Origin of the sequence: Pantoea anthophila (assembly GCF_006494375.1) — a bacterium.
GTDB classification, from domain to species: Bacteria; Pseudomonadota; Gammaproteobacteria; order Enterobacterales; family Enterobacteriaceae; genus Pantoea; species Pantoea anthophila.
The window spans coordinates 1-461373 of record NZ_VHIZ01000056.1 but is presented as its reverse complement, the minus strand read 5'-3'; the positions used below and the strand labels follow the sequence as shown (position 1 = coordinate 461373).

Here is a 461373-nt window from a genome sequence, read left to right as displayed (position 1 = left end):
TAAGGGAGGGAATGAAAAGGATGATCACTTACCTTCCTCCTTCTGATAGATCGCGTCAGTGTCGCGAGGGTAATGTAGAGAGACGTTCCTGTAATGTTGCAATCTCTCCCTGAAATATTCACGCTGGTTCTCAGGCTGCTGCATCTCCACTTCATGCGGGATAACAGGCATATCATACACTCCTTGTCTTATTTGCAGACCAATTGGAAGTCTCCAGCACAACTTTGCAAATGCCCATCATAATAACCTGTGTCAATAGGTCATTAACAGGCTTCGATGATGCTAAGTGCATACGCCCTGACATAGCCAAACAGGCCGAAGCATTACTGAAAGTGCGAATGGCTATGGCTGTTGAGGCATTCTGCTAGACGCCATCTGATACTGGATTCCAAAGACTGTATGTGTGCCGATCATGGTCACTAAATAAAAATGGCAATCAGCATGAGCTGACTGCAACATTTGAAAAGGTAGGGCGTTGAAGGTTATTTACACGAAGAAGAGCATTATTTTCTACACCAAACTGTAAAATCACTACTTGTAGCAGAAACTATAAACTCACCATCCCATGAAAACCCGGCGCAAATGAAATAGTCCCTGGCAAGTGTGATACAACCATCCTGATGACCAGTCGCTAAAGCATCTTTGTTTATCGGACACCATATTAGTAATTCAATAGGCCATTCCGGAGCTACGCGGACTAAACTTTCGCCATAACGGTTATACATTGGTAAACCGCCACCGCATAAACCGCAAATCGAGATGTCTTCATGAGACAAAGGGCCAATCCCTTTACAGGAAAGACTTAAGGGAGAATACCAGTCTGAATATTCATCGTATTCTCTGGCAAGCTTTTCACCATTAATACAGTTATATACACTGCGCCCAGAGGATGATACGACTAACAATAAATGATTTTGTTGATGGGAAAAGCCAACTTCAGTTAAGCCTCCTACAGCAACCTGTAAAACCGGAAGCCATTTTTCGGACGAAGAAGGAATGTTAAGGACTGATTCCACATAATTATCCGATTTATCTTTTTTGAACAAGCCCAGCATTTTCTTCATCCTCATAAACTTTCCCGTTCTGCAAATCAGCAACAACATTATCCTATTAAGTCATACAATACCTTAATTCAAAATATCTCTACCTTATAAAAGCCCGCCGACCGGGCCAGGTATCGCCAGGCCGTAGAAAAAATTTACCTCTTACGTCTCGGTTTTAATGGTTGTTTATCCAGCGAAATCAGAGCGCAAAAAAGCCCGCGTTACGCAGGCATGAATTGGCACAAAAAGGAAAAATCTCAGTATCAGCATTCGCTGACAGCCGCACCATACAGTGTTCCGGGCCAATAGATATGATGAATATGGCAATAGCAAAGCGTGAGCACGTTATGTATGTTCGCCATGTGAAACGAGGCAGCGCCCGTGCTGTAGAACATAAATTCAGCACCAGCCGCAGCTTTACAATTATGCCTGCTGATTCGCCTTGATTAGATCCATCTATCGATACTGCTGTTTATCAATGCAGTACTTATCAAAAGGGAATTACTGATGGCGAGACGATACAGGTTCATGGACTACAGGGCATCATCGTGTTGGGTAAGGTTACAGCTGAAGTTCTGTCAGTGTTAAAGTCAAACCGACCCACAATTTGAAGCCCACCTGCAACAGGCATAGTATGATGTGAGAAGAAAAGAAATCTGAGGTGAAATTTCATTTAGTACATCGCGTAGTACGTAACACTAAATGGAGATTTAATTAACACCTGACTAATTGATTGGTAATTAAAATCGACATTAAACAACTGATTTACCTGTGCAACCTGGAGCGCGAACGCCATTTCGGGCGCGCCGCGGAAGCCAGTTTCGTTACACAGCCAACACTCTCTATGCGCCTGAAAAATCTGGAGCGAGAGCTGGGCCTGCCGCTGATTAACCGCAGTAATAACTTCGCCGGATTTACGCCAGAGGGCGATCGCGTGCTGGCATGGGCGCGGGAAATCGTTTCGGTGTATCAGGGGCTGAAGCTGGAAGTCGAATCACTGAAACATGGGGTAAACGGCACGCTGCGGGTGGGAGTGGTTCCGCAGTGCAGCATGGCCCTGCCGCTGCTGCTGAAAGTGGTCCAGGAGAGATATCCGCAGCTCGACTACCGCATTGCGGTGCTGAGTGCTGATCAGCTGCTGGATGCGCTTAACAGTCACACCGTGGATGTCGGCATCGGCTTTTTTGAGATGGCGACCCTGCGCGAACTCCATTTTCAGACCGAGCTGCTGGCGGACCGCGGCGTTGAAGCGGTGTTCCATCCTGACCATTTCCCGGCGCTGGTGGGTGATACGCCGCTGGCGCTGTCGGATCTGGCGCAACAGCCGCTCTGCCTGGCGGAGCCGACCCGCTATTTTCGCCGTTATCTCGACATGGCCTTTCGTGAGGCGGGGCTGGTGCCACGGGTGATCGTCGAGAGCGCTTCCGTCATGCAGTTGATGCAGTGTGCCCAGGTCGGGCTGGGGCTGCTGGTGTCACCAGTGGGGCATCTGTTGCCCGCTTCACTTCAGGGGCTGCAGCAGCGCGCCATCACGCTGCCACCCATGGCACGTCAGGCGGCGCTGGTTATCGCCGAGCCTGGCCGTGCCACCCCGCTGGCCCAGCACTTTTTCGATGAAGCGCGCGCGCGGCTGCCGATGTAACCGGCGGCAGGCTCTCACTTTTTACGATTACTGCGCTTCGCCCAGCGCGTAAAAGAGGCGACTGTTCCAGTTGCCTATCGCGACACGCTGAATCAGTGCGAACAGCGCATCATTCTCCCAGCCCGCTTCCATGAGGGGTTGCAGATGGGCCGCGCTGAAGCGCTCCGGTGAGCGGGTCAGCTGCGCCGCCAGTGCAATAATCTGCTGTTCTGCGCCGCGTGATCCGGCATCATCGACCCCTTCAATCAGACCCGCCTGACCGTTCAGCAGCCGGAAAAGCCAGCGACTGCCGAGGATGCGGGCGGCGACCGCCTCTGGCAGAGCCTGATCGTCAGAGAGGTGCTGACGCAGCTGCGCCCAGCCATATAACGCCGCAGGATCGTGTGCCAGCACCCAGACTGCCTCCTGCATACCCGGCAGTGACTGGCAACGGGTAATTGCTGCGAGCTGCTCCGCGCTGGCATAACGCAGCTCCAGCGGCTTCAGCACCGGCTGCCAGCGGGCGGGCTGATCGAAGCCGGTTGCCTCTGCATCGGGGGGCGCGGTACTGCCGGGCAGCCAGCGAACCGGCTGAGCCTGCAGTGCCTGTAAGCCCGCCACCACCCGCGCCTGATAACTGACAAACCCGATCACCTGATTCAGCGTCACGATATCGGGCTCGGTCAGGCCAACCCCATCCAGTGCGGTAATGGCGCTGCCGTTGATCAGCTCAGGCTGCATCGCCAGCTGACGGGCGTACTGCGTGATCTGGGTCAGGCGGTTGTTACTTTCGCGTGAAGAGTCGGGGCCGGGCAGCGGATTCAGGCGGGCAGAGTAGTGGTTACACAACCGCTGGATCCCCGCCACCTGCGCGACGGTCAGCGCGGTGCTGAGGCGGTCGTAGAGCGTTAACGTATGGGTGAGCGACGTGGTCACCCGATCGGGAAACAGCAGCTGCGCCAGATCGCGTGCAGCCAGCAGGGCGGGCTGCTGCGAGCGCAACAGAGAGTGCATCCCGGCGTGATCGGCGTGGCAGCCCAGCAGAAAACGGTCATCGATATGGGCGGCCTCGGGCACCAGCGGCGCGGCCTGAGAGGTTCGTGGACTGGTCTGGCTCTCGTAAAACCAGTGGTTATGGCCCGGATAGCGGCGTTGTTCCATGATCAATCCTTTTGCAGATTCGGGTTCGGTATGCAGGCGGCAGAATCTGAAAATGTGCATAAACCGAAGGGCAGGCTTATCGTCGCTGATGGCCGGGCCGGGGCAAAAGAATGATCGGTGATAATTAATAGCGTTACGCTATAACGGCAGAAAAATCAGGGAGTGAGGCGGGGCGGGGGCAAAAAAAGAGGGCGAGCCAGGCTCGCCCTCAGGGAACTTATTTCAGTTCCAGTTCGTTCATCGCGGCGATGCTGAAGCCGCCATCAACGTGAACGACTTCACCGGTGATGCCGCCTGCCAGATCAGAGCAGAGGAACGCGGCAGAGTTGCCGACATCTTCGATGGTGACGGTACGGCGAATCGGGGTAACCGCTTCGCAATGCGCCAGCATCTTACGGAAATCTTTGATGCCTGAGGCGGCCAGGGTGCGGATTGGACCTGCAGAGACGGCGTTAACACGCACGCCTTCCGGGCCCATGGCGTTTGCCATATAACGCACGTTCGCTTCCAGGGACGCTTTCGCCAGACCCATCACGTTGTAGTTCGGGATCGCGCGCTCAGCACCCAGGTAAGAGAGGGTCAGCAGACCGGAGCCTGGATTCAGCATCTCACGGCACTCTTTCGCCATCGCAACGAAGCTGTAAGCACTGATGTCATGCGCGATTTTAAAGCCTTCGCGGGTAACGGCGTTCACATAGTCGCCATCCAGCTGGTCGCCAGGCGCGAAGCCGATAGAGTGAACGAAACCGTCAAATTTCGGCCAGGTTTTTGCCAGTTCAGTGAACAGAGATTTGATGCTCTCATCTTCTGCGACGTCACATGGCAGCACGATGTCTGAACCCAAATCTTTAGCAAACTCTTCCACACGACCTTTTAACTTGTCGTTCTGGTAGGTGAAAGCCAGTTCTGCGCCCTGTTTGTGCATCGCCTGTGCAATACCGTAGGCGATGGAAAGTTTACTGGCAACGCCAGTAATCAGAATGCGCTTACCGGAAAGAAAACCCATAGCTGTAATCCTTATGGTCATTGTTGTTGGCGGCCGCATGATTAAAAAGTAAGCGACCGACGTTAATCGACGTGCGGATTCTAGCACGTCTCTCATAAATCAGGTAAACCGGCCCGCAATTTCCGCGACGGGCAGCAAAATCAGCGTTCGCGTCGCCAGGCTTCGGCACTCAGCGCTTCGCCGAAGTGGCTGCTGATCAGGCGTCGGGTCAGATCGTGCAGCGGCGAGGCCAGCACATCCGCGGTGCCGCCGCGCTCGACCACTTCGCCCTGATGCATCACCAGTACCTTGTCGCTGATATGTTTCATCATGCCCAGATGCTGCGTCACATAAATGTAGGAGATACCATGTTTTTCCTGCAGCTCCAGCATCAGATTCACCAGTTGGGAGCGCATGGTCATATCCAGCGAGGCCAGCGCTTCATCGGCCACGATCACTTTGGGCTGCAGGATCAGCGCACGGGCCAGACCCAGACGCTGCTTCTGACCGGGTGCCAGCATATGGGGATAATAGCCGGCGTGATCGCGCAGTAATCCCACCTGCCGCAGGGTTGCGATGATGCGCTTCTCGCGCGCTTCCGCATTGAGATCGGTGTTGAGCCGCAGCGGAAAATCAAGAATCTGACTGATGCGCTGACGCGGATTCAGGGAAGTGGAGGGGTCCTGAAAAATCATGCGGATGCGCTGACTGCGGTAGCCATAATCGCCAAAGGTCAGCGGATGATCGTCAATCAGAATCTCACCCTCCGTCGGCGCGACCATGCCGCTAAGCATCTTCGCCAGGGTGGATTTGCCTGACCCGTTCTCGCCGATGATGGCCAGCGTCTGCCTTTCACGCAGGGTAAAGCTCACCGATTTCACCGCCTCGACATGCTGACGGCGGAACAAACCGGTGCGATAGCGAAACGTTTTACTCAGGTTGCGCACTTCCAGCAGGGTTTCCATGTTACTGGCCCTCCATATTGAGCGGGAAATGGCAGGCATAAAGATGCGTTTTACTGCCGGTCAGCCTCGGCGTTTCAATACATTTGCGCTGGGCGTAAGGACAACGCGGCCCCAGCCGGCAACCTATCGGCAGGCTCTCCAGCGAAGGGATCGCCCCGGAGAGGGTGTTGAGACGACTCTTGTGCGGCAGCGCACGCCCGAAATCGGGCATCGCCCGAATCAGCGCCTGGGTATAGGGGTGATGCGGTGTGCTCATCAGATCGTCGCTCTGCGCGGTTTCCACCGTCTGGCCGCAGTACATCACGTTAATCCGATCCGCCCACTGGCTCATGGTGCGCAGGTCATGACTGATCAGCAGAATGGTGGTGTTGTTATTCTGATTCAGGCGGCTAAGCAGGCGGAAAATCTGCGCCTGCGTGGTCGGCTCCATGGCGTTGGTCGGTTCATCCGCGATCAGCAGACGCGGCTGATTCGCCAGCGCAATGGCGATCATCACTTTCTGGCACTCGCCTTCGGTCAGCTCATAGGGGAAGCTGCGCATGATATCTTTGTGGTCTTTAATACCGACGCGATGCAGCAGCTCGATGGCACGGGTTTTGCGCCAGAACCAGAAGCGTTTCAGCCACGGCCCTTTATACGTCCAGCGCGGGATCACCTGCATCAGCTGACGACCGATACTTTCAGAGGGATCGAGACAGGATTGCGGCTCCTGAAAAATCATCGAGACGTTATGCCCGATAATACGGCGGCGCTCGCGCGGCGTCAGGCGCAGCAGATCCACATCATCAAACACCATACGGTCTGCGGTCACGCGCCAGTTGTCATTGGTTACGCCGCAGATGGCCTTTGCCACCAGACTTTTGCCTGAGCCGGACTCCCCGACCAGACCGCGGATTTCCCCTTCGCCCAGCGTCAGGTTTACGCGGTCCACCGCTTTGACCGGTCCGTCAGCGGTCATAAATTCGATGGTGAGATTACGGATATCGAGTAACGGCATCTATTCCACTCCCGCTTCGACGGCGCGACGGATGCCGTCACCGAGCAGGTTAACAATTAATACGCTGACCATCAGCGCCACACCCGGCAGCATCACGGTCCAGGGGGCCACGTAGATCAGCTCCAGCGAGTCGCCCAGCATCGCCCCCCACTCGGGTGAGGGCAGCTGCGCGCCCAGGTCGAGAAAGCCGAGTGCGGCAATGTCCAGAATCGCCATCGACAGCGCACGGGTGATCTCCGTGATCAGCAGCGGCAGAATGTTCGGCATAATGGCGTAGCGCAGGATGTTGCGGCCGCTGGCCCCGTCCAGACGCGCGGCGACCACATACTCTTTTTCCAGCTCATCATGCACCGCGCTGTATATCTCACGCACCAGGCGAGGCATCAGCGCCAGCCAGACCGCCAGCAGCGCATGCTCCAGTCGCGGCCCGAGAAAAGCCACGACAATGATCGCCAGCAGCAGCGAAGGAATAGAGAGCAGCGTATCCAGTACATGGTTCATTACCGCCGAGCGGATGCCGTGGGTCATGCCGGCCAGCACGCCCAGTATCAGGGCGCCCAGCGTGGCGAACAGCGTGACCAGCATCGCTGACCCTACCGTCGGGCCTGCACCGCTCAGCAGGCGGCTCAGCACATCCCGCCCAAGATCGTCGGTGCCGAGGAAAAAGGAGACGTCGCCATAGCGTGACCACGACGGCGGCAGCAGCTGATACCCCAGGAACTGCTGATCGATGCCGTAAGGCGCGATCAGCCCGCCGAACAGGCAGAGCAGCAGCAGGGCGCCAAAGCCATACAGCCCGACCATCGAAATCGGATTGCCGTAGAAATGGTGCCAGCTCTGACGAAACGCGCTGGGCAGGCGTTTCTCGGCATAGATATTATCTAAGGGCATACCATTCCTTATGTTTCAGCGGATTCATTGCCGCGCCAATCACATCAGAGATGACGTTGACCAGGATCACCAGCCCGCCAATCACCATCACCCCGGCGGAGATAGCCGCATAATCCTGCTGACGAATCGCATTGATCAGCCAGCGGCCGAGTCCGGGCCAGTTGAACACCATCTCGGTAATCATCGCCAGCGTCAGCATGGTGGAAAACTGCAGCCCCAGACGCGGGATGACCGGCGGCAGGGCGTTATGCAGCACGTGCCGCCGGATCACCGTAAAGCGCGACAGCCCCCGGGTAGCGGCTGCTTTAATATAATTTTTATCCATCACGTCGCTGGTGCTGTTGCGCAGCAGGCGGATCACCTCTGTGGTGGGGGCCATCGCCAGCACCAGCACCGGCAGAATCAGGTGGGTCAGCGCGCTGATGATCATCTCGTGACGCCAGGGCGAAGGACTCAGCCAGGCATCGATCAGCGCAAAGCCCGTGATATTCTGCACCGGGTAGAGCAGATCGTGGCGACCCGACACCGGCAGCCAGCCGAGCGTCAGCGAGAAGAAAAGCGTGAACAGCAGCGCCAGCCAGAAAATCGGCGCGGAGAAGCCGAACAGCGCCAGCGCACTGATGGTTTTATCCTGCCATTTATTGCGCATCACGCCGGCGCAGATCCCCAGCGGGATCCCCACCAGCAGCGCGAACAGAAATGCCAGGATGCAGAGCTCCATCGTCGCCGGGAACACCTCGCGCAGCTGCAGGCCAATCTCCTGACCGTTGGTGCTGGAGACGCCAAAGTCGAACTGCAGCATTCCTTTAAACCAGAACCACCAGGCGTCCGAAAGCGCAGCGCCTTCCAGCGGGGCGTTGGGGGTAAAGTAGCTCAGGCTGAAGCTCACCAGCGACAGCAGAAACAGGGTAATGACCAGCAGCAGCAGGCGCCGCAGAAGATAGATAATCACTTACTTTTCCTTATCGCTTTCACGATAAACCCCGGCAAACGAGGCGTTGCCAAACGGACTCAGCACCAGCCCTTTAATATCATGGCGGAATGCCTGCAGACGCAGCGAGGAGGCCAGCGGCAGCACCGGCAGCTCCTGCGCCAGAATCTGCTGCGCTTTGTCATAACTGTCGATGCGGCCAGAGAGCTGCTGCGACAGCAGGGCATTCTGCAGCGTTTCATCAAAGGCGGGTGAGCACCAGTGCGCGTAATTGGTCTGGGAGCGAATTGCCGCGCAGCTGAGCAGCGGACGGAAGAAGCTGTCCGGGTCATTACTGTCTGTGGCCCAGCCAGAGAGGGTCAGATCGTGATTCATCGCCATCAGCTGCGCCTCCTGGAAGCGCCCCTCCACCGGCACAATCGTCAGCCGGACACCCACCTGGGCCAGATCCGCCTGCAACAGTTCAGCCGTTTTCAGCGGGCTGGGATTCCAGGATTGCGACGCTGCGGGCACCACCAGCCGCAGATGCAGATCGCTGATGCCCAGCGCGGCCAGCGCTTCGCGTGACTTCGCCGGGTCATAGCCAGTAATGCGCGCATCATTGTCATACGCCCAGGAGGCGCGCGGTAATATCGACGCGGCCGTTTCGGCCGTTCCGTAATAGATGGACTCCATCAGGCGTTCGTTATTGATCGCCAGCGCCAGCGCATGCCGCACCTCAGGCCGGTCCAGCGGCGGCTTGCGGGTATTGAAGGCCAGATAGGCGATGTTCATGCCAGGGCGCAGCGTCATCCGCAGACGCGGGTCATCGCGCAGGATACTGAGCTGACTGGCGGCCGGGTAGGCCAGCACGTCACACTCACCGGTTAACAGTTTAGAGAGTCGTCCGGTGCCGCCAGAACCGAGATCGATGACCGCCTGTTGCAGACGGGGCACGCCTTTCCAGTAATGCGGATTGCGCGCCAGACGAATGTACTGGCCGGTGCGATATTCGCTGAGCTGATAAGGGCCGGTGCCCACCGGCTGCCGGTCCAGCTCCTCCTGATGCCCCTGCGCCGTCAGCTGGTCAGCATACTCTTTCGAGAGGATCGGCGCATAGTGCGTCGCCATGTGCCACAGGAACGACGCGTCCGGGCTGTTGAGCCGGAACTCGACCGTCCGGTTATCGATCTTCTTCACGCTCTGAACAGAATCGGCGAACTGAAGGCTGTCAAAGTAGGGGTAGTTGCCGCCATTCACGTTATGCCACGGGTGATGGCGATCAAACATGCGGGCGAAGCTGAAGACCACATCGTCAGCATTGAGGGTGCGGGTGGGGCGGAACTGATTCGTCTGCTGGAAGGCGACGCCACTCCGCAGGTGAAAGCGGTAGGTCGCGCCGTTATCGCGCACTTCCCAGCTGGAGGCCAGATCGGGTTTCAGCCGGTAGGTATACGGGTCGACATCCAGCAGACGGTCATAAAGCTGAGCCGCCAGGGTATCCACCGTCAGCCCGCTGCTGGCCATCTGCGGATTAAAGGTGTTCAGCGTGCCGCTGACGCAGTAGACAAAGCCGGACTGGCGGATATCACCCGCCGGTGCTGACCATGCAGGGGCACTCAACACGCTGAGGCTGAGCAACAGCGAACTTAGTAGTTTTGACATAGAACTCAACGATTTTGAGGCATTGAACAGAGTGTATCGCAAAGCGGGCGTTGTCCCAAAACCTGCAACCGCTGTCAGCCTGATTTTCATCCTCTGCGGGGCAAAAGGGAGCACAGAAGGTGGGGTAATGAGAAATATTCTCAATTACACCTTTACAGATGATAATAAGAATGATTATTATTCATATGCACTTCGACGGTGGCTCTGCCGAAGAGGAGCACGACATTGCTCACATTGCTTCCAGTATTGTTGCCCGCCTGATGGCGGGCTTTTTTTTTGCCTGAAGCAGCCTGGGTGGGTAAGAAAGCAGGATAGTGAACCCGGCTTTACCCCGGTGCAACAATCAGCCGTGCAGCAGGCGGATCAGTTCTCGGCTTTGATATCGTGCTTTTTCATCATTGCGCGCAATTGGTGGTAGGTGACGCCGAGCAGACCGGCAGCGCGGCGCTGGTTGTAGCGTGCCTGTTGCAGACTCGCCTCCACCAGATCCCGCTCCTGCTGGTTTTGCCACTGTCGCAGATCGAGCGGCAGTCCGGGCAGCGCAGCGCTATCCGCAGCCGGGTTTAACGGCATTCTGGCGACCGGTTGCTGGCGCGAAGCAAAGGGATTAATGATGATGTTATCCAGCGGCTGCTCGCTGCTGTTATGCCGGTAGACCGAGCGCTCCACCACATTTTTCAGTTCACGCACGTTGCCGGGCCAGTGGTAATCGAGCAGCGTCTGCTGCGCGCGGGCCGTGAAGCCAGGAAAGAGTAACAGCCCCAGCTCCCGGCACATCTGGATGGCGAAATGTCCGGCCATCACCAGAATATCGCTGCGGCGTTCACGCAGTGGCGGCAACTGCACCACATCGAAAGCCAGACGATCCAGCAGATCGGCGCGGAATTTGCCCGCTGCCGCCAGCGCAGGGAGATCTTCGTTGGTGGCGCAGACCAGACGTACATTGACCTGCAGGGAGTGGTTGCCGCCGACCCGCTCCAGCTGACCATACTCAATCACCCGCAGCAGTTTCTCCTGCACCAGCATGGGTGCGGTTGCCAGCTCATCCAGAAACAGTGTACCGCCATCGGCCCGTTCAAAACGCCCGAGATGACGCTTCTGCGCGCCGGTAAACGCGCCCGCCTCATGCCCGAACAGTTCCGAATCCAGCAGATTCTCGTTAAGGGCGGCGCAGTTAAGCGAGATGAACGGCCCCTGCCAGCGGTCGGAAAGATAGTGTAACCGGCTGGCGATCAGCTCTTTACCGGTGCCGCGCTCGCCAATCACCAGAACGGGTTTCTCTAGGGGGGCGAGTTTAGAAACCTGCTCCAGCACCTCCAGAAAATTGTTCGACTCACCGAGAAGATTATCATTAGTTCCGGTCATGATGAATTTCGCTACCCGTTAATCATTTTGACTATCTTAAAGCAGCCGGGAGAGGGTGTAAAATTTAAAAGATGATTAAAATCAATTAGATGTAAAATTGGCACGCATCTTGTATTAATCAGGCAGGGCAACACTGTTTAAGACTTTTAAAAGAGGAACATCATTATGGGTATTTTTTCTCGTTTCGCCGACATCGTGAATGCCAATATCAATTCGCTGCTGGAGCGTGCGGAAGATCCACAGAAACTGGTGCGGCTGATGATTCAGGAAATGGAAGACACCTTAGTCGAAGTGCGTTCTACCTCTGCGCGGGCGCTGGCAGAGAAGAAACAGCTGTCCCGTCGCATTGAGCAGGCGGAGATTCAGCAGGCGGAGTGGCAGGAAAAAGCGGAGCTGGCGCTGCGCAAAGATAAAGACGACCTGGCCCGCGCTGCGCTGATTGAAAAACAGAAGCTGACCGACCTTATCGCCTCGCTGAAGCAGGAAGTCACTCATGTTGAAGAGACGCTGGAACGCATGAAGGGCGAAATTGGCGAGCTGGAGAAAAAGCTGAGCGAAACGCGCGCCCGTCAGCAGGCCTTAACGCTGCGTCATCAGGCGGCGTCGTCGTCACGTGATGTGCGTCGTCAGCTGGACAGCGGTAAAATCGATGAAGCGATGGCGCGTTTTGAATCCTTTGAACGCCGTATTGATCACATGGAAGCGGAAGCGGAAAGTCACGGCTTTGGTAAAACCAAAACCCTGGACCAGCAGTTTACCGATCTGAAAGCGGACGATGAGATCAGCCAGCAGCTTAATGCGCTGAAAGCCAAAATGAACCGCAGTGAGTAACTTTCGACGTTGCAAAAAGTGATTAAGGAGAGTCAATGAGCGCACTTTTTCTCGCCATACCGCTGACGATTTTCGTGCTGTTCGTGGCACCCATCTGGTTATGGCTGCATTACAGCAACAAACGCAACGGCGGTTCGGAACTGTCGCAAAGCGAACTTCAGCGCCTGCAGCGTGTGACCCAGGATGCGCAACGGATGCGCGAACGGATTGACGCGCTGGAAGCGATTCTGGACGCCGAGCATCCTAACTGGAGGCAGCCATGATGAAAGGCCGTAAGTTATGGCGTAAGCCAGACGAAGGAAAGCTGATGGGGGTCTGTGCAGGGCTGGCCGAGTATCTCGACATCCCGGTTCGCCTGCTGCGGATCATCGTGGTGTTATCCCTGTTCTTTGGTCTGTTTGTTTTTACGATTATCGCCTACTTTGTGCTGGGGTTTGTGCTGGATGAGAAGCCTGCCTCGGCCGCAGAAGGGGAACGCCCGCCCAGCGCCAGCGAACTGCTGGACCAGCTGGAAAGCGCACTGCAGCGTGATGAACGTAGCGTGCGCGATGTGGAACGCTACGTAACGTCTGAAACGTTCAGCGTACGCAGTCGCTTCCGCCAGATCTGAAACCGCCTGTACCGGGCCGTTTCAGGCCCGTTCGTACACGCAATGGAGGTGTTATGTCTTTTTCGCGATCCACAATGTTCCGTCACCGCGCGGCACCTGCATTGAAGTCGGCGGCCAGATTCATCATTATCAATGCTGTTACCTATGGTCCGGCCGGTGTGACGGGCTGGGCGGTGAAATCGGTAGCGCGACGCCCGTTACGTCTGCTGCTGGCCGTGGCGCTGGAGCCACTGCTGAAGCGGGTGATGAATCGGGTTGCGTCGCGCTTCATCAGGGAGAAAGATGAAAAGACTGCAAACTGAACTACTGGCGTTAATGAACCGCGGCGTCGATCGCCATCTTCGTCTGGCGGTCACCGGATTAAGCCGCAGCGGTAAAACCGCCTTTATCACTTCTCTGGTTAACCAGCTGTTAACCGTTCACAGCGGCGCTCGTTTGCCGCTGTTTTCCGTTGTGCGGGATGAGCGTCTGTTAGGTGTCAAGCGGGTGCCGCAGCGCGATATGGGCACCGCACGCTTTACCTACGACGAAGGGCTGGCACAGCTCTACGGCACGCCACCCGCCTGGCCTGTGCCCACCCGTGGCGTCAGCGAAATGCGTCTGGCGCTGCGTTACCGTCCCAGCGATTCCCTGCTGCGCCACCTGAAAGAGACCGCGACCCTCTATCTGGAAATTGTTGATTATCCCGGTGAGTGGCTGCTGGATCTGCCGATGCTGGCGCAGGACTACCTCGCCTGGTCCCGGCAGATGAACGGACTGTTGCAGGGCGACCGCGCGGAGTGGGCCGCGCCGTGGCGCGCCCTCTGCGAGAACCTGGACCCGCTGGCACCCGCCGATGAAACCCGGCTGGCAGAAATCGCCGCCGCCTGGACCGACTATCTGCACCGCTGTAAAGCCGAAGGCTTACACTTTATCCAGCCTGGCCGCTTTGTCCTGCCCGGTGATATGGCGGGCGCGCCTGCGCTGCAGTTCTTCCCCTGGCCGACCACCGATGAGGCCCGGCTGACGAAGCTGGCGCAGGCGGACAAGGGCAGTAACTTCGGCATGTTACAGCAGCGGTTTAACTACTACTGTCAGCATGTCGTGAAAGGCTTCTATAAGAACCATTTTCTGCGTTTCGACCGCCAGATTGTTCTGGTTGACTGCCTGCAACCGCTGAACAGCGGGCCGCAGGCGTTTAACGACATGCGTCTGGCCCTGACACAGCTGATGCAGAGTTTTCATTACGGCCAGCGCACGCTGTTTCGCCGGCTCTTCTCGCCGGTAATTGATAAATTGCTGTTTGCTGCCACCAAGGCCGATCACATCACCAGCGATCAGCATGGCAATATGGTTTCGCTGTTGCAGCAGCTGGTGCAGGATGCCTGGCAGAACGCGGCGTTTGAAGGGATCACGATGGAATGCATCGGACTGGCTTCGGTTCAGGCGACGCAGAGCGGGCTGGTCGATCACCGTGGCGAAAAGATCCCGGCACTGCGCGGCAACCGGCTGGATAATGGCGAGCCGCTGACCGTCTATCCTGGCGACGTTCCGCCGCGTCTGCCCGGCAATGCCTTCTGGCAGCAGCAGGGTTTTCAGTTTGAACAATTCCGCCCGCAGCAGCTCGACGTCGATCGTCCGCTGCCTCATATCCGCATGGATGCCGCGCTGGAATTTTTGTTGGGAGATAAATTGCGATGAGTGATCCGCTGAAGCCGCGTATCGATTTTGCCCGTCCGCTGGAGGAGAGCCGCGCCACGCCACTGCGCCCGGCACACGCCTTTGATGCAGAGGCCGATGCCGCCTTTCTGGCGGTACAGGATGAAGATGTTGCCGTTGAAGAGGAGGGCGCAGGCGAACGGGCAGTGGAGGCCGCGCTGAAACCGAAGCGCAGCCTGTGGCGTAAACTGGTGACTGCAGGCGCACTGCTGTTTGGCGTCAGCGTCATTGCTCAGGGCGTGCAGTGGACCCATGACGCCTGGCTGGCCCGCGACTGGTTCTCACTGGGCAGCGGTGTAGCTGGTGGCCTGATCGTCCTGGCGGGGGTGGGTGCCCTGACCACGGAGTGGCGTCGTCTCTATCAGCTGCGTCAGCGCGCTGAAGAGCGCGATGTCGGTCGTGAACTGCTGCACAGTCATGGCATCGGCAAAGGCCGGGCCTTCTGTGAAAAGCTGGCGCAGCAGGCGGAACTGGACCAGGCGCATCCGGCTTTGCAGCGCTGGCACGCGTCCCTGCATGAAACCCAAAACGACAGTGAGATTGTCCGTCTGTATGCGCAGCTGGTGCAGCCGGTGCTGGATCGCCAGGCGCGGCGTGAAATCAGTCGCCATGCAGCCGAGTCCACCCTGATGATTGCGGTCAGCCCGCTGGCGCTGGTCGATATGGCGTTTATCGCCTGGCGCAATCTGCGGCTGGTCAACCGCATCGCTGCCATCTACGGCATCGAACTGGGTTATTTCAGCCGTATCCGCCTGTTCCGTCTGGTGCTGCTTAACATGGCTTTTGCCGGGGCGTCAGAGCTGGTGCGGGAAGTGGGGATGGACTGGATGTCGCAGGATATCGCCGCCCGGCTCTCAACGCGTGCCGCACAGGGCATTGGTGCCGGTTTACTGACCGCACGTCTGGGTGTGAAAGCGATGGAGCTTTGCCGTCCGCTGCCCTGGCTGGAGCAGGATAAGCCCCGGCTGGGCGATTTCCGGCGTGAGCTGCTGGGACAGATGAAAGAGGCGCTGCAGAAGGGCAACAACAAATCCTCCTGAAGCGCATCTGCAAGCATGAAGGCGGCCTGGCCGCCTTCATGCCGATTACGGTGTCTGACGCAGAACCTGACGGGAATCGATAATCAGACAGTCACCCGGGCAATGCCCTTCATCCGTGATAACCGGATTTTCGGGTAGGGTATAGGCCATGCCATTTTTCTCGCGGATAAAATGGGCCATCCCGGCAAAGGTCCATGACATGCTCAGGCCCAGTCCGCCAAAATCATCATATTTCCGCAGCGTAGCGACTTTCGGTAAATACTCCCCGGTCAGGCGATAGTAGAGCGCCCCGTTGAACGCTTTTGGCACCTGCTGCGTGATTGCCCGTTCGAGCAGGGCAAACTCCTTGCGGGCAGGTACGGAATAACCGTTGATAAGATGACTGATCGACAGTGAGGCCGCCGCGATAACCAGCAGGGCATAGAATGTCTTTTTCCACTTCAGCTTTTTACTGAGTTCAAACAGACCCAGAATAAAGGCGCTGGTAGTCATCAGCGCACCGGCAATAAGCGTCCGGTAGGCCGCCATGCTCTCACTGACAATCAGGTTAGGCAGAGCGGCGATAACCAGTAAAATAAACATCAGATAAAATTTGTCGTTACCGACTGTCTTAATTTTCTTCAGCCCAAAACCGATAATGATCGACGAGATGATGACTGAAACCGTCTTTGCGCCGAGGTCAAAATTGCAGATCACGTTCTTAAGGTATTCCGTGAAAAACCAGCTGAGCTTAGCCGGGACGTCATAGCTGAAGGCGGAGCGCGGCAGCGTGTGGCCATAAAGCTGGACCGGGAGGACCTTTGATGCGAGCAGCGCCGCAAACATACCGGCACCCAGTACGATCAGAGAAATTGCAGCCCGCTTCCTGTCAATTTTTCGTGCTGAAAGGCAGAGATCCAGCGCGGCAAAAAAGGTAAAGCTCATTGCGGCTGGCTGATAGAGACAAAAGGCAACGGTCAGCAGGCACACCGCTGACACGCGCCCTGTCACGCCGGGTTTAGTCGAGAAGTGGTAGCTGGCACCTGCCAGTAAAATGGCCGCGATGTAAGGGAAGCAGGATGCCCAGGCAATATAAACCTGAAAGGAGGGAAGCAGGCAGAGTAATAACGCAAAAGTTATCCGCTGAGCCTGGTTTTCCATCAGCTGATATTTCTGGCAAAGGGTATAGAGATAATAGCCGGTAAAGATAAGCAGAATAATGGCGACACCGCGCAGGAGTGCCAGGCGTTCTATGCTCGCGACCAGGAATGAGGCGCTGTACTGAATAATGCCATAGACCGGTCTGCCCGAGAGGGTGTCCCAGTTTAAAATACTGAGCCTGTCAAAATTGGCCCAGTAGAGATTAGTCCAGTCATCGGTATAGGCGTATTGGGTCAGCCAGGCGGGACTGTAGGCCACCAGAAAAACTAACGCAAAAAGTAAAAAAACCTGACGGCGGGTCAGGCCGTTATCGGTGGCGATCATCTGTCATCCTTTTAATCTGACCATTATCTCTGCCCGTTTACCGGACAATTTAATCAATGTTTTCGGGTGGGCTTGATTTATTTTCCACGGATTTTCGCAAAATATAGCGAGGCCGGTTTTTGGTTTCCATATAGATGCGGCCAATATATTCACCCAGTACACCAATGCCAATCAGCTGAACTCCGCCAAGGAACAGAACGGAAACCAGGATAGAGGGATAGCCAGGCACCGGATTACCGAACAGGAGTTTATCTGCAATCATCCAGAGCCCATAAAGAAAGGCCAGTGAGGCAACCAGAAAACCCAGATAAGACCAGATACGTAGCGGTACGGTTGAGAAAGAGGTCAGTCCCTCCAGCGCCAGATTCCACAATTTCCAGCCTCCGAATTTACTGTGCCCCGCGACCCGCTCAGTCCGGACATATTCAACAATGTCAGTCTGTCCGCCGACCCAGCTCAGAATGCCTTTCATGAACAGATTTTTTTCGGGTAGCCGTTTAATGTTCTCAACCACTTCCCGCGACATCAGCCGGAAATCACCCACGTTCTCTTCAATCTGCGGATAGCTGATTTTGTTATGCAGCTTGTAAAACCAGCGGGCGGTTTTGCGCTTCAGATGGCCATCAGCACTTCTGTCAATCCGTTTGGCTAAAACGATATCGGCACCCGCCTGCCATTTACGGACCATTTCGGGAATTATCGAAATCGGATCCTGTAAATCGACATCGATTGGAATTATGGCCTCGCCGGTTGCCGCTTCCAGTCCGGCAAACAGCGCCGGCTCTTTGCCAAAATTACGAATAAACGACAGGCTGCGCACCAGCGGATCACGCTGGCTCAGTTGAGTAATCAGCGCACGCGTTGCGTCCGTGCTGCCATCATCGATAAAAACAATCTCAACCTGCCAGGCCGCAAGCGCCTCATCTTTTCTCACGGCCTGATAAAAATGGGGAATAGCCTCTTCTTCATTGAATACCGGTACCACCAAAGAGATGTTCATGACTCTCCTTTAAAGACGATAAAGCGGGAAAAAAGGAAGCCACACGCCAGACTCAGGGCGGATGAGGCGATCAGCGTTATCAGAGGGTAGAGGCCGAGCCGGTCAGCGAGATAACCCACGCTAAAGGCCATTGCCCCCATAAACAGGACGTAAAGAAGATAGCGCCAGGCTGTTGCCTGCTGATTAAAGGTCCAGCGTGCATTCACAAAGAAAGAGAAGGTGACGGCCAGACAAAACGCCAACAGATTAGCGGTTGACTGGAAAAGGCCCAGGCTAAGGCAGATAAAGAAGGTGACCCAGTGAAGCAGGGTATTGATGACACCTACCGTCAGATATTTTGCGAAGAAAGTCAGCATTTTATAGTGGTTTTTATTCGGTTTTGAAAAATATACAGCAAGTCGGATGGGATAAAAACTCCGGCGCTGACAAATCCTGACACTCTGAGACAGAATCATGATCTCAGCGGCGCAGTACAAAACGCCATCATCCACGCCAGAAGTGTCAACTTTTCCTGACAGAGTCCTTTCTGCCAGTGCGCGACTTAGCGTATCATTGAACCATCTGAACCTGATTAAGGCGAACGCAATGCGTCTGGAAGTGTTCTGTCAGGACCGTATCGGTCTGACGCGTGAACTGCTCGACCTGCTGGTGGCACGCAATATTGATTTACGCGGTATCGAAATTACGGCGATTGGGCGCATCTATCTCAACTTTGCTGCACTGGAATTTGATGCCTTCAGCAATCTGATGGCTGAAATCCGGCGTACGCCCGGCGTGACAGATGTGCGCACTGTCACGTACATGCCTTCTGAGCGGGAACACCGTGCGCTGAGTGCGCTGCTGGTGGCGATGCCCGATCCCGTGTTCTCTGTCGATCTGAAAAGTAAGGTTGAGTTAGCTAATCCGGCGGCACAGAACCTCTTCAATCTCGATGAAGAGAAGATGCGCAATTTCAGCGCCGGTCATCTGATCACCGGCTTTAACTTTATGCGCTGGCTCGAGAGCGATCGGGTGGAAGCGCAGGCGCAGCATGTCGTTATTGAGGGCCGGGATTTTCTGATGGAAGCGCGTCCCATCTATCTGCCGGGTGAAGAGGGCCAGAGCGACCGGCCGGTCGGCGCGATGGTGATGCTGAAGTCGACCGCCCGCATGGGCCGTCAGCTGCAGAATCTGGTGGTCACAGACGATTCGGAGTTTGATCACATCATTGCCGTCACGCCGAAAATGCGGCAGGTGGTGGATCAGGCCCGCAAGCTGGCGATGCTGGATGCGCCGTTGCTGATTGTGGGCGACACCGGCACCGGGAAAGACATGCTCGCGCGCGCCTGCCATCTCCGCAGCGCCCGCGGGAAGAATCCTTTCCTGGCGCTGAACTGCGCCTCACTGCCTGACGACGTTGCGGAAAGCGAGCTGTTTGGACATGCTGCTGGTGCCTATCCTAATGCGCTTGAAGGCAAGAAGGGCTTTTTCGAACAGGCGAACGGCGGCTCGGTGCTGCTGGATGAAATCGGTGAGATGTCGCCGAGAATGCAGACCAAACTGTTGCGTTTTCTCAATGACGGCACCTTCCGCCGCGTCGGTGAAGAGCATGAAGTGCATGTGAATGTGCGGGTGATCTGCGCCACGCAGAAGAACCTGATTGAGCTGGTACAGCGCGGAGAGTTCCGCGAAGATCTCTTCTACCGTCTCAACGTCCTGACGCTGCAGTTGCCGCCTCTGCGCGACCGTCCGCAGGATATTCTGCCGCTGACCGAGATGTTTGTTGCCCGCTTTGCGGATGAGCAGGGGATGGCACGTCCACGCCTCTCTCCGCAGCTCAACGCGTTTCTGACCCGCTATGCCTGGCCGGGCAACGTACGTCAGTTAAAGAATGCGCTTTACCGGGCGTTAACCCAGCTGGAGGGTTACGAACTGCGTCCTCAGGACATCGTACTGCCTGAGCAGGCGCTGGATGTGTCGCTGGGTGATGAGGCGCTGGAAGGAACGCTGGATCAAATCACCAGCCGTTTTGAGCGCTCAATCCTTACGCGGCTTTACCTCTCCTATCCCAGCACCCGAAAACTGGCAAAACGGCTCGGCGTGTCACACACGGCGATTGCCAATAAGCTGCGGGAATATGGTCTGGGGCAGAAGCGCAGCGACAGCGAATAGGCTATGCGCGAAAGGGAAAAAGCGGATAACCGGGTTATCCGCTTTTTTTTTTATTACTTCAGCGCGGCCAGCGCTGCGTCATAATCAGGTTCGTTGGTGATTTCATCCACCAACTGGCTGTAAAGCACTTTATCATTCTCATCCAGCACCACTACCGCACGCGCGGTCAGACCTTCCAGCGCACCATCGGCAATTTCCACGCCATAATCATACTTAAACTCTGAGCCGCGCAGCGTCGACAGGGTCACCACGTTGCTCAGGTTCTCTGCGCCACAGAAGCGCGACTGGGCAAACGGCAGGTCAGCAGAGATACATAACACCACGGTGTTATTGAGTTCGCTGGCTGCCTGATTAAATTTACGCACTGATGACGCACACACGCCGGTATCCACACTCGGGAAAATGTTCAGAATTTTGCGTTTTCCTGCATACTCAGAGAGCGCAACGTTAACCAGGTTCTTCGCCACCAGGGTGAACGCTTTGGCTTTATCGCCCGCCTGAGGGAACTGACCTGCAACCGGGACGGCATTACCCTGAAAATGAACAGTCTGAGACATAGTGATTCCTTTTGATGATAAAAAAGCGCTGATACAAAAAGGCTAAACTTAGCCGTTGTTTATGACATAAATGTTAAGGGTTTACGAGTTCAATTGTCGAAATCTCTGTGGCGGTCTGCCACTGCGTCATTCATTCTGGAGTGGAAATGAGAACGGTAAAAAGTTATCCCGAAGCCTGGCCGTTACATACCCCGTTTGTCATTGCCCGTGGAACCCGAACCGAAGTGAAGGTGGTGGTGGTTGAGATTGAAGAGGCGGGCGTCAAGGGGGTGGGTGAAGCAACGCCTTATGCCCGCTACGGCGAAACCGAGGCATCCGTTCTGGCGCAGATCGCCTCTCTGCTGCCCGCGCTGCAGCAGGGCATGACGCGTGAGGCACTGCAGCAGGCACTGCCCGCCGGTGCCGCGCGTAACGCTATCGACAGCGCGCTGTGGGATCTCGCCGTTCATCAGCAGAAAAGCAGCCTGTGGCAGCTTAATGGCGTGATCGCGCCCCCGGAGGTGGTGACCGCCCAGACGGTGAGCATCGACACACCGGCAGCGATGGCCAGCAGCGCGCTGGCGCTGTGGCAGCATGGTGCCACGCTACTGAAAATTAAGCTGGATGATAATTTCATTACCGAGCGGTTGATGGCGATCCGCGCAGCGGTGCCGGAAGCCACCCTGATTGTCGATGCGAACGAATCCTGGCATGCAGAGGGGCTGGCGGCGCGCTGTCAGCTGCTGGCCGATATTGACGTGGCGATGCTGGAGCAGCCGCTGCCCGCCGGTGAAGATGCGGCGCTGGAAAACTTTATTCATCCCCTGCCGATCTGTGCCGATGAGAGCTGTCACACGCGTGACAGCCTGCCGGCGCTGCGCGGCCGTTATGAGATGGTCAATATCAAGCTGGATAAGGCTGGCGGGCTGACCGAAGCGCTGGCGCTGGCCGAAGCGGCGCAGCAGCAGGGCTTTGCGGTCATGCTTGGCTGCATGCTCTGCACCTCGCGGGCGATACGCGCTGCACTGCCGCTGGTGCCGCAGACCCGTTTTGCCGATCTTGATGGCCCGACCTGGCTGGCGGTGGATGCCGAACCACCGATTAACGTGCGGAACGGTCAGTTGCTCATTGCTGCCAGCGCAGCAGGTTAACCATCACCTCAAGGTAGACTTCCGTCGCTTCATCCACGGAGATTACCGGCAGTTCCGCGGTCACGCAGGGCAGGCTGAGATCTTTGCACCAGCTGCCGAAGGAGCCGGGGGTGTCATATCCGACGCTGGTGACGCGGGGGAGGCCGGTGTGGTCGGCCAGCCAGCCGCCTATCTCTGACTGATGCGGGTCATCAATGCACCCCAGCGGCTCATGCCAGGAGACGATCCAGCGTGGTTTGATCTGATGAATCAGGGCGCAGAGCGCCTGGGTTTCCGGTTCTGAGGCGGGATGATTGCCGGTTGAGAGCGCCACATCGCGCGCATCGGCGGCGCTGTTCCAGCGATAAACGGTATCGCCTGACTGCCAGTTTGCGGCCGGAAAGTTACGGTTGAGATCCACGCCACTGGCATTCGCGCGCAACCCCAGCTGACAGCCATCAGGATTAACCGCTAACACCACATGATGCCGCCGCATGCCATCGGGCAGCGTCCGCAATGCGGCGGAGAGCGTGGCGATAGCCGCATTCTCATCCCCATGGGTGCCTGCCAGGATCAGCCCGCTCTCTGAATCGCCCAGCGGAGCCGGAAACCAGAGCAGCGGCGCGCCCAGGAGTGAGCGACCATACTGCTGATACGGAACGTCCAGCTTGCCACGCAGCGGGCGCGGATGAAGTGGCGACATAATGATTTCCTCGAAGGGTTTTATTAAAAGTAGCGGAAAAGCAGAAGGCGGAAAATAGTTATTTATCCATCAGCGATTTGCGTTAAAGTGCCCTGCACAAGCTGCATCGCGATCGGCGTCGTGCAGCGCTTCTTTGAGGTAAAGGAGTGATTATGGTTAAAACCTTTCGCATGACGCTGGCCGCCATCAGTCTGAGCAGCCTCTTCACACCCGCCCTCGCGGCGAATCCACCCGCTGGCGCGCAGCTGGCTGAGCAGCAGCAGATCGTGCGCCATATCAAGGATGAACCCGCTTCGCTCGATCCACTTAAAGCGGTCGGCCTGCCAGAGATTCAGGTCATTCGCGATCTTTTTGAAGGCCTGACCAATCAGGATGCGCACGGCAAAATCGTACCGGGCGTGGCCCAGAGCTGGAGCAGCAGCGACAACAAAACCTGGATCTTTACGCTGCGCAACAACGCACGCTGGTCGAATGGCGAGCCGGTAACCGCGCAGGATTTTGTTTACAGCTGGCAGCGGCTTGTCGACCCTGAAAACAGTTCACCGTCGGCCTCGTTCGCCGCCTTAAGCGGTATTGAGAACGCTGCGGCGATCGCCAAAGGTCAGATGACCCCGGATAAGCTGGGCGTGGTGGCGCAGGATAACAGCCGCCTGAAGGTCACGCTGGATCGTCCGGTGCCGTGGTTCCCGGCGCTGGTGGCTAACGTGGCGCTCTTTCCGGTGCCGCAGAAGACCCTGGCGCAGCAGGGCGACAGTTGGACCGCGCCCGGTAAACTGGTCGGCAACGGGGCCTATCAGCTCAGCGAGCGCGTGGTAAATGAGAAAATTGTCCTGACGCGCAATCCGCACTACTGGGATGATGCCCATTCGGTTTTGACCCGGGTGACGTTTGTTCCGATCAACGAAGAGTCGAGTGCCACCAAGCGTTATCGCGCCAACGACATCGATATCACCGAATCTTTTCCTAAAGAGATGTATGGTCTGCTGAAGAAGAGTCTGCCGGGTGAGGTCTACACGCCTGACCAGCTGGGCACCTATTACTATGCGTTTAATACGCTGAAGGGGCCGACCGCTGATGCGCGGGTGCGCAAAGCGCTCTCCTGGTCTATTGATCGCCGGATTATTGCGGAAAAAGTGCTGGGAACCGGTGAAAAACCGGCATGGCACTTTACCCCGGATGTTACCGCTGGCTTCAGGCCGCTGCCTTCTTTCCTGCAGCAACATGACCAGAACAATCTCAACGCGCAGGCAAAAGCACTGCTCACCGCAGCGGGCTATGGCCCGGGTAAACCGCTCAGGCTTAAGCTGCTTTATAACACCTCGGAGAGCCATCAGAAGATTGCTATCGCGGTGGCGTCCATGTGGAAAAAGAACCTTGGCGTGGATGTTTCGCTGGAAAATCAGGAGTGGAAAACCTACATCGACAGCCGTAACAGCGGCAACTTCGATGTGATCCGGGCATCCTGGGTCGGCGATTACAATGAGCCATCCACCTTCCTGAATCTGCTGACCTCCGGCAACAGCAGCAACATTCCCCGCTTCAGCAACGCGGATTACGATGCCGTGCTGGCCAAAGCGAGTCGCGAGACCAGTGACGAGGCGCGCAGCAGCGATTACAACCGCGCGGAACAGATTCTGGCGGATCAGGCACCCATCGCCCCGATCTATCAGTACACCAATGGCCGCCTGATTAAACCCTGGGTCAAAGGGTATCCCATCACTAACCCCGAAGATGTCGCCTACAGCCGCGAGCTCTGGATCGAGAAACATTAAGCCTCCGGTGGCTGTTCATCCGGCCACCGGCTGACATCTTTCTACACAGCCCGGAGATTGCAACTCATCGCCGCCACGCTAGACTGTATCGTATTGATTTTGATAGTGAGGGGACGGTGTGGACGTAATTGAAGGAAAAGCATTGCAGGTTTCAGACGCCATCATTTCCTGCCAGCTTGATGGCAAGGGCGGCATGATCCCGATTGCGGAAGATGAGGTGATTCAGTGCGAGCAGCCCTGCTGGCTGCATCTTAACTACACCCATCGTAAAAGCGCAGAGTGGCTGCAGTCGACGCCTCAAATCCCCGATGCCGTCCGTGATGCCCTGGCGGGTGACAGTATGCGTCCGCGCGTCAGCCGTCTGGGTGATGGCTTCATGATTGTGCTGCGCAGCGTTAACCACAACAGCGATGCGCGCCGTGACCAGCTGGTCGTGATGCGGGTCTTTATCAACGACAAGCTGATTGTTTCGACCCGCCGGCGCAAAGTTTCTGCCGTGGATGAAGTACTGACCGACCTGCAGAACGGCAATGGCCCGATCGATTGCGGCAGCTGGCTGGTCGATGTCTGTGATGCCCTGACCGATCACACCAGCGAATTTATCGAAGAGTTGCATGACAAAATCATTGAGCTGGAGGATGCGCTGCTGGATCAGCGGATGCCCGCGCGGGGTGAGCTGGGTCTGCTGCGCAAACAGCTGATTGTGATGCGACGTTATATGGCCCCGCAGCGCGATGTCTATGCCCGGCTGGCGAGCGAAAAACTGGCCTGGATGGATGACAACGAGCGGCGACGGATGCAGGAGATTGCCGACAGGCTGGGACGCGGGCTGGATGACCTGGACGCCGGCGTGGCACGAACCGCCATTCTGGCCGATGAGGTTGCCTCTGCTATGGCCGAATCGATGAACCGGCGCACCTATACCATGTCAGTCATGGCGATGATCTTCCTGCCGGCCACCTTCCTGACCGGTCTGTTCGGCGTCAACCTCGGCGGCATTCCGGGCGGAGAATGGCGATACGGCTTTTCCATTTTCTGTCTGCTGCTGGTGGTTTTGGCTGTCGGCGTCGCCGGTTATCTGCGTAAACGGCACTGGCTGTAGCGCGACGGGGAGGGGCCATCTCAGCCCAGGCGCTGAAATTCGAGGAAAGGCGGCAAAAGCTGATCGATATCAAGAACCCGATGTCACCGTTGACGCAAACTCTCTTCCGCAGGTGAATGCAACGTCAAGCGATGGGCGTTGCGCTCCATATTGTCTTACTTCCTGATTTAGAATTAATGCATAGCACATTTAATTCGAAACATGCCGGCCAGTGCGCCGGCTTTTTTTTGCCTGGCTGGCTGGAACGCCGTTCCTTACCTAAGCTTAAAGTCCATTCGCAAGAAAAGGAGTACGGCATGAGCGCGATTTATAACAGCGAGCCGATCCCCACGGATCCGACCCCGATTCCTGACCCGATCCCCCATCCGCAACCTCAGCCCGATCCGCCGACGGATCCGGAGTTTCCGCCGATAATGGATCCACCGCCACACCGCAACATATAAAAAAAGGGCGTGCTGCCAGCAGCACGCCCTTCTGTTTTTCCGGCACTTACTTAATCTGAAGCACATCCAGACGTGCGCCTGTGACAGGGGCATCTTCATCATCGAGCCGCCAGCCTGCCGGCTGCAACGGCAGCGTTTCGCGGTCAAAGGCGATATCGCCCCCGTCCACCACCGCATCGCCATGTTTGATGCCTTTGAAGTCGAACAGATTGACATCGGCGAGGTGCGACGGCACGACATTCTGCATCGCACTGAACATTGTTTCGATACGGCCCGGGTAGCGCTTATCCCAGTCTCGCAGCATATCGGCTACCACCTGACGCTGCAGGTTTGGCTGAGAACCGCAGAGGTTGCAGGGGATAATCGGGAACTGACGCGCTTCCGAGAAGCGGATGATATCTTTTTCACGGCAGTAGGCCAGCGGGCGGATCACAATCTGCTTGCCATCGTCGCTCATCAGCTTCGGTGGCATGCCTTTCATTTTCCCGCCATAGAACATGTTGAGGAACAGCGTCTGCAGAATGTCATCGCGGTGGTGGCCTAGGGCAATTTTCGTGCAGCCCAGCTCTGTGGCAACGCGGTACAGAATGCCACGGCGCAGGCGTGAGCAGAGAGAGCAGGTGGTTTTCCCTTCCGGAATCTTCTCTTTGACGATGGAGTAGGTATCTTCTTCGATAATCCGGTACTCCACACCCTGAGACTCCAGATAGGCCGGGAGGATATGCTCAGGGAAGCCAGGCTGCTTCTGGTCCAGGTTAACGGCAATCAGGCTGAAACTGACCGGGGCGCTTTTTTGCAGACTGCGCAGAATTTCCAGCATGGTATAGCTGTCTTTTCCGCCCGACAGGCAGACCATGATGCGGTCACCTTCTTCGATCATATTGAAATCTGCAATGGCTTCGCCGACATGACGGCGCAGGCGTTTCTGCAGTTTATTGAGGTTGTACTGTTCTTTCTTGTCAACCGTTTGATTATCTTGCATTTTTACCTATCTCTAAAACCAGAAAGCGTAGCCTGAGGGCAAATCAACGTGCGCATTCAGCCAGCCACTTCTCTGCGGTGTCACGAATATGCAGCGTATGGTACGGATTGTTGCCGCGAATGCCAGTGCCGGAGTGAAGTAATCCGCGGATTAAGACGCCAGAGTTCACCTTCCGCACGTTGCGTAAAGGCAAACGGGGAGAGAAAGGGATGTTGCAGCATTTCGCAGTGGCGCATGCGGAGGAGAAAAGTCAGCGTTACCTCCTCAGCTGGCGGGGACCTCTTTCCACTGACAGTCGATTTCATCACTGTGCGAGGAGCAGGAGGGGGATGAAGCCTGGTCAGTCGCGGTTCGCGCGCTATTGTTCTTTGTCGCGCAGCCTGCGATCATAAAAATGAAGGGGAGAATTAACAGATATTTCATTGATGCCACCGGTTCAGCAAATTAACCAGCATGAGCAGGTAAAGATCAATCAGACATAAACAGGCACTATTATATCGGGAGTGAAATTTGACCCATATCAAATTTAAATATTTTGCTTTTTAAATCGGGCGTTCTGCGTGAGTCAGGCTGGGACAGATTAAACGGAGTGATCTGAAAGTCGCACGCGGTTTAATCTGTGTTGAGCGGAAAAGATTATAATCAGCTTCATCGACAGGCTGGTTTAATGGCCTGAATCGAACGCTCTGTTAATTTCAGACTGCACTTTATTCTCTAAAAAAATAGAGAGTAAACAATCAGTTGTTTGTTCCTTGAGAACGTGTCCACCCGGATGAAAAAGCATAACGTCGCCGGGCTGGGTTTTATCCAACGTAAAATCAACAGACAGACATCCAGGGCGTCGTTTCGCACATTTCGGCAATACAGCGGAACAGGGGAACCGTTTAATATCCCGCTGTGCAATCAGGTTAAAAAAGGAGTGGTGATTAACCGCGATGAGAAAGCCGGATAACGATCACAAAATAAAAAAGTCTGGTGTGAAATTTATCATGACGCTGCTGCTTTTTTTAATCTGTTATGTCGCCGTAATGTATGGTGGCGTTCTGCTGCTGCTGAACCGGCACGGCTTACTCCATTTTCTGCTGCACTGAATTTGATTAGCCGCAGGCTTTAAAGATCCAGCGATAGGCATGGTGTAAAAAATGCCTGAGTACGCCAAGAATGTTTTCAGCGCCTTCCTCAGCCAGACATTGTCCGGTTTCAAGCGCATTATTCACTGAGTTGCGATGGTCCAGAATCATGATAATGGCCACCGCAGCCGCGATCAGGATAACCGTCAGCAGGCTTAGCCCGCGCCAGTTGCTTTTACGTGCGGTCGCGGACAGGGCATTGTCTGCAGGGTCAGAGTCAGGGCGCATTGGTCTCCGGCTGTCATCATTTCGCTGATAAATAATACCGGATTATGTCATTAATTTCTGACCGGCTCCATGTGTCAGGTCAGGGGGATGGTCATTCTGAAGGGTGACAGTAGATCAGGCTGTTAACAATGTCGGCAGCAGGCAAGGGGAGCGCCATCGTCTGCGCCGACATTTTCTGGGGCTGGTATTCCCCGGGCTGGCGCACCGGCCCGGTGAGGCAGGGCAGATGCTCACATCATCTCCAGCGACTGCACCCCTTTAATCTCCATCACCTTATCGTAAAGATGCGCGTCATTTGACCTGCGCGACAGCGTAACCTGCACGCTGAGTTCACACAGTCCGCTTTCCTGATCGCGATTAATCACCGTCACGTTGCCGTAGCGGATGCCTTCCCGCTGCATCACCAGCAGCACCAGCGGCACACTCTTCGGCTTCAGGAATACCAGCAGGGTATGGTGTTTACCGATTAACACGTGGCTCAGACGGCGGAACACTTCCAGCACGACCAGCGCCAGTACGGTGCCATAGATGCCGATCTCATACATGCCGCTGCCGATGACCAGGCCAATCGCTGCGGTTACCCATAAACCGGCCGCCGTGGTTAAGCCTTTCACCACCTGCTTCTGGATCATGATGGTACCCGCGCCCAGGAAGCCCATGCCGCTGACCACCTGCGCCGCAATACGGCTGGGGTCCAGCGCAACATGGTCACTGTTCAGCATATCGGCAAAGCCATATTTCGACACCAGCATGAACATCGCACTGCCGATCCCGACCAGGATGTGGGTGCGAAGTCCGGCTTCTTTGGCCCGCATCTGCCGCTCCAGGCCGATGAGGCCGCCTAGAATACCGGCCAGCGCAATGCGAATTAACATATCCATTAACATGGCTCTACTCCGAAATAAGGGGGGCCGGAAAAGGGTGACAGTTCAGTGTTACCAGGTAAACAAGATAATTCTGCTTGCAAAACACGCCGCAGAAATTTGTAAAAAGCTGTTTCACCTCTCGACCCCTTGTGCTGCCTGACATATGCTGAGCCAGCCTATTATCCCAATTCCCGGAGTCTGACTGATGAAAGCAGCCACCTTTTTGCTGGCCGGTGCCGCGTTATTCCTCTCTGCCTGCAGCAGCCACAGTGATGATAACGAGCCACCGCAACAAGCCACCGCCGCCCATGTTCAGCCCCGCGTGGTGATGTCTTCTCTGGCAGAAAGCACCTGTGAAAATGCAGGCGGAACCCTGGCTTTTTCGCATCAGCTGGATGGATCCCGGGTGGGGATGTGTCAGTTAGTGAACGGGCGTCGTTGTGATGAGCAGGCGCTAATCGGCGGGCACTGCGCGCGCTGATAGACAGGCCGGATTGCTCCGGCCCGCACCCTCAGACAGAGAGTCGGTTCGGGCAGTTTTCACCGCGATCGAGCTGACTGAGATTGCTTAACGTGGTTTCAGAAATGGCGGTCAGGGCTTCGGCGGTTAAAAACGCCTGATGGCCGGTGAAGAGCACGTTATGGCACGCCGACAGACGGCGGAAGACATCGTCCTGAATCACATCATTCGACTTATCTTCAAAGAACAGGTCGCGTTCGTTCTCATAAACATCCATGCCGAGCGCGCCAATCTTCTGCTGCTTCAGCGCATCAATCGCCGCCTGTGAATCGATCAGGCCACCGCGGCTGGTATTGATAATCATGACGCCGTCACGCATCTGGCTGAACGCCTCGGCGTTAAGCAGATGGTGATTTTCCGGCGTCAGCGGGCAGTGCAGCGTAATAACGTGCGACTCCGCAAACAGCGTCTTCAGATCGACATACTCCGCGCCAAGTTCCAGCGCCTGCTCGCTCGGCCAGGGATCAAACGCCAGCAGCCGCATGCCAAAGCCTTTCAGGATGCGCATGGTCGCAATGCCGATTTTACCGGTGCCTATCACGCCCGCCGTTTTGTTATGCATGTTAAAGCCGGTCAGGCCGTCGAGTGAAAAGTTCGCGTCACGGGTGCGCTGATAGGCGCGATGAATACGGCGGTTCAGCGTCATCATCAGGCCGATAGCATGCTCCGCGACCGCTTCCGGTGAATAGGCGGGCACACGCACCACCTCCAGGCCCAGCTCTTTTGCAGCGTCCAGATCGACATTATTAAAACCGGCACAGCGCAGCGCGATATACTTCACACCCAGCGCGGCCAGCTCTTCCAGCACCGGTCGGCTGCCATCATCATTGACAAAGATGCAGACCGCATCGCAATCCACTGCCGTTTTTGCGGTGCTTTCAGTGAGTAAAAAGTCGAAGAACACCAGTTCAAAGCCGAACTGCTGATTGACCTGCTCAAGGTATTTCTGATCGTAATACTTGGTGCTGTAAACCGCGATCTTCATCGTTGTGCTCCTGCAGAGGTGATAGACCAAGGATAACGTTTTCTGACGGACTTTGCTGAAACCGCTGAAATGCGTCCGGGGCAGACCTTCACCTCGCGCAATTTACATGCCATCATCATGGTCAGGATAGGGTGAGGAAAAGGATTATGGCTTTTATGCCACGGAGAGTCCGGCGGCGGCTGGCGGCTATTCTGGCGCTGATTCTGCTGCTGCTCGGCCTGATGTTAACAGTGACACAGTGGCTGCCCCGGCTGGTCGGGATCTGGCTGCCGCAGGAGACCCGCATTGAGCTGTCTGGCGCACCGCGCTGGCGGGAGGGAGGCCTGTGGTTGCCAGAAATTCGTTATCTGGCGGGCGACTGTACGCTGGCAACGGTTGAAGCCGTCTCGCTGGGCTGGCATCAGTCGCGCTGGAAACTTAACGCGTCCGCGCTGACGCTGGACAGCGCCTGTCTGCAAAAACTGCCGGCGGACGACGACAATCCCGGTTCGCCCAGAACGCTGGCCGAATGGCAGGCAATGCTGCCGGGTGCCGATGTCCATCTGGATAAGCTGACGGTGGCCCCGTGGCAGACCTACGCGGGTGCACTGGATCTCACGCTGGAAAAAGATCGCCAGCGGCTGACTTATCGGGGTGACAATCTGCAGCTGGCGGCAACGCTGACCGGTCAGCAGCTGGCAGTCGACCATCTGACGCTGACCCATCCTGCACTCTCTGAACCCATCACTCTCAAGGGTCATCTTAAACTTCCCACCTTTGCCAGTGACCTGCCGGTAAATGGCGAGGTGGCCGGACAACTGGCGCTGGCTGCGCTGCCGTATCCGCTTCAGCTCAGCCTCAACTGGCAGCAGCAGCAGGGCGTATTAGTCGCAACGACGGCGGACCAGGATCGCCCGCTTCTGCGTCTGCCCTGGCAGATCAGTCGCGACCAGATTCAGATTGAGAAGGGGGAATATTACTGGCCGTTCGCCGCCCAGCCGCTCTCCGGCTTTATTAACCTGACGCTGGAGAACTGGCAGTCGGGGCTTGAACAGAGCCAGATCAGCGGACGCCTCAATCTGCTGACCCGGGGGCGCGGCGGCAAGGGCAACGTTGTACTGGGTTTCGGCCCCGGCCACCTCAGCCTGACAGAGAGCCATCTGCCGTTTCAGCTGACCGGCGAAAGTAAGCTGGCGGATCTGCAACTCTACGGCTCCATTCCGGGCGTGCTCAGCGGGTCACTCCTCGATCCTCAGCTGCAACTCCAGCCTAAATCGCTGCTGCGCCTGCGGGGCCGCCTGCTCTCCACGCTGGAGGTGGACGAGGCGCGCTGGCCGCTGGCGGGCGTGCGCCTCTCATCGCAGGGAATTGATGGCCGTCTGCAGGCGATTCTTAACGCGCACGATGCCAGTTTTGGCCGTTTCCGGCTGCATCTCGATGGGCGTGCCAGCGACTTCTGGCCTGATAAGGGCGAATGGAACTGGCGCTACTGGGGCGGAGGCGAGATGCTGCCGCTTCAGGCACGCTGGGATGTCAAAGGCACGGGCGGCTGGCACGATACGCTGATCCATCTGGATACACTCTCCACCGGTTTTAATCAGCTGGCCTACGGCAGTGTCAACGTCGCCAGTCCGCGTCTGACGCTCACTGAACCCGTTAACTGGCATCGCGATGCGGCCCACCCGGCGTTTAATGGCCACTTCCGGCTGCAGGCGGGCGAGACCCGTTTCAGCTATGGCGGCAGGCTGGCTGATTCAACGCTCGATTTCGAGGCGAAAGGCCGCGACCCCGGCGACTTTATCTGGCGGGGCAGCCTGAATGCCGGCAGGATTGGCCCGCTGCGGGTCAATGGTCGCTGGGATGGCGAACGGCTGCGCGGTCAGGCCTGGTGGCCGTCACAGTCGCTCCGGGTGTTTCAGCCGTTAATCAGCCCGGACATGAAAATGCAGATTCAGGATGGTCAGCTACAGGCGCAGTTCGCCTTTTCCGCTGCTCCAAAGCAGGGTTTTCAGGCTGGTGGACACTGGTCGGTGAAGCAGGGCAGCGTCTGGACGCCGGACAGCCAGATCAATGGTATCGACTTCTCACTGCCCTTTCGCTTCAGGGCGCAGCAGTGGCAGTTTGGTCAGCATGGCCCGGTTTCCCTGCGCATTGGCGAGGTAAAAAACCAGTTTGCGATGCAGAATATCCGTGCCGATCTGCAGGGCAGCTGGCCGTGGAGCGAAGCCGCGCCGCTGAGGTTGCAGGATGTCAGTCTGGAACTCCTCGGCGGGCAGATTACGCTGCCCGCATTGCAGATGCCACAGCATGAGCCTGCGCGGGTAACGCTGCGTCAAATCAGCCTCAGCGAGCTGGTGACCGCACTGAAGCCTAAGCAGTTCGCCATGTCGGGACGGGTTAACGGTGAACTGCCGCTGTGGCTCAATAATCCCCGCTGGCTGGTCGAGAAAGGGTGGATAGCCAACAGCGGCCCTCTGACCTTCCGGCTGGACAACGATATGGCGGATGCCATTACCCGTAATAACGTCGCCACCGGCGCGGCGCTGGACTGGCTACGCTATATGGAGATCTCCCGCAGCTGGGCGACAATTAATCTGGATAACCTCGGCGACCTGAGCATGACGGCAGAGGTGCAGGGCGTCAGCCGGTTCAGCAACCGTCGTCAGACGGTGAATCTTAACTACCATCATCAGGAAAATCTGTTTCAGCTCTGGCGCAGCCTGCGCTTTGGCGATAATTTGCAATCCTGGCTGGAACAACACGCGACTTTGCCATCGAACAAGGACACTTCACCATGAGCCTGAGGGCACTACTGGTTCTGGCAGCCGGACTGCTGAGCATCGGCTGCGTGCCGCGCATTGAGGTTACGGCACCCAAAGATCCCATCACCATCAATATGAACGTAAAAATTGAGCATGAGATCCACATCAAGGTGGATAAAGACGTGGAAGCGTTACTGAAAAACCAGAGCGGTCTGTTCTGAGGAGAGCACGTATGAGACGCAAAAGCGCGGCGCTGCTACTCGCGCTGATGATGATGCAGCCCGCCTGGGCGCTGACGCTGGATCAGGCCCGGCAGTCGGGGCTGGTGGGCGAAACGCTCTCCGGCTACCTCGCGGCGCGCGCCGGAGACAGCGAAACTCAGGCACTGGTGCAGCGCATCAACGCCGGACGGCATCAGCAATATCAGCGGCTGGCAGAACAGAACAATCTCTCCACGGCGGATATCGCCAGCATTGCCGGGCAGAAACTGGTGAGCCGGGCGGCGGTGGGGGAATATGTGCGCGGCATTAACGGTCAGTGGCTGAGAAAAGAGGCTCCGGGCACGCCGTAAGCCGCAAAAAAAACCGGGCGCGTGGCCCGGTTGAGTGTGCGTCTCATCCTGAGATGAGCGCCTTTTAAGCGGTGACGATCTGTTTGATCGCGTCTTTCGCTTCAGCGGTCGCTTTGCTGGCCACTTCAGGACCGTAGGCGATACCTTCAGCAAACACGAACTCAACGTCAGTGATGCCGATGAAGCCCAGGAACAGCTTAACGTATGGCGTCAGCAGATCGGTCGGGGTGTCTTTGTGAATCCCGCCACGGCTGGTGATCACAACCGCTTTTTTCCCTTTAACCAGACCTTCCGGGCCTGCTTCGGTGTAGCGGAACGTCACGCCTGCACGGGCAATCAGGTCGAAATAGTTTTTCAGCTGGGTCGGGATGTTGAAATTGTACATCGGTGCCGCAATAACCACTTCGTCATGTGCCTGCAGTTCTTCAATCAGCGCGTTGGAGAGATCCAGCGCTTCCTGCTGGCGCGGAGACAGCGGCGTGTCAGAAGGACGCATAGCACCGACCAGTTCACCATCCAGAACCGGAATCGGGTTCGCCGCCAGATCACGAACGGTCACCTCTTTACCCTGGGCTTTTGCCTGTTCAACGTAGAAGTCAGCAAGCTGGCCTGATTGTGAGTAGCCTGCGAGGATGCTTGATTTCAGAACTAAAACTTTGCTCATGGTGATTTCCTGTCTGTAACGCGGAAGGGTTTCCGCTCAATGGTTTACACTCTACGGTTATCGATGGCGCGGTGAAAGCGCAATATTTCGAGAGCTATGTTCGAATTTATTGAATAAGCGTAACCGGGGCGCGTCCCCGGAACAGTTCAGAATGTGCTATTATGCGCGCAATTATTTTCACTGAATCAGCTGGTTATCCCGGCGTCCAGGGCGCTGTTTCTGCAGCGACACTGTCTGAGTAAGGTACGTCACTATTATGTCATCTCCCGATACGTCTCCACTGACCGCGCTCCGTGCCCGGCTCGACGGCTTAATGCTTCGCGATCGCCAGCGGCTGCAGCGCCGTCTGCAGGGGGCCAGAAAAGTCAAAAGCCCCGAGGCACAACAGGGCATAGCCCGCGAGCTGGAGCAGGACGTTTTCGCCGCTGAACAGCGTGTCGCCCAGCGGCGCGCGGCGACGCCAGCCATCACCTTCCCGGACAATCTGCCTGTCAGCCAGAAACAGCAGGATATCGCTGACGCGATTCGCGATCACCAGGTCGTGATTGTGGCCGGGGAAACCGGCTCCGGCAAAACCACGCAGCTGCCGAAAATCTGTCTGGCGCTGGGGCGCGGCGTGACCGGATTGATTGGTCACACCCAGCCCCGTCGCCTGGCGGCACGCACCGTGGCCAATCGCATCGCCGATGAGCTGAACACCTCGCCCGGCGGCTGTGTCGGCTATAAAGTGCGGTTTAATGACCAGGTCAGCGAGCTGACCCAGGTCAAGCTGATGACCGATGGGATTCTGCTGGCGGAGATCCAGCAGGATCGCCTGCTGATGCAATATGACACCATCATCATCGACGAAGCGCACGAGCGCAGCCTGAATATCGACTTCCTGCTCGGTTATCTGCGTGAGCTGCTGCCGCGACGTCCCGATCTCAAGGTGATCATCACCTCTGCGACCATCGACCCGCAGCGTTTCTCGCGGCATTTCAACAATGCGCCGGTTATCGAAGTCTCCGGCCGCACCTTCCCGGTGGAAGTGCGCTACCGGCCGGTGGTTGAAGAGGCGGAGGATGGCGACCGCGACCAGCTGCAGGCGATCTTTGATGCCGTCGATGAACTCGGACAGGAGAGCCGGGGCGATATTCTGATCTTCATGAGCGGCGAGCGCGAAATCCGCGATACCGCCGACGCGCTGAATAAACGCGACCTGCCGCACACTGAAGTGCTGCCGCTGTATGCACGACTGTCGAACGCTGAACAGAACCGGGTGTTTCAGTCGCACAGTGGCCGCCGCATCGTGCTGGCCACCAACGTGGCGGAAACCTCGCTGACGGTGCCCGGCATCAAATATGTGATTGACCCCGGCACCGCGCGTATCAGCCGCTACAGCTTCCGCACCAAAGTGCAGCGTCTGCCGATTGAGCCGATTTCTCAGGCCTCGGCCAATCAGCGTAAAGGACGATGCGGACGTGTTTCCGACGGTATCTGTATCCGCCTCTACTCGGAAGAGGATTTCCTGAGTCGTCCGGCCTTTACTGACCCTGAAATTCTGCGCACTAACCTGGCGTCGGTGATCCTGCAGATGACCTCGCTGGGGCTGGGCGATATCGCGGCGTTCCCCTTTGTGGAAGCGCCCGATAAGCGCAATATTCAGGATGGTATCCGCCTGCTGGAAGAGCTGGGCGCGCTGACGCTGAATGAAGAGACGGGTCACTACACCCTCACCGGCTCCGGGCGCCAGCTGGCGCAGTTGCCGGTCGATCCGCGCCTGGCACGAATGGTGCTGGAGGCGCAGCGGCTGGGTTGTGTGCGCGAAGTGATGATCATCACTGCGGGCCTGTCGATTCAGGACCCGCGCGAGCGTCCGGCAGAGAAGAAGCAGGCGTCTGATGAAAAACACCGGCGCTTTGCTGACAAAGATTCCGACTTCCTGGCCTATGTCAATCTGTGGAACTATCTGGCGGAGCAGCAGAAAGCCCTGTCCGGCAACCTGTTCCGCCGCCAGTGCAAAAGCGACTTTCTCAACTATTTGCGCGTGCGGGAGTGGCAGGATATCTACACCCAGCTGCGGCAGGTGGTGCGCGAACTGGGTATTCCGGTCAATAGCGAACCGGCCCCGTTACAGCAGGTTCACTGTGCGCTGTTGAGCGGTCTGCTGTCGCACATCGGACAGAAAGATGCCGACAAGCAGGAGTACACCGGCGCGCGTAATACCCGCTTCGCCATCTTCCCTGGCTCCGGGCTGTTTAAGAAGCCGCCGAAGTGGACCATGGTGGCAGAGCTGGTCGAAACCAGCCGCCTCTGGGGGCGGACGGCGGGACGCATTGAGCCGGAGTGGATTGAACCGCTGGCGCAGCATCTGACGAAGCGCAGCTACAGCGAACCGCACTGGGAGAAATCGCAGGGGGCGGTGATGGCAACCGAGAAGGTCACGCTCTATGGCCTGCCGATTGTTGCCGCGCGCAAGGTCAACTACGGCAGCATCGATCCCACCCTGAGCCGCGAACTCTTTATCCGTCACGCCCTGGTCGAGGGCGACTGGCAGACGCGTCACGCTTTCTTCCGCGCCAATCAGAAACTGCGCAGCGAAGTGGAAGATCTGGAGCATAAATCCCGTCGCCGCGACATTCTGGTCGATGACGAAACGCTGTTTGCTTTTTATGACCAGCGCATCGGCAAAGAGGTGGTCTCGGCCAGACATTTTGACAGCTGGTGGAAACGGGCCAGCCGCGATAACGCCGATCTGCTCAACTTCGACAGGCAGATGCTGATCAAAGAGGGCGCTGACAAGGTCAGTCAGCTCGACTATCCCAACTTCTGGCATCAGGGCAACCTGAAACTGAAGCTGAGTTACCAGTTCGAGCCAGGCGCAGATGCCGATGGTGTGACGGTCCATATTCCGCTGCCGTTGCTGAATCAGGTTGAGGATAGCGGCTTTGAATGGCAGATCCCCGGCGTGCGCCGTGAGCTGATTATTGCGCTGATTAAGTCGCTGCCGAAACCGTTGCGCCGCCATCTGGTGCCTGCTCCTAACTACGCCGAGGCGTTTCTGGGAAGGGTGACGGCGATGGAGATGCCGCTGGCAGATGCGCTGGCGCGCGAGTTTCGCCGCATGACCGGCGTTACGCTGGAGCGGGAGAACTGGCAGTGGGATCAGGTTCCCGATCATCTGAAAATGACGTTCCGGGTAGTCGACGAGCACAATCGTAAACTGCTGGAAGGCAAGGACCTCACCGCGCTCAAGTCCCGGCTGAAAGACAAGGTGCAGGAGACGCTGTCGAAAGTGGCCGATGACGGGCTGGAACAGAGCGGGCTGCATCTCTGGAGCTTTGGCGAACTGCCTCGCAGCTATGAACAGAAGCGCGGCAGTTACCAGGTGAAAGCCTGGCCTGCGCTGGTGGATGAAAAAGAGAGCGTCGCGATCCGCCTGTTTGACAGCGAGCAGGAGCAGCAAAAAATGATGTGGCGCGGTCAGCGTCGTCTGCTGCTGCTGAATGTGCCGTCGCCGGTGAAGTATCTGCACGAGAAGTTACCGAACAAGGCCAAACTCGGACTCTACTTTAACCCCTATGGCAAAGTGCTGGAGCTGATCGACGACTGCATCGCCTGCGGCATCGATAAACTGATGGGGGAAGCGGGCGGCCCTGCCTGGGATCAGGCCTCGTTTGAGCAGCTGCGTGACAAAGTCCGCGGGGAGCTTAATGAGACCGTAGTGACGATAGCTAAGCAGGTAGAGCAGATTCTGACGGCGGTCTTTAACATCAATAAACGGCTGAAAGGCCGGGTGGATATGACCATGGCGCTGGCGCTGTCCGATATCAAAGCGCAGTTAAACGGACTGGTCTATCGGGGCTTTGTCACCGGCAACGGCTGGCAGCGACTGGCCGACACGCTGCGTTATCTGCAGGGTATCGAGCGGCGACTGGAGAAACTGCCTGCCGATCCGCACAGCGATCGGGCGCGGATGCTGAAAGTTCAGGCGGTGGAACAGGCGTACCAGGCGTGGCGCAACAAGCTGCCGCCGCAGCGTCAGGATGATGAAGAGGTGCTCAGCATTCGCTGGATGATTGAAGAGCTGCGCATCAGCTACTTTGCTCAGCAGCTGGGTACGCCTTATCCGATCTCGGATAAGCGTATTCTGCAGACGATGGAGCAGATAGCGGGCTGAAAGCCGGGTGCGCACGGAGCGTGCGCACCCGACAGCCGCTCAGGCTGCACGCAATTACTGCGCGAGGGATTCCAGCTTATCTTTAAATGAGGTGACCGCAATCGCGCGGTTGTCCGCCAGATAGCGATCCTTTGCCGCGGGCGCGGAGCTCTGCACCGCAATCAGCTGCCAGCCTTTGTCGCTGTTGAGCAGCAGCGGTGAACCGCTGTCGCCAGGCAGGGTATCGCACTGATGTGACAGCACGGCGCGCTGCGCCCAGCCGGTAATCAGACAGTTGCTGTGGGAATAGAGGGTATCCAGGTGATCGGCCGGATAGCCCGCCTGCGTCACTTTACGACCGGTCAGCTTCAGGGCGGCCGTCAGGTCGCTGCGCGAGCCCTCAAACAGCGGGATAGGGGTAATGGCCGACGGTGGATTGCGTAATATCACAATGCCATAGTCATACGGCGCCGCACTGCTCGGCACGATCCAGCCTTCACCATCCGCCTTTAACTTGGAGGCCAGCGAGGGCTCAACCCGCGCATCAATGTCATGCAGTTCATAGCGCCAGCCTTTGTCGCTGGCCATAAAACGCAGCGCAACCGGCTTATCAAAGTTACCCGGCGGGGCGAGCAGACAGTGTCCGGCCGTCAGCGCCAGATGGGGAGAGATGAGCGTGGCTGTACAGAGGTTACCGCTTTCTGTTTCGAGCTGACCAATCGCATCCCAGGGAGCAGCGGTGATATCCGTGATTGCCTGGCGATGATCCTTGCCGAAGAACAGCATCTTAATTTCAGCCGGTGTCGGCGAATCATCGTCATCATCGGCATGAACCGTCGTGGCAAAGCTGAAAAGTCCAACCATTAACAAGGTAGCCAGGCGCATAGAAATCTCAATGGCGAGAAAATAGACGTTATTGTTATCACGTAAGAACGGTAACTATAGTCGGTGAGCGTTAAAAAAGGGAGTTTTATCGGTTAATCAGTACGCTACAGCAGTTAAATAAAGAAGCTGGCAGCAACAATGCCACACAGGATCATCACAAGCAGAATAATTTCGAAGCGATAGCGACGCACCATTTCATCCACTCCAGTAAAGAAACACCCGGCAGAACCGGGTGTTTTTAAGCATTATCGCGTGGCTGTGCGCCTGTGGGCGATCTTATTTAGCCGCTGATTTAACAACTTTCTTGTGGTGAACTTTCTTAGCTGCCTGCGCTTTCTGAGCAGGTTTTACTGCTTTCTTGTGGTGAACTTTCTTAGCAGCCTGCGCTTTCTGAGCAGGTTTTACCGCTTTCTTGTGATGAACTTTTTTCGCAGCCTGGGCTTTCTGTGCAGCGGGCTGAGTGGCTTTTTTGTGGTGAACTTTTTTAGCTGCCTGCGCTTTCTGGGCAGCAGGTTTTACCGCTTTCTTGTGGTGAACTTTTTTAGCTGCCTGCGCTTTCTGAGCAGCATCTTTTTTCACCGCTTTTTTGTGGTGAGTCTTTTTAGCAGCCTGCGCTTTCTGTGCTGCTTTATGGTGTTTCTTGTGTGCAGTTTTGTGAACGGTTTTAGCCGGTGCAGCTGCGGTGGTTGTGGTGGTCGCTGTTGCGGCTGGCGCAGCGGCTGGCGCAGCTGTGGTTTCAGCAGCGAAAGCAACAGAAGACATACCCATAGCAGCGGCGACAACCAGTGCAAATAATTTTTTCATTGCAAATCCCTCGGACTCTTTTTTCATGTGTAGCCCACTGCGGGGCCGGTGAAGAGACTATAGGGAAATCAACAAAGCCTGTCCGTGGGTGTTTAGTATCGGCGTGTAACCGATTGTACAAAGGGGGAAAGGGCGGCGTGATGGCCGCCCGGAGGGTCAGTTCTTCAGATAACGCTGTTCAAGATGCTGGCGGAAATAAGCCGGGTTCAGCGCTTCGCCTGTCGCATTGATCAGCAGCTGGTCGGTGGAAAAGCGGCTGCCGTGCTGCCAGATGTTCTGTTGCAGCCAGTCGAATACCGGTTGCAGTTCGCCGTGCTGAATCAGTTCGCTGAGCTGAGGAATGGCGGTCTGGACGGAGCGGAACAGCTGCGCGGCGTACATCGCGCCCAGCGTGTAGGTGGGGAAGTAGCCAAACGCGCCATCGGTCCAGTGAATATCCTGCATACAGCCATCGCGGTAGTTGCCACGGGTATCCAGACCCAGCGACTGCATCATCTTCTCATCCCACAGCGCCGGAATATCCTCAACCTCAATCTCCCCTTCAATCAGCGCCTGTTCGATTTCGTAGCGCAGAATGACATGAGCCGGGTAGCTCAGCTCATCGGCATCCACCCGGATCAGGCCCGGCTTCACCTGCTGGGTCAGACGGATGAAATTATCCGCCTGCAGGGCAGGCTGGTCGCCAAAGGTGGCGATAATGGTCGGCAGAATGCGCTGCAAAAATTCGCGGCTGCGGCCGAGCTGCATCTCCATGAACAGGCTTTGTGACTCGTGGATGGCGGTGGAACGCGCCAGCGCCACCGGCTGTCCCCGCCACTGCTGCGGCAGATTCTGCTCATAGCGGGCGTGGCCGGTTTCATGGATCACACCCATCATGGCGCTGAGGAACTCAGCTTCATTGTAACGGGTGGTAATGCGTACATCTTCCGGCACGCCGCCGCAGAAAGGATGCGCGCTGATGTCCAGGCGACCATGATTAAAGTCGAAGCCCAGCGTTTCCATGATGCTCAGCCCGAGCTGGCGCTGCGCAGGCACGGCGAATGGCCCCTGCGGCGTGACGATCGGCTGCTGCGCCTGCTTCTCCACGACCTGCTGTAACAGATCGGGCAGCCAGCTTTTCAGTTCGCCAAACGTCGCATCCAGCCTGGCGCGGGTCATGCCCGGTTCATAGAGATCGAGCAGAGCATCGTAACGCGAGCAGCCGCTGGCATCGGCGCGTCGCTGCGCCTCTTCGCGGCTCAGGCGCACCACCTCTTTCAGGTTGGTGGCAAAGCCCTGCCAGTCGTTAGCCGGGCGCTGAGTGCGCCACGCATGTTCACACACCGAACCGGCAATCGATTTGGCTTCCACGAAGTCGTCAGGCAGCAGGCTGGCCTGCTGGTAAGCACGCTGCATCTCATGAAGATTGGCCCGCTCAACATCGTTCAGCGACGCCTGCTCTGCGGCCTTCAGCCACTCTCCGACCTGGGGAGCCGTCAGGATCTGATGCTGCAGAACGCTCATCTCGGCCAGGGCTTCACCCCGCGCCTGACTGCCGCCTGGCGGCATGGTGGTCTGCATATCACAGCCGGCGATGGCCGTGACATGGCTGAAACGGGAGAGGCGCTGGAAGGTCGCGCTAAGGTGTTGATACGCTGAGGTCACGTGAGACTCCTTGTAGTGTTTAACGCAGCGGAATTTCCCGCAAGGGTAGATCAACCGGCCAGCAAAAGCGAACGCTGGCTCCGCCCAGCGGGCTGGCCTCAATGGTGACCTGACCGCTCAACGCCTGCGCAATAGAGTGGACAATCGCCAGCCCCAGTCCGCAGCCACCCGTCGCGCGATCGCGGCTCGGATCGAGCCGGACAAAAGGTTCGAAGACCCGTTCGCGCTCTTCTGGCGGAATGCCCGGACCATCATCCTCCACCTGCAGGCAGCCGGTTGCGCCGTCGAACCATAAGCTCACCCGCAGTCGCTGCTGCGCATAACGCAGCGCATTATTGACCAGATTATCCAGCACCCGCTCCATCAGGCGGCTGTCAGAAATCCCGATATTTTCACGCTGCGGCAGGTCGAGGTCGATCCGGACATCGGGATTGATGGTGCGGAAGTCATCGAGGCGCTCGCGCAGCCAGCTGGCGAGATCCTGCGACTTCAGATTGAGGTCCACGCGTGGCCGATCCAGCCGCGCATAGGTCAGCAGCTCCTCAATCAGGCTTTCAAGCTGGCCGATGTCGCGGTTCAGCGCCACCCGTTCGGCGTCCGTGAGGTTATCGCTCATCTCCAGCCGGTAGCGCAGACGCACCAGCGGCGTCCGCAGCTCATGGGCGATGCCGTCGATCAACTGCTTCTTACTGGCAACCAGGGTGTTGATGTTTTCCGCCATCTGGTTAAAGGCGATACCGAGCCGGAACAGGCTGGAGGTACTGTCAAAATGGGTGCGCACATCCAGCTCACCGCGACCAAAGCGCTGAGCCGCTTTTTCCAGCCGCTGCATCTCCTGCCAGTGGGGGCGTAGCCAGATAAACACCGGCAGCGCCAGTGACATGCCGATAAAGACCAGCAGGGCAATATCGAGCAGTCGCATCTGATGCAGATAGAATAGATAGGGGATAGGCCCCACCGACAGCACATAGTGGCTGCGCGGGATATGCTGCAGAAAGGTGTACTGGTCGTCGAGCGCCACAATCTCACCGGCGTGCAGGCGGCGCATATTGGTCTCATCGAGCTGGAATTTGTTCATCGGCTCAATATGCAGGTCAAACGAGAGGCCAAGATCGAGGCTCTTGATGGTTTTGTTCCAGTCGCGCGGCGGGATCTCCCGCAGTTCGCTGCGGATCAGATAGAGCGAGCTGGCCATCAGGTCATTCATCGACTGTCGGCCTGCGCGCTCGGCGGTGAACTTATAGACCAGTCCCACCAGCAGCGCCATCACCAGAAAGCAGACAAACAGCAGCAGATAGAACTGAATAAAAAGCTTTCTCATAGGACGCGGGTATCCCAGGCCTGAGGCGCAAACAGGTAGCCTTTGTTGCGGATGGTCTTGATACGAAACGGCTCGGTGGCGCTGTCGTGCAGCTTTTTACGCAGGCGGGAAATGGCCACGTCGATGCTGCGATCCAGACCGTCATAGCTGACGCCGCGCAGGGTTTTCAGCAGCGCATCGCGGTTAAGCGTCTGACCGGCATGGCTGGCGAGGACCCAGAGCAGGTCAAAATCGGCCGTAGAGAGGGCGATCTGTTCGTCAAACAGCGTCACCTGTCGATTGAGGGCATCGATGGTCAGCGATCCAAAACGCAGCATACGGTTCGCGGCAGGAATGGCGGGCGCATCCTCCGGCTGCGTCTGCTGAGACTGACGCAGATGCAGGCGCAGACGGGCCAGCAGGACCGCGGGTGGCGTGGTCTTGAGGATGTAATCCTGCGCGCCCATCTCCAGCGCCAGAATGTGATTCATGTCGCTGTCGAGTGAGGTGAGCAGCACAATGGGCCCCTGCCAGTTGGCCCGTAAATCACGGCAGATCGTCATGCCATCCTTGCCGGGCAGCATGATATCCAGCATCACCAGATCGGGTTGCTGTTCGGCAATCACCGCTTCAGCGCGGTCGCCGCGCGTCTCAACAATCACTTCAATGTCATGACGACCCAGGTAGGCCGCAATCAGTGAACCCACTTCGGGTTCATCTTCTACATAAACAATTTTGTTCATAGTTTACAAAGCAGAGACAGGGATGGACGAAAGCATATCTTTTCCTGGTCCTGAGCTCTACGCTACCGCACGAAATATCCTTAGCTTGCTGGTATATAACCGGCAAAATGTGCAATCATTAGCGCGGCCTTTTTGCGCCAGGTTTGGGATATCGTTGATTATTATGAGGAGCATTAGTGTGTCTGATAAAGAGCTGGCATCAGCCATATACCCTGACCGCATCTGCTTCAATTACAGTGACTTTCTTTCCGCTTCCTGCAAAAAACGCTGGAGCTTTGTCGATGCGATTTATGGCGTGATGCCGATATTCGGCATGGTGACACGGAAATCAGCACACCGCTTACAGAGCAGTGACGACCCGTTAAAAGAATTAGCATTACAAATCATTTCTACCCAGGTGAGTGACGAAATTAACATCGCGCGCCTGGTCACCCTCGCGGAACAGCAGCAGATCAGCCGCTTTGATATCCAGCTCCCATATCCGCTGTCGGCGGAGCAGCTGGATGCCATTCATCATGAATATGCCAAGCCGCTGAATCTCACACAGCAGGATGACCTGCTGTGTGTGTCGATTCCGGTGCAGTCACACTAAGCGCACCTTCCGCGTTACCTCGTCAGCTGCCACACGGCGGGCAGCGTCGCCGCGATCAGTAATCCCATCACAATCCGCTCCGGTGCGGTCAGTGCAGAGGTCGCGCGGCCTCCCCGGCGGGCAAAGAGAAACAGCAGCAGGCCCGGGGTATAGAGCACCACCGACATCATCAGATGCAGGGGGCCTGAGGCATAAAGCAGCCAGATGCCATACAGGCTGGCACCGAGACCGATCGCCATTGCCAGCGGCTTGTGCTGTCCGCGCACGACTTTGATCAGATACAACCCCACCAGCAGATAGGGCACCAGAATCATCTCCGAGGCGATGGTCAGCAGGTTGTTGTAATCCGCGCCGGTCACGGCGATCAGAATCAGGCAGACCTGAATACTGCCGTTGGTCAGCCACAGTGAGGCAGCGGGCGCGTTGTGGCGGTTTTGCCGGGCAATGCTGCGTGGAAAGGCACCCTGCTGCGCGGCAATCAGCGGCACTTCGGCAGCCATAATCGTCCAGCTCAGATAGGCGCCGCAGACGGAGATGATCAGGCCGATGGCAATCACCGCATCGCCCCAGTGTCCCATCAGTCGCGTCATCAGTCCCGCCATGGAGGGGTTGCGCATCCCGGCCAGTTCGGCACGGGGCACCACGCCCAGCGACAGCAGCGTCACCAGCAGATAAACCAGCAGGGCGGCCAGCACCGCCAGCAGGGTGGCGCGTCCCACATCTTTTTTCTGACGTGCGCGGGCAGAAACCACTACGGCACCCTCAACTCCGATAAAGACCCACAGAGTGATCAGCATCGTCTGCTTGACCTGCTCCCACAGGGGTTGCCCCAGCGTGACGCCGGAAAAGTCAACGCGGAAGCGATCGTAGTTAAACGCCATCACCGCCAGCACGATAAACAGCAGCAGCGGCACCAGTTTGCCCAGCGTCGCCATCAGATTGATACTGGCCGCAGTCTGTACCCCGCGCAGTACCAGCCAGTGAACCAGCCACAGCAGCACCGAGGCCCCCAGCATCGCCTGCCAGGTGTTGCCATCCCCAAAGATCACCCGATCCGGGGTATCCGTGAAAAAGCTCAGGGCGGAGAAGACGATCACCAGATAGGAGACGTTGGCGATGACAGCACAGAGCCAGTAGCCCCAGGCGGAGCAGAAGCCTGTCAGTTCACCGAACCCGGCGCGGGCGTAGGTGAAGATGCCGCCATCGAGTTCAGGTTTCAGGCGGGTCAGCAGCAGCATCGCCAGCGACAGAAAGATGATGCCGACGCCGGTAATCAGCCAGCCCAGAAGCAGCGCCGCCGGACCCGCCACCGCAGCCATATTTTGCGGCAGACTGAACACGCCGGCACCCAGCATGGAACTGAGTACCAGCGCCGTCAGCGCACCGAGACCTAATTTTTTCTCCAAAACAACCTTCCCGCTAGCATATATGGCTGGATAAATCGGATTTCATCGCTGGGTTATCGCAGACTCGCGGCAGAAAACAGGGACAAACTCCGGCAAAACAGGCGGCAGATTTTACGGAGTGTGACGGGGGATGGCAATGCGTGACTATGCAAATCCGCGCAGGAATTATGCAAACAGCAGGGCGGCGGGCGCCGCCCTGAAGAGATTACTTAAACAGGTCAGCGGTGACGGTCAGGTTACCGCCACTCTGGTTCTGCCACTGACGGGTCACGTGATAGAACTTCGCACCTTTATCAGACGCACGCTTCGCCACTTCTTCAGAAACTTCGGTAGGGGAACCGAAGTGACCGGTAAACGTCACGGTGTCGAATGGCTGCATCTGCGCGGCCGTAATCGCGTTCACTTCCTGCACGGATTTGCCGTTTGGCAGATTGACCGTGTAACGCTTGCCGGTTGAGCTCTGGGTTTCGAAGAAGCGGCCCACTTTATTGCTCGGTGTCTCAGAGGAGGCGACGCCAGGGATTTCAACCTGAGCGGCCGCTGCGCCACCCGCAGCCAGTGCAGCTTTACCCGCTTCTGAGTCGGCAGGAATCGCGTTCGGCGTCTGAACCACACGCGCTTTAGCATCCGCTTTATAGACGTAGGCTGTGATGTACTGGTTGCCGCCGCTGTTGGCGTCAATCTGACGAACAATAAAGAATGAGGCGGCGCCTTTCTCTTTAGCCGCTTTTGAAATTGCATCGTTGACATCAGGCTGGCTGGCAAAGAAACCGCTGACGGAAACGGTGTCGAAAGGTTCGAGCTTATAAGCTTCAGCCTTTGGTAGTTCGTTGACGCCGTTAAAGCGACGGTATTGGGTGGTTTCGGAAGCGGCCGGGGCATCAGCCTTGTAGAGGTCGGCAGTAACGCGCCAGTTGCCGCTGTTGCCGTTGCTGTCGTTGATCCCCTGAATGTAGAAAGAAGCAGCGCCCATCTCATCTGCACGCTTAGAGACCGCATCGGCTGCGTCGCCAATTGCGTTGAAACGGCCGGTGATATTAATACGTTCGAATGGCTTCAACGCGGCCGCTTTTTCTGGCGTTAACTCCTGCGCAGCGAATGCATTAGCTGCCAGCAGGGACAACAGAGTGGACGCCAGAATAGTGTTCTTCAGCTTCATAAAAATAATCCTTCGCCTTACGCAAAAATGAGTACGAAAACGTGCTGGACTCTTGATGTATAACAGATTAGCCGCTGATTATTGCATGTTATAAACAGACTGTCGCAGCGATTTTTTGCGCGATATCGCGTTATTCAACTCCCTGTTTTTCATCTGACTGTCATGAAATGCGTTTAAGGCGTCATTTCTGGGCGCTGTTACCACTAAAAACGGTAACACTTAGCGCTATAACAGTTAATGCATTGTTAATTAAGGGTTTTTATTGTTGATTAATTCGTCCGGAGCGCAATTTTCATAGCAGATTATCTGCTGATGACGCGTTTTAATAGCGTAATAATGCAGGATTTCAAAGCGAATACTGAATAATCAGGTGAATGTCTCCATCTGCGGTTACCGCTGTGGATCAGGCGTCACAATTTAAGTAGGTTATAAACACTTTGAAATATCTGCATTTTGACTATAAGCAGCTGAAACCGCGTTTCAGCTGCGCTGTCGTGGTGCGGATTCGGGCCATCATCCTTTAACCGATGAAAGGAAACACTATGTTAATTGGAATACCCAAGGAAAGGTTGCCAAACGAGTCGCGCGTGGCAGCCACGCCAAAGACCGTGGAACAACTGATCAAACTGGGTTTCAGCGTCACGCTTGAGCACGACGCCGGTAAACGCGCCAGTTTTGATGACGAAAGTTACCTTGCTGCGGGTGCCACCCTCAGCGATCGTCAGCAGGTCTGGCAGGCCGATATCGTCATGAAGGTAAACGCACCCGATGACGACGAAATTGCGCTGACCCGTGCAGGCAGTACGCTGGTCAGTTTTATCTGGCCCGCCCAGAATCCGGCGCTGCTGGAAAAGCTGGCCGCCCGTCAGGTGACGGTGATGGCGATGGATTCGGTGCCGCGTATTTCGCGCGCGCAGTCGCTGGATGCCCTGAGCTCGATGGCCAACATCGCCGGTTATCGCGCTATCGTCGAGGCGGCACATGAATTTGGCCGCTTCTTTACCGGTCAGATTACCGCGGCAGGTAAAGTGCCACCGGCAAAAGTGATGGTGATTGGGGCTGGCGTGGCCGGACTGGCTGCGATAGGCGCGGCGGGCAGCCTGGGCGCCATCGTCCGGGCGTTTGATACCCGTCCCGAAGTCAAAGAGCAGGTGCAGAGTATGGGCGCCGAATTCCTCGAACTCGATTTTGAAGAGGAGGCGGGCAGTGGGGATGGCTATGCCAGAGTCATGTCCGACGCCTTTATTAAAGCGGAGATGGCGCTGTTCGCCAGCCAGGCCAGAGAGGTGGACATCATTGTCACCACCGCGCTCATCCCAGGTAAACCGGCCCCGAAACTGATCACCGAAGAGATGATCGCCAGCATGAAGCCGGGGAGTGTGATTGTGGATCTGGCGGCGCAGACCGGCGGCAACTGTGCGCTGACCGTCGCCGACCAGGTGACCGTGACACCGAATGGCGTGAAAATTATCGGCTATACCGATCTGCCCAGCCGGCTGGCGACGCAGTCCTCCCAGCTTTACGGCACCAATCTGGTCAACCTGCTCAGGCTGCTCTGCAAAGAGAAAAATGGCGAAATCCAGGTCGATTTTGAGGATGTGGTGGTGCGGGGCGTGACGGTGGTGCGCGACGGCGAAATCACCTGGCCCGCGCCGCCGATTCAGGTCTCTGCTGCCCCTCAGGCCAGACCTGCCGCCGCGAAACCCGCTGAGAAACCGGAAGCAAAACCGGCCTCGCCGTGGCGCACCGCGCTGCTGATGGCTCTGGCGATAGTGCTGTTTGGCTGGCTGGCCAGCGTGGCACCGGCAGAGTTCCTCTCCCATTTTACCGTGTTCGCGCTCTCCTGCGTGGTTGGCTACTACGTGGTCTGGAACGTCAGCCATGCACTGCATACCCCGCTGATGTCCGTGACCAATGCCATCTCCGGCATCATCGTCATCGGAGCGGTTTTGCAGATGGGGCACGGTGGCTGGGTCACCTTCATCTCCTTTATTGCCGTGCTGATTGCCAGCATCAATATCTTTGGTGGCTTCACCGTCACGCAGCGCATGCTGAAAATGTTTCGTAAGGGGTAATTCATGTCTGGCGGATTAGTCACTGCAGCCTATATTGTGGCTGCCATTCTGTTCATCTGTAGTCTTGCCGGTCTTTCGCGTCATGAGACCGCTAAACGGGGCAATATTTTCGGCATCAGCGGGATGGCGCTTGCCCTCATCGCAACCATCTTCGGCCCGGACAGCGGCAATGTGGCCTGGATCCTGCTGGCGATGGTGATTGGCGGTGCAATCGGCATTCGCCTGGCAAAAAAAGTCGAAATGACCGAAATGCCAGAGCTGGTGGCGATTCTGCACAGCTTTGTGGGTCTGGCCGCGGTGCTGGTCGGGATTAACAGCTATATCGACCATGCGCCAGGCCTGCCGGCCGCGATGGAAAATATCCATCTCAGCGAAGTCTTTATCGGGATCTTTATCGGTGCCGTTACCTTTACCGGCTCACTGGTGGCGTTTGGCAAGCTGTGCGGCAAAATCTCCTCACGACCGCTGACGCTGCCCCACCGTCATAAGCTCAATCTGCTGGCGCTGGTCGTTTCTTTCCTGCTGCTGCTCTGGTTTGTTGACACCAGCAGCATCGCGGCGCAGGTGTTTGCGCTGCTGCTGATGACGATCATTGCGCTGGCCTTTGGCTGGCATCTGGTTGCCTCCATTGGCGGTGCAGATATGCCGGTTGTGGTGTCGATGCTTAACTCTTACTCAGGCTGGGCTGCGGCCGCGGCCGGTTTTATGCTCAGCAATGACCTGCTGATCGTGACCGGTGCGCTGGTGGGCTCATCCGGTGCGATCCTCTCCTACATCATGTGTAAAGCGATGAACCGATCGTTCATCAGCGTGATTGCGGGCGGCTTTGGCACCGAAGCCAGCAGCAGCGATGAGAGTCAGGAAGCAGGAGAACATCGCGAGATCTCCCCTGAAGAGACGGCTGAGATGCTGAAGTCCTCTGCGTCGGTGATTATCACGCCAGGCTACGGCATGGCGGTGGCACAGGCCCAGTATCCGGTAGCGGATCTGACCGCCCGACTACGTGCACTTGGCATCCGGGTGCGTTTCGGGATTCATCCGGTGGCGGGCCGCCTGCCAGGACACATGAACGTGCTGCTGGCAGAGGCCAAAGTGCCGTATGACGTGGTGCTGGAGATGGATGAGATCAACGATGACTTCAGTGAAACCGATACGGTGCTGGTTATCGGCGCGAATGACACGGTGAACCCGGCGGCGCAGGATGATCCCCGCAGCCCGATTGCCGGCATGCCGGTGCTGGAGGTGTGGAAAGCACACAATGTGGTGGTCTTCAAACGTTCAATGAACACCGGCTATGCCGGGGTGCAGAATCCGCTGTTCTTTAAAGAGAACAGTCAGATGCTGTTTGGCGATGCCAAAGCCAGCGTTGAAGCTATTATCAAAGCGCTGTAACAGAAAAGGGGCGGCTAATCAGCCGCCCCTATTTTTGCGGAGGTTTAATCCTCATCATCCTCTTCATCATCCAGATCAATCGGCGATTTGAAATCGTCTGGCTTAATCGCCAGCAGATCGCAGCGCAGGTGATCGATCACCTGTTCCGCCGTATTACCCAGAAATGCAGCCGAAAGTCCGGTGCGTCCGATGGTGCCCAGCACCACCACACCGGCTCCCAGATGCGAAGCCAGATCCGGGATAACCTCTTCAGGCAGCCCTTTGGCAACGTGGGTGAACTCTTCACCAATGGAAAACTTCTGCCGCAACGCTTTCATGGCCACCAGATGCTGACCGCGGATGGCGTCGTTATAGACGCTGGGGTCGAAATCAGGCAGCTCAATCGCGATGTTGATCGGCGTAATCGGGTAGGCACCGACCAGATGCACCTCGGTCTGGTTCACCTTTTCGGCCAGCTTCACCGTTTCACGAATCAGCTTCTGATTCAGGCCATCATGATGCGGCTCTTCGCTGGCAAGATTGACGGCGACGATAGCTTTACCGCCCTCCGGCCAGGGCTGATCTTTCACCATCCAGACCGGGCAGGGGCATTTACGCAGCAGATGCCAGTCGGTGGGGGTAAAAATCACGGACTCCAGGCGGTCATGCTGGTGGGCCATTTTCAGCACAAGGTCATGCTGATGGGCGAGCACTTCCTGAATAATCGCTTCATAGGGGCGGTTATGCCAGATAACCTTGATGTCGATTTCGACACCGGCATCCAGATAGGCGCGGGCCTGTTCACGAATCCATTCGGTGCGCTGGCTGATGACGCCCTGACGCATGGAGGCGCGTTCGTCCGGCGACAGCAGGGTGGTCATCTCATAGGAAAAGTCATAGATAGGCAGAAAGGCTTTAATTCTCCCGCCAATACGTTGATTCAGATAGACCGCACGTCGCAGCGCGGGCTGATCGTCTTGCTGGGCATCAATGGCGACCAGAATATTTTGGTACTGGGACATGAGGCGTTCTCCTTAAACCAGAGCGACTGGAATAAAGATAGCCTATGTTGCACAGGGGAAGAAGTGAAAAAGTTACTGCCGGATCAACAAAATAAGATTTATTGATCCGGCGGCGGATCAGGCGGCCTGATGGCTCTGACCTGCTAACTCTTCCAGCAGGGCGTGGTTCTCAATGGTGATATATTTGCCTTTCACCGCCAGCATACCGGACTTCTGGAATCGACCCAGCAGACGGCTGATCGTTTCCACCGTCAGGCCCAGATAATTACCGATGTCGCCACGCGTCATGGTGAGGCGAAATTCACGCTGTGAGAAGCCGCGCTGGCCGAAGCGGCGGGAGAGGTTCCAGATAAAGGCCGCCAGGCGCTCCTCTGCGTTTTTCTTGGAGAGCAGCAGGATCATATCCTGGTCGCCTTTGATTTCACCGCTCATAAGACGCATCATCTGCTGACGCAGGGCAGGCATTTTGCCTGACAGGTCATCAAGGGTCTCAAAAGGAATTTCACAGACCATGGCAGTTTCCAGCGCCTGCGCAAAGCTGGGATGGCTGGCACCCATGATGGCATCAAAGCCGACTAAATCACCCGCCAGATGGAAGCCGGTAATCTGCTCATCACCCTGCTCAGTAATGGTGTAGCTTTTGATCGTGCCGGAACGGATGGCGTACAGCGACTTCAGTTCGTCACCCGCTTTGAAAAGCGTTTGCCCTTTCTGAATCGGTTTTTTACGCTCAATGATGTTGTCGAGCTGATCCAGCTCATGTTCATTTAGCGTGAAGGGGATGCAGAGCTGACTGATGCTGCAATCCTGGCAGTGAATGGCACAACCGCCCGACTGAATACGACGAATGCTGCGTTTTTCAGGGATCATAATGGTTCGCTCGACGATTATTGACTGGGGTCAATTTTAACATTTTTTGAGCTGAAGGGAACTCATCCGAGCAGTTTTACACTTACAAAAACCAGGGATGATTCACACATTGCTAAACGCAGATGTGACGGGCTTCTCAGAACGGCACCATGCAAAAGTGTCACGAAAAGTTTCCGTTTTTTTGATCGGCTACCCGAAAAGCTGCGGCCAGTCATAATCAGAAAAGTGGGCTGGCCCGGTGTTTACACCTTTTGCTACGCTATCGGGTAAGACCTGTTTTTGTACGCTATCAATTTTAATCAGGTGTGAGAAAACCATGAACCTTGATGATAACGATCTGTTTCGGGATGCCATGGGTGATGTCACGCCGCTGAAAGACACCACCACAACCCTGTGGCTTAAATCCCCCTCAACCAAAGCGCCACGCAAAGCACCCGATGAGTCGGTGCTGGAGAACTTTCTCACCCGGGGCGATCTGGAGATTATTCCGCTCAATACGCCGCTGGAGTATAAAGCCGACGGCATTCAGCAGGGCATCGTCGATAAGCTGCGCAGAGGGGAGTATAAGCTGGATGCCAGTCTCAACCTGCTGCGGCAACCGGTCGAAACCTGCCGTCAGGCGCTGTTTAACTTTATGATGCAGGCGCACAAACTGGGTTTACGCAACCTGCTGATCATCCACGGCAAGGGCCGCGATGATGAATCGCACGCCAATATCGTGCGCAGCTATCTGGCGCGATGGCTGCAGCAGTTCGATGACGTTCAGACTTTCTGTGTGGCGCAGACCCGGCACGGTGGCGCCGGGGCGCTCTATGTCGGGCTGCGGAAAACGGACAAGGCGCGGCTGGAAAACCGCGAGCGGCATGCCAAACGCAGCCGCTAGCTGTGAAATTTACGGATGGTCGACATTAACACTTCGGCACTCAGGCTCAGCTCCGCGCCGGTGCGGGTGATGATACCGACCGGTTCACCCGGTCCGGAGGAGTGAATCGGCAGGGCACAGACGGCATTGTGGCTGAGGTCCTCTTTGATGGCCCCGGACGGCACAAACCAGATGTAGTCGTAGCGCAGCGCCAGCTGACGCGCCAGTGAGGTGGAGGAGGTTTCAATACAGTGGGGCGGCAGCGTGCAGCCCTGTTCATCAAGCATCTGCTGCGCGATGCGGCGCGGGGCGGTGCCTTCCGGTGAGATCACCACCGGCCACTGCATCGCCCGGGATAAGGTGACATTGTCACTTAAGAGGGGGTGTTCCGGCCTCACCACCAGTTTCAGGGACTCCAGAAACAGCAATTCGTAGGTGAGACCCGTCATCATGTCGCTGTCAGCCATACGGCCGATACCGATATCGAACTCGCCGCCGCGCAGGCCTGCCAGCAGGACGTTGTTATGCAGCGTTGCTACCTGAATAGTGGTATTGGGTTGCAGCTGATGAAAACGATCCAGGATACGTGGCAGCATGCCCATCGCCGCCGTGGTGAGCGCCCCCAGCCTGATAATGGCCGGGGCGTCACCCGGCTGCTCATTGAAACTCTGTCCGGCATGGTTCAGGGCGTCCAGCACCCGAACCGCATGGGTCAGAAACTGCTCTCCCATGGTGGTCAGCTGCGCGCCCAGCCGCCCGCGTTCAAAGAGGCGGGCACCCGTCAGCTCCTCCAGCTCGTTCAGGGTTTTTGAAAGGGCGGGCTGACTCAGGCTGAGGGTCTCTGCCGCCCGTCCAAGCGTGCCTTGCTGCGCAACCGCAACAAAGGTGTGAAGGTGGCGCAAGCGAATGCGCTGATTGAAAAGGATATTTTTGTCCATAGCGTAAACTTAATGAGAATGGCCAACATTAAGCAATACTTTAAAATGAAATCTGTTAACTTTGCTGCAAATTTTATTTAACAAAAAGGGTAAATCTGGCCTTTCTTTAGTTAACTCACTGATCTGACTGACTTATGCAATCCCTCCCGCCGACGTCGCCCATAACGCGCCACTGTAATATCAGGCACTTACCGCGCTGAAACTGAAGAATTCTCATCACCCGATAAAAATCTGACCGCATAAGGTTAACGATGGGCTATCATAAGCGCCGTTTTTTTTACTTAAACTGATGTCCGATCCCGTTACTCCCGAGGAGTGTCCATTGACCAGCGTCGAGGCGGTAGATGTCCGCCAGCTTATCAACCAGCAGGGGCTCAGCCACTGGCAAAAGCGGCTTATTGCACTCTGTTTTATCGTGGTGGCACTCGATGGCATGGACATTGCGATTATGGGATTTATCGCGCCAACGCTGAAAGCAGCCTGGGGCGTAAGCAATCATCAGCTGGGAGGCGTCATCAGCGCCGCACTGATCGGCCTGGCACTGGGTGCGATGGTGGCAGGGCCGCTTGCTGACCGTTATGGCCGGCGCATGATGATTATCTTCAGCGTCTTCTTTTTTGGTCTCTGGACGCTGGCTACCGCCTTTTCTCAGAACATCGAACAGATGATGCTGTTTCGCTTTCTGACCGGGCTGGGACTGGGGGCCGCGATGCCCAACGTTGGCACGCTGGTCGCGGAGTATGCGCCCGAGCGTCGTCGCGCCTTCATTATCACCGTGGTCTTCTGCGGTTTCACCTTCGGCGCGGCCAGCGGCGGTTTTGCCGCCTCCTGGCTGTTGCCCCGCTATGACTGGCATTCGGTCCTGCTGCTGGGCGGTATCCTGCCGCTGCTGGTGCTCCCTTTTCTGATCCGTGGCCTGCCGGAATCGGTGCGATTTCTGATCGGTCGTGGCGCGCCGGCTGCGCGCATTCACGCCATCCTGGAGCGGATGCTGCCGGGCAAGACCGCACCCGACTGCGCCTTTCACGCGCCGGAAGCCAGCGTGCCGGTGCGGGGCGCAATCGGTACCGTGCTTTCGCGCCGCTATCTGTTTGGCAGCGTGATGCTGTGGGGCGGCTATTTTATGGGCCTGTTCATGGTTTACCTGATTGGCAGCTGGCTGCCCTCGCTGGTCAACACCCTTGGCATGTCGGTCACCGAAGCGGCGATCATTACCGCGATGTATCAGGCGGGTGGGACCTTGGGATCGCTCTTTGCGGGCTGGATGATGGATCGGTTCAACGCCAATCTGGCGCTGGCGGCGATCTACGGCTGTGGCGGCCTGTTTATTGTCGCCCTGGGATTCTCACCGGCCGAAGTGGGTATGATGAGCGCCATCGCCTTTTGCAGTGGCTTTTGCTTTAACGGGGCCAACACCGGGATGAATGCGTTATCTGCCAGCTACTATCCCACCCATGCCCGCGCCACCGGCTCCAGCTGGATGCATGCTGTGGGTCGCGTCGGGGCGATCCTGAGCGCTTTCGTGGGAGCAGAGATGATGTCTCTGGGCTGGTCGTTCAGCGTGATCTTTCTGCTGCTGGCGATACCGGCGGTGATCACCACCCTGATGCTGCTGCTGAAAAACCGTTACGGCTTTAAGCCGATCACAGATTCGTGATTTTTTCCGCTGAGACCGGCGCGTTGCATTACATTAGCTGCAACGCTCACGGTGTCAGGTGGATAAGATGGAAAACTTTCTCAGTGCGGATCGCATCCGTACCCGTTTCTCTCAGGCGATGTCAGCAATGTATCAGCAGGAGGTGCCGCAGTACGGCACGCTGATGCAGCTGGTCGCCACCGTCAACGAACGCACGCTGGACGCAGACTGTGCGCTGAAAGATCGCCTTACGGCCGCAGATGAGATTGACCGGCTCAATATTGAGCGTCACGGTGCCATTCGGGTCGGGACGGCGGATGAACTCGCCACGCTGCGCCAGCTGTTTGCGGTCATGGGCATGTCCCCGGTGGGCTATTACGATCTCTCTCAGGCAGGCGTGCCGGTTCACTCCACCGCGTTCCGACCGGTCGATGACGCGGCGCTGCGTCGCAATCCCTTCCGGGTTTTCACCTCACTGTTGCGTCCTGAACTGATCGACGATCCCGCACTGCGCGAGAAGGCGACAACGATTCTCGCCGCGCGTGACATTTTTACTCCCCGCTGCCGGGCACTGCTGCGGGTGCATCAGGAGCAGGGCGGCTTCACCGCCGACCAGGCGGAGGCATTTGTTACCGAAGCGCTGGAAACGTTTCGCTGGCACGCTCACAGCCCTGTCGACAGTCAGACCTATCAGGCGCTTAATCAGCAGCATCGCCTGATCGCCGATGTGGTCTGCTTTCCCGGCTGCCACATCAACCATCTTACGCCGCGCACGCTGGATATCGACCGTGTCCAGCAGCTGATGCCGTCGCGCGGCATCGATCCGAAAACGCTGATCGAGGGGCCGCCACGTCGTCAGGTGCCGATCCTGCTGCGTCAGACCAGCTTCAGGGCGCTTGAAGAAGCGATCATCTTTCAGGATGGACATCCGGGCACCCACACTGCGCGCTTCGGGGAAATTGAGCAGCGAGGCGTTGCGCTGACGCCGAAAGGCCGGGCGCTCTACGACCGGCTGCTGAGTGAGGCGGGCAGCGGTCAGGATAACGAGCAGCATCAGCAGCACCTGGCCGCGATTTTCCGCGACTTCCCCGACGATGAGACGACGCTGCGTCAGCAGGGGCTGGCCTGGTTCCATTATCGCCTGAGTGAAAAGGGCATGATGACACCGCCCGCCCAGGGTGAATCCCTGGATACCCTGATTGCCCAGGGCCGGGTGGTGGCCGATCCCATCGTCTATGAGGATTTTCTGCCGGTCAGTGCGGCGGGGATCTTTCAGTCTAACCTGGGAGACCAGGCGCAGGTGCGTTCTGCGGGACAGGCGAGCCGACAGGCCTTTGAGGCGGCGCTGGGCTGTGAGGTGCTGGATGAGATGGCGCTTTACGAAGCGCGCCAGCAGCGCTCGCTGGCGCAGTGTGGGTTACGCCCGGCATAGATCCAGCGCAGATTCACGTTGTCTGCTGACCCGTGCCGGTAAAGCGCAAATCCTCGCTTTACCGGCCTGCACAGGTTTAGCGCTGTGATTACCCCGATTGATTAATGCCATCAGGGGGTCCGGCGCGCCGGCTAGCGGGGAAAGCCGTCAGTCCCCCCTCAGCGCTGTGCGGTCACGTCACTCTCCCGCCTTTTAAAGATAAACAGAATTAATCGGAAACCGCCCCTGACTCCCGCAACTGGCTGCTGAGCATGATGAGGGCTGCCGGGCGTTGTTCAGCATATTCTGCAAATCCCGCCTGAACCTGGACAATGCAGACGGGCCTGCAAATAATGGAGGAACGAGTAAACAGGGAATCAGGAATGAAAAACGAAACAGGTCTGAGGATCATGACTGCCGAAGGGGAGTTACGTGGAAGCATGGACGATGACCTTTTCGTATTCAAAGGCATACCTTATGCAGCCCCGCCCTTGGGCGCGTTACGCTGGCGGCCACCGCAGCCGGTCACACCCTGGCAGCAGGTGCGTGATGCGACACAGTTTGGTGCCTCGGGCTGGCAGAATCGGGCCTGGTGTGAGGCTGTCGGCGGAGGCAATCCTGGCGAGTTCAGTGAAGATTGCCTCTATCTTAACGTCTGGACACCCGATGTGGAGCCCGCCCGGCCGCTGCCGGTGATGGTCTGGCTGCACGGCGGTGGCTTTACCATTGGCGCAGGCGGACTGGCCCCCTATAACGGCAAACCCCTGGCGTCACGTGGCGCAGTGGTGGTGACCCTGAACTACCGGCTGGGCCATCTCGGCTTCTTCTCTCATCCCGCGCTGGATGCGGAATACCCTGTTGCCGGCACGGTGAACAATTTTGGTCTGCTCGACCAGATCGCCGCCCTGCAGTGGGTTCAGCGCAATATTCCCGCTTTTGGCGGCGACCGTCGCAATGTGACCCTGTTCGGTGAATCGGCCGGCGCGCGCAGCGTGCTGTCACTCTGCTGTTCGCCGCTGGCAGAAGGGTTGTTTCACAAGGGCATTGTTCAGAGCGCCTACAGCCTGCCCGATACCCCACTGAAAAAGGCGCGTCAGCAGGGTGTGGCGGTGGCACGACACTTTGGCCTGCCGCCTGATGTCACCGCAGAGCAGTTACGCGCGCTGCCTGCCGATGCCTTCTGGTCGCTGGAGGGAACGCTGGCGATACCGCCGGTGCCGATTGCCGGGGACGCCGTTCTGCCCGAGCCGATGCTGAAAACCTTCCTGGCGGCTAAACAGCACCGTCTGCCGCTGATGGCGGGCAGCAACAGTGATGAGGCCAGCGTACTGGACTATTTTGGTGTGGATGCCACTGCCGTGCTGCATCAGTTGCGTGACAAAAACCGGCTGACCTACCGGACACTTAAATGGATGTATGACATCCATGACGACCGACTGCTGGGACGGGCCGTGGCGCGCGATATGGCCTTCAGCCTGATGCCGTGGCTGGTGATGCGGGCGCAGTATCGTGTCGGCATGCCGGGCTGGCGCTACTGGTTTGATTATGTCTCTGAGCACGCCCGCGACCTCTATCCCCATGGTGCCTGGCACGGTAATGAAGTGCCGTATGTGCTGGATACGCTGAGTCAGATGCCCGATACCGACGAAGCCCGGCCGTTCAGTGAGGCGGACAGGGCGTTTGCGGCGCAGGTCAGCGACTACTGGTTCAGGTTTGCCCGCGACGCCACCGAATATACGCATCAGCTGGACGGTGAGGTAGTCTGGCCCGCGTGGCACCCCGGCAATGACGTGACAATGTCACTTGGTGGTGACCGCCAGCACGCCCTGAAGCTGAAGCGAAACTTTATGCGTGCCCGTCTGCGCCTCTTCCGGTTACTGATGACGCGCATGGTCAGGCTTTAGTGGGGATTTAATGATTAGCTAGCTAACCATTAAATAAAGCGAATGGAAAAAATCTGCTTTTTTAATCCTAACTGATTGATTTAGCGTGCTTTTAACCGAAATCTGACATCCGGACGCTGTAAAATATTAGGTAACAAAACAGTTACATCTTCACAATTCCATGCCGATAAACCTCCTATGCCCGACACTTGCGGGTCAACGTGTATAGGATTTTGGTATGGGAATGCTTAAAAATTTTACCATCAGAGCAGTGATGCTCTCCATTCTGGGACTGTTCTGCTTACTCTGGAGCGGCGTCGGGCTCTATAGCATCCACTCGCTTGGCGCGCTGAGCGAAGGCAACGATGTTGACCGTCATCTGGTTGAACAGATGACGGTTCTGAGCAAAGGGAACGATCAATATTTCCGCGTCGTGACGCGCCTGTCGCGCGTTATGGAAGGTAAAGCTGCCGGTAAAACATTAACGGATGAAGCCTATGCCCCGGTGCAGCAGGCGCTGGACAGCATGACGCAGCAACTGGCGCGCTTTAAGCAACTGGCACCGGGCCCGATGAACCCGGAGGTGGTGGATAGCGTGATTCAGAGCTGGCAGAAACTGCTGGACGAAGGCGTGACCCCGCAGCTGCAGCTGGCCCGTCAGGCGTCGCCGGATGCCTATCGCCAGCAGGCGAACAACGTGACCCCGCCGCTGAGCCGCGCCTTTGGCGTGAGTGCCGACAAATTTAATCAGGGTGCGGCTGAAAAACTCGATACCACCCGCGTGGAGGTCGATCATCTCACCTCCATTACCAAGACGATTATCACCATTGCAGTGATCATCGGCCTGCTGATTCTGCTGTTTACCGATCGCTATCTGGTGGCGATGCTGGTGCGCCCGCTGGAGAGCATCCGCGCGCACTTCGCGGTCATTGCCACGGGCGATCTGAGCCAGCCGGTGACCGATTTTGGCCGCAACTGCGTCGGTAAACTGGTGCCGCTGTTGGGTGCCATGCAGGACAGCCTGCGCGAAGCGGTCAGTGCGATTCGCAACGGCACGGAAAATATCTCCCGTGGCGCGGCGGAGATCTCTGCCGGGAACAACGATCTCTCTTCCCGTACCGAAGAGCAGGCCTCAGCCTTGGAACAGACTGCGGCCAGCATGGAGGAACTGACGGCGACCGTGAAATTCAACGCCGACAATGCGCGCCAGGCCAGCCTGCTGGCCGAGACCGCGACCACGACAGCGCAGCGTGGTGGTCAGCTGGTGAGTGAAGTGATCAGCACCATGGATGGCATCTCCGGCAGCTCGAAGAAAATTGCTGAGATCACCAACGTGATTAACGGTATCGCCTTCCAGACCAACATTCTGGCCCTCAACGCCGCGGTTGAAGCGGCGCGTGCCGGGGAACAGGGGCGCGGATTTGCGGTGGTGGCTTCAGAGGTGCGGAGTCTGGCTCAGCGCAGTGCTAACGCCGCCAAAGAGATCGCCACGCTGATCGAAGAGTCGGTTCAGCGGGTGGATAAAGGCGCCGAACTGGTCAGCACCACGGGTGGCACCATGAACAACATCCTGAAATCGGTGCAGGATGTGGATGCCATCATGAAACAGATCGCCTCTGCCTCGGAAGAGCAGAGCAAGGGCATCTCTCAGGTTGGCACGGCAGTGACCGAAATGGACAGCGTGACCCAGCAGAACGCCTCACTGGTCGAAGAGGTCTCTGCGGCGGCCAGTGCGCTCGCCCTGCAGACGGAAGCGCTCCAGGCGTCGGTGTCGAAGTTCCGCCTTTCCGGCACCAGCCAGCCTGCGACGGTCATCAGCCACAAGCCCACCGCGCCGAAAGCGCCGGCGCTGAGCGTGGCTCAGGCTAAACCTGTGGATAATGGCGACTGGGTCACCTTCTGATCCCGGCACAGCCACGCCACCAGTTCCGCCAGGAAGGGTGGCGCATCCTGCGGCGCCCGCTGCAGTAAACTGTAAACGGCGCCGGTTTTCACCTCGCCAGCGAACGGCTTAATCAGCCTGCCGCTGGCGATATCACTCTCCACCAGATTGCTGTCGGCAATCGCCACCCCAAATCCCTGAATCGCCGCGCTGATCGCTAAGTCCATGGTGGAAAAATGCTGATTCCGCTGCATCTTCAGCGTCACCTGCTGCGCCGCCAGCCAGCACTGCCAGTCACGTTTGTCCTCTGTGGGATGCAGAAACGTCATCGTCTCCAGCGCTGCCAGGTCGTCGGGTGCGGGCTGAACCGCCGCCATGACCGGCGTCAGTGACTCGCTGAACAGGGTGATCCCGTCGGGCTGTGGCTTGCCATAAACAATCGCCGCATCAAAGTTTTCCAGCCGGGCAGCGTGATCCAGCGTGGTGGTCAGCGCCACGTGCAGTTCCGGCCGCTGCTGCTCCAGCGCGATCAGCCGGGGAACCAGCCAGCGCATCGCGCAGCTCGGCGCTTTCAGCCGAATGCTCACCTGCGTGCGCCGCACCTTCTCGCTGGCCTGCACCATCATCTCAAATCCCTGACGCAGTTCCGGCAGCAGCGCGCTGCCCTGGGCGGTCAGCCGCAGCCCGCGGGCATGACGGTCGAACAGCGTTACCCCCAGCCACTGCTCCAGCGCGGCAATTTTGCGGCTCACGGCCCCCTGAGTCAGACAGAGTTCACCCGCCGCGTGGGTCAGGTTGAGATGGCGGGCGGTCACCAGAAAAGCGTGGATGGCATTAAGCGGCAGCGATGAGCGCGACACGATAAACCTCAGCTATGCATTTTTGTCATGGCTATTATGACGACATTTCGCTTGCCGACTCAAGCCGCAGCCCGTTGAATAGTTTTTTACCGGATCAGACCGGCTATGTTTCTGATGGAGAGAGTATGTCCCTGACAACGCCTGTTGCTGTTCACTCAAAACTGCCGGATGTCGGCACCACTATTTTTAGCGTGATTGGCCAGCTGTCAGCGCAGCATCAGGCGATTAACCTGTCGCAGGGCGCACCGGGTTTTCCCTGTGACCCGGCGCTGGTCGCCTCCGTCAGCCGCGCGATGGAGGAGGGGCACAATCAGTATGCTCCCATGATGGGGCTGCCCGCCCTGCGTGATGCGCTCGCCATGAAAGTCGAGGCGCTTTATGGCGAAAAATATGATCCCGCCAGCGAAGTGCTGATCACCGGCAGCGCCAGTCAGGGGATCTATATGGCGATCACCGCGCTGGTGCATCAGGGGGATGAGGTGATCTTCTTTGAGCCAGCCTTCGACAGCTATGCGCCAGTCGTCCGGTTGCAGGGCGGAAAGCCGGTCGGGCTGAAGCTGGCGGTGCCTTCCTTTGCGATCGACTGGGAGGCATTACGGGCTGCGATTACGCCGCGCACCCGCATGATCATCATCAATACGCCACACAACCCCAGCGCGCAGGTGCTGACGCCTGAGGATCTGAACCAGCTGGCAGCCTTAATCCGCAACACAGACATCGTGGTGCTCTCGGATGAGGTTTACGAGCACATTCTGTTTGATGGCCGCCCGCACTGCGGGATGGCGACGCATCCGGAGCTGGCTGCGCGCAGCGTCATCGTCTCCTCGTTTGGCAAAACCTTTCACGTTACCGGCTGGCGGGTAGGCTACTGTCTGGCCCCGGCGGCGCTGATGACCGAACTGGTTAAAGTGCATCAGTTCATGATGTACGCCGCCGATACGCCGATGCAGGTAGGCTTCGCACACTATCTGCAGACACCGGATCATTATCTGTCGCTCAGCGCGTTCTATCAGCAGAAACGCGACCGGCTGATTGCGCTGATGCAGGATTCGCCCTTCAGGCTGCTGCCGAGCGCCGGTTCGTTCTTTATGCTCGCCAGCTACGGACATTTCAGTGACGAACCCGACAGTGAAATGGTAAAACGTCTTATCGTCGATCACGGCGTGGCGACCATTCCGCTGTCGGCGTTTTATATGGATGGCACAGACAACAAACTGATTCGTCTCTCTTTTGCAAAGGACGAGGCGACGCTGGAAGCTGGCGCAGCAGCGCTGAGTGCGTTTTCCTGCTGAATCACGCGACAGCGTGAAGCCGGGGAAACGGGTAAATAATACTTTTCGGGGCTAATAATGAAGAAACTGAACGCGCTTTTCCTCGCTCTGGGCATGATGACATCGCTACAGGCACTGGCACAGGATTTACGTTACGGCGTGGAGTCACAATACCCCCCGTTTGAAAGCCGCAACGCGAAGGGCGAACTCGAAGGCTTTGATATTGAGCTGGGCAATGCAATCTGTCAGGCGGGCAAATTTACCTGCCACTGGGTCGAGAGCAGCTTTGATGCGCTGATCCCGGCGCTGCAGGCGAAGAAGTTCGACGCGATTAACTCGGCGATGAACATTACTGAAGCCCGCGCCAGAAGCATCGCCTTTACCCAGCCCATCTACCGTATTCCGACAATGTTAGTGGCGAAGACCGGCGAGAATCTGGCCCCGACCGCTGACGGTCTGAAGGGCAAAAATATCGGGGTTCTGCAGGGGTCCATTCAGGAAACTTACGCGAAGAAGCACTGGGAGCCGCAGGGCGTGACGGTGACCTCTTATCAGGATCAGAACCAGGTTTACAACGACATGGTCGCGGGGCGTCTTGACGGCACGCTGGTGATGTCTGCTGCCGGTCAGTCCGGCTTTCTCGATAAGCCACAGGGCAAAGGTTTCGGCTTTGTCGGCAAACCGGTCGAGGATGACGCGATTCTTGGTTCCGGCATCGGCTACGGACTGCGTAAGGATGACACCCAGCTGAAACAGTCGCTGGATGCGGCAATTGCCAAAGTGCAGAGCGATGGCACCATTAAAAAGCTGGCGGAAAAATATTTCCCTGGCATTGATGTCAGCGCGAAACCCTGACCTTAATCGGGCGCGAAATGCGCCCGACTTTGCGGTTTACTCTGCCGCCAGATGGCAGAGTTTCTCCGCGACCTGATAGGACTTCACAAACGAGGAGATGGGCAGAAACTCAAAGCGCGAATGGAAATTATGCGCGCCGGTAAAGAAGTTCGGCGTCAGCAAGCCTTTGGCCGAGAGGGCCGCGCCGTCCGTTCCTCCGCGCATCGGGATCACTTTGGGTTCAATCTCCAGCGCGGCAAAAGCCGTGAAGATCAGATCGATCGCCCGCCGATCCTCACCCAGCGCATTGCTGATGTTGCTGTAAATATCGCTGATGGTGATGCTGACCTCACCGGTCGGATAACGCGCCGCAATATCCCTGGCTGCCGCTTCTAACTGCTCTTTGCGTGCCGCAAAGCGGGTCAGGTCAAAATCGCGGATGGAGGCTTTCAGGGTCGCCCGGCTGGCGTTGGCCTGAATCTCGTTAAACCAGATATAGCCTTCACGTCCTTCGGTATGCTCCGGGGTCTGCTGGCGGTCAAACAGGCTGATATAGTCGTGCGCCATCAGCAGGGGATTTACCAGCACCCCTTTGCCCGACATCGGATGCGCCGGCACGCCGGTAAACACGATTTCTGCGGCGGCGCCATTGAAGTTCTCATAGACCACTTCGCCCAGTTCACAGCAGTCTATGGTCCAGGCAAAGTCCACGTTAAAGCGCGTTTCCAGATCCAGCGCTTTCGCCCCGCGCAGGCCGATCTCCTCATCCGGCACAAAGGCCACCACGATATCGCCATGGTCGCCACTGAGGTTTGCCATCAGCGTCATCACCACAGCCACGGCGGCTTTGTTGTCCGCGCCCAGCACGCTGGTGCCGTCGCTGAAAATCACCGGCTCACCGATGTAGGGCGCGATCTCCGGATGTTCATCGCGGCGCAGCCAGATATCCTGCTGTGCATTGAGACAGAGATCCTCGCCCTGCCAGGTGAGGATCTGCGGATGGATATCGGGCGACAGACCGACATCAACGGTGTCGATATGGGTAATAAAGCCGATGCGTGGCGCGTCAGGACGATTGCCGCGCTTCACGGCGGTCACGGTGGCATGTTCATCCACCACCACCTGATCCAGTCCCAGCGCACGCAGCTCCTCCGCCAGCAGGGCAGCCATGGCGTGCTGGCTCGGTGTGCTGGGCAGGGTGGTGGATTTGGCATCGCTCTGGCTGCTGACGGCGAGGTAACGGAAAAAACGTTCGGTGAGCTGCGACTCAGGTTTGTCTGTCATCACTATTCCTTATTAGTCAGCTACAGGCAGGGTTCGCTATGGTGCCGAATCGTGCTATCAATGAAGCATCTGAATGATTCATTTAGATATTGTGCCCACCAGAAGTCAATACAAAGCGAGGATGATAATGAAAACAAAGATAGCCACCTTAGCGCTGATGACGGCAGGCGTCGCGCTGGCTGGCAGCGTGAACGCCAGAACCCTGGTTTACTGCTCTGAAGGTTCGCCAGAAAACTTCAATCCTCAGCTCTACACCTCCGGGACCAGTGTGGATGCCAGCGCCGTGCCGGTGTTCAACCGGCTGGTGGACTTCACCCCCGGCACCACCGAGCTGGTGCCCAGTCTGGCTGAACGCTGGGAGATCAGCCCTGACGGCAAGGTTTATACCTTCCATCTGCGGCAGAACGTAAAGTTTCAGAGTAATAAGGCGTTTAAACCCAGCCGCGACTTTAACGCCGATGATGTGATTTTCTCGTTTATGCGCCAGATGGACCCGAAAAACCCCTACCACAACGTCTCTGGCGGCACCTACTCGAACTTTGAAAGTCTGGAACTCTCCACCCTGATCAAAAGCATCGACCGGGTGGACGATCACACCGTCCGCTTTACGCTCTCACATCCTGAAGCGCCGTTTCTGGCCGATCTCGCCTGGTATTTCGCCTCTATCCACTCAGCCGAATATGCCGATGCCATGCTGAAGGCAGGGACGCCGGAGAAGGTGGATATGAATCCGATTGGCACCGGCCCGTTTGAGCTGGTGCAGTATCAGAAGGATTCACGCATTCTCTACAAGGCGTTTCCGGACTACTGGCAGGGCAAGGCGAAGATTGATCGGCTGGTGTTCAGCATTACGCCGGATGCTTCCGTGCGCTATGCCAAACTGGAGAAGAACGAGTGTCAGGTAATGCCGTTCCCTAATCCCGCCGATCTGGAGAAGATGCGCGCTAACCCCGACATCACCCTGGAACAGAAGGCGGGGCTGAACACCGGCTTCCTGGCGTTTAACACCACTAAAGCTCCCACCGACAATGTCAAAGTGCGCCAGGCGCTGGCGATGGCCATTAACAAACCGGCCATCATCGAGGCGATATTTAAAGGCACCGGTACGGTCGCAAAAAATATCCTGCCTCCGGGCGTCTGGAGCGCCGACAAGGATCTGAAAGATTACGACTACGATCCAGAGCAGGCCAAAGTCCTGTTGCAGCAGGCGGGGGTCAAACCGGGCACGGAGATCGCGCTCTGGGCGATGCCGGTGCAGCGCCCCTATAACCCTAACGCGCGCCGCATGGCGGAGATGATTCAGGCGGACTGGGCCAAAGTCGGCATCAAAGCCAGCATCGTCAGCTACGAGTGGGGCGAGTACCTGAAACGGGTACGCAGCGGCGAGCATCAGGCGGCACTCATGGGCTGGACCACTGCGACCGGCGATCCGGATAACTTCTTTGGCCCGCTTTACAGCTGCACGTCGGCACAGGGCGGGTCTAACTCGTCGAAATGGTGCTATCAGCCATTTGAAAAGTTAATTACCGAAGCGCGTGCCGAACCGGATCAGGGCAAACGCACCGCACTCTATCTGCAGGCGCAGCAGATGATGCATGACCAGATGCCCGCGGTGATGATTGCGCATTCGACGATCTTCGAGCCGGTGCGCAAATCGGTCAGCGGCTATCAGGTCGATCCCTTTGGCAAACACATCTTCTATCCGGTCGACATCAGTCAGTGAGTCGCGAACAGAAAGATTAAGCGGGCCGCCTGTGCGGCCCGTTTTATTAATGGCCCTGCAGGTAGGCGACATGGGTCTGCAGATAGGCCTCCAGACCATGTTTACCATCGGCACCGCCAATGCCCGATTTGCGCCATCCGGCATGAAAGCCCTGCATGGCCTCAAAATTTTCACGGTTAACATAGGTTTCGCCAAACTTCAGCTTACGCAGGGCGTAGAGCGTGGTGTTGAGATCCTGCGTATAGAGGGAAGAGGTCAGCCCATACTGGCAGTCGTTCGCCAGGGCTATCGCCTCATCCAGCGTTTTAAAGCTCATCACCGGCAGCACAGGCCCGAATATCTCCTCCTGCATAATCGCCATCTCCTGACGAACCCCGGTCAGCAGCGTGGGCTGGAAGAAAAAGCCTTTCTCGCCGGCGCGCCGGCCGCCCAGCACCACGCTGGCACCTGCGGCGACCGCCTCAGCCACCTTCTGCTCAACGCGATCGCGTGCCGCAGCGCTGATCAGCGGCCCCATATCAACATCGCTCTGTTCGGCGGGGTCACCCAGGGTCACCTGCTGAAAAGCCGCCGTGAGCGCGTTGATAAAGCGGTCATAAATCGCCTCCTGCACATAGAGCCGTTCAACGCAGTTACAGACCTGGCCGCTGTTTATCATTCGCGAAGCGACGATGGCGCGCACGGCCAGCTCCAGGTCAGCATCCGCCATGACAATCGCCGGGGCCTTACCGCCCAGCTCCAGGGAGACGCTGGTGACGTTCTGTGCCGCGGCCTGCATGGTGGCGATGCCTGCACCGACACTACCCGTCAGGCTGACCAGGCCGACTTTCGGGTTTGCCGCCAGCTCCTGGCCCACGTCCTGCCCGAAACCATAGACGATATTGATCACCCCAGCGGGCAGGCCTGTCTGCTGCAGAATATCGGCGAAGATCGCCGCATTGTTTGGCGTCAGCTCACTGGGTTTAATGACGATGGTGTTGCCGGTGATCAGGGCAGGTGCGGCTTTACGGGCGATCAGGAAGAAGGGGAAATTCCACGGCAGTATCCCGGTCGTCACCCCAATCGCCTTTCTGAACAGGAAGATATGCTCACCGGGTCGGTCGCTGTTGATGATTTCGCCTTCATAACGCCGCGCCCACTCCGCCATGTAATCGAGATAGTCGGCGGTAAACAGCACTTCGGTCTTCGCCAGTCCCTGCGTTTTTCCGCCTTCGGCCACAATCGTGGCCGTCAGCTCCGGTTCGCGCTCACGGATGGCCGAGGCGATTTTATGCAGCCAGAGACCACGCTCTACCGCAGGCAGCGCCTCCCAGTCCGGCTGAGCAGCTTCTGCCGCGTGGATGGCAAGACGGGCGTCCTCCCGACTTCCCTGCGGGATGCGTGACAGCAACGCCTCAGTGGCCGGGTTGATCACCTCAATCCACTGGTCACCCTGCGAACCGACAAACTGGCCATTAATGTAATGTTGATGATGTGTTGTCATTTACTTAACTCTCCGCTATCGACACGTTGCAGTAATGTGATGGCAGGGTGAAGCAGATGCGGGCGGATGACCTTATGCTGAGTGCCAGTGGCGGCGTCTGGCTGGCAGCCAGTGACAGATAGTGCGCTGCTCTGCGGCAAAAACGTCAATATGTTGTAGATTTATAGAAGCAATGTAATGAAAAAAAGGGGTGTATCATGGCTAACGGATGGGCGTCAGAAGGCGCAGTACAGGAGCAGATTGACAGCACCGTCAATGATGGCATCGAGCGGGTGAGGCAGTCGCTGGGTCATGGCGAAAGCGCGACCGAATGTGAACTCTGTGGCGAGCCGATTCCTGAAGCCCGCCGCCAGGCGCTGAAAGGGGTACGCTACTGTGTAGCCTGTCAGGAAAAAATCGATAAACAGCAACAGACCAGCAGTTTATACAACCGTCGGGGCAGTAAAGACAGTCAGCTGCGCTAACCGTGACCCGCAGTCGGCCACGCCGGGGGACGGGCAGCGCGCGTCACGCTGCTGCCTTAGCCGTTACGAGCCTGGCATGGCCAGACCGCTGCCGATAAACCACGCCAGAAAGCCGACGCCTGCCACAATGATGGCGATCGGAAACAGGATGCCAATTCTCATACTCTACCTGCTGCAAACAGCACTATGGGGGCGCAATCTTATCATGAGATCTGCAGCACTGCGCGATGGGTTTTCAGCAGCGTAAAGAGCTGAAACTGCGTGGCCTCCGTCTCCTCCCTTAACACCTCTCCCTTCTTATACAGAATATGCTCGATATGCCCCAGCTGACGCCAGACCACAATCGCGGAGGCGATCAGCGCGCAGTGCTGCTCCGCCTGTATACATTCGATGGTGGCGTAGTGGGCTTCATCCATGCCATTCACAAACACCTTTAGCGCCTCAGCAGGCACTATCGCGCGGATATCATCCAGCATCACCCGGCTGACTGCCTGCGAAAGAAACAGTGTTAACCACTTAGTCGTCATCCTGAACCCTGAACCGATCAATTTTCCCCAGTGTATACGACCTTGCAGGTGGGAATGAAAGGCTTCTTTGCGCCTCTGCCACGCGGGTGGCGTGCATGGCAGTGACGCGGGAATTGTGCTGCGCCACACAGCAAAAAGGGGAAAAACAGTGAATTATAAGGCACTTACCTGTTCAGGCAGCCCGGCCTCTGACAACTGCAGAATTGTGATCCCTGACAGCAGCATCGGGTCAATATTGCCACTCCGCGCGGGCTTCCGGCATTCATCCAAAGGCTGAGGAATCGATGCAAACCGTAGACTGCCTGCTGAGCGGAAGCTGAGCGCTTTCCGACAGACCTCAACCAAACCGGGGAATAACAATGAACAGTGCCATTATTGCGGGGATTTTCTGGCATTTTGTCGGCGCTGCCAGCGCCGCGTGTTTCTACGCGCCGTTTAAGCAGGTAAAACGATGGTCCTGGGAAACCATGTGGTCGGTGGGGGGCCTGATCTCCTGGCTGATCCTGCCGTGGGCGGTCAGTGCCATTCTGCTGCCCGACTTCCGGGCTTATTACAGCAGCTTCACGCTGTCGCAGCTGACACCCGTGTTTCTCTTCGGCGCGATGTGGGGCATCGGTAATATCAACTACGGGCTGACCATGCGCTATCTCGGCATGTCGATGGGCATCGGCATCGCGATTGGTATTACGCTGGTGGTCGGCACGCTGATGACGCCGCTGCTGCAGGGGCGCTTTGGCGAGTTATTTGCCTCTGCGGGGGGGCGGCTGACCTTACTGGGCGTGCTGGTGGCCCTGGCTGGCGTCGGGATTGTGTCGCGTGCCGGATTGCTGAAGGAGCGGGCGCTGGGGATCAACGCCGAAGAGTTTAATCTCAGGAAGGGTCTGCTGCTGGCGATAATGTGCGGCATCTTTTCGGCGGGGATGTCCTTTGCGATGGATGCCGCCAAGCCGATGCATCAGGCCGCCGCGAATCTGGGGATCGACCCGCTCTATGTGGCGTTACCCAGCTATGTGATCATCATGGGCGGTGGGGCGCTGGTGAATCTGGGCTTCTGCTTCTGGCGACTGGCTACCCGACCCGATCTGTCAGTTCGCAGGGACTTTTCCGTCGCCAGGCCGCTGCTTATTGCTAATACCGCGTTCGCCGTGCTTGGCGGCACCATGTGGTATCTGCAGTTTTTCTTTTACGCCTGGGGCCACGCCCGAATCCCGCCGCAGTATGACTATGTCAGCTGGATGCTGCACATGAGCCTGTATGTGTTGTGCGGGGGACTGGTAGGCCTGCTGTTGAAAGAGTGGAAGTCAGCGGGCCGCCGCCCGGTCAGTGTGTTATCGATTGGCTGCGTGGTCATTATCATCGCGGCAAACATCGTTGGGCTGGGTATGGCAGCGTAAGCCGCTGGCTTCCTGCGGCGCGGAGGAGAACGGGCCTGTCTGACAGGCTCGTTCCGGGTGTTCTCAGGCGGTTAGATCGTGCCTGCACAGGGAACAGGGTCAGATCGGAAAGTCGCTTAAGCCATCCATGGCCGCTCGGCCCGCGCCGTCCCTGGCGCGGGACGCTTTCCTCCTCTGACCCTGTTCCCTGTGTTTTGTACTTTTGCATTGCGGTATCCAGCGCTCTGGTCTGACGCCCGTGTTATTCCGGTTCGGCGCTTCTCAGCGCTGGCCCGGAGGGGAGAAATCGCTGACGCCAGGCACTGGGTGTCAGGCCGGTTTCACGGGTGAAAACCACGGAAAAATAGTTACTGTCATCGAAGCCGCAGCGGGCCGCCACTTCGCTGATCAGGCACGCCTGCGTTCGCAGCAGATATTTTGCCTGACAGAGCTGTAACTGACGCAGGTAATGGCCGATGGTCATCCCGGTCTGCTGACGGAAAAGCTGTTTCAGCGCCCGTTCGCTCAGCTGGTTTTGCTGGCAGAACGCTGCCAGATCAAACGGCCGGGAAATCGCCCCCTGCAACGCTGACATCAGCAGATCGAGCTGTTCCCCCTCCGGCAGAACCCAGGGGCGATCGGCGGCGTAGCCGTGACGCCGCAGAATCAGCACCAGCTGCAGAAACAGGGCTTCAGAGAGCTGAACCGACAGGGGATCGCTCTTGCGACTTTCACGCTCCAGCTGGCTGATCACACCGCGCGCCAGCCCCATACCGCGCGTAGTCAGACGCCAGCAGCCAGGGGCTTCGGGGCCCTGTGGCGGCAGCAGGCTATCCCAGTCAAGCGCCAGACCAAAGCGGTCGCGGCAGTAGAGAATGTTATCCAGCACCAGGTCGTTAACGCTGTCGTAACTATGGCAGTCGCTGTCGCGGATAAAAAAGAGGTCGCCGCAGGTGATGAGCCAGGGGCGATCGTTGAGGACGTGCAGGCCATTACCGCGCCAGACGATGACGATTTCGCTGAACTCGTGTCGGTGCGGCGGAAAAGAGGGCTGTGGCATCCTTTCGGCAACCGCCACCGGTAAACTGGGGGCGGGAAAATAGTCATCACGACTGAGTATCAACGCCATAGTCGGCTCCTTTACCTCATCTGCTGGCGCTCCGCTCGCGGGGCGCAGCCAAATTCGCGCCTGAACAGGGTAGAGAAATGGTTGCTGTCTCCAAATCCACACTGGAAGGCGATATCGGTAATGCGCAGATCGCTGTGACGCAGCAGGTGACGCGCCTGTAACAGGCGCAGACGGTTCAGATAACGCTGCGGCGTACTGCCGGTCTGCTGCTTCATCTGTCGGTGCAGCGTTCGCAGCGACAGAGAGAAACGGTCGGCCAGTTCATCCCAGATAATCTCGTCACTGTAATGATCCGCCAGCCAGTCCAGCAGGCGATGCAGACGCGCCTCCTGATCCTGACGACCGCCATCACGACAGGCTTCACGTAACAGCACCAGCAGCTGTAAAAAGAGCTGCTCCTGCCGCGCCTGTCTGTCCAGTGACCAGGCCTCGTGCTGCTGCATCTGCGCTGCCACACTCAGGGCCTGGGCCATCACCTTCTGATTGATGCGCCAGTGAGAGGGATAATCCCCATCCCGTTCGCACGGCAGCAGCGCCTGCAATCCGGAGAGAAAACGGAACGCGCCGGGGCTGCGATAGAGCACGTTGGTCAGGCAGAGGTTATCCGTCTGTTCATAAAGATGACGATCGTGATCGCGGATAAAGCAGACACAGCCGGCGCAGAGCGCTTGTGGCTGACCATTGAACACATGAATCCCGGCACCGTGCTCAACCAGAACGATTTCATGAAAATCATGATGATGCTCCGGAAAGGGGGCCTGGGGGATACGGGGTTCAATCGCAATCGCGTAATCGCCGTCAGGAAAAAAATCCGCACTGTGTAACAGAGTCATGATCGTCCCTCACTGATTAACAAAACTGCAACGCAGTCTAATCAGGACGCCGTTACCTTACCTTGAATTTTCAGCACGTCTCAGCAGGAATCCTGCTGATTTTTCAAGAAATCCCCGGTAGTTAACAGATTTGCGGCAGGGGTCACATCGTGCTCACTGCTGCCTCTGTGATCTCTCTCACGACATTCTTTGCAGGTCTGCCAGGGCACCCCGGCCGCTGGCACTGCCGGGAAGGTGTTCAGGCGACCCGATTTTTACTCTGTGACCACTTAATCACAGGGAAAAGCCACCATGACCAGGCGAAATATCATTGCTATCGATCTCGGCGCATCCAGCGGCCGGGTCATGCTCGCCCGCTGGGATGACGCGCAGCGCCAGCTGGATCTGCGTGAAATCCACCGTTTTGAAAACCGGCGTCTGCGTCGTGCCAGCTATGACTGCTGGGATCTGGCGATGCTGGAGCAGGCGATCCGTGCCGGGCTGGAGCAGGCTGTTGAGGAGGGGATCGTGCCGGACAGTATCGGCATCGACACCTGGGGCGTGGATATGGTGCTGCTGGATGCGCAGGGTGAGCCGGTGGGTGAAGCGGTCAGCTATCGTGATGCACGCACCCACGGCCTGATGGCGCAGGCGCAGCAGGAGCTGGGCCACAGCGCCATCTATGCAAAAACCGGCATTCAGTTTCTGCCTTTCAATACGCTCTATCAGATGCGCGCCCTGCATCAGCAGCAGCCTGACTGGCAGGCGCGTGTGGCACATGCGCTGATGATCCCGGATTACCTGCACTTCCGCCTGACCGGCAACCTCAACTGGGAGTACACCAACGCCACCACCACCCAGATGCTCAATATTCACAGCGGCGAGTGGGATCGCGATTTAATCGGCTGGGCGGGGATTGAGGCAGGCTGGTTCGGTCAGCCGCAGGCGCCGGGCAACACAGTGGGACACTGGCGGAGTCAGCGGGGCGAGGCGGTGCCGGTCATTGCGGTGGCCACCCACGACACCGCCAGCGCGGTGCTGGCTACGCCGCTGCTGCAGGAGGATGCCGCCTATCTCAGCTCCGGCACCTGGTCGCTGATGGGCTTTGAAAGCCTGCAACCCTATGCGAGCGAGGCGGCACTGCGCGCCAATATTACCAACGAAGGCGGCGCAGAAGGCTATCGCGTCCTGAAAAACATCATGGGTTTATGGCTGCTGCAGCGTCTCTGTGCTGAACGGCAGATTGACGACCTCTGTGCGCTGATCGCTGAGACCGCCCGTCAGCCCGCCTGTCTTTCGCTGATTAACCCCAACGATCCGCGCTTTATCAATCCTGACAACATGGTCAGCGAGATTCAGAAAGCCTGCGCAGAGCAGGGCATGCCCGTGCCGCAATCCGCCGCTGCGCTGGCCCGCTGCATTTTTGACAGCCTGGCGCTGCTCTACCGTCAGGTCATCAGCGAACTCGCCGCGCTGCGCGGGAAGCCCTTCACCCGGCTGCATGTGGTCGGCGGTGGCAGCCAGAATCGTTTTCTGAATCAGCTCTGTGCAGATGCCTGTGAGATTCCGGTGCTGGCCGGGCCGGTAGAGGCCTCCACGCTGGGTAACGTCGGCTGCCAGCTGATTGCCCTCGGCGAACTGACGGATGTCGCCGATTTCCGCAACTGCGTGATGAACACCTTCCCCCTCGAAACATTCGAACCACACATTTCAGACGTCTTCGCGGCCAGTCAGGCCCGCTTCGCGACGCTGAGTCAACCCGCAGAGGAACCCGCTTATGACTAAGCAGACAGAACAGGCCTTTGAACTGGCTAAACAACGCTATGCCGATATTGGGGTTGATGCTGAAGAGGCTATTCGCCAGCTCGACACAATCCCGGTTTCCATGCACTGCTGGCAGGGCGACGATGTGCGGGGATTTGAAAACCCGCAGGCCGCCCTCACCGGCGGCATTCAGGCGACCGGCAACTATCCGGGACGTGCACGCAACGCCAGCGAACTGCGCGGTGATATCGATAAGGCGATGTCGCTGATCCCCGGCCTCAAGCGTCTGAATCTGCACGCACTTTATCTGGAGAGCGACAGGCCGGTTGAACGGGACGCTATTGAGCCGGCGCATTTCGCGCGCTGGGTCGAATGGGCCAGAGAGCGGGGCGTGGGGCTCGATTTTAACCCCAGCTGCTTCTCACATCCGCTCAGTGCTGACGGGTTTACGCTGTCGCACAGCGATCAAACCGTGCGCCAGTTCTGGATCGACCACTGCAAAGCCAGTCGCCGCATCTCCGCCCACTTTGGTGAGCAGCTGGGCACGCCTTCAGTGATGAACATCTGGGTACCGGACGGCATGAAGGATATCACCGTCGACCGGCTGGCGCCGCGTCAGCGTCTGATGAGCGCTCTGGATGAGGTCATTGCGGAAAAACTCAACCCGCAGCATCACATCGATGCGGTAGAGAGCAAGCTGTTCGGTATCGGCGCAGAGAGCTACACCGTGGGATCAAATGAGTTTTATCTCGGCTACGCCGCCAGCCGTCAGACGGCACTGACCCTGGATGCGGGCCATTTCCATCCTACCGAGGTGATCTCCGACAAGATCTCCGCCGCCATGCTCTATGTGCCGCGCCTGCTGCTGCACGTCAGCCGTCCGGTGCGCTGGGACAGCGATCATGTGGTGCTGCTGGATGATGAAACGCAGGCTATTGCCAGTGAGATCGTCCGTCACCGGCTGTTCGACAAAGTGCATATCGGCCTCGATTTCTTTGACGCGTCGATCAACCGGATTGCGGCCTGGGTTATCGGCACCCGCAACACCCAGAAGGCGCTGCTGCGCGCCCTGCTGGAGCCGACCGATCGTCTGCGTCAGGCTGAGAATAGCGGAGATTACACCGCGCGGCTGGTCTGGCTGGAAGAGCAGAAATCCCTGCCGTGGCAGGCGGTGTGGGAAGACTGGTGCCTGCGTCATGACGTTCCGGCTGACGCCAGCTGGTTAAGTGATGTGCGCCATTATGAACAGCAGATTTTGAGCCAACGTTAAGGGATTTCATTATGCAAAGCATTCTTGCTTCAGAGTTTGTAAAGGGAATGGTTAAGGCAACCAGCGACATGTGGCTGAAGGGATGGGATGAACGCAATGGTGGCAACGTCAGCCTGCGGCTGAGTGAGGAGGAGGTGAGTCCCTACAGGGCTGATTTCTGCCAGGAGCCTCGCTGTTTCGAGCTGAGTCAGCCCGCCCCGGCGCTGGCAAACGACTGGTTTCTGGTGACCGGGTCGGGAAAATTTATGCGCAACGTTCAGCTGGACCCCGCGGACTGCCTGGCACTGCTGCAGGTCGACAGCCAGGGGCTCTCCTGCAAAATTCACTGGGGGCTGGTCAATGGCGGGCTGCCGACCTCCGAGCTGGCGTCACATTTTCAGTCGCATGCGGTGCGCAAGGCAGTCAGCGGCGGCAGAGATCGGGTGATTATGCACTGTCATGCCACCCACTTTATGGCCCTGAGTTATGTGGTTGAGATGGATTCGGCGCGCTTTACCCGCCTGCTGTGGGAGGGGAGCACCGAGTGTCTGGTGGTCTTCCCGGATGGCGTGGGCGTGTTGCCCTGGATGGTGCCCGGCACCGATGAGATCGGCGCCGCGACGGCGGCGCAGATGCAGTCGCACACGCTGGTGATGTGGCCGTTCCACGGCGTCTTTGGCACCGGCCCGACGCTCGATGAGACGTTTGGGCTGATTGACACCGCCGAGAAATCATCTGAAGTGATGGTTAAGGTGCTGTCGATGGGCGGGATACGCCAGAGCATCACCACAGAACAGCTGGTCGCGCTGGGTAAACGTTTTGGTGTCACGCCCTGGCAACCGGCACTGGATGCGGGGCCTGCCCATGTTGCGTAAAGCCTTTGTGATGCAGGTTAATCCGGATTGCCATGCGGAGTATGAGCGTCGTCACTCACCCATCTGGCCCGAACTGGCTGAAACGCTGAAAGCACATGGTGCCCGTAATTATGCCATCTGGCTGGATGAGGAGCGGCATCTGCTCTTTGCCAGCGTGGAAATTGAATCGGAAGCGCGCTGGAACGCGGTGGCGCAAACAGCAGTCTGTCAGCGCTGGTGGGCCTCCATGAAGGATCTGATGCCCTCTCATGCGGACAACAGTCCCGTCAGTCAGCCGCTCCGGCCGGTCTTCTTTCTCAGCTGAACGTGCAACAGGGCGGGAATCCCGCCCTGAATCTTACCGCTGAGCCTGACAGAGTCCTGTCAGGGTAGGCCACATCGCCATCAGCGTATCGATAATACTCTCCAGGTCTGTGCGCTCCGCACCCTCCCGCGCCCGCACTGACATGCCCTGAAGCAGACAGCTCAGATAGCGCGACAGCGCAGCAATGTCCACTGACTCTCCCAGTTCACCACGCTGCTGACGCGAGCAGAGGAAATCCTTTAAAACCTGCTCCTGTGACTGATGCTGCTCTTGCAGCATGGCCGCAATATCCGCGGAAGCCGCCGACAGGGCGCTTGAGGTGCAGATAAAGAAGCAGCCGCCGGGCGAGTCGCGTTCGGTAAAGCAGGCCGCGGTAGCGCGGAAATAGGCCTCAACCGCCTCAGAGACCGCCAGCTTGTCATCGCCCAGTGCCGCGTCACGCCAGGCGCTGAATTTCTCAACATAGCGCTCCATCGCGGCGCGGAACAATCCCTCTTTATTGACGAACTCCGCATAGAGCGTCGGCGCTTTAGCACCGGTAGCGGCCACCAGATCGGCGAGCGAGGTGCCTTCGTACCCGTGGGTCCAGAACAGGGTCAGTGCCTTATCGAGCGCGGCTTCACGATCGAACACTTTGGGACGGCCACGGCATTTCCGGGTATCGCAATCCTGAACCTTACTCATACATCCTCTCTGACTGGGGAACACTCTATTAAATTACCGATCATTATAAAAATGTGCAAGGGCGGAGAGACAGGCCGTCCTCCGGGGTTGCCATTTTGTGCGCCAGCCCGGTTTTATCGCCCCTATGGTTAAGTCAGAAAAGGGGCTGAAGCCCATAATCACGCCACTTCGCGATTAAAATAACGCTCATTAAATAAATATTGACGGCCAGCCTGATCGGGGTCTATCATTTATTTAACGGTCGTTAATTAAATAGCGACAACCGATTTCAGACCCACTGAACACGATCACTGAAAAGAGAGAAGATTATGAAAACCATCAAAACTACCCTGGCTGTTCTGGCACTCACCACACTGACTTTTGGCGCGTCTGCCGCTGACCTGGTTACCAGCGAACCGGCTAATCAGCAGCCTGTCGGCACCATCTCTGTGCTGGGCGGCACCAACCTGAGTTCAGTCGAAGCGCAGCTCAACGCCAAAGCGGATGAAGCCGGTGCGAAATCGTTCCGCATCACCTCAACCAGCGGTCAGAACAAACTGCACGGCACGGCTGTGATCTATCAGTAACCGGGCATCCGGCAGAAAATGAAGAAGGGGTTCGTTATGAAACGTATCAGCATGATAGTGGCCGCGGCCCTGCTCAGCGGCCTCTCATTCGCCAGCGTGGCGGCGCAGCAGGTAAGCAGCACGCCACTGGATCAGCAACGCGTGGGCGTCATCAGCGCGACGGGCAGCAGCAATCTGACCTCGCTTGAGCAGCAACTGTCAGAAAAGGCCAGCGATGCCGGTGCAAAGTCTTTCCGCATCACTTCGACCTCTGGCAGCAACAACCTGCATGGCACCGCCATTCTCTATAAATAAGAGAAACAGGCTTCAGATAACCTGCTTATCTGAAGCCTTTTTTTTATCTTCTCCGCGCCGGTCTTAGCCATTACTGCGAAGCTGAGGATAACGGCGGAAAATATAGACACACCACAGTAACGCCACCAGACCGATCATCCCCCCGACGTTGCCGACTTCCGACATATTCAGATAGAGACTGACCTGGCTTCCCAGCAGCGCGCCTGCGCCTATGCCGATATTGTAGATGCCGGACATGAGTGACATTGCCACATCCGTTGCATCCGGCGCCAGAGACAGCACCCGCACCTGCATACCCAGTCCAATCATCATCATCGCCATGCCCCAGACGATGCACAGAATAGCGATCGCCGTCGGACGAACCGCAGCAAAGATCAGCAGTCCCATGCAGAGGGTAATCAGCGCAATCGCGGCAATCAGCAGCGCGGAAGGGAATTTATTGCCCAGGGTGCTGAACAGCACGCTGCCCAGAATACCCGCAGAGCCAAACAGCAGCAGCAGCAGGGTGGTGAAATTGCCGCTGGATTGCGCCACGCTCTGCATAAAGGGCTCGATGTAGCTGTAAGCCGTGTAGTGCGCGGTCACCACAATGGTTACCAGCAGATACATGCTGACCAGCGCCGGACGGCGAAACAGCATCGGCACGCTGCTCAGTGAGCCGGTGTGTTCACTGGGCAGACGCGGCAGTATCCGTACCAGCATGATCATCAGAACCAGTGCCGACAGGCCAATCGCGCCGAAGGTGGTTCGCCAGCCAAGATACTGACCCACCACGCGGCCAATCGGCACCCCCAGCACCATGGCCAGTGCGGTTCCGGTCGCCAGCATACTCAGCGCCTGCGTTTTCTTTCCGGCCGGGGCCACGCGAATAGCCAGTGAAGCCGTGATCGACCAGAACACCGCGTGAGAGAGGGCGATGCCGACGCGTGAAACCATCAGCGACCGAAAGTCCCAGGCGAAGGTCGACAGGACGTGACTGACGATAAAGATCGTAAACAGCACTCCCAGCAGCAGTCGCCGCTCCACGTTGCGCGTCAGCAGCATCAGCGGCAGTGACAGCAGCGCGACCACCCAGGCGTAGATCGTCAGCATGATCCCGACATCCGCCGTCTGCATGGAAAAGTCAGCCGCGATGTCCGAAAGGAGACCCACCGGTACAAATTCGGTGGTATTAAATACAAAAGCCGCGATGGCCAGCAAGACCACGCGTAGCCAGGCAGTTTTACGTGAAACAGTTGTTGGTTGCATGAGGTGTCAAATCTGTCAGTACAGCGAATTCGGATGTGGCAGACATCCAGCGAAAGTGACCTGCGTCACAAATTACAGACCATTGTAGTGAATAAAGCGGGAAGCGAAACCTGATAACCGGCTTTTAAGGCGGAAATTTTTTTATCGCCCCGTTCAGGGGCGACGGGATGAGATTACTGATCGCGGCGAGGCGGCATCATGCGCAGCAGGGTATTGTCTTTAAGCAGATAGTGATGAAACAGCGCCGCCGCCGCATGCAGCCCGATCAGCCAGTATCCCAGCGGTGCCAGGGTTTCATGCCAGTCGATCAGCGTATCCGCCAGGTCAAAATTGGGCTCCGGTGCAACCGGCATGCTGATGCCAAACAGCCACCACTCCCGCCCCTTGAGATAGCGCGACGACAGGCCGAGGATCGGCAGGGTGATAAACAGGGCATAGATCAGGGTGTGCGTCAGATGAGCCACTCCGGTCTGCCAGCGCGGCGCGGCTGGCGTAATGGGCGGCGTGCGATGACGGGTACGCAGAAACAGGCGGGCGATCATCAGCACCAGAACGGTCGCACCTGCGCTGAAGTGGGTGATGATCATGGCGTACCCCTGCCAGGAGCCGCGCTGCACAAAGCCGCGCAGCTCAATGGTGGCGTAGGCTGTCACGACCAGTAAAAAAGTCAGCCAGTGAAGGGCGATCTGAGAACGCGCAAACTTATCCCGCATCGTGCTTTCCATCAAAAAGAGTCAGGAAGAGTAACATAACGGAAAACGGCGCTGATGCTTAACAAATTAGCGCAGCGGTAGGTAAATTTCACGCCGACACCCTCCGACAGCTTAGCGTGACCCCGGCGTATGTTTCTGGGCGACGCTGAGCGGCGTCTCCGGCAGGTGGCTGGCATTAATCGGGCAGCAGTTCTCACAGCCGATAGCCCCCACATAATATTTTTTTGCCTGAAGAATGGCGGCATTGACGTGATAAAAACTGCCCAGAAACAGTCGGTTTTCCATGTCGGGAAGATGCGGGCAGCCAGCAGCATGCACCACATGATTATCGTTATATCCCGATTGTTTATTGACGTAGTAGTAGAGAGCCACAGACGTTCCTTGTTGCCGTGTTAAGAGGCAAAGCAGATGAAATGATTCAATAAAACCGATTATAGCGGGAATTGTGGGGTTTTTTCGCGGGGGATTTTCAGGGAAGAGGATAAGCGACAGTCAGCGTGTTGTGCTGCCAGGCCCGGTGAGGCCATCCGGGCCTGGCAGAGAGAGGAAATCAGAGCTTTTGGCGATGCAGATGCCAGGCCACCAGCAACGCCAGCAGCAGCAGGGTGCTGATAAACAGCGTGATGCCGTGCCAGCCAAAGTTATGCCAGAACAGACCGCCCAGCGTCCCGGCGACGCTGGAACCCACGTAGTAGCTGAACAGATAAAGCGATGAGGCCTGGCCGCGCGCCCGGCGTGCGCGCGGGCCAATCCAGCCACTGGCAACCGCATGGGCGGCAAAGAAGCCGGCGGTGAACAGCATCATCCCCGGCAGGATCAGCCAGAGCGAGTTGAACGCCGTGATCAGCAGTCCCAGCAGCATAATGGCGGTCGCACCCAGCATCACCGGTCCCCGTCCCAGCCGGCTGGTCAGCGCACCCGCTTTTGGCGAACTCCACGAGCCGGTGAGATAGACCACCGACAACAACCCGACCACGGCCTGACTCAGATGCCAGGGGGCATCCAGCAGCCGGTAGCCGATGTAGTTAAACAGCGTGACAAAGGCACCCATCAGCAGGAACCCTTCGGCAAACAGCCAGGGCAGGCCAGGATCGCGCCAGTGCAGCCGGAAGTTAATCAGCAGGTTGCGCGGACGCAGCGTGATGGGGCGGAAATGACGTGACGCGGGAAGGATCTTCCAGAACATCAGCGCCGAAGCCAGCGAAAACAGGCCAATCACCGCCACGGCGATCCGCCATGAGAAGAGGTCGGTCAGCACACCGCTCAGCAGACGCCCGCTCATGCCGCCGATAGAGTTTCCGCTGATATAGAGCCCCATAGAGAAGGCGACGACCCGCGCATCCATCTCCTCGCTGAGGTAGGTCATGCCCACCGCCGCCACCCCGCTGAGCGACAGCCCCATCAGCGCCCGCATGATCAGAATGCCGTGCCAGCTGCTCATGGTGGCTGAAATCAGCGTGCAGATGGCGGCCAGCATCAGGGCTGTCACCATCACCGATTTGCGGCCGACAGCATCCGAAAGCGGCCCGGTCACCAGCAGGCCCAGCGCCATCAGGCCGGTTGAGATAGAGAGTGACAGGCTGCTGGTCGCCGGTGAGATGCCAAACTGATGCGAGAGCACCGGCAGAATCGGCTGGACACAATAGAGCAGGGCAAAGGTCGCCAGACCGGCGGAGAAGAGCGCCAGCGTCACGCGCATAAACTGCCGCGAACCCCGACGGATATAACCTGACGCAGCCACCGGTTCTGAAGGCACACGACCCGCCTCGTCATTTACCGCGGCGGCCTCTGTTGAGTGACTCACACACTTTCCTTTAAGAGTAAAAAAACCTGTCGTCAGCTTAGGCAGGCATCATTATGATGTCTAATATATTAATAATCTTAAATGAGACGTTTCAGATATGAATATTGAGTTGCGTCACCTGCGCTACTTTATTGCGGTGGCCGAGGAGCTCCATTTCGGGCGCGCGGCCCGGCGGCTGAACATCTCCCAGCCGCCACTCAGTCAGCAGATTCTGCAACTGGAGGCAGAAACCGGGGCCCGACTCTTTAACCGGACCAACCGCAGTGTTCAGCTGACTGCTGCCGGACAGCAATTGCTGAACGATGCCCGCGCCATCCTGCTGCAGGTCGAGCAGGCGGCCGACCGGGCAGCCCGGCTGCATCGGGGAGAAGAGGGCGGGCTGCGAATCGGGTTCACCTCCTCGGCGCCCTTTACCGCGGTGGTCTCCGACGCGCTGTTTCGCTTTCGCCAGCGCTGGCCGCAGGTGCATATTCAGATGCAGGAAATTAATACCCGCCAGCAGCTGGCCCCGCTGCATGAGGGGCGGCTCGATCTTGGCGTGATGCGCAACACGCCGCTGCCCGCCGATCTCGCGCATCAGCTGCTGATGAGCGAGCCGCTATGTGCGGTGGTGCACAAAGCGCATCCGCTGGCCGATGCCGGCGCGATCTCCGTCACCGCGCTGGCTGCCGAACCCTTCGTCTTCTTTGATGCGCAGGGCGGAACTGCGCTCTACAGCGATATCCTGGCGCTGCTGCATCGCTATCACATCCAGCCCTATATCACCCAGGAAGTGGGGGAAGCGATGACCATTCTGGGGCTGGTGGCAACCGGTCTTGGCGTCTCCATTCTGCCCGCCTCCTTCCGCCGGGCGCAGCTGGCCGATCTGGTCTGGTTGCCGCTGACGGAAGAGGATGCCATTTCAGAGCTGTGGCTGGTCTGGTCAGCCAGCCGCGAAATCACCGCACCGATGGCGAATATGATGGCGCTACTGCGGGAGAACCGGCCCGGAAGCACCCTTTGACAGAGGCCAATATGTGCGATAAATCACATTTCTAATCAAATATTTGACGCTGTTGCCTGATCTGCCTCACCATGTCGCATGTTTATTTAGAAGCGCGAAAATAACCGGGAGCAGGGTTGTGAATCCGGACAGTCAACCTGGCCATATTGACCAGATCAAGCAGACCAATGCAGGTGTCGTATATCAGCTGATTGACCGTTATGGTCCCATTTCGCGTATCGAACTTGCCCGCCGTGCCCAGCTTGCGCCAGCCAGCATCACAAAAATTGTGCGTGAAATGCTGGACGCGCATCTGGTGCAGGAGACGGAGTTTCAGGAACCCGGCAGTCGTGGCCGTCCGGCCATCGGCCTGATTCTGGACACGGAGGCCTGGCACTATCTGGCCATTCGTCTGCATCGCGGTGCCATGACCTTTACGCTGCGCGATCTCAGCAGTCAGGCGCTGGCCGAAGAGAGCCTGCCGCTGCCCGATGAATCCGCTCAGCCGCTGCTGACCGCCCTGATTGAACAGGTGGATGCCTTCTTTATCCGTCATCAGAAAAAGCTGGAGCGTCTGACGGCCATCGCCATCACGCTGCCGGGTCTGATCAACGCCGCGTCAGGCGTGGTGCATCGGCTGCCGGGCTATCAGGTGCGTGATATGCCGCTGGGCGATGCGCTGGAGGCGCACACGGGATTGCCGGTGTTTGTGCAGCACGATATCTCTGCCTGGACACTGGCGGAGTCGCTGTTCGGCGCTTCGCGCGGCGCGCAGGATGTGATTCAGATCGTGATCGATGAAACGGTCGGCGCCGGGGTGATCAGCGGCGGCCAGCTGCTGCATAAGCGGGGGCGGGCGCTGGTCGAGATCGGCCATACGCAAATCGATCCTTATGGTCAGCAGTGCTACTGCGGCAATCACGGCTGTCTGGAGACGGTCGCCAGTACCGGCAGTCTGCTGGCGCTGGCGGCGCAGCGTCTGGCGGCCCAGCCCGACAGCCTGCTTAATCGTCAGGAGCTGACGCTGTCATCATTATGTGAGGCCGCCCTGTCGGGCGATCGCCTGGCGCGCGACACCATTGCCAGCGTCGGTCATCACGCAGGGCGGATTCTGGCGATGATGGTTAATATTTTTAATCCACAACATATTCTTATCGGTTCTCCGCTGAATGCGGCGGCAGAGGTGCTGTTTCCGGCGGTGAGCAACACGATTCTGCAGCAGTCCCTGCCTGCCTACAGTGCAGGCATTCAGCTGGCCCCCACTGAATTCAGCGAACCGGGCACACTCGGTGCCGCCGCGCTGATCAAAGACGCTCTCTATAACGGACACCTGTTAGTGAAACTGTTGCAAGGTTAAGCGGGCCTGAACTTGCGCTAACGCAATCTGTTCTCATTCTGGATTCCTTAAAATGCCGTTTCGCAGCAGGGCTAATCACCGATTAGCCGCAACGCTTTGAGAGGAGAAGTGGAGTGAACAGACTATTTGTTACCGGCACCGATACGGCTACAGGCAAAACGGTGGTGTCCCGCGCCCTTTTGCAATGTTTTATTCAGAGCAACGTCAGTGCCGTCGGCTATAAGCCTGTCGCGCGCTGCGCGGTCAAAACCGCTGATGGCCTGCGTAACAAAGATGCACAGGTTCTGCAAAGCGCTTCATCCATCGACCTGCCTTATGAGGCGATTAATCCGCTGGTGTTTGAGGAGGAGGAGATCTGCACCCATCCCAGCCAGATAATCGACTATTCCCGGCTGACTCAGGGTCTGACACATCTGACGCAGCAGGCCGATCGGGTGGTGGTGGAGGGCACCGGCGGCTGGCGCAGTCTGATGAACGACGGACGTCCGCTCTCGCGCTGGGTCGCAGAACAGCAGCTGCCGGTTGTGCTGGTGGTGGGTATCCAGTCGGGCTGCATCAGTCATGCGCTGCTGACCGCGGAAGCCATCGCGCACGATGGCCTGCCGCTGGTGGGCTGGGTGGCTAACCGCGTCAATCCGGGGCTGGCGCACTACAGTGACATCATTGAGGTGCTGCGTGAAAAGATTGCGGCACCGCTGCTGGGTGAGCTTCCTTATCTGCCCCGTCCTGAACAGCGCGACCTGACCTCCTGGATCGATATTTCTCTGCTGGAGCAGCCCGATCTGCACGCTGTGAGTGCAAAGATCGCCTGATACTGAAACAAAACAAGTCATCTGAGCGGGTCGTGAGCCTAAAGTTTCAGGCTTACGACCCGTTTTCTGTAACTATTTCCGCTTATATTTGAATGACCTGGATCGTTAACCGCGAATCCCCGACGTGATGGCGCAGAAAATGCATTAACTCCGCTAACCACACAGAGCTGGAGCACCACCATGTCGCACTCGCACGAGAAAGGTTTGTTATATGGGCTTGAAGCCCGCATTGGTCCCGTACCGGCATTCTTTGCCGCACTGCAGCATCTGCTTGCCAGCGTCGTCGGCATTATTACCCCGCCGCTGATTATCGGTTCGGTGCTGGGACTGCAGGCCTATATTCCTTATCTGATCAGCATGTCCCTGTTTGTTTCCGGTCTGGGCACCTTTATGCAGGCCCGGCGCTTTTATGGCGTCGGTGCCGGGATGATCTGTCTGCAGGGCACCAGCTTTGCGTTTCTGGGTGTGATCCTGTCGGGTGGGTTAATGATCAAGGGGCGTGGCGGTTCGCCTGAAGAGATTCTGGCGATGCTGTTTGGCTGTAACCTGGTGGCGGCACTGATCCCGGTGGTCATCAGCCGCTGCGTCGGCGCGCTGCGCAAGGTGCTGACGCCGGTCGTCACCGGCAGCGTGATTACGCTGATTGGTATCAGCCTGATCAAAGTGAGCATCACCGACTGGGCAGGTGGCCACAATGCCACTGACTTTGGCGCGCCGGGAAATCTGGCGCTGGGTGCGCTGACGCTGCTGGTGATTGTGGCGCTGAACCGCTCGCGTAACCGCTGGGCGCGGCTGGTTGCCGTAGTCGCGGGTATCGCCGTGGGGTGTGTGGCGGCGGCGTTAACCGGCCATCTGCAGCTGAAGGCTGCGCCGGAGAGCAGCTGGCTGGTGCTGCCGGCCTTTTTCCGCTTTGGTTTCGCCTTCGACTGGACCATCTTTCTGCCTATCGCGCTGGTATCTGTCATTGCGGTGATTGAAGCGGTGGGCGATCTGACGGCCAACTGTCTTATTTCACAGCAGCCGATCACCGGTAAGCCTTTCCAGCAGCGGCTGCAGGGCGGTATCGTCGCCGATGGCCTGAGCTGCGTGCTGGCCGCGGTTTTCTCGGCCTTTCCTAACACCACCTTCGCGCAGAATAACGGTGTCATCCAGATGACCGGCGTTGCCAGCCGCTACGTGGGGATGCTGCTGGGCATTATGCTGGCGCTGCTGGGGCTCTTTCCGGCGGTTGGCTCCCTGCTGCAGCAGATCCCACCGCCGGTACTGGGCGGCGCGACCGTGGTGATGTTTGGCAGCGTGGTTGCGGCCGGTATCCGGGTGATGACCCAGACACCGCTTGGTCGCCGCGAGATGCTGATCGTCGCCATCGCCTTCGGCATCGGGCTGGGTGTGGAAGCGGTGCCGGACGTGCTGAAGCAGTTCCCGCCGCTGATCGGCAGCCTGTTTGGTCATGCAGTCACTACCGGTGGCATCCTGGCCATTGTGCTGAATCTGGTGCTGCCGGATGAGGCGCGGACGGTGGAAGAGGTTGAGGCGGAGACGCTGACGGAGGGATGACCGGCTGAGAGGAGTCCGCCAGCAGGACGGGTTGCCAGCCTGTGCCCCGGCTTGCTGTAAGATCGCACCTGCGCAGGGAACAGGGTCAGATCGGAAAGACGCAAAAGATGTCATCCATGACAGGCTCGGCCCGCGCCATCCCTGGCGCGGGACGCTTTCCTCTTCTGACCCTGTTCCCTTCGCCTTAAGCAACGTTATTGCGGTTTAATTCGGGCCTGTCCACGGTAACAAAAAAGGGCCGTGTGGCCCTTTCATCTACAGAGGAGTCTACGTATTCAGACGACGACGCGTGCGGCCTGAACTCAGGTAGTCGGCGATATAATCCTGCGAAATCTCACCGCTGTAGCGACCCTCCTCATCAACAATCGGCATCCAGACCGTATTGTGTTCATAGAGCTTTGACAGCACCACGCGCAGGTTCTCTTCCGCTTTGCCGGTCACCTTAAAGGTGTGCAGGCGCTCTTCACAGCGGCCGCTGACGTTGCGCGCCTCGCGACGCTTCACGAAGCCCAGCGGTTTGCCATCCTCATCGACCACGGTAATCGAGCGCATATCGTTCTCATCCATGGTGCCAAAGGCTTCCTCCAGCGGCGTAGAACGACGCACGGTAATGGTGGGCTGCTGATCGGTGACGTCCCCCGCCTGCACCAGCAGCAGGCGCTTCAGCGTGCGGTCCTGACCGACAAACGAGCCGACGAAATCATTCGCCGGTGTGGCCAGCAGCTCATCCGGGCTGGCGCACTGCACGATCTTACCCTGACCAAACACCGCAATCCGGTCGCCGAGCTTCAGCGCCTCATCGATATCGTGACTCACCAGCATCACGGTTTTCTTCAGCTGACGCTGCATATCGAGAAACTCGTTCTGAATGACTTCACGGTTAATCGGGTCAACCGCCCCGAAAGGCTCATCCATCAGCAGCACCGGTGGATCCGCCGCCAGCGCACGAATCACCCCGATGCGCTGCTGCTGGCCGCCGGACATCTCTCGCGGATAGCGATGCAGGAATTTAGTCGGGTCCAGCGCCACCATGCTCATCAGCTCGGTCGCGCGCTCGTGGCACTGCTTCTTATCCCAGCCCAGCATGCGCGGCACCACGGTAATGTTCTCTTCGATGGTCATGTTCGGGAACAGTCCAATCTGCTGGATCACATAGCCGATGTTTCGACGCAGGGTGGTGGTGTCCTGCGTACTGGTATCTTCGCCATTAATCAGAATCCGGCCACTGGTGGCAGGGATAAGGCGGTTAATCATCTTCAGGGTAGTGGTTTTTCCGCAGCCCGATGGCCCCAGCAGGACGCACATCTCACCGGCTGGCACATGCAGGCTGACGTTATCGACGGCTTTGTTGGTGGTACCGTTTTTCTGGGTAAAGGTTTTCGTCAGGTTTTCCAGCGTGATCATTATCGAATCCCCTTAGGAGTCAGCGCCTGCTGCAAACGGTGCAGCAGCCAGTCAAGAACAATAGCCAGCAGACAGATCATCAGTGCCCCGGCAATCAACATGCGAATATCACTGCCGCTGATGCCATCCAGCAGCAGCTGGCCCAGGCCGCCGGCTCCAATCACGGCGGCAATCGCCATGACGCCGACGTTCATCACCACGGCGGTGCGGATGCCGCCAAAAATGACCGGCAGCGCCATCGGGATCTCCACCCAGCGCAGACGCTGCCAGAAGGTCATGCCGATACCACGACCCGCCTCACGCAGACCGCCCGGCAGGTTCTCCAGGGCGGTGTGCGTGTTGCGCACAATCGGCAGCAGGGAGTAGAGGAACACAGCGGTGATGGCGGGCAGCGCACCGATGCCCTGACCGATCAGTGAAAAGAGCGGGATCATCAGACCAAACAGCGCAATGGTCGGGATGGTCAGTACCACGGTGGCGATGCCGAGGATCGGGGCCGCCAGCCACCGGACCCGGACAATCAGAATGCCGAGCGGCACGCCAATGACAATCGCCAGTCCGACCGCGACCAGCACCAGCCAGCTGTGCTGCCAGCTCAGGGTCAGCAGGGTATTCCAGTTATCCATGATGTAGTGAAGGGTATCCACAGTGCCTCCTTACAGCATGTTTTTGGATTGAAGGAAATCACGCGCCACTTTCTCCGGCGACTGATGATCGATGTCGACCCGCTTATTCAGCTCGGTAATCGCCTCATCGGTGATCTGCGCCGAAAGCTGATTGAGCGCGGTGTCCAGACCCGGATGGCTCGCCAGCACATCCTGACGCACCACAGGCGTCACGTTGTAGCTGGGGAAGAAATGCTTATCATCCTCCAGCACTTTCAGGTCGAATCCTTTTACCCGGCCATCGGTGGTGTAGATCAGACCGGCATCGACAAAGCCGTCGCGAATGGCGTTATAGACCAGGCCGGGGTCCATCTGCCGGATCTGCGGGCGATCCAGCGCCAGGTCGTAGGTTTTCTGCAGCGGCTTCATGCCGTCGCTACGCCCGGAAAACTCCAGGTCCAGCCCGAGTCGCCAGTTATGGTCCGGGTCGGTCTTCCGCACCTGCTCAATCTTTGCGACCAGCTGCGACATCGTGCTGATACCCTCTTTTTCAGCACGTTTCCGGGTCATGGCAAAGGCGTAGGTGTTGTTCATCGGTGCCGGGTCAAGCCAGACCAGCCCCAGTTTTGCATCCAGTTTTTTCACCGTCTCATAGGCCTGCTGAGAGGACATCGGCTGGCTGATGTGGTTGAAGATAATCAGTGAGGTCCCGGTGTACTCCCAGACCATATCGATCTGCTTATTCAGCAGCGCGTTACGGCCGATGGTGGTGGCAATATTCCGTTTGGGCACCACCTCAAAGCCTTTCTTCTTCAGCCACAGCACGGTCATGGCGGAGAGAATATGCTGCTCGGTGAAACTCTTGGTCGCCATCACCAGCGGGGCAGCCGCCTGTGCCGTCTGGCTTAGCAGCAGCGTCGCGGTAAGCGCCACCACGCTCTTCTTTATCCAGTGCGTTAGCATTGCAAAGCTCCTTGTGGTCAGACCGCCGCGTGCGGACTCAGTAAGCGGCCCAGTGCAGCCAGCAACATATCCAGCACCAGTGCCACCAGTGCGGTAGCAACAGCGCCGAGGATCAGTGTCGGAAAGTCATTCAGATAGATGCCGGGGAAGATCAGCTCGCCAAAGCTGCTGGCCCCGATCAGGAACGCCAGCGGAGCGGTTCCGACATTGATGGCCGTTGCGATGCGCACGCCGGAGAGGATCACCGGCAGGGCATTCGGCAACTCCACCCGGCGCAGACGCTGCAGTTTAGTCATACCGATGCCGTTGGCGGCTTCAATCAGTGACGGGGGAACGGCGCTCAGGCCGGAGAAGGTGTTGCGGACGATAGGCAGCAGCGAGGCCAGAAACAGGGCTATCAGCGCCGGACGGTCGCCAATCCCGATAATGACCATCGCCAGAGCCAGCACCGCCAGCGGCGGCAGGGTGTTACCGATGTTGAAAATCTGCATCACATACTCGGCCCAGCGGCGGGCAAACGGGCGACTGAGCAGGATGCCGCTGGGAATACCGACCAGCAGGGCGAACAGCATCGACCAGAACACTAAGAAGAGGTGTTGTTGCCCGAGATAAAGCAGGTCGACCTTACGGGCGACCAGCTGATCCCAGCCGAGGCCCCAGATCAGCACCGCAATCACTGCGACCACTGCAAGCAGTGCCAGACCGGCGCGTCGGGCCAGTGAAGCATTTTGCATAGGAGAATCTCCCTGATAACGATCTCAATTGTTATAACAGCGCTAAACAGTCCGACAGATGCAGCAAAACAGGCCACCGCACCCAAAACCGAAACTGCGATAAAAAGTAGACAAAATGCGTATTTACCTACTCTTTTTCAGTGAACACTGAGAAAGATGCTTTACTGCTATAGCAGCCCTTTACCCGGCAAGCCAGCTTTTCAGCCTTTCTCAGGCGAGTGAGAAACTGGTTAAAATGGTGTTAAGGCCGCGTAGCCACTGGGCTGATGCGTCAATAAAAAAAATTCATCGACTTTTAGTGACACCGTCACAGATGGTGCAGGAAATGCGCACGTTCAGGAAACTGCACGGGCTGATTTTCAGCTAGCCTTGCTGATAAAAAAGGAACCCTATGACTGAAAGCGCACAACTCCGGACCGGACACCGCCACTGGATACTGATTGCCTGCATGCTGGCGATGTTTATGGCGGCTATCGAAGTCACCATCGTGGCCACCGCCATGCCCACCATCATTGCCGACCTCGGCGGTTTTTCGCAGTTTGGCTGGGTCTTCTCCATCTATCTGCTGACGCAGGCGGTCAGCGTGCCGCTCTATGGCCGGCTGGCGGATAAGGTGGGGCGTAAAACCATGTTTTTTACCGGCACCTCCCTTTTCCTGATCGGATCGGTGCTGTGTGGCTTCGCCCACTCCATGACCTGGCTGATCCTGTTCCGGGCGTTTCAGGGGCTGGGGGCGGGGGCCATCATGCCGATCAGCTCCACCATCGTGGCGGACATCTATTCGCCGCGCGAGCGCGCCAGCGTTCAGGGCTGGCTCTCCAGCGTCTGGGGAGTGGCGGCCATCGTCGGGCCGCTGACCGGAGCCTGGCTGGTGCAGCACTTCAGCTGGTCCGTGATTTTCTGGGTCAATCTGCCGATTGGCCTGATCAGCATGCTGATGCTGGCGCGCTGGTTACCGGCACATCAGCAGGAGGAGAAATCGGCTCCCCTCAACCTCGCGGGCAGCGGCTGGCTGATGCTCTGCGTCTCCGCGCTGCTGGTGGCGCTGTTGCAGGCGGAGCTGCTCGGATACTGGCTGATCCCTTTTCTGCTCTGTTCACTGCTGGCAGGCTGGCAGCTGAAACGCCACGAGCAGCGGGCCGCGGCACCGCTGTTTCCGCTGGTGATCTGGCGCAGCCGGCTGATCATTGCCGGTAATGCGGGCAACCTGATTATCGGCGCGGCCATGATGGGGATCAGTGCGTTTCTGCCGACCTGGATTCAGGGGATCCGCGGCGGCACGCCGTTACAGGCGGGCAGCGCGCTGGCGATGATGTCGATTGGCTGGCCGCTGGCCAGCACCCTGAGCGGCAGACTGATGCTGCTGACCTCCTATCGCTTTACCGCCCAGCTCGGTGCGCTGCTGCTGGTCAGCGGCAGCGCCTTACTGCTGCTGCTTCAGCCCGCGAGCTCACTCTATCAGGCGGGCTTTACCGCCTTCCTGATTGGCACCGGCATGGGGATGACCAGCACCACGTTTCTGGTCTCCGTGCAAAACGAGGCGGACTATCAGATTCGCGGAATCTGTACCGCCTCGGTGATGTTCAGCAGGATGATCGGTTCGGCGGTGGGCACGGCGATCATGGGGGCGGTGCTCAATCTCAATCTGCAGTGGCGGCTGCCGCAGGTGGCCGATCCGGTACAGCAGATTATGTCTGAACCCAGCCGTCAGCAGCTGGCGCCGCAGGCGCTGCAGCAGATGGTGCAGGCGATTGCCGCCTCACTGCACTGGGTGTTTGTGGTGGCGCTGGTGATTGCGCTGTTTGCGCTGGGTGTGGCGTGGATGATGCCGCGTCAGCGGCCGGAACAGGCGGAGTAAACGGCAGGGCGACAGGCTGTCGCCCTGATTAACACAGGTTTATTGCTGCGCAGGCGCGTCCTGAGAACTGCCGGCACTGGCGGGCACGCTGGCCTCGTCATCCCGGCCGGTGCGCTTGTAAACAATCTTCTGGCTGTCGTTTTCACAATGCCCGACCACCTGACCGCCCGCCTGATCGACCTGATCGTTGGCGACGATGTCGAGAGTGAAGCCCGATTCAGGCACGCCGTTCTGAACAATTTTCTGACTGATGTCGGCTTTTACCGATTCGCAGGAAGCCTGCGCCATCAGCGGCAGCGAGAACAACGCTGCGGTGAACAAAACCCTCTGTAGCTTCATCACGTCTTCCTTATGTTAGTCGTCCGTCATTACTATAGCGCAAATTCAGGGAGTGACCGGGCGGCCTGAGCGGCGGTCCAGACAGCGCAGGGTGTTGGGCTCCCAGTAGGCGTTCAGATTGAGGCTCTGCTCGCACTTGTCGCGGGTGTCGAACGCGCGGTCGGTTTTATCAAACTCTTTTTCTACGCGGCTGTTCACCTTGTTGCGCAGCATCCGCGTGTCATTCCATTGCTCTTTATTCTGGCGAGCCGCTTCATTACTCAGCGCAGAACTGCCATCTTCGATGATCAGGCGGTTGGTGGTCGCACCCGCCGTGAAGGCGGAACCAGACAGCAGAACCAGAAGCAGAGCAGGGATCATTTTTTTCATCAGACTATCCTTTCGTTATCGCCAACATCGCCATCCGGGACGGCTGTTGCAGCGGGTCCGGGTAGTATATCATCGCCGTTTCTTTGCTCACCAGTGGTGCGTGGTTTGTTTAAGTTCAGGAGAGGTATGGGTGCTGATTAAAACCGCCTTGCTGTTTTTTATCACCGCCCTGGCGGAGATCACGGGCTGCTTTCTGCCGTGGTTATGGCTGAAAAAAGGCGGCCCGATCTGGCTGTTACTGCCGGCGGCGGCCAGCCTGGCGCTGTTTGTCTGGCTGCTGACCCTGCATCCAGCCGCCAGCGGCCGGGTCTATGCCGCGTATGGGGGCGTCTATGTGCTCACTGCGCTGCTCTGGCTGCGGGTGGTGGATGGCGTGAAGCTGAGCGTCTGGGACTGGAGTGGCGCACTGATCGCGTTCAGCGGCATGCTGATTATCGTTCTGGGCTGGGGACGTGGCTAGCGCCAGCCGGGAGAGCTGGCGCGCAGAGGATTAAGGCTTGTGCACCTTCAGGCCCGCCAGCGTCTGGCTGACCGGCATCATCTCCAGCGTGTTGATGTTGACATGCGCTGGCAGTGTGGCCACCCAGTAAACCGCTTCCGTGACATCTTCCGGGGTCAGGGCGGTGGCACCCTCATAGACCTGACCAGCTTTGTCATCATCACCTTTAAAGCGGACGTTAGAGAACTCGGTGCCGCCCACCAGCCCCGGTTCGATATCGGTCACGCGCAGCGCGGTGCCGTGCAGATCGGTGCGCAGGTTCAGGCTGAACTGCCGCACAAACGCCTTTGTGGCCCCATAGACGTTGCCGCCGGCATAGGGCCAGCTACCGGCAATCGAGCCGATATTGATGATATGGCCCACGTTACGCTCGACCATCTGCGGCAGCAGGGCGCGGGTCATAAAGACCAGGCCTTTCGTGTTGGTATCGATCATGTTTTCCCAGTCTTCCACACTGGCTTTGTGCGCGGGCTCTATGCCCAGCGCCAGACCGGCATTGTTCACCAGGATATCGATAGCGCGCCACGCCGCCGGTAACTGCGCCACAGCCTCTTCAATCGCGGCGCGGTTCCGCACGTCCAGCTGGACGGTGTAGAGATTCTCACCCAGCTCATCTTTCAGCGCTTTTAAGCGTTCGGCGCGGCGTCCGCTGGCGATCACTTTGTGCCCGTTTTTGATAAAGCGGCGGGTAATACTTTCACCAAAACCGGCCGTCGCACCGGTGACAAAAATAATCATCTCACTGTTCCTTATGCCATTTTCAACGTCGATGGCTTCACCATAGCATGCCATTTCGGCTTCTGCGCGCAGAAAAACGGGCAGGGGGGGAAACCCCTTTTTACGGGCAACGCCCTGCGCCTTTTCGGGGCGCACTGCACCGTTAAGGGGCAGGGCAGCAGCCAGCCTGTGCGTCAGACACGCCGCCAGAATCGGCAATTTAGCTTAGCAACCGATTGCGACATGAAAGCAAACGGTTGCTATGCTTTTCACAGGCTTTTTTGTTGCGCAACAGGCGCGAGTTTATCTAAGAACTTGATATATATAGATTTTAAAGCAGAGTAAATCTGGCACGCAGGTTGCAAAGAGTTAAACAGAGAGTTAACTGCACCACCTAATCGCGCTTTCAGAAAGGAAACAGCATGCACCCAGCAACCGACACGGCGATACGCGCCAGCTTCTTTGACTTCACCGGCGTGGTGGATCATCCCGACGATCTGGCGACGCAGGCCCGCTATCTGGAGGATGGCGTGTTGCTGCTGCGTGACGGACGTGTGGCCGGTCTGGAGAGCTGGGAAACGGCTGAGGCGAAGCTGGCGGGTCTGCCGGTCACTGACCTGCGCGGCCGGCTGATCGTGCCGGGCTTTGTGGACACCCACATACACTATCCGCAGACGGAGATGATCGGCGCCTTTGGCGAACAGCTGCTGGAGTGGCTGAATCACTACACGTTCCCGGTGGAGGCGCAGTATCACTGCCCGGATCATGCCGCCCGGATGTCCGCCTTTTTCCTGCATCAGCTGCTCTCCAATGGCACCACCAGCGCGCTGGTCTTTGGTACCGTGCACCCGCAGTCGGTCGAGGCGCTGTTCAGCGCCGCCGAAGCGCTGAACATGCGGCTGATTGCCGGGAAAGTGATGATGGATCGCAATGCGCCCGACAACCTTACGGAAACCCCGGAACAGAGCTATCAGCAGACCCGGGCACTGATTGAACGCTGGCATCAGCGCGGCCGGCTGAGCTATGCGCTGACGCCGCGTTTTGCCCCGACGTCCTCCCCGAAGCTGCTGGAAAAAGTGCAGCAGCTGCGTCAGGAGTTTCCCGACACCTGGCTGCACACCCATCTCAGCGAAAACCCGCAGGAGGTGGCCTGGGTTAAAGCACTCTTTCCGGAACGTGACGGCTATCTGGATGTGTACCACCATCATCAGCTCACCGGCCGCCGCAGCGTGTTTGCCCACTGCCTGCATCTGGAAGAGAAGGAGTGGCAGTGTCTGCACGACACCGACTCCTCAATTGCCTTCTGTCCCACCTCTAACCTGTTCCTCGGCAGCGGCCTGTTTAATCTGAAACGCAGCTGGCAGCAGGGCGTGAAGGTGGGGGTGGGCACCGATGTCGGCGCGGGCACCACCTTTAACATGCTGCAGACCCTGGGCGAAGCCTACAAGGTGGGCCAGTTGCAGCACTACCGGCTCAGCGCCGCCGAAGCCTTTTATCACGCGACGCTGGGCGGGGCGCGGGCACTCGATCTCGACCACGCCATCGGGAATTTCAACACCGGCAAAGAGGCGGATTTTGTGGTGCTCGATCCGGCAGTTTCTGCCCTGCAGCAGCTGCGCATCGGCAACAGCAAAGATATCTGGGAAAAACTTTTTGTCTTAGTGACGCTGGGCGACGACCGCAATATTGCCCAGACCTGGGTGGCCGGTCGCCCGGTCTGGCAGCGTGACGCACAGGAGCAAGCCGCATGATCCAGTTTCTGCTCAATAACCAGCTGGTCAGCGAAACTGCGCTCGACCCCAATCTCACTATCCTTAACTATCTGCGTACCCGCCAGCAGCGGCCCGGCACCAAAGAGGGCTGCGCCTCAGGCGACTGTGGCGCCTGCAGCGTCACCCTGGGGAAAGCGGTGGATGGCAGGATGCAGTATGAAACGGTCAACAGCTGCCTGACCCTGGTCTCCACGCTGCAGGGTAAACAGCTGATCACGGTTGAAGATTTACGTCACGGACGGGCGCTGCACCCGGCGCAGCAGGCGATGGTTGACTGCCACGGCTCGCAGTGCGGCTTCTGCACGCCGGGCTTTGTGATGTCGCTGTTCACGCTGCAAAAAAATGCCACGGGCTGGGATCGTCATCAGGCAGAAACCGCGCTGGCGGGCAATCTCTGCCGCTGCACCGGCTACCGGCCCATCATGGCGGCCGCCGAGCAGCTCTGTTCGCAGCCGGTGACGGATCAGTTTGATCACAGCGCCGCGAGTACCGTGCAGCGTCTTGAAGCGCTGGCGACCCCGGAGATGCAGGAGACGGGCGCAGCAGGGCGGCGCTGCTTCCTGCCTAAAACCCCGGCGCAGCTGGCGGAGATCTATCTGGCGCATCCCGAAGCGGTACTGATTGCCGGTGGCACCGATCTCAGCCTGCAGATCACCCAGCAGCATAAAAGGCTGCCGCTGCTCATCGCCCTGGAGCAGGTTGCCGCGCTCAAGGTCTGCAGTGAATTTGATGACCATTATCTGCTGGGTGCAGGCGCGTCGCTGCAACAGGTCAGCGATTTTCTGGCCAGCCGCATCCCTGGCGTAAGCGAGATGCTGCAACGCTTTGCCTCCCTGCAAATCCGTCTGCAGGGCACGCTGGGCGGTAATATCGGCAACGCCTCCCCAATCGGAGACGCGTCGCCCATGCTGCTGGCGCTGAACGCCAGCCTGATACTGCAACGCGGCGAGCAGCAGCGCTGCCTGCCGCTGAATGACTTTTTTACCGGCTACCGGCAGACCCGGCTGGAAAAAAGCGAGTTTATCCGCGCGATTCGTATCGATAAGGTGACGGTGTCACCTGATTTTGTCGCCTGGAAAGTTTCCAAACGACTGGATGACGATATCTCAGCCGTTTTTGCTGCCTTTAACCTGCACACCGAACAGGGCATCGTGACCGACGCCCGCGTCGCCTTTGGCGGCATGGCGGCCACGCCGCAGCGGGCGCAGCACTGTGAACAGGCGTTGATCGGTCAGACTCTCAATGCCGTGACGGTGTCACGTGCAGCGGCCGCACTGGCCGACGATTTCCAGCCGCTCTCCGATTTTCGTGCCAGCAGCGCCTATCGGCTGCAGGTGGCGCGTAACCTGCTGCGCCGCTTTCTTCATCGCTATAACGGCGAAATAACCTGTACCGAGGTGACCCGCTATGTCTCATAACCGTCCTGAACTCAACGAAGCGGTAATCAAGGCGCAGTATGCCGCCGATCTGCAGAGCGGCGTGGGCCGCAGTAACCGCCATGAAAGTGCGGAAAAACATGTCTCCGGGGAAGCGCGCTTCATCGACGACAAGCCGGAGCTGCCGGGTCTGCTGCATCTCTGTCCGCGCCTGAGCGAGCATGCGCATGCGCGGATTGTGCGCATCGACGTGCAGCCCTGCTACGCCGTGCCGGGCGTGGTCAGCGTGTTAACCTGGCAGGACGTTCCCGGTATCAATGATGTCGGGCCGCTGGAGCCGGGCGACCCGCTGCTGGCGCATGACAAAGTCGACTATCTGGGGCAGATCGTCCTCGCCGTCGCGGCGGAGTCGCCGGAGGCGGCCCGCCTCGGTGCCGCCGCCGCAGTGATTGACTATGAGGTGCTGGAACCGCTGCTGGATGTGGAGCAGGCGCTGGCGCAGCGCAGCTTCGTTCAGGAACCGCACGTGCATCAGCGTGGTGATCTGGAAGCGGCGCTGGCACGCGCGCCGCATCGGGTCAGCGGCGCATTTCACATCGGCGGACAGGAGCATTTTTACCTGGAAACCCAGACGGCGATGGTGATCCCCGGAGAAGATCACCAGCTGCAGGTCTTCTCCTCAACGCAGAACCCCACCGAAGTGCAGAAGCTGGTGGCAGAGGTGATGGGCATCAGCCTGAATCAGGTGACCATTGATATGCGGCGTATGGGCGGCGGCTTTGGCGGCAAAGAGACGCAGGCGGCCGGTGTGGCCTGCCTCTGCGCCATTGTCGCCCGTCAGACCGGGCGGGCGGCGAAGATGCGGCTCTCCCGCCGCGACGACATGCGTGTCACCGGCAAACGTCACCCCTTCTTTGTGCGTTATGAGGCGGGCGTGGAGGAGGATGGCCGGCTGTGCGGCATCAAAATCGATCTGGCGGGAAACTGCGGTTATTCACTGGATCTCAGCGGATCGATTGTCGATCGTGCCATGTTTCACGCCGATAACGCCTATTACCTTGGCGATGCGCGGATCACCGGCTATCGCTGCCGCACCAATACTGCCTCTAACACCGCCTATCGCGGGTTTGGCGGCCCGCAGGGAATGGTGGCCATCGAGCAGATTATGGATCACATCGCGCGGGAACGCGGGCTGGACCCGCTGGAACTGCGCAAGCGTAACTACTATGGCAAGCAGGAGCGCAACATCACTCATTACCACCAGCAGGTAGAGGACAATCTGCTGGATGAGATCACGGCGCAGCTGGAGGCCAGCAGCGACTATCAGGCGCGCCGGGCGGAGATCAGCGCCTTCAACGCCCGCAGCCCGCTGCTGAAGCGCGGACTGGCGCTGACGCCGGTGAAATTCGGCATCTCCTTTACCTCCAGCTTTCTCAATCAGGCAGGTGCCCTGATCCTGATTTACACCGACGGCACGGTGCAGCTAAACCACGGCGGCACCGAGATGGGCCAGGGACTGAACACCAAAGTGATCCAGATTGTCGCCGAGGTGCTGCAGATTGAGGTCGATAAGATCCAGATCACCGCCACCGACACCGGTAAAGTGCCTAACACCTCGCCAACCGCGGCCTCCAGCGGCGCGGATCTCAACGGCAAAGCGGCGCAGAATGCCGCCGAGATCCTGCGTGACAGAATGACGGAGATGCTCTGCAGGCTGCATGAGTGTGATGCCAGCGCGGTGAGTTTCCGCAACGGCGTGGTGCGCGCCGGCGAGAAGCATTACACCTTCGCCGAGGTGGCAAAGCTGGCATGGCTGAATCAGGTGCCGCTCTCCGCCACCGGCTACTACCGCGTGCCGGGGATTCATTACGACCGGCTGGCGGGGCGCGGCAAGCCGTTCTACTACTTCGCCTACGGTGCCGCCTGCTGCGAGGTGGTGATCGACACCTTAACCGGCGAATCGCGCCTGCTGCGTGCCGACATCCTGCATGATGTCGGGGCCTCGCTGAATCCGGCCATCGATATCGGTCAGGTGGAAGGGGGATTTGTGCAGGGCGTGGGCTGGCTCACCTGTGAAGAGCTGGTCTGGAACGACAAAGGTCAGCTGCTGACCGATGGACCGGCGAGCTACAAAATTCCGGCCATCAGTGACGTGCCGGCCGATCTCAGGGTCACGCTGGTGGAGAACCGCAGGAATCCAAAGGATACGGTGTTCCACTCCAAAGCTGTGGGTGAGCCGCCGTTTATGCTGGGCATTGCCGCCTGGTGTGCGCTGCAGGATGCGGTCGCCAGCGTCGCTGACTACCGGCAGCACCCTCATCTGGATGCCCCTGCCACGCCGGAGCGGATCTTCTGGGGCGTGCAGCGTCTGGCAGGAGCAGAACATGATTTACCATGACTGGATAGGCGTCCTGCATCAGCTGCGGGAGAAGCGGCAGAGCTGCGTCCTGGTCACCGTGCTCAGCGAGCACGGTTCGGTGCCGCGTGACAGCGGCAGCAAAATGGTGGTGACGCAGCAGGAGAGCTTCCTCACCATTGGCGGCGGTCATCTGGAGTTTCAGTGCATCGCCCAGGCCAGAGCGATGCTGCAAAGCGGGGCAGGCGCGCCCCACACCGAGGAGTACAGCCTGGGCGCACGACTGGGCCAGTGCTGCGGCGGCAAAACCACACTGCTGTTTGAGCCTCTGCTGCAGGCGCAGCCAGAAATCTATCTGTTCGGCGCCGGGCATGTCGGCCAGGCGCTGGTGAACCTGCTCTCTACGTTACCCTGTCACATCAACTGGATCGACAGTCGTCCCGGTCAGTTCGGCCACGTGCCCGCCGGTGTGGTGACGCAGCAGCCGGAGGAGCCGATCGAGTGCGTGGCGGAGGCTCCCGCCGGGAGCTACTTCATTATCATGACCCACCACCATCCGCTCGATTTTGCGCTGTGCGAAGCGGTGCTGAAACGCAACGACTTTGCCTATGTCGGGGTGATCGGTTCAGAAACGAAAAACCAGCGTTTTCGCTACCGGCTCGCTGGCCGTGGCGTCGGCAGTGAACCGCTGGCGCGGCTGCGCTGTCCGATCGGTCTGCCTGACGTCAAAGGCAAGCTGCCCGCCGAAATCGCCGTGGCCATTGCAGGTGAAATAATCAGCGTCTATCAGCAGCGCATCGCCTGAGTTGTCGCCTCAGCCGCAACCTGTCAGGATAGGTCTTTGCGATGCCCATCAGGAGCGAACCATGAACGCCCGTCAGAATCCCTTCTTCAGCGTCAGCACACTGCCTTATCAGGCCCCCCCTTTTGATCAGATCCAGCAGCAGGACTTCCTGCCCGCGCTTGAGGCGGGAATTGCGGAAAAGCGTCGGGAGATCGATGCGATTGCCCATAACAGCGAGGCTCCCACCTTTTCCAACACCTATGAGGCGCTGGAGAAGAGTGGACAACTGCTCAACCGGGTCAATCTGGTGTTCAGCGCCATGACCTCCGCGCATACCAGCCCCTTGCTGCAGCAGGTGGATGAGGAGATTGCGCCGCAGCTCACCGCACTTAACGATGACATCATGCTCAACCGGCCGCTCTTTTCCCGGCTTGACGCTGTCTATCTGCAGCGCGCCAGCCTGGACAGTGAATCAAAGCGGCTGGTCGAGGTGGTCTGGCAGCGCTTTCAGCTGGCGGGAGCTAACCTGCCGGAGGCGCAGAAACTGCAGCTCAAAACGCTGAATCAGGAGGCGGCGCGTCTCAGCACCCGCTTCACCAATAAACTGCTGGCGGCGACGCAGGCGGGCGGTCTGGTGGTCCGGGATGCGCAGCAGCTGGCGGGGCTCTCCCCGGCCGACCTCGCGGTGGCGCAGGCGGAAGCGCGGGCGCGCGGGCTGGAAGACAGCTGGCTGCTGGTGCTGCAGAACACCACGCAGCAACCGGCGCTGCAGAGTCTTTCCGATCGGGCGACCCGTGAAGCGCTGTTTCAGGCGGGCGTGACGCGCACGGAAAAAGGGGATGACAACGATACCCGCGAGCTGGTGTTACGGCTGGCGCAGGTCAGGGCGGAGCAGGCCCGGCTGCTGGGCTTTACCAGCTATGCCGCCTGGAAGCTGCAGGATCAGATGGCAAAAACCCCTGAGGCGGCGCTGGCCTTTATGCGCAACATCGTGCCTGCCGCGCGTGGCCGTGCGGAACGGGAAGCCGCCGCGATACAGCAGACGATCGATCAGCAGCAGGGCGATTTTCTCCTGCAGGCCTGGGACTGGCGTTTTTATGCCGAACAGGTGCGGCGTGCCCGTTACGATCTGGATGAGAGCCAGATCAAACCCTATTTCGAGCTGAACGCGGTGCTGCACAATGGCGTCTTCGAGGCGGCAACGCGGCTCTATGGCATCCGTTTTACGCCGCGTCAGGATCTGCCGGTCTATCACCCGGATGTGCAGGTCTATGAGATTTTCGATGCTGATGAGACGCCGCTGGCGCTCTTCTACACCGATTTCTTCAAGCGCGACAGCAAAGGCGGCGGCGCCTGGATGAGTAATTTTGTAAATCAGTCGACGCTGCTCGACAGCAAACCGGTGATCTACAACGTCTGCAACTACACAAAACCGCCTGCCGGTGAGCCGGCGCTGCTGAGCTGGGATGACGTGATCACGATGTTCCACGAATTTGGTCATACGCTGCACGGCCTGTTTGCCACGCAGCGCTATCCAGGTCTCTCAGGCACCGAAACCCCGCGCGATTTCGTCGAATTCCCGTCGCAGATTAACGAGCACTGGGCCAGCGAGCCGTCGCTGTTCCGTCACTACGCCCGTCACTATCAGACCGGGGAGGCGATGCCGGATGCGCTGCATGAGAAGATCGTCCGCGCCGCTAAGTTCAATAAAGGCTATGAGATGAGCGAGCTGCTGGCTGCCGCCCTGCTGGATCAGCACTGGCACGGCCTGACGCCGGACAGCGCACCGCAAAGCGTGGCGGGATTTGAGCAGCAGTCGCTGCAGAGCGACAACCTGGCGCTGGCGGCGGTGCCTCCGCGCTATCGCTCCAGCTATTTCCAGCACATCTGGGGCGGCGGCTATGCTGCCGGGTATTACGCCTATATCTGGACGCAGATGCTGGCGGACGATGGCTATCAGTGGTTTGTGGAGCATGGCGGGCTGACGCGGGAAAACGGCGAGATCTTCCGGCAGAAAATTCTGTCGCGGGGCAACAGCAGCGATCTGAAAACGCTGTATGAAAGCTGGCGGGGCGCCGCGCCTCAGCTGGAGCCGATGCTGAAAAATCGCGGTCTGGCGGAGGAGTAAGGTGACGGGCTGTCTCACTGACAGCCCGGTTCAGGATCTCAGCCCAGCGGGCCACCTTCGATGGTTTCACACATACCGGCCAGCACCCGCTCGCCGGTTTCGCTTTTCAGTGACTGATACCACGCCGCGGTGATCGCCGGGTCGTGCGCGTGGGTCACCTCGCAGCGTTTACGGGCTTTCAGCACCAGATCTTTGACCCGTTCCACCCGTCGCGCCTGATAGCGCAGCAGCGCATCTTCGATCCCCAGTGAGTGAGACGCCAGCGTCGCGGCCAGCACCACCGCATCTTCCATCGCCGCGCAGCCGCCCTGACCGATATCGGGGGTGGTGCTATGCGCCGCATCGCCGAGCAGGGCGACGCGGCCTTTTACAAAATGGCTGAACGGCTCGATGTCATGGATCTCAACCCGGTTGGTGGTCTCAGGATTGATGGCCGCGATCAGCTGCTGAACCGGCTCAGCCCAGCCCTGGAAATAGCCGGTTAAATCGGCTTTCACCGTGCTGCGATCCTGCGGCAATCCTTTCGGCAGCGGCACATCAAAGAAGAAGTAGAACCGGTTGCCACTGACCGGCATCAGCGATACCCGCTTGCCGTCGCCGACAAACGTCGTCCACTGATCGGCAGGCGCGATGCGTTCATCAATGGTCACCAGTCCGTTCCAGTTAACGTAACCGGCATAGCGACGCTCCAGCTTCTGCTCCAGCACATACTCGCGCACCACCGAATGGGTGCCGTCGGCGGCAATCAGAAAGTCACCCCGCGCCTGACTGTTATCGGTGAAGGTGGCAATGACGCCCTCTGCGGTCTCTTCGACCTGGATGACCCGCTTGCCAAACTGCACCCGTTCACGGCCAAAGGTATCAATCAGCATCGCCTGCAGTTCAGCACGCGCCACCGGGCAGGGATATTCGCCGACCTGCTGCACCAGCGGGGCCATACTGAAGCGGGTCAGGGGCGCGCCGGTTGCGCCGTCGTGATAGGCCATATAGGCCATATTGCCGCCCAGTGCGCGCAGTTGCTCTTTCATGCCCAGCGCATTCAGGCACTTTACGCCATTAGGCCAGATAGAGATCGCCGCGCCGACCGGCTTCATCTCCTGCACGGCTTCAAACACCTCGACTTCTATTCCGGCTTTTTCCAGCGCAATGGCGCTGCTCATACCGCCAATCCCGCCACCAATCACGATTGCTTTCATAATGCTCTCCTGTCTGCATAGAGAGGTTGCTACAACTTTTGTACCAGACCGGCGCATTCAGAGTGCGGGTTGGTAATTGAGTTTAAATTCATTGGCTTAATGGTTGTAAAGGGCGTTTGTGGCGCAGGGCCTGACACCCGCAACTGCACCATGATGTGGCAAAGCAGCGGGTCAGCGTGGTGCAGTCGCGGGTGCGCTGTATCATTTGTTTCATCGGCAGCGGGCAGGCAACCTTGCGTACCCATCAGCGCGTAGGGTGAATCGTCCGCTTTCTGTTTCGTTTGTTTAAAAGTTTTAAACTATATGCGTCATTTCAGGCGATATTAATTTTCACAAATAATTAAACATTCACATAACAAATGGTCCGTTTATTGCCCGTATAAATAGCGGGATATTCAACAAGGGGTTAGCCTGACACAAAAAAACACAGGTGTTACGAAACTGAGAAAAGGCCGCTGTTATGCCTGCTTTATCACCGGAAGCAATCATTAGCAAAAGCGGAGAGGCCGCGCCACGCGGGCCTTTTTAGGATATTGCTCAGACGAAACAGCCGCAGCTGCATGCTATAGATGATGCCGTATACAAGGACTCTGGAGAGCGTGCATGAAAATTGGAATTACGAATAATCAATATCCGGAGCAGCGTAATATTTTAGTGAATCCGGCAAACGAATATATCAATCTGAAAAAAGGCAATCTGTTCTATTTTATTAATCCCCTCCGGACCCGCCTGCTTAAGAAAAATAAAACCTTCGTCTTTCAGCCGGTGCCGTTTTCAGGCGCTTCACGGGCTGACATCCTCCATCTGTTCAATGAAGTTGCGATCACCCACCAGAAGTGGGTCGCCTCGTTTGAAACCGAGCTGCCGCGCGTGCTGCCGGTGCCCGGCGTCGCCAAGCGCGATAACCCGGAGCTGAAGCGCTTAATTCCTCATCTGTTAAAAGAGAACTGCCTCGGATTGATCGCGATCTCCGACGCGACGCTGAATATTCAGATGAAGCTGTTCAGCCCGGATGAGGCGCAGAAAATCCGGCGGAAAACGCTGGTGCTGCATCCGCCCCAGACGCTGTTTGTGCAGCATAAGGCGCCACGCCAGCCGGGTGTGCTGAAGCTGGTCTTTGCCGGTAATGAGTTTTATCGCAAAGGCGGAGCGGAAGTGGTGCTGGCGATCAGTGAGCTGATTGAAGAGCGCCGCCTGGAGGAGTCGCAGCTGGACGTGCAGTTGATCGGTGAACTCACCAAACGTCACAACGTCGCCCATCGCCAGTTTCAGGATGATGACGCCTTTTATCGCGGCATCGAGAGCCGCATCGCCCGTTACCGCTGTTTCACGCATCAGGCGCGGATGGATAACCGTGAACTGATGCAGCTGTTCCGCGAGAGCGACGTCGGCCTGTTGCCGACCTGGCAGGAGACCTACGGCTTTTCCGTACTGGAGATGCAGGCTAACGGCTGTCCGGTGATCACCAGCAATGTGCGGGCCCTGCCGGAGATCAATCCTGCCAGCGCGGGCTGGGTCATCGCCAGTCCCCTGAACGCCGATCGCGAATACAGCATCACCACGCCGGAGCAGAAATCGCAGCTGCGCCGGTCGCTGGTGGAGGGGCTGAAAGCGACGCTGCTGGAGATCGTTGAGCAGCCGGAACGGCTGCAGGAGAAAGGCGAGGCGGCGATCCTGCGCATCAAAGAGCAGCATGATACCCAGCGTTACATCGCCAGACTGAACGATATCTACACCCGTGGCGTAATAAATGCCACCCAACACCCGCCTGTGGTCTCAATTTGATAAGATTTCCCTGACGCTGCCCGCCAGACTGGCCATACTAGGGGCAGCGTCCTACAGGAGAACTCTTATGAAACGCATCATCACGCTGCTGCTGTCCGGATTACTGGGCAGCAGCGCTTTCGCTCAGCCCGCTTCGCCTTTTCCGGCCCGCGCCCCCCTGATTCAGCTGACCCCTGCGGCGGCCCGCTGCGATCTGGCGGCCTGTCAGTCCAACTGCTATGTCGAACGCTCCCACTGTAATACCCGCGACAGCGGTGCCTGCAGTACCCAGGCGCAGATCTGCGTGCAGGCATGTGCTGACCAGTGTAAATAATCTGACCCGGTGAACCCTCTTCGTTGCTAATGAAAAAGTCTCTGTTTTGTTTTGTTCTGCTTTCGCTTTCTGTCCGCTGTGTCGCCGCCGATCTCTCTTCACAGCAGGTCACTTCTCTGGTTAAAGCCGCGATTGAACCGCTGATGGAGCAGCAGGCGATCCCCGGTATGTCGGTGGCGGTGCTTTACAAAGGCCGGACGCAGTTTGTGAATGCGGGCGTGGCCGACACCGATTCGGGCCGCCGGGTCACAGAAAACACGCTGTTTGAGCTGGGCTCGGTGAGTAAAACCTTCACCGGCACCCTGGCGGGGATTCTGATCCGCAACGGTGAACTCCGCCTGAACGAGCCGGTGCAGAAGGTCTGGCCGCAGCTGACGGGGGCGCAGTGGCGTCCGGTCAGGATGCTGCATCTGGCGACCTACACGGCGGGCGGGCTGCCGCTGCAACTGCCGGAGGCGGTCACCGATCAGGCATCGCTGCTTCGCTTCTATCAGGAGTGGCAACCGCAGGCGGCACCCGGTACGGTTCGCCAGTACTCCAACGCCAGTATCGGTCTCTTCGGCGCGCTGATGGTGAAGGGGGACTTTGAGGCGGCGATGGTGAAATCGCTGTTTCAGCCGCTACGCCTGACACGCACCTTTATTACCGTGCCGCCGTCGATGATGATTAACTACGCCTGGGGCTACAAAAATGGCCAGCCGGTGCGTGTTTCCCCCGGCATGCTGGATGCCGAAGCCTATGGGGTTAAATCGACCGCTCGCGACATGCTCACCTTCATGCAGGCCAACAGCGATCCAAACGGCCTCTCTGCCGGCAATGCCGTGCTGCGCAATGCCATCCGCACGGCGCAGTCGCGCTACTTCAGAACCGCCAGTTTCTATCAGGGGCTGGGCTGGGAGATCTATGACTGGCCCGTCAGTGCTGACACGCTGATCGCCGACAGTGAGAATGGCGTGGCGCTGAAGCCGCAACCGGTGACCCGCGTGGAACCGGTCGGGCCCTCCCGACGCGCCAGCTGGGTGCATAAAACCGGGTCGACCAACGGGTTTGGTGCCTATATTGCGTTTATCCCCGAGAAGAACACCGGCATTGTGATGCTGGCCAACAAGAGCTACCCCAATCCGCTGCGCATCAGGGCGGCGTGGCAGATTATGCAGGCGCTGGAGCAGGGCGCAGCAGAGTAAGGACGGATACGCGCCGGACTTGCGGTGGTACCTTCTGTTCATTTGCGCTAAAATAAAAATCAAATGAACAGGAGGGCTGCTATGTCCATCGCCATCTACACACCCGCTCAGCCTCGCCGCCACGCGTCGCTGCTGCATGCCCTTAACCTGCCGGAAACCCTGCCGGATGCGCATCAGCGTATCGCGACAGGGTTCAGCAGCGGCGTGCTGAAACGCACCGCGTCGTTGTCCACCTTCGACGAGGGGTGGCTGTGCCGTCTGGCGGGCATCGATCGCACCACCTACAACCGCAAAGTGAAAGATCCGGCGCAGACCTTTTCGCCCGACCAGAGCGGACGCATCTACATGCTGATTCGCGTTCTCTCTGCCGCCAGCAACCTGTTCCGCGACGACAGGGCGCGTCTGGTGCAGTGGCTGGAAACGCCCGCCAAAGCGCTGGGCGGAAAAAAACCGGCGGAGATGACCACCACGGTGGCAGGGGCGGAAGCGGTGATAAACCTGATCGGCCAGCTCGAGCACGGTGTCATCACCTGATGGCGGTTCCCTTTTTTCGCCTGGTGAAGCGTGAATATGCGATGACCGCCTTTGATGGTTTTGGCGCCCGGACGTATGGCGGGCGCTGGAATTCGGTGGGATCGGTCTGTGTCTACCTGGGGTCGAGCCGGGCGCTCTGCGTGCTGGAGGCGCTGGTGCATCTCACCATTCAGGATCTGTCACGCGACTACAGCATGATCGCGATCAGCGTGTCGGAGTCCCTGATCACCGAACTGGCACTGACGGCGCTGCCGGATGAGTGGCAGGCCGATCCTGCGCCCGCGTCCACCCGGCAGATCGGGGATGAGTGGCTCGCCAGCCCGGAGAACGGCCTGATACTCAAAGTGCCCAGCACGCTGACCGGTGAGTGGAATGCGCTGTTCAATCCCCGTCATCCGGCAGCGGCGGGCATCATTGCGAAAGCGGTAGTGGAGCCGTTTTTCTTCGACCCGCGCTTCCGGCTGCAATAGTCACCCTGATGCCTTTCTTAAACCTCTCCTTTTGATTCCGATAGCGCCTGGGCCGCGCAGATCAGCGCCAGATGGCTCAGACCCTGCGGCATGTTGCCACGCCAGCTCTGACTGCGAACGTCATACATCTCATTAAAGATATCGACGTTACCCTGACCGTCCAGCGTCGCCAGAATCTCCTGCATCGCCTGTTCCGCCCGATCCCGGTCACCCATTTCCGCCCAGGCTTCCACCAGCCAGAAGGCGCAGGCGAGAAAGGTACTCTCCTCCTGCCTGACGCCGCTGTAGCGATAGAGCATGGCGCTGCCGTCGCCCAGCTTCTGCCGGATAGCGTGGTAGGTGGAGAGCATCCGCTGCGGATTAACCGCATTGCCATAGCTGTGAACCAGCGCCAGCGAGGCGTCCAGGCGAGCATCACTGCCGACGTAGAAGAGGTAAGCCTGCTGCGTTTCTGACCAGCAGTGCGACTCAATCCAGTCGCGGATGCGGTCACGTTCCCGCTGCCAGCGGCCCAGCCAGGTCGGTTCGATATGTTTACTTTCCGCCAGCGCCACCGCCCGATCCAGCGCTATCCAGCAGGCCATTTTGGAGTGGGTATAGTGCTGCAGCTCCGGCAGCTCCCAGATGCCGCAATCTTTCTGTCGCCAGTTGTCGGCGCAGCAGTTCGCCAGGTCGCCCAGCAGGCGTGAGGTGGTGATATCCAGCACGTGGCCCGCTTCAATAAAGCGCTGCGCGGTCATGAGCATATCGCCATACATACTGAGCTGCAGCTGATCGCGGGCATTGTTGCCGATGCGCACCGGCTGAGAGTGCTGATAGCCGCTCAGGGGCGGATAACGCTCGGCGGGCACCTCATCGCCATTCAGGGTATAGCAGGCGCGCAGCCTGACGCCGTGACGGATGATGGTCTGCGACAGCCAGGAGAAGGCCGCCTTACAATCTTCCAGCGCGCCGAGATAGACAAAGGCTTTGATAATCAGGCAGGCGTCCCGCACCCAGGCGTAGCGGTAGTCATAGTTCTTCTCGCCGCCGATGCCCTCCGGCAGCGACGTGGTGGCAGCGGCGGCCAGCGCGCCGGTCGGGGAGTACCAGAGAAACTTCAGCGACAGGGCAGAGCGCCTGACCAGCGCCGGGTAGCTGCCGTCATAACTCAGGCTCTCCACCCAGCTGGTCCAGCCGGTATGGCTGGTTTCAATCCGCTGGTCGATAGCCTCCAGCGGCGGCACGGCCAGCGGCTCCTTTTCGGTGATCAGCAGGGCGCAGAGCGAGCGGGAACCGGCGGTAGTGCGCAGCGTGGCGCAGACCTGTTCATCATCCAGTTCGGTAATGGTGATGTCGTCGCTGGTGCGGAACATCGCCATCGTTTCGGCGATGTGAAACACCTTGCCTTTCTCATTGTCGGCCACCCAGGGGGAACGGGTTTCAGCGGCGGTGCCGAAGCGCAGCGTGATCTGCAACTCCACCTCGCCCTCAACGCCTTCGATGCGGCGGGCCAGCTCACACCAGGGCAGACGGCCCGCCAGCGTGCTGTTGATCGATTCGGTAAGCAGGACGGCGCCGCTGTCGGTGTCAAAGCGGGTCTCCAGCACGTTGCTGTTGTCACGATAGCGTCGCGTAACCTGATAGCTGCCGCGCGGGACGACCTGAAAGTAGCCGCCCAGCCCGGCGTCCAGCAGGCGATCAAACAGCGGTTTCGCATCGAGATTGGGGGCGCACCACCAGTCAATGGAGCCATCCGGCGCAATCAGCGCCACCGAACGGCCTTCACCAATGGCGGCATAGTCGCCCAGCCCTGCAAAACCTTCTTTTCTGACCGGCGAATGAAAAACCGGGTTTTCCATGTTCTTTTTCCTTATACCAGGCACAACGATTCGGAGGGGGAGAGAGGCAGGACAAAAAAAATGGCCGCTTTACGCGGCCACCAGAAGGGGATTACAGGGTGCCGGTGCCGCCATCAGAGCACCAGACCTGACCGGAGGAGTAGCTGCTCTCGGTCGAGGCCAGGGTGACGTAGAGCGGGGCGATCTCAACCGGCTGGCCCGGACGGCCCATCGGTGAGTCGGCACCAAACTGCTTCACTTTTTCCATAGGCTGCCCGCCGCTGGATTGCAGTGCGGTCCAGTATGGACCCGGCGCTACCGCGTTGACGCGGATGCCGTCGCCGCCCAGCTGTTTCGCCAGGGATTTGGTAAAGGCCACAATCGCCGCTTTGGTCTGCGCATAGTCCAGCAGGATATCGCTGGGTTTAAACGCCTGCACTGACGAGGTGTTAATAATGGATGCGCCGCGTGGCAGATATTCCAGCGCCGCTTTGGTGATCCAGAACATTGCATAAACGTTGGTTTTAAACGTCGCGTCAAAATCTTCTGTACTCAGGGTACGAATGGACTCATTAAATTGCTGACGACCGGCGTTATTAACCAGAATATCCAGACCACCTAATTTGTCGGCCGCCTCTTTGACCAGCTGCTGACAGAATTCTTCTGAACGAATGTCACCGGGAATAGCGAAAACTTTACGGCCTTCCGCTTCGATTAATTTAACCACTTCATCGGCATCCGGCTGTTCTTCCGGCAGGTAGTTAATCACCACATCGGCGCCTTCACGGGCATAAGCAATCGCAACGGCACGGCCAATCCCGGAGTCGCCGCCGGTGATCAGCGCTTTGCGGCCGGTCAGACGACCGGTGCCACGGTAGCTGGTTTCACCGTGATCGGGAACCGGAACCATTTTGCTGGCAAGGCCTGGCGCCTGCTGGGGCTGATCCTCAAAAGGAGGCTTAGGAAAATGATCCAGATCGAGCGTCTTGTTAGTGGGTGTGGCCATTGTATGCTCCTTGAACAGTGTTATCTGAGACTGTAAGCCTGGCACAAATGTGATGTTTGTCACATCTGACTGCTGATTCATTGAGCAGATAAAACCAGAGTAAATTAATAATGCAGATAAAGCGTAGACAGGAAATCGCGATTGCGGGGCGAAGCGGCCGAATATTTTTCCGGGCAGAAGAGCGCTATTTAAAGCGAAGCGTAAAACCGGTACTCAATTATTTCGCTGAGAAATAACGTACCGGCTGAAAATAAAGAATGGCGCTCATCCGCCGCGCACCGATCCCCGCCAGACCACATCGACCGGATATATTTTCCGTGCCTGCGGCTGTTCTGCTCGCGGCAGGAGACTTTCCGGTTGCGCCTCCGCCGCCACCAGCCAGTCAATCGCATCGCGGGCGAACTGCTCTACCGGCTGCGCAAAGGTGGTGAGGTCGTAGGCGCTCCAGCCCGACTGCGCGATGTTGTCGTGTCCGATGATGCAGAGATCCTCCGGGATACGCAGCGCAAAACGGTGACGCGCCTCATCCATAAAGCCGCAGGCGAGCAGGTCGGTGGCGCAACAGACCGCATCCGGGCGGACGCTGCGCGTCAGCAGACGCTGCGCCAGAATCTGTCCGCTCTCATAGGAGGTGCTGCCGAACCGTTCCACCTGCACGGCAATGCCGGCCTGCTGCGCCGCAGTCAGAAAATCGGCTTCGCGTTTCAGCAGGCTCGGCGTTCCCGCCAGCGAATTCACAAAGGCGATGCGGCTGCAGCCCGCGCGCAGAAAGGCGTTAACCGCCATCTCCGCCGCCGGACGGGAGTCGAGGTTAAGGCTGAGCGTGCCGGGCAGGGCGTCGTCGCGGTTAATCAGCACCAGCTGCTGACCGTGCCGGTAGCAGAGCCGGGTAATGCCACTGTCAGGCATGCCGGAGAGAATGATCGAGGCGTCGGCGCGGAAATGGATCGCCTGCTGCAGCGCGGCGGAAACCCGCTCATCCGACCGGTCGGTGTTAATCAGCATCGCCACCTTGCCCGCTTCCTGCAGATACTGGGTCATCCAGCGCACCAGGCTGGCACGGTAGGGCGTATCCACCTCTGAGGCGATCAGGCAGACAATGCCGCTGCGGTTTCGTACCAGGCCGCGCGCCAGATGATTGACGTGATAGCCCAGCTCTTCCGCCGCTTTCATTACCCGCTGCCGGGTGGCGTCCGACACGCTGGCCCCCGGTGTAAAGGTGCGGGAGACCGCCGAGCGCGACACGCCCGCCCGATCTGCCACATCCTGTGCACTCACCACTGCCCTGGGCTGCTGCATCTTCTCTCCTCATCCTGCCGTTAACCGCACTGAGTCTGCCTGAAAATGCAAGGGTGTGCAAAAGATAACAGGGCAGTGAATGTTTCAAATTTGTGACAGCGACTGACAATTGCTCAACAAGTGAATTGACAGCATGGCAGGGTCGCCGTACTACTTTGCACACATGTGCAAAAGCTGGCGCACGCCCTCATCATCCGGCCTCAAGGAGATCCCCATGCGTTATTCCTCTCTGCTCGCTGCTGTTATCGTCAGTTGCCCGGTGGTGCCGTTTGCGGCCACGGCGGCGGGCAGCCTTAATATGATCTGCTCCGCCGATGTGGTGGTGTGTGAACAGATGACCACGCTGTTCAGCCAGTCTCATCCCGATATCCGGCTCAGCATGGTGCGGCTCTCAGCCGGTGAAGCCTACGCCCGAATCCGCAGCGAGGCGCGCAATCCCCGCACCGATATCTGGTGGGCGGGCACCGGCGATCCGCACATGCAGGCCGCAGAAGAGGGGCTGAGCCAGCCCTACAAGTCCCCTTTACTTGACCAGCAGCAGCCTTGGTCACAAAAGGTGGCGGAGATTTCCGGTTACCGGACCGTTGGCGTCTATGCCGGTGCGCTGGGCTGGGGCTACAACACCCGCCTGCTGGCGGAGAAAAAGCTGAAGGTGCCTGCCTGCTGGGCGGATCTGCTCGATCCCGGTTTTAAGGGCGAGATTCAGATCGCCAACCCCAACTCCTCCGGCACGGCGTACAACACGCTGGCGACGCTGGTGCAGATCATGGGGGAAGATGACGCCTTTGCCTACCTGAAGAAGCTCAACGCCAACATCTCGCAATACACCAAGTCCGGCTCGGCACCGGTAAAAGCGGCTGCGCGCGGTGAAACCACCGTCGGGATTGTCTTTATGCACGACGCGGTCGCGATGGAAGTTGAAGGCTTCCCGATCAAACCTGTCGCCCCCTGTGAAGGCACCGGCTATGAGATTGGCTCCATGTCGATTATCAAAGGGGCACGCAACCTGGCGAATGCCCGGGCCTGGTATGACTGGGCGCTGAGTGCGGATGCGCAGTCCCATATGAAAGAGGCGAAATCGTTCCAGCTGCCCTCCAACCGTCAGGCGGAAATCTCAGAGTATGCGCCGCGTTTCGAGAACATCCGCCTGATCGATTATGACTTCAAAACCTATGGCGACTCGGCGAAACGCAGGGCGCTGCTGGGGCGCTGGGACAGAGAGATTGGTGCCAGCGCGCACTGAAGCGTGGCACGGCCCGGCCGTCAGACGCCGGGCACGGGCCGAACCGCGGTGGCATCAGCCAGTTGTCCGCTTCTCCAATCGAGGTGATGTATGAATGCGCACAATCGCCGTTTAACCGGCGCGCTGCTGGCGGGGGCCGTGGCCCTGACGCTGCTGCCCTGGTACAGCCTGGAGCAGGGATTCTTTGCGGGTGACTGGCTCTTTCGTTCTGCGGAGGAGAACAGTGCACCGGCCCTGTGGCAGCTCGCTCAGCAGCCCTGGCTTCTGGTCGCCGTGGCGCTGTGGGGAGGCGTTACCGCCTGCGCCTTTCTGCCTCCCGGCCGGACCCGCAGCACGCTGCTGCTGCTGTTCAGCGTCTCCGGCATCCTGTTTCTGCTGCTGGAGGGGCATGCCATTGGTTTCAGCGGCTGGAACTGGCTGTGGCTCGAGCACCTTATCGGGCCGCTGGCTCAGGGACAGCCCGCCATGGGCGCGGGGGCCTTACTGCTGCTGACCGTTTTTCTGCTGATCTTTGCCTTTGCGCTGGCAGAGCGCGGTGTCCTGAAAGGCGATGCCTTTGTGGTGGCGGCGATTGTGCTGCTGGTGGCGCTGGTCACCACCTTCGTGCTCTATCCGGTGCTCAGCCTGTTTGTCGCCGCGGTGCAGGACAGCGATGGCAGCTTTAAACCCGATGGGCTGATCGCCAGCCTGCAGGACCCGGCCATCTGGAGCCTCGGCTGTTTTACCGGCGGCAACTGCGGGACGGCCTGGCGAACGCTGGGACTGGCGCTGATGACGGCCAGCGGCTCGACGCTGCTGGGGCTGGCGTTTGCGCTGGCGGCGACGCGCACGGCACTGCCGTGTAAGAAAGCGCTGCGGATGCTCACCGTTCTGCCGATTATCACGCCGCCGTTTGTCATCGGTCTGGCGCTGATTTTGCTGTTTGGCCGCTCTGGCGTCGTCACCGAATCGCTGGCGTCGCTGTTCGGCATTGCGCCGGGACGCTGGCTCTACGGGCTGACCGGGATCTGGATTGCGCAGGTGCTCTCGTTTACGCCGGTGGCCTTCCTGGTGCTGATCGGGGTGGTCGAGGGCGTCAGTCCCTCACTGGAGGAGGCGTCGCAGACGCTGCGAGCCAGCCGCTGGCGGACCTTCTCCCGCGTGTCGCTGCCGCTGATGGCTCCGGGGCTGGCCAACGCCTTTCTGATCAGCTTTATCGAAAGCATGGCGGACTTCGGCAATCCGATGGTGCTGGGCGGCAGTCACGGCGTGCTCTCTACAGAGATCTTCTTTTCAGTGGTCGGCGCGCAAAACGACCCGAGCCGCGCGGCGGTGCTGGCGATGATCCTGCTGGCCTTCACGCTGGCGGCCTTTCTGCTGCAGCGCCTGTGGCTTGCCGGGAAAAGTTTTACCACCGTCACCGGGAAAGGCGACGGCGGCCGTCATGCCATGCTGCCGCGTCCGGTCAGATTTGGCGTCTATGGGATGGTGATCCCATGGGGGCTCTTTACTCTGGTGATCTACGGCATGATCCTCATTGGTGGCTTTGTCCACTCCTGGGGGCTCGACAACAGCCTGACGCTGGATCACTACATCCGCGCCTTCCGTGTCACCCTCACTCAGGGGGAGCTGGTGTGGCAGGGCGTGGCGTGGAACTCCTTCTGGACGACGCTGGAGATTGCCCTGATTGCGGCCCCCCTCACGGCGATTGTCGGGCTGCTGACCGCCTGGATGATCGTGCGTCAGCGCTTTGCCGGACGGCAGACCTTTGAGTTCATGCTGATGCTGAGCTTTGCCATTCCCGGTACGGTTATCGGCGTGAGCTATGTCATGGCCTACAACCTGCCGCCGCTGGAGATAACCGGCACCGCGATGATCCTGATTGCCTGTTTTGTCTTCCGTAACATGCCCGTCGGGGTGCGTGGCGGCATTGCGGCGATGAGCCAGCTGGATAAAAGCCTGGATGAAGCGTCACTCACGCTGGGCGCAACCAGTTTCCGTACCCTGCGCAAGGTGGTGCTGCCGCTGCTGAAACCGGCCATCAGCGCGGCGCTGGTGTACGCCTTTGTGCGCGCCATTACCTCCATCAGCGCGGTGATCTTCCTGGTCAGCGCGCAGTACAACATGGCGACCTCGTACATTGTCGGGCTGGTGGAGAACGGTGAATATGGCGTCGCCATTGCCTACTCCTCGGTCCTGATCCTGGTGATGCTGCTGATTATTGGTCTCTTCCAGCTGCTGGTGGGCGAACGCCGCCTGCGCCGTGTCACCCGACCGGCGGCCCTCGCCGCCACTCCCTCTGCATCCACCCTGACTCAGGAGAGCACCGTATGACGACACATCAGGCCGGATCGGTGGTTTTTGACCATGTCTCAAAACGTTTTGCCGGCTTCAGTGCGGTGCCGGATCTGTCACTCACCGTGGAGCCCGGCACGCTGGTGACGCTGCTCGGGCCCTCCGGCTGCGGCAAGACCACCACGCTGCGGCTGCTGGCCGGGCTGGAACATCCTGACGCGGGCCGCATCCTGATAGGCGGTAAGGATGTTACCCATCTGCCCGCCAACGCGCGGGACGTGGCGATGGTGTTTCAATCCTACGCGCTGTTTCCGCACATGAACGCCCTCGACAACATTCTCTATGGGCTGAGCGCCGCGGGCATGAACCGGCGCGAGGCGCAGGACCGGGCGCGTGAGGGGCTGAAGCTGGTGGGGCTGGAGAATCAGGGGCAGCGGCTGCCCTCGGAGCTTTCCGGCGGGCAGCAGCAGCGCATTGCGGTGGCGCGTGCGCTGGTGCTGGAGCCGCAGGTGCTGCTGCTCGATGAACCGCTGTCGAACCTGGATGAGCGTCTGCGCCGTCAGGTGCGCACCGATATCCGCGATCTGCAGCAGCGGCTCGGCTTTACTGCGGTCTATGTCACCCATGACCAGGAGGAGGCGCTGGCGGTCTCCGATAAGATTATTGTCATGAAAGAGGGGGATATTGCTCAGGAGGGGACGCCGGAGACGCTTTACCATTCCCCCCGTTCGGTCTTTATCGCGGACTTTATGGGGGAGGCGAACATCCTGCCCTGTGAGGTAGAGCAGGCTGGCGCGGAAGAGGCGCTGGTCCGTCTCGGCACGCAGCGCTTCCGGCTGCCCGGTGCGGGAGTGCGGACCGGCCCGGCTCAGCTGGCGGTGCGGCCCCGCTTCATGACCCTCTCCGGCGACGGACAGGGGGCACTGCAGGGGGAGATCACCCACAGCACCTGGCTGGGTGACCATATCGAATATGAAGTGGCCACTGAACTGGGCGCGCTGTTCATTATCGATCCGCTGATGGAGCAGCGTCTCCCGCTCGCCACCAGGGTTGGCGTTAACTTCAGGGCGCAGGGGCTGGCCCTGATCGCGCACGAATCTGATTAAAACTGAGGAGCTGGCATGGCATCACATGATGAAATAATGGCGCGTCTGGCTGTCGCTGAGGCCGTTGCCCGTGAAGGCGGCGCGACCGCGCTTTCCTACTTTAACCGTCGCGAGACGCTGGTGGTGGAAACCAAATATGATCTGCAGGATGTGGTCTCGATTGCTGACCGTGACGTGGAGCAGCAGATCGCGGCCCATCTCCGCGCCGCCTTTCCCGATGACGGTTTTCTGGGTGAGGAGAGCGGTCTGCAGCCGGGAGCATCGGACTACACCTGGGTGGTCGATCCTATCGATGGCACCAGCCCGTTTCTGAACGGGATGCCAAACTGGTGTGTTTCGGTGGCCGTGCTGCGCGGCGACCTGCCGGTCATCGGGGTGATCTTTGCCCCCCTCTATGATGAATGCTACGTCGCGGCGCTGGGGCAGGGCGCGACGCTCAACGGCCGCCGTCTGGCCGTCGATCCGGCGCGCACGCTGCAAAACCACGTCACCGGATTCGGGGCGAACAGTCACGTGACCCCGCAGCAGGTTGGCGAAATCGTGGCCGCTTTGCTGACGGCAGGCGGAAACTTTATCCGACTGGGTTCCGGCGCGCTGATGCTGGCATGGGTGGCCGCCGGACGGGTGGTGGGTTACTACGAGCCCTATATGCACGCCTGGGATTGTCTGGCGGGCTACTGCCTGGTGAAAGAGGCGGGCGGCTGGTATCACCCGTTTAATACTGAAGGCGACCGCCTTACCCGCGGTGCGCAGGTCCTTGCCGTGGCACCCGGTGCCGAAGCCGACCTGCGCCGCATCGCCGGTCTGTGACCCTGTCACGCCAGCGCGATGCGGATCGGTGTGGTTATGCCGGCCGGAGTCTCTTCGTCAGATAGTGACGCTGCATGCCGGTCTGCGGAAAATCGGGCAGGGACATCTGCTGCTGATATCCCTGCTTCTGATAGAACGGCAGCGCCTGAAAGCTGAACGTATCCACCAGCGCACAGAGACATCCGTACGTTACCGCCGCCTGTTCCGCTGCGCTGAGCAGTTCACTGCCCAGACCGCTGTCCCGCAGCGTCTCGTCCACCCACAGAAAATCGATACAGAGCCAGTTTCCTTTGCGGGACGCGATTAATCCGCCCCGTAATGTCCCCTGTGTGTCGCGATGCATGACCGACAGCGGCCCCCAGTTATCAGTCTGGATAAACTGCCGGTTGTAGCCGCCGAGTCCCGCCAGTAGTGCTTCGCGGTCCTGCTCGCTGATCTGATGGGTGATGCTGAATCTGCTCATTCTCTTCCTCTTTTCTCCGTGGATTATGCGTCCTGAATTATCCCTTACGAGGGATAAATTCCTCATTATCCTCTATAGGGTATAAAAGATAACTTATCCCTTAAAGAGGATAAAAGCATATTTATACCCTTTCGGGGATAATACGGCTGCGCTATGCTTACCCTCTGTGATCCAGAAGGAGTCACCCATGATATATAGTCCGATTCAGCTGGCAAACCGGCTGAAACTTATCCGCCAGCGCAACGGCTGGACCCAGAGTGAGCTGGCAAAAAAAGTGGGCCTGAAGCAGGCGACGATCTCTCACTTTGAAAATGCACCTGACAGCACCTCACTGGCTACGCTGTTTAAGCTGCTGCAGTCGCTGGAGCTGAGCCTGGAGGTTCAGGAAAAAGCGGCACCGGCGCCGGCGCCACTCAATGACGAGGATGACTGGTGATGCAGAAGCTGATGGCCTGGATGAACGGCGAGCGGGTGGGGGTGCTGACCCGGCAGCGAAACGGCGCACATGAGTTTGAGTATGATGCAGGCTGGCTGCGCAGTCCGCTGGCGCGTCCCCTTTCCCTCTCTATGCCGCTGCAGGTCAGGCCGATCACCTCCGCCGCCGTGATTAACTTTTTCGATAACCTGCTGCCCGACAGCCCGGCGATCCGTGACCGGATTGTGGCGCGCTATCAGATAAAATCCCGCCAGCCGTTTGATCTGCTGCAGGAGGTGGGACGTGACAGCGTTGGCGCGACCATGCTGCTGCCGCCGGAGATGCCGCTGCCGCCGCTGCAGGCACGCTATGAGGTGCTGGATGAGGCGCGGCTGGAGAAGGTGTTGTCGGCCTATCAGTCTGATATTCCGCTGGGGATGCTGCGTGAAGAGACCGATTTTCGCATCTCGGTGGCCGGCGCGCAGGAGAAAACGGCCCTGCTGCTGACCGATGAGGGCTGGAGCATTCCGGCCGGGGCGACGCCAACCTCCCACATCATCAAGCTGCCCATCGGGGAGATTAAGCAGCCTGCCGCCACCCTGGATATGCGCGAAAGCGTGGAGAATGAGTATCTCTGTCTGGCGCTGGCCCGGGCGCTGGGAATGGCGGTGCCGCAGGCGACCATTATCCGCGCCGGGGCGATGCGGGCGCTGGCGGTGGAGCGGTTTGACCGGCGCTGGTCCCGCGATAAGACCCGGCTGATCCGGCTGCCGCAGGAGGATATCTGCCAGGCGCTGGGGCTGCCATCCTCAACCAAATATGAGTCAGACGGCGGGCCGGGTATAGAGACGATCATGCAGCTGCTGATGGGCTCCAGCCAGGCGATAGCGGATCGCTACCGCTTTATGCAGTTTCAGGTTTTCCAGTGGCTGATCGGCGCAACCGATGGCCATGCAAAAAACTTCTCCCTGTTTATTGAGCGCGGCGGCAGTTACCGGCTGACGCCATTTTATGACGTCATCTCAGCCTACCCGGTACTGGGTGGCACCGGCCTCAACAAGCGGGCGCTGAAGCTGGCGATGGGGCTGTGCGCCACCAAGGGTAAAAAGATGGCGATCGACAAAATCTATCCGCGCCATTTTATCGCCACGGCAAAGCGCGTCAGTTTTGATCCGGCCAGTATGGAGGAGATTTTTGACTTCTTTATCCGGGCCTTTCCCCAGGCGGTGATCTCGGTGCGGGATGCGCTGCCCGCCGATTTTCCGCAGCACATCGCCGACGCCATTTTCAGTCACTCCCTGATCATGCTGGAGCGGTTACGGCACAGAACGTGATGGAGAGCGCGCACACAGGTAAGAGGATGATGGCATTTGGAAAAGGGCGTCCGGGCTGATAAGTTAACGAAAGGTTAAATCTTATTGCTGTCAGGAGGCTTCATGCTGGATATTGTTCATTTTCCGCTGTTTCTGGCGTCGGTGGTGCTGCTCTGCATTACGCCGGGCCCCGATCTCGCTTATGTTGTCGGACAAAGTGTGGCTCGGGGGCGACAGGCCGGTGTTCTCTCGGCGTCGGGCGTGGCGCTGGGAAGCTGTACGCATGCAGTTGCCAGTGCGCTGGGCTTAACGGCGCTGATTGCGGCCTCGCCGCTGCTGTTCACCGTCATTAAATATACGGGCGCAGCCTACCTGATCTATCTGGGGACGAAGATGATCGTGGCGACGTTCCGCGTCCGTCACGTCTTCAGGCCGGAGGGAGTGGAGGCGGTCGCACAGACTGAAACCCGTCAGCTGCTGCTGCGCGGCTTTATTACCTCGATAACCAATCCCAAAGTGCTGCTGTTCTTCATCGCCTTCTTTCCTCAGTTTGTGACGGTGGAGGGCGATCATCATGCCATCTCCTTTCTGCTGCTGGGTCTGGCCTATGCGCTGACGGGCCTGATAACGGATGTGCTGTTTGCCCTGCTGGCAGGCGGTGCCGCCGGCGCCGTTGCGAAGAATCAGGCCCTGCAGAAGGCGCTCGATCGGGTGGTGGGTGCCACCTTTATCGGGCTGGGCATCCGTCTGGCGCTGACGCGTCGCTAACCGCTTTTCATCCCGCCCGAAACAGACCTGTCTCCCCTGAAACCGGCCCCGTCAGGCCGGTAATAATTTGTATAAGTTAACTGAGAGTAAAACGCAGGCGCATCTGTCAGGATACGCGCCTCAGAAAGCTCCTGGTTGCTCTCATTCGATGAAATGGTTTACCAAAAACGCGGTTTTGTTTGCCTGCAAAACTTCTCTTGCCGCGTTTATTGCACTCTCTGTGGCGCTGCTTCTTAACTTTGAAAAACCTGCCTGGGCGCTCACGACCGTTTTTGTGACTTCACAGCTCTATGCGGCCTCAACCGTGTCGAAATCCCTGTTTCGTCTGCTGGGTACGCTGCTGGGGGGCCTCTTTATTCTGCTGATCTACCCCGAAACGGTGCAGTCGCCGGTTCTGTTCAGCCTCTGCGTGTCACTGTGGGTAACGGTCTGCCTCTATCTCTCGCTGCATGACCGCACGCCAAAGAGCTACATCTTTATGCTGGGCGGGTATAGCGCCGCCATTATGGGCTTTCCCGACGTGGATACGCCGTCAGCCATTATCAATACGGTCATTTCACGTATTGAGGAGATCACGCTCGGCATCCTCTGTAGCACCCTGGTTCACCGGCTGGTGTTTCCGGTGTCGATGCATCATCTGCTCGGCCAGAGCGTGAATCTCTGGTTTCAGAATGCGCGCAGGCTATGCGATGAGCTGATCAGCGGAATGGCAAAGAACAAATCGCTGGAGCGGGAAGATATCCTGATTCAGATGGCCGGTTATCCGCTGAACGTTGAAACACTGCTGACCCACTGTGTCTATGAGGGGGAGGCGGCGCGTAACGTCATCCGTCTGGTCAGCGTGCAGTATCAGCATCTGACCTATCTGCTGCCGACGCTCACCGCGATTGAGTCACGGCTGGGCGTACTGGCGGAGCTGAACATTCGTTTTCCAGCGTGCGTGACCGATGTGTTTCAGCAGTTTCTGTTGTGGCTGCATCACGATCGCGTTAATGACATCAACGGACTGCGTGAGGCGATCAATGCCGGGCAGGTGAACCTTGAGCAGTCGTGGCGGGCAGGGGAACTGGCGACCGAGGAGAGCCTGCTGCTGATCGGACTGCTGGAGCGGCTGGCAAACTTTGTGCGCATTGCCGATGCCTATGAGAATGTCAGCGCCCGTGCCGGGGATCTCTACAGTCATGGCGACGGGGCGGCTATCCGTAATATCCGTGAGCATCGCCATATCGACAAAGGGCTGTTGAGGCTGTCGGCGCTGACGGCTTTTCTGGCGACCTTTCTCTCCAGTCTCTTCTGGATTGGCAGCGGCTGGGCCGACGGGGCGAATGCACCGCTGATGGCGGCGATTATCAGTTCGTTTTTTGCCGGTGTCGATTCGCCGGTGACGCCGATGAAGCTGTTTGTTAAAGGGGTGATGATTGCGCTGGTCGTGAGCCTGTTTTACATCGCTTTTCTCATCCCGCAGGCGAACACCTTACAGGCGCTGATGATCTGTCTGCTGCCCGGTCTGATGCTGCTGAGCCTGGTGATTGCGAATCCGGCCACTAACCTGATCGGGCTGAGCGTGGCGATTCAGATCCCCGGCTTTATCGGGCTGAGTCACCACTTCGTGCCCAATCTTATCGTTACCCTGAATGCGGCGATCTCTTCGATGGTGGGGATTATGTTTGCCGTTGTGCTGACGGCGCTGATCCGCAACAAACGACCTTCATGGATAGCGCGAAGAGCGGTACAGCGCGGCCTGCGCGATCTGTTAGGGTTTATCAAAATGGTGGAGCGTAACGCCGCCACGCTGCTGTCACGGCAGCAGTTTATTGCACGCATGCTCGACAGGGTGAATATCATTCTGCCGCGGAAACGGCTCGACCCGGTGCCGGATATCGTGGTGGGGGGCTATCTGATTACGGAAACCTGGCTGGGGGCGAACTGCTATGACTTTTATGCGCGCTATCGCGAGGTGCTGGAACGGCATGGGATTGATAGCGGGCAGATGTTTCACGAGCTGGGGCTCTATCTGAAGCGCAAGATGAAGTCACTGCAGTTAACACCGCATCAGGATTTGCTGGAGGAGCTTGATCTGCTGCTGCTGCGTCTGGAGAGCCTGGCCCGGCAGGATAGTGAGGCCGTCGCGCCCCTGATCCACCTGTTTAACATCCGGGTCTCGCTGTTTCCGCATCAGCGCTGGCCGGAATGAAAGGGCAGAAACGCGGGCTGGTGGTCTGAAGAGGCTGGTGGCCCGGAACAGGTCTTAACGGCAATCTATTTTAGTTACATCATACATTAGATCTCTTCGTGTAACTTGAATTCGGCATAGTGCCTGTTTGTCATGTCTGGCAGAAAAGGGAGGCGGGCTGACAGAATCGCGCCCGGAAGCAGGGCGCGAATTGCAGAACCGGGGTATCAGCACTGTTCACGGGGCTGAAGCTGATAGATCCAGGCGCTGAGCTGCTGATTATCGTGGGTAGAGACGCACACTTCGACGCGATCATAGCCCTCCTCAAACGCATCCAGCATCGGCCAGTGAGCCGCCAGCTTATCGGAGGTAAAGAGAAAACCCGGCACCTGCGGGCCGTGCTCATCCAGAATAATGCCAGGAAAATCAGCCGCTGCACCCCAGCCGCGTTCATAGAAGGTGCCCGTGACCGAACCGGCGAGCCACTCTCCGCCGATATTCTCCAGGATATGCGCATTTTCACGTCCAGGGCAGAGCGTGCCGTAAACAAATAAACGTTTCATTTTCCCTCATCCAGACTGCAAACAGAAACAGGCAACTTTAGCGTGCCGGGACGCCATTGTCCTGCAAAACATTCACTTAAAAGCCGTGGTGTAGTTAACCGGAATGCCCTGGTCGTTGATCACCGTATAGTTCAGCGCCGTTCCATAAGAGAGCGCGGCCTGGCTCTCTGCCTGCAGCTCCGCGTGCGGGGCGATCATCAGGTTTTTAATCGCTGCCTGACCTTCAGGTTTGACGTTCAGGCTCATAAACCAGGGCGTCGGGTTGGTTATCGTGATTTTATCTCCCGTGACGGCGAAACGAAGCTTTTCCGGGTCGGTCGCCTGAGGCGCGTGAAGTCCCGCAGGCCGGATAAAAATCTTCAGCCGGATTCGCAGCGGCAGCACGACTCTGCGCTCAGCCGCGTCAGGCGCTTTTTTCAGCGCCGGAATCTGGTAAATATTCAGCCAGAAGAGACTCTCTTTACTGGCGGGAAGCGCATCGCGTGAGGTCAGCATCAGGCGCAGCGATCGCATCTCGCCCGGAACCATTTTTACCACTGGCGGCAAGACAAGCACGGGCGTGATGCTGGCATCCGGTGACAGCGTCACGTTACCATCATCCGTCCAGAGTTGCAGAAACGTCTCGGTGTTGCCGCTGTTGACGACGTTAATCGACTGCGTCAGATCTGCCTGATTAAACACGATCCGGGTCTTATCCACGTTGACCACTGCCCAGACGCTGGACGAGAGCAGAACGCCAGATAACACAATGAGGTTACTGAAAACTAACCACAACCTGTAATTGCGCATTTACTGCTCCTGCTGTAATGGTTTGCCCGCTGATGGCTTCAAGGGAGGCGGTAAAATCACCGCTGTAGATATCACTGCCTCCGGAGGAGACCTGCGAGGTTAAATCTTTGTAGGCATACCAGCCGCGGCTGTTGCCGGTGCCTGTGCTGGCGCGGTCCGGCAGTAAATTGATGGGGGTATTGTTGCTGTCATAAATTCTGATACCGACGCCGGAGGCGGCAGTGCTGCTGCCATAATGGGTATCCAGCAGCCAGGTTAACCCGCCGCCCGAGGTGGTCAGCCCCAGATTTCTCGCCTCTATAACCGCATTAGACTGGTTAACCAGAAAGCCCATGGCGACATTGGCCGAAGTGGTCGTCGACGTGGCGGTGCCGGAGAGTGCGCCCGATTCGCACTGGATGGTGATCGTAAATGGAGCCTGGCTTTTTCCGCCTGCCGCGAGCGTGCTGGCGCTCACGGTAGGCAGCAGTACCACCGACGGATAATCCTGAACTTCACACAGTGCGCCGCGCACATAGGTGACGTTAGAGTAGGTGCTCCACGCTGCCGGCCAGTTACGGTACCAGCCGTACCAGTAAGAGAGGCTGTCCTGGCCCACCTGGAGGCTATTGGTGTCGAGTCCCGGACCTTTGAAAGCGATGTAACCCCGCGGCTGTGTCCAAGTGTCCACGTAACGATTACTGTTGCTGGCGTAATAGCGGGTTGAGTCAATTTTAAACATCTCATACAGCACATTGCTGAAGGCGCTGGCCGGAATGTAGATATAGGTGCCATCGGAATACCAGTCGCTGGCCGTCAGCTGACGCGCTTTCCAGTAGCGGCTGTAATATTCGCCGGTTGAGAGGTTAGTCAGCCTGACCGCGACATTTGCGGCGACATCATAATAAGCGCCGTCCACTTCAGACGTAACGTATTGCCCGGCATAGGGACTGTCACCATTGGTGGCGTACATCTCATACAGGCTGTCGGCATCCGCCACGGCGCAGCGGTAGAGAATCTGATTAGCCGAGTAGGGAACGTTGCTGGCCGAGGAGAGAAAGCTCCCCACCGAGCTGGCCAGCAGGGTGCCGGAGGGCTGAAAGGTCTTTCCGCTGTTAATGCTGATCACGGACGGCAGCCCGACATTCCCGGAACAGGTGTCGCAGGCACCGGTCCAGCTGGCGGCGGTGTAGCCCGCCGCAATCGCGCTCTGAGAGAGCGAAGAGGTGGAGGTGACCACGCTGCAATTCGCCCAGGCGGGCACATTAAGCAGCAGTAACACGATATACAGGAGTAATTTTTCGATTCTCACACTATTCACCCTTGCGGCAGACGGCATCCAGGCGAACGATATTCTCATTCACGCGTCCGGTTATCTGATAATTAACGAGGCAGGTTTTATGCCCTTTATTTTGCCAGCTGACCCTTAAGGTGCCGGAGTCATGCGGAACGCGGGCATAGACCTGTCCGCCCTGACCGACAATGCCGATGACGGTATTATCCGCGTCACGGACTTCACTCCCCATCGGCGGAATCTCCTGATCGTCACTCTTCAGCGCGATCAACACCGCCTTGCCCTGCAGGGTGGCAAAATTAATCCGCGTCACGGAACCGGCATAGGGCACCACGCGCTGGCTGCCGCCACTTAATTCCGCATCGCTATTCATGTAGCGGGTATCCAGGCTGACGGTATTCGCCTGATAAGGCGTGAGCGAAGGCAGGATAGCGTAACCCGCATGATCGATAACCGCGCCCTGGCCGTTACGCACGCTGGCGCCCTGAGCGCCTTCCGCATGAATCAGCGCAAAGGTATCGCTGGTATAGGGGCCGGCTGTAATACCGCCGGAATGGATCAGCAACGTGCCCGACAGACCCAGACCCGCCTGACGGTAGTTATCACCCTGGCCATAGTTCGCTCTGACGCCGCCCACGCGGGTATTCTGCTGCACGTTTCCGCCAAACGAGGCGCGCTGGCTGCCGCTATTCTGCGTCTGCCCGGTTCCGCCATACAGCGACCAGGAGAGCTGATTGTTCTCGCCCGACGAACCGGTGAGTGAGAGCGTGGAATTGCGCGTCTCTTTAGACTGGTTGTAGTTATAGGCCACGGAAGCGTTGTGATTGCTCCAGTTCAGCGGGACGGAAACATTCAGGGCAACAGTATTCTCGGTGTACTTCTCCCGATAGCTATTATCGCCTTCGTCCAGGCTCAGCCCGAAGCGATCGCTGCTCCAGGTGGTGCGCTGGCGGGCGACGTTGAGACTGTAACTGATGTTATGCCAGCTGTTGTTGTAACCGAGCTGAAGCTGGGTAATGCGGGAGCGGTTATTGTAATAATCCGCTGTGCTGGCACTCAGGCTGATCAAGCCATAGTCAGCCATTGTCTGACTCAGCGTGACAGAAAAGTTATTACGCTGATGCAGCGTGTCGGAGTAGTAGCGGAGGCCACCATCCTGCTGGCGACGTACGCCCAGCACATCCTGCAGGTCGCGATAACCGCGGGTTGAGTAGCGATAGGCAGCCAGGACCACATTGGTGCCGGTGGTAAAGGTTTTGCTGTAGCTCAGTTCAGCGCGCCATCCCGTGGCAGTCTGGTTCTGTGCCACCTTTGCATCCGAGAAGGTGGTATTCAGTCCCACGGCGCCCGCCGCAGAGCTCCAGACAGCACCAAGCAGCCAGGCCTGATAATCCTCAGCCAGGCGCGAACCCGCCGTCGCGGTCAGCTGGTTGCTGATACCGCGCTGCAGCAATCCTTCAAAGAAGGTGTTATTGACGGAGTAGAACTGTCGCACCCGTCCCAGGGCAACGGAATAGTGCCAATTACCCGGCCTGACCGAATCGGGCACCGAGGCATAGGGGACGGTAAACGAGGACGTTTTGCCACTCGCTTCAACAATCTCCACGTCGAGATCGCCCTGGCTGCGGGTATTGTACAAATCGTTAATGACAAAAGGCCCCGGAGCCACGCTGGTCTCATAAATAACGCGATTGAGCTGCCTGACGATAACCCGCGCGCTGGAAGAGGCAACGCCCCGGATCTCCGGCGCGTAACCCCGACGGCTTTGCGGGCGCATCCTCTCATCCGTTGACAGCTTAATCCCGTTATAGGACAGGCTGCCAAACTGCGAACTTTCTGTGTAGCTGTCGCCAACGGTCAGCACACTGTTCAGCGGTTCGATGGGGCGCTGAAGCCAGGTTCTGACCGTGGTATAACGCGCGTCGCTGCCGGTGACGTTATTGTCGATAACCCGCAGATTGCCCTGATGGCGCAGCTGCCAGTTATCGATATTGGTGCCCGCCGTGACACCGCTCCAGAGATACTGATATCGGTAACCGGAGGCGCTATTTTCCGTCCAGCTATAGTTGGTGTTATGCCGGATGAAAAGGGCGGTGATCCCTTTATCCCACTCGGAAACGGGGATGGTTCCGCGAGGCAGACGGATTAACTCCGCATCCGGAATCGTCAATTGCAGCCGCAGTGATGACTGATCAAATTGCCAGCTGGCCGCGGAGGACCAGTGACGCAAAGGCTGGCATTGCTCGCTGGCTGCGGTTTTATTCAGTGACTTAAGGCGCAGTGATTCCGCCACCTTCAGGGGAAGGCAGGGTTCAATGGGCTGACCTTTTTCTGCTGATAAAAAGGTGAGTGTGACGCCGCTTTTGATCAGCTTATTATTGAGATAAATGTCGACATAATAGCTGCCGGGGGCAATCGTCTGATGATTAAACTGTTCGATATTCTGGCCAAAAGCCGAACCTTTAAACAGTGAAGGATCAAAGTAATATTCCTCAGCGTGTCCATACGTTGAAAAAGTGAAGGAGGCACAGAGAGGTAAAAAAAGGGTGCGGATATTACCTGGCTGCAAGCGGATAATCTTCACTGACTTTCGCTCCCTGGTCATTCATTGCTGAAAGAGAGACCACGCTGTTCGCGGGTAACGCGTGCGTTGCCGCTTTGCACCTGACAATTTTTTTAGAGAAAGGCGCAATCATATCGGCGTCGCAGGCTATTTTTTTGTCTGCTGTTTTTAGCGTTACGTCGGTCAGCGAGAAAAACCAGGGCTGGGTGTTATTGATTTCGAGGCCCTCTTTTTTCGCCGTTATTTTTATTCCGCTGAAAATATCCCCCGGCTGACCAATCGCCGTAGGCCGGTAGAAGAGTTTCATGCGGTTGCGTAACATTAAAACGATACTGTTACGGCCTGACTCGCCCTGAATATTGGCGGGCGGAATTTGCAGGGAGTTGAACCAGTAGACCGTTTCGCGATCCTGCGGTAAGGAGGCCTCTGGCGTAAAGCGGATTCTCAGCACCTGACCAGTCAGAGGCTGAATCCGGAATAACGGAGGGGTGATAATAAAAGGCACGTCACTCTTATCGCCCGGTTGCGAATCCATATTGCCATTATCAAACCAGGCCTGAATAACATACGGAATATTATCGTTGTTCTTTAACTGAACATCGACGGAGAGAGCATTGCCGGGATAAATAATACGGCTACCCAGAATCGTGACGCTCGCCTGGACTTTATCCGAAATAAACGTCATCAACAGAATGAAAATGACGAACAGTGAGGGGTAGAGCACAATGCGTGAATACATGTCAGAGATCTCAAGCGTGGCGTGCGTACCCGGGATACCGGATACGCACGAAAACGATTACTGATAAGTCACGGCGTATTGCAGTGATGCGGTCACGGTACCGGCCGTTGGTGTGCCTGATGCATAGTAGCGGGCAGAGTAGGTGGCTGAGCCTGAGGTTTCCCCTGCCTGAAGCGTCATATCGCCGCTGCCGGTGTAACCGCTGGTCAGATCGACGACGGTATCTTTCGGGTCGAGGATCTGAACCTCAACGTTTTTCGCGGTGCCGGTGTTCGACAGGTTGCCGGCAGCGCTGACGTTATTGCCCACGAAGACCGTGGAGATTTTCGTGGTCTTGGTGCTGTCACCGGTACAGCCGCTTACGCCCACGGTGAAGGGGGTTTCGCCCGCTGTCGCACCTGAGGCCGCAAGGTCAGAGGTACTCACGGTTGGCAGCAGAACGACAGGTGAAGCGTTGTTACCGTTCACCGACACCGAACAGGTTTCGGTGGTCACTTCGCCCTGGAAGTTGATGGTGTTATCAGAAGCCGCAGAGACGCTGGCTGAAACCAGCGCGGCACTGATTAACACCGCAAGATTAAGCGTTCTGAAATGGGTGTTCATGTCATACTCCTTTATCATCGTTATACGGAAAGCAATTGGTTGAGGCTGATGCCCATTTTCCGGCGAATAGCCTCTTTGATGTTATAAACACGCTTGATTTCAACTCCCATTTCTCTGGCAATAATCGGCAGTGAGAGTCCATTCACTGCCAGATCAAGGAACTGAACTTCATCCTGTTTAAACGCATTCACTTTTTTTCTGACGTCGCCCTTCAGGCCGAAATAGCAGCCATTAATCTGACGGCTTATCTCTTCACGCGACTGATCGGCATAAATAACGGTCTGGATACGCAGGTCTTCTTTTTGCCAGAACGCGGCAAGGGATTGCATATAGCGATCGCTGACGATAATCAGCATCAATCCGGTGTTTTTTAAATATTCAATCCAGTTACTGTTGGTAAAATACCTGATATTCTCTCTTGAGAAGTCAACAAATATGCATCCCCGGCAAAAGATGCTTTCATATTTTCCCGCCACCATACTAAGCAGGGATGAAGAGAAAAAATGATTTCCTCCGGGCCAGGTGGTAATTTTTTGCAGCGGACATCGGTTATAAATGTCTGATGCGCGATGGGCGAGATCGCAGCCATATTTACAACTGGCGCAGCGAATTTCCTCTCTGGTTATCTTTATCATAATATTCTGGTGCTGTTGCGAGAGTTGTATTTATTTTATCGATAAAAATCTCCGCGTTTCAAGGCGATGAAAATTACCTGCTATTTCCTGCATTCGGATTTTTCTTAACGCACCTCCTCCGTGGCCTGGCGTAATATTGATTGAAAATTCGGGACAAAAACGTCTGCCGCCCACTCAGCATTAGTGAGAGACCTGGATTTTTTTACGTCTGTTAGGAATATTTCGCAAATAACGCTGTTTTGATCAATAAAAATTCCGCACGCAAAGCTAAATATGCGCGAATTTTGATCAGTGTCATTTTTTGTATATTTTTGACGCCGGATTGTCGCTGGGGAATAACCTGTTGTTGTCGCTCTTAATGCAAATCCTCTTATTAATACCCGTTGGTTATTTTTCTAATCCTGTTGAGTCAGAACCTCAGAACTACTATTTATCGCTCAGAAAATCCTTTTATTAAGAAAAGTCCTGGTAACAAAGATGTTAATTGACGCATCTGCTAAAAATATTGATCTAAATCAGTAATTTAGCGCGTGTTATCTGTTCTGTTTTCAGCATTGTCATTAATTCTCTATTTAATTTTACGCAGGAAATGATTATTCAGCTTTTGTATAAAATAATCGCTGCGCATTGACGTTTAGCTGCTCTGGCCGGTTTTAATAAACCAGTAAGGCTGATTACTGAACAGACAGAGCAGGGATGTTATGTTGTTTTGTCTCCCGTAAACGTCTTATCAAAACCGATTGTCTCTGACTGAATCTCTGCAGGTCATCAACAGGCGCGGCCGATGCGGCAGGCTTTATCATGACGATGCGCGTACGTGTACAGGAGCAGGCGTTGTTGGTGCCGCTGAGCGAGAGTAAAAAGCAGGCGTTCAGGAGACGCATTTACAGCATTTCTGTGGCCGTCAGCCCTGATAAGAGCGCTAATTTTCACGTAGCGACGTCTCTGGCGGAGTGCGGAAAGCCGCCGGATGGCGTTAAACGAACAAAGCGCAGAGACGTGCAGACCGGACGCCCAATTCAGAGCAAAGCGGAAAGCGATTGAAAAGCTGAGCGCGCAACATGTCACGAGCGCTCAATTCATTCACTTAGCCGTAAAGATGAAGCCGGGTGTGACATCTTCGGCATCGGGCACTGAAGAGAGCGAGTGAATCAGGCTGCGAAGAGAATGCCGGACGGATGCGCAGCAAACCATAAGCCATTCAGAAAAGCGGATGCGTGGCGGTGAGAAGATGAGGCTAAGTTGCACAGAGATTTACGGCCAGGCAAAAAACAGCCAGGATCGGTGCCGGAAGGTAAACAGCGAGGCCCAACCCTGATAATGGTAAAAATGCGCATAATGTATATTATGTTAAATAAGATATCTGATAACGGCTGTGGCTGCGTTATCTCGTTCCCTGCCGTGCTGCTGCCGACTTCGTTCCTGCCCGTCTGATGAGGCAATTATGATTCCCGGTCAACCCGATACCGGCTGTTCCCTTAGCGGCGATAACTTTCCGCGTATTCATCTTCCGGCACGTCTGCTGATGAACATCATGCGATTCTTTGCTTCCACTGTTTTGAGCTGCCTGCACTGAAGCCTTATCAATCTCTTCGCACTCTCCGAAAAACGCCCACCTTCCCGGATGATTCCTCTTTCACAGCCATCCCCATTATTCCCGGCGTCCCTGAAAGCCAGCGCTGCTGGCGTACGTGCGTGACTTTGCGGCTGATGATGCCGGTAAGATCCTGGGTAAATGCATCCTGGCTACCTCTGCTGGCAACGGATTCTGTTTCACGGCCAGTTCAGTAACGGGCGCAGATGACGCCCTGACAGGCAAAGTATTCAGCGTGCGTCGCCCAGGCATACCGGCCCGATGACGCAAACCGCGTGGATTACAGGCCGTTCGGTGAGTATGGTCCTGAATTTTCTCATCCCTCTGAATCAGCTGGATTTTATCACCCGCCAGGGGCTACAATCCGGGAGCATTCAATAGAATGCCTCCCATACACCTGACGGGTTTCTGTGACGCTGTCACGCTTGCTATCACTGTTTTCCCACCCTGCGATTCTGCTGCCTTCTCCTTTGCATACCTTCTGGCCGCCGCTTTATCCTGATCAGCGATATTGGCACAGAGCTCAACTCAGGTAATGAGAGAGAGTATGTATGATGTAACTAAAAAGGCATGCGCTTCTGGGAAATTTCACATTTAGCGCCGTTAAATGTCCCTTTCGCCTCAGCCCGATTACGCTTCAGCACAACAACACGCACTCCAACAGTCAATAAAGGAAACATTGATGAAAAAGACAACGGCTCTGATTGCCACCTTACTGATGACCTCTGGCGTATCTGCTGTCGCCGCTCAGCCTGCCGCTGCGAAAAATCCACTGAGCGTACACGTGCTCAACCTGCAGACCGGTCAGCCCACCGCGGGCATTGAAGTCGAGCTGGATCAGAAGCAGCAGAATAACTGGGTGAAACTGGCTTCTGGCGTGACGGATAACAATGGCCGCATCAGCGCCCTGTTCCCGCAGGACAAAACGGCCAGCGCCGGCAGCTATCGCGTCGTGTTTAAAACCGGTGATTTTTATAAGAAGAGCAGCCAGAAAACCTTCTTCCCTGAGATCCCGGTGGAGTTCAACATGGAAGCCAGCGGTGAGCACTACCATATCCCCCTGCTGCTGAGCCCGTTTGGTTACTCAACCTATCGCGGCAACTGATTGATTCTGCCCAATCCGGCATTCAGGTGCCGGATTGGGCCTCTCCCGCTATTCGCGCCGGAAAAGAGGCCACCAGCCAGTCGATAAACACCCGCAGGCGTTGCGTGACGTGCCGGTTCTGCGGATAAACCAGATGAAACGGATACCCGGCAGGACGCCAGTCGCGCAGGATCTCCACCATCTCACCCTGCCGCAGAATCGATGACAGCGAATAGCTGAAGGTCTGAATGATCCCCAGCCCGGCCAGCCCCGCAGCCAGATGTCCGTTGCTCTCATTGACGCCAATGCGATGCGCACTGGTTACCTCGATTTTTTCCCCGTCACGTTCAAACCGAAACGGAAAAGGCCTGCCGGTCTGCGGAGAGAGATAGCTCACCAGCCGGTGGCCGTTGCGCAGTTCATCCGGATAGGCCGGTACGCCAAAGGCTTTCAGATAGGCGGGCGTTGCACAGGTGATCAGCGTGGCGTGCCCAATCAGACGGGCGATCAGTGAGGAGTCCATCAGCGGACCGCCGCGGATCACACAGTCAGCATTGTCACTGATCAGGTCGATCGGACGATCCGAAACGCCGAGATCCAGCGTAATGTCAGGATAGCGGGCAAAGAAATCGGGCAGCAGCGGAATCAGAACGTCCCGGGCAGTCGAACCGCCGACATCAATGCGTAACTGCCCGCGTGGCTTACTGCGCAGTGCATTAAAACAGGCATCCACATCCTCAAGGTCGTGCAGAATACGCAGCGCCTTCTCATAATATTCCCGCCCTTCCGCAGTCACGGTCACTCGCCGTGTGGTGCGCTGCAAAAGCCTGACGGAGAGATGCGCCTCCAGCTCCTGCACCAGCTTGCTCACCGTCGCTTTCGGCATGTTCAGCGTATCTGCGGCACGGGTAAAACTGCCGCTCTCTACCACCCGTGAAAAGGCTCTGATCGCCAGCAACTGATCCATTCTCTGCCCCTATTGTCCACCCGTGTGGATAGTCATTTTCATTTTAGCGGATTTATCCGTCAATCCCGCTCTTTTACAGTGGCCCCCTGTCCGGCAGCGACGCTGACCGGGAAGCTTATCCTTATTCACTGACCGACTCCGGAGACGACTTTATGAGCGCATCACTCGCAGGAAAAATTGCCCTGGTCACAGGCGGAACAAGCGGAATTGGCCTGGCCACCGCACGGGAACTGGCGTCACAGGGCGCGCAGGTCTTTATTACGGGTCGCCGTCAGGCGGAACTGGATGCCGTCGTCGCGGACATCGGTGGAACGGTCACCGGTATCCGGGCAGATGCGTCACAGCTGCACGATCTCGACGACGTGTATGCCCGGATTGCGTCACGGTCGGGCCATCTGGATATCCTGTTCGCCAACGCCGGCGGAGGCGACATGCTGCCGCTGGGGGCGATCACAGAGGCGCATTTCGATCGTATCTTCGACACCAACGTACGCGGCGTGCTGTTTACGGTTCAGAAAGCGCTGCCACTGCTGGTTGATGGCGCGTCGGTTATTCTTACCGGCTCTACCGCCTCGGCTCAGGGTACCGCAGCCTTCAGTGTCTACAGCGCCAGTAAAGCCGCCGTGCGCAACTTTGCCCGTTCATGGGCGCTGGATCTGAAAGATCGCGGCATCCGGGTGAATGTGGTAAGTCCCGGCCCTGTCCGTACTCCGGGCCTGGGCGGGCTGGTCAGTGAGGAGCAGCGTCAGGGCCTGTTTGATGCGCTGGCTGCGCAGATACCGCTGGGTCGCCTGGGTGAGCCGCAGGAGGTGGCCAGAACCGTTGCCTTCCTGGCGTCAGATGCCGCCAGCTTTATCAATGCGACAGAACTGTTTGTCGATGGCGGAATGGCGCAGGTGTAACGTTACGCTTCAGACCCTGTGGCTGTCGCAGCAGGGTCTTCTGCTCCCCGACGCCGGGACACAATCACAAAATGTCACGTTGCATTACCCACGGTCTCCCCAATCCCCCGCTATAGTTATTGCCTGTCACATTCGTCATAACACCATGGAGATCACATGAGCCAACTTTTTTCCACTGTCTCACTGGGCGACCTTACGCTGGATAACCGCATTGTGATTGCGCCGATGTGCCAGTACTCAGCCGAAGCCGGTAATGCTACAGCCTGGCACCGCATCCACCTGGGTCAGCTTTCTTTTTCCGGCGCAGGCCTGATGATTATCGAAGCCACGGCGGTCGAAGACATTGGCCGCATCTCTCCCGGCGATCTCGGATTGTGGAATGATGAGAATGAAGCCGCACTGAAAACGGTGCTGGAGGATGTGCGCCGTTACTCCTCGATTCCGGTTGGCATTCAGCTGGGCCATGCCGGACGTAAAGCGTCGTGCGCGGTGCCCTGGGAAGGCGGCAAACAGATTGCACCGGATGCCGGCGGCTGGCAGACCATTGCCCCGTCAGCCGTGAGCTACAGCGCGGATGAAGTCAAACCGGTCGCGATGAGCGCCGATGACCTGGCCCGGGTGAAGCAGGCCTTTGTGGAGAGCGCCCTGCGTGCAGAGCGTCTGGGGCTGGATCTTATCGAAGTCCATGCTGCGCACGGCTATCTGTTGCATCAGTTCCTCTCTCCGCTGTCGAACCAGCGCACCGATGAGTATGGCGGATCGCTGGAGAACCGTATGCGCTTTCCGCTGGAAGTGTTCAGGGCGGTTCGTGACGCGGTTCCGGCCTCACTGCCGGTAGGCGTTCGCATTTCCGCGACGGACTGGGTCGAAGGCGGCTGGGAAATCAACCAGTCCATCGCCTTCTCGCGTGAGCTGGAAGCGCTGAACTGCGCCTATATCCATGTCTCCAGTGGCGGACTGTCGGAAGATCAGAAAATCAGCGTCGGCCCTAATTACCAGGTTCCGTTTGCCCGCGATATCCGTTCGCAGGTTTCCGTTCCGGTGATCGCGGTCGGCCTGATCACTGAGCCACAGCAGGCCGAGGATCTGCTGCAACAGGGCGAAGCCGATCTGGTGGCTCTGGCGCGCGGGATCCTCTACGACCCGCGCTGGCCATGGCATGCGGCCGCCGCGCTGGATGGCAAGGTGCAGGTGCCACCTCAGTATCTGCGCTCCGAACCGCATGACGTAAAAGGCATTCTGACCCAGGATCAGTAAGCCTTTCCCGGCAGACCGCTTATACAGGGGTCTGCCGTTAACTTATAAAATGCCCTTCAGCCGCAGATGCTGCAGCAGCATGATGGTCTTGGCATCCATGATTTCGCCCTGGTCAATCGCCCTGAGCGCCTGGTCGAAACCAAGCTCCAGCACCTCAATATCCTCGCCCTCCTCTTCGATGCCGCCGCCCTCACCGCTACGCGGCTGATCCCCATATTCGGCAATAAAGAAATAGAGCTTCTCGGTAACGGAGCCGGGACTCATAAAGGCTTCAAACACCTTCTCTACCCGGGTTACCCGATATCCGGTCTCCTCTTCGGCTTCTGCCACAATCCGGGCTTCCGGCGACGCGTTATCCAGCAAACCAGCCGCCGCCTCGATCAGGAAGCCATCGTGTCCATTTAGGAAGATGGGGAAACGGAACTGGCGGGTCAGCACCACGCTGCGTTTTTCACGGTTGTAGAGCAGGATCGCCGCGCCGTTACCACGGTCATAGGCTTCACGGCTCTGCTCCTGCCAGCGACCATCGCGGCGCAGCAGTGAGAACGTATATTTTTTCAGGGTATACCAGTTATCTGACAGCAACTGCTCATTGAGGATACGCACACGGGAAGAGGCTTGCGGCATGACAGGCTCCGGGAGTGATAGACAGCCTTCACGCTATCACGCACAATCGTGCACATTCAAGAAAAATCATGCAGAGGACAACGATGCTTTCCAGCCAGCGGAAACAGGCAATACTGGCGCTGCTCGCCCGTGAAAAACAGGTGCAGTCGCGCGATCTCAGCCAGCGGTTCGGCCTTTCTGAGGACTCTATCCGCCGTGACCTGCGTGAGCTGGCGGCGGAGGGATTGCTGCAGCGGGTGCATGGCGGTGCCCTGCCGATTTCTGCCGCGCTGGGCACCTTTGAAACACGCAAAAACGTGCAGACCGCGTCGAAGCAGGCGATCGCGCAAAAGGCGGTTTCGCTGATCCAGCCGGGGCAGATCGTACTCATTGATGGCGGCACCACCAGCGCGGAACTGGTGCGACGCTTACCGCCGACGCTGAGCTTTACCGCCGTGACGCACAGCCCGAGCGTGGCACTGGCGCTGGTCGATCATCCGCAGGTGGAGATTATCCTGATTGGCGGGCAGCTTTATAAACACTCTGTGGTGACGGTGGGCGCCGCGATGCTGGAGTCGATAAGTCGCATCAACGCCGATCTCTTCTTTATGGGTGTCACCGGTGTGCACCCGGCTGCCGGGCTGACCACCGGTAATTTCGAAGAGGCCACGGTGAAGCGGGCACTGGCCGGACGCGCAGCGGAAACCGTGGTGCTGGCGTCAGCAGAGAAGCTGAACGCCGCCTCTCCTTTTGCCATTGGCGAGTTGTCGCTTGCTTCAACCCTGGTCGTGGAAACGCCGCCGGATGAGCCGTTACAGCAGGCGCTGACCCGGCAGGGTGTCACGGTTATCTGAGATCGTAGCAGGCCTGCAGCGCCAGATCGGGGCCGGTGAGCGGACGCTGTGTGGCGGGAAACCGCTGCGCCACCGGCGTCATTGAGCTTTGCGCCAGAGCCACCGCCACCGCGCCCTGCTGATAGGCCCGCTCTGTCGCCGCCGCAATCAGGTCAAAATAGCGGGTCGTGTTACCCGCCTTAAAGGCATCCCATGCCCCCGCCACCAGCTCCGTGTTCACCTGCGTGCCGGGCTGACAGAACAGCGCCCGGGTGGCCGCCACGGTCGATTCTGCCGCGCAGAGCGTCACCGCAGGCCCCGCCTGGCGATGCAGCGCCTCCGCCAGCATTCTGTCGGTGCGCATGACCCTGTCCTGCACGGGGAAATCGTCGGCTACCGGGGCCAGCGTCGAACAGGTGATCAGAATGGCATCAAACTGCGGCAGCACGCCCTCGATCAGCCGGGCCATCCTGAGACGTAAGTCACTGTCCATCCCGCCGCGCTCTTCGGCCTCAGCCAGCAGTGCAGGCATGACCAGATGATTCAGCGGCGGGGTGTGACGCGCCAGCGAGGCGGCAGCAGCATCAAAAATCGCAATGTTACTGGCCGCGGTGTGGAAGCAAAGTATGTTCAGGGGACACTCCGTTTCATTAAAAGATCAGCTTTCGACATGCCAGGCTGCATGCTGAATCACCACACGATAACCATCATCGTCACTGAATGTCACGCCCTGCCGATCCCAGTAAGGATTAAAAAAGGCACCCGCCGGAATCCTGCCTCATCCATCGCGGCGCAACGGGCCAGCCAGTCAGGCCGATGCGGCAGGTAAAGCACCAGCAGATCCTCTTGCGACGGTGACGGCGTCAGGGGATGCGTAAGTGACTGCGTAAATTCCAGATGCCAGGCCAGACCCGGCGCGCCCAGCATCACGCCACTGAATCCCTCATGGTCGGTAAAGGCACCGATTTTCTGCAATCCTAACCCGTGACAATAGCGCTGAGACATTTCTGTCAGGCTGGTTACCGGCCGTGCGATTCGCATGTGCTGAATGTGCATGGTTCTCTCTCCTCTCTGTTTACTGAGTTCTATCACACTCATCCGCCCGTCCCGTGGCCCCGGATGCGCTGCACAATCGCGCGAAGCAGATTAATCAGGGCGCGATTTTGCAAGCGAATGTGAATATCACGCCATCCGGGCAAGGGACCGTCATCGCCTGACAGACGCTGTGTCACCCCGCCCGCAACGCAGCAATCGCTGATGAGGGGAACGGTCTGCCGCTCATCGTGCTAAAGGCATTCCCCTCTCCGTCATCTACACTTTTCCGGTATTCATACGGCGATGCCCTGTGCATTGCCAGGCCATAAAAGGATGACAATATGACTGAACACGCGCCTCAGAATCACGCCTGGTTACTGGCTTCACGCCCACACGGCGAGCCGACCAAAGAGAATTTCCGCCATGTGGCGCAGCCCGTGCCGGAACTGAAAGAGGGTGAAATTCTGCTGAAGACGATCTACCTGTCGCTCGATCCCTACATGCGTGGCCGGATGGATGAGGGGAAATCCTACGCCCCGCCAGCAGAGCTGGATCAGCCGATGGTGGGCGGCACCGTCTGTCAGGTGGCCGAATCAAAAAACAGCGAGTTTCAGAAAGGCGACTGGGTCCTGTCGCAGAATGGCTGGCAGGAGTATGCCGTTTCCGATGGCAAAGAGATCGCGAAGCTGGGCAATGACCTGCCCAACCCTTCCTGGGCGCTGGGCATTCTCGGTATGCCAGGCTTTACCGCCTATATGGGCCTGATGGATATCGGCCAGCCGAAAGCCGGTGAAACCCTGGTGGTCGCCGCCGCAACCGGTCCGGTCGGCGCGACGGTAGGCCAGCTGGGGAAACAGAAAGGCTGTCGCGTGGTCGGTGTGGCGGGCGGTGAAGAAAAATGCCGTTATGTCATCGAAACCCTGGGCTTTGATGCCTGCCTCGATCACCACAGTGCTGACTTTGAAGAGCAGCTGAAGAACGCCTGCCCGGATGGCATCGATATCTATTTCGAAAACGTGGGCGGTAAAGTCTTTGATGCCGTGTTCCCGCTGCTGAACACCGCCGCGCGTGTGCCGGTCTGTGGTCTGGTGTCGGCGTACAGCCAGCGCGAGCTGCCGGAAGGCCCGGACAGAACCTCCCTGATCATGGCGGGTATCCTGAAACGTCGTATCCGTATGCAGGGCTTTATCATCTTTCAGGATTACGGCGACCGCTACCCTGAGTTCCTGAAGGCGATGACGCCGCTGGTGGAGAGCAAAAAGATTCACTATCGCGAGCACATGATTGAGGGATTGGAGAACGCGCCACAGGCGTTTATCGATATGCTGAACGGCAAAAACTTCGGCAAGACCGTAGTGAAGGTCGGCGGCTGATGGAATTTGTGTGCCACGTCAGTGACGTGGCACACGTCTCGATCAGTGTGGCTGCCGGGAAACGTGTTCGGCAGCCGCTCGGTTAGCCTCTTCTGCCGCTTCTCTCAGCGTTGCCCCGATGCTCAGACGCTGACACAACACGCCGACAAAACAGTCCCCGGCACCATGGGTGCTGACCAGCGTCACCTTCTGCGCCACCAGCGTGTGCGTCTCTCCCGCTTCGCTGAAAGCGACGCCGTGTTCCCCTGCGGTCACGACCACCCTGGCAAAGCGTCCCGCCAGCGACTCCGCGGCCGCGCGGGCTGACGTCAGATCCTGTACGCTTATCCCGCACATATCGCGCGCTTCAATGGCATTGACCACCAGCAGGTCGATACACGCTTCAAACGCCGCCGACAGGGGGCGTGCGGGCGCGGCATTGACGCAGACCCTAATCCCTCGCTGTTGCGCCGCCCGGGCCGCACAGAGATTGACCGTTTCCGGCACCTCGTTTTGCAGCACAAGCAGAGAGACATCCTGCCAGAAGCCTGGCTGTTCGAAAGTCTCCAGCGGAATGTGCTGATTGGCATTGGACACCACGACGGCACCGTAATCCCCTTCGGCATCGGTAATCGCGACACTCATGCCGGAAGGTATCGCCTCGATCACACTCACCGCCGTGCAATCGACGCCAGCCTGCTGCAGAAAGTCCCGCAGAAACTGGCCCTGCTGATCGCGTCCCACCGAACCGGCGAACCGCACCGCAGCCCCCGCCCGGGCCGCCGCCACCGCCTGATTTCCGCCCTTGCCGCCAGACTTATAGTGACAGGCACTGCCCATCACCGTTTCGCCTTTCTCCGGACGATGAGGCGCGTCCAGCATAATGTCGTAATGAAGACTGCCGGTGACTGCAATTTTGCTCATAGCTAGAATTCCCGCAGATCCTGAACCGCATGCTGGGTTTTCATCAGGTTCTTCTCCGCCCGCTTCAGATCTTTCTTGGCGATAGCGACAAACAGCGCGTCCAGAATATTGAGCTGGGCGATGCGTGACGCGGCGTTTTCACCCAACAGATGCGATCCCTGAGAGGTTGAATTGAGGACCACATGCGCACTCTGCGCGATCGGCGATTCGGCGTAGTTGGTAATGGCGATCACTTTCGCACCATTTCTTCCCGCCAGTTTGACCGGATCGTTCACTGCGCGTGTTGCACCCGAGTGGCTGATGGCGATAACCACATCGTCATCAGATAACACGGCGGCTGACATCAGCATGATATGGGCGTCATCATAGGCGGTCGACTTGATGCCTATCTTCAGCATCTTGTGTGACAGATCCCGCGCGACGGCGGCAGAACCGCCGACGGCATAGAGATCGATATGACGCGCTTTAAAGATAATGTCCGCCGCCCGATTGAACTCAGAAACATCCAGAATTGATAAGGTCTCTTCAATCGCCTGGATTGAGGTTCTGAACACTTTGGCCAGCAACTGCTCCGACGAATCATCCGGCTCAATTTCCGCATGCAGCCCCGCTACTTCAGACTGGTTGTAATAGATCAGACCACTTCTGAAATGTCTGAAGCCGGTGAAGTTAAGCTTTTTGGTGATCTTAACGATCATCGCTTCAGAGACATTATTCTCCTGCGCAATCTCTTTTAAGGATGACTGCTCGGTAATGTCGGTTCGGGCAATGATGGCCTCAGCCACCCGACGTTCTAACGGCGTCAGCTGGGGCAAACGCATACGAATCTGAGCACCAATGGCTCGCGGATCTTGCTTCATTACCTGCCTCGGGTCGCCCGGTCAATCAACATCGCTATGATAATAATAAGGCCGGTAGCGAGCAATTGGTAAAAGGCCTGAATATTCAGCAAGGTCAAGCCATTACGCAGCACGCCGAGGATCACTACGCCAATCAGCGTCCCGAAAATGCTCCCTTTCCCCCCCATCAGTGAAGCCCCACCAATGGCCGCCGCCGCGATAGCGTCCAGCTCCCACAGGTTGCCGATGGTTGGCTCGGCAGCACCCAGGCGGCCAATCAGAATCAGCGCGGCCAGTGAGGCCAGCAGGCCGGAGAAGATGTAAACCGTCACCTTGGTGCGCTTCACGGGCACACCGGCGACTCGTGCCGCCTCTTCGTTGCCGCCAATCGCCAGAATATATTCCCCCAGCGGGGTTTTATTCATGACCGTCCACAGCAGCAGCGCGATGATCGCCACAATCACGATGGGGGTCGGGATACCTAAAATCGTGCTGTTGATCAGGCTGCGAAACGCCAGCGGAATACCGAATACCGGATTTCCGCCGGTCGAGATCAGCGCAATGGCCCGGAACAGCGACAGGCCACCCAGTGTCACAATAAACGGCTGCAGCCCGGCATAAGCGATGAGTGACCCGCTGAACAGACCACACATCGCGCCGACGCCCAGCGTGGCGAGGATCGCCAGCGGCACCGGTACACCTGACGCCATCAGGGTCGCCCCCAGCACCGCCGAGAGAGCCGCGGTGGGGCCGACCGAAAGGTCAATCCCGCCGGAGATGATCACCAGCGTCATGCCCAGTGCAATCAGGGCGTTGATCGAAGACTGCTGCAGAATATTCAGCAGATTTGGCAGTGTGAAAAACACCGGCGACAGAAACGAAAATGTCACCACGATAATCAGTAAGCCGATTAAGGTACCGGCATCCCTTACGTTAAATTTAAGCCGCAGCGCGGGACGGGTACCCGGCCCGGTAGAGGTCTGAGTGGTCATAGTTATCACCTTAGTGAATGTCAGGTAAGCGGTCAGGCAGGCTGGTCGCTCTCTTTAATGGCATAACGGGCAATGTTCTCTTCGGTGATGGCGCTGCCGGTAAGCTCTCGGGTGATCCGCCCTTCCCGCATCACCAGCACCCGGTCTGAGATGCGCATAATCTCGGTCATCTCTGATGAGACCACCACAATGGCTTTGCCCGACTGCGCCAGCTTTTCAATCAGATGATAGATCTCAGACTTGGCGCCAATGTCGATGCCACGCGTCGGCTCATCAAACAGAAACACATTGGCGTCCGCCGCCACCCAGCGACCGATGATCACTTTTTGCTGATTACCGCCGCTCAGCGTGCCGATGGTTTTTTCGATATCGAGCGGGCGCAGCTTCAGATCGCCCATTACGCGCAGCGCTTCCCGATCAAGCCGGGACTGATTCATCAGCCCCGCCGACGTGAAACGGTGCATCGACGGCAGCGCCATATTCATCTTCACGGCCCGCTCTTTGATGATGCCCTCTTTTTTGCGATCTTCCGGCACCAGACCAATGCCCGCCTTAATGGCGGCGCGCACGTTGTGGTTCTGCACCGGGTTGCCGTTGACGCTCACTGAGCCACGCGTACGCCGATCAATACCGGCAATCAGCTTCAGCAGTTCAGTGCGACCCGCGCCGACCAGCCCGGCGATCCCCAGCACCTCGCCAGCCCGCACGCTGAAGTTCGCCCCAACCACCTCCTTGCCGCGCGTCAGATCCTCGACCCGCAGCACTTCACGATCGCTGACAAACGTCTGATGATGGAGTTTGTCGATCTTCCGTCCGACCATCTTCGCGACGATGCTCTCTTCATTCTCCTCACGGATATTGACCACGCCCACCTGCTTACCGTCACGCATAATGGTCGCGCGGTCGCAGACCCGGAAAATCTCATTCATCTTGTGCGACACGTAGATCAGCGAAACGCCCGTCGACTTCAGATCGCCAATCAGCTCGGCCAGACGGTCAAACTCCCGTGGCGTCAGGCTGGAGGTTGGCTCATCCATCGCGATGATTTTTGCGTCGTCCAGCAGCGCACGGGCAATCTCAACAATCTGCTGCTGCGACACTTTGAGATTCCGTATCGGTGTATCGGGATCGATAGTGGGATCCAGCGTCTTCAGGATCAGCGCAGCCCGCGCCAGCTGCGCTTTTTTATTCACCCATAAGCCTCCGGCGCAGGTTATCGGGCGACCCAGAAACATGTTCTGCGCGACGGAGAGCTCCGGAACGTGCTGCAACTCCTGATGAATCATCGCAATCCCGGCCTGCCGGGCGCTGAGGGGGCTGCGGATCTGAACCCGGTTGCCGTTGACACTGATCTCTCCGCTGTCCGCACCGCGTACGCCGGAGAGGATGTTCAGCAGCGTCGACTTGCCCGCGCCATTTTCTCCGATCAGCGCATGCACCTCGCCGGGCCGCACCGTAAAATCGACATCCTGCAGCGCGGCGGCGTTACCGTAACTTTTACTGATGCCGCGCATCATTAAGCGAAACTGTTCCATACCCGCTCCCGCTGACTTATTGCTGAACCAGCAACTGACGCAACCGCGTGTTATCTTTGGTTGAGAACGCGTCGACATTCTCTTTGGTGATCAGCGCCTGAGGCGTTGAAACCACACGCGACAGCTTCTGACCGTTGATCAGACGGATCATGACGTCCATTGCCACTTCACCGGTAAGAACCGGAAAGCTGTCTACCGTGCCGGTCAGTTCACCGCGTTTAATTGAGGCGTAAGCATCAGAAATGCCGTCGGTGCCAAAAATCGCCACCTGTGACGCTTTGTTCTGCGCACGCACCGCTTCCACCACGCCCAGCGCCATCGTGTCGTTATTGGCGTAGATGCCGATCAGATCAGGGTGCTGCTGCAGAATGGTCGACGCGGCATTAAAGGCCTGCTCGCGACTCCAGTTCGCCGGCACGCTGGCGACAATGGTGAACTTCCCGGCGCTGTCCAGCGTCTCTTTGAATCCACGGGTTCGCTGACCGGCGGCATACACCCCCGGCTGCCCTTCAATGACCGCCACTTTGCCGCCCTGCGGATGGTGCTGAATAAACCATTTCGCCACCCGCACGCCGTTATCTTTCTGGACGTTGCCGACGTAGTAGCGCGCATCCGGCATCACAGCGTCATTGACGTTGACCACCGGAATATTTTTACTGCTGGCGCTCTCCAGCGCAGGCTGCAGGTTAATGTCGGTCTGCGGCGAGACCAGCAGGCCGTTGAAGCCCTGCGAGATCAGGGTTTCCGCAATCGACAGCTGACCAAGCTGATCGTCTTCATTAGCCGCCGCCTGATAAGCCACCGTGATGCCATATTTCTTTGCTGCGTTCTGGTAGCCCTGGCCGAGTGAGCGCCAGTACTCATTGGTCAGGGTTTTTGACACCCCGCCAATCTTCAGCGCCTTGTCGACTTTTGGCAGGGCACCATATTTGCTGTCGAGCTGCGTCCAGTCGGTACGATCCGGTTCCGTATCTGACTGCAACGGGGCCAGGTCTGCCGCATAGACGGTGCTGCAGAGCAGTGAGGAGGCGATAAGAGCAAGCAGGCGTTTTTTCATTTTTTTATTCTCAGGGTATGGGTAACGTTTTTTGTTCTACAGACTCAGGTTACGCAGAAGCGGGCCGTTATCGCGCCAGCATGATGTCATTGACGATCTGCTGGGAGGCAACGGCATCCTGACGCTCGATGGCCGCCAGTAATGCCGCGTTGCCATGCAGCTGGTCACACAACCTCAGCAAGCGGGTGACGGTCGCGATATTGCTTTCCGCTTCCCGAATCGGGTCAAGGCCGCTGGCATCCGGGAACGTATCGAAGTAGTAGGCACCGCGGTAGCCGTCGCGCTGCATCTGCCAGAGAAACTCCAGCGTGGCGCGTGGATTGACCGAGCCGACCATCAGCCCGTCGTCGCGTTTGCCCCAGCCATCATTCAGGTCCAGCCCCAGCAACCGCGAGCGGCGTGCCACCATCGCGGCGGCGAAGGCCGGGATCTCATTGGCAAACAGCACGTGAGCAAAATCCAGAGTGATCCCCAGATTGGCGCAGCCCGCCTCTTCCACCGCCAGCAGACAGGTGGTGGCGTTGGGAAAGATGCTGTAGGCGCGCGGCTCGTTGGGCTTATATTCAATGCTGACATCCACATCCGGGGCGTACTCCGCCACCTCACGCACCGCGCTGACGGCATCCTCCCAGATCTTCTTATAGTCCGCCTGAAAGCAGTAATCGAAACCGTCCTGCCCCATCCACAGCGTCATCAGCCGGGAACCAAACTCCCGACCGGCGTCGATACCGCGTTTGGTCAGCTCGATCGCTTCGCGACGCACTCTGGCGTCAGGATGAGTGAACGCGCCAATTTTGAACTGGGGCGCATCCCAGCGCATCTGCATCCCGTTGACCGCCAGACCCGCATCGCTGATCGCCTGGCGCAGCGTGGGAATGTCGCTGGTGAGATGCTGCGGATAGTTAAGGTCGAGATGCGTCAGACCTTTAACCTTACCTGCACGGGCCACCATCTGCAGTACCGAGGGCTTGCCCTGCTGGCCGGGCCAGTAGAGGTGCGCCCCCGAGGCGAAAGAGTTAAGACGGGTAGCAAATTTCAGTTCCGACATGAGCGTCAATCCTTCAGAGTGCGTATTGTGAAGTACTTTTCATATTCACGATTAGTTGTGAAGTTATGGTTTACTCTACGCTTCGCGGCTCAATGCGCAAGTCGGACAGGCCAGGCAAATCGCTAAACCGCGAGCGCTGTCACGAAATAGTTTCGATACGGTATCATCGGTCAGGCAGGTTTTGCTGGAAGAATAGAAAGGTAATACAACGGGTTGTGGTGCAGAGAGAGAGGAAGAATCGGGCGGACAGAAAAGTAAAAAAACTGAGCGCCCGTATGGCGCTCAGTCTCTGAGGTTACTTCAGGCGGAAAGCGACCACGCTGTCGCCCGCCGTGGTGCCGAGCGAGCCATGCCCCCCCGCCGCAATCACCACATACTGCCGGCCATCTTTACCCATAAAGGTCGATGGCGTGGCCTGCGCACCGGCACTCAGCTCCGTCTGCCACAGCAGTTCGCCGGTGGTGCTGTCGTAAGCGCGGAAGAAGTTATCCGCCGTCGCACCGTGGAACACCAGATCACCCGCCGTCAGCAGCGGCCCACCGTGTGCCACCATGCCCATCGGGAATCCCAGCGGGAAGCGGCCGGGCAGGAAACGGGTCTTCAGGTTTTTGGTGGTGCCGACGCGGCGCAGCCACGCGGATTTACCGGTAGTGAGATCCACCCCCACCATCCGCCCCCACGGCGGCGCAATGCAGGGAATGCCCAGTCCGGAAGCCATCTGCTGAATATGGATCGCGTAGTCACCGTGGAAGTTCTCATTCCAGTATGGCGTGCCATCTTTGGTGAAGGTCCGCTGCGTTTCCGTTTCCGGCGTGCGTTTAATCAGGTTGTATTTGTAGGCCAGACGCACCGGGGCCGCTATCAGCATCTGACGCTGCGGATCGACAGCGACAGAGCCCCAGTTAAAGACACCAATGTTGCCGGGGAAGATCAGCGATCCTTTCTCCGTTGGCGGCGTCCACGGATTGCCATCGTAGCGCAGCTCGCGGAACGTGATGCGGCAGGCCATCTGGTCAAACGGCGTAATGCCCCACATGGCACTCTCCGTCAGCGGCTGCGGAATGAAGTTCAGGCTGGAAACCGGCTGGGTTGCCGCATACTGCTCGCCCGGGATACCGTCCGTGGAGACCTTCACCTGCTCAACCGGATAAACCGGCTCGCCGGTCAGACGGTTCAGCACAAACAGGTTGCCGGTTTTGGTCGGCAGGATCACCGCCGGTTGTGGCTTGCCCTGATAGCTGATGTCCACCAGCGAGGGCTGCGACGGATTATCGCGGTCCCAGAGGTCGTGATTTGAGCTCTGATAACGCCATCTGAAAGCACCGGTTTTCAGATCCAGCGCCACCAGCGCATCACGGAATTTCTCGGTATTGCTGGCCGGATCGCGAGCCGTGCCGACTTCATCCGGTGAAGCATTACCAAAGGGTACGTAGACCAGGCCGTTCTTCAGGTCGGCGCTCAGGGTTGCCCAGGCGACAGGGGTATCCTGCGGATAGATGACCGCGTCAGCAACAGGCGCGCTCTTTTCCGGGTTAGCCGGATCGAAGTTCCACACCAGACGCCCGGTGACCGCATCATAGGCACGGATGACACCTGACGGATTGCCAGTGTTAAACCCGTTATCCATGACCGAACCGCCCACGATCACCAGATTACCGGCCACCAGCGGTGCGGCCGTCTGCATCAGTGCGTGCGGGCGCAGCTCGCCCATATTAGCGCGCAGATCCACCTCACCATTGTTGCCGAAGTCAGCGCAGGGTTTGCCGGTGTCGGCATCCAGCGCCCGCAGGCGGGCATCGGTGGTGGCGTTAAAAATTCGCTTGCGGCAGAGGGCCGGTGCCCTCTCCGTCGCCTGCTGCGCCAGCTGACCGGCATCGAAGTAGCTCACACCGCGACAGGTCTGATGCTGCTGCAGCCAGGAGCGGTTTTTATCCGGGACGGCTTTCCATTTCACCGACCCGGTTTCCGGGTCAAGCGCATGCACTTCGTTGTGCGGCGTACAGAAGTAGAGCATGCCATTAGCTTTCAGCGGCGTCGCTTCAAAGGTGTACTCGGTGGCATCGCCCTCCTGACGCAGATCGCCGGTGTGATAGGTCCACGCCACTTCCAGATTTTTCACGTTATCTTTGGTGATCTGTTTCAGCGCCGAAAAACGCTGACCCTCCGCTGTCCCGCCATAGGCGCGCCACTCCTCATCCGCGCCGCCGGTGACGGAACTGTTACGGGCTGTCGTGATGGTCCCCTGCTGCGGCAGCGGATCGTAGAAGCAGAGGCCGGCGACCAGCAGCAGCATCACAATAACCGAGCCGCCCAGGAAAGGATGAAAGCGGCGCTGTCCCTGAAACAGAGGACGTACCACCCAGGGCAGCGCCAGCCAGACGCCGAGCATCCCGAACAGATCCCCGCGCGGGATCCACTGCCACTTATCGAAGCCCACTTCCCGGATCATCCAGAACAGTGTGATCCACATCAGCAGCGCATAGAGTGTCAGCGCGCTGCGTTTTTTCATCCACAGCAGAACTGCGCTAAGCAGCACGCCCACACCCATCAGCGCATAAAATGCGCTGCCTCCTGCCAGCAGGAGTTGTCCTCCCATGTAAATCAGGGCAATAGCAAATATCACCATGATTATACTGGTTATTTTATTGATCATGATCCTTCCTCGGGTCATTAGCGGCGTCAGAAACGTTAAACGTGAAACATAATTTCAACGAGATTTTAACTTACACATGAAATATGTAAAAACGTGTACAGACGTAAATCATTAATGAATTTTATTTAACCGCACCCGATCCAGACCGGTATTGCCGCTTTTTCTGCTTCCGGAAGGGACAATAACGCGATATTCATCACAATAAATTAAGCTCAGGCCGCAGGTTATCGCACCTTTTGTTCAAAAGTGGAGAAATATCAGACAAGCCGGGCTTCAGTAACGTTCACTTATGCGTCATCGCTGAATTAAAAGGAGTGTCAAATAATCATAATGCTTTTTAATCCCTGTTCAGGGTTTAATCTTATTGCTGAAACTGGCAACGCGACTGTTCCGCATCTTTTATTTTCCAGCGAGCCCCGACTGGCGCAGCGCGAAATTATTTTTCGCCCGTTTATTCGGGACAGACATTTATCACCGCCCTGTTTAACCGGCCGAAAAGCAATAATTAATACATTAATGCAGGAAGGCATTCCGGCGCTGAAAACGATTTCAGAGTTTCCGCAGCCTGCCGCTTAATTTATCTGTGATATATATCAGCATTATCTTTCCAGTTTATCCGGCCAGCAGGCAGGATTTTTTTCATGCAGCAATAACTCAGGCAGGTAATTATGTCCGCATTGAATGCGATTTATCGCAAGCTTCGTTTTCCGTTTAAATTTATACACGCCGCGATTCGTTACCCTGCCGCCCAGGCGCGGGTAAAACGTTATTCTGTTATGTCGATAGAAGAGACGATTGACCTGTTATTGCGTAATCCTCAATTATCGCTGGCCCGTTATGGTGACGGTGAACTGGAGATGACCTGGTATAAAAACATCGGCTTTCAGCCCTTTGATCCGAACCTCTCTGCACGGCTCAAGGCCCTGCTGCAGCAGGATCCGCAGGCCAACCCGAACTGTCTGATCTGTCTGCCCGATGCCTTTCGCACCACCCGTAATATGCGCAGTGGATCGGCCCTGTTCTGGTTCTTCCATAAATCCTTTTATTTCAGGCATTATGACGCGCTGCTGAATAGGCAGTACCGCTATGGAAATACTTCCGTGACCCGCCCTTATCATGACTATAAAGGCAAACAGTTATCCCGGACGATATTTGATAAATTTAAACAGCTCTATAAGGGCCGCCGGGTATTAATTGTCGAAGGCAGCGGAACGCGTCTGGGATTAGGCAACGATTTACTGGATGGTGCCCTGGAGGTGAAACGTATTACCACGCTGAACCGTAATGCCTTTTCTGTTTACGATCGTCTTTTTGACACGGTATTAGCGCAGGCGGTCAGCTTTGATCTGGTCTTAATTTCATTAGGCCCGACCGCTACCGTGCTGGCCTATGATTTAAGTCAGCACGGCATTCGCTGTATTGATAGCGGACACGTTGATATTGAATATGAGTGGATGCTGGCCAGCGCCACACATAAAATGAAAGTCGAAGGCAAAAACGTGAATGAGGCGGGCGTACTGCTGGGTGAACAGACCACGGTGGAAGATGCAACCTATCAGCAGCAGATCCTGCAGCACGTTGGCGAAATGCCACCGGCAAAGCCGGGTTCTGATGCCGCGGTGGTCGCGGTCGTGGTTCCCCTGCCGCACGTCAGCACGACTCACCATAACGCGGCCTGAGGCTCCCCATCGGCAGGCAGTGGCTGCACTGCATTGATGCGCAGGCGAATAATTAGCGCGATCACTGCCTGATGTGGCGGGCGGGCTCCCCGGCCCGCCGGGCTTTGCCGGACGATGCGCTTTTCCGGCATCAATTTTGCTTCAGCTCTCCTGAAACTATCAATCAGGAGAAGTGAGATGACACCCAGCCGTTACCGTTACACCATATTTTCACTGCTGTTCCTGATCGCGCTGATTAACTATATCGATCGAGGCGCCCTCTCATTTGCAGCCAACGCCATTGCGGCAGAATACCATTTCAGTAAGGTGCAGCTCGGCGCCGTGCTGGGCTACTTTGGCTTTGGCTATCTGTTTGGTTCGCTGTGCGGCGGGTTTCTGGCTGACCGCATCGGCACTAAAAAAGTCTGGCTGCTGGCGGGCGTACTCTGGTCGTTACTGGAGATCGCCACCGCCTGGGCGGGTGAGCTGGGTATGGCACTGTTTGGCGGCTCAGCCATTATGGGCTTTGCCGCCCTGCGCATTCTGTTCGGCTTTTCCGAAGGCCCGGCCTACGCGCTGATGAACAAGGCGATTGCCCACTGGGCACCCGACAACGAGCGTGGCTTTGCGCTGGGCATCGGCCTGCTCTCGACCCAGGTCGGCGCGCTGCTGACCGCCCCAATCGCCGTGGGCCTGCTGCTGCTGACCCATGACTGGCGCATGATGTTTATTCTGCTGGGGGTCTTTTCCCTGCTGGCGATGGCGCTGTTTGCCCGGACCTTCAGCGACAGCCCGGAAAAGAGCGCCGCCACCAATCCTGCCGAGCGCGCGCTGATCCACGCCGGGCAGCGCCGCAGCGCGGCCGACAGTGTGCCTCTGCCCTGGTGGCGCTTTTTCACCAGCCGGACGCTGGTCTGCAACGCGCTGGGCTATTTCTCCTTCCTCTACATCACCTTCACGCTGGTGACCTGGATGCCGAAATATCTGCAGGATAATTTCCACTACGATCTGCACTCGCTGTGGTACGTGGCGATGATCCCATGGAGCGGTGCCTGCCTGACGGTCCTGCTGGGCGGCCGCATCGCCGACGCGCTGCTGGCGCGCTTCCATAACCTGCGGCTGGCGCGCAACCTGTTCGCCGCCGTGACGCTCTGCGGCACCGCCTGCTGCTTTATGGCGATCCCCTATATGCAGTCGGCCGCAGGCATTATTGCGCTGATGACTCTGGGCAACGCACTCAATGCGCTGGTGAATAATGTCTACTGGTCGGTGGTGATCGATGTCAGCCCGAAAGCCTCGGTAGGCACCTTCAGCGGCATGACGCTGGCGATTGCCAATCTGGCGGCGATTATCTCACCGATGCTGTGCGGCTGGCTGGCGGAGTATTACGGCTATAACGCGATGTTCACCGTGACGGCGCTTATCGCCTTTGGCAGCATGCTGGCCATGACGCTGCTGCAGCCGGAAAAACCGCTGGTGGCTGACGCCGGGAGCGGCACCGCCGACGTTTCTGCTGCCTGACAGGTCAGCCGCTGGGGCGCACCCGCACCATCTCAGCATGACAGTCAAAAAAGCCGCCCCTCAGGGCGGCTTTTTTATCCCGCAGAGGGCGTGCCGCGGCGATCCCAGCGGCTGGCGACGAGCCATAGCAGTGCAGTGACACACCAGCCGATGATCCAGGAGACATCATTGCCGGCAAAAATCCAGGTCAGTGAGCCATGATGCAAAGGGTTGTCAATAAACGGCAGCTGCACCGCCACGCCCAGAAAGTAGACCACGATGCCGGTGAGGTTCCAGCGACCATAGCGTCCCTCGGGCCGGGAAAGTGCCGGGATATCGACGCGGCCTTTGGTAACGAGGTAGAAATCCGTCAGGCTGATGGCGCTCCAGGGCACAAAGAACGCCAGCAGAAAGAGCAGGAAGTGGGTAAAGGATTTCAGGAAGGCCGGTTCACTGAGCAGAGCGATGACGCAGGCCAGCGTGACCATCAGCACCACAAACAGGAAGCGCCCGCCCTGGCTCAGCGTCGTTTGCTGCCGAAAGCCAGAGACAATGGTGGTCAGGGACATGAAACTGCCGTAGGCATTCAGCGTGGTAAAGGTAATCTTGCCAAAGCAGATCGCGAAATAGATCACCATCGCCATCGTGGCCGTGCTGCCCAGACTCACAATGTAGCCGACCTCATTGCCTGAAAACGCGCTGCCGGCAATCGCCGCCACGATCACGCCCAGCGTCATCGACGCCTGGGTGCCCAGCACGGTGCCAAAAAAGACGGCACTGAAGAGTCTCTTCGCGGAAACCTGCGCGGGCAGATAGCGGGAATAATCGGAGACGTAGGGACAGAACGCGATTTGCCAGGAGGAAGAGAGCGAAACCGCCAGCAGAAAATTTGCCGGGGTAAAGTGCCGGTTCTGCCACACCGCCGATAAATCATGGGTTGTGAACAGGGTAATGAAGAGATAGGCAAAGGCTGCCACGCCAATCACGCTCGCCAGTTTTCCCAGCTGATGGATGACGCGATAACCCAGTACCGCAATGACCACAATCAGGACGCTGAACACCACCATGCCGGTGGCGTTGCTGACGTGAATCAGTCTGGCCAGCGCCTGTCCCGCTAATACCGTCCCGCTGGCTGAAAAGCCCACATACATAATACAGACCAGCACCAGCGGGATCACGGCACCAAAGACGCCAAACTGCATACGGCTCGTAATCATCTGCGGTAAGCCCAGGCGCGGTCCCTGAATCGCATGCAGGGCCATGATCCCCGCCCCTAAGATCTGACCCACCAGTAAACCGGCCAGCGACCACACCACATCGCCACCCAGTACGACAGCCAGCGCACCCGTCACGATCGCCGTAATCTGCAGATTGCCGCCAAACCAGAGTGTGAACTGACTGAAGGGATGACCGTGACGCTCCTGCAAGGGAATGTAATCAATCGAGCGGGTTTCCGACAGGCGCGGTTTCTCTGCGCCTGGATAGTCTGATACAGAGGGTTTGACCGACATAGAGTCCTCGCTGGAACAGTGAGAGATGCGTTGAGTAAAAAGGGATCAGTCAGTAAGACGGTTGAAGATACATGTCTATACATGTATTGATGGTGTCATGTGCACCGGAAAGTTACAAGGCAACCTGTCATTCGAAAATGTGATGATAACGACAGGTCCGCCAGGTCGATTATCCTTCCGCGATGACCCGCTGACGATGGCGGAACAATTCAGCGCATTCTGCTCACTACTCTCCGTGCCGCTGGCAGAACGCGTCGATATCGCCGTGCTGAAAGTCAGGCAGGTTCGCCAGCAGTTTCTCCAGCGGCCAGTTCCACCAGGCTATGCGCTGCAGGCGGGCGGCAATCGCAGGGGTAAAGCGCATCCGCAGCGGACGCGCCGGCACGCCCCCCACCACGCTGTAGGGGGCGACATCTCTGGTCACCACCGCGCCCGCCGCCAGCACCGCACCGTCACCGACGGTCACGCCGGGCAGCACAATCACCCCATGCCCGATCCAGACATCATTGCCTATCACCACCCGGTCGGCCCGGCGGGCGGCAAAGAAGCCCTGATCGCGGCGGGCGCTGGCGTGATAATACTCCGGGCAGTAGGTAAAGCGGTGCTGTGAGGCGCGATCCATCGGATGATTCGGCGCGCCGATGCGCACCTGATTCGCGATGGCGCAGAAGCGGCCCACGCGGGTATCCGCCAGGCAGCAGTGTTCGCCAACATAGGAGAAGTCACCCAGCTCACTGTATTCCAGCAGGCTGTGCGCCAGAATTTCACACTGCTGTCCCACGGTGGTTTCCCGCATCCGCACACTGTCGTCGATGCAGGTGTGCGCAAGCCGGGCAGGCATAACGGCGGCAAGAGACATAATCGTTCCGGTCAGGTAAGCCACGCCCCGCTGGCGTGCTTTTGTCGCCCCACCTTACCCGCTGCGCATGACAGAGAATTGACAAAGAAAAAAGGCGGAGTGGTTAGCTCCGCCTTGTTTCAAGTTCCGGTTAACCTGCGTGACCGGTCAGTTGCATAAGGGCAACGATGATCTGCAAGATGACCCGGATAAGATCCAGAATCAGCTTAGTCAGTTCCATCACTTTCCTTCTCCTTTTACAGGAGCGCGCTGTTCGGCAACCAGGGCTTTGACTCTACCCGCCGGGCGCCTAAGCACATCTTTGTGGAGAGGGCTGAGCGGCACTCAAGGTTAAAGCCACAGGCCAGCACCACCTGATACCTGCCGGGATTTTAAAACCGTGCCCCTGGGAGCGGCCAGTCGACAATGAGGCGAGGCTCAACACTCAACACATGTATAAACATACAGTATTTTGGCGAAACTTGAAATCCTTAGCCGCACATTTTACAATCTGTTCTGTGGAGAGTGCTGAGCACCCCGTTCGCAGCGCGGTTACCAGCCGGGTAGCGAACAAAAAAATAAAGGATTTGGCGCGATGCCAAATCCTTTTTTTATGCCTGCTTTCCGGCAGGGAAAACGGACCCGTCCGGCTTATCGGGCGGCGCTGACCCGCCAGATGGTGTTCCCTGCGTCATCCGCGATCAGCACACCCCCCTCTCTGTCGCTGGCGAGACCCACCGGCAATCCCCGCACCTGCTTTTGATCATCCGTCAGGAAGCCCGAGACCACCGTCTGCGGCTGCCCCACCGGTTTGCCGTTCTCAAATTTCACCCACACCACTTTGTAGCCATTCAGCGGAGTCCGGTTCCAGCTGCCGTGTTCACTGATAAAGGCACCGCCACGATACTGCGGCATGTTCTCTGCGCCATAGAAGAGCAGACCCAGCGGGGCGACATGTGAGCTCAGGGCGTAATCGGGTTTGATCGCCTTCGCCACCAGATCGGGACGCTGCGGTTCGGCGCGGGTATCAACATGCTGACCAAAGTAGCTGTAGGGCCAGCCGTAGAACCCTTTATCCTGCACCGAGGTCATGTAGTCGGGCACCAGGTCCGAGCCGATTTCATCACGCTCATTGACGATAGCCCAGAGTTTGCCGCTCTGAGGTTCCCACTGTAAGCCGGTTGGATTGCGCAGCCCGCTGGCAAAGATGCGGCTGGCGCCGGTGGCGGCGTCCACTTCCAGCACCGCGGCACGGCGATACTCTGCGCCAATGCCGTTCTCGGTGACGTTACTGTTGGAACCGACCCCGACATAGAGCTTGCTGCCATCGGGGCTGGCCAGCAGCGCCTTGGTCCAGTGGTGGTTAATCGGGCCGCCCGGCAGTTCGGTCACCTCTTCCGGCGCGGTGCGAATCTCGGTTTCCCCTTCGCGATACGGGAACTTCACCAGGCTGTCCGCATTGGCGACATAGAGCGTGTTGCCAATCAGCTGCATGCCAAACGGGGAATGCAGATTCTCAATAAAGCGGTGCTGCTCCCATTTGCCGTTCACCTTGCGCAGCAGCGTAATCCGGTTGCCGCCTGCACCGCCCTTACCTGAGGCTTTCTGTACAATGCCCATGATGAGCTGCTTCGGCCGGGTCGTCGGTTTAGCCGGGCCGTTTGATTCCGCCACCAGCACGTCGTCGTTTGGCAGGACATAGACCTGGCGCGGATGCTGCAGATTGTCAGCGATCTTTTCAATCTTCAGCCCGTCAGCCACTTTGGGCATCTCACCCGCCTTCCAGGGCGTGCCTTCCGGCACCTGCATCGGCGGCATAAAGAAACTCTTCGCCTTTGGCAGTTCAGGATTCGGACCGGTCTGCTTCTGGGGGTCGATTTGTGCACCATCATCACAGCCTGCCAGCAGGGCTGCCAGGGTCAGCGCGAGCAGCGTTTTATGCGGTATCTTCATGGTGGCTCCTCCTTAAGCGCTACGCTGACGTAACGCAAGTTGCACATTCGCCAGCAGCAGCAGCGCCACCACCAGCGTCGAAAGCGTCACGCCCAGCGGGATCACCGCGGCGGCATCACGGCTGTGAATAAACGCATTGATGACAGCGATCACAACCGCCACCAGCCAGAGCCAGAAATGGCTCTTCTCCGCACTGTCACTGCCGCGAAACAGATAAACCAGCGCGATGAGTCGCGGCACAATGGCCAGAATCAGTCCCAGCGCAATCAGCCAGCCTGCGGCGTCAGTCCAGAACTGCACAAAGGTCTGACTGTAGAAAATGTCGAACAGCCAGGCCGCAACAAAAAAGCCCAGCGGCACCGGCTCCAGCAGAGCGTACAGCGTCACGGCAAAGGCCGATCTTCCCGAGATATTGCGCATGTTTCTCTCCATTTTTAGCGTGAATGCGGACGACGACACGTCATGCTGCTCAGAGCAAACGAGGCCGCGCCTGTAAAAGATTAGTAAATCTGAAGGGAAAGAGCGGGTTTATTCGGCGGGAAGTGTAATGCTGGCGATGACATCCCTGTCATCGCCGGTCAGTCAGGGTTTATCTGCGGGCAGCGTCACCCAGTAGCCTGGCTGGTAAGGCAGCGGCAGGAACTTCTGATGAAATTCGCGGAACGTTGCGTCGGGATCGAGATCGGAAAAGAGATCGGGATGCAGCCACTTCGCCAGCGCCTGGATAGCCACAAACTGATAAGGACTGTCGTAGAACTGATGCCAGATCGCGTGGACGTTGCCATTGTGGGCGACCGGCAGGGTTTTAAACGCATCGCGCATCATCAGCGCCTTCAGACGCGCCGTCGCCTCGGTCACATTGGCGCCCGGCCCGACGCCGACCCATTTGCCTACGGTATTGTAGTTCTTCCAGTTGGCCCCGGTGACCACCACCACATCGGGCTGACTGGCGATGATCTGCTCCGGGTTCACGGTGCCGAAGGTGCCGGGGATAAGATCTCTGGCAATATTACGTCCGCCCGCGATCTCCACCATCTGACCGAAGTTCTCATTACCAAACGACATGCAGCACTCATCGCTGTAGCCACCGGCGCGGTCGATCATCACTTTCGGGCGATAGCCGGTAAAATTCTTCAGCCGCGAGGTCACCCGCTCAATCTGCTGCTGACGGAACTGTATGATCTCCTGCGCCCGCGCCGGTTTGTTCACCAGTTCGCCCATGATGCGGATACTTTTCTCCGCGTTCACCATCGGCGCTTCACGGAAATCGATAAACACCACCGGCACACCGACCGCCTGCAGTTTTTCTGTCAGCTTGCCTTCATCCGTGGCCGCTTTCGATTCCAGATTCATCAGCACCAGATCGGGCTTCAGGGTTAACGCCTGCTCAATGTTAAAGGTGCCATCTTTCGCCCCGCCAAAAGTCGGCAGTTTACTGATTTGCGGATAGCGTTTCTCATAAGCCTGATAGCCATCCCAGTCGGCCTTGTGGAGATCGTCCCGCCAGCCGATGACCCGCTTAAAGGGCGCGTCGGTGTCAAAGGCTGCCAGCAGATAGATCTGACGCCCCTCACCCAGAATGATGCGCTTCGCCTCCTGCGGCACCTCAACCTGACGGCCTGCGACATCAGTAATCATTTTGGCCGACGCCATTCCTGACAGCGTGAGCATCCCCAGCGCGAAAAACCATTTTTTCATTGTAAAAACCCACACAGATGATAATGAGAATTATTAATGTAAAGCGGCGTTACTATCACTTAAATCAGCGATCAGGGGAAGAGCGTGAATGAAAAGTTTTTTGCCGTCGTGTGGAGTGGATTTACGTCTGAACAGAGAAAAAAATTTCTGAAAAGGGTTGTCGGATAACTGAATGATTAGCCGGGATTTCCTCTGCATCCCGCGCTGCGCTTAGGCCCGGGTTAAAAATCATTCCATCCCATTCCTGTACAAAATAAGGATCGCTGTATAAGTTTAATAGCAACACCAGTGCATTTTTTAACCCGAAACAGGACAATAATATGCCGATGCAAAACACCCTGACCCTGCCGGTCAATCCCACTCTCCCGGCCAAAACCGGGTTCAGCTCCTCTTTTGCCGCCTCTGAACAGGACAAACTTAATTTCCTGATCGAAGAGTTACTGGAAGCGGGCAAGGAGAAAAGCTGCATGGAGCTGCTGCGCTATCTGGCCTCCGCAGACAGTGCCGAAGAAGAAGCGTGCTGCCGCGAACTGCTGACGATGCTGATGGCCCGGAAATGATGTCTGCTACGCTGTATTCCCGTTCCGCATTCTTCTCTCTGCTTATCGCCTGAGTCCCCTCCGGGTTCAGGCGCAGTTCGCTCTGCCTACTCCCCGCCCGTAAACCTCGATCTCATTCAGCCAGACCCTTGTCTGCATTATCCGGATATGCCGGATGCGTGGGTTTGTCACATCTGTCCGCAACCAGAGCAGCCGCGCTTATTTCGTTTCCGGCCGAAGCATTAACATCTCCCGCCCGCTATTTTCCGGCTATCAACCCCAAGGAGAAGCGCAATGATTGCCGTATTATTTGAAGCTGAAGCCCTGCCGGAACACCAGATGCGTTACAGGCAGCTGGCGGCGGACCTCAAACCGCTGCTGATGGAAAACGAGGGATTTATCTCTCTGGAGCGTTTTCAGAGCCTGACCGATGAGAAAAAAATCCTTTCACTCTCCTGGTGGCGCGATGAAGAGTCGATCAGGGCCTGGAAGCGCAATCTGTGCCATCAGGCTGCCCAGCGCGAAGGCCGTGAGACGCTTTTTGCCGCTTATCATCTGCGCATCGTCACCCTCGTCAGAGAATATGCGTTTAACCCGGGAGAAATGTAATATGTTCGACATTCATGTGATCCTGCAGAATAGCCCGGGCACGCTCTCCCGGCTTACCACGTTGCTGGGCGATCAGGGGATTGGACTGGAAGGCGGTGGCATGTTCTCGTCCGGCACACTGAGCCACGCCCATTTTCTGGTGGCAGAGGGTGAAAGGGCCCGAAGGGTGCTGGAAGCGGAAGGGATCGCGGTTGAAGCCGTTCATGTTCCACTCATCCGCCGGCTCCCTCAGCAGCGTCCCGGTGAACTGGGTGCCATTACCACACGCCTGGCCGCAGCCGGGATAAATATCCTGGTGCAGTACAGTGACCACGCTAACCGGCTGATCCTGATCACCGACAACAATCTCTCAGCCGCCGGGCTGACTACAGAATGGGCCGTATCCTCCGATGGCAACACCGCAACCCCATAATGCCCCCGACGACAGTGACGCGCTGGAAAACGCCATTGCCGGTGTCGCCGCCGCGATGGCCGATCCCTCGCGGGTCAGGATGCTGTCAGCGCTGATGGATGGACGCGCATGGACGGCCACGGAGCTCAGTGCCGTCACGGATGTCGCGCCCTCCACCGCCAGCGCACATCTGACCCGTCTGATGAATAGCGGGCTGATCGTGTGCCTGGCGCAGGGCCGTCACCGTTATTACCGGCTGAATGGCAGTGATATCGCCACGCTGATTGAGAACATGATGGGCGTGTCGTGGCAACGGATTGCCGCCCCTGAGAGCACAGCGCCACGCGCGCTTCGCACCGCCCGCACCTGTTATGACCATCTGGCAGGTGAAATTGCGGTGCAGATCTATGCCTCACTGGTGCATCAGGGCTGGATCACGCCCGAAGGCAGCGCGGTCACGCTTCACGGCAGACAGCAGTTTCTGGCATTGCAGATTGACCTGTCACAACCCGGACGGCGCAAAGCGTGCTGTGGCTGCCTGGACTGGAGTGAGCGGCAGTTTCATCTCGGGGGCTACGCGGGCGCCGCGCTGCTGATCGGCTTTGAACAGCAGGGCTGGCTGACCCGGCAGGCAGGCTATCGGGAAGTGGCTTTCACCGTGGCGGGTCTCCGCCATCTGCAACAGATTTTCGGTGTCACCCCGCGTTAACGCATAACATGACCTGACCGTTTTATTCCTGCCGCCAGACCCCCTTCTGGCGGCACGACAACCGGCGCATCCCCCGCCAGAACCTGTAACACGCCTATGAATCCTGTCACATTTCCGCAAACTCACGTCAGCACCGGTAACAGAAGCAGTCAAAACGCGCGGCTGTCCAACCTTCTGAATCGTAAGCCTTTAAATTGATAACGCCGGGCAATCATGCGGCTGACACATCAATTGATTCTCATTTTGCACTTATTTAGCGCCGGACGCTGATCCACTCTTCAGTCACAGGCGCGGCAAAAAGCGTCATACCTTACTGGAGCTTCTGATGCAGACCACCTCACCCATGACTCACCGCGCCAGGATTGGCGCAATTTTCCGTGTGACCTCTGGCAACTTCCTCGAACAGTTCGATTTCTTCCTGTTCGGTTTCTATGCCACCTATATCGCTCACACCTTCTTTCCGGCCAGCAGTGAGTTCGCCTCCCTGATGATGACCTTTGCCGTGTTTGGGGCTGGCTTCCTTATGCGCCCTATCGGCGCGGTCGTGCTGGGAGCCTACATCGATAAGGTCGGCCGTCGTAAGGGACTGATTGTCACGCTCTCGATTATGGCGGCGGGCACCTTTCTGATCGTGCTGATCCCCTCCTACCAGAGCATTGGCCTGTGGGCGCCGCTGCTGGTGCTGATCGGCCGCCTGTTGCAGGGTTTCTCGGCCGGTGCGGAGCTGGGTGGTGTGTCGGTCTATCTGGCCGAGATCGCCACGCCGGGTCGCAAAGGCTTCTACACCAGCTGGCAGTCAGGCAGCCAGCAGGTAGCCATTATGGTCGCCGCCGCGATGGGCTTTATCCTCAACGCCGTACTGGCAGAAAGTGAAATCCGCGAGTGGGGCTGGCGTATTCCCTTCCTGTTTGGCTGTCTGATCGTGCCGTTTATTTTCGTGCTGCGCCGCAAGCTGGAAGAGACGCAGGAGTTCAACAATCGTCGCAGCCATCCCGAAGTGAAGCAGGTGTTCCGTATTCTGCTCGCCAACTGGCAGGTCGTGATTGCCGGCATGCTGATGGTCGCGATGACCACCACCGCGTTTTACCTGATCACGGTTTACGCCCCGACCTTTGGCAAGAAAGTGCTGCTGCTCAGCGCCTCTGACAGCCTGCTGGTGACGTTACTGGTGGCGGTATCGAACTTTATCTGGTTGCCGATCGGCGGCGCGCTCTCCGACCGCTTTGGCCGTAAGCCGATCCTGGTGGCGATGACCCTGCTGGCGATGGCGACCAGCTATCCGGCGCTGAGCCTGCTGGCGGCGGCCCCCGGCTTCTCAATGATGCTGGGCGTGCTGCTGTGGCTTTCGATGATCTACGGTCTCTACAACGGTGCGATGATCCCGGCCCTGACCGAAATCATGCCGGCTGAAGTGCGCGTCGCGGGCTTTTCACTGGCCTACAGCCTGGCGACTGCCCTGTTCGGCGGCTTTACCCCGGTGATGTCCACCGGCCTGATTGAGCTGACCGGCGATAAAGCGTCGCCCGGCTACTGGATGAGCTTTGCGGCTGTCTGCGCCCTGCTGGCCACCCTCTACCTCTATCGCCGTACCAGCCGTGCGTTATCCCACGCCGGTAAGACCTTTAGCTGAGGAACTGAGAATGAAATCTGCTTTACTGTTAATCCCCCTGTTACTGGGCAGTGCCGGTGCGCAGGCAAAAGAACTGACGGTGATGATCTCCGGCGGGTTTAAAGCGGCCTGGGATACCCTCTCGCCGCGCTTCGCCCGGCAGGAAGGGATCACCCTCCATACGGTTGCCGGTCCGTCGATGGGCAAGACCCCACAGGCGATCCCGGCGCGACTGGCGCGCGGTGAGCCGGCCGATGTGGTGATTATGGTCGGCGACGCGCTGACCGGACTGGAGAAAAAGGGTGAGACGCTGCCGGGTTCCCGGGTAGAACTCGCCGACTCGCGCATCGGCGCGGTCATCAGACAGGGGGCGACGCCGGTTAAGATCGGCAGCGAAAGTGAACTCCGCGCCACCCTGCTGAAGGCCGGTTCCATCGCCTATTCCGACAGCGCCAGCGGTAAATATGTCAGCAGCCAGCTTTTCAGCCGGCTGGGTATTGAGGATCAGGTCCGGAATAAAGCCGTGAAGGTTGAGCGCATTCCGGTGGCGTCAGAGGTGGCGGCCGGGAAATACAGTATCGGGTTTCAGCAGGTGAGTGAGTTGCTGCCCGTGTCAGGCGTCACCTTTATTGGGGAGCTGCCGGCGAAGCTGCAATACACCACCCGCTTTGCCGGTGCCGTGGTGCGCACCTCCGGGCAGCCGGATGAGGCGAGTAAGCTGCTGCACTGGCTCGCGTCGCCGGAAAACCAGAAGGCCGTGCTGGCCAGCGGACTGCACAGCGTGACGGCCTCAAAACCGGTCAGAGAAGCTGATACTGTTCAGTAATCAGGTTTTCCAGTTCGCCCGCGATATGCGACAGCATCCGGCCATTTTTGCGCAGCAGACCGATGGTGCGTTTCACCTCCGGGTCGGTTAACGGCACGCCCGTCAGCAGGGCGTGATCGTAACCCGGCATCGACATGGCGGGGACGGCAGCAATGCCGAGCCCCGCCTCAACCATCCCCAGCATGGTCGTGACGTGCCGGGTTTCGCAGACACAGGGCTTCTCCGGCACGATCGCCTGCAATGCCTGATCCAGCAGATTGCGATTACCGGAGGTCTTATCCAGCCCGATCCACTCATACTGATAAAACGCCTGCCAGCTCAGACTCTTTTTTCCGGCAATCGGATGATCGCGCCGACAGGCCGCCACGTAAGGGTCATCCCTCAGCGGCTGAAAATGGACATCCGGCTGCGAACGGCTGGAGAAGCTGATGCCGAAATCCGCCTGCCCGCCAATCACCGCGTCATACACATTGGCCGCACTGCTGTCGATCAGTTTCACCCGCACTCTGGGGTAGCGCACCTGAAACAGCCGGATGATATTGGGCATGAAGTAGTAGGCCGCTGACGGCACGCAGGCGACCGTAATCAGGCCGGTGCGGGCCAGGCTGACCTCACTGAGATCGGCCATCACCTCTTCGAAGTCTGTCAGCAGCTTGTCTGAGCGCTGCGCAAACGCGTGCCCTTTCAGCGTCAGCGTTACGCGGCGCGTGGTGCGCTCAAACAGTTTGATCCCCAGTGTGGTTTCTAGTTTATCGATCCGGCGGCTCAGCGCCGACTGGGAGAGACAGATCGATTCCGCCGCCAGGCGAAAGTTACCAAACTCCACCAGCGCGCGAAACGCGTAGAGATCGTTGAGATCGAAGTTAACCGGCATGCATCCCTCTATCCGTTGGCTGGCAGCACAGGTGTGCTGTGGTCATGGGCAGCAACAATAACCCCAAGGATATCATTGATCTCAGTGCCGCCCACAGCCGCCTTTCACGCTTCAGCGCGGGGAATCAACCTGATGCAGAAAACGTCCGGGATAATCGGGGACAATCGCATGCTGGCTGCTGTAACGGCCAAACAGTCTGTAGCGGTTTAACGCGATGCGGTCATAGGCAAAGTTACTGAGGGTGTCGGGGAAGTGACGCAGCACCGCCAGCCCGCGCCACGGCAGAGGGAGATGCTGCATAACGCGGAATACCGCCTGCGCCCGCAGCCAGTGCTGGTCACCTTTAATGTAGACAATGGTGCTGATCTTCTCTTCCGGCAGTCCGGCCCAGCGCAGCAGCGCCTTGCCCTGCTCGCTCTGCACCGAGGCAAAACGAACCTGCCGCGCCAGCCGGTGGCGCAGCAGAAACTGAACCCAGCCGTTACACAGCTTACAGACGCCGTCATAGAGTACGGCGCTTTCACCGGTTTGCAGATAGGGGGGTGATGTCATCCTGCCGCTCCTCACGTCGCTCATGATGAGCTGAAGTGTAGCGGGTTCTGGTCAGCTGATGTTGCAGCCAGTGAATAACGGCCGTGTCGTCCCGGGCGCAGGCGTCAGTCTCACAGACCGGCCCCAGCGCCATCGGCCTGGCCTGACGCGCCAGCTGGCGCAGCTCCGGCAGATACTCGGCACCGGGATGTCCCGGCAGCCGCTGCGACAGCCGTGCCTGATAGCGCGCCACCGCCACCTCCGGATCGATCTTCAGCCACAGCTCAAGCGCCTCCTCCACGCCGGCCTGTTTCAGCCCCTGCTCCAGCAGCGCACGCGGCTGAAACCCGAACCAGGCGTCGATCAGCCAGATCTGACTGGCCGGTGCCTGACCAACGATGTTCCAGATCGCCTGGTAGGCCGCGCAGCCCAGCTGCCGGTTTCGCGCGCGGTCGACCGGGGTAAAGCAGCGCATAAACGGCTCTTTGAGCGCGTCGAGCGTCAGCACCGGCCAGCCAAAATGGTGAGAAAGCGCCTGCGTCAGGGTACTTTTACCCGACGCCGGGATGCCGTTCACCAGCACCACCCGTTTTACCGTATTTGTCAGCGTCATAAAATATCGATGACCTCCGCTGCGCTGCTGGCCTGACGTAACCTGACCAGCGTCTCCTCATCCTCCAGCAGCGACACAATGGCCCGGATCCCCTCTTCGATGTGCGCGTTACTGTCGCGCGCACCAAACATGATCACAATGTCCGCCTTATCACTGCCCGCAAAGGAGATCGGTTCCTTCAGCAGGATCAGACTGAAACAGTCGCGGATCACCCCCGCTTCCGGTCGCGCATGAGGAATGGCAATGCCCTCCTCAAAGACATAGTACGCGCCATGCGTCAGCGTATTGGCAATCACCGCCTCCGGATAGGAGGCGTGAAGATAGCCGCCGCTGACCAGCGGAGCCGCGGCCAGGGCGATAACCTGACGCCAGTCCGTGGCGTCAATGCCGGTCTGAATGGCGTCGGCCTCCTGTAATAACTGCTTAATGGTCATCCGCTCTCCTCAGATCGACTGGCGAACCACATTGCGCAATTCATCTATTTTGACAAACAGCGCATCGATTTCATTGCGGTAGCGAGGGCTTTTCGCAAATAAGCTTAACGCCCGGTTATATTCCAGCATTAATTCTTTTTGCGTTGCGCCATCGCGCGGATTAATAGCCAGCTGCTGCTCCAGCTGCGTTATTTTGCCGCGGCTGAGTTCCGCCAGATGGTCCTGCTGCTGCGGGCTGACCGGTTCACCCGCCGATGACTTTTTCAGAAATCCAAACATAGGCTCTCCTGCCCCGGATTATTTCAGGGGTTCAGTTAAGGCATGAAAATAAAAACGTTACGACTGACTGATAACCGATCCGCCGATCAGCGGAATAACTGCATCTTCTCCACCAGCACATTGGTCACCGCGTCATTTGCCGGCACCAGGAAGTTACGCACGCTGTCATTGACCTTGCCTTTTTCAAAGGTCGATTTGCACTGTGCCACCCACTGAACGTTCATTTCCGTTCCGACGTTGACCTTTTCAATCCCGCTGCTCACCGCCAGCCGCATATCTTCGTCACTGACCCCGGTGCCGCCGTGCAGAACCAGCGGCGTGCGGGTGGCCGCCGTAATATCGGCCAGCCGCTGATGCTGAATGTGCGCCTTGCCGGTGTAAAGCCCGTGCACGGTGCCGATGGAGATCGCCAGCATATCGACGCCGGTTTCCTCCACGAAGCGACGCGCATCCTCCACCGGCGTAAACGCAATCGCCTCCATCTCCAGGCTTTTGCCATCCTCCGAGCCACCAATCGCCCCCAGCTCCGCCTCGACCGAGACGTTGTGCGGTCGCGCCATATCGATCACCCGACGGGTGTTGGCAATATTCTCCTCAATCGGCAGATGAGAGCCGTCATACATGACAGAGCTGAAGCCGGCGTCGATCGCCGTCTGAATAGCCGTCAGATCCGAGCAGTGATCGAGATGCAGACACGTCGGCACGCCGGTGCTCTCTGACAGCGATTTAATGGCGTCGACCAGCAGCTTATGGCCGAGATATTTCGCCGTACCGGTGGAGATCTGGATCATTAACGGGCTGCTGGTTTTCTCTGCCGCTTTAAAATAGGCGGGCAGCATCTCCAGACAGTGCAGATTGAAAGATCCCACCGCTTTAAAGTCACGCTGTTTAGCCAGCTGAAGCAGGTCGGCGAAATTATAAAGTTTCATGGATTTTTTCCTCGTGAGGTCGGGTGGATTTGCCATTAACAAACCAGGCAAGCGCGGTAACAAAGGCAATAAACAGGGCGACGAACAGCCAGTTGTTCTGGAAAGCGTGGCCGAGTACCAGTCCGGTACTGATGACGTCGGAATCGCTGAAGGTCACGCCGGTAAAGCCGTAGCTTTCCAGCATCGGCACCAGGATGGCGGGCAGGAACGTGATAAAGAGGCCGTGAACAAAGCCGCCGATCATCGCGCCGCGCCGCCCGCCCATGGCGTTACCAAAGACCCCGGCGGTGCCCCCGGCAAAGAAGTTGGTCAGCAGACCCGGCAGGATCATCGCCAGACCCATCATCGGGAAGAGAAGCATGCCGACGATGGAGCCGAGCGTGGTGGCGAGGAAGCCGACAATCACCGCATTAGGGGCGTAAGGAAACATCACCGGACAGTCCAGCGCTGGTTTCGCATCCGGCACCACCCGCATGGCGATACCGCGGAACGCAGGCACCAGCTCGTTTAGCAGCAGGCGAACGCCGCTGTAGAGCACAAACACCCCGGCAACAAACTGAATCGACTGCATAAAGGCGTACATCAGGTAGTTCATGCCGTTGCTGTACTGTGCGATGAAGGCCGGACCGGCGGCCAGGGCGGGGATCAGATACATCGGCACCATCACCAGCGCCATCGACAGATAGGTGTCCTGCAGAAACTTAAAGTTATCCGGCAGCTTCAGATCTTCGGTTGAGCGGGAGCCTTTGCCGACCACTCTGGCGACCGCAGCCGTGACCAGATAGCCAATGGTGCAGAAGTGACCCAGCGCGACATCATCCGACTCGGTAATGCGCCGCACCACCGGCTGCGCCAGCGCAGGCATGATGACCGCCATGATGCCGCCGAAGATGCCGCCGGTCAGGATCAGCGGCAGGCCGGTCAGTCCCGCTTTGTAACCGATGACGGCGCCGATCGTCGCCATCCAGAGCAGCGCCTGTCCCGTCAGGAAGATGTACTTAAAGGGCGTCAGGCGCGCGATAATGATGTTGACGATAAAGATCGCCAGCAGCGTCAGCGCCACTTCCGACCCCAGCTCACGGTTTGCCAGCCCGGCAATGGCGGCCACATCGGTGATATAGCCGCGCATGCCGAAGCCGTGGGTAAAGATGGTATTCAGAAAGGTCAGCGTGCCGACAATAATATTGATACCCGCCATCATAATTAAAAATCCGAGCAGGGTTTTAAAGGTGCCTTCCATCACCTTCCCTGCCGATTTTTTTTGCAGCAGCAGACCGATAAGGGCAATAAAGGCGATCAGAATCGATGCCTGTCCCAGCAGATCTTTGACCAGAAAATCAATCACACTATTCATGGGCGGCGGCCTTCAGGTTGCGTTCTTTTAAAAAGGCCAGGATCTTCTGCTCTATTTCCGCTTTATCGGTGAGCCGGTTAAGAATAATGACCCGTTTAATCTGCTCTGGTGTGGCATCCGCATTTAATACATCGGCAAAGGCTTTTTGCGTCAGGATCATATCTGACTTAAAAGCATTCGCTTCTGAAATGGTGGTGTGATCGATATCGGCCTCAATTTCCAGTTTTTTTAAAACGGCCTTTGCGCTCATCTCAATGGCAAAACTGGAGCCTAATCCACAACCACAGACACATAATATTTTCAGCATGTTCTTCTCCTCACACGATGTTGAGTTGTTTAGCGAGTTTGTAATAGTGCCCGTCAATATCGACCAGGCGTTTTTGCATGCTTATTAAATCAATCGGGATCGGTTTATTGCTGCCGTTAATAATGACCGCTTTATTCCGCATGCCTGACTGAATACAACGCACCACCTCACTGGCCATAATGGTGCCCTGATAAATCTCTTCGCAGGTAGGGTCACCATTACGCAGTCCGTAACCGAGAATGGTTTTACGGATCCGAACGCCAATCAGGGGTTCAAGCTGTTTGATTAAGGTGTCGATAGCGCCCTGAAAACCGGGCGAATATTCCCGGGTGTAACCTTCTGAACAGAGAATCACCACGCTGTTCTGCTGTTCCAGCCGCCGGGTAATGCGCTGCGCCAGCTGCGGCACCGGGATCTGGCACTCCGGGATAAGCGCAATATCCGCGTTGGCTTTAATCGCGGACTGCAGGGTCAATTCACCGCAGTAGCCGCCGAGCAGCTCCACCATAAATACCCGGCCCGGTAAGGCGCGCCCGGTATTACGCAGCTTCGCCACCTCTTTTAAGACCTGCTCGCAGGCGGTGGAAAAGCCCAGGGTGTAGTCACTGCCGAAAACATCGTTGTCGATGGTCATGCCGACACCAAAGCAGTTCACCCCGCTCTGTGAGAGCATGTGAAGAAACTGCAGCGATCCGTCGCCGCCCGCCAGAATCAATACGTCAATCCGGGCGTTTTTCAGCTGGCGTGCAATCAGCTCGTACTCGCTCTGCACCAGTTTTTTTTCGGTGCGTCCCGACTGAATGACCGGAATCGCGGCGATGGAGAAGTCCAGCAGATCGCGCTGGCTGATTTCACGGTGGTTATTGGCCAGCAGGCCGGGAATGCCGCCGTCAAATATCACCATCCCGGCCTGGGTCAGACGGCCAATCTGAAAAACAAAATTATTAATCCCGGTGACATCGCCGCCACTGATGACCATTCCAATCCGCATCATCCTCTCCTCGCTGGCTGAATCTGCTGAGGGTCATTCTTCCGGTAAGCGGAGTTGCACTTTGCAGGTGAAGTCACATTTATGAGCGGTTTTTCGCTGACCGGAATATTGACAGCGGGTTGTGAGGCGCATGATTTGTGATGTGAGTCACGCTATTCCGACTTATTACGCCTGAGACGAATCGATATAAATCATCGGGTTAGCGTGCGGGCTGGCGGGATGGGGAGAACGGCGGAAAAAGCCGGAATCAGGCGAGACAGTGACGTTGCGAATTTGTGACTTTCACCTCATTTTTCCCGGTTTCGCCGCCGGCCGGCGGATAAAGGGATGCCGATATCCCCTGCGCATCGTCATGTTAATCAGATTCAGCATCGCTGTTGCGAACAGGTAACACTCTTCTGTATAACGAATAAAGCCGACAGAAAATGCAGCAGAAGCATGATGATTTGTAAGGAGAATCGTGCGCCTTATCTTCGGCGAGGCGGAGGCCTCCTCTGTCCGACGCTGCTCTCCCGCACCCCCGGCCTGACAGTCAGCCGGTTTGTCATCAACGCCTTTGACCAGGATAAGACGCATGGAAATCAGTATCCGCACCCCGCTCATCTACTCCCTGCCACTCAGTCAGCTCAGCGGGAGCCATGTCTGGCTGAAAATGGAATCAGCGCAGCCGACCGGATCATTTAAGCTCCGGAGTGCGGCCCACATCTGCCGCCATTACGCCGCGCAGGGCGCAAAAGCCTTTATCAGCTCCTCCGGCGGCAATGCGGGTATTGCCGTGGCCCACAGTGGCCGCCGGCTGGGACTGCCGGTCACGGTGGTGGTGCCTGAAACCACCTCGGCGCGCGCCAGACAGCTGATTGAACAGGAAGGTGCCAGGCTCATCGTCCACGGCAGGGTCTGGAGTGAAGCGAATGCGTATGCCCTGTCGCTGGCGACAGCGGAGAATATCTATATTCACCCCTTTGACAACCCGCTGCTGTGGGACGGCATCAGTACGCTGGTGGATGAAGTGATCGACGAAGGGCTGCGTCCGGATGCCGTCATCCTGTCGACAGGCGGTGGCAGCCTGCTCTCCGGCGTGATGCAGGGACTGGAAAAACATCAGCTCGGCCATATTCCGGTTTATGCGGTGGAAACAGAGGGAACCGCCTCCCTTAACGCCGCGCTGAAGGCGGGCGAGCGGGTCACGCTGGAGAGCGTCAGCGGGATTGCCACGACGCTGGCGGCCAGCCAGGTGTGTGAAAATGCGTTTACGGTGGCGCGCCGTTCAGACGTCCGGGGGATGGTGGTGACCGATGATGAAGCCGTGAACGCCTGTCGCCGCTTTCTGGACGATCATCGTGTTCTGACAGAACCTGCCTGTGGTGTGTCGCTGTCGATGCTCTATGACGGGAAGATTAGCTTTAAGCCGGAAGAAAAGGTGCTGGTTATCGTCTGTGGCGGGGCTTCTGTCACGCTGGAGAGCCTGCAGGGCTGGCTGACAGCGTGAGAAACGTGGCGCAGCCGCACGGGCTGCGCCGCCGGCCTGTTACTTCGCGTAGGCTTCGGTAGACAGGGTCAGGGTGACCTCGTCACTGACCGCTGGCACATATTTATCCAGTTTGAAGTCAGAGCGTTTGATGGTGCCGGTGGCATCAAAACCAATCGCCTGCTTCTTCACCATCGGATGCTCGCCCTGCTTGTTCAGCGTAGCGTGCAGCGTAACCGGTTTGGTGATCCCTTTCAGGGTCAGGTTACCTTCAACATCAAATTTGTTGTCGCCTTTTGCGACCACTTTGGTGCTGTGGAAGGTGGCCGTCGGGTATTTCGCGGTATCGAAATAGTCCGCGCCTTTGAATTCTTTCGTCAGTGCCGCAACGTGGCTGTCGATTTTGCTGACCGGCAGGGTCACGTCAACGCGTGAAGCTTCCGGATGATCTTTGTCAAACACCAGCGTACCGGTGGCATCCGGGATATCCGCGGTCGGGTTGGAGAAGCCGAAGTGGTTCCAGGCAACGATGACGGACGTATGCTCAGGGTTCAGCTGGTAGTGCATCGCCTCAGCCTGGGACAGGGGGGCATACAGGGTCGCAGCGGCTAACAGGGGCAGTGCAATACGTTTGAAGTTCTTCACGGTCAATTCCTTATGCGGACAAAAGTGCACTAAGTGTGGTGCAAATTTCCCGTTTTAGACAGTGAAGAGATTTGTCGGTAATTTTCAAATAAATTCAGCAACTCTCTGCCAGGCCTGCGTCCGTTCTCCGTCCGTGAACAGCACCCGCCAGCGGCGGCGATCCTGCATCAGCGTGCGATGCAGCTGCTGCAGATCCCTGAGATCCAGCGCCTGGATCTGCGCCGCATCGGGTTCGGCCAGGCCATTCTCCTGACGCAGCCGTGCCAGCGGCTGATCGCTTTCTCTGCTGAGCAGGCGGGTTTTCAGTGCCACCAGATCGCACTCGCCCAGCGTCGGCGTCAGCGAGCGCAGGAAGTTGCGGCAGTAGCGCAGCAGGGAGAGCGCGCTGTAGTCGGGTGACTGCAGCGCAAACAGCACCCCGTCTTCGTCGGCGCAGCGCAGATAGCGGCTGCTGACCACGTAGCCCACCGGCTGTTCGACCCGATAGCGCTGGAAAAAGCGCGGCTCGTAGATCAGGGCCAGCGCCCGCAGCGCAGCCAGCTGTTCACTCTGCTGCAGCGGGATAAAGAGCAGCAGCGCATTATCGGTGCTGGCATGGGGCAGACGCGTCAGACCGGTCCGGGGCGTCATGCGCGTCGGCGGCGCGGCCGGGTTAACCGGCAGCGACAGCGCACTCAGCCGCCGGGCGATCAGGGCGTGCAGCGCCGCGTTGCCCCCTTTCAGTGCCGCCCGCCAGCTGCCGGGCGCAACGTTTACCGCCAGCTCATAGGGTAACTGCTGCAGCAGCGCACGAATGGCGATGCTCTCCACAGGCGGAGTCGGCCCGGATTCGGAAGGCGGCGTGAGAGCAGGCACCATCAGGCTGAGCGCCCTGTCGGTCACCGCCGCCGCCGGCGGCAGCTGCAGCGTCAGTTGCCACACCCCCTCCACTTCCTGCCAGCGCCCATGACCGCCCTGATGGCGCAGCGCGGCAAACAGCGGACGCAGCCGTTTTTCCAGCGCCAGGCCCCTCTCCGGCGTAAAGGTTGTCCAGAACTCCGGGCGCAGGATCAGCGTAGCATCCCCGTCGTCAGGCTGATGATGCGGTAAGACTACCGCTGTGGCAGGCAGCGGTTCAGCGGTGGCGGCGCTGCTGAGCGGATAAAAGGTGAATGAGGCCGGGGATGGCTTCGTGCGGGGAAACGCATTCCGTGGTGAGAGCGCCAGGCTGAATCCCTGCGTGACCAGATTCTCCGCCGCCGGTTGCGGCGAGCAGATCAGCCAGCTTTGCGGCGCGCGGGAGAGCGACGCCAGCAGCCGCGGCAACACAGACTCTGCCTCATCCGGCGCAAAGCCGAAGGCGCGCTGGCGTAACTGATCCAGCGGCGCGAGCGCGGCAAAACGCTGCTGTGCCAGCCGCTGATAGTGCTGATGCTGCGGTTCAGTGGTCTGGCGCAGCGCGGCCAGATAGTCATCGATCACGCTGTCTGTCAGCTCAGGCTGGTCGGTATCCACCTTCAGGGCCAGCCAGTGCGCGTCATCGGCCTGATAGATCCATTGCAGATCCAGCGCCTCCGCCAGCTTCCGCTCGCGCAGCGTCGCCAGCAGTGAACCGGGCGCATCATCGAGCAGAAACTCACGCCATAACGTGACACCGTCACTACTGTCCAGCAGCCAGCTGCGCCACAGCGCCGCGGGTGCGCCCTCCGCCAGCTGCCAGACAGCCTCACCTGTCAGTCCGGGCGGCGACAGATCCTGCTGCGCGTAACCGGACGGCAGCCCGGCGGCAAAATCCCGCGCCAGCTGCTCCAGCTCATCCAGCGTCTGCGGTCCCTGCAGCCAGAGCCGCATAGTGCCGGAAACGTAATAGCGCTGGTGGAACTGGCGCAGCGCCCGCTGCAGAGCGGGGAGATCATCGCCAAAGGTGGCGCGACTCCCTGCCTGAAAGCGGCGGAATGCGGGGGGTGATGTGGCGGCGTGCAGCAGTGCCGCCTCCGTGCGTGTCGGCTGATGGCGCTGTAACAGCTGATACTCTGCGTCGATCACTGCCACTTCCTGCCCGATCGCCTGATTGTCGAGCAGCGGATGGGCAATCATATCCTGCAATCGCAGCAGCCCGTCAGCCAGCAGCGACGGCGTAACTTCAAAGAAGAAGGCGCTGCGGCGGGCCTGCGTGGTGGCGTTAACTCTGCCACCCTGCGCCTGGATCCAGCTCATCAGCCGCCCCTCATCAGGCCAGCTGGTGCTGCCGGTGAAAAGCAGATGCTCAAGCAGATGCGCCAGGCCTGGCCAGCGGTCAGGCTCGTCGTGGCTGCCTGCCGCCACCTGAATCAGCGCCGCGGCCTGGCTGGCGTCGGCGTGATGCACCAGCTCAATCGTCAGGCCATTGATCGCCAGACCGCGCGTTATCATCAGAGGTTCCGGGTTTTGTAGATCAGCTGTGAGTTGCTGCGGTTGCGGAACTGCAGCTGACCAATTTTAATGTCGCTGCAATCCGCCTCGCGGCGGGCCTCAAGAATTTTACCGTGATGCGGTGATTTGCTGCAGACCGGATCGGTGTTGTCGGCGTTGCCGGTCAGCATATACGCCTGGCAGCGACAGCCGCCGAAGTCTTTCTCTTTCTCGTCACAGGAACGGCACGGCTCTGGCATCCAGTCGAAACCGCGATAGCGGTTAAAACCGAATGAGTTGTACCAGATATCGTCCAGACTCTGCGTCAGCACCGACGGAAACTCCACCGGCAGCTGGCGCGCACTGTGACACGGCAGCGCGGTGCCTTCCGGCGTGACGCTGAGGAAGATGGCACCCCAGCCGCCCATGCAGGGCTTGGGCCGCTCTTCGTAATAGTCCGGGGTCACAAACAGCAGATTGGTCAGGCTGCCGCTGGCGCTCATGCGCTCACGGTAACGGTTTACCACCGCTTCCGCCTGCGCGATCTGCTCACGGGTAGGCAGCAGGCCTTCGCGGTTCAGCTGCGCCCAGCCGTAGAACTGACAGGTCGCCAGCTCGACGTCATCCGCTTCCAGCTCGATGCAGAGGTCGATAATTTTATCGATCTGATCGATGTTGTGGCGATGCAGCACGAAGTTGAGCACCATCGGATAGCCGTGGGCCTTAACCGCCTTCGCCATCTCCAGCTTCTGCTGAAACGCCTTTTTCGAGCCTGCCAGCGCGGCATTCAGGGTTTCATCACTCGCCTGGAAGCTGATCTGGATATGGTCCAGACCCGCCTCGCTGAAGGCATCCAGCTTCTTCTCTGTCAGGCCGATGCCGGAAGTAATGAGGTTGGTATAGAAGCCGAGATCGCGCGCGGCCTTAATCAGCTCCGGCAGATCTTTACGGGTCAGCGGCTCGCCGCCGGAAAAGCCGAGCTGTACGCTGCCCATGGCGCGCGCCTGGCGAAACACCTCAACCCACTGCGCCGTCGTCAGCTCCTTCTCCTGCTGCGCAAAGTCGAGCGGATTCGAGCAGTAGGGACACTGCAGCGGGCAGCGATAGGTCAGCTCGGCCAGCAGCCAGAGCGGCGGATTTACGCCAGGTTTATGCGGGGTCACGGAACTGTATCCACTTCTGTTCATAGGCTGACTGCAGGAACTCTAAAACGTCTGCACCCACGCCGCCCGCTTCCGGGAAACGGCTGTCCAGCGTCGCGATAATCGCGGCGATATCCTGTTTGCCATCCACCAGCTCAAGAATGGCGGCGGCGGTTTCATTCAGTTTCGCCATCCCTTCCGGATAGAGCACGACGTGGCTCTCCTGGGCGGCTTCCCACTGCATGCGGTAGCCGCGACGAAACGCGGCAATCGAGTTCTCATTCATCTGTTATACCAGTCGGGTGGTGTGCCACGCCGCCTTGTCAGTGACGGTGTGATAAGGCGGACGTTTCAGCTCGTAAGCCATGGTCATCGCATCCAGCATGCTCCATAAAATATCGAGCTTAAACTGCAAAATTTCCAGCATGCGGTTCTGGCTCTCTGCGGTGGTGAAAAAGTCCAGCGCCAGCGCCAGGCCATGTTCCACATCGCGGTTCGCCTGACCCAGGCGGCTGCGGAAGTAGAAGTAGCCCTCTTCTTTGATCCATGGATAGTGCTGCGGCCAGCTGTCGAGCCGCGACTGATGGATCTGCGGCGCGAACAGCTCGGTCAGTGAACTGCACGCGGCCTCCTGCCAGTTGGCGCGGCGGGCAAAGTTAATATAGGCATCCACCGCAAAACGCACGCCGGGCAGCACGTGTTGCTCCGACAGCAGTTCCTCACGCGTCAGACCGACGGCCTCGCCCAGCCGCAGCCAGGCTTCGATGCCGCCCTCTTCGCCATTACTGCCGTCATGGTCAAGGATGCGCTGCACCCATTTGCGCCGTGTAGCCGGATCGGGACAGTTCGCCATGATCGCCGCATCTTTCAGCGGAATGGTGGTCTGGTAATAGAAGCGGTTGGCCACCCAGCCCTGAATCTGCTCGCGGGTCGCCTGACCGTTGTGCATCGCAATGTGATAGGGGTGATAAATGTGGTAGTACGCACCCTTGTCGCGCAGAGCCTGTTCAAAAGCCTGTGGCGACAGCGTTTCGGTGATCTGCATGATTTAGCCCTGAAGGTGGATCGCCATTCCGTCCCAGCTCACCTCGATGCCCTGCTCTGTCAGAAACTGACGCTGGGGTGACTGCTCGTTAAGGATCGGATTGGTGTTGTTAATGTGGATCAGAATTTTGCGTTTTGCCGGCAGCGACGCCAGCAGCGCCATCAGCCCCTGCTCTTCTGCCAGTGCCAGATGGCCCATCGCCCTGCCGGTGTTGTGGCCTACGCCGGTGGCGAGCAGCTCATCATCCTGCCAGACGGTGCCGTCAATCAGCAGGCAGTCTGCCTTGTGCAGCCACGGCAGGATGACGTCATCAGGCTCTCCCAGACCGGGTGCATAGAGCAGCGTCTGGCCGCTGGCGCGGTTTTCGATAAACAGCGCCACGTTGTGACCCGGCAGCGGCCGATCGCGATAGGGCGAGTATGGCGGCGCGTTACTGATGATCGGAATCGCGGTAAACACCAGATCGCGACAGACATCAACGCTGAACGGCGTCAGTGGCGCAATGGGCCGGTGCTGTAAGCCGCCGTTCCAGTGGCTGAGCATCGGAAAGATGGGGAAGCCGGTGCTGAGGTCGGCATGCACCTCAGGGGTGCACCATACCTGATGCGGACAGCCTTCACGCAGGCTGAGCAGCCCGGTGGTGTGATCGATCTGACTGTCGGTCAGGATAATGGCACCTATCGCGGTGCCGCGCAGTACCCCTTTGCGGGTCAGCTCGGGCGTATGCAGGATCTGTTGACTGATATCGGGAGAGGCATTGCACAGCACCCAGTCCTCGCCGTTATCGCTGAGGATAATCGACGACTGTGTACGCATGCTGGCCTGAATCGTGCCGTTTCGCACGCCGTGGCAGTTGGCGCAGTTGCAGTTCCACTGCGGAAACCCGCCACCCGCGGCCGAACCGAGGATTTTGATAAACATAGAGGAAAACCAGAAGTTGAAAAAATGCCCGCTCAGAAGGCGGGCATAACGATTAACGGTTGGAGATGTAGAGAGTTACTTCCAGACCGAGACGCAGATCAACGAAGGTTGGTTTTTTCCACATAATTTATATCCTCTTTATTAACAGTAATTTAGCTGCCTGGAATCAGCGTGACAGCGATTAAATGAGAGCACTGTCACAATTTCCAGGCAGATGGTGCGCCAATGGCGCGTCGGGATCAAGTCCGGACGTAAGGAAATTGTTATCACAGCCCGGTCAGACGTAAAACCCGCTGCCAGTTTCCCCATGCCAGCTTCTCTGTCAGTGTCTGATCATAGCCCGCTTCCCGGAAAGCCGCGAGCAGACGCGGCATCCCGCTGACATCCCCCAGCGCATCCGGCGGGGTGATGCCGTCGAAATCGGAGCCAAAGGCCACATGGTCGCTGCCCATTATCCTCAACAGGTGATCACAATGCTTAACAATTTCTGTTAATGGCGTGTCGGCGTCGCGTTTACCGTCCGCCCGCAGAAACGCGTTGCCGAAGTTGATGCCGACCAGCCCCCCGCTGTCGCGGATCGCCATCAGCTGCGCATCCGTGAGATTGCGCGGCTGCGGGCAGAGGGCGTGCGCGTTAGAGTGGCTGGCGACCAGCGGCGCAGCGGCGATCCGGGCAGTATCCTGGAAGGCCTTTTCATTCATGTGAGAGACGTCGATCATCATATTGAGCGCGCTGGCCTGCTGGATCAGCCATTCACCGGCCGGGGTCAGCCCCGGCCCGGTATCAGGCGAGCCGGGGAAGCTGCCGCTGACGCCCTGACCAAAGCGGTTAGGCAGATTCCAGAACGGCCCGATACTGCGCACCCCCGCCTGCCAGAAGGCGTGCAGCTGTTCGCCCTCTTCATCCAGCGCATCGGCCCCTTCGATATGCGCCATCATCGCCAGCACACCCGCCGCCCGGCACTCTGCAATCTCTTCCACGCTGCGGCAGAGACGCGCCCGGCCCCCTGATTCATCGGCCAGTTGCTGCAGGATCTGCAGCTGCTGCCACATGATCTCAAGCGGTTGCCAGGGTTCACCGGCACGGGCTGGCACGGTGCGGGCAATGTACTCCTGCGGCGGCACAAAAATCGCAAACAGCCCGCCGCCAAAGCCGCCCTGCTGAATGCGGGGGAAATCGAGGTGGCCCCGTTCAATACCCTGATAAAACGCCTGCGCAGGCGCATCGCGATGATGCAGCCAGAGGTTAAGCAGCAGGTCGTTGTGACCGTCAAAAATCAGCATAAGTGTTCACCCGGAGAAACAGGCGATCATGCTAACCCCGCCCGGCAGATTCATCAAACCGGAGCGCACGCAGGGTGTTGCCCTGAATATTTCAGGATATAGTGCAGAGAATATTTCTTGTGCGCCGGTCTGAAGTGGATTATTTACTGGGGTCAACAGGTGACTGAGTTTTATATCTCAAGAGCGGGGCTGATTTCTGGCCTCGCTGGTAGCTTTCTGATTTTCATCTCTTTCTTCCTGTACGCTTTTAACAGAAAAGCGTATGACAGACTCATTTCCCTGTTCCTGGAGAAATATCAGTTTCCGCCACCCTGTTCGTTCTATCACATGGCCGGTTTTTTTGGCGCATATCAGGTGTGCAGATTTTTCATTAATCTCAGCAGGAATAAACCTATAGTCTCCCTCAGCAAGGAGAGTCCTGCTTACTCCTTTTTCGGCGAAAACAGACTCACTGTCAGCCGCTGGATGATCTCGTTAGTGCGTCTGTGGATGATTGCAGGAATCTGCTATCTCGGCACAGCGCTCGCTGTTCTGACTCTGATTGTCCTCAGGTGAGAACGACACTGATCACGACGTAATCTTACCAGCCCACGCTGTAGGCACCGTCTTTGACTACAGCGCCTCTTGCTCACCTGTCTGACATCAACTCAGAGCCTTCCCTTTTCAGTCTTCTTCGTCTTCAGGCGGAACAGCGCTGCTTGCATATTCACCTTGCTGTGTGTTGTCACTTTTGCGCATCAGGTTGTCAGCATTGCGCGCGCGGCGGAGAGGCGCTGGCGGCAGACTGATAAAAAAACAAGGAGAACCCTATGCTGACGCAACCCGCTGATAAATACCGTCCCGCCCCGCTGATGTCGCTGCCCGATCGTCAGTGGCCTTCACGCCAGCTCACTCAGGCACCGCGCTGGCTCTCTACCGATCTGCGCGATGGCAATCAGGCGCTGGCGGAGCCGATGGATCGCGAGCGCAAGATGGCCTTCTGGGATTTGCTGCTGCGCTGCGGTTTCCGGGAGATCGAGGTCGCCTTTCCCTCAGCATCGCAGACAGATTTTGATTTCGTTCGCGATCTGATTGAACAGCAGCGCATTCCGCAGGATGTGACGCTGCAGGTGCTGACACAGGCGCGTGCCGATCTGATCGCCCGCACCTTCGAATCGCTGCAGGGGGTGCCGCGCGCCATTGTGCATCTCTATAACGCCACTGCGCCGCTGTTTCGCGAACGAGTTTTTAAACAGAGCAAAGCGGAGATTATCGCCCTCGCCACCGCAGGCGCGCGGCAGATATGCGCCGGATGCGAGGCGCAGCCGGCAACCCACTGGACCTTTCAATATTCACCCGAGACGTTCTGTTTCACCGAACCGGCGTTCGTTCTGGAGATTTGCGAGGCGGTGGCGGATGTCTGGCAGCCTGATGTCACGCGGCCGATGATCATCAACCTGCCCGCCACGGTGGAGGTGAATACGCCGAATGTCTATGCCGATCAGATCGAGTATTTCTGCCGCCACTTCAGCCGCCGCGATGCCGTCTGTATCAGCGTCCATCCGCATAACGATCGCGGCACCGGCGTCGCCTGCGCGGAGCTGGCTCTGCTCGCGGGCGCTGACCGGGTTGAAGGCTGCCTGTTTGGCAACGGCGAGCGCACCGGCAATGTCGATCTGGTCACGCTGGCGCTGAATCTCTACACGCAGGGCGTTTCGCCGCAGCTCGACTTCAGCAAAATGCAGGAGGTAATTGAGGTGGTGACCCGCTGCAACCAGTTGCCAGTGCATCCCCGCCATCCCTACGCGGGGGAGCTGGTCTTCACCGCCTTCTCCGGTTCGCATCAGGACGCGATCAAAAAAGGGTTCGCCATTCGCGCCGAACAGCAGGAGACGCTGTGGCAGATGCCCTACCTGCCCCTTGACCCGGCCGACATCGGCTGCAGCTATGAGGCGGTGATCCGTGTCAACAGCCAGTCAGGCAAAAGCGGAGCCGCCTGGCTGCTGGAACAGAATCACGGTTTACAGCTGCCGCGTGCCCTGCAGCAGGATTTCAGCCGCTGTGTGCAGCAGGAGACAGACCGGCACGGTGGCGAGATGACGCACTACGCGCTGTGGCAGCTCTTTTGCCGCCGCTACGGTGTGACGCAGCCGGCAATCACCCTGGAGCAGGCTGACAGCCAGAGCGACAGCGTCGGACAGACGCAGATGCGCGCCAGCGTCCGCTGTCAGGAGCGTCCCGTGACGCTCACCGGCCGGGGCAATGGCTGGCTGTCGGCGGCGGTCAATGCCCTCGCTGGCGCGTTCGATCTTCATCTGACCATTGAGGATTATCATGAACACACGCTGGGGCGGCGCAGTGACAGCCGATCCGTGGCCTATATCAGCTGTGTGGATGCGCGTGGGGTGCGGGCCTGGGGTGTGAGCATCGACAACGACACGACCCGTGCGGCCCTGCAGGCACTGCTCAGCGCGGCGGGCTGCTTTCTGGCGGCGGAAAGTAGTCCGTCGGTGACACGCCCAGCAGACGACGAAACATCGCACTGAAGGCGCTGGGGCTTTCATAGCCCAGCTCCAGCGCCACCCGCAGCACCGCGTCGCCCTGCGCCAGTCGCGTCAGGGCGATCGCCAGCCGGGCACGTCGCACCCAGTCGCTGAACTGCAATCCGGTTTCGCGCATAAAATGGCGGGCCAGCGTCCGGCCCGAGACGTTCAGGTGGGTACTGGCGCGCAGTAGCGTCCAGTTTTCGCCGGGGGTCTGCTGGATCCGCTCACACAGCGCCTGAAGCCGGGCGCTGTGTGGCGTCGGCAGCGCAAACGGCAGCACATCCATGCCGCGAATTTCATCCAGAATCAACTCCATTACCCGCTCAGCCCGGCTGCCTGCTTCGTAATGCACCGGCAGCGCGAGTGCGGTAACAATCAGCTCACGCAGCAACGGCGAAATCTGCACCACCTGACAGCTGGCGGGCAGATCGGCGCGTGCCAGCGGATCGATAAACAGCGTGCGCGCCGCGACGCTGCCGGTAATCTGCAACGCATGACGGGTAAACGCGGGCAGCCAGACGCCGCGGCTCGGTGGCACGATCCAGCTGCCATACTCCGTTTCCACCCGCACCACGCCGCTCAGCGTGTGGATCAGCTGTGCGCAGGTATGGTGGTGCCAGGGCTCACTGGCACCGTGCCGGTAGTCGTGCGCCAGCGGCACCAGCGGACGATGGCTGAAGTCAACCGGCTGCTGGCTCATTGCGCTTTCAGATAGCGGTAGATCACCGCCAGATCCTCTTCACCATGTCCTTCATCAACCGCCTGCTGCCAGAGCCGGGAAATATTCTCCAGCGCTGGCAGCGGCGTTTCTGCGGCATCCAGCGCCAGTCGGGCATCCTTCAGCGCCCAGACCAGATGCATCTGCGGGGTGTAGTCATCGCGGGCCATCATCTCCAGCTTCATTTTTGCATAAGGGGCCGCGAGCGGACCGCCCTCCAGCACCTGCCAGAGATCGTCGGTGGAGAAGCCGAACTGCGCTGCCAGCTGGGTACTCTCTGCCAGGCTCTGCATCATGCCAATCAGCCAGCTGTTGATCACCAGCTTCATACGGCTGCTTTTACCCGCTTCGCCCAGCCATTGCGTACCTTTACCGATGGCGGCAAACACCGCTTCTGCCGCCTGCGCCCGGCTCTGATCGCCACTGGCGAGCACCAGAATCTGTGCGTTTTCGGCCGGTGCCTTAGTGCCGGAAACCGGCGCATCAATAAACAGCAGATCGGGACGGGCCTCTGCGAAAAAGGCGATCAGCGCGTCCGTTTTTTCCACCCCGATGGTGCCCATCTGGCACAGCGTTGCACCCTGTTTAAGGGCTTCCTTAACCTGATGCAGCACCTGCTCAGTGGTATCACCGTCCGCCAGCATGGCGATTACGACATCCGCCTGCCGCACCGCCTCGTCCGGCGAGTCAGCCAGCTGCAACCCCGCGCCCAGCAAATCTTCGCCGCGTGCGCGGGTGCGATTCCAGCCGTGCACGGTAAAGCCTTTCTTCAGCAGATTAGCGGCAAATGCGTGCCCCATTGCGCCTAATCCCAGAACCGCTACTTCAGGTTGTTTCATGCTGACTCCCTTGAGTTATCTGACGGCATCCCACAACGGTGGATGCCCGTGACCAGTAAAGTTGCGTTTCAGCCTGGCGGTAAACAGAGAAAAAATCCAGCCCGAAACGGTGTACCCCAACCGGGCAAACCCTTACCATACGCGACAATTGTTCCATCTGGTTCAATACCTCTTCTCTTTTCCAGGCGACTTATAATGAAAATAATTTCTCTGCGTCAGATGACGCTGGTCATGCTGCCCGCCATGCTGCCGCTGCCGCTGCTGGCGGCGGATAACGACGCGACCCTGGTCGTCACCGCCGCACCGTCAGAACAGGGCCTCAACGAACTCGATACCCCCGCGGCTCTGAGCGTGGTCAGCGGCGACGATATGCGCCAGGCCGCCCCGCGCGTGAACCTGTCGGAAAATCTCAGCAGCGTGCCCGGTCTGCAGATCCAGAACCGGCAGAATTACGCCCAGGACCTGCAGATTTCGATGCGCGGCTTTGGCTCCCGTTCCACCTATGGCGTGCGCGGCCTGCGCATTTATGTGGATGGCATTCCGGCGACCATGCCGGATGGGCAGTCACAGACCTCAAATATTGATATCGGCTCGGTTGACCATGTTGAAGTGCTGCGCGGCCCCTTCTCAGCACTCTATGGCAATGCGTCAGGCGGGGTCATCAACGTCACAACACAGCAGGGGCAGCAGCCGGCGACGCTGGAAGCCGGCAGCTGGTACGGCAGTTACGGCAGCTGGCGCAACAGTGTTAAAGCCAGCGGCGCGACCGGTGACGGCACGCATGCCGGCGATGTGAACTACACCGTTTCTGCCTCCCGCTTTACCACCCACGGCTATCGCGACCACAGCTCCGCCCAGAAAAACCTCGGAAACGCCAGACTCGGCGTGCGCATTGATGATGTCAGTACCCTGACGCTGCTGTTTAACAGCGTTCACATCGACGCACAGGACCCGGGCGGCCTGACCGCGGCACAGTGGCGCGACAATCCGCGTCAGGTGGTGAACAATGTCTCGCTCTATAACACCCGCAAAACGGTCGATCAGACCCAGGGCGGTCTGCGCTATCAGCGCCAGATGAGTGAAAATGACGACCTCAGCGTCATGCTCTATGCGGGCATGCGCGAAACGACCCAGTTCCAGTCGATTCCCGCCACGGTGCAGCTCAAACCTTCCCATCCCGGTGGCGTGATCGCCCTGACCCGCCATTATCAGGGTGCAGACACCCGCTGGACTCATCGCGATACCCTGCTGTCCATTCCGGTAGCGCTGACCGGTGGCCTCGACTATGAAACCATGAGCGAGCGCCGTAAGGGCTACGAGAACTTCACCGTCAGTGACGGCGTTACGCACCTGGGCGAACAGGGCAATCTGCGACGCAACGAGCGCAACCTTATGTGGACGCTCGATCCCTACCTGCAGACTGCCTGGCAATTGACGGATAAGCTTTCGCTCGATGCGGGCGTGCGCTTCAGCACCGTCAACTTTGACTCGAATGACTTCTACATTCGTCCCGGCAACGGCGACGACAGCGGGAATGCGCGCTATCACAAGTGGCTGCCCGCGGCGGCGCTGAAGTATGCCGTTGATCCCGGCTGGAACGTGTGGATCTCTGCCGGGCGCGGCTTTGAAACCCCGACCATCAATGAGCTTTCCTATCGTTCGGATAATGCGACCGGCCTGAACCTGGGACTGAAACCCGCCACCAGCGACACGCTGGAGGCAGGCACCAAAAAACGTATCGGCAATGGCCTGCTGAGCGCGGCGCTGTTCCAGACTGACACCCGCGATGAGATTGTGGCAGATGCCAGCAGCGGCGGTCGTACCACCTATAAAAACGCCGGTCAGACGCGCCGTCGCGGTCTTGAGCTGAGCCTGGACCAGCAGTTTGCCTGGGACTGGCGGCTGAAGATGGCTTACACCCTGCTGGATGCGCGCTATCGCAGCAATGCCTGCGGCAGTGACAGCTGTGACGGCAACCGTATTCCGGGCATTGCCCGCAACATGGTCTACGCAGGCCTGGGCTACCTGCCCGAAGAGGGTTTCTATGCGGGAAGTGAAGTGCGCTACCTGAGCCAGATTGCCGCTGAAGATCAGAACAGCGTTAACACCCCCTCCTACACGGTGGCCGCACTGAACAGTGGCTATAAATGGAAACTGGACGCGTGGACGCTGGATCTGTTTGGGCGGGTCGATAATCTGTTTGACCGGCATTACGTGGGGTCGGTGATTGTGAACGAGAGTAATGGCCGTTATTTCGAGTCTGCGCCCGGTCGTAATTACAGCGCTGGATTCACGGTGAGTTACGCATTTAACTAATTTAATAAGTGGCTTTTATAAAGCCACTTATTACCGCCCAACCCTGTATTGCCAATTAATAATATCCGTTATCTTCTTAGTTAATTAATAACCCACACAAGCCCGCACTCATAAAAAAAACCCCTTATTTACCCACCCCCGTAACCTTATTGCAACCAGAACCCTCTTTTGATAATAGAAACCGGAACACATTTGGGATAAATCAAATATAAAACCCGTCTTCCCTGATAAATTATTCTCAGCTCAAACGTATCTGCCTAGCCGCACATTGAATAATTAATCTTTCTGTGTGCGCGTTGATTTTTCGTGCCACACAGGGAATGTTTTGCTGATGAATAAGATAATGAGTCGTTTAACGCCGCTGGCGTTACTGACAGGATTTATGATGAGCGGTAACGTGGCGGGTGAGAATATCGGAAGCCAGACAGGGGCGAATATAACCCTGAATGATGGCGACATTCTGACCGGAGACGCCACCTATTCAGGCGGGCTATATGGCGTCGTCAATCCCTACAATCAGACCGGAATTGTTAATCTGGGTCGTCGCGCTTTTATAAACGTTACTGATGCCGATAATTATGCACGCGGCGTAGTCATCTGGGGGAATGAGAGCCAGCTGTTTGCGGAAGGACTTACTCTCAATATCAGTGGAAATAGTGCCCTGGGCATTAATATTACGGGTCAGGATATTACTGCCGATCTGGGGACGGGAACCACTGTCAATGTGACCGGAACCGCTACCGCTTCCGGTATCCTGATTCGGGGAGCGTCATCGCTGAAAGCGGAAGCCCTTACGGTGAATCTGACAGGAGACGGTGGTTTTGGCCTCAGCGTCAGCAATGCGGGCACCCGCGTGGACCTGGGGAGTGGCAGCACCCTATCGACTCAGGGCAGAAGAAGTCACGCTATCAGGGTCCATGCCCTGAATGGGAAAGAGTCATCCCGCCGCACAACACTGACCGCAAATCAACTGACGCTCAACACGACAGGCGATTCTGCTTATGGCCTCAATCTGCAGGCCGATTCGCTCGCGAATCTCGGATCCGGAAGCACCATCACGACAACTGGCGCGAACGCCTTTGGTATCTGGAACTTTGGTGAACTCGCCGCTGATAATCTGACCATTAATACGACAGGAAGCGGCTCAATCGGTCTTGAAGTGCGTCAGAATGGCGTTGCTGACATTGGCCCCGGCAGTCAGGTAACGTCTGAACAGGCTGGCAGCATCGTCGCCAGCGGCACGTCAGCAATCATTAACTTCAAAGGAACAGCAGAACAGCGAAACAGCCTTCATTCAGGCGGTTCTTATGCCGCTTCTGCCCAGACGTCTGGCTCCTCTGTCACGCTTGATGAGACCGATATTACCAGCGCCGACATGGCGCTGTGGGCGCTCAACGGGGGTCATATCTCGGCGAATAATGTTTCCATCAGTAGTTCAGTGACTCCCAGAGCGGCGCTTTATGCAATGACAGGCGGCGAGATCAATCTGACCGGTAATGTCGATATCGCTATGGCTTCGGCAGATCAGTTCGCCATCGCCACGCAATATAACGAAGGTTATGCACAGGGCGTGGTTAATATCGACGGCAAACTGAATATGACAGGATCCGTTTATTCCCGCGGCGGCTTCGTTGATTTAGCGCTGCAGCCCGGCTCGGTCTGGCAAGGCGCAGCCATCAGCGACGGTCTCAATCAGGGGTATCTGAATACGACCCTAGATAAAAGTGACTGGTATGTCAGCGCAAATTCAAATGTGGACCGGTTAAACATGAATAAGGGGCGGATTGATTTTACCCGGTCAATCTCTGCATCCGATTATTCCACCTTAACCGTTGCCGATCTGTCAGGTAGTGGTAATTTTAATATGCGTGTTGATCTGGCAGGTGAAGGTGATGGCGTTAATAACCGTGGCGATAAGCTGGTTGTCACAAACAGCAGCCAGGGTGACTTCACCTTGTCATTTGTTAATCAGGGCAGTCTGGCGACAACAGGCCATGAGTTATTAACCGTGGCAGAAACTCCTGACGGGATAGCAAATTTTACCACAGCATCGGATATTGAACTGGGCGGCTATCTCTACTCAGTGCGTAAAACCGGCACGAACTGGGAACTCTACTCTTCCGGCGCCGCATCAGCACCGGAACCAGAACCGGCTCCGACACCAGAGCCAGCCCCTGCCCCAACACCCGCGCCAGCCCCTGCTCCGCAGCCTGCGCCAGAACCTGAACCTGAACCGGCACCGACGCCAGCGCCTCCGATTACGACCACGGCAGATGCAGGCGGTAATTTCCTGCATGTCAGTTACCTGATGAACTATGTCGAAACGCAAACCCTGTTTCAGCGACTGGGCGACATCCGCCAGGACAATGCGAAAGGGAATGTCTGGCTGCGGGGCTTCGGCGGTAAACTGAACACCTTCTCAGGCGGCAGACTGAGTGACTTTGAAATGGGCTACAGCGGCTATCAGTTTGGCGCAGATAAGCACCTGGCCGACGATATAAACGTGTCAGGCGGCCTGTTTATGGGGACCACCCACGCCTCACCTCACTACCGCGGGGGTGATGGTACGGCCAAATCAGAACATGTGGGGGGCTATCTGACCTGGGTCGCCGACAACGGTTTTTACATCGACCAGGTCATTAAGATCAACCGCATCCGCAATCAGTTCAAGGTAAAAGATAGCCAGCAGAATCTGGTTTCCGGTCAGGCCAAATCAACCGGATTCACATTTTCCGTTGAGGCGGGCAGGCGTTTTCACTTCTCTCCTGATGACCAGGGCTTTTATCTCGAACCTCAGGCTCAGATTACCGCAGGCCGGCAGAAAGGGTCGCAGACCCGGGCCAGCAACGGTCTGGTTATTGAGTTTAAAGATTATCATTCCGTTAACGGTCGGGCAGGCGCGCTGGCAGGATACAGTCAGAAAAGTGGAGCAACGAATTACAATGTCTATTTCAAAACCGGCGTGGAACGCGAGTTTTCAGCCAGCATGCAATATGCTCTGAACGGTTCAACGGAGAAAGCGGATTTCAGCGGAAATGCCTTGCGCAACGGACTGGGAGTCAGTGCCGATATAGACACCGCACATCATCTTTATCTGGAAGCCGATTTAACGACCGGTCAGCGCTTTGATCAACGCCAGCTCAATGCCGGTTACCTTTTTAGCTTTTAACTGAAGGTGGTACGTTCAGCCATCCCTGTCCTGCCCTCCGTGGCAGGACTTTTTTTGCCTGATACTCAGTCAGATCAGGCCTGCGGCAGCAGCGCAACAATCTCCTTACTGCTGCCGGTTTCACCCAGGCGCGGAAAGATCAGATTGATGCTGTTGTTGTGCGTATCAATGTTGAGATCGGTCATCGCATCGGTCGCCAGCGTGACGTTGTAACTTGACTCATAGGCCTGTCGCGCCGTGGACTCCACGCCGATACTGGTCGCGATCCCGCAGATCACCACCTGGGTGATGCCGCGCTGCTGCAATTCCTCGTGCAGCGCCGTGGCCTGAAACGCGCCCCAGCTCTTTTTGGTGATGGTGATGTCATTCTGCTGCGGCGTCATTGCCGGAACCAGCGTCGCCCAGTCGGCAGGAAGTTCACCGCTGTGACGGGCCTGCTCAGTGCGGCCTGGCGCACCACCGGCCACGTTAACCAGCACAACCGGCAGATTATGCTGGCGGAATGCCGCCGCCAGCGCGGCACAGCGTTCGATCACCGGCTGCGGCTCATGAACCAGTGGCAGCGCCACAATGCCATGCTGCAGGTCGATAACAATCAGCGCCGTTTTTGCATCAAGTGTGGTTACAGCCATATTAAATCCTTAAAGTGAATGGTCAGCGAGTCGCTGCAGTAAAGGGAGAACATCGGTCAGTTGCTGCTGTTCAGCCGGCGTCAGCCGGGCCTCCAGCGTCCGTACCAGCCAGTCGTCACGCATCGCGCGGCTGGAAGCAATCACCGCCAGGCTGGCCGCGGTCGGCAGGTAACGGGTCTTGCGTCCATCGTGCGGGTCGGGTTCTCCTGTCACCAGATCCGCCGCCAGTAACCCCGCAACGGTGCTGCCCATCGACTGGCTGCGCACGCCTTCCGCCGCGGCCAGCTGCGTCACCGTCATCGCCCCGTCCCGCACCAGATGGCCCAGTACCGCCACCTGTGACCAGGTTAACTCACCGGGTGGGGCCGATTCGCGCAGGCGGCGACTCAGCTTACCCACCAGCATGCGCAGCAGGGCTGCCGATTCAGTCAGATCGCTCATTGCCGGTCTCCATAGCCAGGCGAAAGTATAGAGATACGAAGGTAAACTGTGTAGTTTGCTCAGGTATCAATTTGTAACGTCCGGCCGCTGCAGATAGTGGATCAGACTGTGAAAACGCAGTGGCGTCGCCAGCGGATTACGGTAGCTGTGTGCCACATCCGCCCTGAACTGGAACGCCTCTCTCGCCACCAGTCGTCGCCAGATATCACCGACGCCCAGCAGCAGCTCGCCCTCAATCACCACCACCTGCTCGACACAGCCCGCTTCATGGGGGGACGACTGGCTCTGCGCGCCCGCTGCCAGCTCAACCGCCAGCAGGTCAAAACGCAGCTGCGGATCGTAAGGCAGCAGCGGATGAACCGTCATCTCGGCGTTGGCCTGGCTGAACCCGGCGACCGCGCCAGAGGGAAGCACCCGTCCGTCGATAAAAAAGGAAAAGGGAACGCTGAAACCGGTGGCGATCTTCCACAGCGTGGCCACGGTCGGACTCGATTCGCCGCGCTCAATCTGCCCCAGCATCGCTTTACTGACGCCGGTTCGCTCCGCCGTAAGCGTCAGGCTCCAGCCGTTGGCCTGGCGCAACTGTCTGAGCGCGGCGCTCAGGTGTTGCTGAAAATCTGCCATTTTTTCTCCTGCATTTTTCGTCAATGAGCTGACGTTATGCTGCCAGTGTAGCACTTGTGCGTTATAGCGTATCATGCAATCATGTGCGCTATAACGCACAACACAGATTCACCTTCGCTGAGGGTGAGAGAGAGCGATGATGAAAAGAGTGGGACATCCCCGTTTTACCCTGCCGATGGTGGTTTCCGGCTTTGTCGCCGTGCTGGTGGGCTACAGCAGCAGCGGCGCCATTATTTATCAGATGTTTCAGGCGGCGGGCGCCACACCGGCGCAGATCGGCGGCTGGCTCTCCGTACTGGGCATCGCGATGGGGATCGCCTCGCTGGGATTGTCGCTGCGCTACCGCATGCCGGTGCTGGCCGCCTGGTCAACACCCGGCGCGGCGCTGCTGGCCACCAGCTTTCATGGCATTTCGCTGAACGAGGCGGTGGGCGTCTTTGTGTTCTCCAATCTTCTCATCGTCCTGTGCGGGGTCACCGGACTGTTTGCCCGACTGATGAATCACATTCCCGCTTCGCTGGCGGCGGCGATGCTGGCCGGGATTCTGCTGCGCTTCGGGCTGCAGACCTTTGCCGATTTGCAGACCAACTTTGTGCTCTGCGGCAGCATGTGTCTCGCCTGGCTGCTGGCCCGCCGCTGGCTGGCCCGCTACGCCATTCTGGTCACCCTGCTGATCGGTATCGCCGTCGCGCTGGCGCAGCACGCCATTCACTTTCCGCCGCAGCCCTTAAGCGTAATGCTGCCCGAACCGGTGATGCCGCACTTTACCCTGACCACCCTGCTGGGGATCGGTGTGCCCTATTTCCTGGTTACGATGGCGTCGCAGAACGCCCCCGGTATCGCGACCTTACAGGCGCACGGTTATCGTGCACCGGTGTCTGCCCTGATGAGCTGGACTGGCCTGACGGCGCTGCTGTTATCACCGTTTGGCGGTTTTTCCGTCTGTGTGGCGGCCATTACCGCGGCGATATGCATGAGTGATGAGGTCGACCCCGATCCGCAGCAACGCTGGCGCGCGGCGGTGCTGGCGGGAATTTCCTATTTGCTGGCGGGTGCGTCCGGGGCGTTGATCGCCGTGCTGTTCAGCGCCCTGCCTGGAGTGCTGATTGAAGCGCTGGCGGGACTGGCTCTGCTTGCCACGCTGGGCGGCAGCCTGCAGCGCGCGCTCGAACAGCCTGCTGAACGCGACAGCGCGCTGATCACTTTTCTGATCACCGCTTCCGGCGTCTCGCTTCTGGGGATCGGTCCGGCCTTCTGGGGCCTGGTGGGCGGCATTGTCGCCCATCTGCTGCTGGTGCGCAGACGCGCCTGAATCTGCTGATCTCACTGAACTGGCGGTTGTTTTTCCGCCAGCCAGTGAAAAAAACGCTGGATTTAGCCCCTTTTCTGCCGTTTGATTTGTCATTGCCCCGCGTAAAATCAACGTAATCGTCGATAACACGCGATTTTCTGCCTCAGACAACGACCGATAAGGGCCCAACAGGTGGCAAAAACTTTTCTGCGCAGCGGTAATTTAGATGCAGTTCTGGCATTAGGTGAAAATGGCCAGCCGGTCTACGCCTCAGCACTGCAAATTCGTGAAACCCTGCGCCTGCGCCGTCAAAGCGCACTGGCAGATTGCCTGGCCATTCCCCAGGCCAACGACCGGGGCGACCGCCTCGACTGGTATGCCCCTTTCAGCGGCCGGGTGAAATCCTGGCTGGGTGCCAGCGATCATGAGCGTCGCGCGGCGCTGCAGCACCTTACCGCCTGCCAGCAGGATATGCAGGATCTCAGTACGCGCGCGCGCGCGGCAGAGAATCCGTCGATGCGCCTGTTTGGCGCGCTGCTGAGCAAGACCCTGCAATTCCCCGACCAGCAGTATGTTTATCTGGTCGATGGCAAACCGGTGATCACGTTCTGGGGCTTTGTCGACGCGCAGGCGCGCAGCCGCGATGACGCGCTGGCCTGCCTGCGTGACACCCTGGAAGAGAATCTGCCGGTGGCGCTGGTTGAACCGCCACCGGCTGTGTTGCCTGCCGCGCCTGTCGTGGCAGAGCCGGAGATCCTCGCGCCGCCACCGGTTCCGGAACCTGAGATCCTGCCTGAACCGGAACCCCAGCCTGCTGCGCCCGTCGACGCTCAGCCCGTTGCGCCTCTCCCGGCGCGTCGTCGTTTCCGCGTCTGGTATCTGCTCCCACCGGTCGCGATTGCCGCCGCCGTTATGGTGGCCGTGCTGCTGCATCGTCAACCCTCTGAGTCCACCCCGGTGGCAACGGCGAAGCCAGCGGCGACCCCGGCGACGGTGCCTGCTCCCGCCACGCCGGCAGTCACGGCGAGCCAGCCTCCGGTGGCTGCTGCACCGACCGAGGCCGCCAGCGCGCCCGCGGTGACGACGCCGGCCACCCTCACCCCGCCAGCGGTGACGGCCACGGCTGAAGCGCGCCCCGACACACAGCCGCAGTCAGCGGCCAGCACCACCGAGACCCCGCCTGCCGCCGCGTCTGCTACCCTTGCCAGTGAAGCGACCCCGACGGTACCGGCGAAGCCAGACGATCTGATTGTGACGCCGGATGCGGTGCGTGACGGGCAGGTGCAGGTGATCGATGGCCGCTGGCGGGTCACCATCAACCAGATGCCGACGCCAACCGGTAAGCCACCCGTGATGCGCTTCCAGTTTAAAAATGGTAAAGGCAGCGTGCAGGTCACTCAGGGTAATACCAGCTGTAAAGCCGATGTCAGCGCCGCCATGACCAGCGCCGGTAATCTGGTGATTGAGAGCCGCTACACCGCGAAGTGCCAGAACAATTCGCGCTACCGTATGCCGCTGCTTGTCTGCCACGCCAGCATTGGCGCAGCGCAGTGCGAAGCGCAATTTGCTGAAGACCGGGTCTTCCCGATGACGATTAAGCGTGAGAGTAAATAACGATGCTGGCTCCCCTGATCGATGACAAACAAAAAATTTCGCTGATTGAAAACAGCGGCGTGCAGTTCCTGGATTTTGGCCTGCAACTCTCAGATACCCCGGCGCGCCGTCAGTTTGTGCGCCAGACGGCCAACGGCCCGCTGCTGCGCCTGAACGTCGATGGCAACAGCGGAAAGTTCCTGCTCTATCCGGAAGATGGCGGCGCTGCCGAAGTGGTGCGCCCGGAATCTGATATTGCGCTGGCGGACTCCCTGACGCTGCTGTCAGCCTGCTGGCTGCCGCTGCCCATGCTGCGCTGCGCCAGCGGACGTCGTTTTATCGGTGGCCCTGAAAACTGGGCGCGGATGCGTCTGGTTGCCCTGCCCGCACCGGACGCGGCGGGCAATACCCATCGCGTTACCCTTGCTTTTGATACCCGCTGTGTGGCGGAAGAGGATGGCGGCGAGCAGCTGGGCCTTACCCCGGCGGATGCGCAGAATGGGGTCACCTTTGCCCTCGCCTGGCACAATTACGAGCTGGGCGACTTTCTCGATCTGACCTGGGTCGATGGCTGGCTGCGCGAATCCTTTACCGACCGCGTCAGCGACCGCCGCGAGCAGGCGATCAAACAGGCGCTGCGTGAATTTGAGTATCAGGCGCACTACCTGAATCTGCTGGAACTGCTGGGCCAGCAGCTCGACCTCAGCGAGATCCATATTCAGGCCGCCACACTGCAGACCCCGGCAGTCAACGTCGATATCATCCTTGATGTGGGCAACTCCCACACCTGCGGCATCCTGGTGGAAGATCACCCGGAAGAGAGCAACGGCCTGAAGCAGACCTATGAATTGCAGCTGCGCGACCTTTCTCAGCCGCATCAGGTCTACAACGAGCTGTTTGACAGCCGTCTGGAATTTGCCGAAACCCGCTTTGGTAAAGCGAACTTTTCGCTGGAGAGCGGGCGCGAACAGGCGTTTATGTGGCCGTCGCTGACGCGTGTCGGTCGTGAGGCGAGCCGTCTGGCCCTGCAGCGTGCGGGACTGGAGGGCAGCACCGGCCTCTCCAGCCCGCGCCGTTATCTGTGGGATGAGGCACGCTATCAGCCGGGCTGGCGCTTTAACACGCCGGGCGAGCAGGCGGAACCGCTGGCTTATGGTGCCCCCTTTACCACGCTGCTGAACGATGAAGGCCAGCCGCTGTCGACGCTGGCGCCGGACGATCGTCTGCCGGTCTTTTCACCGCACTACAGCCGCAGTTCGCTGATGACCTTTATGCTCTGTGAGCTGCTGGCTCAGGCGCTGATGCAGATGAACAGCGCGGCTCAGCGTCAGCGTATGCCGCAGAGTCACGCGCCGCGTCAGCTGCGCCATGTGATCCTGACGCTGCCGTCCGCGATGCCCAAGCCGGAGCGTGAAATCTTCCGTCGCCGGATGCAGGAGGCGCTGGCGCTGGTCTGGAAAGCCGAAGGCTGGCTCGCGGATGAGGATGACCTGGCACCGGCCGTCCCTCGTCAGAACCCGAAACCTTTGCCGGATGTGCAGATGGAGTGGGATGAAGCCACCTGTGGTCAGATGGTCTGGCTGTTCAATGAGACGCAGGTCAACTTTGCCGGTCGCGCTGAAGACTTTTTCAGCAGCATGGCGCGTCCCGATCGGCCGCGCGATGAGGGCGAACTGCCAGGTAAAAGCCTGCGCATCGCCTCGATTGACATCGGCGGCGGCACCACCGACCTGGCGATTACCCAGTATCGTCTGGATGATGGTCAGGGCAACAACGTTAAAATCACGCCGCGCCTGCTGTTTCGTGAAGGCTTTAAGGTGGCGGGCGATGACATCCTGCTGGATGTGATTCAGCTGTGGATCTTACCGGCGCTGCAGCAGCACCTGCAGAAAGCGGGCCTGACGCTGGCGGAACCGCTGATGAACAAGCTGTTTGGTCACGACAGCCGCATGGACGGTCAGGCCACGCTGCGTCAGCAGGTTACGCTGCAGCTGTTTATTCCGCTGGCGCAGGCGGTGCTGGAACGCTATGAGAACTGGGATCCGCTGGAGAGTCACGCAGAAATCAACGCCCTGTTCGGCGAACTGGTTGAGCAGACGCCTGGCGAGGCGGTGCTCGCCTTTGTCAACGGCGAGATCCAGCGTGAGCTGGGCGGCAACAGCCGCTTTGATCTGCTGCAGGTGCCGCTGGTCGTGAGCCTCGCGCAGCTGCACGGCGAGTTTATGCAGCACCGGATGGCCATCATCCCGGCGCTGCGCTCCATGTGTGAGGTGGTCTCGCTCTACCAGTGCGATGTGCTGCTGCTGACCGGGCGTCCGTCACGCTTCCCTGGCATTCAGGCGCTGGTGCGCCATCTGCAGCCGCTGCCGGGCAGCCGCATTCTGTCACTGGAAGGCTATCACACCAGCGACTGGTATCCGTTCAACAAGCATGGCCGCATCGACAACCCGAAATCGACGGCCGCCGTCGGCGCGATGCTCTGCCTGCTGGCGCTGGATCTTCGCCTCAGCAGCTTCTGGTTCCGCGCGGGCGATTTTGAACCTTACTCGACCATCCGCTATCTGGGTATGCTCGATGAAAACCAGGCCCTGACGGATGAGAATCTCTGCTACAGCGACATTGACCTCGACGATCCCGGCTTTGCGCTGGACCGGAAACGCAGTTTCCGTATCCGGGGTAACGTCTGTCTGGGCTTCCGCCAGCTCGATAACGATCGCTGGCCCGCCTCACCGCTTTACAGCCTGACGCTGAACGACCCGACGCTGGCGCGTAAAGTGGCGGGCGAAAGCGTGCTGCGCATCCGCCTGGCGGTCAAAGCTGGCCCCGGTGCGTCCGGCCCGGAAAACCTGGTGCTGAGCGATGCGCAGCTGGATGATGGCACCCGAGTGCCGCTGGAGCAGTTGAGTCTGAAGCTGAATACCCTGTCGGCGACCGGCAACGCCAATGCGCAATACTGGATTGACAGCGGGAGCGTGTGTAAACGATGAAAGCCCTGAAACCCCGCCAGCCTCAGACGCTGGCAAAACGTCTGGGCCTGTTACAGGACGCCCTGAACAACAGTCTGGAATGGATTGAGAACAGCCGTGAGCAGTCGCCGCGTCTGGCGCTGGAGGCGGAAACGCTGACGCTGCAACTGCGTCAGGCACGCGTGCAGACCCAGGCGCTGGCACAGCAGGTCGCCCGTCCGGTGACGCTGGCCCTGTTTGGTCAGTCGCAGGCCGGCAAAGCCTGGCTGCTTAACGAGATGGTGGCCGATGCACAGGGCCAGCTGGTGACCCGCATGGGCGACAAACAGCTCTACTGGTTCCAGCATGTCAATCCCGGCAACCTGGATTTTGCTACCGCCACCCGCTTCAGCCATCAGCGCGAGCCGCTCTCGACTGAGTGGCCGGTTGAACTGACCCTGCTGAATGACGCGGAAGTTATCCGTCTGATGCTCGCCTGTTCCGCTGCGGGCACACCCGACGTGGCGCAGATCGACAGCGGGCTGCAGCGTCTGCAGCGCCATCGCCTCGCCTCGCCGCTGGCCGGTCTGGACAGTGATGCGCTGGTCACACTCTGGTCTTGGTGCCGTCGCCGTCCGCACTACGATGCGCGCCTGGATCGCCACTTCTGGCCACAGGCGGTCGAGCTGGCGCCCTGGCTGAGCGTCGACGACCGGGTGCAGCTGTTCTCCCTGCTCTGGCCCGCTGAACCGGCGCTGAGCGAGATGCTGCGCACGCTGCTGCATCTGCGCCATCAGCTGCGTAACAGCAGCCGGGTGCTCGCCCCCTTAAGCCTGCTGGTCGATAACGCCCTGCTGCCTGCCGGGCAGCTGATTGTGCCAGCCAGCGAACAGGATCAGCAGCAGCCGGTGGAAGTCTGCCCGCTGAACGGCAACCGCATCGGCAAGGCCCAGCGCGTCCCGCTGGGCCTGCTGGCCCTGCTGACGCTGGAAGTGCTGGTGCCGCTGAGCTCCACGCCGCGCACCGCGCTCTATGATGATGCTGATATGCTGGAGCTGCCTGCGCCCGGTCACGCCAGCGATGTGGCGACCCAGGAAGATCGTCAGCGCCTGCAGCAGCAGGACCCGCTGCGCGCACAGCTGCTGGAACAGAAACGCGCCCTGCTGCCGGGCTTTTATGCCGCGCGACAGGCAATCGATCTGCTGCTGGTCTGCACGGCGGCCAGCCAGCGTCAGGATGCAGATCGGGTCAGCGAAACGCTGCGCGAATGGCAGCGCCAGCAGCCTGCTCAGGAGGCCGCAGAGAAACCGCGCCTCATCTGGGCCATCACCCCCTTCGACGCCCGTCATCAGCAGATTAATGTGGATGAGGCGGTGCAGCGGCAGATGGGACAGCCCGGTCAGCACTGGGGCTCCATGCTGGCCCTGGATCGCGCGGGCGTCGATCGCATGGCGAGCTGGCTGCAGGATGAGATGCAGCCTGACGCCCGCCGCGACATGCTGCTGGCCCAGCTCGCGCAGATTCAGCACACCGTCGTAGAGCGGCGTTTACTGCCGTGGACCGAGGCGGGTGCCAGCCCGGAACAGGCGGCACGCAAGCAGAACATCGCCGACACGCTGCTGAAATGTTTACAGCATCGCACCGGCCTGCATGGCGAGCTTCTGGAGCGTCTGCAGCCGCCGCGCGAAGCACTGCGTCAACTGTGGCTCAATCAGGCGACCCTGCCGGGCAGCAAACCGGCCCATCAGGCGCCGGAGAATCAGTTCGGCATCGGGTTTGAATTTGACCTGTTCAGTGACGCACCCGCTGACGTACCGGCTCAGCCGCGTCAGAGCCTGCACAGCAGCCAGCAGTTTCCGCGCCAGGTGCTTCTGCTGTGGCTGGATCACCTGCGTCAGCTGCCGGAAAACCGCAGCCTGCTGGCGTTACTTAACGTGGATAAGGCGACGATGGAGTGGCTGGTAGAAGAGCTGATCACCGCCGGGTTCCGCACCGATATTGCGCATAAACTGCAGCAGGCGCTGCACGAACCTGACACGCAAAGCGTGACGCACGAATCCCGCGCCGACCGGCAGGTGACGCGGGCGATGACGGTGCTGGGCGATTTTGTGGCCTGGCTCGGCTTTTTACAGCGCCCGGAATCAGAACGTCCCGCCAGCCGCGTCAACCGCGGCCAGGTGATTTTCTCGCGCCCGCCCGCTCCCAGCGTCAGCTTCGGTGCCGGTCAGCGCCTGACCCGACTCTCTGCGGCACCGGCGAATCACACCGCCTATTACATCTACGACTGGCTGGTGGGACTGAATCAGGTGATCGTTGAGAACAACGGCTATACCGGCGGTGGGGATCTGCCGCTGGCGGCCCGCGAGGCTCTGATTGCGCTGCTGAAGCCGCTGCGCACGTAATCGATAATCGGGTGCAGTTCGCCTCTGTGCGGCTGCACCCTGCTTCCCGGCCGACCTGAGTCTGAGACGGCAATAAAAACCGTTGCCGGCTTACTCCACGATCAGGTGCAGTTCGCCTTCCAGCGACTGTGCCGCCTCTTCCAGCAGCGCCAGCACCGGCGCTAAATCAGCCTGATGCGCAGTGTAATGCTGCAACCGCAGTGTGGCAGGTAGCGCCATGCCGCCCGTCAGCCAGTCCCACAACGCATCCAGGTTATGACCAAAGGTCGGCGGGCAGCCGCTCTGCCCGGCAAACTCGCGATAAAAAGCCGCGCGCGTAGTGAGTTCGCGCAGATCAAAGTTCAGTTCAAGCATCAGGGCACCTGCCTGAAGCTGCGGTAGTGATCGGTGGAGAGAAACACCAGCCCGTCAGAGGAGTAGACCAGACGATCGGCGTCGCGATGTCCGCAGCGGTAATTTACATCCGCTTCATACCACTGGCGACCCGCACGCGGGGGCAGCCGCTTTTCGCGGTTAGCAAACCGGTCACCGCCGATGGCCCTGCCAGGCAGAACCTCACACAGGTTACCTTTGGCCGGATTCCAGCCGCGTTGCCGCGCTTCGTTTTTGGTCAGGTAGTAGTCCGGTAACTGCTGATGCTGCAGCACCCAGCGCGCCACGGTGTGGGCATCGGTCAGGGTGGCGATATCGGCCTGAGCCGGCGCAGAAACGGTGTTGAGATAAGGTTTAAGGCCGTAAAAGCAGGCCGCGAGGACGAAGAAAAGTCCAATCCAGAGTTTTTTTGACATGATGGCATCCGTGACGACAGGATGCAGATGATACCAGTTTTGCGCCCGGAGGAAAGCGCGGGCCAGACAGGCTGGCCCTGGCGAAGTTATGCAGCGTGCGAATCACCGCTGTGACGACGCCATGCACCCGGTGCCACGCCATACTGGCGTTTAAAGCTGCGGTTGAAAGACTGCTGAGAGTCAAAGCCCAAAGAAATCGCGACGTTCAGAATCGGTTCATCGGTGCTGGTCAGGCGATCGGCAGACTTTTTCAGCTTCTTCACCCGGATGTACTCACCCAGTGGATAGCCGGTGTGCTCTTTGAACATGCGCTGCAGGTGCCACTTGGAGTAGCCCGCGCGCTCTGAAACGGTATCCAGGTCCAGACGTGCTTCGATGTTGTTATCAATCCAGTCGATTAAATCGTGAATAAAGGCGTCACTCATCATTCCAGTCTCTCCTGTCGCTGTAGCGAAAAGTATTAGTATCAGTTGCAGTTACACTTAAGGGTGGCTGACTATGCCATTTAATGCAAGTTTTATTGGTACATTAAATGCCGCACTTTTTTCAGGGTTTTTCCCGGATTGCTCAGGCTTTCATCGCCCCGTACTAAACCGCACATAAAGTGTATCTGTTATTCTTGCAGTTGCCCGCGACGCAAGCCTACACTCCCTGCGATTAATTGCAATCTTAAAAGTTGCAAATATTGGCCTGCAGGTCGTCTTTTCTATTTATCGCGGAATAACAACAATGATTACGAACCGGGTTCGTCAGGGGTTGACCCTGTCAGGGATGGTCATGTTTATCAGCCTGCTTAGCGGCTGTGATAAGGGTGTGGCGCAGAACGCCCCGCCGCCACCGCCTGAAGTAAGCGCCGCGCCGGTGCTCATCAAGCCGGTGAGCCAGTGGGACAACTTTAATGGTCGCGTTGAAGCGGTGCAGAGCGTACAGCTGCGTCCGCGCGTCTCTGGTTATATCGAGTCAGTGAACTATCGCGAAGGGGATGAGGTTAAAAAAGGTCAGGTGCTCTTCACCATCGACGACCGCAGTTATCGTGCGGCGCTGGAACAGGCCCGGGCGGAGCTGGCCCGGGCGCGCAGCCAGGCGAGTCTGGCGCGCAGCGAATCGGGTCGCAGCGAGAAGCTGATTGGCACCCAGGCGATTTCGCGTGAGGTGTGGGAACAGCGTCGCGCTGCCGCCAGTCAGGCGCAGGCGGATGTACTGGCCGCCGAAGCCGCCGTCGATATGGCGCAGCTGAATCTGGACTTTACCCGCGTCACCGCGCCGATTGACGGTCGCGCCAGCCGCGCCATGATTACCCCCGGCAATCTGGTGACCGCCGGTGACAGCGCCAGTGTATTGACCACGCTGGTGTCGCAGCAGCAGATGTATGTCTATTTCGACGTCGATGAAAACACCTTCCTGCACTATCAGGCGATGGCGCGTCAGGGCCAGCAGCGTCATGCGCTGCCGGTTGAGATTGCGCTGGTCGGCGATCAGGGTTTCCCGCATCAGGGCAAGGTCGATTTCCTGGATAACCAGCTGACCGCCAGCACCGGCACCATTCGTATGCGCGCCCTGCTCGACAATCAGGCGCGTCAGTTTACGCCCGGTCTGTTTGCCCGCGTGCGTTTGCCAGGCAGCGCGCAGTTCGAGGCCATGCTGATCGATGATAAGGCGGTGCTGACCGACCAGGATCGCAAATATGTCTACGTGGTGGATGGGGAAGGCAAAGCTCAGAGGCGCGATATTCAGCCCGGCGCGATGGTGGAAGGTCTGCGTATCGTCAAAGCGGGTCTGCAATCGGGCGACCGGGTGATCGTCGCCGGACTGCAGAAAGTGTTTATGCCCGGCATGCCGGTCACTGCTCAGCAGGTCGCCATGCGTGCGGCAGCCGCTCACTAATTCGAGGCCGCTATGGACTTTTCCCGCTTTTTTATCGACCGGCCTATTTTTGCGGCGGTGCTGTCAATCCTGATCTTCGTGACCGGGGTGATTGCTATCCCGCTGCTGCCGATCAGCGAATATCCCGACGTGGTGCCACCCAGCGTGCAGGTGCGCGCCGAGTATCCCGGTGCTAACCCGAAAGTGATTGCAGATTCCGTGGCGACGCCGCTGGAAGAGGCGATCAACGGCGTCGAAAACATGATGTACATGAAATCTGTGGCCGGTTCTGACGGCGTGCTGGTGACGACCGTCACCTTCCGTCCCGGCACCGATCCCGATCAGGCGCAGGTTCAGGTGCAGAACCGCGTTGCGCAGGCTGAAGCGCGTCTGCCGGAAGATGTGCGGCGTCTGGGTGTCACCACCCAGAAGATGTCGCCGACCCTGACGCTGGTCGTCCACATGTTCTCACCCAACAATACCTACGATTCACTCTACCTGCGTAACTACGCCACCCTGAAGGTGAAAGATGAGCTGGCGCGTCTGCCGGGCGTCGGTCAGATCCAGATTTTTGGCGCGGGCGAATATGCGATGCGCGTCTGGCTGGACCCGAACAAGGTGGCGGCGCGTGGCTTAACCGCCTCAAACGTAGTGACCGCGATGCAGGAGCAGAACGTGCAGGTTTCTGCCGGTCAGCTCGGCGCCGAGCCGCTGAAAAAGCAGAGCGATTTTCTGCTGTCGATCAACACGCAGGGACGGCTGGAGAGCGAACAGCAGTTTGGCGACATTATCCTGAAAACCTCAGAAGATGGTTCGCTGGTGCGCCTGCGTGATGTGGCGCGTATTGAGATGGGGTCCGGCAGTTACGCCCTGCGCTCACAGCTGAACAACAAAGATGCGGTCGGTATCGGTATCTTCCAGGCTCCGGGTGCCAACGCCATCGATCTCTCCAATGCGGTGCGCGCCAAAATGGATGAGCTGGCAACCCGTTTCCCCAATGATGTGAAATGGGCGGCTCCTTACGATCCGACAGTGTTTGTTCGTGACTCGATCAAAGCGGTGGTGCAGACCCTGCTGGAAGCGGTGATCCTGGTGGTGCTGGTCGTCATTCTGTTCCTGCAGACCTGGCGCGCCTCCATCATTCCCCTGCTGGCGGTGCCGGTGTCGGTGGTCGGAACATTCAGCGTGCTCTATCTGCTCGGCTTCTCGCTCAATACCCTGAGCCTGTTCGGGCTGGTGCTGGCGATAGGGATCGTGGTGGATGACGCCATTGTGGTGGTGGAGAACGTTGAGCGTAACATCGAGATGGGCCTGTCGCCGCGCGCGGCAGCCCATCAGGCGATGCGTGAGGTCTCCGGCCCGATTATCGCCATTGCGCTGGTGCTCTGTGCCGTATTTGTGCCGATGGCGTTCCTCTCCGGCGTGACCGGGCAGTTCTATAAGCAGTTCGCCACCACTATCGCGATCTCCACGGTCATCTCCGCCATTAACTCCCTGACGCTCTCTCCGGCGCTGGCGGCGATGCTGCTGAAAGATCACCACGCGCCGAAAGACCGGCTGACGCGGATTATTGATGCGCTGTTTGGCTGGCTGTTCCGGCCCTTCAACCGCTTCTTCCAGCGCAGCGCACATGGCTATGAGTCGCTGGTTGGCCGGACGCTGCGTCGGCGTGGCGCTGTGTTCGCGGTTTACCTGCTGCTGCTGGCCGGTGCCGGATTTATGTTCCACACCGTGCCGGGCGGCTTTATTCCGACTCAGGATAAGCTCTACCTGATTGGTGGCGTGAAGATGCCGGAAGGCTCCTCGCTGGCGCGCACCGATGAAGTGATCCGTAAGATGAGCGAAATCGGCATGCAGACCGAAGGCGTCGCCTATGCGGTGGCGTTCCCCGGCCTGAATGCCCTGCAGTTCACCAATACGCCTAACAGCGGCACGGTGTTCTTCGGCCTGAAACCGTTCAGCGAGCGTAAGCACACCGCGGCGGAGATCAACGCGGAGATCAATGCGAAGATTGCCCAAATCCAGCAGGGCTTTGGCTTCTCGATTATGCCACCGCCGATTCTGGGGCTGGGTCAGGGCTCAGGCTATTCGCTCTATGTGCAGGACCGCGCGGGTCTGGGTTACGGTGCGTTGCAGACGGCGATTAATACGCTATCGGGCAGCATCATGCAGACGCCGGGGATGCACTTCCCTATCTCCTCCTACCAGGCCAATGTGCCACAGCTGGATGTGCAGGTGGATCGGGATAAAGCCAAAGCGCAGGGGGTGTCACTGACGGCGCTGTTCAGCACGCTGCAGACCTATCTCGGCTCCTCCTACGTGAATGACTTTAACCGCTTTGGCCGCACCTGGCGGGTGATGGCGCAGGCCGACGGCGAATTCCGCGACAGCGTCGAGGATATCGCTAACCTGCGCACCCGCAACGACCGCGGAGAGATGGTGCCGATTGGCAGCATGGTCAACATCACCACCACCTACGGCCCCGATCCGGTGATCCGTTACAACGGCTACCCGGCGGCCGATCTGATTGGCGATGCCGATCCGCGCGTGCTCTCTTCAGCGCAGGCGATGCGTCAGCTGGAAACGATGTCCGGTCAGCTGTTACCTAACGGCATGAACATCGAATGGACCGACCTGAGTTATCAGCAGTCAACGCAGGGCAATACCGCACTGATTGTCTTCCCGATGGCGGTACTGCTGGCCTTCCTGGTGCTGGCCGCGCTGTATGAGAGCTGGACGCTGCCGCTGGCGGTGATTCTGATTGTGCCGATGACCCTGCTCTCTGCTCTGTTTGGCGTCTGGCTGACCGGTGGAGATAATAACGTGTTTGTTCAGGTCGGACTGGTGGTGCTGATGGGGCTGGCCTGTAAGAACGCGATACTGATTGTCGAGTTTGCGCGCGAGCTGGAGATTCAGGGCAAAGGCATTGTAGAGGCGGCGCTGGAAGCCTGTCGTCTGCGTCTGCGTCCGATTGTGATGACCTCCATCGCCTTTATCGCCGGTACGGTGCCGCTGATTCTGGGTGAAGGCGCGGGCGCAGAGGTGCGCGGCGTGACCGGTATTACCGTCTTCTCCGGGATGCTCGGCGTGACGCTGTTCGGCCTGTTCCTGACCCCGGTGTTCTACGTCGCCCTACGTAAGCTGGTGACGCGCCGGTCAGGTGATGCCGAAACCGTGACGGCGTAAACCCTCAATGTTAAAAGGGGCGATCGGATGATCGCCCCTTTTTTTGTCCGTCATTCACAGACCAGTGCAGCACTGCCACACGAATCAACGCTGCCCTGATACCAGGCAAAAGCTCCGGTTAACGTCATGAAACGCCGTTTACCTTTAACGTTGAAGTCTTGCACTCAGATAATTTTTTATCTTTTCCAGGAAGCTTCGTTCGGTTTCTCCCCAGGGTTCAGGATTGAACTCTCCCTGGCTGATGGATTCAAACGTCTCAGTAAGTGATTGTTCATTCAGCGACAGCAAGTACTCTGCCTCCAGACATACTTTTCCCGCTGTTTTTGGGTTCTCAGTTTCTAAATAACTGTCCAGCACTTCTTCGACCGTTTCCCCAAACAAATCATAATCCTGACCAAAAAACACCCGAATGAGGGTTCCAATATTTTTATAGCTTGTATTCATTGATAGCCTCAAAAGGAAGGATATGCAGTCAGAAGATAATAGGGTTTGCCGTTAAACATTTTACGGTGCAAAACAATCCTGACAGCATAAGCTTCCAGACGGGTTGTACTACTCTGCCTGAAACCATAACCGACTACGGTCCGGGCCTGCCAGGTTAATTCCAGTATGCTTTCGCTTTTGGCTGCAGCCCAATACATGATCTTCCAGCGGTTCGCTTTCAAGCCAGCGCTGATGAATCGTTCTGCTTGCTCTATATTAACAAACGAGCTCGCAAGAGGTGTCTTTGGACTTCGTGCAAGACGTGCGAGTAAATCTGCTTCAGGAATGTTTACATGCTTAGCGATAGTATGTCCGCCAGCCTTAATACCTCTGACGGCTTCATGCTCCGCCAGCTTTAACTTACCGAATCGGACAGAGGCGACGCGTGCTGCGCCGGCAGCAAACGCAAACGCCATAGGTACGGAAATATCTACAGTTAAACCTATATTCATTGCAGTCTTATCATCAGCGCCAAGCTTTTGAGCCGTCGCTGATGCAACCTGGAAAGTTGCTGTACGCGTATTTCTGCCAGTCAGTATCTGATTAGCAGCCGCATTAATACTATCAAGGCTGTGTGCACCAACAACAACACATGCCGCTTTTGTCAATCCAGATGGATCTGGCGCGATACACAGCGCGGTTGCTCCGGTTAATTCCAGCGTTCCTAATGCAAGATTCAGCCCACCATACAATCGGTTACTGAGCGTTTCTCCTTCAGTTACCGTTTTATCCGAAATAACAGCGGTGAGCTGAACCGGGGACATCATGATTTTTATGCCATCATCCATAATGAAACCTCATTTGACCATTAGATACACAGCCAGATTGTATCGATCTTTCAGGTTTCAGATCCAACCAAAGTCAGAAAACATATTGACATAAAACTATTCATAAATGATTTCGGATGACGGGTAAAAATAATATTTCATAATTTTCATAATCTTAAATTATTGATCGTGAAGAACGGTGTCAGGCAGAGAGCTATCAGCTTTAAGTGTTTTTGAGGCAGGCATCACTATTTACTGGCATAAAAAAAGCCGCTCATCAGCGGCTTTTTTTGCAGAGATCGTCAATCTCTTCGGGTTCCGGTACGGCGGTGCAGTTGCTGGTATCGCGCTTTTTCAGCTCATTCAGCGCATCGGCGACGGTGCGTTTTGCCAGCACATCCAGTGACGCCTGCTCGGCTTCATCGGCTATCGATTTAAAGTACCAGCAGAGGTTAGCACTGACCAGACAGCGCGGAGCGACGTCGGGACGCGCAGCCCAGATTTTTTTATCCTCAATGACGGAGACATAGATATCCTTGAGGGTAATCTCCGCAGCCGGACGGCCCAGATGAATCGAGCCGGTACGGCCCAGCGTGGAGACGATAATGCCATCACGGGTCAGCGGGACCATCAATTTTCGTATGAAACTGGGATTCGCTTCCAGCCCGTAGGCCAGAATCGCGCTGGTAGAGCGTTTTCCCATTTGCTCCGCCATCGCTACGCTCAGAACCATTTGCAAAGCTGTCGGGAAGCGGTAATCAAGCATTTATTTATCCTGAGTTGCGGTGCATCTTCTTGTTTTATTGCCGCATAAATGAACAATCAATGAGCAATAAATATAACAAACACTGTTGCTTTTTTGAAGCAAACCGGCAGTCACAAGGCACGTATTCACCAAAGGCAGAGGCCCGATAGCACAAGCTGCTTAGCCTGTTCACTGCCCTGTTCCGGCGGAATCTGGAGCCGGACGCCTTCACGCAGAACGGGGCGATGCCGCCGGTAATTGCTGCTTCAGCGCTATCACCAGTACCACGTTAAAGATTGCCAGGCCGCAAAGCAACCACAGCGTCGCCGTTGCGCCCATGCTTTCAAAGACATATCCGCCAATCAGCGGCGTCATTGCCTGCCCCATCAATGCCGGGCGCGCCATCTTACCCATCACAATGGCGTAAGACTCTGGTTTGACCATCGCCAGCGGTAAAGTTCCACGCACGATGGCACGTAGGCCATTTCCTGCGCCATAAAGCACCATACTCAGCAGCGCCATCTGCGGCATTAATGCCAGCAACAGCAGGCCCAGCGCCACCAGCCCGACAGAAAAAAAGGCGGTACGGATAGGATGGCTGCGTTTAAAAGCGACATCGACAATACGGGAGCCCACCTGACACGGGCCGATCACGGCGCTGATCGCCAGCGCCGAAGCCAGCGTGTGACCACTCGCCTGCAACAGCGTAATAAGCTGCACTGAAACGGCGGTCATGATCACTGAAGCCAGAGTAAAAATGGCGCAGAGCAGCCAGAACAGCGCTGGCGCGATCTCTGCCGTAGCTGGCTGCGCCGGACGCTTTTTTAATGACCGGGTGAGATGACCGGCAGGCAAGGCAAACAGATAAGCAGGCAGCACGCACGCCACCATCAGCGCAGCAACGATCAGCGAGGCGTCACGCCAGCCAAAACCGTGGATAAGCAGAGCCGTTCCCGGCCAGGCCAGCGTGGTGCAGAAACCGGAAATCAGCGTGATGCCGGTAATGGCAGCCCGAGCCTGACCGCCATAGCAGGTGCCCAGCGTGGCAAACAGTGCATCATACAGGCCCATCGCCATACCCACGCCGATAATGACCCAGGCAAACAGAAACAGTGGCAACGCGTGGCTGAGCGCCATGATGACCAGCCCCACCGCCATCACCAGCCCACTGAGTGCCAGCAGGAGACGGCCACCGGTACGGGCTATTATTCTGCCTGCCAGCGGTGACAGCAGGCCCGACACCAGAATCCCGAGCGACAGCGCACCGTAAATCCACTGCTGGGACCAGCCTGTCTCAGCCGCGATGGGATTTGCCATCACCGCCATCAGGTAGAACGAGCCTCCCCAGGAAAGTATCTGTACACAGCCCAGGGTAAAAATGGCGGCGATGCCCGGTTTAATGTTCTGATTCACATCGACTCTCTTCGTTAGCAGGCAAACCGTTTTATATCATGTTCCGCAGGCAGCCTGCATGCATCACGCACTTCTGACCTGATGACTGGCAGCCCGCACGTTTTTGTATAGCAGATTTAAAGTATGTTGTAACTATAAAGCGCTTGCAACTGCCGCTGGCTTCTGCCACATTGTGGACGTTGTAACTATGGAGGCTCATCATGACGCGCTACGACTTAGTGGCTGATATGCATCAATGTGTTAACGACCTGGAGCAGGCGCTGGGTGAACTGCGGGAGCAGATTGAAGCGCAGCCGCTGCTGATCGCCCGCGTTTTCAGCCTGCCGCCGGTGGTGAAAGGTCGCGAGCATGACGCGATAACCCGCATTGCCGTTGAGCAGCATCTGGGCGACAGCGCGCGGAAGATGGCGCTCGACCACTACTGCCGCCTCTTTATGCAGCATCAGTCAGAGCAACTGAGTACCAAGGCCGCCGTGCGTCTGCCCGGTGCCCTCTGCATTGAATGCGATGCAGAACGGGAAGCGGAGATCGGCGCGCTGGTCGATCTCATTAACCAGCTGAAAGCCCGGCTGGAGCAGCTGATTACGGTGGAGTCCGGCCTGCCGAGTGAAGCGCGATTCGAGTTCGTTCACCAGCATCTGCGCGGGCTGATTACCCTCAATGCCTATCGCACCATCACCCTGCTCAGCGCCCCGGACAGTCTGCGGTTTGGCTGGGCCAACAAACACATCATCAAAAATCTTAAGCGCGAAGAGGTCATTGCCCAGCTGGAAAAAAGCCTCAAGGCGGGACGCGCCCAGGCCCCGTGGTCGCGCGAACAATGGGCTGAGAAAGTGCAGGAGGAGCTGGCCAGCGTGCGCGCCCTGCCCGCATCAGCCCGCCTGAAGATCAAGCGTCCGGTGAAAGTCCAGCCGGTGGCGCGCGTCTGGCGCGCAGAGGAGAAAAAGCAGACTCAGCTGGCCTGCCCGTCACCGATTCTGGTGATCTGCCGCGATCGCAGTCAGGTTCCGGTACTGGGCGAGTTGCTCAACTATGACGCCGATAACATTACCTATCGTCATAAACCGGCCGCTGAGCCGCTCAATCTGCTGATCCCCCGGCTGCACCTCTGGGTTGACTGCCCGGTTTAACAGAGAGGCCGGAACGAACCGGCCTCATCGCGCATCACGTTACGACTTCATGCTGCCAACCATCTCTTCCGGCCGCACCCAGGCGTCAAACTCCTCTTCGGTGAGATAGCCGAGCTTCAGCGCTGAGCCCTTCAGAGTCAGCCCCTCTTTATGCGCCTTTTTGGCAATTTCGGCCGCTTTGTCATACCCGATATGGGTATTGAGCGCGGTCACCAGCATCAGTGACTCGTTGAGCAGCTGATCGATTCGCTCGCGCACCGGTTCAATGCCGATCGCACAGTGATGGTTGAAGCTGTCCATGCCATCCGCCAGCAGGCGAATCGACTGCAGGAAGTTATGGATAACCATCGGACGGAAAACGTTCAGCTCGAAGTTACCGGATGCGCCGCCCATGTTGATCGCGACGTCATTGCCCATCACCTGACAGCAGAGCATGGTCATCGCTTCACACTGCGTCGGGTTCACTTTGCCCGGCATGATTGAGCTGCCAGGTTCATTTTCCGGAATAGCGATTTCCCCGATGCCGCAGCGCGGGCCGGATGAGAGCCAGCGAACGTCGTTGGCGATTTTCATCAGGGACGCGGCCAGACCTTTCAGCGCGCCGTGCGCATGCACCAGCGCATCACAGGTGGCCAGTGCCTCAAACTTGTTAGGGGCCGTGACAAACGGCTGCTGCGTCAGCTCGGCCAGCGCCTTCGCCACGCGCACCGCATATTCCGGGTGCGTGTTGAGGCCGGTGCCGACGGCGGTTCCGCCCAGCGCCAGCTCTGCCACGTGAGGAATGCTCTGCTCGATATGCTTCAGGTTGTGCTCCAGCATCGCTACCCAGCCCGAGATCTCCTGCCCCAGGGTCAGCGGCGTGGCATCCTGCAGATGGGTACGGCCAATCTTAACGATATCTTTGAAGGCGTCGGACTTCTGGCTCAGGGTAGCTTTCAGCACGTGGATCTGCGGGATCAGTTGTTCACGCAGGGCGATCACGGCGGCAACGTGCATGGCGGTCGGGAAAACGTCGTTGGAGCTCTGGCTCTTGTTCACATCATCATTGGGATGGACCAGGCGCGACATCCCCCGCTCCCCGCCGAGGATCTCACTGGCGCGGTTCGCCAGCACTTCATTCATGTTCATATTGGTCTGGGTGCCGGACCCGGTCTGCCAGATTGCCAGCGGGAACTCATCACCATGTTTGTCAGCCAGTACCTCATCTGCCGCGCTGACAATCGCGTCTGCGCGGTCAGCAGGCAGCAGCCCCAGATCCCGGTTAACGCTCGCCGCGGCGCGCTTGGTCAGCGCCAGAGCATGAACCAGTGCCGTCGGCATCTTTTCTGTTGAAATGCGAAAGTGTTCCAGCGAGCGCTGCGTCTGCGCGCCCCACAGTTTGTCTGCCGGTACGTCGATGGGACCCATTGAATCTTTCTCAATGCGGTTGGCTGCCATGAATACGTCTCCTTAGCTTTGGTTTTAAAAATGACCGCCCGGCCGCGCTTCGCGTCTGGCACCAGGGCGTTCAGGATAGTAATACACAATAATTTAACATTATCAGAGCTTAGCGTCCTTTTGCGCTGGATATGTATTTTCACTGCCAGTTTCTGCTTTAATACCGGCAATTATTCTCCGTGAGAAAGAGTTAAACGATGCAAAAAATGAACAACTCGCTGCAGAATTATGCGTGGGGCAGTAAAACTGCGCTGACGGCGCTCTACGGTATCGCGAATCCGGAGGGTCTGCCGATGGCGGAACTCTGGATGGGTGCACACCCGAAAAGTCCCTCTGCCGTTATGGATCAGGGCCGCGAACGTTCGCTGCGCGACGTGATTGATGCTGCGCCTGACGCCATGCTGGGCGAGGCGGTGGCACAGCGTTTTGGTGAGTTACCCTTCCTGTTCAAAATGCTGTGCGCCGACCAGCCGCTCTCCATTCAGGTTCATCCCAGCAAACACGCCGCGGAAGCGGGCTTTGCCCGTGAGAACGCGGCGGGTATTCCACTGACGGCCGCCGAGCGCAATTACAAAGATGCTAACCATAAGCCGGAGCTGGTCTATGCGCTGACCCCGTTTCAGGCGATGAACGGTTTTCGTCCCATGACGGAGATGGTTTCCCTGCTGGAGCCTGTGGCGGGCGCACATCCGCAGATTGCCCACTTCCTGCAGCATCCCGACAGGGAGACGCTGGCCACCCTCTTCCGGACGCTGCTCTCTCTGGAGGGGGACGCCAAATCGCTGGCGCTGGGCGTGCTGAAATCCGCACTTGACGCTCAACAGGGTGAGCCCTGGCAGACCATCCGCGTTATCGCGGCGGAATACCCGGACGACAGCGGACTGTTTTCCCCGCTGCTGCTGAATGTGATTACCCTGCAGCCGGGCGAAGCGATGTTCCTCTATGCCGAAACTCCGCATGCCTATCTTAACGGCGTGGCGCTGGAGGTGATGGCGAACTCGGATAACGTTTTACGCGCCGGGTTGACCCCGAAATATATCGATATTGCTGAGCTGATGGCGAACCTGAAATTTGAGGAGAAGCCTGCCAGCGCGCTACTGACCCAGCCGGTCCAGCAGGGTAACGCGCTGTGCTTCCCAATCCCGGTGGAAGATTTTGCCTTTGCCATTCATACCCTGAATGCAGAACCGCAGCCGCTGGCGCAGCAGAGCGCCGCGGTGCTGTTCTGTATTGAAGGTCAGGCCGTGATCGCCAGCGAGGCGCAGCAGCTGACCCTGAAGCCGGGCGAATCATGCTTTATTGCGGCCAGCGAATCGCCGGTTACGGTCGCCGGGACAGGCCGGCTGGCACGGGTATTTAACGAGTTAGGGTGAAGCGGCTGACGGCATCGCGGTTAACTGCTATTATTTCAATCTATTAGCGCTAAACGCCTGCGGGCGTTTTTCTTCGGTCGTCGGGGTTAACCTGCGGCATAAGCGGACTCAAGGATAAGGACGAATCAGCAATGAAAAAGACCAATGTTGCCGTAGGTGTCATCATCGCACTGGGCGTGATCTGGACAGGCGCGGCATGGTTCACCGGCAAGCAAATCGAAAGTCACAGGGATGAGCTGGTACAGAATGCCAATGCTCAGCTGAATGCTTATGCCCCAAACAGCCGACTGAAGATCAGCTATCAGGATTACCAGCGCGGCGTGTTCAGCAGTAAAGTAAACCTGGTGGTGCAGGCTGACTCGCAGACGGAAGATAATCCCCTGCTGAAGCCGGGTCAGAGCGTTATCCTGAATGAAACCATCGACCATGGCCCCTTCCCGTTCGCTCAGCTTAAGCACTTCAATCTGATCCCGAGCATGGCGTCGGTTCATACCGAACTGGCTAACACCGATGCGGTGAAGAAGCTGTTTGAGCTGACCGGCAATAAGTCGCTGATTAATGCAGATACCCGCATTGGCTACAGCGGTGCTACCGATACGGCGCTGCGCATACTGCCCGTGGATTATCAGAATGCACAAACCGGTGAGCGTCTGGCGACCAATGGCGGAACCTTTAATGTCAGTGCGGACAATAAAGGCGATAAAGTCTCGCTGGACAGTGACGTCGATAGCCTGGCACTGACCACTAAAAATGAGATGGGCCAGCCGGTTCTGTTTATCGTCAATGGACTGAAACTGAGCGGGAATACGCACCTCAGCCCGGAAGGCGTGCGGATCGGTGACCAGGCGGTGGATATTGAGAAGGTCAATGCCAGCATCAACGGTCAGGACGCTCTGACGCTTCACAAAATGAAAGGCAGCTCCTCTTTCGATAACAGCAACGGCAAGATTGGCGGCAATATCGATTATAAAGTGGAAAGCGTGCAGCTCCAGAAGCAGGACTTTGGTCAGGCGGCGCTGAAGATGAAGCTGTCACAGTTTGATGCGCAGGCGGTGAAAGCCTTCTCCGATCGTTACAATGCGCAGATGCAGACGTTGCTGAATCAGCCGGGGATTACCGAGGACCCGATGCGTTATCAGGCGGGCGTCCATCAGATTCTGATGAGCAATCTGCCCCTGCTGCTGAAGGGCTCGCCCTCTGTCAGCATCGCGCCATTGAGCTGGAAAAATGATAAAGGCGAGAGCACCTTTAACCTGACGGCGAATTTCAACGATCCGTCGACTGTGACCGGCGAAGCGCAGAGTCTCAGCGCGATGGTGGATCGGGTGCTGAAAACCCTGGACAGCAAGCTGACCATCAATATGCCAATGGCGACCGAAACCATGCATAAAGTGGGTCTGGCCGAAGGTTATCAGGCGGATGACGCACAGAAGCTGGCCGATCAGCAGGTGAAAGGTCTGGCAGCCATGGGGCAGATGTTCCGTCTTACTCAGCAGCAGGATAACAATATCGTGACCAGCCTGCAGTACGCTAACGGCCAGGTGAACATGAACGGCGATAAGATGACGCTGGAACAGTTCCTGTCCCGCTATATGCTGGGCATGCCAACCAGCGAAGGGATGCCACAGTAATTTTCTGAGCCCCTCTCAGGCGACCTTCGGGTCGCCTTTTTTATGCCTGAAGGCCCAGGCCCCCTCGTTTAAAACCGGTAGTGCGTAATTAAGCAGCATCCGGCACCGCTGTTGCGCAAATAACTGGCGTGGTTGCGCAAGATATTTTTATAATGCTCTGCACTTCACCGACAACTCAGCGAGTGCGCCATGATCGATTCTAAAATTCCTCTGACTGACATTCATCGCCACCTTGATGGCAACATTCGTGCACAAACCATTCTCGATTTAGGCCGCCAGTTTAACCTTGCCCTGCCCGCCTCAACGCTGGAGACCCTGCGCCCGCATGTGCAGGTTGGCGAGAATGAACCCGATCTGGTGAGCTTTCTGCAAAAGCTCGACTGGGGCGTGAAAGTGCTGGGCGACCTGGACGCCTGCCGCCGGATTGCGCAGGAAAATGTGGAAGATGCAGCCCGTGCGGGCATTCATTATGCCGAACTGCGCTTCTCGCCAGGCTATATGGCGATGACCCACAATCTGCCGATTGCCGGCGTGGTTGAAGCGGTGATCGACGGCGTGCGTGCCGGCCGTCAGCAGCATGATGTTGATGTGCGCCTGATTGGCATCATGAGCCGCACCTTTGGCGAAGAGGCCTGCCTGAGTGAACTGGATGGTCTGCTGGCCCATCGCGATCACATCACGGCGGTCGATCTGGCGGGTGATGAGCTGGGCTTTCCGGGCAGTGAGTTTCTGAGCCACTTTAATCAGGCGCGCGACGCCGGTTTCCGCGTCACGGTGCATGCCGGTGAAGCGGCCGGCCCGGAGAGCATCTGGCAGGCGATTCGGGAGCTGGGCGCGGAGCGTATCGGCCACGGCGTGAAAGCCATTGAAGATCGCGCGCTGATGGATTTCCTCGCGGAGCATCATATCGGCATTGAATCCTGCCTGACCTCCAACATTCAGACCAGCACCGTGTCGTCACTGGCACAGCATCCGCTGAAAACCTTCCTGGAGCATGGCATTCTGGCGACCATCAACACCGATGACCCGGCGGTTCAGGGGATTGAACTCGCCCACGAGTATTATCATGCCGCCCCGGCAGCGGGACTGAGCACCGCACAGATCCGTCAGGCGCAGGAAAACGGTCTGACGATTGCGTTCCTCAGCGAAGCAGAGAAAGCGGCTATCCGCGCCCGCGTGCAGTAATCTGCCTGTAAGCCATAAATAACCGGCCGGTAATCCGGCCCGTTATTTTGCTGCCATCCCTCCACTCCCGGAAAATATGACAAACACGCACAGGCTTAACGCGCAGGAAACAGGGGCAGAGGAGGAAAGCGTCCCGCGCCAGGACGGCGCGGGCCGAGCGAGCCAGGGATGGCGGCTTTTGCGACTTTCCGATCTGACCCTGTTCCCTGCGCTGTCTTGATCTCACAGTTGCTCCCGCTAACAAAACGGGCCGGAAATCCGGCCCGTTTTCAGTGCTGCGTCACACGCTGCGGATCAGACGCGCTTCAGCGACATCGTCTGGCGCTTCTCGGCGGATTGCAGACCCAGTTCGATCAACTCCATCACCTGAATCGCCTCTTCCGCGGTGACCGGATTGTTTCCGCGTCCGGCGATCGCATCCCGGATGCCCGCATAATAGGCCGGATAATTTCCCGGCTGAGTCAGCTGGGTGGTTTCCGTCAGAGCATCGCCCTCAACCAGCGTCAGGGTGCCATCGCGCATGTCATAACCCCAATCCTCCTGTGGCGGGAAGTTCCCCGACTTCAGACGATCTTCCTGCGGGTCCAGACCATATTTGATGTAACTGCCTTGCGTGCCGTGGACGGTATAGCGGGCGGATTCCGCTGCCACCAGCATGCTGGCGTGTAACACCACCCGACGCTGCGGATAGGTCAGCGTGGCGTGGAAGTAGTCTGTGGTCTGCGCGCCCGGACGCATCTCCGCCAGGTCAACGTTGATGGCGACCGGCGGACCAAACAGCTGCAGCGCCTGATCCAGCAGGTGTGGTCCCAGGTCATACCAGATGCCGCTGCCTGCGCCTTTCATTTCGCGCCAGCGGTTGCGCACTTCAAGACGGAAGCGGTCAAAGTGTGACTCGAAGTAGCGCACCTCGCCCAGCGTGCCTGCCTCCAGCAGGGATTTCAGCGTCAGAAAGTCGCTGTCCCAGCGGCGGTTGTGAAACACGGAGAGCAGCAGCCCTTTGGCTTTCGCCAGCGCATCCAGCTCACGCGCCTGTGACAACGTCACGGTAAAGGGCTTATCGACGACGACATGCTTACCGGCATTCAGCGCCGCTTTCGCCAGTGGAAAATGCGTGTCGTTCGGGGTAGGAATCACAATTAACTGCAAGGTCGGGTCGTCCAGCAGCGCCTGAGGATCGGACACGACCTGAACGGCGGGCCAGTCGGCGTGGACTTTGCTGGCGTCGCTACTGGAGATGGCGGCCAGCTCAACGTCCGGCGTTCCCGCGATCAGCGGGGCGTGAAACGTTTTACTGGCAAAGCCGTAGCCGATCAGACCAACACGTAATTTATCGCTCATTTTGGTTCCTCGTTGTCGCTAACCTGATTGATTTAAGACCATTAACCAGGTGAGAACAAGGCGGAATTCCCCGAAAAAACTAAGAGATAGCACTTCGGGCCAGCGGCCAGGCGGTCTGGGCGGCCAGACTGTCGTGTGCATCCTGATTGCGGCGGCGGAAATCGCTGGGACTGACGCCGACCCGCTTGCGAAATACCCGGGAGAAGTAAAGCTGGTCGTCGTAGCCCACTTCACGGCCAACCGAAGCGATTGGCTCCTGGGTGGTCTGCAGCAGCAGTTTTGCACGGATGACCCGCTGATCTTCACGCCAGCGCAGCAGGTTAACGCCCATCTGCTCGCGGAACAGGTGCGCCAGCCGCGACGGTGACAGACAGACGTGGCGCGCCACCTCCTCTATCCTGACCTCGCTGGCGAGATGGTTGGTGACATACTGGCAGGCTTCAATGACGCGCGGATCGCGGATTAACTGATGGCTGCGCGGATCTTCTTCTACCGCACGCAGCAGCAGCCGTTCCAGCAGGTTCATCGCCAGCTCTTCAGCAAAGCGGCGGCCGGAGTTATGTGTCTGTTCGATACTGGCAAACAGGCGGTCGAACTCACCGCGCAGCGATTCCGGCAGCAGCAGGCGGCCGACGCCCTCCTGCTCATCCTGCCAGCGCAGCCAGTCGTGCCAGTAGGCGCGAGGACGGAAATAGACCCAGCGATGGAACCACTGCGGGCTGTCCGGTGCGCGGCCATAATAGTGGGCGGTCTTAGGCTGAAACAGCAGCATTTCGCCGGGCTCGCAGTCAAAGGCCCGCTCGCCATCAAACACCCGCCCTTTTCCTTTAATGGTGAGATTCAGAATGTAACCTTTCATGCCGTGCGGGCGATCGATAAAGAAGTCGAGCGGTCCTTCTGCGGTGATGGGCGTCAGCCCTGCCACCAGCCAGGCATTGAATGAATAGCCGGGCAACAGGGGGTTTTGCTGCCCGGCCGGTAATTCGCGGTGATACATAGCGTCCTCACTCAGTCTGTTATTGTTCAGATAGCCCGCAGAGATGTCAGCGTCTGCGGGCCAACGGCTCGCGCAATCAGGCTTTTTTCTGTTTGTAACGGTCGAATATCACCGCAGCTAACAGTATCAGACCGCGCACCACATACTGTGAGAATGGCGAGATATTCAGTAAATTCATCGCATTCTCAACGGTGCCGAGGATCAGGACGCCCGCCACCACGTAGGAGATTTTACCGATGCCGCCCTTCAGCGATACGCCACCCAGAACACAGGCGGAGATCACCACCAGCTCATAGCCGATGGAGGTCATGGGCTGGCCGCTGGTCATACGCGATGCCAGGATGATGCCCGCCGCCGCCGACACCAGGCCGGAGAGAACAAAGATGATGATGCGGGTCCGCACTACCGGCACACCCGCCAGCCGCGCCGCCTCTTCATTGCCACCGATCGCCAGGGTGTTGCGACCAAAGGTGGTTTTGTTGAGCAGGAAGCCGAAGATCAGCATCGTGGCCAGGGTCAGCCAGATCGGGGCCGGCACGCCAAACCAGTTCGCAAAGCCCAGTTCAAAGAAGCGCTCATCTTCAATGCCGACCGCCTTGCCGTCAGAGAAGATGTAGGCCAGACCGCGCACGATCTGCATGGTGGCCAGCGTGGTGATCAGCGCATTGATTTTAAGACGGGCAATCACAAAACCGTTGATAAAGCCGGTGATCATGCCGAGCACCAGACCAGCGGCAACGCCAATCCACAGGCTTTCGGTCATGTTGATCACCACCGCGGTAACCACACCTGCGCAGGCGATCACCGAGGCGACCGAGAGATCAAAATCGCCGGAAGCCAGGCAGAAGAGCATGCCGCAGGCGACCATGCCCGACATCGACATCGCCAGGCCCAGGCCTTTCATATTGATAAACGAACCGAAGTTCGGCACAAAGATCGCACAGACAATAAACAGCAGTGCAAATACCACCAGCATGCCGAAGTTGTCCCAGATGCGACCTAACTGCAGGCCGCCGCGTGATGCAGGCTGCGGCGTATTTGAGGTCGTGGATGAAGCCATGATGATCTCCTGTCAGGCCACGGCGGCCGCTTGAGTGGTTTTGGGCATGGCCAGGCTCAGCGTCTGCTGCTCCGTGGCGTCGTCGTGCAGCAGTTCACCGGCGATAGCACCTTCGCGCATCACCACAATCCGGTCAGCCAGGCCCATCACCTCCGGCAGGTCACTGGAGGCGAACAGCACCGCAATGCCCCGGTTCGCCAGCTGATAAATCAGGTTGTAGATTTCATGCTTGGCGCCGACATCGATACCGCGCGTCGGCTCATCGAGCAGGATCACTTTCATCTCCTCCGAGAGCCAGCGCCCCAGGATCGCCTTCTGCTGGTTGCCGCCGGAAAGGTTCATGATCAGCTGATCGGCGCTGGGCGTTTTAATGTTGAGTGAGCGGATATGGCTGTCGGCGTTTTTGCTTTCCCAGCCATTTTTAATCAGGCATCCGGCGGTCAGGTTGTGGCGACGGGCGCTGATGTTGATGTTGTCACGCACCGAGTGCACCGGGATGATGCCTTCGGCTTTGCGATCTTCCGGACAGAGCATGATCCCCGCACGGATGGCGTCGATCGGCTCGCGCAGCGGCAGCGGTTTGCCGTCCAGAATCACCTGACCACCGCGCAGACGGGTGCCGCCAAACAAGCCTTTCAGCAGTTCGCTGCGTCCCGCGCCGACCAGACCAAACAGCCCGACAATTTCCCCGGCATGGACTTTCAGTGAAATCGGCGTCCGCACGCCCTTCGCTTCGACACGATCCAGCTCCAGCCGCACCGCACCCACAGGCCGTGGCGCATAGCCATAGATATCGCCGAGGTTACGGCCCACCATCGCCTGCACCAGATCGTCGTGATGGGTATTGGCCATATCCGTAAAGGTGCGCACATACCGGCCATCTTTGAAGACGGTGATGGCGTCGCTGAGGGCAAAAATTTCCTCCATGCGATGCGACACATAGAGCACCACCCGGCCCTCCTGGCGGAGCTGGCGGATGACGCGGAACAGGTTGTCGATTTCACGCGCCGACAGTGAACTGGTCGGCTCATCAAAGGCGATAATGCGCGCGTTGCGCGCCAGCGCTTTGGCAATCTCCACCATCTGCCACTGTCCCAGCGACAGATATTTCAGCGGCATATCAGGGTCGATATCCATGCCGAGATTTTTCAGTTGCAGGCCGGCTTCATAACGCATCAGCCGGCGGTTGACCAGCCCATGTTTGTGCGGGATCTGACCGAGATAGATGTTCTCCGCCACGCTCATTTCCGGCACCAGATGGAGCTCCTGGTAAATAATGGCCACGCCCGCATCCAGCGCATCGGTGGTACGCTGAAAGTTCATCGGCTGGCCTTTGATCCGAATCTCACCGCCGCTCGGCTGATAACTGCCGCTGAGTATTTTTAACAGCGTCGATTTGCCTGCGCCGTTCTCGCCCATCAGCGCATGGACTTCACCGCCCCGGCAGTCGAAGGAGATATCCTGCAGCGCTTTCACGCCAGGAAAGGTTTTACTGATGCCATGAAACGACAGAAAAGCTGAATCAGTGTTCATGTTTATCCTCACTCTTGCACGTCGCCGGCCTGTGCGGGCGGGCGACGTGAAGCAGGCTATGCAGGATGCCAGGCGGCGAAACGCCTGGCAGGCTCAGGGTTACATCAGTCCTTTTTTCGCCAGTTCAGTTTTGAAGTTGTCACGGGTGATCAGCACCACATCGGTGACCTCAGTGAATTTCGCCGGCTCTTCGCCTTTGCTCACCCAGTTGTAGAGCATCTGGCTGCTCTTATAACCATGGATATCCGGGCTTGGCAGCAGCGAGCCGTAGAAGCCGGTCGCTTTGTCTTTCGACAGTTCACTGACCGCATCCACGCCGTTAATACCGATGCCGATGACGTCAGCCGCTTTAAAGCCCTGACCTTCCGTCGCGCGCACGCCGCCCAGCACGGTGTTGTCGTTCATGCCAACAATCAGCCAGTGTTTGACTTCAGGATGCTGCACCAGCAGGGAGTTACCGGCGTCAAAGGCGCCAGGGATGTCGTTGGATTTGGTCGGAACCTGATAGATCTGAGCGGCCGGGAAGCCCGCAGCTTTGATGGCGTCCATCGATCCGCCGGTACGACGGCGTGCGGTATCCAGTTCGTTGGCGGTAATCGCCATCACGCCGGTGGTTTTCACATCCCAGCCGCGCTTCTGCATCTCTTTATAAAGCTCCTGCCCCTGACGCTCGCCGATTTTGGTGGCGGCCATCATCACCAGCGGCACGGTATCCATCGGTTTGCCTTTGGCGGTCACAAACTGATCGTCTACGGCAATGACTTTCAGGCCGTAGCCCCGCGCTTTCGCCATGATGGCGGAGCCCAGCTTGGGATCGGGCGTACAGATAACGAAGCCTTTCGCGCCGTTTGCGGCAAGGCTGTCGATAGCATTCAGGGTTTTTTCACCATCCGGGACGGCAATTTTGATGACGTCGAAGCCGAGATCTTTGCCGGCTTTATCGGCAAATTTCCACTCCGTCTGGAACCAGGGTTCTTCTGGTTGCTTGACTAAAAAACCCAGCTTCATGGTCTCGGCGATAGCGGATTGTGACATAACCGCTGCCAGGCCGATGGCCGCGAATGCTTTAGTGAATTTATGCATGATGCTCTCCGGTACCAGGTTATTTTTCGCTGCTCATAACGAATCGGTGTAAGCGCTACCAGTTGGTCTTGTTTTGAGGGTACAGCCATAAATCAGTGCGTTAGGTTGCTATGTGTTGTCAGCCTGTCCAGACGCTGGGCTAGTTTTAGCGGTATTGGCGGAGAAAAATGTAGAGCGGTATCACATCTTAAAATCACGACAAAATGATCCATATATTCAGCAAATTTAACCGGAGCTTAACTTTTGCAATGGATCACAAAATCACTGCCGATGGCAGGAAAGTGCATATTGTCAGCCAGCCATGACTAACTGTTCCGGCGCGCCGAACCCAGGATACAGGAGTTAACTAACTACAGGAGATTCCGATGCGTGCTGGAGCCATCACCCTTGGGCTGGACTTTGGTAGTGATTCGGTGCGTGCGCTGGCCGTCGATTGTCACAGCGGCAGCGAGCTGCAGAGTGCGGTGTGCAGCTACCCGCGCTGGCAGCAGGGTCTGTACAGCGATCCGCACACCAATCGTTTTCGTCACCATCCACAGGATTACATCGACGCCATGGAGCAGGCGCTGCTCGGCGTACTGAACGCCCTGAGCGAAGATCAGCGCAACGCCGTCGTCGGCATTGGCGTCGACAGCACCGGTTCGACCCCGGCGCCCATCGATCGCGACGGCAATGTACTGGCGCTGCGCCCGGAGTTCGCTGACAACCCCAACGCGATGTTTGTGCTGTGGAAAGATCACACCGCAATAGAAGAAGCGGAAGAGATCAATCAGCTCTGTCACAGCGGCCGTTTCACGGATTACAGCCGCTATATCGGCGGCATCTACTCCTCTGAATGGTTCTGGGCAAAGATTCTGCACGTGTCGCGGGAAGATGCGGCGGTGCGTGACGCGGCGGTCTCCTGGGTGGAGCTGTGTGACTGGGTGCCTGCCCTGTTAAGCGGCACGACCGCGCCCGACAGACTGCGGCGTGGCCGCTGCGCAGCCGGGCATAAAGCCCTGTGGCATGGCGACTGGAACGGCCTGCCGGATGTGGATTTCCTCAACGCGCTGGATCCGCTGTTAACGCAACAGCTGGACTCGCCTCTCTTCACTGAGACCTGGACCGCCGATCTGCCGGTCGGCACGCTCAGCCCGGAATGGGCGCAGCGTCTGGGGCTGACGCAGACCGTCACGCTCTCCGGTGGCGCGTTTGACTGCCATATGGGCGCGGTCGGAGGCGGTGCCAGACCTTACACCCTGGTGAAAGTGATCGGCACATCAACCTGCGACATCCTGATCGCTGACAGCGAAAAGGTCGGCTATCGCGATATCAAAGGCATCTGTGGTCAGGTGGATGGCAGCGTGATACCGGGAGCGATTGGGCTGGAGGCGGGTCAGTCCGCCTTTGGTGATATCTACGCCTGGTTCAGCCGGTTACTGGGCTGGCCGCTGCAACAGGCGGCTGAGCGTCACCCTGAGCTGAAACCTCAGCTGGCGGAGATGCAAAAGAGTCTGATTAAAGATCTGACCGACGCCTGGGCTGCTAATCCGCAGCTCGACCATCTGCCGGTGGTGCTGGACTGGTTCAACGGTCGCCGCACGCCGAATGCCAATCAGCGGCTGAAAGGGGTGATTACCGATCTGAATCTGGGTACCGATGCCCCGGCGCTGTTTGGCGGTCTGGTCGCGGCGACGGCATTTGGTGCGCGCGCCATTATGGAGTGCTTCGAGCAGCAGCAGATCCCCGTCGAGAGCATTCTGACGCTGGGCGGCATCGCGCGGAAATCTCCGGCGATTATGCAGGCCTGCTGTGACGTGATGAACCGGCCACTGGATATTGTCGCCTCTGATGAGTGCTGTGCGCTGGGTGCGGCCATTTTCGCCGCCGTCGCTGCCGGTGTTCACGCCAGCGTTGCCGAGGCGCAGCTGGTGATGGCCAGCCCGATCGCCGTCACGCTGCAACCCGATCCGGCGCGTGTCGCCCGCTATCAGCAACTCTATCAACGCTATCAACAATGGTGCGTGACGGCTGAACCGCAGTACGCCGCCCGCCCCGCTTCCGCTACGAGCCTGGACCAACAGGCGTAATTGTTGCAGGCAGCCTGTACCCGGACAGCGCGGAACAAGCAGGCGTACACGGAGTACGTGAGGATTACTCGCTGTGCTCGCCCGCACTTCAGGGCGTTCAGGTTGCTAAAGCAGCTGTGTGAGCACTGCCCGGGTTCAGACTGACAAATAAATTAGCCTATTAGGTAGGCGCAAAGTAAAGGAGTGGTTTTATGGAACAGTCAAACAGCTACAGCGTGTGGTTTGTCATCGGCACGCAGCACCTCTACGGGCCGGAAACGTTACGCCAGGTTGAACAGCATGCGCGTCAGGTCGTCGAGGGCCTGAATCAGTCCGGGTTACCGCTGCGCCTTGAGCTTAAACCGCTGGTGAAATCACCGGATGAAGCGCTGTCCCTGTGTCGCGACGCTAACTATGACCAGCAGTGCGCCGGCATCATTACCTGGCTGCACACGTTCTCTCCGGCCAAAATGTGGATTGGCGGCCTGAGCGTGCTGAATAAGCCTCTGCTGCAATTTCATACCCAGTTCAATGCGGAGATCCCGTGGGACAGCATGGACATGGATTTTATGAACCTGAACCAGACGGCGCACGGCGGTCGTGAGTTCGGTTTTATCGGTGCCCGCATGGGTCTGCAGCACAGCGTGGTGACCGGACACTGGCAGGATAGCGCCAGCCAGCAGCGTCTGGGCAACTGGATGCGTGCAGCCCTGGCGAAGCAGGCCAGTCAGCAGCTGAAAGTGGCGCGTTTTGGCGACAACATGCGTGAAGTGGCCGTGACCGAAGGCGATAAGGTCGCCGCACAGATTCAGTTCGGTTATTCGGTGAATGGCTGGGGCGTGGGCGATCTGGTTGAGGTGATCAATGGCGTCAGCGATGGCGATGTGAATGCGCTGATCGACGAGTATGAAAGCCTCTACCGCTTTTCCGATGTCGCCGCCGCCGGTGGTGAAAAGCGTCAGAACGTGCTGGATGCGGCTCGTATCGAGCTGGGTCTGAAGCAGTTCCTTGAAGCGGAAGGCTGCCACGCTTTTACCACCAACTTCCAGACCCTGCATGGCATGACCCAGTTACCGGGTCTGGCGGTGCAGCGTTTGATGGGTCAGGGGTATGGTTTTGCGGGTGAAGGCGACTGGAAGACCGCTGCGCTGCTGCGTATTTTCAAGGTTCTGGCTGGCGATCGCAAAGGTGGCACCTCATTTATGGAGGATTACACCTATCACTTCTCACCCGGCAACGACCTGGTGCTCGGCTCACACATGCTGGAGGTCTGCCCGTCGATCGCCATTGAAGAGAAGCCGCTGATCGATGTGCAGTTCCTGGGCATTGGTAATAAAGCTGACCCGGCGAGGATGATCTTCTCCACCCCGGCCGGTCGTGCGATTAATGCCAGCGTGATCGATATGGGCGACCGTTTCCGTCTGCTGGTGAACGTGGTCGATGCGATTGAACAGCCGAAACCGCTGCCGAAATTGCCGGTTGCCCGTGCCCTCTGGAAAGCGCAGCCCTCACTGGCGACCGCATCTGAAGCGTGGATTCTCGGGGGTGGCGCACACCATACGGTCTTCAGCCAGGCGCTGACGCTCGACGACATGTATCTGTACGGCGAGATGAACGATATCGAGGTGCTGGTGATTGATGAGCACACCCGCCTGCCTGCGTTTAAAGACGCGCTGCGCTGGAACGAGGCGTACTACCGGTTAAAACGTTAATGAGTGATTCGTGGCGCTTTGCATCTCTCCAAAAGAGAGATGCAGGGCCCGGAAGCCGTCGTATGTCAAAAACCAGTGCTATTCAGTCGGGAATGGCGGGCGTTCCGTAAAGTCGCCGTAAATACCTCCCTGTAGGCTCGGCCGCCGCATCCATGCGGCGGACGCTTTACTCCACTACCCGCCATCCCCTCCTTTTTGTGACATCTAAGCGAATAATTCACAACTAATAGCATCTGGTGAATAAGCAAACTCATGTGTTGGATGCTTTACTCCATTACTCTCCATTCCCTCACTCAACGCAATTTCGCACGGATTTCTCTCAGCAATCATCAAGCCCAACCGGGAAGGAATGGTATGCCTGAAGAGCAAAGCGTCCGCGCCAGGGATGGCGCGGCCGATCCGCATGGATGCGGGAATCCTTTGCGATCAGGCATACCTTTCCTGACCTTGCACCTGCCATTAACAGCGACGCCTTTTCGTGCCATAAGCGCACAATCCCGTGCTTTTCAGTCGGAAATAATGGGCGCTCCGTAAAGTCGCCGTAAATACATCCCTGTAGGCTCGGCCGCCGGACGACTCGCCTCATCCCTGAGGCTCGCCCGCAAGCGGGCCAACGCTTCGCATTGTTCAAAAACGCTCCGGGCGTTTTTGTCCATGCGGCGGACGCTTTACTCCACTGCCCATCATTCCCTCCTTTATGTGGTATTTGAGCTTGTCTTTAAAAGCTAAATACCAGGGCCGCATTCTGCAGCGTTATTCGTTATGAACTGGATGACATTGCGGCAAGGGAATACTGGCTGGGTGAGGTCGTGACAGACAAAAAATTCCGCGGCCAGGGCGTGGCAAAGGCACTGATTCAGCAGACGATTGCACGTGCCAGACAACAGCAGATCGCTGAACTCTGGCTCTATACTCCCGATCAGCAGGCGTACTATCAGCGTTCAGGATGGCAGGCGGTGGAGCAGCGGCACATAGCCGGAGAAGAGGTGACCGTGATGGTGCTTAACCTTGCGCAGTAACGGGCGGCTACTGTGAGCCGCCCTCTCATATCAGGAACTCAATCGCTTAACCGGTGCGTTCTGCTGACGATCCCAGATCACCGTCAGTAACCGCTGCAGGGCGATAAAGGCAAACAGCAGAATCCCGATGGCGATTTTGGTCCACCAGGAACTCAGCGTGCCGTCGAAATTTATCCATGTCTGAATCAGCCCCTGAATCAACACACCAAACAGCGTGCCTAATACCGTGCCGACACCGCCTGACAACAGCGTGCCGCCAATCACTACCGACGCGATCGCATCCAGCTCTACCCCCAGCCCGGCCAGCGCATAGCCTGCTGAGGTATAGATCGAAAACACAATCCCGGCCAGCGTGGCCAGCGTGGTGGAAAGCATATAGATCTTAATGGTGGTGGCGCGCGTCGACACCCCCATCAGCTGCGCCGATGTCAGATTGCCGCCGATGGCGTAAACCCGATTACCAAAGCGGGTGCGGTGTGCCAGAATAATCCCGCCCACCACCACCAGCAGCATAATCACCGCCAGCAGACTCAGCCGCCCGCCGCCCGGTATTTTCCACGCCAGACCCGACAGCATTGTGTAAAACGGATGATCGATGGGAATCGAATTCTCGGACACCAGATAGCTGCATCCGCGCAGGAAAAACATCCCTGCTAACGTAATAATAAAAGCCGGGATCTTCAGCGCATCGATCAGCCAGCCCATCATGGCACCAAACAGCGCCCCCAGCGCCAGAATCAGCGCAAACGCCAGCAGCGGATTGACATGAAAATCGCCAATTGCCCGCGCCAGAAAGACGCCGGTAAAGGCGATCACCGCGCCGACTGACAGATCGATACCCCCCGATAAAATCACGAAGGTCATTCCCACCGCGATAATGCCCAGAAACGCATTGTCGGTCAGAATGTTGCAAATCACCCGGGTTGAGGCAAAGCCCGGAAACTGCGTCAGGCAAAACAGGTAACCCGCAACAAACACCAGCAAGGTGATCATCAGCGGAAGATGACGTTTGATCATGTCGGCCGTCTCCGTTTCAACATCGCAATAAACCGCGGTGACTGCAGCAACAGCACGCACATCACCACCACCGCTTTCACCACCTGGTTCAGCTCAGGCGGGAAGCCGGAGAGCAGAATCCCGGTGTTCATCGACTGAATGATCAGCGCCCCAATCAGCGACAGCACCAGATTAAAACGACCGCCCATCAGCGAGGCTCCGCCAATCACCACGGCCAGAATCGCATCCAGCTCCAGCCATAAACCGGCGTTGTTCGCATCCGCTCCGCGAATATCGGCCGCCACAATCAGCCCCGCCACAGCGGCACAGACACCGCTGATCGCGTAGGTCGACATCACCACCAGCCAGCCTGTCACCCCGGCATTGCGGGCCGCGCGCAGGTTGATCCCAACCGCTTCGATGAACAGACCCAGCGCGGTCTTGCGCGTCAGCAGCCACACCGCCAGCGCCACGACCAGCGTAATCCAGACCGGCACCGGCAACATCCACAGCGCGCCGTTGCCAAACCAGCCCAGACTGTCGCTGTCGAAGGTCACAATCTGCCCCTGGGTAATCAACTGGGCGATACCCCGTCCGGCCACCATCAGGATCAGCGTGGCGACAAACGGCTGAATGCGCAGCAGCGCCACCAGCACCCCGTTCCACACGCCGCAGGCCAGCCCGGTTCCCAGCGTGGCAAGGATGATAAACGGCACCCCGTGACCGGCTACGGTCAGCGTCGCGGCGGTTGCGCCGGCTATCGCCATCACCGCACCCACGGAAAGATCGATGCCGCCGGTAGCGATCACCAGCGTCATACCAATCGCCAGCAAGGCGACGGGCGCCGCGCGGTTCAGGATATCGATCGGGCTGCCGAACAGACGCCCCTCCTGCAGATGCACGGCAAAAAAGTTATTCGCCACCAGACTGTCAATCAACAGCACCAGCAGCAGCGCCGCAATCTGCGGCATCCCCTGCGGCAGCTTCAGCTTGCGACGCGGCGTTTTTTCAGAAGTCATAGGAGACTCAAGCATGTTTTACTCCTCCGTCAGCGATGGCATTGACAATCGACGCGACCGAAAGCTGCTCCAGGGGGATTTCTGCCACCTGCTTCAGATCGCGCATGATCAACACCCGATCGGCATAGCCCACCAGCTCTTCGAGTTCAGAGGAGATCACCAGCAGCGCCAGACCGTCGGCGCACAGGGATTCGATTAAACGGATAATCTCGGCGTGCGCGCCCACATCAATGCCGCGCGTCGGCTCGTCGAGGATCAAAAACTGCGGTTTCGTCACCAGCCAGCGCGACAGCAGCACCTTCTGCTGGTTGCCGCCCGATAACAGCTCTACCGGCTGCTCCGCGTGCGGTGTGCGGATGCCCAGACTTTTAATGAAACGATCAGCAATCGCCTGCTGCTCGCGCTTTTTAATCGGGCGTAGCCAGCCACGCTGCGCCTGCAACGCCAGGATAATGTTTTCGCGAACCGAGGCCGCGCCAATAATCCCGTCGGTCTTCCGATCCTCCGGGCAAAAACCCATTCCCAGCTGTGAGGCTCTGGCCGGGTTGGTAATGCGCTGCACCTTACCTTTGATCTTCGCCGTGCCGCGATCGGCGCGCCGGATGCCAAACAGCACTTCAGCGGTTTCGGTGCGTCCGGATCCTAACAGCCCCGCCAGCCCGACCACTTCGCCGGGGCGGACCGCCAGATTAAAGGGTTCAATGGTGCCTTTTCTGCCGTAATCTTCAAACGAGACGACCGGCTGATTGCTGCGCAGCGTGCTGCCCTGCCGCTGCAGCGCCGTCTCCAGCAGTTCGCGTCCCAGCATCAGCTTGATCAGCTCAATCTGCGGCAGCGTGGCGGTATCGCGGGTGGCAATAAACTGACCGTTGCGCAGCACGGTAATCCGATCGGTAATGCGGTACACCTGGTCGAGAAAGTGGGTAACAAAAATCAGGCTCATCCCGCGGGCTTTCAGCTGCGCCATCAGGGTAAAAAGCATCTCCACCTCGCTGGCGTCCAGGCTGGCCGTTGGCTCATCCAGAATCAGCACCTGCGCCGAAAGATCGACCGCCCGACAGATCGCGATAATCTGCTGCATCGCCACCGAATAGTGGCCCAGCGGACGGGTGACATCGAGCGAAAAACCGTAATTGCGCATCAGCGCATCGGCATCACGCACCATCCGGCGGCGATCGATCATACCGAAACGCCGTGGTTCACGGCCAATATAGAGGTTATCCGCCACCGACATGTTCGGCAGCATATTCACTTCCTGATAGACGGTGCCAATGCCCATCTCCTGCGCCTGCGCGGTGTTGTGCGGCGTAATCGCCTCGCCATTCAGGACGATGGTGCCGGCATCCCGGCTGTAGACGCCGGTCAACACTTTGATCAGGGTCGATTTACCGGCACCGTTCTCACCCAGCAGCGCCATGATCTCCCCTTTGCGGATATCAAAGGAGACGTTGTTCAGTGCTTTGACGCCGGGAAACCCTTTGCTGACGCCGCTGATGGACAGCAGCGGTGCTTCATTTTGCGTGGTCATTCTGCTCACTCCGCCTGGTCATAAAAAACCGCCCCACAGGGCGGTCTGCGGCTGGTCTGCGGATCAGTAGCCCATGCCTTTTTTCCTCTCCAGCTCCTTCTCAGCGTCAGCAGGCAGGAACAGTTTCGACTCGGTCTTGATCACTTTTGGCGGCAGCGTGCCATCTTTTTTGAATTTCTCCAGCGCATCAAACGCCGGGCCAGCCATGTTCGGCGTCAGCTCCACGTTGGCATTTGCCTCACCCGCCAGCATCGCTTTGTAGATATCCGGCACCCCGTCAATCGAGCCGGTCAGGATATCTTTGCCCGGTTTCAGACCCGCCTCTTTAATGGCCTGAATGGCACCGATCGCCATATCATCGTTATGCGCATAGACCATGCAGATATTCTTGCCGTTGTTCTCCGCCTTGATGAAGCTCTCCATCACCTCTTTACCTTTACTGCGGGTAAAGTCACCGGACTGGGAACGGATCACTTTAATGTTTGGATGGTTGCTGATCGCTTCAGCAAAGCCTTTCTTGCGATCGATCGCGACGCTGGCCCCGACGGTGCCCTGCAGTTCCACCACGTTACACTGCTTGTCGCCGACGGTTTTCACCAGCCAGTCACCGATCAGCTTGCCCTCCAGCACGTTATCCGCCGTAACCACCGCCTGATAAAGCGACTTGTCTTTCACGACGATGGCCCGGTCCAGCAGATAGACCGGAATTTTGGCGTCTTTGGCTTCTTCCAGCACCGGTTCCCAGCCCGTCTGCACCACTGGCGCGATGAAGATGGCATCCACGCCCTGCGCGATGAATGAACGTACGGCCTTGATCTGATTCTCCTGCTTCTGCTGTCCGTCGGCGATTTTCAGGGTGATGCCGCGTTTTTTCGCTTCGCTTTTCGCCACATTGGTTTCCGCCGAGCGCCAGCCAGATTCTGAACCGACCTGCGAGAAGCCGACCGTCATGTCTGCCGCGAGCACCGGGCCGGTTAATGCGGCGCTGACCAGCGTGGTCAGAAGTAAACGTTTCCACATAGTTTTCATTCCTCTGAAGGGCGTTTGCTGTTTAGGGTAGAGAGCACGCTTAGCCTGGACTAAAAAAGGGTGCATAATGGCGACGCGCCTCACAAAACAGAGCAATTTAAAGGAGTTACGTGTAACGGCAGGGGGTTGCTGGCCGTGGCGTTATGGAGAGAACTGCTGAGAAATAAAAACTTTGCGGTTAAATAATTGTAATAAACAGAATCGCTTATGTGTAATGGCGCTGGAAACGATTACAGCCAGGCGTACAAAACGGGTTATAACGCTGAGCTGCAACAAAAAACAGGTTTTGTGACTGCCCGCACAGTCGCCTGCTGACACTGTCCGTGAGCGAAACGTTTCTCTGACGACAGCGAAGAGGTTCAGGATAACGCTGGAGTAAAAACCACGAAAAAAAGCCACTGACAGGGGATTCGCTCCGGGAGCGCAAAAACCGGCTTTTATCGTGGCAGGCAAAGCGGTTTTTTGCCGGTTCTGCCGTTGAGGATGAAACATTCACGCGCAGCCAGAGACGGGATAATGGCTGTGGACTGTGGTAAAAAAATAAAACTACGAATTTTCATTACGTTTACGGTGCGTTAGTCTGATTTTCACCTTTTCTTACCTGCCCGATCTGGACAGGCAAGGCCCGCCCCCTATACTGAGCACTCCTTTGTTACTTCTATCTGTTATGGCAATGATGACTGCGCACGATTACCTGCTTAAATTCCGCAAAGTAAATAATTCAGACAGTCTGGAAAAGCTTTTCGACCACCTCAACTACTCACTGACGAATGATATCGAGATCATCAACATGTATCGGGCTGCCGACCACCGGCGTGCTGAGCTGGTCTCCGGCGGACGCCTGTACGATCTCGGCTGTGTCCCGAAAACAGTGTGGCGTTACGTGGTCTGACTTTCTGCTGTTAACCGCTCTTTTACCCCCTGACCTGTCCGGATGGGCGAGCCCTTCCGGACATGTTATCCTGCTGCGCTTCGACTCTCCGAGACAGGAATAACTCCCGATGAATGAACAGGTTGCTGCGCCACGTATTGGCGGCTGGCTTTTGCTGCCGCTGGCCTGGCTGATAATGACTCTGTTAACCACCGTTCTGGTGCTGGCGATGTATCTCACCCCGCTGTTCAATGCTGAATGGCGTGTGGCGCTCTTTTCGCACGGCAGCACACTCTTCTCCTACTGGGCCATTTCCCTGCTTACGGCCGTGGCGGTCTGGGCCTACAGCCTCTGGATCAGCTGGCTGTTCTTCAAGCGGTCGCATCGCCTGCCGCGTCACTACCTGCTCTGGCTGCTGATTACGGTGCTGTTAGCGCTGAAAACCTTTGCGTTCACGCCGGTTGCCGACAGCCGTGCGCTGCAGACGTTGCTGTTATCGCTGCTGGCCGCTGCGGTTTTCGCGCCCTATTTCAAACGTTCAAAACGGGTGAAAGCGACCTTCATTGCGCCGTAACGCTGTGAGTTATGTCAGGAATTTAATTCTGAGTGCGGTCTGCCGCTCTGCCGATGGCGCGGGTGTTGAGATACGCCGCGCTATCAATGATAATAAGCCGCTTTCTGGCTCCCAGGCGAAAAAATGACCGATTATCTGCTTCTCTTTGTTGGCACCGTGCTGGTAAATAACTTCGTTTTAGTGAAGTTTCTCGGCCTCTGTCCCTTTATGGGCGTTTCCAAAAAACTGGAAACGGCGATTGGCATGGGCCTCGCCACGACTTTCGTGATCACGCTGGCCTCGATCTGCGCCTGGCTGGTCAACCATCTGATCCTGCTGCCGCTGGATCTGGTCTATCTGCGTACCATGGCCTATATCCTGGTGATCGCCGTCGTTGTGCAGTTCACCGAGATGGTGGTGCGTAAAACCAGCCCGTCGCTCTATCGTCTGCTGGGGATCTTTCTGCCGCTGATTACCACCAACTGTGCGGTGCTGGGCGTGCCCCTGCTGAGCGTCAACCTCAACCACACCTTTATGCAGGCCGCGCTCTATGGCTTCAGCGCCTCTATCGGCTTCTCGCTGGTCATGGTGCTGTTCGCCGGTATGCGTGAGCGGCTGGTGCTGGCCAATGTCCCCGCCCCGTTTAAAGGTAACTCCATCGCCCTGATTACCGCGGGCCTGATGGCACTGGCCTTTATGGGCTTCAGCGGGCTGGTGAAATTCTGATGACCGCGATCTGGATTGCTATTGCTGTACTGAGTGCGCTGAGCCTGGTGTTCGGCGGCCTGCTGGGTTACGCCTCGCGCCGCTTTGAGGTGGAAGAGGATCCCATTGTTGAGCAGATTGATGCCGTTCTGCCACAGAGCCAGTGCGGCCAGTGCGGCTATCCTGGCTGCCGTCCCTATGCCGATGCGGTCGGAAACAACGGTGAAGCGATCAACAAGTGCGCGCCGGGCGGTGAGCAGACCATGCTCAAGCTGGCGGCCCTGCTCAACGTTGAACCGCAGCCCATCGATGGCGACGAAACGGCGAAAGAGCCGGTGCGCACCGTGGCCTTTATTGATGAAGCCAACTGTATTGGCTGCACCAAATGTATTCAGGCCTGTCCGGTGGATGCGATTGTCGGGGCCACCCGCGCCATGCACACCGTGCTGAGCGATGTCTGCACCGGCTGCGATCTCTGTGTCGCCCCCTGCCCGACTGACTGCATCGAAATGCGTCCGGTTGCCACCACGCCAGCTAACTGGAAGTGGGATTTGAATACCATTCCTGTACGGGTGATCCCGGTAGAAACTCATGCTTAATCTGTTTAACTTCCTGAAAAAAGAGAAGGTCTGGGATTTTCAGGGCGGCATTCATCCGCCCGAAATGAAAACCCAGTCCAACGGCACGCCGCTGAGCGAACTGCCCCTGCCGGACCGTTTCGTTATTCCGTTAAAACAGCATATCGGCCATGAAGGCGAGATCTGCGTGGCGCCTGGCGATAAGGTGCTGCGCGGTCAGCCGCTGACGTTTGGAACCGGCCGTATGCTGCCGGTTCATGCGCCCACCTCCGGGGTGATTGATGCGATTGGCCAGCATATGACCGCGCATCCTTCCGGTCTGTCCGAACTCTGCATCTTTATGACGCCCGATGGCGAAGATCGCTGGGTGCCGCTCGATCCCCTGCCTGACTATCGCCAGCATCCGCGCGCCGATATCGTGCAGCGCATTCACGATGCGGGCGTGGCGGGCCTGGGTGGCGCGGGCTTCCCGACCGCCACGAAACTGAAAGGTGGCCTGCGCGGGGTAAAAACCCTGATTATCAATGCGGCAGAGTGCGAGCCTTACATCACCGCGGACGATCGCCTGATGCAGGATTATGCCGCCGAGGTGCTGGAAGGCAGCCGCATTCTCGGCTGGGTGCTGCAGGCTGAGCGGGTGCTGATCGGCATCGAAGATAACAAACCCGAAGCGATTGCCGCCCTGAAGCAGGCGCTGGGCAGTGAGCGTGACCTGCAAATCCGGGTGATCCCGACCAAATACCCCTCGGGCGGTGCCAAGCAGCTGACCCGCATCCTGACCGGCAAGGAAGTGCCACACGGCGGGCGCTCAACCGATATCGGCGTGCTGATGCAGAACGTTGGCACCGCGTGGGCGGTGAAGCGCGCCATTATCAACGGCGAACCGATTACCGAGCGCGTGGTCACCCTGACCGGTGAGGCGATTGCTCAGCCGCGTAACGTCTGGAGCCGTCTGGGTACGCCCATCAGTCATCTGCTGCATCAGGTGGGATTCACCCCTGCGCCGCGCCAGATGGTGATCATGGGCGGTCCGCTGATGGGCTTTACCCTGCCGTCGCTGGATGTGCCGGTGGTGAAAATTACTAACTGTATTCTGGCGCCTTCTGCCAGTGAGATGGGCAACAACGACGAAGAGCAGTCCTGCATTCGCTGTTCAGCCTGTGCCGATGCCTGTCCGGCTAAGCTGCTGCCACAGCAGCTCTACTGGTTCAGCCAGGGCGGCGATCACGATAAAGCGCGCGCTCACCATATCGATGACTGCATTGAGTGCGGTGCCTGCGCCTATGTCTGCCCGAGTAACATCCCGCTGGTGCAATATTACCGGCAGGAAAAAGCGGAACTGCGCGCCATCGATCTGGAAGCCAAACGCACGCTGGAAGCGAAAGCGCGCTTTGAAGCGCGTCAGGCGCGACTGGAGCGTGAAAAACAGGCCCGCGAAGCACGCCATGAAGAGGCCAAGCAGCGTGTGGCTCGTACGGATAACGGTGAACTGGCCGCCGCAAAAGCGCGGGTGAACGCGCGTCCGGCTGCCCAGCCGGATGAAGCGACGCTTGAGGCGCAGCGTGAAGCCCGCCATGCGCAGGCGCGTCTGCGTCAGGCCGAGGCGCAGGCTGAAACCCAGCCGGTCACGCGTCAGACCACCGATCCACGTAAAGCGGCGGTAGAAGCGGCGATTGCCCGCGCTAAAGCGAAGAAAGCGGCACAGCCGGAGGCTGAAACAGCGCAACAGGCTGCTGAAGCCACGCCAGACGCACCGGCCGAAACCGACCCGCGCAAGGCCGCCGTGCAGGCTGCCATTGCCCGCGCCAAAGCGAAGAAAGCCGCGCAGGCGGACAATGCGGAAGCGTCCACGCAGGCTGTCACCGACAGCGCCGCAGACGCACCGGCTGAAACCGACCCGCGTAAGGCCGCTGTGCAGGCCGCCATCGCCCGCGCCAAGGCGAAGAAAGCCGCGCAGGCGCACAATGCTGAAGCGTCCACGCAGGCTGTCACTGACGGCGCCGCAGACGCACCGGCTGAAACCGATCCGCGCAAAGCCGCCGTGCAGGCCGCCATCGCCCGCGCCAAAGCGAAGAAAGCCGCGCAGGCGGACAATGCGGAAGCGTCCACGCAGGCTGTCACCGACGGCGCCGCAGACGCACCGGCTGAAACCGATCCGCGTAAGGCCGCCGTGCAGGCCGCCATTGCCCGCGCCAAAGCGAAGAAAGCCGCGCAGGCCGAGAATGCTGAAGCGTCCACGCAGGCTGTCACCGACGGCGCCGCAGACGCACCGGCTGAAACCGATCCGCGTAAGGCCGCCGTGCAGGCCGCCATTGCCCGCGCCAAAGCGAAGAAAGCCGCGCAGGCGCAGCACGCTGAACCCGCTACGCCCGCCACCGACAGCGCCCCTGAGCCCTCACAGGCGGAACAGGAGGCGGACGCCGCGTCACGCGACGCCGCCGCGCTGGCGACCGCCGCGCATTTTGCGGTGGAGAAAGCGGAGCAGGCTCAGGAGCAGGCAAACAATGCGAATGCCGAACCTGAACAGGCACCTGAACTGAATCAACCCGATGATGCGCGCAAAGCCGCTATTGCTGCCGCCATCGCCCGTGCCAAAGCGCGTAAAGCGCAGTCGTCTACGACGCTTGAGGATTAAATGGCTTTTCGTATCGCAAGTTCTCCTTACACCCACAATCGCCGCAGCACCGGCAATATCATGCTGCTGGTGGTGCTGGCTGCGCTGCCCGGTTTTGCCGCACAGTGTTATTTCTTTGGCTACGGCACCCTGTTACAGGTTTTACTGGCGACGCTCACCGCCTGGCTGACTGAAGCGGCGATTCTGCGGCTGCGCAAAGCGCCGGTTGCCAGCACGCTGGCAGATAACTCAGCGCTGCTGACCGCCGTGCTGATCGGCATCAGCCTGCCGCCGCTGGCGCCCTGGTGGCTGGTGGTCGTCGGTACGCTTTTTGCCGTGGTCATTGCGAAACAGCTGTATGGCGGGCTGGGTCAGAACCCCTTTAATCCGGCAATGGTTGGCTATGTGGTGCTGCTGATCTCCTTCCCGGTGCAGATGACCAGCTGGCTGCCGCCCGATACCCTTCAGGCGATCAAACCCAGCCTGCTCGACAGCCTGAGCATGGTTTTCCGCGGGCATACTCTGGCGGGCGATACCATGCAGCAGCTGCAGATGGGTGTGGATGGCATCAGCCAGGCGACCCCGCTGGATACCTTTAAAACCGGCTTACGCGCGGGTCACAGCGCTGAACACCTGCTGGCCCAGCCGATTTACAGCGGCGTGCTGGCGGGTCTCGGCTGGCAGTGGGTCAACGTCGGCTATCTGGCGGGCGGCCTGTTCCTGCTGTGGAAAAAAGCTATCCGCTGGCATATTCCTGCGGCGATGCTGCTGTCGCTGGCCGTCTGCGCCACGCTGGGCTGGTTCTTCTCACCGGACTCGCTCAACAGCCCGCTGATCCACCTGTTCTCCGGTGCCACCATGCTGGGCGCGTTCTTTATTGCGACCGATCCGGTGACAGCCTCAACCACTAACCGGGGCCGCCTGATCTATGGTGCGCTGATTGGCCTGCTGGTGTGGCTGATCCGCAGCTTCGGCGGCTATCCCGATGGCGTCGCCTTTGCCGTGCTGCTGGCGAATATCTGCGTGCCGCTTATCGACTACTACACCCAGCCGCGCGTTTACGGCCATCAGAAGGATTAAGCGATGCTGGAGACGATTCGTAAAAATGGGGTAACGCTGGCGATGTTTGCCGCGATCACCACCGCGGCGACCGCCGTGGTGAACACCGTGACCAAACCCACGGTTGAACATCAGACGCAGTTACAGCAGAAAAACCAGCTGGATCAGGTGGTTCCGACCACGCTTTATGACAATAACATTCAGCAGGATTGTTACGTTGTCACCGATCCGGCACTGGGTAACAGCGCGCCCCATCACCTCTATCTGGCGCGCAAAGGCGATCGGCCGGTGGCTGCCGCACTGGAGACCACTGCGCCTGACGGCTATTCTGGTGCCATACAGATGCTTGTCGGTGCCGATTTCCAGGGTAAAGTACTGGGCGTGCGGGTGATTGAACATCATGAAACGCCCGGTCTGGGCGACAAGATCGAACTGCGGATTTCTGACTGGATCAACAGCTTTAACGGCAAAGTGGTTCAGGGCCCCGGCGATAAGGCCTTTGCTGTGAAAAAAGATGGCGGCGAGTTCGATCAGTTTACCGGTGCCACCATTACCCCGCGCGCGGTGGTCAATGCCACCAAACGCACCGCGCTGTTAATGAAAACGCTGCCGGAGAAACTTTCTTCGTTACCGCAATGTGGAGACGCAAATGAGTGAAGCTAAAAGTCTGCTGGTTGGCGGATTGTGGAAGAACAACTCGGCGCTGGTGCAGCTGCTGGGCCTCTGTCCGCTGCTGGCGGTCACCGCAACGGCCACCAATGCGCTCGGTCTGGGGCTGGCGACCACGCTGGTGCTGACCCTGACCAACAGTTTTATTTCCGCCTCGCGCCGCTGGGTCCCTTCGGAAATCCGCATCCCGATCTACGTGATGATCATCGCTTCGGTGGTGAGCTGCGTGCAGATGCTGATTAACGCCTATGCCTATGGACTCTATCAGTCGCTGGGGATCTTTATCCCGCTGATCGTGACCAACTGCATTGTGGTGGGCCGTGCCGAAGCCGTGGCCTCTAAAAGCAGCATTCCGCTGGCGGCGCTTGATGGTTTCGCCATCGGCATGGGCGCGACCTGCGCCATGGTGGTGCTGGGCTCGCTGCGCGAAATTATCGGCAGCGGCACCCTGTTTAACGGCGCCGATCAGCTGCTGGGGCCGTGGGCAAAATCGCTGCGCATTGAAGTGGTCCATTTTGATTCACCGATGCTGCTGGCCATGCTGCCGCCTGGCGCGTTTATTGGCCTCGGCATGATGCTGGCGGGCAAATACCTGATCGATCAGAAGATGAAGCAGCGTGCGGCACTGCGTGCTGAAGCCGCGGCCAGCGCCGCACCGCAGGGCGCAGCCGGGAAAGCCGTGTGAATCAGACGAAACGCACCGAGATCCTGCGGCGTCTGCAGGAACATAATCCGCATCCGACCACCGAGCTTCACTTCAGCTCGCCGTTTGAACTGCTGATTGCGGTCCTGCTTTCCGCGCAGGCGACCGATGTCAGCGTCAATAAAGCCACCGCGAAACTCTATCCGGTGGCCAACACCCCTGCCGCCATGCTGGCGCTGGGAGTGGATGGCGTGAAGTCCTACATCAAAACTATCGGCCTGTTTAACAGCAAAGCGGAAAACGTCATCAAGACCTGCCGCATTCTGCTGGAACAGCACAACGGCGAGGTGCCGGAAGATCGCGCGGCGCTGGAAGCGCTGCCGGGCGTCGGCCGCAAAACCGCCAACGTGGTACTCAACACCGCCTTTGGCTGGCCAACCATCGCTGTCGACACCCATATCTTTCGCGTCAGCAACCGCACCCGGTTTGCTCCCGGTAAAAACGTGGAAGAGGTCGAACAGAAGCTGCTGAAAGTGGTTCCGGCGGCGTATAAGGTCGATTGTCATCACTGGCTGATTCTGCACGGCCGCTACACCTGCGTGGCGCGCAAACCGCGCTGTGGCTCCTGCCTGATTGAGGATCTCTGCGAGTATCCTGAAAAAACGGACTGACCCGCTGCGGCGGGTTTTTTATCGTCTGATTGCCCTCTGCGTCTCTCTCTGCCACCGCCCTCCCTGCCGTTCTGAATAACGTCACAGTTTGTCGGGTTGTTACCTCGCTGTTGATGATGGAAAATCGCCGCCCCTGACGATAAGAAAATGTTATGACCCGGTGAGTAAAGCAACGAATGAACGGCCTCCTGCTGCGAGGCATCCTCTGCGCCAGTTCCTGGCGCGACTCTGGCCGCACCCGCTGGCGGTCACGCAAAAGCATATCCTGTTCGCCGCGCTGGGCGCCGGCTGCGGATTGATGCTGACCAGCCTGCTGAGCCACTGGATGCTGGGTGAGCTGAACCTCTGGTTTGTCGCGCCGGTCGGCGCCTCGGCCGTGTTACTGTTTGGTGTGCCCGCCAGTCCGCTGGCGCAGCCGTGGGCCATCGTCGGCGGCAACAGCCTGTCAGCGCTGGCGGGCGTGACCGTCAGCCTGCTGATCCCCGATCCGGCAATCGCCTGCGGCGTGGCAGCCTGTGTGGCGATCCTGCTGATGTTTCAGCTGCGCTGCCTGCATCCGCCTGGCGGCGCGGTGGCGCTGACCGCCATTCTGGGCGGACCTGCGGTACAGCAGCTGGGCTATCAGTTTGTTCTGACGCCGGTTCTGCTCAACTCCCTGACGCTCGCGCTGCTGGCGCTGCTGTTTAATAATCTGGCCGGTCGCCGCTATCCGCATCCGCTGGCTCCCGCAGAGAGTAAACCTGAGCCGGTGGCGATGCCGGTGCCGCTGACCCGCGCCGATCTGCATCAGGCGATGCAGGGCGGTGAACTGCTGGATATTGATGAAGAGGATCTGCAGGCCCTGCTGCTGCGCGCTGAACAGATCGCGCAGCGCCGCCAGCTGAATCGCTGACGTTTATACATCGCGCCCGCCCGGTTATCCGTGACGGTGTCACCTGATGAAGCCCGTCAGCGCTGCGCCAGCGCGGCCTGCATCCACGCGACCACCAGCGGAGCGTCCTTCTCCTGCAGGGCGGCGCGCTCTGACTGAAACAGCGTCGCGACAAAGAAGGGATGGTCGGGCAGCTCTACGCCGCGCACCTCACCCGCCTCGTCCCAGGCGGTAATGCGCAGCGTGTTCTCGCCCAGTGCGGTACTGAATGCCGGGTTGACGCCAAAGTTGCAGTGGTAGCCTTCATCGCTGCTGAGCGCCCCATAGGCCAGGGCGATACGCGAGTTCGCTTCAAATCTTACTGTGCCGCGCTTCTCCACCAGCGAACAACTCAGTGGCGTAATCACCTGTCGCCCGCCCGTTTCCGTTTCGGCGTGACGCGCATCCTGCCACTCCAGCACATTGCGCGCGTATTCGATGACCGCATACTGAAATCCGCCGCAGGAGCCCAGGAAAGGTTTGCCGCTTTCCCGCGCCCAGCGAATGGTGTCGAAAACACCCGCGTCATTATGATAAGGACTGCCCGGCACGACCCAGATAGCATCGCTCTGCGCCAGATGCGCCTCGCTAAGCTGTTCAGTGGGGATCCATTCTGCTTCCGCAGTGATGTTCAGCCGACGGGCGGCACGTTCAATCGCAAGGGGAATAGCCTGATGGGCAACCGCACTGGCGCGGTAATCACCGACCAGTGATAAACGCAGGGAGGAGGACATAGCGAGTTCCTGTAAGGGGAAATTGAGAGGCTACAGGAATGTGAATATTCTGTCGAGCGCGCTCAGCAACACGGGTTTTCGTACCCGCCAGCCCCGCGCAATCGATTTCTTGTTTTACTTTCTGAAATAAATCGCCGTTTTGTGTTCCGGATCGTCACCCGGACGCTTTTTCATCAATGCGGCAGGCTTAACGTTTTAATTTTCGGCAGATCGCCTGGGAAATAGCCATCTTCTGCCGGTTAGTGCTGCTGAATTATCATCCGGCAAACGTTTAATCTGCATAAGGCACCATTAGCAGTTAATATTAATTTCATCCAGTAAGCCGCCCTCATTTGGCATTTTTATACTGAAGTGATATTTCAGATCAATATTAAAATCTGCTTCATCGTTTATTGTAAGATTTTTAACCTGACATTATCAGGTTACACGGGGTGTCAGAAAACTCTTGCCCTGCTGCCCGTAATCAGCCAAATTAGTCGCCGCTCCTCCCTTCTGATAACAATTTTGCGCATGGAACACTCACATGACGCAGACTTAATTCCTGTCCCGAAACAGGATGTGACAAAACTGAGGTACAAGTGTCAACTGCAAACAAACACACTGATGAGGCTGTCAGCCTCAATGCGTTTAAACAGCCAAAGGCGTTCTACTTAATCTTTTCGATTGAGTTATGGGAACGTTTTGGCTTCTATGGCCTGCAGGCCATTATGGCGGTTTATCTGGTGAAGCAGCTGGGATTGTCTGAATCAGACTCTATTACCCTGTTCTCTTCATTCAGTGCGCTGGTTTATGGTCTGGTCGCCATCGGCGGCTGGCTCGGTGATAAGGTGCTGGGTACCAAACGCGTCATCGTACTGGGTGTGCTGGTTCTGGCGCTGGGTTATGCGCTGGTCGCCTTCTCCGGCCACAACGTCAGTATCGTCTATCTCGGTATGGCGACCATTGCCGTGGGTAGCGGCCTGTTCAAAGCGAACCCCTCTTCGCTGCTTTCGACCTGCTACGAGAAAGATGACCCGCGTCTCGACGGTGCGTTCACCATGTTCTACATGTCGATTAACATCGGTTCGCTGTTCTCGATGATGCTGACACCGTGGTTAGCCGCAAAATATGGCTACAGCGTCGCCTTCTCCCTCTGCGTCATCGGTCTGGTTATCACCCTGTTCAACTTCCTGTTCTGCAAACGCATGGTCAAAGATTACGGTTCTAAACCGGACTTTGCGCCGCTGCAGGTCGGTAAACTGCTGATGACCCTCGTGGGCGTCGTGGTGCTGGTCGCACTGGCAAACTGGATGCTGCATCACCAGGCGATTGCACGCGTGGTGCTGGCGGTGATTGCACTGGGCATCGTGCTGGTGTTTGCCAAAGAAGCCTTTGCGCTGCAGGGCGCGGCGCGTCGTAAGATGATCGTGGCCTTCCTGCTGATGGTTGAAGCGATTCTGTTCTTCGTGCTCTACATGCAGATGCCGACCTCCCTGAACTTCTTCGCTATCCGTAACGTTGAGCACACTATCTTCGGCATTACCTTTGCTCCGGAGCAGTTTCAGGCGCTGAACCCGTTCTGGATCATGCTGGCCAGCCCGCTGCTGGCGTCGCTCTATAACAAGCTGGGCGATAAGCTGCCGATGCCGCACAAATTTGCCTTTGGTATGGTGCTCTGCTCCGCCGCGTTCCTGGTGCTGCCGCTGGGCGCGAAGTTTGCCAGCGATGCCGGTATCGTTTCTGTGAACTGGCTGATCCTGAGCTATGCACTGCAGAGTATCGGTGAGCTGATGATCTCCGGTCTCGGCCTGGCGATGGTCGCGCAGCTGGTGCCTCAGCGTCTGATGGGCTTTATCATGGGCTCCTGGTTCCTGACCACCGCCGGTGCGGCGGTGATTGCCGGTAAAGTCGCTAACCTGATGGCTGTGCCTGAAAACGTGACCGATCCGCTGATTTCACTGGCAACCTACAGCCGTGTGTTTCAGGAGATTGGTATCACTACAGCAGTGATCGCCGTGCTGATGCTGATTACTGCGCCGCTGCTGAACCGCATGACGCAGGACTCTGAAGCAAAAGCCCGGGATGTGCAGGCCTGACAGCCACCCAGTCATCTCTCAGCCGGGCTCTGCCCGGCTTTTTTATGGCTGACGTCTCCCCCTGATTATTCCCTGATCCCTGTCACTGGCAATTCTGCTCTGAGCATTTACTATGCAGTAACCCCATTGCCACAAGGAGACCGGGTTATGAAACTGTTTTGCAAAGCGGGTGCCTGTTCGCTCTCACCTCACATTGTCATGCGCGAATGCGGGCTCGACTTCACCCAGGTCAGCGTTGATCTGGCTACAAAGCTCACCGAACGCGGCGACGACTTTCGCCAGATCAACCCCAAAGGTCAGGTGCCCGCCCTGCAGCTCAGCGATGGCACCGTGCTGACGGAAGGTGTCGCCATTGTGCAGTACCTGGCGGATCTCAAACCCGATCGCCACCTGCTGGCACCGGTTGGCAGCCTGACGCGCTACCAGACCGTTGCGTGGCTCAGCTACGTTGGCAGCGAGCTGCATAAAAGTTTCGGGCCGCTGTTCCGGCCAGGTTACTCTGACGAGGTAAAAGCGCAGACCCGCAGCCAGCTGGAAGCAAAATTTCGTTTTGTCGATGAATCACTGCGTGACAGACAGTGGCTGATGGGGCTGCACTTCAGCGTGGCCGATGCGTATCTCTTCGTGGTGACGCGCTGGGCAAACGCGCTGGGACTGGATCTGTCTGAGTATACGGCGCTGAAGGCGTGGTTTGAGCGGGTTGCAGAGCGGCCTGCGGTGCAGGCGGCACTCAGGGCCGAAGGATTAGCCTGATTGAACAGGGCCGGATAACCGGCCCTGATGCGTTACAGCTTTTCAGCCGCGAAGTGTTGAGTCGGATGGGCGATGGCATCCTGTGCCGCCACCAGCTGCAGCTCATACTCACCCATCTGATGGGTTTTCAGCATCACCTCATAAACGGCAGCGGTGACGTGCTCCAGCGCATCCTGCAGCGATTTACCGTGCAGCAGATTAACCAGCAGCAGTCCGCTGGTCAGATCCCCCACGCCGACCGGCTGACGGACGCCAAAGTCCACCAGCGGACGGCTGATGTGCCAGGCATCCTCTGCCGTCACCAGCAGCATCTCAAAGCGATCGCTGCGACGCCCCGCACGCGCCAGATGTTTCACCAGCACTACGCGCGGCCCCTGAGCGATCAGCGCCCGTGCTGCGTCCACCGCCGCGTCCACATCAGTGACGGTGCGTTCGCTCAGCATCTCCAGCTCCAGCAGGTTCGGCGCGATGATGTCGCTGGCAGGCATCGCCATTTTGCAGTGAAACTCTGCCACGCCCGGGGCGACGATACAGCCTTTCTCCGGATGGCCCATCACCGGATCGCAGAAGTACCAGGCGTTCGGGTTAGCCGCTTTGACCTGACGGACAATCTCCAGAATCTGCTCGCCCTGCTCCGCCGAGCCGAGATAGCCGCTCAGCACCGCGTCACAGGTTTTCAGACGGTCGATGTCCGCAATGCCTTTCACGATGTCGGTTAAGTGCGTTGCTGGCATCACCGTGCCGGTCCAGTGGCCATATTGCGTATGGTTGGAAAACTGCACGGTATTCAGCGGCCAGACGTTTGCACCCAGGCGGCGCATCGGAAACTCAGCCGCCGCATTCCCGGCGTGACCAAAAACAACGTGCGACTGAATCGCTAAAATATTTTTCACTTGTTTGCCCTGTCCTGCCTTGCCATAAAAAAGGGCCGGAGACCGGCCCTGAAATCTTACTGCCAGTTAATCAGGCAGTAATGTTTCTTACCGCGACGCAGCAGCGTGAAGCGGTTAAACAGTTTGTCACTGTCGCTGAAGCGGTATTCCGCGTCAGACTGCTTTTCACCGTTCAGAGAGACGGCGTTGGAGCCAATCATGGTGCGAGCCTGACCGCGTGACGGCACCAGCTCCGCTTTCACCAGCGCCTGCTGCAGATCGTCTTCAGCGCTCAGGGTGATGGTTGGCATGCCATCCTGCGCCAGCTGCTCGAAATCCGCTTCGGTCATATCGCTCACGGCGCCGGAGAAGAGGCTGGCCGTGATGCGTTTCGCCGCCGACAGACCCGCTTCGCCATGCACCAGACGCGTGACCTGCTCAGCCAGCACATACTGCGCACGTGGCGCGGTGCCGCTGTTTTTGTCCTCTTCTTCCAGCGCGTTGATCTCTTCAATGCTCATGAAGGTGAAGAACTTCAGGAAGCGATAGACATCTGCGTCCGCGGTGTTGATCCAGAACTGATAGAACTTGTACGGACTGGTCTTCTTCGCATCCAGCCAGACTGCGCCGCCCTCGGTTTTACCGAACTTGGTGCCGTCAGATTTGGTGATCAGCGGCACGGTCAGGCCAAACACCTGGTTCTGATGCAGACGACGGGTCAGGTCGATACCGGAGGTGATGTTACCCCACTGATCCGATCCGCCAATCTGCAGCGAGACGCCGTGGCGCTCATTCAGGCAGGCAAAGTCATAGCCCTGCAGCAGATTGTAAGAGAACTCGGTAAAGGAGATGCCCTGATCGTCACGGTTCAGACGCTGCTTCACCGCTTCTTTATTGATCATCTGATTGACGGAGAAGTGCTTGCCGATATCACGCAGGAAGGTCAGCACGTTCATGCTGCCAAACCAGTCGTAGTTATTGGCGGCGATTGCGCTGTTGCTGCCGCAATCGAAGTCGAGGAAGGGAGCCACCTGCTGGCGGATCTTTTCAACCCATTCACCGACGGTTTCGCTGGTATTAAGTTTACGCTCTGCGGCTTTGAAGCTCGGGTCGCCAATCAGGCCGGTTGCGCCACCGACCAGTGCCACCGGCTTGTGGCCGGCATCCTGAAAACGCTTCAGGCAGAGCAGCGGTACCAGATGGCCCAAATGCAAGCTGTCGGCTGTGGGGTCAAAGCCGCAATAGAGCGAAATTGGCCCCTGCGCCAGTTTCTCTGTCAGCGCCTCTTCATCCGTCACCTGGGCGATAAGGCCCCTCTCCTGCAATTGTTGTATCAGGTTACTGCTGGTCATTACTGACTCCAAATTGATCAGACTGCACCTAGGCTGGTACACAGCTTTCCGCCGGGATGCGGAATCGAAAAAAATCAGGGCTATAGCATAAAGCGCTGACGCTCTCTGTGCCAGCGCTGATAGGGGGGAATCGTGCAGATTCAGGGTGCCAGACGGTCGATTTTCCAGCCATCGTGATCGCGCTGGTAGATGAAACGATCGTGCAGGCGATGTTCGCCCCCCTGCCAGAACTCCAGCGTATGAAATTTCACCCGATAGCCGCCCCAGAAACTGGGCAGCGGCACGTCGCCCTGCTGGAACTTCTGCTTCAGCTCAAGGAACTTCCCTTCCAGAATGCCGCGCGCCGAAATACGGCTCGACTGCTTCGACACCCAGGCCCCGATCTGACTGTCACGCGGACGACTGTGAAAATATTTCAGCACCTCCAGCGGCGAGAGTTTTTCCACTTCGCCCAGCACCATCACCTGACGCTCCAGGTAGTGCCACGGGAAGTGCAGGCAGATGCGCGGATTGTTTGCCAGCTGTAACGCCTTGCGGCTGCCGAGGTTGGTATAGAACACCATGCCCTGCGCATCGAAGTGCTTCAGCAGCACGATGCGCTGCCACGGCTGGCCCTGTTCATCCACGGTTGCGACGGTCATGGCCGTCGGATCGGGCAGTTTTGCCTCGCACGCCTGGCTCAGCCACTGTTCAAACAGGACGACGGGATCGTCCGGCAGATCCTTCCGGCGTAATCCGCCGCGGGTATATTCACGCCGCAGATGGGCAATGGTGTGTAGCGTTTCGCTGTCGCTCATAATGCTCGCCTTTTCAGATAAAGAGTCAGCTGGCAGGTTGCAGCTCACAATCGTTCACGACAATTTTATCGTTCCGTTCAATAAATGCGCCGTTGCCTTTAGACCAGAAAACATAGGTGCCATCGCTGTAACGGGCACCGGACGCCGATACGGTCTGCTTCAGCGTCAGCGGCTGGCCGTCCATAATGAAACTGACCTGCTGCTGACTCTCATCCAGCGTCACGGTCAGCGGCAGCGTCCCACAGCGATAGTGCAGCGTCTGCGGCGCTGGCGGCTGTTTATGCAACAGGCTGCAACCCGACAGCAGCAGCACAGCGGCAACGATTAATCCTTTCGACATAAGCGGGTCCCCTTCACAAGTGAAGCTGGCATTATAAGAAGGATTTGGCGTGAAGTAAGTGGGAATCCGCGCCAATCGGATGAATGGCGTCGGGCAGAGAGAATTATTGTCGCTTTTCAGGCGGTTGTCTGAATGCAGAGGTCGCGTTATCAGGCTACGCTCTATGCATCTTAAGCGAGGGAAACCAACATGAAATTTGATAACGAAGATGCATTCAAGCTGGCCGTGGCGTTTATGAATCACAAAGAGAATGCCACCATTGCCAGCAGCTACTTTAAGACCTTTATCGACACCTACCAGAAGTTTGACCGCTGGCTGAGCGCCTCCGATCCGGTCAGCGCCATGAAGGCGGAAAAAGCGGCCGCCAAAGCGGGCGAAGACTCTGTCCTCTGATAGCCTCTCTCTGGCCCGGGATCGCACCGGCTTCGGGCCACTCATCCTCCTCTGCAGGAGAGCTCTCCCCGGCGCCCGCGTTCCGCGCTGCGATCTATTCTCCTGCTGACGGTTCGGACGTTAACAAAATAGCGGCCCTTATCTCCGATCTTATTTTCGCCTTTGGCTTTGTGCTTATTGTGACGGGATGCCAGCGCCGCAAAACGTCCGTGCCGACAATACAAAGTTGCAATAAATGCTATTTCCCGGACTCAGCGTCGGAAATAATCACAGCGACCACTGTTTTTGCTTAAAAAAAACGCAACGGAGCGGGTCAGGGCCAGCAAAATTTATAAAGGCGTCTATGCTGTAAACGTCTGGATATGAATTCATGGAGAACAAAAAATGAAAATGAAATCCCTGTCAGCTATCGCATTGCTGGCTCTCTCTTTAGGCACACTGGCAGGCTGCTCTTCCAATCAATCGATTAAGACCACTGATGGCCGCACCATCGTGACCGATGGTAAACCGCAGATTGATTCAGATACCGGTCTGGTTTCTTATCGCGATGCTCAGACAGGAAAAACTGAGCAAATCAATCGCAATGAGATCAGTAATATGAGTGAACTCGATAACTAATATAAGGTGAATAAGATGAAAAAAGCGCTGATTTTACCGCTCGCCGCATTGATTGGTATGACTGTATTAACTGGCTGCACCCGCACCAGCTATGCGATTCAGACTAACGATGGACGCACCATTATTAGTGATGGCAAACCGTCAGAATCTGATGCAGGCCTGCTGGCTTACACCGATGCAAACGGCGTGAAGCAACAGATTAATAAAGCCGACGTTAAAGCGGTTTCCGAAGTACCGAATAAATAACGCTCTCTGTGGAATAAAGCCGCCTTCGGGCGGCTTTATTCTGTCTGTCAGTCGTCCGCCTCTTTTTATAAACCCCTTCTCCTTTCTCTGTTGCTGAAACAGACGCGCTTTAATGTGACCCTGTGCCTGGCCAGAGTCGCTGGCTTATCTGAATTTCAGGCATCTCCCTCTCTGTTTAATCGTCAAAATCGCTCAGTTATTTTATGAACAGAGGTGTCTGAAATTTTTTATGCTGGGATATTAACAGGTTAGCGCTTCGCTTTGAGGTGCCATTTATTTTGGGAAAAGACCGATCGTTTTGACCTGCTATTTCTGCTCTTTTAGTCAGAGACGCCTTTAACTAAACTGGCGTATGGCTCATTAATCAGGAGATAACATATGGTGTATTATGACAAAAACGTCGGTCATATGATTCTTGGTGAAGCGGCAATTAATCTGGCTTTTACAGAGCAGGAAATCACGCTCGTTTCACTGATTCGCCAGCTGGGTGAAATGGCCGAGCATGAGCGCAGTGATGAACGCGTCGCCCAGATTGCCGATGCGCGAAACTGGCTCAAAAGTTTCACCGAAGCCGCATCGCGCGACCGAGCCGAACTTAACTGGCTGGTTGAGACCGGACAGGCACCGGTTTTCCTGAAAGATTACCGCTAGCTATGCTGCAGGCCAGGCTGTCGGGTGCATTCAGTCTGCGCCCGCCTGCTGGTTTTGCACCCTGCGCCGGCTCCGCTCATTTACCCTGCCACTGTCAGCGCAGCCGTGCTGAATAAAAAGCAGACGATTTCTGGCGAAATAGCTGTACAACACAGACAACATTGTATAACTTTGTACCTATTCGTTAGATGCTGAACTATCCGCCAGGAAACGATCCATGTACCCGAACCAGAGACTGCCACAAACGGCAGACGACATTGCCCGTTATTTTAATGCGGCAAGCCTGCCTTCACAGCAAGAGACGCTGGGACAGGTGGTAGTGGAAATTCTGAATGCCGGTCAGAACGTGAATCGCAAATCGATCTGCACCAAACTGCTGCGCCGCCTTGAAACCGCCTCTTCACAGGAAGAAGAGCGCCACTATCACGCGCTCATCAGCCTGCTGTTCGGCCGTTAATCTTCGGGGGCGTTTCAGCCCCCCGCGTGCCGGACATGCTCCGGGCGGTGTCGCGTCACACAGCGGGCTCGCTGTTACCCCAGCACCTTCAGTGCCAGTGCCAGCGTCTGCTGCTCATTGACCATATCGCCCACCTTGCCTGTCACCCGCATACCAAACGCAATGCAGAGAATCAGACCCGCTGCCGCTTCACTGTCCAGCGTGTTATCGATAGAGCCATCCCGTTGCCCCAGCTCCAGCAGTGAAACCAGGAAGCGCTGATTGCGCTGCACAACTTCATTGATGCGCTGCGCCAGCGCCTCATCCATTGTCTGCAACGCAATGGCACTGGCGACAACCAGACAGCCGCGCCGTCCCTCCGTCGCCCGCGCCGAATCCAGATAGAACTGTAACAGCTCGGTGATCTTCTCCCGCCCGCTCACGCAGGGGGCCAGACGACGGCGCAGATCGGCATTGCGCAGCAGCAGATAGCGCTCGAAGACCAGCAGAAACAGTGAGCGTTTATCTTTAAACGCCTTATAGATACTGCCTGCAGAGAGGTTCATCGCCTCACTCAGATCGCCGATGGAGGCTGCATGGTACCCCTTTTGCCGGAAAACGATCATCGCGTGATCCAGAGCCTGCTCGATATCGAACTCTCTGGGCCGTCCCCGCTCTCTGCTTTTTTGCGCTGTCGCTGTCGTGATCATCATTACCGGCCTGAAGAGGTGCATTTCGGTCAAATCAACCGGGGATTCTAGCGCAGGCAGCAGTGATAAGTACACTACGCGCATTAAGCGTCGCGCTAATGCAGCCTGCATCCTTTATCTGACGAGGAGCTGAACATTGTGCGGTGCCGGCTGGGATATGCCGCAGCCCCTTCACGCACCTGTAGCACGAACAATAAAAAGCACTTTCATATCATAAAGTTAAAAAGAATCGGTATGGCGTGACTTGACCAGCATCGCTGATTCGCAATACTGTATTTATATACAGCATTCGCAAAGATACCTTTATGCCCCTTTTCAGACCCGTGACATCTCAACCGCGCGCTCATGCCGGTGTCACTGCCCCTGCTGGCTATCGGCTGGCCAGCCACTCCCTGATTAACAGTCCGCTAAACAGGGCCGATTGCTGATGTTCGCCCTGGTTGATGTCAACTCCTTCTACGCCTCATGCGAAACCGTTTTCAGGCCCGACCTGAGAGGCAAGCCCGTCTGCATCCTGAGTAATAATGATGGATGTATTATCTCACGCTCGGCCGAGGCAAAGCAGTTGGGGATCAAAATGGGGGCACCCTATTTCAAAATCAAAGAGGATTTGCAGCGGCTCAACGTCCACGTTTTCAGTTCAAATTACACGCTTTACGCTGATATGAGTAACCGGATCATGACCACGCTGGAGGCGATCTCGCCAGCCGTTGAGATCTACTCCATTGATGAAGCGTTTGTCGACCTCACCGGCGTTCGCCACTGTCGCGTTCTGGAAGAAGTCGGGCACGAGATCCGTGCACGCATCAAACAGGATACCCATCTTACCGTCGGTGTCGGCATTGCACAGACCAAAACTCTGGCCAAACTGGCGAATCACGCCGCAAAAAAATGGTCAAAAACCCGTGGTGTGGTTGACCTCTCTAATGTGGATCGCCAGAAAAAGCTGATGGCCCTGATCCCGGTTGAAGATGTCTGGGGTGTGGGAAGACGTCTCAGCAGGAAACTGAATGCCATGGGCATCATCACGGCAAAAGACTTATCGGAACAGAGTACCTGGGTTATTCGCAAACATTTCAACGTGGTGCTGGAGCGAACGGTCAGGGAGTTGCGCGGCGAACCCTGCCTGGAACTGGAGACCTTCTCGCCTGCGAAACAGCAGATCATCTGCTCACGCTCTTTTTCAGGACGCATCACAGCGTATGCTGATATGCGGGAAGCCGTGTGTAACTATGCGGTCAGGGCGGCGGAAAAACTGCGTGAGGAGCGGCAGTTCTGTCGACAGGTCGCCGTGTTTATCCGCACCAGTCCGCATGCTGAAGGAGAAGGTTTTTATGGTAATCAGGCTATGGCGCAGTTACCTATCCCGACTAACGATACCCGCGACATTATACGCGTGGCCGCCGAAGCGCTGGATCGTATCTGGCTGGATGGCTGCCGCTATATGAAGGCAGGCGTTATGCTGGGGGACTTTTTTAATCAGGGCGTGACGCAACTTAATCTTTTCGATGAGTTTCAGCCCCGCCCTGGCAGTGAAGCGCTGATGCGCGTGGTCGATGGCATTAATCAGAGCGGAAAAGCGAAGTTATGGTTTGCCGGTCAGGGCGTCCAGAAGCCCTGGGCGATGAAGCGGGAAATGTTGTCACCCGCCTACACCACCCGTTATCAGGATCTCCCTGTGGCAAAATAACGTGCCATGCAGAGCGAGGGCTGATCCGGCGCGGTGTCGCCAGCAAAGCCCTGACCGTGTTTACAGCAGGCCGTGCTGCAAAAGGAAGCTCCACCAGGGAAGGCCGATGAGCATATGCAGGATAAAGGTTAACAGGGTAATCACCGTTCCCGTGATCCACCACGATTTAATGTCGTTGTAGCCCGCGGCAAAGATAATCGGGCCTGCCGCGCCGCCATAGTGCGTCAGGCTACCGCCATAGGAGTTAGAAAAGAGGATCGCCAGCGCAAGCAGGACGGGTGCCGCGCCGGTGACCAGTCCCACCGTGGCTAACACCGGCACCATCGCGGCCACATAGGCACCGCCTGAGGCGAACAGATAGCGTACCGCCAGGCTCAGCAGGACAATGATGATAATCGTGCTGTTTTCCGGCCCCAGAAAGTTCAGGTGTGCCGACATCACCTCTGCCAGCCAGTGAAAAATCCCCTCTTTGCTTAACGTCGTGCTGAGTCCGATAATGCCGCCGTACCAAATCAGGGTATTCCAGCCCCCCTTATTCTGCAGCACATCATTCCAGCTGATGATGTTAAAGATCAGGGCAGCCACCATCGCGATAACGGCAACCGCCGATTCGTTTAACCCCAGATGGCGGGAAAAGATCCATCCCAGCAGGGCGGCAATAAACACCACGATAAGCCCTTTCTCTTTCGGACTCATTGGCCCCAGCGCCTGCAGACCGGCCGTGGCGATGTGAACGTTGTCTAATTTTTTTAATTCCGGACGCACGATTTTATAGGTCAGGAAGGGGATCAGCGCCAGCATCAGCAGCCCCAGCGGCACGCCAGCCAGCGCCCAGCCACCCCAGCTAATCTGAATGTGAAAAATGTCAGAAATTAACTGGAGGGCTAAGGCATTGCCCGCGAAAGCGGTAAGAAACATGTAGCTGGTGGTTTTGGTGACCATGTAAACATTCACCATCAGAAACCGCCCGGCTTTACGCGGCGTCTCGCCTGGCGTGGAGCCTAAGACCAGCGCGATGCTGTTAATGATGGGAAAGACGACCCCGCCGGCGCGGGCGGTGTTAGAGGGCGTCGCTGGTGCCAGAATGACGTCCAGCAGTGCGGTGACATAGCCGAGTCGCAATGTGGTCGAGCCAAATTTCAGGATAAACCCGTACGCCAGACGCCGGCCCAGTCCGGTGGTTACAAAGGCTGCACTCAATGTAAAGGCGCTGAACACCAGCCACGTCGTGCCGGAGGCATAGCCGCTCAGCACATCCAGCGATTTCACCGGAGAGTCGTCAAACCGGGCGATGGCAAGACAGGAGAGCGCCACGGCGAACAGCATGATGACCGGTTCAGGGTAAGGCTTGCTGATCAACCCGACAATCGCCGCGAGATAGATCCCGGCCAGTATCGCGGCCTCCCGGGTTAACCCTGTGGGCGGCGGCAAAACCAGGGGTAAGAGAAGGATAAAAATGAGCAACGCTATTTTTGTGGTTTTTGCGGTCAACATACACCTCCCTGTGTGCCGCACCCGGAACAACAGAAACGTCACACTCTGCCTCTGCTGTCTGCCCGGATGCGGCTCACACGCTTAGATTAAACGTCACGGATTACAGGTTCTGCCCGGCAAACGTTTTAATCACCCTCTTTTCATCGTGCGCAGACCGATAGTGCGGTAACTGGTCGAAATTAAGATAGCGATACGTCTCGTCGTGGTGCGGGTGAATCTTCTCCATCTGCCGAAGATACTGCTCCACCGTCGGCATTTTGCCCATCATCGCCGCCACCGCGCTCAGTTCAGCCGACGCCAGAAAAACACGGGCATCCGTTCCCAGGCGATGCGGGAAGTTACGGGTCGAGGTTGAAACAGCATGGCTGCCCTGCCGCACCCGGGCCTGATTCCCCATACAGAGAGAACAGCCAGCAGGTTCGATTCGGGCACCCGCCTGAATAAACCGGTTAAAGTAGCCTTCGCGGGAGAGCTGCTGCGCATCCATTTTCGTTGGCGGCGCCAGCCAGAGCCTGGCAGGCAGATCCTTCACGTCCGACAGAAGTTTACCGACCGCACGAAAATGGCCAATATTGGTCATGCAGGAGCCAATGAACACCTCCTCAACTGGCGAACCGGCCACCTCTGACAACAGGCGGGCATCATCCGGATCATCCGGCGCACAGACAATTGGTTCGGTGATTTCTGTGAGGTCTATCTCGATTATGGCCGCATACTCAGCATCCTGGTCGGCCACCAGCAGCGACGGGTTAGCCAGCCAGGCTTCCATCTCTGCAATCCGTCGCGCCAGGGTCCCGGCGTGCTGATAGCCCTGCTCTATCATCCAGCGCAGCAGCGCAATATCCGAACGCAGAAACTCCGCCACATTCTCCTCTTCCAGACGCAACACACAGGCCGCCGCAGAGCGTTCAGCCGACGCATCCGCCAGTTCGAAAGCCTGTTCGGCTTTCAGGCTGCTCAGCCCTTCGATTTCCAGAATCCGGCCGGAGAAAATGTTGATCTTGTTTTTCTTCTCTACCGTCAGCAATCCCTGTCGGATGGCATAAAGCGGGATGGCGTGAACCAGGTCACGCAGGGTGATCCCTTTCTGCATGTCGCCGGTGAAACGCACCAGCACCGACTCCGGCATATCCAGCGGCATAATGCCGGTTGCTGCGGCAAAGGCGACCAGACCGGAGCCGCCCGGAAATGAGATCCCTAATGGGAAACGGGTGTGAGAGTCTGCGCCGGTGCCGACCGTATCGGGGATCAGCATGCGATTAAGCCAGGAGTGAATGATGCCATCGCCGGGTCTGAGCGCGACGCCATTCCGCTGGCTGATAAACTCTGGCAGTGTCTCATGCAGCTTCACATCAACCGGTTTAGGGTACGCCGACGTGTGACAGAACGATTGCATGAACAGGTCGGTGGAAAAGCGCAGGCAGGCGAGATCGGTCAGCTCATCGCGCGTCATGCCGCCGGTGGTATCCTGCGAACCGACCGTGGTGATTTTAGGTTCGCAATACTGGCCGGGCCGCACGCCCGCCACACCACAGGCTCTTCCCACTATTTTTTGCGCCAGGGTAAAACCTGCCGTGGACGGTACGGGGGCTTCAGGCTGCCGGAAGAGGTCGGAAGGCGGCAGTCCCAGCCACTCCCGTGCTCTGGCCGTCAGGCTTCGGCCAATGATCAGCGGAATACGCCCGCCCGCACGCACTTCGTCAGGCAGCACCGCCGTTTTCAGCGTGAATCGGGTGATCAGCTGCTGGCTGGCGTGGTCGCGCACTTCGCCCCGGTAAGGATAAAGGTCGATCAGCATGCCCGTCTTCAGGCCGGAGACGTCCATTTCGACAGGCAGTGCGCCCGAGTCCTCAAGCGTGTTGAAAAAGATGGGGGCAATTTTTCCGCCAAACACCACGCCGCCGTTGCGTTTATTGGGCACCCAGGGGATATCCCTGCCGATATGCCACAGAAGCGAATTGGTGGCCGATTTTCGCGACGAGCCGGTTCCCACTACATCCCCGACGTAGACCAGTGGATAGCCCTGCAGCTTCAGTGTCGCCAGCTGCGTCATCGGCCCCCGGTTGCCAGGCTCATCCGGCTCCACCCCCTCGCGCGGATGGCTCAACATAGAGAGCGCATGCAGCGGAATATCGGGACGTGACCATGCCTCAGGCGCGGGAGACAGGTCATCTGTATTGGTTTCACCGGTGACACGGAAGACGTTGAGCGTCATCGTCTCCGGGAGTGCCGGGCGGCGTGTAAACCATTCGCCCCGCGCCCATGACTGCATCACCGCCTGTGCAGGGTGATTCCCCTGCTGCGCTTTTTCAGCCACATCGTTAAATTTTTCAAAAATAAGCAGGGTGTGACTCAGCTGTTGCGCCGCGCAGCTCGCCCATTGGGGGTCATCCAGCAGATCGATCAGCGGCTGAATATTGTATCCACCCTGCATGGTGCCCAGCAGTTCAATCGCCTGCTGAGGCGGAATGATGCCCGCCTGGTCACCGGTTTTAATCTGCTGATAAAGAAAATCCGCTTTAACGCTGGCTGCCGGATCGACGCCGGGCGGAACGCAATGGGCTAACCGCTCCAGGAGCCTGTTTTTATCGTCACCCTCTGCACATATCAGCGCATCAATTAACGCGCGGGTTTGCCCGGCATTAAGCGGCTCAGGAGGAAGATTTTTTAAAGCACGTTCCTGTACATGCTTACTGTAGCTGTCTGACATAGTTTCTCCGAAACAGACATCACCTGTCTGAATTGCGTGAAGTAAAGAGTGTGCGTAATTCTGCTTTTAATTATCGGTCTCAAGGCCTTCGCCAAATGCGGCCAGTTGCACCAGGCCAAATTCCCACTCCCCAAAGCCGGCCGCGCTATTAATGTGCCCGGCGTCACCCAGGTCGATAAGGTGTGCACCCCAGCATTCCGCCCAGAACCGGGCGCGTTTAAATGGCATGAGGGGATCGTTGTGGCTGACAAACATCACGCCGGGAACGGGCAGTTTTTCCGGCAGCACCTGCTCCTCCAGTCCGAACAGCGCGGGCTCTGCGGGCGCAACCAGCATGATGCCAGCCACGGGCAGCGTCTGCGTCTGAACCAGACGGCAGGCGGCGAGCGCGCCAAAACTGTGTCCGACCAGAATCGCCGGGCGCTGGCCACATAAGCGCTCCCGTCGTATCGCTGCGATCCAGCCATCAATATCGGGCGCCAGCCAGTTTCGCTGACGTATCCGTTTCCAGTGAGGAAAACGCCGATGCCAGCAGCTTTGCCAGTGACTTTCATCACTGTCGCGCACCCCCGGCACCAGAATCACCGTGAACCGCTCGCTCAGCTGGTGCAGCCGTTGCGTCATCATTCTTTTTTCCTCGCCCTGTTCATGCGGTTTCATGACGCCGGATAATGGGAAAGGAGCCACCCCACCGCCAGAAGATCTGCGCTGCCTCCCGGACTGATATTTTTCTGAATGAAGGCGTTATCCATATGTTTCAGCGCCTTTGTGAGCGTTTCACCGGAGAGATCCCTGATTTTCAGGAGTCGGGTGGCGTAGCGCCGGGCATAGCTCAGTCCCCGCATACCGCCCCGCGAAACCAGATTGGTGTCGGGATTGGCGGCGATTAAAGCCAGCAGCATCCTGAGCAGGGCCTCCTCTTCCGATCCCCCCGCACGCAGGACGTTTTCCCACTGCGGCAGACCATATCGCCTGACGGTGTCAAAGCCCTTCTCCGCCTCACCGCGCGCGCCAGTTAATCCGAACGCCTGAAAAATCTGTTCGCCTTGGGTTTTTGCCTGACCGGGGTTGCTGAGTTCGTTGCCGACCAGACCTGCGCACATCGCGCGGATTTCCCGACAGAGGCTGTGCTGGCTGAGCCTTATCGCGTTTTTAGCGAGCCGGCCTGCGGCAGCGCACAGTAGTCCCAGAGAGAAAATTCCGCCTTTATGAGTATTGATGCCTCCCGTAGCCTTAAACATCGCCTGCTCACAGGCCAGCCCCGTGGGTCTGATTGCCCGTAACGTCTGGGAAGCGGGCAAACCGGCGGTGGCAACCCCCTGGGCATAAAAACGGGGAAACCAGGGTGAGACGGCGCGAATACTGGCCATAAAGAGCATGAAATTCATGTCGCTATGCGCCCCATTATTCCGGCGATCCACCAGCCCCGGCTTGGGGGTCAGCTTCACCTCTTTGACCATCGCCTCTGCGGCCAGCCAGGCGATATCCCCGGCGCGCTCAGACTGAACGCTGACCGCTGAAATAGTCATAGGTTATCTCCTCAATTCTCTGCGCCAGTTCATCCTGGGCATGGCGGCGCATACGGGAGCAGACGTGGGCGGGTTCATGACAGAGAAAGCATCTGCGCATCGGCTGATGTATTGCACTGCGCTTGATCAGGCCCGCAGTGGGACAAAAGACATCAATGTCCCATAAACGCCCAAGAGGATGGTTATCCTCCAGATCGGCCATGACATGCTTGATCATCCAGGCGGGTGACGACACGGACCAGAGCGCCTCCGGGCCGGTGACGGGAAAAGCCGCCTCCTGCCTGGCGATCCGCCATCGGTGCTGTTGCAGCCGCTGATTAATCGCCTCTTTCGCCTCAGCCATGACCTGCCGGGCAAGCGGGGTATCTTTGACCTCCCCCGGCCAGACGAGCGTGGCTGAAATCACCGGCTGCCCATACTGGCACAGCCACGCCTGCTGCCGACGCGCGCGCGCCTCTCTGGCGTTCAGCACATCGTCAAGCACCAGACGCCTGCACGATGCCGGGGCCACAACACGGTTCACGCTTTCACCTGCCTGACCACGTCGATGACGCTGCCATCGCGATAGCGCACCACCCCGACGATGCGGGAGGTAAACGCAATGGGCTTTGGCTCGCCCGAGATGAGCAGCGCGCGCTGATAAAGCGTGTCGATATCGACCACCGGCAGACCCGCAGCCATCAGGCGGGCCTTCACCTCCTGTCGGGCGGGATTGACGGCAATCCCGTGATCGGTGACCAGAACATCGACGCTCTCTCCCGGTGTCACCCGTGTGGTGACCTGACGAACGACGGTCGGAATACGGCTGCGGATCAGCGGAGCCACCACGATGGTCAGATTCGCCGCGGCGGCCACGTCACAATGGCCGCCGGATGCCCCGCGCATCACGCCGTCGGAACCGGTCAGCACGTTCACATTGAAATCTGTATCGATTTCCAGCGCGCTCAGGATGACAATATCGACACGATCGCAGCAGGCGGCTTTGGCGGAGGGGTTGGCATACACGCTGGTTGAGATTTCAACGTGATGCGGATTTTTCGCCAGCGAGGCGCCGGCAACCCCATCAAAACTCTGCGTATCCAGCAGTGTTTTAATCAGTCCCTTTTCATGCAGATCCACAAGGGTGCCGGTAATGCCGCCCAGAGCAAAACTGGCCACAATGTTCTGTTTACGCATGCGTGATTCCAGGAAACGGGTGCAGGCTGTCGAGGCGGCACCCGAACCGGTTTGCAGCGAAAAGCCGTCGCGGAAATAGCCGGAGTGCTCAATCACGTCGGCAGCCGAGCGCGCAATCATCAGTTCACGCGGATTACTGGTGACGCGGGCAGCGCCGACACTGATTTTTGCCGGATCGCCGACGCTGTCGATTCTGACAATGTAATCCACCTGATCCTGGGTCAGACTGGCGGGCATCAGGGGAAACGGCTCAATGCTTTCCGTCAGCAGCACCACCTTTCTGGCATATCTGGCATCCACCATCGCATACCCCAGCGAACCGCAGCGGGATGCCCCACCGCTGCCGCTGGCATTGCCATACTCGTCGCAGCAGGAGACCGCTAAAAAGGCGATATCGATGCTGATTTCCCCTTTCTCAATCAGATGAACCCGGCCGCCATGCGAGTGGATCTCTACCGGTTCCGCCATCAGTCCATGTGAAATCGCCTCGGCGAGTTCACCACGCATGCCGGAGGTGTAGATTTTGGTCACGACGCCCGCTTTGATGTGTTCGATCAGCGGCGCGTTGCAGGTCATTAACGAACTCGAGGCCAGCGTCAGCCCTCTGAGGCCTTTTTCGGCCAGCTTGTCCATGACGTAATTAATCACCTTATCCCCTTCACGGAAGGCGTGATGAAACGAGACGGTCATCCCATCACGCAGTTCGCAGCGTTCTAAAACGTCATCAATACTGTCGAAAAGTTTGCGCTGATATTTCTGCCGGAGATCGGCGAGGTGCGGGGTGTGGGTATGGGCACCGGTAAAGCGTTCATACTGATATGCGCTGCCGGAGAGGGCCTGGAGTGCTCGGGTTAAATGGCTCATCATTTCATCCTGTTAGTCGGGGCGGAAGGGCTACTGACGGACGCCGGAGGCGTTTTTACGGTCAAGGACGACGCGGGCATGGTTGATAATCGGCGCATCAATCATTTTTCCGTTCAGCGACACCACGCCCAGCCCCTGACGATCCCCCTCTTCTGCTGCAGCAATCACGCGCTCTGCGTAATCAACTTCTTCCTGCGTGGGCGCGTAGGCGTTGTGTACGATCTCAATCTGCCGGGGATTGATCAGCGACTTGCCGTTAAATCCCAGACGTTTAATCAGCTCCACCTCTTTTAAAAAACCCGCCTCATCATCAATGTCGGCATAGACCACATCAAACGCATCGATCCCTGCGCCACGCGCCGCATGCAATACCGCACAGCGCGCATAAAAAAGTTCGGCGCCGTCGCCCCGCTCCGTCTGCATATCCATCACGTAATCAAAGGCCGCCAGCGCGATGCCCATTAAACGCGGCGATGCTTTGGCGATAGCGACCGCATTAATCACGCCGACAGCCGATTCAATCGCTGCCATCAGTTTTGTTGACCCCACCGGACGGCCACATTCCGCCTCAATGCGGGCAATTTCACTTTCCAGCTGATCAATATCATCCGGCGTATCTGTTTTCGGTAAGCGAATAACATCCGCGCCGCCCCGAACCGCCGCTTCAACATCTTTCAGCCCAAAGGGGGTATTCAGCGGATTAATTCTGACCACCGTTTCGATCTCTTTATACATCGGGTGCTGTAAAGCATGAAAAACCAGCAGCCGCGCGCTGTCTTTCTCTTTTAATGAAACGGCATCTTCCAGATCAAACATGATTGAATCGGGGCGATAAATAAAAGCCGTGGAGAGCATGGCGGCACTTGAACCGGGTAAAAAAAGCATGCTGCGACGTAATTTTTTCATGATATTTTTTCCCACACGATATCGGTGCGATCTGCGCCACGCAATATTGCCGCCTGCAGTCTGGCGCGAATAACGCAATCCAGCGCCCCTTTATCTTCAATAACAATTTCCCCCTGGGTCACATTAAGTGCCGCCAGCGTTTCTTTCACCACGGCAGCAATCTGTTCGCCAAACTGTTTAAAAACTTCACTGCGGATCGTAATTTCCAGCCCCTCTTCACCGGGGCTGACTTTAACCACCAGGTCGCTGGATTCCAGCGTGCCGGCAATAGCCGCCTTAACTATTTTCATTTTATTTTCCTGAATACTGATTTATCAGACGTTCGCCAGGTCATAATCTGGCTGCGTAAAAGCGTGGTGTGACAGCCACCGGGTTAAAAAAGGCAGCGTCGTGGCGGGCACCATTCGTTTAACCGCATCCATATCCTTTCTTTTTAATGCCGCCCTTACCGCAGAAGCCGATATTGGCAGATTATTTTCATCCGTTATTCTGGCGATCTCAGTCACGTTAATGATGGCGTCTGGCATTATCGCCTCATCTTCGAGCCAGTTATGCATCGCATGGTTATAGTGCGCCGTAACTTTGCAAAAGGGTTCTGTTCCGACAAACCGCTGTGTGATATTTAACGCAGGCGCAATGTAGCGACGGAATAAGATGAGATCGATGGCAGCGAAGACGTCATTCACGATCTGCTTCTCTTTCAGAAAATAACCGGGAAAAGTCCCGCGCGAAATAATATAGCGCGAGCCGGGATGAACCGAGGCATTCGGAATATGCCGTGCCCCCGCCTGGACCATCGCGAAACGTTCCTGAAAGGAGAACGCCGATAAATCCTCTTCGACCACAAAAATATGCAGCCAGTCGCAGGACTGTGCAGCCTGCTCAATGAGATAGCGATGTCCGGAGGTAAACGGATTGGCATTCATGACAATCGCGCCAACGTGATCGGCCTGAACCCGATGATGAGCACGTAGCTTTCTGCAGTAGTGATCGATGCCGACCGGCGTGTTCTCCATCAGCGTGGCGCGGTTATCCAGCGTCACCAGCGGATAGAATCCGCATCCCCGGAAGGCTTTCACCCTCTCTGGCGTAGTCAGGAGAAAGAGCTGATGCTCGCCATTCTGAATAGCCTGCACCTCCGCTTCATGAACGATCTTCAGCCCCAGTGCGGTTCCGCGCCAGCCGCTTTCCACCGCGACGCATTTTAAGGTATTGCCCGCGATGCCTGCACAGGCCACCAGATCCCGTTTGCAGCGCGCCACAACGAACTGCTCAATATCCTCATCCATGCCTAATCCATTCCCTGCCAGAAAAAGGCGGATCTCTTCCCGCAGCGTAACGTGGCGGGTGTCAACCGTTTCGAACGTCAGCGCCTGGTCGCTATACATCGGGTTACTCCTGAAAATACTGTTGAGGGTCACATTCCGTTGTCACTGGCAGAAACTACGACGCCAGCCGCTGATGCTGCGGATCGGACTCCACAATCGTGTTGGTCAGGTGCCCGACATTTTCAATAACCACGTCGACCTGGTCGCCTTCATACATAAAGAGGGGCGGCGTGCGCTTTTTGCCAACGCCACCGGGCGAGCCGGTAATAATAACGTCTCCGGCACTGAGTGAAGTGAAGGTGGTAATGTAGCTAATCAGGTCAGCAATTTTATGGATCATGCTGGCTGTGGAATCATTCTGTACCAGCCTGCCATTCAGCCAGGTCTGAATTGACAAAGCATGCGGATCCGGAATGGCATCCGCCGTCGTCATACAGGGGCCAAAGGCGCCCGTATGCGGCCAGTTTTTACCGGCGGTAAACCAGGCGTGCTGCCAGTCACGCACGGAGCCATCCATATAGCAGCTGTAGCCGGCAACGTGCTGCATCGCCTCACTTACCGCGATATTGCTGCCCGGTTTGCCAATAATCACGGCCAGCTCCCCTTCGTAATCGAACTCGCTGGATAAGGCCGGTTTAACGACCGGCGTTCCATGCCCGGTCTGGGAGTCAGGAAACCGGATAAACAGGGTTGGCGCATCGCTGGTTTCAGCAAACTCCTGACGTTTTTCGGCGTAATTCATGCCGACACAAAAGATTTTTTCGGGTGTTTCAATGACGGGCAGGAAGGTAATCTCACTCACCCTGACGTCGGCAGGGTCATCCTGATATTGCCGGGCAACGTTGATGGCATCCTGCTGCAGTAAGGCTTTCAGATCAGGCCAGGTATGACCGATTCTTTTACCCAGGTCGATAATGCCGTTCTCGGTAAAGATGCCGTAGCTTTTACGGCCGTGATGACTGTAGCTGGTTAGTTTCATAATAGAGCCTGCTTCTTCTGTTCACATCTGTCCGGGTTCACGCCGCCAGAGACGGCGTGAAGGTGTTTACGGGGTTATTTCACGGGCGTGGCGGGCACCAGCTTTTTTTGTTCCCCACCCGCCAGCGACGTGGCCACTACGGCAGCCACGACCAGCAGGGCGATAATGAAAGCGGTCATTCCGTGCCAGCCGGTGCCATGGAAGACAAAGCCGTTGACGAAGCCAATCACTGAGCCGCCCATGTAGTAGAAGAAAAGATAGAGTGCGACCGCCTGCCCCCGCGCATGGGTGGCATTTTTGCTGACCCAGCGCAGACCAATTGCATGACAGCCAAAGAAACAGCCCGTGAAAATAACCGCCCCGACGATAAAGATGGCCACGTTATTCACCAGCGTCAGCAGCATGCCCAGCGCCATCATGGCGAAGAGCATTCTGAGTACCGTCATGCTGCCATATTTTTCGGCAAACCGGCCCGCCTGCGGTGCAGTAAAGAAACTCAGGGCAAAGCTGAAGGAGATCAGACCCGCATTGGCTGGCGTAATATTGAAGGGTTCGCCCTTCAGGAAAAAAGCCAGATAGTTATAGAGTGAGGTAAAGACACCAAAAATAATAAAACTGAGAATAAACACCCTGGAGAGATTTTTATTTTTAAAGTGTGCCGCCGCGCCCTTCACCACACACAATACATTCAGATTTTCAGTCGGCTTAAAATTGCGTGAGGCGGGCAACAGGAAATTAACCAGGATCGCCACGACGATGAGGCTGGCGGCAAATCCATAGAAGATGGTGTTTATAGAAATATGTTCAATCAGCTGACTGGCAATAATACGCCCGGACATGCCACCCATGGAGTTGCCAAACACAAAGTAACCGGTGACAACGCCAGCCACCACCGGCGCCACTTCTTCACTGATATAGGCGGTTGCCGCCGCCGCAATACCACTGAGTGCCAGTCCGATAACGGCGCGCAGAGCAACCAGCAATGCCCACGATTGCGCCAGCGGGCAGAGAAGCGTCAATATCCCACCTGCCAGCAGCGAAACGATGATTAATCGCTTTCTGCCATAATGGTCGGATAACGTTCCGGTAAATAACAGACCGAACGCCAGTAAGGCGGTCTCGGCGGAGAGAATAATACTCACCTGACTGACAGGAACGTCATATTCCACCGCCAGAACCGGCAGCAGTGGCTGAATAAAGAACAGCGAGGCTAATTCGGCCAGCCCGGATAAAGCCAGGGCCAGAATGATGCGAAGGTAAGCACCAGCTTTGACCTCACTCATGGGGTCTGTTTTTTTATCGGTCGTTATAGTCATAACATCCTCAATATTATTTTCAGGGTACAGAAAGCGATAGCTCGCCTGCGCGGCTATTATTTTTATCAGAGGTCAGTAATTAAATAACTGCTGGAATGACAGCATCCGGCACACAGACAACGCCCTCGAAAAGTTTGCGGCATGTCCGGATAACCGCGGCCCGCGTTTTTTCTATTTCATGACTGTCATTGGTTAATGAAACGGAAATTTTCCCGCCGGGATGTTCAATATCGATAATATTGGTGTATGGCATCTTTGGCTGTCCGGCAATTACGCGGTGAGCGACAGAGTTTTCAATGCGCGTTGCGGTTGAAATGCCGATCGACCCGGTAATCGCCAGCGAGCGGTGGCAGGCATGCGGCATAAAGTAACGAACGCTAATCGTCCCTCCCGCCTGGGGTTTGCTCAGCAGGACAGGTTTAGGGATCACTTTGTCAGCGACGTCACCCAGCCCCATTGCCCGGCCAGCCTGACGACGAAGATGCTCCAGGCGCGCCATAAATGCGCGGTCCGCTTCCAGCTCTGCCGGTTTTTCATAGCCCGTTTTTCCCAGCTGAGCCGCATCAATGAGCATCATCGGCATGGCCATATCGATACAGGTCACCTCGACCTCATCGATACGATCGATAACGTTACCGGTAGGCAGTAATTTACCGGTCTTACAGCCGGCCGAATTCAGAAAGGTCAGCCCCAGAGGCGCTGCGGTGCCGGGAACCCCGTCGATGTGTGTGTCGCCTTCATAAGTGACACGCCCGTCAGGCGTCTGCACCTCTGCGTCGACCAGAGTGCCGGTGTTGAGGTTACGAATTCGCACGGTGGTGACGGGACAGGTGGCGCTGACAAGCCCTTTTTCAATCGCAAAAGGCCCGACAGCACAGAGCATATTGCCGCAGTTAGGCGTGGTATCGACCCGTCGCTCGTTGACCATCACCTGAACGAAAAGATAATCGACATCGGCATCCGGGTGCTGTGACGGGCTGACAATCGCCACCTTGCTCGTCTGGGGACTTCCGCCACCAATACCATCAATTTCGAGCTCATGGCCTGCGCCCATCAGCCCCAGCAGCACAGCGTCACGCTCTTCAACATTGGCCGGTAAATCGCTGGCCAGAATCACCGGCCCTTTCGATGTCCCGCCCCGCATCAGTACGCAAGGAATCTTTAGCATGATGTTTTCTCATTTCTGATAGTGATAAGAACAGCATCAAAATTCCACAGCGCCATCGATAACTCTAATGTCAATATTCGCGTCATTAATACTCTTTGCGCATAGATACCCACTGAGTTAGTGTGGTTAAACCTTCATCACAATAAGGCGTGAACGGTCATGCAGCATGAGCTTCAGGGAATACAAGCATTTGTTAAAATTGCAGAAATTGGATGTTTCACAAGAGCCTCGCACTTTCTTCACATTTCACAACCTGCGTTAACACGCAGAATTAAGAAACTGGAGGAGAACCTGGGAACAACGCTATTTGAACGGACGACAAGAAATATCAGGCTTACGGCGGTTGGCAGAGAGTTTTTACCTAAAGCGAAGAATTTAATCGACTTCTATGAAAGCTCGATTCTCAGTATTAAGGAGATGGCAACACATCAGAGCGGAGTGATTACCCTCTCCTGCCTGCCCACGGCGGCGTTCTACTTTCTGCCCTCCGCTATCAGAGATTTTAACAATCTCTATCCCAACATTCGTATCCGGATTCTGGAACACAGTGCCAGCGACTGCCTCGAAGCCGTCTTAAATGGCGACGCAGATTTCGGCATAAATATGATAAACATCACACATCCCAACATCGATTTTAGCCCGCTAGTCAATGAACCCTTTGTTCTCGCCTGCCGGCGCGATCACCCGCTGGCGCAAAAACCACTGGTGACCTGGGAAGATTTGGCGGGTTCAAGACTGATTGGTGTGCGGCGCTCAAGCGGTAACCGATCGCTGATCGACCAGGCGCTGGAGGGCGGAACCTTTAAACCCGACTGGTTTTACGAGGTCAGACATCTCTCAACGTCACTCGGTATGGTGGAGGCGGGCCTGGGTGTCGCGGTGGTGCCGAACCTGGCGATGCCCATGGATGAACACCCTGTTCTTGTCAGCCGTCCGCTGGTTGAACCAGTGATCCGACGCACGCTGGGCCTGGTTCAGCGCAGAGAGACGGGACTCAGTCCGGCGGCGGAAAAGTTCCGGGAACGGCTGTCACAGCTCTGGTCTCAGGAAACCCATAACCCCTGGATTGGTCAATTCACGACATGAATGTCGCCCTCGCCTGTGACGCGCGTGCCGTGGTGCTTGCTAGGCTAGTACAGGCGCGGAGAGTCCTGCTGAAGCGGGCTCTCCGCGCCTGTCTCATTGCATCAGCGCACCGATGCTTTCTGCCGGATAGCGGCATTCAGTCAGGCCAGCGCAAACATGCTTAGTGCGTCGATTTAATCACAAAGGTGACGACGCCAAACACTTCCAGCACATCTTCAGTCTGGATGGCGATGGGCTTAAATTTGGTGTTCATCGGCATCAGTTGCAGGCAGGGATGAAGCTGCAGGCGTTTCACGGTAAATTCCCCGTCGACGGCGGCTACCACGATGTCCCCATGCCCGGCGGTGAGAGAGCTGTCGACCACCAGCATGTCACCATCATTGATGCCCGCCTCTATCATCGATTCGCCGCTGACCCGGACAAAATAGGTGGCGCTGGGGTGCTGTACCATCAGGGTATTCAGATCGATACGCTGTTCAACATAGTCCTGCGCCGGGGAGGGAAATCCGCACGGGACACGTTCGATATAGAGCGGCAAGGCCATTGCGGCGCGTATGTCCGCAGGTTTGATAAATTCCATCATTGTTCTCCTCTTCCGGATTACTGTATATAAATACAGTAATATCGAATCCCCCTTTTAATCAAGCGAAACGAGGTGTTTTTAAGTAAAGCGCCTGACAACCACACACTTTTTTTAATCTTTCTTTCTGGCTGCCGCGATATTAAGCGAAATCAGATGATTTTCTCCGCAGCGATAAAATAACGCTGAGAGCGACTTACATTCATTCTTCTTATAAATTCACCCGCTGACTTTTTAACTTAAGCACAATCGGATCACGCCCGGCGGCCATTTAAACAGGCAACGCAGCTTGATTATTCCGCTTTTTTAAACGGCAACGCGCGACAGCCTTAATGCGGTGACGCTGGCTGAAGGACATTTATCGCAGGCAGAAAAAGAGAATGTTCAGCCACGTGCGCTGAATCATTCCGGGAATGAAAAGAGGTCAGATAAGAGAGTGATCGTGCGCAAAAAACAAGAAGAGCGGAGCGGTCGGGAGAAAGGAAATAAGCAGCGCACAGGCTCTGCCACGCTATTCAGTCTGAGCCGGGGGCGATGAGATAACCCCCTTTCCGGCAGTGCCCGACAGTGACCGTTCGCAGGCTGTGCGGGTCGCTGCCACCGCCCTGTTCTCTTCCGTCTCAGCGGCGGCGGTGGCCTCGCCGTCAGCGTTTAAACCGCGCTGTCGCTCTCCAGCGCATCCTGAATCGCGTCGGCCAGATTGCCAATTTCATTGGCCACTGCCTGCAGATCCCAGGAGGCTTTAGAGCCGGTAGCCGAGGTCGAGGCGCTGACGGACTCTTTTGCCACTGACAGGGCAGCCGCCACGGCGACCGAACGTTTGTGTTGCTCCTGAGTGATGCCCGCAGGCGGTATCGCGAAATAGTCGTGAACCATGATCGTTTCCTTGTGATGAATTAGGGGTCAACCTTAGTCTTCTGCCTCCGGCGTGTGAAGTGAATTATGCGTCCTGGCCGGCCGGACGGTCAGGATTCCAGCAGCCGCGTTGCACGCTGATCCTGTGCACCGCAGAAACCTGTACAGGTTGTACAGGTTTCTGGAGAAAAACGGCGTAAAAAAGGCAGTTGTAACGTTTTTACCGGGTGGCCGCAAAATAAACGGGTGCCTTGCCCTTCCCGCAACGCTGGCCGGGATAACAAATTAACTATTTGTATTTAATCATATAAAATAAATAACTCTGCCATTTTGCCGGAAAACTCAACCCGCCAACACCTCCGACCAGTACACTTTTATCAGATTTCATTGTACAAGTTTCTCATTCTTGTATAACTTTACTGCGTGACGATAAATCACTTGTAACGAAGGGTGCTTTGCACCGCATCTGAAGGTGTTGTGGATTTCCACCTTCAGATGCAATTTTTTTTTGCGTCTGCCGGTCACCGGATCTGAATCGACGCATCAACCCCCAATTTCTTATGAGGCCTGACATGCAACCTACGATGAATACAGAGTCTCAGATTTCTGATTACTTCATGAACTCTGGCAAGACACTGACGACTGAAAAACAGGTTATCGCGGCTGTCCATGCTGAACTCGCCCGTGCTAAAGCCCACGTTTCCGATAAAGATGTCGTGCTGGGCCTGATTAACCGCCTGGAGAGTGAGCGTGACGTGGTTAAACAGGACGTTTACCGTCAGGCTCTCGAACATGTTCTGCAGCGTGCGCCGGCAGCCAGCGCCAGCTAAAAAACCTGTGTCTGTTACGATGGAACGCGAATTAGCATGGATGCGTTTCCTGTCCGGAATCTGCCCCTGATAAGGGGCTTTTTTTTGTCCTGCAAACCCCTTTCTGGCCCCTCTTTTCCTCCCTCTCTTACAGCCAGATATCGTGCCAGATTTAACCATTTTTGCCGCTTATTTCACCATCAATTGCGGTTAATTGCTCTCGGTTCGCTTTATTTATCCGATATCTGTGTCCAGGCTTTTTCTGCATCTCCTGCAAACACAGACGAGGAAAATAATCATGTTTCATCATTCATCAAAACTTCAATTTCCGGTTCGTGTAGAGAAACCCGATCCAGAGTTTGCCATGCTGTTACAGCAGGCCATCGGCGGCGTCGAAGGTGAAATTCGTGTAGCGATGCAATACTTTTTCCAGGCAATGGGCGCACGCGGTGATGTGCGGATTCGCGATCTGCTGATCTCAACCGCCACCGAAGAGCTGAGCCATATCGAAATGCTGGGCTACGCCGTGGCGCTTAATCTGGAAGGTGCCCCCCTCTCTTACCAGGAAGCCTCCGCGAAAGATCCGGTGGTTAATGCGATTCTGGGTGGCATGAACCCGCGCCATATTCTCTCTTCCGGCCTGGCCGCAATGCCGGTGAACGCCAACGGGATGCCGTTCGACATGAGCCACATTTACGCCTCCGGTAACGTCGCGGCGGATATGCTGGCCAACGTCACCGCAGAGGCCACCGGTCGCGTGCTGGCTACCCGTCTCTACAACATGACCGAAGATAAAGGCATGAAGGATTTCCTCTCGTTCCTGATCGCCAGGGACACCATGCACCAGCAGCAGTGGCTGGCGGTGATTGAGGAGATGGGCGGACTGAACGCCTCGCTGCCGATCCCGAACAGCTTCCCGCAGGAAAATGAGGCGCAGGAACACTCCTACTACTGCCTGAACACCTCACTGGATAAACCGCTGCCGGAAGGCCGCTGGAGCAGCGGTCCGGCTTACGATGGTCAGGGTCAGTTCAGCGCGAAACAGCAGCCCGATATTCTGGGTGACGAACCGCTTCTCGGTAACGCCCGCCCGGGTTCCGGTGCCCAGGCAGAGCAGATTGACGGTATCACGCCGCCGAAACCTTAATCACTCATGCTGCACGCCTGTCGGGGAGTGACGCCCTGACAGGTTTCGCCCCTTTTACTGGAGGAACATCCATGTCATCCACTCAGCGTCCACAGCCGCCTTTCGCCGAACAGCAGCAGACGTGGCCAGGCAGCACTGCCGCGATGCAGCCGCAGCCCGATCATGGCGAAGAGAGCTATCAGGGATCAGGCCGCCTGACGGGTAAAAAAGCCATTATTACCGGTGGCGACTCCGGAATTGGCCGGGCTGTCGCCATTGCGTTTGCCCGCGAAGGTGCCGATGTGCTGATCTCCTACCTCGATGAACATGAAGATGCGCAGGATACGGCCCGGCTGGTGGAGGCCGCCGGTCGCAAAGCCGTGCTGATGCCCGGCGATATTACCGAGGCGTCTCACTGTAATGCGCTGGTCGATCGGGCCGTAGAGGCGTTCGGGGAGGTTAACATCCTGGTCAACAACGCCGCCTTTCAGATGACGCGTATGTCGCTGGATGAGATCAGCGATGAAGAGTTTGACCGCACCATGAAAACCAACCTCTACGCGATGTTTTACCTGACCAAAGCCGCCACCCGGCATATGCCGGCGGGCGGGTCGATCATCAACACCGCCTCAATCAATGCCGATCAGCCAAAACCGAAGCTGCTCGCCTATTCGGCCACTAAAGCCGCCATCGTCAACTTCTCCGGCGGACTGGCCGCTCTGCTGGCTGAAAAAGGTATCCGCGCCAATGCGGTCGCGCCCGGCCCTATCTGGACGCCGCTGATCCCCTCAACCATGCCGGTTGAACAGGTGAAAAACTTTGGCAGCGAGGTGCCGCTGCAGCGGGCCGGTCAGCCTGCTGAGCTGGCACCCACCTATGTGATGCTGGCCAGTGACGAAGGCAGCTACATTTCAGGGGCAACCATCGCCGTCACCGGCGGCGTGGCGATTATTTAACAGGACGATTCCCTGGCACACTCTGCCAGGGGATCGGCTATCCGCTGCTGCGCTATCGCCCAGGCGTAGAGCGGTTCCCGCGCCAGATTCTTCATTTTCACTTCGCACATAATGTCGAAATCCTGAAACGACAGCGCCCATCCATTCAGCGTCGGGTTAAAGAAGTAGTCAGAGTGCGCCCGCAGTTTGCTTTTGCTCACCCCCAGCGCAGCCTGATCGGGCCAGCCCTGCGGCGGAATGATCCCCTCCTGCGAAATCGAGTAGTGCAGCACCGGACGCACGCCGCGCCAGGAGTCGATGACGCGGGCAACACGCGGATCGTCTGGCTGAATAAACTCACTCTCTTTTACCCAGTGATGGTGAATATCCAGCACCACCGGACAGAGCGGTGCCGCCTGCAGCACGTCATCCAGTGAACAGGAGATCTCATCATTCTCCACCGTCAGCATCCGTTGCGCTTCCGGGCTGAGCTGCTTAAAGGCGCGTTTAAATCCGTCGAACCCCGCCTTGCCATTCATATGGATGTTGATTTTGAAATCCTGAAACTGTTTGCCGTAGCCCATCAGCGTGGCGCAGAGCGTGTGATACTCCACATCCTCCAGCGCGCGCGTCACCACATCGGGATTATCGGAGGCCAGCACGGTGTATTGGCCCGGATGGAAGGAGAGCCGGATATCGTTTGCCCGCGCCAGTTCACCACAGCGGGCAAACAGCGGATGGAGTTCGGGCAGAAACGCCGCAAACAGCGGCGTGGCTTCGGGCACGGTGTAAAGCGGCAGCAGATCGCTGCCGATACGCATCATCCGGAGAGGCGCGGGTAAGGTAGCCAGTTGCTCCAGCGTCTGATAAAGATGATTCAGATTGGTCACGCTGATCTCATGGAGCAGCTGATAACGTTCATCATGCGATAAACTCAGAAACCGTTTACGGGTGGTGGCGCGAAACGGAAAAAATTGTTTGCCATCACTGTTGAGATACTTACATGCAAAGCCTAATTTCATGACTGCTCCTGATTGATGCTTATCAGAAGTGTAACAGGCCTCTGGCGACCAGCCAGTCGCGGGGGCGCAGAGGCAGGCTATAGAGTGACAGGGAGAAACGCTATGCAGGGCCATGAAATCCAGCGCATCGCCATCGACGCAGCGGAGCGGCTGCCCGCCGCAGAATGCAGCTATCCGTTCGGGCCGAAACATCAGGTATATAAAGTGTGTGGAAAAGTGTTTTTGCTGCTGACCGAACTGCGCGGTGTGCCCATCATCACGCTGAAATGTGAGCCGCAGCAGGCGGAGCTGCACCGGGTCATCTACCCCTCTGTTACCCCCGGCTATCACATGAATAAGCGCCACTGGATCACAGTCTCGCCCGGTGACGGCCTCTCGCCCGGCCTGATTCAGCAACTGGTGGAGGAGGCTTATCGCCGCGTCGTGAAGGGTATCCCCGCTTCGCGCCGCCCGGTCTGGGTGGGCTGACAGCGCGGCCACGGGTCAGGAGAAGGACGGCGGACAGGAGCCCGCCCCGCCGTCACCCGTGAGCCATCTTACCCCGCACTTAGTGGTGCAGCATCTCCTCCACCACCTCAGCATTCATCATCTGGTAGGGATAATAGGTCGGCCAGTTCTCCATCTCCGCCAGCAGCGCCTGCTGAGAGTCGTTGCCCGTGAAGATATGGAAATGGGCAGACTTACGCGGTCCAATCGTATGATCGCTGAACTGCACATATTTTGGCGCGCGGCTGTTCGCGTCTTCACAGGTAAAGAGGTAGCGCACCCCTTTTTTGCCGGAGCTGTAGGTCAGGATTTTATAGCCGTCATAGCGGTAGTGACAGGCGCTGACCTGGTCGCCCACGTGGAACTCCATGACGCCATTTTCAATACCGATGGTATCGACGCGGGTGGCATACCCTTTGCGATAATATTCTTTATATTCTGCGGCCGTTTTATGGGGATCCTGCTGCGCTTTCTTCTGCCAGACCGGGTCCAGCTCGCCACTCTGCAGCAGCGGATAGACCGACTGCCACAGCCCATCCCAGTCAGAAAGCGAACGATCTTTCACGTCGCTGTCAGCAAAGACCCCTTCTGCGGCTTTCTGCTCCTGCGCTGACAGCGGTTTGCCATGTGCGTGACTGCCGTGTGCCTGCACCTGCTGCGTGATTAACAGCGCCGCCACGATCCCTATCCATTTACCTGCATGATTCACCACAACCTGACCCTCAGTAAAAGTTACAAAATGAAATGTTATGATATAACATTTCCATATTCAACCCGTTTGCCGCTTTATCAACATTAAATCTGTTTATGGTTATCTCCCCGGTTCAGCGCCTCAGCGGGGAGAGATGGCAGGTCAGGCTGGCGGAGGGAAAACAGAGCGGATGGCCTGGCGGGCGGGCACTGACCCGCCGATAAGCCAGACGGCACAGAGGGTGAATAAGCGAAGCGACAAGGCGTACCCGCAGATAAGCGTACGTTTTCAGCCGGACGAAAAAGAGGCAGCCATCCGGATTAAATGCCCCGTTTACCCTCAGCATTGTTCAGGTTGTTCTATATTTAGTGTCGTCGAAAATAAAACAACAGCCGGAGCATGGATTAATGTCGAAAGAAACTGAGAAGAAACCCCTGAGCCACCGTGCGCCCACTACCGGACCAGAGTCGTCAGAGCCGGGTCTGGGTTCGCTGGCACCGAAAGATGGTTCGCATCAGCCACCCGCCGAACCCACTCCGCCAGGCAAGCAGCCTACTGCCCCAGGCAGCCTGAAAGCGCCACAGACCCACAACGCCAAACTCGACCAGCTTGAAGCCAGCCGTAAAAACGGCACGAACCAGCCGCTGACCACCAATCAGGGCACCCGCATCGCCAACGACCAGAACTCCCTGCGAGCCGGTACGCGCGGTCCGACCCTGCTGGAAGACTTCATCCTGCGTGAGAAGATCACGCACTTTGACCATGAGCGTATTCCTGAGCGTATCGTGCATGCACGCGGCTCAGCGGCACACGGCTACTTTCAGCCTTACCGCTCACTGAAAGATCTGACCAAAGCTCAGTTCCTCAGCGATCCGAATCAGACCACCCCGGTTTTCGTGCGTTTCTCCACCGTACAGGGGGGTGCTGGCTCTGCCGATACCGTGCGTGATATCCGCGGTTTCGCCGCCAAGTTTTATACCGAAGAAGGCGTGTTTGACCTGGTCGGTAACAACACCCCGGTGTTCTTTATTCAGGATGCGCATAAATTCCCTGACTTTGTGCACGCCGTTAAGCCGGAGCCGCACAATGAAATCCCGCAGGGCCAGAGCGCCCATGACACCTTCTGGGATTATGTCTCCCTGCAGCCGGAAACCATGCACAACGTCATCTGGGCGATGTCCGATCGCGGCATTCCGCGCAGCTATCGCACCATGGAAGGCTTCGGGATCCACACCTTCCGCCTGATTAACGCCGAAGGCAAAGCGACCTTTGTCCGCTTCCACTGGAAGCCGGTGGCCGGTAAAGCCTCACTGCTGTGGGATGAGTCGCAGAAACTGACCGGCCGCGATCCGGACTTCCACCGCCGCGATCTGTGGGAAGCCATTGAAGCGGGCGATTTCCCGGAATATGAACTGGGCCTGCAGCTGATCCCGGAAGAGGATGAGTTCAAATTTGACTTCGACATTCTCGATGCCACCAAACTGATCCCGGAAGCGCTGGTGCCGGTTGAAATTGTCGGCAAAATGGTGCTGAACCGTAACCCGGACAACTTCTTTGCCGAAACCGAGCAGGTGGCATTCCATCCGGGTCATATCGTGCCGGGGCTCGATTTCTCCAACGATCCGCTGCTGCAGGGTCGCCTGTTCTCCTATACCGACACGCAGATCAGTCGTCTGGGCGGCCCGAACTTCCACGAGATCCCGATTAACCGTCCGACCTGCCCTTACCATAACTTCCAGCGTCAGGGGATGCATCGTCAGGACATCGACACCAACCCGGCTAACTACGAGCCGAACTCGATCAACGACAACTGGCCGCGTGAAACCCCACCGGCGGCGAAAGGCGGCGGTTTCGAGAGCTATCAGGAGCGGATAGAAGGCCACAAGGTGCGCGAGCGCAGCCCCTCCTTCGGCGAATACTATGCCCAGCCGCGCCTGTTCTGGCAGAGCCAGACCGAGGTTGAGCAGCAGCACATCATCGGTGCCTATTCGTTTGAGCTGAGCAAAGTAGGACGTGCCTATATTCGTGAGCGCGTGGTGGATCATCTGGCGCGCATCGATACCAAACTGGCGCAGGGTGTGGCCGATAATCTGGGCATCGCCCTGACCGACGAGCAGCGCAATATCCAGCCGCCGGCACCGGTCAACGGCCTGACCAAAGATGACAGCCTGAGCCTCTATGCCGTGCCGGATGGCGAGATCAAAGGCCGTCAGGTTGCACTGCTGCTGAGCGACGGCGTGAAAGCGGACGGTGTGCTGGCGATCCTGCAGGCGCTGAAAGCGGAAGGTGTGCACGCCAAACTTCTGGCGCCGCACATGGGCCAGGTGCGTGCCGACGATGGTTCCGTACTGCCGATCGACGCCACCTTCGCCGGTCTGCCTTCGCTGACCTTTGATGCGGTGATCGTACCGGATGGCAACATCGATGCGCTGCTGTTAAGTGGCGATGCCCGCTACTTCCTGCTGGAAGCCTACAAGCACCTCAAGGTCATTGGCCTGGTGGGCGACGCGCGCCGCTTCAAAGCGCAGTTCGGTCTGGGTGATGGCGATCAGGAAGAAGGCATCGTGCAGGGTGACTCGGCGGAAAGCGCCCTGACCTCTGAATTTACGCAGGCGATGAAAGCGCACCGCGTCTGGACCCGCAGCCAGAAGGCGCAGTCTGTTCCGGCCTGATGCGTTAAGTGAATAAAAAAACCGCCCCCCGGGCGGTTTTTTTTATGGCGGAGAAAGCGGAACCCTGACGTAAAAGGCGTTCCCGTCAGAAGCTCTGCCAGTTGTCGTTGTCTGCCACGGCGACAGGCTGACGCTGTGGCGCGGCGATCGCCTTCGCGACCGGTGCGGCTGAAAACGCGGCGTGCAGCGTGCCGGTTTTGAAAACCGCGACCGTTTTACGCAGGTAACTTGCCTGCTCCTCCAGCGAGGCGGCGGCACTGGCAGACTCCTCCACCAGCGCGGCGTTCTGCTGCGTAACGCCATCCATCTCTGAAACGGCGATGCAGACCTGCTCAATGCCACGGGTCTGTTCGGTCGAGGAGGCGGCGATCTCTTCGATCAGCTGCGTGACCCGGCTTACCGATGTCACGATGCTCTCCATCGCGCTGCCCGCCTGCGCGGCGTAACCGGCACCGGTTCTGATCCGCTCAGCAGAGCGGTCAATCAGGCCGCGGATCTCCTGCGCGGCCGTGGCGCTGCGGCCAGCCAGCGATCGCACTTCACCCGCCACCACCGCAAATCCCCGGCCCTGCTCCCCGGCGCGCGCCGCCTCAACGGCCGCATTCAGCGCCAGAATGTTGGTCTGAAACGCGATGCTGTCGATAATAGCGATAATCCCGGCGATCTGACCGGAGCTTTCGCTGATCTGATCCATGTTGGCGATGACCCGGGCCACCGTCTCGCCGCCCTGCACCGCCGTGGTTGACGCCTCTTTTGACACCGTGGTCGCCTGGCGGGCGTTGTCGGCGTTGAGTTTCACCGTCGAGGTGAGCTGCTCCATGCTGGCCGCGGTCTGCTCCAGCGCGGCGGCCTGCTGTTCGGTGCGGGAGGAGAGATCGCTGCTGCCCGCGGAGATCTCCGCCGCACCGGTGAAGATTGAACGGGTAGCGTCATCAACCGAGGTGATGGTCACCACCAGCGCATCGCGCATCTGCTGCAGCTCCTGAACCAGCAGCCCCATCTCATTGCGCCCTTCCTGCTGAATCGCGGAGGTTAAATCACCGCCCGAGATGGCACGCATGTAACCGGTCAGCCTGCCGAGCGGGCCGACCAGCAGTTTTTGCAGCCCGACCCAGACCGCTGCGGCCACCACAACGGTAATCAGACCGATGATCAGCAGCGTCCAGAGTGCATCCGTCAGGCTGCGCTGATTATGCTCGGAGGTCGCTTTCATCAGCTGGATGTTCAGCGCACGCCAGGCCTGATAGGCGCTGTCGAGCTGATCCTGGGCGGCCTGCGCCTCCAGGTTGCCGTAAGCCGGATAGTTGCCCTGCTTCAGAAAGGTGATGGAGGCGAGCATGGTTTCACGCATCTGCTGATAGGCCGCCTTCACCTGCGTCGCCTGCGCGTCGCTCTGTTTCTCCTGCTGCGTCAGCCCCTGCCAGGTCGTGAAGTCGGCGTCGGCCGCCGCCGCAGACTGCCCCGCCTGCTCCAGCAGCGTCGCCATCGCCGCCAGCGATTTCGGGTCCTGCTGATTCTTCAGGAAACGGATCGCCACGCGGTTGATGGTGACGCGGGTTTTGATCAGGGTTTTCACAGCATCGCTCAGGTGCTGCTGCTGCAGCGTCAGCTGCTCAGCGGCCACGAAGTTTTTATCGGCCTTTGCCATGCCGTTGTAGAACAGGAAACCGGTCAGGGTGAGTAAAATGATGAAGACGGCCAGCACCGCCAGAATACCGTGCGTTATTTTAAGATTTTTTATCATGTGAGCAGGCTCATATCAGAGGAGATAGTAGCGTTATCGGCCAGCGCCACGTTTATCTGAGTGCCTGATGGAAAAGCTTTTTCACGGCGTGATGCCAGGCACACTCAGCCGGACAAAAAAAGCGCCGCGAAGGCCTCTGAGCGCATTCGCCGCTTAACATCCGCCCCTCTGCTGTGGTTGAATTCGCCCCTTACATTTTTTGCACGTGGTTATCATGCATTACATACAGAGTCTGATGCGTTTTATTGAGGGAAACAGCGTGTTGTCGGCCAGCTTCAGCCTGCTGCTGCTGATTATGGCCGGGATGGTCACACACCTGATCTGCAAATTCTTCATCGTCAAAGTGGTCAGGAAAGTCTTCTTCAGCAGCCACAAACAGGGCGTGCCGCTGGACAAAGATGTGCGCCTCTCGCAGAAGCTCTCCAATTTTGTGCCGGTCATTGTTGTCTACAATTTCCTGCAGTTCATGCCCGGCCTGCCGGAGCATCTGAAGATCGCCGTGCAGACCATCTGCGGCATCCTGTTCTTTATCTATCTGTCGATCTTCTTCAACGAAGTGCTGGAGATCGTTAACAGCTCCTATTCGCGCAAATCGAAGCGCAAGAATCACTCGATTAAAGGCTACATCCAGATCGGTAAAATCCTGGTGCACATTATTGCCGCGATCATGATTCTGGCGATCATGTCCAACAAGTCACCGGCGATCATCATCTCCTCGCTGGGTGCGGTGGCCGCCGTGCTGATGCTGATCTTTCAGCATACGCTGCTGTCGCTGGTGGCCAATATTCAGCTCTCCTCCAACGACGTGCTGCAGCTGGGCGACTGGATTGAGATGCCGGATAACAATATCAGTGGTGAGGTGATCGATATTGCGCTGCACACCATCACCATCCGCAACTGGGACAACACCATTTCGCGCATCCCGACCAAGAACTTCCTGACCGAGACCTACACGAACTGGCAGGCGATGTTCTCCTCCGGTGCGCGCCGTATCATGCGCAGCTTTTATCTGGATCAGAAGTCGATCACCTTTGTGAATCAGGAGATGTTGCAGTCGATGAGCCAGATCCGCATCGCCAGCGAAGCGATTACCGGGCTGCTGGACGGGCGCGACATCAGCGCTGTGGGCGACCGCTGGTTTATGGAGAACGGCATTACCAATCTGATGGTATTTCGTAAGTTCCTGACCGCCTGGCTCGCCCAGCGTCACGATATTCAGAAAGAGATGTATATCGTGGTGCGGCCGCTGAAACCGTCACCGGATGGGTTACCGGTGGAGATCTACTGCTTCACCTCCTCCATTCTGTGGGTGGACTATGAGAATACCCAGGCGGAAATTTTTGAGTTTATCTATTCGATGGCCCGTCTGTTTGAACTGCAGATCTATCAGCATCCGGCGGGGGCCGATTTCGCCCGGCTGGCTCAGCCGCACCCCGGGAGCCGGGACGCGCAGCAGAGCAGCGAACAGTAACCCCCCACGCGCGGCGGCCCCTGCTGCCGCGCGGTTCAGCTTTTACTCAGCGCATAGTTCAGCACTCTGTCATTTTTCATCTGCACGGTCAGCGTCTGCCCCTCGGTGGTATTCAGGGTGCGCGCCTCACTGTAGGTCCATTTCAGCAGCCGCTGCCCGTCCGGGTAGGGCGTTTCACTGTCGGGCTGGCCGAACAGGGCGATCAGCTGGGCTTTGGTGGTCTGACCGGCATGAATCTGCTGCAGATGCGAATTGTCCAGCCGGTGTCCGACCCGGTTAGAGCAGGCAGAAAGCAGCAGCAACACGGCTAACAGGGCGTTTTTCCTCACATCCTCTCCTTAAACATTCAGCGTCACGGGCGAGCCTGTCCGGACGTGCCTGAGCTTATAGCGAATCCGCCCCCTGCGTCAGCCTTTTCTGCGCCGCCCCCGCTTTCACTCATCCCGGATCACGCTGATTCAGCGTCATAAACGCAAATTTTGTTCACCAGCCCCTCCGCCGCCCGGCGAGGGCAACATCTTAGTCTATGATTATTCACTGTAGCCGCGTGGAAGCGGTCTCACCGCCCTTTTCCACCGCATCACACTGAATACCAGTCCAGCTTCCTGGCTGAAGAGACGCGCCGGCCCACCCGGCATCCTGGTCTCGCTGGCAGGTTTATGATTTTTGACATTTGCATGATCAACATCCTTTTCGCGCGATGGACGCCATTGCGCATTTCCAGGCTAAATGAGGCAACTGAATGGAATCCAAATCTTTTTCCAAAAGCTGGGGCGCTGAACGGGTTGCCCGTGATGAGGTGCGTTTTCGCCTCTGGGCAACCGGCCAGCAACGTGTGACGCTGCGCCTCTCCGGTAAAGACATAGAGATGACCCCGCAGGCTGACGGCTGGTTTGAGACGCAGGTTGCCGGTGTGGCCGCCGGCGCGGAGTATGACTTTGTGCTGGCCGATGGCACAGCCGTGCCCGATCCCGCCGCCCGCGCCCAGAAAGCGGAGGTCAACGGCCCCTCTCTGGTGATCGATCCTGATGCTTATCAGTGGCAGAACACCGCGTGGCGCGGCCGTCCGTGGCCGGAGTCGGTGGTGTATGAACTGCACATCGGCACCTTTACCCCCGAAGGCACTTTCCGGGCCGCGATTGAAAAGCTTCCGGTGCTGGCGGAAACCGGCATTACCATGATCGAGGTGCTCCCGGTGTCGCAGTTTGGCGGCAACCGCGGCTGGGGCTACGACGGCGTGCTGCTCTATGCACCGCACGCCGCCTACGGCACACCCGATGATTTCAAAGCCTTTATCGACGCAGCGCACGGCCACGGTCTGTCGGTGGTGCTCGATATCGTGCTGAACCACTTCGGCCCGGAGGGCAACTATCTGCCCCTGCTCTCGCCTGACTTCTTCCATCAGGAGCGCAAGACGCCGTGGGGGGCAGGCATCGCCTATGACGTTGATGCGGTTCGTCGCTACATTGTGGAGGCGCCGCTCTACTGGCTGCAGGAGTTTAATCTCGACGGCCTGCGTTTTGACGCCATCGATCAGATTGACGATCCCAGCGAAAAGCATGTGCTGATTGAGATTGCCGAGCGTATCCGCTCGACGATTACCGATCGCCCTATCCATCTCACCACCGAAGACTGCCGCAATGTCACCTTCCTTCATCCGCGTGATGAAAAAGGCGACGCTCCGCTGTTCACGGGGGAGTGGAACGATGACTTCCACAACGCCGTGCATGTGCTGGCGACCGGGGAAGATCACGCTTACTACCAGGACTTTGCCGATCATCCGGCGCAGCAGGTGGCGCGGGCGCTGGCAGAAGGCTTTGTCTATCAGGGCGAAGTGTCGAAGCAGTCAGGTGAACCGCGTGGGGTGAAAAGCAGCAGCCAGCCGCCGGTGGCCTTTGTCGACTTTATCCAGAATCACGATCAGACGGGCAACCGGGCGCAGGGCGAAAGGCTCATCAGCCTGGCTGGCGCGGCGCGCACTCAGGTGCTGCTGGCCACCCTGCTGGTCTCGCCGCATATCCCGCTGCTGTTCATGGGCGAAGAGTATGGCGAAACCCGGCCGTTCCTGTTCTTCACCGATTTCCACGGCGATCTGGCTAAAGCGGTGCGCGAAGGCCGCGCCAGAGAATTTGAAGGCCATGCCGGTCACGGTGAAACCGTGCCGGACCCTAATGATGTGACCACTTTTGAACAGTCGAAACTTAACTGGCAGAAGAGGGAGACGCCGGAAGGCCAGCAGTGGCTGGCACTGACGCGCCAGCTGCTCAGCCTGCGTCAGCAGCATATTGTGCCGCTGCTGCAGAGCGCCGGGGGGGACGCCGGCCAGGTGATCACGACGTCAGAGGGCTTCCTCGCGGTGCGCTGGGACTTCCCGGCGGGCACGCTCTCCCTGGCGCTGAACGTCAGCAACCGCACGCAGCCGATCCCCGATCTGCCGGGTAAGACCCTGTTTGCCTGGCCGCAGGCCGCAACTGAACTCGCGCCTGACTCTATCGTGGTGCGTCTGGCTAAGGGAGAAACCGCATGACTATTCCAACCGCAACCTATCGCATCCAGTTCCGCAACGGCATGACCTTTGACCGCGCCGCGGCGCTGGTGCCCTATCTGAAACAGCTTGGGATCAGCCATCTCTACGCCTCGCCGATCTTCAGCGCGACCGCGGAGTCCACCCACGGCTATGACGTCACCGACGTCAACGAGATCGAGCCCGCCATTGGCGGACGCGAAGGATTTGATCGGATGGTCGCCGCGCTGCAGGCCGCCGGACTGGGCCTGATCCTCGACATTGTGCCGAACCATATGGCCGCGTCGCTGGAGAACCCGTGGTGGCGCGACGTGATCGAACATGGCGAACAGAGTCGCTACGCCACCTATTTTGATATTGACTGGTCACGTCGCCTGACACTGCCGTTCCTCGGTGACACCTTTGAGGCGGTGCTGGCGAATGGCGAGATCAGCGTGCAGCGCGACCCGCAGAGCGGCAAGCCGGCGCTGGCCTACTTTGACAATTTCTACCCGCTGGACCCACGGAGCTGGCAGGATCGGGAAGAGGCGGTGCTCGCCCTGCGCGATGCCGCAGAGATCGCGGCCCTGCATGACCAGCAGCCGTGGCGACTGATGTCCTGGCGCGACGCGCCGCGCGACCTCTCCTACCGGCGTTTCTTTGAGGTGACCGGTCTGGTGGGCGTGCGCGTGGAGGACAAAACGGTCTTTGACGCAGCGCACCAGCTGATTCTTGAACTGGTTCACAGCGGCGCGGTGCAGGGCTTGCGGGTGGATCACGTCGATGGCCTGGCCGATCCGCGCGGCTATCTGGAGCAGCTGCGCCAGGCGGCGGGTCCCGACTGCTACCTCACCGTGGAGAAGATCCTGGGTGAGGATGAACAGCTGCCGGATGAGTGGCCGGTTTCCGGCACCACCGGCTATGAGTTTATGGCGGCGCTCGCCAACCTGCTGGTCGACAGCGATCGCCTGAGTGGCCTGCGCAAAGCCTATCAGGCGGTGATTGGCAAAACCGTGGACATGAAAGCGGAGCTGCGCGCCGCCAAACTGTTGATGGCGAACCGTAATTTTGCCGGTGAATTCAACCGGTTACTCCAGCTGGCGCTGACGATTGCCGACGCAGAGGGCACGCCACAGCCGGAGCCTGAGCTGAAAAATGCGCTGCGCGAGCTGCTGGTGGCGTTCCCGGTCTATCGCACCTACGGCACCCCGGAGGGCCTGACCCCTGCCGACCAGCAACTGCTGGAGCAGGTGGTCGGCCAGGTGAAAGCCAGCGCCACGGCACCAGACAGCGCGGCGCTCGACTTTCTGACCCGGATTCTGCGGGCAGAGGTCGCCTCTGCGGCCCGCGAGGATGCCACGCAGTTCCGCACCCGCTTCCAGCAGCTGACCGGCCCGCTGATGGCGAAGTCTGTCGAAGATACGCTGTTCTTCCGTCAGCACATGGCGCTGGCGCTGAATGAGGTCGGCGCTGAACCGCTGGCGCGTCACTTCTCGCTGGCGCAGTTCCACGCCGAAATGCAGGCGCGGCGCGAACATCAGCCCGATGCACTGTCGGGTACCTCAACGCACGACACCAAACGCGGTGAAGATGCGCGTGCGCGGCTCTATACCCTGACCGAAGCGCCGCAGCGCTGGGCGGATTGCGTGAGCCGCTGGCGGGAGATGAATCAGGATCAGGTCGTCCGGCTGAAAGATGGCCCGGCACCGGAGCCGGCGGTCGAATGGATGCTCTATGAAGCGCTGGCTGGCGTCTGGCCGACCACCCTGCAACCGGACGACGCGGAAGGTCTGGCGGCGCTGGAGGCCCGCTTTGTGGTTTACGTGGAAAAAGCGCTGCGTGAAGCCAAGCTGCGCACCGACTGGGCCGACAACAATGACGCCTATGAAGAGGCGGTGCTGGGCTATGCCCGTCACCTGCTCTCGCCCGCCAGTCACGCCTTCCTTAATGACTTCTGCGAGGCGCTGCAGCCCTTTATCCGCGCGGGCCTGGTCAACAGTCTGACCCAGACCGTGGTGAAACTCACCGCGCCGGGCGTGCCCGATATTTATCAGGGCAGCGAGGCGCTGGACTTCAGCCTGGTCGACCCCGATAACCGCCGCGAGCCCGACTTTGACGCGCTGGCCGCCATGCTCAGTGCGCCGCAGCACGACGGCAGTGAGGCCCACTGGCGACGTGGCCAGGTTAATCAGCAGGCGATTGTGAAGCTGCTGGCGCTGCGCCAGCAGCAACCTGACCTGTTCCGCCACGGCGACTATCTGGCGCTGGAAGCCGGGGGTGGGCAGCCGGACAAGGTGCTGGCCTTTGCCCGCACCCATGGGGATCAGGCGGTGATTGTCATTGTGTCGCGCCGGGTCTTTGACGCCCTGCCGGAAAACCTGGATCAGCCGCCTGCGGCGCGCTGGGCAGAGATCAGCCTCGCCCTGCCGGACGGGCTGCGTCAGCGCCATTATGAGGATGTGCTGAGCGGTAACACGCTCGATGCAGGCGATGCGCTGGCGCTGGGCGACCTGGCGTCGCAGTGGTGCGCCGTGCTGGTGGCACGCTGAAACCTTTTTTCTGTTACGCGTCAATCTGTTCACTGAATAACGAGGCATCAATGTCAAACAGTCAGCGTTTTGAAATTACGGCGGGTTACAGCCATTTGCTGGGGGCAAACTTTGATGGTCAGGGCGTAAACTTCGCCCTGTTCAGTGCCCACGCCGAGCGGGTGGAACTCTGTCTGTACGATCCCAGCGGTAAAACGGAAATCGCCCGTCTGGAACTGCCGGAATATACCCATGAAATCTGGCACGGCTATGTGCCGGGTCTGAAGCCAGGTGCGCTGTATGGCTATCGCGTCTATGGTCCCTACGACCCGGAGAATGGTCATCGCTTTAATCCGAACAAGCTGCTGCTCGATCCCTACGCCCGCGAACTGGCGGGCGACATCGCCTGGAACGAGGCGCACTTCGCCTACGATCTCTATCACGACGATAAAGATCTCACTTTTGACAGCCGCGACAGCGCGCCGTTTACACCGAAGTGCCGGGTGGTCGATCCCAACGAGTTTGACTGGCAGGACAGGAACCGTCCGAACGTGCCATGGCCGAAAACGGTGATCTATGAAACCCACGTCAAAGGCTTTACCCAGCTCAACACGGCGCTGCCGCCCGAACTGCGCGGCACCTTTGACGGCATGGGCCATAAAGCGACCGTCGACTACATCAAAAGCTTAGGCATTACCTCGGTCGAGCTGCTGCCGGTGCACTGGTTCCCGGACGATCAGCATCTGCTGGATAAAGGGCTGAAAAACTTCTGGGGCTACAACACGCTGGGCTTCTTTGCGCCCGCGACCCGCTACTTCGGCCCGCGCGGCATTCAGGGCTTCCGCGACATGGTTCGCGCCTTTCATGATGCCGGCATTGAGGTGATCCTCGACGTGGTTTACAACCACACCGCCGAGGGGAATGAGCTGGGGCCGACGCTGTCGTTTAAAGGCATCGATAACTTCTCCTACTACCGGACCCTGCCGGACCAGCACCGCTACTACATCAACGACACCGGAACCGGCAACACCGTTAATACCTCGCATCCGCGCGTGCTGCAGATGGTGCTCGATTCGCTGCGCTACTGGTCTGAGTCGATGCATATCGACGGTTTCCGTTTTGACCTCGGCACCATTCTGGGACGCGAACCGGATGGCTTTGACCCGCGCGGCGGCTTCTTCGATGCCGTGATGCAGGACCCGATCCTGTCACAGAAAAAGCTGATTGGTGAACCCTGGGATATCGGACCGGGTGGCTATCAGGTCGGCAGCTTCCCGCCAGGCTGGGCAGAGTGGAACGACCAGTATCGCGACACGGTGCGCGACTACTGGAAAGGCAACAACGTTTCGACCGACTTTGCCGCCCGTCTGCTCGGATCCGGCGATCTTTACGATCAGCACGGCCGTCGCCCGTGGGCCAGCGTCAACTTCGTGACGGCGCACGATGGCTTCACGCTCAACGATCTGGTCTCCTACAACGACAAGCACAACGATGAGAATGGCGAAGATAACAACGACGGTCACAACGACAACCGCTCGTACAACTATGGCGCAGAAGGCCCGACGGACGACGAAGGCATCAACGCCGTACGCGAGCGCCAGAAGCGCAACTTCCTCGCCACCCTGATCTTCTCACACGGCACGCCGATGCTGCTGGCAGGCGATGAGTTTGGCCGCAGCCAGATGGGCAACAACAACGGCTACTGCCAGGACAGTGAAATCTCCTGGGTTCACTGGGATAACCTGCCGGAATCCGCCGAAGCGCTGCGCGCGTTCACCCGCCAGATCCTGAGCCTGCGTGCTCAGCAGCCTCTGCTGCGTCGGGAGAACTGGCGCGACGGCATGGATATCAAATGGTTCAACGCCGGCGGCGGGTTCCAGCAGAGTGAGCAGTGGGATGAAGGCTCCACGCTGGGCGTCTATATCGGGCGGCCCGACCTGCAGACCGAAGAGGGCATCTGGCACGATGTGCTGATGCTGCTTAACCCGTTTGAGGGCAACGTGCCCTTCCGCATCCCGCAGTTTGGTGAAGGGGGCTGGGTGCTGGAGCTGACCACCAGCGACGTGGCGAAACGCGGTCTGGTCATCACCAAAGAGAAGGATTTTGAGCTGGAAGGACGCAGCTTCGCACTGTTCAGACGTCCCTGATTAGGGATGACGGTAAGGCTTCAGGCGCAGCGCCTCTGACGCTGCGCTTGAATTTCTGGCAATCACTGCCAGGCTTAACCGGTTGTTAAACGTGAAAATTGATGCTGATAAGGAGGCATAATGTCCAGATTTACGCAGAAAGTTGTGGTTGTGACAGGTGCCGGGTCCGGCATTGGTGAGGCGAGCGCAAAACGCTTTGCAGAAGAAGGCGCGTCAGTGGTGCTGGTGGGACGCACCGCGCAGAAACTCGAAGAGACGCTGGCCGGACTGACGCCGGGTGACCACCTGGTAGCGGCCTGCGACGTCTCAGACGCTGCCCAGGTTAAACAACTGTCAGAAACCGTGCTGAACAAATATGGCCGGGTTGACGTGCTGGTGAATAATGCTGGCGTGATTGTCCAGGGCCGCATCCATGAAGTGGACCTTGAGGACTGGAAAACGCTGATGAAAACCGACCTGGACGGGGTTTTCCACGGCGTTCACTACTTCATGCCTGCCCTGCTGAAGAGCAAAGGTAACGTGGTTAACATTTCGTCCGTTTCCGGCTTGGGCGGTGACTGGGGTATGAGCATCTACAATGCCGCCAAAGGGGCGATCACCAACTTTACCCGCGCTCTGGCGATGGACTACGGCGCGGACGGCGTCCGCATCAATGCGATCTGCCCGGGCTTTACCTTTACCGATCTGACGGAAGATACTAAACAGGATACGGCGCTGCTTGAGCGCTTTTACGATCGTATTCCACTGCGTCGCGCGGGTGAGGCGGATGATATCGCCAGGGCTATTGTCTTTATTGCCAGCGATGAGGCGAGCTATATTACCGGCGTCAATCTGCCGGTCGATGGCGGGCTGACCGCATCAAACGGACAGCCTAAACAGGCATAATCCTCAGGGCAGCGTCTTAACGCTGCCCTTTTTTAATTCAGACTACCCCGCTTTTATTCCCGCCCTTATCTGCTTTTCCGGAAAAAGAGTCCGGCGCTTAATGTTTTGGCGTATGACGGGTTGGCGTGGCAGCGCGTGCCGGTTTAATTACCGTACTGCTGCCCGGACAAATAAAAGTACTCAGGCAGGCATTACAGAGAATGGCATTGGCATGATGTATTTTCGCCACGGCCAGCGCCTGCTGACGGGTATAAAGCGAACCAATAAACACGCGCTTATCGTTCTTTGACAGATTAACGCAACCTTCTTTGTGTAAAATCCATCCACCCATGGGACGCGGGCACAGATAATAATAGCTGGCTTTGAGCATGGTAGTCATCCTGATAGTTGCTGTATGTGTCTTAAAAAAACGAACCAAAATTCGTAAGAGATTTTATTTGTAATCTGAAGCTTTATTAAACTAACTGAGAATTATCCCTAAAACCACTTTATTACAGAGGGCGGACTGACTTTGAGAATATGCCCTTTTTACCCGCCTCACTCGCTTCAGCTATTTATCGCCGCCGATCCCCGCCTGCCGCTTCAGCGCGTTATAAGCATTTACCGTGCTAATGCATACCAGAACAGCGAAAAACTATAATTATCTATAAATATCATATATTTAATAAAAAAACCTTACGGAAAATCCGCTTCTGCCGTCCGGGTCATATCAGACGCAGCGCTGAAATCACTTACCCCCGCAGGGGTAATTATGAGTATTAATGAACTGAAGCTGAAAAAGCGTGAAAGCGACAGAGGGCGCGCCTTTAAGCGGAACGCTAAGTCCCCCGGCTTTGCGGATTTATCAATACCGGTGGACGCATCCAGCCGTGCCCGGTTTGCAAAAGTAAAACGAACGGTTTACTTTTAAAGAATGAAAAAACGCGATGACATCATTCAGGCTGCCGAGCGGCTGTTTTACACCCACGGGTTCCACGCCACCAGTACCGACCAGCTCTGTCGGGAAGCGGGCGTCTCCACCCGAACCTTCTATCATCACTTTCCCTCACGCGAGGCGATGACCGCCGCGGTGATGGCGGCGCGTGAGCAGCGCTTTATGGCTGAGCTGCTGCCGGCCCACCAGCCGGAGGCGATCGCGCAGCTGTTTAGCGTGCTGGCCAGCTGGACCGAGGCAAACGGTGCGCACGGCTGCTTCTTCCTTAAAGCCTGGGGAGAATATGCCGGACGGGATCAGGCGCTGGCAGAGCAGGCGCTGGCATTCCGCGCCGCCATGCGCCGCTACATCACCGACTGTGTAACCTGCCTGCACGGTGCCGAAGATCGATCATTGAGCGATGCCATCTGGATGCTCTTTGAAGGGGCGATTACCACCGCGCTGATTACCGGCCCCGCCGCCGCGCAGCATGCGGCGCAGATCGCCAGCCAGCTGCTGCTTCAGAAAGGGGCTTCCTGATGAGGTCGCCTGCTGCGCTGGCTCTGACCGGCTTCAGCCTGATCGCGGTAACCTATGGCATGGCCCGCTTCTCATGGGGGTTGATGCTGCCCGCCATATCGGCAGCGATCCCGTTAAGCCCGCAGCAGACGGGTCTGCTCTCCGCCTGCAGCTTTGTCTCTTACTGTCTGACCATTCTCAGCGCCGCGACGCTGGCCCGGCGCTACGGTGCGCGGCTGACGGCGCTACTCGCCTCACTCTGTGCGACAGCTGGTCTGCTGCTGCTTGCCCTCGCCACCTCGCCGCTGCTGCTGGCGGCCGGGCTCTTTATCGCCGGATTCAGTTCCGGCCTGGCGTCTCCCGCCCTGGCGGCGGCAGTCAGTGCCTGTGTGCCCGCGGCGCGCCAGCCGCGCATCAACACCCTGATCAATGCCGGTACCAGCGCGGGGATTATCCTCTCCGTTATCATTCTCGGCACGCTGCCGGGCGGCTGGCGCGCCGCCTGCGGGCTCTTCGCCCTGCTCGCTCTGGCCTGTGCGCTGCCGGTGATGCGTCATTTATCCTCTCACACCGCTGCTCAGAGGCCGCAGAAGCGTCACGGGCAGCCGCGCCTGTACTGCCGCGCACTGCGGCGGCTGATGGGCATTGCGCTTGTTTCAGGCCTGATCAGTGCGGCCTGGTGGAGTTTTGGATCGGTGCTGCTGCGTCAGCACGTCGGCGTGGATGCGGAGAGTGCCCGTTTGCTCTGGCTGATTGCCGGAGGAGCGGGCATTGCCGGTGTGCTTACCGGCCCGCTGGCTGCCCGTATCGGACTGAATGGGGTCTACCGGCTCGCGCTGTGCGGAATGGCCGTGCCGCTGCTGGTGCTGGCCCTGAGCCGGGGCGACTCTGCGGGCTTAATGGTGGCGGTAGCCTGTTGTGGCGCGGGCTATGTCACGCTGTCAGGAGTGTTACTGGTCTGGGGCGCGCAGGCCACCGCTGACGATCCGGCAACCGGCGTCGGGATGCTGTTCTTTATGCTGGCGGCAGGTCAGGTGGTAGGATCGCTGCTGTTTGGCCAGCTCTATGCCGCGCTGGGCGCCGTTACGGCTTTGACGCTGTTTGCTGCCAGTGCCCTGCTGCTGCTGTTTGTTGCCCCGCGCCGTGTGAAAGCGCCATTGCGCGATCGGCGGCAGCCGTGAACAGAGCGAAAAGAGGGATAACGCACATTTTCTGGCGAATAAATATAACCTCCGCACGCGGAGGTTATTAAGCGTGGCGGGCGATAGCGGAATTAATCAGTTCAGCGCCCGGATATTATTAATGCGCGGATTAATCGTCTGCTCAGTTAAATCGTCATCGGCACCAAGATAATAAGGCACGACGCAATGCCTGCCATCTTTGGTAAAAATAATCTGGTTATCGTGCAGAAATAGCGCAGTGAAATGACCGAGCACCACACCATTTAATTCAAAGCAGTGATTTCTCGCGGCGCGCAGCCCCTGCTTACTTTTCAGAAAATCAACAAATCGCATCACGCCGCACCCCCGGATATTAAATCAGCTCAACCGAAACCGCAGAGATAATAGCCCTAACCCTGGAATGAATCATCCGGCTGGCGCGGTTTTCAGAAAAGGCTTAATACCCCCGGATATCGCCTCTTTCATGCTGCCTGGCATTCTGCCCTCCGATTTGCCAGGATTAATCCTGGTAAGCGAGCCGACAGGAGAGAATGCGCACCCGCAAGATTTTCATTGCGTCCCCTGACGACCCGCTATACCGTTGTTTTTTCACCAGGTACAGCCGTTAAAGATAATACCGGAGCGTGACAATGGAAATTTTTGCAGCAGAGGATGTTCATATCCCGGCGATTCAGCAGATTTACGCCTGGCATGTTCTTAATGGCACCGGCTCCTTTGAGACGGTTCCGCCTGATGTCGCCGAAATCGCCGGGCGGATGCACAAGATTCAGCAGGCGGGCCTGCCGTGGTTTATCGCCGTCAGCGACGGTGAGGTGTGCGGTTTCTGCTATCTGGCCCCCTATCGTCCGCGTCATGCTTACCGGCACACGCTGGAAGATTCGATCTATATCGATCCGGGATTTCAGCAGCGTGGCATCGGGTCACGCCTGTTACATCATGCGATTGCCTGGGCAGAGCAGGCGGGGTTTCGTCAGCTGATCGCTAATGTAGGCGACAGCGGGAACCAGGGCTCCATTGCGCTGCATCGCGCAGCGGGCTTTGAGATGACCGGCATCCTGCGTTCGGTCGGGTTCAAACAGGGTCGCTGGCTAGATACGGTTTTTATGCAGCGTGCGCTGGGAAAAGGTGATTCAGCGCTTCCTGTCGACTAAAATAGTTCCAGAGTAAGAAAGGCGCACTCCCCCTCGTTCTCCCCAGGAGAACCTTCTGGTAAGGTGTGTTAACAAAAAATAAAAAATCCCGGAAATCTTTATGTTGTCGACAATCATCTACAGAAGCCACATCACTGAAAATGTGTCACTGGGGCTTCTGCATGATTTGGCATTAAAAGCGAACAAAATCAACAAATCATCCAGCGTCACCGGGATTCTGTTGTTCAATGGAACACACTTTTTTCAGCTGCTGGAAGGTCCGGAAGCGGCCGTAAAAGCGGTCTATAACCGGATTTGCCAGGATCCGCGCCATCATAATCTGGTTGAACTGTTGCGCGACTACGCCCCGGCGCGACGGTTTGGTCACGTCGGTATGGAACTGTTCGATCTCCGTCTGCACGATAAAGAGACGGTACTGGAAGCGGTGCTGGAGAAATGCACCACCCGCTACCAGATGACCTATTCCGACCGCGCTCTGCAGTTCCTGCGTACCTTTGTCGAAGCGCGGGAAAAAGAGAACTATTTTGAGATCCCTTCCGCCAGCGGCTGGACCTTTATCCGCGACGAGTCAGAGCAGCGTGAAGGCGATGCCGCACTGATGGCGACGGATGAGGTCAGCTTCGCGTTTCAGCCGATCGTCGATCCCTTTGCCTGTGAAATCGTTTCACTGGAGGCACTGCTGCGCGGCCCGCAGGGTGAACCGCCACTGGATTATTTTGCCGGACTGTCACGTGAACAGCTCTATCAGACCGATCTGCAGTCGAAGAAAATCGCGTTTGCTCAGGCAAAACAGCTGGGGATTGAGGGGATGACCCTGTCGATCAACCTGCTGCCGATGACCCTGGTAGAAGTGCCCGATGCGGTTCCGTTTTTGCTGGAGGCGATCGCGGCCCAGGGGCTGGTGCCGGAGCAGATCATGGTGGAGTTCACCGAGAATGAAATTATCTCGCAGCCGGATGCCTTTGAAGCGGCCCTTCGCCAGCTGAAGGCGGCGGGCATCAGCCTCGCGCTGGACGATTTTGGCGCCGGCTTCGCCGGGCTGTCGCTGCTGACCCGCATTCAGCCCGACAAGATCAAGATTGACCGGGCGATTATCTCAGGCGTGCATAAAAGCGGACCGAAGCAGGCGATCATTCATGCCATTCTGAAATGCTGCTCGTCACTGGAGATCGGCGTGATCGCGGAGGGCATCGAACAGCCCGAAGAGTGGATGTGGCTCGAAGCGGCAGGCGTGACCCAGTTTCAGGGCTTCCTCTTCTCAAAACCTGAGCTGAACCGCATTGCGGCCGTCGCCTGGCCAGAGCTGCTTTAACCCCCTGCGATTTGGATGATTTTGCGCTTCTCTGCCTTGCCGGATCCCCTGGCGACTGCTAAATAATAAACAGCGCCGGGCGATCATTTTTCTGTCATCTTCGCCCGGCAGAGTCAGTTATTGCCCAGTCTGTGATTACCGATTTAGCAGTCAGATGTTCAGTGTTTAGGCCAGCGCAACGCGCCATGCGTGCGACGTGACTCCAGGGACAGCATTTGAGGAACTGAATGAAGCAAATCATCCGCGGTGATAAAGAACCCTCCCATATCCTGGCAGCAACCCGTGCGCTCGAAGCGCACTACGCCCGCTACGGAGAAGGCAATAAGTACCATCCCATCATCTACTCCATCGCCTACCGCAGCCGTTTTTATCAGGTCGAAGTCATTACCCGACGCGAAACCATGGTGGCAACCGTGATTACCGGCGTCCGTAACCTCACTCATCTCCCCGGTGCCGCCTGACGGTCACCCCTTACCCAGCGGGGGCTGACCGCCCCCGGTTCGCAGGTTAACGCCGGTAGAGCGCATTGGCCGGATAGATGGCGCCAATCACGCTCTTCTCCCGCGCCCCCGTTACCGCAGGCAGATTGCCCGGCAGCCCGGAGAGCGTACGAAACGCCAGCCAGGCAAACGCCAGCGCCTCCATATCGTCCCCGCTGATACCCGCCGCATCGGTGGTAGTCACTTCGGTGCCGGGAAGATGAGCAGCCAGGCGCGCCATCAGCAGCGGATTGCGGCTGCCGCCGCCGCACACCAGCAGACGGTCACAGCCATCGTTGAGCAATATCTGCTGGGTGATGGTTATGGCGGTCAGCTCCACCAGCGTCGCCTGCACATCCTGCGGAGCCAGCCCCGGGAAATAGCGCAGATGCTGCTCCAGCCAGCCCAGATTAAAGTGCTCGCGACCGGTGCTTTTCGGTGGCGGAAGCGCAAACCAGGGCTCCCTTAAGAGCGCCTCCAGCAGCGCCGGAACCCGCGTACCGCTTCGCGCCCACTGCGCATCTTTGTCATACGGCAGACCCTGATTCCGCCAGATCCAGGCATCCAGCAGCATATTACCGGGACCGGTATCGAAACCCCGCACCGGCTGCCCCGGTATCAGCAGCGAAAGGTTAGCGATGCCGCCAATATTCAGCACCATGCGGCGTTCCGTGGCATCCATCAGCAGGGCCTGATGAAAAGCCGGCACCAGCGGCGCGCCCTGTCCGCCCAGCGCCATGTCACGGCGACGGAAGTCGCCCACCACCGTGACGCCGGTCGCCGCCACAATCTGGTTGTTGTCGCCAATCTGCAGGGTGTTGGGCGCGTCGCTCTGCGGCTCATGCCAGACGGTCTGACCGTGACAGCCAATTGCCGTGATATCGCTGGCCTCAAGGGATTCGCGCTTCATCAGCGTGACTACCGCCTCGGCAAACAGCTGGCCGAGACGGGTGTCCAGCTGCCCCAGCTGCGACAGCGTCAGGGATTGTCCCTGACAAATCGCGAGGATCGCCTGGCGCAGCCCGGCGGGGATAGGATGCGAATAGCTCGCCTGCTGAGCCACCATATTTTCGTCAATGGCCGCCAGCACCACATCCACTCCATCCAGGCTGGTGCCTGACATTACTCCGATATAGCGTCCTGATTTCATAGCCATTCCTTACATCCGGCGGGAGGTGCAATTTATCTGCGGCTAGCCTGACAAATTACACCCGCTAATTCTATGATTAATTTGTTTTTATCCAAATGTGCTGACCGGTAACGCCGCGGGACTATTTTTGATCCACGATTGAATTATTGTTGATCTTACATAGTCTATGCTTCGTTCAACCGTGTTTTATTCGGACAGGGATTAATTTGCCAGGTTTGTGTCTTATACTGTGAGCAGGATACAGCGGTAAACGTGGCGCCTTCTCGACTAAAGGAGTTTCAGATGATTAAGCGTGTAATTGTGGTCGCTCTGACCGGTGTGATGCTGGCAGGTTGTAGCAATACCAGTACGCTGTCGGGTGATACCTACAGTGCCAGTGAAGCCAAGCAGGTGCAGAGCGTCTCTTACGGTACGTTAGTTTCCGTTCGCCCGGTGAAAATCCAGGGTGGCGATGAGAGTAACGTTATCGGTGCCATCGGCGGTGCCGTGCTGGGTGGCTTCCTGGGTAACACGATTGGCGGCGGCGCAGGTCGTAGCCTGGCGACAGCCGGTGGTGCGGTGCTGGGCGGCGTTGCGGGCCAGGGCGTTCAGGGCGCAATCAATAAAACCGATGGCGTTGAGCTGGAAATCCGCAAGGATGATGGCAACACCATCATGGTGGTTCAGAAACAGGCCGCCTCACGCTACTCCGTTGGCCAGCGTGTCGTGATGGCCTCTAACGGCAGCCAGGTCACCGTTTCACCTCGCTGAGATAGCAAAAAAAAACCGACGCCTGGGCGTCGGTTTTTTATTTCTCTTTGTTCTGCAGTTCGAGAATGTTTTTCTCAAGCCGGGCAATAAGCGTCACCATCTGGCTGATCTCTTCCCGACTGATGCCGGACAAAATGTCGTCCCGCGTCTCATCAATCACGCTCTCCACCTGCTCAATGATAGGCTCCGCCTGCTGCGTGAGTTTGATGCGCTTGGCGCGACGATCGCTGGCACAGGTCGAGCGGGTAATTAACCCTTTTTCTTCGAGCTGATCCAGCGTGCGGACCAGGGAGGGCTGTTCAATGCCAATCGCCTTGGCTAACTGGATCTGCGACTGTTCGGGCGGCAGTTGATGAATATTGTGCAGCGTCACCCAGTGAGTCTGAGTCAGCTCAAGCGGCTTCAGCCGCTGATCAATCAACGCGCGCCAGATGCGCACCAGGCGAGATAAATCCGTTCCGAGGGGCGTATCCATTTCATCTCCTTATAATTAGCTTGCTAGCTATCAAGCCAGATTCTACACTATTCTGCGAGTTTACAGGACAAATTACAAATCCCGGGCCAGGCCAGGAAATCGCGGCAGCGCTCTCCCCCTGCCGTTTGGGTTAACGAGGGATGTTATCACGTGCTCACCTCCGCTTTTTCAGGCGCGAAACCGCTGACCGATCTGGTCGTGGGCGCCTCACTGTTTTTTCCGCCGATATTCAAAGCGGTGCTTCTTGGCTTCTTTTTCTGGCTGCTGATCCACCCCCTGGTGCGCGGCTGGATCTACTCCGGCGACGTCTGGCATCCCACCCTGTTTGATCTCTCCCTGTTTGTGCTGTGCGTTACCGCCGCACTCTGGCTCATCGGTCACGGATAATCGATATGAAATTTAACGCGGTAAAATATTTTTCCACCCTCATCGTCTTCGCCCTGGCGCTGCTGGCGGGGGGCTGGCTCTGGAACTACTACATGCAGTCCCCGTGGACCCGCGACGGTAAGGTGCGGGCAGAGCTGGTGGATATTACGCCTCAGGTGTCGGGCCGGATTGCTCAACTCAGCGTCACCGATAATCAGTTTGTCCATAAGGGCCAGCAGCTGCTGACGCTCGACCCGGTGCCGTGGCAGATTGCGCTCGACAACGCGGCCGCCCAGCTGAGCAAAGCGCAGGCGGATCTGGCGAAAGCGCAGCATGAATTTAACCGGCGCGCTCATCTGCCGCGTAACATTATCTCTGCAGAAGATCTCGATGCGGCGCGCCTCAGCGCCGGGGCCGCGGCTGCCAGTGCCAAAGCGGCGCAGGCGGAATGGGAGCGGGCACGCTGGAACCTGCAGCAGACGACGCTGACCGCCCCGACAGATGGCTGGATCACCAATCTGACGCTGCGGCCGGGCAACTATGCCGCGGCGGGAACGCCCCTGTTTGCGCTGGTGGACAGTCACTCTTACTACGTGATGGGCTATTTTGAAGAGACCAAACTGCGCCATATTCATCCGGGCGCCGCGGCACAGGTGGTGCTCTACAGCAATGGCGCACAGCTGCAGGGCCAGGTGGAGAGCATAGGTCGCGCCATTTACGACCAGAGCATTGAGACGGACAGCGGTCTGGTGCCCGATATCAAACCCAATGTGCCCTGGGTACGGCTGGCGCAGCGGGTGCCGGTGCGCATTCGTCTCGACCCGCTTCCGGCACACACTGAGCTGATTGCCGGTACCAGCTGCACCATCTCTATCCAGCCATGAATATGCAGTGGCTGGCCTGGGATCAGCTGCCCTGGATTAAGGCGACGGGCGGACAGTGGCGCTACGCGTTGCGCAACGCGATATCGATGTGTCTGGCGCTGAGTATTGCCTACGGTCTGGATCTCGATGAACCTTACTGGGCGATGACCTCTGCCGCCGTCATCAGCTTTCCCACGGTCGGCGGGGCAATCAGTAAAAGCCTTGGCCGCATCGCCGGCAGTCTGGTCGGGGCGAGCGCCGCCCTGCTGATTGCCGGTCACACGCTGAATGAACCGTGGCTGTTCACCTTTGCCATCGCTGGCTGGCTGGCGCTCTGCACCGGCATTGCCAGCCACTATCAGAATAATGTCGCCTACGCCTTCTCCCTGGCCGGTTATACCGCCGCCATCATCGCCTTCAGCAGCGTCAATATTACGGACATTACCGCATTGTGGACCATCGCCCAGGCGCGCGTCTGCGAAGTGATCTCCGGCATCCTGTGCGCTGGATTGATGATGATGGTGCTGCCGAGCACTTCCGATGGTGAGACGCTGATTACCTCGCTGAAACAGATGCACGCCCGACTGCTGGAACATGCGGTCCTGCTGCTGCAGCCTTCCGCCAGTGAGGGGATCCGCACCGCGCATGAGACGGTCATCAGCCAGATCCTGACCATGAATCTGCTGCGCATTCAGGCGTTCTGGAGTCACTATCGCTTTCGCCGCCAGAACAACGTCCTGAACTACGTGCTGCACCAGCAGCTGCGTCTTACCAGCGTGCTCTCCAGTCTGCGCCGCATGCTGCTGAACTGGCCCGACGCCCCTGCCGCGCTGTTTGAGGCGCTGCAACAGCTGCTGGCGGAGCTGGCGAAACCGGACTGCGACAAATACCGGCTGGCACAGATCCTGCGCAGCGTGACACCGGCGGCGTCGGGGGACTATCGGCAGCGCGCGTTTTCTCACCGGCTGCGCTACTTCTGCTGGATGTACCTCAATGTGCTGCGCTGGATCAGGCTGCTGGATCGTGCCGATGCGGATACCCGCTTTCAGCCTCCGCCGGTTCCGGCGCTGGCGCGCGACAGTGACAGCGCCGAAGCGGGCTGGAGCGCCCTGCGCACCTTCTGCGTTATCGTGCTGGGCTGCGCCTTCTGGATCAACACGCAGTGGTCTTCAGGCGCTTCCGCCCTGACTCTGACCGCGATCGCCTGTGTGCTCTACGCCTCTGCGCCCTCACCCGGCGGCAGCGTGACGCTGCTGCTGAAAACGCTGCTCTGGCTGTTTGCCTTCAGTTTTGTGATGAAGTTCGGCCTGATGGTGCAGATCAGCCTGCTGTGGCCCTTTTTACTGGTTCTGTTTCCGCTGCTGGTGACGCTGCAACTCTTTAAGTTACAGCAGAAACAGCGTGCCGGGATGTGGGGACAGTTCATCGTCTTTATGGGCTCGTTTATCGCGGTCACTAACCCGCCCGTCTGGGACTATCAGGCGTTCTTCAACGATAATATTGCCAAAGTGTGCGGGGTACTGCTCGCCTGGCTGGCTTTCCAGATCCTGCGCCCCAGCTCCGATGCCCGGCGCAGCCGGCGGCATATCCGGGCACTGCGGCTGGCCTTCCTCGATCAGCTGCGGCGACAGCCCCGGCTCAGCGAAAGTCGCTTTGAATCGCAGATCTACCATCGCATCAGCCAGCTCAGTCACAGCCGGGATGAACAGGCGCGGGTCTGGCTGCTGCGCTGGGGGGTGGTGCTGCTCAACTGCTCGCATATCGTCTGGCAGCTGCGTGACTGGGATGCCGGTCCGGCGTCGCTGCTGCGGTTTCGCGATGAGAGCCTGCAGAATTTACAGCAGATTATCAGCAGCCGTGGCGTGCAGCACAGCTCGCTTGATCGGATGCTGCTGGAACTGGAGGAGACGATCGCCTCGCTGCTGGCGCAGGGCAGCAACGAGGCCAGTGAACTGGCGGGGATTATCTGGCGCCTGCGCTGTTCGCTGGCACAGCTGAAACAGGCGGTACCGGCCTGACTACTGACAATACTGCTGCTGCTGGCGGTTAAAATCGTCCTGCAGCTGTTGCAGCGTCTTGTGCCCCTCAAAACGGGTCTTATCCATCTCGGTCATCGGTTCGATCACCAGCGCTTTCTCATCCGGTGAGAAGATAAAGCGGCGCGTCAGTTCGCTGCCGGTGAAACTCTGACCGTGAATGCCGCCGCACACCATGGTCATGGTGCGGCGATAAATCGTGGTTTCAGTGAAATTGGTTTCCGTGGCGCTGCGGAAGACCTGATCGCACCCTTTCGCTTCCAGCCTGCGCACCGTGCTGCGGCTCAGCCATTCGCGACCTTTGGCAATCTTTTCGCAGGTGACACGCATCGGGCTGGTATCAATGGTGCGCTGAAGCTCCCGCCCGGTTTCAGTAACCAGTTGCGTATCATTGGGTTTATCGCATCCCACCAGCAGCAGACTCAGCAGTAATGCGCCCTTAAATTTCATGTTCCTGCTCCTTTCCCCATCACGCTTTCGTACCTGAATCAATATCATAGGGGGGAAATGCAGGGGATGGTACAACAATTAATAAACCGGCAGGAGAAAAGCGGGCGGCTGGCATGGGCCGCCCGGAAATTCAGATAACGCCGCAGGCGTAACGTGCCCCGCCACCGCCCAGCGGTTTGGGATGGTCGGCATGGTTGTCACCGCCGACATGGACCATCAGCGCTTTGCCTTTGATCTCACTCAGCGACTTCAGTCGCGGTGCCAGTACCGGATAGGTTGCATTACCCTGGTCATCCACGTAGACCGCAGGCAGGTCGCCCAGATGCCCTTCCGCATACGGCCCCAGATGTTTGCCAGTGTTAGCCGGATCGAGATGCCCACCGGCCGCCCCGGCGGCCACCACTTTGCCCTCAGACTCGCCCGGCTCACAGCTGCCTTTGGCATGGACATGGAATCCATGAATGCCCGGCGTCAGCCCTTTCAGATCCGGTGTGAACTTCAGACCATACTCTGTCTCATCAATCTTTACGGTGCCCAGCGATTTTCCTATGCCCTCAGCGGTGACCTGATGAACCGTCACCTGTTCACTGGCGGCGTGGGCTGACCCACAGGCGATCAGCGCGAATAGCGCGACTGCTTTCATTTTCATGATGACTCCGTTTGCATACCAGGGTGTGCAATAAGTCTGGTCGCTGTTGCGCTATTCTGCTGAAAATTGACGCACTTTTACGCTTCAGGGCACATCATAACCCAGCGCGGCCTTACGAATGCGGAACCACTGCTGACGTGACAGCGTCACGCTCAGCGCACCGGCCGCGTCGCTGACCCGCGCCGTTTTGCCCGACCCGATGATCGGCAGCGGACGCGACGGCAGCATCAGAATCCAGGCATAGACCACCTGATCCAGGCTGCTCGCCCCGGTCTCCTGACGCACCCGCTCCAGTTCATCGCGCAGTGGCTGGAAATGGGGATCGTTAAACAGGCGACCGCCCCCCAGACAGGACCAGGCCATCGGCCGGATACGCAGTTGCTGACACTGATCCAGCGATCCATCCAGCAGTCCGCTCTGCTGCACAGGGGAGATCTCGAGCTGGTTAGTGACCAGCGAGAACGGCAGGCGGGACTGCAGCAGGGAGAACTGGGCCGGGGTAAAGTTGGAGACGCCAAAGTGCAGTACCTTGCCGCTCTGGTGCAGAGCCATAAAGGCATCGGCGACCTGATCCGCGTCCATCAGCGGATCGGGACGATGGATCAGCAGCAGGTCGAGACGATCGGTGTGCAGGTGACGCAGCGAATTTTCTGCGCTCTGGACGATATGCTCTTTATCGGTGATGTAGTGACCAATCTGGTTTTCCGGGCGGGCACGGGTAGCGATGCCGCATTTGGTCACAATCTGCAGCCGATCGCGCAGGCCAGGAGCCAGCTTCAGCGCCTCACCAAACGCTGCTTCACACTGATAGTCACCATAGATATCGGCGTGATCAACGGTAGTAATACCGAGGCTGAGGTGATGCTCAATAAATGCGAGCCGCTCCTGAGGCGACATGCCCCACTCCATCAGACGCCAGTACCCCATAACCAGCGGTGAAAAATCGGGCCCCTGCAGAGCAATGGCTTGCGGTTGTGACATGACGATCTCCCTGTTGCACGTTGGCTGACATTAGCGTGTCAGAGAGTATAACGGAAAGCGCCAGGCCGTCAGAATAACTCCGGCTGCTGCGGTGCGGGTGGCTCTTCGCCCTTTTGCTGGCGCAGCAGACGCTGACGCCGCATCTGGCACAGGCGAATCACCTCGCGCTTCTGGGCATCACTGAAGCGCAGCCAGTTAAACCGCTCATCACGGCTGCGTAAACATCCCAGGCAGTAGCCGCGCGCATCGCTCTCGCAGATGCCGCGACAGGGGCTTGGAACCGGGAAAAACTCAAGCTGCTCGGCCACTACGTCTCCGGAGTTACAGAATAACCAGTCAGAGTAACAGCGTAGCCTGGTTGCACAGGAAATGAGCCTCAGCCGGTCACAATTATGTCGCTGTCGCGCGAACGGGTGAACACTCTGTGCCATCGTGTGGGCCGATCGTTGCAACCGACCGACTGGTCTACTACTCTCAGTGCCATGAATAAGACGCCACAACGCAACGAAACCCGCGAGCACCTGCTTCAGACAGGTGAGCAACTCTGTCTGCAACGCGGGTTCACCGGAATGGGCTTAAGCGAACTGCTGTCACAGGCGGCCGTACCGAAAGGCTCCTTCTACTATTACTTCCGTTCCAAGGAGGCGTTTGGCGTGGCGTTACTGGAACGCTACTTTGCACGCTTCCTGCAGGATGTGGAATTACAGCTCAGCCGGACGGATGGCACCCCGCGCGAACGCCTGCTCAACCACTTCCGTTTAGCGGTCGATCTGTTCGTTCAGCAGGGCCACATTGTGGGTTGCCTGGGCGTGAAAGTCTCTGCGGAAGTCTGCGATCTCTCTGAGCCGATGCGCGATGCCCTGCAGCAGGGTGCGGCGAAAATCACCGCGCTCTATGCGCGGACGCTGACTGAGGCGGTGCAGCAGGAGTCGCTGAACCTGCCGCAGCCGCCTGCACAGATGGCGGAGTTGCTGTCGCTGCTCTGGCTGGGTGCCAGCCTGCAGAGCAAAATTTCCCGCGAGGCGCAGCCCCTGCGCCTCGCACTGAGTACCATCGAACAGTGGCTAGAACGCCACTGATTTTTAAAAAACGTGTTTGTAGACGACTGGTCTACTAATCAGGAGCTATTATGGCGAGTACCCAGCTGTTTCGTCCGCTGAAAGTTGGCGCAATTACCGTCCCAAACCGCGTCTTTATGGCACCGCTGACCCGTCTGCGCAGCATTGAGCCAGGCGATATCCCGACGCCGATGATGGCGGAATATTACCGTCAGCGCGCCAGCGCCGGTCTGATCATCACCGAAGCCACGCAGGTCTCTTTCCAGGCCAAAGGCTATGCCGGTGCGCCGGGTTTACATACGCAGCCGCAGATTGCGGCGTGGAAACGCATTAACGAAGGCGTACATCAGGCGGGCGGCCACACCGCCGTGCAGCTGTGGCACACCGGTCGTATTTCCCACAACAGCGTCCAGCCGGAAGGTAAAGCCCCGGTCGCCCCGTCGGCGATTGCGGCGGGTACCCGAACCTCACTGCGTGCTGAAGATGGCAGCGTCTACCGCGAAGAGACCTCAGAGCCACGCGAACTGACGATTCCTGAAATCCAGCAGATCGTAGCTGATTTCGGTCAGGCGGCTGCGAATGCGCGTGAAGCGGATTTTGACCTGCTTGAGCTGCACTCGGCACACGGTTACCTGATTCATCAGTTCCTCGCCCCGGATTCCAACCAGCGTACCGACGAATATGGCGGCAGTATCGAAAAACGCGGTCGTTTTGCGCTGGAAGTGGTGGATGCGGTCATTGCAAACTGGTCAGCCGATCGTATCGGTATCCGCGTTTCGCCGATCGGCAGCTTCCAGAATCTGGATAACGGCCCGGATGAAGAAGAAGCGGCGCTGTGGTACATCGGCGAGCTGGCGAAACGCAACATCGCCTACCTGCACCTTTCAGAACCAGACTGGGCCGGCGGCAAGCCTTACACGGATGCCTTCCGTCAGAAAGTACGTGACCTGTTCCCGGGTGCGATTATCGGTGCCGGTGCCTACACGGTTGAGAAAGCGGACGATTTGATTGGTCGCGGTCTGATCGATGCCGTCGCGTTTGGTCGCGACTACATCGCGAACCCGGATCTGGTTGAGCGTCTGCAGCAGGATGCTCCTCTGAATCCTCAGCGTCCGGAAAGCTTCTATGGCGGCGGCGCGGAAGGCTACATCGACTACCCGACACTGTAAACCTGTCTGGCTGCCGTCCGGGACGATGACGGCGGCCATTATTCAATGGCGATTTTCATCGCTATACTTAGCGCCTGGGTCATCCGGCGATGGCGTTTTACTTCAAAGAGGATGTTATGCGTTTACTACATACCATGCTGCGCGTTGGCGATCTGCAACGTTCAATTGATTTCTACACCCGTGTGCTGGGCATGCGCGTGCTGCGTCAGAGCGAAAACACCGAATATAAATATACCCTGGCTTTTGTGGGCTACACCGACGAAAGCGAAGGGGCGGTTATCGAACTGACCTATAACTGGGGCGTGGACAAGTATGATCTCGGCAACGCCTATGGTCATATCGCGTTGGGCGTGGATGACGCGGCTGCCGCCTGCGAACGTATCCGTCAGAATGGCGGTAACGTGACGCGTGAAGCGGGCCCGGTGAAGGGTGGCTCCACCATTATCGCTTTTGTTGAAGATCCGGACGGCTACAAAATCGAGCTGATCGAAAACAAAGATGCCGGTAAAGGCCTCGGCAACTGATCCTGCCGCCAGCCTGCCCTCCCGGGCGGGCTGAATCCCCTTCTCTGCGCTTCATCTGCTGCACCCGGCCCCGTTTTTTGCCATAATGCGCGCTGCCCTTTTCCTGCAACGAGATCCTGATGTCTGAATCGAATTCCCCTAATGCACTCAATCAACGTTTCCGTGGCTTCTATCCGGTGGTCATCGACGTGGAAACCGCCGGTTTCAACGCACAAACCGATGCGTTACTGGAAATTGCCGCTATCACGCTGAAAATGGATGAAGAGGGATGGATTCAGACAGACCAGACGCTGCATTTCAACGTCGAACCTTTTGTCGGCTCGCTGCTGCACCCTGAAGCGCTGGCCTTTACCGGTATCGATCCCGGCAATCCGCTGCGCGGTGCCGTGAGTGAATATGAAGCGCTGCACGCCATTTTTAAAATGGTGCGCAAGGGGATCAAGGACAGCGGCTGCAATCGCGCCATCATGGTGGCGCACAACGCCACGTTTGACCTGAACTTTATGTCTGCGGCGGCTGAACGTGCCAGCCTGAAACGTAACCCGTTCCACCCCTTTGCCACCTTTGACACGGCAGCCCTGAGTGGACTGGTGCTGGGTCAGACCGTGCTGGCGAAGGCGTGTATCGCTGCGGGAATGGAGTTTGACAGCAGTCAGGCACACTCGGCGCTGTATGATACGCAGCAGACCGCAACGCTGTTCTGTGAGCTGGTGAACCGCTGGAAGCGGTTAGGTGGCTGGCCCCTGCCCTTTGCCGAAGGCGATGCAGACGCCAGCGCCTCCGTCTGAGGAATGCCACAACGAAAAAGGCCGACATTGCGTCGGCCTTTTTTTATTCTGCTTCTTTAAATTTTTCTGCGGTCTCTTTAATCAGCGACTGCAGTTCACCACGCTGTAACATCTCAACGATGATGTCGCATCCACCGACCAGTTCACCGTCTACCCACAGCTGCGGGAAGGTTGGCCAGTTGGCGTACTTTGGCAGCTCTGCACGAATGTCCGGGTTCTGCAGAATATCCACGTAAGCAAAACGCTCACCGCAGGCTGACAGTGCCTGCACCGCCTGTGCAGAGAAGCCGCAGCTTGGCAGCTTCGGAGAACCTTTCATGTACAGCAGGATCGGGTTTTCTGCGATCTGGCGCTGAATTTTTTCTACAGTACTCATAATTGCCTTCCTTAATTCGTCACTTCGTGTTTGTTTATTGTAGCGACTTCGCAGCGTGACTGAAAACGAGATTTTGATCGCTGCCTGCTGAAATCGCCATCCTGGTTAAGTCATGACAGGCACAGCGTGAATTTCTGATTATTAACAGCCGGTAACAGATTAATAATTCGTAATAATTTCGTTGATATAAGACGCTGAAAATGTTCATTTTCAGCACAATCGCGTGGGTTGCAAAGATTAACAATAAAAGGCATTACAGTTTTTAAAAGAACTGGACTAGAATGGCTTCGGCGCTGATCCTGGATCAGATTAATCTCAACTTTGTCGCGGTGCGTAGTGGCCCTGACAACTTAACTACTTAATGGACTATGCGTTTAATCATTACGCTTTTTATGCTGGCCTTTGCGCAACTGTTCTTCAACATCGCCGCCGCGTCTCCGCACGCTCCGGTGAACGTCAGTACGCATAAAGCAGAGAAAAAGAGTGCGCGCGAGGATGAGCGCCGCAAACGTCGCGTGGTGAAAACCACGACAAAAAAAACCCGTCTCAGCCCGGTTCAGAAACTCAAAACGAAAAAACAGAAAAAAGTTGAACTGACCGCTAAACAGACACCTGCCAAAAAAACCTCGCTTAAGACCGCCCGACTCAGCACCAAAGAGAAAAAACGCTACGGCCACCAGCGCCTGCTGAAAAACGCCGATGCCAGCGAGACCGGCACCATTAAAATGAGCAAATCTCACCGTCAGCGCTACCAGAAAGCGCGTGAAACGGCGATGACCAAGCTCATGGGCCAGCTGGGCAAGCCTTATCAGTGGGGCGGCACCTCCCCCCACACCGGCTTCGACTGCAGCGGACTGGTCTGGTACGCCTATAAAGATCTGGTGAAGTTTAAAATTCCGCGCACCGCTAACGAGATGTATCACCTGCGTGACGCTGCCCCTATCAAACGTGAGTCACTGGAAAAAGGCGATCTGGTCTTCTTCCGCATTAATGGCCGCGGAACCGCGGATCACGTCGGGGTTTACCTGGGTGGCGGCAAGTTTATTCAGTCACCGCGTACCGGCAAAGATATTCAGATCAGTGCGTTAGGGGAAGATTACTGGCAGCGTCACTATATTGGTGCGCGTCGTGTGATGACGCCGAAAACCATTCGCTGAGCTGATGCAGCGTCAGAAAAAAGCCGGGAGAAGTCCCGGCTTTTTTATCAGTGCAGTACAGCGGTAAAACTAAAGGCCACAATCATCAGCAGGCAGCCGACAGTGGTCATTAACGCCAGTTTAAGATCGGTACTCATGGGTTGCTCCTTAACCATGTAATCATTATGGTTACTCTATTTTCCCACAGCTGTGGGTAAAAATCTCGTTTTATCCGTTCAGCCTTGTTAGAATCCCGCCCTTGTTGCGCAACGCGCGCAGCCCTGATTCCGTTTGCGCACTTTTTCAGGCATTTATTCTCCGTCGGCCGCCGGTTTAATGCGCCATAACACGGCATTTTTGCGGAAAATACCCTGAGCAGACGCAAACGTTTAACACTACGCTTATCATACAGTTAGATAAGTCCTGGAGTCCGATTTACATGGCAACAATTAAAGATGTGGCAAAACGCGCTGGCGTCTCCACGACCACGGTTTCGCACGTCATCAATAAAACCCGCTTCGTGGCTGAAGAGACGCGCGATGCGGTCTGGCAGGCGATCAAGGAACTGCACTACTCGCCGAGCGCCGTGGCGCGCAGCCTGAAGGTGAATCACACCCGGACGCTGGGGCTGCTGGCCACCTCCAGCGAAGCGCCCTATTTCGCTGAGATTATCGAAGCGGTCGAGAATCACTGTTTTGACAAAGGCTATACGCTGATTCTGGGGAATGCGCATAACGATCTGCAAAAACAGCGCGCCTACCTCAGCATGATGGCGCAGAAGCGCGTCGATGGCCTGCTGGTCATGTGCTCTGAATACCCGGACGACCTGCTGCAGATGCTGGAAGAGAACCGCAATATCCCGATGGTGGTGATGGACTGGGGCGAGTCGCGCGCCGACTTCACCGATACGGTGCTGGATAACGCCTTCCAGGGGGGCTATCTGGCGGGACGCTATCTGATTGAGCGCGGCCACCGCGACATCGGCGCCATCCCCGGTCAGATGGAGCGTAACACCGGGGGCGGACGCCATGCCGGTTTCCTTAAGGCACTGGAAGAGGCGGGCATTCAGCCGCGCGCCGAGTGGATTGTGCAGGGTGACTTTGAGCCGGAGTCGGGCTACCAGGCGATGCAGCAGATCCTGTCGCAGAAGCAGCGCCCGACGGCGGTGTTCTGCGGTGGCGACATCATGGCGATGGGGGCAATTTGCGCCGCTGACGAGATGGGTCTGCGCGTTCCGCAGGACATTTCGGTGATCGGTTATGACAATGTGCGCAACGCGCGCTATTTTGCGCCTGCACTGACCACCGTCCATCAGCCCAAGGCTCAGCTGGGTGAGAAGGCGCTGGATATGCTGCTTGATCGCATCACCAGCAAGCGCGAAGTGTCACAAACGATTGAAGTCCATCCCACGCTGATTGAACGCCGTTCAGTTGCGGATGGTCCGTTCCGCGACTATCGCCGTTAATCCTCGCTTAACCACTCCTGATTAAGCGTTTGCGCATCACCCAGATAGCTGAGTAACCAGCCTGTTGCCGGTGATGCGCGATCCTCTGCCCAGCTGACACAGCAGGGGCTGTCCGGAAACGCCTGCGGCAGCGTCAGTTCCACCAGCGCGCCGCTGTCGAGCAGTGGCCGGGCCAGATGGCCCGGCACCATCGCCACGCACAATCCCGCCTGCACACACTCCAGCCCGGTTTGCCATTCCGGCACCACCAGCCTGCGCTGATTGTCCAGCGTCCACGTCATGCGCCGCGGCAGCGCCCGTGACGTATCCTCCAGCACCAGCGACGGCCAGTGACGCAGCGTGTCATCATCAATCCGGGTCGCCTGCGTCAGAGGATGATCGGGTGCCACCACGCAGCGCCAGTTGAGCTTCCCCATATCCCGGAACGCAAACCGTCCGCCAACCGGTATCGCCTGGGTCGCACCAATCGCGACATCGACCCGGCCATCGGCCAGGGCATCCCAGACCCCGTTGAAGACCTCATAGCTGATGTGCAGCTCCATGTCCGGGAAGTGGCGATAAAAATCTTTAACCAGCTGCCGGGTACGCTGCGGTTTGGCGATGCGGTCAACGGCAATGCTTAGCTGCCCACGCCAGCCGTTAGCCAGCTGCTGACACTGCTGCCGGGTTGCGAGCATTTTTTTGATGACGCTGCGCCCTTCCCTGACAAAATGCTCTCCCGCCGGGGTCAGTACCACTTCACGGTGCTGACGCTCAAACAGCGGCACCGCCAGCCAGGTTTCCAGCTGGCGAACCGTATAGCTGATGGCAGACGGCACCCGATGTAACTCCTGCGCGGCGGCGCTGAAACTGCCCCCGCGTGCAACCGCGTCAACCACTTCCAATGCATACTCTGACCACATAATCTGCCTTCAAAAATTTTAACAGCAACCGGCAAATATTACCGTTTCACAGCCGCAAACGCACCTTTTACACTCTGCCGCGTTTACCCTGCAAAATGAGAATCTGATGTTGTCGAATAAAGGATTTATGCCCTACCTCGCTCTGCTCAGCATGCTGGGCTTTTTAGCCACCGATATGTACCTGCCCGCCTTTGGCGCAATGCAGGAGACGTTCCGCACCTCGCCCGGTCTGATCAGCGCCAGCATGAGTCTGTTTCTGGCTGGCTTCGCCTGCGGTCAGCTCTTCTGGGGCCCGCTCTCCGATCGCATCGGCCGTAAACCCGTGCTGCTGGCCGGGCTGGCACTGTTCGCCGCTGGCTGTGCGGGCATGCTGTGGGTGAACGATATCTTTCTGATGCTGGCGCTGCGCTTCATTCAGGCGATTGGTGTCTGTGCTGCCGCCGTAAGCTGGCAGGCGCTGGTCATCGACCGCTATCCGGCGGCGCGCGCCAGCAAAGTGTTCGCCACGATTATGCCGCTGGTGGCCCTCTCACCGGCGCTGGCACCGCTGCTCGGGGCCTGGCTGATCGGCCATTTCCACTGGCGTTCGATTTTCCTGGTGCTGACCCTGATTGCGGTGGCGCTGATTATTGTCACGCTGCGTCTGCCCGCGGTGAAACCCGCTCCGCAGGAGAAAGGGGCACAGCCGGGCTTCTTCACGCTGCTTAAATCCCGCGTCTACAGCGGTAACGTACTGATCTATTCCGCCTGCTCCGCCAGCTTTTTTGCCTGGCTGACCGGCTCACCCTTTATTCTGGCGGGCCTGGGCCTTTCCCCCGCCGACATTGGCCTGAGCTATCTGCCACAGACGCTCGCCTTTTTAATCGGTGGCTTCGGCTGTCGCGCCCTGCTCAACCGCTTTAACGGAGCCCAGCTGCTGCCCTGGCTGCTGGGGGTCTACAGCCTGAGCATTCTGGCGCTGTTTGCGGTCGCGCTGTCGGGTCAGGGAACGCTGCTCAGCCTGATGGTGCCGTTCTGCGGAATGGCGCTGGCTAACGGAGCGATCTATCCGATTGTGGTCTCCAGTGCGCTGATGCCCTTCCCGCACGCCACCGGCAAAGCCGCCGCGTTGCAGAACACGCTGCAGTTGGGCCTCTGCTTCCTCGCCAGCCTGGCGGTGTCGGCGGGATTAACCCAGGCACTGCTGACCACCACGCTGATCATGACAGTGACGATTCTGCTCGCCCTGATCGGGTACGTCATGCAGCGCGCCGCAAGCGCACAAACTGTTGTTGCCACTGCGCAACCTGCCTGCCAGGATAATCATTAAGACGCTAACTTTTTAGTTAGCGCCCTAACAATAAGTCATTGAATATTGACCCGCGTGAGAATATACTCATCCGGGTCAACAAATCTGTAATAAATCAACAATATAATAACGTAATAATCTGATTGGCACGCTGTTGCCGGGACGGTATTCGCACGCGTTATTCCCTCTTACCGGCCCTGCTTCAGCCTGTTCCAGTCCTCTGTATCTTACAGATAATCGGTTTGCGGAATCCTCCGTGACGTTTCTCAATGCCTGACGAATTGGCTATTCTTTGTTCAGGTTCAGATTGGACAGGTGGTGGAAAAGCTATGAGTTCATCTTACGCAGAAGCAGTGACTCCTGAAGATAATCATTGGTATCGCATCGTTCACGAACTGCTGGAAAAAGCGGACATCGAAATAAATGGCTCACGTCCATGGGATATCCGCATTCATCATCCCGGTTTTTTTAAGCGTGTTCTGCAGGAGGGATCGCTGGGGCTGGGCGAAAGCTATATGGAGGGATGGTGGGACTGCGACCGTCTGGATATGTTCTTCCACCAGGTGCTTAAACATAAACTGGATCAGCAACTCCCGCACCATTTCAAAGATACCCTGCGCATCGCCGCCGCCCGCTTAACCAACCTGCAGTCCCGCAAGCGGGCCTGGATCGTGGGCAAAGAGCACTACGATCTCGGCAACGATCTTTTTACACTGATGCTTGACCCTTACATGCAATACTCCTGTGGCTACTGGAAAGAGGCCACGACGCTGGCGTCGGCGCAGGAAGCCAAGCTGGATATGATTTGTCGTAAATTAGCGCTGGAACCCGGGATGTCGCTGCTGGATATCGGCTGCGGCTGGGGCGGACTGGCGGAATTTGCCGCACGTCATTATGGCGTCAGCGTGCATGGCGTGACCATCTCCGCCGAGCAGCAGAAGCTGGCGCAGCAGCGCTGTGAAGGGCTGGATGTGACGATTCTGCTGCAGGACTATCGCGATCTGAACGAGCAGTTTGACCGCGTGGTGTCGGTCGGTATGTTTGAGCATGTCGGGCCTAAAAACTACGCGACCTATTTCGACGTGGTCGATCGTAATCTTAAGCCTGACGGGATTTTCCTGCTTCACACCATCGGCGCGATTAAAACCGATATGCGCGTTGACCCGTGGATCGATAAGTATATTTTCCCCAACGGCTGCCTGCCTTCGGTGCGTCAGGTGGCCGATGCCAGCGAGCCCCATTTTATTCTGGAGGACTGGCACAACTTTGGTGCAGATTACGACAGGACGCTGATGGCATGGCATGAACGCTTTTTGCAGGCCTGGCCTCAGCTGGCTGAGAGTTATGGCGATCGCTTTAAGCGTATGTTCGCCTACTATCTCAACGCCTGTGCCGGTGCATTCCGCGCGCGCGATATTCAGCTGTGGCAGATCGTCTTCAGTCGTGGCGTAGAGGGGGGATTGCGCGTGGCGCGGTAGAGGGCCCGGTTGCGCCGCAAGGCCTGCCGAAGTCAGACCCGCGTTAACCGCAACGGAGAAGCTAAGGGCGGAGGGAACAGGGTCAGAAGAGGAAAGCGTCACGCGCCAGGGAGGGCGCGTGTCGAGCATGTCAGGGATGACGGCTTTTGCGTCTTTCCGATCTGACCCTGTTTCCTGCGCAGGTGCAATCTCACAGCGAATCGGGTCAGCGGTTCAACAGGCGCTGTCGCGCCTGATATTAACTCTCTGCGGCAGGTTGCCCGGTCAGCGCGCTCATGGCTGCCGCGGCATCACGCTGGGCGAGCACGCGCTCCACGGTCTCGACGATCGCCTGAGTGTGTGGATCGATCTCAATATTGACCCGCTGTCCAAAGGTCTTCGCCCCCAGCGTGGTGCGCTCCAGCGTTTCCGGGATCAGATAAACGCAGAACTTCGTTCTGGTCACATCCCCGACCGTCAGGCTGATGCCGTCGATACCGACGAACCCTTTATGCAGAATATATTTCATCTGCGCCGGGTCCTGGATTTTAAACCAGACTTCGCGGTTATGTTCTGACTGGATAATTTTGCAGATCTCAGCGGTGGTCATAATGTGACCCGACATCAGATGCCCGCCGATCTCATCGCTGAATTTTGCTGCCCGCTCGATGTTGACCACGTCGCCCTCACGCAAATCGCCGAGGTTCGTCACCCGCAGCGTCTCTTTAATCAGATCAAAGCTGACGCGATCGCCGTCGATTGCCGTCACGGTTAAGCAGCAGCCGTTATGCGCGACGGATGCGCCCAGCGCCAGACCCGGCAGGAGTTCTTCCGGCAGCCGGACAGTATGGGTACGAAACAGCTCTTTCTCTTCGATGGACACGATCTCTGCCATGCCCTGCACAATTCCGGTAAACATATTCTTTGCCTCTGAAAATCCGACGTTTGTGCCAGTTTACCACAGCTCAGGCCCGCTGTTAGATTTCAGCCCCTGCCACGGCGTTGAGTCAGTGCAAACCGCATTGTGTGACAAAGATTGGCGAATGGGGTTACGCCAGTTACACTAACTCACGAAATTCCCCGGGCTTTTTGCCCCTTTCTTTCCTATAACTCGTCAGGTGTTAACGTGCAGAAGTATTTAACAGAAGCGCGTCAATTGCTGGCCCTTGCGATTCCGGTCATCCTTGCTCAGGTGGCCCAGACCGCAATGGGATTTGTGGATACCATTATGGCCGGCGCCGTCAGCGCCACGGATATGGCCGCCGTTGCTGTCGGCACCTCTGTCTGGCTTCCGGCCATCCTGTTTGGTCATGGTCTTCTGCTTGCATTGACGCCCACCGTTGCGCAACTCAACGGTTCAGGTCGCCGCGAACGCATCGGTGAACAGATTCGCCAGGCATACTGGCTCGCCTTTTTTGTCTCCCTGCTGATTATGGTGCTGCTGTGGCACGCGGGTTACCTCATCCGCGCAATGCACGATATCGATCCCCGGCTGGCCCTGAAGGCAGAAGGCTATCTCCATGCCCTGCTGTTCGGCGCACCCGGCTACCTCTTCTTCCAGGTGCTGCGCAACCAGTGTGAGGGATTGTCGAAAACCAAGCCGGGTATGGTGCTGGGCTTTCTCGGCCTGATGTTTAACATCCCGCTCAACTATGTCTTTATTTATGGTCACTTCGGGATGCCGGCACTGGGCGGGGTGGGTTGTGGTGTGGCAACCGCGTCGGTCTACTGGGTAATGTTTATCTGCATGCGCTTCTGGGTGCGCCGGATGGGTTCGATGCGTGATATCCGCATGGAGAGCCGCTGGTCGCCGCCTTCGCGTGTCATTCTCACCCGCCTGATGGCGCTGGGATTGCCGGTGGCGCTGGCGCTCTTTTTTGAGGTCACCCTGTTTGCCGTGGTGGCGCTGCTGGTGTCGCCGCTGGGCATCGTCAATGTCGCCGGCCACCAGATCGCGCTCAATTTCAGTTCACTGATGTTCGTGTTACCGCTGTCGCTGGGTGTCGCGACCACTATCCGCGTCGGCTACCGCCTGGGTCAGGGCTCCACCGAGCAGGCCCGGGTCGCCGCGTGGACGGCGCAGGGTGTCGGCATCAGCATGGCGGCGCTGACCGCGATTTTTACCGTGACGTTCCGTCACCAGATCGCCCTGCTCTACAACGACAATCCTGAGGTGGTAACGCTGGCCGCACAGCTGATGCTGCTGGCGGCGATTTATCAGTTCTCCGATTCGATTCAGGTGATCGGTAGCGGCATTCTGCGCGGCTATAAAGATACGCGATCCATTTTCTTCATCACCTTTATTGCCTACTGGCTGCTCGGTCTGCCTGCCGGGTATCTGCTGGCACTGACCGACTGGTTGGTGCCGCGTATGGGACCTGCGGGCTTCTGGTGCGGTTTTATTATCGGCCTCACCTCGGCAGCGGTGATGATGATCTGGCGCATCAGACGCTTACAGCGTTCACCGGCGGCCATTATCCTCGCCCGCGCGGCGCGATAATCCAGAAAAGCGGGCCATTTATGGCCCGCAGCGCCGAAAAAAACGACGGTTAGCACAGTTGCTGCGCAGTCACAGTGAAAAAACGATTTTCCCCTTGCCAGCCTCACACGCTGCCGTTAATATTCGTCCCCGCTGTCGCCCTGACAGCATGTTGCGCTCTTAGCTCAGTTGGTTAGAGCACCACCTTGACATGGTGGGGGTCGATGGTTCGAGTCCATTAGAGCGCACCAAGTGCGTCCGTAGCTCAGTTGGTTAGAGCACCACCTTGACATGGTGGGGGTCGGTGGTTCGAGTCCACTCGGACGCACCAATATTCAGTATGCGCTCTTAGCTCAGTTGGTTAGAGCACCACCTTGACATGGTGGGGGTCGATGGTTCGAGTCCATTAGAGCGCACCACTTTCAGAATTCCTTCAGCTTGCGCAACTCCCTTTATATTGATCTGCATCGCGTCCCCCTTCTGCTTTTTGATTGGTTTTCGCATACTTAGCGTCTATACTGTCCCCCGTTGTTTACTTGAAAGGTTTCAGCGATCACGTGCTTACTGCGATAACTCAAATGATTTGCGCAACAACAGCGTGGTGGTTACCAACCGTAGCCGCACAACTTCCCTGCACGCCTGGCCTTCGTCACCTATTCTTATTCAGTACTGCCCTTTTCAGTTTCAGTCTCAAATCAGAAATTTCACTTCGATGCGCTGCCATCGGATTCCGCCCTTATTCATCCATCACAACTTACAGATAATCCGTCATGAAAAAGACTAAAATCGTTTGTACTATCGGCCCGAAAACCGAATCCGAAGAGATGCTGACTCAGCTGCTTGAAGCTGGCATGAATGTTATGCGTCTGAACTTTTCTCACGGCGACTACGCTGAGCACGGCCAGCGCATTACCAATATGCGCGCCGTGATGCAGAAAACCGGTCGTCAGGCCGCTATCCTGCTGGACACCAAAGGCCCTGAAATCCGCACCATGAAACTGGAAGGCGGTAACGACGCGGCGCTGAAAGCGGGCCAGACCTTTACCTTCACCACCGATCAGAGCGTGATCGGCAACAGCGAGCGCGTTGCCGTCACCTACCCGGGCTTCACGGCTGACCTGAAAATCGGCAACACCGTGCTGGTCGATGATGGCCTGATTGGGATGGAAGTGACCGAAGTCACCGAAAACACCGTAGTCTGTAAAGTACTGAACAACGGCGACCTGGGTGAGAACAAAGGCGTTAACCTGCCAGGCGTCTCAATCCAGCTGCCTGCGCTGGCTGAAAAAGACAAACGCGATCTGATTTTTGGCTGTGAGCAGGGTGTGGACTTTGTCGCGGCTTCGTTCATCCGTAAGCGTTCAGACGTGCTGGAGATTCGTGAGCACCTGAAACAGCACGGCGGTGAGCACATCCAGATCATCTCCAAAATCGAAAACCAGGAAGGCCTGAACAACTTCGACGAAATTCTCGAAGCGTCAGACGGCATCATGGTTGCGCGTGGCGACCTGGGTGTTGAGATCCCGGTTGAAGAAGTGATCTTCGCGCAGAAGATGATGATCAAGAAATGTAATAAAGCGCGCAAAGTGGTTATCACGGCGACCCAGATGCTCGACTCCATGATCAAAAACCCACGCCCTACCCGCGCAGAAGCCGGCGACGTGGCGAACGCCATCCTGGATGGCACCGATGCGGTCATGCTGTCAGGTGAGAGCGCCAAAGGTCGCTATCCGCTGGAGTCGGTCACCATCATGGCGACCATTTGTGAGCGTACCGACCGCGTGATGAAATCGCGCATCGACAGCCAGAACGATACCCGTAAGCTGCGTATCACCGAAGCCGTCTGCCGCGGTGCCGTCGAGACCGCTGAGAAGCTGGAAGCGCCACTGATTGTGGTGGCGACCGAAGGCGGCAAATCAGCTAAAGCGGTGCGTAAATACTTCCCGAACGCCACCATCCTGGCCCTGACCACCAATCAGACCACTGCACGCCAGCTGATCCTGAGTAAGGGCATTGAGACACGCCTGGTTTCTGAGATCGCGTCGACCGATGATTTCTATCGTCTGGGTAAAGAAGCGGCGCTGGAAAGCGGCTACGCTCAGAAAGGGGATGTCGTAGTGCTGGTTTCAGGTGCATTAGTACCAAGCGGAACTACCAACACCGCGTCCGTACACGTCCTGTAAAACCTGCGTCAGCGGTTATTTAGAAGCGCCTTTAAGAGGCGCTTTTTTTATTTCCTCTTAAACCAAATACCAGAAAATTCCAATCGAAAATAACTATTCAAATACTCTTAATATTAAGGTTAATCCGATTAAATCTCTCTGTTTTCGCTAAATTTTTTTATCATATTCTGGGATTCGCTGCTTCTTTGAGCGAACGATCAAATTTAAGCATCTTCTCATCAAAAATTTATTCTCAACTTAAAAAGCTTTGTGTAATACTTGTATTGCTACATGGAGATTAACTCAATCTAGAGGGTATAAATAATGAATCGTACTAAACTGGTACTGGGCGCGGTAGTTCTGGCTTCAACTCTGCTGGCTGGTTGCTCAAGCAACGCTAAAATCGACCAGCTGTCTTCAGACGTTCAGACTCTGAACGCGAAAGTTGACCAGCTGAGCAACGACGTGAACGCAGTGCGTTCAGACGTTCAGGCTGCTAAAGATGACGCAGCACGCGCTAACCAGCGTCTGGACAACCAGGCTCACTCTTACCGTAAGTAAGAGTTCTGGTTTTAAAAATGGCGCCTTTATGGCGCCATTTTTTTTGCCCCTGCCAGGCTCTATCCGGCACCTTTCTGTCAGGGTTTAACGTTCTTCGCCTCCTTCCCTGCTGCCGCACTCTCTGTCAGCACAGCGGCACTTTCCAGCCCTTCGGGCGGCACGGTATCACTCTCTACCGGTTCACCACTGCTGACCAGCACAGGCATGCCTGAGCGTCGTGCGATGCTGGCTTTAATCAGCGCCCGGTCACTCTTCTCACTTTTCATAAACTGCCTGAGTCCGTCGCTGAGCGCAATGGTCTGCGTCTGCGGATCATCTTTGTCATTGCGTGACAGCGGCTGGTGCACTTCAACGTAGCGTTTACCATCCGGCTCGATGGCGTACTTCACCGGCTGATTGATAATCTGCACCCGTGTCCCCTCTGGAACGGCGTTAAACAACGCTTCGATATCTTCGGAACGCAGACGGATACAGCCGGAGCTGACGCGCATGCCGATGCCAAACTTCGCATTGGTGCCGTGGATCAGATACTGGCCCGTGCCGCGCGCCAGACGCATGGCAAACTGTCCCATCGGGTTATCCGGTCCCGCAGGCACCACGGCGGGCAGCGTGACACCCTCTTTCGCGTAGCGTTTGCGGATGTTCGGGGTTGGCGTCCAGGTAGGATTAGGGATCTTCTGGCTGATACGGGTGACCATCACGGGAGTGGCTGCCCCTAACTGGCCAATGCCGATGGGATAGACGATGACTTTATTTTCGCCTTTGGGATAGTAGTAGAGACGCAGCTCGGCAAGATTCACCACAATGCCTTCGCGTGGCGTATCGGGCAGGATCATCTGTAGCGGTATCGTCAGTTGCGTGCCCGCCTTTGGCAGCCAGGGATCGGTCCCGGGATTCGCCTCCAGCATCCCCAGCAGACCAACCTGGTAGCGGGCCGCAATCACTTCCAGCGGCTGTTTGTTATCGGGAACCTGAGTCAGGACGTTTTCGCCAATCAGGCGACTGTCAGGTGGCGGCAGCGGATATTCCGTGGCGAAGGCGGGTGCAGAGAGCCCAAAACAGGTCAGCAGCAATGCACCGGCTAAACGTAAAGCTGGTTTCATGCAATTTTCTCGTCAGATAAAAAACAGACGCCGGATGGCGTCTGTCGAGTGTAGCTTAGCTGAGGTTCTGAGCGGTATGGCGAATAGACCGAATCATCGCCTCCAGCCCCTGCGACCGGGTGGGCGTCAGGTGCTGCATCAGGGCCAGTTCGCCAAACCAGTGGCGGACATCCAGCGCCAGAATCTCGGCAGGCGGCAGGTTCTGATAGAGACTAATTACTATAGCAATCAGGCCCTTAACGATAGCGGCATCGCTGTCACCTTCGAAGGCGATGGTGCCATCGGCCTGCGGCGTCATTCTGATCCACACCTGGCTCTGGCATCCCGAGATGACGTTTTCCGGCTGGTGCAGGGTTTCAGAGGATTCCGGAAGTTTCGAACCCAGTTCAATGATGTACAGGTACTTCTCTTCCCAGTTGGCGCAACGGTTAAAGTTACGCACCAGTTTCTCTTTTTCAGGCAAATTCGCCATCAGTCACTCCGTTAAAACTGTTCAGCCGCCCAGCAGACGATGAATGCGCGTCAGACCCGCAGCCAGACGATCCACCTCTTCTTCACTGTTGTAGAAGGTGAAGGAGGCGCGGCACATCGCAGGCACGTTGTAATGCTGCATCAGCGGCATGGCGCAGTGATGGCCGGTGCGGATGGCAATACCATACTGATCGAGGAAGCTGCCGACATCGTAGGCGTGGTGCTTACCGAGATTGAAGGCGATAACACCGGCGCGCGACTGCGGGCCATAGATGCGGATGTCCGGGACGGTGCCCAGCTTATCCAGGGCATAGTTCATGAGCGCCGTTTCACGCGCATGAATGGTATCGAGTCCCAGCGCCTGCACGTAGGCCAGTGCCGCACCAAAGCCGATAATGCCGCCGGTATTAGGGGTGCCGGCTTCAAAACGCCACGGCGCGCTGTTCCAGGTGGTACCCGTCGGCAGCATGACGCGGTCAATCATCGACCCGCCGCCCTCCCAGGGTGGCATCTGGTCCAGCAGCGCTTTGCGTCCATAAAGGATACCCACGCCGTTCGGGCCGTAGAGTTTATGGCTGGAGAAAACATAGAAATCACAGCCGATATCCTGCACGTCAACTTTGTCATGCATTACCGCCTGCGCACCATCCACCAGAGTAACAACACCCGCGGCTTTGGCCTGCGCCACGATCGCTTTGACCGGGTTAACCGTGCCGAGCACGTTTGAAACATGCGTCACGGCCAGCAGGCGCGTGCGGCTGTCAATCAGCCCCGCCAGCTGCTCAAGCGCCAGCTCACCGTTGTCATTCAACGGCAGCACACGCACTTCGGCTCCGGTGCGCTCAGCCAGCATCTGCCATGGAACGATATTGGCGTGATGCTCCATCTCAGTAATGATCAGGTTATCGCCAGACCGGAGCTGACTGCTGCCCCAGCTGTTGGCCACCAGATTGATGCCTTCGGTGGTTCCTTTGACGAAAACAATCTCTTCCTGCGACGAAGCGTTCAGGAAACGGGCGGCCTGATCGCGCACGTTCTCCATATCACTGGTTGCCTGCTGGCTCAGCGTATGGATGCCGCGATGCACGGCCGCATAGCCGTGCTGGTAAAAATGACTCTCAGCATTGATCACCGAGAGGGGACGTTGTGCGCTGGCGGCGCTGTCAAGGTAGGCCAGCGGATGACCGTTGACCTCTCGCTTCAGGATAGGAAAATCAGCTCTGATGCGGTCGAGATCGAAGTTCATCATACGTCGCCTCCGGGAAAACGTTGCGCGATACGCTGCAGTACGGCCTGACGCATCACCGGATTTTCCAGTGTTTCGGTCAGTTCTGCCGCAAAGGCGTGGATAATCATGGTCTGCGCAGCATCCTGCTCAATACCGCGCGAACGCAGATAGAACATCTGCTCATCATCGATACGGCCGATGGTGGCGCCGTGGCTGCACTTAACGTCATCCGCATAGATTTCCAGCTGCGGCTTGGTATCGACCTCTGCCAGCTTGCCCAGCAACAGGTTGTTGTTGGTCATCTGCCCGTCTGTCTTCAGTGCATGCTGTGCCACTTTGATGTGGCCGTTAAACACCGCACGGCCTTTGTCACGCACGATGGTTTTATGCATCTGACGGCTGACGCAGTGGCCTTTATTGTGCTCCAGGTAAGTACGGGTATCCGCGACTTCCTGTTTCACCGGCAACACCAGGCTGTTAATCGCCAGCGTACTGTTCTCGCCGTTCAGCTGCGTGCTGGTATTGTGGCGCGACAGACCGGCACCCAGCAGGAAGCTGGTACTGCTGACCTGCGCATCGTTACCCACCACCAGATCGTTGTGCGCAAAGTGATAGCTGTTGCTGCTTTCAAACGCCAGTTTGGTGTGGGTCAGCTTTGCATTATCTCCGATCGCACAGGTAAAGCGCGAACCGGTGAAATGGGCCTGATCGTTGAGTGAAACGTAGTGCTCAATCACTTCCGCTTCGGCGCTCTCTTCCAGCTGCAGGTGATGACGATAATGAACGGTGTTCATGCCCGTCTGCTGACCGCTGGTGATATGCAGCAGGTAGACCGGGCGCGCTGCAGATTTACCGCGTGCCAGACGCAGGGTGGTCACCTCTTCCGCCAGACTCTCGGTCAGATGCAGAAACACTTCCGGCTGAACGGCGGCGGGCAGCGGACGACGCTCGGCGGCCACGCTGTGCTGAATCTCAAACAGCCCGGTGTCGCGGCTGCTCAGCGCCGCCTGGAACTGACCGTCAACGAAGACCAGGCGGATGGCATCCAGCGGCAGCGCCAGCGCATCAACCTGTTCAGCGCTCAGGTTCTGAGGCGCGTCAGGTAACACAAACTGCTGTGACAGCAGCGTGTCCAGCGGGGTGTATTTCCAGTTTTCATGCTTGCGGGTTGGCAGGCCAACGCGCATCAGTTGCTGCCAGTGCTGCTGAGCCTGCAGAGAACGCACGTCGCCGCGCGACTCAAACAGGTGATGCCACTGTTGCAGCGCAGAATCACTCTTCGTCGGTAAGCCAGCCATAACCTTGCTCCTCCAGCTGTTTCACCAGCGAGAAGTCGCCAGATTTCACGATTTTGCCCTGATACAGAACATGAACGAAGTCTGGCTTGATGTAGTCCAGAATACGCTGGTAGTGGGTCACGATGATAAAGGCACGCTTTTCGTCACGCAGGCTGTTCACACCATTGGCAACGATTTTCAGCGCATCAATGTCCAGACCGGAGTCGGTTTCATCCAGGATGCAGAGCTCAGGCTCCAGCGCCGCCATCTGCAGGATGTCGTTACGCTTCTTCTCGCCGCCGGAGAAGCCGACGTTAACGGAACGGGTCAGCAGATCTTCCGGCATCTTCAGCAGCTGAATTTTCTCTTCGATGAAGTCCTGGAAATCAAAGCGATCCAGCTCTTCCTGCTGACGGTATTTGCGCACCGCGTTTACCGACGTCTGCAGGAAAAACTGATTGCTGACGCCGGGAATTTCGACCGGATACTGGAACGCCATAAAGATACCTTCACCAGCGCGCTCTTCCGGTGCCAGCTCCAGCAGATCTTTACCGTTGAAGCTCACCGAACCGCCGGTCACTTCATAATCTTCGCGGCCTGCCAGCGTGGCTGACAGCGTACTTTTACCTGAGCCGTTCGGGCCCATGATGGCATGCACTTCGCCTGGTTTAATTTCGAGATTCAGGCCACGCAGAATGGCTTTATCTTCAACACTGACCTGCAAATCTTTAATGCTTAACATACTTATTCCTTCACGTTGCTTCCGGCAAGGCGTGTGACGGCATCAGCCCACACTGTGCTCAAGGCTGATGGCTAACAATTTCTGGGCTTCCACGGCAAATTCCAGTGGCAGCTCGGAGAATACGTCTTTACAGAAGCCGTTCACGATCATCGAGATGGCGTCTTCTTCACTGATACCGCGTTGCAGACAGTAGAACATCTGATCTTCGCCGATCCGTGATGTCGTGGCTTCGTGCTCCAGCTGAGCGGTGTTATTGCGGGTCTCCACATACGGGAAGGTATGGGCGCCGCAATCCGGGCCGATCAGCATCGAGTCACACTGCGTAAAGTTACGCGCGTTGGTGGCGGTTGGCATGATTTTCACCAGACCGCGATAGGTGTTCTGACTTTTACCGGCCGAAATCCCTTTAGAGATGATGGTCGATTTGGTGTTTTTACCAATGTGGATCATCTTGGTGCCGGTATCGGCCTGCTGACGACCGCTGGTCAGCGCCACGGAGTAGAACTCACCCACCGAGTAGTCCCCGCGCAGAATGCAGCTCGGGTATTTCCAGGTGATCGCAGAGCCGGTTTCCGACTGTGTCCAGGACATCTTGCTGTGGTCACCTTCACACAGCGCACGCTTGGTCACGAAGTTGAGGATACCGCCCTCGCCTTCACCGCCAGGGAACCAGTTCTGAACCGTCGAGTATTTCACTTCGGCGTTTTTGTGGATGATCACTTCCACCACGGCCGCATGCAGCTGATAGCTGTCACGCACCGGGGCTGAACAGCCTTCGATGTAGCTGACATAGCTGTCTTCGTCGGCAATCAGGATGGTGCGCTCGAACTGACCGGTTTTCGCAGCGTTGATGCGGAAATAGGTCGACAGCTCCATCGGGCAGCGCACCCCTTTCGGGATATAGACAAAGGTGCCGTCTGAGGCGACCGCGGAGTTCAGCGCGGCAAAGAAGTTGTCATTCGCCGGCACGACGGTGCCCAGATACTGCTTCACCAGCTCAGGGTGTTCCTGAATCGCTTCGCCAAAAGAGCAGAAGATGATGCCCTGCTCCGCCAGCTTGCCGCGATAGGTGGTGGCGACTGAGACGGAGTCGAAAATCGCGTCAACCGCCNTTCACGGCCTTCGCGAACCGGCACACCCAGCTGATTAAAGGCGTTTTCCACTTCCTGCGTCAGATATTCACTGGCGGGCGCGCTGCCTGAGGCCTGGGTGGCACCCGGCTCCGACGCGCAGCTATCGTCACAGCTGCCGCATGAGGGCGCGGAGTAGTAGCTGTAATCCTGATAGTCGAGCTTCTCGTAGTGCGCTTTCAGCCAGTGAGGCTCTTCCATTTCAAGCCAGGCATGAAACGCTTTAAGACGAAACTCCAGCATCCACTCTGGCTCGTTACGCTTGGCCGAAATCGCGCGCACGACATCTTCGTTGATGCCGTTGGCAAATTCTTCGGTTTGCAGTTGGGTAAAGAAGCCCTCTTTGTAGTTGAGCTTGCCTTCCCAGATTTGTACATCGTCAGATGTTTCGCTGTGTCGTGACATATTTCACTTACTCGACGCCAAAGCTCTCACCGCACCCGCAGGCGTGCTGAGCTTTAGGGTTATTGAATTTAAAAATCTGATTCAGGCCTTCGCGAACATAGTCCAGCTCGGTGCCATCAACGAATGGCATCGCCTGAAGCGGCACAAACAGCGTTGCGCCGTAGAATGAAAACTGCAGATCGTCTTCGACAGGCTCTTTCACCAAATCCATAACGTAGCCGAACCCGGCGCAGCCGGATTGTTTCACGCTGAGTCGCAGACCCTTGACATCAGGGTCCTGAGCCGCCAGATTGAGAATTTGTTGCGCTGCGGTTTCAGTCAGCGTCAGCCCTTTCCAGACGAAATCGTCAGGTGAGAAAGAGTCTGTATTAACGGATGCCATATTGATACCTCTTGAGTCCGGACCTTTTCAGGCTATCCCCCTATGGTAGTGATCTCACCGATCACTTCAACCTCTTGTTTTGCAGGGATAATCATCTTGTGCTGTTTTATTTGCTTAATAATTAAGCATAGCCTCTTCAGCTCACTGTGTGGTGAGAACGTCAGCCTTAATAAGCCAGTGATAACCTATTAATAAATCACTCATTTTAAAATAACCCTTTTTGATAAAAAGGCTTATTGATAGGTTACGCCTTTCTGCGATGTAAACAGATTGTTATTTCCGATTATACCGACAGGCAGGATAAATCGTTAAATTTTTCTGCCCGCGCATTGCAATCCCTGAACAGTTGAATATGATAATTATTATCATTCACATTCAGGATGGTTTCATGACGCTCTCTGTCTCAGCCTGGCTCCAGCACAAAATCGATGAATACCAGTTCAGCATCCGCGATATCACCGTCGACTTTTACATGGCGCAGGCAAAGCTTGATCGGGCCGACTGCACGATACATCAGCTGCGTCAGTTCAACGATGCCTGTCAGGATATGGCAGAGATCTGCCAGTTGAATGGTGACGACCAGAGTTACCTGCATGCGATGGGAAAACTGCATCATCGCCTGGTTCAGGAGATGGGAAACAGCGAACGCGACCGCCTGTTCCGTATTCAGGCTTACCAGCTGGCGCGCCTCTCCCTGACCCGCCTCTGCCATCAACTGGCTCTCGTCGGCGAGTGGAACAAAGCCTCCGCGCTGCAAAGCGACTTCGTACGTCACGCAGGCTGGATATTCTAATCCAGCCATGCCGTGACGTCGCGCACAATTTTTTTACATTAATGCTAACAAAGCCTGAAGCGGATGACGCATGCCGTTGCCTTCCACCCGTTTGACCTGACTGCGGCAGGAGTAGCCGGTCGCCAGACAGCGCTGACGCGGCAGCCGCTGAAGCTGCGGATGCCATGAGAGCGCATAGATCCCCAGCGAGTTCTCCAGGTTTTTACTCTCATGGCCATAAGTTCCGGCCATGCCGCAGCAGCCGACGTTGATATTCTCCAGTTTCGCACCAAACCGGGCAAAGATATCCTGCCACTGACCGGGGGCTGAGGGCAGCGCAGTCACCTCGGTACAGTGCGCAAACAGATACCATGACTCGCCGCCCGTGGCCTGTACGTCACGCTCTGCCAGCGCCCGCTGCAGCCATTCATGCACCAGCAACACAGCAAAGTCGCCGCGTGCGTCGCCCAGCGTCTGACGATACTCATCGCGATAGCAGAGCACGGTGGCCGGGTCGACCCCGACCATCGGCAGGCCCAGTTTTGCCACCCGATTGAGGAAGTCGGCCGTCCGGGCTGCGGTTCGGGCAAAGCGCTGCAGGAAGCCTTTAACGTGCTGCGCTTTACCATTGGGTGAGAATGGCAGCAGAACCGGACGATAGCCCAGCTTCTCAATCAGCCGGATGAAGTCACTGACCAGCTGCGCCTCATAGAAGCTGGTAAAGGGGTCCTGCACCACCAGCACACAACGCTCACGCTCTGCGGCGGTCAGCGCTTCCAGCTGCTCCAGCGTCATGTTCATCGCCGGATGTCCGCTGAGCTGCTGCTTCAGATTGGGCGCAGAGAGCAGAGGCAGGTCGACCATGCCGATATGCGTTTTGCTCAGCTCTTTCAGCCACGGCTGGCGCAGGAAGAAGTTAAACACTTTGGGTGCCTTCGCCATCAGCGGCGCATAGCTCTCAACCGCTGCCACCAGATGATCGCTCGCCGGGCGCAGATAGCGGGTGTGGTAGAGCTGCAGGAAGCGTGAGCGGAACGCAGGCACGTCGATTTTGATCGGACACTGGGTGGAGCAGGCTTTACAGGCCAGACAGCCTGACATCGCCTCTTTGACCTCATGCGAGAAGTCATACTCCCCTTTGCTGGCGTGCCAGCTGTTGCGGGTACGGGCGATCAGGGCGCGCAGCGACAGACGGTTTTCCGGCAGCTGCTTCTCCAGCATCAGCGGATCGACGCCCTGCCCGGCCAGCAGCCGCAGCCACTCCCGCGTCAGGCTCGCCCGTCCTTTGGGCGAGTGAATACGGTTGCGGGTGATCTTCATGGACGGACACATCGGGCTGCGGGCATCGAAGTTAAAACATAACCCGTTGCCATTACACTCCATCGCGCCACGCCACTCATCCCGCACCGTTAACGGAATCTGCCGATCCCAGGTGCCACGCTTGACCGCATCAACCTGCATCATCTCGTCATGACGGTTGAAGGGGGTACAGATCTTGCCCGGATTAAGACGGTTAAGCGGATCGAAGGCCGCTTTGATGCGGCGCAGTTCGTTAAACAGCGTTTCGCCAAAGAAGGCCGGACTGTACTGCGCACGGAACCCTTTACCATGCTCTCCCCACAGCAGGCCACCGTAGCGCGCGGTCAGTGCCACCACTTCGTCGGAGATCTGTTTCATCATCATCTCCTGCTGCGGATCGCACATATCCAGCGCCGGACGGACGTGCAGCACGCCCGCATCAACGTGTCCGAACATGCCGTAACTCAGACCGTGGCTGTCGAGCAGCGCGCGAAACTCGACAATGTAATCCGCCAGCTTCTCGGGCGGCACGGCCGTGTCTTCCACAAAGGGGATCGGTTTTGCCCGCCCTTTGGCGTTGCCCAGCAGTCCGACGGCCTTTTTACGCATGTTATAGATGCGTTCGATGCCCTCCAGGTCGTTACAGAACTGATAGCCAATCACACCGCCCTGCTGCTGCGCCATCAGCGCATCGAGGCGGGCACTGAGCCGTTCAATCTGCTGGTCGATCAGTGCGGCGTTGTCACCGGCGAACTCAACGATGTTCAGCCCCTGCATCTCTTTATCGGGCACATCGGCGATCAGTTCACGCACCGAGTGCCAGACGATATCTTCACGGGCCAGATTGAGCACCTTAGAGTCCACGGTTTCAACCGACAGCGCCTGGGCTTCTACCATAAAGGGTGCATTGCGCAGCGCAGAGTCAAACGAGTCATATTTGATGTTTACCAGCCGCCGCACTTTTGGCAGCGGTGTGATATCAAGCCGGGCTTCGGTGACAAACGCCAGCGTCCCTTCCGCGCCACAGAGCAGCCGCGTCATGTCAAAGGTCTGCATGTCATCGCTGAAGACATGGCGCAGGTCATAACCGGTCAGGAACCGATTCAGCTTTGGAAACTTTTCCAGAATCAGCGCACGGTGTTCACGGCAGCGGGTCAGAACCTGCTGATAGAGCCGCCCTTCGGGGGTTGCCGTCTGCGCCAGCGTTTCCGCCAGCGCGGTGGCCATCGGCCGCGTATCCAGGATATCGCCGCCCAGCAGCACGGCGCGCAGGCCCAGCACATGATCCGAGGTCTTGCCATACACCAGCGATCCCTGCCCCGAAGCATCGGTGTTGATCATACCGCCCAGCGTCGCCCGGTTACTGGTGGACAACTCCGGGGAGAAGAAAAAGCCGAAAGGCTTCAGCCAGGCATTGAGCTGATCTTTGATCACGCCCGCTTCCACCCGCACCCACCGCTCTTCCGTATTGATCTCCAGAATGCGGTTCATATAGCGCGACATGTCGACCACAATCCCCTGATTCAGCGACTGCCCGTTTGTACCGGTGCCGCCGCCGCGCGGTGTAAACACCAGGCTGGCAAAGCGGGCCTCTCCCGCCACGCGGGCGAGCAGCGCCACATCCGCGGTGGAGCGCGGAAACAGCGCCGCGTCAGGCAGCAACTGATAGATGCTGTTATCGGTAGAGAGTGAGAGACGATCGGCATAGCTGGTGGCCATGTCGCCGGTAAAACCCTGCTCTTTCAGCGACTCAAGGAACGTCAGCACCAGTTGAACGAGGCCCGGTGCCTGCGAAATCTGTGGGATCATGATTGTCTGACCGAAGGTGTTGTAAACGTTTGCGTTTATGCGTTAGCGATTTCCCGTTTTAACATATTTTTTCTGCGTCTGCCGTTTTTTCAGAAAAGCCAAAACCTTTCTCTGTAACGCTGTTTAATCCTCAGTAAATAGATCATGATGAAAACCGGCATCGCTATGCCGGAAAATGAAGGATTAAGACGAGGTTATGAGTCAATGATGAAAAGCCAGTACCGGGATATGGATTTACCGCAGATTCTCTTTACCCTGATGTTCATTCTGCTGCTGATTGTCGCCTGCCTGTGGGTGGTGCAGCCGTTTATTCTGGGCTTCGCCTGGGCCAGCATGGTGGTCATTGCTACCTGGCCGCTGATGCTGAAATTTCAGCGACTGCTGTGGGGACGCCGTTCGCTGGCCGTGATCGTGATGACCCTGCTGCTTTTGCTGCTGTTTATCATCCCTATCGCCCTGCTGGTCAGCAGCCTGATTGATAACAGCGCACCGGTCATTGCGTGGGTCACGCAGGGGCACACGATGCCGAAGCTGATGTGGCTCAAAGAGATCCCGATGGTCGGCAAAAAGCTTTATGTCAGTTATGACACCCTGGTGGCGAGCGGCGGAGCCGGGATCATGGCCAAGATACAGCCCTATATCGGACGCACCACCGGCTTTTTTGTCGCTCAGGCCGGTCATTTCGGGCGCTTTATGATCCATCTGGGCGTGATGTTACTTTTCAGCGTGCTGCTTTACTGGCGCGGTGAGCAGGCCGCTCAGGGCATTCGCCACTTTGCCTTTCGTATGGCCGGACGCCGTGGAGATGCCGCCGTGCTTCTGGCAGCGCAGTCTATTCGTGCTGTGGCGCTGGGCGTGGTGGTCACGGCGCTGGTGCAGGGCGTGCTCGGCGGTATCGGCCTGGCTATCTCCGGTATTCCCTACGCCACGCTCTTAACGGTGCTGATGATCCTCTGCTGTCTGGTCCAGCTCGGCCCGCTGCTGGTGCTGGTTCCGGCCATCATCTATCTCTACTGGAGCGGCGACACCACCTGGGGAACCGTGCTGCTGGTCTGGAGCTGTGTGGTGGGCACGATGGACAACGTCCTGCGTCCGATGTTAATTCGTATGGGTGCCGATCTGCCGATGATCCTGATCCTCTCTGGTGTTATTGGTGGCCTGTTTGCGTTTGGCATGATTGGTCTTTTTATCGGACCGGTGGTGCTGGCGGTCTCTTATCGTCTCGTTTCCGTCTGGGTGCATGAAGCGCCGGCCCCGGATAACGATCCGCAGGCGGTGGCGGAAGCCCTTGCCGATCACGATGGCACCCCGCCCGCTGTGTGATACGGAACGGTAACAGGTTCTCGCGACATCCTGCTTAACGATTGATTAGTGCGGTTAATGATGATTAACCGCACACCCCCCTGCCGATCGGATAAATTACCCTTTCCATTAGCGATTTTTAAGAAAAAAGCCATTCCTGGCCCAAAACAGACCTTTTTCGGCTAAAAAAGATTATTTTCTGCACTGTTTCTTAAGCCAAATGGGGGAGTTTAGGGGGCAAAAGATTATCGGCTTTAAACTAATAAGAGGATTCTTAAAGACGCCAGCCAGCCATATGAATAACATGTTTCCTATGTTCGAAATCAACTTACTGATTTCTAAACAACCTTATTCCCCTGAGTAAAGTAAAGAATTGCTGTGTGTAGTCTTTGCCCATCCCCTGTGATGGGCTTTTTTTTTGCCTGAATCTGACCAGCAATAAAAAGAAAAAGGCCCGCAATGCGGGCCTGAAGATTTGACAACAGCAGCGGTGAGACCGTCAGGCCGTTTTCTTTAACTGCGCCAGACTCACCCAGGTTTCCACGACGGTGTCCGGGTTGAGCGACAGACTGTCAATGCCCTCTTCCATCAGCCAGGCGGCGAAATCCTGGTGATCGGACGGTCCCTGACCGCAGATGCCCACATATTTCCCCTGCTTTTTCGCGGCCCTGATCGCCATCGACAGCAGTGCCTTCACCGCCTCGTTTCGCTCATCAAACAACGCAGAAACCACGCCTGAGTCGCGATCCAGTCCCAGCGTCAGCTGCGTCATGTCGTTAGAGCCGATAGAGAAGCCATCAAAGTGCGCCAGGAACTGCTCCGCCAGCAGGGCATTCGATGGGATCTCGCACATCATGATGATCTTCAGCCCGTTCTCACCGCGCTTCAGCCCCTGACGCGCCAGCTCCTCCACCACCGCCTGCGCCTGGTCCACCGTGCGCACGAACGGAACCATGATTTCGACGTTGGTCAGGCCCATCTCATTGCGGACACGTTTTACCGCTTCACACTCCAGCGCAAAGCAGTCCCGGAAGCTATCGGCCACATAGCGACCTGCGCCCCGGAAACCGAGCATCGGGTTTTCCTCTTCCGGCTCATAGCGTTCGCCGCCCACAAGGTTGGCATATTCGTTAGTTTTAAAGTCGGAAAGTCGGACAATTACGCGTTTCGGTGCGAATGCCGCGCCAAGGGTAGCAATTCCCTCGGTCAGGCGGGCGATGTAGAACTCCACCGGATTATCAAATCCTTTGGTCATTTTACGAATCTGCTGCTGCAGTTCCGGGGTCTGCTGGTCGAACTCCAGCAGCGCTTTCGGATGCACGCCAATCATGCGGTTGATGATGAACTCCAGCCGCGCCAGGCCGACACCTTCATTCGGCAGACAGGCAAAATCGAAGGCACGGTCGGGATTGCCCACGTTCATCATGATTTTCAGCGGCAGTTCAGGCAGTGAGTCAACCTGAGAGCTGGTGATATCGAAGTCCAGCAGGTCATCATAGACATAGCCGGTATCGCCTTCGGCGCAGGAGACGGTAACATTGTGCCCCTCTTTCAGCCGATCGGTGGCGTCACCACAGCCCACCACGGCCGGAATGCCCAGCTCACGCGCGATGATCGCCGCATGGCAGGTTCGTCCGCCCCGGTTAGTGACGATAGCGGATGCCTTCTTCATGATCGGTTCCCAGTCCGGGTCGGTCATGTCGGTCACCAGCACATCCCCTTTCTCAATCCGGTTCATTTCGCTGATATCGTGGATGACCTTCACCGTACCGGCGCCGATACGATGACCGATAGCACGGCCTTCCACTACCACGCTGCCCTGCGCCTGCAGCGTGTAGCGCTCCATCACCTGACCGTTGGAACGCACGGTTTCAGGACGAGCCTGAACGATAAACAGTTTGCCGGTGTGACCATCTTTGGCCCACTCAATATCCATCGGGCGCTGATAATGCTGTTCGATCAGCACGGCCTGCTTCGCCAGCGCCTGCACCTCTTCATCGTTCAGGCAGAAACGATCGCGTTCGGCCTCCGGCACATCTTCAATCCGCACCTGCTCACCGTGGGCCTGAGAGTCGGCGTAGACCATGCGAACCTTTTTCGACCCCATGTTGCGGCGCACGATAGCGGGACGATCGGCTGCCAGAGTCGGTTTGTGGACATAGAACTCATCCGGGTTAACCGCACCCTGCACCACCATTTCACCCAGCCCCAGTGCCGCCGTGATAAACACCACCTGATCAAAGCCGGATTCGGTATCAATGGTAAACATCACGCCAGACGCGGCCAGATCCGAGCGTACCATGCGCTGAATGCCGGCGGAGAGCGCCACACCGCGATGATCGTAGCCCTGGTGGACGCGGTAGGAGATAGCACGGTCGTTAAACAGCGAGGCGAAGACGTGCTTCACCGCCACCATGACGGCGTCAATACCCTGCACATTCAGAAAGGTCTCCTGCTGACCGGCAAAGGAGGCATCGGGCATATCCTCTGCGGTTGCCGAGGAGCGGACGGCAAACGAGGCGTCATGGTCATCGGCAGAAAGCTGCTCGTAGGCGTCCAGAATGGCGGATTCCAGTTCCGGCAGGAAGGGGGTCTCAACCACCCACTGACGAATCTGTTTACCCGCTTTGGCCAGCGCTTCGACATCATCAATGTCGGTTTCATCCAGCAGCGCATAGATACGCTGGTTCAGCCCGCTTTGATCCAGGAAGAGGTTAAAGGCGTATGAGGTCGTCGCAAATCCGTTGGGCACGGAGACACCCAGCGACGAGAGATTCGTGATCATTTCACCCAGAGAGGCATTTTTGCCGCCCACCCGATCAACATCATGCATGCCAAGCTGGTTATACCAGAGCACAAGTGGCTGTGCGTCATTACTGGCCATTAAGCGTATCCTTTTTAATGAATGGGGACAGGGAGTCATCTGTCCTCAGCCTGGCATATCACTTAGGCAATCACGATCTGTTGAATCGTTAAAGCAGAATTTCAGAAGCAGTTTCGGAATTGTGAGCGTTTTATTTTGCCGTTGCGCAAAATCGCTATTTTTATATAAATAACTGATATTTCATCATAAATTAAATTTTCACCTCTAAGGGCACTGTTTTTTGTTGCGCAACAAATCCGCGCAGACGCTGCCAGAAAACCGCCCCTCAGACGGTTAAAACAGCAAAATCACCGCGTTCGCTTTGTAGCCAGTGCCTTGAATCTCCGGATAAATAACCCGGATAGCGATTCCAGAAATGAACATCCGGCATGATTTTTTTCGCCGCATGACGCATGCTGATAACTCACTCTTGTTCAGGACAGAAGCGGTTATGACAACTGACAGAAGCGTTTTCTATATTTCCGATGGTACCGCCATCACGGCTGAAGTGCTGGGCCATGCGGTGTTGTCGCAGTTCCCGGTCAATATCACCAGCCTGACGCTGCCATTTGTTGAAAACGTCCAGCGGGCGCTGGCGGTTAAAGCTCAGATCAACGCGCTGTATCAGCAGAGCGGCGTCCGGCCGCTGGTCTTTTTCTCGATAGTCACACCGGAAGTGCGCGACATCATCGTGCAGAGCGAGGGCTTCTGTCAGGACATCGTACAGGCGCTGGTCGCCCCGCTGCAGCAGGAGCTGGGTTTAGCGCCTGCGCCAGTGGCTCACCGCACCCACGGTCTGGATGCCAGTAATCTGGGGAAATATGATGCCCGCATCGCGGCGATCGATTACGCCCTGGCCCATGATGACGGCATCTCGCTGCGCGGGCTGGAGGATGCGCAGGTGATCCTCGTCGGCGTCTCACGCTGCGGCAAGACGCCCACCAGCCTCTATCTGGCAATGCAGTTTGGTATCCGTGCTGCCAACTATCCGTTCATTGCTGACGACATGGACAACCTTAAGCTGCCGCCCGCCCTGCGCGCGCATCAGAACAAGCTGTTCGGGCTGACCATCGATCCGGAACGGCTGGCGGCCATCCGCCAGGAGCGGGCGGAAAATACCCGTTACGCCTCAATGCGCCAGTGCCGGCTGGAAGTGGGCGAAGTGGAGGCCCTGTTCCGCACCCACCAGATCCGTTATCTGAACAGCACCAACTACTCGGTGGAGGAGATAGCCACAAAAATTCTCGACATCATGGGTCTGACACGCCGCATGTACTAGGAAGCGGGAGCGGGCAGATGATGTAAAGCGTTGCTGCCGTCGGTTCTGATTTCATTATCAAATTCCGGGTTGAATTCGCACCCTGATGGTTTATTGTGACCACCATCACTTCCCGGTATTTCACCGCTGCGAAGAACCGTTTTCGAGAAACTCATGAATAAAACTGACGAACTGCGTACCGCGCGCATTGGTAATCTGATTACGCCTGCCAGCCTGGCGGCTGAGCACCCTGTCTCTGCGGCGATTGCCGATAATGTCACCGCAGCCCGCAAACGTATTGCCCGTATTCTGACCGGTGAAGATCCCCGCCTGCTGGTGGTGATCGGCCCCTGCTCGCTGCACGATCCCCGAGCGGCGCTGGAGTATGCTGAGCGCCTGAATGCGCTTCGCAGTCGCTATGCCGACCGACTGGAGATTGTTATGCGCGCTTACTTTGAAAAGCCGCGCACCGTGGTGGGCTGGAAAGGATTAATTTCCGATCCGGATCTGGATGGTCGTTATGATGTGAACCGTGGCATCTCTATTGCCCGCAAGCTGCTGATAGATATCAACGCCCTGGGCCTGCCTACCGCCACCGAATTTCTGGATATGGTGATCGGCCAGTTTATTGCCGACCTGATCAGCTGGGGCGCGATTGGCGCTCGCACCACCGAAAGCCAGATCCACCGCGAAATGGCCTCCGCCCTCTCCTGCCCGGTCGGCTTTAAAAACGGCACCGATGGCAACGTCCAGATTGCCGTGGATGCGATTCGTGCCGCGCGCGCCAGCCATATGTTCCTCTCGCCGGATAAGCTGGGCCAGATGACCATTTATCAGACCAGCGGCAATCCGCATGGTCATGTGATTCTGCGTGGCGGTAAACAGCCCAACTATCATGCCAGTGACGTCGCGACGGCGGCTGAGAGTCTGTCAGCCTTTAATCTGCCAGAGCAGCTGGTCATCGATTTCAGTCACGGCAACTGCCTGAAGCAGCACCGTCGCCAGAAGGATGTGGCCGCGGATGTCGCGGAGCAGATCAAAGCAGGCTCGCGTGCCGTGGCGGGCGTTATGATTGAAAGTTTCCTGCAGGAGGGCAATCAGAAGGTGGTGAGTGGTGAGCCTCTGGTTTACGGCCAGTCGATTACCGATCCCTGCCTCGGCTGGGAGGATAGCGAAGCTGTTCTCGCCCTGCTGGCCGAGGCGGTTTCTCACCGCCTCTGAGTCTCTGTCAGCTGGAGCAGCTCACCTCAAGCGTTTTACCCCAGTCTGGTGGCCGCTGACGATAGTCGGCGGCTGTTTCATCACTGAAGGGTTGCTGCAGCGCCTGGTGCAGATGCGCCAGCGCGCCCTGCTCTCCTCGCTCAGCCTCTTCAATCGCCTGCTGTGCCAGATAATTTCTGAGTATCACCGCCGGGTTTGCCGCCTTCATCACCGCCTGACGCTCCGCATCGCTGACCTGTTCATCCATCAGGCGGCTGCGGTAGCGCTGATACCAGCGGTCAAAGGCCTCACGATCAATGAACTCATCCCGCAGCGGTGAGCGGCTTTCCGCCTGTTGCGTCTCACTCAGTTGCCGGAACGTCAGGGTGTAATCGCTGTGCTCCTGCGTCATCAGCGCCAGCAGGTCGGTCAGGATCTGATTGTCGCTGCTCTGCTGGGTCAGTAAACCGAGTTTAGCCCGCATCCGCTCTCCCCACACCCGCATCAGTTCAGGTTCATAGGCGCTGAGTGCCGTGCGCAGTTGTTCAGTTGTCAGCAGCCCTGACAGCGCATGAGCCAGGCGATTAAGGTTCCACATGCCAATCATTGGCTGATTTTCAAAACTGTAACGCCCCTGATAGTCGCTGTGGTTGCAGATGAAGTCAGGCTGATAATCATCCAGAAAACCATAGGGGCCGTAGTCGATGGTCAGGCCCAGAATCGACATGTTGTCCGTATTCATCACGCCATGCGCGAAGCCCACGCTCTGCCACAGCGCAATCAGCCGGGCAGTGCGCACCACAACGTCGGTAAACCATCGCTGATAGCGATCCGCCTCCTCCACCAGATGCGGCCAGTGATGGCGGATGGCGTAGTCGGCCAGCTGCTGCACTTTCTCCTGCTGCTGGCTGTAAAAGAAATGTTCGAAATGACCAAAGCGCAGATGGCTGGGTGAAATGCGCATCAGCATTGCACCACGCTCCGCCGTTTCACGGTAAACCGGCTCATCGCCAATCGACAGGGTCAGGGCGCGCGTGGTTGGGATCCCCAGATGATGCAATGCTTCAGAGGCCAGGAACTCGCGAACGCTGGAGCGGATCACCGCCCGCCCATCCCCCATGCGGGAATAGGGGGTCAGGCCCGCGCCCTTAAGGTGCCAGTCAAGTTTCTGGCCATCCTCTGTGCGCTGTTCTCCCAGCAGGATGCCGCGCCCGTCGCCCAGCTGACCGGCCCAGACGCCAAACTGATGGCCACTGTACACCTGGGCCAGTGGCTGCATGCCGGGCAGCAGTGCCGCGCCGTGCCAGACGTCATGCCCGTTACCGGCGAAGAGTGCGCTATCCAGCCCCATTGAGGCGGCCAGCGGGGCGTTATGGTAGAGCAGGCGTCCGCCTTCCAGCGGCGTTGGGTTAAGCGCGGTATAGCATCCGGTAAGCTCCCGGAACCAGGTATTGTCAAATGATAGCTTGCCTGAGGACATTGTTTCTCCCATGCGATGCTCAGCGAGACGTCGGTTTGCCAAAACCTTCAGTGTAACGCTGATATCGGGGATTAAACAGGTTCCATCAGCCAGGATGCTGAGAAGAGGGTCGGCGACTGTCGGCGCGGATCAGGGAACGCAACGCGTCAGATTTGACCACCGGGAACAGTGCGCCCTGAAAATCGACCCCACTGAGCTGGCTCACTTTATCCAGCAGCCGATCATCGTCGATGCCGCAAATAATCAGCCGGTCACAATGGGTGCGGAAATTATCGATAATGCTCTGCATGAACGGCACAAACGACGCGCGCTTTGCCAGAGAGTGAATAAACTCTTTATCCAGACAGATCCAGCTGAATAAATTATCGTAGACCGCATTCGAGGGTGTTTTGCCAGCCCCAAAATGGGAAAGCGCTAAATTAAACTCATCATGCAGGCTCGCCAGCAGCGGATTATTTTTTCCGAGCTTCAGCTGCGGAAACGTTTCAGTGATATTCAGCAGAATGAAGGGCAGCTGCTTTATTTTGCGCATCACTAATTCGCTGGCCAGCAGCGTCCGGGCCATCCCTTCATCAATACGGATCAATGCGGAGACGTCGTGCGACTCGAATAACGCACGGTTCTGCTCCAGCAGGCTAATCTGACTTTGCAGCAGGCGTAACTGCTGCGACTCATCGAGCTGCGGCAGCAGCAGATCCTGAGGCAGTGTGATCGGCGCACTTTCATGCACAAACTGCGTAACCAGCTCAACAGCAGCCAGCCGTCCGTCAGCATCACAGACAGGATAAAACCAGATTTCCGACTGATAGTCGGCCGAAAGATGAATTTTCATTTTAATGCCAGAATATGCGGCGATGTTGATATCGTATAGTAATGGTCAGGCTCAGGCAATAGCGCCAAATCATTGAAGAGACGACCTTCTTTGCCCTTCCACCACCGTTTGCCAGCCTGCGATGACGCTTAAGCCAAATAGTGACGACAAAACTGCGCTTATTAGCGGAATTAAACCAGCATTTATTATGCCTAATAAAATCTCCGCTCAAAAACTGTCATTTAAAATAAAACTTTTAACGGCTGTTTTTTCTCTATTTTAAATTGGACTTAAGTCTTATTTCAGACTCTCCGGTTAAATACGGCGAGCCTGCCAGAAGACTTTGCGCCAGTAGACGTTGTCCAGCGAGGAGCGGATCACCCCCTGGCTGGTGGAAGCATGAATAAAGGCATTATCACTGTCGTAAATGCCGACATGCAGGCCATTCTCCCCGCGACCGGTTTTAAAGAAGACCAGATCGCCGGGCAGCAGTTCATCTTTACTGATACGGGTGCCGATATCACTCTGTGCTGAGGTGGTGCGCGGCAGTTGCAGCGCAAAGCGGTCGCGGAAGGTCAGATAGACAAAGCCAGAGCAGTCGACACCGTTGCGGCTCATGCCGCCATAGCGATAGGGCGTGCCGTGCCAGTGACCGAGCTGGTCGTTCAGCTCTGCAATCACGGTAATTGAGTCGGAGAGACGACCATTAATCGGCGGGGCGTGATGACTGCATCCCGTCAGCAGCAGAACCAAAATCAGCAAACCCAGGCGCATCGCCAAATGTCCTTATCAGAAGTTGCAACCGGTTTAATGTAGCGGTAAAGCCCGCCGGGTAGCAAGTGTCAGGGCAGGACGGTCAGCAGCCTGCGTCCTTCAAGCTCAATCTGCCGGAAGGCGATGCCATAAAGCGGTGTCAGCCGCTGCGGCGTCAGAACCGCGGCCGGTTCACCCTGCGCAATGACCTGTCCCCTCTCCATCAGCCAGACTTGATTCGCCTGATGCAGCGTGTGGTTAAGATCGTGACTGCTGGCGATCACGCTGATGCCCGCCGCACAGAGTCCGGCGATCAGATCGTCCACCGCTTTCTGCTGAGCGATATCCAGCGCGGTCATTGGCTCATCCAGAATCAGCAGCCGTCCGTCTGGATTGATGCGCGGATCAATTTGCAGGCAGACCGCCGCCAGGCGGACACGCTGCCACTCCCCGCCGGAGAGCCGGGTCAGTGAGTGGGCGAGTTTATCCTGCAGCTGAAGCTGCTGCAGCAGCGTGCTGAGCCGATCTTCATCCTGCACCCCCCTCTGTTTCAGATGCAGCCGTAAATAGTGCCAGACCGGCATCTGACTCAGGGGGGCCTGCTGCTGGGGAAGCCAGCCGCGAGCCCGGGCCAGCGCCGGGCTGCTCCACCCGGACAGCGGACGGTTATCCAGCACGATCCTGCCGGACGCGGCCTCCAGTCCGGCAACAACGCTGAGCAACGTGCTTTTTCCCGCGCCGTTCGGACCGGCGACATGCAGCAACTGACCGGCGGCAAGCTCACCGTTGAGTGAGCACAGCCGCCCGGCGAGCGCCATCTGTTGCAGGCGCAGCAGCATCTATTTCGCCAGGGCCTGCTTAATGGTTTCCAGAATAATGGGATCTTCCGGCGTCATATCAGGCGCGAACCGCTGGACAACGCGACCGTCCCGGCCAATCACGAATTTTTCAAAGTTCCACAGGATGTCGCCCGGCGCTTTTGGTCCGCGCCCTTTGCTCACCTGACGCTCGTAAAAACCGCTGCCTTCGGGACGAACGGCGTCAGGACAGGCCGCGATCAGCTGAGCATAGAGCGGGTGACGCCCTGCCCCATTAACGTCGGTTTTGGCAAACATCGGGAATGTCACGCCATAGGTGGTGCTGCAGAAGGTTTTGATCTCTTCGCTGCTGCCAGGCTCCTGCTCCAGAAACTGATTGCAGGGAAAACCCAGTACGCTGAAGCCGTGATCCTGCCAGGCCTTCTGCAGATTCTCCAGCTCCTCATACTGCGGGGTGAGGCCACATTTCGAGGCGACGTTTACCACCAGCAGTACCTTGCCCTGCCACGCAGAGAGCGTGGTTTTTTCACCATCAAGCGTAACCAGTTCAGTGTCATAAATGTTCATGCTGAATTCCTGTTGTGGATGCAGAGTAGCCAGCCGAAAGCTAGCGCGAAGATTTTACCAGTAAAAGAATAAACAGCGGCGCGCCGAGTGTCGCCGTGACCACGCCTATCGGTAATTCGGCCGATGTCAGCGCCAGACGCGCGACGATATCGGCCGCTAACAGCACGCCTGCCCCAGCCAGCGCAGAGGCGGGCAGCAGATAACGGTGATCGCTGATGCCGCTCAGCCGCAGCAGGTGCGGGATCACCAGCCCGACAAAACCAATGGCACCGGCCATGGCAACGCTGATACCGACCAGCCAGCCCATCGCCAGCACCAGCAGATTGCGCCAGTAGAAAAGAGAGAGACCGAGCTGACGAGCGGAGATCTCCCCCAGCGCCAGCAGATTCAGTATGGGTCCCGTCGCATTCAGGGCCAGCATCACCGGCAGCAGCGCCAGCATCATTCCGCCATAGCGCCAGTCAATGCCGCTGAAGCCGCCCATCATCCAGTACATCAGCTGACGCAGGTCGAGGCTGGTGCTGAAGTAAACGGCCCAGGTCATGATGGCACTGCAGATAATCCCCAGCGCCACGCCCGTGAGTAACAGCCGGGTCACCGAGAGCTGACGGTGCGCGAAACAGAGCAGGATCAGCGTAATCATGAGTGCTCCGGCCATCGCGGCCAGGCCGAGGCTCCACAGCGAGCCGCTGCTCAGCAGCACGCCCAGCACCAGACCAATGCCCGCTCCGTTTGAGACGCCCAGCAGGCCAGGCTCGGCCAGCGGATTGGTAAACAGCGCCTGCATCACGACGCCGCACACCGCCAGGGATGCACCGACCAGCATCACCGCCAGACTGCGCGGCAGCCGCAGCTGCCAGACAAAGAGCCGGCCGCTCTCCGTAAACCACTCTGAGGGCGCGATCCAGCTGTCACCGGCACACAGGCTGCCACAGAGCAGCGCAAGCAGCATAAGAGCTAAAGTAATAAGCCATTTCTGGCCGCGCTGGTCGGCCTGAAGCGCGAGCGGGTCAAGCAGAGACATAGGCTGGATTTGCTGAGAAAACAGAGATTTGATTGTAGTGGGATTGCAGAAAAAAGAAAGGTGGTTGAGGCGGTGTGCGCCCTGCTGGCAGACGGGGGCCTCAGCGCAGTCCCGGCGGGTGAGACCATGAAAAAAGGCCGCTTGCGCGGCCTTTTTGAAACGCTGAAATTCAGTCAGTCTCTTTGGGTGTAGCGTTCTCTACGCGGCTTTTCAGCTTCTGTCCCGGGCGGAATGTCACTACGCGACGCGCGGTGATCGGAATATCTTCCCCCGTTTTCGGGTTTCTGCCAGGACGCTGGTTTTTGTCACGCAGGTCAAAATTGCCAAACCCAGACAGTTTTACCTGTTCTCCATTTTCCAAAGCGCGACGTACCTCTTCGAAAAACAGCTCTACTAACTCTTTGGCATCGCGTTTGCTCAGCCCGAGTTTCTCAAACAGGTACTCTGACATCTCAGCTTTTGTAAGCGCCATAGGTTCAATCCCTCAAGGTTGCCTGGAATCGCTCTTTTAATGCCGCAACACATTTGCCAACGGTCGCGGCAATCTCCTCTTCTTCGAGTGTCCGGCTGGTATCCTGCAAAATCAGGCTGATTGCGAGGCTCTTGAAGCCCTCAGAAACGCCCTTACCGCGGTACACGTCAAACAAGTTTACGCCAACTACCTGATTTACGCCAACTTTCTTACACTCCGCGATGATATCTGCTGCAGGGACGTTTTCAGCCACCACAACAGCAATATCACGACGGTTAGCCGGGAAGCGAGAAATCTCGCGCGCGTCAGGCAGGACGCGGTCTGCGACCTTATTCCAAAGCAGTTCAAAGACTAAGGTGCGGCCGTTGAGATCCAGCTTACGTTCCAGCTCAGGATGAACGACTCCGATAAATCCGATTCGTTCATCGTGCAAATAAATCGCCGCGCTCTGTCCCGGATGCAACGCCGGATTGGCTTCAGCCCGGAAGCTGATCGCATCCAGTTTGCCGGTTAAATCGAGCAGCGACTCTAAATCGCCTTTTAAATCATAGAAGTCAACTGTCTGGCGCGCCAGATCCCAGTGCTCTTCAACACGGTTTCCGCTGATAACACCGGCCAGCATAAGATCCTGACGGATGCCTAAATCTGCCTGCGTGTCGGGCACAAAGCGTAAGCCGCTCTCAAACAGACGTACGCGACTCTGCTGACGGTTCTGGTTGTAGACGACTGCGCTGAGCAGGCCGGTCCACAGGGAGAGACGCATGGTCGACATCTCGCTGGAGATCGGACTTGGCAGCAGCAGCGCCTCTTCACCCGGATGCAGCAGCTGCTGAACCTTCGGATCAACGAAGCTGTAGGTGATCGCTTCCTGATACCCCTTATCCACCAGCAGGTTTTTCACGCGTTTCAGCGACAGGTTCGCTTCGCGATGCTGAGTCATGACCAGCCCCGCCTGCACCGGCACGTTCGGGATGTTGTTGTAGCCGTAAACGCGGGCCACTTCTTCAACCAGATCTTCCTCAATCGCCATGTCGAAGCGCCAGCTCGGGGCGATCGCCTGCCACTCACCTTCGCCTGTCGTGACGTCGCAGCCGAGACGGGTCAGAATATCGGTAACCTGCTCATCGGCGATGACATGACCAATCAGGCGATCCAGTTTTTCCCGGCGCAGGGTGATCGTCGCCGGAACCGGCAAGGCGGCCTGATGCGTCTGATCGATGATCGGGCCGGCTTCACCCCCGCAGATGGAGAGCAGCAGCGCGGTTGCACGCTCCAGCGCGATATGTTGCAGCGCCGGATCAACGCCTCGCTCATAGCGGTGTGACGCGTCGGTGTGCAGACCGTGACGACGGGCGCGGCCGGTGATCGCCAGCGGGTCAAACCAGGCGCACTCAAACAGAATGTTCTGCGTTTCGCTGTTCACGCCCGAATGTTCGCCACCGAAGATACCCGCCATCGCCAGCGCCTGCTGGTGATCGGCGATGACCAGCGTGTCTGCCTGCAGGCTGGCTTCAGTGCCATCCAGCAGCGTCAGCTTTTCGCCCTCTTTCGCCATGCGCACCACGATGCCGCCGTTAAGGCGATCGAGGTCGAAGGCGTGCATCGGCTGACCCAGTTCCAGCAGCACATAGTTGGTGATATCCACCACCGGATCGATTGAGCGGATACCACAGCGACGCAGCTTCTCTTTCATCCACAATGGCGTGGCCGCACCAACGTTAACGCCTTTCACTACGCGACCCAGGTAGCGCGGACAGGCCTCCACCGCATCAACCTGAATCGGGAAGGTGTCACTCAGCGTGGCAGCGACCGGCTGAATCTCTGGCTTGTTCAGCGGCAGACCGTTCAGCACCGCCACATCACGCGCGATACCGATCAGGCCCAGACAGTCCGCGCGGTTAGGCGTGACGCTGATTTCAATGGTGTTGTCATCCAGCTGAAGCCAGGCGCGGATGTCGGTGCCAACGGGCGCATCGGCAGGCAGTTCGATAATGCCGTTGTGGTCGTCACTGATTCCCAGCTCGGAGAAAGAGCAGAGCATCCCTTCTGACGGCTCACCGCGCAGTTTGGCCGCTTTGATTTTGAAATCACCCGGCAGCACGGCACCTACGGTGGCGACGGCGACTTTCAGTCCCTGACGGCAGTTCGGCGCGCCGCAGACGATATCCAGCAGACGGTCACCGCCCACATTAATTTTGGTCACCCGCAGTTTGTCAGCATTCGGGTGCTGACCGCACTCCACCACTTCGCCAACCACGACACCGTGGAACGCACCGGCGACGGCCTCAACGCCATCCACTTCCAGACCGGCCATGGTGATTTGTTCAGACAGCGCGGCGCTGTCCAGGGCTGGATTTACCCATTCGCGTAACCAGAGTTCACTGAATTTCATTGGATAACCTGCCCTTACTTAAATTGTTTGAGGAAACGTAAATCGTTTTCGAAGAATGCGCGCAGATCGGTCACGCCATAGCGCAACATGGTCAGACGCTCCATGCCCATACCAAAGGCGAAACCGGAGTAAACTTCCGGGTCAATGCCGACATTGCGCAGCACATTAGGGTGCACCATGCCGCAGCCCAGCACTTCCAGCCACTTGCCGTTTTTACCCATGACGTCCACTTCTGCTGAAGGCTCAGTAAACGGGAAGTAGGACGGACGGAAACGAATCTGCAAATCTTCTTCGAAGAAGTTGTTGAGGAAATCGTGCAGCGTGCCTTTGAGATTGGTAAAGCTGATGTTTTTATCCACGATCAGCCCTTCCATCTGATGGAACATTGGCGTGTGGGTCTGATCGTAATCGTTACGGTAGACGCGGCCTGGCGCGATGATACGAATCGGCGGCTGCTGAGCCTGCATAGTACGGATCTGCACGCCGGAAGTCTGGGTACGCAACAGACGGGTGGCGTCAAACCAGAAGGTATCGTGATCGGCACGCGCCGGGTGGTGAGCAGGAATATTGAGTGCATCAAAGTTATGATAATCATCTTCAATTTCCGGCCCGGTGACGACAGCAAAGCCTAACTCACCGAAGAAGGTCTCAATGCGATCCATCGTGCGGGTGACCGGATGCAGGCCGCCATTTTCAATGCGGCGACCCGGCAGTGACACATCGATGGTCTCTTCCGCCAGACGCGCATTCAGCGCCGCCGATTCCAGCGCCTCTTTACGCGCGTTCAGGCGGTCGGTGACCTGCTGTTTCGCTTCGTTGATTACCGCACCGGCTGCAGGGCGCTCTTCAGCAGGCAACTCGCGCAAGGTGGTCATCTGTAATGTCAGATGCCCTTTCTTACCGAGATATTCGACGCGCACCGCGTCAAGGGCGGCGATATCTGTCGCCCCGTCGATAGCCGCCGTGGCGCTGGCCACCAGTTCTGCGAGTTGGGACATAATTTCCTCTTTTTCCAGTCAGGCTGGTCAGTTCTTGTTGGGACCTGCCGGTCCAGTATGCTAACGCCAGAAACAAAAAAGCCTCCACGAGGGAGGCTTTTAGCGCGATTTTTCGTTTCTTTTCTTATGCGCAAAAGCCCCCGGATGTCAGGCGCTAAAGTAAAAAAAGAAACGGAAAATAGCAGCATTCATGCTTGCAGTTACCTTGTCATGCTTTACGAGGGCACTATTGAAATGCGCGGAGACGAAAATGTCAATCTTTTGCGCAGCTTACAGGCAATAAAAAAGGGAGCAAGCTCCCTTTTTCATCTGACTTACGCCAGAGCTGATTTCGCTTTTTCGACCAGTGCAGTGAAGGCCACTTTGTCGAATACGGCGATATCGGCCAGGATCTTACGGTCGATCTCAATGGCTGCTTTTTTCAGACCATTGATGAAACGGCTGTAAGACATGCCGTTCTGACGAGCCGCTGCGTTGATACGCGCGATCCACAGCTGACGGAACTGACGCTTACGCTGACGACGGTCACGGTAAGCATACTGACCAGCTTTGATAACAGCCTGGAAGGCAACGCGGTAAACACGTGAACGTGCACCGTAATAGCCTTTAGCTTGTTTTAAGATTTTTTTGTGACGTGCGCGAGCAACTACACCACGTTTAACGCGAGCCATGTGAGCTCTCCTGTTCTATATTCTGTTTAAAAAAAATGGACTTATGCGTACGGCAGGCAGGCAGAAACCAGACCCAGATCGCCTTTTGACACCATGCCTTTAGGGCGCAGGTGACGTTTACGCTTAGTAGATTTTTTGGTCAGAATATGACGCAGGTTTGCGTGTTTACGCTTGAAGCCGCCAGAAGCGGTCTTCTTGAAGCGCTTAGCCGCGCCACGTACAGTTTTAATCTTTGGCATTTTTAAAAATATCCACTTCGCATTGTTGATAACATGACCCAGACAGGCGAACAGAAAACCGCACAACGCGAACGCTGCGCGGTTAATGTTACTTGAAAGCCTACTGTTTCTTCTTAGGAGCGAGCACCATGATCATCTGGCGGCCTTCGATCTTCGAAGGGAAGGATTCGACAATGGCCAAATCCAGATCTTCACACAGGTCTTTACGGACGCGGTTAAGCACTTCCATACCGATCTGCTGGTGCGCCATCTCACGACCACGGAAACGCAGCGTGATTTTGGCTTTATCGCCATCTTCCAGAAAGCGAATCAGGTTGCGTAGTTTGACCTGATAGTCGCCATCATCGGTTCCAGGACGGAATTTAATTTCCTTAACCTGAATAACTTTTTGCTTCTTCTTCTGTTCCTTAGAAGATTTGCTTTTTTCGTAGAGGAACTTGCCGTAATCCATAATACGGCAAACCGGCGGTTCGGCGTTCGGGCTAATTTCGACTAAGTCAGCACCCGATTCCTCGGCTTTTTCCAGAGCTTCGCGTAATGAGACGATGCCAAGTGGCTCGCCATCCATGCCCGTTAAGCGCACTTCAGTTGCGCGGATTTCGCTGTTAATTTTGTTCGGACGCGTCGGTAGTACTCGTTTTCCGCCTTTAATACTTTATTCCTCCAGTTGATGAAGATTTCGGCTGCGAATCTCTTGTTGTAACTTCTCAACAAAGAGATCGACATCCATCGACCCCAGGTCTTTACCACGGCGGGTGCGAACGGCAACTTTGCCTGCTTCCACCTCTTTATCACCGCAGACCAGCATATAAGGGACGCGACGTAATGTGTGCTCGCGGATTTTAAAGCCTATCTTCTCATTTCTCAAGTCTGCCTTCACACGAATGCCAGCATTCTGCAGCTTACGCGTTAAAGACTCAACATATTCCGCTTGTCCATCGGTAATATTCATGACCACGACCTGCTGTGGTGCCAGCCAGGTTGGGAAGAAACCAGCAAATTCTTCGGTCAGAATACCGATGAAGCGTTCCATCGATCCCAGAATCGCACGGTGAATCATCACAGGCGTCTGACGATCGTTATTTTCACCCACATACGTCGCTTCAAGACGTTTTGGCAGGGAGAAGTCTAGCTGAACGGTTCCACACTGCCAGGCGCGATCAAGACAATCGTACAGGGTAAACTCAATTTTCGGGCCGTAGAAGGCACCTTCGCCTGGCTGGAACTCAAACTCAATGTTGTTTTCGTTCAGCGCGGCAGCCAGATCTTCCTCGGCACGGTCCCACATCTCATCGGTGCCGATGCGCTTCTCAGGACGGGTAGAGAGTTTGACCACAATCTTTTCGAAGCCGAAGGTGCTGTACATGTCATAAACCATGCGGATACAGCTGTTCACTTCGTCACGCACCTGCTCTTCTGTACAGAAGACGTGGGCATCATCCTGGGTAAAGCCGCGTACACGCATCAGGCCATGCAGCGCACCTGATGGCTCATTACGGTGACAGCTACCGAACTCGGCCATACGCAGCGGCAGGTCACGGTACGATTTCAGACCCTGATTAAAGATCTGAACGTGTCCCGGACAGTTCATCGGTTTAATGCAATATTCACGGTTCTCAGACGAGGTGGTGAACATCGCTTCTTTATAGTTTTCCCAGTGCCCGGTTTTTTCCCACAGGACGCGGTCCATCATGAACGGACCCTTCACTTCCTGGTACTGGTACTCTTTCAGCTTGCTGCGGACAAACACTTCCAGTTCGCGGAAGATGGTCCAGCCGTCGTTATGCCAGAAGACCATACCGGGTGCTTCTTCCTGCATGTGGTAGAGATCCAGCTGCTTACCAATCTTGCGATGGTCACGCTTTGCCGCCTCTTCCAGACGCTGCAGATAGGCTGCCAGCTGCTTTTTGTCTGCCCATGCGGTGCCATAGATGCGTTGCAGCATCTTGTTGCTGCTGTCGCCGCGCCAGTAGGCACCGGAGATCTTCTGCAGTTTAAAGTGATGGCAGAACCGCATGTTCGGCACGTGCGGACCGCGGCACATGTCGACATATTCTTCATGATGATAGAGGCCAGGCTTATCGTCGTGGCTGATGTTTTCATCAAGAATGGTGGTTTTGTAGATTTCGCCGCGCGCCGCAAAGACGTCACGGGCTTCCTGCCAGCTGACCTTTTTCTTCACCACATCGTAGTTGGTCTCAGCCAGCTGATGCATGCGTTTTTCCAGCAGGTCGATATCTTCCTGGGTCAGCGTACGATCGATGTCGACATCATAATAGAAGCCGTTATCAATGACCGGGCCAATCGCCATTTTCGTATCCGGCCACAGCTGCTTGATGGCATGCCCTAACAGGTGCGCGCAGGAGTGACGGATGATTTCCAGACCGGCTTCATCTTTTGCAGTGATAATCGCCACGGCGGCGTCTTCGGTGATGGGATCGACCGCATCAACCAGTTCACCGTTCACGCGGCCAGCGATACAGGCTTTCGCCAGACCCGGCCCGATGTCCAGCGCGATATCCATCACACTGACAGGGCGGTCGAACACACGCTGGCTACCATCAGGAAGCGTAATTACAGGCATTTCTAATCCTTATTTGCAGTGGTAGGCCACACGAAAGCCTACATGCAACGTCATGTAAAATGGGTGACCTGGCGTAACATCAGACCCACATTGTCGGAATGTCGCCAGGATTGCCGTGCGGGGCAGATGATAGCAGTTTTCCCGGTCGAGAAAAACCATCCCCTTTTTGCTAAGCCGTGGAGAGATCAAAAAAAAGCGGCCTGACAGAGTGTCAGGCCGCAGGGCAGACCACGGGTAAAATTGCGCTTACATCGCGTAGGAGAGCATAACCGAGGTTTTGGTGTCGGTGCGATCCGGCGCAGATTCCGGCGGATTGTTGTTCCAGGTCACGTTGTACGCCAGCTTCAGGGCGAAGTGGCTGTTAATTGCCACCTGCAGGCCGGTTTCAGAGTTCACGGTGGTATCTTCACCGAAGCTGCTCAGTACAGACACACCCTGGACAAATTTGGTGGTGTCAGTGAGCTGCCACTGATAGCTGACCGCGCCATAGCCCAGCGCTTTAGTTTCGTGGCCGCCATCGTGGAAATCGTCATAGCGCACACCCGGACCAAATTCCGCACGCAGTGAATGCACCGGACCGTTCAGGATCTGACGACCGTAACCGGCTGTCAGAACGTCACGCGAATCGTAACCATTGAAACGATCGCTTAACCAGCTCGCCTGACCAAACAGGTAGTCATAGTTGCTGACGTTGTAACGTGAACGGCCGCCGATGCTGTAGGTCTCGGAAGAGCGCTCATCGTTTGACGAGGTGTTGGCCGCGTTACCCCACAAGCTGTAAGCCATTGATGACTGATACCAGGTCATATTGGTCTGAGCGGTCATTGATGAACTGGTGGTGTTACCGGTTTGCGCCAGGTATCCCGCAGCAGCTGAGCCTTCAAACGGCTTTTTCGCCGTAGAGGGGTCATCCATTGAGGTGAATACGGCGTTATCGGCCAGTGCCTGGTGACAAAATGCTCCGGCGGAGAGCAGAAGAACAGCAGACAGCTTGTTATAGGCTTTCATTAAATGTGATCCGTGCGACAGTTTAAAAAACGAAGAGTCTGAAGCGTTTTGCCCGGCATTCAATGCAATTTACGGTAAGTTTTGTAAAAAAATATTAACTCACCCGAAATGCGTGGAATCAGCCCTGCAACACGTGTTAATTGGGACTCATCTGATTAACGTCGCGCATTATAGTGCTGCGAAAGGGAAAAGATAGCCGTAGCCGCAGAAGATTTTTCCACCCCCGCGCACCTGCCTGACAGGAATTTACGCCCGGCATCACGGCAGGCACCGCGCATCCCCTTCATAATTCGCCTGATTTTTCACCATGGTCTACGCTCAGTTCAGTTTCCCTTCCCCGGAGGTACCTCATGAGCAATAACGCCTTAACACGCTATATCGTGACCTTTCACTATCAGGAATCGGGATTAAGCGACATCCTGGAGCTGACCAGCGCCATGACAGCGGCCGGTTTCACCACCACCCTGGCTGACGATGAGGGCCACCCGCATGAACTCGGGACCAACAGCTTTGGTATTGTCAGCCCGCTGTCGCCTGAAGCGCTGCAGCAGCAGGCCACTGCGGCGGGTGAAAGCGTGCTGGGTCAGCGGCCGGACGTGACCGTGACGACCTTCGAAGCGTTTCTGCGCGACACCGCTGAACATCGCCCTACCCGCTCCGCACCAGAATAAGAGGTGCAATCGGGCTGGTTTTGGTGAATATTTACGCAGTACAATCTGTCTTACGCAGCGAATAACGAGGATAGCCCAATGTGGTCAGCCATTAGTCGTCTGTTAAGCGAGCAGTTAGGCAATGCCGAAATCACCGAACGTCACGCCCTGGCCGGCGGCGACATCCATCCCACCTGGCGTATCCGCTACGGTGATCACGACGTGTTCGTCAAAAGTAACAGCCGGGACAGGCTGTCACTCTTCACCTGGGAAGCTGACCAGCTGGCGCTGCTGGCGCGCACCGGCACGGTTCGCGTGCCGGAGGTCTATGGCGTAGGCCAGCACCGCGAGGAGAGCTTCCTGCTGCTGGAATATATTCCGCCTCAGCCACTTGATGAGCAGAGTGCCTGGCGGCTCGGGCAGCAGCTGGCGCACCTTCATCAGTGGAGCGAGCAGACACAGTTCGGTCTCGATTTCGACAACAACATCACCACGACTCCTCAGCCCAACAGCTGGCTGCGCCGCTGGTCGGTCTTTTTTGCCGAGCAGCGCATCGGCTGGCAGTTACAGCTGGCGGCAGAAAAAGGGGTGCTCTACGGGGATACCGAGCTGATCATTGCTGCCGTGCAGCGGGTGCTGGGCTCCCATCATCCGCAGCCGTCGCTGCTGCATGGCGACCTCTGGCCAGCCAACTGTGCCAGCAGCCACAGCGGCCCCTGGGTGTTCGATCCTGCCTGCTACTGGGGCGACCGGGAGTGCGATTTAGCCATGCTGAGCTGGTACCCCGACCTGCCGCGTCAGATTTACGACGGCTATCAGTCGGTCTGGCCGTTACCGGATGGGTTCTCGCAGCGTCTGCCGGTCTATCAGCTCTACTATTTGCTGAACCGGGCTAACGTCTTTGGCGGGCACTGGCCGGACGACGCACAGTTCGCCATCGGCCAGTTGCTGGAAGAGGATGCGCTGAGCGCCAGTCAGGCCAGACCGGCCTGACGACGCCCTCAGATAAAGCCGAGCAGTGACAGCACGAAATAACCGGCTACCGCAATGACCACGGGCAGGATGTAAAGCGGGAAGATCTGCAGGAAGATGGTGTGACGGGGTACGCGCACCTTCTCTTCCAGCTGCTGACGGCTTCGCCCTTCGCTGCCCTTTGCCTGCTCCAGGATCATCTGATCTTCAATGCCCTCTCTGACATGACGGGCCTGACGCCCCATGCGCGCGCCGGATGACTCCAGTGCCAGTCCGACAAAAATCAGGATGTAGATCAGCCAGAATCCCAGGTTCATCTGACCATTAAATTCCGGCACCGGGGAGTTGTGCCAGAAGATGTTCAGGAAGGGGGTGTTAAAGCGAAGCATATCGACGATAACATGAACAAAATCGAGCATTACCGCGTCGATACCTGGCTGCTTCTCACTGTGCTTAAACATAAAGCTCAGCACCGAAATAATGGTCGACAGCAGCGCCACCAGAAAGAGCACCCAGCCTGCCACACGCTTGAGGATGGCGATGCGGCCAGCCTGTTGATAGGTCATAATATCTCCTGAACCCGAAATCCGATTTGCCGTAAGTCTACCTGCCAATGAAGAAATTTCCCAAAAAAAGCATGGCCGACGGGCGAAGCGTGCGCCAGCCGGGAATGATGCTATGGTAAAACCGACTTTAAAAGGAGACCTCTGATGCCCTATCACCGCCCTGTCCTCGCCGCCCTGTTTGATATGGATGGTTTACTGATCGATTCTGAGCCGCTGTGGGATCAGGCTGAGCTGGATATCTTTTCAACGCTGGATGTTGACCTGTCACGTCGCAGTGAAATGCCCGACACGCTGGGTTTGCGCATCGACCAGACGGTGCGGATGTGGTACGAAACGCTGCCGTGGCAGGGTCCGTCGCAGCAGGAGGTCACGGAGCGGATTATCGTGCGCGCCATGACGCTGGTGGATCAGACCCGCCCCCTGTTGCCGGGCGTGGAAACCGCGCTGCAACTCTGTCAGGAGCAGGGACTGAAGATTGGCCTGGCGTCCGCCTCTCCGATGGCGATGCTGGAACAGGTGCTGGAGATCTTTAATCTGCGCCACTATTTTGATGTGCTCTCCTCCGCAGAAGCTCTGCCCTATAGCAAGCCCCATCCGCAGGTCTATCTCAATGCCGCCGCCAGTCTGGGAATCGATCCGCTGAACTGCGTCACGCTGGAGGATTCGTTTAACGGCATGATCGCCACTAAAGCGGCCCGCATGCGGTCGATTGTGGTACCTGCCGCTGAGCACCGCGACGATCCCCGCTGGGCGCTGGCGGATGTCCGGCTGGACAATCTGACGCAGCTTAGCCCGACGCATCTGAAAGGCTGACCCCCCGCCCGCTTTAAGCGGGCTTTTTTTTGCTCAGGCATTCTGCGGTTGATCTGAATCTCAAAAAATTAAAACAGCGTTTCATTTTTATTGAATCGCTGTCTCACCCTGCCTAAGATGCCCACATCGTCCCCTGATCGGGGGATGAATAACCTGACTCCAGAGGGGCACGAGATGGACATTCGCCAGAGCATTCACAGCGATCACGCTAAACAACTCGACACTGACGCACTGCGCCAGGCATTTCTGATTGAAAAGATATTTACCGCCGATCACTACACCCTGACCTACAGCCACATTGACCGCATCATTACGGGCGGCGTCATGCCGGTGAATCAGCCGGTCACGATGGGGGATGAGATGGGCAAACAGCTGGGCGTCGCCTGGTTTCTCGAACGCCGTGAACTGGGCATGATCAATATTGGCGGTCCGGGTCTGGTGGAGGTGGATGGCAAAACGTGGGAAATCGGTCACGAAGAGGCGCTCTATATCGGCAAAGGGGCGCGCGATCTGCTGTTTCGCAGCCTCGACGCATCGCGGCCCGCAAAATTTTATTTCAACAGTGCACCGGCGCACACCACCTTTCCGGACAGGAAGATCACGCTGCAGGAGGCGGTCAACGCCACGCTGGGCGATGCGGCAAGCGCTAATCGCCGCACCATACACAAATTTATCGTGCCCGACGTGTTGCCTACCTGTCAGCTCACGATGGGCCTGACCAGGCTGCATGAGGGCAGTCTCTGGAACACCATGCCCTGTCACACCCACGAACGCCGCATGGAAGTCTATTTCTATTTCGACATGAGCGAAGATCACGCCGTCTTCCACATGATGGGAGAGCCGCAGCAAACCCGTCATCTGCTGGTTCATAACGAGCAGGCGGTGATCTCTCCCAGCTGGTCGATACACGCGGGTGTCGGAACCCAGCGTTACGCCTTTATCTGGGGAATGGTGGGTGAGAATCAGGTCTTTGATGATATGGACGCGGTCAGAATTAGCGAACTGCGTTAAGCGGAGGACAAGCCGAATGGTACTGAACAGATTTGATTTGACAGGCAAAGTCGCCGTCGTGACCGGCTGTAATACCGGGCTTGGCCAGGGGATGGCACTGGGGCTGGCGCAGGCTGGCTGCGACATTGTGGGCATCAACCGCATCGAACCGGCTGACACGCAGCATAAAGTGGAAGCACTTGGCCGCCGCTTCTGGTCCGTTTCAGCCGATCTGATGTCTCCTGAGGTCATCCCGCAGGTCGCGGAAGAGGCGGTCGCCGCGGCAGGCAGAGTGGATATCCTGGTCAACAATGCCGGGATTATCCGTCGTGAGGATGCCCTGAAATTCAGCGTGCAGGACTGGGATGATGTGATGAATATCAACTGCAAGACGGTGTTTTTCCTCTCACAGCAAATCGCGCAGCGGTTTATCGCGCAGGGAAGCGGCGGCAAAATCATTAATATTGCGTCCATGCTCTCGTTTCAGGGAGGCATTCGCGTCCCCTCTTACACCGCCTCAAAAAGCGCTGTCATGGGCTTAACCCGTCTGATGGCTAACGAGTGGGGACGGCATGGCATCAATGTTAATGCTATCGCGCCGGGCTACATGGCGACCGATAATACCGAACCCCTGCGCAAAGATGCGGCGCGCAGCGCTGAGATCCTTGACCGTATTCCGGCAGGCCGCTGGGGCGTGCCGGATGACATGATGGGGCCGGTGGTCTTTCTGGCCTCATCTGCAGCAGACTATATTAATGGTTACACGCTGGCGGTTGATGGCGGCTGGCTGGCCCGCTAGAAAACGGGGTGAGCCGTGACATGCCGCGGCTCGCCTTGTAAAAAAATTCACTGTTAGTTACAGCGTCACATGTTCTCATTTACTGGATAAATCCCTATACTGGATGCATCGACAGTTTCTTAGCATCCAGGTTCTATCATGACGGGCGAAGGCCACATCATTTTTGCCATTGCCAGCGCTATTTTTGCCAAACGTGCGGAGCTGACCCCGGTTCTGGCGCAGGCCGACTGGTGGCATCTCGTTCCTTCAGCCCTGCTGACATGTCTGTTGCCCGACATCGATCACCCTAAATCCCTGCTGGGACAGCGGCTGCGCTGGCTCTCACAGCCGATTGCGCGCGCTTTTGGTCACCGGGGCTTTACCCACAGCCTGCTGGCGGTGGCCGCCGGTTTATGGCTTTTTCAGATTAACCTGCCCAAATCGTCACCCATACCGCCTGATGTCCTGCAGGGTCTGACCCTGGGCTACCTCAGCCATATTGTGGCCGATATGCTGACGCCTGCGGGGGTGCCACTGCTGTGGCCCTGCCGCTGGCGCTTCCGCCTGCCGATTCTGCGCAGCCAGAAAGGCAATCAGCTTGAGCGGGTATTGTGTCTGGGTCTGGTGGGCTATGCGCTCTGGTTTCCGGTGGGAATGCCTTCCTTTGGTGCAAACGGCTGGCCGACCCAGCTGTTCGATACGCTGCAGAATGGGGTCGGACGGTTAATTTCCAGTCATACCGCGCAATAAACCCGCAAAAATCAACAGTTAGTTATAAACCATGCCATTTGGATATAAGGCAGCCTCTCCGGCTGCTGTTACCATTCCTGCTGTCTTAATTCGTGATTAACATTATGCGGCCTCTCCCGGACGACAGGCCGCATTACTCTGGAGTTTCGGTATGGACCTTCCTCTTACGCTTAATATCGTGGCCTTCGTGGTGCTGCTGGTATTACTCTCCCGCTTCAGCCGCCATAGCTGGAGCCTGTCGAAGAAAGTGTTGATCGGTCTGGTGATCGGTGTGCTGTTCGGCCTGGTGCTGCAGCTGATCTACGGTGAAAACAGCGCCGTGGTCAAAACGTCGATCAGCTGGTTTAACATCGTTGGCAATGGTTATGTCCAGCTGCTGCAGATGGTCGTCATGCCGCTGGTGTTCGTCTCGATTCTGAGTGCGGTCGCCCGTCTGCATAACGCCTCGTCGCTGGGAAAAATCAGCGTACTGACCATTGGCGTACTGCTCTTTACCACCGCGATTTCTGCGCTGGTCGGCGTCTTCGTGACCGGTCTGTTTGGCCTCAGCGCGGAAGGTCTGGTGCAGGGTGTCCAGGAAACCGCACGCCTGAGTGCGATCCAGAGCAACTATGTCGGCAAGGTCTCCGACCTGAGCGTGCCTCAGCTGGTGCTCTCCTTTATCCCGAAAAATCCGTTTGCCGATCTGACCGGTGCTAATCCGACCTCCATCATCAGCGTGGTCATTTTTGCCGCCTTCCTGGGGATGGCCGCTCTGCAACTGCTGAAAGATGACCAGGAGAAAGGTCAGCGGGTGCTGGTGGCGATTGACACCCTGCAGTCGTGGGTCATGAAGCTGGTGCGTTTAGTGATGAAGCTGACGCCGTATGGCGTGCTGGCGCTGATGACCAAAGTGGTGGCCGGTTCTAACCTGCAGGACATCATCAAGCTGGGCAGTTTTGTGGTCGCCTCTTACCTCGGTCTGGCGATAATGTTTGCGGTTCATGCCCTGCTGCTGTCGGTAAACGGCATCAACCCGCTGCGCTTCTTCCGCAAAGTGTGGCCGGTGATTACGTTCGCCTTTACCAGCCGCTCCAGCGCCGCCAGCATTCCGCTGAGCGTAGAGACTCAGACCCGTCGCCTGGGCGTGCCAGAGTCTGTGGCGAGCTTTGCAGCCTCCTTTGGTGCCACGATCGGCCAGAACGGCTGTGCCGGTCTCTATCCGACCATGCTGGCGGTGATGGTGGCGCCTACGGTTGGCATCAACCCGTTTGATCCGCTGTGGATTGCAACGCTGGTCGGGATCGTCACCCTGAGTTCAGCCGGTGTGGCCGGTGTCGGCGGCGGTGCGACGTTTGCCGCCCTGATTGTGCTGCCTGCGATGGGCCTGCCGGTGACCCTGGTTGCGCTGCTGATCTCTATCGAGCCGCTGATCGATATGGGCCGTACCGCCCTGAACGTCAATGGCTCCATGACCGCCGGTTCACTCACCAGCCGCTGGTTAGGCCTGACCGACAGGCGCGTGCTGGAAAGTGACGACCACGCCGAACTGGCGCACCGCTAATCTCTGCTCAACCTGGCGCATCCGCGCCAGGTTAATCCCTTCCCGCTCTCCATAATCTTCCCTGTTCATGGCGACGCCGTTAAGAAAGCGTTAAGCGTGGTAAACAGGCGAAAATCCGCCGCTTTAGCGCTTGTCTTTCTTCTGTAAAAAGCGAATTCTGCCTCCACTCGTCTGTGGAGAATGCCCGATGAAAAAAATGATCGCCTCACTTCTGACGCTGACACTCTTAGCGCCCGCCCTGGCTTCTGCGCATCCCGGCGGCTGGGGCCCGCCAGGAGGATGGGGACCGCATGACGGATGGGGCCGGCACGGTGGCCCCGGTCCGCGCTGGGGAGGGCCAGGTCCGTTGCGCTTTCTGCCCGAGGCCGCCACCGCCGTATTGATTGGCGGGCTGACCTACTACCTGCTCAACGGTAACTATTATCAGCGTCACGGTGAGGAGTATGTCGTGGTGGCGCCACCGCCAGAGACGCGGATCAGCGGTGAGATGCATGTGCTGGATTTCAACGGCAGGCGTTTTTATGTGCAGGATGGCCACTACTACCAGCGGCAGATTGACGGCGATTATGTCGAGGTGCCGCGCCCGGCAGGATTGTAACGGCAGGCTTGCCTCCCACTCTTCGCGCCGGAGGGCATGAAACAGTGCCCCAACGAAAAACGGCCCGTCATAAAGACGGGCCGTTTACCATTCAGAAGCAGCGATTACTGCTGAACCTGCGGATCGGTGTCATACTCCGCGCAGCTCTGGAAGCCGTAGTTCATGACACGGCCGGTGTCGTTATAGCTCACGAAGTAAGTCTGTGCTTTACCGTCGCGCTGACCCAGAACATACGTCTGGCAGGTGCCGCGCGCGTGGACCATGGTAATTTCAGTTGAAGGCGAACCGGCGATCTGACGGACCTGATCGCGGGTCATCCCCTTTTTAACATCCTTAACGACTGGCTTAGTCACGTAGCTTTCCGCACGATCGTAAGTCGTACAACCAGACAGTGCCGCCAGTGTCAGCGCCGCAGCGATACATCCCATCACCTTCTTCATCTTGTTGTTCCTCATTTATTGTCCATGTGGCATCAAGCCTGGAACATAAATGCAGGTTTATCAAGTTTATGGCGGCCTTTTTGTGGCAGACGGAATGTCAGGATTCCGTAAAGAAGGCTGTTTTGCTGTCAACAGAGACGTATACTCCCCGTCATCCGAACCCTCTGATTTTGCGCCGTTTCCGTGACGCTGTCCTGCGCGGATGCCGATCAGGGTGCCCGCCGCACTGCCGGACGCTCTCTGGCGCAGGCTGGCCCGCTTTCTCTTCACCCCATCGCTGACGACCCCGAGGAATAATGACTCCTGCACACTCCAACCGCCTGGTTTATGCCATCACGCTGGGCCTGCTGGCCGCACTGGGCCCGCTCTGTATCGATCTCTATCTGCCCGCTCTGCCTCAGATGGCGCGGGACCTCAACACCGAAACCGCCACGGCTCAGCTGAGTCTGACCGCCGGCCTGCTGGGGCTGGGAGTTGGCCAGCTGCTGTTTGGCCCGATGAGTGACAAGTTCGGCCGTCTGCGTCCGCTGACCCTGTCACTGGTGCTGTTGTTTATCGCCTCGCTGGGCTGCGCACTGGCGCAGGATATCCACCAGCTGCTGGTGGCGCGCCTGTTCGAAGGCTTAGCCGGGGCCGGTGGCGCAGTGCTGTCACGGGCGATAGCGCGCGATATGTACAGTGGTCATGAACTGACGCGCTTCTTTGCCCTGCTGATGCTGGTCAATGGCCTGGCCCCTATCGGCGCACCGGTGCTGGGCGGCGTGCTGATGACGATCGTCGACTGGCGCGGCATTTTTATGGTGCTGGGCGGCATTGCCATTCTGCTGATACTGCTGGCGCGCTGGAAGCTGCATGAGACGCTGCCGGAAGCCCGCCGCAGCAAAGGATCGATCTTCTCCGCTTACGCCGCGCTCGGCCAGGTGGTGACCCATCGTCCTTTCATGGGCTTCTGCCTGACCCAGGGCTTTATGATGTCGGGCATGTTCGCCTACATCGGCGCCTCTCCGTTCGTGCTGCAGCAGCTCTACGGTCTGTCGCCGCAGGCGTTCAGCTTCTGCTTTGCGGCCAACGGCATCGGTCTGGTGATCGCCTCCCAGACCAGCGCCCGCCTCTGCCCGTTGTGGGGCGAATATCGGGTGCTGAAAGGCGGCCTGACGCTGGCCTTTGTCGCCTCCAGCCTGTTGCTGCTCTGCGCCCTGTTTCAGGCCCCGCTGGCGCTGCTGCTGGTCGCGCTGTTCTTTACCATCGCCAGCAATGGGGTGATTGCCACGACCGCCTCCTCACTGGCGATGCAGAGTCAGGGCCATCGCGCTGGCAGCGCCTCTGCGGTGATTGGTGTCACCATGTTCACGCTGGGGGCGATTACCGTGCCCATCACCGGCATCGGCGGTACCTCGGTGCTGAGCATGTGCGGCACGATCTTCGGCTGCTTTATGCTGGCTATTTTAATGTTTACCGTGCTGGCGAAAAAACCCGAGCCTCAGCTAAAAACTCACTGATTTCGCAATGGTTAGCGCGAATCAGTTAGCGCTTTGGCTTGTTGTTTTCGTGAAGGCACGTTAGCTTTAATAACACGTTCGCATCGAGCCGACAGGCCACTGACCTGAGGAGAAGTTCATGTCACTGCAGCAGGAAATTATTGAAGCCCTGGGTGTGAAGCCCACTATCGACGCCGACCAGGAAGTGCGGGTCAGCGTCGATTTTCTCAAAGCCTACCTGAAACGCCACAGCGGACTGAAAACGCTGGTGCTGGGGATCAGCGGCGGCCAGGACTCTACCCTGGCGGGCGCGCTGTCGCAGCGGGCCATTACGGAACTGCGTGAAGAGACCGGCGATAACGACTACACCTTTATTGCCGTGCGTCTTCCCTATGGGGTACAGGCGGATGAGCAGGATTGCCAGGACGCGCTGGCCTTTATTCAGCCTGACCGCTCACTGGTGGTTAACATCAAAGAGTCGGTCCTGGCCAGCGAGCGCGCGCTGAAAGAGGCCGGGATTACCCTGTCCGATTTTATCCGCGGCAATGAAAAAGCGCGTGAGCGCATGAAGGCGCAGTACAGCATCGCCGGTATGACCAAAGGCGTGGTTGTCGGTACCGATCACGCCGCGGAAGCGGTGACCGGCTTCTTCACCAAATATGGTGACGGCGGCACCGACATTAACCCGCTGTTCCGCCTTAACAAGCGTCAGGGCAAGCAGCTGCTGAAACATCTTGGCTGTCCGGAGCACCTCTATCTGAAGAAGCCGACCGCCGACCTGGAAGATGACCGTCCGGGCCTGCAGGATGAAGTGGCGCTGGGTGTCACCTACGAGATGATTGATGACTATCTGGAAGGAAAAAGTATCCATCCTGACAGCGCGAAAATTATTGAAGGCTGGTATCTCAAAACCGAGCACAAACGTCGTCCGCCGATCACGGTTTTCGACGATTTCTGGAAGTAATCCTGCGCCTCCTTTGCACGGGCAAGGGAGGCTCCTTTCACTCACGCTGTTGATCGCTGCATGCCTGCCACCGTTTCACGCGCCACCCTGATCGGGCTTATCGCCATTCTGCTCTGGAGCACCACTGTCGGCCTGCTGCGCAGTGTCAGCGAGGCCTTTGGTGCCACCGGCGGCGCGGCGCTGATCTACACCACCACCGCCTGTCTGCTCTGCCTGACCCGGGGTCTGCCCAGGCCAGGGGCGATGCCTGCGATCTATCTCTGGATCGGCGGCGCGCTCTTTGTCGGCTATGAGATGGCGCTGGCGCTGGCTATCGGACTGGCGAGCGATCGCCGTCAGTCGCTGGAGCTGGGGATGATCAACTATCTCTGGCCCTGCCTGACGATCGTGCTGGCGATCCCGTTTAATCAGCAGCGTTTCCGCGTCTGGCTGTGGCCCGGCCTGCTGCTGTCGCTGCTGGGTATCGTCTGGGTGATGAAAGGCAGCGGCAGTGGCGCGCCGGCGCTGCTGTGGCAGAACATGCTGCGCAATCCCGTCGCCTATGCTCTTGCCTTTCTGGCCGCCCTGACCTGGGCGCTTTATAACAATGTCACCCGTCGCTATGCGCGCGGTGCCAACGGCGTCACGCTCTTTTTTATCCTGACCGCGCTGGCGCTGTGGCTGAAATTTGCCGTCAGCCCGACGCCGCTGACCTTCGCGCCGCTGCCGCTGCTGGAAGTCCTGTTTGTCGGACTCTCCACCGCCATCGCCTACTCCGCCTGGAATCACGGCATTCAGCAGGGAAACCTGACGCTGCTGGCGACGGCCTCCTACTTTACGCCAGTGCTGTCGGCCCTGCTGGGATCGCTGTGGCTCGGCCTGACGCCACCGCTCGCCTTCTGGCAGGGCGTGGCGATGATCACCCTGGGCTCCCTCATCTGCTGGCTGGCGACACGGCCGCGCTGATCAGACGGCTGGCGATCATTTCACCGGTTTGTTATGCTGTATGGACAACCAGTAAATGGAGTCCACTTTGGTCAGACGTGCTGCCTCGCATCGCCTCGAACCCGACGCGAATGCGCTATATCAATATCCCGAACACCTGCGTGAGTGGCTGGAAGGCCTGCCGAATCACCCTGGCGTCTACACCTTCCACGGCGAGAGTGAGTCGCTGCCGCTCTATATCGGCAAAAGCGTGAATCTGCGCTCGCGGGTGATGTCCCATTTTCGCACCCCTGACGAGGCGAAGATGCTGCGTCAGTCGCGACGCGTCAGCTGGATCCCCACCGCGGGCGATCTCGGCGCGCTGCTGCTGGAAGCACAGATGATCAAAACCCAGCAGCCGCTGTTTAATAAACGCCTGCGCAAAAACCGGCAGCTCTGTTCATTGCAGATCACCCACGGCAAACCCGAAGTGGTCTACGCAAAGGATCTCGATTTCAGCCAGTCACCTAATCTCTTCGGGCTTTATCGCAGCCGGTTTGCTGCGCTGGAACGGCTCAAGCAACTCGCCGATGAGTATCAGCTCTGTCACGGTTTGCTGGGTCTGGAAGCCCTGAGTCCGCAGCGGGGCTGCTTCCGTTCGGCACTGCGCCGCTGCGCCGGGGCCTGCTGCGGTAAAGAGCCGGTCAGCGATCACCAGGATCGGCTGCTGGAAGCGCTGGAGAACGTGCGGGTCTTCTGCTGGCCGTGGCAGGGTGCCGTGGGGCTGGTGGAAGAAGGCAAACAGATGACGCAGATCCACGTCATCGACCACTGGTTCTATCTGGGGTCGGTCAGCAGCATGGAAGAGGCAAAAAAACTGCAGCGGCCCAAAGGGGGATTCGATCACGACGGCTACAAAATCCTCTGCCGTCCTATCCTCTCGGGTGACTACCCTATCCTGCCACTATAAAAAAACCGCCGGTGCTGTCCACTTACCTGCAGTGGACAGCACCGGCGGTCTCAGAAGTACCGCTTAGCTCAGATTATTCAGCCGGTGGTGCCGGTGGCGCCATGTTGCCTTCGCGCGGGCCTTTTTCGGTCAGGCGCTGCTCAAAGTTGGCGTTGTACTGTTTCTTCTGCGCCGGCGTCAGCACGTTATAGAGCTTGTTCTGGGTTTCCAGCATCTTCAGCGCATGCTCTTTACCGTTAGCAGACATCTTCTCTGCCTGCGCTTCGGCTTTGCTCTTATCGAAGCTGTCAGCCGCGATGATGTCGTGCATCGCACGGCGATCATCCTGTGACGGACGCTGCATATCTTTGTGGCTCTCTTTCATGATGTCGCGCATCTGGGTTTTCTGCGCGTCGGTCAGATTCAGACCATGGAACATCATCTCCATGCCGTGGCGCATTGGCGGCTTATGCATCGCTTTTTCGCTGCCGGCTGGCGGAGGCGTCAGGGAATCCGCGGCGGCATGGACGGCGCTGGCTGCACCAAACGCCAGCGAAGAAGCCAGTAACAGGGAAGTCAGTTTGCGCATAATAGTGTCCTTATGATTCATGATAATGACGACAGCACTCTGTCGCGTCTTCGGAAACAAGAATACGACGCTGAACGTCAACTACTCAGAGCCTGAGTAAAGCCGTGAAAGCATAAAAGACAAAAATCCGGCAATCATGAAGAGAATGAGAAGAAAGGCGTGAGGAATTGAAAAACTTTATGAATTTACAGCGAATTTCGCAGAAATCGTGGAGGAGTGTAAGGGTTTCGGCAGGAAAGCGGAAGAGGATCTCCCGCTTTCCTGCCGATTTTTAGCGCGGATTGCTGTAACCCGTCAGCTGCCCCCGTCAGAGAGGCAGCGCCTGGGTCTGTTCGCCCTCTTCAATCAGCATCAGGCCGGCACGCAGTCCGGCAGCAACGCCGGGATTCGGGAAAAGCACATATTCCCGTGCCTGCTGCACGTAGTAGCGGGTATCCCCATCCTCGGCCAGCAGCGTGCCCTGAGGAAAGGCGGTAAAGTTCAGCGTCTCCGGCGTCATATGCAGCCTGAAGTGCTCACTCAGCCGGGTGATCTGCTGCGCAACCCGATAGTGGCGCGGCTTCACGCGGGTGGCGGGCATGGGGTCACCAAACAGCAGCGCCGCCAGCGCCTGCTGTGCCGCACTGAACTGGCTCAGGTCGTTTTCGCCAAACGGCAGCGCCTTCCCCAGCTCCAGGGTGCAGCTGGCCGCACCGAAATGTTCACAGCTGAAATGGGTAAAGGTTCCGCCCGGCGCGCGATGAAAGACCAGCGCCTCCAGACCGGCAGCCGCCAGCCAGTCGAGAAACGCGGGAGGCCAGGGACGATCGTTTTGCGGCATGACGCCGAACTGCGGATGGTATGAGCCGCGAATCGCCGTGTGCATATCGAGATGCCAGCGCGTCTCATCGCATTCGCCCAGCAGCCAGAAGTTCTCCAGCGCCTGCTCCAGCCGCAGCACGCGGCGCGCCTCATCGCCATCGTCCACCTGCTGCCAGCGTCCGCCAAACAGCCGGTTAATATCATAACGGACATAGCGTTTGCCGGTACGCAGCGCAGAGGGATTGCCCAGAATCACCAGCATCCGCTGCTGTAGCGGCTTTTCACCGCGAAGCAGCGCATTGACCAGCTGATTCATGATTTCCACCGGGGCCGTTTCATTGCCGTGGATCCCGGCGGAGAGCACCAGCGCCTGCTTAACGGGCACAACCGGCTCCATCAGCAGGATGCCGTGATACAACCACTGCCAGCGAAGATGTGCCGTTTCACCCCTGCGCTTTCGCGGTGCCTCACCGGACAGCGTCTGCTGCAAAAAGTCCTGCATCGTTCCTCCTTTACGCCTCAGGCAGATGGCAGCCCGTGCCGCCATCGCCTTCACTGCTGAAATGCATACACATTTCCTAAGTCTAGCAGCTTCGTCAGTTCATCCAGCGCGTCACGACCCTCCCGCAGCAGCTGCGGATCCACCAGGTCGGCCTGGGTCAGCCGATCGCGGTAGTGGCGGTCAACCCAGCTGTTCAGGGCGGCGAACAGCCGATCGTTCATCAGCACGGCGGGATTGACGGCCTGCTGCTCCTGAGGCGTCAGCACTACCCGCAAACGCAGGCAGGCAGGCCCACCGCCGTTGTACATGCTTTCACGCAGATCAAACACCTTCAGATCCTTCAGCGGCCCATCCCCTTCCACCTGCTCGCACAGGTAACGCCAGACGTCCGGATGCTGACGCGACTCTTCCGGCAGCACCAGCATCATGGTGCCGTCGGGACGGCTCAGCAGCTGACTGTTAAACAGATAGGTGTCGACCGCATCTTTTACCGACACCCGATTGTCCGGCACTTCCAGCGCCACAAATCCGGGCACGCGTGCCCGAAGCTGCGCCAGCAGTGCAGGCTGATCGACAAACGCCTGCTGATGGCAGAAGAGCATCTGCTGGTTACTCACCGCGATCACATCGTTATGAAAAACCCCCTGGTCGATAACCGCCGGATTCTGCTGCGCAAACAGCAGGTGTTCAGGTGAGAGCTGATGCAGACGGGCGACCGCTTCACTGGCCTCGCGCGTCTGGCGCGCCGGATAGCGCTGCGGGGCTTTCCCCTCATGGCTGCTGTCACGGCCATAGACAAACAGCTGTACGCCCCGCTCGCCATAGTCGCCCCCCAGGCGGTTGTGATTTGCGGCTCCTTCATCGCCGAACATCGCCACCTGAGGCAGCGCATCGTGCACCGCAAAATGGTCTCTGTCGCGGAAGATGGCGCGCAGCAGCCCGGCGGTTTCCGGGGCTTCCATCGCGCGGTGAAATTTATTGTTCAGGTTGGCCACCGTCAGGTGAACCCGGCCATCACCGCTGTCGGCTGACGGCGACACGGTGGCCGCATTGGCGACCCACATCGCCGAAGCGGAACTGGCGGCAGAGAGTAAGCCCGGCGCGGTTTTCCCGGCCGACGCCAGTACCTGCTCGTCACTGCCACCGAAGCCAAGCTGGCGCAGCGCCGCGATATTAGGACGCTCATGCGGGGGGATCACCCCCTGCACAAACCCCATATCGGCCAGCGCCTTCATCTTCAGCAGCCCCTGCTTTGCCGCAAGACGGGGGTTCGAGGGCTGCAGCTGATTGCGGGTTGAGGCTTCGTTACCAAATGAGAGTCCGGCATAGTGGTGGGTCAACCCCACCAGACCGTCAAAGTTCGCTTCGGTGGCCTTCATAGCAACGTCTCCGGGGGTGAGAAATCCAGGCCTGGTGAAAGCGTGGCGGGCAGCGTCAGATCCGGCGTCTCCAGCGAGGCCATCGGCCAGGCGCAGTAGTCTGCCGCGTACCAGGCGCTGGCCCGATGGTTACCCGAGGCCCCAATGCCGCCAAACGGCGCGGTACTGGCGGCACCGGTGAGCGGTTTGTTCCAGTTGACAATGCCGGCCCGCGCCTCCAGCAGCAGCTGATCAAACTGCGCGCGCAGGGGGGAGATCAGGCCACACGACAGGCCGTAGCGGGTCTGGTTCGCCAGCGCTATCGCCTCGTCAAAGGTGTCGTAACGGATCACATTAAGCAGCGGGCCAAAAACCTCCTCATCCGGAATGCCCTGCACGCCGGTGATATCAATGATGCCGGGGGTCAGGATCGCGCTGTGGCGATCCGGCCAGCGCATCGCCAGCAGCACCTCGCCGCCCGCCTCCATCCGCCGCTGCCACTCCGCCATGATCTTCTCTGCCGCGCCGGTTGAAATCACGCTGCCCATAAAAGGGGGCGGTTCGGCATCCCAGGCCGCCGGCTGCAGCCGGCCTGCAACCTCTACCAGCCGCTGCAGAAACGCCTCTCCCGCCGCTCCGCGCTTCACCAGCAGGCGACGGGCACAGGTACAGCGCTGCCCCGCCGTAATAAAGGCGGATTGCAGCGTGATATTGACCGCCGCATCCAGGTCCGCTGGATCCTCGACAATCAGGGCATTGTTGCCGCCCATCTCCAGCGCCAGCATCTTTTCAGGCTGACCGGCAAACTGGCGATGCAGCTGATAGCCGGTATGGGCGCTGCCGGTAAACAGCAGGCCGTCGATCTGGCTGCAGCTGGCCAGCGCCTGGCCCGTTTCACGTCCGCCCTGCAGCAGCGCCAGCACACCGGCAGGCAGGCCTGCCGCCAGCCAGATCTGCACGGTTTTTTCGGCGGTCTGCGGCGTCAGCTCACTGGGTTTGAAGACCACGCAGTTTCCCGCCAGCAGCGCCGGCACGATGTGGCCGTTTGGCAGATGACCGGGGAAGTTATAGGGGCCGAACACCGCCAGCACGCCGTGGGGACGATGGCGCAGGGAACTTTCGCCCTGCTGCTGTTCACCGGTGCGGCTATGGTAAGCCTTCACTGAAAAGCCGATTTTATTGATCATCGCCGCCACTTCGGTCAGTGCTTCCCAGCGCGGTTTCCCGGTTTCACGCGCAATGGTGTCGGCCAGCTCCGCTTTTTGCGCGTCCAGACCGGCCGCAAATTTTTCGATGATCGCCTGGCGCTCCGCCAGCGGGCGGGTTGCCCAGCCCGGAAACGCGGCGCGCGCCGCCTCGCAGGCGGCGGCGACCTGCTCTGCCGAAGCCGCCTGCCCCTGCCAGAGCGGTTCCCCTCTCACCGGGTCCGCTTTCGTCAGGTGCTCTGCCTCACCGCTCTGCCACTCTCCCTTAATCAGGTGCGTCATGCTGTTTTCTCCTCTTTGCAGAGCGTCACCACGCGCAGGCTGTCGCCCGGCTGGCAGTGGAGCGCCCGCATCTGTTCGTCCGTCAGTTTTATGCTGTCACCGTCGGCATCTGCCGGGATCAGCGCCACACGGAACTGGCGGTAATGGTTATTGGCGACCAGGCAGAGCGGTGCATCCGCCGGATTTTCACCCCGCTCTGCGCCGCGCAGCCGGCTTTTGCGGATGGCGCGGATGCGGTCAATGTCGCACTCCAGTGTCGGGCCGCCATCAAAGATGTCGATATAGTTGAGGTAGCGGAAGCCCTCCGCTTCCAGTACGGCCCGGGCAGGTGCCGTCTGCGGGTGAACCTGCCCGATGACCGCCTGCGCCTCCGGGGTCAGATAGTCGATGTAGAGCGGATGTTTCGGCATCAGCTCGGCGATAAAAGCTTTCTGGCCGGTGCCGCTGAGGAAGTCCGCTTTGCTGAAGTCCATTGAGAAGAAGCGGCTGCCGACGCTCTCCCAGAAGGGTGAGTGGCCCTGCTCATCGCTGACGCCCCGCATCTCCGCGACTACCCGCTCCATAAAACGGTCACGGAAGTTAGCCATAAACAGGAAGCGTGATTTGGAGAGCAGATAACCATTTTTGCCGTCACGATACTCAGGGTCGAGAAACAGGGTGCAGAGCTCGCTGCTGCCGGTGTGGTCGTTACTCAGCGACAGGGTCGGCAGCGCGGCGTAGACGTTCAGCTCTTTCGACGCGTGCACCTGGGTGCCGACGCGGAAGTTATACCAGGGGTCCTGCAGGCCCACCGCCACTTCAATGGCGCAGATGCCCACCGCGCGATTATCTTCACTGTCGGCCAGCACAAAGACGTAGCCCTGCTCAGCGCGCGGCAGCGTATCCTGCCAGGTTTGCAGCGATCGATCGATTCGCGCCTGAAGCGTGGCGCTATCGACCGGCAGCGAGGTCAGCCCGCCGCCGGTTTTGCCTGCCAGCGTCATCAGCTGGCTTAAATCATCGCGTTCAACCGGACGGATTACCATCATGATGCGGACCCTCGTACCAGGCTTTCACAGGCCTCGGCAAAGCGTGCCATACCCAGCTTCACCTCCTGCTCGCTGATGTTCAGGGCCGGGGCAAAACGCACCACGTTCGCGCCCGCAATCAGCACCATGACGCCCATCTCAGCGGCAGCCAGGTTAATCGCTTTGGCTTTGCCGGCATATGCATCGCTCAGCACCGCACCTATCAGCAGGCCCAGCCCGCGCACCTCTTTAAACAGCTGCAGACGCTGATTGATCTCCGCCAGAGCCGAGACGATCCACTGGTGACGCTCTGTCACTCCCGTCATAAAGTCCGGCTGATTGACCAGTTCCATCACTTTACCGGCCACCGCGCCCGCCAGCGGATTACCGCCATAGGTGGTGCCGTGTGTGCCGACACCCATCACGCTCGCCAGATCGTTGCGCGTCAGCATCGCCCCAATCGGGAAGCCACCGCCGAGCGCTTTGGCGCTGGTCAGGACATCGGGTGTGACGCCGTAATGCATATAGGCATAAAGCGAACCGGTGCGGCCCACGCCGCTCTGCACTTCATCAAAAATCAGCACGGCCTGATGCCTGTCGCAAAGTTCGCGCAGTCCGCGCAGGAACGCCGGATCGGCAGGCAGCACGCCACCCTCCCCCTGGATGGGTTCCACAATCACTGCGCAGGTCTGGTCATTGATGAGTTCCGCCGCGGCCGCCAGGTCATTAAACGGGGCGTGCTGGATGGCAGGTGGCAGAGGCGCAAAATCCTGAGAGTAAGCGGGCTGTCCCCCGGCGGTAACGGTAAAGAGCGTGCGGCCATGAAACGCATTCTTAAATGCCACAATGCCACTTTTCTGCGGGCCGACCCGATCGTGGGCCACTTTGCGCGCCAGCTTCAGCGCCGCTTCGTTGGCCTCCGCACCGGAGTTACAGAAAAAGACCCGGTCAGCAAAGGTGGCATCAATTAACTGCTTCGCCAGTCGCAGGATCGGCTCATTGGTGTAGCCATTGCCGGTGTGCCATAAACGGGCGGCCTGCTCCTGCAACGCCTGTTGTAATGCCGGATGCGCATGCCCTAACGCATTCACGGCGATGCCACCGGCGAAGTCGACGTAGTCTTTGCCATTCTGATCCCAGACGGTTGAGCCCTCCGCGCGAACCGGGACAAATGTCGCGGGTGCATAAACCGGCATCATCCATTGATCGAAATCGTGACGTGAAACGTGCAGTGCCATAACCCATTCTCCTGCTTTCCCGGTCGGGTAAAGCTATTGTTTTAAAATTGTTAAGGGATGTTGTAATGCAGCCCTACTGTAGAGTGCAGTTAACGTGCCAGCCAGAGAATTAACTGCATAAAATCGTCACCCTGACGCAATATCAATAAGTTACACGCCGCTGTTATTCATTTTTTTTGCATATATAGTGAATAATTGTCTGATTGCAGCGGCAGAGCCGGGTTTTAAATAGCGGAATTATGCAATCGCGGGATGAAATATCGCTTTTGTGATCGCTGATAAACAATCACTCCGCAAAAGGCCCGAAGAGTGCCCTGTTTTAGCGCAGCCTGCCTCGCGACGGTGCAGGATGAGGCGCAGAATATTCATTGAGAGAGGATGACGACATGCCAGGATTTAACAGAATCTTTTCATTTAAGCGGGCAGACCGACGTCTGGCCTGATTATTTTTTAAGCGGATAAATAAAATGAAAACGATTTCTTCTGCATTATTCCCGGCGTGATGATTGGCAGCGGAATAACCTTTGAAATAAAGATGAACAGATATTGCTACGCAGGCTAATGGTTAGAATAAAACCCTTACCGCTTATTTGCATTAATGCTTTATCCATAATTTAACCAGCGGGATTGATGATTTAAAAACGTACAAACCGCCAGGGGCAGAAAAGCTACACCTAAAAATTAACCACTGATAATCATCACTTTTTTATTAAATTCGGTAAAATTCATCAGAAGAAATACTTATTACTCCAGAATTTAATCGTCTTTCAGACACGCATTTTTCTTTACTGAATATGCATATCACATTTTGTTACTTTTATTGCGCTTTGTGATTTTAACTTTTTGTGTCATTTTCTTTTCACCCCGCAGCCGGGGCATAATAATTAATGAATACAGGGTAATGAATAGATGATGAAGCGCACTTTACTGGCGGCTGTCATGCCGTTACTGCTCGGCCTCTCTTCAGTGCAGGCCGCAGAAATTTATAACAAGGATGGAAATAAGCTGGATCTGGTCGGCAAGATTAACGTGTCGCACCTCTTTTCTGACGACGATAAGAACAACGGTGATACCTCCTCTTATTCCCGCCTGGGTTTTAAAGGCGAAACAAAGATTACCGATCAGCTGACCGGCTACGGTTTCTGGCAGTATCAGTACAGCCTGCACAACTCAGAAGGCAGCGATGCGCAGAGCGGCAACCGTACCCGTCTGGGTTACGCTGGCCTGAAGTTTGGCGAAGCCGGTGCGCTGGATTATGGACGTAACTACGGCCTGGTGTATGACGCGCTGAGTTACACCGATATGCTGCCCTTCTTTGGCGGCGATTCCGGCTACACCGACGCCTTCCTCTCTGGCCGCTCAACCGGCGTGCTGACCTGGCGTAACAGCGATTTCTTTGGCCTGGTTCAGGGATTAAACGTTGCCGCGCAGTATCAGGGTAAAAACGATCGCAGCGCTAACACCGACGGCGTACGTCGTTCTAACGGCGATGGCTTTGCCCTCTCTGCCTCTTATGACTTCGATTTCGGCCTGAGCTTCGCCGGGGCCTTTGCCAGCCTGGATCGCACAACGGCGCAGAACGCCGCCCCACGCGGTGAAGGTGAAAAAGCGCAGCACTGGGCGACCTCAGTGAAATATGATGCGAACCAGGTTTATCTGGCCGCGATGTATGGTGAAACCCTGAACGCCACGCCGATCACCAACGGTTTCGCAAACAAGGCGCAGAACTTTGAAGCCGTTGCTCAGTATCAGTTCCTGAATGGTTTCCGTCCGTCTGTGGGTTACGTCTCATCGAAAGGTAAAGAGATTGAGAATATCGGCGACGCCGACATTGTCAAATACACCGCGGTGGGTGCGACCTACTACTTCAACAAGAATATGTCGGTCTATGGCGAATACCGCATCAACCTGTTGAAAGACAACAACCCGCTTAATCTGGCCACGGATGATATTACGGCCGTGGGTCTGATCTATCAGTTCTGATGCCCATGCGGCCCGGCACACGCTGCCGGGCCCGTTTTTTTATCGCTGTGCCAGCTGAGCCTCCGGGTCTGGCTCAATAACGGAGACGGCGGCTTCCTGGATGAATCCCTCTGCATCCGCCGACGCCAGCAGCAGTGTGGCCTGCTCAGCCGGTATCGGACGACTGAAGAGATAGCCCTGACCGTAGTCACAACCGCGCTTTCTCAGCCATCTCAGCGTTGAGACATCCTCAATACCTTCTGCGGTAATAATGACGTTCAGCTCCTGACAGAGCGTCAGCAGGGTTTCCACCACCTTGCGCTGCTCCGACCCGGTGACGATCCCGGCAATAAACGACTGATCGATTTTGATTTTGGTAATCCCCAGCCCCAGCAGCACCGACAGGTTGGAGTAGCCGGTGCCAAAATCATCCAGCACGACCCCAATCCCCTCCTCCCTGAGGCGTCTGATCGCCTGACGGGCATCGTCGGAGATCGCCATCACGTTCTGTTCAGTGATTTCGAGCTCCAGCATCACCGGCCCGGCCTGCTGCATAATGGCGGAGAGGCAGTTGGTCAGCGCAGGTCTCAGCAGCTGCTCCGGGGTGATATTCAGCGACAGACCGAGCCCGGCAGGCCATGCCCGCGTGGCGCTGACGGCATCCTGCAGCAGCGCCACGGTCAGGCTGTCCATCAGCCCGAGCCGCTCCACCACGGGCAGAAACTGCGCGGGTGCCACCGTCTGACCGGAGGCGGTGATCCAGCGCGCCAGGATCTCAAACCCGGTGATGTTGCCGGTGCGCAGCGAAACCAGCGGCTGCAGGAAAGGCACGATGGCATGCCCGCTGACGGCGGCGGCGACCTCATGCTCCAGCTTCTCCCGCTGCAGGAAGCGCAGCGCCATATCCGGCGTGAAACGGGCCAGACAGGCCTCTTTATTGCGCTTCGCCTCACAGAGCGCCAGATCGGCGGCCCGCACCACATCCTCCTGTCCCGGACAGTCAGAACTGGCAATACCGGCAGAGAGGTGCAAAACGGTATGCGGCCCGGTGCGGATGGATGAGGCATGCTCACAGATCCTGCCGGCCTCCACCAGCGCCTGCTCGGCCTGAGACGCCGCCATGACTAGGGCAAACTCATCGCCACCGATGCGAAACACCTGACTTTCCGTGCCAGCCGACGCGGTCAGCATCGACGCGAGCGCCACCAGGATAGTGTCCCCCTGACGATGGCCGTTGAGATCGTTGATAGTTTTGAAATCATCGATATTAAGCAGCGTCAGGGTATAGGGCATCCCACAGGCATCCAGCGCGGCGATATGCGCATTGAACGATCGGCGATTGAGTACGCCGGTCAGCGCATCGGTTCCGGCCAGCCTGAGCGCATTTTTTTCGGCCAGCAGCATTTTGCGGATCAGACCCGCAATCAGCAGCGCCGGAATCACCATCGCCAGCCCGGCGAAAGCGGTCGATGTCAGGATGAACCGTAAGCGTTCGCTGGTTTCAAAATCCAGGTTATAGCTCAGGCCGAGCAGATGAGCGAGGTGCGCCTCAAGCCCATATTCCCACAATGTGGAAAGTAAAAAGATGGTCGCAATATTCAGCATTGCGAGCCAGAAAAGTTTCAGGCGCATGCGTTAATTCCTGGTGATGAAAGGTGTCAGAGTGTTGTTTTAATTTTTCTGTAAAAAACCGGGGCGTGATGGTTAAACACGGTCTGCGCGTGGCTGACAATAATGACCCCTTTTTTTCTGCCTGGTACTAATCAGGCGTTCTCACTGGCTGTGTGACAGTGAGGCAGAGGATCGCTCCTGACCGGCAGGGGCAGAACTGATCACTCATACCAGTCAGGGATCTATCGGCAGCGGCGGGCGTTTTAACAGGTCCGACCGGATAAATTAATCCCCCTGCGGGGTTTCTTCCCGGCAAGTCACTGAATAGCACGGTAATAAATAGTGCTCAATTTAGTTAATAGCAACCCTCCAGAATTGCCGCTGACGGCCGATACCGTCTTAACTAATGACCCCTTCCGGAAAAACACATGAAAATCTCAACGCGTCTGAGTGCAGGTTTTGGTTTACTGATTTTGCTGTTAGTTATCTGTGCTGGCACAGCGATTCACGCCCTGGACAGTGCCCGCGATGGCATGAACGAGGTGGTGAATGTGCGGCTGAAAAAGTATCAGACGGTGCTCGATATGCGGGGCGGCGTCCGTGATATGGCGATTGCCGTGCGCAACCTTGCCCTGCTGACCGATCCGAAGGCGATGCAGCCTGAGTGGGAACGCCTGCAGAAACAGCGGGCGCTTTACATCAGCAACCGCGAAGCGCTGGCACGCATGATGCAGACGGACGCCGGGCAGGCCGGGCGGGAAGCGATGGACCGGATCGAGTCCAGCGAGGGTGCGGCCCTCTCCACGCTGATGACGGCGGGGAAACTGGGACTGGAAAACCGTCAGCAGGAGGTCACAGATTATCTGTTAAACGTCGCGCGACCGGCACAGCAAAGCCTGCTGAAGGCGATAAACGATCTGACCGAGCTTGAGATGCGCAGCAGCCAGGAGACCGTCGTGGAGAATGGCAACAGCATTGGTCGCACCACCCGCATACTGATGATCCTGACGGTCATCTCCCTGCTGGCAGCGGTCGCCACCTGCACATTCATTGTGCGGATGCTGATGCGCCAGCTGGGCGGTGAACCGATCCAGGCGCAGACGCTGGCGGCAGCGATCGCGGCCGGTGATCTCACCTCGCCGGTCACGCTGCGGTCGGGTGACACGACAAGCCTGCTCGCCTCACTGAACAGCATGCAGACACACCTGCGCAGCATGGTCACGCAGATTAAAGACGCCTCGGCGTCGGTTGCGCTGGCGGCCGATGAGATTTCCCAGGGTAACACGGAGCTCTCTTCACGCACCGAAGAGCAGGCCGCGGCCCTGCAGGAAACCGCAGCCAGTATGGAGCAGCTGACCGCCACGGTGAAAAGTAATGCCGCAGGCGCGCAGCAGACAGCGGGTTCTGCGCGCGAGGCAGCCATGCTGGCCCATGACGGCGAAGCGGATGTGCATCGTCTGGCGCAGACCATGCAGGAGATTTCGCTGAGTGCGGTCCGGGTCCGGGATATCACCGCGGTGATTGAAGGGATCGCCTTCCAGACCAATATTCTGGCGCTCAACGCCGCCGTGGAAGCGGCGCGCGCCGGTGAAGAGGGTCGCGGATTTGCGGTCGTTGCCGGTGAGGTCCGTTCACTGGCCCAGCGCAGCGCCACAGCAGCCCGTGACATCAAACAGCTGATTGAGCAGGCCGTGACGCAGGTCGAAGGCGGTGTGAGCGTCGCGGCGGGAACGGGTGAACGTATCCTGAAGATTGTCAGCCGCGTCGGTGAACTGGCCGATGCGATGGACAACCTCTCACTCTCCTCCAGCGAGCAGATGCAGGGTATCTCTCAGGTCAGCGTTGCGGTAAGTCAGATGGATGGGGTTACCCAGAACAACGCCGCGCTGGTGGAGGAGTCCTCATCAGCCTCGCAGTCACTGCTGGCCCAGGCGCGCGATCTGCGCGGCATGGTCGAGACCTTCACGGTTTAACGCTCTCCGGCAGACCACGCCGCACCGAACGTGGCGGGTGGAGACGTGCTGAACGCGCAGCCGCTTCAGCACGTTGTGCACCCGGCGTGGCTGCCGGTTGGGTTGACTTCAATTTAATTTGACTCAATACTGGTTTGCCTTTCCATCCGGGGGCAACGGAACCGGTTTCTTCCCGCCGCAACGGCCCCCGACAGAGCGGGTGCCTGACAGCGTAAAGCGAGGTGGCCGCCAGGGTTGCCAACCCGGAGCAACTGCGGTGCCCTTACAGCGGAGACGCATCAGGATGCCGCCCCCCGTCCCCGACTCAGAATGAGTAAACATATGAACGATGAAACCACGGGGATCTGTGAAACGCCGCCTGGCGCAGCACCGGAAACGATCGATCAGTTTCTCTGCTTTGCGCTCTACTCCGCCTCCCTCGCGATGACGAAACTGTATCAGTCACGGCTGAAGCCGCTGGGGCTGACCTATCCGCAGTATCTGGTGCTGCTGGTGCTGTGGGAAAAAGATCGCCTGACCGTTTCCGAAATCGGGGCGCGCGTCCGGCTCGACTCCGGCACGCTCAGTCAGCTTCTTAAGCGGCTGGAGAGTGCGGGCGTGATCTGCCGCCAGCGTGATACCGGCCAGGATGAGCGCCGGGTATGGGTCTCCCTGACCGAGCAGGGCCACCAGCTTAAAGTGACGGCGGCGGGCGTGCCGGCAGATATGATTTCGGTGATGGACACGGCCTGCCATGAGCTCGTCGATCTGACAGCCCAGGTCGCTACGCTGCGGGACAAATTAGTGAAGGCGTTGCCATGATGGCCGCACACATCAGGGCGGCGGCCAGCCCGGGCCTGCGGCATCGCTTCGGCAGACCGCTTTCAGAAAACATTCAGCAACACTGTTGCGCGGGGGTCGCCTTTGAGCACGAATAAACCGGTCGACATGGATGAGGTGCATGCCGTGGTCGGCCACGCGGTCGCCAGCCTGTTGAGGTCTGGCCAGCCAGCGGGCGCGGAGGAGATCCTGGCGTTTCTCCGGCAGCAGGAGGCGCGCTCCGTCAACGGCCAGAGAGATATCTATACCCATGCATTACGGGTGGTGATGGCCATCGTGCGCTGACAGACGCGCTGCCGGACGACAGGCTGACGGGATGCAGGCCCTGCCGGGCCGCTGTTGCGGCGGACTGTTCAGCCCGCCTTTTATGCGCGACTACTCGCCGTGTTCCGCCCGGGCAACCTCACGCACGGCGCTTTCAACCCGCTCCGAATCTTTCTGAATGCTGGCGATAACCTCGCCCGCCTCACGCATCAGGCTCACTCCCTGACCGGTACTTGCCAGCGACGTTTCAATGCCACGCAGCACCTCTCGCGCCAGTTCGTTATTGCCCGCCACAACCCGTTCGATCTCCTCGGTCGCGCTGCTGACGCTGGCGGCCAGGGTGCGCACCTCGGCCGCGACGACGGCAAAACTGCGGCCCGACGCGCCTGCCCGCGCCGCCTCTATGGCGGCATTGAGGGCGATCAGTCGGGTCTGCATAGCAAAACGCCGGATAGTTTCTACCATGCCATCGATGCTGGCAGACTGACTGTTGAGGCGCGAGACATCGGCTGACACATCGCCCATCTCCTGAGCGATCTGGCTGATCTTCTGAATGCTGTTTTCAATCACATTGGCCCCGGCCTGCGCACTGCCCCGCGTCTGAACCGCCATATTCCAGGCGTTCAGCGCCGCGTCATATTCCTGCTGATTACGCAGCACCTGCTCCGTCACATCGGTGGCGAACTTCACAATTTTGTCGAGCTGCCCGTCGCTGTTGAAGACCGGATTGTAGGTCGCCCTGAGCCAGAGCGGTTCGCCCCGCCGGTTGAGCCGGGGAAACTGCCCCGAAAAGAATTCCCCCTGATTCAGCCGCGCCCAGAACTGACGGTACTCCTCGCTCCCTGAAAGTTCCGCTGAACAGAAAAGCCGGTGATGCTGTCCCACCACCTCCGCAGCCTGATAGCCGGTGGCCTGGAGAAAGTTGTCGTTTGCCTCCAGCACAATCCCGTCAGGGCTGAAAGCGATCATCGCCATCGAGCGGCTGATCGCGTTTATGATGGATTCTTTCTCCAGCGACGACTGCATCCTCTCTGAGATATCGGCGGCAATCTTGATGATTTTGAACACCCGGCCGCGTCGATCGGTCACCGGAATATAGCTGGCCTCCAGCCAGACCGGGCGCATGCCGTTAGCCAGCCGCAGATATTTGTCGCTGAAGCTCTCGCCTGCCGCGAGGCGCTGCCAGAAACGCTGATATTCAGCCGAGTTCACCAGCGCAGGCGGACAGAACATGCGGTGATGCTGACCCATGATCTCCTCCGCCCGGTATCCCATCGTCGCCAGAAACAGCGGACTGGCCCGGCGGATAATGCCAGCCGGGGTGAACTCAATCACGGCCATGGCACCGCCCAGCGATGTGAACGACGCGGCAGCGTGCAGGCCACGCTGACGGATAAAAGAGGGAAGCAGAGTTTTCAGTACATTCAGGCGCATCAGCAAATCCGAAAAGGAGTGGGAACTGCTGTAGTTATCGGCATTTTCCCGTCACGCCTTATCCATTGCTGCGATAGTTGCGGCTGATGATTGCAACATGATGTTACTGCTTTTCAGCCCCCGCCCGGCTCAGGCAGAGCAGGCGGGACAACGCCGCCGCAGAGGCCGCGGAGGTGGTTACAGCGCCGCGCCGGGAGCCATCAGATCGAAGCGATCGTTCTGCGACACGTCATCCATCGGCATCGGTGGCGCAATCTTCAGAGTGATCCAGTTCGAGGTCACGCGCTGCTGTTTGCTGTCCTCCAGCGTTACCGACAGGCGATATTCGTTGCTGGCATCGGGTGACGGGTCCCACTGCGGCAGGATCACACTCCAGCCCTGCGGATCGGCATTGTTGGCAGGCGGTGTCAGGCTCAGTGCCTGCGTATCGCCCTGCCAGCTCACCGCCCGGATAGCATAACTGGCGCGCACCTGCAGCTTCAGCGGCAGACTCTCGCCACTGCTGAGCTGCCAGGGCGGGGTCGCCAGAAAGACCGACAGGGTTTTACGCTGACGGAAGGCGAGCACCGGCGTCTCACTGCGGGTCACCGTATCGTAGCGGCTGCCGCGCAGCGAGTGCGCTTCAGCGACGTTATCGGCATCAAGCTGGCGGCGCAGCGCCACGCCGAAACGGTAGTTGAGCTTCAGACCCAGCTGATCCTGGCTCTCGCCGGCGCTGCTGGTTTTGTGGGTGGCGGAGAGCGTCACCAGAGGCACCGGCGTGTAGGAGAGACCAAACGACATGGCGGAAGGGTTGTGATAGCGGTTGCCGCTGTTAAACAGATCGACATTCTCCCCCAGATAGCGCTGATAGCTCACGGAGACGCCGAGCTGCCGGTAGAACGGCAGATAGCTCTGGCTGGTGATGTCATAGCCGCGCGCCATCCGCTGCTGCCGGGAATCGCTCAGGTTTTTCCAGCCGGAGAGAGGCTGATAGTAGTTGGCGGAGAGGCGCAGCGAATCGCTCCACGCCTCTGTGCCGACCGAGGCGCGCTGCAGACCGCTGCTGAAGGTGCGGTCGACAAAGCCGTTGTAACCCAGCAGCCAGTTGCCCGCCTCCCAACGCTGGCCCAGTCCGGCATTGCCGACCAGCCCATCGTCAGTTTCGTGCAGGCCAAGCTGGCTGAAGGTGAGCAGGCTGTTTTCATCGGCCAGGGCGCTGAAGAGATCGCCGCCGGTGCCGGTGAAGTTACCCTCCATGTCCACTTTCAGATCGAGCTGTGCAGTGCCATAAGGCGACAGCAGCGACTGCCCTTCGCTCTCTACCCGTTCGGCCACCTCATCCCGCAGATGATTGAACGCCCAGATGCCCGCCTGCTGGCCAAACGTGACGTTGCTGTCGTTTTTGCTCGCCTCGCCGATACTTTTGGCAACGGCCGCCAGCTTTTTGCTCCACGCCTCCTCCTGATCGCTGACACTGCCGAGGGTCGGCAGGGCGTCGCTGTAGCGCGCAGGATCGTCGAATGGCGTCTCTGACACGGCGGTGTCGGTCTGAAACGCGTGCGCGGCGGGTATCGCGGAGAGCGACAGCGTGATTAAGGCGAGAAAACCCGTTTTCCGTATCATGTCACCTGGTAAATTGATTGATTCGTTGCTGCAACAAAAGCCAAATTATCAATCATTACCTTAACATATTGTGACGGCGATGCAGGACAGCAGCGGCAAAATGTGCATATAACAGAAAAGTCTGGCTGAAAAAGCCTGCCTGCGCGGCAGGCCAGCCGCATCCGACACCGTCAGGAGAAGATCAGACCCCCATCCACATTAATGGTCTGACCGGTGATGTAGCGCGCATCCTCGGAGGCCAGAAAGGCCACCAGTCCGGCCACATCCTCCGGCTGTCCGGCGCGCTTCAGCGGAATGTTGTTGACCCACTCCGCCATCAGCTCACCTGTGCCGTAGGTTTTCTTTTCGCTGCTGAGGATCGCTCCCCAGACCCGATCGTTATAATCCCACATCTCACTCTCAATGATACCGGGACAAAAGGCGTTGACCGTGATGTTCCACGGGGCCAGCTCCAGCGCCAGGCTCTGCGTGATGCCAATCACCCCCATTTTGCTGGCGGCATAGTGCGGCGTGTAGATAAAGCCCTGCCGTCCCTGCCCCGACGAGGTGTTGATCAGGCTGCCGCTGCGCTGCGTCACCATATATTTTGCCGCTTCACGACAGCAGAGCCAGACGCCGGTGGTATTGACCGCCAGAATCCGCTCAAAGTCGCTTTTTGGCAGCGTATCGAACCGGTCAATGGTGATGACCCCCGCATTCTGGATCGACACATCTATCTGACCAAAGCGTTCGGCGGCCTGCTGATAGAGCTGCTGCACCGCGGCTTCATCGGTCACGTCAGCCTGCAGCGCCAGAATCTCACTGCCATACTGCTGCCGCAGCTGGTCGGCGGTGGCAAACACCCGGTCCGCATTGGACACCATCACCAGCCGCGCCCCATCGCGGGCGAACCGCGCGGCGATACCAGCTCCAATCCCCCGGCAGGCACCGGTGATCACGACAGTTTTTCCCTGCTGTTTTCCGTTCATCATTACTCCTGTTACGTGTGACGCACATCAGTGAGGGGTGCCGGCTGCGGCTTTTTTTCATGGCGACGCAGCAGCACCACTTTGCTTTGCAGACGCTGCTGGAACTGATCAATCACCACGGCCGTGACAATCACCAGCCCTTTAATCACCATCTGCCAGAAATCGCTGACGCCCATCATCACCATGCCATCCGCCAGGAAGACGATAACGAAAGCGCCGATAATCGAGCCGGAGACGCGCCCGCGTCCCCCCGCCAGCGCGGTGCCGCCCAGTACGGTGGCCCCGATGGCGTCCATTTCAAACATGTTGCCGGTCATCGGGTGCGCGGTCTGCAGCTGAGACGCCACCACCAGCCCCACCAGCCCGGCGCAGAGGCCGGAAAAGGCGTAGACAAAGATTTTAACTTTGATGATCGGCACCCCTGCCAGCCGTGCGGCGGACTCGTTGCCGCCCGTGGCATAGATATAGCGCCCCAGCGGCGTTTTGCGCGTCAGGTAGAGTCCCAGCAGTAAAAAGCCGAGCATCAGCCAGATAGGCAGATAGACGCCCAGCAGGGTGCCGGACCCCAGCACGGCAAAGCCGGTGTTGCCCAGGGCGGGCAGCCCGACCAGATTGGCGTAGGTGCCGCCATCGTTAAACAGCAGCGCCGCGCCCCGCGCCACATACATCATGCCCAGGGTGCAGATAAAGGGCGCCACGCCCAGCCGGGTGATCACCGTGCCGTTAATCAGTCCGGCCAGGATGCCAAAGAGGGCTACCACCAGAATCACTTCGGGCACGTTGAGAAACAGCGTGTTGCCGCCCCATAGCGGAATGCCATTGGTCAGCAGCGCGCCCGCCACCATCCCGCAGATCCCGGCCACCGCGCCCACCGAGAGGTCTATGCCGCCGGTCAGGATCACCAGCGTCATCCCTATCGCCAGCAGCCCGGTGATCGCCACGTGCTGCGTCATGATCAGCAGGTTAGAGGGGGTGAGAAAGTTCGGTACCATCACGCTGAAAAAGCAGACCACGATCAGCAGCGCAATGAAGGTGCGCGCTTTGAGCAGGTACATGTAGAGCAGATATTTTTGGTTCATCAGATTCTCCGGCCCGCTTAATCCTGCGGGGTTGATGCCGCGATGAGGTGTTCGCGCGTGGCCGCTGCGCGGGGCAGATCGGCCGTTATCCGGCCATCGGCCATCACTAAAATCCGGTCCGCCAGTGCCATCACCTCATCCAGTTCGGAGGAGGAGAACATCACCGCCAGCCCCTGCTGCGCCAGATTGCCAATCAGGTGATAGACATCGGTCTTCGCGCCCACGTCGATGCCGCGTGTCGGCTCATCCAGCAGGACCACCTGCGGTCCGGTCATCAGCGCCTTACCCAGCACCACCTTCTGCTGATTACCGCCGCTCAGCGAGGTGACCGGCAGGTCGGGATCGCTGACTTTGATCGCCAGATGGCCGATCATCTCACTGACCCGCTGCTGCTCGCGACGCGGGTTGAGCCGCCCCAGCGCCCGACGAAAGCCGCGCAGGCTGAAGTCCGAGAGCGTCATGTTGGCGGTGATCGACATCAGTTCAATCACCCCTTCGCCTTTGCGATCCTCCGGCACCAGCGCAATGCCGCTTTTCAGCCGCTGCTGGAAGCTGCGTTTCGCCAGATCGCGGCCCGCCAGCCGCACCCGGCCCGACTGGCAGGGCATCAGGCCAATCAGCCCTTTAAACAGTTCTGTCCGACCGGCGCCGAGCAGGCCATAGATGCCGATCACCTCCCCCTTGCGCAGCGTAAAACTCACCGCATTCAGCCTGTAGCCTCCGTTCTGATGCAGGGCAGTCAGCTCCTCCACCTCCAGCACGGTTTCCCCCTGTGGGGCAGGCTGAAAGTCGAACTGTTTTTTCCGGTCGCCCACCATCTGCGCGATAATCCACGGCACGCTGGCGTCGCGCACCTCGCGCTCACTGATAAAGCGGCCATCGCGGAAAATCGTGATGTGATCGCCGATCTCCATCAGCTCCTCCAGCCGGTGGGAGATGTAGATAATGGTGACGCCGCGCCGCTTGAGCTGCTCAATGACGCTGAACAGCACTTTCACCTCCGACTGGCTGAGCGCGCTGGTCGGCTCGTCCATGATCAGCACCCGGGTATCCTTGGAGAGCGCCCGGGCGATTTCCACCAGTTGCTGATGACCGATACCCAGCTCGCCCAGCGGCGCAAAGGGATCGACATCCAGCTGCAGCCGCTCCAGCAGCGACTTCGCCAGCGCATACTGATACTTCTCGTTGATCACCCCGCGCTGGAAAAACTCGTTGGCGATAAAGATGTTGTCCATGACGTTCATGTTGGGAAACAGGTTCAGCTCCTGAAAAATGATGCTGATCCCCTGTTTCTCCGCCTGCTGGGTGGAGTGAAGCGACACCGGCCGGCCATCCAGCAGAATCTCGCCCGACGAGGGGGTCTCTACGCCGGCCAGCATCTTCATCATGGTGGACTTCCCGGCGCCGTTCTCGCCGATCAGGACATTCACTTTGTTGCGGTAAACCCGGTAGTTGACCTGATCGAGTGCGGTTACGCCGGGGTAAAGACACGACAGGTTGCGCGTTTCAATAATTACATCGCCGGGCTGTTGAGGTTGCTGCATCTGCCGCTCCTTATTGCCGGGAAATGGCGGCCGGGGTGATATCCGGCAGCTGTTGCGGAATGTCCCAGCTGCTGAACACGCCGGTCACCTTCACCTTATCGCCCACCTTCGGCGCGAACTGCTGCATCATCTGCGAGGCGTGCTGATTAATCGCCTTGCCGAAGTCTCCGAACAGCACCTGGTCGTTAAAATCCTGATAACCCGCGCCCCGGTAGCCATCACGCAGCGCGGTGCCACGGATGATCGGCCCGATCTGAATAGTGACACTGTCACCTGATTCATCCTTTACGGTCATCTTTCCGCTGCGTGAGGTGGTGTTGACTGCCGTGACATCGCCCTGTACCGAGACGCTGAAGATGCAGGGATTCTCCGCCTGAGTGCGATAGCCGTCGGTCTGACAGGCAGTGTCAAAATCTTTGGCTGACCGCATTGCGGTGAGCAGCGCTGACACGGGCCGCGCCTCCGCCTGGAGCTGCGGCACCAGCTTCTGCTGCCAGAGCTGGTCAATATCAGCCATCTTCGGGTTAGGGGGATTTTTCAGGTCAGCCAGCTCCTGCTGCGACACAATTCGGCAGCCACTCAGCAGCGTGACCACCAGTGTCAGCCAGACTCTTCGGGACATCTTCTTCTCCCAGGCGCCCGCCAGCGCAGGCGCGGCAGCGGTTAATTACGACTTGTAGTTGAAGTCCTGAACGCCTTTGGCATTCTCCGGGGTGATCAGAATGCCGCGGAACATCACCCGCTGTTTTTCCGGCTTCACTCCTTTCTGAATGAAGTTGTCGAGATCGGTCACCCCTTCGGCGGCAATCGCCTGCGCCTGCAGCATGACGGTGGCTTTCAGCGTGCCGGCTTTCACCGCATCGCGTTCGTCGTTGCTGCCGTCAATTCCGACCACAATCACATCGTCACGCCCCGCCGCTTTCAGTGCCGCAATCGCCCCCAGCGCCACCGGACCGTTGCCACAGATGACCCCTTTTACATCCGGGTGCGCCTGCAGGATGCTGTCCATGATGCGCTTGCCGTCGATCAGCGTGCCTTTGGCATCCTGACGCGCCACGCTCTGCATGTCGGGATATTGATCCAGCACCTGATGGAACGATTTCGAGCGTGTCACGCAGTTGTTATCCGCCAGGTTGCAGGCGAGTTCGGCGTACTTACCCTTTTCACCCATCTTTTCCACGAAGACGTTGGCCACGTCTGAGCCGGCCTGAAAGTTGTTGTGGGTGATCTGGGCCAGCGCCACGTCATCCACCGGAATTTCACGGTTGATCAGTACCACCGGGATCCCGGCATCTTTGGCTTTTTTAATGGCCGCCACGCTGGCAGTGGAGTCAGCGTTATCGAGCACGATACCCTGCACTTTTTTACCAATCGCGGCGTCGATCAGTTCGCTCTGCTTCTTCACATCTTCACCATGCGACAGCACGGTGGTTTTGTAGCCCAGCTCCTGCGCTTTGACATTGGCCCCTTTGGCCTCTGACGCGTAATAGGGATTATCGAGTGAGTTAACCAGGATCATAATGGTGCCTTTTTCGGCGGCAAACGCCGCCTGCGAAACCAGACAGGCAGCCACGGCACTACACAGCAGGGTACGGTTTTTCATGATGTTCTCGCTTATCGTTATGTCAGGGTGTTCATTCCCGGGTGTCAGCGTGGCGTTACCAGATGGTGAAGCCCCCATCGATCATCAGGTCCGCGCCGGTAATCATGTCGCTGCCGTTGCTGGCGAAAAAGAGCACGGCGGCGGCGATCTCGTCGGTGTAGGCAAAGCGTCCCAGCGGGATCAGCTTTTTCATCTGCTCGCCCTTCTCGCCGCGCCACGCTTTTTCGCCCATTGGCGTCAGCACCACGGTGGGCGACAGGGTGTTTACGTTGATACGATGCGGGGCAAACTCTTTCGCCATGACTTTGGTCATGCCGAGCAGGCCCGCTTTGGCTGAGGTGTAGGCGACATGGTTGTCGATAGCGATCGAGGCAGCCTGCGAGGCGATATTGATAATTTTGCCGCCCGCACCCGCCCGGATCATCTGTCGTGCAGCCGCCTGTGAGCAGAGAAAAGGCCCGGTGAGGTTGACGGCGATCTGCTTCTGCCACTCGGCAAAGTCAGTCTCCACCACTGGCTGCAACATCACGTAGCCTGCGCAGTTCACCAGAATGTCGATGCGGCCATAGTGGGCAACCACCGTCTCAAAGGCGGCGTCGACAGAGGCGGGGTCGGTGACGTCACAGCAGACAAACCGGACCCGGTCAGCGGCAAAGTCCTTCTGCAGACTGGCAACCTTCTCCGCTTCAAACGGCGGATAGAGCAGTGCCAGACGCGCGCCCTTCTCCAGCAGCATGCCGTTGGTGGCCATCGCAATCCCGCCCAGCCCGCCGGTCACGACGGCCACTTTGTCACCCAGATTCAGGGCGGTATCCACGCCGTAGCGCAGGTTTACGTCATATTCACCACTCATCCCACTCTTCCCCTCAGATTTTTGCTGATGCCGTTGGCCTACTCATTTTCGAACAAAAATATATGCTATCGAAAAGAAATGATATGTGGAGCAGATCAAATTTCGACCATCTCACAGCCCGCGCCGCTTATCTGATTGAAAAGGCGTGATCTGGCTTGCAGTAGTGAAATAAAGCCTGACAGGCGCGATCCGGAAAGCGTGAGAGATTCAACAACCTGTCTGCTTTTTATTTTCATTCGAAAATCAATGGCGCGCCGGGCTATCTCGCATTCAGAAAAAGGGCGCGTTAAACTCAGCCATAAAGAGCCTGTTCGCCCGACCCGGCAGGTCACTGGAAAAGGGAGCATTTCGATTGAAAAGCAAAAGTGAGCAGTTCGCTGACATGCAGCAACGCCGCGAGAAAATTCTGGAGATGATCCGTGAGGATGGCACCGTCACGGTTAAAGCCCTGACGGAGACCTTTGGGCTGACGGAGGCCACCCTGCGCAGCGACCTGCGTATGCTGCAAAAACAGGGGTTTGTACAGCGCTATCACGGCGGCGCGACCCTGATGACCGGTAAACAGAACAGCGGTGCAATGCTGCTGGAGCGGCAGACACATCTGGAAGAGAAAGAGGCAATTGGCCGACTGGCGGCGCAGCACATCGAAAATGGGGATACGGTGATTTTCGATTCCGGCACCACCACCACGGCCATCACTGATGCCCTCAGCCACATCCGGCGTCTCTCCGTGGTAACGACCGCGGTGAATATCGCCCTGAAGCTGGGTGGCGAGCCGGGGATCAACATCCTGCTCACCGGGGGCACCTTTAAATTTCCGACGCTCTCCACCTCTGGCGAAAAAGCGGCCAGTTTCTTTGAGAACGTGCTGGCTGAAAAACTCTTTCTGGCCACCGCCTGCATTTCGCCGCGTCTCGGCCTGAGCTTCCCCAGTGAAACCGACATCAAGGTAAAACTGGCGATGATCAAATCGGCCAGCACGGTTTACGTGGTCGCCGATTCGAGCAAAATTGACAAAGTATCGATGTTTGCGCTGCCCTGCGACTGGAGCCACATTCACTATCTGATTACCGACAGCGGCATCAGCCCCGCTCAGGTCAGCGCGTTCGAAGCGCTGGGCGTGAAAGTGCTGGTGGCCCCTCTGCCCATGAAACGGGCGATGTAACGGATTAGCACGCAATGAAAGAGACGACTTTTGAGCGAAAGAAAGCGCGGGCGTTAGCCCTGCTGGCCGAAACAAAAATGTGGCGCAGCCACTATGCACCTCCTTTGTATCGCCTGTTGTGGAAGATGAAGATTCCTCTTCCTCCACCAACTTTCTGTCCTTTCTGGTTTAATTTTCTGTTTTTCGGTGGGATGGCCATACTATTCGTGCCAGCTGTTCTTATCTTCCCTGCACTACCTGACCTTAATGTATATCGCGTTTTATTGATCCCTGATCTGGCCGCTGGCGTTCTTTTTGGTCTGCCTCTAGCGCTGTTTCATGCATGGCGCAAAAGGGTCTTCAGGCTGCCCGCGTGGAAATCGTTATAAAGCATCACAGATGCCTCCAGCCAGCGCCCGCACATCGTCCGGCCGGTGTCGTTAAACCCCGCACCGTCGTCAGCCGGGCAGGTAAGGCCTGCCTGAAGAGCAAAGTGTGCGAGCCAGGGAGGGCGAGCCCAGTCCGCAGGGAGGCGGGAATCCTTTGCGATCAGGCAGGCCTTTCCTGCACGACGCACCGCCCTCACAGCCCGCTCCAGCCTGCGCCTGCGCCTGCACCTGCTGCACGCACAACGCCCTGCTCCTGCAAATCTGCCCGGTAAAACCGCACGACGTCTCCTACCATCAGCAGCGACGGCGACACCGGCTGCGCCTGCGCCACCGTCTCCGCCAGCCCGCCCAGGGTAGTGATCAGCACCCGCTGATCCGGCCGGGTCCCCTTCTCGATAATCGCCACCGGCGTCTCCCTGTCGCGCCCGTTTGCCTGGAGCTGCGCACTGATCGAGGCACTCCAGCTCAGCCCCATATAGAACACCAGCGTCTCATTCACCGCCGCCAGCGCAGCCGCATCCAGCTGCGGCTCGCCCAGCCGCCCATGCCCGGTAATCAACCGCAACGACTGTGCGCATTCCCGGTGCGTTAGCGGGATGCCGCTGGCCGCCGCACAGCCCACCGCCGCCGTAATCCCCGGCACCACCTCACAACGGATCCCGGCCTGCTGCAGGCTCACCATCTCCTCGCCACCGCGACCAAAAATAAAGGGATCGCCGCCTTTCAGCCGGATCACGTTGCGCCCGCTGCGCGCCAGATCCACCAGTAGCTGGTTGATCTGCGCCTGCTTCAGCCCATGCGCGCCCGGCTGCTTGCCCACGTCAATCGACAACGCGCTCTCCGGCACCTCCGCCATCACCGCTTCGCTCACCAACCGGTCATACACCACCACCTCCGCACGCTGCAGCAACCGCAATGCCTTCACCGTCAGCAGATCCACATCACCCGGCCCGGCCCCGACCAGCCAGACCCTGCCCGCCTGCCCGCCCGCACCGGCCGGAGCCAGTAACTTATCCAGAGAATCAATTGCCCGCGTCATCATTCCTCCACCACCACGTCAGACAACAACAGCTGCTTCAGCTCCGGAATACAGGAGCCGCACTGTGTGCCGCACTTCAGCCTCTCGCCCAGCGCCTGAGTCGACCGGCACCCCTGCGCCATCGCCTGTAAAATCGCCTGCTCACCCACCGCCATACAGCTGCAGATTATCCGGCCCGTCGCCCTGCCCTCTGCGGCCCGACCGGCCAGCACGCTGTGCCGCCCGGCCGCATCCTGCGGGGCAGTCCGGAAGGCCGCCGCGACAAACGCACTCTCCAGCGCCGGCTGCGCTGTGCCGGCGTAAAACGCCAGCTGCAACGCGCCGTCGCGCCAGGCCAGCAGCCGGTAGTCACTGCCGCTGCCGGTGGCGACCTGCACCTCACAACCGGTCAGATCCGCATGATCGGCCAGCCACGCCTGCGGCGAACCCTCGCCCGCCACCGCAAACCGCTGCACCGCCGGGTAGGGCACGCGCGCCCAGTAACGCAATCCGGCGGGCGGCGTCATCCCACGCTGCCACAGCCAGCCCTGCCACTGCACCGCCAGCGGCAGGATGCGCACGGGCGTCTGCTTCAGCGCAGGCTGCCCGGAAAAAGGACAGGCCCGGGCGGCAACCAGCATGTCAACGTGCCCCTGTTGACTGAACTGCCGGTTCCAGTGCATCGGCACAAACAGCTCGCCGCGCCGCATCCCGGCATCCGCACGCACCCGCACGCTGATCCAGCCCTGCTGCGACTGCACCCGCGCCAGCCCGCCCGGCGTCACACCATACTGCACGGCATCCGCCGGATGCAGTGCCGCAAACGGCTCATCACAATGCTGCATCAGGCGCGGCACCAGCCCGGTCCGGGTCATGGTATGCCACTGGTCGCGCACCCGACCGCTGTTCATCAGCAGCGGATAAGCCGCATCACGCGGCACAGCGTGCGGCGTTGCCGGCACCCGTAACTGCGCTTTACCGTCCGGATGAAAAAAGCGCCGATCGCTGAACAGCCGGGCGCAGCCCCGGGGGTGGTCAGCGTTTACCGGCCACTGCACCGGACGCAGCGCGTCCCACTCCGCCTGACTCAGCTGCGCCAGCCCGCTGATATCGAATGCCCGCTGCCCCCCGTTCTCAAAACCGGACAGCGCAGCATGTTCGCGGAAGATCTCCGACGGATGCTGCCAGTTAAACCCCTCACTGAACCCTAACCGCTGCGCCACCTGAGCCAGCAGCCACCAGTCTGGCCGGGTATCACCCGGTGCGCTGACGAAAGGGCGCTGACGTGAAATCCGCCGCTCTGAGTTGGTCACGGTGCCACTCTTCTCGCCCCAGCCCTGGGCAGGCAGCAGGATATCGGCAAAGGCGCTGGTGTCAGTCTGCGCCATCACATCGGACACAATCACCAGCGGACAGGCCGCCAGCGCCTGCGCCACCCGGTTGCCCTCAGGCATCGACACCGCCGGGTTGGTCCCCATTATCCACACCGCTTTCACGCTGCCCTCCCCGATCGCCCTGAACAGTTCCAGCGCGGTCAGCCCCGGCTGGCGGGCTATCACCGGACTGCGCCAGAAACGCTGCACCCGGTCGCAATCTTCTGCGGTAAACGTCATGTGCGCCGCCAGCTGGTTCGCCAGCCCGCCCACCTCGCGGCCACCCATGGCATTTGGCTGTCCGGTCAGCGAAAAGGGACCGCAGCCCGAGCGGCCTATTTTGCCGCTCAGCAGATGCAGATTGAGGATGGCCTGATTGTTGTCGCTGCCGGTGACGGACTGATTGATCCCCATACACCAGAGCGTCAGCACCCGATCGTGCTCACTGAACAGCCGGAAAAAGTGCGTCACCTGCTGCACGGTTAAATCGCACTCCACCGCCACCCGAACCACATCCCACGCCGCCGCCGCGGCCAGCGTCTCTGAGACGCCGTTGAGGTGCGGCAGCATGCTGGCATCCAGACCCTTCGTCTGTGCCAGCCAGTGCAGCAGGCCGGAAAACAGCACCGCATCGCTGCCGGGACGCAGCGGCAGGTGCAGATCAGCCTGATCGCCGCTCGCGGTCCGGCGCGGGTCCAGCACCACGATGCGCATCGCCGGACGCAGCTGCTTCGCCTGCATCAGCCGCTGCCAGACGACCGGGTGCGCCCAGGCGGCGTTAGAGCCGACCAGCAGCACCAGATCGGCCTGCTCCAGATCCTCATAACAGCAGGGCACTGCGTCCGCGCCCAGCGCCCGCTTATATCCCACCACGGCGGACGCCATACAGAGCCGCGAATTGGTGTCGATGTTGGCGGCGCCGATGTAGCCCTTCATCAGTTTATTGGCGACGTAGTAATCCTCGGTCAGCAGCTGACCGGAGCCGTAAAACGCTACCGCCTCCGGCCCATAGCGATCGATTACCGCGCGCAGCCCCGCCGCCGCCGCATCGAGCGCGGAGACCAGGCTGACCGGCTGGCCGTCGACCCTGGCCGTCAGCAACCGGCCTTCCGGCGTCAGCGTCTCGCCCAGCGCCGCGCCCTTGACGCATAACCGGCCCAGACTGGCAGGATGGTGCGGATCGCCGGTGACAACGGCCTGCTGCGACTCCTGCGGCGTGACGCAGACGCCACAGCCCACGCCACAATAGGGACAGGTGCTGTTCATGATGCCTGCGCCAGCGGGTTAAGCGGACGGTTTGCCAGCCAGATCTGCCCCGCTTCCAGCTTCACCGGCCAGCAGCGCAGCTGATGCTGCGGGTTATCCAGGCTCTGTCCGTCACGCAGCCGCACCCGCTGTTTATAGAGCGGGGAGATCACCACCGGTTCGCCGCCCACATCGCCCAGAATCCCGCGCGACAGCACGCTGGCATCGCTGCCGGGCTCGCGATCCTCCAGCGCATAGAGCGTCTCGCCAAAGCGGAACAGGGCCACCCGTTCGCTGCCGAGGCGCGCACCGATCCCCGCCTGAGGCGGAATCGCCTCCAGCGCGCAGATGGCACTCCACGGCTCGGCAGGCAGCTGTAACAGCGGCCGCGCGGCCACCGCTTCAGGCTGACGCTGACCGCGAACCCGGCTGTAGTGCAGCGTCTCATCCGGCTGCGCGCTGTTGAGGGTTGGGGTGAACAGCGCCAGGCGCGACGGGTCCGCCAGCGTGGTCTGCCACTCGCACTGGTAAGCGTCGACCACCTGCTGCATCTCCGCCTCCAGCGTCGCGCCCAGCCCGAGGCTATCCTCGATGATCACCTGCCGCAGATAGTCCAGACCGCCCTCCAGATTGTCCATCCAGACGCTGGTACGCTGCAGACGATCGGCGGTGCGGATGTAGAACATCAGCAGGCGATCCACATAGCGCAGCAGCGTGGCATCATCGAGATCGCTGGCGAAGAGGTCGGCGTGACGCGGCTTCATGCCGCCATTGCCGCAGACGTAGAGGTTCCAGCCCTTGTCGGTGGCGATCACCCCGATATCCTTGCTCTGCGCCTCGGCGCATTCGCGGGTGCAGCCGGAAACCGCCATCTTGATCTTGTGCGGCGCGCGCAGTCCCTTGTAGCGGTTCTCCAGGGCGATAGCGAAGGCGGTCGAGTCCTGCACGCCATAGCGACACCAGGTCGATCCGACGCAGGACTTCACGGTGCGCAGCGACTTACCATAGGCGTGACCGGTTTCAAACCCGGCGTCGAGCAGCGTCTGCCAGATGTCGGGCAGCTGGTCGAGCCGCGCGCCAAACAGGTCGATACGCTGGCCGCCGGTGATTTTGGTGTAGAGATCGTAGCGCGCCGCCACCTCACCAATGGCAATCAGCCCCTGCGGCGTGATTTCGCCCCCCGGCACGCGCGGCACGACGGAGTAGGTGCCATCTTTCTGGATGTTGGCGAAGTAGCGATCGTTGGTGTCCTGCAACGGCAGATGCGCCGGTCTGAGCAGGTAGTCGTTCCAGCAGGAAGCGAGCAGCGACGCCACCAGCGGTTTGCACACTTCGCAGCCCTGGCCTTTGCCGTGAGACGCCAGCAGCGCATCGAAGGTTCTGAACTCCCCCGCCCGCACCAGGTGATACAGCTCCTGACGCGAATAGCTGAAATGGTCACAGACATCCTTCTTCACCTCGACGCCGAGGTTTTCCAGTTCATACTCCATGACCTGCTTCACCAGTGCCGCGCAGCCGCCGCAGCCGGTGGCGGCTCGGGTGCAGCTTTTGATACTACTCATCTCCCCGCATCCGGCCTGAACCGCCGCACAGATATCGCCCTTGCTGACGTTGTGGCAGGAGCAGACCTGCGCACTGTCGGGCAGCGCCGCGACGCCGGGCGCTTTCGGCGCACCGCCCAGTGCAGGCAGGATCAGGCTTTCCGGGGTTGCGGGCAGCGGCAATGCATTGAGCATCATCTGCAGCAGCGAGGTGTACTCACTGCTGTCGCCCACCAGCACGCCCCCCAGCAGCCGGGTGTTATCCGCGGAGACCACGATCTTTTTGTAGATGCCTTTAGGGCCATCACTCCAGTAATAGTGCTGGCTGCCCGGCGTGCGCCCGTGCGCGTCGCCGAACGACGCCACCTCCACCCCCAGCAGCTTCAGTTTTGTGCTCATGTCGGCACCGCTGAAGGCCGCAGGCTCTCCAGCCAGATGTCCGGCAAGCACCCGTGCCATCTGGTAACCGGGGGCGACGAGCCCGAAAATCTGCCCGTTCCACAAGGCGCATTCGCCAATGGCAAAGATCGCCGCATCGCTGGTCTGGCAGCAGTCGTTAATTTCAATGCCGCCGCGGGGGCCGAGCGTCAGGCCCGCCTCCCGCGCCAGCTCATCCCGCGGCCGGATACCGGCGGAGAAGAGCACCAGATCGGTGGGCAGCGCGCTGCCGTCGGCAAACCGCAGCACCACGCTGCCGTCCGGCTGCGGCTCAATGATGTCGGTCTGCTTCGAGGTGTGAACCGTGACGCCCAGCGCATCGATCTTCTGGCGCAGCATCAGCGCCCCGCCCTCATCCAGCTGCACCGCCATCAGCCGTGGCGCGAACTCCACCACGTGGGTTTCCAGCCCGAGCTGCTTCAGGGCGTTGGCCGCCTCCAGACCGAGCAGGCCGCCGCCGATCACCACACCGCGCTGACTGTGGCGGGCGCAGGCGGCGATTGCATCCAGATCGTCCAGGGTGCGGTAGACAAAGCAGCGGTCGCCATCGTGGCCCGGCACCGGCGGCACAAACGCGCGTGAACCGGTTGCCAGCACCAGCCTGTCCCACGCCAGCTCATTGCCCGCGCTGTCGCGCAGGCTGCGCTGCGCCCGATCGATTGCCACCACCTGACAGCCGCTGCGCAGTTCAATCCCCTGCAGGGCAAAAAAGTCTGCGCTGACCAGCGACAGCGCATCCGCCGCTTTGCCGCTGAAGTAGTCGGAGAGATGAACCCGATCGTAGGCTGGCTGCAACTCCTCGCCGTACACCACGATGTGGTAATGCTGATGCAGCTGGCGGGCAACGAGTTGCTCAAGAAAGTAGTGACTGACCATACCGTGACCGACCACGGCTAATACGGGTTTACTCATCTCAGGACTCTCTGCAGCCTGCGGCTGCGGTTCAGGTTGATCGGGGTCGAACAGGGCGTTAAGCGTGACCGCCTCGCCCCGCTGCAGACGCGCCAGCAGTGCCGGGCCCTGCCGGGTGTCGCCAGAGAGCAGCACCCCGCGCAGGCGGCCCTGGCGAAGAAACAGACGGCGATAGTCGCCGGAAAGCGGATCGAAACTGTGGAGGGATTCCCCCTCACTGATATCCCCGGCGCTGAACAGCGAAATGCCGCTGACTTTGAGCCGGGTCGCCAGCGGCTGACTGACGAAATCGGGCTGCGGCGATCCCGCCAGCTGCGCCGCCAGAATCTCAGCCTGCGCCAGGCAGGGGGCCACCAGCCCCAGGGTTTCACCCTGGTGTTCACAACACTCGCCCACGGCATACACCCCGCTGACCGCGCTGCGCAGCTGGCCATCGACCAGAATGCCGCGCTGACAGGGCAGCCCCGCCGCCCTGGCCAGCGTCACCTCCGGCTCAACGCCGATGGCGATCACCACCTGACGGGCGGCGCAGCGCTGGCCATCCGTCAGCGTCACATCTGCTTTGCCGATGGCCGCAATGCCGTTGTTCAGCAGACAGCGGATACCGCGCTGCTCCAGAGCCGCCTGTAGCTGCCCGCCCGCCTGAGCATCCAGCTGACGATCCAGCAGCCAGGGCTTGTGATGAACCAGCGTCACCGCCCGTCCCCGGGCGCGCAGCGCCGCCGCGGCTTCAATCCCGAGATAGCCGCCACCCAGCACCACGATTGGCCCCTCACCCGCCAGCAGCTGCCGGACATCTGCAATACTGCGAAACGTCACGACGTTATCGCCCTCAATGCCGGGGATCGCAGGCCGGCGCGGCCGTGATCCGGTGGCAAACACCAGCCGATCCCAGCCAAGCTGGCGCTGACAGGTCTGCAGCGTGCGGGCCGCCAGGTCGATCTGCAGCACGGTTTCACCGCTCAGCAGCGTGACGCCGTGCCGCTGATACCAGTCAGGGTCATGGATCAGGGTTTCATCGAATACCATTTCCCCGGCCAGCACCGGCGAGAGCAGCACGCGGTTGTAGTTGCCGTGCGGCTCGCGGCCAATGACCGTGATAGCAAAGCGCTGCGGCGCACGCTGCACCAGCCGCTCCACCATCTGCATCCCCGCCATGCCATTGCCTATCACCAGCAACCGTTGCCTCATGGTCTGCTCCCTATGCCGCCGTGGTCTGTTTTTCATAGAGGAAATGCAGCACCTTCTGGCGCAGCTGGTGATAGCGCGGCTCATCGGCCAGCGCCACCCTGGCGCGGGGACGCGGCAGATCGACGGTGAGGATCTCGCCAATCTGCGCGGCAGGGCCATTGGTCATCATCAGCACCCGATCGGAGAGCAGCACCGCCTCATCGACGTCATGGGTAATCAGCACGATGCTGGTGTTCAGCTCCTGCTGAATGCGCATCACGCTGTCCTGCAGATGTGCGCGGGTTAAGGCATCCAGCGCGCCAAACGGCTCATCCAGCAGCAGCACGCGTGGCTTCATCGCCAGCGCCCGTGCAATGCCGACGCGCTGCTTCATGCCGCCGGAGATTTCGCCTGGCCGCTTGTGCATGGCGTGACTCATCTGCACCCGATTCAGGTTGTGCTCGATCCAGTCGTGCATCTCCGCGCGGGTGAGACGTCCTTTAAACACCTGCTGCACCGCCAGCTCGACGTTCTGAAAGGCCGTCAGCCACGGCAGCAGCGAATGGTTCTGAAACACCACGGCGCGCTCCGGGCCGGGACCGGTGATCTCACGGTTGTCACAGAGCAGTACGCCGCTGCTGGGGCGGGTCAACCCGGCGATCAGGTTGAGCAGCGTCGATTTGCCGCAGCCGGAGTGACCGATCAGGCTCAGGGTTTCGCCTTCGTGGAGATCAAAACTGACGTTGTCGAGGGCCAGGAACTCGCCGCTGGCGGTGTTAAAACGCTGGCTCACCTGCTGAACGCGAATAATGTGTTTCATGCTCTTCCCCTTATTTTTCCCAGCTGAAGCGACGCACCAGCAGCATCAGCCCCTGCTCCAGCAGCAGGCCGACCACGCCGATAATCAGAATGGCGATCAGGATGTTGGCCACGTTGAGGTTGTTCCACTCATTCCAGATCCAGAAGCCGATGCCCAGTCCGCCGGTCAGCATTTCAGCGGCGACGATCACCAGCCAGGCGATGCCGATAGAGAGGCGCACCCCGGTAAGGACAGCGGGCAGCACGGCGGGCAGCAGAATGCGGCGCATCACCGTCCATTCAGAGAGCTGTAACACCCGCGCCACGTTGAGGTAATCCTGCGGAATGCGCTGCACGCCTTCGGCGGTGTTGATGATCATCGGCCAGATGGAACAGATGAAAATGGTCCAGCTGGCAGCCGGCTCGGCGCGCTGAAACAGCAGCAGGCCAATCGGCAGCCAGGCCAGCGGACTCACCGGACGCAGCAGGGCGATAACCGGATTGCCCATCCGGGCGAGAAAGGTGAACCGCCCCAGCAGAAAGCCTGCCGGAATGCCCACCAGCGCGGCGAGGCCAAAGCCGATGGCTACGCGCTGCAGCGAGGCCAGCACGTTCCAGCCGATGCCCTGGTCGTTGGGGCCGTTGCTGTAGAACGGATCGGCGAACAGGGTCTGCGCGGCCTGCCAGGTCACGTAAGGCGACGGAAACGCCGGTTCCACCAGCGCGGCGAGCTGCCACACCAGCAGGAGCAGCAGCAGGCCGCCCGCGGCCGGAATGGTGCGCTGCAGCAGAGGCCGCAGACGCGCCGGACGGGGCGCGATTTTTGGGGTGACCTGTAACGGGATCACGGTGGCACGGCTCGGGGGGTTCACCGGCTGCGCCACGGCGCGCGCGTCAGTTTTCATAACGACCTCTCTTAACGTTTGATAGCGAAACTGGCGGCGTAGGCGGCAGGGTCACTGCCATCCCAGACTTTGCCGTCGATCAGGGTGCTGCTGCGCATCTCACTGGCGGGCACGGCAACCTGGCCCACCGCGCTGGCCGCCTCTTTATAGATATCGAGGCGGTTGATCTGGCGGGCCACCGCGAGGTAATCGGGATCGTGGGTGAGCAGGCCCCAGCGTTTCATCTGGGTCAGGAACCACATGCCGTCGGAGAGCCACGGAAAACTGACGTTGCCGTTGTCGAAAAAGCGCATCGGATGGGCGTCCTGCCACGTCTGGCCCAGACCGTTCTCATACTGGCCCAGCATCCGCCCCTGCAGCGTGTCGACGCGGGTGTTGATCCAGGCGCGTCCGGCCAGCACCTGCGCGGTTTCGCGGCGGTTATCGTCTGAGGCGTCGATCCAGCGCGCGGCGTCCAGCACGGCGGCGGTCAGCGCACGGGCGGTGTTGGGGTTCTCTTTCACCCACTGCGCGCGGGTGCCGAGCACTTTCTCCGGATGCTCCGGCCAGATCTGCTGGCTGGTGGCGGCGGTAAAGCCGATGCTGTCGCTGATGGCACGCTGGTTCCACGGCTCACCGACGCAGAAGCCGCTCATGTTGCCGATCTTCATGTTCATCACCATCTGCGGCGGCGGCACAACCACGGTGCGGATATCCTCAAACGGATTAATTCCGGCACTGGCCAGCCAGTAGTAGAGCCACATCGCGTGGGTGCTGGTGGGAAAGGTGTGGGCGAAGGTCAGACTGCCTTTGGGGCGGCTGTCGACCGCCTTTTTCAGGCTCGCCAGATCGGTCACGCCCTGACCCTTCAGCTGGTTCGACAGGGTAATGGCCTGGCCGTTATGGTTGAGCGTCATCAGGTTGGCCATGTCGTGCTGTGGCCCCGCCACGCCGAGCTGCAGCGCGTAGATCATGCCGTAGAGCACGTGCGCCGCATCCAGTTCACCGGAGGTCAGCTTGTCGCGCACCGCTGCCCAGCTCGCCTCTTTGCTGACCTGCAGCGTCAGGCCATACTTTTTATCGAAGCCTTTCACCGACGCCATCACCACCGGCGCACAGTCGGTCAGCGGAATAAACCCGACCCGCACCTGCGCTTTTTCCGGCGCGTCCGACCCGGCCGCCCAGACCGCATTGCGTAATCCCGGAATGATCCAGGCTGCGCCCAGCGCCGCGCCGGAAAGCAGTGCCTGACGTCGTGTCAGTGAAAATGACGGTTTGCTCATCATGTTGCCCCTGAACAGAAATAAAAAAAGGCGTCCTCCGACAGACCGAAGCCTGCGGATGGACGCCTTTATCCAAAGCACTGATCCCACCGCCATTGGCGGGCGCAATGCATACTCTCTGTATGGTTAAAGCAAAGGGTGTGCCAGTTTTTTTCAACGCCGTCAATGGCGGTTCAACGGCCTCCCTCTGCTGAAAATCTGACCGTTTTTGCACGTTTGTGACGCAGGTTGCGCACGGCGGTTGTGCAGCTACCTCTTCCGGGTTAGCTGCGCAGCGTCGCGGCGACCGCCAGCACCGCCTGCGCGATCTCCACGATCCGCCTGTTCTGATTCATGGCACTTTTGCGCAGCGCCTGCCACGCGGCCTCTTCGCTGAAACCCTGCTGCTGCATCAGCCAGTGTTTGGCCTGATCGACCACCCGCCGCTCGTCGAGGGAGGCGCGCATCGATGCCAGCTCATCCGCCTGCTGCTGCAGACGCTGCGACTGCTCGCTAATCAGCGACAGCACCGAGCGCCCGAGCTGGGGTGCCAGTCCGTCACTGTCGAGCGCCGCCGCGCCGGGCAGCCAGTCAGCGCCGGAAACATAGAGCGCAAAGGTGCTCTCCCCCTGGACAACCTGCCCTGTCGCCTGCTGCTGCGCCTGGTCGATGGCCGCGCGACAGCGCTGCATCAGCGTGGCCGTCAGGGCATCCTCCAGCGTTTTCATCTGATCCAGCCGCTCTGAGAGCAGAGAAAACCAGTGCAGTGCACCGTTCTCCTCACAGGGGCCACCGGTGCAGGCGATACGCCGCAGACGTTCGATGTCCCGGCTGGCCTTGGCCAGCGGCTGCCAGCGTTCACAGGCGGTGCTGTCGGCAAACTGCCGGAAGGTGGTAAAACTCTGCTCCTGCGCCGCAATCAGCGCCACCATCTGGCTGCGCTGCCCGTCGGTGAACTGTCGCGCCGCAAAACCGGCGGAACCGATAGCCCGCTCCTGCCCGGCCAGTTCTTTGCCCTGCATAAAACTGAACAGGGCGATCAGCGCGCGGGAGATGTCGGGATGGCTGGCGGTATCGGCCGCTTCAAACACCAGATTCAGTAAGGTGCGGATCACCTGATTAAAGGCGGCCATTGCGGCGGCCTGCTCATGTTCACGCTGGCTGATCTGCTCACGCAGCGCGGGTAACCCCTCCAGCGCCTGCAGGGCGGTGGCAATCAGGTTGCAGAAGCGGCTGAAGCCAGGCTGGGCCACGGCGGGCGGAAGGGCCTGATAAAAGTGCTGCAGCGCCTCACTCACCGCCTGCTGACGGGCGCCACGCTCTGCGCTGAACAGCGCACCGTCCGAGCAGAGCCAGAGGTTAGTGGCGCCGCGTTCCCGCTGCAGCCGATGAACCAGTTCGCTGACGGCGGCCATCAGCTCGCCGGTCTGAAGCAGCCGCTGCAGGCTGGCGATATCGCTCTCACGTGAAGCCTGCAGCCAGGCCAGGGCGTCAGCCATTTTTCATCTCTCCGCGCCGTAAAATCCTTTTGAAGCAAAAGGCGTGCCGCTTTCCGAAAAAAAGCGGCATAAACCGCCCCGGATATTCTGATTTTGAAAAGATTCTTTTCCTGCGCCGGGAAAATTTTCCGGCAATAAAAGGTTAGTGATACTTAATAGTTTCCCATCGAACCCATTGCGTGTCAGAATGGGAAGCCACGTTATCAATCAGTTTGTCTGTGCGATCATTCAGTTCGCTTTAACTATCACTTTATTCGCGGCTTTTTTCAGGGCATATCACGCCCCGGAACCGCCCGCTATCACGCATCGGCAGCAGGCGCAATGGTTTGAAATCTCAAAAGTCTTAGGTAGACTAAACGCGTTACTATCCCGATGTAATCTGACCGTTTTTTAACAAACAGACTTTCAGCACGATGCGGCGCCTGAATCAGCGTTTTCTGCATCGGGCCTGGCAATATGCAGATACTTTGATGAGATCACGAGGAACATGGTGAAAAAGAGTCTTGCGTTAACGCTGCTGGCGGTACTTACCCTGGCAGGCTGTAAGGCCCCGCCGCCGCCCGTCACTGACGATACGCTGGTCACCAGCGAAATTAACGGCGTCAAACTGGTCCATCGACACGCTGTCGCGGCACCCACTGCCTTTGAGCCGGTCAATCAGACCTGGCGTGCGCTTTATGGCGCCTCCGTGATGACCTCACCCGACTACGGCGGCAAGGTGGTTCGCTATCTCGAAACGGGTAAACCGTTTGAAGTATTAGGCAATGTAGAACACAGCTGGCTGGCGATTGCTGACCAGGCTGATGGCCCGTTAATCGGTTACGTCCCACTGAAAGCGGGCGTGGAGAGCAGTCGTTACGACGCCACCGTGCAGAGCGATCGCCCCCGTCCCCGCAAAGCGAAACAGGTCTGCGTGGCCGTCGGCGGCGCCAGCAAAGCCTGCCGCACTAACGATACCGCGACCTGGATCTTAGACTGACTATGAAATCCGGCGCATATTGCCCGCAGCACCGTTCCGTGCTGCGGGCACAGGCATTTGCCATTAGCTGGAAGATCACACTGTAATGACTGTGGAATCCCCTGCGCGTGAGGCGTCCCCCTCAGGCAATGAGAATCTGTTACTTCAGGCTGCAGCCCCCCTGCTGAACGCGGTGGTGCAGATTCGTCAGGCAGCCACCCATGACGACCCTGCCGGGCTGCGTCAGTCTCTGATCGATGAAATCCGTCAGTTCGAACAGCGCTGCAAACAGGCCGGACTGCCGTTTGAGATGATTATCGGCGCGCGTTACTGCATCTGCAGCGCGCTGGATGAAGCGGCAGCCCAGACCCCCTGGGGCACCCGCGGCGTCTGGTCGGGCAACGGCATGCTGGTCACCTTTCATAATGAAAGCTGGGGCGGCGAGAAATTTTTTCAGCTGCTGTCACGCATTTCGCAGAGCCCGCAACAGCACCTCTGGCTGCTGGAGGTGGTTCACTACTGCCTGCTGCTGGGCTATGAGGGGCGCTATCGCGGCAGCGAAAATGGCCGAACCCAGTGCGACGGCATCCGTAAACGCCTGAAAACCCTGATAGATGAAACCCGCGCGCAGCGCGAATCCCCGCAACCGCCGCTGGTGGAGGTGCATCCGCTGGTGAGCACCCTCGCCCGCCCGATGGTGCCGCTCTGGGCGTGCGCCATGCTGGTCGCGCTGGTCGGCTGCCTGATCTACAGTGGCCTGAACTGGCGACTCGGCAATGCGGCGGAGCCGCTGCTGCGCACCATTTATCAGACGCCGCTGCCGCAGATCACCGCCGGACGCCGCCCCTCTTCGCCGCAGGCGCTGCTCGATCTGCGTCAGCGCCTGAACGATGTCATCGCGGCCGGTCAGCTCGAAGTGAGCGACGGCGCGTTTGGCAGTAAAGTGATTATCCCGGCGGATAAACTGTTTGCCCAGCAGGGTACGGTCATCAATCCGGTAGGTCGGGCGCTGCTGGCTCGTGTTTCAACCGCGATGAATGATGTGAAAGGCACCATTCTGGTGTCGGTGTTTACCGACGATCATCCGGTGGATAACAGCCGCTTTGCCTCCAGCTACGAGTTCTCATTTGCCCGCGCCCGTGCCATCACCCAGCTTCTGCAGGTGCAGCTGGCTGACGGCCATACGGTTCGTTCTGAAGGCCGCGGCGACAGCGATCCGCTGCTGCCCAATGACAGCAGCGAAAACCGGACCCGCAACCGCCGCGTAGAAATTACCCTTTTTGCCGCGCCTGAAACGCTCAGTAATCACCAGGGAGCCCGATAATGCGCGCCTCACTTCGTCTGTTGTTAACCCACCGCCTGCTGTGGAGTTTTATCGGCGTCACGGCGCTGAGCTGCCTGGTCTGGATGCTGGGGCCGTTCTGGACATGGGACGAGTCACGTCCTCTGGAACCGGCGCTGCCGCGCCAGCTCACCGTCGGCGCACTCTTTTTTCTCTGGATCCTGTTCCAGCTGATCCCGTCACTCTATCGCGCCTGGTTTAACAGCCGCCTGCTGACCCAGCTCCAGCTGGCCGACAATGAAGATCCGGCCGAGCGTCAGATGACCGAAGAGCGGCTTAATCAGCGCTTCAGTGAAGCCGTGATGCAGCTGAAACGCACGCAGTTTGGCCGCCGCCACAGTGGCGGCTGGCTGGCGCGCGTTAACGCCAGCTACCTCTATCAGCTTCCCTGGTATCTGGTGATGGGGGCCCCCGGTGCCGGTAAGACCACCGCGCTGCTGAATGCGGGGCTGGACTTTCCGCTGACCGACACGCTGGGAAAAAATGCCATTCGCGGCGTCGGCGGCACCCGCAACTGTGACTGGTGGTTTACCGACAGCGCCGTGCTGATTGATACCGCTGGTCGCTATGCGCTGCAGGAGAGCCAGCGCGTGCGCGACGCCGCGGAGTGGCACAGTTTTATCAATCTGCTCAAACGCTACCGCACCCGCCAGCCGATTAACGGCGTCATCATGACCATCAGCGTCGCCGACCTGCTGAGTGACTCAGCCGAGGCGCGTTTCGCTCAGGCAAGTGCCCTGCGTGAGCGCATGGCGGAACTGCATCAGCAGACCGGCATTCATTTCCCGGTCTATGTGATGGTGACCAAAACCGACCTGCTGAAAGGCTTTATGAGCTATTTTGGCTCGATGGATAAGGCGCGGCGTGACGCCATCTGGGGCTTCACGTTTAACCGTGAACCGGGCAAATCGCCAAAGAGTGACTGGCATCACCACTTTGGTCAGCAGTTTCAGCGGCTGGAGCAGCAGCTTCAGCAGCAGCTGGCGGATCAGATGACCCAGGAGCGCGACCTGAACCAGCGCGCGGAGTGTTTCCTCTTCCCGCAGGAGTTCGCTTCACTGCGCCCGCTGCTGAACGAATATCTGGATATCGTCTTTTCTGATCATCAGGATGCGGTGGCCTGGAGTCCGCGTGGCCTCTTCTTCACCAGCGGCACCCAGGAGGGGCTGCCCTTTGATCGGGTGATGGGTGAACTGAGCCGTAAGCTGCAGTTGCGCCAGGCGGGCGATCACTCCATCGCGGCGTGGGACAGCGTTAACCGCAGCCGCCCCATCCCCGGCAACAAAGGCCAGAGCTTCTTTATCCGCGATCTGCTGAGCGATCTGATTTTTAAAGAGAGCGGCCTGGCGGGCAGCAATCGCCGCTGGGAGTACCGCAATCAGCTGTTCCACTGGATTGGCTACGGTGTGCTGGCGGGCGCGCTGTTGATCGCCTCCAGCCTGTGGTGCCTCAGCTACTATCAGAATCAGCACTATCTGCAGGAGGTGGCGGCACGGGTGCCGGCCATCCGGTCGCAGAGTCAGCAGGTCATTCATCAGCCTGCAGATAATATTTTTGATCTGCTACCCTTTCTGAATAACCTGGTGAAGCTGCCGCTCTCGCCGCGTTTTTCTCTCGATAATCCACCGCTTACTATGCGGGCGGGCTTATATCGCGGGAGTCAGGTGAGCGATGCGGCCTGGGTGCTGTATCAGAATGCGCTCAAGTCGCTGCTGCTGCCGCGCGTGGCCCAGCAGATCACCAATATCCTGCGCAACGATCCGGGTGATGATAACGCCTACAGCCGCAATGCGCTGCGCGCTTATCAGATGCTCTATCAGCCGCGTAATTATGATGGCGAATTTTTACGGGCCTGGCTGCTGCAGAACTTACAGCGCTCGCTGCCCGATTCGGTCAGCGCCCGCGACCTTCAGCAGCTCGACTGGCACCTGAGCCAGCTGCTGGATCAGCAGATTCAGTCGTCGCCTTATGCCCGCGACAACGCCCTGATGATGCGTAAACTGGCGGAAAATCTGAACATTGCGGGCCAGTCGGGCCCGGTGCTGGCGGCGACGCCCCGGCACGCTGCCCCGCAATTTTCCTCGCATAGCGAGTAATGGTGAGGTAAACATGGCTGCTTACACGGCCCCCGGCTGGTATGGCAAGCTGCCGTCGACCGGTGACTTTCTGCACCATCGACTGAGCGAACAGCAGATTAGTCCCTGGAATCACTGGTTTCAGCAGGGACTGATGCACTGGCATCAGCAGGCGTATGCGATCAGCGCGAATTTTCTCCACGCGCCGGTGTGGAACTTTGTTCTGCCGGTGACGGCCACCCGGCCACAGATACAGATGGGCTGCCTGCTGCCCTCCTGTGACCGCGTCGGACGCGCCTGGCCGCTGCTGGCCCTGCACAGTTTTCCGCTGGCGCAGTGGCATCCGGCGCAGCTGAGGATCTCCGGTGACTGGTTTCAGGATCTGGGCGCCACGCTGTTACGGGCGGTACAGACGCCGCTGAACGGCGAGCAGCTGGAGCAGGCGATTCAGGCGCTGCCCCCGCTACTGGTGCCCGCCCGCAAGCCGTCTGAAATCATGGATGTGATCGGTTTTCAGGACCTGCCCTGCACGCTGAGCTGGCGTGAAGTGGCGGAACGCTTCGACCCGCAGCAGCATATGAGCTACTGGTGGAGTAATCGCAGTGACGGGTTTGTGCATGCGACCCACAAGCATAGCGGCAACCTCACCGCGCAACTGTTTTCGTTACTGTTCAACCCGGCGGCAGGTTCACAGCCGGGACGTAATGGCCTCTATCCGCCGATGTTCGAATGAGGCCGGATGCGTTTGCCGTTTAATCTGGGATAACTCATGCAATTTACCATTGTGCAGTGCACTACGGATGTTCCGGTCAAAAGCGTCGCGTTTCAGCCGCCTGGCGGCACCATTGGCCGCAGTCAGGATAATGATCTGGTGCTGCCCGATGAGACGCGCGCCATTTCGCGTCTGCAGGCGCTGGTTCATCTGTCGCAGGAGGGCGAGTGTCGCCTGACCAATCAGGGCAGCGTGACGCCAGTAGAGCACAACGGCATTACCCTGGGACGCGGCATGCAGGTGCTGCTGAAACATGGCGATGCGCTGCGGATCGGCGACTATGCGCTGGAAGTGCGCGACCCTGCCTGCCACGCCGCCCAGAGCGATCCGCTGGCGCTGTTTGCCGGTGACAGTGCACAGCCCGCCAATCCGCTCGGCATTCACGAACATCACGACATTGAGGCGCGGCTGCTGGTCAGCGAGGCGGCGCCCGCCCGCCACGAACGCCACAGCGATGCGCGGCTGGCCATCGACCCGCAGGCGAGTGAGCCACGCCGCACGCTGACAGCCCAGCCGGTGGATCAGGATCGGCTCATCGCCGCGCTGCTGGACGGTATGGGGCTGAGCAACGGGCACGCCACGCCGATTGATGAAGAGCAGATGCGGATTACGGGCCGGATGCTGAGCCTCTTCTCGCAGGGCACGGTCGCGCTGCTCTCCTCGCGCTCCATTCTCAAGCGCGGCGTGAAGGCAGACATGACGATGATCCTCAACGAGGCCAACAACCCGTTTAAGATCCTGCCCTCCGGGAAGACCGTGCTGATGCAGATGTATCAGAGCCAGATGCCGGGCTTTATGCCGCCGGAACAGGCGGTGCGCGATGCGCTGGTCGATCTGCAGGCTCACCAGCTGGGCATGATTGCCGGCATCCGCGCCATCATCGCCGCGATGCTGCAATCCTTTAATCCGCAGCGGCTGGAGGAGCAGGCGCGCGCCGACGGCGTGGTCTCTAAACTGCCCTTCTCCACTGTGAAGAAAGCGGCGCTGTGGGACTACTTTACCCGTAACTATCAGCGTACCGCCGGGGAGATCGAGGATGATTTCCATACGCTGTTTGGCGAAGCGTTTCTTCATGCTTATGACATGGAAGTTAACCAGTATAAGGATTCTCAGACGCGGGTAGATGAAGCATGAAGATTGTGTTTGCCAGTCGCTGCCAGCAGGGACTCCGCGATGAGAATCAGGATCGCACCGGCGCTGAACTCGATGACCATAAAGCCTGTTTTGTGGTGTGCGATGGCGTCGCCGGTCTGCCGGGCGGCGAGATGGCGGCTCAGCTGGTGCGCGACACCCTGCTGAGTCAGTTGCAGGCGTACGACGCCTTTACCCCGGAAATCACCCATCAGGCGATTGAGCAGTGCCGTCTGGCGCTGCATGAGGCACAGGGTAAAAATCCGAAATTTTCACGCATGAGCACCACGCTGGCGGCCCTGTTTATTGACCGTAAAAAACAGCGTGCATGGTGGGCCCATGCGGGTGACAGCCGGGTTTACCACTTCCGCCGGGGGGTGCTCAACGAGGTGACCCGTGACCACAGTCTGGCGCAGCAGCTGAAAGAAGCAGGCTATGAAAATACCGGCATTAACAGTAATTTACTTTATAATGCGCTCGGCGCTGAGCCGCCTCGCTTAGTGAGCTTTTCACAGGAGATGGCGCTGGAGGATGGTGACGCCTTTCTGGTCTGTACCGACGGCTTCTGGCTGAATCTGACCACCGGCGAAATGGAACAGGCGCTGCGCATGGTGAATGCCTGCGAAGAGTGGCTGGCGCTGATGGAGCAGGCGGTCAGCCGCAACGTTAAAAAAGATAATCTCAGCGCACTGGCGGTCTGGATTGGTGAGCCGGAAGAGGCCACGCTGCTCTATTCACTGGCTGATTCGGCGCGCTTTCTGCCGCCTCGTTTTTGATTCCAAGGATCCTTATGAAACTGTGGTTGCCCGGCATCATCACTCTGCTGATTGCCTTTCACGCCCAGGCTGAAAATTATCGTGTGGTTTACTCCCCCAGCCTGGAGCTGGAGGTTTATATCGATGATGTGGTCAGCAAAGCGCCTGACGACTGGTGTAAAGAGACGCTGCCGCTACGCATCGTCTCTGGCAAGAGTAAGGATTCGGCGGTGCTGACCACCTTTTTGCCGCGCGTCGGCACCCTGCTCGCCAACCAGTGCGGCCTGCTGGATGTGCTGCCCTGGCAGATGACCAGTAAAGAGGGAAGCGTGCTGGCCAGCGGCAGCGCCAGCAAGCTGCAGAACTGGCGGCCTATCGTGATGGCTGATGCCACCGCCAGCGCCAGTGAGAGCAACGCCGCGCCGCTGGACCTGTCGCGGCCGGCTGACAGCACGCCGCTGCAACACTTTGATCTGCCCAGCGGCTGTCATTTTCGTACCGCCTGGGATGAACATGCTCACACCCTGTTCATCCCGGACGTCAGCAAGCAGCAGTGCTCGCCGGATGGCTGGGCAGAAGGCAAAAGTGAGATGACGCTGGTTACACCGGATCAGAAGACGCCGGTCTCCGTCACCTTCTATCAGGGCTATCCCATCGCCAATCTGACGATCCCGGACAGCCGGCTGGAAGTGATTGCCGCCAATAATCAGCGCATGATCGTGACCCGGGCGGATGCCGCAGAGAGCTGGCTGGTGCTGCCCTTTGATGACCAGCATCACGTCTGGCGCTTCAACGGGGCCCTGTTAATCAAAATGGATAAGAATGCTGCGCAGCAGAGTGCTGACGCTGTGAAATCGCGGGTCGATACCTTGCGCAGCCAGTGGGCGCCCTATTTCATGCCACAGCAAAAAGTGAATGTGTTACTCATCGACACCCTGCACGCGGATCTGGTTGATCCTGCCATTGGTGCCTGGCGTAACATCAATTAATTACCGCGCAGCCTGGCGAGCAGGCCGTGTACAGAGAGTTCACTATGTCGGCAAATGAAAATCCGAAAACCATTCCGAATGCCCTGCCTGACGGATACCGTTTTAACGAGTTTGAGATCAAGGAAGTGATTGGCGGCGGCGGCTTCGGCATCGTCTATCGCGCCTGGGATCATCAGCTTGAACGCACCATCGCCATTAAAGAGTATATGCCGGTGTCGCTGGCCGTCCGTGCTGCGGATCTCACCCTGGAATTGCGCGGTGAGCGTTTTCAGAAGCTCTTTAATGCCGGTCTGAACAGCTTTATTCAGGAAGCGCGCCTGCTGGCCCGCTTTAACCATCCGGGCCTGCTGCACGTGCTGCGCTTCTGGGAGCAGAACGGCACGGCCTATATGGGCACGCTCTATTACAGCGGCATGACCCTGAAGGAGTGGCAGCTCACCAGCCCGGAGTCGATCTCTGAAGCCTGGATACGCCGCCTGCTGCCTCCGCTGCTGGGGGCGATCAGCACCATTCATCAGGCGGGCTATCTGCATCGCGATATCTCGCTCGACAATATCCAGATTCAGGAGAATCAGCTGCCGGTGCTGCTCGATTTCGGCTCGGCGCGCAAAGAGATTGGCAACCTCTCTGATGAAACGGAAATCATGCTCAAACCCGGCTTTGCGCCGATTGAGCAGTACAGCGAAGAGGGGGAAGTTGAACAGGGCCCCTGGACCGACATCTACGCACTGGGCGCGGTGCTGCACAGCCTGATTACCCATAATCCGCCGCCGGTCAGCGTGGTGCGCTGTATTGAAGATAACTATCAGCCGCTGGTGGAACGTCAGCCGGAGGGCTACTCGCTGCCGCTGCTCCATGCGATTGACTGCGCGCTGGCGATGAAGCCGGGCGATCGCCCGCAGACGATTGATGCCTTTGCGGCGCTGATTGATCTGCCGGTCAGCGATGTGGAAGCCGTGGTCAACAGCTTCCCGGTTCCCGGTGAACCGCCTGCTGCGCGGGTGGAGGAGCCGGTCGAGGCCGCGCCGCCGGTGGTGATGGCCATGAATCACGCCGCGGCGTCGGCTGAACCGGTGACGCCGCGCACGGCGCGCCGGCTGTCGCCCGCCCTGCTGGCACTGGCTGCGGTAGCTGTGCTGGCGACCGGGGCCGCCGTCTGGCTGGCGAACCGTCACAGCGCCGCGCCGGAAGCGGCAGACTCCTCAGCGGTCATCACGCAGGCGCCCGCCTCTGCGCCGTCAGCGGCCGCCGTTCCCGCCGCGCTGGCAACCGTCTACCTTAAGCTGGAGAGCGGCGAAAGCGTGGTGCTTAACGGCCAGCCGGTGGAGGTCAAACCCGGCAGCAGTGGCTTTGCCGCGCTCAACCTGGCGGCGGGTCAGTATAAAATCGATATTCACAATGGCAGCGTGACCCACTCTCAGTCCCTGACCATTGATAAGCCCGGCACCTGGCTGATCAATCCGGGTAACTGAGTTTCGCGGGCTTGTGGGAGAAAAGAGAAAGGGCGCACGAGGATGCGCCCTTTCTCTGTTAAGAAGGAAAGCGGCGTGTCAGGCCTGTTTCAGGCAGGCTTGCTGTAATGTCCGCACCTGATGCGCCAGTCGGCTCAGCCCCTCCTCCTCCATGCCGCGGCGGGTCAGCTCCTCCTCCAGGGCAAACAGATACTGCGCATTCGAGCCGAGCGGGCCGCTGGCCACGGCAATTAACGGCGCAACCGCATCCGGACAGGAGTCCGACTCATATAAAGGATGACGCGGGTCCATAATAAAGGTCAGCGCCGTGACGCTGCGGCCATCATCCAGCTGGAGCTCACACCAGGTAGGCAGGTAGCAGCCGGTGACCATCTCACGCTTCCACAGCAGCGTCAGCTCTTCATGCAGGCGCGCTTCCGGCAGGCGAAAGGCCAGGCCGCTGGTTCTGCCGCCCTGCTTCAGCGCCAGCATACGCCCGGGATGGGAAGCGGTGCCGCGACCGGCAATCAGTCGCAGACAGAACGCGCGATGCCAGCCTTCCAGCGAACCGGACGCGACCTCATCCGCCTCAAAGATCGGGTTCCACATCAGGGAGCCATAGCCAAAAATCCAGACCGGGCTGTGATCGGGACGGCAGGCCAGCGTGGCGGCCAGCGACGCCGCACGCTGCTCGCAACTCCAGAGCAGCGTCTCTTCGATATCCCCGAACGACGTTTTACAATCCGCTTTTAACAGAAATTCCCGGGTAAGCAATGCGACCTCCTCAACATCAACGGCGTCCTGCGCACCAGCTCCTGTCACCTGATCGCCAGAGGCTTCTGGCGTTTCGGTCATGAAATTGACATTAATCTATTTTCGCGCGGGGTTTCAAGCGTGAGGCGGGTCGCAGCTTAAAAAAAACCAGATAAACCTGATAGCGCAGACGAAAAAAAGGGCCAGCTGATGCCGGCCCTCAGGCGGTGCGGAGAAGCAGCAGGATTAATGCTTCGGATGCCACTTGTCGTCATCGCCCTTTTCATACTCTTTTTTGACGGCGGACCAGGCCACTTTATGTGCCACCTCTTCCCGCGAATCATCGCCGCGTCGATCTTCCGCCTCTTTATACTGATCCCAGGCGCTGTTGAACGCCTGCTGATAGATATCCTGGGCGTGGGCGGGCAGAACGTGTTTAACGTTGTCAGGTAAATCGCTTCGGCTGGCGTAAGGCATAACGGCTCCTCTGTTGACGGATTCCTGTTAAGCCTGGCGCAACTGCGCAAAATTTCAAATCGTCACTTATCCCTGTTTCAGTCTGAAAACCGTCTACAGGCGCAACAAAGGCAAATTAACTGCGGATTTTCAGGCACAGAATGCCAGGATGGTCTGGCTGATCGGGAATGTTGCAGACTGATTATTATTACATTATTCGGGATAACTTCAGGTTAATGCAGCTTCAATCGTTTATTGCATTTTAGTAAAAAGTAGTAAATTTTTCCCTGTCGGGCCGGTGAAAAGATAAACTGCGCCCTGCTCCAAAACTGATTATATTTCTAACAGCAGCTCGCGCTGCGTCGGACAATCATTAACCAGAGAGGATGGTGAATGCCTTCACATGAAAAAACACGTCACAAGGAATTCTCGCTGATATTTCCGATTATCACGCTGGGTATCCTCTATTTTTTTGGTGCGCAGACCTCTTTTCCGGTGGTCGTCGGGATTAACCTGCTGGCGCTGGTCGCCATCCTGAGCAGCGCGTTCAGCGTGGTGCGTCACGCCGACGTGCTGGCTCACCGGCTTGGCGAACCCTATGGTTCCCTGATCCTGAGTCTCTCGGTGGTAATTCTTGAAGTGAGCCTGATCTCGGCGCTGATGGCCACGGGCGATGCGGCGCCGGGGCTGATGCGCGATACGCTCTATTCGATTGTCATGATTGTGACCGGCGGGCTGGTGGGCTTTGCGCTGCTGCTGGGGGGCAATAAGTTTGCGACCCAGTACGTCAATCTGGCCGGCGTAAAACAGTATCTGATCGCGATATTCCCGCTGGCGATTCTGGTGCTGGTCTTCCCCAACGCGCTGCCCGGCGGGAATTTCTCTGTCACCCAGGCACTGCTGATTGCGGCTATTTCAGCGGCGATGTATGGCGTTTTCCTGCTGATTCAGACGAAAACCCACCAGAGCCTGTTCGTCTATGAGCATGAGGATGAGAGTGACGACGGTGACCCGCATCACGGTAAACCCTCGGCGCACAGCAGCATCTGGCACACCGTCTGGCTGATCGTGCATCTGATTGCGGTCATTGCCGTGACCAAGATGAACGCGAATACGCTGGAAAGCCTGCTGACAGAGATGAATGCTCCGGCTCAGTTCACCGGCTTCCTGGTGGCCCTGCTGATCCTCTCGCCGGAAGGCCTGGGCGCAATTAAGGCGGTGCTGATGAATCAGGTGCAGCGCGCCATGAACCTCTTCTTTGGTTCCGTGCTGGCGACCATCTCCCTGACGGTGCCGGCGGTGACCATCATCGCCACCCTGACCGGACAGGAGCTGATTTTTGGTCTGGAGCCGCCGCAGATGGTGATTATGATGGCGTCCCTGATCCTGTGTCAGATCTCCTTCTCCACCGGCCGTACCAATGTCCTGAACGGCGCGGCGCATCTGGCCCTGTTTATCGGCTATCTGATGACCATCATGCTGTAACGGCACCGGACGTCAGGCGAAAAAAAAGAGCGATTTCTCGCTCTTTTTTTATACCGCAGACTTATTTGCTGGTATCGAGTTCCGGGAAGCTTTTCACCAGATCGTCAATCGCTTTCATCTGCACCAGGAATGGCTCCAGCTTATCCAGCGGCAGTGCGGAAGGACCGTCACACAGGGCGTGGTCCGGGTCCGGATGCGCTTCGATAAACAGACCGGCAATGCCGACCGCCATACCCGCACGCGCCAGCTCACCCACCTGGGCACGACGACCGCCTGAGGCCGCACCAAACGGATCGCGGGTCTGCAGCGCATGGGTCACGTCGAAAATGACCGGGCTGTTTCGGGTCACTTTCTTCATCACGTTAAAGCCGAGCATGTCCACAACCAGGTTGTCGTAGCCGAAGTTGCTGCCGCGATCGCACAGGATAACCTGCTCGTTGCCGCCTTCTGCAAACTTATCTACGATGTTACCCATCTGGCCAGGGCTGACGAACTGCGGCTTCTTGACGTTGATCACGGCGCCGGTTTTCGCCATCGCTTCCACCAGGTCAGTCTGACGCGCCAGGAAGGCGGGCAGCTGGATCACATCGACCACTTCAGAAACCGGCTGCGCCTGAGCGGCTTCATGGACATCGGTGATGATCTTCACACCGAACGTCTGCTTCAGCTCCTGGAAAATCTTCATTCCCTCTTCCAGGCCCGGGCCACGGTAAGAGTGGATCGAGGAACGGTTCGCTTTATCAAAGGACGCTTTGAATACGTAAGGAATACCCAGCTTACCGGTGACGTTCACGTAGTGTTCGCAGATACGCATCGCCAGGTCACGGGACTCCAGCACGTTCATCCCGCCAAACAGCACAAACGGCAGATCGTTTGCTACTTTGATATCACCAATACTCACGACTTTCTGTGTCATGCCCTTTCCTTTTCAGTGGGTCCGCTTAGTGCAGCGTGACCTGTTTTTGTTCGATTGCATGAATCTGAACTTTGATCATTTCGCTGACCGGGTCTTCAGGACACTGCTCAACGAAGTACGTTAAATCATTCAGCGCGATATGTTCGCACTCCAGCTGCGCGTAAATCAGACCGCGATCGCGGATTTCATAGGGATCGTCAGGGTCGATACGCAGCAGCACCTGACTGACGTTCAGCGCCAGCTCCATCTTCTTCTCTTCCATCAGCGCCGCTTTCAGGGTATCGAGCATCTTGCGCATCACGGTGACGGTTTTGGCTTCGTCGAGATCGTCATCATACAGGCGTGCGGTCGGGCTGATATTGCCCTTGAGCCACACTTCCAGCGTGTGCCGATCGAGGGTTTCCCCGTTAAACGGATTGATCATCCACTTATCGCCATCAATCCAGTCCGCACGCAGAATCAGCTGTGTCGGGAAGATCACCGGCATCAGCGGCAGGTCCAGCTCGGCGGCGATGTGCAGCAGAATGATGCCCAGTGAGACCGCGGTGCCCTGACGGGTCCGCAGAACGTTGTCGATCCACAGCGCATCAGAGAGATTGTAGACACCGCTGGCACCGCCAAATCCCCACTGGCGATAGAAGAGCTCCAGCAGCTTTTCGAGCTGCAGATCGGCATCTTCCGTATGGCTGACATAATCACGGGCTTCGGCGACTAACGCCGCCAGCTGCGCTTCCACCGAGATCGCCGGAAAATCGGCGCGGATGGCTTGCGTTGCGCCAATCACCGCTTCACACAGCGGTGTCTGGCTGAAATCTAATTGTTCGGTCGAGGTCATGCTATCCCCATAACGGCATTTTAGTCAGCGCCAGCGTAATGATGGTCACCAGGGCGATTAACGCCACCAGAAAAGCGATCCAGCGGGTGCGATCAGTGCGTGGACGGCGACTCAATGCCACAAATCCTAAGGCGATGTAGATGATAACCGCTAAAAGCTTCTCCGTCAGCCAGCTTCCTTGCGGTGTGAAGGGATAGAAGTGAGTAATCATCACCAGCGCGACGCCGCTCAGCAGTAACAGGGTGTCATTGACGTGCGGCAGAATGCGGACCCAGCGCCGCGTCAGCAGGGGTGAGCCGCGCCGCAGCCAGTAAAAACGCAGCAGAAACAGCGTTACGGTGATCCAGACCGTCACCAGGTGAAGATTTTTAATCAGGGGATAAAAAGCGATCATGCTGCGTCCTTTTCTCAAGCGCTTTCAGGTAAGAAGTTGTCCCAGGGTCACGCGCGGGTTGCCGCCGTAATCTTCAAGGGTTTCGACGGCCTGATAGCCGTTTTGCTGCATCAGCGCTGCCACCGCCTCGCCCTGCTGCCAGCCATGTTCCAGCAGCAGCCAGCCTCCCGGCAGCAGCCAGGCGGGGGCCTGCTCGATCAGCGTGCGCAGATCGGCCAGCCCCGCTTCGTCGGCAACCAGCGCACTGCGCGGCTCAAAGCGCACGTCGCCCTGCGCCAGATGACTGTCGCTGGCATCGATATAGGGCGGGTTACTGACGATGAGCGCAAACCGCTGCGGCGGCAGGGAGCGAAACCAGTGACTGAGCAGAAAGGTGGTATTGGTGAGGTTAAGCGCCTGCGCATTCGTGCGGGCCAGCGCGACGGCGGCGTCAATCCTGTCCACGCCCGTCACCTGGCAGTCGGGACGCTCGCTGGCCAGCGCCAGTGCAATCGCCCCGGTGCCGGTGCCCATATCCAGAATCGCCGCCGGGGTGGCAGGCAGACGCGTCAGCGCCTGCTCCACCAGCAGTTCAGTATCAGGACGCGGGATCAGCGTGGCGTCATTGACGCGCAGAGGCAGCGACCAGAACTCCCGTTCACCCACCAGATGCGCCACCGGTTCGCCCCGGGCACGACGTGCCAGCAGGCTATCCAGCTGCGCGCGCTGTGCTTCCGTGAGCACGGTCTCATCGAAGGCGATCAGCCAGCTGCGCGATTTACCGGTCACGAAACCTAACAGGATCTCCGCGTCACGCTTCGGGCTGTCGCCACCACACAGCGTGGCGGTCGCCTGTTTCAGCCAGTGACGAATATCCATTAATCCTGACCAGCCAGCGCCGCCAGCTGATCCGCCTGGTACTCCTGCACAATCGGTTCGATCAGGCTGTCGATTTTACCTTCCATCACTTCATCCAGACGGTAGATGGTCAGGTTGATGCGGTGGTCGGTTACGCGCCCCTGCGGGAAGTTATAGGTACGGATGCGGTCGGAACGATCGCCACTGCCCAGCAGGTTGCGGCGGGTGCTGGCTTCCGCCGCGTGACGGCGGGCCATTTCGGCGGCGTGAATGCGCGCGCCCAGCACGGCCAGCGCTTTGGCTTTGTTTTTATGCTGTGAACGTTCGTCCTGACACTCCACCACGATGCCGGTTGGCAGGTGGGTAATACGAATCGCGGAGTCGGTGGTGTTGACGTGCTGACCGCCTGCGCCCGATGAGCGGAAGGTGTCAATCTTCAGATCGCCGGCATTGATCTCCGGCAGTTCCGCTTCCGGAATCTCCGGCATTACGGCGACCGTACAGGCCGAGGTGTGGATACGACCCTGCGATTCCGTTTCCGGTACGCGCTGCACGCGGTGTCCGCCAGATTCAAATTTCATGCGGCCATAGGCACCCTCTCCGGTCACCCGGGCAATCACCTCTTTGTATCCGCCGTGCTCACCGTCGTTGGCACTGACGATCTCCACACGCCAGCGGCGGGCTTCAGCATAGCGGCTGTACATGCGGAACAGATCGCCCGCGAAGATCGCCGCTTCATCACCGCCGGTGCCGGCGCGCACTTCAACGAAACAGGCGCGTTCATCATCGGGATCTTTTGGCAGTAACAGCACCTGCAGCTGCTGCTCCAGGGTTTCGCCCTTCTCGCGCGCTGCCTGTAACTCCTCCTGCGCCATGTCGCGCATTTCGGGATCATCGAGCATCTGCTGTGCGGTTTCGATATCTTCCTGCACCTGCTGCCAGTCGCGGAAGCAACGGGTTACATCGGTCAGCTGAGCATATTCGCGTGACAGCGCACGGAAACGCTCCTGATCGGCAATCACGCCAGCATCCCCCAGCATCGCTTCCACTTCTTCGTGGCGCTCCTGCAGGGCTTCCAGCTTGGCAACTATAGAGGTCTTCATTAAATGTGGGATTCCCGTAAACAGGTGGCGACAGCAGTGTGCCTAATCGAGACCCAGGCTGTCGCGTAAAATCTGCAGGCGTTCATTATCGCCGTCGCGGGCGGCCTGCTGAAGTGATTTGGTTGGGGCATGTATTAAACGGTTGGTCAGCTTGTGCGCCAGTTCCTGCAGAACTTTCTGCGGATCGGTGCCCTGCTGCAGCGCCTGCAGCGCACGGCCTTCCAGCTCAGCGCGGATCTCATCCGCCTGAGAGCGATATTCCCGGATGGTGTTCACCGCGCCCTGCGAGCGCAGCCACGCCATAAATTCGCTGCTTTCCTGCACCACGATGCTTTCGGCCTGCACTGCCGCCGCTTTGCGCTGCGCCAGGTTCTGCTCGATAATCGCCTGCAGATCGTCCACGCTGTAGAGATAGGCGTTAGGCAGATCGCCCACTTCCGGCTCGACGTCGCGCGGCACGGCAATATCCACCAGCAGCATCGGCTTATTACGACGCGCTTTCAGGGCGCGCTCCATCATCCCCTTACCGATAATCGGTAACGGACTGGCGGTGGAGGAGATAATAATGTCCGCCTCCGCCAGACGGGCGTCGATCTCCGCCAGGGTAATCACCTCGGCACCCACTTCCGACGCCAGCGTTTCGGCGCGCTCGCGGGTGCGGTTGGCGATGATCAGATTTTTGACCTGGTGTTCGCGCAGGTGGCGGGCCACCAGCTCGATGGTCTCACCGGCGCCGACCAGCATGACATTGACGGTGGAGAGTGATTCAAAGATCTGACGGGCCAGCGTACAGGCCGCGAACGCCACCGAGACGGCATTGGCACCGATGTCGGTTTCCGTGCGCACGCGTTTGGCCACCGAGAAGGTTTTCTGGAACATGCGCTCCAGTTCACTGCTCAGCGCCTGACCACGTGAGGAGTCGGCAAACGCTTTTTTCACCTGACCAAGGATCTGGGGTTCGCCCAGCACCAGTGAATCGAGTCCGCTGGCGACCCGCATCAGGTGGCTGACCGCCTCATTATCCTGATGCCAGTAGAGGCTGTTACGCACATCCTCTTCATTCAGCTGATGATAATTGCACAGCCAGCTCACCAGACGCGCCTGTAAATCCGCCTGCTGCTCTACACTCAGGTAGAGCTCAGTCCGGTTACAGGTGGACAGCACCACGCCGCTCTGCACCATTGGCTGTGATAACAGGCTGTTTAAGGCCTGCTCAAGCGTCTCCGGCCCGAACGTAACACGTTCGCGCAGAGCAATGGGGGCGGTCTTGTGGTTGATTCCGAGAGCGAGCAGCGTCATGGTGATTTTGGTTGGGATGTCCCAATAATGTCAGGGTTTTGTGAGGCGCATTCTACAAGATGCGACAGATCAAGAAAAGCCATACAAAGGCTATGACTGTAATAAGATTAACCCGATCATACGCAATTTGCTGCATAACAGCATTGACGGTTAAAACCGTGACGGTTAGCGTTATCCGTTGCCAATAATAAATGTGTCCGAGGAGATGACCACTTGATGCTTACTTCACCACGCAATCTGTTGCGCCTTTTGCCCCTTGCCAGCGTGCTGCTGGCGGCCTGTAGCGTCAACAAACCGCAGGGTCCGGGCCCCAGCGTCACCGCGCCGCAGTGGCAACAGCATCAGCAGGCGGTCTCAAAGGTCACGCACTATCAGACCCGCGGCGCCTTTGCCTACCTCTCCGACAAACAGAAAGTGTATGCCCGCTTCAACTGGCAGCAGACCGCGCCTGACCGCTATCGCCTGCTGCTGACCAATCCGCTGGGCAGCACCGAGCTGCAGCTGGATGCGCAGGGCTCGGTCGTGCAGATTGTCGATAACAAGGGCAAGCGTTACGTCAGCAACGACGCACAGAAGATGATTTCCCAGTTAACCGGCATGGACATCCCGCTGGCTAACCTGCGTCAGTGGATGATGGGTCTGCCAGGCGATGCCAGCGACTATCAGCTCAACGAGAGTTATCAGCTGCGCAGCCTGAACTACAGCCGCGACGGTCAGACCTGGCAGGTCTCCATCGCCGGTTACGACAGCAAAGTGACTCCGCCACTCCCTTCCAGCCTGGAGCTGAAAGAGGGTGACCAGCGGATTAAACTGCGCATGGACAGCTGGACCGTTCAATGATCACCCACTGGCCCGCCCCGGCAAAACTGAATCTTTTTCTCTACATTACCGGCCGTCGTCCCGACGGCTACCACAACCTGCAGACGCTGTTTCAGTTTCTCGATTACGGTGACGAGTTGCAGATTCACGCTGACCAGAGCGGTCGCATTCAGCTGCTGACGCCGCTGGCGGGTGTGGCAGACGAGGACAACCTGATTGTGCGCGCCGCGAACCTGCTGAAACAGGCGGCGCTGCAGAGTAATCGCCTCTCTGCCAGCGCGGGTGCGCAGATTGCTATCGAGAAAAGATTGCCCATGGGGGGCGGCATCGGCGGCGGCTCGTCTGATGCCGCTACCGTGCTGGTGGCGCTGAATCATCTGTGGCAGACCGGCTTTTCGACGGAAGAACTGGCGGCGATGGGTGTGACGCTCGGGGCCGATGTCCCGGTGTTTGTCCACGGCTTCGCGGCATTTGCGCAGGGCGTGGGCGAAGAGCTTCAGCCTGCCGACCCGGCTGAAAAATGGTACCTGGTTGCGCACCCTGGCGTGCATATCAGCACGCCGGTGGTGTTCGGCGATCCCGACCTGACGCGTGACACCCCAGCGCGCAGTTTATCGACACTTTTAGCCTCCCCCTTCGCCAACGATTGTGAAGCAGTGGTAAGAAAACGTTTTCGCGAGGTTGATGAGCTTGTTTCCTGGCTGCTAGAATACGCGCCGTCACGCCTGACTGGCACGGGCGCTTGTGTGTTTGCTGAATTTGACACCGAGTCTGCTGCCCGCCAGGTGCTGGAGCTTGCCCCGAATGGGGTGCGCGGATTTGTAGCCCGGGGCGTTAACGTGTCGCCGCTACAGCGTACCCTGCGAGGCGATTAGCAAAAGCGTGACAGTGTCACCACGTTCCGGACACTGCACCTTTTGCATCAACACACCCGTGTGAACGCCCATGACCGTGCACGCCGGTTACGGTCATGTCGTTCATTCTCTGGACGCAAAGCCTGAGGTTCTTCTCGTGCCTGATATGAAGCTATTTGCTGGTAACGCCACCCCGGAACTAGCACAACGTATTGCCAACCGCCTTTACACCAGTCTGGGAGACGCCGCTGTCGGACGTTTCAGCGATGGTGAAGTGAGCGTACAGATTAACGAAAATGTACGCGGTGGTGATATTTTCATCATCCAGTCCACCTGTGCCCCCACCAACGATAATCTGATGGAACTGGTTGTGATGGTCGACGCGCTGCGTCGTGCTTCTGCTGGTCGTATTACCGCAGTCATCCCCTACTTTGGCTATGCCCGTCAGGATCGCCGCGTGCGCTCTGCGCGTGTGCCGATCACCGCTAAAGTTGTGGCTGACTTCCTTTCCAGCGTCGGTGTTGACCGTGTTCTGACGGTTGACCTGCACGCCGAGCAGATCCAGGGCTTCTTCGACGTCCCGGTTGATAACGTATTTGGCAGCCCGATCCTGCTGGAAGATATGATGCAGATCGGACTGGAAAACCCGATTGTTGTTTCTCCCGATATTGGTGGCGTAGTGCGTGCCCGTGCTATCGCTAAACTGCTGAACGACACCGATATGGCTATCATCGATAAACGTCGCCCGCGCGCGAACGTCTCTCAGGTGATGCATATTATTGGTGACGTTGCTGGCCGCGACTGCGTGCTGGTCGACGACATGATCGACACCGGCGGCACGCTGTGCAAAGCGGCTGAAGCGCTGAAAGAGCGTGGTGCCAAACGCGTGTTTGCTTATGCAACCCACCCAATCTTCTCCGGCAACGCGGTTGAAAACCTGCGTAAATCGGTGCTCGATCAGGTGATTGTCTGTGACACCATCCCTCTCTCTGAAGAGATCAGGGCGCTGCCGAACGTGCGCACACTGACCCTCTCAGGCATGCTGGCTGAAGCCATTCGCCGCATCAGTAACGAAGAGTCCATCTCGGCGATGTTCGAGCATTAATCTTCGCGGAAACCGGGCCCTGTGCCCGGTTTTTTTATGCCTGTTCCTGCCCGCTTAACTCTCTTCTTTTTCTGAGATTGGCGCGATAAATTTTCCCGTTCGCCCCGGTTTGCAACGCCACGCACTCTTTTCATCAATGGCCTCGTTTCCCGCTTCTGCCCGCTGCCGTTAAATGGTACTTTGCTGCCCATTTCTCATCAGAACCCGGCCATCATGACTCTCGATATCTATACCCTGTTTATTTGCGAGCTCTATGTGCTGGGCTTTTTAAGCCTGATCATGATTTTTGCCTGGGTCGGATCGCAGTACGATCGCGTGCTGGGCTTTACCCTGCTGTCGCTGGTCCTGACGCTGGTGGCGGTCTTTTTAAGCAGCCTGCGCAGCAGCGGCTTCCATTTTCTGCCGGTGGCCGTCGGGAACGTGCTGGTGATGCTGGCCTATGGCGGGTTGCTGAATGCCTTTCGCCGCTTCTGTGACAAACCCATCGGCAGCCACTGGCTGCTGGGTGCCCTGCTCTGGGCGCTGCTTTGCTGTTTCCCGGCATTTTACGACAGCCTGCCGAAACGGGTAGTGGTGCTCTGTCTTGCCTGCGTCGCCTATACCGCCGCCCTGATCCAGCTGGTCTGGCTGGCTCGTGACACGCTGAAAGCCACCTTCTGGCCGGCTCAGTTACTGCTCTGGATCCATCTGCTGTTCCATCTGGCCCGGCTGTTTCTGGATAACGCCGTTGCCAGTGGTCTGCCAGGGGCGATTGGCGGGTCGGCTTTCTCGGTTTACGTTATCCTGGAGTCGATTCTGTTTGTTATTGGCCTCACCTTCACCATCCTGGCGATGGTGAATGAACGGATGCAGCAGACCCTGAAACATGCTTCCCTGCACGACCCGCTGACCCGCGTCTGGAACCGCCGCGCCCTGTTCAGCGAAGCAGAAAGCATTGCGGCGCGATGCCATCGCCAGAACCGGCCCTTCAGCGCCATCCTGTTTGACCTGGACCATTTCAAAAGCATCAACGATCGCTACGGGCATCAGCAGGGCGACCAGATTCTGATCCACTTTTGCGAGGTGGTGAGCGCACTGATTCCGGCAGGGGGACGTTTTGCGCGACTGGGCGGAGAGGAATTTGCGGCCATCATTACGGCGACGGCACAGGAGACAGAAGCGTGGTGTGAGACAATCCGGCTGGCGGTCTGTGCATCACAACATAATGCGATTGCCTATTCGGTCAGCATTGGCTTTGCCACGGCCACACATCATCAGCAGGGTTTTGAAGCGTTACTGGTGCAGGCGGATGCGGCGCTCTACCACGCCAAGGCCAGCGGCCGAAACCGCACCGCGCAGCATCCGCTTCCTGCTGCCATTCTTTAGTGGTGTGAGTTGTGTGACCGGCGGCAGCGCTGGTCATAATGACGCACCCAATAATAACGATCTTCTATCTTTTCCCGGCCACTGACCCGGGCGCCCACCAGCCAGAGCAGCGCACCAATAAAGATGCTGAAGATAGCGCCCTGCGCCAGAGACTGGGGCAGATCGAGCGCGGGCAGCTGGTTCATAATAGAGAAACCGACGCCCAGAACCATGGTAACTAATCCCAGTACCATTAGCGTGTTACCCGCTACACGGCAGTGATGATGTTTCATAATGCACCTCCATCCATAAGAGCCAATAACCGCACACAATGTTAAGTGTCATAAGTTTAGGCAATGGCTCAGCCCCGCGATGCGGGCTGGATCACACATCAACCATAAAGCTTCGCCTGGTCCTGATTGCAGACTGTTGATTCCGATAGAAAATTATTAATCACGCTGATGAACCATTTGACTGCTTCTGCTTTGTCATCTCGCCTGTCGCGAAGTAAACTAACGCCCTTTCGCGATAACAGCAGGATAATCATTGTGAGCAGCATTAAACTGATTGTGGGACTGGCCAATCCTGGCGCTGAATATGCCGCCACGCGCCATAATGCGGGTGCCTGGTATCTGGATTTACTGGCGGAACGCCACAATCAGTCTCTGAAAGAGGAAGGCAAATTCTATGGCTACACCGCCCGTCTGGCGATAGCCGGAGAGGATGTCCGCCTGCTGGTGCCGACCACCTTTATGAACCTGAGCGGTAAAGCGGTGGCGGCGATGGCGACCTTTTATCGCATCGCGCCTGAAGAGATTCTGGTGGCGCATGATGAACTCGATTTACCGCCCGGCGTCGCGAAATTTAAGCAGGGTGGCGGACACGGCGGCCATAACGGTCTGAAAGACATCATCAGCAAACTGGGCAACAACAACAATTTCCACCGCCTGCGCATCGGTATCGGTCATCCCGGCGATCGCAATAAGGTGACCGGATTTGTGCTGGGTAAACCGCCCGTCAGCGAGCAGAAGCTGATTGATGAGGCGATTGATGAGGCGGCGCGCTGCACTGAGCTGTGGCTGAAAGAGGATCGCATCAAAGCCATGAACCGGCTGCACGCCTTCAAACCTGCTTAAACGCCCGAATCGTCGCGATTCCGTGTATAATGCGCGGAATTTTTCAATTCTTCTCCGACAGCTCGCCATCGGGCGCACTGTCCATCCAGTTATAAAGGGTATCAAACCATGGGATTCAAATGCGGTATCGTGGGCCTGCCGAACGTCGGTAAATCCACTCTGTTTAACGCGCTGACCAAAGCGGGTATCGAAGCGGCTAACTTCCCCTTCTGCACCATTGAGCCTAACACGGGCGTGGTGCCCATGCCTGACCTGCGTCTCGACCAGCTCTCTGAGATTGTTAAGCCGCAGCGCGTGGTGCCGACTACCATGGAATTCGTCGATATCGCAGGTCTGGTAAAAGGCGCGTCTAAGGGTGAAGGCCTGGGTAACCAGTTCCTGACCAACATCCGTGAAACCGAGGCGATCGGTCACGTTGTGCGCTGCTTTGAAAATGACAACATCATCCACGTCGCGGGTAAAGTTAACCCGGCGGAAGATATCGACGTGATTAACACCGAACTGGCACTTTCTGACCTTGATACCTGTGAGCGTGCGATTCAGCGCGTGCAGAAGAAAGCCAAAGGCGGCGACAAAGATGCGAAAGCCGAGCTGGCTGCGCTGGAAAAATGCCTGCCGCACCTTTCTGAAGCGGGCATGCTGCGCTCTCTGAATCTGGATGCCGATGAGAAAGCGGCGATTCGCTATCTGAGCTTCCTGACCCTGAAACCGACCATGTACATTGCTAACGTTAATGAAGACGGTTTTGAGAACAACCCCTATCTGGATCAGGTTCGCGCTATCGCAGCAGCGGAAGGTTCAGTGGTGGTACCGGTGTGTGCCGCAGTGGAATCTGATATCGCCGAGCTGGAAGATGAAGAGCGTGACGAGTTCATGGCGGAACTGGGACTGGAAGAGCCGGGCCTGAACCGCGTGATCCGCGCCGGTTACGCCCTGCTGAATCTGCAGACCTATTTCACCGCAGGCGTGAAAGAAGTGCGTGCCTGGACTATCCCGGTGGGCGCAACCGCCCCTCAGGCCGCCGGTAAAATTCACACCGACTTCGAAAAAGGCTTTATCCGCGCGCAGACCATTGCATTTGATGACTTTATCGCCTGCAAGGGTGAACAGGGTGCGAAAGAAGCTGGAAAGATGCGTTCAGAAGGGAAAGAGTACATCGTGAAAGATGGCGATGTGATGAACTTCCTGTTTAACGTCTGATTAAAATCTGCTGTTTCATGGGGTTTTCATTGAGTCTCATGAAGTCCGTATGAATCGATAAAATCCACGCAATTGCGTGGATTTTTTTATAGCTGTTCAAATTGTCGCTTAACAACGCACTCTAAAATTATTATTTGAATGAGTAAAACCTAAATCTATCTTTATTTTAAACTAACAGATTATCGATAAATCAAACTATAAATTTGCTATTTAATTGCTAATTGATGCCGAATTGCCAGAGCTAACAGAACCGCTATTTGGCTAATGGATTGATTGTTCTGAATTGTGCCAACGCATTCCACTGTGTTATTCAATTGAAATTACCAATAAAAAGGCCAAATTGCGATACAGATTTTTATTTCCATCTATCAAACACAGGCCAGTAAATGAATAGTTGCAATTGACTGATTTGGTCAGCAAGGTAGCCCTCCCGCAGCTCATTTTCTTTACTAATGAATTTGATAATGTTTGATAAGTCTTTAAACCCTGACTAAAAACCAAATACATCATCAGATTTATATTCGAACTACAAAAATTCTTATTTATTGCCATAGAGTTTTGTCTATGAGACATGGTCAGAACAATGCTGCGGGAAATACTTCTTTCTGAACGCCTTCAGCCCTATAACGTTTGCCATAAGCTTATTATAAATATGCATTAGGGATGAATCTTCGTGATTTTTTTAGAAATACCTGATATTGAATTGAGTTCTGCTGAGAGTATTTAAGCAGAAACGCTAAAAAGGACATTATGCGAATGGATAAAATCTGCCGGTCACGCGACAACTGTCAGGGGCATCCGTCTATACCAGTGCTGGTTAAATTTTTCTTATGCCAAAATTAAGCAATAAGCAAGTGGTATAGACGGGTTTACATTACCCGTAGATTAAGCGACTTCTTTTGGATCCGAACCAAACCGGTTGGTGCCGGATTGCCCTTCAAGTGCCAGGAAGACGATATTGACGATAGGTAACAGCAGCCACCATCCGCTGCGATCGGTGTCATGTAATCGACGAACACCAACTGCTATGCCCGGAATTAATACGGCCAGGCTATAAAGATTTGAAAGGATATCTCCAACACCAATTACCGTTTCGACAATCCCTAGCAGGAAAGCAATGAGGATGTTAAACAGAGTGAACATCCAATACTCTTTTCTCCTGGCTCTGCCTGTAAATACAGCATATTTTTTTAATACACCTAGGTACCATTGATTTATGGCTCCGCCCGTATTCTCTGAGGTGACAATCTGTTGGTTTGTCTGGGGTGCACCACACTGTGGGCAAGCTTTAGCAGTAACGTGAATTTCCTTGCCACATCCGCGGCAAAAAACCATATTCATAATCCATCCTTAATTAATAAAAACTTAACAGGCAAGTTCAGAATACTGAAGATTGACAACAGAATCTCTAAATTAGCCATATTATGGCCACGTCTTTTTTCACTAACGTTATCACTTAAGATATCTGATCAATAGCCGCAATAACTATCAGGGCACCGAAAACCTCTTTTCCCACTCAGATTGATCACAGGAAACAGCCAGCAACAACGTACACCAATAAAAAAACAGAGATGCTCTGGTATATGCTGGTCGCCATTTTAGTGGCAGAAATGCCAGCATGCTTGTCTGCACTTCAGTCCGGAGTAATTGGCTTTGCTCTGATGAGCTCCCCTGATCAGTTATAATAAACATCTTTGCAACTCTCGCTTTCAATCCAGACAACCCTGGTATCCTGCTCTAAGGGTTATCGTCACACCATGCGAAATCATTAGCAAAATTTTAGAATAAAGTGAAAAATGACAATCTGTCATGGATTTTGTTCATTCCAGTCGTAGCGCAGACACAAGAATAATCCCAACAGACGTGGAATAAAATAAATATTTTTCAATAGACTGATTGAATGAGGTTACTGGAAACTTTCAAAAGCACTCAAACCCTTCCTGTTTCGCTTTAAACGCATGACAAGGATGACATAACATTTAATGAAGTAAAGATCGTATTTCCTGTCAAAATCTGATTTACCCGACTGGTTCTGACAATGGGTTCTTAAGCAGTTTGCAAAACCTAAGCAAAGAACGTATCCGGTTATCAAACTTCGCAGCGAGTCACTTTTTCTTTCATGACTAAAAGGCTAGTGAAGCACGTAGTCTCTTTCACTCCGTTAGAAGAGGCAAAATCGTAACTCCTTAAAAACTCTATATCAATACACTCGCCTCAGACTTTTCGTGTTACCTATGAGAAACGCTTGCTGGCTTGCTTATCGTATAAACATAAGGAAACAGCGATGATGCGAAGCATTCGGTGCTAATTTATGTGCCATTACCCACTCCTCCTTACTTTGCTTGACAAAACCGGCCACCACCCGAATGGAATAAAAAACTACAAAATAAAAATTTACAGCATAAAACAATAAAAAAATACTAAAATCGGGACCTAAAACTGGGAAGTTGCACCATGAAATTTCCAAAAATATTATTTCACACATCTTTACGATTCATATAGAATCATAATCACATTAGCTTTACGTCACTTTTACAGTAAAGGTTAAGTCAAGAACTGGAGCATAGGGTTCCATCAAACTAAATACATGAAATAATTAACCTCCGAAACTAAGTATGTCTGGAGCGTTCTGGCAAGACTGACTCGCTATCGAAGTTTGATTCACCTGCCGCGACATTACCTGAGCAGGATTTTCAGGTAACGGCTGCAATGTTCGGACAATAAAATCGGTAATATTTTTCTTCTTAAACTAAATTTCTGAAAATATACGCCGATACTCTTCATCTCAGAGGGGATGCTGGTTGTTTTAGCACAGGAATTGATTGTCAGTTAAATATGGGCCTCTCTCTTAACCTGAACGTTATTGATGAAGATTTTGCCTGGCCTCCGGCAGCCAGATCCTGAATTACTTTTAACAGCAACGTGTCTATGGACAGCACACTCTTTTAAATGCTGATCCATTTGGTCATTTAAGGATAAAAATGATGTCAAATAAATGTAAACATACCTCAACTGCTCTCCTGGTTTCTGTTTCCCTTCTGCTTAGTGGTTGTGCCAACACAGGTAGTTCTTTGCTCTCTGGTACTAAACCTGACTCACGCTTGACCAGTGGTGAACAGTCGCAGTTATTCAGCAGTTCAGCAGCTCAGGGTTGTGGCATGGGTGCGTTAGCGGGTGCAGGTATGGGCGCGCTCGCAGGTGTGCTGGCAGGCAATAGTAAACAAGTACTGGCCGGTGCCGCTATTGGCGGCGCTGCAGGGTGCGCCGCTGGCGTGGCAGCAAACTATTATCTGGATAGTCTGAAAAAAGATTACGCCACTACTGCCGATCGCCTGCAAGCCATGGACACTGACATCAAAAAAGACACTGCCGATATCGCCAAAACCACTGAAGCGATGAAAGCCGTGATCCGTGATAATCAGGCGACATTAACGCAGATCAGTATTAAAAAAGACCAGGCTGGCTTTGATAAGGCTAATGCCAAAAAAGACCTGGCTAAAATTGATGCTAACATCAGCACTATGCAGAAAAAAATCAAAGTGATGAAAGATAAGAGCGAGGCCTATAAAGTCGCGCTGCAAGGACAAGGCACCACCAGCGCGGCGGATAAAGCCACGCTGAAACAGCTGAACAATGAATATAGCAACCTGAATAATCAGATTGCCGTACTGGAGTCTGAAACCAACGGTCTGTATAGCCAGCGTCAGGCTATTTCCCTGGGTTAACTCTGACGGGCTGATGATTTCGTCGGCCCTGTTTAATGCGTTTAATTCCAACTTTACAGTTCTGCATGATAGATACAGGGATGCCTTCATGAAATTTTATGTTTTAGTCGCTACGCTGCTGCTTGCCGGGTGCGCTTCCACTCCTCAGGATTGCAATCTGCATGCACAGGACCCCAGTTTTATCACTAAATTAAGCTGTGCCACCTCTGGCGGTTACCGGCAGAAAGTCGACGACCAGGAACGCCAAATCTTACAAAGCCAGCGTGATAACCGCATTGCTCAGCAAAATCTGGCTGACACGCAGGCCAGAGAGCAGGTATCCAGCCAGAAGCTGGCAGACGAAGAAAGCCGTTTAGCGGCAGCACGTTCTGATCTGACACGAACCCTGAAAAAACTGAAGTCAGTTAAATCCACTAATCTGCAACGTCAGCAAGAGATTAGACAACTGGAGGCATTGCAACGTCAGTCTCAGCAGACTACAAGTGCCAGCGATGTCGCAAGTCTTGAGGCAAAAATTGCGGCAGCGAAAAAACGTGTCGCTGCGCTCGAAAACGCAAATATGTCGCAATAAATCATTGTCGATGTGGCGGAATGAAAGACTCCCCACATCGAGCTTCTTCCCGCTGCTAATGACATATTGAATCTGAGCTATGCAACGATTAACCCGATCAGCGCCTATTGACGACGTGACCCTCAAAAGTTACGAGGAGACCGTTGCGATCATCCGTCGCCATCTTCCCCCGTCCCTTGCCCTCCTTTTTGCTGAAGCACGGCAAAATTCCGAAGGTAATCTGGAATGGTGGACCGCGCGAGAGGGTATTGCAGCGCCGCTCTCTTCATTAGGCGAGACAGAACAGACTGCAATTCACACTAAACGTCAGCAATATATGGGTACGATTGCCAGCCTGATTGAGCAGCTAAACGCCAGAGGCGAAACAAAATCGGCTCAGGCACTACAGTCATTGCTGACACACTCACAGACGCTGCCATGCTATGGCGTCGGTGGAGAGCCCGTATTTACCAACTGGACCATTCCGCCAGAGGTTTCGCCTGCAATAATCCTGCCTGAAGCACGGACAGAGCGACATTTTCCGTGGTTGCTCCTGTTTCTGTTTCTGCTGTTACTTCTTGTGATAGCCGGGTGGTGGTTTATGAACCTAAAACGCGAGTCTCCTGCGCCGAACCTCCCTCCCCTAACGCCTGCAGTGGCTGACGCCCCGGTACCCGTAAAAACCGAGCTAACGCAGGCGAATCCAAGCGTGAGTCTTGCTAAAGGCACCGACTTCGGTCGAATTAGCGTCAATCTTACCTGGCAACAGGGGCAGAATAAAAAGCCAGTTGACCTCGACCTGGCTGCTTTTATTCGCCTGAAAAACGGCAAAAATGCTGGCGTCGAGGCACTCAGTAAATACTTTGGTGATTACGACAAAGCGCCCTTCATGCTGCTGCAAAAAGATCTGCGTGATGGCGACAATAAGGATGGTGAATGGATTTTCATTAATGGAAGCCAATGGCAAGAGATTGATGAGGTCCTGATTTACAGTTTCATTTATGGTGGCGCAAATAACTGGAGCGGACTTGATGCCAACATCACGCTCTCTGTTCCTGATCAGACGCCGATCAGTTCCAGCATGGTTAATAACGGTCAGCGCAATGATGTCGCAGCTATTGCACGTTTGAAGAACGTTGATGGTGACATTAAGGTTGAGCGGCTCAATAACTTCTTCCCCGATCGGGAAACACTGGCTAAGCACTACGGCTGGAATTTTGAGTGGACGCCAGGTGCTAACAAAAATTAACCATATCCATGTGGCTTGCGCTCATTAACAGCCCTAAAGGTTAGAAAATGCGAAATTCGATTCAGGGACCACTGTTACGTACCGGAAATAATTCTTCGTTTAAAGCACTGGGTGAAACTGGCTATCCCGTTTTCCGGATGGCATTCCAATTGCGCGAAGCTATCTATCGTTTGGATGCCGGGCGTGATTTAGCACGTCACCTTGCGGTTCCACAAAATGACCAGGGGGGAGATAGAACCGACTGGTATAGCAGCTTTGCGGGTGATGTGATTCCCTGGAGTAGTGCATCCGAAAGCGAGCGAGCCTTAGCACGTCAGCAATTCACCGAATTCCAGATGGCGGTCCAGGCATTAAGCGAACGGATGCTAAATACCGAAGAGAGTGGTGCAGGCGGGGACCGGCACGTATTTGCCCAGTTGTTAAAATCAGTTGTAAATTTCCCCGATGATGAGTTCCTTTATCTGGTCAACGGGGTATTGGTGATCACGTTCTGGGGGTTTGTGCACCCTACGGGGGAGCAAAAGAGCCCAATGCACTGGCTTCAACCCGATTCAGTACCGGTGCAAACGCCTGTTGCTCCCATCGCTCCCGCTACGCAATTATTGGCTCAACCGCTAACCAGGACGCCTCATCCGATTAAGAGCATCGAGACCGTGAAACACACTCGCAGCAGGAGATGGGACTGGCGCTGGTTGCTGTGGTTACTGCTCGCCCTGCTCTCTCTGGCGCTGATTCTGGGACTATTACGGGGCTGTATGCCCTCGCTCGCACTGCCTGGTCTCAATCTTCACAGCCAGCCAATCAAAGATACGAGCGCAAATCCAACGGATAAGGATCAGACTCCGGTCGGGTCAGGCATAGGGGTTCCTGCAGGTTCAGTTGCAGATGTTCCTACCAGTTCAGTTGCAGCCAACAGTACGTCAGTATTAAATCCAACTGGAGTAGTGCCGGAGAATACTCCTCTTCAGGTGGACAGCGAACCTGTAGCAACTGATCCAATTGTCCCTGAAACACACGCTTCTGCTGAAGCTCAACAGCCTGTCACCAATGTTGAAGCACCCGTAACGGAGTCTGTGACTAATACTGATCCCTATGTAACGCCAGCCCCTGAAGCTGCCCCCCATAACAGTGAGCCGCAATGGCCTGCGGAACAATCCAATATAGTGCCACCCATTCAGCCAGAACAGGGAAAAGCGCTGACGCTTCCTGCTGCACTGCCCGATGGACCTGCACAATTTCTTAACGGGCAATGGCGTGTGAATGGCGGTATTCAGGACAAACTCACTGGCCGTCCATTGCAGTTGCAATACGACTTCAGGCAAGGCAATGGCTCGGTCAGCGTACGCCAATCCGATGGCGTCATCTGTAACGGTCCAGCCCAGGGGAGCATGAAAGACGGCGCACTTAACATCACAAATCCTGAACAGATGAAATGTAGCGATAACACTAACTTTATTGGCCCAACCATAGAGTGCAAAGCGCTCAATGCTGCTCACACCGATTGTGTCGGTAACAATGCCGGGGACAAAAATTTCCCTATCCGCATGTTGCAACCCCATTCATAAACAGGGACGAATAGATCATGTTGCCTGAAATTATTTCTTATGATCGCCAGGTCACACTGGTGGGTGATTCGGGAATTCAGTTTATGGATTTCGGTTTAACCCTCAAATCTCAACCCGCGGGCGAATTTGTTAAACTCGCCAACGGCGTACTGACGCGTTTAATTTACAACGAACCCCGCGACTATCATTTTTACCAGCCGACACCGGACAAGATTGAGAAGGCGAAAAGCCAATATGACATTCCGGTTGCGCAAAGTCTGAAATTGCTGGATGGCACCTGGTTGCCGCTACCTCTTTTCCGTTTTAGCTTGCCCAACATTTACCAGGAAGGACCGCTGAACTGGGCACGTTTTCGTATTGTAAAGCTGCCTGAAAAGGATATGGATGGTCACACCCATCGCATGACACTGGCCGTTGATACCCGCATCATGGCCAAACAACAATCGGCAGCTGACCTCAGTCCTAATCATGAAGATGTGAATGCCGGAGCAACCTTTGCGGTGGCTACCGCGACTTACGCGCTCAACTGGTACTTAACGCAAGACTGGGTAAAAGATTGGCTAGTCGACGCTTTCAATGACGCCAGCAAAGGCCGGGATCTTGATGAACGTGAGGACGAGATTGCTCAGCAGTATCCGCTGGCCCACTATCTCAACCTGCTTTCGCTCATGGCCGAGCCGCTTGAAGGTCTGCAAGCGGAGACAGAAGCTGCTATCGCACTGCCGCAGTTTAAGGTGGTCGCCAATCGTGAAGTGAACGCTATCAAACCAATTCCTGTCGATCTGATCCTTGATGTCGGCAACTCCCGTACCTGCGGTATTTTAATTGAGGATCATGGACAGTCTGGATCGGGCCTCATGCACAACTATGTGCTAAAACTACGCGATCTTAGCGCGCCTGAACAGGTCTATACCGACCCTTTTGAAAGTAAGGTTGAGTTCTCACAAGCCTCTTTTGGCAAAGATATTTATTCCGTACGCAGCGGCCGCCATGATGCTTTCCAATGGCCAACTATCGCTCGTATTGGCGGGGAAGCGAGCCGCTTAGCCTCACGCCGTCGCGGAAGCGAAGGATCTACAGGCTTATCCAGTCCAAAACGTTACTTGTGGGATGAAAAATTCTATGGCCAAGGCTGGCGCTTCAACAGCGGCTCGGCGCAGGATAGTAACCCTCTCGCCACTGCTGCCCCCTTTGCCAGTTTAATTAATGAAAAAGGCGATGCCCTGCATACCATCGAAGATGAGATGGATCGCATTCCGGTATTTACACCGCGCTACTCTCGCAGCTCCCTGATGACCTTTATGTTAGCGGAAGTGTTAACTCAAGCCATTAGCCAGATTAACAGCCCCGAACAGCGTATTCGCGAAGGCCATGCGGGTCTGCCTCGCCAGCTTCGCCACATTATTCTGACCGTACCGCCAGGTATGCCGATGGCGGAACGATGCATTCTGGATGACAGAATGCGCCAGGCCGTAGGCTTGGTATGGAAGTCTCTACGCTGGTGCAGTGGTGAAAATGATCCTTATCTGGATGAAAAGGATGACCACAGCAAATCTAATATCAGGATTCCACTACCTAAAATCCGCGTAGAATGGGATGAAGCATCCTGTGCTCAACTGGTGTACCTCTATACCGAGATTAACCAGAATTTTGCCGGTCACCCGGAAATATTCTTCGAAACTCTGGGACGTCCCGATCGTCATGATCGGGAAAAACTCACCATTGCCTCAATCGACATTGGTGGTGGCACTACCGATCTGGTGATTACGGATTATCGTCTGGACCGAAATGGGCTGTCCGGCGGTGGTGCGAATGTACATATCATTCCTCAGCAGCGTTTTCGCGATAGCTTTAAGATCGCCGGTGATGACATATTACTAGATGTCATCCAGTCCTATGTGATCCCCGCTTTTGAATTATCGCTGCGTGAAGCCGGTGTGCGTTCGGTCGAGACACTGATGTCTCATTTATGCGGTGCGCAAAACATCAGTGCCGCAGAAGCGGTACTGCGCCAGCAACTCAGCCTGCAGCTGTTTGTTCCCCTGGCGCTGCACATTTTATCCTGCTATGAGCAATACGATCCGCAGAATGAACAAACTCATTTACTGATCAATCAGCGCGTAAATGAAATATTGCCCACAGGCAGTTTCAGTGCCGAAGTTGAGGGTTTTGTGTCGCGGGAAGTGAAAAAGTCTGGAGGTAAGGATGGCTTCAGACTCACTGACATTACCCTCAACATCGCACTGACAAAAGTGCATAACGATGTATGCTCAGGTAAATTTAACATTGATAAGGTGCTTACTGCCCTGTGTGAAGTCCTCTCCTGTTATCACTGCGATCTCTTACTGCTAACAGGACGTCCCTCACAGCTTCCCGGCATTCAAGCCATTGTTCGTCGCAATTTGCCATTACCGCCAGGGCGCATTCTCGCGTTGCATGGATACCGGACCGGCACGTGGTATCCGTTCCATAAAAATGGTCATATCCACGATCCGAAAAGCACTGCCTCCGTGGGGGCGATGCTGTCACAGCTGTGTGCTAATCATAGTATTCCTAATTTCCATTTTCGCATTTCGGCGTTGAAGCCTTACTCCACTATTCGCCATATCGGCACCATTGATATGGATAACCTGATTCACGATGCCGACGTGATTTATCGTCACATCACATCTGAAAACGGACAGATTACGTTGCCGGTAATTACGAATGAGGCAGGAGAAAGCACAACAGCCAGCATTGTGATGCGAGGGGATATGCGGCTGGGCTATCGCCAGCTGGATGCCGAGCGCTGGTCTGCGTCACCGTTATACACGCTGCGGTTCAGCGAATCTGGACGTGAAAAATTCTCAAAAGCTGTCTCTCCAGACGGTCAATCCCCGTATCTCAACGTCAGACTAACAATTGATAAAGACAAGGCTGCTCACAAATTGGGGCTGATCAGCGATCGCCTGACTATCGCTGATATCAGCAGCAACACAGATAAAACCTTTTCAAAGAAAGATTTAGAGCTGGAATTCAATACCATGCCCGATACGGGACTCATTGATAGCCGACACTGGCTCGACAGCGGGAGTGTGAAAAAATAATGAACAACCATCAAAATACCCTGCAGCAGGGATGGGCGGCTATCGCTCAGGGCTGTCAGGATGCGCTGAGTTGGGTGGATGACGTGCGAACCGGTTCTCGCCGCCTGGATAACGAGGCCGATAAGCTAACGCTGGATCTGTTACGCACGCGTAATCTGGCAAACAGTCTTTCTCAGGTCTCTACCACACCGATGACTGTCGGTTTCTTTGGTATCTCGCAGGCGGGTAAGTCTTATCTGATCTCGGCATTAGCTGCGGGCAGCAATGGCGAACTGGAAGCACGCTATGGCAGTAAAGTGGTGAACTTCATCCGAGAGGTCAATCCGGTTGGCGGCGGCAAAGAGGCGACCGGGTTAGTCACGCGTTTCACCCGACATGCGCCAGAGGCACCAGAAGGTTATCCAATTCCGTTGCGTCTGTTCAGTGAAATTGACCTGGCAAAGATCCTCGCTAACACCTGGTTTAATGACTTTGATCATGAGCAACTGGATTACAAAATTGAGGAGCGCATTGAAGAACGGCTGCGCCCCTATCTGCAATACGCAGGTCAACCGAGCGCAAATAACGGAGTAAGTCCTGAGGACGTGATCGCTTTGTGGGATTATGTCAACGCCTCATTTAAGAATTCAGTTGGCACGCTTGAACACGCCTGGTTACAGCAGGCTCTGGCTATTGCTCCTGCTCTCAGCTCACATGAACGTGCCGAATTTTTCTCTCTCTTATGGGGCGAGCAGCGTGAACTGACAGAAATTTATCGTTCGCTGGCTCAGGTGTTAGCAAAACTCAACCACGCCACAATGGTGTTTGCCCCGTTAGAGACACTGACTGACCATAGTAACGGCAGCATCATGAATGTAGATAGCCTGAGCCGCCTTGGTTCCAGTCAGGATCGTTCTGTAGAAATTCGTTTCTGGCAGGAGGACCATCAGGTCGGCAAAGCTGTATTAACTCAAGCAGAGTTGGCGGCGTTGACCTCAGAACTGGTTTTCCCGCTGGCTGATGTCGCTAACCGTAGCGTGACGGAGCAGGTCGATTTGCTCGACTTCCCTGGTTATCGCGGACGACTTAAGCTTACCGACGTAAAAGACGCCGTTCAGGGTGGGCAGAATCCGGTTTCACAACTGCTGCTTCGCGGAAAGGTTGCCTATCTTTTTGAGCGTTACACCGACAACCAGGAAATGAATGCCTTAGTAGTGTGTGCCAGTTCGGTTAAACAAAGTGATGTGTCTGATGTTGGCCCTGTTCTCACGCGCTGGGTTAACAAAACGCAGGGCAAAAAAGCTGAGGAACGGGGGAAAAATAACCCCGGCTTATTCTGGGCCATCACCATGTGTGATTTGCGCATTGCTGACAACCTTAAAAAAAGCGAAAGCCAGTTACAAGAGGCCTGGGAAGGCATGCTGCAGATGACCTTGCTGGAACGTTTTGAACAATACAGCTGGCTCACAGAATGGTCCCCTGGCAAGCCGTTTAATAACTGTTTCCTGGTGCGCAAACCGGGAATGGAAACCCCTTTTCTGACGCAGGAAGATAGTTCCAATTCAGAAAGCGCGATAGAAGTAGGCATTTCTGAACGTCATCGTGAAGTGCTTGATACCATGGGCAGATTATTCAGCGCGGGCAAAAGAGTCTCTAACCATATTGCTGAACCACAAACAGCATGGCGGGAGATGCTTAAACTCAACGACGGCGGAATCTCGCATCTGACCGAAGGCCTGCGCAACGTTGCCAATCTGGAATATAAATTGCAGCGACTGCATGAGCAGTTAAAGCAATGCCGGCTTGAGAAGGTCGATAAATGTCTCGGTCGCTGGTACCAACATGATGGCGAAGGTCAACTTGTAAAAAAACAGGCGATTGCCAAAGAGCTGTGGCAGGGCCTTTCCGCCTCGCCGCAGAGTATGGGCGAAATCATCAGTCGTTTAGATCTCTCCTCGAATGAATTACGCAGTATCTATCTAAGCATTCGCGAGCAGGATCCAGACCCGCAGGCAGGTGTGGAACAACGTCCGCAGAATATATTTGCCGCGAGTTTGTTTGGCAGTAATCCGTTTGACGAAGAGTCGGACGATGAACAGACCACCGCCACTGAACAGACGCCGGAACGCATCGGTCAGGATGACGAATTTGCCCATCGGGCATTCAAAGCCTGGGTCGCTCATCTGAGAGAGCTACCGTATCAAAACATATACTGGCAGCAATTAGGGATTAAAAGTGAGGCAATCAATCTGTTGTGTGAAGAACTGATCACTGCCGCCACACGTCAGGATCTGGAAGGCACGCTCAAACGCGCGCTGGCTGGTCAGGAGCAGGCGGGAGCGTTGCGCCAGCAACTACTGGCACGCCAGACTCTTCGCGCTCAGTTAGCGATAAGAGATTTTATTGCCTGGTTTGGCTACCTTGCGATGCCGGAATCACAAGTGCCCGAAAGCTATATCGGTGAAAAGAAGAAAGTCTTTGCCCGTCAGGTCTCCCTTGCCAGCGATGAATTACCGCAATTGCCCGCAGTCGCCCCACAGCCCGGAGTCACGTATATGGGCGATTGGTTGTCAGCATTAATGAAAATCACGCTGGATAACGCGGGCCACAGCGCTACGAGTGACATCTCCGCCGAACAAAACCAGAGACTCGGCCAGATTATTGGCAAAATGAAAAAAGAGAACCAGCCATGTTAGCAAAAATATTTCCCTGCCAACCTTCAGAGCCGGGTTTCGCACAATTGATGATTCGCCTGCGTGGCGAAGACGCTTTACTGTCAACACTGAATTTTACGTTGTGCAACAACGAGCAGAACTATCTGCAGCCTGACCGTAGCTGGAGCCCCGCCCCCCACCTGTTTACTATCGCGGGTGGTTATCCATTCAATGGTGGCAGCGGTTTTCGTATTAGCCCTGACATACTTGATCCTTTGCTGGCAAGCACCAGCCAGGTACAGATTCAGGTTCAGTTGCTCTCCGATGAAACCCGGAGTACGACACTGCAGTTGGTTCGTGATGAACTGTTCTCTTCAGGGGCTCGAGGGCAGACTGCCGACTACGGTGGCAGCAGCGTGCTGAATACACCTGCAGCAGAATCTGAACGCACGCCTGCACCTGAAGTGGAAACAGGACCTGAGTCGATGCCACCCGAACCGAGTCGCGTACCAGTGACACCGCGTCCCAAAGGTAAAGCTTCGCTTATTCCGATAATCGTTGCCGTTTTGCTTGTACTGCTGATTACAGCCGCTGCGGCATGGTGGTTTTATGGGCGAGGTCCCACCGCGCCACCAGCAGCAGAAAAACAACCGGAAACGCCAGTCGTTTCCGCCGCAGCCACTCCTGCAGCAAGTGAGTGTTCCCCAGCCAATCTGGACAGCCAGAGTGAGCTCGAGTTCGTACAAAACTGCGTGCAACAAAAGCTCGACAGTGACAAATTGCTGGCCATTATTCAGACAGCAAAAGAGACCAAAAAATGTGGTGTAGCTCAACGCCTTTATGCGCACAGCGCTCAAGGTGGCGATTCTAAAATCGCTCTCGCTTATGCCGCTGAATATGATCCGAAAGATCATAAAGCAAGCGAATGTTTTAAAACCCCAGACCCGGATACCGCCGCTTACTGGTATGACACCGTGCTACAAACTGATCCAGAAAACCAGAAAGCGAAGCAGCGTCTTGAGGAGTTAAGAAAATGATGACTAACCATTTTCTGCGGCTCGCCCTGCCGTTATGTGGTCTGCTTTTGACCTGTCAATTGCATGCAGCAGAGGGAGACAAACCTCTGCTGCAGGAAGGTAAGAAAACATTGTTCCAGCGCGTGTTAACCACACCGGGCTGTAAACTGGGCACCGAAGCGGGTGATGATAAGGGTTCGCTGCAACCCGCCTTCAGCAGCTTTTATGTTTATCAAAAAGCAGATATCAACGGGCAAAGCTGGGTAAAAGTGGGGCCAGATAGTTACGGAAAAACCATTGGCTGGCTACCTCAGTCCTGTACTGTGGACTGGAAAATGCAGTTAACGCTGGCCTTTACTAACCCGGCGAACCGTGACCGATTGGTGTTCTTCAAAGATAAAAAAAGTCTGGAGAAAATTCTCAATGCGCCGGATCCTGTTTCGATAGTGGCCCCGTTACGTGCCCATCTGAAACGTGACGGTCATGCTGAGGGGGTGTTAGCACAGGAACCAGAATACTTTGTCGATCTTCAAAAGCAGTTCTACCTGCTGCCGATTCTCAGTGGTGAAGAGGTGATGACAGAGAGCGGCTTTTACACGCGCTTGCTTAACGTCGCTTCTGTGAGCAAGGCGGATCCCAACGCAAAACCGGTCGACGATGTCAATCAGCTTAAAGGCTTTAACGCCTCAGTGGTTTTTGTTATTGATTCCACCATCTCGATGGGCCCGTACATTGATCGCACTAAAGAAGCGGTCAACAAAATTTATGACAAGATTAAACAGGAACATCTGCAGGAACAGGTAAAATTTGGTCTGGTTTCCTTCCGCTCAAATACTAAAGCTGTACCCGGACTGGAATTTACTTCAAAAATATTCGCCGACCCCAATCAGGTGAAAGATGGCGCAGACTTCCTGCAAAAAGTTGCCGGTCTGAAAGAAGCCACGGTATCCAGTTCTCTGGTCGATGAGGACGCCTACTCGGGTGTGCTTTCCGCGATTGATAACATCAACTGGCGTCCGTTTGGCGCGCGTTACATCGTCTTAATCACCGATGCGGGTGCCATCGATGGCAGTAACAAACTTTCGTCAACCGGACTTGATGCTAAGCAGTTGCGTCTGGAGGCAGGCAACAAAGGCATTGCCCTTTATACTCTGCACCTCAAAACCCCTTCAGGTAAAGCTGACCATGTGAAAGCAGAAGGTCAATATCGTGATCTTTCTAACTTTGACAGCACCCAATCCAATTTGTATCAATCCGTTGATGCGGGCGACCTGAAAGCCTTTGGGAAACAGGTAGATACACTGGCAGCCGCTATTACCGATCAGGTCAAATCTGCCTATATGGGCGATGCTGCTATTGGCAGTGCGCTCTACTCTAAGGACGATAACAGGAAGTCAGGGCCTGAAGACAAATTGCTTGAAGATACTGCGCTGATTGGTCATGCCATGCAACTGGCCTGGTTGGGTAAAAAGAATGACACTCAGGCACCGCTGGTGTTCAAAGCGTGGATTAGTGACCGCGATCTTATCAAGCAGAACATCCCCACCACGGACGTCCGCGTTCTGCTAACCAAAGGTCAATTGAGCGATTTAAGCGATGTTGTAAGCCAGATCCTGCAAGCCGCAAACGAAGGCATGATTTCACCAAACAAAATGTTTGAGCGCTTGCGTACTGTGGCCGCGACAATGGGTGCCGATCCCAACCAACTCAAGCAACAGGACAACGCCAGAATCAACGATCTCGGTGTGTTAGGCGAATATCTGGCCGATCTCCCCTACCGCAGCGACGTATTGAATCTTGATGAAGAAACCTGGAAAAGCTGGGATGGCCTGTCTCAGGAGAAATTCATTCGCACCCTTTCAACCAAATTGCGTTATTACCAGAAATACAATGCGGATGTAGACCGCTGGGTGGAACTCGCCAAAGGGAGCGACCCTCGCGATCGCGTGTACCCAGTACCGCTGGAAATGATGCCCTGATGCTACACATCGATAATTTGTGTGTCGTGCGGGGTCGGGGAGATCAGTCGCACACCGTATGCCTGCCGCAGCTCAGTCTGCGGCCTGGCCAGGTGATGGCAGTAACCGGTGAAAGTGGCTGCGGTAAGAGCACGCTTCTTGAAGCGATTGGTCTGTTATTGCAGCCCGCCAGCCTCGGGCGATTCACACTGGAAACTGAAACGCTGCTCGATGTGGGCATCCTCCTTAGCCAAAATCAGCAAGCAGAACTGGCCGATATTCGCGCTCGCCATTTGGGCTTCGTGCTGCAAAATGGCGGTCTGCTTCCTTTTCTTAGCGTGCAGGATAACATCACCCTGCCCTGCCAGTTGCTTGGTAAAGAGGCGGACAGTGCGATGTTAACAAGGGTTATTGATACGTTAAAACTTGGCCCATTATTAAGTAAGCTTCCTGCACAACTCTCTTTTGGCGAAAGACAACGCACCGCATTTGCCCGGGCTATTCTGCATCGGCCTGGACTGGTGCTGGCTGACGAGCCTACTGCTGCACTCGATCCTCACAATGCCCAGCACCTATTCCGTTTGTTTATCGATTTGGTGGCTCAGGAGGGCATGATGGCACTGGTTGTCTGTCACGACTGGCCTCTGGTCCAGCGCTTCAATCTGCCCTGTTTAGTTGCCCGTACGGGTTCAGGTAGAGCAGATCTGTCAGAGGATCAGAACCAAAGGGGGACTCACTTTGTTCTTTAACCGTACCCTGCTGCTAGGGCGTTTAGCACTGCAGGATCTATGGCACGATCGCATCATTTCATTTTGTATAGCTTCCTCCCTGGTTGCAGTCATCGCTCCACTGCTGCTGCTTTTTGGATTGCGGTTTGGCATTGTCAGTCAATTACAGAATGAGCTCGCCAACGATCCGCGTAACCTTGAAATCAAAATGTTGAGCAGCGGCAGCTATGGTCCCGAGTGGATAGAACAATTGCGTCTGCGTCCGGATGTAGGATTTGCCATTGGGCAGACGCGTTCACTGAATACGCTGGCAGACCTGCAAGTGGACAGCAGCCACTTTATTGAAAATGCTGAAGTGATCCCTACCGACGAGGGTGATCCCCTGACAGGTAGTCTCAGGATTCAGCAAGAAAATGAGGTGGTGCTAACGCAGGAAGCTGCACGAAAACTGGCGGTAAGAGCGGGTGATATCGTGACAATACGCGTCAGCCGACAACTCAATGAGCGCCAGGAGTGGGGGCGTAGGAGACTGGTAGTGGCAGGCATATTACCCGCCACATATTTTAATCGGGCAGCGATTTTTACCCAATCTTCTCTGCTGCTGACGCTTGAGCATTTCAGAGACGGTTACGCGACTCCTGAACTTGGGGTAAGCAGCGGGCAGCCGTTAAATTCCAATCCGCCACGTTATGCGCGAGCCAGGTTATATGCCAGAAGCATCGACCACGTTGCCAGCCTTGAGAGCGATCTGCGCGCACAACGTATCGAAACCTCAAGTCGACTGGCTGATATCGAAAATGTGAAAAGCATCAATCGCGTACTGGGGCTGATCTTCAATATTATTGCCGCCACCGCCCTGGTGGGTTGCATCGCTTCGCTTATCGGATCTTTTATCGCTAACGTCGATCGCAAACGCAAACATATTGCCGTCCTGCGGCTTTTGGGTTTTACCGGCCCGGCAGTGGCAGGTTATGTCATGGCGCAGGGCTGCCTGTTAAGCCTGATTGCCTATTTCGGAGGCTATGGCATTTACCTGATTGCCAGCCAGATTTTTAATCGGGCACTGGCAGCTAGCCAGGCGACAGATCAGATGCTGTGCAAAATTACCGTAACACACAGTCTGCTGGCCATGCTCATCACCGTGCTCGTAGCCCTGGTGGTTGCCAGTATTGGCGCCTATCGGGCCATCAAAATTGAACCTGCGCAAAGTCTGCGTGAGGTTTGATTGATCTTACCCACTTTTTAGTCAACGAAAGATTAGCGGAGAATGTTCGTGACCTTAACACCAGTCTCACTTCCTTACTGGTTAGCTCTCGGCCTGCTTGCCAATGCCTCTTTAGCCCTGGCGGAACCCTGGACAGAGAACACCTGGAATCCTAAACCCGATGGCGAAGATATTGTTCTGCCTATGCCCTGTGAAGGTTCAATGGCGTTCCGTCGGGTCGAAATCCCCATGGCAGGCCCACTTGATGATTTGCCGATCACTCTGGGTCAGGACAGCGGAGACTGGGGTGTCATTGAACACAGTTATCCTGCCTTTATCGCCGGTAGCTTCACGGATAAAAAGGCGAAAGGACGCTACTATCTGGTAGCCAAATATGAACTTACCACACTGCAGTATCAAGCTTTAACACAGGGCACATGCCCTACACCTTCGCGCAAACTCAGTTTACCCATGACAGGAATAAGCTGGTTTGACGCGGTGAGCGCTGCCGATAAATACAACCAGTGGCTGCGCAGCAATGCCATGGATAAGTTGCCAAAAGAAGACGGTGCTGCTGGTTTCTTACGTTTACCAACAGAAGTTGAGTGGGAATTTGCCGCGCGTGGCGGATTAAAGGTCAACAGCGCTGAATTTCGCGACCAGCATTACCCGATGGATGATATGAAAAACTTTGAGTGGTACTCAGGTGCTCAATCATCTAATGGCAGAGTGCAACTCATTGGATTACTGCAGCCCAATCCACTGGGTTTGTATGACATGCTGGGCAATGTGTCAGAGATGATGTTCAATCCATTTTATCTCAATAAGCTTAACCGTTTACATGGCCAGGCCGGTGGTTTCGTTGTGCGTGGCGGCAATTTTCTCTCAGGCCCAACAGAAATTCGCAGCGCAACGCGTAAAGAAGTGAATTACTATGATCAAGCTACCCCTTCCCTGAGCAAAAGCACTGGCCTGCGTCTGGTTCTGGTGGCCCCCACTATTACCTCAACAGATAAAGTTAAGCTCCTGGAAAAAAGCTGGGAAAACCTCGGGGCTGAAAGTCAGGCTAATATTCCAAAAGAGGACGGAACCAAAGACACGGTTAAAGCGCTGGGCACACTTGCGTCGGATGTGGATGATGTAGCGCTGAAGCAGAAGCTTAAAGACCTGGAAAATCAACTTCGTGCCAGTAATCAGAAACAACAGGAAGAACGCAATCAGTCGATTCGCGCCAGCCTGAACCTGGGTTCATTCCTCTGTACCAAATTACAGGATGATGGCCGCTTTCTCGATTTCTTAAACCATAACTACGAACTACTGTGCAAAAACAAAGACGCCAGTGACAAAAACTGCGTCATTCGTAAAACCAAGCTGGGTGAACAATCTGCCAGCCTGCAGCAACTGACAGGATACTATGCCAGCAGTCTGGTCGATGCGGCCACCCTGTATGGGAAAGAGGGGTTGCAGCATGAAGTCACTGTGTTTGATCAAATGCTCACGTTGAATAAACGTCTTTCAGGACTAAAGCCTTTCCTTGCCGCTCACTGGCAGAATCAGCAGAAGTATCTGGAGAATGGCAAGATTGATACCGCTGGCTGGCTCGAAAGCTGTAAACAAATCAACGCTCCGCAAGCCATCACTCAGGCTAAATAAAAGAGAACATCAAACCGACCATAAAGTTTAATAGCAACGCTAATATTCAGCCTGGGCTGGAATTCGACCTGCCAGGCTGAAGAAGTACAGTGCTATATCACTATCAGCAATATCGATAGCTTGTAAATCTGAGATGTTTGTTTACTCATATTCATGCTGGATAACGGTTTAATCTTTGCGTTTAAAGGGCTTGCGATAACAGCACACCAGCCGACAGCTCAAATGCGGGTACAGCACCGCAAAAAAAGCCCCCTATTCCACCAGCAGTGATTTCAGCCGGCTGAGCCAGGCCTCCGTGTCGTTCAGCAGCGCACAGCTGAGATTTTCAATGGTCATGTGTTGCGCCATTGAGGCGCGGCGCAGCAGGCTGTAGGCATCATCCTCATCCAGCCCCAGCGCATTCATCACCCGCAGCTGTGCGGAGAAGAGAAACTTACGCGCCCGAAGTCGCTCCTCCTGCCGCCGGAGCTGCGCGTCGAGCTGGCTGATGTGCGCGGCATGGTTGAGCGCCAGGGTAAAAGCGGTCATCACACCATCAAAGCGCACCGGTTTACGCATATAGCTGTCGATCTTCTGTTCAGCAATCCACTGCAAGCGCGAGGGCGTTTCAATGGCGGTAAGCGCTACCTTTGGCAGCGCGGGCCAGGGGAGCGGGTTCGTGGGGTGAAACAGGGTGGAGTTATCCCCGTCGAACACCAGTAACTGCTGGTCAGCCAGCTGGTTCTCATCCGGAAACACCGTACAGAACAGCCCCTCAATGCCTATGCGGCTGAACTGCTGCGCCAGATGGTGGTTATCACGGTCGGAACAGCCGATCACACACACTTTTAATCCGCGCATCTGTACGTTTTTTCGGCTCATTCGTCACCTCCGCGCGGCATGAGACTCGCGAGATCCACCCTGGCCAGCCAGGGATCGGGTTTCACCGCCGCCTCCGCCTGCCAGAAACTCTCCAGCCTGCCGTTGTGGCATCGCGCCAGATGCGGCGTCAGCCAGCAGTGATTATTGTCGGCGTCGAGGCGGATCCGTCCGGCGGGCGAATCCATCTCATCCTGCAATACCGCATTACGCACACCGTCCACATCCGCATTGCCGTGGCGCGCAATGGCTCTCGCCAGCAAATGTCCGGCCAGCCAGGCACTCTCGCTGTCCACTGAGGGCGAAACCTGCTCACCAAAGCGCTGATGATAGCTGCTCAGAAAACGGTGGTTGGCGGCGCTGTCAATCGACTGAAACCAGCTGGCAGAAACCAGATATCCCTCTAACGCCTCTGCGCCAATTAACTGCACTTCCGGTTCACACAGCGTCAGGCTGAGCTTCAGCACCTCGTTTAGCCACGGCTGCTGCTGGCAGGCCTGGTGCCAGGCGCGATAAAAGCTGTAGGCGCTTTTGCCGACCATGGTATTCAGGAGGACTTTCGGGCGGCAGGCGATAATATCCGCGATTAACGCCTCCACGTTTTCGTCCCCCATCGGCAGTAATTTACTCTGCAATACGCTGCCGCCCGCGGGGATGACGGCTTCACGGGTAAGGCGATCCATCTCCCATGACCAGACATAGTTAGAACCAATGTGATATATCTCCGCCGCCTGCTGCTGTAACAGCCAGCTGAGCATCGGCAGGATATGCTGGTTGGGACTGGCCCCCAGGTAAATCACGCTATTGCTGCTCTCAAACCCCTCATAGCGCGCGGAATGCCACAGCAGCGCGTTGGCACCTTCGATCAACGGCAGAATGGTCTTCCGCGCCGCAGACGTGTAGCAGCCAATCACATGACGTACTCCGTGGCGATAGAGTAAGTCGTGGCAATAGTCGTAATAGAGATCCAGCGACCCCTGTGGATCGCGGATCACGGGCGCCAGGGTAAACGGATGGGCGGGATTGGCGTTTATCTCCTCAATCGCCAGCAGGATGCCGTTGAGCATCTCGCGCCCGATCACCGCATAATCGCCTGACACTGAATAAAGAATACCGACCGGAATAACGGGTTTCGGCAGCGGCTGAGTGGCAGTCATAATAGCTCCTGAATCAGCGCGGCCCGCAGGCCGCGTCTGTGGCTCATTTCGGTGATGAAGCAATCAGCGCAGTGTAGAAATGCGGCTGACGCATCAGCACCAGGTCTTTACGCCTTACCACATGATCGGGGTAAGGATCGCCGGCTGACCCCGTGGAGATATCCAGCAGCGCCAGCCCCTTCGCACCGGTCGCTTTCGCTTCCCTGCGTGGAAAGGCAAAGGTATCCGGCCCGTATATCCCGCTCAGGCCAAAGCTTTCGCCTGCGGCGGCGGGCCAGTTGGCAAAAGCCAGCCAGACGTTATTCTCTCCCGCCCGAACGCGCGGCAGCAGCCAGTGGTAAGGATCGGCACCGCGCGGGATCGGCCAGACATGCGGTATCGCCGTGCCCGCGTGCGCCATGGGCAGAGGTGAATGAAGCTGCGCCGGGCAGGCGATGATGTCGCAGCCTTCCAGCGCCAGAATGCGGGCTGCTTCCGGCACCAGCAGATCCTCACCCAGCAGAATACCAACGCGCCCGCAGGGCAGATCGCACGTCACCCACTGATCCCCTGCGCAGGCCCAGTGCCGATCCTGGTCGCTGAGGTGAATCTGGCGATAGTACGCGTTGACTCCCTCACTGCTTACCAGCAGCGCGCTGTTGTAGCACTGCTCCCCTTCCCGCTCGGCGAACCCTGCAAGCAGCGCGATATCCAGCTCCATCGCCAGCGCGATCAGCGCCTGTACAGGCGCATCCTCCCGCGTCAGCGCGCAATGGCTGCCGTCACCCCCGGTCAGCGCACGCTCCGGCAGAATCAGCAGTTCCGCGCCCTCTGATTTCGCCTGTCCGGCCCAGTGCCGAATCTGTGCCAGATTGGCATTCACCTCGTCTTGCGGGCGAAACTGCGCCACCGCAATCCGGGACGCTTTGCCGTCAGGCAGGGGGTCACGCCCATATAAGCCAAAAAAGTCCGCGGGGTTCCAGAGGAAAGTATTGGTCATCAGCCGCTGATAGAGCTCAGGCCGGCGTTTGTTCAGCTGTGGATTCTCCGCCGGAAGAGGTAACTCAGCGCTGAGTATCCGATCGCCGCTGTCGCAGCTGGCCAGCACATTTCCCTGGCTATCCACAATGCAGCTGCCGCCGCTGAACTGCACGCCCCGCTCCCATCCCCAGCGGTTACTTTCAATCAGCGCACAGCCATTCTCCCAGGCGCGCGTGAGCCAGTAAGGCGCAGGAGTGCGTTCAGCCAGCCAGTTACTGATGTGGCAGATAATCTGTGCGCCCCCCAGCGCAGCCAGCCGGGCAGTTTCAATGAAGTGAATATCCATACAGACCAGCAGCGCAATATTGCCGATCTCAGTCTGAAAGACCTGATGCCCGCCATCACCGTTAGCCGCCCATTTCGGTTCCGAAATATAGGGATGTGTTTTACGGTGGACGCCAATCACGCCCTGCGGGCCGACCAGAATGGCGCTGTTATAGTAGAGGTCGGTTACCCTGTCCCGCTCAGGCATGCCAAAAACCAGAAAGCAGTTAAACTCACGCGCAATCGCAGCGAATGCCTGACTGGTGGGGCCATCCGCCGTTTCTGTGTAGGGGGCGACCTCCGCACGATCCTGCCAGCAGTAGCCGGTAGTGGCCATTTCCGGCATCACGATTAAGCGTGCGCCGTCACGTGCCGCCTGAGTGGCTAATGCCAGCAGCCGGGCGACGTTTTCCTCTTTTCTGAACTGCGTGGGTTCAAACTGAATGGTTGCAACGTTGATGCGCATTATTCGGCCTCCTTGCTCAGTAAGGGTTTAAACACCGGTTTCGGCCCCTGGTAAGCATCAGAGGGTTTCCAGCTGGTTTGCATATCTTCCGGGAAGGTTTTGAAGTAGTAGCTGCCGCGGGTCGCCACGCTGATAGCGACATGCAGCACAGGGCCAACCAGCATGGCAATAAATGAGGCGTACACCATCGGATAGAGGCCCAGCACGCCTGCCGCGCCTGTTGCCACCGCGACGCACAACGCAATGACGCCGGACGGATTCCACATCCGCAGATACGCTTTGCGATACTCCACGAAATCGGAAGGCGCAAGGTGCAGCACTTTGCGGCAGATAAAGTAATCCGCAAGGATAATAAAGACCCAGGTGTTGGTGAGAATGCCGGTAATGGAGAGGAACGTGCCGGTATACTGCAGGATATTGCAGATATAGAACAGCACGCCGAGCAACCAGACCAGCAGCATCCACCACTGGCGTCCCGGGCGATAGTTAAACGCCATATCCATGGTGTTCGACAGGGCAATCGAACCTGAGTAGAGATTCAGGACGTTGATGCGGATCTGGGTAATCACTGCAAATAACACGCCGGTCAGCCCCATAATCAGCGGGAAGACGAAGCCCGGATCGAGCGCCAGCGACCAGGCATCCTCGCCCTGAATATGCGGCATCAGGGTGTAGGCCATAAAGGCACCAAACAGCATGACAATAACAATCGGGATCAGCATCCCCAGCATGATGGTTGCGGTGCCTTTATGCGTGATCCCCGGACGGGCAAAACGACCATAGTCAGTGGCCATCAGTCCCTGAAAAACAATCTGCCCGTTGGCCATATTCATCACCAGCCACAGGGCGTTACTGTCCGCCTCCCCTTTCGGCTGCCAGCCGCTGAAGCTGACCGCCGGATAGTGGTGCGTTAACTGCCAGATACAGAAGCCAAACAGCACAATGAAAATGGGAACGCCCCAGGTTTGCAGGAACTGCATGGATGACATGCCCTTCCAGACAAACCAGATGGCGGCCAGCCCCATCAGCGCAAAGATAGCGATACCGGTCAGGGAGTTGACCGGCACGCCCGCATAGTTGGCGATGGCGTGAGACACAATGGTGCCTTCAAACAGGAAATAGAAGATGAAGTTGACGGCGTAAATCAGCGAGGTGAAGGCGGAGCCCATATAGCCAAACCCCAGCCCGCGCGTCATCAGATTGAGTGAGAGCCCCTCTTTACTCGCCATCTTCATAATGCATGAGCCAATCAGGGTGGCGAACACCACCATATAACCGATCGGCAACAGCAGCATTGGCCAGCCGACCTGGTAGCTCATGTCTGCCCCGAGGCTGAACCAGAACATCGCGGTAGAGTTGCCCAGCAGCACCAGAATAATGGCCGGAATCGGCCAGCGATAGTGCGCCGGCACACGGCCCACCGCGTAATCCTCAACGGCCTCTGCTTCGGTAATATCCTGCGGCCCCTGAAACCATGCTTTTAACTTACTCATAGATTTGCTCCAAAAAAAAGCCCCGCCGGCAGCATTGCCGGCAGGGCTTCTTCGCCTGAAATCGATGTTGTGGAGTGGCTGCTCGCCACAGGCCGCTTACCAGGCTACGGTGCCTGTTCCTGCCCGGCAGGATGCGGTAACGATAAGGAAGCAATTAATGCGCCAACTGTTAAAAGCGGCGCAGAAAGGCGGTACAGAGGCGGATGGCAGGCGAGAGACGCCTAATGCCGGTGCAGCGCGCACCATGGTGATCCAGATTTCGTGAGCCATCCGGGTTAATGATGGCGGAGAACGGAACTGCGACGCGGGTTCAGGCAGCAATAAACTGCGTTTCACACTGCCGGGCAATCTCCCACAGTCGGTTGCGGATCACCTGCTTAAGCTGCAGCGTGGACTGCGACTGAGGCAGGTCGCGCCGGCTGATCAGCATCACTTCAAACGGCAGGGGCTGGGCCACGGGCAGCAATTTCAGCTGGTCGGCATAGCGGCAGGCGGTGAAGAGATCCACGACGCCCACGCCGCCGCCCGCCAGCACCATATCCGCGATGACCGAGTAGGTTTTGATCGATAACGACACGGCGGGATTCAGTTTTTTATCGCGCAGCGCACGATGGAGCACGCGCCCTAAAGGGTCCTGGGCCTGCATCATCAGCAGATTGTTGTCGCATAACCACGCCAGCGTAACGGGGTCAGCCTGGGGATGATGACGTGGCAGCAGCGCCACCATGGAGGAGTGAAACAGGGGTTCAGCCAGCAGAGCCGCGTCGACCTGCTGACCGAAAACCAGGGCAAAATCGAGCTGATTCTCCAGAATCATCTGGCATAAGGTACTGAAGTGCTCGGTCACCAGTTCAACGCTGACAGAGGCCATCTGCTGCCGCCAGGTCACCAGGGCAGGAGCCATCACCATCTGACCAAATGCGTGAGCCGCCCCGACGCGCACTAACTGCCCTTCGCCGCGCCGCAGCTGTTCGGCGAGCTGGGTAATGGATTGCAGGCGCTGACAGAGTTCGTCGATTTCCGGCAGCAGGCGCCGCCCCTCTGCTGTCACGCTCATCCCCTGAATACGGCGTTCAAACAGCGCAAACCCCAGCTGCTGCTCAGCGTGATTCAGCACCCGGCTGATGTTCGGCTGCGACACATTCAGCAGGCGCGCCGCTGCGCTGATGCTGCCGGTCTGCACGATGGCCTGAAAGACCTCTATATGGCGGAGCCGCATAATTTTTACCCTGGATGGAATAGCGAATAAAGGCGCCTTCGCCAGGTGGCCTGATCAGGTCCTGGCGGAGGAGAGGCGAATCGTCTCCTCTTGCAAAAACTGTACCGCAAAGCCAGAGAGGAGGCAGTTACCCGCCTCACAGACAGGGTTACATCTACGGGGTAATGTCGCTACGACTGCGTCGTCGCCAGATAAGAGAAAGCACTGAGCAGGCTGATTAACGTCGCCATTTTCTCCGCCCGATAGCCGACGGTGACACCATCAAGACGCGTGACGCCGGGGATCAGGCAGAACAGATCGGCCAGCACCGGCCTGCTGGCCTGCAGCCGCATCGCGTAGGGTGCCGTCAGGCGGGTCGTGCTCACCTGAGGCTGATGCTGCAATGCGGTGCGTGCCGCGGCAGCAATCGCACGCTGCGCGGCGTGAGGGCTGATCGATTCCGCGCAGGTGTGAGAAATGGCGCGTTTGACACAGACGTAATCGACCGTCGGGTAGTGTTCCGCTATCCAGCCCTGCAGCTGATCGTCGCCCGTCACCAGCAGCAGTGGCGTGCCCTGCTCAGCCGCGGCGGCGGCGTAGATATCGGTTTCGCCCATCACCAGACCATTGATATGGATACGCCAGAATGCCCGGCCGTTGATGGTATGCGCCAGCACGCCGGGTTCACCCGCGGCGCTGTGATAGCCCACCAGAAATAAGCCGTCGAACTGCTGCTGTTCAATGCCTTCCACCATCGACAGCCCGCGAGGTTTGCCCTGCACCAGCCGGGCACGGGAATCGATATGTTCCGCCCGCAGGTTGGTCATCCGGGCATGGCTGTCTGCAACCACCACGTCCGTGGCGCCGCCCGCGAAAGCGCCCTCAATCGCAGCATTGACTTCCTGCTCCATCAGCCCCCGGGCCAGCTGGTACTCCGGGTTGCCTGGGGTGCACTGCTCCGGGCACATAACGCCCGCGATGCCTTCGATATCGGCAGAGATAAAAATTTTCATGAGGTTAACCTGTCCAGTATCTGAGTCAGTGAGGGCCGATGATGACCCCGAAAGCCGGTCACGGCCTCCGCGCTCAACAGGGCGTCCAGTACAGCCTGTTCGGTGGCATCGGCCGCGGCGGCAAGCAGCGGCTCCAGCTGCTCCTCCTGTGGCGGTTGCGGCAGCGGTTGCGTTGAAAACGCCACCGCAATGTCGCCCGAGCCGTGGCCCCAGTGGCTGCCCAGCCGTCCCAGGCCGGCACCGGCGCGCTTCGCCAGGCGCTTTAACTGTCGCGCCTCCAGCGGTGCATCCGTTGCCATGATGATGATGACAGAACCGGCATCGCGCTGCGGCGTGTGGCCTGGCAGCAGCGGCACAATCATCTCACCGGCCCGCACGCCATCGAGCGTCAGGGCCTCCAGTGCGCCAAAATTGGCCAGCACCAGCACGCCAAGCGTGGCGCTGAGCGAGGGGATCAGCCGCGAGGCGGTGCCGATCCCCCCTTTCAGGCTGAAACAGCTCATGCCGCGTCCGGCCCCGACGCTGCCGCGTGCGAAGTCGGCTGAGGCGGTCTGCAGGGCCGTCTGCGCCATCGCCTCGCTGACAGCCAGTGCCTGAATATCATTGAGCCAGCCATCGTTGCACTCCAGCGCCAGGGGATTGACCGTTGGCAGCGTTCGCCCCAGCTCCGGGTTGCGACGGATGGCATCCCGTACCAGCGTGGTAAACAGCGTGCCGACCGCCAGCGTGTTGCTGAGCAGAATCGGCGTCTGCAGCACGCCAAGCTCCTCGATCTGAACCAGCCCGACCGGTTTGGCAAACCCGTTCAGGACCTCTGCCCCGCACGGCAGCGGCGTCAGAAACAGATTGTCGCCCGGCGGCACGATAGCGGTGACGCCTGTCTGCGTCTCGCCTGCATTCAGCGTAGAGTGGCCCACCCGCACGCCCGCCACATCGCTGATGCGATTAGCAGGTCCGCAGGCGCTGCGCGGCTGACCCAGCTGACGCGTCTCACGCCAGCGCTCCAGCAGCAGTGTGCGCTGCACATGTTGAAAATCCATCGTCAGCCCTTGAGTTTGGGATCGAGGGTGTCGCGCAGCGCATCCCCAAGCAGGTTGAAGGCCAGCACGGTAAGAAAGATCGCCAGCCCCGGAAAGACGCTCATATGCCAGGCCCCGGCCATCATCATGCTGCGGCTCATCGCCAGAATATTGCCCCATTCAGGCACGTCAGGTTCCGGGCCCAGTCCGATAAAGCTCAGGCCCGCCGCCGTGAGAATACTGGTGCCAATGCGCATAGTGAAATAGACAATCACGCTGGAGAGCGTGCCGGGCAGAATATGCCGCAGAATAATCACCCGGTCTGGCGCACCGGCGCAGCGCACCGCCTCAACATACGCCGCCTGTCGCAGTGAAAGCGTCGAAGCACGCACGATACGGGCAAAGACCGGTACGCTGAACACCGCGACCGCGATGATGACATTGTTCAGGCCCGTTCCCAGCAGCGCCACCACCGCGATGGCCAGCAGCATGCCGGGAAAGGCGAACAGCACGTCGGCGCCGCGCATAATCAGCATATCGATCCAGCGACCATAGTAGCCGGCCAGTAAACCCAGTATCACCCCGGCGATCATGCCCAGCGTGACCGACAGCACCCCGACATAGAGCGAGATGCGGGCGCCGTAAATAATCCGGCTCAGCAGGTCACGCCCCAGTTCGTCGGTCCCCATCCAGTGGGCGGCCGTTGGCGGCGACGATAACGCCATCCAGTCCGGTGCCATCGGGTCCCAGGGGGCCAGCCAGGGCGCAAAGAGAGCGACCACGATCAGCAGCAGCACAAATCCGCCCGACACCAGCGCCAGGGGATTACGCACAAAGGCGTGCAGGAAGTCGCGCCAGGGTGAACGAATGATCTGTGGCGGGTTTTCAGTCAGTGATGACGAACTCATCTCGGCTCCTGTCGCAGACGAATGGCCGGATTGACGACTGCATAGAGCAGATCGACCAGCAGGTTAATCACGATAAATTCAAACACGAACAGCATCACCAGCGCCTGAATGACCGGCTGGTCCTGCGCCTTGATCGACTCAATCAGTAACCAGCCCAGACCAGGCCAGTTGAAGACGCTCTCCACGACGATAGAGCCCCCCAGCAGAAAACCGAACTGCAGGCCCAGCATGGTGATCACCGGAATGAGTGCGTTGCGCATCACATGTTTCCACGTCACCAGCCGTTTTCGCAGCCCTTTCGCTTTTGCGGTGCGCACGTAATCTTCCTGCGCCACTTCAAGAAAGGCCGAGCGGGTAAAGCGCGCCATCACGGCCGCCACCGACGATCCCAGGGTGATGGCGGGCAGGACAATATCGCTGGCCCTGTTAAAGCCGCTGACCGAAAAGAGTCCAAACGGCATCGCGACGAACTGGATCAGCAGCAGCCCCAGCCAGAAGGCGGGCATGGAGATGCCGCCGACGGCTACGCTCATCAATGTCCAGTCCTGCCATTTCCCCCGTTTCAGCGCCGCGAGAACGCCGAAGAGCAGGCCGAGGATCACGGACCAGGTAAACCCTGCGAGGGCGAGCCACAGTGTCGGCATGAATCCCTGCGCGATCACCTCCCGCACCGGTTGCTGCGTGCGGTAGGTGATGCCGAGATCGCCCTGCAGCAGGCTGCCGACCCAGTGGAGATACTGCTGCGGCAGCGGATCGTTCAGCCCGAGATGCTGACGTGCCGCCTCTACCGCCTCGATGGGCGCATCCGGTCCGGCATAGATGCGCGCCGGATCGCCCGGCAGCAGCTTGATAAAGCCGAAAACCAGCAGCGAGACCACCAGCAAAACCGGGATCATCTCGAGCAATCGGCGAAGGATGTATGCAAACATGCGATTCCCTGAAACAGAGGTGCGACGGGCCTTTCCACGCCCCCTCTCCCGCATGGGGTCAGGGGCGTGGAGGAAGAAATCGTCTTATTTAAAGGACGCCTGAGTGAAGATGAAATTGCCATCAGGCAGCATTGAAACGCCGCTCAGGTTGCTGCGCTTGCCCACCAGGTTGTCTGGCGTGCCAAGAAAGGCTACCGGTGCCGCTTTCCATAGCGCCGTCTGGGCCTGCGCATAGGCGATGCCACGCTTCGCCGCATCGGCCGTCACCAGCCCGGCGGCGATCGCTTTGTCCACTTCCGGGTTGCTGAAGTAAGAGACATTATAGGAGGTCGGCACCCAGGACTCGGTGGCAAACAGCGGGCGCAGCGCCCAGTCCGCATCGCCGGTAGAGGTCGACCAGCCGCCATAATAGAGGTCAAACTCCGCCATTTTCGGATCCTTTACGCCCCACAATTTCGCATTGCGCGTTCCCGAATCCATCGGGGTAACCGTGGCACGAATACCCACCGCAGCCAGCTGTGCTTTCAGCACCTGACCGGCTCGCACGGCGGCCGTGGCATTGGTGACCCAGAGCTTGAGATCCAGCCCCTGCGGATAGCCTGCCGCTTTCAGCAGGGCTTTGGCCTTATCGGGTGCGTAGTGGTAATCGGGGTCAGTTTGTTTCTGATAGAACTGCACCCCTTCCGGCATAGCCGAGGTGGCCGGTTTGCCCAGACCGGCAAAGGCCACTTTCAGCCACAGATTACGGTCAATCGCATAGTTGATGGCCTGACGCACGCGAACATCCGCCAGCGGCTTGTGCTGCGTGTTCATCGCCATGTAATAGAGATAGATGCTCGGGTCGCGCTGCACCGTCAGATGGCTGTCCTGCTGCACCGCCGCAATGAGGTCGGACGGCAGTGGCCAGATGGCATCCACCTGCCCCGATTTTAACGCCGCAACGCGTGTCGCATCTTCCGGACTTGGCGAGAAGATCACCTGGTCGACTTTCGGCCACCCCGCCTGCCAGTAACCCGCATACTTCGCCATCGTCACGGCTTTGCCCGGTTTCCAGTCGACAAATTTAAACGGACCGGTTCCCACCGGATGCAGCCGGAGCTGGGCTTCGTCCGGGTATTGCTTCAGGATCGCCGGGCTCCACATCACCGCCGAGGGGTGCGCCAGCGTGTTAATAAAAGCCCCGAACGACTGATTCAGGTCGATTCTGACCTGGTCGGGTGCCAGCACCGTCACCCTGTCGATCATTTTGTAGAGGCTGTTGCGCTTCAGCCCTTTTTTCTGGTCAGCCAGACGATCGAGGTTGGCTTTGACGGCTTCCGCATCAAAAGGGGTGCCATCCTGGAAGGTGACGCCCTTGCGCAGCGTCAGGGTAAATTCGGTCGCGCTCTCATTGGCTGTATAACCGGTCGCCAGCCAGGGTTGCAGCTTCATCTGCGGATCAAACTGGAACAGGCGTTCAAAGATACCGCTCTGTACGGAGTAGCTGATGTTATCCGAAGTGTCGTGCGGGTCCAGCCCCGTGATATCGGCATACATGGAGATACGCAGATCCTGCGCCTGCGCAGCAGAGACCAGCATCGTCGTCAGGGCGAAGGCGAGTGAGGTACGGCGAAAAATGGGTTTCATGAAATCTCCTGGTCGTTGAGGATTATCGCAATGCAATGCCGTCAGCGACCCAGTGCTGAGGCGCAACCTGTCGATAACGGGGCTTAGTGACCGTTTGGCCCACCTTACGTAACGGCGAAGGGATTTCGCTGTCATCGACAAGGCGGGGCTGACGGTTCTCAGGATCGGCTACCGGCACGGAGGCCAGCAGACGCTGGGTATAGGGGTGCTGCGGATGATTAAATACCGACTGGCGCGGTCCCAGCTCCACAATCTGGCCGAGGTACATCACCGCCACGCGATTCGCAATGCGCTCTACCACCGCCATATCGTGAGAGATGAAGATCCACGCCACGCCGGTCTGCTGCTGGAGGTCCATCATCAGATTGACCACCTGCGCCTGAATCGAGACGTCGAGGGCTGAGACCGCCTCGTCGGCGATAATGACTTTCGGCTTCAGTGCCATGGCGCGGGCGATGGCAATCCGCTGACGCTGCCCGCCCGAAAATTCGTGCGGATAGCGACGCGCATGCTCCGGCAGCAGGCCGACGCTCTTCAGTAACGCATCGATCTGCGGCGAAGCCTCCTCCAGCGATTTCACGATGCCGTGCAGGAGCAATGGCTCGGCGATGGTGAAACCCACGGTCAGGCGGGGATTCAGTGAGGCGTAGGGATCCTGAAAGACCATCTGAATTTCACGGCGGAGCGGCTGGAATGCCGCCTCTTTCAGGTCGGAGATCTCTCTTCCCTCAAAGTGAATGCTTTCGGCCTCACTGCTGATGAGGCGCATCAGTGCGCGTCCGGTGGTCGATTTGCCGCAGCCGCTTTCACCCACGATGGCCAGGGTTTCACCGGGCCACAGCGTGAAATCAATCTGCTCGACCGCATGCACATGGTGCGTCAGGCTCGATAAGATGCCGCTGCGGATCGGGTAATAGACTTTCAACCCGCGCACATCGAGCAGCGGCGCCACGTCATAGCGCGCGGTCTGCTGTTCGCGTTGCACCGCGTCGCGGGCACCCGGCAGAGGAAAACGTTGCGGCCAGTTGTGCTCCCGCATATCACCGAGTCTGGGCACGGCCGCCAGTAATGCTTTGGTATAAGCGTGCTGCGGAGCGGCAAAAATCTGAGAGACGGTGCCCTGCTCGATGACTTCGCCGCGCAGCATCACCACCACCCGATCGGCGATTTCTGCCACCACGCCCATATCATGAGTGATAAACAGCACCGCCATCTGTTTTTCGCGTTGCAGTTCCCGCAGGATATGCAGAATACGCGCCTGCACGGTGACATCCAGCGCGGTGGTCGGCTCGTCGGCGATCAGGAGCTGCGGGTCACAGGCCAGCGCCTGCGCAATCATGACACGCTGCCGCATGCCGCCGGAAAGCGAGTGCGGATAGCTCTTCATGACGCGATCCACATCGGCGATGCGCACCTGTCGCAGCAGTTCACGCACGCGCGCCTGCGCCTCTTTTCTGCTGCACTGCTGGTGATCGCGTAACGCTTCGGTCAGCTGATCATCAATGCGCAGCACCGGATTCAGCGAGGTCATGGGCTCCTGAAAGATCATCGCCATTTCATGGCCCCGCAACGCGCGACGCTGATTCTCATCCAGCGTTTCCAGCGCATGCACGTTTCCACTGCGATCGCGAAACTGCATGCTGCCGCGATCGACACGGCCGCCGTTTGCCAGTAAGCCCATCACCGCCAGCGACGTGACAGATTTACCGGAGCCGCTTTCACCCACCACGGCGACAATCTCACCCGGATTGATAGCAAAACTGATTCCCCTGAGAGCCTGATTCTCACCGCTGCGTCCCCGAAACGAGACGCTGAGATCCTGAATCGCCAGTACGGGAGAGGCAGAGGCTGTGCGCGCTGCAGAAGAGGTAAGTCGTGTGTCCGTCATCGTCGCCTCGCAAAGTTATAGCCAGATGCGGCCCTGGGAGTAGCTCAAAAAAGGAGAACTGTCGGCGGCCAGCCAGATGGGGCCATCCAGGTCGATGAACTCCGCATTGACCGCGACGGGTAAGGCGGCCTCCATCGCCAGTGACGAACCCAGCATGCAGCCAACCATAACGCGCATATTCTGCGCCCGGGCCGCCTCCATCATCGCCAGCGCTTCGGTCAGGCCCCCGCACTTGTCGAGTTTGATGTTGACCATCTCGTAACGATCGCGCAGTTCCGCAATATCCGCCCGCGTATGACAACTCTCATCGGCACAGACCGGGATGGGATGCTTAAAGCGTTGCAGGTCATGATCCTGTCCGGCGGGCAGCGGTTGCTCGACCATCGCGATGCTGTAGGCCTTCAGTGCCACCAGCAGGCTCTCCAGGTCCAGCCCCGACCAGGCTTCATTGGCATCGATAATGAGCGTGGCGCGCGGTGCCGCCGCACGGATCGCGGCCACCTTTTCCAGAACCGCATCGCGGTCGAGCTTAATCTTGAGCAGGATGGCCCCGCGTGAGACGGCCTCTGCCGCCGCGAGCGCCATATTTTCCTGCGTGTCGAGGCTGAGGGTTTCGGCCGTCACCACCGACGGTGGCTGCGAAAACCGGCTCTTCTGCCACAGCGTCTGATGCGTCCGTGCGGCGTCGAGTCGCCATAGCGCACAGTCCAGCACGTTGCGTGCGGCGCCGGCGGGTAAGCGCTGTTGCAGATCGTCATGGCTCAGGCCCGCCTCCACGTCAGCACGCACGGCTTCAAGCATCGCCTGCACGCTTTCGGGCGTCTCACCGTAGCGGGCCGTTGGAGTGCATTCGCCCTGCCCGATGAACCCGTTTTGTTCCAGGGTGACCCGGATGACCGTCACGGCGGTCCGGGTTCCACGTGAGATGGCAAAGGGGCGCGCCAGCGGCAATGCCACCACATCGATCTGCAACGTTCTCATTTCAGCCACGCTCCTGAAGCAGCGCGGCGATCCCGTCGATACCAAAACGCACAGGATCGGTTGCCGGCAGGCCAAACTCAGCGGTGATTTCAGCGCAATACGCGAGCGCCTCTTCTTCGCTGTAATTTGAGGTGTTAATCGCAAAGCCTGCGAGCTGCACCGACTCACTGGTCACCTGCGCAGCGCGCAGATTGGCTTCAACGCACTCCTTCAGGCTGACCATCGGCTGGTGGGGCAAATGACGCATATGCGGGCGTCCCATTTCATGACACATGACCAGCCAGTGCGGTTGCGCGCCGTGCATCAGCCCCATACTCACGCCTGCATAAGAGGGATGGAACAGTGAGCCCTGCCCTTCGACGATGTCCCAGTGGTCCGCGTCATTCGCGGGTGACAGCGCTTCTGCCGCGCCGGCAATAAAATCCGCGATGACCGCATCCACAGCAATTCCCTCTCCCGCAACCAGAATGCCGGTCTGGCCCGTGGCGCGAAAATCGGCTTTCATCCCGCGTGCACGCATCGCCGCTTCCAGCGCCAGGGAGGTGTACATCTTGCCCACTGAGCAGTCTGTGCCCACTGTCAGGATGCGCTTACCTGAACGCTTCTTGCCGCTGCCAACATTGAGCACCGGACGCATATGGCGCAGGTCAAAAAGCTCAACACCCGATGCCTGCGCAAGCGCGACCAGTTCCGGTTCGTCTACCAGTCGGTGATGCAGACCACTGGCCACATTCATGCCTGCTTTGATGGCACTTTTAATGGTTTCCAGCCAGTGCGCAGGCAGATAGCCCCCTGCGTTGGCGGTACCCAGCACCAGGGTTTTTGCGCCACGCGCTTTGGCGCCGGGAATATCCAGTTCATCCAGGCCCAGACTGACCGTACAGCCCGGCAGTTTGATTTCGCCAACGCACTGCTCCGGCCGCCAGATATGAATACCGCGCGCCGTTTTTGCCGCAAGGGGATCGGTCACATCGCCAAGAAAGAGTAAATAGGGTTGTGGAATTAGCATGTTGTCTCTCGTTTCAGCCAAAAGATCAGGTTCTGAAACCACTATTTCATGCGGTCTGAAAGGTGACGAATGCTTGTTTAGCAGGAGGGTATAACGGCAGGTTATAGTCAGAGGTAAGAGTGATGATACGGGGATTATTCCGGCGGAAGTGAGCGTCAGATGGACTCAAACCGGGAGCGGGTCATAGGAAAAAGATCGTGTCTGGGGCAGGAGGAAGGAAATGCCGCTACGATGACAAAGCGGCTCTGTATATCTCCGGGCTCTTCTTTACATCAATACTCACCGGCGGCAGCCTGCGCCCGGTTTTTTCTTTCAGTCTGAGAGAAAAAGAGAGGGTCGCGGAACGGCTGTTCCGCGATAACAGAACACGGACAGACAGGGGGTTATTTCATACGACGCTGCCGGGCGACACTGGCAAGGCGCTGTGTCCGGCAGTAAATGGCAAACAGGATGAAAGCCTGGCCATTGAGTATTAAGCGAGCACCCACCAAAGCAGCAAGGGCCAGAAGCAGCCACAGGCCGGAGTGGCTACCCGTAACAACGCCGTAGCTTAATAGCAAAACGGTCGATACAAGCAATATCGCCCAGACGTAAGTCAGTCCTGCCACAGCAGATGTATGGCCTCGCGCGAGCCGATAGCTGGCCGCGAGTAGCGTGCCGATAACGAGGATTGAGGGACCAAAAAAACTCAACGCATGTATCTGCGGAGTAAGAGGAGGTAATGCGTGCAAAAACGTCAACAGATTAAAAGCAAATGCAACCAGCAACAGCATCAGCACTATTGCAATCGGGAAGCCATTTTGCCGTGGGAGCGACTCAGAAGGCTGTTTAAAATAACGCTCAAGCTCGGGAGTGGATCGGGCAAGTATGGAATTATCCTGCCGTGCGATTGCCTGATCTAGTTCGCGTCCCTGTTGCAGAAGTTCAGTGATATGACGTCCAACAAGCCATGATAAAAATTGCATTAAAATACCGCCAAAGATTGAATGGTTCCCACTATATAGCGCCCGGTGCGCGGCACGTTACCGGGAGCAGCAATGATACCACTAACAGCACTGCCTGCCACAGCAGCTGCGCTCGTTACCACTTGCGAAAGTTGTTTAACAAGCTCTCTTTGCACCGGCTCGACAGGGAAACGTTTTGGATAAAGTCCTGCACGGATGGCGGCTTTGAGTTCTCTATTACTTATACCCGGATTTTGAGCACGGATGATTAGTTCAGTAAGGCGCGCCCGGTCCTGCCTTGGATAGTTCCTGAGCCACTCCGTGGCTTTTATAGAAGAGACCGATTTCATCGCTCGCCATGTTGCCAGAGCTTCTTTTAATGCTCCGCCCACACTGGCAAGTGAAATGAGGTCAAGGGACGTTGAAGTGGCAACATACCAATCCTGTGAGTCCAGCCATGCGACGTTTTCGCCACCGTTTTCGACAAGATCATAAACCCTGTAAATCCCATTAACACATTGCAATCCCGTAGCGGCAGCGCCGGCATAACCAATGCCGACAAGCACGCTGCTACTCCCGGCAGTTATAGGCGTTGCTGAAGCGCCGATAACCGCCACGCCAGCTGTAATAATCATTGCGCCACAAGAAAGCACAGTCGAGGCAATCTCCGCTCCCATTGAGGTCGCGCTAACTGCTTCAGTAAGTGACTTACCCGTATTTGATACGGTTGCCTGTTTGGGCATTTTGGTCACAATCAGATGTGTGACGATACCACTTTGACCATTGGGATGACGCTTACCAGGTCGAACAAGATAACGCTGTGCGCCATCTGCATAGACAATGCCAGCCTGATAAAACTCCCGGGTACAATCCATTGCTGCACCCAGCGCTTTAAAATCAAAATCAGGTGCCCCATAACCGGTCATTCTCGCGATATCATAACCCGGTAAGTTATTTTCGGGATTCACTCCTGGTAAGTTCATTTTATCTCCTTATAAGGTCAAGATAATAAAAAGAGAGTTCTTCAGACGTTAAAAATTAAAAACATAAACCGCATCACCGCATCACCGCATCACCGCATCACCGCATCACCGCATCACCGCATCACCGCATCAGGATTATATATCAATAATTTGATGATACATGTAAAACCATCATCTTTTGATTGAACGAAAAATGCCAATAATTCTACCTTCCAACACTTCAATAATGGCACTTGATAGCAGAATTAGATTCCATCAAAAAAAACTAACAAATCAATTAGCACCCGAAATAAAATTTATTATGAAATCCTTAGCATCATTAAAATATCGCCAGCGGGTTTACCTATCACTTCTCGTGGCAACAACGGAATAAACAACCGATTTCTATCAGGCATCGAAATTAATTGTCACCGCCGAAATTATAAATATTAAAAACTTAGCAATATTTTATTTCACCAATACTGTAAAATAATACCCAAAGGGTTGATCATTTAAAATCAGCTCCATTCGATATATATCCCACAATTAAATGATCTCTCTTCTGACTGTACCGTTATCTCCCCCCATTCAAAACTCCAAACATGGCCATAAGGAGGATCTTTTAACTCCCCCTTATAATTATTAGGATATTTATTTAGCATCCATTCAAACATTCTTTTTTCTTCTTCCTTTAAAGCCTTTACATTGGCCCTTTTTTCCCAATCAGATAGACTTTTATAAAAATCACCTGTTTTGCTAGTGAGAAAAACAAGTGCATTAAAAGAAAAAACGGCTGGATTGAATTCAACAGTAAATGGTTCATCGTGCCAATTAACTTCTTTTGAAAAAAAGCGATATTTTCCAACTGGTGTCAGATCCTTAACTGAATTAAAAAAAATGGACTTAGTAAAAGCCTCGTAAGATGAAAGATCTATTTCATTACCATCAATATGTAAAGCTCCATTCGACTCGTCTAGATTCATTCTTTTCATATGTCAATTACTTTTCCAGGTTTCAGTTTAAGCCGAGCTTCTTCAGGTATATAGAACTGCAGCCCTCCTCCTACTCCATGTTTAGGATTAGCTTCAGCACGCCCTCTGGCTACAAATATATCTTCTGTAACGTAATAAGCTCTCACCTTTGAACGCATCGGATATGCTGGGTTCAGCTCAACTTGCAAAGCTTCATGATAGCCAAGTGGATCACCTCTATGTTGTCTGACTGTAGGATGGCTTACAGTATATGCAGGTAACTGATCTCCATTAGGATGAAGGGCATAAAGTATCGTCCCTTTTTTTATAACTGTATTCTCATAGACATCAATGCCTGGATAAGTTTTATTCCCAGGCCCCTGCCATTTCGTTGCTTCTTTCGCAGGATCTTTACACTTCATCAACCCCCACGGATCCACCCACCCCAGCGCATTAGGGGCATACTGGTAAAGGTTGATCCCGCCCGCCAGCCCTATCGGGTCCTGCTGAGTAAACCGTCCGCTGTCCGGGTCATAGTAACGAAACAGATTGTAGTGCAGTCCGGTTTCACGATCCAGGTACTGACCCTGCATACGCAGGTTCTGCTGCACGGCAGGCAGCCGCTGGCTGGATTCACGCAGCAGTTTGCCCCACGGGCTGTTGATCCCTTCCCAGGCTTTTTGCCCTTCCGCGTCAGTCAGCAGTTCCGGCATCCCGTTGGCCGCATTATGGAACCAGTAAATCTCGGGGCTTTCCACACCATCAATACGTGCCAGCGGATCATAGCTCTGGCTGTCGCTGTAAACGTAGGTCAGCGGAGTGCCGTCGTGGATTTCCTGCAGCAGGCGGTAACCTTCCCACACAAAGCGCGTCGTGACGGCGTTGCCAGATGGCCTGCCCTGTAACAGCTGCTGGCTGGTTTTACTGATACGTCGTCCCAGCGGATCGTAACGGAAGCTCACCTTCGTGCGCGGCTTGTTACGGTCCCGCGGCTCGCTGATCACCTCCGTGAGGCGATGCTCACCATCGTAGCGATAGCGCCAGCGGGTCTGACCGTCATCTTTCTCCGTAGTGCGGCCATGAATGTCATACTGCCAGCGGATACCGTTCAGTTCAGTGACGCGGTTATGCATGACGTGGGCAGCACTATGGCGATCCAGCGGATTGCCTGCGCCATCCCAGCGCCACTGTTCATTACCCGGCTGCGCACCGTCCTGGGACAACAGCCGGCCGGCGTTATCGTAGTGCCATAACGTCTGGCTGAACGGATTATCGTCACGCTCTTCGCGGATCAGGTTGTTACCGTAATCGAAGTCGCGCCGGCGGGACCAGACGCGCGGCGCAGGTCGCTGTGCTTCACCCCTGAACACGTCACGGCGGCGCAGTCTGCCTAAGCGGTCATACTCGCTACGCATAGTCAGGCCGCCCTGCGTGCGGCTCAGTTCCCGGTGCAGGGTGTCACGGGTAAACTCGGTGACCGGCAGATTGTCCAGTGCGATGCTCAGCAAGTGGCCGCTACCATAATAAAGCTGCTTCAGGTTGCGCCCATCCGGCAGGGTTAAGGCCGTACAGTTACCCAGCGCGTCATACGCCCACGCCAGTTCGCCCTGCTCCCCCTGTTCAGCAACGATGCGGCCCAGCGCATCATATTTAAAGGTAATCTCCTGCTCGGCCTGCTGACTCCACTCGCTGTCAGACAGCGGCAGATGCTGCGACACTTTACCGAGCTGGCCGCCACCGCTGTAGTGATAGCGCGTCTGCCCCTCTGGCGTGGTTCGCGCCAGCAGTTGCCCCGCGCGGCTCCAGTGGTAATGATGGGTGATGGCCTGAGGATGGCCGGCGGCAAAGGTACGCGATAGCGTGCGGCCCGCCACGTCATAGTCGTATCGCGTGGCAACACCATCCAGTCCCACCTGAGCCAGCAACAGAGAGTCTGCGCCCCATTCGAACTGATACTGCTCACCGTTCTCGTTTTTCAGCGCCGTGAGGCGGCCACGGCTGTCCCAGCTTCGCTGAACCGTCTCACCCTGTGCGTTGCGGTTGGCGATCAGTCGTCCGACATTGTCGTAACGGAATTCACTGCGGTTGCCATCCGCCGACTCATGGGCCAGCGGCAGGCCGTTTTCACTCCAGTGCAGTCGCTCTTCCCAGCCCTCTGCGCGCTCAAGCTGGAGAGGACGGCCTGCGGCGTCATAGTGATAACGGGTTTCTTCACCATCCGGCGCAATGACACAGCTGAGCCAGCCCAGAGGATGATAACGGTAGCGCGTGGTCAGCCCTGAACAGTCGGTTTCACGGATAACCTGTCCGGCATCGTTAAACTCCCGGCGATAGCTGTTACCTGCTGCATCGATCTCCTCGACAACCAGTCCGGATTCATCCCGCTTATAGATCGTGCTTTGCCCGAGCGCATCAACGACGCGCTCAAGGCCATGATGGGGATCGTAATAGTATTTCGTCGTGGAACCATCCGCTCCGGCAACCACTGTGGGCAGCGCACGATGTGACAGCCATTGCACCGCCTGCACACCGCCGTCAGCATCTTTCTCTTCAACGCGATTGCCCAGATCGTCATAGGTGAAACTCACCGTGTTGCCCAGCGGATCGATGCGGCGCGTCAGGAGTTCGTTTTCATCCCACTCATAGCGCCACTTCTCGCCCCGCTCATCGATGAAACAGGTGATGAGGCCCGCGGCGTTCCAGTGGTGTTCGCGCTGCTGACCGTCATTGGTCGACACGCGCGTGATACCCGCCGCAAGATCGTAATGCATGCGGCAGCCGTCGCCGCTATTGGTGCGGTTCTCAACTACGCGCCAGTGATCCAGCTTCTGCCAGCGGTATTCACTTTCCAGCCCGCCGGGCAGCTGATGCCAGACCATCAGTCCATCGTCGTTGTAACGGAACCGGCGGGTAACAACGCCTGCCGCATCGGTCACGCTGGCAAGCTGGCCCTGTTGGCTGTAGGTCCAGCGCGTCAGAGGCCAGTGCTGCTCGCCATCAAAATGGCTGGCTGACGTCGGTCGCCGCGGATGCTGTCTGTCGTCGTAGTTCAGCGTGACGTCAATAGCCAGCGGCGCGTCATGGATACGCACCAAGCGGGCCTGTTCATCCCAGCCCGTCTCCAGCGCATTGCCGTACTCGTCGCTGAGTGACGCCAGCCGCAGCACCTGCGGATCGGCGGCCGTGCGCCGGTAAAGACGCCATACCGAACCATCGTCATCGGCAATGGCAATATCGCCAGTCGCGCTGCGCCGCACCATCAGCCCTTCGCTGATGCTGTAGAGCACCTCTTTTTCACCGGGAACGTCAAAGCTCAGCTCGCGCCCGTTGTCGTCAAACCAGGTTGCCCGGTTGCCTTCCAGCGTCAGATAGCTGTCAAACACCGTGGCCCAGCCCTGACCGAACAGGCCTGCGCGCTGAGTCAGGCTGTTATAGCTGCGCTGAAAACTGAGCGGGAAACGGCCGGGAAGAGAGAAATCGCGCTCGGCATCATCATTAAGGACCTTGACGCCGGTTGCGGCATGAACCGGGAACAGCGATGAGAAAGCGGCGTTGATGGACATATCCGCCATCATGCCGCCCGCCGCACCGGCCAGCGCGCAGGGCATATTTTTCAGGATCTGGCTGGGGCGACCGCGTATGAGCGAAAGGCCGATCATCATGACCGCGAGACCCGGCACCTTGCCACTTTTGATCTCTCTGACCGTAACGGTCTCACCTCCGATGATGACATTGGGGGAAACAGCATCACTTACCGTGGCGTCACAGGTCGTTTTGTCCTTTGCCCGCACCGCAGGCTGGCCATTGATAAAAACGCTTTTCGATCCCTGAGCCAGATACTGCGGCGCACTGTGTTTTTCACAGGCCACTTTATCCTGCTCAAGCGGAGAGCTCCCCGCATCGGCGGAGGCGACCGTGGGCTGCCACATAGCACTGCCGAACTGGCCTACCGCAGAGAGCAGCATGCCGCCGTAGTCCGCGAAGCTCTGCGGTGATTGCGGTTCCGGTGGCGGTGTCTCATCCGGCGTCATCATCCCGGCCGCGCGTGCGGCCATAAGACCATTCACGCGTACGTTGTCTGAACCGCTGGCGATCACCCCGGCGGGTGAAGGCGGGAATATCATGTCGCCCAGCCCCTCTGCCGCTTCAGTGATGTCGTCCGACAGGCCCGCAGCATTGGCTAACACACCGCCAATGATGCCGCTGAGCAGACAGCTGGAACCGATAGCGGCAACCCCGGCCGCCGCCATGCCGGCGCCCAGTAAAGGCGCAGCCAGTGTTGCCGCCGCTCCTACCGCAGCCCCGATGACGGCATAAGCCGCCCCTTCAGCCACAACACTGGTGATATCAGCGAAAATGCTGGAGTGAATGATCTCGTCGCCCACGCGGGCCGCATGGTTATCCATAAGTTAATCTTTCCGTGGCGTATTCAGACTCAGGCTTTGTTTGAAAGCCTGCCAGCGCTGACCGTCTTCCTCATTGAATGGGCGCATCGCGGAGAGCGTAAAAATCATAAAGATGTTCGACTCAGGAACCTGTGCAGCCAGCTGTTTCTGCCACACCTGTTGTCCGTTACGGTCAAACAGGGTTTCAACTTCTGTCGCAGGTAAGGTGTTATTCACACCGGCCATCACAGGAACAAATTCACTCTGCTGAATGTGCCCCATCTGGCTGCGCAATGTGTCCCACTGACGCTGAAATTCTTTTTCTGCATCACTGCCTTCTGCAATAACACCACGACTCACCACCCACGCCAGTCCACTGGCCTCATCGCGCAGAATGTTCATGGTGTTGTCCTGCCAGGCAGCAGGAAAAAGCGCAAAAGCGCCCTCATTGAATTGGTAATGCATATCGGATGTCCGTCTTATTCATTGTTTGTGGCAGGAGAATTCAGGTCGCGATAATCACCATCAACGTTATCGGCGTTAGTGAGTATCTGCGTATTATCACGCGCAACTTTAATATCAAAAAGTCGGTGCGAAATATCAGGGTCGCCACCGCAACTGATATCCCGATTATCTTCACGGACCGTGATGATATAGAAGTTTTTCTCACGGCTTTCATCGAGATCGTAACGCAGGCATTTATCATCGAGAGTGGTCAGGTGCCAGGTATGAATGGCTTCGGTGGCGATACCGATAGCCTGGTCAGGGCTGATTTCGCTTTGCTCTGCACCCGGGTCTGTTTTCAGCATGATGTCACTGACTTTTCCCTGAACGATATGGAACATCAACTGTTTTTTGCCCGACTGATAAACAAGCCAGTGCTGATTATCACTGTTATCTTCTTTTCCGGGTCCATAGGCTTGCTGAACCTTTTCCAGGCTGTCACCAACCATGATATTTCGGGCCGTCGGCACGCTGGCATTTTCCAAAAGAATCTCAGCCAGAATCGGGTGCATTCCCTTTCCTGCCGCCGTCGCGCTGAACAACTCAAACCCGTTATAGGTATGCTGGAAATATTTATATTGCTGATTATCAATCACTACCTCTCCAGCCAGATCGGAGCTCAGTGCCTCGCCTGCGCGTATGAAGCTTTCGTCACTCCACATATCACCGGGCGTGAAAACATAGTCATTAAGCAGAACCGAAAAATCACCCTCATTAAGAGCAGGAGCAAGCGACTCCGTGCCGGATTCAGCCCTGACAATGCAGGACAAAAAGAGAAGAACAGGCACGATTATAAAGCTGGTTAAAAAGCGATTCTCAATCA

The 461373-nt window shown here is 57.7% G+C and carries 420 protein-coding genes, 3 tRNA genes, 1 other RNA gene, 2 pseudogenes and 1 other annotated feature (1 of these 427 only partly in view); of the genes and pseudogenes, 195 read left to right on the top strand and 231 right to left on the bottom strand.

Annotation, left to right across the window (positions count from 1 at the left end; genetic code table 11):
- The 3 genes from FJW00_RS19460 to FJW00_RS19445 all read right to left on the bottom strand — a co-directional run.
- Positions 1-28 carry the beginning of a hypothetical protein gene (locus FJW00_RS19460; protein WP_140925451.1) on the bottom strand. The gene continues 197 nt to the left of window position 1, outside the view, so the window shows 28 of its 225 coding nt (coding positions 1-28); it begins with the start codon at positions 26-28; the stop codon falls past the left edge of the window.
- The gene (locus FJW00_RS19455; RefSeq protein WP_140925450.1) at positions 25-171 is read right to left on the bottom strand and encodes a DNA polymerase III subunit theta; all 147 of its coding nucleotides are present in this window, start codon (positions 169-171) and stop codon (positions 25-27) included. Before FJW00_RS19455 ends, FJW00_RS19460 begins: the two co-directional genes overlap by 4 nt.
- Before the next feature lie 332 nt (positions 172-503).
- Entirely contained in the window at positions 504-1064 is a 561-nt protein-coding gene (locus tag FJW00_RS19445; protein WP_258317053.1) for a hypothetical protein, read from the bottom strand.
- 724 nt (positions 1065-1788) lie between these two features.
- On the opposite strand from FJW00_RS19445, the gene FJW00_RS19440 reads away from it, so the two are divergent.
- On the top strand, positions 1789-2685 hold the full coding sequence (locus FJW00_RS19440; protein WP_033736237.1) for a LysR family transcriptional regulator: 897 nt from the start codon (positions 1789-1791) through the stop codon (positions 2683-2685).
- Between the two features lie 27 nt (positions 2686-2712).
- On the opposite strand, the gene FJW00_RS19435 is transcribed toward FJW00_RS19440, so the two are convergent.
- From FJW00_RS19435 to pspF, 8 genes are all read right to left on the bottom strand, one after another.
- Positions 2713-3825: a CMD domain-containing protein gene (locus FJW00_RS19435; RefSeq protein WP_140925449.1), complete on the bottom strand. Its 1113-nt coding sequence runs from the start codon at positions 3823-3825 to the stop codon at positions 2713-2715.
- A gap of 217 nt (positions 3826-4042) precedes the next feature.
- On the bottom strand, positions 4043-4831 hold the full coding sequence (gene fabI, locus FJW00_RS19430) for an enoyl-ACP reductase FabI (RefSeq protein ID WP_009090006.1): 789 nt from the start codon (positions 4829-4831) through the stop codon (positions 4043-4045).
- Positions 4832-4971: 140 nt separating this feature from the next.
- Positions 4972-5775 (bottom strand): putrescine export ABC transporter ATP-binding protein SapF, encoded by an 804-nt coding sequence (sapF, locus tag FJW00_RS19425; RefSeq protein WP_009090008.1) that lies wholly within the window; start codon positions 5773-5775, stop codon positions 4972-4974.
- A 1-nt stretch (position 5776) separates the two neighbouring features.
- Entirely contained in the window at positions 5777-6772 is a 996-nt protein-coding gene (gene sapD, locus FJW00_RS19420) for a putrescine export ABC transporter ATP-binding protein SapD (protein ID WP_009090009.1), read from the bottom strand.
- The gene (gene sapC / locus FJW00_RS19415) at positions 6773-7663 is read right to left on the bottom strand and encodes a putrescine export ABC transporter permease SapC (protein WP_009090011.1); all 891 of its coding nucleotides are present in this window, start codon (positions 7661-7663) and stop codon (positions 6773-6775) included.
- Entirely contained in the window at positions 7650-8615 is a 966-nt protein-coding gene (gene sapB, locus FJW00_RS19410; protein ID WP_009090012.1) for a putrescine export ABC transporter permease SapB, read from the bottom strand. Before sapB ends, sapC begins: the two co-directional genes overlap by 14 nt.
- Positions 8616-10238, bottom strand: coding sequence for an ABC transporter substrate-binding protein SapA (gene sapA, locus FJW00_RS19405; protein WP_009090014.1), 1623 nt, complete (start codon positions 10236-10238; stop codon positions 8616-8618).
- 363 nt (positions 10239-10601) lie between these two features.
- The gene (gene pspF / locus FJW00_RS19400) at positions 10602-11603 is read right to left on the bottom strand and encodes a phage shock protein operon transcriptional activator (RefSeq protein ID WP_046101896.1); all 1002 of its coding nucleotides are present in this window, start codon (positions 11601-11603) and stop codon (positions 10602-10604) included.
- A gap of 165 nt (positions 11604-11768) precedes the next feature.
- Here pspF and pspA point away from each other — a divergent pair, with 165 nt between their 5' ends.
- The 6 genes from pspA to FJW00_RS19370 are packed head-to-tail and all read left to right on the top strand — an operon-like array spanning position 11769 to position 15782.
- A complete protein-coding gene (gene pspA, locus FJW00_RS19395) occupies positions 11769-12434 on the top strand; it encodes a phage shock protein PspA (protein ID WP_009090020.1) in 666 nt (221 codons plus the stop codon).
- Between the two features lie 35 nt (positions 12435-12469).
- A complete protein-coding gene (gene pspB, locus FJW00_RS19390; protein ID WP_009090021.1) occupies positions 12470-12697 on the top strand; it encodes an envelope stress response membrane protein PspB in 228 nt (75 codons plus the stop codon).
- Positions 12694-13044, top strand: coding sequence for an envelope stress response membrane protein PspC (gene pspC / locus FJW00_RS19385; RefSeq protein ID WP_009090023.1), 351 nt, complete (start codon positions 12694-12696; stop codon positions 13042-13044). The genes pspB and pspC overlap by 4 nt, the downstream gene beginning before the upstream one ends.
- 53 nt (positions 13045-13097) lie before the next feature.
- A complete protein-coding gene (gene pspD / locus FJW00_RS19380) occupies positions 13098-13346 on the top strand; it encodes a phage shock protein PspD (protein ID WP_009090024.1) in 249 nt (82 codons plus the stop codon).
- Entirely contained in the window at positions 13327-14724 is a 1398-nt protein-coding gene (locus tag FJW00_RS19375) for a YcjX family GTP-binding protein (RefSeq protein ID WP_009090026.1), read from the top strand. Before pspD ends, FJW00_RS19375 begins: the two co-directional genes overlap by 20 nt.
- Positions 14721-15782 carry a YcjF family protein gene (locus FJW00_RS19370; protein WP_046101895.1) on the top strand — a complete coding sequence of 354 codons (1062 nt, stop codon included), beginning with the start codon at positions 14721-14723 and terminating at the stop codon, positions 15780-15782. The genes FJW00_RS19375 and FJW00_RS19370 overlap by 4 nt, the downstream gene beginning before the upstream one ends.
- Positions 15783-15827: 45 nt before the next feature.
- On the opposite strand, the gene FJW00_RS19365 is transcribed toward FJW00_RS19370, so the two are convergent.
- Genes FJW00_RS19365 through FJW00_RS19355 form a run of 3 tightly spaced genes read right to left on the bottom strand, consistent with a single transcriptional unit; the run spans position 15828 to position 18602 of the window.
- Positions 15828-17246 (bottom strand): hypothetical protein, encoded by a 1419-nt coding sequence (locus tag FJW00_RS19365; RefSeq protein WP_140925448.1) that lies wholly within the window; start codon positions 17244-17246, stop codon positions 15828-15830.
- A gap of 49 nt (positions 17247-17295) precedes the next feature.
- On the bottom strand, positions 17296-18246 hold the full coding sequence (locus FJW00_RS19360; protein WP_140925447.1) for a glycosyltransferase family 2 protein: 951 nt from the start codon (positions 18244-18246) through the stop codon (positions 17296-17298).
- Positions 18243-18602 carry a GtrA family protein gene (locus FJW00_RS19355; protein ID WP_111207623.1) on the bottom strand — a complete coding sequence of 120 codons (360 nt, stop codon included), beginning with the start codon at positions 18600-18602 and terminating at the stop codon, positions 18243-18245. Before FJW00_RS19355 ends, FJW00_RS19360 begins: the two co-directional genes overlap by 4 nt.
- Before the next feature lie 229 nt (positions 18603-18831).
- Between FJW00_RS19355 and tyrR the strand changes: the two genes are divergently transcribed.
- The gene (gene tyrR, locus FJW00_RS19350; protein WP_058957869.1) at positions 18832-20397 is read left to right on the top strand and encodes a transcriptional regulator TyrR; all 1566 of its coding nucleotides are present in this window, start codon (positions 18832-18834) and stop codon (positions 20395-20397) included.
- Positions 20398-20450: 53 nt separating this feature from the next.
- Here the strand turns inward: tyrR and tpx are convergent, their stop codons facing one another.
- Entirely contained in the window at positions 20451-20954 is a 504-nt protein-coding gene (tpx, locus tag FJW00_RS19345; RefSeq protein ID WP_046101893.1) for a thiol peroxidase, read from the bottom strand.
- Positions 20955-21100: 146 nt separating this feature from the next.
- Between tpx and ycjG the strand changes: the two genes are divergently transcribed.
- Complete coding sequence (gene ycjG, locus FJW00_RS19340) at positions 21101-22084, top strand: L-Ala-D/L-Glu epimerase (RefSeq protein WP_140925446.1); 984 nt, start codon at positions 21101-21103, stop codon at positions 22082-22084.
- Here the strand turns inward: ycjG and mpaA are convergent.
- Complete coding sequence (gene mpaA / locus FJW00_RS19335) at positions 22059-22766, bottom strand: murein tripeptide amidase MpaA (RefSeq protein WP_058957867.1); 708 nt, start codon at positions 22764-22766, stop codon at positions 22059-22061. The genes ycjG and mpaA overlap by 26 nt on opposite strands.
- 152 nt (positions 22767-22918) lie before the next feature.
- On the opposite strand from mpaA, the gene FJW00_RS19330 reads away from it, so the two are divergent.
- From FJW00_RS19330 to ynaL, 3 genes are all read left to right on the top strand, one after another.
- Entirely contained in the window at positions 22919-24538 is a 1620-nt protein-coding gene (locus FJW00_RS19330) for a peptide ABC transporter substrate-binding protein (protein ID WP_140925445.1), read from the top strand.
- A gap of 118 nt (positions 24539-24656) precedes the next feature.
- The gene (zntB, locus tag FJW00_RS19325) at positions 24657-25640 is read left to right on the top strand and encodes a zinc transporter ZntB (RefSeq protein WP_009090042.1); all 984 of its coding nucleotides are present in this window, start codon (positions 24657-24659) and stop codon (positions 25638-25640) included.
- Between the two features lie 116 nt (positions 25641-25756).
- Positions 25757-26083: a proline-rich small protein YnaL gene (gene ynaL / locus FJW00_RS22770; protein WP_140925444.1), complete on the top strand. Its 327-nt coding sequence runs from the start codon at positions 25757-25759 to the stop codon at positions 26081-26083.
- A gap of 46 nt (positions 26084-26129) precedes the next feature.
- Here the strand turns inward: ynaL and ttcA are convergent, their stop codons facing one another.
- The 3 genes from ttcA to FJW00_RS19305 all read right to left on the bottom strand — a co-directional run bounded on the left by ttcA (position 26130) and on the right by FJW00_RS19305 (position 29310).
- Complete coding sequence (ttcA, locus tag FJW00_RS19315) at positions 26130-27065, bottom strand: tRNA 2-thiocytidine(32) synthetase TtcA (protein ID WP_009090046.1); 936 nt, start codon at positions 27063-27065, stop codon at positions 26130-26132.
- Positions 27066-28162: 1097 nt separating this feature from the next.
- Positions 28163-28423, bottom strand: a complete 261-nt coding sequence (locus FJW00_RS19310) for a hypothetical protein (RefSeq protein WP_009090049.1) — start codon at positions 28421-28423, stop codon at positions 28163-28165.
- A gap of 230 nt (positions 28424-28653) precedes the next feature.
- Positions 28654-29310 (bottom strand): MgtC/SapB family protein, encoded by a 657-nt coding sequence (locus tag FJW00_RS19305; RefSeq protein ID WP_033736241.1) that lies wholly within the window; start codon positions 29308-29310, stop codon positions 28654-28656.
- Between the two features lie 184 nt (positions 29311-29494).
- Here FJW00_RS19305 and FJW00_RS19300 point away from each other — a divergent pair, with 184 nt between their 5' ends.
- Complete coding sequence (locus FJW00_RS19300; protein WP_009090053.1) at positions 29495-29770, top strand: putative hemolysin; 276 nt, start codon at positions 29495-29497, stop codon at positions 29768-29770.
- Positions 29771-29801: 31 nt separating this feature from the next.
- On the opposite strand, the gene FJW00_RS19295 is transcribed toward FJW00_RS19300, so the two are convergent.
- Positions 29802-30794, bottom strand: coding sequence for a 2-hydroxyacid dehydrogenase (locus tag FJW00_RS19295; RefSeq protein WP_140925443.1), 993 nt, complete (start codon positions 30792-30794; stop codon positions 29802-29804).
- Between the two features lie 146 nt (positions 30795-30940).
- On the opposite strand from FJW00_RS19295, the gene FJW00_RS19290 reads away from it, so the two are divergent.
- From FJW00_RS19290 to FJW00_RS19280, 3 genes are read left to right on the top strand one after another with little or no spacing between them, the layout of a single operon-like run.
- Positions 30941-33571 (top strand): YdbH family protein, encoded by a 2631-nt coding sequence (locus tag FJW00_RS19290; protein WP_140925442.1) that lies wholly within the window; start codon positions 30941-30943, stop codon positions 33569-33571.
- The gene (locus FJW00_RS19285; RefSeq protein ID WP_009090058.1) at positions 33568-33756 is read left to right on the top strand and encodes a YnbE family lipoprotein; all 189 of its coding nucleotides are present in this window, start codon (positions 33568-33570) and stop codon (positions 33754-33756) included. Before FJW00_RS19290 ends, FJW00_RS19285 begins: the two co-directional genes overlap by 4 nt.
- A gap of 11 nt (positions 33757-33767) precedes the next feature.
- Positions 33768-34106 carry a YdbL family probable chaperone protein gene (locus tag FJW00_RS19280; RefSeq protein WP_009090060.1) on the top strand — a complete coding sequence of 113 codons (339 nt, stop codon included), beginning with the start codon at positions 33768-33770 and terminating at the stop codon, positions 34104-34106.
- A gap of 64 nt (positions 34107-34170) precedes the next feature.
- On the opposite strand, the gene FJW00_RS19275 is transcribed toward FJW00_RS19280, so the two are convergent.
- Positions 34171-34770 (bottom strand): FMN-dependent NADH-azoreductase, encoded by a 600-nt coding sequence (locus tag FJW00_RS19275; protein ID WP_140925441.1) that lies wholly within the window; start codon positions 34768-34770, stop codon positions 34171-34173.
- A 256-nt stretch (positions 34771-35026) separates the two neighbouring features.
- On the opposite strand from FJW00_RS19275, the gene hrpA reads away from it, so the two are divergent.
- Positions 35027-38929 carry an ATP-dependent RNA helicase HrpA gene (gene hrpA, locus FJW00_RS19270; RefSeq protein ID WP_140925440.1) on the top strand — a complete coding sequence of 1301 codons (3903 nt, stop codon included), beginning with the start codon at positions 35027-35029 and terminating at the stop codon, positions 38927-38929.
- Between the two features lie 54 nt (positions 38930-38983).
- On the opposite strand, the gene FJW00_RS19265 is transcribed toward hrpA, so the two are convergent.
- The 6 genes from FJW00_RS19265 to rstA all read right to left on the bottom strand — a co-directional run bounded on the left by FJW00_RS19265 (position 38984) and on the right by rstA (position 44284).
- Positions 38984-39793 (bottom strand): trypsin-like serine peptidase, encoded by an 810-nt coding sequence (locus FJW00_RS19265; protein WP_009090066.1) that lies wholly within the window; start codon positions 39791-39793, stop codon positions 38984-38986.
- A gap of 113 nt (positions 39794-39906) precedes the next feature.
- Positions 39907-39987: a small membrane protein YdgU gene (gene ydgU, locus FJW00_RS22855; RefSeq protein WP_009090068.1), complete on the bottom strand. Its 81-nt coding sequence runs from the start codon at positions 39985-39987 to the stop codon at positions 39907-39909.
- An 82-nt stretch (positions 39988-40069) separates the two neighbouring features.
- Positions 40070-40597 carry an acid resistance repetitive basic protein Asr gene (gene asr, locus FJW00_RS19260; RefSeq protein ID WP_009090070.1) on the bottom strand — a complete coding sequence of 176 codons (528 nt, stop codon included), beginning with the start codon at positions 40595-40597 and terminating at the stop codon, positions 40070-40072.
- Positions 40598-40753: 156 nt separating this feature from the next.
- On the bottom strand, positions 40754-42241 hold the full coding sequence (locus FJW00_RS19255) for a carboxypeptidase M32 (protein WP_058957861.1): 1488 nt from the start codon (positions 42239-42241) through the stop codon (positions 40754-40756).
- A 19-nt stretch (positions 42242-42260) separates the two neighbouring features.
- Entirely contained in the window at positions 42261-43562 is a 1302-nt protein-coding gene (gene rstB / locus FJW00_RS19250; protein ID WP_009090073.1) for a two-component system sensor histidine kinase RstB, read from the bottom strand.
- Positions 43559-44284: a two-component system response regulator RstA gene (gene rstA / locus FJW00_RS19245; protein ID WP_009090075.1), complete on the bottom strand. Its 726-nt coding sequence runs from the start codon at positions 44282-44284 to the stop codon at positions 43559-43561. Before rstA ends, rstB begins: the two co-directional genes overlap by 4 nt.
- 178 nt (positions 44285-44462) lie before the next feature.
- Here rstA and FJW00_RS19240 point away from each other — a divergent pair, with 178 nt between their 5' ends.
- Complete coding sequence (locus FJW00_RS19240; RefSeq protein ID WP_058957860.1) at positions 44463-44876, top strand: hypothetical protein; 414 nt, start codon at positions 44463-44465, stop codon at positions 44874-44876.
- A 14-nt stretch (positions 44877-44890) separates the two neighbouring features.
- On the opposite strand, the gene FJW00_RS19235 is transcribed toward FJW00_RS19240, so the two are convergent.
- A complete protein-coding gene (locus FJW00_RS19235) occupies positions 44891-46282 on the bottom strand; it encodes a basic amino acid/polyamine antiporter (protein WP_111207612.1) in 1392 nt (463 codons plus the stop codon).
- Between the two features lie 205 nt (positions 46283-46487).
- Complete coding sequence (gene ydgH, locus FJW00_RS19230; protein WP_046101882.1) at positions 46488-47441, bottom strand: DUF1471 family protein YdgH; 954 nt, start codon at positions 47439-47441, stop codon at positions 46488-46490.
- A 542-nt stretch (positions 47442-47983) separates the two neighbouring features.
- Between ydgH and pntA the strand changes: the two genes are divergently transcribed.
- Together pntA and pntB are read left to right on the top strand one after the other, a co-directional pair.
- Positions 47984-49516: a Re/Si-specific NAD(P)(+) transhydrogenase subunit alpha gene (gene pntA, locus FJW00_RS19225; protein WP_140925439.1), complete on the top strand. Its 1533-nt coding sequence runs from the start codon at positions 47984-47986 to the stop codon at positions 49514-49516.
- Positions 49517-49519: 3 nt separating this feature from the next.
- A complete protein-coding gene (gene pntB, locus FJW00_RS19220) occupies positions 49520-50908 on the top strand; it encodes a Re/Si-specific NAD(P)(+) transhydrogenase subunit beta (RefSeq protein WP_140925438.1) in 1389 nt (462 codons plus the stop codon).
- Between the two features lie 44 nt (positions 50909-50952).
- Here pntB and uspE read toward each other — a convergent pair whose 3' ends face one another.
- Together uspE and fnr are read right to left on the bottom strand one after the other, a co-directional pair.
- Complete coding sequence (gene uspE, locus FJW00_RS19215) at positions 50953-51909, bottom strand: universal stress protein UspE (RefSeq protein WP_140925437.1); 957 nt, start codon at positions 51907-51909, stop codon at positions 50953-50955.
- 117 nt (positions 51910-52026) lie between these two features.
- Positions 52027-52779 carry a fumarate/nitrate reduction transcriptional regulator Fnr gene (gene fnr / locus FJW00_RS19210; protein ID WP_009090088.1) on the bottom strand — a complete coding sequence of 251 codons (753 nt, stop codon included), beginning with the start codon at positions 52777-52779 and terminating at the stop codon, positions 52027-52029.
- 316 nt (positions 52780-53095) lie between these two features.
- Here fnr and smrA point away from each other — a divergent pair, with 316 nt between their 5' ends.
- Positions 53096-53662, top strand: coding sequence for a DNA endonuclease SmrA (gene smrA, locus FJW00_RS19205; protein WP_009090089.1), 567 nt, complete (start codon positions 53096-53098; stop codon positions 53660-53662).
- On the opposite strand, the gene FJW00_RS19200 is transcribed toward smrA, so the two are convergent.
- A complete protein-coding gene (locus tag FJW00_RS19200) occupies positions 53659-54579 on the bottom strand; it encodes a LysR substrate-binding domain-containing protein (RefSeq protein ID WP_009090092.1) in 921 nt (306 codons plus the stop codon). The genes smrA and FJW00_RS19200 overlap by 4 nt on opposite strands.
- A 322-nt stretch (positions 54580-54901) precedes the next feature.
- Between FJW00_RS19200 and FJW00_RS19195 the strand changes: the two genes are divergently transcribed.
- The 4 genes from FJW00_RS19195 to FJW00_RS19180 all read left to right on the top strand — a co-directional run bounded on the left by FJW00_RS19195 (position 54902) and on the right by FJW00_RS19180 (position 61412).
- Positions 54902-56236, top strand: a complete 1335-nt coding sequence (locus tag FJW00_RS19195) for an MFS transporter (protein WP_046101878.1) — start codon at positions 54902-54904, stop codon at positions 56234-56236.
- A gap of 67 nt (positions 56237-56303) precedes the next feature.
- Complete coding sequence (hglS, locus tag FJW00_RS19190; RefSeq protein WP_140925436.1) at positions 56304-57647, top strand: 2-oxoadipate dioxygenase/decarboxylase HglS; 1344 nt, start codon at positions 56304-56306, stop codon at positions 57645-57647.
- Positions 57648-58009: 362 nt separating this feature from the next.
- A complete protein-coding gene (locus FJW00_RS19185; RefSeq protein WP_140925435.1) occupies positions 58010-59530 on the top strand; it encodes a carboxylesterase/lipase family protein in 1521 nt (506 codons plus the stop codon).
- Positions 59531-59747: 217 nt separating this feature from the next.
- Positions 59748-61412, top strand: coding sequence for a methyl-accepting chemotaxis protein (locus tag FJW00_RS19180; RefSeq protein ID WP_140925432.1), 1665 nt, complete (start codon positions 59748-59750; stop codon positions 61410-61412).
- On the opposite strand, the gene FJW00_RS19175 is transcribed toward FJW00_RS19180, so the two are convergent.
- On the bottom strand, positions 61370-62251 hold the full coding sequence (locus FJW00_RS19175; RefSeq protein ID WP_140925430.1) for a LysR substrate-binding domain-containing protein: 882 nt from the start codon (positions 62249-62251) through the stop codon (positions 61370-61372). The genes FJW00_RS19180 and FJW00_RS19175 overlap by 43 nt on opposite strands.
- Positions 62252-62376: 125 nt before the next feature.
- Here FJW00_RS19175 and FJW00_RS19170 point away from each other — a divergent pair, with 125 nt between their 5' ends.
- Positions 62377-63543 (top strand): methionine aminotransferase, encoded by a 1167-nt coding sequence (locus tag FJW00_RS19170; protein WP_140925428.1) that lies wholly within the window; start codon positions 62377-62379, stop codon positions 63541-63543.
- Positions 63544-63600: 57 nt separating this feature from the next.
- Entirely contained in the window at positions 63601-64377 is a 777-nt protein-coding gene (locus tag FJW00_RS19165) for an ABC transporter substrate-binding protein (protein WP_046101873.1), read from the top strand.
- A gap of 36 nt (positions 64378-64413) precedes the next feature.
- Here FJW00_RS19165 and pepT read toward each other — a convergent pair whose 3' ends face one another.
- Entirely contained in the window at positions 64414-65640 is a 1227-nt protein-coding gene (gene pepT, locus FJW00_RS19160; RefSeq protein WP_046101872.1) for a peptidase T, read from the bottom strand.
- 127 nt (positions 65641-65767) lie between these two features.
- On the opposite strand from pepT, the gene FJW00_RS19155 reads away from it, so the two are divergent.
- A complete protein-coding gene (locus tag FJW00_RS19155; RefSeq protein WP_009090108.1) occupies positions 65768-67363 on the top strand; it encodes an ABC transporter substrate-binding protein in 1596 nt (531 codons plus the stop codon).
- Between the two features lie 46 nt (positions 67364-67409).
- Here FJW00_RS19155 and aldA read toward each other — a convergent pair whose 3' ends face one another.
- Positions 67410-68846 (bottom strand): aldehyde dehydrogenase, encoded by a 1437-nt coding sequence (gene aldA / locus FJW00_RS19150; RefSeq protein ID WP_140925426.1) that lies wholly within the window; start codon positions 68844-68846, stop codon positions 67410-67412.
- A 197-nt stretch (positions 68847-69043) separates the two neighbouring features.
- Here aldA and FJW00_RS19145 point away from each other — a divergent pair, with 197 nt between their 5' ends.
- Positions 69044-69310: a DksA/TraR family C4-type zinc finger protein gene (locus tag FJW00_RS19145; protein ID WP_009090111.1), complete on the top strand. Its 267-nt coding sequence runs from the start codon at positions 69044-69046 to the stop codon at positions 69308-69310.
- A 63-nt stretch (positions 69311-69373) separates the two neighbouring features.
- On the opposite strand, the gene FJW00_RS19140 is transcribed toward FJW00_RS19145, so the two are convergent.
- Together FJW00_RS19140 and FJW00_RS19135 are read right to left on the bottom strand one after the other, a co-directional pair.
- Positions 69374-69472 carry a YoaK family small membrane protein gene (locus tag FJW00_RS19140; RefSeq protein ID WP_008925225.1) on the bottom strand — a complete coding sequence of 33 codons (99 nt, stop codon included), beginning with the start codon at positions 69470-69472 and terminating at the stop codon, positions 69374-69376.
- A 41-nt stretch (positions 69473-69513) separates the two neighbouring features.
- Positions 69514-69837 (bottom strand): hypothetical protein, encoded by a 324-nt coding sequence (locus tag FJW00_RS19135; RefSeq protein ID WP_058957917.1) that lies wholly within the window; start codon positions 69835-69837, stop codon positions 69514-69516.
- 359 nt (positions 69838-70196) lie between these two features.
- On the opposite strand from FJW00_RS19135, the gene rhaT reads away from it, so the two are divergent.
- Positions 70197-71231 (top strand): L-rhamnose/proton symporter RhaT, encoded by a 1035-nt coding sequence (gene rhaT / locus FJW00_RS19130; RefSeq protein WP_140925424.1) that lies wholly within the window; start codon positions 70197-70199, stop codon positions 71229-71231.
- A gap of 241 nt (positions 71232-71472) precedes the next feature.
- Here the strand turns inward: rhaT and rhaR are convergent, their stop codons facing one another.
- Both rhaR and rhaS read right to left on the bottom strand, forming a co-directional pair.
- On the bottom strand, positions 71473-72339 hold the full coding sequence (gene rhaR / locus FJW00_RS19125) for an HTH-type transcriptional activator RhaR (protein WP_140925422.1): 867 nt from the start codon (positions 72337-72339) through the stop codon (positions 71473-71475).
- A gap of 11 nt (positions 72340-72350) precedes the next feature.
- Positions 72351-73172: an HTH-type transcriptional activator RhaS gene (gene rhaS, locus FJW00_RS19120; RefSeq protein WP_140925420.1), complete on the bottom strand. Its 822-nt coding sequence runs from the start codon at positions 73170-73172 to the stop codon at positions 72351-72353.
- Positions 73173-73463: 291 nt separating this feature from the next.
- On the opposite strand from rhaS, the gene rhaB reads away from it, so the two are divergent.
- From rhaB to rhaM, 4 genes are read left to right on the top strand one after another with little or no spacing between them, the layout of a single operon-like run.
- Positions 73464-74936: a rhamnulokinase gene (rhaB, locus tag FJW00_RS19115; RefSeq protein WP_140925418.1), complete on the top strand. Its 1473-nt coding sequence runs from the start codon at positions 73464-73466 to the stop codon at positions 74934-74936.
- Complete coding sequence (locus FJW00_RS19110) at positions 74929-76185, top strand: L-rhamnose isomerase (RefSeq protein WP_140925416.1); 1257 nt, start codon at positions 74929-74931, stop codon at positions 76183-76185. The genes rhaB and FJW00_RS19110 overlap by 8 nt, the downstream gene beginning before the upstream one ends.
- An 11-nt stretch (positions 76186-76196) precedes the next feature.
- The gene (gene rhaD, locus FJW00_RS19105; protein WP_140925414.1) at positions 76197-77039 is read left to right on the top strand and encodes a rhamnulose-1-phosphate aldolase; all 843 of its coding nucleotides are present in this window, start codon (positions 76197-76199) and stop codon (positions 77037-77039) included.
- Positions 77029-77343, top strand: coding sequence for an L-rhamnose mutarotase (rhaM, locus tag FJW00_RS19100; protein WP_058957921.1), 315 nt, complete (start codon positions 77029-77031; stop codon positions 77341-77343). Before rhaD ends, rhaM begins: the two co-directional genes overlap by 11 nt.
- Before the next feature lie 33 nt (positions 77344-77376).
- Here the strand turns inward: rhaM and FJW00_RS19095 are convergent, their stop codons facing one another.
- The gene (locus FJW00_RS19095) at positions 77377-78027 is read right to left on the bottom strand and encodes a TetR/AcrR family transcriptional regulator (protein ID WP_140925412.1); all 651 of its coding nucleotides are present in this window, start codon (positions 78025-78027) and stop codon (positions 77377-77379) included.
- A gap of 308 nt (positions 78028-78335) precedes the next feature.
- Between FJW00_RS19095 and bhsA (FJW00_RS19090) the strand changes: the two genes are divergently transcribed.
- Both bhsA (FJW00_RS19090) and bhsA (FJW00_RS19085) read left to right on the top strand, forming a co-directional pair.
- Positions 78336-78593, top strand: coding sequence for a multiple stress resistance protein BhsA (gene bhsA / locus FJW00_RS19090; RefSeq protein ID WP_009090125.1), 258 nt, complete (start codon positions 78336-78338; stop codon positions 78591-78593).
- A gap of 36 nt (positions 78594-78629) precedes the next feature.
- On the top strand, positions 78630-78887 hold the full coding sequence (gene bhsA, locus FJW00_RS19085; protein ID WP_009090126.1) for a multiple stress resistance protein BhsA: 258 nt from the start codon (positions 78630-78632) through the stop codon (positions 78885-78887).
- Positions 78888-78950: 63 nt separating this feature from the next.
- Here the strand turns inward: bhsA (FJW00_RS19085) and FJW00_RS19080 are convergent, their stop codons facing one another.
- From FJW00_RS19080 to ynfM, 4 genes are all read right to left on the bottom strand, one after another.
- The gene (locus FJW00_RS19080; RefSeq protein WP_009090127.1) at positions 78951-80135 is read right to left on the bottom strand and encodes a sugar transporter; all 1185 of its coding nucleotides are present in this window, start codon (positions 80133-80135) and stop codon (positions 78951-78953) included.
- A gap of 173 nt (positions 80136-80308) precedes the next feature.
- Entirely contained in the window at positions 80309-80848 is a 540-nt protein-coding gene (gene cybB, locus FJW00_RS19075) for a cytochrome b561 (RefSeq protein WP_140925410.1), read from the bottom strand.
- Positions 80849-80959: 111 nt separating this feature from the next.
- Positions 80960-81220, bottom strand: a complete 261-nt coding sequence (locus FJW00_RS19070; protein ID WP_009090129.1) for a hypothetical protein — start codon at positions 81218-81220, stop codon at positions 80960-80962.
- Positions 81221-81398: 178 nt separating this feature from the next.
- The gene (ynfM, locus tag FJW00_RS19065; protein ID WP_140925408.1) at positions 81399-82652 is read right to left on the bottom strand and encodes a multidrug efflux MFS transporter YnfM/SxtP(Kp); all 1254 of its coding nucleotides are present in this window, start codon (positions 82650-82652) and stop codon (positions 81399-81401) included.
- A 97-nt stretch (positions 82653-82749) separates the two neighbouring features.
- On the opposite strand from ynfM, the gene FJW00_RS19060 reads away from it, so the two are divergent.
- The 4 genes from FJW00_RS19060 to FJW00_RS19045 all read left to right on the top strand — a co-directional run bounded on the left by FJW00_RS19060 (position 82750) and on the right by FJW00_RS19045 (position 87360).
- Positions 82750-83655: a LysR family transcriptional regulator gene (locus tag FJW00_RS19060; RefSeq protein ID WP_140925406.1), complete on the top strand. Its 906-nt coding sequence runs from the start codon at positions 82750-82752 to the stop codon at positions 83653-83655.
- A gap of 118 nt (positions 83656-83773) precedes the next feature.
- Positions 83774-84991 (top strand): sugar metabolism global transcriptional regulator Mlc, encoded by a 1218-nt coding sequence (mlc, locus tag FJW00_RS19055; RefSeq protein WP_140925404.1) that lies wholly within the window; start codon positions 83774-83776, stop codon positions 84989-84991.
- A 113-nt stretch (positions 84992-85104) separates the two neighbouring features.
- Positions 85105-85803, top strand: coding sequence for a dethiobiotin synthase (bioD, locus tag FJW00_RS19050; protein ID WP_058957925.1), 699 nt, complete (start codon positions 85105-85107; stop codon positions 85801-85803).
- 180 nt (positions 85804-85983) lie between these two features.
- Positions 85984-87360, top strand: coding sequence for a uracil-xanthine permease family protein (locus tag FJW00_RS19045; protein ID WP_046101858.1), 1377 nt, complete (start codon positions 85984-85986; stop codon positions 87358-87360).
- Positions 87361-87627: 267 nt separating this feature from the next.
- Here the strand turns inward: FJW00_RS19045 and osmV are convergent, their stop codons facing one another.
- The 4 genes from osmV to FJW00_RS19025 are packed head-to-tail and all read right to left on the bottom strand — an operon-like array spanning position 87628 to position 91066.
- A complete protein-coding gene (gene osmV, locus FJW00_RS19040; protein ID WP_009090137.1) occupies positions 87628-88764 on the bottom strand; it encodes an osmoprotectant ABC transporter ATP-binding protein OsmV in 1137 nt (378 codons plus the stop codon).
- On the bottom strand, positions 88764-89411 hold the full coding sequence (gene osmW, locus FJW00_RS19035) for an osmoprotectant ABC transporter permease OsmW (protein ID WP_009090139.1): 648 nt from the start codon (positions 89409-89411) through the stop codon (positions 88764-88766). The genes osmV and osmW overlap by 1 nt, the downstream gene beginning before the upstream one ends.
- Positions 89412-89420: 9 nt before the next feature.
- Positions 89421-90332 carry a glycine betaine ABC transporter substrate-binding protein gene (locus tag FJW00_RS19030; RefSeq protein WP_009090141.1) on the bottom strand — a complete coding sequence of 304 codons (912 nt, stop codon included), beginning with the start codon at positions 90330-90332 and terminating at the stop codon, positions 89421-89423.
- Between the two features lie 17 nt (positions 90333-90349).
- Positions 90350-91066 carry an ABC transporter permease gene (locus FJW00_RS19025; protein ID WP_009090143.1) on the bottom strand — a complete coding sequence of 239 codons (717 nt, stop codon included), beginning with the start codon at positions 91064-91066 and terminating at the stop codon, positions 90350-90352.
- 391 nt (positions 91067-91457) lie between these two features.
- Here FJW00_RS19025 and FJW00_RS19020 point away from each other — a divergent pair, with 391 nt between their 5' ends.
- Positions 91458-92924: an MDR family MFS transporter gene (locus FJW00_RS19020; RefSeq protein ID WP_111208398.1), complete on the top strand. Its 1467-nt coding sequence runs from the start codon at positions 91458-91460 to the stop codon at positions 92922-92924.
- 39 nt (positions 92925-92963) lie between these two features.
- On the opposite strand, the gene FJW00_RS19015 is transcribed toward FJW00_RS19020, so the two are convergent.
- Together FJW00_RS19015 and FJW00_RS19010 are read right to left on the bottom strand one after the other, a co-directional pair.
- The gene (locus tag FJW00_RS19015; protein WP_009090146.1) at positions 92964-93263 is read right to left on the bottom strand and encodes a DUF1161 domain-containing protein; all 300 of its coding nucleotides are present in this window, start codon (positions 93261-93263) and stop codon (positions 92964-92966) included.
- Between the two features lie 45 nt (positions 93264-93308).
- Entirely contained in the window at positions 93309-93632 is a 324-nt protein-coding gene (locus tag FJW00_RS19010; RefSeq protein ID WP_058957929.1) for a DUF1283 family protein, read from the bottom strand.
- Positions 93633-93765: 133 nt separating this feature from the next.
- On the opposite strand from FJW00_RS19010, the gene FJW00_RS19005 reads away from it, so the two are divergent.
- Complete coding sequence (locus tag FJW00_RS19005; RefSeq protein WP_058957952.1) at positions 93766-94092, top strand: YnfA family protein; 327 nt, start codon at positions 93766-93768, stop codon at positions 94090-94092.
- 30 nt (positions 94093-94122) lie between these two features.
- On the opposite strand, the gene ydfG is transcribed toward FJW00_RS19005, so the two are convergent.
- Positions 94123-94869: a bifunctional NADP-dependent 3-hydroxy acid dehydrogenase/3-hydroxypropionate dehydrogenase YdfG gene (ydfG, locus tag FJW00_RS19000; RefSeq protein WP_140925402.1), complete on the bottom strand. Its 747-nt coding sequence runs from the start codon at positions 94867-94869 to the stop codon at positions 94123-94125.
- Between the two features lie 401 nt (positions 94870-95270).
- On the opposite strand from ydfG, the gene guaD reads away from it, so the two are divergent.
- The 5 genes from guaD (at position 95271) to dcp (ending at position 103264) form a co-directional block, all read left to right on the top strand.
- Positions 95271-96599, top strand: a complete 1329-nt coding sequence (guaD, locus tag FJW00_RS18995) for a guanine deaminase (protein ID WP_140925400.1) — start codon at positions 95271-95273, stop codon at positions 96597-96599.
- Complete coding sequence (xdhA, locus tag FJW00_RS18990; RefSeq protein ID WP_140925397.1) at positions 96596-98038, top strand: xanthine dehydrogenase small subunit; 1443 nt, start codon at positions 96596-96598, stop codon at positions 98036-98038. Before guaD ends, xdhA begins: the two co-directional genes overlap by 4 nt.
- Positions 98028-100394 (top strand): xanthine dehydrogenase molybdopterin binding subunit, encoded by a 2367-nt coding sequence (gene xdhB, locus FJW00_RS18985; protein WP_140925395.1) that lies wholly within the window; start codon positions 98028-98030, stop codon positions 100392-100394. The genes xdhA and xdhB overlap by 11 nt, the downstream gene beginning before the upstream one ends.
- Positions 100381-101157: a xanthine dehydrogenase accessory protein XdhC gene (xdhC, locus tag FJW00_RS18980; protein ID WP_140925393.1), complete on the top strand. Its 777-nt coding sequence runs from the start codon at positions 100381-100383 to the stop codon at positions 101155-101157. Before xdhB ends, xdhC begins: the two co-directional genes overlap by 14 nt.
- Before the next feature lie 61 nt (positions 101158-101218).
- Positions 101219-103264 (top strand): peptidyl-dipeptidase Dcp, encoded by a 2046-nt coding sequence (gene dcp / locus FJW00_RS18975; RefSeq protein ID WP_140925391.1) that lies wholly within the window; start codon positions 101219-101221, stop codon positions 103262-103264.
- A 38-nt stretch (positions 103265-103302) separates the two neighbouring features.
- Here dcp and hpxO read toward each other — a convergent pair whose 3' ends face one another.
- Positions 103303-104460, bottom strand: coding sequence for an FAD-dependent urate hydroxylase HpxO (hpxO, locus tag FJW00_RS18970; RefSeq protein WP_140028562.1), 1158 nt, complete (start codon positions 104458-104460; stop codon positions 103303-103305).
- Positions 104461-105063: 603 nt separating this feature from the next.
- Here hpxO and FJW00_RS18965 point away from each other — a divergent pair.
- From FJW00_RS18965 to FJW00_RS18945, 5 genes are all read left to right on the top strand, one after another.
- Entirely contained in the window at positions 105064-106245 is a 1182-nt protein-coding gene (locus FJW00_RS18965) for a glycosyltransferase family 4 protein (protein WP_009090167.1), read from the top strand.
- A gap of 67 nt (positions 106246-106312) precedes the next feature.
- Positions 106313-106558: a hypothetical protein gene (locus FJW00_RS18960; RefSeq protein WP_046101848.1), complete on the top strand. Its 246-nt coding sequence runs from the start codon at positions 106313-106315 to the stop codon at positions 106556-106558.
- Between the two features lie 29 nt (positions 106559-106587).
- Complete coding sequence (gene ampC, locus FJW00_RS18955) at positions 106588-107742, top strand: class C beta-lactamase (protein WP_140925389.1); 1155 nt, start codon at positions 106588-106590, stop codon at positions 107740-107742.
- An 81-nt stretch (positions 107743-107823) separates the two neighbouring features.
- Positions 107824-108276 carry an Xre family toxin-antitoxin system antitoxin gene (locus tag FJW00_RS18950; protein WP_009090172.1) on the top strand — a complete coding sequence of 151 codons (453 nt, stop codon included), beginning with the start codon at positions 107824-107826 and terminating at the stop codon, positions 108274-108276.
- The gene (locus FJW00_RS18945) at positions 108276-108746 is read left to right on the top strand and encodes an RES family NAD+ phosphorylase (RefSeq protein ID WP_140925387.1); all 471 of its coding nucleotides are present in this window, start codon (positions 108276-108278) and stop codon (positions 108744-108746) included. The genes FJW00_RS18950 and FJW00_RS18945 overlap by 1 nt, the downstream gene beginning before the upstream one ends.
- Before the next feature lie 17 nt (positions 108747-108763).
- Here FJW00_RS18945 and FJW00_RS18940 read toward each other — a convergent pair whose 3' ends face one another.
- The 3 genes from FJW00_RS18940 to FJW00_RS18930 all read right to left on the bottom strand — a co-directional run bounded on the left by FJW00_RS18940 (position 108764) and on the right by FJW00_RS18930 (position 112871).
- The gene (locus tag FJW00_RS18940) at positions 108764-110587 is read right to left on the bottom strand and encodes a glycoside hydrolase family 15 protein (protein ID WP_046101845.1); all 1824 of its coding nucleotides are present in this window, start codon (positions 110585-110587) and stop codon (positions 108764-108766) included.
- Positions 110588-110678: 91 nt separating this feature from the next.
- Positions 110679-111572: an SDR family oxidoreductase gene (locus FJW00_RS18935; RefSeq protein WP_009090177.1), complete on the bottom strand. Its 894-nt coding sequence runs from the start codon at positions 111570-111572 to the stop codon at positions 110679-110681.
- Positions 111573-111836: 264 nt separating this feature from the next.
- The gene (locus tag FJW00_RS18930; RefSeq protein ID WP_140925384.1) at positions 111837-112871 is read right to left on the bottom strand and encodes a LacI family DNA-binding transcriptional regulator; all 1035 of its coding nucleotides are present in this window, start codon (positions 112869-112871) and stop codon (positions 111837-111839) included.
- A gap of 214 nt (positions 112872-113085) precedes the next feature.
- Between FJW00_RS18930 and FJW00_RS18925 the strand changes: the two genes are divergently transcribed.
- From FJW00_RS18925 to FJW00_RS18910, 4 genes are all read left to right on the top strand, one after another.
- The gene (locus FJW00_RS18925) at positions 113086-114114 is read left to right on the top strand and encodes an ABC transporter substrate-binding protein (RefSeq protein WP_140028557.1); all 1029 of its coding nucleotides are present in this window, start codon (positions 113086-113088) and stop codon (positions 114112-114114) included.
- Positions 114115-114204: 90 nt separating this feature from the next.
- Complete coding sequence (locus FJW00_RS18920) at positions 114205-116427, top strand: ABC transporter permease (RefSeq protein ID WP_140925382.1); 2223 nt, start codon at positions 114205-114207, stop codon at positions 116425-116427.
- Positions 116424-117494, top strand: coding sequence for an ABC transporter ATP-binding protein (locus FJW00_RS18915; RefSeq protein WP_140925380.1), 1071 nt, complete (start codon positions 116424-116426; stop codon positions 117492-117494). Before FJW00_RS18920 ends, FJW00_RS18915 begins: the two co-directional genes overlap by 4 nt.
- Before the next feature lie 15 nt (positions 117495-117509).
- Entirely contained in the window at positions 117510-118304 is a 795-nt protein-coding gene (locus FJW00_RS18910) for an inositol monophosphatase family protein (protein ID WP_009090185.1), read from the top strand.
- Between the two features lie 34 nt (positions 118305-118338).
- On the opposite strand, the gene FJW00_RS18905 is transcribed toward FJW00_RS18910, so the two are convergent.
- Entirely contained in the window at positions 118339-118767 is a 429-nt protein-coding gene (locus tag FJW00_RS18905; protein WP_140925378.1) for a GNAT family N-acetyltransferase, read from the bottom strand.
- A gap of 187 nt (positions 118768-118954) precedes the next feature.
- Between FJW00_RS18905 and hipB the strand changes: the two genes are divergently transcribed.
- The 4 genes from hipB (at position 118955) to FJW00_RS18885 (ending at position 123457) form a co-directional block, all read left to right on the top strand.
- Positions 118955-119203, top strand: a complete 249-nt coding sequence (hipB, locus tag FJW00_RS18900) for a type II toxin-antitoxin system antitoxin HipB (protein ID WP_009090189.1) — start codon at positions 118955-118957, stop codon at positions 119201-119203.
- On the top strand, positions 119203-120516 hold the full coding sequence (locus FJW00_RS18895; RefSeq protein ID WP_140925376.1) for a type II toxin-antitoxin system HipA family toxin: 1314 nt from the start codon (positions 119203-119205) through the stop codon (positions 120514-120516). The genes hipB and FJW00_RS18895 overlap by 1 nt, the downstream gene beginning before the upstream one ends.
- A 102-nt stretch (positions 120517-120618) precedes the next feature.
- Positions 120619-121263 (top strand): LysE family translocator, encoded by a 645-nt coding sequence (locus FJW00_RS18890; protein WP_140925374.1) that lies wholly within the window; start codon positions 120619-120621, stop codon positions 121261-121263.
- Between the two features lie 148 nt (positions 121264-121411).
- Complete coding sequence (locus FJW00_RS18885; protein WP_140925372.1) at positions 121412-123457, top strand: FUSC family protein; 2046 nt, start codon at positions 121412-121414, stop codon at positions 123455-123457.
- Between the two features lie 206 nt (positions 123458-123663).
- Here the strand turns inward: FJW00_RS18885 and FJW00_RS18880 are convergent, their stop codons facing one another.
- From FJW00_RS18880 to FJW00_RS22625, 7 genes are all read right to left on the bottom strand, one after another.
- Positions 123664-123999 carry a gamma-glutamylcyclotransferase family protein gene (locus tag FJW00_RS18880; protein ID WP_140028550.1) on the bottom strand — a complete coding sequence of 112 codons (336 nt, stop codon included), beginning with the start codon at positions 123997-123999 and terminating at the stop codon, positions 123664-123666.
- Positions 124000-124071: 72 nt separating this feature from the next.
- Positions 124072-124788 (bottom strand): fimbrial assembly chaperone, encoded by a 717-nt coding sequence (locus tag FJW00_RS18875; RefSeq protein ID WP_140925370.1) that lies wholly within the window; start codon positions 124786-124788, stop codon positions 124072-124074.
- Positions 124754-126106, bottom strand: a complete 1353-nt coding sequence (gene stbD, locus FJW00_RS18870) for a fimbrial usher protein StbD (RefSeq protein ID WP_140925481.1) — start codon at positions 126104-126106, stop codon at positions 124754-124756. Before stbD ends, FJW00_RS18875 begins: the two co-directional genes overlap by 35 nt.
- A complete protein-coding gene (locus tag FJW00_RS18865; protein WP_258317052.1) occupies positions 126081-128666 on the bottom strand; it encodes a fimbrial outer membrane usher protein in 2586 nt (861 codons plus the stop codon). The genes stbD and FJW00_RS18865 overlap by 26 nt, the downstream gene beginning before the upstream one ends.
- Positions 128617-129363, bottom strand: coding sequence for a fimbria/pilus periplasmic chaperone (locus tag FJW00_RS18860; RefSeq protein ID WP_111208417.1), 747 nt, complete (start codon positions 129361-129363; stop codon positions 128617-128619). The genes FJW00_RS18865 and FJW00_RS18860 overlap by 50 nt, the downstream gene beginning before the upstream one ends.
- 57 nt (positions 129364-129420) lie before the next feature.
- Positions 129421-129966 carry a fimbrial protein gene (locus FJW00_RS18855; RefSeq protein ID WP_009090205.1) on the bottom strand — a complete coding sequence of 182 codons (546 nt, stop codon included), beginning with the start codon at positions 129964-129966 and terminating at the stop codon, positions 129421-129423.
- 20 nt (positions 129967-129986) lie between these two features.
- Positions 129987-130601, bottom strand: coding sequence for a helix-turn-helix domain-containing protein (locus tag FJW00_RS22625; RefSeq protein WP_230200881.1), 615 nt, complete (start codon positions 130599-130601; stop codon positions 129987-129989).
- A gap of 801 nt (positions 130602-131402) precedes the next feature.
- On the opposite strand from FJW00_RS22625, the gene FJW00_RS18845 reads away from it, so the two are divergent.
- Together FJW00_RS18845 and uraH are read left to right on the top strand one after the other, a co-directional pair.
- Positions 131403-131645, top strand: a complete 243-nt coding sequence (locus tag FJW00_RS18845) for a hypothetical protein (protein WP_140925368.1) — start codon at positions 131403-131405, stop codon at positions 131643-131645.
- 1232 nt (positions 131646-132877) lie between these two features.
- Positions 132878-133300, top strand: a complete 423-nt coding sequence (uraH, locus tag FJW00_RS18840) for a hydroxyisourate hydrolase (RefSeq protein WP_140925365.1) — start codon at positions 132878-132880, stop codon at positions 133298-133300.
- 22 nt (positions 133301-133322) lie between these two features.
- Here the strand turns inward: uraH and FJW00_RS18835 are convergent, their stop codons facing one another.
- Complete coding sequence (locus FJW00_RS18835; protein WP_140028545.1) at positions 133323-134246, bottom strand: LysR family transcriptional regulator; 924 nt, start codon at positions 134244-134246, stop codon at positions 133323-133325.
- Between the two features lie 152 nt (positions 134247-134398).
- Between FJW00_RS18835 and FJW00_RS18830 the strand changes: the two genes are divergently transcribed.
- Both FJW00_RS18830 and FJW00_RS18825 read left to right on the top strand, forming a co-directional pair.
- A complete protein-coding gene (locus FJW00_RS18830; RefSeq protein WP_140925363.1) occupies positions 134399-135148 on the top strand; it encodes an SDR family NAD(P)-dependent oxidoreductase in 750 nt (249 codons plus the stop codon).
- A 156-nt stretch (positions 135149-135304) separates the two neighbouring features.
- Complete coding sequence (locus FJW00_RS18825) at positions 135305-136405, top strand: NADH:flavin oxidoreductase/NADH oxidase (protein WP_140925361.1); 1101 nt, start codon at positions 135305-135307, stop codon at positions 136403-136405.
- Positions 136406-136447: 42 nt separating this feature from the next.
- On the opposite strand, the gene FJW00_RS18820 is transcribed toward FJW00_RS18825, so the two are convergent.
- Complete coding sequence (locus tag FJW00_RS18820; protein ID WP_058958209.1) at positions 136448-137032, bottom strand: NUDIX domain-containing protein; 585 nt, start codon at positions 137030-137032, stop codon at positions 136448-136450.
- 83 nt (positions 137033-137115) lie between these two features.
- On the opposite strand from FJW00_RS18820, the gene FJW00_RS18815 reads away from it, so the two are divergent.
- Entirely contained in the window at positions 137116-137865 is a 750-nt protein-coding gene (locus FJW00_RS18815; RefSeq protein WP_140925480.1) for a DeoR/GlpR family DNA-binding transcription regulator, read from the top strand.
- Here FJW00_RS18815 and FJW00_RS18810 read toward each other — a convergent pair.
- Together FJW00_RS18810 and FJW00_RS18805 are read right to left on the bottom strand one after the other, a co-directional pair.
- A complete protein-coding gene (locus tag FJW00_RS18810; RefSeq protein ID WP_140925359.1) occupies positions 137858-138376 on the bottom strand; it encodes a glutamate racemase in 519 nt (172 codons plus the stop codon). The two genes, FJW00_RS18815 and FJW00_RS18810, sit on opposite strands and share 8 nt — an antisense overlap.
- A 126-nt stretch (positions 138377-138502) precedes the next feature.
- Positions 138503-138900: pseudogene (locus FJW00_RS18805) on the bottom strand (VOC family protein).
- A gap of 320 nt (positions 138901-139220) precedes the next feature.
- On the opposite strand from FJW00_RS18805, the gene curA reads away from it, so the two are divergent.
- Positions 139221-140252, top strand: coding sequence for an NADPH-dependent curcumin/dihydrocurcumin reductase (gene curA, locus FJW00_RS18800; RefSeq protein ID WP_140925357.1), 1032 nt, complete (start codon positions 139221-139223; stop codon positions 140250-140252).
- 42 nt (positions 140253-140294) lie between these two features.
- Here the strand turns inward: curA and FJW00_RS18795 are convergent, their stop codons facing one another.
- The 7 genes from FJW00_RS18795 to FJW00_RS18765 all read right to left on the bottom strand — a co-directional run bounded on the left by FJW00_RS18795 (position 140295) and on the right by FJW00_RS18765 (position 149279).
- Positions 140295-141155, bottom strand: coding sequence for a PfkB family carbohydrate kinase (locus tag FJW00_RS18795; RefSeq protein WP_009090220.1), 861 nt, complete (start codon positions 141153-141155; stop codon positions 140295-140297).
- 2 nt (positions 141156-141157) lie between these two features.
- Positions 141158-142015: a MurR/RpiR family transcriptional regulator gene (locus FJW00_RS18790; protein ID WP_009090221.1), complete on the bottom strand. Its 858-nt coding sequence runs from the start codon at positions 142013-142015 to the stop codon at positions 141158-141160.
- Positions 142015-142986, bottom strand: a complete 972-nt coding sequence (locus FJW00_RS18785; RefSeq protein ID WP_058958213.1) for an ABC transporter permease — start codon at positions 142984-142986, stop codon at positions 142015-142017. The genes FJW00_RS18790 and FJW00_RS18785 overlap by 1 nt, the downstream gene beginning before the upstream one ends.
- 32 nt (positions 142987-143018) lie before the next feature.
- The gene (locus tag FJW00_RS18780; protein WP_058958214.1) at positions 143019-144521 is read right to left on the bottom strand and encodes a sugar ABC transporter ATP-binding protein; all 1503 of its coding nucleotides are present in this window, start codon (positions 144519-144521) and stop codon (positions 143019-143021) included.
- Positions 144522-144537: 16 nt separating this feature from the next.
- Positions 144538-145578: a sugar ABC transporter substrate-binding protein gene (locus FJW00_RS18775; protein ID WP_140925355.1), complete on the bottom strand. Its 1041-nt coding sequence runs from the start codon at positions 145576-145578 to the stop codon at positions 144538-144540.
- 67 nt (positions 145579-145645) lie between these two features.
- Entirely contained in the window at positions 145646-146626 is a 981-nt protein-coding gene (locus tag FJW00_RS18770) for a TIM barrel protein (protein ID WP_058958215.1), read from the bottom strand.
- Between the two features lie 295 nt (positions 146627-146921).
- A complete protein-coding gene (locus FJW00_RS18765; RefSeq protein WP_140925353.1) occupies positions 146922-149279 on the bottom strand; it encodes a membrane-bound PQQ-dependent dehydrogenase, glucose/quinate/shikimate family in 2358 nt (785 codons plus the stop codon).
- Positions 149280-149609: 330 nt separating this feature from the next.
- Between FJW00_RS18765 and FJW00_RS18760 the strand changes: the two genes are divergently transcribed.
- The 3 genes from FJW00_RS18760 to FJW00_RS18750 all read left to right on the top strand — a co-directional run bounded on the left by FJW00_RS18760 (position 149610) and on the right by FJW00_RS18750 (position 152458).
- Entirely contained in the window at positions 149610-149855 is a 246-nt protein-coding gene (locus FJW00_RS18760) for a hypothetical protein (RefSeq protein WP_140925350.1), read from the top strand.
- 92 nt (positions 149856-149947) lie between these two features.
- The gene (locus tag FJW00_RS18755) at positions 149948-150958 is read left to right on the top strand and encodes a GT-D fold domain-containing glycosyltransferase (protein ID WP_140925348.1); all 1011 of its coding nucleotides are present in this window, start codon (positions 149948-149950) and stop codon (positions 150956-150958) included.
- Positions 150959-151135: 177 nt separating this feature from the next.
- On the top strand, positions 151136-152458 hold the full coding sequence (locus tag FJW00_RS18750) for an MFS transporter (RefSeq protein WP_009090229.1): 1323 nt from the start codon (positions 151136-151138) through the stop codon (positions 152456-152458).
- Positions 152459-152532: 74 nt separating this feature from the next.
- On the opposite strand, the gene FJW00_RS18745 is transcribed toward FJW00_RS18750, so the two are convergent.
- The 5 genes from FJW00_RS18745 to FJW00_RS18720 all read right to left on the bottom strand — a co-directional run bounded on the left by FJW00_RS18745 (position 152533) and on the right by FJW00_RS18720 (position 158437).
- Positions 152533-153948: a purine-cytosine permease family protein gene (locus tag FJW00_RS18745; protein ID WP_140925346.1), complete on the bottom strand. Its 1416-nt coding sequence runs from the start codon at positions 153946-153948 to the stop codon at positions 152533-152535.
- A gap of 226 nt (positions 153949-154174) precedes the next feature.
- Positions 154175-154807 carry a DapH/DapD/GlmU-related protein gene (locus FJW00_RS18740; RefSeq protein ID WP_140925344.1) on the bottom strand — a complete coding sequence of 211 codons (633 nt, stop codon included), beginning with the start codon at positions 154805-154807 and terminating at the stop codon, positions 154175-154177.
- 630 nt (positions 154808-155437) lie between these two features.
- The gene (locus FJW00_RS18730) at positions 155438-156739 is read right to left on the bottom strand and encodes a PQQ-dependent sugar dehydrogenase (protein WP_140925342.1); all 1302 of its coding nucleotides are present in this window, start codon (positions 156737-156739) and stop codon (positions 155438-155440) included.
- Between the two features lie 12 nt (positions 156740-156751).
- Positions 156752-157159 carry a DUF2231 domain-containing protein gene (locus FJW00_RS18725; protein WP_140925340.1) on the bottom strand — a complete coding sequence of 136 codons (408 nt, stop codon included), beginning with the start codon at positions 157157-157159 and terminating at the stop codon, positions 156752-156754.
- 162 nt (positions 157160-157321) lie between these two features.
- Positions 157322-158437, bottom strand: a complete 1116-nt coding sequence (locus FJW00_RS18720) for an ABC transporter substrate-binding protein (protein ID WP_140925338.1) — start codon at positions 158435-158437, stop codon at positions 157322-157324.
- Between the two features lie 320 nt (positions 158438-158757).
- Between FJW00_RS18720 and FJW00_RS18715 the strand changes: the two genes are divergently transcribed.
- The 6 genes from FJW00_RS18715 (at position 158758) to FJW00_RS18690 (ending at position 163120) form a co-directional block, all read left to right on the top strand.
- Positions 158758-158997 carry a hypothetical protein gene (locus FJW00_RS18715; protein WP_140925336.1) on the top strand — a complete coding sequence of 80 codons (240 nt, stop codon included), beginning with the start codon at positions 158758-158760 and terminating at the stop codon, positions 158995-158997.
- A gap of 273 nt (positions 158998-159270) precedes the next feature.
- Positions 159271-159585 (top strand): antibiotic biosynthesis monooxygenase family protein, encoded by a 315-nt coding sequence (locus FJW00_RS18710; RefSeq protein ID WP_111208434.1) that lies wholly within the window; start codon positions 159271-159273, stop codon positions 159583-159585.
- Position 159586: 1 nt separating this feature from the next.
- The gene (locus FJW00_RS18705; RefSeq protein WP_009090237.1) at positions 159587-159997 is read left to right on the top strand and encodes an amino acid-binding protein; all 411 of its coding nucleotides are present in this window, start codon (positions 159587-159589) and stop codon (positions 159995-159997) included.
- Positions 159975-160685: an ArsR/SmtB family transcription factor gene (locus tag FJW00_RS18700; RefSeq protein ID WP_140925334.1), complete on the top strand. Its 711-nt coding sequence runs from the start codon at positions 159975-159977 to the stop codon at positions 160683-160685. The genes FJW00_RS18705 and FJW00_RS18700 overlap by 23 nt, the downstream gene beginning before the upstream one ends.
- 322 nt (positions 160686-161007) lie before the next feature.
- Positions 161008-162315 carry an MFS transporter gene (locus FJW00_RS18695; protein WP_276047101.1) on the top strand — a complete coding sequence of 436 codons (1308 nt, stop codon included), beginning with the start codon at positions 161008-161010 and terminating at the stop codon, positions 162313-162315.
- 10 nt (positions 162316-162325) lie between these two features.
- Positions 162326-163120 carry a substrate-binding domain-containing protein gene (locus FJW00_RS18690; RefSeq protein WP_140925332.1) on the top strand — a complete coding sequence of 265 codons (795 nt, stop codon included), beginning with the start codon at positions 162326-162328 and terminating at the stop codon, positions 163118-163120.
- On the opposite strand, the gene psrA is transcribed toward FJW00_RS18690, so the two are convergent.
- The 9 genes from psrA to FJW00_RS18645 all read right to left on the bottom strand — a co-directional run bounded on the left by psrA (position 163095) and on the right by FJW00_RS18645 (position 169432).
- Positions 163095-163994, bottom strand: coding sequence for an L-proline-binding transcription factor PsrA (gene psrA, locus FJW00_RS18685; protein ID WP_058958228.1), 900 nt, complete (start codon positions 163992-163994; stop codon positions 163095-163097). The genes FJW00_RS18690 and psrA overlap by 26 nt on opposite strands.
- Before the next feature lie 111 nt (positions 163995-164105).
- Positions 164106-164546, bottom strand: a complete 441-nt coding sequence (locus FJW00_RS18680; protein ID WP_140925330.1) for a thiol-disulfide oxidoreductase DCC family protein — start codon at positions 164544-164546, stop codon at positions 164106-164108.
- Entirely contained in the window at positions 164515-165138 is a 624-nt protein-coding gene (locus FJW00_RS18675) for a P-loop nucleotide/nucleoside kinase family protein (RefSeq protein WP_046101807.1), read from the bottom strand. Before FJW00_RS18675 ends, FJW00_RS18680 begins: the two co-directional genes overlap by 32 nt.
- Positions 165135-165572, bottom strand: a complete 438-nt coding sequence (locus tag FJW00_RS18670; RefSeq protein ID WP_046101806.1) for a PTS sugar transporter subunit IIA — start codon at positions 165570-165572, stop codon at positions 165135-165137. The genes FJW00_RS18675 and FJW00_RS18670 overlap by 4 nt, the downstream gene beginning before the upstream one ends.
- A gap of 9 nt (positions 165573-165581) precedes the next feature.
- Positions 165582-165851, bottom strand: a complete 270-nt coding sequence (locus FJW00_RS18665; protein WP_140925328.1) for a hypothetical protein — start codon at positions 165849-165851, stop codon at positions 165582-165584.
- Between the two features lie 86 nt (positions 165852-165937).
- Entirely contained in the window at positions 165938-166780 is an 843-nt protein-coding gene (locus tag FJW00_RS18660) for a class II fructose-bisphosphate aldolase (RefSeq protein WP_009090250.1), read from the bottom strand.
- On the bottom strand, positions 166767-168134 hold the full coding sequence (locus FJW00_RS18655; RefSeq protein ID WP_009090252.1) for a PTS sugar transporter subunit IIC: 1368 nt from the start codon (positions 168132-168134) through the stop codon (positions 166767-166769). Before FJW00_RS18655 ends, FJW00_RS18660 begins: the two co-directional genes overlap by 14 nt.
- Positions 168127-168441 (bottom strand): PTS sugar transporter subunit IIB, encoded by a 315-nt coding sequence (locus FJW00_RS18650; protein WP_140925326.1) that lies wholly within the window; start codon positions 168439-168441, stop codon positions 168127-168129. The genes FJW00_RS18655 and FJW00_RS18650 overlap by 8 nt, the downstream gene beginning before the upstream one ends.
- Before the next feature lie 10 nt (positions 168442-168451).
- Complete coding sequence (locus tag FJW00_RS18645; RefSeq protein WP_058958230.1) at positions 168452-169432, bottom strand: 6-phosphofructokinase; 981 nt, start codon at positions 169430-169432, stop codon at positions 168452-168454.
- 574 nt (positions 169433-170006) lie between these two features.
- Between FJW00_RS18645 and FJW00_RS18640 the strand changes: the two genes are divergently transcribed.
- On the top strand, positions 170007-170921 hold the full coding sequence (locus FJW00_RS18640; protein WP_140925323.1) for a pyridoxal-phosphate dependent enzyme: 915 nt from the start codon (positions 170007-170009) through the stop codon (positions 170919-170921).
- A 39-nt stretch (positions 170922-170960) separates the two neighbouring features.
- On the opposite strand, the gene FJW00_RS18635 is transcribed toward FJW00_RS18640, so the two are convergent.
- The 8 genes from FJW00_RS18635 to FJW00_RS18600 all read right to left on the bottom strand — a co-directional run bounded on the left by FJW00_RS18635 (position 170961) and on the right by FJW00_RS18600 (position 178306).
- Positions 170961-171545, bottom strand: a complete 585-nt coding sequence (locus FJW00_RS18635; RefSeq protein ID WP_046101799.1) for a YceI family protein — start codon at positions 171543-171545, stop codon at positions 170961-170963.
- Positions 171546-171629: 84 nt separating this feature from the next.
- Positions 171630-173936 carry a pyrroloquinoline quinone biosynthesis protein PqqF gene (gene pqqF / locus FJW00_RS18630; RefSeq protein WP_140925321.1) on the bottom strand — a complete coding sequence of 769 codons (2307 nt, stop codon included), beginning with the start codon at positions 173934-173936 and terminating at the stop codon, positions 171630-171632.
- Positions 173936-175102, bottom strand: coding sequence for a pyrroloquinoline quinone biosynthesis protein PqqE (gene pqqE, locus FJW00_RS18625; protein ID WP_373682550.1), 1167 nt, complete (start codon positions 175100-175102; stop codon positions 173936-173938). Before pqqE ends, pqqF begins: the two co-directional genes overlap by 1 nt.
- Positions 175065-175343 (bottom strand): pyrroloquinoline quinone biosynthesis peptide chaperone PqqD, encoded by a 279-nt coding sequence (gene pqqD, locus FJW00_RS18620; RefSeq protein WP_046101796.1) that lies wholly within the window; start codon positions 175341-175343, stop codon positions 175065-175067. Before pqqD ends, pqqE begins: the two co-directional genes overlap by 38 nt.
- Positions 175344-175346: 3 nt before the next feature.
- Positions 175347-176102, bottom strand: coding sequence for a pyrroloquinoline-quinone synthase PqqC (pqqC, locus tag FJW00_RS18615; RefSeq protein WP_009090267.1), 756 nt, complete (start codon positions 176100-176102; stop codon positions 175347-175349).
- A gap of 3 nt (positions 176103-176105) precedes the next feature.
- Positions 176106-177023: a pyrroloquinoline quinone biosynthesis protein PqqB gene (gene pqqB, locus FJW00_RS18610; protein ID WP_140925317.1), complete on the bottom strand. Its 918-nt coding sequence runs from the start codon at positions 177021-177023 to the stop codon at positions 176106-176108.
- 52 nt (positions 177024-177075) lie between these two features.
- A complete protein-coding gene (gene pqqA, locus FJW00_RS18605; protein WP_009090272.1) occupies positions 177076-177147 on the bottom strand; it encodes a pyrroloquinoline quinone precursor peptide PqqA in 72 nt (23 codons plus the stop codon).
- A gap of 142 nt (positions 177148-177289) precedes the next feature.
- Positions 177290-178306 (bottom strand): dipeptidase, encoded by a 1017-nt coding sequence (locus tag FJW00_RS18600; RefSeq protein ID WP_140925315.1) that lies wholly within the window; start codon positions 178304-178306, stop codon positions 177290-177292.
- 159 nt (positions 178307-178465) lie between these two features.
- On the opposite strand from FJW00_RS18600, the gene FJW00_RS18595 reads away from it, so the two are divergent.
- The gene (locus FJW00_RS18595) at positions 178466-178861 is read left to right on the top strand and encodes a hypothetical protein (protein ID WP_140925313.1); all 396 of its coding nucleotides are present in this window, start codon (positions 178466-178468) and stop codon (positions 178859-178861) included.
- Between the two features lie 254 nt (positions 178862-179115).
- Positions 179116-180831: a 2-isopropylmalate synthase gene (gene leuA / locus FJW00_RS18590; protein WP_140925311.1), complete on the top strand. Its 1716-nt coding sequence runs from the start codon at positions 179116-179118 to the stop codon at positions 180829-180831.
- Here leuA and FJW00_RS18585 read toward each other — a convergent pair.
- A complete protein-coding gene (locus tag FJW00_RS18585; RefSeq protein ID WP_009090277.1) occupies positions 180752-181531 on the bottom strand; it encodes an AraC family transcriptional regulator in 780 nt (259 codons plus the stop codon). The two genes, leuA and FJW00_RS18585, sit on opposite strands and share 80 nt — an antisense overlap.
- Positions 181528-182388 (bottom strand): NAD(P)-dependent oxidoreductase, encoded by an 861-nt coding sequence (locus FJW00_RS18580; RefSeq protein WP_140925309.1) that lies wholly within the window; start codon positions 182386-182388, stop codon positions 181528-181530. Before FJW00_RS18580 ends, FJW00_RS18585 begins: the two co-directional genes overlap by 4 nt.
- 195 nt (positions 182389-182583) lie before the next feature.
- Here FJW00_RS18580 and pqqU point away from each other — a divergent pair, with 195 nt between their 5' ends.
- Together pqqU and FJW00_RS18570 are read left to right on the top strand one after the other, a co-directional pair.
- Positions 182584-184704: a TonB-dependent receptor PqqU gene (pqqU, locus tag FJW00_RS18575; RefSeq protein ID WP_181405392.1), complete on the top strand. Its 2121-nt coding sequence runs from the start codon at positions 182584-182586 to the stop codon at positions 184702-184704.
- Between the two features lie 343 nt (positions 184705-185047).
- Positions 185048-187873, top strand: a complete 2826-nt coding sequence (locus FJW00_RS18570; RefSeq protein ID WP_140925307.1) for an autotransporter outer membrane beta-barrel domain-containing protein — start codon at positions 185048-185050, stop codon at positions 187871-187873.
- Between the two features lie 74 nt (positions 187874-187947).
- Here FJW00_RS18570 and FJW00_RS18565 read toward each other — a convergent pair whose 3' ends face one another.
- The 3 genes from FJW00_RS18565 to FJW00_RS18555 form a co-directional block, all read right to left on the bottom strand.
- Positions 187948-188505 (bottom strand): isochorismatase family protein, encoded by a 558-nt coding sequence (locus FJW00_RS18565; protein ID WP_140925305.1) that lies wholly within the window; start codon positions 188503-188505, stop codon positions 187948-187950.
- 9 nt (positions 188506-188514) lie between these two features.
- Positions 188515-188946, bottom strand: coding sequence for a MarR family winged helix-turn-helix transcriptional regulator (locus FJW00_RS18560; RefSeq protein ID WP_009090285.1), 432 nt, complete (start codon positions 188944-188946; stop codon positions 188515-188517).
- Positions 188947-189012: 66 nt separating this feature from the next.
- Entirely contained in the window at positions 189013-189570 is a 558-nt protein-coding gene (locus FJW00_RS18555) for a helix-turn-helix domain-containing protein (RefSeq protein WP_140925303.1), read from the bottom strand.
- Positions 189571-189706: 136 nt separating this feature from the next.
- On the opposite strand from FJW00_RS18555, the gene FJW00_RS18550 reads away from it, so the two are divergent.
- From FJW00_RS18550 to FJW00_RS18535, 4 genes are all read left to right on the top strand, one after another.
- Positions 189707-190882 (top strand): benzoate/H(+) symporter BenE family transporter, encoded by a 1176-nt coding sequence (locus FJW00_RS18550; RefSeq protein ID WP_140925301.1) that lies wholly within the window; start codon positions 189707-189709, stop codon positions 190880-190882.
- A gap of 171 nt (positions 190883-191053) precedes the next feature.
- On the top strand, positions 191054-192475 hold the full coding sequence (locus FJW00_RS18545; RefSeq protein ID WP_140925298.1) for an SrfA family protein: 1422 nt from the start codon (positions 191054-191056) through the stop codon (positions 192473-192475).
- Positions 192476-192477: 2 nt separating this feature from the next.
- Positions 192478-195441 carry a virulence factor SrfB gene (locus FJW00_RS18540; protein WP_140925296.1) on the top strand — a complete coding sequence of 988 codons (2964 nt, stop codon included), beginning with the start codon at positions 192478-192480 and terminating at the stop codon, positions 195439-195441.
- Positions 195438-197801 (top strand): virulence factor SrfC family protein, encoded by a 2364-nt coding sequence (locus FJW00_RS18535; RefSeq protein ID WP_140925293.1) that lies wholly within the window; start codon positions 195438-195440, stop codon positions 197799-197801. Before FJW00_RS18540 ends, FJW00_RS18535 begins: the two co-directional genes overlap by 4 nt.
- Positions 197802-197891: 90 nt before the next feature.
- Here FJW00_RS18535 and FJW00_RS18530 read toward each other — a convergent pair whose 3' ends face one another.
- The 3 genes from FJW00_RS18530 to FJW00_RS18520 all read right to left on the bottom strand — a co-directional run bounded on the left by FJW00_RS18530 (position 197892) and on the right by FJW00_RS18520 (position 199017).
- Entirely contained in the window at positions 197892-198155 is a 264-nt protein-coding gene (locus tag FJW00_RS18530; RefSeq protein WP_140925291.1) for a barstar family protein, read from the bottom strand.
- Entirely contained in the window at positions 198155-198589 is a 435-nt protein-coding gene (locus FJW00_RS18525) for a ribonuclease domain-containing protein (RefSeq protein ID WP_009090297.1), read from the bottom strand. The genes FJW00_RS18530 and FJW00_RS18525 overlap by 1 nt, the downstream gene beginning before the upstream one ends.
- A gap of 86 nt (positions 198590-198675) precedes the next feature.
- Positions 198676-199017: a helix-turn-helix domain-containing protein gene (locus tag FJW00_RS18520; protein WP_009090299.1), complete on the bottom strand. Its 342-nt coding sequence runs from the start codon at positions 199015-199017 to the stop codon at positions 198676-198678.
- Positions 199018-199318: 301 nt separating this feature from the next.
- Here FJW00_RS18520 and FJW00_RS18515 point away from each other — a divergent pair, with 301 nt between their 5' ends.
- Positions 199319-200473 carry an efflux RND transporter periplasmic adaptor subunit gene (locus tag FJW00_RS18515; RefSeq protein ID WP_140925289.1) on the top strand — a complete coding sequence of 385 codons (1155 nt, stop codon included), beginning with the start codon at positions 199319-199321 and terminating at the stop codon, positions 200471-200473.
- Positions 200474-200485: 12 nt separating this feature from the next.
- Positions 200486-203638 (top strand): multidrug efflux RND transporter permease subunit OqxB, encoded by a 3153-nt coding sequence (oqxB, locus tag FJW00_RS18510; RefSeq protein WP_140925286.1) that lies wholly within the window; start codon positions 200486-200488, stop codon positions 203636-203638.
- A gap of 144 nt (positions 203639-203782) precedes the next feature.
- Here oqxB and FJW00_RS18505 read toward each other — a convergent pair whose 3' ends face one another.
- The 4 genes from FJW00_RS18505 to FJW00_RS18490 form a co-directional block, all read right to left on the bottom strand.
- Positions 203783-204082, bottom strand: a complete 300-nt coding sequence (locus FJW00_RS18505) for a contact-dependent growth inhibition system immunity protein (RefSeq protein WP_140925284.1) — start codon at positions 204080-204082, stop codon at positions 203783-203785.
- A gap of 8 nt (positions 204083-204090) precedes the next feature.
- Positions 204091-204909 carry an RNase A-like domain-containing protein gene (locus tag FJW00_RS18500; protein ID WP_140925282.1) on the bottom strand — a complete coding sequence of 273 codons (819 nt, stop codon included), beginning with the start codon at positions 204907-204909 and terminating at the stop codon, positions 204091-204093.
- A 256-nt stretch (positions 204910-205165) separates the two neighbouring features.
- A complete protein-coding gene (locus FJW00_RS18495) occupies positions 205166-205654 on the bottom strand; it encodes an RrF2 family transcriptional regulator (protein WP_140925280.1) in 489 nt (162 codons plus the stop codon).
- Between the two features lie 207 nt (positions 205655-205861).
- The gene (locus FJW00_RS18490) at positions 205862-207046 is read right to left on the bottom strand and encodes an MFS transporter (protein ID WP_140925278.1); all 1185 of its coding nucleotides are present in this window, start codon (positions 207044-207046) and stop codon (positions 205862-205864) included.
- A gap of 200 nt (positions 207047-207246) precedes the next feature.
- Between FJW00_RS18490 and tus the strand changes: the two genes are divergently transcribed.
- Positions 207247-208176 carry a DNA replication terminus site-binding protein gene (gene tus / locus FJW00_RS18485; protein ID WP_009090311.1) on the top strand — a complete coding sequence of 310 codons (930 nt, stop codon included), beginning with the start codon at positions 207247-207249 and terminating at the stop codon, positions 208174-208176.
- Positions 208177-208215: 39 nt separating this feature from the next.
- On the opposite strand, the gene fumC is transcribed toward tus, so the two are convergent.
- Positions 208216-209613, bottom strand: coding sequence for a class II fumarate hydratase (fumC, locus tag FJW00_RS18480; RefSeq protein ID WP_009090312.1), 1398 nt, complete (start codon positions 209611-209613; stop codon positions 208216-208218).
- 197 nt (positions 209614-209810) lie between these two features.
- Here fumC and manA point away from each other — a divergent pair, with 197 nt between their 5' ends.
- The 3 genes from manA to add all read left to right on the top strand — a co-directional run bounded on the left by manA (position 209811) and on the right by add (position 213802).
- Complete coding sequence (gene manA, locus FJW00_RS18475; protein WP_140925275.1) at positions 209811-210986, top strand: mannose-6-phosphate isomerase; 1176 nt, start codon at positions 209811-209813, stop codon at positions 210984-210986.
- A 131-nt stretch (positions 210987-211117) separates the two neighbouring features.
- Complete coding sequence (locus FJW00_RS18470; protein WP_140925273.1) at positions 211118-212617, top strand: YdgA family protein; 1500 nt, start codon at positions 211118-211120, stop codon at positions 212615-212617.
- 189 nt (positions 212618-212806) lie between these two features.
- Positions 212807-213802 carry an adenosine deaminase gene (add, locus tag FJW00_RS18465; protein ID WP_140925271.1) on the top strand — a complete coding sequence of 332 codons (996 nt, stop codon included), beginning with the start codon at positions 212807-212809 and terminating at the stop codon, positions 213800-213802.
- Positions 213803-214096: 294 nt separating this feature from the next.
- Here add and FJW00_RS18460 read toward each other — a convergent pair whose 3' ends face one another.
- The 5 genes from FJW00_RS18460 to FJW00_RS18440 all read right to left on the bottom strand — a co-directional run bounded on the left by FJW00_RS18460 (position 214097) and on the right by FJW00_RS18440 (position 219816).
- Positions 214097-215143 carry an oxidoreductase gene (locus FJW00_RS18460; RefSeq protein ID WP_009090319.1) on the bottom strand — a complete coding sequence of 349 codons (1047 nt, stop codon included), beginning with the start codon at positions 215141-215143 and terminating at the stop codon, positions 214097-214099.
- Positions 215144-215222: 79 nt separating this feature from the next.
- A complete protein-coding gene (araC, locus tag FJW00_RS18455; protein ID WP_009090320.1) occupies positions 215223-216140 on the bottom strand; it encodes an arabinose operon transcriptional regulator AraC in 918 nt (305 codons plus the stop codon).
- 76 nt (positions 216141-216216) lie between these two features.
- Positions 216217-217200 (bottom strand): L-arabinose ABC transporter permease AraH, encoded by a 984-nt coding sequence (gene araH / locus FJW00_RS18450; protein ID WP_009090322.1) that lies wholly within the window; start codon positions 217198-217200, stop codon positions 216217-216219.
- A 12-nt stretch (positions 217201-217212) separates the two neighbouring features.
- The gene (gene araG / locus FJW00_RS18445; protein ID WP_058958391.1) at positions 217213-218733 is read right to left on the bottom strand and encodes an L-arabinose ABC transporter ATP-binding protein AraG; all 1521 of its coding nucleotides are present in this window, start codon (positions 218731-218733) and stop codon (positions 217213-217215) included.
- A gap of 99 nt (positions 218734-218832) precedes the next feature.
- Entirely contained in the window at positions 218833-219816 is a 984-nt protein-coding gene (locus FJW00_RS18440) for an arabinose ABC transporter substrate-binding protein (protein WP_009090326.1), read from the bottom strand.
- A 365-nt stretch (positions 219817-220181) separates the two neighbouring features.
- Here FJW00_RS18440 and FJW00_RS18435 point away from each other — a divergent pair, with 365 nt between their 5' ends.
- From FJW00_RS18435 to FJW00_RS18425, 3 genes are all read left to right on the top strand, one after another.
- Entirely contained in the window at positions 220182-221885 is a 1704-nt protein-coding gene (locus FJW00_RS18435) for a ribulokinase (RefSeq protein ID WP_140925268.1), read from the top strand.
- 191 nt (positions 221886-222076) lie between these two features.
- Positions 222077-223576, top strand: coding sequence for an L-arabinose isomerase (araA, locus tag FJW00_RS18430; RefSeq protein WP_009090330.1), 1500 nt, complete (start codon positions 222077-222079; stop codon positions 223574-223576).
- A gap of 755 nt (positions 223577-224331) precedes the next feature.
- Positions 224332-224595, top strand: a complete 264-nt coding sequence (locus tag FJW00_RS18425) for a GNAT family N-acetyltransferase (RefSeq protein WP_373682551.1) — start codon at positions 224332-224334, stop codon at positions 224593-224595.
- A gap of 30 nt (positions 224596-224625) precedes the next feature.
- Here FJW00_RS18425 and yjfF read toward each other — a convergent pair whose 3' ends face one another.
- The 4 genes from yjfF to ytfQ form a co-directional block, all read right to left on the bottom strand.
- Positions 224626-225612 carry a galactofuranose ABC transporter, permease protein YjfF gene (yjfF, locus tag FJW00_RS18420; protein WP_111209104.1) on the bottom strand — a complete coding sequence of 329 codons (987 nt, stop codon included), beginning with the start codon at positions 225610-225612 and terminating at the stop codon, positions 224626-224628.
- Positions 225609-226625 (bottom strand): galactofuranose ABC transporter, ATP-binding protein YtfT, encoded by a 1017-nt coding sequence (ytfT, locus tag FJW00_RS18415; RefSeq protein ID WP_009090336.1) that lies wholly within the window; start codon positions 226623-226625, stop codon positions 225609-225611. Before ytfT ends, yjfF begins: the two co-directional genes overlap by 4 nt.
- Complete coding sequence (locus tag FJW00_RS18410) at positions 226618-228138, bottom strand: sugar ABC transporter ATP-binding protein (protein WP_009090337.1); 1521 nt, start codon at positions 228136-228138, stop codon at positions 226618-226620. The genes ytfT and FJW00_RS18410 overlap by 8 nt, the downstream gene beginning before the upstream one ends.
- A 63-nt stretch (positions 228139-228201) precedes the next feature.
- Entirely contained in the window at positions 228202-229158 is a 957-nt protein-coding gene (gene ytfQ / locus FJW00_RS18405; protein ID WP_046101772.1) for a galactofuranose ABC transporter, galactofuranose-binding protein YtfQ, read from the bottom strand.
- 685 nt (positions 229159-229843) lie between these two features.
- Between ytfQ and ydgT the strand changes: the two genes are divergently transcribed.
- From ydgT to FJW00_RS18355, 10 genes are all read left to right on the top strand, one after another.
- Positions 229844-230059: a transcription modulator YdgT gene (ydgT, locus tag FJW00_RS18400; protein WP_046101771.1), complete on the top strand. Its 216-nt coding sequence runs from the start codon at positions 229844-229846 to the stop codon at positions 230057-230059.
- Positions 230060-230168: 109 nt separating this feature from the next.
- Positions 230169-230612: a DUF2569 domain-containing protein gene (locus tag FJW00_RS18395; protein ID WP_009090340.1), complete on the top strand. Its 444-nt coding sequence runs from the start codon at positions 230169-230171 to the stop codon at positions 230610-230612.
- 123 nt (positions 230613-230735) lie between these two features.
- Complete coding sequence (gene rsxA / locus FJW00_RS18390) at positions 230736-231317, top strand: electron transport complex subunit RsxA (protein WP_003853423.1); 582 nt, start codon at positions 230736-230738, stop codon at positions 231315-231317.
- Positions 231317-231895: an electron transport complex subunit RsxB gene (rsxB, locus tag FJW00_RS18385; protein ID WP_009090345.1), complete on the top strand. Its 579-nt coding sequence runs from the start codon at positions 231317-231319 to the stop codon at positions 231893-231895. Before rsxA ends, rsxB begins: the two co-directional genes overlap by 1 nt.
- Positions 231888-234509 carry an electron transport complex subunit RsxC gene (gene rsxC, locus FJW00_RS18380; RefSeq protein WP_140925264.1) on the top strand — a complete coding sequence of 874 codons (2622 nt, stop codon included), beginning with the start codon at positions 231888-231890 and terminating at the stop codon, positions 234507-234509. The genes rsxB and rsxC overlap by 8 nt, the downstream gene beginning before the upstream one ends.
- A complete protein-coding gene (gene rsxD / locus FJW00_RS18375; protein ID WP_140925262.1) occupies positions 234510-235568 on the top strand; it encodes an electron transport complex subunit RsxD in 1059 nt (352 codons plus the stop codon). It begins immediately after the preceding gene.
- A 3-nt stretch (positions 235569-235571) separates the two neighbouring features.
- Positions 235572-236204: an electron transport complex subunit RsxG gene (rsxG, locus tag FJW00_RS18370; RefSeq protein ID WP_140925260.1), complete on the top strand. Its 633-nt coding sequence runs from the start codon at positions 235572-235574 to the stop codon at positions 236202-236204.
- Positions 236197-236901 carry an electron transport complex subunit E gene (locus FJW00_RS18365; RefSeq protein WP_009090356.1) on the top strand — a complete coding sequence of 235 codons (705 nt, stop codon included), beginning with the start codon at positions 236197-236199 and terminating at the stop codon, positions 236899-236901. Before rsxG ends, FJW00_RS18365 begins: the two co-directional genes overlap by 8 nt.
- Positions 236898-237530, top strand: coding sequence for an endonuclease III (gene nth, locus FJW00_RS18360; RefSeq protein WP_009090357.1), 633 nt, complete (start codon positions 236898-236900; stop codon positions 237528-237530). Before FJW00_RS18365 ends, nth begins: the two co-directional genes overlap by 4 nt.
- Before the next feature lie 160 nt (positions 237531-237690).
- Positions 237691-238422: an HPP family protein gene (locus FJW00_RS18355; protein WP_009090358.1), complete on the top strand. Its 732-nt coding sequence runs from the start codon at positions 237691-237693 to the stop codon at positions 238420-238422.
- Positions 238423-238478: 56 nt separating this feature from the next.
- Here the strand turns inward: FJW00_RS18355 and FJW00_RS18350 are convergent, their stop codons facing one another.
- Positions 238479-239174, bottom strand: coding sequence for a CTP synthase C-terminal region-related (seleno)protein (locus FJW00_RS18350; RefSeq protein WP_140925256.1), 696 nt, complete (start codon positions 239172-239174; stop codon positions 238479-238481).
- Positions 239175-239752: 578 nt separating this feature from the next.
- Between FJW00_RS18350 and dtpA the strand changes: the two genes are divergently transcribed.
- Positions 239753-241249, top strand: coding sequence for a dipeptide/tripeptide permease DtpA (gene dtpA / locus FJW00_RS18345; RefSeq protein ID WP_009090360.1), 1497 nt, complete (start codon positions 239753-239755; stop codon positions 241247-241249).
- Between the two features lie 147 nt (positions 241250-241396).
- Positions 241397-242002, top strand: a complete 606-nt coding sequence (gene gstA / locus FJW00_RS18340; RefSeq protein WP_009090361.1) for a glutathione transferase GstA — start codon at positions 241397-241399, stop codon at positions 242000-242002.
- Between the two features lie 32 nt (positions 242003-242034).
- On the opposite strand, the gene pdxY is transcribed toward gstA, so the two are convergent.
- From pdxY to FJW00_RS18320, 4 genes are all read right to left on the bottom strand, one after another.
- The gene (gene pdxY, locus FJW00_RS18335; protein WP_009090363.1) at positions 242035-242895 is read right to left on the bottom strand and encodes a pyridoxal kinase PdxY; all 861 of its coding nucleotides are present in this window, start codon (positions 242893-242895) and stop codon (positions 242035-242037) included.
- 56 nt (positions 242896-242951) lie between these two features.
- A complete protein-coding gene (gene tyrS, locus FJW00_RS18330) occupies positions 242952-244226 on the bottom strand; it encodes a tyrosine--tRNA ligase (RefSeq protein WP_009090365.1) in 1275 nt (424 codons plus the stop codon).
- A 140-nt stretch (positions 244227-244366) separates the two neighbouring features.
- On the bottom strand, positions 244367-245023 hold the full coding sequence (gene pdxH, locus FJW00_RS18325) for a pyridoxamine 5'-phosphate oxidase (RefSeq protein WP_009090367.1): 657 nt from the start codon (positions 245021-245023) through the stop codon (positions 244367-244369).
- Between the two features lie 25 nt (positions 245024-245048).
- Positions 245049-245363, bottom strand: a complete 315-nt coding sequence (locus FJW00_RS18320) for an MliC family protein (protein ID WP_140925254.1) — start codon at positions 245361-245363, stop codon at positions 245049-245051.
- A 189-nt stretch (positions 245364-245552) separates the two neighbouring features.
- Between FJW00_RS18320 and FJW00_RS18315 the strand changes: the two genes are divergently transcribed.
- The 5 genes from FJW00_RS18315 (at position 245553) to ycgZ (ending at position 247728) form a co-directional block, all read left to right on the top strand.
- Positions 245553-245756, top strand: coding sequence for a hypothetical protein (locus FJW00_RS18315; RefSeq protein WP_009090370.1), 204 nt, complete (start codon positions 245553-245555; stop codon positions 245754-245756).
- A gap of 384 nt (positions 245757-246140) precedes the next feature.
- Positions 246141-246374: a YgdI/YgdR family lipoprotein gene (locus FJW00_RS18310; protein WP_009090372.1), complete on the top strand. Its 234-nt coding sequence runs from the start codon at positions 246141-246143 to the stop codon at positions 246372-246374.
- 15 nt (positions 246375-246389) lie between these two features.
- Positions 246390-246620: a YgdI/YgdR family lipoprotein gene (locus FJW00_RS18305; RefSeq protein WP_009090374.1), complete on the top strand. Its 231-nt coding sequence runs from the start codon at positions 246390-246392 to the stop codon at positions 246618-246620.
- 378 nt (positions 246621-246998) lie between these two features.
- Positions 246999-247271 (top strand): hypothetical protein, encoded by a 273-nt coding sequence (locus FJW00_RS18300; protein ID WP_009090376.1) that lies wholly within the window; start codon positions 246999-247001, stop codon positions 247269-247271.
- A gap of 217 nt (positions 247272-247488) precedes the next feature.
- On the top strand, positions 247489-247728 hold the full coding sequence (gene ycgZ / locus FJW00_RS18295) for a regulatory protein YcgZ (RefSeq protein ID WP_009090377.1): 240 nt from the start codon (positions 247489-247491) through the stop codon (positions 247726-247728).
- Positions 247729-247802: 74 nt separating this feature from the next.
- On the opposite strand, the gene FJW00_RS18290 is transcribed toward ycgZ, so the two are convergent.
- Complete coding sequence (locus tag FJW00_RS18290; RefSeq protein WP_140925478.1) at positions 247803-248417, bottom strand: TetR/AcrR family transcriptional regulator; 615 nt, start codon at positions 248415-248417, stop codon at positions 247803-247805.
- A 427-nt stretch (positions 248418-248844) separates the two neighbouring features.
- On the opposite strand from FJW00_RS18290, the gene umuC reads away from it, so the two are divergent.
- Positions 248845-250107 (top strand): translesion error-prone DNA polymerase V subunit UmuC, encoded by a 1263-nt coding sequence (umuC, locus tag FJW00_RS18285; protein WP_111207385.1) that lies wholly within the window; start codon positions 248845-248847, stop codon positions 250105-250107.
- Positions 250108-250167: 60 nt separating this feature from the next.
- On the opposite strand, the gene FJW00_RS18280 is transcribed toward umuC, so the two are convergent.
- From FJW00_RS18280 to FJW00_RS18225, 12 genes are all read right to left on the bottom strand, one after another.
- A complete protein-coding gene (locus tag FJW00_RS18280) occupies positions 250168-251601 on the bottom strand; it encodes an anion permease (protein WP_140925253.1) in 1434 nt (477 codons plus the stop codon).
- A gap of 100 nt (positions 251602-251701) precedes the next feature.
- Positions 251702-254311, bottom strand: coding sequence for a bifunctional aconitate hydratase 2/2-methylisocitrate dehydratase (gene acnB / locus FJW00_RS18275; RefSeq protein ID WP_140925251.1), 2610 nt, complete (start codon positions 254309-254311; stop codon positions 251702-251704).
- A gap of 66 nt (positions 254312-254377) precedes the next feature.
- Complete coding sequence (locus FJW00_RS18270; RefSeq protein WP_140925249.1) at positions 254378-254938, bottom strand: RBBP9/YdeN family alpha/beta hydrolase; 561 nt, start codon at positions 254936-254938, stop codon at positions 254378-254380.
- A 29-nt stretch (positions 254939-254967) separates the two neighbouring features.
- A complete protein-coding gene (gene citG / locus FJW00_RS18265; RefSeq protein WP_140925247.1) occupies positions 254968-255840 on the bottom strand; it encodes a triphosphoribosyl-dephospho-CoA synthase CitG in 873 nt (290 codons plus the stop codon).
- On the bottom strand, positions 255809-256363 hold the full coding sequence (gene citX, locus FJW00_RS18260; RefSeq protein WP_140925245.1) for a citrate lyase holo-[acyl-carrier protein] synthase: 555 nt from the start codon (positions 256361-256363) through the stop codon (positions 255809-255811). The genes citG and citX overlap by 32 nt, the downstream gene beginning before the upstream one ends.
- Positions 256360-257880, bottom strand: coding sequence for a citrate lyase subunit alpha (gene citF / locus FJW00_RS18255; RefSeq protein WP_140925243.1), 1521 nt, complete (start codon positions 257878-257880; stop codon positions 256360-256362). Before citF ends, citX begins: the two co-directional genes overlap by 4 nt.
- Before the next feature lie 30 nt (positions 257881-257910).
- Positions 257911-258786 carry a citrate (pro-3S)-lyase subunit beta gene (gene citE / locus FJW00_RS18250; protein WP_009090399.1) on the bottom strand — a complete coding sequence of 292 codons (876 nt, stop codon included), beginning with the start codon at positions 258784-258786 and terminating at the stop codon, positions 257911-257913.
- Entirely contained in the window at positions 258783-259076 is a 294-nt protein-coding gene (gene citD, locus FJW00_RS18245) for a citrate lyase acyl carrier protein (RefSeq protein WP_009090400.1), read from the bottom strand. The genes citE and citD overlap by 4 nt, the downstream gene beginning before the upstream one ends.
- A gap of 24 nt (positions 259077-259100) precedes the next feature.
- Positions 259101-260174 (bottom strand): [citrate (pro-3S)-lyase] ligase, encoded by a 1074-nt coding sequence (citC, locus tag FJW00_RS18240; RefSeq protein ID WP_140925241.1) that lies wholly within the window; start codon positions 260172-260174, stop codon positions 259101-259103.
- Positions 260175-260229: 55 nt separating this feature from the next.
- Positions 260230-261093: a fumarylacetoacetate hydrolase family protein gene (locus tag FJW00_RS18235; protein WP_140925239.1), complete on the bottom strand. Its 864-nt coding sequence runs from the start codon at positions 261091-261093 to the stop codon at positions 260230-260232.
- 74 nt (positions 261094-261167) lie between these two features.
- Positions 261168-262409, bottom strand: a complete 1242-nt coding sequence (locus FJW00_RS18230; protein ID WP_140925237.1) for an MFS transporter — start codon at positions 262407-262409, stop codon at positions 261168-261170.
- A 79-nt stretch (positions 262410-262488) separates the two neighbouring features.
- On the bottom strand, positions 262489-263577 hold the full coding sequence (locus FJW00_RS18225; RefSeq protein WP_140925235.1) for a 4-oxalomesaconate tautomerase: 1089 nt from the start codon (positions 263575-263577) through the stop codon (positions 262489-262491).
- Positions 263578-263736: 159 nt separating this feature from the next.
- On the opposite strand from FJW00_RS18225, the gene FJW00_RS18220 reads away from it, so the two are divergent.
- Positions 263737-264663, top strand: a complete 927-nt coding sequence (locus tag FJW00_RS18220; RefSeq protein ID WP_033736264.1) for a LysR family transcriptional regulator — start codon at positions 263737-263739, stop codon at positions 264661-264663.
- A 160-nt stretch (positions 264664-264823) separates the two neighbouring features.
- Here the strand turns inward: FJW00_RS18220 and umuD are convergent, their stop codons facing one another.
- Together umuD and FJW00_RS18210 are read right to left on the bottom strand one after the other, a co-directional pair.
- Positions 264824-265243 carry a translesion error-prone DNA polymerase V autoproteolytic subunit gene (umuD, locus tag FJW00_RS18215; RefSeq protein WP_009090412.1) on the bottom strand — a complete coding sequence of 140 codons (420 nt, stop codon included), beginning with the start codon at positions 265241-265243 and terminating at the stop codon, positions 264824-264826.
- A 651-nt stretch (positions 265244-265894) separates the two neighbouring features.
- A complete protein-coding gene (locus FJW00_RS18210; protein WP_009090413.1) occupies positions 265895-266119 on the bottom strand; it encodes a hypothetical protein in 225 nt (74 codons plus the stop codon).
- A gap of 551 nt (positions 266120-266670) precedes the next feature.
- Here FJW00_RS18210 and FJW00_RS18205 point away from each other — a divergent pair.
- The 3 genes from FJW00_RS18205 to FJW00_RS18195 all read left to right on the top strand — a co-directional run bounded on the left by FJW00_RS18205 (position 266671) and on the right by FJW00_RS18195 (position 268989).
- A complete protein-coding gene (locus FJW00_RS18205) occupies positions 266671-266928 on the top strand; it encodes a biofilm development regulator YmgB/AriR family protein (RefSeq protein WP_033736266.1) in 258 nt (85 codons plus the stop codon).
- Positions 266929-267205: 277 nt separating this feature from the next.
- On the top strand, positions 267206-268054 hold the full coding sequence (locus tag FJW00_RS18200) for a manganese catalase family protein (protein ID WP_009090415.1): 849 nt from the start codon (positions 267206-267208) through the stop codon (positions 268052-268054).
- A 71-nt stretch (positions 268055-268125) separates the two neighbouring features.
- On the top strand, positions 268126-268989 hold the full coding sequence (locus tag FJW00_RS18195; RefSeq protein WP_058956549.1) for an SDR family oxidoreductase: 864 nt from the start codon (positions 268126-268128) through the stop codon (positions 268987-268989).
- Here FJW00_RS18195 and FJW00_RS18190 read toward each other — a convergent pair.
- Complete coding sequence (locus tag FJW00_RS18190; protein ID WP_140925233.1) at positions 268986-269990, bottom strand: apurinic/apyrimidinic endonuclease family protein; 1005 nt, start codon at positions 269988-269990, stop codon at positions 268986-268988. The genes FJW00_RS18195 and FJW00_RS18190 overlap by 4 nt on opposite strands.
- 102 nt (positions 269991-270092) lie before the next feature.
- Between FJW00_RS18190 and FJW00_RS18185 the strand changes: the two genes are divergently transcribed.
- Positions 270093-270458: an MmcQ/YjbR family DNA-binding protein gene (locus FJW00_RS18185; RefSeq protein WP_140925230.1), complete on the top strand. Its 366-nt coding sequence runs from the start codon at positions 270093-270095 to the stop codon at positions 270456-270458.
- A gap of 79 nt (positions 270459-270537) precedes the next feature.
- On the opposite strand, the gene zinT is transcribed toward FJW00_RS18185, so the two are convergent.
- Positions 270538-271188 carry a metal-binding protein ZinT gene (gene zinT, locus FJW00_RS18180; RefSeq protein WP_373682549.1) on the bottom strand — a complete coding sequence of 217 codons (651 nt, stop codon included), beginning with the start codon at positions 271186-271188 and terminating at the stop codon, positions 270538-270540.
- Between the two features lie 386 nt (positions 271189-271574).
- Between zinT and katE the strand changes: the two genes are divergently transcribed.
- Positions 271575-273839, top strand: a complete 2265-nt coding sequence (gene katE / locus FJW00_RS18175; protein WP_140925228.1) for a catalase HPII — start codon at positions 271575-271577, stop codon at positions 273837-273839.
- 85 nt (positions 273840-273924) lie between these two features.
- Here the strand turns inward: katE and FJW00_RS18170 are convergent, their stop codons facing one another.
- On the bottom strand, positions 273925-275583 hold the full coding sequence (locus tag FJW00_RS18170; protein WP_140925226.1) for a methyl-accepting chemotaxis protein: 1659 nt from the start codon (positions 275581-275583) through the stop codon (positions 273925-273927).
- A 214-nt stretch (positions 275584-275797) separates the two neighbouring features.
- On the opposite strand from FJW00_RS18170, the gene FJW00_RS18165 reads away from it, so the two are divergent.
- Positions 275798-277054 carry a mechanosensitive ion channel family protein gene (locus FJW00_RS18165; RefSeq protein WP_140925224.1) on the top strand — a complete coding sequence of 419 codons (1257 nt, stop codon included), beginning with the start codon at positions 275798-275800 and terminating at the stop codon, positions 277052-277054.
- Between the two features lie 35 nt (positions 277055-277089).
- Here the strand turns inward: FJW00_RS18165 and FJW00_RS18160 are convergent, their stop codons facing one another.
- Positions 277090-277383, bottom strand: coding sequence for a hypothetical protein (locus tag FJW00_RS18160; RefSeq protein WP_009090426.1), 294 nt, complete (start codon positions 277381-277383; stop codon positions 277090-277092).
- 413 nt (positions 277384-277796) lie between these two features.
- Between FJW00_RS18160 and treZ the strand changes: the two genes are divergently transcribed.
- The 4 genes from treZ (at position 277797) to budC (ending at position 285117) form a co-directional block, all read left to right on the top strand.
- Positions 277797-279581, top strand: coding sequence for a malto-oligosyltrehalose trehalohydrolase (treZ, locus tag FJW00_RS18155; RefSeq protein ID WP_140925221.1), 1785 nt, complete (start codon positions 277797-277799; stop codon positions 279579-279581).
- The gene (gene treY, locus FJW00_RS18150; protein WP_140925219.1) at positions 279578-282106 is read left to right on the top strand and encodes a malto-oligosyltrehalose synthase; all 2529 of its coding nucleotides are present in this window, start codon (positions 279578-279580) and stop codon (positions 282104-282106) included. Before treZ ends, treY begins: the two co-directional genes overlap by 4 nt.
- A 50-nt stretch (positions 282107-282156) precedes the next feature.
- On the top strand, positions 282157-284232 hold the full coding sequence (gene glgX, locus FJW00_RS18145) for a glycogen debranching protein GlgX (RefSeq protein WP_058956644.1): 2076 nt from the start codon (positions 282157-282159) through the stop codon (positions 284230-284232).
- Positions 284233-284352: 120 nt separating this feature from the next.
- On the top strand, positions 284353-285117 hold the full coding sequence (gene budC / locus FJW00_RS18140) for a meso-2,3-butanediol dehydrogenase (RefSeq protein ID WP_140925217.1): 765 nt from the start codon (positions 284353-284355) through the stop codon (positions 285115-285117).
- A 97-nt stretch (positions 285118-285214) separates the two neighbouring features.
- Here budC and FJW00_RS22695 read toward each other — a convergent pair whose 3' ends face one another.
- A complete protein-coding gene (locus FJW00_RS22695; protein ID WP_009090436.1) occupies positions 285215-285487 on the bottom strand; it encodes a hypothetical protein in 273 nt (90 codons plus the stop codon).
- A 381-nt stretch (positions 285488-285868) separates the two neighbouring features.
- Between FJW00_RS22695 and FJW00_RS22390 the strand changes: the two genes are divergently transcribed.
- The 3 genes from FJW00_RS22390 to FJW00_RS18125 are packed head-to-tail and all read left to right on the top strand — an operon-like array spanning position 285869 to position 287730.
- Positions 285869-286027 carry a hypothetical protein gene (locus tag FJW00_RS22390; RefSeq protein ID WP_167428252.1) on the top strand — a complete coding sequence of 53 codons (159 nt, stop codon included), beginning with the start codon at positions 285869-285871 and terminating at the stop codon, positions 286025-286027.
- Positions 286028-286030: 3 nt separating this feature from the next.
- Positions 286031-286570: a TetR/AcrR family transcriptional regulator gene (locus FJW00_RS18130; RefSeq protein ID WP_140925215.1), complete on the top strand. Its 540-nt coding sequence runs from the start codon at positions 286031-286033 to the stop codon at positions 286568-286570.
- A complete protein-coding gene (locus tag FJW00_RS18125; protein ID WP_140925212.1) occupies positions 286570-287730 on the top strand; it encodes an MFS transporter in 1161 nt (386 codons plus the stop codon). Before FJW00_RS18130 ends, FJW00_RS18125 begins: the two co-directional genes overlap by 1 nt.
- Before the next feature lie 96 nt (positions 287731-287826).
- Here the strand turns inward: FJW00_RS18125 and FJW00_RS18120 are convergent, their stop codons facing one another.
- Positions 287827-288063, bottom strand: coding sequence for a hypothetical protein (locus tag FJW00_RS18120; RefSeq protein ID WP_009090441.1), 237 nt, complete (start codon positions 288061-288063; stop codon positions 287827-287829).
- A gap of 296 nt (positions 288064-288359) precedes the next feature.
- On the opposite strand from FJW00_RS18120, the gene FJW00_RS18115 reads away from it, so the two are divergent.
- The 3 genes from FJW00_RS18115 to FJW00_RS18105 all read left to right on the top strand — a co-directional run bounded on the left by FJW00_RS18115 (position 288360) and on the right by FJW00_RS18105 (position 290654).
- Positions 288360-288881, top strand: a complete 522-nt coding sequence (locus FJW00_RS18115; protein ID WP_140925210.1) for a GNAT family N-acetyltransferase — start codon at positions 288360-288362, stop codon at positions 288879-288881.
- Between the two features lie 100 nt (positions 288882-288981).
- Positions 288982-290193, top strand: coding sequence for a diguanylate phosphodiesterase (locus FJW00_RS18110; protein ID WP_009090445.1), 1212 nt, complete (start codon positions 288982-288984; stop codon positions 290191-290193).
- 227 nt (positions 290194-290420) lie between these two features.
- On the top strand, positions 290421-290654 hold the full coding sequence (locus FJW00_RS18105; RefSeq protein WP_009090450.1) for a DUF4060 family protein: 234 nt from the start codon (positions 290421-290423) through the stop codon (positions 290652-290654).
- 46 nt (positions 290655-290700) lie between these two features.
- On the opposite strand, the gene anmK is transcribed toward FJW00_RS18105, so the two are convergent.
- Positions 290701-291822, bottom strand: a complete 1122-nt coding sequence (anmK, locus tag FJW00_RS18100) for an anhydro-N-acetylmuramic acid kinase (protein ID WP_046101745.1) — start codon at positions 291820-291822, stop codon at positions 290701-290703.
- Between the two features lie 282 nt (positions 291823-292104).
- On the opposite strand from anmK, the gene slyB reads away from it, so the two are divergent.
- On the top strand, positions 292105-292572 hold the full coding sequence (slyB, locus tag FJW00_RS18095; RefSeq protein WP_009090452.1) for an outer membrane lipoprotein SlyB: 468 nt from the start codon (positions 292105-292107) through the stop codon (positions 292570-292572).
- 37 nt (positions 292573-292609) lie between these two features.
- Here slyB and slyA read toward each other — a convergent pair whose 3' ends face one another.
- On the bottom strand, positions 292610-293047 hold the full coding sequence (gene slyA, locus FJW00_RS18090; protein WP_009090453.1) for a transcriptional regulator SlyA: 438 nt from the start codon (positions 293045-293047) through the stop codon (positions 292610-292612).
- Between the two features lie 150 nt (positions 293048-293197).
- Between slyA and FJW00_RS18085 the strand changes: the two genes are divergently transcribed.
- The 3 genes from FJW00_RS18085 to FJW00_RS18075 are packed head-to-tail and all read left to right on the top strand — an operon-like array spanning position 293198 to position 296294.
- Positions 293198-293434: a DUF1656 domain-containing protein gene (locus FJW00_RS18085; protein WP_009090455.1), complete on the top strand. Its 237-nt coding sequence runs from the start codon at positions 293198-293200 to the stop codon at positions 293432-293434.
- 5 nt (positions 293435-293439) lie between these two features.
- Positions 293440-294297 carry an efflux RND transporter periplasmic adaptor subunit gene (locus tag FJW00_RS18080; protein WP_140925208.1) on the top strand — a complete coding sequence of 286 codons (858 nt, stop codon included), beginning with the start codon at positions 293440-293442 and terminating at the stop codon, positions 294295-294297.
- Entirely contained in the window at positions 294294-296294 is a 2001-nt protein-coding gene (locus FJW00_RS18075) for an FUSC family protein (RefSeq protein WP_111207407.1), read from the top strand. Before FJW00_RS18080 ends, FJW00_RS18075 begins: the two co-directional genes overlap by 4 nt.
- Here FJW00_RS18075 and FJW00_RS18070 read toward each other — a convergent pair whose 3' ends face one another.
- From FJW00_RS18070 to FJW00_RS18055, 4 genes are all read right to left on the bottom strand, one after another.
- On the bottom strand, positions 296295-296762 hold the full coding sequence (locus tag FJW00_RS18070) for a hypothetical protein (RefSeq protein WP_009090461.1): 468 nt from the start codon (positions 296760-296762) through the stop codon (positions 296295-296297). It lies immediately after the preceding gene.
- A 130-nt stretch (positions 296763-296892) separates the two neighbouring features.
- Positions 296893-297411, bottom strand: a complete 519-nt coding sequence (gene sodC / locus FJW00_RS18065; RefSeq protein WP_111207409.1) for a superoxide dismutase family protein — start codon at positions 297409-297411, stop codon at positions 296893-296895.
- 84 nt (positions 297412-297495) lie between these two features.
- Positions 297496-298392: an aldo/keto reductase gene (locus FJW00_RS18060; RefSeq protein WP_140925205.1), complete on the bottom strand. Its 897-nt coding sequence runs from the start codon at positions 298390-298392 to the stop codon at positions 297496-297498.
- Between the two features lie 68 nt (positions 298393-298460).
- Entirely contained in the window at positions 298461-298700 is a 240-nt protein-coding gene (locus FJW00_RS18055; protein ID WP_009090473.1) for a DUF1289 domain-containing protein, read from the bottom strand.
- 174 nt (positions 298701-298874) lie between these two features.
- On the opposite strand from FJW00_RS18055, the gene FJW00_RS18050 reads away from it, so the two are divergent.
- The 4 genes from FJW00_RS18050 (at position 298875) to rnt (ending at position 301931) form a co-directional block, all read left to right on the top strand.
- Positions 298875-299471 (top strand): TetR/AcrR family transcriptional regulator, encoded by a 597-nt coding sequence (locus FJW00_RS18050; protein ID WP_033736271.1) that lies wholly within the window; start codon positions 298875-298877, stop codon positions 299469-299471.
- 50 nt (positions 299472-299521) lie between these two features.
- Positions 299522-300619 carry an alkene reductase gene (locus FJW00_RS18045; protein WP_009090476.1) on the top strand — a complete coding sequence of 366 codons (1098 nt, stop codon included), beginning with the start codon at positions 299522-299524 and terminating at the stop codon, positions 300617-300619.
- Between the two features lie 116 nt (positions 300620-300735).
- Positions 300736-301143 (top strand): lactoylglutathione lyase, encoded by a 408-nt coding sequence (gene gloA / locus FJW00_RS18040; protein WP_009090478.1) that lies wholly within the window; start codon positions 300736-300738, stop codon positions 301141-301143.
- 119 nt (positions 301144-301262) lie between these two features.
- The gene (gene rnt, locus FJW00_RS18035) at positions 301263-301931 is read left to right on the top strand and encodes a ribonuclease T (RefSeq protein ID WP_046101737.1); all 669 of its coding nucleotides are present in this window, start codon (positions 301263-301265) and stop codon (positions 301929-301931) included.
- Positions 301932-301974: 43 nt separating this feature from the next.
- On the opposite strand, the gene FJW00_RS18030 is transcribed toward rnt, so the two are convergent.
- On the bottom strand, positions 301975-302310 hold the full coding sequence (locus FJW00_RS18030) for a Grx4 family monothiol glutaredoxin (RefSeq protein ID WP_179291196.1): 336 nt from the start codon (positions 302308-302310) through the stop codon (positions 301975-301977).
- Positions 302311-302675: 365 nt separating this feature from the next.
- Here FJW00_RS18030 and FJW00_RS18025 point away from each other — a divergent pair, with 365 nt between their 5' ends.
- Positions 302676-303464, top strand: coding sequence for a C40 family peptidase (locus tag FJW00_RS18025; RefSeq protein ID WP_140925203.1), 789 nt, complete (start codon positions 302676-302678; stop codon positions 303462-303464).
- A 47-nt stretch (positions 303465-303511) separates the two neighbouring features.
- Here FJW00_RS18025 and cydH read toward each other — a convergent pair whose 3' ends face one another.
- Positions 303512-303601 (bottom strand): cytochrome bd-I oxidase subunit CydH, encoded by a 90-nt coding sequence (gene cydH, locus FJW00_RS18020; protein WP_122983609.1) that lies wholly within the window; start codon positions 303599-303601, stop codon positions 303512-303514.
- Between the two features lie 281 nt (positions 303602-303882).
- Here cydH and purR point away from each other — a divergent pair, with 281 nt between their 5' ends.
- Positions 303883-304908, top strand: a complete 1026-nt coding sequence (gene purR / locus FJW00_RS18015; protein ID WP_009090485.1) for an HTH-type transcriptional repressor PurR — start codon at positions 303883-303885, stop codon at positions 304906-304908.
- On the opposite strand, the gene punR is transcribed toward purR, so the two are convergent.
- Positions 304905-305810 (bottom strand): DNA-binding transcriptional activator PunR, encoded by a 906-nt coding sequence (punR, locus tag FJW00_RS18010; protein WP_140925201.1) that lies wholly within the window; start codon positions 305808-305810, stop codon positions 304905-304907. The two genes, purR and punR, sit on opposite strands and share 4 nt — an antisense overlap.
- A gap of 106 nt (positions 305811-305916) precedes the next feature.
- Here punR and punC point away from each other — a divergent pair, with 106 nt between their 5' ends.
- Positions 305917-307119, top strand: coding sequence for a purine nucleoside transporter PunC (punC, locus tag FJW00_RS18005; RefSeq protein ID WP_111207419.1), 1203 nt, complete (start codon positions 305917-305919; stop codon positions 307117-307119).
- Positions 307120-307427: 308 nt separating this feature from the next.
- Positions 307428-308576: a cyclopropane fatty acyl phospholipid synthase gene (cfa, locus tag FJW00_RS18000; RefSeq protein WP_140028478.1), complete on the top strand. Its 1149-nt coding sequence runs from the start codon at positions 307428-307430 to the stop codon at positions 308574-308576.
- 238 nt (positions 308577-308814) lie between these two features.
- On the opposite strand, the gene FJW00_RS17995 is transcribed toward cfa, so the two are convergent.
- Positions 308815-309474 carry a riboflavin synthase gene (locus FJW00_RS17995; RefSeq protein ID WP_009090489.1) on the bottom strand — a complete coding sequence of 220 codons (660 nt, stop codon included), beginning with the start codon at positions 309472-309474 and terminating at the stop codon, positions 308815-308817.
- 207 nt (positions 309475-309681) lie between these two features.
- Between FJW00_RS17995 and FJW00_RS17990 the strand changes: the two genes are divergently transcribed.
- The 6 genes from FJW00_RS17990 (at position 309682) to FJW00_RS17965 (ending at position 313757) form a co-directional block, all read left to right on the top strand.
- The gene (locus FJW00_RS17990) at positions 309682-311055 is read left to right on the top strand and encodes an MATE family efflux transporter (protein WP_046101733.1); all 1374 of its coding nucleotides are present in this window, start codon (positions 309682-309684) and stop codon (positions 311053-311055) included.
- Between the two features lie 153 nt (positions 311056-311208).
- Positions 311209-311285 (top strand) — tRNA-Val (locus FJW00_RS17985).
- Between the two features lie 3 nt (positions 311286-311288).
- A tRNA-Val gene (locus FJW00_RS17980) sits at positions 311289-311365 on the top strand.
- Positions 311366-311376: 11 nt separating this feature from the next.
- Positions 311377-311453 (top strand) — tRNA-Val (locus FJW00_RS17975).
- A gap of 351 nt (positions 311454-311804) precedes the next feature.
- On the top strand, positions 311805-313217 hold the full coding sequence (gene pykF / locus FJW00_RS17970; protein WP_009090491.1) for a pyruvate kinase PykF: 1413 nt from the start codon (positions 311805-311807) through the stop codon (positions 313215-313217).
- A gap of 303 nt (positions 313218-313520) precedes the next feature.
- Positions 313521-313757, top strand: a complete 237-nt coding sequence (locus FJW00_RS17965) for a major outer membrane lipoprotein (RefSeq protein WP_009090492.1) — start codon at positions 313521-313523, stop codon at positions 313755-313757.
- A 77-nt stretch (positions 313758-313834) separates the two neighbouring features.
- Here FJW00_RS17965 and FJW00_RS17960 read toward each other — a convergent pair whose 3' ends face one another.
- The 7 genes and pseudogenes from FJW00_RS17960 to sufA all read right to left on the bottom strand — a co-directional run bounded on the left by FJW00_RS17960 (position 313835) and on the right by sufA (position 320495).
- Complete coding sequence (locus FJW00_RS17960) at positions 313835-314860, bottom strand: L,D-transpeptidase family protein (RefSeq protein ID WP_140925199.1); 1026 nt, start codon at positions 314858-314860, stop codon at positions 313835-313837.
- Between the two features lie 55 nt (positions 314861-314915).
- Entirely contained in the window at positions 314916-315332 is a 417-nt protein-coding gene (gene sufE, locus FJW00_RS17955; protein ID WP_009090494.1) for a cysteine desulfuration protein SufE, read from the bottom strand.
- Between the two features lie 21 nt (positions 315333-315353).
- Entirely contained in the window at positions 315354-316577 is a 1224-nt protein-coding gene (gene sufS, locus FJW00_RS17950) for a cysteine desulfurase SufS (RefSeq protein ID WP_009090495.1), read from the bottom strand.
- The gene (gene sufD, locus FJW00_RS17945) at positions 316577-317857 is read right to left on the bottom strand and encodes a Fe-S cluster assembly protein SufD (RefSeq protein ID WP_140925197.1); all 1281 of its coding nucleotides are present in this window, start codon (positions 317855-317857) and stop codon (positions 316577-316579) included. Before sufD ends, sufS begins: the two co-directional genes overlap by 1 nt.
- Positions 317832-318578: a Fe-S cluster assembly ATPase SufC gene (sufC, locus tag FJW00_RS17940; RefSeq protein WP_009090499.1), complete on the bottom strand. Its 747-nt coding sequence runs from the start codon at positions 318576-318578 to the stop codon at positions 317832-317834. The genes sufD and sufC overlap by 26 nt, the downstream gene beginning before the upstream one ends.
- A gap of 42 nt (positions 318579-318620) precedes the next feature.
- Positions 318621-320113: pseudogene (gene sufB, locus FJW00_RS17935) on the bottom strand (Fe-S cluster assembly protein SufB).
- 7 nt (positions 320114-320120) lie between these two features.
- Entirely contained in the window at positions 320121-320495 is a 375-nt protein-coding gene (gene sufA / locus FJW00_RS17930; RefSeq protein ID WP_009090504.1) for a Fe-S cluster assembly scaffold SufA, read from the bottom strand.
- Positions 320496-320883: 388 nt separating this feature from the next.
- On the opposite strand from sufA, the gene FJW00_RS17925 reads away from it, so the two are divergent.
- Entirely contained in the window at positions 320884-321288 is a 405-nt protein-coding gene (locus FJW00_RS17925; RefSeq protein ID WP_009090506.1) for a hypothetical protein, read from the top strand.
- Positions 321289-321321: 33 nt separating this feature from the next.
- Here FJW00_RS17925 and ydiJ read toward each other — a convergent pair whose 3' ends face one another.
- On the bottom strand, positions 321322-324375 hold the full coding sequence (gene ydiJ, locus FJW00_RS17920) for a D-2-hydroxyglutarate dehydrogenase YdiJ (protein WP_140925195.1): 3054 nt from the start codon (positions 324373-324375) through the stop codon (positions 321322-321324).
- 204 nt (positions 324376-324579) lie between these two features.
- Here ydiJ and ydiK point away from each other — a divergent pair, with 204 nt between their 5' ends.
- Complete coding sequence (gene ydiK, locus FJW00_RS17915) at positions 324580-325698, top strand: AI-2E family transporter YdiK (RefSeq protein WP_033736275.1); 1119 nt, start codon at positions 324580-324582, stop codon at positions 325696-325698.
- Positions 325699-325990: 292 nt separating this feature from the next.
- An RNA gene (gene rprA / locus FJW00_RS17910) (antisense sRNA RprA) lies at positions 325991-326098 on the top strand.
- A 78-nt stretch (positions 326099-326176) separates the two neighbouring features.
- On the opposite strand, the gene ppsA is transcribed toward rprA, so the two are convergent.
- Entirely contained in the window at positions 326177-328561 is a 2385-nt protein-coding gene (ppsA, locus tag FJW00_RS17905; RefSeq protein WP_009090516.1) for a phosphoenolpyruvate synthase, read from the bottom strand.
- A gap of 430 nt (positions 328562-328991) precedes the next feature.
- Between ppsA and ppsR the strand changes: the two genes are divergently transcribed.
- Both ppsR and FJW00_RS17895 read left to right on the top strand, forming a co-directional pair.
- Positions 328992-329819: a posphoenolpyruvate synthetase regulatory kinase/phosphorylase PpsR gene (gene ppsR / locus FJW00_RS17900; protein ID WP_009090518.1), complete on the top strand. Its 828-nt coding sequence runs from the start codon at positions 328992-328994 to the stop codon at positions 329817-329819.
- Between the two features lie 153 nt (positions 329820-329972).
- Positions 329973-331019, top strand: a complete 1047-nt coding sequence (locus FJW00_RS17895; protein WP_140925193.1) for a 3-deoxy-7-phosphoheptulonate synthase — start codon at positions 329973-329975, stop codon at positions 331017-331019.
- A gap of 7 nt (positions 331020-331026) precedes the next feature.
- Here FJW00_RS17895 and FJW00_RS17890 read toward each other — a convergent pair whose 3' ends face one another.
- The 15 genes from FJW00_RS17890 to FJW00_RS17820 form a co-directional block, all read right to left on the bottom strand.
- Positions 331027-332478 carry a protein adenylyltransferase SelO gene (locus FJW00_RS17890; RefSeq protein ID WP_140925477.1) on the bottom strand — a complete coding sequence of 484 codons (1452 nt, stop codon included), beginning with the start codon at positions 332476-332478 and terminating at the stop codon, positions 331027-331029.
- Positions 332479-332563: 85 nt separating this feature from the next.
- Positions 332564-333310 carry an EAL domain-containing protein gene (locus tag FJW00_RS17885; protein WP_046101724.1) on the bottom strand — a complete coding sequence of 249 codons (747 nt, stop codon included), beginning with the start codon at positions 333308-333310 and terminating at the stop codon, positions 332564-332566.
- Positions 333311-333604: 294 nt separating this feature from the next.
- Entirely contained in the window at positions 333605-334063 is a 459-nt protein-coding gene (locus FJW00_RS17880; RefSeq protein ID WP_009090526.1) for a C40 family peptidase, read from the bottom strand.
- A 68-nt stretch (positions 334064-334131) separates the two neighbouring features.
- Positions 334132-334881 carry a vitamin B12 ABC transporter ATP-binding protein BtuD gene (btuD, locus tag FJW00_RS17875; protein ID WP_140925191.1) on the bottom strand — a complete coding sequence of 250 codons (750 nt, stop codon included), beginning with the start codon at positions 334879-334881 and terminating at the stop codon, positions 334132-334134.
- The gene (locus FJW00_RS17870) at positions 334882-335427 is read right to left on the bottom strand and encodes a glutathione peroxidase (protein WP_140028471.1); all 546 of its coding nucleotides are present in this window, start codon (positions 335425-335427) and stop codon (positions 334882-334884) included. It lies immediately after the preceding gene.
- A 40-nt stretch (positions 335428-335467) separates the two neighbouring features.
- Positions 335468-336451: a vitamin B12 ABC transporter permease BtuC gene (gene btuC / locus FJW00_RS17865; RefSeq protein ID WP_140925189.1), complete on the bottom strand. Its 984-nt coding sequence runs from the start codon at positions 336449-336451 to the stop codon at positions 335468-335470.
- Positions 336452-336620: 169 nt separating this feature from the next.
- Positions 336621-336923, bottom strand: coding sequence for an integration host factor subunit alpha (ihfA, locus tag FJW00_RS17860; protein WP_003853259.1), 303 nt, complete (start codon positions 336921-336923; stop codon positions 336621-336623).
- A 4-nt stretch (positions 336924-336927) separates the two neighbouring features.
- On the bottom strand, positions 336928-339315 hold the full coding sequence (pheT, locus tag FJW00_RS17855; protein ID WP_140925187.1) for a phenylalanine--tRNA ligase subunit beta: 2388 nt from the start codon (positions 339313-339315) through the stop codon (positions 336928-336930).
- Positions 339316-339329: 14 nt separating this feature from the next.
- Entirely contained in the window at positions 339330-340313 is a 984-nt protein-coding gene (gene pheS / locus FJW00_RS17850; protein ID WP_009090534.1) for a phenylalanine--tRNA ligase subunit alpha, read from the bottom strand.
- Positions 340314-340384: 71 nt separating this feature from the next.
- Positions 340385-340510: a sequence feature (Phe leader region), on the bottom strand.
- Positions 340461-340505: a pheST operon leader peptide PheM gene (gene pheM, locus FJW00_RS22385; protein ID WP_106120997.1), complete on the bottom strand. Its 45-nt coding sequence runs from the start codon at positions 340503-340505 to the stop codon at positions 340461-340463. Its footprint overlaps the feature before it by 45 nt.
- 117 nt (positions 340511-340627) lie before the next feature.
- The gene (rplT, locus tag FJW00_RS17840; RefSeq protein WP_006118956.1) at positions 340628-340984 is read right to left on the bottom strand and encodes a 50S ribosomal protein L20; all 357 of its coding nucleotides are present in this window, start codon (positions 340982-340984) and stop codon (positions 340628-340630) included.
- Between the two features lie 41 nt (positions 340985-341025).
- Positions 341026-341223, bottom strand: a complete 198-nt coding sequence (gene rpmI, locus FJW00_RS17835) for a 50S ribosomal protein L35 (RefSeq protein WP_009090535.1) — start codon at positions 341221-341223, stop codon at positions 341026-341028.
- A gap of 100 nt (positions 341224-341323) precedes the next feature.
- Complete coding sequence (infC, locus tag FJW00_RS17830) at positions 341324-341875, bottom strand: translation initiation factor IF-3 (RefSeq protein ID WP_033736278.1); 552 nt, start codon at positions 341873-341875, stop codon at positions 341324-341326.
- Positions 341876-341878: 3 nt separating this feature from the next.
- The gene (gene thrS, locus FJW00_RS17825) at positions 341879-343807 is read right to left on the bottom strand and encodes a threonine--tRNA ligase (RefSeq protein WP_009090537.1); all 1929 of its coding nucleotides are present in this window, start codon (positions 343805-343807) and stop codon (positions 341879-341881) included.
- Positions 343808-344053: 246 nt separating this feature from the next.
- On the bottom strand, positions 344054-344815 hold the full coding sequence (locus FJW00_RS17820) for a DUF481 domain-containing protein (protein WP_009090538.1): 762 nt from the start codon (positions 344813-344815) through the stop codon (positions 344054-344056).
- Positions 344816-345165: 350 nt separating this feature from the next.
- Between FJW00_RS17820 and ghoS the strand changes: the two genes are divergently transcribed.
- Together ghoS and FJW00_RS17810 are read left to right on the top strand one after the other, a co-directional pair.
- A complete protein-coding gene (gene ghoS / locus FJW00_RS17815; protein WP_009090539.1) occupies positions 345166-345486 on the top strand; it encodes a type V toxin-antitoxin system endoribonuclease antitoxin GhoS in 321 nt (106 codons plus the stop codon).
- A 78-nt stretch (positions 345487-345564) separates the two neighbouring features.
- Entirely contained in the window at positions 345565-346458 is an 894-nt protein-coding gene (locus FJW00_RS17810; RefSeq protein WP_140925185.1) for a fructosamine kinase family protein, read from the top strand.
- A gap of 8 nt (positions 346459-346466) precedes the next feature.
- Here FJW00_RS17810 and FJW00_RS17805 read toward each other — a convergent pair whose 3' ends face one another.
- On the bottom strand, positions 346467-347003 hold the full coding sequence (locus FJW00_RS17805; protein ID WP_009090542.1) for a YniB family protein: 537 nt from the start codon (positions 347001-347003) through the stop codon (positions 346467-346469).
- A 144-nt stretch (positions 347004-347147) separates the two neighbouring features.
- On the opposite strand from FJW00_RS17805, the gene hxpB reads away from it, so the two are divergent.
- The 6 genes from hxpB to FJW00_RS17775 all read left to right on the top strand — a co-directional run bounded on the left by hxpB (position 347148) and on the right by FJW00_RS17775 (position 352475).
- A complete protein-coding gene (gene hxpB / locus FJW00_RS17800; RefSeq protein WP_058956576.1) occupies positions 347148-347816 on the top strand; it encodes a hexitol phosphatase HxpB in 669 nt (222 codons plus the stop codon).
- Positions 347817-347990: 174 nt separating this feature from the next.
- The gene (kduI, locus tag FJW00_RS17795; protein ID WP_058956577.1) at positions 347991-348827 is read left to right on the top strand and encodes a 5-dehydro-4-deoxy-D-glucuronate isomerase; all 837 of its coding nucleotides are present in this window, start codon (positions 347991-347993) and stop codon (positions 348825-348827) included.
- A gap of 16 nt (positions 348828-348843) precedes the next feature.
- On the top strand, positions 348844-349605 hold the full coding sequence (gene kduD / locus FJW00_RS17790; RefSeq protein ID WP_140925183.1) for a 2-dehydro-3-deoxy-D-gluconate 5-dehydrogenase KduD: 762 nt from the start codon (positions 348844-348846) through the stop codon (positions 349603-349605).
- A 138-nt stretch (positions 349606-349743) separates the two neighbouring features.
- Entirely contained in the window at positions 349744-350334 is a 591-nt protein-coding gene (locus FJW00_RS17785; protein ID WP_009090554.1) for a metal-dependent hydrolase, read from the top strand.
- Positions 350335-350485: 151 nt separating this feature from the next.
- Positions 350486-351877, top strand: coding sequence for an L-cystine transporter (locus tag FJW00_RS17780; protein WP_140925181.1), 1392 nt, complete (start codon positions 350486-350488; stop codon positions 351875-351877).
- 187 nt (positions 351878-352064) lie between these two features.
- Complete coding sequence (locus FJW00_RS17775) at positions 352065-352475, top strand: DUF6515 family protein (protein WP_140925179.1); 411 nt, start codon at positions 352065-352067, stop codon at positions 352473-352475.
- 104 nt (positions 352476-352579) lie between these two features.
- On the opposite strand, the gene osmE is transcribed toward FJW00_RS17775, so the two are convergent.
- Complete coding sequence (gene osmE, locus FJW00_RS17770) at positions 352580-352915, bottom strand: osmotically-inducible lipoprotein OsmE (protein ID WP_009090559.1); 336 nt, start codon at positions 352913-352915, stop codon at positions 352580-352582.
- A gap of 296 nt (positions 352916-353211) precedes the next feature.
- Between osmE and FJW00_RS17765 the strand changes: the two genes are divergently transcribed.
- The 4 genes from FJW00_RS17765 (at position 353212) to cho (ending at position 357230) form a co-directional block, all read left to right on the top strand.
- Positions 353212-354414, top strand: a complete 1203-nt coding sequence (locus FJW00_RS17765) for a multidrug effflux MFS transporter (RefSeq protein ID WP_046101715.1) — start codon at positions 353212-353214, stop codon at positions 354412-354414.
- A gap of 118 nt (positions 354415-354532) precedes the next feature.
- Complete coding sequence (nadE, locus tag FJW00_RS17760) at positions 354533-355357, top strand: NAD(+) synthase (RefSeq protein ID WP_140028465.1); 825 nt, start codon at positions 354533-354535, stop codon at positions 355355-355357.
- A gap of 60 nt (positions 355358-355417) precedes the next feature.
- Positions 355418-356302, top strand: a complete 885-nt coding sequence (yddG, locus tag FJW00_RS17755) for an aromatic amino acid DMT transporter YddG (RefSeq protein ID WP_009090564.1) — start codon at positions 355418-355420, stop codon at positions 356300-356302.
- A 67-nt stretch (positions 356303-356369) separates the two neighbouring features.
- On the top strand, positions 356370-357230 hold the full coding sequence (cho, locus tag FJW00_RS17750; RefSeq protein ID WP_009090566.1) for an excinuclease Cho: 861 nt from the start codon (positions 356370-356372) through the stop codon (positions 357228-357230).
- A gap of 73 nt (positions 357231-357303) precedes the next feature.
- Here cho and spy read toward each other — a convergent pair whose 3' ends face one another.
- From spy to FJW00_RS17720, 6 genes are all read right to left on the bottom strand, one after another.
- Positions 357304-357798 (bottom strand): ATP-independent periplasmic protein-refolding chaperone Spy, encoded by a 495-nt coding sequence (gene spy / locus FJW00_RS17745; RefSeq protein WP_009090567.1) that lies wholly within the window; start codon positions 357796-357798, stop codon positions 357304-357306.
- Between the two features lie 307 nt (positions 357799-358105).
- The gene (gene astE, locus FJW00_RS17740; protein ID WP_009090568.1) at positions 358106-359101 is read right to left on the bottom strand and encodes a succinylglutamate desuccinylase; all 996 of its coding nucleotides are present in this window, start codon (positions 359099-359101) and stop codon (positions 358106-358108) included.
- Positions 359102-359151: 50 nt separating this feature from the next.
- Positions 359152-360480: an N-succinylarginine dihydrolase gene (gene astB / locus FJW00_RS17735; RefSeq protein ID WP_140925177.1), complete on the bottom strand. Its 1329-nt coding sequence runs from the start codon at positions 360478-360480 to the stop codon at positions 359152-359154.
- Complete coding sequence (gene astD / locus FJW00_RS17730) at positions 360477-361946, bottom strand: succinylglutamate-semialdehyde dehydrogenase (protein ID WP_140925175.1); 1470 nt, start codon at positions 361944-361946, stop codon at positions 360477-360479. Before astD ends, astB begins: the two co-directional genes overlap by 4 nt.
- Positions 361943-362974, bottom strand: coding sequence for an arginine N-succinyltransferase (gene astA / locus FJW00_RS17725; protein ID WP_009090571.1), 1032 nt, complete (start codon positions 362972-362974; stop codon positions 361943-361945). Before astA ends, astD begins: the two co-directional genes overlap by 4 nt.
- Positions 362971-364191, bottom strand: a complete 1221-nt coding sequence (locus tag FJW00_RS17720) for an aspartate aminotransferase family protein (protein WP_140925173.1) — start codon at positions 364189-364191, stop codon at positions 362971-362973. Before FJW00_RS17720 ends, astA begins: the two co-directional genes overlap by 4 nt.
- A gap of 909 nt (positions 364192-365100) precedes the next feature.
- On the opposite strand from FJW00_RS17720, the gene FJW00_RS17715 reads away from it, so the two are divergent.
- Complete coding sequence (locus FJW00_RS17715) at positions 365101-366174, top strand: porin (RefSeq protein ID WP_046101710.1); 1074 nt, start codon at positions 365101-365103, stop codon at positions 366172-366174.
- Between the two features lie 39 nt (positions 366175-366213).
- Here the strand turns inward: FJW00_RS17715 and FJW00_RS17710 are convergent, their stop codons facing one another.
- Positions 366214-367785, bottom strand: a complete 1572-nt coding sequence (locus FJW00_RS17710) for a putative bifunctional diguanylate cyclase/phosphodiesterase (RefSeq protein WP_140925171.1) — start codon at positions 367783-367785, stop codon at positions 366214-366216.
- A gap of 407 nt (positions 367786-368192) precedes the next feature.
- On the opposite strand from FJW00_RS17710, the gene FJW00_RS17705 reads away from it, so the two are divergent.
- From FJW00_RS17705 to FJW00_RS17695, 3 genes are all read left to right on the top strand, one after another.
- Complete coding sequence (locus FJW00_RS17705) at positions 368193-369737, top strand: methyl-accepting chemotaxis protein (RefSeq protein WP_140925169.1); 1545 nt, start codon at positions 368193-368195, stop codon at positions 369735-369737.
- Positions 369738-370058: 321 nt separating this feature from the next.
- Entirely contained in the window at positions 370059-370538 is a 480-nt protein-coding gene (locus FJW00_RS17700; RefSeq protein WP_255461685.1) for a MarR family winged helix-turn-helix transcriptional regulator, read from the top strand.
- A 102-nt stretch (positions 370539-370640) separates the two neighbouring features.
- Positions 370641-370841, top strand: coding sequence for a hypothetical protein (locus FJW00_RS17695; protein ID WP_111207460.1), 201 nt, complete (start codon positions 370641-370643; stop codon positions 370839-370841).
- 90 nt (positions 370842-370931) lie between these two features.
- Here FJW00_RS17695 and FJW00_RS17690 read toward each other — a convergent pair whose 3' ends face one another.
- From FJW00_RS17690 to FJW00_RS17655, 8 genes are all read right to left on the bottom strand, one after another.
- A complete protein-coding gene (locus tag FJW00_RS17690; protein WP_140925167.1) occupies positions 370932-372254 on the bottom strand; it encodes a methyl-accepting chemotaxis protein in 1323 nt (440 codons plus the stop codon).
- A gap of 177 nt (positions 372255-372431) precedes the next feature.
- A complete protein-coding gene (locus FJW00_RS17685; protein WP_140925164.1) occupies positions 372432-373859 on the bottom strand; it encodes a YchO/YchP family invasin in 1428 nt (475 codons plus the stop codon).
- A gap of 170 nt (positions 373860-374029) precedes the next feature.
- Positions 374030-374827 carry a glucose 1-dehydrogenase gene (locus tag FJW00_RS17680; RefSeq protein ID WP_058956587.1) on the bottom strand — a complete coding sequence of 266 codons (798 nt, stop codon included), beginning with the start codon at positions 374825-374827 and terminating at the stop codon, positions 374030-374032.
- Between the two features lie 11 nt (positions 374828-374838).
- On the bottom strand, positions 374839-375906 hold the full coding sequence (locus FJW00_RS17675; RefSeq protein WP_009090581.1) for an ABC transporter permease: 1068 nt from the start codon (positions 375904-375906) through the stop codon (positions 374839-374841).
- A 17-nt stretch (positions 375907-375923) separates the two neighbouring features.
- Positions 375924-377450, bottom strand: a complete 1527-nt coding sequence (locus FJW00_RS17670) for a sugar ABC transporter ATP-binding protein (protein ID WP_140925162.1) — start codon at positions 377448-377450, stop codon at positions 375924-375926.
- A gap of 10 nt (positions 377451-377460) precedes the next feature.
- The gene (locus FJW00_RS17665) at positions 377461-378072 is read right to left on the bottom strand and encodes a DUF2291 family protein (RefSeq protein WP_140925160.1); all 612 of its coding nucleotides are present in this window, start codon (positions 378070-378072) and stop codon (positions 377461-377463) included.
- A gap of 45 nt (positions 378073-378117) precedes the next feature.
- Entirely contained in the window at positions 378118-379053 is a 936-nt protein-coding gene (locus FJW00_RS17660; RefSeq protein WP_140925158.1) for a D-ribose ABC transporter substrate-binding protein, read from the bottom strand.
- A 55-nt stretch (positions 379054-379108) separates the two neighbouring features.
- Entirely contained in the window at positions 379109-379906 is a 798-nt protein-coding gene (locus FJW00_RS17655; RefSeq protein WP_009090586.1) for a GolD/DthD family dehydrogenase, read from the bottom strand.
- A 352-nt stretch (positions 379907-380258) separates the two neighbouring features.
- Here FJW00_RS17655 and FJW00_RS17650 point away from each other — a divergent pair, with 352 nt between their 5' ends.
- Complete coding sequence (locus tag FJW00_RS17650; protein ID WP_046101701.1) at positions 380259-381071, top strand: DeoR/GlpR family DNA-binding transcription regulator; 813 nt, start codon at positions 380259-380261, stop codon at positions 381069-381071.
- A gap of 14 nt (positions 381072-381085) precedes the next feature.
- On the top strand, positions 381086-381439 hold the full coding sequence (locus FJW00_RS17645) for a DUF6404 family protein (RefSeq protein ID WP_140925156.1): 354 nt from the start codon (positions 381086-381088) through the stop codon (positions 381437-381439).
- Positions 381440-381632: 193 nt separating this feature from the next.
- Here the strand turns inward: FJW00_RS17645 and cobA are convergent, their stop codons facing one another.
- From cobA to FJW00_RS17610, 7 genes are all read right to left on the bottom strand, one after another.
- A complete protein-coding gene (cobA, locus tag FJW00_RS17640; protein WP_140925154.1) occupies positions 381633-382478 on the bottom strand; it encodes a uroporphyrinogen-III C-methyltransferase in 846 nt (281 codons plus the stop codon).
- A complete protein-coding gene (locus tag FJW00_RS17635) occupies positions 382478-385096 on the bottom strand; it encodes a nitrate reductase (RefSeq protein WP_140925152.1) in 2619 nt (872 codons plus the stop codon). Before FJW00_RS17635 ends, cobA begins: the two co-directional genes overlap by 1 nt.
- A complete protein-coding gene (nirB, locus tag FJW00_RS17630; protein ID WP_140925150.1) occupies positions 385093-389157 on the bottom strand; it encodes a nitrite reductase large subunit NirB in 4065 nt (1354 codons plus the stop codon). Before nirB ends, FJW00_RS17635 begins: the two co-directional genes overlap by 4 nt.
- A 10-nt stretch (positions 389158-389167) precedes the next feature.
- The gene (locus tag FJW00_RS17625) at positions 389168-389956 is read right to left on the bottom strand and encodes an ABC transporter ATP-binding protein (RefSeq protein ID WP_111208531.1); all 789 of its coding nucleotides are present in this window, start codon (positions 389954-389956) and stop codon (positions 389168-389170) included.
- Between the two features lie 10 nt (positions 389957-389966).
- Positions 389967-390839, bottom strand: a complete 873-nt coding sequence (gene ntrB / locus FJW00_RS17620; protein WP_111208530.1) for a nitrate ABC transporter permease — start codon at positions 390837-390839, stop codon at positions 389967-389969.
- Between the two features lie 11 nt (positions 390840-390850).
- Positions 390851-392101, bottom strand: coding sequence for a CmpA/NrtA family ABC transporter substrate-binding protein (locus tag FJW00_RS17615; protein WP_140028682.1), 1251 nt, complete (start codon positions 392099-392101; stop codon positions 390851-390853).
- A 263-nt stretch (positions 392102-392364) separates the two neighbouring features.
- Positions 392365-393579, bottom strand: a complete 1215-nt coding sequence (locus tag FJW00_RS17610; RefSeq protein WP_140925148.1) for a nitrate regulatory protein — start codon at positions 393577-393579, stop codon at positions 392365-392367.
- A 487-nt stretch (positions 393580-394066) separates the two neighbouring features.
- Here FJW00_RS17610 and FJW00_RS17605 point away from each other — a divergent pair, with 487 nt between their 5' ends.
- The 8 genes from FJW00_RS17605 (at position 394067) to FJW00_RS17570 (ending at position 403073) form a co-directional block, all read left to right on the top strand.
- The gene (locus FJW00_RS17605; RefSeq protein WP_009090601.1) at positions 394067-394558 is read left to right on the top strand and encodes a hypothetical protein; all 492 of its coding nucleotides are present in this window, start codon (positions 394067-394069) and stop codon (positions 394556-394558) included.
- Positions 394559-394643: 85 nt separating this feature from the next.
- Positions 394644-395861, top strand: a complete 1218-nt coding sequence (gene icmH, locus FJW00_RS17600; RefSeq protein WP_009090602.1) for a type IVB secretion system protein IcmH/DotU — start codon at positions 394644-394646, stop codon at positions 395859-395861.
- Positions 395861-397975, top strand: a complete 2115-nt coding sequence (gene tssM, locus FJW00_RS17595; RefSeq protein WP_009090605.1) for a type VI secretion system membrane subunit TssM — start codon at positions 395861-395863, stop codon at positions 397973-397975. Before icmH ends, tssM begins: the two co-directional genes overlap by 1 nt.
- 13 nt (positions 397976-397988) lie before the next feature.
- A complete protein-coding gene (gene tagF, locus FJW00_RS17590) occupies positions 397989-398687 on the top strand; it encodes a type VI secretion system-associated protein TagF (protein WP_009090607.1) in 699 nt (232 codons plus the stop codon).
- A 36-nt stretch (positions 398688-398723) separates the two neighbouring features.
- Positions 398724-399860 (top strand): type VI secretion system-associated FHA domain protein TagH, encoded by a 1137-nt coding sequence (gene tagH / locus FJW00_RS17585; RefSeq protein WP_009090609.1) that lies wholly within the window; start codon positions 398724-398726, stop codon positions 399858-399860.
- Positions 399857-400633 carry a PP2C family protein-serine/threonine phosphatase gene (locus FJW00_RS17580; RefSeq protein ID WP_009090611.1) on the top strand — a complete coding sequence of 259 codons (777 nt, stop codon included), beginning with the start codon at positions 399857-399859 and terminating at the stop codon, positions 400631-400633. Before tagH ends, FJW00_RS17580 begins: the two co-directional genes overlap by 4 nt.
- 14 nt (positions 400634-400647) lie before the next feature.
- Positions 400648-401601, top strand: a complete 954-nt coding sequence (locus tag FJW00_RS17575) for a hypothetical protein (RefSeq protein WP_140925145.1) — start codon at positions 400648-400650, stop codon at positions 401599-401601.
- 44 nt (positions 401602-401645) lie between these two features.
- Positions 401646-403073 carry a serine/threonine protein kinase gene (locus tag FJW00_RS17570; protein WP_140925143.1) on the top strand — a complete coding sequence of 476 codons (1428 nt, stop codon included), beginning with the start codon at positions 401646-401648 and terminating at the stop codon, positions 403071-403073.
- A gap of 78 nt (positions 403074-403151) precedes the next feature.
- On the opposite strand, the gene FJW00_RS17565 is transcribed toward FJW00_RS17570, so the two are convergent.
- Together FJW00_RS17565 and chaB are read right to left on the bottom strand one after the other, a co-directional pair.
- Complete coding sequence (locus FJW00_RS17565; protein WP_162836536.1) at positions 403152-403826, bottom strand: gamma-glutamylcyclotransferase; 675 nt, start codon at positions 403824-403826, stop codon at positions 403152-403154.
- Positions 403827-404051: 225 nt separating this feature from the next.
- Positions 404052-404282, bottom strand: coding sequence for a putative cation transport regulator ChaB (gene chaB, locus FJW00_RS17560; RefSeq protein ID WP_009090618.1), 231 nt, complete (start codon positions 404280-404282; stop codon positions 404052-404054).
- 372 nt (positions 404283-404654) lie between these two features.
- Between chaB and chaA the strand changes: the two genes are divergently transcribed.
- Positions 404655-405746, top strand: coding sequence for a sodium-potassium/proton antiporter ChaA (gene chaA / locus FJW00_RS17555; RefSeq protein ID WP_009090620.1), 1092 nt, complete (start codon positions 404655-404657; stop codon positions 405744-405746).
- A 61-nt stretch (positions 405747-405807) separates the two neighbouring features.
- Here chaA and kdsA read toward each other — a convergent pair whose 3' ends face one another.
- From kdsA to hemA, 6 genes are read right to left on the bottom strand one after another with little or no spacing between them, the layout of a single operon-like run.
- A complete protein-coding gene (gene kdsA / locus FJW00_RS17550; protein WP_009090621.1) occupies positions 405808-406662 on the bottom strand; it encodes a 3-deoxy-8-phosphooctulonate synthase in 855 nt (284 codons plus the stop codon).
- Between the two features lie 25 nt (positions 406663-406687).
- Positions 406688-407497, bottom strand: a complete 810-nt coding sequence (gene sirB1, locus FJW00_RS17545; RefSeq protein ID WP_009090623.1) for an invasion regulator SirB1 — start codon at positions 407495-407497, stop codon at positions 406688-406690.
- A gap of 1 nt (position 407498) precedes the next feature.
- Complete coding sequence (locus FJW00_RS17540) at positions 407499-407891, bottom strand: SirB2 family protein (protein WP_009090625.1); 393 nt, start codon at positions 407889-407891, stop codon at positions 407499-407501.
- A gap of 24 nt (positions 407892-407915) precedes the next feature.
- The gene (gene prmC / locus FJW00_RS17535) at positions 407916-408749 is read right to left on the bottom strand and encodes a peptide chain release factor N(5)-glutamine methyltransferase (protein WP_046101689.1); all 834 of its coding nucleotides are present in this window, start codon (positions 408747-408749) and stop codon (positions 407916-407918) included.
- On the bottom strand, positions 408749-409831 hold the full coding sequence (gene prfA, locus FJW00_RS17530; protein ID WP_058956598.1) for a peptide chain release factor 1: 1083 nt from the start codon (positions 409829-409831) through the stop codon (positions 408749-408751). The genes prmC and prfA overlap by 1 nt, the downstream gene beginning before the upstream one ends.
- A gap of 42 nt (positions 409832-409873) precedes the next feature.
- A complete protein-coding gene (gene hemA, locus FJW00_RS17525) occupies positions 409874-411130 on the bottom strand; it encodes a glutamyl-tRNA reductase (protein WP_009090632.1) in 1257 nt (418 codons plus the stop codon).
- Between the two features lie 216 nt (positions 411131-411346).
- Here hemA and lolB point away from each other — a divergent pair, with 216 nt between their 5' ends.
- The 4 genes from lolB to FJW00_RS17505 all read left to right on the top strand — a co-directional run bounded on the left by lolB (position 411347) and on the right by FJW00_RS17505 (position 415273).
- On the top strand, positions 411347-411970 hold the full coding sequence (lolB, locus tag FJW00_RS17520) for a lipoprotein insertase outer membrane protein LolB (RefSeq protein WP_009090634.1): 624 nt from the start codon (positions 411347-411349) through the stop codon (positions 411968-411970).
- Positions 411967-412824 (top strand): 4-(cytidine 5'-diphospho)-2-C-methyl-D-erythritol kinase, encoded by an 858-nt coding sequence (gene ispE / locus FJW00_RS17515; RefSeq protein WP_009090636.1) that lies wholly within the window; start codon positions 411967-411969, stop codon positions 412822-412824. Before lolB ends, ispE begins: the two co-directional genes overlap by 4 nt.
- Positions 412825-412960: 136 nt before the next feature.
- Positions 412961-413908 (top strand): ribose-phosphate diphosphokinase, encoded by a 948-nt coding sequence (prs, locus tag FJW00_RS17510; protein WP_009090638.1) that lies wholly within the window; start codon positions 412961-412963, stop codon positions 413906-413908.
- A gap of 213 nt (positions 413909-414121) precedes the next feature.
- Positions 414122-415273, top strand: a complete 1152-nt coding sequence (locus FJW00_RS17505; RefSeq protein WP_140925141.1) for a GGDEF domain-containing protein — start codon at positions 414122-414124, stop codon at positions 415271-415273.
- Here the strand turns inward: FJW00_RS17505 and ychH are convergent.
- On the bottom strand, positions 415270-415545 hold the full coding sequence (ychH, locus tag FJW00_RS17500) for a stress-induced protein YchH (RefSeq protein WP_009090642.1): 276 nt from the start codon (positions 415543-415545) through the stop codon (positions 415270-415272). The genes FJW00_RS17505 and ychH overlap by 4 nt on opposite strands.
- Positions 415546-415800: 255 nt before the next feature.
- On the opposite strand from ychH, the gene pth reads away from it, so the two are divergent.
- Positions 415801-416388, top strand: a complete 588-nt coding sequence (pth, locus tag FJW00_RS17495) for an aminoacyl-tRNA hydrolase (protein ID WP_009090644.1) — start codon at positions 415801-415803, stop codon at positions 416386-416388.
- Positions 416389-416496: 108 nt separating this feature from the next.
- On the top strand, positions 416497-417588 hold the full coding sequence (gene ychF / locus FJW00_RS17490) for a redox-regulated ATPase YchF (RefSeq protein WP_046101684.1): 1092 nt from the start codon (positions 416497-416499) through the stop codon (positions 417586-417588).
- A gap of 885 nt (positions 417589-418473) precedes the next feature.
- Here ychF and FJW00_RS17485 read toward each other — a convergent pair.
- Positions 418474-418806: a DUF805 domain-containing protein gene (locus FJW00_RS17485; protein WP_258317055.1), complete on the bottom strand. Its 333-nt coding sequence runs from the start codon at positions 418804-418806 to the stop codon at positions 418474-418476.
- 1763 nt (positions 418807-420569) lie between these two features.
- On the opposite strand from FJW00_RS17485, the gene FJW00_RS17480 reads away from it, so the two are divergent.
- The 11 genes from FJW00_RS17480 to FJW00_RS17430 all read left to right on the top strand — a co-directional run bounded on the left by FJW00_RS17480 (position 420570) and on the right by FJW00_RS17430 (position 436955).
- A complete protein-coding gene (locus tag FJW00_RS17480; protein ID WP_255461686.1) occupies positions 420570-421313 on the top strand; it encodes a hypothetical protein in 744 nt (247 codons plus the stop codon).
- 88 nt (positions 421314-421401) lie between these two features.
- The gene (locus FJW00_RS17475) at positions 421402-421884 is read left to right on the top strand and encodes a hypothetical protein (protein WP_140925139.1); all 483 of its coding nucleotides are present in this window, start codon (positions 421402-421404) and stop codon (positions 421882-421884) included.
- Positions 421885-421963: 79 nt separating this feature from the next.
- Positions 421964-423112: a tellurite resistance domain protein gene (locus FJW00_RS17470; protein WP_140925137.1), complete on the top strand. Its 1149-nt coding sequence runs from the start codon at positions 421964-421966 to the stop codon at positions 423110-423112.
- Positions 423113-423159: 47 nt separating this feature from the next.
- Positions 423160-424677: an SrfA family protein gene (locus FJW00_RS17465; protein WP_140925135.1), complete on the top strand. Its 1518-nt coding sequence runs from the start codon at positions 423160-423162 to the stop codon at positions 424675-424677.
- Positions 424678-424694: 17 nt separating this feature from the next.
- Complete coding sequence (locus tag FJW00_RS17460; RefSeq protein WP_140925133.1) at positions 424695-427763, top strand: virulence factor SrfB; 3069 nt, start codon at positions 424695-424697, stop codon at positions 427761-427763.
- Positions 427763-430438, top strand: a complete 2676-nt coding sequence (locus FJW00_RS17455; RefSeq protein WP_140925131.1) for a virulence factor SrfC family protein — start codon at positions 427763-427765, stop codon at positions 430436-430438. The genes FJW00_RS17460 and FJW00_RS17455 overlap by 1 nt, the downstream gene beginning before the upstream one ends.
- Positions 430432-431433: a flagellar basal body-associated FliL family protein gene (locus FJW00_RS17450; protein WP_140925129.1), complete on the top strand. Its 1002-nt coding sequence runs from the start codon at positions 430432-430434 to the stop codon at positions 431431-431433. Before FJW00_RS17455 ends, FJW00_RS17450 begins: the two co-directional genes overlap by 7 nt.
- Entirely contained in the window at positions 431430-433391 is a 1962-nt protein-coding gene (locus tag FJW00_RS17445; RefSeq protein ID WP_140925127.1) for a vWA domain-containing protein, read from the top strand. The genes FJW00_RS17450 and FJW00_RS17445 overlap by 4 nt, the downstream gene beginning before the upstream one ends.
- Positions 433391-434119 (top strand): ABC transporter ATP-binding protein, encoded by a 729-nt coding sequence (locus tag FJW00_RS17440; protein WP_140925125.1) that lies wholly within the window; start codon positions 433391-433393, stop codon positions 434117-434119. The genes FJW00_RS17445 and FJW00_RS17440 overlap by 1 nt, the downstream gene beginning before the upstream one ends.
- On the top strand, positions 434109-435323 hold the full coding sequence (locus tag FJW00_RS17435) for an ABC transporter permease (protein ID WP_140925123.1): 1215 nt from the start codon (positions 434109-434111) through the stop codon (positions 435321-435323). Before FJW00_RS17440 ends, FJW00_RS17435 begins: the two co-directional genes overlap by 11 nt.
- A 48-nt stretch (positions 435324-435371) precedes the next feature.
- Positions 435372-436955: an SUMF1/EgtB/PvdO family nonheme iron enzyme gene (locus FJW00_RS17430; protein ID WP_140925121.1), complete on the top strand. Its 1584-nt coding sequence runs from the start codon at positions 435372-435374 to the stop codon at positions 436953-436955.
- 252 nt (positions 436956-437207) lie between these two features.
- Here the strand turns inward: FJW00_RS17430 and FJW00_RS17425 are convergent, their stop codons facing one another.
- The 19 genes from FJW00_RS17425 to FJW00_RS17335 all read right to left on the bottom strand — a co-directional run bounded on the left by FJW00_RS17425 (position 437208) and on the right by FJW00_RS17335 (position 461371).
- A complete protein-coding gene (locus FJW00_RS17425; RefSeq protein ID WP_140925119.1) occupies positions 437208-437816 on the bottom strand; it encodes an ANTAR domain-containing response regulator in 609 nt (202 codons plus the stop codon).
- Complete coding sequence (locus FJW00_RS17420; protein ID WP_140925117.1) at positions 437813-438970, bottom strand: transporter substrate-binding domain-containing protein; 1158 nt, start codon at positions 438968-438970, stop codon at positions 437813-437815. Before FJW00_RS17420 ends, FJW00_RS17425 begins: the two co-directional genes overlap by 4 nt.
- A gap of 43 nt (positions 438971-439013) precedes the next feature.
- A complete protein-coding gene (locus FJW00_RS17415) occupies positions 439014-440720 on the bottom strand; it encodes a nitrilase-related carbon-nitrogen hydrolase (protein WP_140925115.1) in 1707 nt (568 codons plus the stop codon).
- Complete coding sequence (locus FJW00_RS17410) at positions 440720-442213, bottom strand: purine-cytosine permease family protein (RefSeq protein ID WP_140925113.1); 1494 nt, start codon at positions 442211-442213, stop codon at positions 440720-440722. The genes FJW00_RS17415 and FJW00_RS17410 overlap by 1 nt, the downstream gene beginning before the upstream one ends.
- Positions 442214-442523: 310 nt before the next feature.
- Positions 442524-443432: a LysR family transcriptional regulator gene (locus tag FJW00_RS17405; RefSeq protein ID WP_140925110.1), complete on the bottom strand. Its 909-nt coding sequence runs from the start codon at positions 443430-443432 to the stop codon at positions 442524-442526.
- A 170-nt stretch (positions 443433-443602) separates the two neighbouring features.
- A complete protein-coding gene (locus FJW00_RS17400) occupies positions 443603-444424 on the bottom strand; it encodes a M55 family metallopeptidase (RefSeq protein WP_009090703.1) in 822 nt (273 codons plus the stop codon).
- The gene (locus FJW00_RS17395; protein WP_009090706.1) at positions 444421-445464 is read right to left on the bottom strand and encodes a DmpA family aminopeptidase; all 1044 of its coding nucleotides are present in this window, start codon (positions 445462-445464) and stop codon (positions 444421-444423) included. Before FJW00_RS17395 ends, FJW00_RS17400 begins: the two co-directional genes overlap by 4 nt.
- A gap of 2 nt (positions 445465-445466) precedes the next feature.
- Positions 445467-446351, bottom strand: a complete 885-nt coding sequence (locus FJW00_RS17390) for an ABC transporter permease subunit (protein ID WP_046101680.1) — start codon at positions 446349-446351, stop codon at positions 445467-445469.
- Positions 446348-447280, bottom strand: coding sequence for an ABC transporter permease (locus FJW00_RS17385; protein ID WP_058956638.1), 933 nt, complete (start codon positions 447278-447280; stop codon positions 446348-446350). Before FJW00_RS17385 ends, FJW00_RS17390 begins: the two co-directional genes overlap by 4 nt.
- 84 nt (positions 447281-447364) lie before the next feature.
- The gene (locus FJW00_RS17380; protein ID WP_140028409.1) at positions 447365-448906 is read right to left on the bottom strand and encodes a glutathione ABC transporter substrate-binding protein; all 1542 of its coding nucleotides are present in this window, start codon (positions 448904-448906) and stop codon (positions 447365-447367) included.
- Positions 448907-448928: 22 nt separating this feature from the next.
- Positions 448929-450794: an ABC transporter ATP-binding protein gene (locus FJW00_RS17375; RefSeq protein WP_140925108.1), complete on the bottom strand. Its 1866-nt coding sequence runs from the start codon at positions 450792-450794 to the stop codon at positions 448929-448931.
- Between the two features lie 15 nt (positions 450795-450809).
- On the bottom strand, positions 450810-451775 hold the full coding sequence (gene dgcA / locus FJW00_RS17370) for an N-acetyl-D-Glu racemase DgcA (protein WP_140925106.1): 966 nt from the start codon (positions 451773-451775) through the stop codon (positions 450810-450812).
- Between the two features lies 1 nt (position 451776).
- Entirely contained in the window at positions 451777-452784 is a 1008-nt protein-coding gene (gene dgcN / locus FJW00_RS17365; RefSeq protein ID WP_140925104.1) for an N-acetyltransferase DgcN, read from the bottom strand.
- 383 nt (positions 452785-453167) lie between these two features.
- A complete protein-coding gene (locus tag FJW00_RS17360) occupies positions 453168-453749 on the bottom strand; it encodes a hypothetical protein (protein ID WP_140925102.1) in 582 nt (193 codons plus the stop codon).
- On the bottom strand, positions 453749-454711 hold the full coding sequence (gene ssp4 / locus FJW00_RS17355) for an Ssp4 family T6SS effector (RefSeq protein WP_140925099.1): 963 nt from the start codon (positions 454709-454711) through the stop codon (positions 453749-453751). Before ssp4 ends, FJW00_RS17360 begins: the two co-directional genes overlap by 1 nt.
- A gap of 497 nt (positions 454712-455208) precedes the next feature.
- Positions 455209-455682, bottom strand: a complete 474-nt coding sequence (locus FJW00_RS17350; RefSeq protein WP_140925097.1) for a hypothetical protein — start codon at positions 455680-455682, stop codon at positions 455209-455211.
- Complete coding sequence (locus tag FJW00_RS17345; protein ID WP_140925095.1) at positions 455679-460067, bottom strand: RHS repeat-associated core domain-containing protein; 4389 nt, start codon at positions 460065-460067, stop codon at positions 455679-455681. Before FJW00_RS17345 ends, FJW00_RS17350 begins: the two co-directional genes overlap by 4 nt.
- Before the next feature lie 3 nt (positions 460068-460070).
- The gene (locus tag FJW00_RS17340) at positions 460071-460511 is read right to left on the bottom strand and encodes a DcrB-related protein (RefSeq protein WP_140925093.1); all 441 of its coding nucleotides are present in this window, start codon (positions 460509-460511) and stop codon (positions 460071-460073) included.
- A 14-nt stretch (positions 460512-460525) separates the two neighbouring features.
- A complete protein-coding gene (locus tag FJW00_RS17335) occupies positions 460526-461371 on the bottom strand; it encodes a hypothetical protein (RefSeq protein ID WP_140925091.1) in 846 nt (281 codons plus the stop codon).
- Positions 461372-461373 lie beyond the last annotated feature (2 nt).

Coding starts and splice junctions, on each gene's coding strand:
- FJW00_RS19455 (WP_140925450.1), bottom strand. CDS start 171: ATGCCTGTTATCCCGCATGAAGTGGAGATGCAGCAGCCTGAGAACCAG.
- FJW00_RS19445 (WP_258317053.1), bottom strand. CDS start 1,064: ATGAAGAAAATGCTGGGCTTGTTCAAAAAAGATAAATCGGATAATTAT.
- FJW00_RS19435 (WP_140925449.1), bottom strand. CDS start 3,825: ATGGAACAACGCCGCTATCCGGGCCATAACCACTGGTTTTACGAGAGC.
- fabI (WP_009090006.1), bottom strand. CDS start 4,831: ATGGGTTTTCTTTCCGGTAAGCGCATTCTGATTACTGGCGTTGCCAGT.
- sapF (WP_009090008.1), bottom strand. CDS start 5,775: ATGGAAACCCTGCTGGAAGTGCGCAACCTGAGTAAAACGTTTCGCTAT.
- sapD (WP_009090009.1), bottom strand. CDS start 6,772: ATGCCGTTACTCGATATCCGTAATCTCACCATCGAATTTATGACCGCT.
- sapC (WP_009090011.1), bottom strand. CDS start 7,663: ATGCCCTTAGATAATATCTATGCCGAGAAACGCCTGCCCAGCGCGTTT.
- sapA (WP_009090014.1), bottom strand. CDS start 10,238: ATGTCAAAACTACTAAGTTCGCTGTTGCTCAGCCTCAGCGTGTTGAGT.
- pspF (WP_046101896.1), bottom strand. CDS start 11,603: ATGACCGGAACTAATGATAATCTTCTCGGTGAGTCGAACAATTTTCTG.
- pspA (WP_009090020.1), top strand. CDS start 11,769: ATGGGTATTTTTTCTCGTTTCGCCGACATCGTGAATGCCAATATCAAT.
- pspB (WP_009090021.1), top strand. CDS start 12,470: ATGAGCGCACTTTTTCTCGCCATACCGCTGACGATTTTCGTGCTGTTC.
- pspC (WP_009090023.1), top strand. CDS start 12,694: ATGATGAAAGGCCGTAAGTTATGGCGTAAGCCAGACGAAGGAAAGCTG.
- pspD (WP_009090024.1), top strand. CDS start 13,098: ATGTCTTTTTCGCGATCCACAATGTTCCGTCACCGCGCGGCACCTGCA.
- FJW00_RS19375 (WP_009090026.1), top strand. CDS start 13,327: ATGAAAAGACTGCAAACTGAACTACTGGCGTTAATGAACCGCGGCGTC.
- FJW00_RS19370 (WP_046101895.1), top strand. CDS start 14,721: ATGAGTGATCCGCTGAAGCCGCGTATCGATTTTGCCCGTCCGCTGGAG.
- FJW00_RS19365 (WP_140925448.1), bottom strand. CDS start 17,246: ATGATCGCCACCGATAACGGCCTGACCCGCCGTCAGGTTTTTTTACTT.
- FJW00_RS19360 (WP_140925447.1), bottom strand. CDS start 18,246: ATGAACATCTCTTTGGTGGTACCGGTATTCAATGAAGAAGAGGCTATT.
- FJW00_RS19355 (WP_111207623.1), bottom strand. CDS start 18,602: ATGCTGACTTTCTTCGCAAAATATCTGACGGTAGGTGTCATCAATACC.
- tyrR (WP_058957869.1), top strand. CDS start 18,832: ATGCGTCTGGAAGTGTTCTGTCAGGACCGTATCGGTCTGACGCGTGAA.
- tpx (WP_046101893.1), bottom strand. CDS start 20,954: ATGTCTCAGACTGTTCATTTTCAGGGTAATGCCGTCCCGGTTGCAGGT.
- ycjG (WP_140925446.1), top strand. CDS start 21,101: ATGAGAACGGTAAAAAGTTATCCCGAAGCCTGGCCGTTACATACCCCG.
- mpaA (WP_058957867.1), bottom strand. CDS start 22,766: ATGTCGCCACTTCATCCGCGCCCGCTGCGTGGCAAGCTGGACGTTCCG.
- FJW00_RS19330 (WP_140925445.1), top strand. CDS start 22,919: ATGGTTAAAACCTTTCGCATGACGCTGGCCGCCATCAGTCTGAGCAGC.
- ynaL (WP_140925444.1), top strand. CDS start 25,757: ATGCAACGTCAAGCGATGGGCGTTGCGCTCCATATTGTCTTACTTCCT.
- ttcA (WP_009090046.1), bottom strand. CDS start 27,065: ATGCAAGATAATCAAACGGTTGACAAGAAAGAACAGTACAACCTCAAT.
- FJW00_RS19310 (WP_009090049.1), bottom strand. CDS start 28,423: ATGCGCCCTGACTCTGACCCTGCAGACAATGCCCTGTCCGCGACCGCA.
- FJW00_RS19305 (WP_033736241.1), bottom strand. CDS start 29,310: ATGTTAATGGATATGTTAATTCGCATTGCGCTGGCCGGTATTCTAGGC.
- FJW00_RS19300 (WP_009090053.1), top strand. CDS start 29,495: ATGAAAGCAGCCACCTTTTTGCTGGCCGGTGCCGCGTTATTCCTCTCT.
- FJW00_RS19295 (WP_140925443.1), bottom strand. CDS start 30,794: ATGAAGATCGCGGTTTACAGCACCAAGTATTACGATCAGAAATACCTT.
- FJW00_RS19290 (WP_140925442.1), top strand. CDS start 30,941: ATGGCTTTTATGCCACGGAGAGTCCGGCGGCGGCTGGCGGCTATTCTG.
- FJW00_RS19285 (WP_009090058.1), top strand. CDS start 33,568: ATGAGCCTGAGGGCACTACTGGTTCTGGCAGCCGGACTGCTGAGCATC.
- FJW00_RS19280 (WP_009090060.1), top strand. CDS start 33,768: ATGAGACGCAAAAGCGCGGCGCTGCTACTCGCGCTGATGATGATGCAG.
- FJW00_RS19275 (WP_140925441.1), bottom strand. CDS start 34,770: ATGAGCAAAGTTTTAGTTCTGAAATCAAGCATCCTCGCAGGCTACTCA.
- hrpA (WP_140925440.1), top strand. CDS start 35,027: ATGTCATCTCCCGATACGTCTCCACTGACCGCGCTCCGTGCCCGGCTC.
- FJW00_RS19265 (WP_009090066.1), bottom strand. CDS start 39,793: ATGCGCCTGGCTACCTTGTTAATGGTTGGACTTTTCAGCTTTGCCACG.
- ydgU (WP_009090068.1), bottom strand. CDS start 39,987: ATGGTGCGTCGCTATCGCTTCGAAATTATTCTGCTTGTGATGATCCTG.
- asr (WP_009090070.1), bottom strand. CDS start 40,597: ATGAAAAAATTATTTGCACTGGTTGTCGCCGCTGCTATGGGTATGTCT.
- rstB (WP_009090073.1), bottom strand. CDS start 43,562: ATGAGAAAGCTTTTTATTCAGTTCTATCTGCTGCTGTTTGTCTGCTTT.
- rstA (WP_009090075.1), bottom strand. CDS start 44,284: ATGAACAAAATTGTTTATGTAGAAGATGAACCCGAAGTGGGTTCACTG.
- ydgH (WP_046101882.1), bottom strand. CDS start 47,441: ATGAAGCTGAAGAACACTATTCTGGCGTCCACTCTGTTGTCCCTGCTG.
- pntA (WP_140925439.1), top strand. CDS start 47,984: ATGTTAATTGGAATACCCAAGGAAAGGTTGCCAAACGAGTCGCGCGTG.
- pntB (WP_140925438.1), top strand. CDS start 49,520: ATGTCTGGCGGATTAGTCACTGCAGCCTATATTGTGGCTGCCATTCTG.
- uspE (WP_140925437.1), bottom strand. CDS start 51,909: ATGTCCCAGTACCAAAATATTCTGGTCGCCATTGATGCCCAGCAAGAC.
- fnr (WP_009090088.1), bottom strand. CDS start 52,779: ATGATCCCTGAAAAACGCAGCATTCGTCGTATTCAGTCGGGCGGTTGT.
- smrA (WP_009090089.1), top strand. CDS start 53,096: ATGAACCTTGATGATAACGATCTGTTTCGGGATGCCATGGGTGATGTC.
- FJW00_RS19200 (WP_009090092.1), bottom strand. CDS start 54,579: ATGGACAAAAATATCCTTTTCAATCAGCGCATTCGCTTGCGCCACCTT.
- hglS (WP_140925436.1), top strand. CDS start 56,304: ATGGAAAACTTTCTCAGTGCGGATCGCATCCGTACCCGTTTCTCTCAG.
- FJW00_RS19185 (WP_140925435.1), top strand. CDS start 58,010: ATGAAAAACGAAACAGGTCTGAGGATCATGACTGCCGAAGGGGAGTTA.
- FJW00_RS19180 (WP_140925432.1), top strand. CDS start 59,748: ATGGGAATGCTTAAAAATTTTACCATCAGAGCAGTGATGCTCTCCATT.
- FJW00_RS19170 (WP_140925428.1), top strand. CDS start 62,377: ATGTCCCTGACAACGCCTGTTGCTGTTCACTCAAAACTGCCGGATGTC.
- FJW00_RS19165 (WP_046101873.1), top strand. CDS start 63,601: ATGAAGAAACTGAACGCGCTTTTCCTCGCTCTGGGCATGATGACATCG.
- pepT (WP_046101872.1), bottom strand. CDS start 65,640: ATGACAGACAAACCTGAGTCGCAGCTCACCGAACGTTTTTTCCGTTAC.
- FJW00_RS19155 (WP_009090108.1), top strand. CDS start 65,768: ATGAAAACAAAGATAGCCACCTTAGCGCTGATGACGGCAGGCGTCGCG.
- aldA (WP_140925426.1), bottom strand. CDS start 68,846: ATGACAACACATCATCAACATTACATTAATGGCCAGTTTGTCGGTTCG.
- FJW00_RS19145 (WP_009090111.1), top strand. CDS start 69,044: ATGGCTAACGGATGGGCGTCAGAAGGCGCAGTACAGGAGCAGATTGAC.
- FJW00_RS19140 (WP_008925225.1), bottom strand. CDS start 69,472: ATGAGAATTGGCATCCTGTTTCCGATCGCCATCATTGTGGCAGGCGTC.
- FJW00_RS19135 (WP_058957917.1), bottom strand. CDS start 69,837: ATGACGACTAAGTGGTTAACACTGTTTCTTTCGCAGGCAGTCAGCCGG.
- rhaT (WP_140925424.1), top strand. CDS start 70,197: ATGAACAGTGCCATTATTGCGGGGATTTTCTGGCATTTTGTCGGCGCT.
- rhaR (WP_140925422.1), bottom strand. CDS start 72,339: ATGGCGTTGATACTCAGTCGTGATGACTATTTTCCCGCCCCCAGTTTA.
- rhaS (WP_140925420.1), bottom strand. CDS start 73,172: ATGACTCTGTTACACAGTGCGGATTTTTTTCCTGACGGCGATTACGCG.
- rhaB (WP_140925418.1), top strand. CDS start 73,464: ATGACCAGGCGAAATATCATTGCTATCGATCTCGGCGCATCCAGCGGC.
- FJW00_RS19110 (WP_140925416.1), top strand. CDS start 74,929: ATGACTAAGCAGACAGAACAGGCCTTTGAACTGGCTAAACAACGCTAT.
- rhaD (WP_140925414.1), top strand. CDS start 76,197: ATGCAAAGCATTCTTGCTTCAGAGTTTGTAAAGGGAATGGTTAAGGCA.
- rhaM (WP_058957921.1), top strand. CDS start 77,029: ATGTTGCGTAAAGCCTTTGTGATGCAGGTTAATCCGGATTGCCATGCG.
- FJW00_RS19095 (WP_140925412.1), bottom strand. CDS start 78,027: ATGAGTAAGGTTCAGGATTGCGATACCCGGAAATGCCGTGGCCGTCCC.
- bhsA (WP_009090125.1), top strand. CDS start 78,336: ATGAAAACCATCAAAACTACCCTGGCTGTTCTGGCACTCACCACACTG.
- bhsA (WP_009090126.1), top strand. CDS start 78,630: ATGAAACGTATCAGCATGATAGTGGCCGCGGCCCTGCTCAGCGGCCTC.
- FJW00_RS19080 (WP_009090127.1), bottom strand. CDS start 80,135: ATGCAACCAACAACTGTTTCACGTAAAACTGCCTGGCTACGCGTGGTC.
- cybB (WP_140925410.1), bottom strand. CDS start 80,848: ATGCGGGATAAGTTTGCGCGTTCTCAGATCGCCCTTCACTGGCTGACT.
- FJW00_RS19060 (WP_140925406.1), top strand. CDS start 82,750: ATGAATATTGAGTTGCGTCACCTGCGCTACTTTATTGCGGTGGCCGAG.
- FJW00_RS19045 (WP_046101858.1), top strand. CDS start 85,984: ATGTCGCACTCGCACGAGAAAGGTTTGTTATATGGGCTTGAAGCCCGC.
- osmV (WP_009090137.1), bottom strand. CDS start 88,764: ATGATCACGCTGGAAAACCTGACGAAAACCTTTACCCAGAAAAACGGT.
- FJW00_RS19030 (WP_009090141.1), bottom strand. CDS start 90,332: ATGCTAACGCACTGGATAAAGAAGAGCGTGGTGGCGCTTACCGCGACG.
- FJW00_RS19025 (WP_009090143.1), bottom strand. CDS start 91,066: ATGCAAAATGCTTCACTGGCCCGACGCGCCGGTCTGGCACTGCTTGCA.
- FJW00_RS19020 (WP_111208398.1), top strand. CDS start 91,458: ATGACTGAAAGCGCACAACTCCGGACCGGACACCGCCACTGGATACTG.
- FJW00_RS19015 (WP_009090146.1), bottom strand. CDS start 93,263: ATGAAGCTACAGAGGGTTTTGTTCACCGCAGCGTTGTTCTCGCTGCCG.
- FJW00_RS19010 (WP_058957929.1), bottom strand. CDS start 93,632: ATGAAAAAAATGATCCCTGCTCTGCTTCTGGTTCTGCTGTCTGGTTCC.
- ydfG (WP_140925402.1), bottom strand. CDS start 94,869: ATGATTATTTTTGTCACCGGTGCGACGGCCGGTTTTGGTGAAAGTATT.
- guaD (WP_140925400.1), top strand. CDS start 95,271: ATGCACCCAGCAACCGACACGGCGATACGCGCCAGCTTCTTTGACTTC.
- xdhA (WP_140925397.1), top strand. CDS start 96,596: ATGATCCAGTTTCTGCTCAATAACCAGCTGGTCAGCGAAACTGCGCTC.
- xdhB (WP_140925395.1), top strand. CDS start 98,028: ATGTCTCATAACCGTCCTGAACTCAACGAAGCGGTAATCAAGGCGCAG.
- xdhC (WP_140925393.1), top strand. CDS start 100,381: ATGATTTACCATGACTGGATAGGCGTCCTGCATCAGCTGCGGGAGAAG.
- dcp (WP_140925391.1), top strand. CDS start 101,219: ATGAACGCCCGTCAGAATCCCTTCTTCAGCGTCAGCACACTGCCTTAT.
- hpxO (WP_140028562.1), bottom strand. CDS start 104,460: ATGAAAGCAATCGTGATTGGTGGCGGGATTGGCGGTATGAGCAGCGCC.
- FJW00_RS18965 (WP_009090167.1), top strand. CDS start 105,064: ATGAAAATTGGAATTACGAATAATCAATATCCGGAGCAGCGTAATATT.
- FJW00_RS18960 (WP_046101848.1), top strand. CDS start 106,313: ATGAAACGCATCATCACGCTGCTGCTGTCCGGATTACTGGGCAGCAGC.
- ampC (WP_140925389.1), top strand. CDS start 106,588: ATGAAAAAGTCTCTGTTTTGTTTTGTTCTGCTTTCGCTTTCTGTCCGC.
- FJW00_RS18950 (WP_009090172.1), top strand. CDS start 107,824: ATGTCCATCGCCATCTACACACCCGCTCAGCCTCGCCGCCACGCGTCG.
- FJW00_RS18945 (WP_140925387.1), top strand. CDS start 108,276: ATGGCGGTTCCCTTTTTTCGCCTGGTGAAGCGTGAATATGCGATGACC.
- FJW00_RS18940 (WP_046101845.1), bottom strand. CDS start 110,587: ATGGAAAACCCGGTTTTTCATTCGCCGGTCAGAAAAGAAGGTTTTGCA.
- FJW00_RS18935 (WP_009090177.1), bottom strand. CDS start 111,572: ATGGCCACACCCACTAACAAGACGCTCGATCTGGATCATTTTCCTAAG.
- FJW00_RS18930 (WP_140925384.1), bottom strand. CDS start 112,871: ATGCAGCAGCCCAGGGCAGTGGTGAGTGCACAGGATGTGGCAGATCGG.
- FJW00_RS18925 (WP_140028557.1), top strand. CDS start 113,086: ATGCGTTATTCCTCTCTGCTCGCTGCTGTTATCGTCAGTTGCCCGGTG.
- FJW00_RS18920 (WP_140925382.1), top strand. CDS start 114,205: ATGAATGCGCACAATCGCCGTTTAACCGGCGCGCTGCTGGCGGGGGCC.
- FJW00_RS18915 (WP_140925380.1), top strand. CDS start 116,424: ATGACGACACATCAGGCCGGATCGGTGGTTTTTGACCATGTCTCAAAA.
- FJW00_RS18910 (WP_009090185.1), top strand. CDS start 117,510: ATGGCATCACATGATGAAATAATGGCGCGTCTGGCTGTCGCTGAGGCC.
- FJW00_RS18905 (WP_140925378.1), bottom strand. CDS start 118,767: ATGAGCAGATTCAGCATCACCCATCAGATCAGCGAGCAGGACCGCGAA.
- hipB (WP_009090189.1), top strand. CDS start 118,955: ATGATATATAGTCCGATTCAGCTGGCAAACCGGCTGAAACTTATCCGC.
- FJW00_RS18895 (WP_140925376.1), top strand. CDS start 119,203: ATGCAGAAGCTGATGGCCTGGATGAACGGCGAGCGGGTGGGGGTGCTG.
- FJW00_RS18890 (WP_140925374.1), top strand. CDS start 120,619: ATGCTGGATATTGTTCATTTTCCGCTGTTTCTGGCGTCGGTGGTGCTG.
- FJW00_RS18885 (WP_140925372.1), top strand. CDS start 121,412: ATGAAATGGTTTACCAAAAACGCGGTTTTGTTTGCCTGCAAAACTTCT.
- FJW00_RS18880 (WP_140028550.1), bottom strand. CDS start 123,999: ATGAAACGTTTATTTGTTTACGGCACGCTCTGCCCTGGACGTGAAAAT.
- FJW00_RS18875 (WP_140925370.1), bottom strand. CDS start 124,788: ATGCGCAATTACAGGTTGTGGTTAGTTTTCAGTAACCTCATTGTGTTA.
- stbD (WP_140925481.1), bottom strand. CDS start 126,106: ATGCCGTCTGCCGCAAGGGTGAATAGTGTGAGAATCGAAAAATTACTC.
- FJW00_RS18865 (WP_258317052.1), bottom strand. CDS start 128,666: ATGACCAGGGAGCGAAAGTCAGTGAAGATTATCCGCTTGCAGCCAGGT.
- FJW00_RS18860 (WP_111208417.1), bottom strand. CDS start 129,363: ATGTATTCACGCATTGTGCTCTACCCCTCACTGTTCGTCATTTTCATT.
- FJW00_RS18855 (WP_009090205.1), bottom strand. CDS start 129,966: ATGAACACCCATTTCAGAACGCTTAATCTTGCGGTGTTAATCAGTGCC.
- FJW00_RS22625 (WP_230200881.1), bottom strand. CDS start 130,601: ATGATAAAGATAACCAGAGAGGAAATTCGCTGCGCCAGTTGTAAATAT.
- FJW00_RS18845 (WP_140925368.1), top strand. CDS start 131,403: ATGACGATGCGCGTACGTGTACAGGAGCAGGCGTTGTTGGTGCCGCTG.
- uraH (WP_140925365.1), top strand. CDS start 132,878: ATGAAAAAGACAACGGCTCTGATTGCCACCTTACTGATGACCTCTGGC.
- FJW00_RS18835 (WP_140028545.1), bottom strand. CDS start 134,246: ATGGATCAGTTGCTGGCGATCAGAGCCTTTTCACGGGTGGTAGAGAGC.
- FJW00_RS18830 (WP_140925363.1), top strand. CDS start 134,399: ATGAGCGCATCACTCGCAGGAAAAATTGCCCTGGTCACAGGCGGAACA.
- FJW00_RS18825 (WP_140925361.1), top strand. CDS start 135,305: ATGAGCCAACTTTTTTCCACTGTCTCACTGGGCGACCTTACGCTGGAT.
- FJW00_RS18820 (WP_058958209.1), bottom strand. CDS start 137,032: ATGCCGCAAGCCTCTTCCCGTGTGCGTATCCTCAATGAGCAGTTGCTG.
- FJW00_RS18815 (WP_140925480.1), top strand. CDS start 137,116: ATGCTTTCCAGCCAGCGGAAACAGGCAATACTGGCGCTGCTCGCCCGT.
- FJW00_RS18810 (WP_140925359.1), bottom strand. CDS start 138,376: ATGCCTGCACTGCTGGCTGAGGCCGAAGAGCGCGGCGGGATGGACAGT.
- curA (WP_140925357.1), top strand. CDS start 139,221: ATGACTGAACACGCGCCTCAGAATCACGCCTGGTTACTGGCTTCACGC.
- FJW00_RS18795 (WP_009090220.1), bottom strand. CDS start 141,155: ATGAGCAAAATTGCAGTCACCGGCAGTCTTCATTACGACATTATGCTG.
- FJW00_RS18790 (WP_009090221.1), bottom strand. CDS start 142,015: ATGAAGCAAGATCCGCGAGCCATTGGTGCTCAGATTCGTATGCGTTTG.
- FJW00_RS18785 (WP_058958213.1), bottom strand. CDS start 142,986: ATGACCACTCAGACCTCTACCGGGCCGGGTACCCGTCCCGCGCTGCGG.
- FJW00_RS18780 (WP_058958214.1), bottom strand. CDS start 144,521: ATGGAACAGTTTCGCTTAATGATGCGCGGCATCAGTAAAAGTTACGGT.
- FJW00_RS18775 (WP_140925355.1), bottom strand. CDS start 145,578: ATGAAAAAACGCCTGCTTGCTCTTATCGCCTCCTCACTGCTCTGCAGC.
- FJW00_RS18770 (WP_058958215.1), bottom strand. CDS start 146,626: ATGTCGGAACTGAAATTTGCTACCCGTCTTAACTCTTTCGCCTCGGGG.
- FJW00_RS18765 (WP_140925353.1), bottom strand. CDS start 149,279: ATGATCAATAAAATAACCAGTATAATCATGGTGATATTTGCTATTGCC.
- FJW00_RS18760 (WP_140925350.1), top strand. CDS start 149,610: ATGCTTTTTAATCCCTGTTCAGGGTTTAATCTTATTGCTGAAACTGGC.
- FJW00_RS18755 (WP_140925348.1), top strand. CDS start 149,948: ATGTCCGCATTGAATGCGATTTATCGCAAGCTTCGTTTTCCGTTTAAA.
- FJW00_RS18750 (WP_009090229.1), top strand. CDS start 151,136: ATGACACCCAGCCGTTACCGTTACACCATATTTTCACTGCTGTTCCTG.
- FJW00_RS18745 (WP_140925346.1), bottom strand. CDS start 153,948: ATGTCGGTCAAACCCTCTGTATCAGACTATCCAGGCGCAGAGAAACCG.
- FJW00_RS18740 (WP_140925344.1), bottom strand. CDS start 154,807: ATGTCTCTTGCCGCCGTTATGCCTGCCCGGCTTGCGCACACCTGCATC.
- FJW00_RS18730 (WP_140925342.1), bottom strand. CDS start 156,739: ATGAAGATACCGCATAAAACGCTGCTCGCGCTGACCCTGGCAGCCCTG.
- FJW00_RS18725 (WP_140925340.1), bottom strand. CDS start 157,159: ATGCGCAATATCTCGGGAAGATCGGCCTTTGCCGTGACGCTGTACGCT.
- FJW00_RS18720 (WP_140925338.1), bottom strand. CDS start 158,437: ATGAAAAAATGGTTTTTCGCGCTGGGGATGCTCACGCTGTCAGGAATG.
- FJW00_RS18715 (WP_140925336.1), top strand. CDS start 158,758: ATGCCGATGCAAAACACCCTGACCCTGCCGGTCAATCCCACTCTCCCG.
- FJW00_RS18710 (WP_111208434.1), top strand. CDS start 159,271: ATGATTGCCGTATTATTTGAAGCTGAAGCCCTGCCGGAACACCAGATG.
- FJW00_RS18705 (WP_009090237.1), top strand. CDS start 159,587: ATGTTCGACATTCATGTGATCCTGCAGAATAGCCCGGGCACGCTCTCC.
- FJW00_RS18700 (WP_140925334.1), top strand. CDS start 159,975: ATGGCAACACCGCAACCCCATAATGCCCCCGACGACAGTGACGCGCTG.
- FJW00_RS18690 (WP_140925332.1), top strand. CDS start 162,326: ATGAAATCTGCTTTACTGTTAATCCCCCTGTTACTGGGCAGTGCCGGT.
- psrA (WP_058958228.1), bottom strand. CDS start 163,994: ATGCCGGTTAACTTCGATCTCAACGATCTCTACGCGTTTCGCGCGCTG.
- FJW00_RS18680 (WP_140925330.1), bottom strand. CDS start 164,546: ATGACATCACCCCCCTATCTGCAAACCGGTGAAAGCGCCGTACTCTAT.
- FJW00_RS18675 (WP_046101807.1), bottom strand. CDS start 165,138: ATGACGCTGACAAATACGGTAAAACGGGTGGTGCTGGTGAACGGCATC.
- FJW00_RS18670 (WP_046101806.1), bottom strand. CDS start 165,572: ATGACCATTAAGCAGTTATTACAGGAGGCCGACGCCATTCAGACCGGC.
- FJW00_RS18665 (WP_140925328.1), bottom strand. CDS start 165,851: ATGTTTGGATTTCTGAAAAAGTCATCGGCGGGTGAACCGGTCAGCCCG.
- FJW00_RS18660 (WP_009090250.1), bottom strand. CDS start 166,780: ATGAAACTTTATAATTTCGCCGACCTGCTTCAGCTGGCTAAACAGCGT.
- FJW00_RS18655 (WP_009090252.1), bottom strand. CDS start 168,134: ATGAATAGTGTGATTGATTTTCTGGTCAAAGATCTGCTGGGACAGGCA.
- FJW00_RS18650 (WP_140925326.1), bottom strand. CDS start 168,441: ATGCTGAAAATATTATGTGTCTGTGGTTGTGGATTAGGCTCCAGTTTT.
- FJW00_RS18645 (WP_058958230.1), bottom strand. CDS start 169,432: ATGCGGATTGGAATGGTCATCAGTGGCGGCGATGTCACCGGGATTAAT.
- FJW00_RS18640 (WP_140925323.1), top strand. CDS start 170,007: ATGGAAATCAGTATCCGCACCCCGCTCATCTACTCCCTGCCACTCAGT.
- pqqF (WP_140925321.1), bottom strand. CDS start 173,936: ATGATAACGCGCGGTCTGGCGATCAATGGCCTGACGATTGAGCTGGTG.
- pqqE (WP_373682550.1), bottom strand. CDS start 175,102: ATGAACAGAAGTGGATACAGTTCCGTGACCCCGCATAAACCTGGCGTA.
- pqqD (WP_046101796.1), bottom strand. CDS start 175,343: ATGAATGAGAACTCGATTGCCGCGTTTCGTCGCGGCTACCGCATGCAG.
- pqqC (WP_009090267.1), bottom strand. CDS start 176,102: ATGCAGATCACCGAAACGCTGTCGCCACAGGCTTTTGAACAGGCTCTG.
- pqqB (WP_140925317.1), bottom strand. CDS start 177,023: ATGTTTATCAAAATCCTCGGTTCGGCCGCGGGTGGCGGGTTTCCGCAG.
- FJW00_RS18600 (WP_140925315.1), bottom strand. CDS start 178,306: ATGCTGATTTTTGACGGTCACAACGACCTGCTGCTTAACCTCTGGCTG.
- leuA (WP_140925311.1), top strand. CDS start 179,116: ATGCTGACGCAACCCGCTGATAAATACCGTCCCGCCCCGCTGATGTCG.
- FJW00_RS18585 (WP_009090277.1), bottom strand. CDS start 181,531: ATGAGCCAGCAGCCGGTTGACTTCAGCCATCGTCCGCTGGTGCCGCTG.
- FJW00_RS18580 (WP_140925309.1), bottom strand. CDS start 182,388: ATGAAACAACCTGAAGTAGCGGTTCTGGGATTAGGCGCAATGGGGCAC.
- pqqU (WP_181405392.1), top strand. CDS start 182,584: ATGAAAATAATTTCTCTGCGTCAGATGACGCTGGTCATGCTGCCCGCC.
- FJW00_RS18570 (WP_140925307.1), top strand. CDS start 185,048: ATGAGTCGTTTAACGCCGCTGGCGTTACTGACAGGATTTATGATGAGC.
- FJW00_RS18565 (WP_140925305.1), bottom strand. CDS start 188,505: ATGGCTGTAACCACACTTGATGCAAAAACGGCGCTGATTGTTATCGAC.
- FJW00_RS18560 (WP_009090285.1), bottom strand. CDS start 188,946: ATGAGCGATCTGACTGAATCGGCAGCCCTGCTGCGCATGCTGGTGGGT.
- FJW00_RS18555 (WP_140925303.1), bottom strand. CDS start 189,570: ATGGCAGATTTTCAGCAACACCTGAGCGCCGCGCTCAGACAGTTGCGC.
- FJW00_RS18550 (WP_140925301.1), top strand. CDS start 189,707: ATGATGAAAAGAGTGGGACATCCCCGTTTTACCCTGCCGATGGTGGTT.
- FJW00_RS18540 (WP_140925296.1), top strand. CDS start 192,478: ATGCTGGCTCCCCTGATCGATGACAAACAAAAAATTTCGCTGATTGAA.
- FJW00_RS18535 (WP_140925293.1), top strand. CDS start 195,438: ATGAAAGCCCTGAAACCCCGCCAGCCTCAGACGCTGGCAAAACGTCTG.
- FJW00_RS18530 (WP_140925291.1), bottom strand. CDS start 198,155: ATGCTTGAACTGAACTTTGATCTGCGCGAACTCACTACGCGCGCGGCT.
- FJW00_RS18525 (WP_009090297.1), bottom strand. CDS start 198,589: ATGTCAAAAAAACTCTGGATTGGACTTTTCTTCGTCCTCGCGGCCTGC.
- FJW00_RS18520 (WP_009090299.1), bottom strand. CDS start 199,017: ATGATGAGTGACGCCTTTATTCACGATTTAATCGACTGGATTGATAAC.
- FJW00_RS18515 (WP_140925289.1), top strand. CDS start 199,319: ATGATTACGAACCGGGTTCGTCAGGGGTTGACCCTGTCAGGGATGGTC.
- oqxB (WP_140925286.1), top strand. CDS start 200,486: ATGGACTTTTCCCGCTTTTTTATCGACCGGCCTATTTTTGCGGCGGTG.
- FJW00_RS18505 (WP_140925284.1), bottom strand. CDS start 204,082: ATGAATACAAGCTATAAAAATATTGGAACCCTCATTCGGGTGTTTTTT.
- FJW00_RS18500 (WP_140925282.1), bottom strand. CDS start 204,909: ATGGATGATGGCATAAAAATCATGATGTCCCCGGTTCAGCTCACCGCT.
- FJW00_RS18495 (WP_140925280.1), bottom strand. CDS start 205,654: ATGCTTGATTACCGCTTCCCGACAGCTTTGCAAATGGTTCTGAGCGTA.
- tus (WP_009090311.1), top strand. CDS start 207,247: ATGACGCGCTACGACTTAGTGGCTGATATGCATCAATGTGTTAACGAC.
- fumC (WP_009090312.1), bottom strand. CDS start 209,613: ATGGCAGCCAACCGCATTGAGAAAGATTCAATGGGTCCCATCGACGTA.
- manA (WP_140925275.1), top strand. CDS start 209,811: ATGCAAAAAATGAACAACTCGCTGCAGAATTATGCGTGGGGCAGTAAA.
- FJW00_RS18470 (WP_140925273.1), top strand. CDS start 211,118: ATGAAAAAGACCAATGTTGCCGTAGGTGTCATCATCGCACTGGGCGTG.
- add (WP_140925271.1), top strand. CDS start 212,807: ATGATCGATTCTAAAATTCCTCTGACTGACATTCATCGCCACCTTGAT.
- FJW00_RS18460 (WP_009090319.1), bottom strand. CDS start 215,143: ATGAGCGATAAATTACGTGTTGGTCTGATCGGCTACGGCTTTGCCAGT.
- araC (WP_009090320.1), bottom strand. CDS start 216,140: ATGTATCACCGCGAATTACCGGCCGGGCAGCAAAACCCCCTGTTGCCC.
- araH (WP_009090322.1), bottom strand. CDS start 217,200: ATGGCTTCATCCACGACCTCAAATACGCCGCAGCCTGCATCACGCGGC.
- araG (WP_058958391.1), bottom strand. CDS start 218,733: ATGAACACTGATTCAGCTTTTCTGTCGTTTCATGGCATCAGTAAAACC.
- FJW00_RS18440 (WP_009090326.1), bottom strand. CDS start 219,816: ATGCATAAATTCACTAAAGCATTCGCGGCCATCGGCCTGGCAGCGGTT.
- FJW00_RS18435 (WP_140925268.1), top strand. CDS start 220,182: ATGCGTGCTGGAGCCATCACCCTTGGGCTGGACTTTGGTAGTGATTCG.
- araA (WP_009090330.1), top strand. CDS start 222,077: ATGGAACAGTCAAACAGCTACAGCGTGTGGTTTGTCATCGGCACGCAG.
- yjfF (WP_111209104.1), bottom strand. CDS start 225,612: ATGATCAAACGTCATCTTCCGCTGATGATCACCTTGCTGGTGTTTGTT.
- ytfT (WP_009090336.1), bottom strand. CDS start 226,625: ATGCTTGAGTCTCCTATGACTTCTGAAAAAACGCCGCGTCGCAAGCTG.
- FJW00_RS18410 (WP_009090337.1), bottom strand. CDS start 228,138: ATGACCACGCAAAATGAAGCACCGCTGCTGTCCATCAGCGGCGTCAGC.
- ytfQ (WP_046101772.1), bottom strand. CDS start 229,158: ATGTGGAAACGTTTACTTCTGACCACGCTGGTCAGCGCCGCATTAACC.
- ydgT (WP_046101771.1), top strand. CDS start 229,844: ATGACTGCGCACGATTACCTGCTTAAATTCCGCAAAGTAAATAATTCA.
- FJW00_RS18395 (WP_009090340.1), top strand. CDS start 230,169: ATGAATGAACAGGTTGCTGCGCCACGTATTGGCGGCTGGCTTTTGCTG.
- rsxA (WP_003853423.1), top strand. CDS start 230,736: ATGACCGATTATCTGCTTCTCTTTGTTGGCACCGTGCTGGTAAATAAC.
- rsxB (WP_009090345.1), top strand. CDS start 231,317: ATGACCGCGATCTGGATTGCTATTGCTGTACTGAGTGCGCTGAGCCTG.
- rsxC (WP_140925264.1), top strand. CDS start 231,888: ATGCTTAATCTGTTTAACTTCCTGAAAAAAGAGAAGGTCTGGGATTTT.
- rsxD (WP_140925262.1), top strand. CDS start 234,510: ATGGCTTTTCGTATCGCAAGTTCTCCTTACACCCACAATCGCCGCAGC.
- rsxG (WP_140925260.1), top strand. CDS start 235,572: ATGCTGGAGACGATTCGTAAAAATGGGGTAACGCTGGCGATGTTTGCC.
- FJW00_RS18365 (WP_009090356.1), top strand. CDS start 236,197: ATGAGTGAAGCTAAAAGTCTGCTGGTTGGCGGATTGTGGAAGAACAAC.
- FJW00_RS18350 (WP_140925256.1), bottom strand. CDS start 239,174: ATGTCCTCCTCCCTGCGTTTATCACTGGTCGGTGATTACCGCGCCAGT.
- gstA (WP_009090361.1), top strand. CDS start 241,397: ATGAAACTGTTTTGCAAAGCGGGTGCCTGTTCGCTCTCACCTCACATT.
- tyrS (WP_009090365.1), bottom strand. CDS start 244,226: ATGACCAGCAGTAACCTGATACAACAATTGCAGGAGAGGGGCCTTATC.
- pdxH (WP_009090367.1), bottom strand. CDS start 245,023: ATGAGCGACAGCGAAACGCTACACACCATTGCCCATCTGCGGCGTGAA.
- FJW00_RS18320 (WP_140925254.1), bottom strand. CDS start 245,363: ATGTCGAAAGGATTAATCGTTGCCGCTGTGCTGCTGCTGTCGGGTTGC.
- FJW00_RS18315 (WP_009090370.1), top strand. CDS start 245,553: ATGAAATTTGATAACGAAGATGCATTCAAGCTGGCCGTGGCGTTTATG.
- FJW00_RS18310 (WP_009090372.1), top strand. CDS start 246,141: ATGAAAATGAAATCCCTGTCAGCTATCGCATTGCTGGCTCTCTCTTTA.
- FJW00_RS18305 (WP_009090374.1), top strand. CDS start 246,390: ATGAAAAAAGCGCTGATTTTACCGCTCGCCGCATTGATTGGTATGACT.
- FJW00_RS18300 (WP_009090376.1), top strand. CDS start 246,999: ATGGTGTATTATGACAAAAACGTCGGTCATATGATTCTTGGTGAAGCG.
- ycgZ (WP_009090377.1), top strand. CDS start 247,489: ATGTACCCGAACCAGAGACTGCCACAAACGGCAGACGACATTGCCCGT.
- FJW00_RS18290 (WP_140925478.1), bottom strand. CDS start 248,417: ATGATCACGACAGCGACAGCGCAAAAAAGCAGAGAGCGGGGACGGCCC.
- umuC (WP_111207385.1), top strand. CDS start 248,845: ATGTTCGCCCTGGTTGATGTCAACTCCTTCTACGCCTCATGCGAAACC.
- FJW00_RS18280 (WP_140925253.1), bottom strand. CDS start 251,601: ATGTTGACCGCAAAAACCACAAAAATAGCGTTGCTCATTTTTATCCTT.
- acnB (WP_140925251.1), bottom strand. CDS start 254,311: ATGTCAGACAGCTACAGTAAGCATGTACAGGAACGTGCTTTAAAAAAT.
- FJW00_RS18270 (WP_140925249.1), bottom strand. CDS start 254,938: ATGATGACGCAACGGCTGCACCAGCTGAGCGAGCGGTTCACGGTGATT.
- citG (WP_140925247.1), bottom strand. CDS start 255,840: ATGACTATTTCAGCGGTCAGCGTTCAGTCTGAGCGCGCCGGGGATATC.
- citF (WP_140925243.1), bottom strand. CDS start 257,880: ATGAGCCATTTAACCCGAGCACTCCAGGCCCTCTCCGGCAGCGCATAT.
- citE (WP_009090399.1), bottom strand. CDS start 258,786: ATGAAAAAATTACGTCGCAGCATGCTTTTTTTACCCGGTTCAAGTGCC.
- citD (WP_009090400.1), bottom strand. CDS start 259,076: ATGAAAATAGTTAAGGCGGCTATTGCCGGCACGCTGGAATCCAGCGAC.
- citC (WP_140925241.1), bottom strand. CDS start 260,174: ATGTATAGCGACCAGGCGCTGACGTTCGAAACGGTTGACACCCGCCAC.
- FJW00_RS18235 (WP_140925239.1), bottom strand. CDS start 261,093: ATGAAACTAACCAGCTACAGTCATCACGGCCGTAAAAGCTACGGCATC.
- FJW00_RS18230 (WP_140925237.1), bottom strand. CDS start 262,409: ATGACTATAACGACCGATAAAAAAACAGACCCCATGAGTGAGGTCAAA.
- FJW00_RS18225 (WP_140925235.1), bottom strand. CDS start 263,577: ATGCTAAAGATTCCTTGCGTACTGATGCGGGGCGGGACATCGAAAGGG.
- FJW00_RS18220 (WP_033736264.1), top strand. CDS start 263,737: ATGCAGCATGAGCTTCAGGGAATACAAGCATTTGTTAAAATTGCAGAA.
- umuD (WP_009090412.1), bottom strand. CDS start 265,243: ATGGAATTTATCAAACCTGCGGACATACGCGCCGCAATGGCCTTGCCG.
- FJW00_RS18210 (WP_009090413.1), bottom strand. CDS start 266,119: ATGGTTCACGACTATTTCGCGATACCGCCTGCGGGCATCACTCAGGAG.
- FJW00_RS18205 (WP_033736266.1), top strand. CDS start 266,671: ATGCAACCTACGATGAATACAGAGTCTCAGATTTCTGATTACTTCATG.
- FJW00_RS18200 (WP_009090415.1), top strand. CDS start 267,206: ATGTTTCATCATTCATCAAAACTTCAATTTCCGGTTCGTGTAGAGAAA.
- FJW00_RS18195 (WP_058956549.1), top strand. CDS start 268,126: ATGTCATCCACTCAGCGTCCACAGCCGCCTTTCGCCGAACAGCAGCAG.
- FJW00_RS18190 (WP_140925233.1), bottom strand. CDS start 269,990: ATGAAATTAGGCTTTGCATGTAAGTATCTCAACAGTGATGGCAAACAA.
- FJW00_RS18185 (WP_140925230.1), top strand. CDS start 270,093: ATGCAGGGCCATGAAATCCAGCGCATCGCCATCGACGCAGCGGAGCGG.
- katE (WP_140925228.1), top strand. CDS start 271,575: ATGTCGAAAGAAACTGAGAAGAAACCCCTGAGCCACCGTGCGCCCACT.
- FJW00_RS18170 (WP_140925226.1), bottom strand. CDS start 275,583: ATGATAAAAAATCTTAAAATAACGCACGGTATTCTGGCGGTGCTGGCC.
- FJW00_RS18165 (WP_140925224.1), top strand. CDS start 275,798: ATGCATTACATACAGAGTCTGATGCGTTTTATTGAGGGAAACAGCGTG.
- treZ (WP_140925221.1), top strand. CDS start 277,797: ATGGAATCCAAATCTTTTTCCAAAAGCTGGGGCGCTGAACGGGTTGCC.
- treY (WP_140925219.1), top strand. CDS start 279,578: ATGACTATTCCAACCGCAACCTATCGCATCCAGTTCCGCAACGGCATG.
- glgX (WP_058956644.1), top strand. CDS start 282,157: ATGTCAAACAGTCAGCGTTTTGAAATTACGGCGGGTTACAGCCATTTG.
- budC (WP_140925217.1), top strand. CDS start 284,353: ATGTCCAGATTTACGCAGAAAGTTGTGGTTGTGACAGGTGCCGGGTCC.
- FJW00_RS22695 (WP_009090436.1), bottom strand. CDS start 285,487: ATGCTCAAAGCCAGCTATTATTATCTGTGCCCGCGTCCCATGGGTGGA.
- FJW00_RS22390 (WP_167428252.1), top strand. CDS start 285,869: ATGAGTATTAATGAACTGAAGCTGAAAAAGCGTGAAAGCGACAGAGGG.
- FJW00_RS18130 (WP_140925215.1), top strand. CDS start 286,031: ATGAAAAAACGCGATGACATCATTCAGGCTGCCGAGCGGCTGTTTTAC.
- FJW00_RS18125 (WP_140925212.1), top strand. CDS start 286,570: ATGAGGTCGCCTGCTGCGCTGGCTCTGACCGGCTTCAGCCTGATCGCG.
- FJW00_RS18120 (WP_009090441.1), bottom strand. CDS start 288,063: ATGCGATTTGTTGATTTTCTGAAAAGTAAGCAGGGGCTGCGCGCCGCG.
- FJW00_RS18115 (WP_140925210.1), top strand. CDS start 288,360: ATGGAAATTTTTGCAGCAGAGGATGTTCATATCCCGGCGATTCAGCAG.
- FJW00_RS18110 (WP_009090445.1), top strand. CDS start 288,982: ATGTTGTCGACAATCATCTACAGAAGCCACATCACTGAAAATGTGTCA.
- FJW00_RS18105 (WP_009090450.1), top strand. CDS start 290,421: ATGAAGCAAATCATCCGCGGTGATAAAGAACCCTCCCATATCCTGGCA.
- anmK (WP_046101745.1), bottom strand. CDS start 291,822: ATGAAATCAGGACGCTATATCGGAGTAATGTCAGGCACCAGCCTGGAT.
- slyB (WP_009090452.1), top strand. CDS start 292,105: ATGATTAAGCGTGTAATTGTGGTCGCTCTGACCGGTGTGATGCTGGCA.
- slyA (WP_009090453.1), bottom strand. CDS start 293,047: ATGGATACGCCCCTCGGAACGGATTTATCTCGCCTGGTGCGCATCTGG.
- FJW00_RS18080 (WP_140925208.1), top strand. CDS start 293,440: ATGAAATTTAACGCGGTAAAATATTTTTCCACCCTCATCGTCTTCGCC.
- FJW00_RS18075 (WP_111207407.1), top strand. CDS start 294,294: ATGAATATGCAGTGGCTGGCCTGGGATCAGCTGCCCTGGATTAAGGCG.
- FJW00_RS18070 (WP_009090461.1), bottom strand. CDS start 296,762: ATGAAATTTAAGGGCGCATTACTGCTGAGTCTGCTGCTGGTGGGATGC.
- sodC (WP_111207409.1), bottom strand. CDS start 297,411: ATGAAAATGAAAGCAGTCGCGCTATTCGCGCTGATCGCCTGTGGGTCA.
- FJW00_RS18060 (WP_140925205.1), bottom strand. CDS start 298,392: ATGTCACAACCGCAAGCCATTGCTCTGCAGGGGCCCGATTTTTCACCG.
- FJW00_RS18050 (WP_033736271.1), top strand. CDS start 298,875: ATGAATAAGACGCCACAACGCAACGAAACCCGCGAGCACCTGCTTCAG.
- FJW00_RS18045 (WP_009090476.1), top strand. CDS start 299,522: ATGGCGAGTACCCAGCTGTTTCGTCCGCTGAAAGTTGGCGCAATTACC.
- gloA (WP_009090478.1), top strand. CDS start 300,736: ATGCGTTTACTACATACCATGCTGCGCGTTGGCGATCTGCAACGTTCA.
- rnt (WP_046101737.1), top strand. CDS start 301,263: ATGTCTGAATCGAATTCCCCTAATGCACTCAATCAACGTTTCCGTGGC.
- FJW00_RS18025 (WP_140925203.1), top strand. CDS start 302,676: ATGCGTTTAATCATTACGCTTTTTATGCTGGCCTTTGCGCAACTGTTC.
- cydH (WP_122983609.1), bottom strand. CDS start 303,601: ATGAGTACCGATCTTAAACTGGCGTTAATGACCACTGTCGGCTGCCTG.
- purR (WP_009090485.1), top strand. CDS start 303,883: ATGGCAACAATTAAAGATGTGGCAAAACGCGCTGGCGTCTCCACGACC.
- punR (WP_140925201.1), bottom strand. CDS start 305,810: ATGTGGTCAGAGTATGCATTGGAAGTGGTTGACGCGGTTGCACGCGGG.
- punC (WP_111207419.1), top strand. CDS start 305,917: ATGTTGTCGAATAAAGGATTTATGCCCTACCTCGCTCTGCTCAGCATG.
- cfa (WP_140028478.1), top strand. CDS start 307,428: ATGAGTTCATCTTACGCAGAAGCAGTGACTCCTGAAGATAATCATTGG.
- FJW00_RS17995 (WP_009090489.1), bottom strand. CDS start 309,474: ATGTTTACCGGAATTGTGCAGGGCATGGCAGAGATCGTGTCCATCGAA.
- pykF (WP_009090491.1), top strand. CDS start 311,805: ATGAAAAAGACTAAAATCGTTTGTACTATCGGCCCGAAAACCGAATCC.
- FJW00_RS17965 (WP_009090492.1), top strand. CDS start 313,521: ATGAATCGTACTAAACTGGTACTGGGCGCGGTAGTTCTGGCTTCAACT.
- FJW00_RS17960 (WP_140925199.1), bottom strand. CDS start 314,860: ATGAAACCAGCTTTACGTTTAGCCGGTGCATTGCTGCTGACCTGTTTT.
- sufE (WP_009090494.1), bottom strand. CDS start 315,332: ATGGCGAATTTGCCTGAAAAAGAGAAACTGGTGCGTAACTTTAACCGT.
- sufS (WP_009090495.1), bottom strand. CDS start 316,577: ATGAACTTCGATCTCGACCGCATCAGAGCTGATTTTCCTATCCTGAAG.
- sufD (WP_140925197.1), bottom strand. CDS start 317,857: ATGGCTGGCTTACCGACGAAGAGTGATTCTGCGCTGCAACAGTGGCAT.
- sufC (WP_009090499.1), bottom strand. CDS start 318,578: ATGTTAAGCATTAAAGATTTGCAGGTCAGTGTTGAAGATAAAGCCATT.
- sufA (WP_009090504.1), bottom strand. CDS start 320,495: ATGGCATCCGTTAATACAGACTCTTTCTCACCTGACGATTTCGTCTGG.
- FJW00_RS17925 (WP_009090506.1), top strand. CDS start 320,884: ATGACGCTCTCTGTCTCAGCCTGGCTCCAGCACAAAATCGATGAATAC.
- ydiJ (WP_140925195.1), bottom strand. CDS start 324,375: ATGATCCCACAGATTTCGCAGGCACCGGGCCTCGTTCAACTGGTGCTG.
- ydiK (WP_033736275.1), top strand. CDS start 324,580: ATGATGAAAAGCCAGTACCGGGATATGGATTTACCGCAGATTCTCTTT.
- ppsA (WP_009090516.1), bottom strand. CDS start 328,561: ATGGCCAGTAATGACGCACAGCCACTTGTGCTCTGGTATAACCAGCTT.
- ppsR (WP_009090518.1), top strand. CDS start 328,992: ATGACAACTGACAGAAGCGTTTTCTATATTTCCGATGGTACCGCCATC.
- FJW00_RS17895 (WP_140925193.1), top strand. CDS start 329,973: ATGAATAAAACTGACGAACTGCGTACCGCGCGCATTGGTAATCTGATT.
- FJW00_RS17890 (WP_140925477.1), bottom strand. CDS start 332,478: ATGTCCTCAGGCAAGCTATCATTTGACAATACCTGGTTCCGGGAGCTT.
- FJW00_RS17885 (WP_046101724.1), bottom strand. CDS start 333,310: ATGAAAATTCATCTTTCGGCCGACTATCAGTCGGAAATCTGGTTTTAT.
- FJW00_RS17880 (WP_009090526.1), bottom strand. CDS start 334,063: ATGCGCCTGGGTTTGCTGATTTTGGTTCTGCTGCTGACGGGATGCAGT.
- btuD (WP_140925191.1), bottom strand. CDS start 334,881: ATGCTGCTGCGCCTGCAACAGATGGCGCTCGCCGGGCGGCTGTGCTCA.
- FJW00_RS17870 (WP_140028471.1), bottom strand. CDS start 335,427: ATGAACATTTATGACACTGAACTGGTTACGCTTGATGGTGAAAAAACC.
- btuC (WP_140925189.1), bottom strand. CDS start 336,451: ATGTCTCTGCTTGACCCGCTCGCGCTTCAGGCCGACCAGCGCGGCCAG.
- ihfA (WP_003853259.1), bottom strand. CDS start 336,923: ATGGCGCTTACAAAAGCTGAGATGTCAGAGTACCTGTTTGAGAAACTC.
- pheT (WP_140925187.1), bottom strand. CDS start 339,315: ATGAAATTCAGTGAACTCTGGTTACGCGAATGGGTAAATCCAGCCCTG.
- pheS (WP_009090534.1), bottom strand. CDS start 340,313: ATGTCCCAACTCGCAGAACTGGTGGCCAGCGCCACGGCGGCTATCGAC.
- rplT (WP_006118956.1), bottom strand. CDS start 340,984: ATGGCTCGCGTTAAACGTGGTGTAGTTGCTCGCGCACGTCACAAAAAA.
- rpmI (WP_009090535.1), bottom strand. CDS start 341,223: ATGCCAAAGATTAAAACTGTACGTGGCGCGGCTAAGCGCTTCAAGAAG.
- thrS (WP_009090537.1), bottom strand. CDS start 343,807: ATGCCTGTAATTACGCTTCCTGATGGTAGCCAGCGTGTGTTCGACCGC.
- FJW00_RS17820 (WP_009090538.1), bottom strand. CDS start 344,815: ATGAAAGCCTATAACAAGCTGTCTGCTGTTCTTCTGCTCTCCGCCGGA.
- ghoS (WP_009090539.1), top strand. CDS start 345,166: ATGAGCAATAACGCCTTAACACGCTATATCGTGACCTTTCACTATCAG.
- FJW00_RS17810 (WP_140925185.1), top strand. CDS start 345,565: ATGTGGTCAGCCATTAGTCGTCTGTTAAGCGAGCAGTTAGGCAATGCC.
- FJW00_RS17805 (WP_009090542.1), bottom strand. CDS start 347,003: ATGACCTATCAACAGGCTGGCCGCATCGCCATCCTCAAGCGTGTGGCA.
- hxpB (WP_058956576.1), top strand. CDS start 347,148: ATGCCCTATCACCGCCCTGTCCTCGCCGCCCTGTTTGATATGGATGGT.
- kduI (WP_058956577.1), top strand. CDS start 347,991: ATGGACATTCGCCAGAGCATTCACAGCGATCACGCTAAACAACTCGAC.
- kduD (WP_140925183.1), top strand. CDS start 348,844: ATGGTACTGAACAGATTTGATTTGACAGGCAAAGTCGCCGTCGTGACC.
- FJW00_RS17785 (WP_009090554.1), top strand. CDS start 349,744: ATGACGGGCGAAGGCCACATCATTTTTGCCATTGCCAGCGCTATTTTT.
- FJW00_RS17780 (WP_140925181.1), top strand. CDS start 350,486: ATGGACCTTCCTCTTACGCTTAATATCGTGGCCTTCGTGGTGCTGCTG.
- FJW00_RS17775 (WP_140925179.1), top strand. CDS start 352,065: ATGAAAAAAATGATCGCCTCACTTCTGACGCTGACACTCTTAGCGCCC.
- osmE (WP_009090559.1), bottom strand. CDS start 352,915: ATGAAGAAGGTGATGGGATGTATCGCTGCGGCGCTGACACTGGCGGCA.
- FJW00_RS17765 (WP_046101715.1), top strand. CDS start 353,212: ATGACTCCTGCACACTCCAACCGCCTGGTTTATGCCATCACGCTGGGC.
- nadE (WP_140028465.1), top strand. CDS start 354,533: ATGTCACTGCAGCAGGAAATTATTGAAGCCCTGGGTGTGAAGCCCACT.
- yddG (WP_009090564.1), top strand. CDS start 355,418: ATGCCTGCCACCGTTTCACGCGCCACCCTGATCGGGCTTATCGCCATT.
- spy (WP_009090567.1), bottom strand. CDS start 357,798: ATGCGCAAACTGACTTCCCTGTTACTGGCTTCTTCGCTGGCGTTTGGT.
- astE (WP_009090568.1), bottom strand. CDS start 359,101: ATGCAGGACTTTTTGCAGCAGACGCTGTCCGGTGAGGCACCGCGAAAG.
- astB (WP_140925177.1), bottom strand. CDS start 360,480: ATGAAGGCCACCGAAGCGAACTTTGACGGTCTGGTGGGGTTGACCCAC.
- astD (WP_140925175.1), bottom strand. CDS start 361,946: ATGACGCACCTGATTAAGGGAGAGTGGCAGAGCGGTGAGGCAGAGCAC.
- astA (WP_009090571.1), bottom strand. CDS start 362,974: ATGATGGTAATCCGTCCGGTTGAACGCGATGATTTAAGCCAGCTGATG.
- FJW00_RS17720 (WP_140925173.1), bottom strand. CDS start 364,191: ATGGCACTGCACGTTTCACGTCACGATTTCGATCAATGGATGATGCCG.
- FJW00_RS17715 (WP_046101710.1), top strand. CDS start 365,101: ATGATGAAGCGCACTTTACTGGCGGCTGTCATGCCGTTACTGCTCGGC.
- FJW00_RS17710 (WP_140925171.1), bottom strand. CDS start 367,785: ATGCGCCTGAAACTTTTCTGGCTCGCAATGCTGAATATTGCGACCATC.
- FJW00_RS17705 (WP_140925169.1), top strand. CDS start 368,193: ATGAAAATCTCAACGCGTCTGAGTGCAGGTTTTGGTTTACTGATTTTG.
- FJW00_RS17700 (WP_255461685.1), top strand. CDS start 370,059: ATGAACGATGAAACCACGGGGATCTGTGAAACGCCGCCTGGCGCAGCA.
- FJW00_RS17690 (WP_140925167.1), bottom strand. CDS start 372,254: ATGCGCCTGAATGTACTGAAAACTCTGCTTCCCTCTTTTATCCGTCAG.
- FJW00_RS17685 (WP_140925164.1), bottom strand. CDS start 373,859: ATGATACGGAAAACGGGTTTTCTCGCCTTAATCACGCTGTCGCTCTCC.
- FJW00_RS17680 (WP_058956587.1), bottom strand. CDS start 374,827: ATGAACGGAAAACAGCAGGGAAAAACTGTCGTGATCACCGGTGCCTGC.
- FJW00_RS17675 (WP_009090581.1), bottom strand. CDS start 375,906: ATGAACCAAAAATATCTGCTCTACATGTACCTGCTCAAAGCGCGCACC.
- FJW00_RS17670 (WP_140925162.1), bottom strand. CDS start 377,450: ATGCAGCAACCTCAACAGCCCGGCGATGTAATTATTGAAACGCGCAAC.
- FJW00_RS17665 (WP_140925160.1), bottom strand. CDS start 378,072: ATGTCCCGAAGAGTCTGGCTGACACTGGTGGTCACGCTGCTGAGTGGC.
- FJW00_RS17660 (WP_140925158.1), bottom strand. CDS start 379,053: ATGAAAAACCGTACCCTGCTGTGTAGTGCCGTGGCTGCCTGTCTGGTT.
- FJW00_RS17655 (WP_009090586.1), bottom strand. CDS start 379,906: ATGAGTGGTGAATATGACGTAAACCTGCGCTACGGCGTGGATACCGCC.
- FJW00_RS17645 (WP_140925156.1), top strand. CDS start 381,086: ATGAAAGAGACGACTTTTGAGCGAAAGAAAGCGCGGGCGTTAGCCCTG.
- cobA (WP_140925154.1), bottom strand. CDS start 382,478: ATGACGCGGGCAATTGATTCTCTGGATAAGTTACTGGCTCCGGCCGGT.
- FJW00_RS17635 (WP_140925152.1), bottom strand. CDS start 385,096: ATGAACAGCACCTGTCCCTATTGTGGCGTGGGCTGTGGCGTCTGCGTC.
- nirB (WP_140925150.1), bottom strand. CDS start 389,157: ATGAGGCAACGGTTGCTGGTGATAGGCAATGGCATGGCGGGGATGCAG.
- FJW00_RS17625 (WP_111208531.1), bottom strand. CDS start 389,956: ATGAAACACATTATTCGCGTTCAGCAGGTGAGCCAGCGTTTTAACACC.
- ntrB (WP_111208530.1), bottom strand. CDS start 390,839: ATGAAAACTGACGCGCGCGCCGTGGCGCAGCCGGTGAACCCCCCGAGC.
- FJW00_RS17615 (WP_140028682.1), bottom strand. CDS start 392,101: ATGAGCAAACCGTCATTTTCACTGACACGACGTCAGGCACTGCTTTCC.
- FJW00_RS17610 (WP_140925148.1), bottom strand. CDS start 393,579: ATGGCTGACGCCCTGGCCTGGCTGCAGGCTTCACGTGAGAGCGATATC.
- FJW00_RS17605 (WP_009090601.1), top strand. CDS start 394,067: ATGGTGAAAAAGAGTCTTGCGTTAACGCTGCTGGCGGTACTTACCCTG.
- icmH (WP_009090602.1), top strand. CDS start 394,644: ATGACTGTGGAATCCCCTGCGCGTGAGGCGTCCCCCTCAGGCAATGAG.
- tssM (WP_009090605.1), top strand. CDS start 395,861: ATGCGCGCCTCACTTCGTCTGTTGTTAACCCACCGCCTGCTGTGGAGT.
- tagF (WP_009090607.1), top strand. CDS start 397,989: ATGGCTGCTTACACGGCCCCCGGCTGGTATGGCAAGCTGCCGTCGACC.
- tagH (WP_009090609.1), top strand. CDS start 398,724: ATGCAATTTACCATTGTGCAGTGCACTACGGATGTTCCGGTCAAAAGC.
- FJW00_RS17580 (WP_009090611.1), top strand. CDS start 399,857: ATGAAGATTGTGTTTGCCAGTCGCTGCCAGCAGGGACTCCGCGATGAG.
- FJW00_RS17575 (WP_140925145.1), top strand. CDS start 400,648: ATGAAACTGTGGTTGCCCGGCATCATCACTCTGCTGATTGCCTTTCAC.
- FJW00_RS17570 (WP_140925143.1), top strand. CDS start 401,646: ATGTCGGCAAATGAAAATCCGAAAACCATTCCGAATGCCCTGCCTGAC.
- chaB (WP_009090618.1), bottom strand. CDS start 404,282: ATGCCTTACGCCAGCCGAAGCGATTTACCTGACAACGTTAAACACGTT.
- chaA (WP_009090620.1), top strand. CDS start 404,655: ATGCCTTCACATGAAAAAACACGTCACAAGGAATTCTCGCTGATATTT.
- kdsA (WP_009090621.1), bottom strand. CDS start 406,662: ATGACACAGAAAGTCGTGAGTATTGGTGATATCAAAGTAGCAAACGAT.
- sirB1 (WP_009090623.1), bottom strand. CDS start 407,497: ATGACCTCGACCGAACAATTAGATTTCAGCCAGACACCGCTGTGTGAA.
- FJW00_RS17540 (WP_009090625.1), bottom strand. CDS start 407,891: ATGATCGCTTTTTATCCCCTGATTAAAAATCTTCACCTGGTGACGGTC.
- prmC (WP_046101689.1), bottom strand. CDS start 408,749: ATGGATATTCGTCACTGGCTGAAACAGGCGACCGCCACGCTGTGTGGT.
- prfA (WP_058956598.1), bottom strand. CDS start 409,831: ATGAAGACCTCTATAGTTGCCAAGCTGGAAGCCCTGCAGGAGCGCCAC.
- hemA (WP_009090632.1), bottom strand. CDS start 411,130: ATGACGCTGCTCGCTCTCGGAATCAACCACAAGACCGCCCCCATTGCT.
- lolB (WP_009090634.1), top strand. CDS start 411,347: ATGCTTACTTCACCACGCAATCTGTTGCGCCTTTTGCCCCTTGCCAGC.
- ispE (WP_009090636.1), top strand. CDS start 411,967: ATGATCACCCACTGGCCCGCCCCGGCAAAACTGAATCTTTTTCTCTAC.
- FJW00_RS17505 (WP_140925141.1), top strand. CDS start 414,122: ATGACTCTCGATATCTATACCCTGTTTATTTGCGAGCTCTATGTGCTG.
- ychH (WP_009090642.1), bottom strand. CDS start 415,545: ATGAAACATCATCACTGCCGTGTAGCGGGTAACACGCTAATGGTACTG.
- ychF (WP_046101684.1), top strand. CDS start 416,497: ATGGGATTCAAATGCGGTATCGTGGGCCTGCCGAACGTCGGTAAATCC.
- FJW00_RS17480 (WP_255461686.1), top strand. CDS start 420,570: ATGATGTCAAATAAATGTAAACATACCTCAACTGCTCTCCTGGTTTCT.
- FJW00_RS17475 (WP_140925139.1), top strand. CDS start 421,402: ATGAAATTTTATGTTTTAGTCGCTACGCTGCTGCTTGCCGGGTGCGCT.
- FJW00_RS17470 (WP_140925137.1), top strand. CDS start 421,964: ATGCAACGATTAACCCGATCAGCGCCTATTGACGACGTGACCCTCAAA.
- FJW00_RS17465 (WP_140925135.1), top strand. CDS start 423,160: ATGCGAAATTCGATTCAGGGACCACTGTTACGTACCGGAAATAATTCT.
- FJW00_RS17460 (WP_140925133.1), top strand. CDS start 424,695: ATGTTGCCTGAAATTATTTCTTATGATCGCCAGGTCACACTGGTGGGT.
- FJW00_RS17455 (WP_140925131.1), top strand. CDS start 427,763: ATGAACAACCATCAAAATACCCTGCAGCAGGGATGGGCGGCTATCGCT.
- FJW00_RS17450 (WP_140925129.1), top strand. CDS start 430,432: ATGTTAGCAAAAATATTTCCCTGCCAACCTTCAGAGCCGGGTTTCGCA.
- FJW00_RS17445 (WP_140925127.1), top strand. CDS start 431,430: ATGATGACTAACCATTTTCTGCGGCTCGCCCTGCCGTTATGTGGTCTG.
- FJW00_RS17440 (WP_140925125.1), top strand. CDS start 433,391: ATGCTACACATCGATAATTTGTGTGTCGTGCGGGGTCGGGGAGATCAG.
- FJW00_RS17425 (WP_140925119.1), bottom strand. CDS start 437,816: ATGAGCCGAAAAAACGTACAGATGCGCGGATTAAAAGTGTGTGTGATC.
- FJW00_RS17420 (WP_140925117.1), bottom strand. CDS start 438,970: ATGACTGCCACTCAGCCGCTGCCGAAACCCGTTATTCCGGTCGGTATT.
- FJW00_RS17415 (WP_140925115.1), bottom strand. CDS start 440,720: ATGCGCATCAACGTTGCAACCATTCAGTTTGAACCCACGCAGTTCAGA.
- FJW00_RS17410 (WP_140925113.1), bottom strand. CDS start 442,213: ATGAGTAAGTTAAAAGCATGGTTTCAGGGGCCGCAGGATATTACCGAA.
- FJW00_RS17405 (WP_140925110.1), bottom strand. CDS start 443,432: ATGCGGCTCCGCCATATAGAGGTCTTTCAGGCCATCGTGCAGACCGGC.
- FJW00_RS17400 (WP_009090703.1), bottom strand. CDS start 444,424: ATGAAAATTTTTATCTCTGCCGATATCGAAGGCATCGCGGGCGTTATG.
- FJW00_RS17395 (WP_009090706.1), bottom strand. CDS start 445,464: ATGGATTTTCAACATGTGCAGCGCACACTGCTGCTGGAGCGCTGGCGT.
- FJW00_RS17390 (WP_046101680.1), bottom strand. CDS start 446,351: ATGAGTTCGTCATCACTGACTGAAAACCCGCCACAGATCATTCGTTCA.
- FJW00_RS17385 (WP_058956638.1), bottom strand. CDS start 447,280: ATGTTTGCATACATCCTTCGCCGATTGCTCGAGATGATCCCGGTTTTG.
- FJW00_RS17380 (WP_140028409.1), bottom strand. CDS start 448,906: ATGAAACCCATTTTTCGCCGTACCTCACTCGCCTTCGCCCTGACGACG.
- FJW00_RS17375 (WP_140925108.1), bottom strand. CDS start 450,794: ATGACGGACACACGACTTACCTCTTCTGCAGCGCGCACAGCCTCTGCC.
- dgcA (WP_140925106.1), bottom strand. CDS start 451,775: ATGAGAACGTTGCAGATCGATGTGGTGGCATTGCCGCTGGCGCGCCCC.
- dgcN (WP_140925104.1), bottom strand. CDS start 452,784: ATGCTAATTCCACAACCCTATTTACTCTTTCTTGGCGATGTGACCGAT.
- FJW00_RS17360 (WP_140925102.1), bottom strand. CDS start 453,749: ATGCAATTTTTATCATGGCTTGTTGGACGTCATATCACTGAACTTCTG.
- ssp4 (WP_140925099.1), bottom strand. CDS start 454,711: ATGAACTTACCAGGAGTGAATCCCGAAAATAACTTACCGGGTTATGAT.
- FJW00_RS17350 (WP_140925097.1), bottom strand. CDS start 455,682: ATGAAAAGAATGAATCTAGACGAGTCGAATGGAGCTTTACATATTGAT.
- FJW00_RS17345 (WP_140925095.1), bottom strand. CDS start 460,067: ATGGATAACCATGCGGCCCGCGTGGGCGACGAGATCATTCACTCCAGC.
- FJW00_RS17340 (WP_140925093.1), bottom strand. CDS start 460,511: ATGCATTACCAATTCAATGAGGGCGCTTTTGCGCTTTTTCCTGCTGCC.